The sequence below is a fragment of the Henriciella sp. AS95 genome, assembly GCF_038900055.1.
GTDB lineage: Bacteria > Pseudomonadota > Alphaproteobacteria > Caulobacterales > Hyphomonadaceae > Henriciella.
This window is the reverse complement of record NZ_JBBMQM010000001.1, coordinates 3,232,620-3,676,927: the sequence shown is the minus strand read 5'-3', so window position 1 is coordinate 3,676,927 and position 444,308 is coordinate 3,232,620. Positions and strand designations below refer to the sequence as shown.

The following is a 444,308-nucleotide window of genomic DNA, read 5'->3' as shown; positions in this document are numbered from 1 at the left end:
TCAGGGGCTTTATCTTCCAGAAGCGGCCACACCTTGTCGTCCACCGATTTGAAATACCCGTCCTCGATCGCCGCGCCGACCGCCATGGCGACGACCGTCTTGGTTGCCGAACGCGTATTATTAAGCAGGTCGGGTGCGCCGTCCCCCGGATACATCTCCAGCAGGACATCGTCGCTCTGCATGACGAGAATGCTCGTCGTCTGCGGGGCGATGACCGGCTTCACGGCCTCGCTAATCGCTTCGGTCAATTCGGCGTCATAGACAGCTTCGCCAGTCGTTCTGGCCGCTATCTGGCTGCAGGCTGGAAACGACATTGAAGCCGCCAGCGCAGCGGCGCAGGCGAATGGAAACAGGCGGGTCATATACTCTATCCTTTAGTGGGGGTGGGGCGTGATCTCAGCCAGTCCCGAAGCGGGTCGAGGCATGAGGTGAGGTTGGCGTGCAGGGCAGCGCAGGCGGCGTCGAGATCGCCCGCCTCCAGCGCCGCCATGATGGCTGCATGCTCATCGGCGGCTTCTGTCGTGTGGGCCTGCTCGCGCAGATAGGCGAACTCGAACCGGCGCGTGCGCACCATTTGCTGGCGGATCATCGTCAACAGGACGGGGTTTCCACAGTCCTTGATCAGCTCGATGTGAAAGGCGTCATCCACATCAATCCGCCCGGTCGTTGTCGGCGCGGCGAGGAAATCGCGGTTCAGCGCCTTCAGTGTGTCTATCGTTTCTGCGCCGGGCAGGCCCTGCAGCTTCAGCGCGGCCACATCGAGGATCGGTCGGATGCCATATTCGGCCTCAAACCCTTCGAGCGTCAGCGGCGGCACGTAATAGCCGTGCCGGGCCCTGAACGTCAGCAGGCCTTCGGACACAAGCCGGTTGAGCGCCTCGCGCAGGGGCGTGCGGCTGACGCCCAAAGTCTCTGAAAGATGCACCTCATTGACCCGCTCGCCATCCGGCAGCTCGCCTTCGAGAATGGCATTGCGCACATTGTCGATTGCCGCGCCGGACAGCGTTGTGGGGGTCAGCCTACTCATATTGTATACTGTATACAATTATCTTGAGCGATCAATGGACCACTCTGGATTTCCTGAATTCTGCAAGATGGGTTGGAGGATTACAGAGGCGCGCCCGTCTCAGACCCGGCGGCTAGATCAGCGGTTCGCTGTGTCCGCGCCGTGCCGTGACCGTATTGCGGATCTTGATGCTGAGAATGATGGCAGCCAGCACCACGGTGATCGCATTGGCAACCGTGATCGGCAGGCTCTGTATCATGAGGCCGTAGACCAGCCAGCACGTGATGCCCGCAGTGAACATGGCATACATGATGAGAGAGAGGCCCTCAGTATTCCGCGTGCGCAGCACCAGGATCGCCTGCGGCAGGAAGGAGGCCGTTGTCAGAAAGGCGGCAACGCTGCCGATATAGTCTGCCATGGAGTGTCTCCTCGCTCAGCGCGCCTTTTACGGGAGGTTCGTCGGGCCGTCATCTGCGAATTGACGCAAACATCTTCCAATCTGCATGCGTCAGAGCGCGCCGTCCGGCTAATCTTGCCCTTCGGTCAAGTTCGGTCCATGTTGCAGCGCAATATCGGAGGAAATAATGACAAATAAAGCGTTTCAACATGATCGCGACCGACCCTGGATCTTTCGCACCTATGCGGGCCATTCCACGGCGGAAAAATCCAATGCGCTTTACCGGTCAAACCTGGCCCGCGGCCAGACCGGCCTCTCCATTGCCTTCGATCTGCCAACCCAGACCGCTTTTGACAGCGATCATATCCTGTCCAAGGGCGAGGTCGGCAAGGTCGGCGTGCCGGTCAGCCATCTCGGCGATATGCGCAAGCTTTTCGATGGCCTGCCGCTGGATGAGATGAACACCTCCATGACGATCAACGCGCCGGCCGCCTGGCTGCTCGCGCTCTATGTCGCGCTCGCCGACGAGCGCGGCGATGACCGCGCCAAGCTTCGCGGCACGACACAGAACGATATCATCAAGGAGTATCTCTCGCGCGGTACCTATGTCTTTCCGCCAGAGCCAAGCATGCGCCTCATCTCGGACATGGTGAGCTGGTGCTATACCGAGGTTCCAAAATGGAACCCGCTTAATGTCTGTTCCTATCACCTTCAGGAAGCCGGTGCGACGCCGCAGCAGGAGCTGGCTTATGCGCTCGCAACGGCCTGCGCCGTGCTCGATGCGGTGAAAGCAGGCGGACAAGTTCCGGAAAAGGACTTTGAAATCGTGTTCGGCCGCATCTCCTTCTTCGTGAATGCCGGCGTCCGTTTCGTAACGGAACTTTGTAAGATGCGCGCCTTCGTCGACCTCTGGGAAGAGATTGGCCGTGAGCGCTATGGTGTCACTGATCCCAAGGCGCTGCGCTTCCGCTATGGCGTGCAGGTCAACTCGCTCGGCCTGACAGAGCAGCAGCCGGAAAACAATGTCTACCGTATCCTCATAGAGGCGCTCGCCGTCACGCTTTCCAAGCGCGCCCGCTGCCGCGCCCTGCAGCTGCCAGCCTGGAACGAAGCGCTCGGCCTGCCGCGCCCCTGGGACCAGCAATGGTCGCTCCGCCTGCAGCAGATCCTCGCCTTCGAAACAGACCTCCTCGAATTCGAAGACCTCTTCGACGGCTCCCACGTCGTTGATGGCAAAACCGAAGAATTGAAAGCCGGCGCCCGAGCCGAGCTTGCGAAGATTGACGAGATGGGCGGGGCCGTGGAGGCCGTGTCCTATATGAAGGAAAGCCTGGTCGGGGCGCATGTCGACCGCATTCGCGCCATCGAGAGCGGCGACCTGACCGTCGTTGCCGTCAACAAATACGTCGAGACCGCTGAAAGTCCGCTCAGCGCTGGCGAAAAGACGATCGAAACCGTTGATCCGATGATGGAGGCCGAACAGGTCCGCAACCTCAATGAATGGCGCAAACAGCGCGACAATGGCGCGGCCGAAGCCGCGCTCGCAGCCCTCAAAGCCGCTGCCCAGTCCGGTGAGAATATCATGGAGCCCTCCATCGCCGCCGCCAAGGCTGGCGTGACCACGGGCGAATGGGGCGGGGCGCTGCGAGACGTCTTCGGCGAATATCGCGGACCAACCGGCGTCGCGGTCGTTGTCGAAACCGGCGGCGATGAAGACATCGAAGCCACCCGCAAGCGCGTCGACAAGGTCTCCGAGGACCTCGGCCGGCGCCTCACCTATGTCCTCGGCAAGCCCGGCCTCGACGGTCACTCAAACGGCGCCGAACAGATTGCCAGCCGCGCCCGCGCCTGCGGCATGGATGTCATCTATGAGGGTATCCGTTTCACGCCATCAGAGATCGTCGCGCAGGCAAAAGAGGCCGACGCACATGTCATCGGCCTCTCAATTCTGTCAGGCAGCCATCTTGATCTTGTTCGCGACACAATCGCCGAAATGCGCAAGGCGGGGCTTGAGAACACGCCGCTTGTCGTCGGCGGTATCATCCCGCCCGAAGATGAGCGCGCCCTCAAACAGATGGGCATCCGCCGCGTCTACACCCCAAAGGATTTCAAGATCACAGACATCATGAGTGATGTGGTTGACGTTGTCGAAGAAGCGTGGCTCGAGAAGGTCTAAACCGGCACGTTCGCCCGTAGCATATTGTAGTAGTCACGCACCTTGCGGACATAGCGCACCGGCTCATGGCCGCGCGCATAACCGTGCTTCACGCTCTTATAGTATTCCGGCTTGCTGAGCAGGGGCAGAACGGTGCGAAGATCGTCCCAGCTATTCTTGTCGAGGCCTTTGCGCTCGGCAATGCGGCGCGCATCATAGATGTGGCCCATGCCGACATTATAGGCTGCCAGGGCAAACCAGAGACGGTCTTCGCCCTGTACGGCGTCCGGGACGCGCTCATACAGCCGCTGCAAATACCGCGCGCCGCCTTCCACGCTTTGAGCCGGATCGGTGCGATCCTTGACGCCAAGCTCCTTGGCTGTGGGCAAGGTCAGCATCATCAGACCGCGCACGCCCGTGCCGCTGACGGCGTCAGGGTCCCAATGGCTTTCCTGATAGGCCTGGGCGGCCAGCAGGTGCCAGTCAAATTCGGTGGTGGCTGCGGCGGCCTGGAAATAATTCTTGAACTCCGGCAGCCGGTCCTCGACGCGCTCGACAAAGCGTAGCACCTCGACATAGTCGAACTCATCCAGATGGCCGAACCAGTGTTCGTCCAGCTCTTCCAGATAGCCATTCGTGTGCTGCTGCGCGAACCAGCCTTTCAGGGCTGTATCCATGCCGCCAATCTTCTGATTGTAGATCCAGCCGAGGGGGCGGTCATCGCTCACCGTCATCGGGATGATGAGGTCGGGATAGAGCCGGCGCGCATATTCGGCGAGGTGAGAGTCGGAAATGGTGCAATCGACGCGCCGCATGGCGACCGCGCTCAGCATCGGCATGGCAGACCCGGCCCGCCGCGTCGCCCAGTTGAGCCCGGCATGGTCCGCTTTGAGCGCCTGCAGGGTTTCCACATAGGAAGAGCCCGCCAGCACGGTCAGCTTGACGTCGCTCAGCGCTTCCAGGCTGGTCGGCGCAGGGCCTTTCTGATGGCAAACCACGGCTTCTTCGACATTCTTGTAGGCGGGGCCGAATTTGACGCGGGCTGAGCGCGCTTCGGTCATGGTCAGACCGGCGGCGCCAATATGGCCGCGTCCATCCTCGATCGCCTGGATCAGATCCTCGACATTATCCATGACGACATAGCGAGGTTTGACGCCGATACTGTCGGCGAATTCCTGCACGATATCGATTTCATAGCCTTCTTCTACCTCAGCGGACCTGCGATACGTGGTCGGACTTTCGAGGGTCAACACGACCAGTTCTCCACCCTCACGGATGGAGTCAATTGTCGTTGAATCTGTAACGATCGCTGCATCTTCGGAGGGCTGACACTGTGTCAGGACGAGCCCTGAAAGGATGGTCGCGCCGGCTACAAGGCCAATGCGAGCTTTGTTTTTCATACCTAAACAATGGGTAGGAATGGCAAATGTTCAATTAACAGGCGAATTTCTGCCGAACGCTGAAATATCGCTTGAAACCTGACCGTCAGTCTTTGAAGACACGCTCAGGCCGCATCGGAGACGAAGCATGGGTGAGACTCTCGAACTTGGCTGGGAAGAATGGCTTGCTCTGCCTGACCTTGGCCTTCCCGCAATCAAGGCAAAAGTCGACACGGGCGCGAAGACCTCTGCTTTGCATGCCGAAGTGATTGAAAGCTTCGGCGATACGGCCAGCCCAAAAGTACGATTCCTGATCCGGCCCGATCCTGACAATCCCAAGCTGGAACATGTCTGCACAGCGCCCGTCGTCGACCGGCGCGACGTGACAAGCTCCAACGGCCAGACCGAACTGCGCTACGTCATCGCGACCGACATGCTGATCGGCGGCATGCGCCGGTCCATTGAGATCACGCTGACCAATCGTGAGACCATGGCCTACCGGATGTTGCTCGGCCGCTCGGCTTTTGGTGACTACACCGCCGTCATCCCCGACCGCTCTTTCATCCAGCCGAAACTCAGCTTCGATCTCTATGACAGCGTCAAGTCGCTCAAGCCGAAGACGCGGCCGCTTCGTCTCGCCCTTTTGACCCGCGAACCGGACAATTATTCCTCAAAGCGCTTCGCCGAAATCGGACGGGAGCGGGGCCATCTGGTCGACGTCATCAATACGTCCCGCTGCTATATGAAGATCGAGGCCCGCGCGCCCGAAATCCACTATGATGGCAAGAAGCTGCCTTTCTATGACGCCGTGATTCCGCGCATCGGGGCATCCATGACCAATTACGGCATGGCGGTCCTGCGCCAGTTCGAGGCGATGGGCGCCTGGTGCCTTAATCCGCCATCATCCATCGGAGCCTCTCGCGACAAGCTTCTGGCTCATCAGCTTCTGTCAAATGCTGGTATTGCGATGCCGGTGACCGCCTTCGCGCACTCGCCAAAGGATACAAAGGACCTTGTTGGTCTTGTCGGGTCCGGGCCGGTGGTTCTGAAACTGCTCGAGTCGACGCAGGGCCGCGGTGTCGTGCTGGCCGACACGAAGAAGGCCGCCGAGAGCCTTGTCGATGCCTTCCGCGGGCTGGACGCAAACTTTCTTGTGCAGGAGTTCGTGAAGGAAGCGGCCGGCGCGGATGTGCGCTGCCTGGTGATTGGCGGGCGCGTGGTGGCCGCCATGAAGCGCCAGGCGCAGGAAGGCGAGTTCCGCTCCAATCTGCACCGCGGCGGCGAAGCCCGGTCGATCAAACTGACGGCTGACGAGCGCAAGATCGCTGTCGCCGCTGCCAAGCGGCTTGGTCTCAACTTCGCTGGCGTTGATATCCTGCAGTCGAAGAATGGCCCGGTCGTGCTGGAAGTGAACTCCTCGCCGGGCCTCGAAGGCATCGAGAAAGCCAGCGGCAAGAACGTCACCAGCAATGTCATTCGCCTGATCGAACAGCGTGTGCGGACCCTCGGCAAACGGCGCGGCGTTAGCGCCTAGGGGTCGTCGCGTGATCCGAACAGCTTGCCGCGTTCGGTGAATAGGACGATCGCCAGACAGGCCAGCCCCAGCCCGATATAGCCTTCCAGGATGGGCACGACGCTGCCGTCGAAGCGGCTGGCCACCATCCATCCGAAAAAGCTCGCAACCGTCGTCGTCATGAACCCATACGCCGCAGAGCCCGTCCCGGCGATCCTGCCAAGCGGCTCCATGGCGAGCGCCGAGAAGTTCGCGCCGATCAAGCCAAAACAGGCGAATGTCAGCGCAAAGAGCGGATAGAAGATAATGAGCTTCTCACCGAAATACATCATGGCGAGCGTGTTGACGATGGCCAGAACGATGAAGCCAAGCAGCACGGTGTGGCTGACCCGGCGCATCCCAATCCGCTCCACGATCCGCGAATTCATGAAGTTCGCCACCGATAGCGCGCCCGCAATCCCGGCGAACCACAGAACAAAGGTATCCGGCTTGTCGAAGACATCCCGGAAGACCTGTTCGGACGAGGCCACATAGGAAAAGAGCGCACCAAAGATGACACCGCTCGCGCACATATAGCCAAGTGTCACGCGCGTCATGATGACCTGCTTATAGGCGCGGAACGATCCCAGGAAATTGAGAGGGGGGCGATCTTCGGCCGGCAGCGTTTCCGGCAGGCGCAGGCCAATCCAGACCATCATCAGGATACCGGCAATGCCCAGCACGCCGAATGTCCACTGCCAGGGGGCAAACAGCATCACGCCTTGTCCGATCGACGGCGCGAGGATCGGAACCACCATGAACACTGTCATGACCAGCGACATGAGCCGCGCCATGGCGCGCCCGCCCATCAGGTCGCGAACCACTGAAACGGCGATCACCCGGATGCCGGAGGCCGCGATCCCCTGCAGGAACCGGGTCGCGAGCAGCATGGTGAAGCTCGTCGCGAACATGCAGGCAAAGCCCGTAATCGTGTAGGCGAGCACGCAGCTCATCACGATTTTCTTGCGCCCCACACTGTCTGAGACCGGTCCGAAGATCAGCTGCGGCGCGCCGAAGCCAAGCACATAAGCGAAGATCACCAATTGCTGGTCGTTTTCACTCTGCAGCGAATAGGACTGTGCAATCTCGTGCAGGGCGGGCAGCATCGTATCGATGGCAAGCGCATTCAGCGCCATCATCGCCGCAATCATGCCGACGAACTCCCAGACCGGTAATGGCAGGGTCGGGCGGGCCAGTCCTGCCGCCGGAAGTGTCTCGGATGTGGTTTGCATGGAGGTCAGTCTTCTAGATCAGGACCAACTATCTGGAGACTTTCGCCTGAAACGGCAACAGACGAAGCCGGAAAAGTACCAGCTTCGCCTGTCATTGCGTGCGTCCCCACACACCTGCAATCGCTTGAAGGGTTCATTGCCGACTGGCCCGAATTCGCGCATCATCAAATTTGATGATTGGGCAGGATTATTTGGGAATTCCACGGAATTTGTGATGACCGTGCCTCGAAACTGGAAAGAGTAGGGCAAAATTTGACCAGTGGTAGAGAATCTTCTCAATCGCCCAGCGAGGTAAAGGTCGTTGAGGAGACCTATGCGACCACGCTTGAGCCCGAACGCTATGAACAGCTGCTCGATGCCTGGTCAGCCTATATCAGCGACCTTCCATCCGAGCGGGACGGACGGAATCTTCCTGAGAATGTCACGGCCCATTTCCAGCGCGCGCTGGCGATTCTCGACCGTATGGGCCGATTGCGGGCGCACGAAGAATCAGCCCGCATCATGGCTGACCAGATGCCCGGACCGGCGGTTGTCTTCAGGCCGAACGGAGACATTGTCGGCGTCAACGCAGCGTGCCTGAACCTGGTGGGTGGCCTTACGCCCACAGGGCTGCAGGACTTGCAGCTCGACGCTGGCGCCATGTCATCGATCCGCACCTGGGTGAAACGCAATGCCAAGGCGGAGATGACAGAGGACTTTCTCTTCGTGGCGAGCCGGCTGGGCCTCGACAGTGTCGAATCGCGGCTGCTTCTGACCCGTGTTTCACTGATGGATGGCGCCGCTGCGTCCGAAGACGCGCTGCTTCTCGCTGCTGTGGACGTCCATCTCGACAAATCCATGGGAGAGCGCCTTACCGAAGTCTATGGACTGTCCGATGCAGAGGTCGATGTATCGCTTCGTCTGTCGCGGGGCGACACGCCGGAGCGCATTGCCGAGGATCGCGTCGCAAAGCTGGCAACGGTGCGCACGCAGATCCGCGCGATCCTGAACAAGCTCGGCGTCTCCTCCGTGACCGAAGCGGTCCGCCTGCTCGCAGGGTTCGGGGCGACGATCAATACCGCCCGCGCCATCTCGCGCCAGGCGCCGGCCATGCGGGAGATCGATCGCTGGCGCCAGCAGAAGATGATGACGCTGTCGGATGGGCGAACGCTCAGCTGGATGGAGCAGGGCGACCCGCTGGGCCGGCCGGCCCTCTTCTTTCACCAGCTTTATCTCGGCCCGCTCTGGACAGAGCCAGCCGTCGAGGCGCTCGCCCGGCAAGGCTGGCGGGTTATCGCGCCCTCGCGCCCCGGTTTCGGCAGCTCGGACGGCATCAGTTCAGACACGCTGAGTGATCGGATCCAGGCCAATGTCCGCACCATGGCAGAGCTGGTCCAGCGGCTCGACACCGGCCCGGTCATGGTGATCGGCCACGCCACCGGCCTCACCCACGCCCAGGCCTTTGCCGTGTCGCGCCCGGATCTCACCAGCTGTCTGCTTTCAATCAGTGGCGAAACAAGCTGGGAAGAGGGCATGGAAGATGGCCTGCCATGGCAACACAGGGTCTTCGCCAATACGCTCCTGAAGGCGCCAGCTGCCATTGGTTTCATCGCGCGCGCCGCCGTCGCCCTGATCGACAGTGGCCGAGACCAGTTTGTGCTCAATACCCTGCACAGGGATTCGCCATCGGAGCAGCGCGCGGTGCGACGCCCCGAGGTTCGCGCGGTCGTGACCGATGGGCTTCGCCATGCCGTCAAACAGGGCCCGCATGCCATGGTCTCCGAAATGCGGACGTTGTTGACCGACAGGCGGGAGATCGCCCGAAATGTCGTCGCCCCCTTCCACATCATCCATGGCCTCGACGACAAGGTCTTCCAGCCTGGTATGGTGAGAGACTTTGCCGAGACGGTCCCCAGCGTGAAGAAAGTAACCGCGATCGAGGATGCCGGTCAGTACCTGCTCTACACGCACTGGCCGCAAGTCATCGCCGCAATGGAAGTCCTATGGAAAGAGACCGTGCATGGCCGCAACTGATCAGAAGCCGGCGCCGGGCTGGCTGAGATAGGCGCGTTCCTCTGGTGTTGAGGTACGCCGCATCACTTTGTTGCGATGCGGGAAGCGGCCATACTCGTCGACCACTTCGAAATGCGCTTTGGCATAGTCGAGTGTGGAGGCACAGAAGTCTTTGAACTCTGGCCTCGCCTCGGCCACCAGCTGCTTGAACAGGCGCACGGACAGCTTCTGGTCCAGCATGTCTTCTGAGTGCTCTGCCGGAAGGTAGAAGAAGACCCGCTCGGTCTCGCTCAGCTGCTTGTCTTCGCCAAGCGCGAGGCCGGTCTTCATCAGATTACGGGCAATCGCATCGTGCGCGAAGGAGAGTTTGTGGCCGCGAAACAGGTTCCGGCTGAACTGGTCGAGCACGATGATCGCTGCCAGCCGTGGCCGCGCGCCCTGACGTGCCCACTCATTCGCCTTGCCGCTGGCCAGATCCGCCAGCACATCAATGAAGTTGTCGGCGATCTGTTTGTCGGTCTCGAAACTCTTCTGGAACCAGCGTGGCTGCATGTCTGCAATCGCACTTGCAGATTCGGCGCTCCCACCGATCCAGTAGTCGAGAACGTTTTCGGGCGTGGTGGTGCTTCTCATCTCACTCTATTCCGGTCGGCGAGCGACGATCATGTAGTTGACCTTTGTGTCGGAAGAAAGTTTCCACTGGTCAGACAAGGGCTTAAAGGACACGCCCTGTGGCTTGTCTGCCACCAGTCCGGCCGCTTCGAGCGGCGCGGAAACCTCTTCGGGGCGCAGGAATTTCGCAAATTCGTGCGTGCCGGGTGGCAGCCAGCGCATCACATATTCCGCCCCGACAATCGCCAGCGCGAACGCTTTCGGCGTCCGGTTCAGCGTCGCCGTGATGGTGATGCCGCCGGGCCTCACAAGGGAGGCTGTGTCTTTCAGGAACTGCGCCGGATCAGCCACATGCTCGACCACTTCAAGGTTCAGGACCGCATCGAACGGCGCTTCCCCGCCCTCGATCAGGCCTTCTGCGGTGCCGCATCTGTAATCCACGTCGAGCCCGGCTTCGCTGGCATGCGTCAGCGCCGTCTTGATATTGGCCTCGCTTGCATCGACCGCCGTGACGCTTGCGCCAAGCCGTGCCATCGGCTCGCTGACCAGTCCGCCGCCACAGCCAATGTCCAGAATGCGAAGACCCTTGAGCGGTTTTCGCTGAGACCCATCCAGCCCAAAATGATCAACCAGAGTGTCGCGAATGAAGCCGAGACGGACCGGATTGAACTTGTGCAGCGGCTTGAACTTGCCGGTCGGATCCCACCATTCGGCGGCCATTGCCGAAAATTTTGCCACTTCATCGGGGTCGATACTGGGGGTTTGAGGCAAATCTTGCCGGTTTTCTGCTATTTTTTCCATAACTTTAGCAAACCTGTTTGCGCTTCTGCGGCGACGCGCTTAAAGACACGCCCGAAATCTCTGATCCATTAAATGGGAAGGCTCAGCAGCAAGGCAATGCGGCGCACAGTCCTTAAATTCGGCGGAACCTCGGTCGCAGACCTCGATCGCATCGCGCATGTGGCGGATATTGTCGCCTGGCGCGCGAGCCAGGGCGAGAATCTCGCCGTCATCGTCTCGGCCATGGCGGGTGAGACCAACAAGCTGGTGGGCTATGCGCGCGGGGCTGCAGGGGAAGGCATCACAGGCCCGAATTTCGACGATGAGTATGACGTCGTCGTCTCCTCTGGCGAGCAGGTAACCAGCGGCCTTCTGGCGCTTGCCCTGCGCAAGCGCGGTCTGAAGTCACGCAGCTGGCTTGGCTGGCAACTGGCCATGAAGACCAGCCCCGCCCACGGTTCGGCCCGCATCATGGGCTTTGAGGATTCCGGTCTGCAGGATTCGGTCGACAGCGGTGAGATCGCCGTGATCGCCGGCTTCCAGGGCGTCACCGATGAGGGCCGCGTCTCGACGCTCGGCCGCGGCGGCTCCGACACAAGCGCTGTCGCCGTCGCTGCTGCACTCGGAGCCGACAGCTGCGATATCTACACAGATGTGGACGGGGTCTACACAACCGATCCGCGCATCGTCCCGCAGGCCCGGCGCCTTGAAAAAATTTCCTATGAAGAAATGCTCGAAATGGCATCGCTCGGCGCCAAGGTGCTCCAGACGCGATCCGTCGAGCTTGCGATGAACCACCAGGTCAGGGTTCGCGTACTCTCCAGCTTTGCCGAGCCCGGCGAGACCAATCAGGGCACCTATGTCTGTAGTGAGGATGAAATCGTGGAAAAGCAGGTCGTCAACGGAGTTACCTATTCGCGCGACGAGGCAAAGGTCACGCTTTACGGGGTCGAGGACAAACCTGGCGTCTCAGCCCGCATCTTTTCCATGCTGGCCGAGGCTGGCGTCAATGTCGACATGATCGTGCAGGCCAATGCCCGCGGGCCGGAACGCGCCAACATGGTCTTCACCTGCACCTCCGCTGACAGCACAAAGGCTGAGCAGCTGCTGCTCGACCACAAGGCTGAGATCGGGTTTGAAAATCTCTCGGTCTCGCGGGACGTTGCTAAAGTTTCTGTCATCGGCGTGGGCATGAAGAGCCACACCGGCGTCGCTGGCACAATGTTCGATGCGCTTTACAAGAAGGGCATCAATATTGACGTGATCTCGACGTCCGAAATCAAGATTTCGGTTCTCATCGAGGCGGCCTATACAGAGCTCGCCGTGCGTGCGCTGCACACGGCATTCGGGCTTGACGCCGCGTAGCACAACCGTCCACTTACGGGCACGCCATGCCCCAGAGCTTTTCTGTCCCAAGGCTCCTGATCAACCGTCTTCGCGATGTGATGGCGGGCGACATGGAAGCCGACACCCGTCTGCAAAGGGTGGTCACCCTCATCGCAGGGACGATGGTTGCTGACGTTTGCTCGATCTATCGGCGCACTGACGATGACCAGCTTGAACTGGTCGCCACCGAAGGGCTGAGCCTCGATGCTGTCCATCAGACGCGTCTTGCAATCGACGAAGGCCTGGTCGGTCAGATCGCCCTCTCTGGCGAGCCGCTCTCCATTCAGGACGCCCCGCGCCACCCGGCCTTTTCCTACCGCCCGGAAACCGGCGAGGATCCCTATCACGCCTTTCTCGGTGTGCCGATCCTGCGCGGCGGGCGGGTGATCGGTGTCCTCACTGTCCAGAACCGCACAGAGCGGGTCTATGAGGAAGATGAGGTCGACAGCCTGCAGACCATCGCCATGGTCCTGGCCGAAGTCGTGGCCGCTGAAGCCACCACGACGAGCAGTGCATCGCCATCGCGTGATGTCCGGTCCGTCACTCTGGCCGGGCGGATCCTCTGCGATGGGCTGGGGCTTGGTGAAGCGCGCCTGCACGATGTTGTCGTGTCGCCGGCCCGCTATTTTACCGAAGACCCCGACGCTGAAGTCGCGCGCTTGCGCCGCGCCCTGAAAGAGTTGAACGCACAGCTCGACCGCATGCTCGCAAGCGATGTCGGCGCGATCTTCGGCGAACCGCGTGAAGTTCTCGAAGCTTTCAAGATGCTGGCGAGCGATCCTGTCTGGGCCATCCGCCTGGAAGAAGTCGTTCGCACGGGCCTGTCTGCTGAAGCCGCCGTGGACCGCTCACGCCGCGAGCACCGCACCAAGCTTGAGAATGCGCACGATCCGTACCTGCGCGAACGCCTCAACGATCTTGAAGATCTCGACAACCGGCTGCTGCGTGTGCTGTCCGGCAGCATGGAGTCTCATGCCAATGGCAGGGACAAGAGCGAGGAAACCCGCGAAGTCCTCATCGCGCGCCGCCTCGGCCCGGCCGAGTTGCTGGAATATCGCCAGTCCGGTCTCGCTGCGATCATCCTCGAAGAAGTTGCCCCCTCCAGTCATACCGCCATTGTCGCTCGCGCCATGGGCATTCCGACCATTGGCGGGCTCGGCGGGCTGTCGGCGCTTGTCGCGCCGGGGGACCAGGTGATCGTCGATGCCGAACAGGGCACTCTGCATATCCGCCCCGACCAGAGCCTGCTCGACGCCTACCAGACCCGCAGCGTCCTGCGCACAGAGCGTCAGGCCGCTTTCCAGGCGCTGCGTGACCAGCCGTCCCGGACACGCGACGGCGTCGATATCAAACTCATGCTGAATGCCGGCCTCGCCATCGACCTTGAGTCCATGGATGCGACGGGCGCCGATGGCATCGGCCTGTTCCGGACCGAGTTCCAGTTCCTCGTCTCCGACACGCTGCCGAAAATGGAAGCGCAGATCGATCTCTACAAGCAAGTGCTCGACCATGCCGGCAGCCGCCCGGTCCATTTTCGCACGCTTGACCTCGGCGGTGACAAGCTGCTGCCGAACTCGACAGACCAGTTCGAAGAAAATCCGGCGCTTGGCTGGCGCTCTATCCGTTTCGCGCTTGACCGGCCGGGCCTCTTTCGCCGCCAGCTGCGTGCCCTCGTGCGTGCGGCCGATGGCGGGTCGCTTTCGGTGATGTTCCCGATGGTCACCATCGCCGAGGAGTTCTTCGAGGCAAAGGCGCTGCTGCTCGATGAAATCGAATGGAGCAAGCAACGCGGCTACGCCGAACCGTGCGAGCTGCGCGTGGGCGCCATGCTGGAAGCGCCGGCCTTTGCCTACGGCCTGCAGGATGTCGCCGGAGAGGTGGATTTTGTCTCGGTCGGCACCAATGACCTGTTGCAATTTTTCCACGCTGCCGACCGAATGGTACCGCGCGTCTCGGAGCGTTATGACCTCGTCAGCCGCCCTGTCATGCGGTTTCTCGACTTCACACTGAAGGAGTGCGCGCGCCTCGATATTCCGGTCTCCGTATGCGGGGAAGTCGCCTCCCGGCCGCTCGAGGCACTTTGCCTTTTAGGCTTGGGATTCAGGACCTTATCCATGCCGGCAGCGGGTGTGGGACCGGTCAAACGCATGTTGCGCTCGGTCGATATGTCCGCCTTTTCCGAGGCGCTCAACAAGGCGATTCACACGTCGAACGGAGAGTTCCGTAACGAAGTGTTAGCCATAGCGGAATTACAAAATATTGTTTTGACTGATAGCTGAACTTAGGCGTTACGCCTGAACCTGTGTATGGTATAGGGCCTGCATTGAGGGACACAAGCTTCAGCAAAGAGTGAATTGGACGGTACGTCATGATGCATGACGACGAACATTCAAACGCAAACGCGCCGGAAGAATCCGGTCACGACGAGACAGAGAACTCGGCGGACGCTCGTCTTGTATCTGAAGCCGAGGTCGAAACTGACGACGCGACCGAGAGCAGCCTGATCGAAGCGTTCACCGCTGGCGGTCGCCTGCGCGCGGCCCGCGAAGCCCGCGGCAAGTCCATCGAGGACATGGCCAGGGAGCTGCTGATCAATCGCCGCGTGCTGGAATCGCTCGAGCAGACCATTCAGCCGCCCGACTACGATATGCGCCGCACACGCATCGTTGCGCGCAGCTATGCCAATGCGCTTGGTATTCCCGCTGACGCCATCCTTGCTGACTTCCCGATGGAAGAAGAGCAGGATCTTGCGACCGCTATTCCCAAATCATCCGTCACGGTCAGCGAACGTGGCCGTCGCCGCTTCCTGATCCCGGCCCTGGGCGCAAGCGCGCTGGTCGTGGCCATCGGCGCGTCGGTTGTGCTGCTGAAGCCTGAGCAGGTCTTCGAGCGCCGCACAGCGCCGTCCGTGGCCGAACGCGTTGTTGCCGTGAACACCGCGCAGGAAAGCCTGTTTGCAAAAGAACCCGTCGCGACGACGGCCAATGAGCAGAGCGAGCTGTCCATCGCCGCCGTCAAGCCGGCCTGGATCGAAGTGCGCGGCGCAGACGGCACCATCTTCCGCAGCCGCACCATGGGGCGCGGCGAGGTCTACTATCCGCGCGTTGGCGCAAGCTGGACGGTCACCGTTCAGGACGGCACGGCCTTTGAGTGGCGCCTCGATGATATCAGCGTCGGTCTCCTGTCAGAAACCGCAGAGCCGATCTATTCGGCCAGCATTGATGAGGCGGCAACGCTGGCGCGCGAGCATGCCACCCCGGCCATCGCATCGACGTCGAACAGCCGGCCCAGCCGCTAGCCCGTCTCCTAGATACAAAAAACCAGCCGCGGCGTGACCGGGGCTGGCTGTGTTTTGTCAGACTTTCGAAGGATGGGCGCGGTTAGCGGCTACCTTCGGTGAGGTTCTGAGCGGCTTGTGCCTGGCTGAGGGCGCGCTGGAAGTGTCCTTCTTCGTCGCCAATCATCGGAGCATCGCGGCAATCAGGTGCGCAGTCATAGGTGAAGGACGCGCCGCCACGGTTAATGGTCACCAGGCTTGCAGAGTTTGTCGTTACGACAACATCGGCTGAATAGATGATGTTATTGGCGTCATCGAGGACCAGAAGATTGGTGGTGCCAAATGACTTGCCCGTCAGGAAGACGAGGTGCGGGTCGGCAACTGCCACATCGGCAACATTCTGGTTGCCGATGACGACGCTGGCCGCCGCTTTGGACAGGCGAAGCGGCTTGGTTGTACCGGTTTCGACCGTAAATTGCTGGGCCGCTGCGAAACCGCAGGAAAGGACGGCACCCATAGTGGCCGCGAGGAATTTCGCTGGGAACTTCATGTACCGCTCCTTGTAATGATCGGTTGTACAGCCGAAATCTCAAGCAAGAAGGTTTCACGAACCCTAACGCCCGATGTGAAAGACTGCGGACGCGAGATTAATTGTTTGGTGAAGGCATGATGAAGAACCTCTGAAAGCCCTGTCGTGACGGCCAAATCAAGTGGTTAACAAATCATCTGTATGCGTTCAGGAATTTTGTGCTTCGGTTTACGCGATATTCAAAGCTGACGTGTAGAACGACATCTGTTCCGGATAAAAATCAATCGGGACGATACAACTGCATGATGATGGAGTCTCCAATGCAAAAGCTTATGAAACTGTTCAAGAACGAATCTGGTGCAACCGCTATCGAGTACGGCCTTATCGCTGCTCTGATCGCTGTTGCTATCATCGGCGCCGTTACCGCTCTCGGTACCAGCACCGCTAACACGTTCAACGAAGTTGAAGCTGCTATCTCTGCTTAATAGCCGAGCTTACAGCTAACCTTCGAGAAGCCGCCGAGTTCGCTCGGCGGCTTCTTTATTTGCCCAATACGCAAGCCCCGGAAATCAAGTCTTCAGACTTTCCATGTAAACGGACGGGGTTTGGTAGAGAGGGGCGGTCATGGTCACGGTCGTATTTACACTGACATTTCTCAGCCTTTGCGTGTACGCGGCGCTGCGAGATATCGAGACGCTGACCATCACCAACGGCCTCAACCTCACCATCGCTTTCCTGTTCTTTCCCGCCATCATCATCGCGGCGCCCGGCTGGGATGTGTTTGGCGGCCACATGATGGCTGGCGCCATCGCTTTTGTCGTGTCCATCTTCCTTTTCGCCTTCGGTGTGTTTGGCGGTGGCGATGCAAAGATGATCCCGGGCGTGATGTTGTGGCTCGGTCCCGAGGCGACGATGCCCTTCGTGATGACCATGGCTGTCATCGGCGGCGGATTGGCCGTATGCGTCATACTTGCCCGCAAGCTGGTGCCTGCACATGCCGTGCCCGGTTTTGCGTCCGAGACGATGCAGGCTGGAAATGGAGTGCCCTACGGTGTGGCCATTGCAGGCGGTGCAATATACGCGGCGCCGATGTCTCCACTCTTGACGTCGATAAACTTGGCAACCGTCCTCGGAAGTTAACTATGCTTTAGTCTGTAAGTGCAAATGTCCCCCTGTTGATTCCCCTTTTGTTGGGGGAATGAGTTGAGAAGGGGGGGCGTATGTCGCCTATTCGTTTGATCATTCTACTGGTTGCCGCTGGCGCGGCGATTGGCGCGGCTCTCCTTGTCAGGGGAATGTCGGGCGGGGAAGCACCGGTGACCGAATCCGGAGACCCGGTGGTCATCGAAAAGGAAGTCGAGGTGTCCTCGACCAAAGTGCTCGTTGCACGCACAGACATGCGCGTCGGAAGTCTTCTGACCCCGGATGATTTTGAATGGTCCGATTGGCCGGAAAAAGCGCTCAACGCCGGCTACTTTACCCAGGACGCCAATCCTGACGCGATCGAAGAACTGTCCGGCAGCGTCGCAAGAATTGCGCTTCTGCCAGGTGAGCCCATTCTCGGCTCAAAGATCGTCAAGAAGGGCGAGACAGGCTTCATGGCTGCGCTGCTCGAACCGGGCCTGCGCGCCATCGCCGTCGAGATTTCGCCTGAAACCGCCTCTGCCGGCTTTATCCTTCCCGATGACAAGGTCGACGTGATCCTCACCTATGAGGTGGAAGTCGTCACCGCACAGGGCGTGAAGGATACGACGATCACCAAGACCGTCATCGAGAATGCGCGTGTCCTGGCGATTGACCAGATGTTCGGCGAAATGGATGGCGCACCAGCCCTGACAGGCTCTACGGCCACGCTGGCGCTTGAGCCGCAACAGGCCGAAGTCCTGGCGCATGCTTCCCGCCTCGGCGCCATCTCGCTGGCGCTGCGCAGTGTCGCTGACTCCGATGAGAATGAGGGCAGGGCCACAGCGAATACCAGCCTGCTGACCGGTTCGGACAGCGGCGATGGCGGTGTCAAAGTCTTCAAGAACGGTTCGATGAGCGGGAGAAGCTGATGAGCACCGGTCGCATGCATAAAGCACTGGCAGCCCTCTGCCTTTTTGCGGCGCCGCTTTCGGCGCACGCACAGAATCTGATGGGCGTCTCGGTCATGAACCCCGGGGACACGAATGTCTCCCAGTCGATCAAGCTTGGGCTCAACAAGTCCACCGTCATTGAACTCGAGCGTCCTGTCGCGGATGTTGTCATCACCAATCCGGAGATCGCCGACGCGGTGGTTCAGACCGCCCAGCGTCTTATTTTCCGCGGTATCAAGGTCGGTGAGACGAACGCCTTCCTGTTCGACCGCAATGGCGACCCGCTGCTCAATCTGGAAATCGTCGTCGGTGCCGACATGGCCTCGCTCAGCAAGCTGATCGCCCGCTACGTTCCTGATGCGCGCGTCGACGTCGAAAGCATTGGCGGCAATATCGTCCTGACCGGCCAGGTCGACAATCTTTCCCAGTCGGACCAGGTCATTCGTCTCGTAAAGGCCTATTCCGGCCAGGAAGACTTCGAGCCGGTCAACATGATGTCGATCGCCGCAAAAGACCAGGTCATGCTGGAAGTGCGCATCGTCGAGATGCAGCGCAGCGTGGTCAAACAGCTCGGCATCAATCTGTCCGGCGCAACGAATTTCGGTGACCTTGCAAACCTCGTCGAGAAGCAGCTTTTTGCTCCTGAAACGCCCGGCGGTCCTGCCGTGGATGCCGAAACAACCGCGCTCGTCCCGGGCCTTCCGTTCAGTAACAATGCCAGCATCTCCAGCGCCAATGGCTACAATGTCGCCGGCAGCTCACTCGGCGGCTTTTCGGGCGGTGTGGGCTATACCAACTATGTCGGCGATGACTTCCAGTCGTCGGCTGGCGCGGCCATTGATGCGCTTGAGCGTGTCGGTATTGTCCGCACGCTGGCAGAGCCGAACATCTCCGCGATTTCCGGCGAGTCCGCCAAATTCCTTGCAGGCGGCGAATTCCCGGTTCCGGTTGGCCAGGACAATAATGGCCGCATCACCATCGAGTTCAAACCATACGGTGTCGGGCTCGGCTTCACGCCGATGGTCCTCTCCGAGGGCCGTATCTCGCTGAAGGTCTCGACCGAAGTTTCAGAGCTGACCAATCAGGGCGCCTTCCAAGGCCAGTCAGTTGCCGGTGTCGATGACCAGGGCAATGTGATCACCGCGCAGACGCTGACCATTCCAGCGCTGAGTGTGCGGCGCGCAGAGAGCACGGTCGAGCTGCCAAGCGGCGGATCGATGATGCTTGCCGGCCTCATCCAGAGCCGGTCGCGCCAGGCCCTCGACCAGCTTCCGGGCCTGAAGAAGCTGCCAATCCTCGGCGCGCTCTTCCAGTCGCGTGACTTCCTCAATGAGGAAACCGAACTGGTCGTCATCATCACCCCATACCTGGTCGATCCGACCGCCAAGGGTAATCTGCGGACACCGGCAGACGGCTATGCCAATGCCTCTGACCCGCAAACCATTTTCTTCGGAAAGCTGAACGCTGTGTACGGAAAGAATGGCGAAGGTCTGACCCAGGACAATTACAACGCCCCTGTCGGGTTTATCGAGGAATAGGAGCCAGCCATGCGTGCACTGAAAGGTCTTATCGCTTCTGCCGGTCTGGCATCGGCGCTTGTCATGGCCGGCTGTTCGTCAACCGGCAAATATGGCCCGGTCCCGCCTGAATATCTTGTCGGCACCTCGCTTGACCGCAACCCGATCCGGGTGGCCGAAACCACCGAATATCTGGAAGTCCAGCTGAACCCGGCTGAGGCGCACCTGCGTCTGTCCGAGCGTGAGCGCATCCGGGCTTTCATCGCTGACTACAAGCATCGCGGTGTCGGCCCGCTGGTCATGTCGCTGCCGAAGAACCACGAGAATGAAGAGCTCGCCGTCAAGGCTGTCGCCGAAGCGCGTGAAATCGCTTGGACGTCGGGTGTCGATTATCAGGAAATCAGCGGTAGCGCCTTCGAGGCCAACGGCCGCAATACGCCGATCGTGCTGGGCTTTCGCGCCTATAAGGCCATTGCGCCAGAATGCCTGCAAAAGTCCGCCTACGACTTCTCTGACGCCAGCAGCAATAATGACATGCCGTCTCTTGGCTGCTCGGTGCGCACCAACATGGCGGCGATGATTTCCAATCCGGCCGACCTTCTGGGTGACCGCCCGCTGGAGCCGGGCGATGCAGCCCGCCGGCTGGTTCAGCTTGAACTTTATCGCTCCGGTGAGGCAACCGGCGCCGAGCGCAGTGACGACGAAACCGGCTCAGTCTCCACGGCTGTGAACTGATTTTAGTGAGGATTTGAGGGCAGGGCTTATGAGTAAAGAGAACGCACTCTTCGAAGAAGACTTCGACCTGGAATTCGATGACTCGCCAGACGCGACCGCCGAGCAACTTGTCGACCAGCTTACCGGTCCGGTTGATGCTCCGTATAAGGAGCTGGAAGAAGGGGTGGAGCTGCCGCCAATGTCGATGGCACATGGCGGTGACCGGGCGATCCCGGCCATCTCGATCCTGGCCTTCTACGAGAACGACTCAAGCCGCGACATGATCGAGAAGGTCGCCGCTGACCGGCGGATGCAAAATGCATCGCTCGAAGTCATGTCCGGCGGCATTCCGGCCGCCATCGAGCATCTCTCGCATAACGCCACGCCAAACCTCCTGATCGTTGAATCCTCGGCTTCTTCCGGCACCATGGTCAATCAGATTGATGAGCTTGCCGGTCAGTGCGAAGAGGGCGTGCAGGTCATGGTGATCGGCGCGACCAACGACATTTCGCTCTACCGCCAGCTTGTCGCCCGCGGCGTTGATGAATACCTCGTGCCGCCTATCGAGCCGGTCCAGATGGTCCGCGCCATCGGCAATATGTTCACCGATCCGGATGCGCCATTCGTTGGCAAATCGATCTCGGTGATCGGTGCCAAGGGCGGCGTCGGCTCCTCCACCATCGCGCACAATCTCGCCTGGGCCCTAGCGGAAAATGCCCGCGTGAATACCTCGCTGGTCGATCTCGATCTCTCCTTCGGCACCACATCGCTCGACTTCAACCACGAGACCCAGCAGACCATCGCTGATGCGCTCATGGCCCCTGAGCGCGCTGATGACGCCGTGATCGGACGCCTGCTGGCCAAGGCCACAGACCGGCTGTCGCTGTTCACCGCGCCGGCCAGCGTGAACCAGCTGATGGATATCGACGCTGAGGCCTATTCCACCGTCATCGAAGGCGTTCGCCGCCTTATGCCGTTTGTTGTGCTCGATCTGCCGCATGGCTGGTCGCAGTGGATCTACAATACGCTCGTCGGCTCCGATGAGGTCATTCTGGTCTGCCAGCCGGACCTTGCTTCCCTGCGCAACGGCAAGAACATGCTGGACCAGCTGAAGTCACAGCGTCCGAACGACAATCCGCCGCGCCTGATCATCAATATGGCCGGTGTTCCAAAACGTCCGGAAATTCCGGTGAAGGACTTCGCATCGGCCATGGGTGCCGAGCCGGAAGTCATTCTGCCTTTCGACCCGCAGCTCTTCGGCACGGCGTCGAACAAGGGGCAGATGATCTCTGAAGCCGACCCGCAGGCCAAGCCTTCGCTCGCAATTGATCATCTCGCGGCGATGCTGTCGGGCCGCGAGACCTCACAGCCACAGAAATCCCTGCTCAAGAAACTTCTCGGAAAGTAAGGATCGATAGGTAACACGTATGGCATTTGGCAAACGTTCAGCAGCTGCACCAGCGACCGCGCCGACATCGCGACCGGCGCCGAAACCTGCTGCGCCGAGTGCGCCCAAATCTGAAGCCAAAAAACCGGCGCCGCCACCACTGCCGGCGACCAAGCCGAAAACCGGACCTGATGGCAAGCCCGTCGCCCTGAAGCCGCCGACAGACATGCAGCCGGAGAAGGTTCACAAGGTCGATACCCGCTCTGAAGAGTATTACGCGACGAAGACCACCATCTTCAACGCACTGATCGACACGATTGACCTTGGCCAGCTGGCCCAGCTCGACGCTGAAAGCGCGCGTGAGGAAATCCGCGACATCGTCGTCGAAATCATCAGCATCAAGAATGTCGTGATGTCGATCTCCGAGCAGGAGCGCCTGCTCGACGATATCTGTAACGACGTTCTGGGCTATGGCCCGCTCGAGCCGCTCCTGGCGCGCGACGACATCGCCGATATCATGGTGAACGGTGCCGACACGACCTATATCGAAGTCAACGGCAAGATCGAACGGACCAATATCCGCTTCCGCGACAACGCCCAGCTGATGAACATCTGTCAGCGGATCGTGTCGCAGGTCGGCCGCCGCGTCGATGAAAGCTCACCGATCTGTGACGCGCGTCTGCTTGATGGCTCTCGTGTGAACGTGATTGCGCCGCCGCTCGCCATTGACGGCCCGACGCTCACCATTCGTAAGTTTAAAAAGGACAAGCTGCGCCTTCAGGACCTCGTCAATTTCGGGTCCATCTCCGAGGCAGGCGCCGAGATCCTCCGCATTATCGGCCATGCGCGCTGTAACGTCCTTATTTCCGGCGGTACCGGCTCAGGCAAGACGACGCTTCTCAACTGTCTCACAGGCTTCATCGAGCCAGGCGAGCGCGTCATCACTTGCGAAGACTCCGCTGAACTTCAGCTGCAGCAGCCGCACGTTGTGCGCCTCGAAACGCGCCCGCCCAATATTGAGGGCTCGGGTGAAATCTCGATGCGCGACCTTGTGAAGAACTGTCTGCGTATGCGCCCTGAGCGGATTATCGTCGGCGAGGTTCGCGGGCCCGAAGCGTTTGACCTTCTTCAGGCCATGAACACGGGCCATGACGGCTCAATGGGCACGCTGCACGCCAACAGCCCGCGCGAAGCCCTCAGCCGTGTGGAATCCATGATCACAATGGGCGGCTTTTCGTTGCCGGCCAAAACCATCCGTGAAATGATCGTCGGCTCGATTGACGTTGTCGTTCAGGCCTCGCGTCTGCGGGACGGGTCCCGCCGCATCATGTGTGTGACCGAAGTCATGGGCCTGGAAGGCGACACGATCGTCCTGCAGGACGTGCTCAAATTCGAGATCGATGGCGAAGATGATGATGGCAAGGTCAAAGGCCGTCACCGCGGCACCGGTATTGGTCGTCCGCGCTTCTGGGAGCGCGCCTCGTACTACAATCTGGAAGGTGATCTCGCCAGGGCCATCGACGCGTTGGAGGCCTAGGTCATGAACCAGGATTTGCTCATCTACGTCGTCGGCGGTCTCGCATTCCTCGCAATGGCCGGCATCGGCCTCGCCTTTACGGGCGGCTCGAATGAAGCGGCGACCAAGCGGGCCAGACAGATCAAGGCGGGCGCGTCCGGCGCCAAGGGCCGCGGCGATGTGCAGGACATCAACTCCCAGCGCAAGCGCCAGACGCAACAGATGCTCAAAAAGCTGCGCAAGCAGGATGAAGAGCGCCGAAAGTCCCTGATCCCGCAGGACATCAAGTCAAAGCTTGTACAGGCTGGCCTCTCCATGCCGGTCGAAGCGTTCTGGATCGGGTCGGCTGTTCTGGGCGTGCTTGTCGCTGCCCTCACTTTCGTTTCCGGTGCCGAGGGGCCGCCGCCGATCGCTGGTATCGAGATCAAGTCGCGCCCGGCAATGATCGCCATTGCGGCCTTTGTCGGCTTTATCGGTATTCCGCGCTTCATTCTCGGTTTCCTGACCAAGGGCCGCCACAAGAAGATGACCGCGCAGTTCGCCGATGCCATCGATATCATCGTGCGCGGTGTGAAATCGGGTCTTCCGCTGGCCGAATGTCTGCGCATCATCGCCAGGGAGAGCCCGGACCCGCTCGGATCCGAGTTCAAGACGCTCACCGACAACATCCAGATGGGCACCAATCTGGACCGCGCCCTTCAGCAATTCTTCAAGCGCGTGCCGCTGCCGGAAGTGAACTTCTTCGTCATCGTGCTGACCATCCAGTCCAAGTCTGGCGGTAACCTCTCCGAAGCGCTCGGCAATCTGTCCAAGGTTATCCGTGAGCGGAAGATGATGCGTGAGAAGATCAAGGCCATGTCTTCAGAAGCCAAGGCCTCCGCGGGCATCATTGCCTCGCTACCCTTCGCCGTGGGCCTCATGGTCTACATGACTACGCCAGCCTACATCATGGAGCTGTTCCTGACTTCGACAGGACACATGATCCTGTTCATGGCGGTCTGCCTCATGTTCACCGGTGTCACGGTCATGAAGCGCATGATCAGCTTCGACATCTAGGGGGAACGAACGCCATGGAAGCCTTCGCACAGTCTCTTGGAGATCCCGGTACGATCGCGTCGATCCTGGCGGCGGTCGCCATGTTCGCGACGATCACCTCCGTCATGCTTCCCGCCCTCAAGGGCGACAAGCTGGAAACACGCCTCAAACAGGTCACCTCGCAACGCGAAAAACTGCGCAAGGCAAACCGCGCCGCGCTCGAGAAAAAGGGCCTGAAGCGCGACGATTCCGGCACGATCAGCGATATCACAGGCAGGCTGAACCTGCAGAAGATGCTGGAAGACCCGAACGTTCAGGCCAAGCTGGTACAGGCCGGTCTGCGCGGCCCGCGTCCGCTGGCGATCTTCTACTTCTGCCGTTTCATTCTGCCATTCTTCGGTGCGCTGGGCGTTTTCCTCTACATCTTCTTCGTCAATGATCACGGTCTCAGCCCGCAAATGAAGATCGGTGCCGTCATCTTCGGTCTGGCTGCGGGCTTCTATGCGCCGAACCTCTACGTTTCGAACATTGCGTCCAAGCGCCAGCAATCGATCATGAGAGCCTTCCCGGACGCGCTCGACATGCTGCTCATCTGCGTGGAATCGGGCATGTCCATCGAGATCGGCTTTGCCAAGGTCGGCGCCGAAATCGGAACCGCATCGCCAGAGCTGGCCGAAGAGTTTCAGCTCACCACGGCAGAGCTCGCCTATTTGCAGGAGCGCCGGCAGGCCTATGAAAACCTGGCCAAGCGGACGGGCCATGAAGGCGTGAAATCGGTCTGTATGGCGCTCATGCAGGCCGAACGATACGGTACGCCGCTCGGTGACGCGCTGCGCGTCATGGCCAAGGAAAACCGCGACATGCGCATGGCTGAAGCCGAGAAGAAGGCCGCAGCGCTTCCGGCCAAGCTGACCGTGCCGATGATCCTGTTCTTCCTGCCAGTTCTCTTCCTGGTCGTCCTCGGCCCGGCCTACATCAAGTACAAGGAAATGAACGGATAAGGCTTCCGGCCTGACCTTTCAGCCAACGAATAAAGGCCAGACATCCCTGTCTGGCCTTTTCTTGTCGGGCCGTCGCTTCAAAAGCGCAGAGCGTCAGTCGCTACCGAGAGACCCGCGCAGTTTCAGCGGGTTTGCGGCCGTTTCCTGCGCTGGCCGTTCGTCCTCTGCCGCATCATCCTCCGTACCCGCATCATCGCGCAGCGCGCCATAGTCGCGGGTCGGCGCCAGCATGGACTTCAGCGCCTGCAAGTTCGCGTCGACAGTGCGTTGCGGCGCATGCGGATCAACCTCTCTCATATCGTCAAACCGGCCTTGCAGCCCAAGGATCAAGGCAAGGTTCTGGCGGACCCGCGCATCAGCGCCGGGCAGTGAGGCGGCATAGCGCAAGCGCTCTTCGGCCTTGGTCAGCTGCCCGGACAGGGCAAGGGACAAGCCAAAATTGGTCAGGGTCGACACTCTGTCAGGTTCGATCTGCAGCGCCGCTGCATAGGCGGCCTGCGCATCATAGTGGCGTTCCAGCTGGTCGAGGGCGAGGCCGAGGCCGGCATGCGCGGAAGCATTCTGCGGATTGATCACCGAGGCGCGGTAGAAGGCATCCGCCGCGTCCCCCGGCCGGCCCTGGCTGATCAGCGCGCGCGCCATGATCACATTCAGCGTGTCCGATTTCGGGTGCAGCGGGATCGTTTTCGACAGGATTTCAATCGCACGCTCATGGCTGCCAATTTCGCGCAGCGATTCGGTGAACCGGATCGTCGTTTCCAGGTCGCCCGGATTTTTGCGGAACTCGGCCGCCCAGAAATTGGCCCGCGTCAGCGGGTCTGCGCGGTCCATCTCTGCAATCTCTTCGGCCGAAGCCGGTGCCATCTTGGCAGCAAGCGCTGCCTCTGCCGCGGCGGCTTCGTCATTCTTGCCCGAACTTGCACAGGCCCCGAGCAGGGCGGCAGAAAGGATCGGCACGGCGAATTTCAGGGCTCTGGACATCTGGTCGCTCCGGTGAAGAGTGTCAGCGATGACCTTGCCCTTGTGACCGTCAAGGATCAGTTAACAAAACAACGGATTTGCTTAACCAATTTCACCAACGGAGCCCCACCTTTCATGCATAACGCTTTCATCGCCGCCGCTTCATCTGCCGCCAAGGTTCATCTCGTGCGCCCAGCAGGCTGGGAGGAGGTCTCGAAGGCGCTGCCGGAAAGCGTCGTCCATCTCGCCAGTGCGAATGATTTTACCGGCAAGTCGGGTGAGCTGGTCGTCTCCGGCGGCGCAGATGGCGCGCGAGACCATGTCCTGTACGGTCTGGGCGAGGCGGTCGACGCGCTCGCCGTCGCGGGGCTGTCGGCAAAGCTCCCCGAGGGTGATTATCAGATCGAGACCGATGGCGGCCTGCCGCTCGCCCATATTGCGGCGGGCTGGGCCGATGGCGCCTACCGCTTTGATCGCTACCTGAAGGACAAGGCCTCCCCCCCTCGCCTCGTGATCGGTGAGGACAAGGATGCCGACGCGCTCGACCGGGAAGCGGCGGCGGTCTCGCTATTGCGCGATCTCATCAACACGCCTGCCCAGGATATGGGCCCATCCGGCATCGAGGCTGCAGTGCGCCAGATCGCGGAGGATCACGGCGCTGACGTGGTCGTCACCGAGGGCGACGCGCTGCTCGAGCAGAACTATCCGATGATCCATGCGGTCGGGCGCGCCGCGCCTGAAGCCCCGCGCCTGATAGAGCTGACATGGGGCAACCCGGACCATCCAGAGCTCGCCCTTGTCGGCAAGGGCGTCGCCTTCGATACGGGCGGCCTCAATCTGAAGACGGGCAATTATATGCGCCTGATGAAGAAGGATATGGGCGGGTCGGCGCATGTCATCGCCCTGTCGAAACTCGTCATGAGCTCGAACCTTCCTGTCCGCTTGAAGCTTTACGTCCCGGCGGTTGAGAACGCCGTCGATGGCAATGCCTTCCGGCCGGGCGATGTCCTCTCGACCCGCAAGGGCCTCACCGTCGAGATCGACAATACCGATGCTGAAGGCCGTCTGATCCTCGGCGATGCGCTGACCAGGGCGTGCGAGAGCGACCCGGACCTGCTGATCGACTTTGCCACGCTGACGGGCGCGGCCCGCGTCGCCGTCGGCCCGGACCTCGCGCCGTTCTATACCGATGATGGTGACCTCGTAGACGCCATCAACGCGGCGGGCGCGGTATCGGGTGACCCGGTCTGGCGCATGCCGCTCTGGGACCCGTACAAGTCGATGCTGAAATCCTCGATTGCCGACATGCAGAACGCTGGCGGATCGTTTGCCGGCTCGATCACGGCGGCGATCTTCCTCAAGCAGTTTGTTGATGCCCGGCGCTGGGTGCACCTCGATGTCTGGGGCTGGCGCCTTGGGAAATACGGCCGTCCGGAAGGCGGCGCGGCGTGCGGGCTTCGTGCCATGTGGACGATGCTGCGCACGCGTTATGCGTGATTTCCAAGGATGGGGGCAAACCTGCGCGGTGAGCCTTGCGCCACGGGCAAAATCCTGCTCTTTAGCGACAATCGATAAGACAGGAGCTCTATCACATGCGTATTGGCCTTACCGCCCTTGCTTTGGTTCTCGCGGCCTGCGGCCCGACCGCAACCGAAACCACCGACCCGTCCAGCAGCGAAACTTCGACTGAAACCTCGGCGACCGAAACAGCCGAGCCAACGGCCGAAGAGGTTGAGACCGAAACCGCTGCGCTGAATGAGTGGTTCGACGAGAAATACGAAGAGCAGCTGATGATGAGCCCGATCCAGCTCACTTTCATCGGCCGCAAGGACCGTTACGGCGAAATCGACGACATGTCGGTCGAGGCCATGAAAGAGCAGCTAGCCTGGAAGGCCGCCTCCGTCGAGGAAATGAAATCGACCTTCGACTATGACAAGCTGACGCCCGAAGCGAAGAACTCCTGGGACATCTGGGAATACCAGTACGACCTCCAGAAAGAGGGAATGGACTACCTCTATAACGGCTTCACCTTCGACCAGATGAATGGCCCGCAAGCCTTCATCGCCACCTTCCTGATCCAGTTCCACCGTGTCGATACGCTGGAAGACATGGAAGCGTACATCTCCCGGATCCGGGAAGCCGGACGCGCTGGCGGCCAGTTGCTCGAGCACGCAAAAACCGCCTCGGAAAAAGGCGTCCAGACGCCTGACTTTGCGCTGGAAGGCGTCATCGACCAGTCCCGCAAGATCATCACGGGCGCGCCCTTCACCGACGGTGAGCCATCCGACATCTGGGCCGACATCCAGAGCGAAGTGTCCACCCTGCAGGAAGCCGACAAGATCGACGATGAGCAGGCCGAAACCCTGCTCGCCGATGCCAAGGCAGCCCTTCTTGAGGACTTTGAGCCCGGCTACCAGGCCATCATCGACTGGGCAGAGGGTGAGCTTGAGACCGCGCCGTCCAATCCGAGCGGTGTCGGCACGACCCAGCCCAATGGCCAGGACTATTACAATTACCGCCTGCGCGCCTCGACCACGACGGACATGACCGCCGACGAGATCCATCAGATCGGCCTTGATGAAGTCGAGCGCCTCCATGCTGAAATGGAGAAGATCAAGGACGATTACGGCTTTGATGGCACCCTGCAGGAATTCTTCACTTTCCTGCGTGAAAGCAAAGACAATCGTGACCTCTATTATGAGGACAATGATGCCGGCGCTGAGGCCTATATTGCCGATGCGACGGCCGCCATCGAGAACATCAAGACGATGCTGCCTGACTATTTCGGCATCCTGCCGAAAGCCGACCTCATCGTGAAGCGCGTGGAGCCTTTCCGTGAGCAGGACGGGGCCGCCCAGCACTATTTCAGTGGCACGCCGGATGGCTCGCGCCCGGGCATCTACTACGCTCACCTCTCCGACATGACCGCCATGCCGAAGCGTGAGCTGGAAGTGATCGCCTATCATGAGGGCCTTCCGGGTCACCACATGCAGATCTCCATTGCGCAGGAGATCGAGGACTTGCCGCAATTCCGCACCCAGGCCGGCTTCACCGCCTATTCCGAAGGCTGGGGCCTCTATTCAGAGTGGCTCGCCAAGGAAATGGACGGCACCTATGTCGACCCGATTTCCGATTTCGGCCGTCTCGGCTCTGAAATCTGGCGCGCGATCCGCCTCGTCGTCGATACCGGCCTGCACTCAAAAGGCTGGACCGAGGAAGAAGCCTTCGAATACTTCGTCAACAATGCCGCTGTCACCGAGGCTCAGGCCCGCTCTGAAATCCAGCGCTATATCGTGATGCCGGGGCAGGCGACTGCCTACAAGATCGGTATGCTGAAGATCCAGGAGCTGCGCCGCGACGCCGAAGCCGAACTCGGCGATGATTTCGACATCAAGGCCTTCCACGACACCATCCTCGGCGGCGGCGCCATGCCACTCGAAATCCTCGAACGCCGCGTCGACCAGTGGATCGCTGACGTGAAGGCCGAGAACGCCGACACAGCAGAGCCCGCCGAAACGGAACCGGCTGAGTAAGCTCTGAACTATCTCGACATGTCGAGCGGCCCCGTACCATGTTGCGGGGCCGCTTTTCTTTGCGGCTCAGACCTTTTCCGGTTCTCTCAATTCGGTCGCTTTCATCGCCTCGGCGATATAGTCCGCCAGCAGCTTCGTCTTGCCTTTCAGATTGCCGCCGGACCAGACGACATGCAGCGGCAACAGCGGCGCTTCCCAATCCTCGAAGATCTGGACCAGATCGCCGGAGCGGACCTTTTCGCAGACCAGCCAGTCCGGCGAGAGGATATAGCCCATCGCGTCCTGTGCGGCCTGGATCAGCATGTCGCCGGATGAAGCGCGCAGACGCCCATGCACGCGCAGTGTTTCAGTATCCCCGGTCGCCGCATGGGTCAGCTGCCACTCGGCGCCAAGATTCTTGTGCCGAAGATGCAGCGCGTCAGTCGGGTCAAGCTCGCTCGGCCGCGTCAGGTTTTTGACCTGCGCGGCATAGATCGGCGAGGCGAATAGCCGGCGCGCAGACGCTGAAATCCGCTTCGCCATCAGGCTGGAATCCGACAGCTCGCCCAGCCGGAAGGCAAGGTCGACGCCTTCCTGCACGATGTCGGTATACGTATCGTCAGAGATCACATCGAGAGTGAGGTCCGGATAGCGCTTCATGAAGCTCGTCAGGGCTGGGGCGATGACCACCCGCGAAAGCGAGTGCGGCACAGAAATCCGCAGCTGGCCCACAGCGTCATTCTTGAGGCCGCGCACTTCGGCTTCGGCTTCCTCAAAGTCTTCGAGGATCGACCTGGCGCGATCGTAGAACTTCTCGCCGGCCTCGGTCAGGCTCAGGGCCCGTGTCGTGCGCAGGAAAAGGTCCGCGCCGAGTTGCGTTTCCAAATCCTGCACCCGGCGCGACACGGTCGGCTGCCCGATGCCCAGGTCCAGCGCCGCCTTTGAAAAACTCCCCGTATCGGCCACCCGCAGGAAAAGCCGCATCGCATCAAGTCGGTCCATATCAGGCCTCCCGTCTCATCGCCCATTATCGCCATATAGGAAGCACAGCGCGCGCTTTCGAGCTTTCTGGTATGATGAAGAGCCTCACCAGTTCGTGATTGCCAATCACGCAGGCGTGGTTCGCAGTTGAGCCGCTTGAGGCGTATCTCGATGCCACCGGACAAGGGGATGAACCAATGGACAAGATCAAGACCTGGTCGCCGCATGTGATCGCCGTCATCGCATCGCTCGTCTTTCTCGACAGCCTGCGCTTCAAGTTCACCAATGCGCCGGAGACGATCGAGATCTTCACCCGGCTCGACAATTGGGCCGCGAGCTTCGGGGCAGGGGGCCTCTTCGCTCAGACCGGGCTGTTCAGCCAGTATGTGATCGGCACCGCTGAGCTCTTTGCCGCGGCGCTGCTCCTCCTCGGCATACACCCGGCGCTTCGCCGCCTGCAGGCACTTGGCGCGGTGATTGCCTTCGCCGTGATGAGCGGGGCGGTGAACTTCCACCTCTGGACGCCGCTCGGCATCGACCCGAACAATGATGGCGGCGGACTGTTCTTCATGGCGTGCGTCGTCCTGGCGACGTCGATTGTCCTCATCCTCATCCGCCGCAAGGAACTCGCGGCGATCGGCCGGGGGCTTGTCGCAACCTTTCTGCCGGGACGGGCGGGCACGCGCCAGCCACATCCCACGCCGCGCGCGTCACACGCCTGACCCCCTGACCCTTAAAAGGAGCCAAACCATGCTCAAGACCCTCGCCGTCGCGCTCGCTATGAGTGTGTCCGCCGCCACCTTCGCTGCGCCAGCCCATGCCGACAAGTCGCCCATCTATACCGGCCCCTTCTCTGACACCGCCGTTCAGGGCCATGATGTCGTCGCCTATTTCACAGAGGGAAAACCGGTGAAGGGGTCGAACGACTTCACCACTAAATATCAGGGCGCCACATTCAAGTTTTCGAGCGCTGAAAACCTCGCCGCCTTCAAGGCGGATCCGGCCAGATACGCCCCTCAATATGGCGGCTATTGCGCCTGGGCCGTGGCCGAAGGAAAGACCGCGAAAGGCGATGCCGACCACTGGAAAATCGTCGATGGAAAACTTTACCTCAACTATAATAAAAAAATTCAGGAACGCTGGGAACTAGATCAGGCGAAGTTCATTGTTAATGCAGATACAAACTGGCCGGAGGTTCTGAAGTAACAGGGCATATTCCCTCCTCCCCTCACCCACGCCCTGTTTCTTCCGGCTTGAAGACCCTGCACGTCCCCTCCGTGCAGGGTCTTTTACATCCCGCTTAGGTTTAGGCTCTGTTGCCCTAAAGGCACATTTTCTGGCGGCCATTTTTCAGCCGTTTTCCAGCAACAATTCGGTAGCGATTGATTGCGATTCCTGTCGCATCGCGTCCCTGGACGGACGCGGCATACAGGAGAAAATAAATGTCCAAAACTCTAGCACTTGCAGCGACGCTTTCGCTCCTCGCCAGCCCCGCCGTGGCCGAAGGTTGGTATGCCGATGCCGGCTACCAGTTCATCTCCATTGACGAGGATGGCGTGGACGCTGACCTCGGCGCCATCACCGGTCACCTCGGCTACAACTTCAACGAGTACGTCTCGGTTGAGGGTGAAGCTGGCGTTGGCGTACAGGACGAAACGATCGACACCTTCGTCGGCGATGTTGATGTGGAGCTGAACTATGTCGTGGGTGCGTATCTGCGCGGCGAACTGCCGATCAGCGATCGCGCAACGCTGTTCGCGCGCGCTGGCGCCGTGAATGCGGAAATCGAGGTCTCGATTGCTGGCTTCAACGATAGCGGCAGCGACACGGGCATCGGCTATGGTGCCGGCGGCGAGTTCATGGTCGGGCCGGACTTCGGCTTCCGCGGCGAATATACCCGCTACGACATCGAAGATCTCGAAGCAGACGCCTTCACCATCGCAGCTGTCTGGAAATTCTAGTCGCTGGCACCCTTCGCGAAGGGGATGAACGATCCGGCCGGGCACCACGCCTGGCCGGATTTTTCTTGTCCGCCGGGGCCGGTTATTCCTTCGCGATGATCCACACCGCATGGATGAGGCCCGGAATATAGCCGAGCAGCGTCAGCAGGATATTGAGCCAGAATTGCGCGCCGATACCGACCTGCAGGAATACGCCGAGCGGTGGAATGAGCACGGAAAAGATAATGCGGATAATATCCATTGAGGGGGTGTCTCCAATAAAGGAAAACAACGCGGCCCAGGCGACGCTTGTTCCGCTCCCGCCTCTTGCGCACCTCCAGCCCGTCGCGGCCTATTCGTCGCGTGTCGCCCACTCATTGAGAATGTGGTGCGCCACGGCAAACCGCATGGGCGCATAGATCTCGGGGTGGTCGCCCGCCAGGATCCGCCGCGCCTCTTCCCGCGTCACCCAGATCGCCTGTTCCAGCTCATCCGGGTCGATCGTGATGTCTTCGTTCTCAGCCGGCAGGATCAGCCCGATCATCAGCGATGACGGGAATGGCCATGGTTGACAGAAAAGGTATTCGGCCTGCGCCGGGTCGCACTTGATGCCGGCCTCTTCCAGCAATTCGCGCGCCGCGCCCTGTTCCAGCGTCTCGCCCGGTTCGATGAAGCCGGCCAGGCAGCTCCACATTCCCTTCGGCCACATGCGCTGGCGCCCGAGCAGGCATTTGTCGCCCGACACCGCCAGCATGATCGCCACCGGGTCGGTGCGCGGGAAATGCTGCGCCTTGCAGTCCGGGCATTCGCGCTTCCAGCCTGCGTCCGTGCGCACGCTCTCGGTCCCGCATTTCGCGCAGAAGCGATGCGAGCGATGCCACTCGAACAGGCTCCGCGCCGTCGAGGCGAGGTTGGCGTCCATCTCCGGCATGTTCTGTAGGCTGGTCCGCAGGTCGCCGAAATCGCCCGTGCCAGCGATCAGCGACGAGTTGAGATCGAAATCGCCCGGCATCTCCACCGCAAAGACCGGCGTGCCATTCTTGTCGACGCCAAGGAAAAGCGGCTCAGCGTCGGGCGCCAGTTTCGCCACTTCCGGGCCGAGCCAGACGAGCCCGCCCTCTGCGGTCACCAGGGGCAGGCCGCCCTGCAGGATGAAGACCAGCGCCTCCTCGCTCTTATAGGCTGCGTCGAGCCAGGCCTGGTCGGTTCGGTGGTGGCCGGCGCGGTCGATCGCGCGTGAGCCAAGCGGGATAAGGTCGGAATTTGTCGTGATGGTCGTCATGCCCCGATACCTATCAGCATCCGCCCCCTTGTCACCCCGGTTTCAAATCGCGATATAGGCGTCAGGAGGCTGGCGGTGGACGAAGTCCTCGCCAACTGGGTCAGGTCGGGAACGAAGCAGCCCTAACGAGTTTCCCTTCGGGTCACTGTCCAGTCTCCGCTTTTCCGCACAATCAGCGCCATAACGAAAACACCCCGACTTTCGCCGGGGTGCTCGTCAATCTCTGTCCGTCGAAGAGGCGCGCGCGCCTTAACCCCGCTCAGACGGCGGCCGTTGCGGCACAGGGGTCAGCATGCCCGGAATACCGTCCGGCCGCGCTTTCTCCAGCATGCGCTGATAGGCCGGCCGTGCCTCGACCCGCGTTTTCCACGCCGCGATCTTCGGGAATTGCGCCTCATCGACAAGGTTCAGCTTGGTCGCCACGTTGAGCGGGAACCACATCATGATGTCGGCCGACGAGAAGTCCGCCCCGCCGAAATAGTCATGCTCTTCCAGGTAATTCTCCGAATAGTTCACCACCGCCTCGCTATCGACCAGCGGCGAGCGCTGTTTCGGCGGATTGGCCATCCAGGCGCGGTAATCGCTGAACAGGCGCGCGGCCAGCGAGCCCTCGGCATAGTGCAGCCACATCAGGTGCTTGGCATAGTCGGGGCTGGCAATGTCCGGCGTCAGCTCGCCCGGCGCATAGCGGTTGATGATCGTTTCGATGATCGCCCCGCTCTCGACCAGGATCTCATCGCCCAGCACGACCGTCGGCACCATCGGCATCTCATGGCCGAGCGCGCGCACCTTGGCCATCGACGCGCCAAGATCGCCGCGCACATATTCAAGCTCATAGGGCATTTCCAGCTCTTCCATGAGCCAGACAATCCGCTCAGAGCGGCGCCCCTCAAGGTGATAGATGGTCAGCGGCGGCATCGGCATGGCAGCTTGTGTTTCGGTCATGACAATCACCTCTTCCTCTTCGGAAACCGGCGTCGCACACGCCCCCAACATCGCAAGGCCAAGCCCCGCCGCAAACATCATCCTCATGAGCGTTTTCCTCCAGCTCCATTGTTATTGGTGCGGTCGTAGCATGGCAGGGAGGGGATGGCGATGCATCAATCTTCCGATCTTCCCCGCGAAGGCGGGGATCTCAAGCAATAACATCTTGCATTCGAAACGAATCTGTGTTCATGTTTAGTTCCAATGAAGAAGGAGCATAACATGCTTAAACTTCATGACCGCATCGGCTGCTAGGCACTGCTATTGCTAACGGCTCGGGCGACGCGGCATTTGGACGAACGAGGAAGAGGCTTACCTCGCAAGATTACGCGAGTCCCTCACCGGCGGATAGCAGCCGTTAGGTTCATAAATCGGGAGGTAGCAGCCCGAGCAACGGTCCTTTAGGGCCCGGCCAAGGGCCGGCTACCCCGAGGGGCAACCGTGACAGCCTTAGAGCTACCTCTGTCCTTTTCTTGACGCGGGCGTGCGCCCAATCACCGCGAAAATGGTCACTTCTTTTGGACTGACTTTCGAGCACTTTTTGCTTCGTCGTTTGCCAACTTCGTAACATGAGCACCGTCGTCGGTGGTTTTGACCTTTCGGGTCGGTTCAGCCTCGATGTGGTGAACTTTGATTCCAGCTTCGGCGAACATTTCTTTTGCGACCAGGCCTCGGTGGTTCCAGTCTATATCCCCAGGTTCCTTGGTGCCTTGGGGCTCTTCATTACTATTACTTGCCTGTTCAGGTCTTGGGGAAACAATTCTCTCGACTCCCGCTTGAATGATGAGCGCCGCGCAGCCAGAGCATATCGGTTTGCCGTGAACGTAGAGGGTGGCTCCACGCGCTCTATCGCCCGCGACAAGCAGTGCGTTCACTTCGGCATGCACTACCATGATTTGCTTTATAGCTTTCAGACTCAACCTCTCATCGTCGAGAACGTTGGTCGGAAAACCGTTAAAACCAGTTGCAACCACTCGATTGTTGAGAACTAGAACTGCGCCGACCTTGGCCTTGTCTTTCGACCAGCCTGCGACAAGTCGGGCCAACTCCAGATAACGTAAATCCCATTCAGTTTCATTTGCCATATTATCTATCTCCGGTTGTTATCCTGAGACGAGAGCAATAATCGTGCCATTTCCCTTTTTGGTTGATTCATTCACGCCAAATGGCAGACCCTGCCATTTGGCCATAGCCAGCCCTTTTCGATCTGTTTCAGGCCGTCAAGGGTGTAATCCTGCGGACGCGAAGCGCCCTTGACGGCCTGAAACAGATCGGACACGCAAAACTGATGACCCCGGAAGAGTCCTGCGGGCTCGAAACGCTTCGCAAAACGATGGCGATCTATCGGAATAACGTTGTAAAATAGTCTGCGAGAAGCGGACGGCGTATGTTGTTCTCAAATCTCAAAACCTGAATCCGATGATCAGGCTTAGTATAAGCATTGCACACACGAAGATGTTTCCCGCCGACACGATGTGTACAAAATACGCCAGATTCGGGATCTCATTCCTGGCCAGGACGACGGAATAAATAAATGTAAGGACCATAAGAATCAGGGCCCAGACCAGTAGCAGCTTGTGAACCAGGACTGGCTCAGTCGAATAACCTGCAAGCGCTGAGGCGGGATAGGCGCGAAAAAAATACATCGCGTTAATCGCTCCGCTCACGATTGCTAAACGTCTGTACAAGACACGCTTCATTTCAGACACCGCTTCAGGTTTATCGTTTGAAATGACGGGGTATCCGCCACTCCGCTACCTCGCCCAATGAGCACTCCCAAATCAAACACATAACCCGCCGGACCTTACAAGTTCGTCGTCAATACCTGGCGCGCCAGTGACCTCATAATTGGATTTGATGTCACCCCATGGATACCTGCCTGCGCAGGTATCTTCGGAGGTGGGGCGCGGCCTCTCAAAGCCGCCATGGTGAGCGAAGTCGAACCATCGCGGCGGGCGCGTCTGGCCTCTTCATGGTTCGACTTCGCTCACCATGGCGTCTCGTGGGTCGTGCTCACATGCATCGACCCAAAATCGACCCAGTATCGGCCTGAAATCGGCCTATAATCGGCCTGCCAATTCACGTCCCGAAACGCCGATCCATCCCCCACCCCACATCACCGGAATCCCCGCAGGAAATTCGCCGCCGTCTCAAGATGCCCTTGTAAGGTTTTCTCATCCATCTTCTCGGCCATGGACACCATCATCGCCCAGCGCGGATTGCCGGACAGCGTCTCCCGGTTGCGCCAGATCCAGCGCCAGTAGAGCCCGTCCCAGATATCGCACCACTCACCCGTCTCATGGTTGCCCATCTTGCGAATATAGGCCGAGCCGGAGAAATACGGCTTCGTCGTGATACGGCCGCCATCGGCATTCTGGCTCATCGCATAGGCATTCGGCACCATGACCCAGTCATAGCTATCGGCGAACATTTCCATGAACCAGCGATAGATGTCCTTGGGATCAATCTCGCAGATGAACATGAACCCGCCGAGTACCATTAGCCGCTCAATATGGTGGCAATAGCCTGTTTTCAGGACCCTTTTTATCGTGTCATCGATGGGGCCGATGCCCGTCTCGCCCGTCCAGAAACTCTCCGGCAGGGGCCGCTCATGACCCCAGTGATTGCCGTTGCGCATGTCCACGCCAAGGTCTTCATAGGTCGCGCGCATGAATTCGCGCCAGCCGATGACCTGCCGCACGAACCCCTCTGCCGAGTTCATCGGAATGTCGCGCGCCTCGATCACGGCCATCGCCGCATCCAGCACCAGTTTCGGCGTCAGCAGGCCGATATTCAGCATGGGTGTGATCGCCGAATGCCAGAGCAGGCCCTCGCGCGCCAGGATCGCGTCTTCATAAGGGCCGAACAGTTCGAACCGTTCTGACAGGAACTTGCCGAGCCAGCTTTCGGCGTCTTCATGGCTGGTTGGCCAGTAGATATCGCGCAGCGAGCCGTAATTGTCCGGGAAGTCTTCTTCGATCTCGCGCCGGGCCTGCTCTTCCAGCTTGCTCGGCTCACGCGGGCGAAGGCGCGGCGGGTTATCACGCCGTTTTTTCGGGACTTTCTTGCGGTTCTCTTCGTCAAAGCTCCACTGGCCGCCCTTCGGCGCATCGCCCTCCATCAGCACGCCGAAATGGCGGCGCTGGCGCTTGTAGAACTCGGCCATGAACCAGGATTTATGGTCCTCGCGCCAGGCCCGGTTCTCGCCCGGCGTGTTGAGGAACATCGGGCTGTTGAGCAGCTTGAGGTCCAGCCCCTCGGCCTCGCAATAGGCGCGCAGGCGCTTTTCGAGGATGAAGTCGACCGGGTCGCAGGCGATGATCTCGTCAATGCCGGCATCGGCGAGGCGCTTGATCGTCGGCTCCAGCAGCGGCTTTCCGGGCGTGTAGCGGATATACTCAAATTGCGGTGTCAGCCGCTCCAGCCGCTTGGCATAGCGCATCATTGAGGCGCGGTGCAGCCACAGCTTCTGCTTGTGAAAGCGCATCGGATACTGGCGATCCCCGAAGAACAGCGTGTCCTCAATGAGGCAGATCCGGCGCGGCCGCTTGTCGAGGCCGGGGTGGTGGTCGAAGAGCTGGTGGGGGAAGATCAGGAGCGCGGTAGACATCTCTGCTTACACTTAGATCGATCCACCCACAGGCAAAGGCCGCGAAAAGCTGGGCCCCGCCATTGCGGAGAACCCCGAGTCCCTGCCATTATCCGCGCGATGAGCGATGATGGTGACCTCCAGCCCGAAGACGAGCGCGATGACGCGACTTTCTCCATGTTTGGGGAAGAGGAAATGGGCGTGGAGGGCGATCAGAAATCCTATCAGGTGCTGGCGCGGAAATATCGCCCGAAACTCTTCTCTGACCTGATCGGCCAGGAGGCGATGGTCCGCACCCTGCGCAACGCGTTTGAGCTGGACCGCATCGCCCACGCCTTCATGCTAACCGGTGTGCGCGGGGTGGGGAAAACCACCACCGCCCGCCTGCTCGCCCGCGCCTTCAACTATCAGAGCGACGACCATGACGGCCCCAGCCTGAAGCTCGATCCGCCGGGCGAACACTGCAAGGCGATCATGGAAAGCCGCCACCCCGACGTGCTGGAGCTTGATGCTGCCAGCCGCACCGGTGTTGCCGATATGCGCGACCTCCTGGACGGCGTTCGGTATGCGCCGCAGTCGGCGCGCTACAAGGTCTACATCATCGACGAAGTTCACATGCTGTCGACCGCGTCCTTCAACGCCCTTCTGAAGACTCTAGAAGAGCCGCCACCCCACGTGAAATTTATTTTTGCGACCACCGAAATCCGCAAGGTGCCGGTGACGGTTCTCTCCCGCTGCCAGCGCTTCGATCTGAAACGCCTCGACACCGGCGAGCTCGCTGCGCACCTCGCAAAAATTGGTGCCCGTGAAGGCGCAAAGATTTCCGACGAGGGCATCACCCTCATCGCCCGCGCCGCCGAAGGCTCTGTCCGAGACGGGCTGTCCATTCTCGACCAGGCCATCGTGCAGGGCCTTGATGGCGGCGAGATCAGCGGTGAAGCCGTGCGCCACATGCTCGGCCTCGGCGACCGGCTCCGCCTGCTCGACGTGTTCGAATATGCCGTGACCGGAAAGGCGAAAGAGGCGGTCAACGAGATCACCGACCAGATCCAGATCGGCGCCGACCCGCTCGTCCTGATGAAAGACCTGCTCGAGATCGCCGCCGATGTCGCGACAGTCCAGGCCATGGGCGATAATTACACGCTGCCCGGCCCGGCCGACTGGACGAGCCGCACCCGCCAGATTGCCGACAGCGTCACCCCGGCGCAGGCCCAGCGCAACTGGCAGATCCTGCTCTCAGGCTACCGCGACACGCAAAGCGCGCCGGAAAGCGACGTTGCGCTGCGCATGGTCATCCTTCGCCTCGTCGCAGCCGCCGGGCTGCCATCGCCGGAAGATGCGGCCCGGATGATCGCGGAAGGCGGCGGCAAGCCATCCAACGCAAAGGGCAGGGGCGGCAAGGCCGACCCGAATGTCGTCCCCGTGGGCGGCGGCGGGACAGGCAAGCTGTCCAAGTTCGAGGACGTGCTGGACCTTCTGGAGAAGGAGCGCGAGCCGACGCTCTGGGGGGAGGCCAAGGCCTATATCCGCCCCGCCCTGTTTGCCGAAGGCACGATCAGCTGTGACCTCAAAGACGGCGCGCCAGTCGATCTGCTGCGCCGCCTGACGGACTTCCTCGAAATCTCCACCGGTCTGGAATGGGATGTGCGCAAGGCGCAGACGACCCGCGAGACCGTGAAGGAACGCGAAGACCGCCAGAAGCAGGAACGGATCGACCAAGTCAAAACCCATCCGGACGTAAAGGCTGCTCTTGAAGCCATTCCGGGGGCGGAGATTATCGAGGTGCGCCGCGAAGCGCCCCTTGAAGACGAGCCTGCGGGCGACAATGTCGTTCCCTTGCGCGTCGCCAATTCAAAGAAAGGCTAAAGGCCCACAATGAAAGACCTCGGAAAGATCATGCAGCAGGCCCAGCAGATGCAGGCCAAGATGCAGGAAGCCCAGGAAAAGATCGAACAGGTCGAGGCCGAAGGCATTGCCGGGGCCGGGCTGGTCAAGGTCCGCCTGCGCGGCAAGGGCGAAATGGTCGGCCTGACCATCGATCCATCCCTGATGGATGACGAAGCCGAAATCGTTGAAGACCTCGTCAAGGCGGCGCATTCCGATGCCCGCAAACGCCTCGACGAGGAAGTCGAGAAGGCGATGAAGGAAGCGACCTCCGGCATGGGCGGCATGCTCCCCGGCTTCAAACTGCCTTTCTGAGGCCTGCCTTTCTGTGATGAGCCAGAAGAGCGCCGGCCCGGAAATAATGAAAATGATCGAGCTGATCGCGAAGCTTCCGGGCTTCGGGCCACGCTCTGCGCGCCGCGCGGCGCTTCACCTGCTGAAGCGCAAGGACCAGCTGCTGCTGCCGCTCGCCGATGCGCTGGCTGATGCGGGTCACAAGATTGAGCGCTGCGAGACCTGCGGGAATTTCGACACGCTGCAGCCCTGCGCGGTCTGCCAGTCGACGAACCGCGATGAGAGTGTGATCTGTGTGGTCGAAGATGTGCCGGACCTCTGGGCGCTCGAGCGTGCGAGCGCCTTTCGCGGGCGCTATCATGTTCTCGGCGGCGTGCTCTCTCCGCTGGACGGCGTCGAGCCGGAAGACCTCACCATCGGCATGCTTGTCGACCGCATCAGGCAGGGCGGTATCCGCGAGGTGATCTTCGCCCTCAGCGCCACGCTCGATGGCCAGATCACGGTCGACTATGTGAAGGACCAGCTGGAAGATTTCGACATCACCATCACGCGCCTCGCCCAGGGCGTCCCGCATGGCGGTGAGCTCGACCATCTCGATGAAGGCACGCTCGCGGCCGCGATGCGCTCGCGGCGGTAGCTGCGTTGCACGTAACGGCCGCGTCCTTCTACTTCGCTGAGGATGAAGGCTGTTTCCTGCAGGCCAGAAGGCTTCATGGTGAGCGAAGTCGAACCACGAAGCCGGTCAGCGCAATCTACTCAACCGCCCGCGCTTTCGCCCGCTTCCAGGCCTCGCGCTCCATATTCCGGTCGAGATAGGCTTTGAGGTTCTTGTAAGGACCGATCTCGCCGACGCGTTCGGCCATGTTTGCCGCATAGCTGATACCGATATCCGGCGCTTGGAATGTGTCTCCCAGAATGTAGGGCATCTCACCCAGCCGCTCGTCGAGCAGACCGAGATGCAGCGGCACCTCGCCATCGGCAAACGCCTTGTACACCGGCGATGGATTGTCGCCTTCGCGGGCCTGCAACATGCGCAGGAAGAGCGGCAGAAAGACCGAGCCTTCCGGATAGTGCAGCCAGCGAAGATACTCCGCATAAGCCTTCCAGTCGGTCCGGTCCGGCGCGAGCTTGCGGTCGGTGTCATAGCGATCAACCAGATAAGCCGCGATCGCCCCGGACTCGGTCAGCATGATGTCGCCATCTTCCAGCGTCGGCGACTTGCCGAGCGGGGTGGCCTGCTTGATGTCGTCCTGCGATCGGAAGGTCTGCGGATTGCGGTGATAGACTTTCAGCTCATAGTCGAGGCCCATCTCCTCCAGCAGCCAGACCGTGAAGATCGATCTGCCGATGCGCAGATGGTGCAGCGTAATCATGACGGGCCTGCCTATTCCGGCGCTTCGGTTCGGGTCACTTCGTAGATCGTGCCTTCGGCTTCAGCCGTGGCGATGAAAAGCTGGCCATCGGGGCTGATCGCGACATCACGATAGGGTAGATCCAGATCGGCGAGCAGGTCTTCAGTGCCGATGAGACCGCCACCTTCATCCAGCTCGATGTGAACGAGTTTCTTGCCCTTGGGGCCATTCATGCCGCCGACGATGAGGTCGCCGTCCCAGTCGGCCCAGACATCGCCGCTAACCAGCGCCATGCCTGACGGCGCGATGGACGGCACCCATTTCACCACCGGCTGTTCCATGCCCTCGGCCTCGGTTTCCTCTGTGATGATCGTGCCGTCATAGTTCACGCCATAGGTGATCCTAGGCCAGCCATAATTATTGGCCGGCTCGATGATGTTCAGCTCGTCGCCGCCTTTCGGGCCGTGCTCATGCGCCCACAGAATGTCGCGGCCAGCGTCATAGACGAGGCCCTGCACATTGCGATGGCCATACGTCCAGACCGCCGGCGCGCCATCGGCGCCATCTGCAAACGGATTGTCCTCGGGGATCGAGCCATCGGAATTAATCCGCGCAATGGTGCCGTGATAGTTCATCGGGTTTTGCGCTTCATCCATATAGCGGAAGCCTTCGCCCATCGTGACGATCAGCGTGCCATCGGGCAGGAAGGCCAGCCGTCCGCCAAAGTGATAGGTCGTCTCGCGGCTAGTTCCGGCAAAGATTTCGGCGACGTCGGTGAGCTCGCTTGCATCATCGGAAAGAACGCCCTTCACGACAGTGGTCTTGTTGTCGCCCGACTCGCCCTTGGCGAACGCCAGGTACAGCGTGCGATTGCTCGCAAAATCGGGGTCGAGCGCCATGGCGAAATAGCCGCCCTGGCCTTCGACAAGCGCCTCGGGCGTGCCGGCGACGGGGGCCGGCAACAGCTCGCCATCGCGGATCACGCGGATCGCACCGCTGCGCTCTGTAACCAGGATGTCGCCGCCGGGCAGGAACACCATGTCCCAAGGCACGGAAAGGCCGCTCGCCACAGGGGTCAGCGTGAAGCCGTCTTCGGATGTCAGCGCGTTGGCCGCGCTCGCCGGGCCAGACTCGTCGCCCTCACTGGCCGTTTCAGTGTCGCCAGCATCGGCGCCGCCCATTGCTGGCGCGTCGTCTGAACCGGAGCAGGCGCCGGCGAGAAGGGCGGTTGATGCCAGAAGGATTGAAAGTCTCATTTGGGGTCCACCATAAGCAAGAGCCGGGACTGTAAAGCCAATGCGTGATTGCGCAAATCGATCCTGCGCAAAAATAAAAAGGGCGGCCCGCGAGCCGCCCTTTCCGTTCATGTGTCAGGTGGGTCTTACCAGCGCTTGCTGATCGAGACGCCGTAAAGGGCTGGCTCGTTCAGGAAGACGTTCGAGAAAAGACCCGAGGAGTCATCGGTCAGATAAGAGCCGGTGATCACATCGTCATCACCGATATTCTTGCCGAAGATTTCGAAGTCGAGGCCCATCTCGTCATTCGAGAACAGGATGGACAGGTTGATGTTGTCCCAGCTGTCCAGCTCGTCACGGCCCGTATTCCAGACCCGTGAGAAGGCATCGGCCTGGTAGTAGTAGTCACCGCGCAAACGCATGTTCCAGCCGCCGCCACCAAGGGCTTCGAATGTGTACTCTGCACCAATGCTGAGCGTGGTGTCCGGCGTACCCGGCAGGTTGTTGCCGTCGAGGTCCTTGGCATCACCCTCGAATGGCGTGAGGCCGCCAATCGTCTGGGTCTGACCATTGGTGTCAGTGTAGGTGACACTGCCGACGCCGAAGGCTGCTTCGGCACCGGCGAAGGCACCCGAGCAAAGACCAAGGGTTGAGCCCGGTGCGAACGGTTGGCCCGTCGATGGATTAATTGCACCGGTGGCAATTGCGCCCAGAACGGTGGCGTAACCCTCTGCCGATACGACGCAGTTCGCGGCACCCGGGAACTGCTTGAGGACGACAAGATCCGCGCGACCGTTCGTGCGATCGAGCACGTCAACGCCGTAGGTATCCTTTACCTGTGCGTCGAGAAGGCCAAGGTTGGCGTTCAGCACGAGCGTGGATGTCGGGTTCCAGATTGTTTCAAGTTCGAGGCCCTTGATCTCGGCATCGACGTTGAAGTTGGCTGACGTGCGGTTGATGATCTGCGTGATCTGATAACCGGTATAGTCATAGTAGAAGCCAGTGGCGTTGAGCTGAAGCGCGCCGCCATTGAGCGTGTTCTTCGTCCCGATTTCGTAGGAGTTGATGAACTCAGGATCGAACAGTTCCGGGAACGCGCTGACTGAACCGACCGGCTGCGGTGGGTTGATACCGCCGCCCTTATAGCCCCGGGAATAGAAGGCGTAGAACAGCGAGTCCTCAGACCAGTTGAGCTGCGGCGCCCAGTCGAAACCGACACGGCCGGTCACTTCCTCGAAGCTTGCCTGCGTCTTGCCGGTCCCGGCGAGCGGGTCCGGAATATCGACGATCGATTCCGACAGGAAGGTTGGAATGCGCAGCACTTCCTTGTCGTCCTTCGTGTACCGAAGACCAACTGTGGCCGTGAGGTCATCGGTGACGTCGTAATAGCCTTCACCGAACACAGCGAAGCTATCAAGCCAGTATGGTGTGATCGAACGGAAATACTGACGCGACACGCCATCGAGGTTCTCGATTGGCGTAGCGCCAGCGTCTGCGAGGTCCTCGATCGGGAAAACCTCAGCGCCCTGGGCCGCATTCAGAAGCCGGTTGAAGGCCGACGATGTGTTGAAGAACACATAGTAGCTTTCCTGTATCTTCGGGCCGGTATTGGTTTCATAGTCGACGCTGATGGCACCGAGGTTGAAGTTGAACTTGCCATCGAAGTCCGACTGCAGGCGCAATTCATGCGTTGTCTGTTCCGAATATCCGCCCGAGAGATCGGCTGCGACGAGAGCATTGGTCGGGCCGAGCTGAGGGTCAGCCACGACGCCGCCTGGAAACAGCAGCGGATAGAGAGCGGTGAAACCAGCAGGCAGTGCAGGGTCGATTGAAGCTGTCAGGCCGACGAATGGGCTTGCGCTCGTATTGAACGCCACATCCGCTGCGTACTCGTTATAATCCTCCTGCGAAATGACCTCGTTCTCATTGTAGCTGCCGAGATAGGTCAGAAGCAGGCTGTCGGTGAGGTCGAATTCGGCTTTCCAGGTGATCAGGTCCTGCGAGCCTTCATAGGTCGGATCGAAATAGCTCTCGGTCTTGCGAAGGTCTGGAATGATCCCGCTCGTATTTGAATCGACGTTTATGGCATTGCCGGTATTCGGATCGATTCCGCCGACTGTACCGGAGAGAAAGCCGTACTGGCCACCCAAAGTACCGGCCGAGTTTACACCGCCGAGAGAGGCCGGATCATCAAGCCGGGCCTCCACACAGCCCTGCGATGTGATCAGCTGGTCAAAGGCAGATATTGGAATATTAGCAAAGCTCGTCTTGATCGGATCCTTGGCACAGAACTGCTTGCCGGACCGGATGCGGTTATCGTCTTCCTCGAAATGCTCATAGCTGAGGAAGGTCCGTAGTCGGTCAGTCGGCTCCCAGGCCAGGGAGGCCCGGATTGAATAAAGGTCACGATCGTCGACATCATTGCCGGTCGTCACATTATCAACATAGCCGTCGCGCTGCAGAAGCGAACCGGCGACACGCAGGGCAGCCCGGTCACCGAGCGGAACGTTGATCATGCCCTTTGCTTTTACGGTGTTGTAGTTGCCATAGGTGAGCTTGGCGTCAGCCTGGAACTCTTCCAGCACAGGCTTGGCGGTAATCAGGTTGAACACACCACCCGTTGCGTTCCGGCCGTACAGCGTGCCTTGCGGGCCCCGCAGGACCTCGATGCGCTCGACATCGTAGAACTCGGCCTCGAACAGGCTGTTGGAGGTCAGCGGGACGTCGTTCTGGTGAACGCCGACACCGGCGTCAGCGGAGGTCGAGACAGCGTCAACGCCGATACCCCTGATCCGGAAATTGTAGCTGGTAAAGTTGCCCTTGGTGAAGTTGACGTTCGGAATGGACTTTACGAGATCCGGCCCGCCAGCCAGCTGCAGCTTGTCGAGCGCTTCTTCGTCGAAGGCCGAAACGGCGATTGGAACATCCTGGATGGACTCTTCGGTCTTCTGCGTGGTTACGAGAACCGTGCCCAGCTTGCGCTGCACGTCGCCGCCCTCATCCTGCGCCAGTGCCAGCGGCGCAGTCCAGGCCATCGCGACCGCCGAAGCGCCTGCGAGCATCAGATACTTCTGGTGCGTTTTCGGAATCATTGTGTCTCCTCCCGTGTCGAGCTTGTGTTGTTTTTGCTCGACTATTTGCGTTTCCTCATGGGCTTCCCGTGTTTTCCGGGAATGCCTCAAAGACCATCTCAGCGGCAGACGTGACAATTTGTCAATGGCTTCTCGCGCATAAGGAGAGTTGGTCCGGTGACGTGTTTTTTGGGTGACGCGTGACTGCCGTAACGGAAGGTTTCGCTTTGTTGTATCAAGGACCAGTGGTAGTGGCGCGCCTATGAATAAGCCGACGTCAGCTCTCGTTCTTTTCTCTGGTGGCCAGGATTCCACGACGTGCCTTGCGTCGGCCCTCAAGCGTTTCCGCCACGTCGAGACGCTGGGCTTCGACTACGGTCAGCGCCACAAGGTTGAGCTCGAGGCGCGGCAGAATGTGCTGAGCGCCATTCGCAGGCAGTTTCCCCAATGGAGTGACCGGCTGGGCGATGATCACATGATTGACCTCGGCGTTCTCGGCGAGATCAGCGATACCGCCCTCACGCGCGAGGATGCCATCACAGAGGGCGAGAATGGCCTGCCGTCGACCTTTGTACCGGGTCGCAATCTGATCTTTCTGACGATGGCGGCCGCGCTCGGCTGGCGCCGGGGGATCAGCGTCCTGATCGGCGGCATGTGCGAGACGGACTATTCGGGCTATCCCGACTGCCGCCGCGATACGATCGACGCGCAACAGAAAGCGCTCGCGCTCGGCATGGACAAGACCATCACCATCGAGACCCCGCTGATGTGGCTCGACAAGGCAGAGACCTGGCAGCTCGCCAAGGATCTTGGCGGCCAGGCCCTGGTCGATATCATCGTGGATGACAGCCACACCTGCTATCTCGGCGAGCGCGGCCGCAAGCATGACTGGGGCTATGGCTGTGGCAAATGCCCGGCCTGTGAGCTGCGCGCCTCTGGCTACAGGAAGTGGCAGGAGCGCTTCCAGTGAAGACCTATTCGGTCAAGGAAGCCTATGTGACCTTGCAGGGAGAAGGCGCGCAGACCGGTCGCGCCGCTGTCTTCCTGCGCTTTGCCGGCTGTAACCTCTGGAGCGGGCTTGAGCGTGACCGCACGAGCGCCATCTGCCAGTTCTGCGACACGGACTTTGTCGGGACGGACGGCGAGAATGGCGGCAAGTTTCGCGGCCCCGAGGCGCTCGTCGATCATATCCGCGCGCTGTGGCAGGCCGATGGGCGCGTCGCTGGACAGGAGGCTTATGTCGTCTGTACCGGCGGTGAGCCACTCCTGCAGCTCGACACCCCGCTGATCGATGCGCTTCACGGGGCGGGTTTCAAGGTCGGCGTAGAGACGAATGGCACGCTCGAGGCGCCCAGCGCGCTTGACTGGATATGCGTGTCACCAAAGGCGAATGCCGCCATTGTCCAGAAGACGGGTAACGAATTGAAGCTCGTCTACCCGCAGACCGAAGCAGAGGCGCAGCCTGAACGCTTTGAAACACTGCAGTTCGAGCACTTTTTCCTGCAGCCCAAAGATGATAACAGGCAGGCCGACAATATTCAGGCCGCAGCGGCCTATTGCATGAAGCACCCAAAATGGCGACTGAGCTTACAAACCCACAAACTGATCGGGCTGCCCTGAGCCCGTCAGGCGAAGTGTTCGAGATCTCGAAGGCGGTGACCTTCGAGGCAGCCCACTTCATGGGCGGAAAGCCCGAGGGCCATCCATACCGTAACCTGCATGGTCACAGCTTCCGGCTGGAAGCGAGCGTGCGCGGGACGGTTAAACCGGGCGAGGAATGGGTTGAGGATTTCAGCCACCTCACGGCGGAGCTTAATCGCGTCGCAGGCCTGCTCGACCATATGCTCCTCAACGATATCGAGGGCCTGTCCGTGCCGACACTGGAGCGGATTTGCCTCTGGGTTGCCAATGAACTGAAAACGGCCCTGCCAGGCCTCTCGAAAGTGACACTGGCAAGGCCGTCATTGAATGAAAGCTGCTCGCTGGAGCTTCGCGGCTAGTTGGAAATCTGCTCTGCCAAGCGCCTGGCAAAGTTGCGCGATGCGCGATTGGCATCCTGCCAGACACCGGCCGCGTAAACCTGGCGAATATCGCTCTCGTACCAGTCATACTCAACCTCGCCGAGCACCGTGCCGGACGCGTCATAGGCCGTGCCGACCAGCTTCATGCCGCCAATCGACTTGGAACGCAGCATGTCCAGTCCAGGTTGGTCGGTCATCTGTTTCATGGTCGGGCGGTTCGGCTTGGCGTCGACAATCGTGACGGTCACTTTCGCCGGGTCGATACCGGCCTTGTTGAACGCGTGTTCGATGTCTTCGCGAATGTCGGAAACCAGCTTCTCGCCTTCGCGGGCACCATAATCGTCGGTCAGCTTCTCCTGAAACTCGTCGGAATAGCCAACACTGATCTCAGCGGCTTGGGCCAGTGGTGCCAGCGATGCGGCGGCAAGCGCGATGATTAGCTTTCTCATGGTAATCCTCCTGATAGGGGAAATATACCATTAGAAACGCGGCATGTGAAAGCGCGGTTGCATCTGCTCGCAGAGACGTGATGCCAGCGCAGGCGCTTTGGCCTCAGTCCTTGTCCTTGTCATCGTCGCCATCAGGGATCACCGCCCCAACGGCAGCGCCGGTCACATTGACGGCCCCTTCAGCGACATCGCCGGCAACGCCGACGGCGGTTCTGACAATGCATCCACTGAGGGCAAGAGAGGCGGCGAGGAGAGCCGAAACGGCAAGAAGACGGGTCATGGCGTGAGAGTGCCACGACCCGTCTTAACCGGCAGTGAAGACGCCTAGACTGTGTCGACGAAGACGATCTCAGCGTCTGCCAAGCCCTTGAAGCTGAGCGTTTCGGCGCCGGTGACGGCCGCTCCGTCCCGGGCGTTCAGCGTCTCGCCGTTCAGCTCCACCGAGCCATCGGCCAGCACGAAATAGCCATAGCGGCCCGCCGGAACGGTGTATTCCAGCGTTTCGCCCGCTTTAAGCGTTGCGCCGAGCACTTTGGCATTCTGCCGGATCGGCAGGGCATCATCGCGCTCATCCCCGCTGGCGAGGACGGCCCATTGACCGGACCGGTCGCCTTTTGGGAATTTGCGGGCGCCCCAGCCTGGCGCGCCGCCAGCGACAGCCGGCTCGATCCAGATCTGGAACAGCGTTGTCTCGTCGCTTTCGGCATTCCATTCGGAATGCTGAACGCCCGAGCCTGCGCTCATCACCTGCACGTCGCCGGCCTCGGTACGGCCCTTATTGCCGAGCGAGTCCTCATGCGTGATCGCGCCGTTGCGAACATAGGTGATGATTTCCATGTCGCGGTGACCATGCGGCGGAAAGCCGGTCTGGGCGCGGATCCTGTCATCATTCCAGACGCGAAGCTTGCCGTGACCCATGCGGGACGGGTCGTAATAGTGCGAAAAGGAAAAGTGGTAGTGGGCATCCAGCCATTCATTCTGGAAGGTGCCGAGTTTACTGAATCTGCGGATATCAATCATTGCGACCTCCATGCGTTGTGTCTGGCAGTAAAATGGCTAAGCGCCGCCATTGATCCAGAGCCCGCGCCGGACATCACTTATTCGCAGCGTGCATCAATCGTCTTTTTTCTTTGGCCGCACCATCTCGACCTGCAGCGTCGATCCCGGGCTGACCAGAATGTCCTGATGGCGCAGCGGCACATCGATCCCGGCCTCGCGGAACCGGTCCCAGATGCTCAGCATCACCTGCGAGGCGATATTTGCCACGCCATTCTCGGGGTCATTGATCCAGAAGCGGGCCTCAAGCTCGATGGCCTCATCGCCGAATTCCATGACGAGGCAGACCGGCGCCGGTGAATGCAGCACGCGCGGTGTCGCCTTGGCGCCCTCGACAACAAGATCGACAGCCTGACGAAGGTCTGTCTCATACTCGATGCGCAGGCTCTTCTTCACCCGCACTTCCTTGTTGGAATACGACCAGTTCACCACCTTGTCGGTGATCAGCATCTCGTTCGGGATCAGGTGTTCCTTGCCGTCCCGCGTGATCACGGAGGCATAGCGAAGGCCCAGCGATTTCACGACGCCGTAGGTGTCATCCACCTCGATCACATCATTCGGTTTGATGGAGCGGTCGGTCAGCAGGATCACGCCGGAAATGAAGTTCGCCACGATCTGCTGCATGCCAAAGCCGAGGCCGACACCGATCGCGCCGCCCAGCACCGCAAGCCCCGAAAGCGGAATGCCGAGGCCCGCCAGCGTCAGCAGAGCCGCCCCGAAGAACAGGCCGATCTGCATCGCATTCGACATGAGGATACGCAGCGATGGCTCGACGCGGGGCAGGGCATGCACGCGTCTCTTCAGGCGCGACGCAATCCAGTTCGCAACGAACAGGAAGAACGCCGCTGTCGCGATGGCCTGCACAATGAAGACCGGGCTGATCCGGCCACCGGCATAGGGCGGGCCAACATTCGACAGCCAGTCGATGACCTCGTCCAGCACGCCGAAAGCGTAGAACACCGCGAAGATCCAGATCGTCCATTCCAGCGGTTTGCGGACGGCATCCGGCAGGAAGGTTGTCACAATCCGGATGAGTAGCCAGGCCAGCGCCAGCGAAGATGCAATCCGCACCAGCGCGCTTTCCTGACCCACGGCGGCGAGAATCGTCAGCGCGATATAGATGAACAGCGCCCAGAGCGCCGGACGCACCAGCGTCGGCGCGGCCTCTTCGACATTCCGGGCGATATTGTCCGGCAGCTTGCCGATCAGCGCGAGAACCTGCTTTCTGATCGGGGGGGCCAGAAGGGCGCCGACGATCAGGGCCGCGATGATGCTGCCGACCTGAATGCTGAGCGGCACAAGGATATCGAGATTGAGCAAATGCTCATTCGTCCAGCCGACCGGGTCATCGAGAAAGGGGCGGGCAAAGGCGAGATAATCCATCTGCGCCACCGCTTCGTTTTCAGCCCCATCGGGCGAAACCGTCCGGCAAAATTCTTCCCCATCCCGAAGAATACACTCCTTCAGGATGGGGACTTCACTGGTCGGGGCGGTTTCACCCTGCATGCATTAAGTGTCCCTAGATCGGTTCGTACGGAAACACTGTCGTCGTCGGGCCGAGGTCTGTAAAGCTGCCTTCCATACTTGGCAGGCCCTGTTCGATCAGCGTCTCAGGCGTCCAGCCTTCCAGACGGGCGACCGATTTCACCGGGCGCGGCTGGCTGAACAGGATGACTTCATTGCCGCGAACCGAGAAAATCTGGCCGCTGGTGGACTTTGCGCCATCGGCACAGAGGGCCACAGCAAACTGCGCCACCTGGTCGGCGCGCATGCCATTCTTCATCCGCTCGACGCGTTCCTTGCCCGCCTCATCCTTCACCGGGATGGACGCGATCATGCGGGTCCAGGCGAACGGCGCGATGACATTGGAGCGGACATTCTTGCGCTCGCCTTCCATCGCGATGATGTGCGACAGGCTGGCGATGCCGAGCTTTGCCGCGCCATAGTTCGCCTGGCCGATATTGCCGATCAGGCCGGTCGTGGATGTGAACAGCACATATGCGCCGTCTTCCTGGTCGCGGAATTCGTTGATCGAGGCGCGGGTGACGTTGAACGTGCCATGCAGGTGGACGTCGATGACGGCCTTCCAGTCTTCTTCCGACATCTTGTGGAACATGCCATCGCGCAGGATCCCGGCCGGGTTCATGATGGCGTGCAGCCCACCAAACTCGTCCTTGGCCTGCTCGACCATGCCTTCAACCGCCTTGTAGTCGGTCACGCTGTCAGAGTTCGAGACCGCTTCGCCGCCAGCCGCGCGGATTTCCTGCGCCACTTTCTCGGCCGGGCCAGCGTCGCCAGCGTCCTCGCCTGAAAGCGTGCCGCCGAGATCGTTCACGACAACCTTCGCGCCCGCCTTTGCGGCCAGCAGCGCACATTCCTTGCCAATGCCATTGCCGCCGCCCGTGACCAGTACGACTTTTCCATCCAAAACGCCCATGAGTTCCTCCTAGTTCGCTACATTCAAGTGTTGCGAGATTTCCAACACGGTCCCGGCAAGCTTGGCAAGTCTGGAGGTTGCGACCTTATTGCGCTCTCAGCCCCTCGATAAGCCGCTTTGAGCGAAGATAGATGGTCAGCGCACAGCCAAGCGTGATGATGATGAGGGCTGCTTTCAGCGCAAATGTGCCTGCGCCCCACAGCGGCTCGAACAGGCACACAGCCGCTGCAAAGGTCAGGACGCCCATGCGGTGCTGCTTGGCCATGGGGCCGCCATAGTCGGCCGGCAGAGCGTTGGCGCGTCCAAGCTCGCGCACATAGGCAACGAAGATCGCCAGCGCGCCAGCCATGAGGCCAACCCAGATCATGTCGCAGGCAATACCCGCCGCCGCCAGGAGGAGAAAGTCCGACACCCGGTCGGGAAATTCGTTCCAGAACGGACCATCCGGTCCGCCAGCGCCATGCTCGACCGCGACCATACCGTCGAACAGGTTGCAGAGAAGCCGGCCCTGTATCCCGCCAATCGCAACCAGGAGTGCAAAGACCCGAAGGAAGCCGGTGACATGCGGCACCAGGAGAAAGGCCATCGCGCCGACAGCGGCGAACGCCATGCTCGCGACGGAAATCTGGTTCGGCTGGATGCCCCTAGCCGCCAGGAATTTGGCGCTTTTCGTGGCCCAGGCCGAACTGCGCGAGCGGATCGGCCGGCGAATATCGAGAAGTTCGTTGCTCATGCGAGGACCTTTTCCCCTTTAGCCTTTCGCTGATGCCAGAGACTATAGGAATAAATGATGGCATAAGTGAGAGCGACGCTCGCCGGAACGGCAATCGTGGCAAGGATTTCAGGCGTCCCGGCCAGGGCATGCGTGCCGATCAGAACCGCGGTTGAAACGGTACACACAATCAGCGGCGGCGCGAGGATGGTGAGGGCGGGCGCCGCGCGCGCAAACTGTGATGATAACGCCTCAAGGCACTTCTTCATGACCAGTGTGATCAGCCCCGACAGCGTGCCCTGGACCAGCCCGGCGAGCAGCATATCAGGCAGCGGGTGAGCGCTATTGGCGAACACCGCCCAGCTGCCCATGGCGAGAAACGCGCCTGCGACATGGGTCACTGTGTGATTGAGAATCCTGTTGACAATAGATCCTGTTTGCATCAAAAGCCTCCAACGTGAGTAAACGCTCACATATCGAAAAGGCTTAGACCATGGATTGGATTTCAGCGCAACCTCTTCCGCTTCTTTTCGGATTTGCAGCGCTTCTGGGATTGCTTGTCGCCGGCTCGCTGGCCGCGATCATCCTGCCGAAGGTAAAGCCCGGCGCTGCCGATGATCTCGGCCCCCGCATGAAGAGCTGGTGGGTGATCTGCGGCCTCGTCGGCGGCGCGCTGCTGCTCGGCTGGCAGGCCTTCACCATCCTCTTCGCCTTCATCAGCTTCATCGCGCTGCGGGAGTTCATCACGCTCGCGCCGACCCGCAAGGAAGACCGGCTCGTCGTGCTCTTCGTGTATATGAGCGTGCTGATCACCTATTGGGCCGTCTGGGTCGACAATTTCGCCTATTTCCTGGTAATCCCGCCGGTCTACATTTTCCTCGCGACGGCCATGCTCATGGCCTTTTTCGGCCGCACCGAAGGATTCCTCGCGACCGCCGGCATCATGCAATGGGGCATCATCGTCTGCGTCTTCAACCTCGGCCACGTCGCCTTCCTGATGCGCACCCCGCTTGAGGAAGTGCCTGAGGCTGGCCCGGCCGGGCTCGTCTTTTTCCTGATCTTCGTGACCCAGTTTAACGACGTCGCCCAGTATTGCTGGGGCAAGCTGTTCGGACGCCACAAGATCAGCCCGAAAGTCTCACCCAACAAGACATGGGAAGGCGCGATTGGCGGCTTCCTGACGACCACGCTCATCTTTGTGCTGCTCGCGCCATACTTCACGCCGCTCACCTTCTGGCCGAGCGTGATGGTTGGCCTCGTCCTGCCGGTGGCCGGCTTCTTTGGCGACATCACCATGTCCGCCATCAAGCGTGACCTCGGCGTCAAGGATACCAGCCAGCTCCTGCCTGGCCATGGCGGCGCCCTCGACCGTCTCGACAGCCTGATGTTCACCGCGCCGCTCTTCCTGCACGCGCTGGCCTATTTCTCACTGGAGCGTTTCTAATGATCTGGCAGCTTATTCGACGGTTCATCCTCGTCTTCATCGCCAAGCCTTATGCGATGCTGATCATCGGCCTTGATGTGCGCGGGCGCGCCAATCTGCCCACCAGGGGCCCGGCCATCATCGCGGCCAATCATAACAGCCATATCGACACGCTGCTCCTGCTCAGCCTGTTCCCGTCGAAGACGCTGAAACAGGTTCGCCCGGTCGCCGCCGCCGACCACTTCCTCAAGACGCGGCTTTCCAGCTGGTTCTCGCGCAATGTTATCGGCATCATCCCGGTCAACCGGCAGGGCGCGAAGGAGGGCGAGGATGTGCTCGCCGGCTGCAAGGCCGCGCTCGCCAATAATGAGATCCTCGTGATCTTTCCCGAAGGCAGCCGCGGCGAAGCCGAGGAGATGGGCGCCTTCAAATCCGGCATCGCGCGCCTTGCCGAAGCCTTCCCGCAAGCGCCGATCGTTCCGGCCTACATACAGGGGGCAGGGCGGGTCCTGCCGCGCGGCTCGAAGATCATCGTGCCGTTCAATTGCAGCGCCATTCTCGGCGCGCCGTTCACATGGTGCGGCAAGAAGGACGCCTTCATGGAGCGCCTGCGCGCGACCATCGAAACCCTGCGCGCCGATGCCCCACCGCTTCGCTGGCTTTAGGAGACCACAGCCATGATCTCGAACACCGTCACCATTTTTCGCCTCTTGCTGACGCTGCCCTTCTTCGCCCTGCTGGCACTGAATGGGCCGGGCTGGCTGGCGCTGGGGCTTTTCCTCGCCTGCGGCCTGCTCGACATCGTCGACGGTAAGCTCGCCCGCCACCTCGGTGAGACCTCCCGCCTCGGCGCGATGCTCGACCTGCTCGGCGACCGGATGCTGACCCTCGCCGCCGTCATGGGGCTGATCCTCGCCGGCACGCTCAGCCTTCCAGCGAGCATGGCGGCCCTCGTCCTCATTGCCCGCTGCCAGACCGTCTCGACCTTTGGCGAAGCGCTGGGCGGGCCGGACCGGCTGACGCCGTCCACGTTCGAACATGCGAAGATCGCGCTCGCTTTTGGCGGGCTTGGCCTGATGATGGCCCCGGCGTTCTGGGCGCAGCAAGCCGTCCTGGGAGAGGGGCTGATCTATGCGGCGGCCACGCTCACCCTCGTCACGCTGGCAGGCTATGCCATTCAGGCTGTGAAGGTCCTCGCGCCCCGCCCGGCAAACTAAATCCTGTCACGCTACTCCGCCGCCGTCTGCACATCCCGATGCGCTTTTTCAGACAGGATCCGCCGCTTGGCCGCGTCGCTCTTCCAAGGGAATGTCCAGGGCAGGCCAAGCCGGATCGCCGCGTCGGCAGGCGGGCTGCCCTTGATCGGCGTGCGCTCGGCAAGCCGCCCGGCAAGTTTGACGGCCTTGCGCCCGGCATAGGAGAGATCATAGTCCGGCCCAAGCTCAAGCCGCTCGCGCACAGCTTCCGGCAGGATGCTGACCGACGCATTGGCGAGCGTCCTGTGAAGCGCCCGCGGCACGGCCCTCGCCGCCTGTCCGGACTTGATGATGTCGAGGAACTCGGTGTTGATCGGATGCGGCTCAAAGCGCGGCAGCAGTGCCTCCAGCATGGCATCAAAGTCTTCTGGCCTGCGCAGCGGCGCCTCAACGCCATAGAGCTTCGCGACCGGCACAGCCTCTTCGTAAAAGCGGCATTTGTCTTCGTAAGAGACCTTCTTCACAAACCGGTCATACGCCGTCAGGAAGCCATAGCTCGCCGTCGCACCCACCCAGTCCAGCAGCTCGACATCCATCGCCGTATAGCGCTCACCACCCGGCGTTTCGCCGCTGACCTTGGCGTGCATATTGGTGACGCCCTGGATCACGCGCCGCGCGGCGCTCGCCGGGCCATAGACGCCAACCATCGCTGCCATGCCCGTGCGCTGAGACCGGCCGATCGGGTCTGTCTTGAACGCCGAATGGTCCCAGACGCCGGAGCGTATCCGCGCATCGGCAAACTCCAGCAGCACCGCCGCCACGCCCCCAACCGCCAGCGCGATCGGGTTCTTGAACACTTTCCAGCTCATCGAATCCGGCGCCGCATAGGCTGGCTCGCCGGCAGGCACCGTGAAATCAGTCTTCCAGCCGAGATAGGTTTTGGGAAGGTCCATGGAGCCTCGGTGTTCTATGAGGCTCCAGTATCCGCTTTCCTCAGCCTCGGCTCAAGTAGTCGCTTTCGAGAGGTAGGACTGGCTCTTCCGGATACTCGCCTCGGCCTCGCTCATGATCCGCTCGACAATTGCCGCGACCGGCTCGACAGAGCGCACGCCGCCGGCTGACTGGCCCATGGCAAAGCAGGATTTATCTTCGTCGAGCTTGGCCTCGTCCGTGATGCCGCCAATGCCGCCAATGACGCCGGTCCGGGTCGAGTGGATGGCCTGTTGCGGGAAGGGCTGGATGTCTTCTGGCCGGCTTTCCCAGTCCTGAATGTACTCATTCGTGCGGCAGCGCATTGGCTTGCCGGAATAGCAGCGCGTACGGGTCGTATCCGTATCGCCCGCGCCTACCACGGTCTGTTTGTAGAGGTTGGCGGCATGCGCCTCTTCCGACGCAATAAAACGCGTGCCCATCCACACGCCGACCGCGCCGAGCGCCAGTGAGGCCGCAAGCCCGCGTCCATCATAGATACCGCCCGCCGCAATGACCGGAATATCCACCGCCTCGACCGCCTGCGCGACCAGCGGCATCGTGCCGACCAGCCCGGTATGACCGCCGCCCTCACCGCCCTGCAGGATCACCGCATCACATCCGGCCTGCTCAGCCTTGATGGCGTGTTTCACCGCGCCGCCGACAACCATGACCTTGAGCCCGGCTTTCTTCAGCTTCTCCATGATCGGCATCGGCACGCCGAGCCCAGCGACAAAGCTGTCGGCCCCGCCATTGATGATCACGTCCACAGACTCTTCGAGGCTCTCTGGCGAGGCGGCCAGAAGATCGACGCCAAATGGCTTGTCGGTCAGCTCCCGCACGCGCTTCATCTGGCTCTCGATGAAGTCCGGCGTCGTCCCGGCCATGCCGAGAACGCCATAGCCGCCCGCATTGCTCATCGCGGCGGCAAGTTCGGCGTAGGACACGCCGCCCATACCGGCCAGCATGATCGGGTAGTCAACGCCCAGGAAATCGCAAAGCGGGGTGTGGATGCTCATCTTGTGTCCTCCAGTGTTCTTTCAGGCAATCATGAGGGCGTCTGAAGCGGCTTGCCAAGCCGTCTCGCTGGGGCAAGCCGCAGCCTGTTTGGAACCAGAAGGGGAGGTTGTGAATTTACTCCCCGAACCCTGAGCAACCGCGCCCTGGCATTGGCGATTGGAGAAAATCTGATGAATTACAAGATCTTGATCCTGGCAAGCTCCGCCATTCTCATGGGGGCGTGCAGCGACAATGACCATGACGCTGACGTCGAGCCCAATGCAGCCCCGCCGACGCAGTCCGAATATGTCGGCACCGAAGATGTTGCGGCGACGAACGAGACCGAGGCGGTCGCGCCTGAGCTGCAGACCGACACGACAGACCCCTATGACGGCGTCGTCGCGTCCGAAAATATCGAAGGCGACACCATCGGCCCGGATGGCGACACCTCAACGCTCACCCCGGATAATGAAGAAGACGGCATGCCTGAAACGGTGCCGGCGACTGAGCCGGACCAGCCGACACCGCAATAGGCACGATGCGCTCTAGAAGATCGCGTAACCGCCATCGATAAGCAGCGTGTCACCCGTGTGAAAGCGCGAGGCGTCGGAGACGAGATAGATCGCCGCCCCGGCAAAATCCTCAGGCTCACCCCAGCGCCGCATGGGCACGCGCGAAATCACATTTTGCTGGAACTTTTCATTGTCCTGCGCGCCGACAGTCATGTCCGTCGCGATCCAGCCCGGCAGGATCGTGTTGGCGCGGATGCCATAGCGCGCATATTCGACGGCCAGTCCCTTGATCAGTGTGATGAGAGCGCCCTTGGTTGCCGTATAGGCTTCGTTCCTCGCCGCGCCCTGCAGCGCACCGAGGGACGCCGTTCCCATGAGCGTGCCGCCCGGATCACCATTCTTCGACCGTTCGACCATGTGTTTTGCGCTCTCGCGCAGCGTCCAGAAGGCCCCATCCAGATTGACCGACATGTTCTTCCGCCAGATCTCGGTGGTCATTTCGTGAAAGGATTTCGCGCCAAAGCCGACGCCGGCATTGGCGATACAGCTATCGAGCCGCCCGAAGGCCTTCACCGTCTCCGCCATTGCCTCAATTACGGCCTGCTCGTCTGAAACATCGACCTGCCAGGCCCGTGCCTCGCCGCCGCCCAGCTTCGAGAGCGTCTCGGCGGCCGCCTTGTTGTCGGCCTCCTTGCGGCCCCAGATCGCGATATGGGCGCCCGACTCTGCCAGACCTTTGGCCATGCCGAGGCCGATCCCTTTGTTACCGCCTGTCACGAGCGCCACTTTTCCGCTCAGGTCAAAAGGTGCGTAAGCCATCTGAAATTCCTCCATTCTGATTCCCGCGCATAAAGGCTAAGCCGACCGGCAAGATCAATAGTGACGGCAGGGAAGGTCAGCGTTGGTCAACCATCCGGGCGCCGTCCTGTATGATGCGCAGCGTCTCGGACCAGAGGCCGAGCGCGTCCAGCTCATCCATCGCGAAGAAACGCGCCTCGTCCGCATCATCTCCGGCCACAGGCTCACCGCCCGTCCACACCGCAGCGAAATCCGTGAGCACAAAATGACGGGTGATCAGCGTGCCTTCACGGTTCTTCACGATCGCATCCACGACATCGATCAGGCCGACCAGCTCTGCTGTGACGCTTGTCTCTTCGGCCAGCTCCCGTAGCGCTGCCAGCTTCACGGGTTCACCAGGTTCAATCCGCCCGCCCGGCAGCGACCATTCACCCGTCATGGGCGGTGTGCCGCGACGCACGAGCAAGACCTGCCCGTCTCTGACGCAGACCACGCCGACCGCCGCCTGAGGGCGCACCCCTTCGGCAAGTTCTGGTGAAGATTGCTTGTTTGGCATTGTCTTAGGGAGTTGGCCTCAATAGTCGGCAGAGCAAAGGAGAGTGTATGGCTCGAAGTCGGAAGAAATCCAGACCCATTAGCCTTGCCTTGCAAGGTGGCGGGGCACACGGCGCATTCACATGGGGCGTCCTCGAACGGCTCACTGAATGCGAAGACATCGAGATCAAGTCGATCACCGCCACCTCGGCAGGCGCCATGAATGCTGCGGCGTATATTTCCGGCTATCAGAAAAACGGCTCAACCGGCGCACGCGAAGCCCTGCTGGACTTCTGGCAGGACATTTCCAGACGCGGCGCAGCGCTCTACTCGATGAAGCCGCACCACATTGCAACCGAAGTCCTCGGCTCCAATCCGCTTCTTGCCTGGACGCCGCACAGCTTTGCCACGGCGATGTCATCCTTTCTAAGCCCCTATGACTTCAACCCGTTTGATCTCAACCCGCTGCGCGAAACCGTCGAGACGATGATTGATTTCGAGGCCGTGCGCGCCTCACCCATCCAGCTCTTCGTGGCGGCGACCAATGTGGAGACGGGGAAAGTCCGTATCTTTGAGGGCGAAGAGCTCACCTCCGAAGCCATCCTCGCATCGGCGTGCCTGCCAAACACGTTCCGGGCGGTAGAGATCGATAACGTGCCTTATTGGGATGGCGGCTATCTCGGCAATCCATCGCTGTTTCCGCTCTTCTATACCGATGCGCCGAGGGATGTGCTGCTCGTCATTCTCAACCCGCTTGAGCGCAAGGGAACGCCGAAAACCGCCGGCGCGATCCAGGACCGCCTGAACGAGATCACCTTCAACGCCGCGCTGCTGGGAGAGCTTCGCGCCATCGCCTTCGTGCAGAAGCTGCTCGGCCAGAACTGGCTCTCAAAGGCGGTGCAGAGCCGCTACCGCAAGCTCAACATCCATGCCATTCGCGGCGGCGAGATGCTGCGCGATCTAAGCCTTGAGACGAAATACGATACGAGCTGGCCTTTCCTCTCAAACCTGCGCGAGAAGGGCAGGGACTATGCCGATGAATGGCTGGGCTCCTGCCTGCACCATGTCGGCAAACAGTCCAGCATCGACATTCACGAGACGTTTCTTGACGGCGTGGAGAGCTAGACCCGCTTCAGCATGGTGAGCTTTGCCTTGCCAGCTTCGCGCTCGTCGACAAGCTCCCAGTCTTCATGCTCGAACGTCTCGGAACTGTCGGTCTCGACCACGGCCAGCGCATCGTCGGCCATCCACTCGCCAGAGACCAGCGTCTTCAGGCACGGCGTCACCAGGCCCTGATGATAGGGCGGGTCGAGGAAAGCGAGGTCGAAAGGCGATCCCACGCCCGCGGGCTTGTTGCCGAGATCAATGGCGCTGCGCCGATGGATGCGCGTATTGCCGAACAATTGCAGCGTCTCGACATTGTCGCGGATGGCCCCGCGCGCACTGCTCTCGGTCTCAACGAACAGGCAGAAGGCCGCCCCGCGCGACATCGCCTCAAAGCCGAGTGCGCCAGAGCCAGCGAAGAGATCGATCACCCGCGCGCCTTCAAGCTCCGGCGCCCAGCTCGCATGCGCCAGCACATTGAACAGGCTCTCGCGCGCCCGGTCAGACGTTGGACGCGTATTGCGGCCTTTGGGGGCAGCAATCGCCTGGCCTTTGAATTTTCCGGAAATGATGCGCATGGGCAGCGCCCTTAGCACTGCCGGATGGTGCAGGAAAGTTCGTTAGCGTGTATGGGCTGTCATGATGAGCGTTGAGCAATACATGGAACGGGCGATGGAGCTCGCCCGGCAGGCCGCGGACGCCGGCGAAGTGCCGGTCGGCGCTGTCGTCGTGGACCCCAGGACAGGCGACATCCTTGGCGAAGGCCGCAACGGCCCCATCGCGTCGCATGACCCGACCGCGCATGCAGAAATCGTTGCCATCCGTGCGGCGGCGGCGAGGGTCGGCAATTACCGCCTGCCGGGCCTCGATCTCTATGTCACGCTGGAGCCCTGCGCCATGTGCGCTGGCGCGATCAGCTTTGCCCGAATCCACCGCCTTTATATCGCAGCCCTGGATGAGAAGGGCGGCGCCGTCATGCATGGCCCGAACTTCTTCGAACAGCCCATCTGTCATTGGCGCCCGGAGGTCTATCAGTGTACAGCGCATGCCGCTGATTCCGCCTTGTTGCTTAAGGACTTTTTCCGCTCCCGGAGACGCTGAATCAGGCGGCTTCGGAGGATGGCAAGATCCGCGTTAACCTTTTGTATTTGTTAAATTAAATTACAGAAAGTGATGCCAAAATGGCACACGTGCAGCGTGTGGTGAGCACGCTGTGGAACGTGCCTTTAAACTGCCTCGTTTGGTCTCCAGTTCCGGCTATGGGTCGGGGCAAGAAAACGAACTCAGAATGAGGAAACCTCCCATGTTGAAACAATTGCTCATTGGTACTGCAGCAGCTGGTGCCCTAACTTTTGCCGGCGCGAGCGCGCAGGCTCAGGGCTATGCAGACGAAGACACAGGCTTCTATCTGCAAGGCGGCTATTCCTATCTCGACATTCAGCCCGATGGCGCTGAATCGGGTGTGGATACCAATGCAATCACCGCCCGTGCCGGGTATCAGTTCAATAAGTTCTTCAGCCTCGAAGCTGATGTGACGTCCGGCATCGATGATGGTGAATTCGACTATAATGTCGACGAGGACGAGTTTGACCTCGACGACAATAATGATGGTGATTTCAATGACCTGATTTCCGCTTCGGGCGACATCGGTCTCAACTATCTCGTTGGTGTCTATGGCCGCGCATCCATGCCGGTCACTGACAGGCTCGATATCTTCGGCCGTGCCGGTTATGCCTTCGTCGACCTGGATGCTGAAATCCAGACGCCGGGTGGCACGCCGATCACCACGATCGAAGACTCCGAAGACGGTGCAGCGCTTGGTGCTGGTCTCAATTTTGACCTGACCGAGAGCTGGGAACTTCGCGGCGACTATACCTGGTATGGCTTCGGCGATACCGACACACACGCTGCGATGGTCAGTGCTGGTTACAAATTCTAGCACTCAACTGACGCGATATCGTCAAGGCGCCGGCGTCCCAGAAAGGGGCGCCGGCGTTTTTTTTATTGGTCGAGATGAAGGCAGGTGCAACCGCCATCGCCGGTGAAGCACATGGACCGGTAACGCGAGGTTCTTTTGTCGAAATGCTGAATCTGAAGACGTGCAAAATATACGTCGCCAGGTCTTTCTAGCAGCTTTTCTGCATATTCGTCCCAGACATCCCTGAATTGCGCAACGTTCGGCTCGAAGCCATCATTTCGCTTGTCATCTCGAAAGGTCTGTTCGGCTAGGTTTTCAAAAAAGTCAGCAATTTCAGGCTCCGATTCGGTAACCTCAACATGGCGCACCTTCAGCGATTTTGCGGTCGAGAAGTTGCCCTTCGCGCTGACAGCGCAAATGTCCGGCAGCTCGACCGCATCGCCGCAAGAAGCGAGCCCTAGCACCCCGATAAGTAGAAGAGATCGCATCATCACACGTCCAAGAAAACTGTCGTTTAACTAGATTAATCCCGCCGCCCGCGCCAGATAGACCGCGCCGATCACCGTCACCAGCCAGCGCATCCAGCGCTTGAAGTCGACATCATTCATCCGCTCCAGCACCAGCCCGCCGAGCCATGTGCCCGTCATCGACAACGGTATGGCAAGCGCCAGCAACCAGACCGGCGGCATCGCCGATATCCCGCTCGCGGCCAGCAATGGCACGCTCCAGAAGGCGATCTTCACCAGATGCGCGACGACTTGCGTAACGGCCTTGGTGGCGACAATCGCCTGCCGGGTCATGTCCGTGCGCACGAACATCAGGTCGAGCAGCGGGCCTGATACCCCGGCCAGCGTGTTCAGCGACTGGACCACCACTGCCGCCCCCTCGGCCTGACCTGGCTTCTGGATATCAAGGTCCACCAAAGACTTGGGGATCCAGACCAGAAACGGGATCAGCCCCAGCATCAGGTAGACCATCGTCTTGTCGGGCCGCCACGCGACCAGGAACAGCAGGATGATGGCCACGACCGACCCTGCGAGGTAGCGGGCAAACACCTTCCAGTCGATATGGCCTCGCAACAGCCAGGCGCGCCATCCGTTTGACACCATCTGGATCGCCCCGTGCACGATCATCGCTGTCGCGACGGGCAGCACCGCGGTTAACACCCCCATCAGGATGAGCCCGCCCGCCATGCCGAAAATGCCTGATATGAAAGCCGTGATCAGCGTCGCAATGAGGATGACAAGGGCGGCGATCCAGGACATGGCGGTTGGATTAGCCTGATTCCGGAACACTGACAGGCCTCCCGCTTGTGCCAGGAGCGTCTCGGACTAGTGTCTGCGCATGGCAGATGATTCCCGGCATCCAGAGCGCAACGGCCCATGGCAGGTGCATGAGACCGAGCTCTCTTATGAAAACCCCTGGATCCGCGTCGAAACCAGCCAGGTCACCCATCCCAATGGCGCGCCCGGCATTTACGGCGTGGTGCGCTACGCCAATTACGCGACCGGCGTCCTGCCTATCGATGAGGAGGGCCACACCTGGCTCGTCGGCCAGCACCGCTTCACTTTCGATGCCTATGGCTGGGAACTTCCCGAAGGCGGCGGCGCGAAGGACATCGATCCGCAAATCTCCGCCGCGCGCGAGTTGCAGGAAGAGACCGGCTTGCGCGCCGCCCATTGGCAGCTGCTGGGCGAGTGGCATTTGTCCAACTCAGTCACCGATGAGCGCGCCTTCGGCTATATCGCATGGGGGCTCCGCGCCGGGGACGCTGCACCCGAACCGTCCGAAGAGCTGAAAGTCGAGCGGGTGCCTGTCCGGACGCTTGTCGATCGCTGCCTTAACGGCGAGATCACCGACAGCTTCACCCATCTTATGGTTCTCACGGCCCTGGAGCGCGCGCGGCGCGGAGAGCTGACCGAAGAGATTGCGCGGCACCTTCTCGACTAAGGCACCCGCCAGAGCACGGGTCTTCACGAAAGTCTCGACATCACCCGGCCCCTTCCGGCAAAGGGGAGGATCCAGAGTGAGGGAAACAGATGGCCATGAATGCCCGGCGGGTTGCCCGCGTCCACAAGCTGCTCGGCCTTGTCGTCGGCTTCCAGCTTCTGTTCTGGACGGCGAGCGGCCTGTTCTTCACGCTCTTCCCCATCGAACAGATCCGCGGTGAGCATTTGCGGGCAGACGCGCCGGCGGTTGATCTTGCCGGGCTGGGCGAGATCACGCCGCCAGACGTTGGGCAGGCCATTGAAAAAGCTGAGCTGCGTCAGGTCCTGGGCCGTCCCGTCTGGCAGGTCTCCGGCGATGGCTGGACGGCGCTCTATGAGGCCTCAACGGGCGAGCAATTGTCGCCGCTGGGCGAGAAAGCGGTCCGCCGAATTGCTGAAGAGGCGTGGGCTGGACGCGGTTACGCCACAACGGTGGAACGGATCGACCATCCACCGCGCGAGGCCTTCTCCACAAAGCCGCTCTGGCGCGTCGAATTCGAGGGTCTCGACCGCGCCGTCTTCTGGGTTGATGCCGAAGCGGCGCGCGTCACCGCGGTCCGCACACCGAAATGGCGCATCTTCGATGTGCTCTGGCGCTTCCACATCATGGATGTGACCGGCGAGGACCGGTTCGATACATGGTGGCTGAGAATTTTCGCCTTCCTTGGCCTGACAACGGTGCTGTTTGGCTTTGCGCTGCTGGTCCAGCGCATCAGCAAGGGGCGGTTGCTGAAATAGAAAAAGGCCTCTGCCGGGTCGGAGCAGAGGCCTTCCAATTCCAGATCTGAAGTCCGGTTCGAAGGGATTATTCTTCAGACCAGGAATATTCGTATGAGTAGGAGCGCTGCTGGTTGAAGCGCTCTTTTTCCGCGTCGCTCAGCTCTGGATGGTTCTGGACGAAGTCCTTCACATCCTGGCCTTTGAGGCGGTCGCTCCCACCATTCACACAGAGCGCGCGATAGGTCTTGCCGTCATCGCCCCGCGCCGACACGATGGCTGGTGAATTGAGGTCATCGTCGCGGTCTTCACACTGGTCAGCCAGCTCTTCCACGACGTCGCCAGCCGCTTCGAGATCATCTTCCAGACCGTCTTCAAACGCCGCTTCGATGCGCATTTCCATCAGGTCACCGAGCTCTTCGATACGGTCGGCGCGGCTTTCGATTTCCCGTTCGATGACGAGTTCCATCTTCTCCATGCGCTGGTCATTGGCTTCTTCCCAGGCGTCTGCACGCTGCTCATGCATTTCAGCCATTGCTTCGGCGCGTTCGGCGTAGACTTCGGCCATCGCTTCTGCGCGTTCGGCATGAGCCTCTGCCATGGCTTCCAGTTTTTCCATCTCGATCTCGAATTTGCCTTCATCGAGCTTGGAGATGAAAATCTCATGGTTCGGGATGATGATCTTCACGCCATCTTCGGTTTCGACCGTCTCGATGTCGAAGTCTTCGAGGCCTTCCAGATCGAGGTCGAGATCGAAGTCGAACTTCATATTGCCAAGCTCGGCAAGGCCAGAGAGTTCGCTCAACTCGGCCAGTTCAGAGAAGTCGATTTCAGAAATGGCTTTGATCGCTTCCATTTCGCCGACCTGGCTGATCTCGATAGAGAGCTTCTGCATTTCCTGCTCAAGGTCAGACAGGTCGAGATTATCGAGATTTCTGAGGCGCGGCTGCAAAGACTCGAACGGGTCGCTCAGCATGACAAACTGTCTGTCATCATCGTCATGGTGCGAGCTGAAGCTGTAGGCGCGGGTCTCGCGCTCGACGTCTGCAACCTTGTCGTCGCCGCCGGCCAGTTCAGCCGATGACTGGTCACGCGGGGTGGCCGAGGCGGCGCAGGACGCGGTCGTGAAGATCGCGGCAGAGCCGAGCGTGATGGCCAGCGTCGTGCCAAGCAGGCGCTTGCGAAGGGTTGGGGCGGTGTTCTGCATCAGGATTAGTCTTTCTTTTATGGGATGCGCCAGGGTGAGGTTTGCGCCTCTGAAGGCGCTATCAGCCGGTCCGGCAAGGCGTGCAGCCTTGATCAGGGTACGGCCATAGGAGAACGCTGATGATGTTCCCGCCCGAAGCACATCAGCGTCGCAAGCAGCTTCCTGGTCCACGCGGAAGGCGCGGATGGACAGGTAAGCAAGAGGGTTGAACCACTGCAGCGCGAGCACGATCTGGGCTGCCTGCAGGGCAAAGAGGTCGCCGCGCTTCACGTGCATCAGCTCGTGGGTCAGCGCATCGCGCTGTTCGCGGGGTGAATAGTCGGCTTCAAACCATTCCGGCAGCAGGATCACAGGGCGCTTGAGGCCCGTCACCAGAGGGCTGCCATTCAGGAGACTGGTGCGCACTTCAAAACCACGGCGCACTTTCAGCTGCGCGGCAATCTCGTGGGCCATCTCACTGACCGTGTCCGACGCCAGCGCGGAGTCGTCGCGGATCAGGCGGTGGAAGACCGCCTGACGGCGCCAGGCGAGGCCCAGCATCAGGGCGATACCCGTCAGCCAGAGCGGAACCACCAGATGCGGTGCCACGCTCATCACGGCGTCCAGCATGCCCGGCTCAGCGGGCACGTCTGCGACAGGCGCTTGTGCAAACTCGATCACCGGAGGGGCCGTCGGCAAGTCGCTGACAACAACCTTTACATCGCTCGGCTGGGCAGGGTGGAACACAACCGGCGGGGCCATGACAGGCTCTGGCGCCGCTTCAACCGGGCCGAGGGCGCCGAATAGCGACCAGTTGGCCGGCAGGGGCGGCATGAACAGCCGGGCCAGCGGGACCAGCCACAGCGCATAGGCTGCCTTCGCCCCGAACTGGCGGGCAAATGGCCGGCGCACGACCAGAACCAGTGCGAAGAGAACAGCAACGGCAAGGCTCGTCTGAAGGCTGTTCGCGAGAAGTGGGTTCATGTTTTCAAACGGGTTCATTTCTTCAGCTCCCCCAAAAGCTTTTCAAGTTCGGCGATGTCGTCTGCACTCAGGCCTCTTGCGTCGGCCAGGTGTGCAACGAGCGGGGCCGCCCGGCCACCGAACATGCGGTCTACAAATTGTTTTGCGGCTTTCTTCTGATAGTCGCCGCGCTTGATGAGCGGGCGATAGAGATAGCGCCGACCATCGGGTTCAGTATCGAGTGCGCCTTTTTCGACAAGGCGTCCCACAAGCGTCTTGATCGTGCGGATATTCCAGGACTTGTCAGCCTTCAGGGCCTCGGCGATCTCACTCGCACCGACGCCCGGCTGGTCCCAGAGCACGTTCATGATTTCCAGTTCTGCGGGTGTAATTTGCATCGAACCTGAATTCCTATTGACTACGGTTGTAGTCGTTACGACCGATTACAGTTGTGGTCAATAGCTGAATTGTGAATTTTTCGGGGCATGGCATTTGGCATGATCAGCCCCGCCGCTAAAGGGCATCCGCGTTAACCATGACATCGTATGACCGCAAGGCAGGCATGCGCTGATTGCGCCTTAAAAACATACAAATTTATCTTCGCCCTCACGCAAATCATGTATAGTGCAAACCGATGGACGATTCAGTCTCAGACACCACCCCGCCAATCGCAGGCTCGAAAGAGATCGGCGCGCTCGCGCACCTCTACCGCGCCGAAGTCTATCGCTCGACCATCTGGCGACAGCGACTCGACATGACGACCAACTGGGCTGTGGTATCGACCGGCATTGCCCTCTCGGTAAGCTTTTCCAGCGCGACCGCGTCTCCGCTTCCCATCCCGCTGGTCGGTATGCTGACCATCATGTTCCTTTTCCTCGAAGCGCGGCGCTATCGCTATTTCGCCGTCTGGAAATTTCGCGCGCGCATGATGGAGCTGGCGGTGATGGTGCCCATCCTGCAAGGGAAGGGCGCTGACATCCCGTTGGATCGCGGCACGGCCCTGTCGGACGATTATGTCCGCCCGCGCCATCGTATTTCCTTGCCGCGGGCGCTCGGCCAGCGGCTGAGGCGCAACTATCTCTGGGTCTTCATCATCCAGTACGCGTCTTATATCGCCAAACTCTGGATCCATCCGATTGAGGCCGTTGGCGTCGACCAGATGTTTCAGCGGGCCCATATCGGTCCGGCGCCAGGCCAGCTGACGCTTGCACTTGGGACGTTGCTGCTCATGTCGTTCATCGCGCTGACCCTGTGGACCTGGCGCGCCGAAAAGCGCGACAAGACGAAGATGTCTGACTATCTGGAAAACGTCGACGACTGAACGAAATACCTTGCTGACGCAAAAAACCATTGCGTTTCAGGCCGAACACCTTATCTGACCAGACAAGACGCCTCAGGCATCGATCAAGTGATCCGGCCATACTGTCCGGGTCGAGCGACTTTCCTTTCCGATCGTTGCCTTCTCGAAAAAGCCCTGAACAGCGCAAACATGAGCACGCGGCAGAATGGTCTGCCGCGCTTGATATTTGGCGCCTCGTGCCGGCCAGACTGCCGCACATCAGGCATACTGAAAGAATAATTTTGACCCAGTTTTCCGATCTCGGCCTCGCCGAGCCCATTCTTCGTGCGCTTCAAGCCGAAGGATATACCGAACCAACCCCGATCCAGGCGCAGGTGATTCCCGCCATGCTTGCCGGAAAGGACATTCTCGGCACCGCCCAGACGGGTACCGGCAAGACCGCCGCCTTCGTGCTGCCGGTCCTGCATGCCCTGTCTCTCGACAATGAGCGGCCACAGCCAAAATCCTGCCGGGCCCTGATCATGGCCCCGACCCGCGAACTGGCAGCCCAGATCGCCGATAGCGTCCGTGCCTATGGCAAGGGCAGCAAATTTTCCGTCACCGTCATCGTTGGCGGTCTGAAGATCGGCAAGCAGGTTCGCGCCATGGAGCGCGGCGTCGATATTGTCGTCGCAACGCCTGGCCGTCTGCTCGACCTGAAGTCCCAGAACGCCATCCGGTTTGACCAGATCCGCACCGTCGTCCTCGATGAAGCCGATCACATGATGGATATGGGCTTCCTGCCACAGATCCGGAAAGTGCTGACGCAGCTTCCGAAAAAGCGCCAGACGGCCCTCCTTTCCGCCACGATGCCGAAAGATATCCGCAAGCTGGCCGAGCAGTTCCTCGATGATCCGGTCAGTGTCGCCGTGGCTCAGGTCGCAAAGCCTGTTGATCGCATCGACCAGTCCGTGCAGTTCGTGCAGCACCCGCAAAAGCGCGATGTGCTGACGAAAATCCTGCGCGGCCCGACCGTCGATAGCGCCATCGTCTTCACCCGCACCAAACGCGGCGCAGACCGCGTCTGCCGCCACTTGGAACAGGCCGGCCTTGCCGCTGCCGCCATTCACGGAAACAAGAGCCAGAACCAGCGCACCAAGGCGCTCGACGCCTTCAAGGCCAAGAAGCTCACCGTGCTGGTTGCCACAGACATCGCCGCCCGCGGCATCGATATCGACCAGGTCAGCCATGTCGTGAACTATGAGCTGCCCAACGTCCCGGAGTCCTATGTCCACCGTATCGGCCGCACGGCCCGCGCTGGCGAAAGCGGCATCGCGATCACGCTGTGTGACAGCGAGGAACGCAAGCTGCTGCGTGACATCGAGAAGCTGATCGGCAACCGCCTGCCGGGCAATGAAGCCGGCGCCAATCAGGAACCGGTCAATGAGCGTGAAGCCAGCGGTTTCCACCCGTCAAAAGACGGTCAGCGCCGCCGCAAGCCACGCAATGGCAACCGCAACCGCCGGTCGAATGGCCATCGCGGTCAGAGCAAGGCAGCCCAGCACAGTCACGCCACTTGACCATCAGGCGCTTTTAGCATTTAAAGCGCCGCTTCAAGACGGGTGGTGCGGAGCCGCCGTTGAAATCGTGGGACCCATGAAGGCGTTCCACCGGCCCGCGTCGTAAAAGGAAGACACTTATGTCACGTCGTCACTCGACGAAGTACAAGATCGACCGTCGTGTCGGTGAGAATATCTGGGGTCGCCCCAAATCTCCGGTCAACAAGCGCCCAACCAAGCCAGGCCAGCACGGCCAGGGCCGTCGTCAGAAGGTTTCTGACTATGGTATGCAGCTTATGGCCAAGCAGAAGCTCAAATTCCATTATGGCGACATCACGGAAAAGCAGTTCCGCAAGACGTTCGATGAAGCCAACCGGATGAAGGGCAACACCGCCGAGAACCTGATCGGCCTGCTCGAAAGCCGTCTCGACGCTTTTGTCTACCGCTCGAAATTCGTTCCGACGATCTTCGCAGCCCGCCAGTTCGTGAACCACGGCCACGTGAAACTGAACGGCGTGAAAACCAATATCGGCTCTGTCCGCCTGAAAGCTGGCGACGTTGTCGAAATCCGCGAAAAGTCCCGCAACCTCGCGCTCGTCCTGGAAGCCCTCGGCTCGCCAGAGCGCGACGTGCCGGAATATATCGACGTCGATCCAAAAGCGATGACCGCGACCTTCGTTCGCGTACCGGAACTCAATGACGTGCCTTACGCCGTCAAGATGGAACCGGCCCAGGTCGTCGAATTCTATTCCTCGTAAGCCGCGACAAGCACTTGCGAACCAGTTCAAGCCGCGCTCCATTGGGCGCGGCTTTTTCTTTTGGTTTTAAGGGCATGAGGAGCGCGCAACTATGAGCAAACCATCCATCAAGGAGGTGCGGGAGCGCTTCATCGCACCGCCCGGCGAAACGTTCGACCTCTCATCGCGCGACTCAGGCGACCGTGAGCTTTTCCCCGACAAGAAGCATGCGAAAAAGTCCCTGAAGGCCGATGCCGGTGCGATCGACGAGCTGCAGGACCTGCTGTACGCCACGCGCGAGCAGGCCCTTCTCATCGTGCTGCAGGGCATGGACACTTCCGGCAAGAGCGGCGTGATCCGCAATGTCTTCGCAGACACCTCCCCGCTCGGCATGAAGGTGAAGGCCTTCAAGGCCCCGACCCGGATCGAGCTCGGCCATGACTATCTCTGGCGCGTGCATCAAGCCACGCCCCGCAAGGGCTTTGTCGGCATTTTCGACCGCTCACATTATGAAGACGTGCTGGTCGTGAAAGTCCGCAACTTTGCCCCCGCCGACGCGGTCGAGCAGCGCTATGACCAGATCAACCAGTTCGAAAAACACCTCACCGAGAACGGCACCAAGATCCTGAAATTCATGCTGCATGTCGGCCATGAAGAGCAGGGCATCCGTCTGAAAGAGCGGATCACCGAGCCGCACAAGCGCTGGAAGTTCAATCCGGGCGACCTTGAAGATCGCAAGCTCTGGCCGGACTTCATGTCTGCCTATGAAACCATGGTCGAGCGCTGCTCTACCGAATGGGCGCCGTGGTATGTCATCCCCTCAGACAGCCGCCCTCGCCGGAATGCCGCCATTGCGCGGATCGTGCGAGGAACCATGGAAGAGATGGGCCTGGAATGGCCCGATCCCGGCCACAAGCTAGAAGATTTTGATTTCAGCTAAACGTCCAGCCCCAAAAAGAAGCGGCCCGCCAGGCGACCGGTTGATGTTGGGTCAACCAGAAGCCGGGCGGGCCTATTGATGCGCTCGGGCGTCGAATTACTGGGTCAGGGTCAAGGACCCACGCATCAATCCCTGTCTTAGCTGACGGAAACAGAGCCGCCGCTGGACTTGTCGATCGTGACATTTGTGGCGCCGCCGCCAACGCGGACACTGCCGCCGGAAGAGGCATCGGCATCGACGCGGTCGGTTGCATAGGCGCGGATCGAGGCGCCGCTGGACACATCAGCGACCAGAGCGGTGCATTGCAGATTGCTCGCATCGATAGAGGCGCCGGAAGACGCTTCGGCCTCGACCGTGGTGCAGCTGCCAGCCACCTCAACAGTCGATCCGCTGGACGATTCCAGGTCGACTTCGCCGGCACTGATGCCCGCAACAATGACGTCCGCGCCGGAGGACACGTCGATATCGACGTCGCCGCTCATGCCGCCGCCTTCAACACTGGATCCGGAGGAGGCTTCAATATCGGACAGGGATTCAACACCGACGCGAACCGTGTATGGGGTGCGTTTTTTACCCCAGCCCATCTTGCGTGGGCGCTTCAGGATGAGGTCGCCATCGTCGACTTCGACGATAATGTCGCTGAAGTCGCCCTTGTCGTTTTCCACCGTGACATAGCGCGACACACCGGTTTCGAAGATCACCTCGATGCCGGCGGACACATCGATGCCGTCGAAATTGCGAACATCATAGGATTGGGTTTCCGCAAAGGCTGGCGCTGCGAGCGCGACAGCCGATACGATGGCGAGGGGAGCGATAAGTTTGGACATGGGGAAAATCCTTGCAGTCATTTGATCTTGAACGTGAATTTTTCGGCTTGACTTGGCCTTATCGATATTCAATACATCATCTTATCGTAAGTCAATAAGGGTTTGACAAAAAATGACCAGAAAATCCATCCTCCCAATGTTTGTTACAGCTGTAGCCTCGTTAGCGGTGCTCGGCGGCTGTGTCATTATCGATTCCGATGAAGACGATGCCTTTCGCGCCGACTGGGATCTTGATCGCACATATGGAACCCTGAAAGGCGCAGACGTCGCGGCAGACACCGTGACGGCACGTGTCTCCTCGAATGGCTGCACCACGAAGGATTTCATCGGTGCCGACGTGCGCAAGACCGGCGAAGACCGGTTCTCCATCGGCTTCTTCCGCGAGAAGGAAGATTATTGCCGCGCCTACCTGCCTGAAGGCGTCGAGCTTGTCTGGACCTTTGCCGAACTCGGCATTCCAGAAGGCGCGGAAGTGAGAGTCCGCAACGAAGTCAGCAACTAGACTGGCAGAAAAATCAGGGCCTCGCCCCGGCAGTCATGCCGGGCGGGGCTTTTTTGCGCCTAGTCCGCAAAAATAATGCGAGGCTGTTGCGGCGCTTTCGATGTCGCCTGGCGCGGCGCAGACGTTACAATCTCGACGGCTGGCGTCTCGGCAATCGGGTTGGTTGATGGCCCATGGCACGTCTGAAGCAGGCGCCGTGCCTGATAGAGCGAGCGGGGCGAGGAAAACCGCGCCTCCATCCCGTCAGCAACGAGGTCGCAATTGCAGTCCCGGCCCTCGGTTTCGACGCCGTCGACCACGTGGAAGATGCGCTTGCAGCCATCAACGGCCTGCGTCGATATGCGGGTCTGCATCGACTGGCCTGCTTCAGTCTGCCAGCTCGTCGAAACGGAACGGCAGATCTCATCCCCGGCGGCAGAGGCCGCAAGGCTGGTTAACGCGAAAAGTGCGCCGGAGAGGAACAGTCTGATCATCGCCCACAGACTAGCAGGTTTCGGGCCAGATGCCGTTTCAGGCAAAATGTCAGTTTGATCATTTTGTCCTCCCACGTTTTCTAACCGGACACTGACGCATCATCGTCTGCATTTCCAGAAATGGGCGCGCTCTTTTTTACGCACGGTCTGGACAAATCCGGACGGGCGCTTATTAGCAAATCACTTCGCCGGGCTTGGTCTCGGCCCAGAAATTTTCCCTGACGCAAACTCAACAGGCCCGGTCGCAGTGACCGGCGCGAACGAGATTTGCGCCGCGGGAAACATTCACAATGGAAACCAATAGCTTGCGCGCCGACTGCGCGCGATGCGCTGCGCTGTGCTGCCTTGCGCTGGCGTTCGACCGCTCCGAGCAGTTTGCAATCGACAAGAAATCTGGCGAACCTTGCCCGTATCTCGACGGCTGCTCCGGTTGCCGGATTCATTCAGACCGTGAGCCGCTTGGCTTTGGTGGATGCGTGACGTTTGACTGTCTGGGCGCGGGCCAGCGGGTGAGCGAACACTATTTTCCGGGCCAGAGCTGGAGCGCTGATCCGTCGCTGATCGAGCCGATGTCGCGAGCTTTTCTGGTCGTGCTGCGCGCGCATGAATGCCTGCTACTGCTTCGCGAAGCGCAAAAACTGCACTTGCGCTCTCACGATTTTGAACGCGCATCAGCCCTGCAGAAGAAACTCTGGCTCGCCGGTTGCGATGGTGTGCAGATTTCAGCGCTCCAGAAAGAGACTGCTGACTTCCTGTCAGGCCTGAAAGCCTATGTAGAAGACCGCCCTAGTCGACCAGTTCGTAGCGATAGGATTCGATGACGGTGTTAGCGAGCAGCTTTTCGCACATCTCTTTGACGCGGGCCTCTTCGGTGCCGGCTTCGACGCCGTCGAGGTCAAGCTCGATCACCTTGCCGATGCGCGCGCCCTTCACCTCGTCATAGCCCATCCGGCCGAGCGTATCGGCAACGGCCTTGCCTTGCGGGTCGAGAACACCTGGTTTCAGGCCGACATGGACGATGGCTTTCATGGCGAATCTCTCCGGCTGTGTGCGAGTCGCGCCCCGTTTAACCCATTCGCGCGTCCATTGGAACGCGCCTATTTCGCGGAACTGTTGAAGTCCAGAATATCGGCCGCCTGACCGGATTCCTTGATGATACCGAGGCGGCGCGCGACTTCGGCATAGGCTTCCGTCACCCCGCCAAGGTCGCGGCGGAACCGGTCCTTGTCGAGCTTCTCATTGGTCTCGAAATCCCAGAGGCGGCAGCTATCCGGGCTGATCTCATCGGCCAGGATGGTGCGCACGATCTCGCCTTCGAAAAGACGGCCGAACTCGATCTTGAAATCGATAAGACGGATCCCGACAGCCGCGAACAGCCCGCACAGGATGTCGTTGATACGCAGGGCCATGGCGATGATCTCGTCCATCTCCTGCGGGCTCGCCCAGCCAAAGGCGGCGATATGCTCTTCGGAGACAAGCGGATCGCCCAGCTCATCCTTCTTGTAGCAGAACTCGACAATGGCGCGGGGCAGGGCCTCGCCTTCGGTAATCCCGAGGCGTTTCGACATGGTCCCGGCGGCGACATTGCGCACGATCACTTCCAGCGGAATGATTTCCACCTTCTTGATCAGCTGCTCGCGCATGTTCAGCCGTTTGATGAAATGGTTGGGGATGCCCATCGCGCCGAGGCGCGTCATGATGAACTCGCTGATGCGATTGTTCAGCACGCCCTTGCCATCAAGCACGGCTTTTTTCTCGGCATTGAACGCCGTGGCGTCATCCTTGAAATACTGGATCAGGGTGCCCGGCTCCGGTCCTTCGTAAAGGATCTTGGCCTTGCCTTCGTAAATCATCCGCCTGCGCGACATCGCAGCCTCCCCTGGAGATGGAACTGAAAGTCGCAGCGCCCATTACGGCTCCGCATTCAGCCTCCACAATCAAATCGCAGTGTTACTCTCATCGAGAGGGCGAAACAAATGATGATTCAGTACGATTCGCCAGTGGTATTGTGAGCGGAACGCTGCAGTGGTCTTGCGCGCGGCATGCAGCCCGCTCTATATGCCCGTGACCATTATGAAAAGCCCGCAACACGAGGAAGGCTTGCCAATGAGCACATTCGACGATCGCGAACGCGCCGAAGAAGCGAAATACGCCCATGATTCGGCGCTCGACTTCAAAGTCATGAACCGCCGCAACAAGCTGCTCGGCGTCTGGGCCGCTGACCTTCTCGGCCTGCACGGCGCCGACGCCGAAGCCTATGCCAAAGAGGTCGTCATGTCTGACCTGGAAGAGCCGGGCGACGAGGATGTGTTCCGCAAGGTGCGCGCCGATTTCGACGCCAAGGGCGTTGACCGCTCCGATGCCCGCATCCGTGAGCACATGGCAGAACTGGTCGCGGTCGCCCGTGAGCAGATCATGAAAGAAAAGAAGGACTAGGCGTCAGCCTTTGCCGCTGACCAGCTGAGCGCTTCACCACGGCTTGTCCGTGGTGCCCATCTTCGGCCACCAGACCTTGGTGACGAATCGGGAGATGGACCCCATGGATGAAGCATGGGGAGGCGCCACATTCAGGGGCTTGAAGCGGCGCCGCATGCTTCTCATCTAGTTTCGAGTAAACCGACCATCCGGAGACCGACATGAGCGACGACACCCAAACTGCCATCGACCAGGCCGTCAAAGGCAATGATGTGCTGCTCTTCATGAAGGGCACGCCGACTTTCCCGCAATGCGGTTTCTCCTCTGTTGTCGTCCAGGTGCTCGACTATCTCGGCGTCGATTATGTCGCCACCAACGTGCTGGAAGACCAGGCGATCCGCGAAGGCATCAAGGTCTATTCCGACTGGCCGACCATTCCCCAGCTCTACGTCAAAGGCGAGTTCGTCGGCGGCTGCGACATCATCAAGGAGATGTTCGAAAGCGGCGAGCTGAAGACCTTCATGGCCGAAAAAGGCATCGAGATGGAAGCGGCCTGACGCGTCCGCGCGCTCTTGCCGGCATTTCGGGCAATCCCAAGAGAGCTCCTGTTTCCTAACTTCAGTTGACGCGGCCACCTTCCTTCAAGTCTAACTGGGTACAGTCTTGGAGGAGCGCTCATGAAACCTGCTATAAGCATTGCGTCACTATTGCTTGCGCTTGCCGCCTGCGTGTCTTCCGAAACACCTGTCGAGGAAACAGCGCTGCCATCTGGTGTCGTCGAAACCGTCACGACTGAAAACATTCTGGAACAGACAATCATTGTGGATGCGCCTGTTTCTGACGTCTGGGACGCGTTCACCACATCAGAAGGCTACATGGCCTGGGCGACCCCGTTTGCTGTGATTGATCTTGAAATCGGCGGACAGATAGAGAGCAGCTACGAGCTCGACGCTCAGGCCGGAGAGAGCGACAATATCAAGCTCGAAATCCTCGCCTATCTCCCGCAAGAGTTACTCGTCCTGAAGACGGTTCAGGCGCCGCCCGGGTTTGCCTCGCAGGAAACGCTCGACCGGCTGGTCTCGGTGTTCGAATTCGACCCGGTTTCAGACACCCGGACCCTCGTCACGATTAGCGGCGTCGGCTATGGCGATGACGAGGAGTCAAAGCGGTTGCGGGAGTTCTTCGTCGAAGGAAATGCCTATTCCCTACGTGCCTTGCACAACAGCTTCACGGCAGGCCCCACAGACTGGGAAGAGATGTTTGCCGCGCGGCAGCAGGCACAATAGCCAGCTGATTTAGCCTATCTGCGACTCCCCTGCTCACCCGCCCGCATTAATCGTCAGCAGTGGCGATACCCCGTCGCTGGCGGCGGACTGCAGCGCGAGTAGGAAGGTGACGAGGTTGAACGTGGTCTTGGAATCGAGATCGCGGTCATCGATCCAGAACCAGTGGTCGCGATAGTAGATTTTCACTGCCGCGCCAGCCGGTTCGCTTGTGCCGGACCGGACCTGGAAGACGCCGCCAAGATAGGTCGGCCAGTCAGGGGTCCGCGACGAGGTGATGGCGCTCTGCGTGGTAAGGCCGGCGGCGCGATGAGTCTCAGGGACGTCCACCGCGTGCGAGAGCGCATAGAGCGCGCCGAGCACGGTGCGGGTCTGGGCGTAGTGCGGGTCAGCCTGTCGCCCGGAATCCTTGGCAACCAGACGAAACTCCATCTTGCAGTCGCTCGTTTTCAAGAGCTCAAGCAGCGGGGCGCAGGCATTGCCCCGCTCTGAATCGATGACGAGATAGGTGCCGACGCCCTCATCGCCCTTCATCCGGTCGATCCAGACCCGTTCCTGCTGTTGCAGGCCGCGCAGCAGGCCCGCCATTTCCCGGAACTCATGATTGTCCGGAATGACGGCTGGCGTCGGGCCAGACACGCTGGCGGCATTGGAGAGCGGCCCGATCCGCTCAATGCAGCACGAGATGAGCCGCTCCACGCTCCAGCCGGAATTGGCCAGCAGCACGATGGTGTCCGGCGTGATCGGCGCGAGCAGGTCCTGGGCAAACTGGCTGCTGTCGAGCGGCTTGTAGACGGTGGTCGGCGTCTCGCTGACGCTGGCGCCCGGAATGACAAGCGATGAACCATTGGACGCGTTCTGGAAGGGCAGGAGGTTCTCGGCTGACAGCGAGAAGACATATTGATGCTGCGTCGTGATCCCGTCGACATCCATGAAGACGATCGGGTCGCGATATTTCAGGCGCACCAAATTGAGCAGAAGCTGCTCGCTCTTCGTCGTCGCGACCGCCTCATTATAGGCATAGCCCGACGGGCTGATCGTTGTTGCGCCCCGATGGCTCGTACACCCGGCCAGTAAGGCAAGGCTGGTCAGGCCAGCCAGCAGAATTTTTGTGAAAGGTCTCATGCCTCTTGCGTCCCCGTTTCGTCCCTGAGGGGACATTAGACGCGGTCTCATCCCGGCGCAAAGCCGTTCGCTTGAGAGGAGTCTGGCGGGGCTTTGCGTTCGCCGGGCACAAAATCTGACCCGGACTCCACGATCTCTGCGCCTTTTAAATCAGGTAGTGGAGACTTTCATCATGTATATCGACGCGCCAGACAGCGCCAATAAAGGGTCATCCTTCACGGTCCAGATCAGCAACATCCCCGGCAATGCCGAAAAGCTCCGTATCGACAAGGACGGGATGCTCGGCCAGGCAAGAGAGGTGTCCGGCCAGCGAAAAACCGTCACGCTGTCTCACAGTTTTGCAGGCCGGATTTCCTTGACGGCCGTCGCCCTCGACAAGTTCGGCGATACGCTGGACAGCGCGTCGACCTCGATCACCATCAAGGACCCGGCCTTCGACAATGCCGATGCCGGCGCCCCTGGCGGCTTTGCCAATCCGGAACAGGGCTTTGGGGATGGGGGACAAGGCAAACAGGCTGCAACGCTGTATTGTGCCAAGCCGCGGGTTGGCCAGCCCTGGCGCCTGCGCTTTGCCAATGTTGCGCCCTATCACAGCCTGGTGGTTGAGTTTTATGGCAGCAATGGCGGGATTTTCCGGCTGTTTCCCCGCGGCCGGAACGAGATGATCACGAGCCTCAGCCCGAAAAAGCCAGGCCCGGTCAAGATGAAACTCAGCCTGCGAAATAACAAGCTGGGCGTTGTCGATGTTCAGACGTACGGGTTCGATGTGGCCCCGGCCGGCGACCAGATGATGCAGGGTCAACCGGGTGATATGGACTTTGGCAAAGGTGAGACCGGGCTATCCATCGATCCGATGAGCGAGCTGAAGCCACCAAACATGGTCCCGCACGACACGTTCACGGGCGAGGAGTTTGTCATGATGGCGGCAGAGGCGGGCCACAATCAGGGCTCCAGCCTGCCTGCCAGCTTCGACGCTGGAAGAAGCTCCATCGATGACATGCGAAAGGACATGCAGGCGCGCTCCGACGCATTGCTCGACCGGCTGAAGAAGCGCTGAGGCCCGCCCGAACGGGACTGATATCAAGAAACGTTTGCCGTTCTCACCGTTTAATGTAGCGTTCCACCAACGGGTGGGAAAAACATGACAGAAGAGATCAGGCCGCCAAGGGTGGTCGGTACGATTGGCGCAACCTTGATGAGCGTCAATGGCATGATCGGAGCGGGCATTTTCGCGCTTCCGGCCATCCTCTATGCCGAGACAGGCAACTTTGCGCCCTGGATGTTCCTGATCTTCGGGCTGCTCTTCTCCTGCAACATCCTGGTCGCCTCGCGCATGGCCGCGATGTTCCGCTCCTCAGGCGGGGTGCAGCTTTATGCGCAGGCGGCGTTCGGACCCATTGTCGGCTTTCAGGTCGGCTGGCTGCTGGTGATCGCCATTTCAGCCGGACGGGCCGCCACATTGCATGTGCTCGTCTCCTATCTTTCGGTCTTCTTCCCGTTTCTCCAGGATGGACCGGCCCGGATCTTCGCGGTCCTGGCCCTCCTGATCGCATTGAGCGCCCTGACCACTTCCGGCATGCGCAACGCGGTCGCTGGAATCATGGTGGGAACCGTCCTGAAGGTGACGCCCATCCTTCTGCTTTGCGTGGTCGCGTTCGCCGTTGGCGGCCTGTCGGTCAGCTTCGAGCTGCCGAGTTTCGGAACGTTTGAATCGGTCGCCCTGCTGGTCTATTTCGCCTTTTCGGGAACGATCAATTCGACGTATTCAGCCGGAGAGATCAAAAATCCGCGCCGGACGCTACCGCGCTCCATGCTCCTGTCGCTGGCGGCAATCATCGTCCTCTACATGGCCGTCCAGTGGGCCTATATCGCCGCCGGCGCTCCCAGCAGCGCCGGTAATGCCGCCCCGCTTGCAGCCGCTGCAGGCGCCGTCATGGGCGAAACCGGCGTGGTGATCCTGACGCTTGCGGCGATTTTCTCGATCACGACAAACGCTCTCACCTTCTTCGTGTCGGGACCGCGCATCATCTATGGAATGGCGGACCGCGGCCTGCTCCCGAAGACGCTGGCCCACGTCTCTGACCATTTCCGGACACCGGACCGTGCCATCCTGCTGTTCACGCTTATTGTCGCGATGGTATCGCTCAGCGGCAACTTTACCTTCCTCGCGAAGGTCACATCGCTTGGCGCGCAGATCGCCATACTCAGCATGTTTGCCGCTTTCGTGTATTTCCAGGTGCGCGGCCGCGAGGGCCATGACACCGGCTTGACCCCCGTCTGGGTCCTGATCGTGTTCGTCGGCGTGGCCTTCTCGATCTATGCCAGCGCGCAGGCCCCGCTTGAAGCCTTCGGGCTGATCGCCGGGCTGATCGTGATCGGCACGCTTCTCTCATTCGTCGCCCGACGCAATGAGATCGAGAAACCCGCCCCGATTGTCGATTGAGGCGGCGGGGCCTGTCTGCCGCGCTACGCCCCAACAGCCCTCGCCTTCTTCCCATCTCGCCCCGCCGCTGGTAAAGGCGCGCCCATGAGCACACTCATTCAGACCCCGCCGAAAGCGTCCGCAAAAACCCAGCCGAAAGTCGGCATTGTCTCGCTTGGCTGCCCCAAGGCGCTGGTGGATTCCGAGCGGATCATCACCCGCCTGCGCGCCGAGGGCTATGCCATAGCGCCCGACTATGAGGGCGCAGACCTGGTGTTGGTGAATACGTGCGGCTTCCTCGACAGTGCCCGCGATGAGAGCCTTGAGGCCATCGGCGAGGCGATCGAGGCGAATGGCAAGGTGATCGTGACCGGATGCCTCGGCGCGGAACCCGAGGTGATCCAGAAGGCGCATCCAAAGGTGCTCGCCGTGACCGGACCGCACCAGTACGAGCAGGTGATGGACGCGGTGCATACGCATCTGACGCCGCCGCCGGACGCCTTCACAGACCTCGTGCCCGAAACCGGCCTGAAGCTCACGCCGCGCCACTATTCGTATCTGAAGATCTCAGAGGGCTGTAATAATCGCTGCAGCTTCTGCATCATTCCGAAGCTGCGCGGCGACCTCGTCTCCCGCCCGATCCACCACGTCCTCACAGAAGCCGAACGCCTCGTCAAAGCCGGCGTGAATGAGCTGCTCGTGATCAGCCAGGACACCTCGGCATACGGGCTTGATGTGAAGTATGCGCCGCAGACCTGGAAGGGCGAGGAATACGAAACCCGCTTTCTCGATCTGGCGCGCGGGCTCGGCACGCTCGGCGCCTGGGTGCGCATGCATTACGTCTACCCATACCCGCATGTCGACAAGGTCATCCCGCTCATGGCTGAGGGCGCGATCCTTCCCTATCTCGACATCCCGTTCCAGCATGCCTCGGCCAATGTGCTGAAACAGATGAAGCGCCCCGCCAAGCAGGACCGCGTGCTCGAACGCATCCAGCAATGGCGCCGTGACGTGCCGGGCATGACCATCCGCTCGACCTTCATTGTCGGCTTTCCGGGTGAGACCGAAGAGGATTTCGAGATCCTGCTCGACTTTATCCGCGAAGCGAAGATCGACCGCGCCGGCTGTTTCAAATATGAGAATGTCGAACATGCCGAGAGCCGGCTGCTCGAGGGCCATCTGCCCGAAGAGGTGAAGGAAGAACGCTGGCACCGCTTCATGGCGCTGCAGGCTGAAATCTCCTCAGAGCGCGCCGCCGCACAGATCGGCACCACACAGGACGTCATCATCGACGGGCCGGGCGAAGAACCGGGCGAGATGCTGGCCCGCTCAAAGGCCGACGCGCCGGAGATTGACGGCGTCGTTTACCTTGCCAATGCCAGCCACCTCAGCGCAGGCGACATTGTCAGCGCCCGCATCTCGGATGCCGACGAGTACGATCTGTACGCAGAGCCAGCCTAGGCAGGCGAGGCCTTTACGCGGCCCTTCAGTGCTTCATCCAGGCTCGGTCGATCACTGGCGCCCTCTCGCCGTCTTCGGGCAGGCAGCCGCGCTCATAGATATTGGGCTTGTCCTGCTGACTGACCTTGGCCGGGACATAGGGCGCTTTGCAGGCCTGATAATCAACGCTGCGCGGTGTCGGCCCGCCAGGGGCAGGCGATGTCTCACCCGGGGCAAGCGTGAAGTAATCGCATGACAAATCCGCCTCGTCGGTCGGCGCGGTACACAGGCGCGCGAGCAGTGTTTCGTCACATGTGTTCGAAATGGTGACGTCATCGGCATCAAAGTCGAGACAGTCAAACCGCGCAGCATGTTTGTACGGCTGGGTCTGCTTGGACAGAAAATACCCCGCAACCGGCAGCCCCACCACGACGAGCAGCACAAGGGCGAGCGTTCGAAAGTTCACCTTCATGAGGCCTTCTCCGGCCTCCTGCAGCCATCTACGATCCGTGCCGAGTTCTGCACGCTTTTCTTGTCGCCCGGCACATAGGGCAACTTGCAGGCATGGACGGTGGTTCGCACGACAGGATGATTGTCTTTTGCCGCGTCAAATTCGTCGCGCAGCTCGCTCATCTTCTCGCCGGGCGCCAGCTCGACCACGCCGCATGTCTTCTCCAGCCCCGTCGAGCGGAAGCAGTAGCGCGCATTGATCGGCTCGTCGCAGCCATTGCTGTACGGCCCGGTATCGTTCTCGCGCACGAGGCATTCATTGGCACCGGCATGGGCCGTCGGATTGGTAAAGCGCGACAGGACATTGGCGCCTATCGTGAGCAGCACAACAATCAACAGGATGCGCAGCCAGTTCGGAATTTTAGCCAGTATGGTCTTCATTTTCGTGTTTCCCCCTCAGGCAGGCAGCCCTGTTTCATCCGCTTTGTATTCATGTCCTCAACCATGCCCGGCATGAAGGGCAGTTTGCAGGCATAGGTCTCGGCCCGCAGCAGCCCGCCAAGCCGCGCAAGATCGGCGTCAATCTCGGCCCGGTCAAACCCTTCGCCGGGCTCAAGCCGCTTTGTCTTGCAGATATCATCAGACGTTTTCGAATAGAGGCACAGCTCGCCATTGATCGCAAAATCGCACGTATTCTGAAGCGGCGGTTCAACGTCCATGACCGGGCCGAGGCAGTGATTCACATTGGCGAGGCGTTCGGGCTGCAACCACATCATCGTCACCCAGCCAAACACCAGAAATCCGAAAAACGTGCCCACCGCCCAGAGGCAACCCTGCCCATTTCTCTTCGCCTCGACAGTCGTCATGCCGCCGCCTCCCCGCTGACATCATTAGCAGCGTTCTGCAGAAAGCACAGCAGAAAGGGCCAAAAGAAAAGCCCCGACCAATCTGGCCGGGGCTTCGCAATATTTAGAAGGCAGATGAGCCCTAGGCCATCTTCTTCTCAAGATTGGTGGCGACGGCTTCCAGGAAGCCTTCCGTCGTCAGCCAGTCCTGTTGAGGGCCGATGAGCAGCGCGAGGTCTTTCGTCATCTGGCCGCTTTCAACGGTCTGGATGACGACCTGTTCGAGGTCTTCAGCGAACTTGGTGACTTCAGGCGTGTTGTCGAGGCGGCCACGATGCGCGAGGCCGCGGGTCCAAGCGTAGATCGATGCGATCGAGTTGGTCGAGGTCGCTTCGCCCTTCTGGTGGTTGCGGTAGTGACGGGTCACCGTGCCGTGTGCAGCCTCGGCTTCCACCGTCTTGCCGTCCGGCGACATCAGGACCGAGGTCATCAGGCCGAGCGAGCCGAAGCCCTGAGCGACCGTGTCGGACTGCACGTCACCATCATAGTTCTTACAGGCCCAGACATAGCCGCCGGACCATTTCATGGCCGCTGCGACCATGTCGTCGATCAGGCGGTGCTCATAGGTGCCACCGAATTCCTTGAAGGCGTCGGCGAATTCATTGTCGAACACTTCCTGGAACAAATCCTTGAAGCGGCCATCATAGGCTTTCAGGATCGTGTTCTTGGTCGAGAGGTAGACCGGCCATTTGCGGGTCAGGCCAAAGTTGAACGAGGCGCGGGCAAAATCCCGGATCGACTCGTCCAGGTTGTACATGCCCATCGCGATGCCGGCATCCGGGAAGTCGAAGACTTCGTATTCCTTGGAGTCGGAACCGTCGGACGCTTCCCACTTCATGGTCAGCTTGCCCTTGCCGGGGACGAGGAAGTCAGTGGCGCGATACTGGTCACCATAGGCGTGACGGCCGATGACGATCGGCTGGGTCCAGCCGGGTACCAGACGCGGCACGTTCGAGATCACGATCGGCTCACGGAAGACAACGCCGCCAAGGATGTTGCGGATCGTGCCGTTGGGCGAGCGCCACATCTTCTTCAGGCCGAACTCTTCAACGCGCGCTTCGTCCGGCGTGATGGTGGCACATTTGACGCCGACGCCGTATTCCTTGATCGCGTTTGCCGAGTCGATGGTAATCTGGTCGTCCGTTGCATCGCGGCTCTCGATGCCGAGATCGTAATATTTGAGATCGATATCGAGGTATGGGTGAATAAGACGGTCCTTGATCATCTGCCAGATGATGCGGGTCATCTCGTCGCCATCGAGCTCGACGACGGGATTTTCGACCTTGATCTTTGCCATCGTGTGAAAGTCCTTTCAGTTGCACTGGTTTGTGGGCGGCTATAGCAGAAGGGTTAGAATGGTCAAAAGCGACTTTCGGGCACGGGGGCCCGGAAAGCAGTGAGGTTACATGTCTAGACACCATATTTTGCTCATTATCGCCATGCTCAGCGCCTGTTTCGCCCTGTCGGCACTGGCTGAGGACAGCCCGGCTGACGCCACGGTCGAGATTGGCCCGACAGACACTGGCGACTGGCACGTCTCCTATTCGTTTGCAGAACCGCAGACCGCGCTCGCCTTCGCCCGCTCGCGCAATGATTATCGCAGCGCCACATGGACACTCGAAACAGACGACGCCCAGTTCGGCCGCGCTTTTGACTTCGATGTCATCGTTTTCGACAAGCCAACAAAGCAGGTGAGCTTCTCGATCATTCCGCTGACCAGCGCGCTGGAAGCCGATTACACGCCTTTCGTTACCTTCTCCGATGGCGGCCTTGCCATCTTTGAAGGTCAGTTCAGCCTCGTCCCCTTTGAGGACCTTGATGCGATCAAAGCCCTTGAGGGCGATCTCACCAATACTGAGGCCGGGCCGCTCTCCATGGATGTCAAAGTCGCATCCGATCAGCCGATCATTGTCGATGGCGCCGTGCATGAAGGCTCGCTCACCCACCGGGCAAAGAACGGCGGCACCTATATCTATATGGGCAATAGCGAGGTTGAGACCTTTGACAGCTTTGCGGTCGTGCTCGATCAGGGGCTGCCGGACTGGCTGCAGGCGCGCTTCGACAGCGATCTTGGCAAGATATTCAGCGCGCTCGAAACCCAATGGGGCTTCGAACTTGAGGACAAGGCCACCGTCCTGCTCGCCTTCAAGGGCACAAGCGGCGAAGGCTTCTCGGCCTCGGGCGGCGCGCTTGACCAGCTCCTGATGATGGAAGTGGGCGGCTCCGCCTTTGCCGAGGCCAGCTTCAACTCCCTGTCATACCTGCAATGGTTCTTCGCGCATGAGGCTGTGCACCTGTTCCAGACAGCCGAGGGCGCCGAGTTTGCCGGTGACAGCGATGCGTGGATTCATGAAGGGGCGGCCAACACCATGGCCTATGCCATCATCGCCGCCCAGCTCGGCGAGGAAGACCGCCAGAAATTCCTCTCAGCCGTCTACGCCAACAGCTTCGATGAATGCGTTGCCGCGCTCGAAGGCGGCCCGCTCAACACGGTGAGTGAGCGCGACCTCTTCTCGGCAAACTATGCCTGCGGAGACCTTATTGCGCAGGCCACGGACGGCTTCCTGAAGCGCAAGACCCTCTTCGAATTCTGGAACCGCCTGATTCAGAATGCGGTCTCGCTCGATCAGCCAAGGATCAATGAAACCCTCTATTTCACAACGATGCAGCTCTTCGGGTCGACCCGCGCCCAGCGCGACAAGATTCGCACCATTGTCGAGGACGAACTCGATGACCCGGCCGCGGCGCTCACCGATCTGCTGGAAAGCGCAGGCCTCGAGCCTGAGTTCGACGGCAAGGGCAATCTGGTCAAAATGAACTGGCCGGTCTATGCGGCGGAATGAGCGCAAGACATCAGCCCATCATCATCCTCGCAGAGCCACAGCTTGGTGAGAATATAGGCTCCACCGCGCGGGCCATGCTGAACTTCGGGCTGACCGAGCTTCGCATCGCCGCCCCGCGCGACGGTTGGCCGAACCCGGCGGCTGAGCCGCTCGCCGCAGGCGCGTTCGAGGCCGGTGTCACGGTCACCGCCTTCGACAGTGTGGAGGACGCCGTCGCCGATCTCGGCTTCCTCATTGCCGCGACGGCCCGCCCGCGCGAGATGGAAAAGCCCGTTACCAATGCCGGCGGCGCGGTCGACAGTCTTTGCGCCCAGACCACCGCCAAGGGCGTCCTCTTCGGAAGTGAAGCCCAGGGCCTCTCCAATGACCATATCGCCCTCTGCGACGCGATCATGACCTATCCCGTCAACCCGGCCTTTGCCTCGCTGAACCTCGCACAGGCCGTCATCGTCTTCGCAGCCGCCTGGGGCGATGCGCAGGGCAGGGAAGGGCGCTTCGAGGGGAAAAATGCGGGCGTCGGAGACCCTGCCTCGCGCGAAGACCTGATCGGCATGTTCGAACACTTCGAATATGAGCTGGAGCGCGCCGGCTATTTCCATCCGCCAGACAAGACGCCGCTGATGACGCGAAACCTCCGCAACGCCTTCATTCGCGGCCAATGGACCATGCAGGAAGTGCGCACTTTTAGGGGCGCCGTCAAAGCCCTCGCCCTCGGCCGCGGCAAGGCCCGGATCGTCCGTGACGACTGAACGGATAGCCGTGATCGGTGCCGGACCGGCGGCGCTGATGGCGGCTGAAACCCTCTCAGAAGCAGGTCTCGGCGTCGATATTTTCGAGGCCATGCCGAGCGCCGGGCGGAAGTTTCTCATGGCAGGGAAAAGCGGGCTCAACATTTCCCACACCGGCTCGTTGGCCGACCTTCTCGCACAGTTTCCCGCCCTTGATGACCGGCTGCGGGACGGCCTCGCTGCGTTCGGGCCAGAAGACATCGTCAGCTGGATGGAGGGCCTCGACATGCCGGCGCATACCGGCCCGACAGGGCGCATCTTTCCTGAAACGATGAAAGCCTCGCCCCTGCTGCGGGCCTGGCTACGCCGCCTGGAGCGCCGGGGTGCCCGCCTGCACCTGAAGCATCGCTGGACCGGCTGGAACGCCGATGGCGCCCTGGTCTTCGCTGCGCCGGGCGGGCAGGTTGTAGCCCGGCCCGCCGCGACCGTCTTCGCCCTCGGCGGCGGCAGCTGGCGCAGGCTCGGCTCAGATGGCGCATGGACGGCACTTTTCGAGACAGCGGGCATCCCGCTCGCGCCGTTCCGCCCATCCAATTGCGGTTTCACCACCGACTGGTCGGACAAGATGCGCGAGCAATTCGCGGGCGCCGCCATCAAGGGTGTGCGCCTCTCTGTAGGCGGGATGGAAACCCGCGAAGAGCTCACCGTCACGGCGCGCGGCGTGGAAAGCGGCGGCGTCTACACGCTCTCTGCGCCCTTGCGGGGTGAGGTCGAAACCAAGGGCTCTGCAACGCTCTGGCTCGACCTGCTGCCCGATCTGGAGACGCCTGAGATCGCCGCGCGCCTCGCTGCAGCGCCAGCAAAGCAGTCGCTCTCAAATCGGCTCCGCAAGGCCTTGAAGCTAACCGGCGCAAAGGCCGCTCTTTTATATGAGTGCGCAGACCGGGCGGCGCTCAATGATCCGGCGAAAGCAGCAAACGCCATCAAGGCCTTGCCACTGACGCTAACCGGCACAGCGCCGCTGGACGAAGCCATCTCCACAGCAGGCGGCGTCGCATGGGAGGCGCTGGACGCACATTTCATGCTGAAAGACAGGCCCGGCCATTTCTGCGCAGGCGAGATGATCGCGTGGGACGCGCCCACCGGCGGCTATCTGATCACCGCCTGCATGGCGACCGGCCGCGCGGCGGCGGCTGGCGTTTTGGGATGGCTGGCGCAGACCGACTAAGCTTTCCCGCGCAGCGAGCGGTCAATTATACCCAGATATATCGCACGTGACGCCGCCGCCGCTGGATGACGCGCCACCTGTTTCGAGATTTGTAATCGTCACCGGCTTCACGCAGTCGCCATATTGGGAGCGGCGAAGCTCGTAATCGAGAACGGCCCCGGCGCGTTCTCGCAAGAGGGCGAGCTCCTCCTCATCAAAGTCCAGCTCTTGAAGTTCAATCATGGCGCAGAGCTGGCTGGCCTTGAGCTCAGTCCAGAAGCCGTGCTCATCCAGCTCTGAGACAATATCCAGATATCTCAGCCGGTCTGACTGCGGCAGTTCTACTGATTTAGAGAGGATTTTCAGGCGCGATTGCAAGTCTGTGATCTTTGTCTGGTGTTCGAAGATGTCGCCAGCCTGTTTGAACACGAAATCGAGGTCTGAACGCCGGATCGGGTCCATGCCGTTGAGGACGCCACGAGCCAGTTCAGCCTTCCAGACACGGTCTGTCCACGGCCTGTTAGGCGACCGCAACACCTGCTCGATGGCGCGGGCTTTTCCTTGCTCATCCTGCTCAAGCGGCATGCCTGTCCAGGTTTCACCTGGCTCAAGCAGGCGCTCGGAAAGCTCGCCGAGACCTTGCACGCGGCAATCCCTCAGCGAGATGCGTTCCTTCGCCCAGACATAGTTGAGAAGAAGATCGGACCGGATCGCTGCTTCCGCCTCTGCAAGCTCGGCTCTCGCCTGGCGTTGCTCATTCCAGCTGGTGATCTGGAAGGCGATCAGGATACCGGCCACAACGATCAGAAAGTCGAGCACAACAGCGAACCAGTTCTGGTCCTTCACATTCTTCGAAAGCCGTCGCAGCAGCATGGTCAGTCCCCCTTGGCTATGCCTGCACAGAACTGTTTCTTTGGCAATCCGGTCAGGCGCTGCGATCCGCTTCGGTGCATCGCTCGCGCTCGGCCTCGCGCTGGGCGTTCCATTGTGCGCGGAGCACGGCGATCCGCTCCCTGAAGCGCTCCTCCAGCAAGTCTGCGGAGATCACCCGGTCTGTCCGGAAATGCCGGAAGTCATCGCGCAGCTCACACCAGGCGCAGACCATCCGCACATCCTCCCAATAAGCGATCAGGAACGGCCATATCGTCCGCGATGAGACGCTGCCATACTCGTCCGTGTACTCGATATGGAGCTTTTGCTGATGCCGGATCGCGGACCTGGCGAGAGACACATCGAAACTGTCCTTCACCCGGTTATCGAACCGCGTCACCGGGTAGACGCCCGCATCCACGATCACCGGCTCAAGCTCTGCCGGCACCACGCTGGACAGCTTCGCGATCAGATCCTCAGCCCCGCGCGCCAGGGCATCATCCCCGCGTGCCGCGACCCATTTCGCGCCAAGCACAGCCGCTTCCAGCTCATCCGCCGTCAGCATCAGCGGCGGCAAATCATAACCGCTATCGAGCACATAGCCGGTTCCGGCCTCACCCCGGATCGGCACGCGCTGCGCGATCAGCTCGGCCATGTCGCGGTAAAGCGTGCGCAGCGAGACCTCCAGCTCTTCGGCAAGGTGCTGGCCGGTCACAGGCCGTCTTGCCCGGCGCAGCACCTGGATGATCTGGAACAGCCGTTCTGTCCGTCTCATTCTGTTTTCGGCCTCCTGACACGCTGCTGACATAATGCTGTCAGCAGGGGCCAGATATCAACCCTTCATCTCAATCAAGGAAAGGAGAGAGCCATGACGACACTTTACGGATGGGGCCCGATGTTCGACTGTCCGTCGCCCAGCCCCTATGTGATGAAAACCGACATCCAGCTGCAAATGCTCGGCGTCGAATTCGACCGCGCCATCGCCGATCTCGACAGCGTCTCCAAGCACAAGGCCCCCTATGTCGAGGATGATGGCGAGATCATCCAGGACAGCAATTTCATCCGCGCGCATTTCGAGAGGAAGCTCGGCACGTCGCTGATGGATGGCCTGACGCCGAAACAGCAGGCCCAGTCCTGGGCCTTTGAGCGCATGGCAGAGGGCCATCTGGGCGCCGTCATGGCCGGGGAGCGCTGGATGATCGATGAGAACTTCAAAAAGGGTCCCGCCATGTTCTTCATGGGCGCGCCCGAAGCCATGCGCGAGCAGATCATGCAGGAGACGCGCGAGGGCATACGCACCACCCGCTATAATTCCGGCATTGGGCGTCATTCGCGCGATGAGCAGCTCCAGCTCGCCGCCTGGGATATCGCTGCCATCGCCGCCCAGCTCGGCGACCAGCTTTTCCTCTTCGGCGATGAGCCAAGCGTGGCCGATGCGTCCGTCTCTGCTGTGCTGATCTCCTCGGCCACGCCATACTTCGACACGCCGCTGGCCGGGCTCGTCACACAGCATGCCAATCTTGGCGATTACATCAAACGGATGCGCGAGACCTATCTCGCCGAACGCGCCTGGCCGGACCTTGTCGCCGCATAAGGCGGCTCGGCCAGTCCGGATAGAAGCGTTTCCTCCCGCCTGCTCAGCGGTGGCCCACGTCTATCGGGCGCGGCTGGGCAGGTTCGCTTGTGCCAGCTCATCGGAGAGGCGCTTGCCCGTCGTCGCATACACCTTCTCGGCTGATACGGCGGCTTCGTCACAGCCGCTGCGACGCGCGCTTTCGGCCGAATAGGCCTCGTTGAAGGCGGACACCATGGAAGAGCGAAGACGGCTCTGATACGGCGCTTCGACGCCCAGAAGCTCCTGCATGTAGAGCCGCCAATACTGGTCGTCGCGCCCATTGCAGAGCAGCCTGATCGCGTGCGCCGATCCCAGCGTCGATGACAGCGACACGACATCCCGGATGTAGTTCTGGTCGCGCGTGTCGGAGACATCATATTCCGGCTGATAGTCCCGGTCATAGTCCTGGTACTGGCCATGCGCGGCGCTGACTGGCAGGAAGGTGGCCAGAGCGACCATAGCGAGGCCCCGCAGATGTTTGACTGTCTGATGCATCACAATTCCTTCACCCGCCTTGAGGCGCGGCTCAAGCCTTTCGCTGACCATATTTCACCACTGACCATAACCGATAGTGAACAAATCGGGCGGCCATGGGGCGAGGCTGCAACGGATGGGATGCTCGCCTATGCCAATGCCGACATCTGGTTCAGCCCGGCTTCGCGCGCCTTCGCCAAGACCATCTATACCGCCCCCCGGCTCGTTTGGTTCCAGTCCAGCGCAGCCGGTCTTGAAAATCCTTTCCTGCAGAAGGCTGGCGAGAAGGCCGAAAAATATACGTCCAGCCATGTCCAGTCCGAAGCGATTGCCGAATGGGTCCTCTGGGCGGCGTTCGACTGGTTCGGCAACGGGGCCCAGCGCCGGGACGCGCAGGCGAGACAGGAATGGGAGAAAGTCCACTTCCGCGAAATCTCCGCCACGCGCTGGCTGATCTACGGCTTCGGTCATATCGGCGAAGCGGTCGGCCGCCGCCTCAGGGGGCTGGGTGCTCACGTCACGGGCGTGCGCCGGTCAGAGCATGTCTCTCCTTTTGCAGACCATATGCTTCATCCCGATCATGTCAGCGCAGATGAGATCGCGCTGGCCGATGCCATCCTGCTCTGCGCGCCGCACACGCCCCAGACCGAAAACATGGCCAATGCAGACTTCTTCGCCGCGATGAAAGACGCCAGCCTGTTCATGAATGTCGCCCGCGGCGCCCTCGTCGATGAAGACGCGCTGCTCGAAGCGCTCGACCAGGGCAAGCCGGCCCACGCCGCGCTCGACGTCACAAGCGAAGAACCGCTCCCGAAAGAGAGCCCGCTCTGGTCCCATCCCGGCGTCACGCTGACGGGGCACACCTCTGCGTTCACCTCAGAGTCCCGCGCCCGCAATGATGAGCTCTTCCTGGAAAACCTCGCCAACTTCCTCAACGGTGCGCCCCTGAAAAACCTCGTCAAACGCGAAGCCTTCGAGGCACAGGCGGTTTAGGAAGCCCGCTTCATCTGCACCGTTGCGATGAGCCGCAGAGATAGCTGCTGGAGGCGCCGCTATTGTAGGCATCGCGCGAGCTCTGGCGGGCCGCTTCCATGATGTCATACTGGCTGGTGTCAGCCGCCGCCGGCGACGAGCTGCCGGTTGAGCCGGTATAGGCCGGGCCGTATTGCACCGTACGGTTGGACGGAGGCGTCAGTCTCCAGATGCGGTTGCCGCAATAGGCGGCCTGCCAGTCATCCGCCCATCTCATGCAGGTTTCAGCCATGTCGAGCGTGACCATGTCATCATATCCCGCCTGCATGACCTTCATGATGGTCTCGGGCAGGAATCGCGTGTCGCCGCTATAGGCAAGGTTGAGCGCGCCGGAGTAGTCGCCGCCCGCAAGCATTCTTTTGATCTGGTCATGCTGGGCTTCAAGCGCCTGTTCTTCGGCCTCGCGCTTCGCCAGGATCGCGGCCTGTTCGGCCTCCTTCTTCTGGCGTTCCGCTGTAGCTTTGCGCTCCAGATCTTCAGCCACAAGCTTCTCGTACTGCGCATGGGCCGCCTTGCGCCCTTCCGGCGTCATGGCTTCGGCCACAAACAGGCGCGCGGCCTCCATGTCGTCGAGCCGTTCGGGATTGGCGCGGAAGTACCATCCCTTGTCGATGCCGACGCGGCTGATAATCACATCGACCGACCCATCCGGAAACACGCAGTAGATGCCATTGAACCAGGCCAGTGTCGGATCGGGATCATTGCGGACGTCTTCGGGGATATAGATCGGATAGACCCCGGTGAAGGCGGCCCAGGTTTTCGAATACACCGCGTGGTGCGGGTTCAGATAACTGAAATAGTAGGTCGACTTCTCCGGGTCGTAAGCCGCGCTCCAGGTGTCGATCGAATACATATAGCTGCGCCAGTCAGGCTTGAGGGGCGCAAGACGCTTGCCATTCGGCGTGTTCCAGACGGCCACCATGAAGCCATCGGCGAAGGCTTCCAGCGGATCCTCTTTCAGATCTGTTGTGACACCGCTGCCGACAGGCCGCACGCCGAGAAAGTCCGGGGTGGTGTCCCGGAGATAGCGCATGGATGAGAGCGAGCTTTCATCCTCGACTGGGATATAGAGCTGCTGGTCAGCGTCCAGCACATACATCGCCTGCCGGAAGGGATGGGTCACCTCCAGCGTTGACGCGCCACGTGACTGCACGTCGCTGGTCGCAGCCGGGTCCTCCATGACGAGCTGGTCGTAGACCGATCCATCCGGCCGGGACCGGCGAACGAAGTAATCCTGGTGCATGGTCACCTTGACCGGTGACTCCCCGGTGACGCCAATCGACACGACATTATCGATCGGGGGGCGCAGAGAGAATTCCTGCTTGAACTTGCTAAAGGTCAGCAGCTGGATCGTCTGGCGGGCGCCATCATCGGCGGTGATCAGATAGTAGAGCTCGTCGCCATAGAGATTGACGAGGCCGGTGATCTGCTCGTCGACGATATCGGTCGTGCCGATCTTCCCATCGCCCAGCTTTTTCAGTTTTCCGTTCGACAGGCGCAGCACATACCAGGTCTCGGTGCCAGGCGCGCGGACCAGCATGTGGTCGGTGTTGAGCGGAAAGAGGCCGGACCATTCCGGCTTCACCACCCAGTCGCCATCCTTCTTCGAGGTGCCGGTCGCGCTCTTGTAATAGATACCGAACAAATCGGTCCCGGCGCGGGCCGTGCCCTTCTTCACCTTGGTATCGGCGTTCACCCTGTAGCGCGCATAATGGAAGGGGACCGCGTCGCCGCGCTCGAGCCCCCATTTCTTCTTCGCTTCCCCTCCAACCAGCACGTTCGGGATCGCCGCGAGGTCGGTCAGCGTCCCATTCTTCGGGCCTTTCAGCGCGACACCGGGGTTGAGGGACTGTTCTGCCGTCTGCTGTGTGGCTGTCTCTTGAGCAGCAACCACCGGAACGGCAAAAAGCAGGACAGCGATGCAGGCGATACACATTCTGGCCGCTTTAACCGTGCCAGATGCTGTCAGCGCCTCATGCAGCATAGGGCGTGAAAAACCAAAGTGTGCCAACTGCCTATCCAATCTTTTCGAATTTGATGCAGCGTGGCACGAAACGCCAGAATCGAGAATATGGAAACGACAATGAGGCTCCGATGCCCGTTGTCACCAGCCGCGTCTCTAGTGTGGCTTAAGGTCACTCGCAGCCCGTCTCCGTCTCAAACGTGAAGCTGGAAAACACGGTCTGGTAGTCGGCCTCGTTCAGCAGGCCGTCGACCGGCTCTGACCACACCGTGTGGACCAGCCAGCGGCCCTCGCTGAGGGACCCGCCGAGATCGGCGCGGCCATCCTCGTCCGTCTTGGTCGTGAAGTCTTCACCTGCGCCGTCGAGGTTCGTCACATGCAGCGTGGCCGATGGCACCGTCTCGCCGTAAAACTGGACCTCGACCTCAAAGGCCTCGCCTTCGTCCCACGCGAAAGGGTTGTCCACCGCCACGACTTCCAGCGTCAGGCCAAGCGGCTGCGCCCAGATCGGCTCGGCGTCGGCCGCGCACCCGCGCTGGATCAGCGCCTTTCCGCGCCGCGAATAGAGTTCCCGCCCGGCAGCCTCGTCGAGCCGGTTCGCCGCCCGGTCCGCCGCGATCGGCAGGATGCCTTCTTCCTCGACATAGGACGTGAATTTGTCCGCCGGTAGCTCACTAAAGGCATTGGTGCTTTCAAGGACCAGCATGTGCAGGCCGGGATCGGTCAGCTGCACGACTGGCTTTTCGGCGAAAGTCTCCGCTCCGGCCATCTGGCTTGTGACGCCGCCCGGTCCGAAGCTGCGGAAGCCGACAATGCGGTGTGGGGCGGCTGGCCAATGCGCCTTGTCCTCGCCATGGCCCGTGAAAATATCGACCGCGACGGATGTTTCCTCGTCCAGCCAATAGCTTTCCGGCTCAAGCCAGAAATCGTGAGCGGATGCGGCCGGGGCTATCGCTGCAGCGCCCGCCAGTAGTACGCCAGTCAATGTGCGCATGAAAATCTCCTCCGAAGGAATTCCCTACAGGTACGACAGCGAGATGCCTTCGGGTCACAAGCGAGAAATTTTCCGCCTGCCGCACCCGGACATTGCCCGGCGACGTAACTGGTGAGCGTTCAAAACTGTGAGCGCGCCTCCAGGAAGGGGAACACCGGAATGAAACTCTCACACGTCTCACTTGCCGTCCTTGGTGCGGCAGCTTGCGCGACCTCGATCGGTCCCGCGCTCGCCTCAAGCCATCGCGAAGCGCCCGGAATCACCGAGCAGCCAAAGGTCGACGGCACCGATTTCTACATGTTTCGAAGCTATGAAAGCGGCCGCCAGGACTATGTCACCTTCATCGCCAATTATCAGCCGCTCCAGACGCCCTATGGCGGTCCGAACTACTTCACCATGGACCCGGATGCGCTTTATGAGATCCACGTCGATGTCGATGGCGATGCGGTCGAGGACATCACCTATTCCTTCGACTTCGACAACAATCTCGTTGGCGGGACCGGCGTGACCGTCCCGGTCGGCACCAAGACACTGGCCATCCCGCTGCGCCAGGCTGGCGGCATCACCGCCGGTGACCAGAGCGCGCTCGGCGAGACCGAATCCTACACCCTCAGCGTCGTCACAGGAGACCGCCGCTCGGGCGACCGCTCCTCCATCGGCACCTATACCAAGCCGGTCGACAATATCGGCAACAAGACGCTGCCCAACTACGGCGCCTATGCCAACCAGTACATCAACGACATCTCGCTTCCCGGCTGCGGGTCCGGCCGTGTCTTCGTCGGCCAGCGCGCAGAAGCGTTCGCCGTCAATCTCGGTGAGATCTTCGACCTTGTGAACTTCGTACCCGTTGAAGGCGACAGTGCCCCTGGCGCAGGCGATGGCGGCGGCTTTCCGGGCGGTATCACGCAGGACCGCGCCAATGATGACCTCGTCGGCAAGGCCAATGTGACCTCCATCGCGATCGAGGTGCCCATCGCCTGCCTCGACGCAGACGGCGACGGCATTATCGGCGCCTGGACGACGGCGAGCCTGCCGCAAGCCGAAATTGAAGACCCGTCGCCGACCTATGAGCAGACCTCGCTTTATGGCGGCGCCTATGTCCAGCAATCGCGGCTGTCCGCCCCGCTGGTCAATGAAGTCGTCATCGGCCTGCCGGACAAGGATTTGTTCAACGCCGCTCAGCCGACGCAGGACTCGGCGCTGGCGGACTATGTCACCAACCCGACCCTGCCGGTCCTGCTGGACATCCTGTTCCGCGACGCGGTGAACAACACGCTCGGGACCGATATCGACAATCTCGCCCCGTCCAACCTGCCACGCACCGACCTGGTCGCGGCCTTCCTGACCGGCATTGAAGGGCTCAACCAGCCGGCCAATGTTCAGGCGTCCGAGATGATGCGCCTCAATATGGGCATCGACCCGACCCCGCGTGACAGCCAGAGCAGCTTTGGTGTGGCGGGCGATGATCTTGCCGGTTTCCCGAATGGCCGCCGCCCCGGTGACGACACGGTCGACATCGCGCTTCGTGTCGCCATGGGCGCGCTTTGCCACCCGGTGCCGATCAACGGAACGCCGACCAATCTCGGCTATTGCTCGCCGGACGATGCGCCCGTGGGCAATGTCGCGTTCACGGACGGGGCTCCGATCAGCGCGGCAGAGCTGAAAGCAAGCTTCCCCTACCTCAATGATCCCCTTGCCGGTTCGCCGAACTAAGGAAAGGCATCAGACAGATGACGAATAACCAGACATCCATCCTCAAGGCGGCCCTGCTGGCTGGGGTTGCGGCGATCAGCCTGACCGCTTGCGGCAGCGGGGGGGACGCGACCACAGCGCCGCCCGTCGGCTCTCCGCCGCCACCACCCCCTCCGCCGCCTCCACCGCCGCCGCCCCCTCCAGGCGGGCAGGTGGACCCGGCGACCAGCTTCGGCGCGGGCTTCGGGAGTGCCTTCGCAGCAGACCCGTTCGATGAGCCGGTCGACGCTGACGCGGTCAATATCACCCCGGTTTCGGTCACGGACGACCCGTTCGACGTGCCGGACCCATAGGCCAGAATGGCCACACCCTGGAAAGGCGGCGAGATCATCGCCGCCTTTTTCGTATCCAGGGAAGATTGGACGAGGGGCCATCCTGTTTCCGGCCGTCTTCCCGATCACGAAACCCGTACAGAACAGCCCGTCTCAGACGTTCGGAATTCGCCTCTCACGATAGTTGGATTTCGCCCAGTACGGGAACTTTGATTAACCAAAAAATTTAGGGTTTACAAAGGGTAAAGACTTCGTAAATTGGCATCTGAGTGTTGGAGCTCGCACTCAGGGACATGGGACATTGAGCTCAGGGGACATGCGGCCATCTTCGGTCGACGATAGCTTTTGGCATGAGGGTGCCAGAGGTTCCGCTCCATGTGAGCGACCTGACTTCTCCCATTTTCCCGCCACGAGGGTTCGGACGCATTCGGCGTTCGTGACTGGCGATCCGGAGCTCTGTGTATCCGATGCGCCCAGAAAGGGGATCACACGAATGAGTAAAGTTGTAATCGCAGCTGCAGCCGCTCTAGCCATGGCCGGCACGGCATCCGCCGAATTTATTTCAGCGCCATCTGGCGGAAGTGCTGAGCTGGAGCTCCAGATCACCGGCACAGTGCCTGAGATTTGCGGTCTGACCGCAGCCAGCTCGACGCTCGAGTTCGACTATGGCGACCTGGCGCGCAACGATACGACGCTGCCTGGCGGTTTCAATTTCGGCATCGTCTGCAACTCGGCCGCTGGCGCGATCCTCAGCGTTTCGTCCGCCGGCAATGGTTACATGCTCCGCAACGGCTCTGAGACCGGCCCGGGCAACCAGATCCCTTACACTTTCGATCTCGACAAGGGCGGCGACGAGTTCAGCTACTATCTCGGCACCCGCCCCATGCATCTCGACATGCCGTATGACTTCATCATCTCCGGTTCGAACGCGCTGCGTCAGGGCCGTGAAGTCGGCGCCTATGTCGTCGTCGACGGCGTCAAAGGCCCGGACTTCAATGGCGCACCAACCACCACCGTTTTCGCTGGCGACTATTCCGACGTGATCACCCTCTCGCTGTCCGCGCAGTAGGGCCAAGCCTCCAGCCAAAAGACAAAGCCGGCCCCACAAGGCCGGCTTTTTTCATGCGCCCAAACCCCTTCATGGTGAGCGAAGCCGAACCACGAAGGGGCAAGCCCGCTCCCCAGGCCCAGCTCCACCCGCTCACCTCGGCGAAGGCCGGCGGCCTCGCGGTTTGGGGCCGGGCGTGATTGGGGGGTTAGTTGTTGGGTTTATTGTGTTCTTCGGGGTGGGGAATTTTGTTCAGCACACCGAGACCGTAGAAAGCGTGCGGGATCAGCTTGTCGACCTTATTCCATGCATCTGGATCGTCCCGGGCGTCGCCGATGCTCTCGAAACTGCCCTTATTTTCGACCTTGCCATCCTGGGCCCAGAAAACGAACGAAACGACTCTGCGAAGCCTTCTCTTCGTGGAGAAGCGGTCTATGAATCCTATGCGGATCCCGACCTCGAACCTCATCTTTTCTAAGCTGTAATTGTCTTCGAGGTGAGCCTTCGGAACATTAAACTCAAATCGAAAGGGCACGGTCTCATGGTGCTTAGGCGGTATCTCGTGGGCGATCAATCCACGGGTACTGGTAGACACCTCTTCGGTCCAAAACTTGCGAGCCGTTTCTGTGGTTTCGAACCTTCTAAAAGCGAGAGTCGCGGCACTATTTCGCCCTATGTTGTAGGCGGACGTTTTGCCGGTATTCTGAACTTTGAACTCAAAAAGCGCGACGATCCGAACGTTGCTCTCGTCGTGAGCAGCCTGCTCTACGATTCGAAAGTTCTTAATATTGCGTCTGGCAAGATGCGGCTCGAACTCGGCTTTCGTGGCGTTCAGCGACAACAAATTCTGGCGGCGCATTTCGCGGCCAGCGGAGAGCGTTTCGCAAAGCGTCGCAGCTATCAGAAAAACGCCAATAACGGTCGCAGCAAGTACCCCAAAAGCCCACTCAGCCATGTCCTGCTGGGCCATAAGATCATATGCGGCGTAGCGCTGAATTTGGTCGGCACGTACTTGCTCAATCAAGCAAGATATGGCTCGAACGTTGTCCGGTCCCTCGCAGAGTCCCTCTGCGTCATAATCGGCGGGACTAGTGTGGGCGTTGGCTGCCTCATAACGTTCAGCAATGTGATCGGCGCGATAGTCAACTAGGAACACAACTGAAGGCACTAGAAGGAGAAAAGCCGCTATGGCGAACGCCGTTGTTAGCCAGTTAACCTCAAATTTTGGACGCCTATCGCGCTCAGACATTGCAACAGAAACGCTGCTGAGAATTTGCCCCGACTGAGCTTGTTCCTGACGCTCGCTTCCTTCTCATCGACCCCTATCTCCGCCAGCTTCTCCGCTAGGTTACTATAGGTGATTCCCTCCAACTTGAGTTGAGCTTTGAGAAGATTCGCCGCCTTTTCTTCCCATGGGATATTTCATCCGCCGCTGTGTTCTTTCGGTGATTGTCAAATCAACCTGAATATCCCACACCCCTGCGCCCCGTTGCATAGTCCGCCTCATGGAAGATGTCTGGAAAGAGCGGGCGCTGGCGGCAGCTGAGCGGGGGTGGGAGGCGATGGAGCGCCTGCTGGCCGCCATCTTCGCCATGTCCTCGGCCGAGCGCGCCCCGCGCCTTGAGGCCGATGCGCTCATCCTGCGCGGCCTGAAGCGCGCCATCCAGGCCAAGCTGCGCGTCGCTGAGGCGCTAGCCCGGCGGCTCTTCTTCGCGCTGGCGCTGGATATGGGGGCGAGGGCCAGTGAGCGCGCCGCCCTGGCAGACGAGCCTGCCCCCGATCCCCGTCCTGATGAGCCAGGCCGGCCACAGACCGATCGAGCCGCGCCCGATCGAGCCCCGCCATTCGCCCTGTTCGAACCCATGCTGCGTCTTGAGGACATATGGCGCGCGCGGCCACAGCGTCCGGCGCGAGAGCCGCAAGCCCCGTTGCCCGAAAGCGACCTTGTCCCTGCGCGCCACCTCAAGGCCCGGCTAGCGGCGCTGAACGCCGCGATCGCGGACCCGCTGGGCGCGGCCCGGCGCCTGATCGCCGAAATCCAGCGCCGCCGTCATGCCGGCAAATTGCATAATCTCAAACTTGGCTGGCCGCCCGGCGTGTCACAGCATACCGACCCGGAGGCGCGCGAGCCCATCATGTGGCTGAATGATTGCGTCCAGCAATGGGCCTGCGAACGCCATCATGCGAGCCTGGCGCCCGGTTAGCGTTTTTTTGAAAATCTGGAAGACGGCCCTGCCTTGGCGGGGCTAAAGGCGCTGGCCTATTCGACGGTCCAGCCGCGCGCTGTGCGGTGAGCGTCCAGCGTGATGCCATCGGACGGGGCGTTTGCCCGCGTGCTCTGATGATGGCTTTGCGCTTTCGGGCGGGCACCGGTCAGGCGAAGCAGGACAGCGATGGCCGCGATGACCAGGCCGACAGCGGCGGTCACAACCGCGATCACGCCCGCCATGAAGATGATGACAAGCGCCATGACACCGCGCAGGCCCCAACGGGCCGCCTCGCGCAGTCCATTGCCGATCCGGGCGATGAAATTTTCAAGCGAAACGCCAGTACGTGCTGCTGTCATGTGCGTGCCTCCGAGGCCTTAAGATGAGGGCGGACAGGCGCTGCGTCAATCAGTTTGGTCAAAAGACCCTCAGTTCGTCGCAATCAGGCCGCGTTCTGCCCTGATTCTGGCATAGGCGCCGGTGATCGCAGCGGCCTTGTCATGCGCCGCCAGCTCGAACTCACGCGGGGCACCATTGCCGACGATACGGTCAGGGTGATTGTCCGCCATCAGACGGCGATAGGCATTGCGGATCGCGGAGAAGTCCGCATCCGGCGCCACGCCGAGGATATGATAGGGATCGTCGCGCTCAGGGCCGAGATAGCTCGCCCGGATCCGCCGGAAGGTCGCCTTGTCGAATCCGAAGTTGTCCGACACGGTTTCGAGGTATTGCAGCTCGTCCTGCGTCACCACGCCGTCCGCGCCTGCGATCATGAACAGGCCGTCCAGCACGCCTTCCAGCAGGCAGGGCCGGTCCGAATAGCGCCGCCCGATCTTGCGGGCATAGGCCTCATAGCCGCGCACGGTCTGCTGCGCGATGGAGAAGACCCGGCGGACATTGTTCGCGTCTTCAGGGGCCGCCCGGAAGATGCGGGAGAACATCATGACTTCATTGTCGCTGACCCGCCCGTCAGCCGCCGCCATCTTGGCCGACAGCCCGATCACGGCGGCGGTGAAGCCGACATCGTTGGGATCAGGCGCGCAGCCGCCATCACACGGCGCAGGCTCATCGGGGCCATCGCTGTCGAAGAGGCGCTTTCCGCCTTCGATCATCATCTGCCAGAGGCTCATAATGGTCAGACTATACAGGGCTTTGTGAAGAAAATCAGTCCAAAGCGATAAACTCTTGCCGTAACAATTCTCACGCTTGCGCGAGGGCCACGGCCTCTCAGGGGTTGGCCTTACTAGCGTTCCCGACGACGTTTTTCAACTCGGCAATCTCTTCGCGCATCGCCTTGATGAGTTTCAGGATCTCGTCGCGTTCCTCTTCGGCGTGTTCGACATCCTCTTCGAGGTCGTCGATCAGCTCCTCGGTCGCCGCCTTCTGCTCGGCCGCCAGCGCTTCCACGATGAGGGCGATGAACAGGTTGAGGACGGCAAAGCTCGCAATGAAGATGAAGGTCAGGAAGAAGAAGGGCGCATAGGGGTGGCCGTCATCGACCACCTTCTGGACCACTTCGAACCGCCATCCATCCATGGTCATCACCTGGAACAGCGAGAAGGCAGAGCTCGGCAGGTCCCCGAACAGCTGCGTGACTTCTGGATCGTTACTGCTGCCATACATATTCGTCGCCATCACCGCGTAGACATAAGTCAGCAGCGCCAGCACAGCGACGATCGCCCCCATGCCCGGCAGCGCCTTGAACAGTGCCTCGGTGATCCGCCGCATCATCGGCACGACATGCAGCAGGCGCAGCACCCGCAGCACGCGCAGCGCCCGCAGCACAGAGAAGGCCGCGCTGCCCGGTATCAGCGAGATGCCGACAACGATGAAGTCGAACCAGTTCCAGCCCTGCTTGAAGAATTGCTGGCGGTAGACGATCAGCTTCAGGCCGATCTCGAACGCGAAGGCAAAGGTGATCGCCCGGTCCATCATCTCCAGCGCGAAGACGGTGTCCGGCGAGAGGTATTCAGAATAGGTGAGGATGCCGAGAATGGCGGCATTGATGATGATCAGCCCGGTGATCAGGTTCCGGAACCAGGTCGCCTCGATAGCGGATTCCACTCTCGAATTGCTGGTCGCCTCGTCGAGCGTTGCGCGTTTCATGGCTCACTCCGTCCCCGTCCGTCGTCGTCTGAAGCTGTCTCTTAACCGCCGCGGCGGCAGGATCAATCGGCTGACGTTGTCGTATCGCTGATTATCTTCCAATCGCCTTGAATCTTGCGCAGGATGAGGGTGAAGAGGCCCGATGGCGCATCATTGGCGCGCGTCAGCAGCCAACGCCCGTGCACAGCCGCCGCGTCACTGGCCAGCGGCACCACTTCAAGCTCATCAAAGCTCAGCGTCCCCATCAGCGCGCGGTTGGAGTAGCGCGCCTTGTAGCGGTCCAGCGTCTCCTGATACCCGCGCGTCACGGTTCCGCCCGAGGCAAAGCGCAAATCCGGCGAGACCCAGTAGCCTTCCATGAAGCCATCAATGTCGCCCGCATTCCAGGCACCGTCCTGCGTGCTCAGCAATGAGCGGATCGCCGCTTCATCCGCGCTGGAAAATCCGACAGGTGCCGGTGGCGGTGTAGTATGCGAGCAGGCCGTAAAGACCAGCGCGCACGAAATCAGGGCAGCAGCAAACGCTTGGCGCATTTTGGTATTCTCCTTTACGCTCAGTCCACTCTAGTCCGTGGCGCGCAATTGAAAACCGGGCTTTGGGTTTCTTATCTTACCCGTTAGACAGTGTGACACTGATGCCTGGGAGGCGCTTTTTTATGATCATGATGGCCCTGATCATTGGTGGTCTTATTCTGCTGCTTGCAGGAGGCGAGCTGCTTGTCCGCGGCTCGGTTGGTGTCGCGCGCCGGCTTGGCATGTCAGAACTTGTGATCGGCCTGACCCTGGTTGGCTTCGGCACGTCGATGCCGGAGATGGTAACCAGCCTGCAGGCGCTCTCCGATGGCGCGGTCGGCATCTCGGTCGGTAATGTCATCGGGTCGAATACAGCGAATATCCTGCTGGTCATCGGTGCGGCTGCGGTCATCACGCCGATCATCACCCATCCAAGAGCGCTCGCACGAGACGGCCTCGTCATGCTCGCCGCAACGGTCCTGTTTGCGATTGTGCTCTGGTTCGACGCTTTCAATCGCATCACCGGCATCATCTTCTTCACCATGCTGGTGATCTATCTTGTCACCTCCGTCGTGCTCGACCGGCGGAAAGGCTCGCAAACGGTTGCGGTCCATGCCGGCGAAGCGGAAATCGTTGAGACGCATGAGCCGCTCTGGCTGTCGCTGATGCTGGCGGTGGGCGGTATTGCGGGTGTCATCTTTGGCGCGAAGATGCTCGTCACCGGCGGCTCTGACCTGGCGCGCGCTGTTGGCTTGTCAGAGACGGTCATCGGCCTGTCTATCGTCGCGATCGGCACCAGCCTGCCAGAGCTGGTGACCTCCATTGTCTCCGCGGTGAAGGGCAAGGCCGATGTTGCGCTGGGTAATGTCATCGGCTCCAACATCTTCAACATTCTTGGCATCATGGGCGTTTCGGCCGCCGTATACCCGTTCAGCATCATCAGCGCCGACAGCGCAGATCCATCTCAGCCGCTGGAAGTCGGCGCGCGTGAATTTGCACCGGGCGAAAGCCTGGTCAGCATGCAGGATATCGGCGCGCTCGGTCTCTCGCTCTTCTTCCTGTTCCTGTTTGCTTATACCGGCCGCAAGATCGCCCGCTGGGAAGGCCTGGTTCTCCTTGCCGGTTATGCCCTCTATATGGCGCTGAGCTTTAACCTCATCCCGCGCATTGGAGGCTAGTATCAGCAAGGACATCTATTCCGGTCTCGACCAGCTCGGTGGCTCCAACGCCATTCCGGCTTCGCCTGAAGAGGCCAAGCTGGAGCGCGTTGAGAACCCGCACGCAGACACGCTCTATCTTGCCCGCTTTACCGCGCCGGAGTTCACCTCCCTCTGCCCGGTGACCGGTCAGCCGGACTTTGCGCATCTAGTTATCGACTATGCGCCGGGCCCCTGGCTGGTCGAGAGCAAGAGCCTCAAGCTCTACCTCACATCCTTCCGCAATCACGGCGCTTTCCACGAGGACTGCACCGTCGCCATCGGCAAACGTCTGGCAGAGCTGCTGGAGCCGAAATGGCTACGCATCTCCGGCTACTGGTATCCGCGCGGCGGTATTCCGATCGACGTCTTCTGGCAGACGGGCGGGGTCCCGGACGGGCTCTATGTGCCCGATACGGGCGTTGCGTCCTATCGGGGCAGAGGGTAAGCGCGCTTAGAGCGCCTCCGCCTTTTCCCGGACCGGGGTAATGCTTGAGATGCCGTCCTCTTTTCGCTGGGCCGTGAAGTCTGCGACCCGCTCTACGGTGTAGCCCGGGTCTTCGATGGTCGACACTTTGTAGAACTGCGAAACGACTTCATCGGCGTTCAGCGTCACCAGCGTATAGCCATGGCCGTCGGGATCGTACCATTCGACATCGTCATTCGCCTCGGCAAATAGCTCCCCAAGGTTTGGAATGCCGGTCACATATTTGCCCATGCCGGGAGAGGTGACAGACGTGCAGCCAAGCTCGACGCCGCGAACTGAGCCGGCGCTATCATGCAGCGTATTGGCCCAGGCCGTATGCGTATCGCCGGTAAAAGTGACCAGCCGCGCGCCCGCCGTCTCGGCGGATTTGTAGAGCCGCGCCCGCGCCGCCGGGAAGCCGTCCCAGGCGTCGAGATTGAAGGGCAGGCCGAGCTGGCTGAAGGGGATCATGCCGGCGACATAGCCGGTCTGCGCCGCGCGCTGTTCTTCCGTCAGTGCCTGCATCAGGTTTGGCGGTTTCACCGCCGCCAGGATCACCTGATTGGCGAGCACCTGCCAGGTCTTGCCGGCGCTGACTGAGGCCTTCAGCCCCTTGTCCAGCCAGGCTTCCTGCACCGCGCCGAGCATGGTGCGGGACGGATCGTTCACCCGTTCCATCACATCGCTTGCTTTTGCGGGGATGTCAGCCGGCGCAACGCCCGCCAGCTCCGCGCCCCAGCTGATCTCATCCGAGCGCCCCGTCAGCCGGGACTCAAGACAGAAGACCGTTGCCAGATCGCCGAAGTCGAACTTGCGATAGATTCCGGTGAATTCGCGGCTGGCCTTGGGGTCGCGGACCGGCATCCATTCCATATAGGCCTGCACGGCGGCCTGCTTGCGGTCGGTCCAGTTGCCTTCGGTTTCCGGCTGGTGGTTTTCCGCGCCGGTCCGGTAGGAATTGTTGGCACTCTCATGGTCGTCCCAGGTGCACAGCCATGGCGCGACCGCATGCGCCGCCTGAAGCCGCTCGTCGCGCTTATACTGCGAATGCCGCATCCGGTAGTCGCCCAGCGTGACGATCTCCATGGGCGGCTCATGATTGCGGCCAAGCGCCTGGCCTTCCGCGCCGCCATACCCGTCGACGCCATACTCATAGATATAGTCGCCAAGGTGGATGACCGCATCAAGATCGGTCCGTTTCGCGATGTCGTCATAGACATTGAAATAGCCAAATGGATAGTTCGAGCAGGAGACGACCGCGAACGTCACCGGTGCCATTCCGGACGCCGCCGTGGTGCGCGTGCGGCCGACGACCGATGATAAATCCCCGCCCGAGGTTTTTGCGGTAAACTGGTAGTAATAGGTGGTCGCTGGTTCGAGACCGGTCGCATCCACCTTGACCGTAAAGTCGCGGCTCGGGGAGGTTTCAGTGAGGGCCTGGCTCACAATGTCCGTCATGTCCGGATTTCGCGCCACAAGCACGCTCACCGGAACCGTGCCGGTCGCGGCTGGATTACTGGGCGTCACGCGGGTCCAGAGGATGACGCGGTCGGTCAAAGGGTCGCCGGATGCAACGCCGTGCGCAAAGCTGACATCGCCGTCAAAGGCCGGGCGGTTGTCCGCTAGCGGATTGCCGGTGGTTGCGCAGGCCGCCAGCCCGGCAGCCCCGGCGCCAAAGCCCAGAAAATGGCGTCTCGAAATCGTGCTCATGGCGTGTCTCCCTACCAGCAGATGCATTCTCTTATCGCGGGATCATGACGAATACGCGAAACTGCGTCTATAAGCGCTGCAAGATGAACAAGATTTCCGCAACTGCGCAGCCCGCCGACAATGGAACACGGCTTGACCGTTTCCTGTCAGAGCAAATCGACACCCTGTCGCGGTCCCGCGCCAAGGCCCTGATCAAGGACGGCGCGGTATCGATTGGCGACCGCACCATCACGGACCCGAAACTGGCGGTCCGTCCGGGCGACACGTTCGATCTCGACATGCCGGCCCCCGTTCCGGCAACGCCAGAACCGGAAGACATTGCGCTCGATGTCCTGTTCGAGGACGAACACCTCATCCTCGTCAACAAGCCGTCCGGCATGGCGGTGCATCCCGCGCCTGGCAGCTGGCAGGGCACGCTGGTCAACGCGCTGCTCCATCACTGCAAGGGCGAGCTGCCCGGCATCGGCGGCGTTGAACGCCCCGGCATTGTCCACCGCATCGACAAGAACACGACCGGCGTGCTCGTCATCGCCAAGACAGAAGCGGCCCATGCAGGCCTATCCAAGCTCTTCAAGAAGCACGATATCGAGCGCACCTATCTCGCCATCACGCGCGGCGCCCCGCGCCCGCTGACCGGCACGGTCGAGGGCGCCATTGCCCGCTCCGCCCAGGATCGCAAGAAGATGGCGGTCGTGGATGAAGATGAGCGCGAGGATGCCCGCCACGCCATCACCCATTACAAGGCGATTGAGACGTTCGGAGAGCTGGACAAGAATACTGGCCTTCCTGCCGCCGCGATGATCCAGTGCCGTCTTGAAACCGGCCGCACGCACCAGATTCGCGTTCACATGGCCCATATCGGCGCGCCGCTCATCGGTGATCCGACCTATGCCCGACATCGTGGGATCAAGGCCTATGGCGAGGGCGACGCGTTCATCGAGGCCACAACGCTCGCCCGCAAGTTCAGCCGACAGGCGCTTCACGCCGCGAGCCTCGGTTTCGTCCATCCGGTGTCCGGCGAGGATGTGTACGCCGAAGCGCCGCTGCCGGACGACATGGCGTTTCTGCTCAATGCGTTTCGGCGGATGTGATCAGAAGCGCGTATATCGGTGGCGGTACTTATTGGCCTGATCGGCTTTTCGCACGTGCTCGCTGATCTTCTTCTTGAAGCGAAGCGGACCGAGGAATTTGTGCCGGTACAATTTGCACGCCTTAGAATGTTCGCGTTCGAGACCGTACCAGAAATCGGCGAGGCGACGCGCGCGGGAATTATCCGTTTCCTTCACGGAGATAAAGGTGCCGCAGTCTGGACACCGCCCGCTCTTGCCGCTCACCGGTGTGCGGCAACCGCACCCGCCATCGAAAGCCATGAAACGCCCCCGTTTAACCCAACCCTGAAGGTTAATAGAGACGTCAAATTCAGGATTTGTCCACAGGGCCTGTGGAAATTTTTGATTGCCTAGGCCTGAAACCATTCCGGCAGTTTGAACGTCATGCCGAGATCGCTGGCGACCTGCTCATGCGTGATGTGGCCTTCTGCGACGGTCAGGCCATTGGCGAGATGCGGGTTCGTGTTGAGCGCCTCGCGTGTGCCTTTGTTCGCAATCTGCAGGACGAAGGGCAGGGTTGCATTGTTCAGCGCATAGGTGGACGTGCGCGGCACGGCGCCCGGCATGTTCGCGACGCAATAATGCAGGATGCCGTCCACCTCGTAGATCGGGTCCTCATGCGTCGTCGCTTTGGACGTCTCGAAGCAGCCGCCCTGGTCAATCGCGATGTCGACCAGTACGGCGCCCGGCTTCATCGTCTTCAGCTGCTCGCGGCTGATCAGTTTGGGGGCCGAAGCGCCCGGGATCAGGACAGCGCCGATGACGAGGTCGGCGTCCTGTACCGCTGCGGCCAGTGCCGCCTTTGTCGAGTACATCGTCTTCACGAGCCCGTTGAACTGGGCATCAAGCTCGGCGAGGCGATTATTGTTTCGGTCAAAGACGGTGACGTCGGCGCGCATACCAACGGCGATTTCGGCGGCATTGGTGCCCGACACCCCGCCGCCAATGATGACGACCTTGGCCGGCTGAACACCCGGCACACCGCCAAGCAGAAGGCCGCGGCCGCGCTTGGTGCGCATCAAGGCCCAGGCGGCGACCTGCATCGACATGCGGCCAGCCACCTGGCTCATCGGGCGCAGCAGCGGAAGGCCGCCAGCCGGCTCGGTGACGGTCTCATAGGCGATGGCGGTGCAGCCACTCTCGATGAGCCCTTTCGCCTGCACAGGATCGGGCGCGAGATGGAGGTAGGTGAAGAGGGTATGGTCAGGCGAGAGGCGTGCGGTTTCTTCCGGCTGCGGCTCCTTCACCTTCACGATCAGCTCTGCGGCCTTGAAGACGGCATCTGCATCCGGCGCGATGGAGGCACCGACCTGGGTATAGTCGCTGTCTGCGAAGCCAGAGCCGATACCGGCCCCTTGCTGGACGAAGACTTCGTGGCCCGCATCGATCAGGTCGCCAACACTTTCCGGCGTCAGGCCGACCCGGGATTCCTGTTTCTTGATTTCAGTCGGGACACCAATGCGCATGAGGCTTCTCCGTTGAGACGGTTATTGTCTTGATCAGGCGCAGCTAGAGGTTTCCTTCCCCATGTGCAAGCGGTTCCGGCTGAATTATGCTCGGTTACGCGCCTTTCAGGGAATAACCTGCCGAACGAACCGTGCGGATCGGGTCATCCCCACCCTGGCTCATCAGGGCCTTGCGCAACCGCCCGACATGGACATCCACCGTCCGCGCCTCGACATAGACATCGGAGCCCCAGATCCCGTCCAGTAGCTGCTCGCGTGAGAAGACGCGGCCTGGATGCTGAATGAAATAGTCGAGAAGGCGATATTCCGTCGGGCCGAGATGGATGCTGTTTCCGGCGCGATCGACGGTATGGGTCGTGCGATCAATCGTGATGTCGCCAACCGTGATCTTGTCCTCGATCAGGGCCGGACGAATACGGCGCAGAACCGCCCGCACCCGGGCCATGAGTTCGGTCGTGGAGAAGGGTTTGGTGACATAGTCATCGGCGCCGGTATCAAGCCCGCGAATGCGGTCGGCTTCTTCGGACCGGGCTGTCAGCATGATCACGGGCATGTTCGCCGTGTCCGGCTTTGAGCGAATGCGTCGGCAGACTTCGATGCCCGGCACTTTCGGAAGCATCCAGTCGAGCAGCACAAGATCTGGCGCGCGTTCTTCGAGGAGAAGCATGGCTTCATCCCCGTCCGGCGCCACCGAAGTATCATAGCCTTCACGTTCAAGATTGTAGCGAAGCAGTTCCGCGACTGCCTTGTCGTCTTCAGCGATGAGTACGTAGGGCTTCAATGGTCAGCTCCCGCTCGCGGCCTTTCTGGCCTGAATATGTTCTGGTGTCGCCGCCTCGCCGGTGACCATGTAGTAGACAGCCTTGGCGATATTGGTGGCGTGGTCGCCGATCCGTTCGAGGTTCTTGGCCATGAAAATCAGATGGGTGTTCGAGCCAATCTGGCGCGGGTCTTCCATCATGTAGGTCAAGGTCTCGCGGAAGAGCGACATGTAGTGATCGTCAATATCATCATCGAGATCGAGGACATTGATGGCCGCGTCGACATCCTGGCGCAGATAGCAATCCAGCGCGATCTGCAGCTGGTGCGAGACGGCCTTGGACATCCGCTCGATGCCTTTCACGGCGGCGCGATTTTCGTCACCGTTCAGTTCGAGGCACCGTTTCGCGATGTTCTTGCAGAGGTCACCGATCCGTTCGATGTCGCCGGCAAGTTTCATCGCACCGAGAACGGCGCGAAGGTCGGCAGCCATTGGGTGGCGCAGGGCGATCAGGCGGATGATGGCCTGCTCGGCTTCGGCCTCAAGCTCGTCGATCGCCTTGTCACGTTTGACGATCTCACGGGCAAGTTCGAGGTCATAGGTCGAGACGGCGCGGCCGGCGTCCGAAATCATGGATTCGGCAAGGCCGCCCATTCTCAGCAGGTTTGCTGAGAGGTGCTCAAGCTCGTCGGTAAAGGCAGTAACAATATGGTCGGACATATGAGGTTCGTTTCGGTCCATCAGCCAAAGCGGCCAGTGATGTAATCTTGTGTTCGGCTGTCTTCTGGGTTGGTGAAGATGCGCTCTGTGTCGCCATACTCTACCAGTTTGCCGAGATGAAAGAAGGCTGTGCGCTGCGAAACACGCGCGGCCTGTTGCATTGAGTGCGTGACGATGACGATGCAATAGCGCTCGCGAAGTTCGTCGATCAGCTCTTCGATGCGGGCCGTTGCGATCGGGTCGAGGGCGGAACACGGTTCGTCCATCAGGATGACTTCCGGGCTCACAGCGATGGCGCGGGCGATGCAAAGACGCTGCTGCTGGCCCCCCGAAAGGCTTGTGCCCGGCGCTTGCAGGCGGTCTTTGACCTCTTCCCACAGACCTGCCTTGCGCAGGGACGACTCGACGATCTCGTCCAGCTCGCTCTTGCCAGATGCGAGGCCGTGAATTCGGGGGCCATAGGCGATGTTGTCATAGATCGATTTCGGGAACGGGTTCGGCTTCTGGAACACCATGCCGACACGCGAGCGCAGCAGGACCGGGTCGATCGAGTGATCATTGATGTCGGCGCCGTCCATGATGATCTTGCCCGATACGCGAGCCGACTCGATCGTGTCGTTCATGCGGTTGATGCAGCGCAGGAAGGTCGACTTGCCACAGCCAGACGGCCCGATGAAGGACGTCACAGCGCGGTCCTGGATCTCCATGGAGATGTCGTAGATAGCCTGTTTCTCGTCATAGAAGACGTCGATGTTGCGGCAGTCTACTTTTGTCATTTCCGCCATGTTCAGGGCCTGTTTGTTGCGTGCGGTTTCGGTGAAGTCTTCAACGTTTCCGTCCATGACTACCATCTCCTTTCAAAGCGGCGGCGTAATACGATTGCGATAAGGTTCATCAGGACCAGGAAGACGAGCAGGACGATGATGGCCGCTGCCGTCTGAGGCTCCCAGGCGCGCTCGGCCCCTGTTGACCATTTGTAGATCAGGACGGGCAGGACCGTTGATTCATCGGTGGGGCCATCAGGCACTTCCGCCACAAAGGCGACCATGCCGATGAGCAGCAGCGGCGCCGTTTCGCCCAGCGCGCGGGCCATGCCGATGATCGAACCGGTCAGGATGCCGGGCGCGGCCAGCGGAAGGACGTGATGGAAGACAGATTGCGTCTTGGAGGCGCCAACACCCAGCGCGGCCGTCCGGATGGATGGGGGTACGGACTTCAGCGCCGCGCGCGATGCGATGATGACGGTTGGCAGGACAAGCAGGCCAAGCACCAGTCCCCCGACAAGCGGGACCGATCGCGGCATGCCGAAGAAATTGATGAAGACGGCCGCGCCGAGCAGGCCGAACACAATGGAAGGGACGGCGGCGAGGTTGTTGATGTTGACCTCGATGAGGTCCGTCATCCGGTTTTTCGTCGCGAACTCTTCAAGATAGACGGCCGCGAAGATCCCGACCGGGATGGCGAGAAGGGCCGTAACAAGCATGGTGAGCAGCGAGCCAGCGATGGCAGCTGCCGTGCCGGCGAGTTCGGGATAAGTGCTGTCGGCATTCGTAAAGAGGGTTGTATTGAACTGTTTCTTGATACGCCCGTCAGACTTGAGCAGCATCGTCCAGGCAATCTGGCGGTCGCTGACAGTGCGGTTCGCTTCGGCCTGCGCCAGGACAAGGGCCGTAATGTCTTCGGGTGCGGTGGGCGCCGCTCGCTCGCCAGCCAGATAGCTGAGCGCCAGTTCGTCGTTCGAGAAGCCTTGCAGCGTATACCAGGTCTTGCCAATGCCGATCAGGGTCGTGGGCGAGGAGTCGTCGAGCGACTGTTCCTGAAACTGGTTGATGGCACTGGTCATGGCGCCCGTGTCCGAGCCGCCTGTCAGGCTGACGTCCAGGCCGTCTCCGATTGAGCCGCGGGCTGTACTGAAAGCGCCAAGGTCAATTGATTTGCGTTCGGTGATGCCGCCTTTGAGGAAGAGGTCGATGTCATCGGCGAGCGCGACGGTGAATTTCTGCTGGGTGCCGACGGTCTCGACATGTTTTGCGGTCTTTTTCGCAACCGGTAGGACGGCAAGGCGGGTGAACAGGCCGAACAGCTCGCGGGTCTCTGTGGCATCGGCGTCGTCTGTGAGGAACTCACCGCGCAGTTGGTCTTGCAGAAGCAGATTGAAGCCGCTGACATTGCGGGCGATCGCGTCGGGATCACGGGTCCCGTCTGGCGTAATATCGGCAGCATCCAGCGTCAGATCAAAGACGAGGACGTTTCGCTGGAAGGCAGAAGAGGCCTGGCCAAAGATCGAGACGAGCAGCGTCACGAGCGCCACAACCGCGATGCCAATGGCAAGCTGTCCGTAGAACTTGAAGCGCGCCTCTGCGGCGTGGCGCTTCTTCAGCCGTTTCAGGGCTGCTTCGGTGACGAAGCCTCCCTTGGTTTCGGGGGTGGGAGCCGGGCTATTCATACTTTTCCCGATATTTCTGAACGACGCGCAGAGCGATCAGGTTGAAGACCAGGGTGACGATGAACAGTACGAAACCGAGCGCGAAGGCAGACAGCGTCTTGGCGCTGTCGAATTCGGTATCCCCGGTCAGCAGGGCGACGATCTGGACCGTGATTGTTGTGAGGTCAGATGTCGGGTCAGGCGATATCTGCGCACGCTGACCGGCGGCCATCACCACGATCATCGTTTCACCGATGGCGCGGGAGACAGCCAGCAGCAGGGCCGCGATGACGCCGGGCAGGGCGGCGGGCATGACGACCTGCTTGACCGTTTCGGACTTGGTTGCCCCCATGGCATACGCCCCGTCGCGCAGGGTTTGCGGCACCGCATTGATCACATCATCCGACAGCGAAGACACGAAGGGTATGATCATGATGCCCATGACAAGGCCGGCGGCCAGCGCGCTGGTCGGTTGGGCGGCCAGCAGAGAGTCCGGGGTGAACGGTAGGCTGTTTACCCAGACGGCAAGGCTGCGAATGAGAGGCGCGACGAATTGAAGGGCGAAGAAGCCATAAACAACGGTCGGAATGCCAGCCAGGAGCTCAAGGATCGGTTTGACGATGCTGCGAAATCGCGGAGAGGCGTACTCGGACAGATAGATCGCCGAAAACAGGCCAATCGGCGCGGCAACCAGCATCGCCAGAAATGCGATCATGAATGTGCCGAAGAAGAGCGGGATGGCCCCGAAGTCTGTCCCGGTTTGCGCGTTCCACTCCGTTCCGAAAATGAAGCCCAGCACCGGCACGCGCGCAAAGAAGCGCAGCGCCTCGAAGAACAGGCTCGCCACGATGCCGACGGTGGTCAGGATCGCGATTGCAGCACACAGGAACAGCATCAGCTTGATACCGTCCTCGACGCGCGCGCGGGCCCGGAACTCTACAGACAGCCTGCTGCGGGCGAAGAAGAAGGCGATGCCCGCACCGAAAAGGGCAAGGCCAATCGCAATGATGCGCGAAAGGCCGAGCAAATTTGTGTAGCGGTCGGTTGCGGCATCGAAGAGTGCATTTCCCGTGGTTGCATCTGGTCCGCGGTGAGAATTCTCAGCCAGACGGTCGAGATACTGGCCAAGTTCCAGCGATCCGAGGTCGCGAATGCGTTGCGGCAGCTCACTGGCGAGCTGGCTCCGCACCATCGAGTCGCCGAAGAGCGCGTAGATGATCAGGATGACCGCCGCCGGCGCAATCGTCGCCATGGCGAGGAAATAGCCGTGATAATTGGGCTGAGAATTCAGTCTAACCGTGCTGCCATGTGCTGTCGCCACGGCGGTTGTGCGTCCAACGAAGAACGCCACGAAGCCTGCCGCCGCGAGCACCGCGAACAACAGCCACGCGACCGGGAGATGACCAAATGTTTCCAGCATACAGCCGCCAAGAATCCAAACCTTGGCGCCTCATAACGCGGCTGCTTGACACATATGTGACACACACCGCTTTCAAGCAGAAAACATGTGCGATTCTTTAGTCGGCGCTGAAGGTCAGCTCTGCCTTTAAATGCAGTTGATTGCCCGTGGCGGGGTGAGTGAGCCGCAGCGACAAGGCATGCAGACAAAGTCGCTGCGCTGTTGCTGGGTTGCCATATAGCCGGTCGCCCAGGATTGGATGACCGATGGCTGCGCAATGAAGGCGCAGCTGATGTGTACGGCCAGTCAGCGGTTCAAGTTCAAGCCTGGTTTTGCCAGAGCTGACCTCCAGCTTGTGCCATATCGTGCTGGAAGGCTTGCCGCTGACCCGGTCAATCTTGCGCAGGGGGCGCGCGTCCCAGTCGCGGCCAATCGGCAGGTCGATCTGTCCGCTATCGCCGTCCGGTTCGCCTTCGACCCAGGCGATGTAGCGCTTGTCGACCGCGCTTTCCGCGAAGGCTCTGGACAGGGCCTTCATCATTTCGGTCGTGCGCGCAAAGATCAGGAGGCCGGACGTATCCATATCCAGCCTGTGGACGACCCCCAGCCATCCGTGATCGGCCTGCAGCAGGCTGAGGGCGCTGGTCTGGCGGGCGTCGCCCTTACCGGGCACGGATAGAAGGCCCGACGGCTTGTTCACGGCGAGCAGCGCGTCGTCCTGATAGACAATCTCAAGCTTGAGGCCGGGGTCCGGATTGTAGGGCGGCGCTTCGGGGACCGTCCGCATCAGTCGTCAGCGCTTGTCGCGGCCGATTTTTCAGCCACTGGCAGCCAGACACCGAAGGCGGCCCCTTTGCTTTCTTCGCTGGCCACGCCGAGGCCGCCGCGATGACGCGCCATGATGTGCTTGACGATGGCGAGTCCCAGTCCTGTGCCCTCAATCGAGCCACCACGGCTTTCATCGGCGCGGTAGAAGCGCTCGCCGAGGCGGGCAAGGTGCTTTCGGGCGATGCCCTGGCCGTCATCCTCGACGCGCACCCAGGCCGCTGGGACCTCTGCTGAGGCCCGTGGCTGCAGCAGGATGGCACGCGTCGCTTCTGGTTGATTGCCGGTCGCCTTGCGGCCTGCATCAAGCATGGACGGCGACGTGCCAGCCATCACCCTGACCGTGCCGCCAGAGGGCGAATATTTGAGCGCGTTTCCGACGAGGTTCTGGATGACCTGTGCGATCTCATCCCACTTGGCGGTAATCCGGACTTTGTCTTCACCGCCCTCCAGTTTGAGGGTGATCGAGCGCTCTGCAGCGATGGGCTCCAGGGCGAGCACTGTCTGGCTCAGCACTTCAGAGAGGTCGATGATCGAGTCAGGTGGGCGGTGCTCGCTGAACTCAATCCGGGACAGCGACAGCAGGTCGGACACCAGGTGGCGCATCCTGTCGGTTTGCTGGTGCATGATCTCCAGGAATCCATCCCAGGAATCGCGATCATTCTTGGCCGGACCGCGCATCGTCTCGATGAAGCCCGCCAGCGCGGTCAGCGGCGTGCGCAGCTCGTGGCTGGCATTCGCAAGGAAGTCCGCGCGGGCGCGCTCGGCGCGGTGAACGGCCGTCCGGTCTTCAAGGAAGATGAAGACGCTCTGAGGGGCGATCCCGGCGGTCAGGTGAGCCAGCCAGAGCTCGTCGCCCTCGCCGGTCATGAACTCGACCCGTTCGCTGGCGCCTGTCCGGGCCACGCGGTCTGTGGCGGTCAGGAGGTCCGGCTGACGGATCGCGACAGATTTCAGCGCGCCCTGCGCCTGCGACATGCGAAATAGATGCCTCACATGATCGTTCAGGGCGTCGATGCGATTGTCGGGCGTAATGTGAAAGGCCGGGAAGGGCAGGGCCTCGATCATCTTGCGGACGGAGGTATTGGCCGAGACGTCAGTTCCGCCATTGGGCGCGACGTCTTCCTGGATCCGCTCGGGCGGAACGGACCCGACGAAATAGGCCAGTGAGCCGGCGCAAAGCACCATGCAGGCCGTCAGCCCCTCAATCCAGCCCAGCGCGCCGGACGCGCTAAGCAGGGCGATGAGCGCGCAGCCCGAAGCCGTCAGGACAAGGAAGTCCCTCGCCCGTTCCGGCCGGCGGCTGGGTGGTGTCTCGGAGGTGCGATCAGTCGATGACATTTGTTTTCAAACCAAGATTGGGTGTGTTCTGCAAGTCTCACTATAGCGAAAACGTCACCCGGTCGCCGCAATATCTACAGTTTCTCAACGTTCATGTGTTGCAACTACAACTAAAATTAGCGGATATTGAATTTCGATAATTTTTTGTTGACAGTCGAGTAGTACGCTCGTAGGTGACGATTGAGAATAGATGAGGGTCTAATGAACAAGCACACCGCCATACTGGGACTCCTGGTATTGTCCGGATGCGCGACTGCGCGGGGCATTTCCGGCGATCCTGTAGAGATATTCGCGGTTGCGCCGGATGCGCCTGCGGCCTGGTCTGCGGCTGGCGTTTCGGGCGAGTTGCCGAGCGGTGACTGGATTGAGCAGTTCAACGACCCGATGATGCAGGAACTGGTGGCCGAATCCCTTCGCGCCAATCCGAACATTCGCGCCCAGTATTATGTCGTCGAGGCGACGCGGGCGCAGGCGCGCGGCGTTTATGGCCGTTCGCTGCCGAATGCGTCCATCGGTGCCTCTGCGGGTGTTACGTCATCCTACGCGCCGAGCGTCGATGATCGGTTTACCGACCCGACCTACGGACTTCGCGCAGATGCTTCGTGGACGCCGGACCTGTGGGGCCGCATTGGCGCGGGCATCGACGCGGCTGAAGCACGCCTGGCAGCCAGCGAAGCTGATCTGGCCGCGGCGCGCCTGTCACTGGCTGCGCAAACCGCAATTGCCTGGACCGATCTTAATGAGGCGCTCTCTCAGGAGCGCGTCGCCGTACAGACATTTGAAGCACGCCAGCGTATCCTCGAGCTCACGGAGCGCCGCGTTGCGCGCGGGCTGACCGATGCGCTCGACGTGCGCACCGCCCGCAGTGCTGTCGCCACGGCCGAAGCGGCCATCGCGGCACGCCGCCTTGCCAGCGGCAACGCCGTTCGCCGTCTTGAAATTCTGCTCGGTCGCTATCCGGCGAACGAGATTGATGCGCCAGCGAGCTTGCCGGACCTCGAACCTATCTCCGCGGGTGGTACGCCCGCCATGTTGCTTGCACGGCGCCCGGACGTTGCCGCCTCCGAGGCACGCGTTGTCGCTGCAGGCCTGCAGGCAGAGCAGGCGCGCCTCGCCATGCTGCCAAGCCTCAGCCTTTCAGCGTCGGCCAGTAACAATGAAACTGATCTGTCAGACCTGTTTGATCCTTCGCGAATTGCGGCCAATGCTATCGCGAGCCTCGTTCAGCCTGTCTTTAATGGTGGGTCGCTGCGCGCGGATCGCGATGCGGCGATCGCAAATGCCGAAGTGGCTGTCGCGAACTATGCCGCGACTGTCCTTTCATCCTGGCGCGAAGTGGAAGACGCCCTCGCGGCCGATGCGCTTCTCGCCCAGCAGGTGGACGCCCAGTCCCGAGCGCTGGAAGAAGCCAGAGAAGCTGAGGTGATTGCCACGCGCCAGTACACCAATGGCCTGGTCACTATTTTCAATCTGATCGACGCCCAGACCCGTAGACTGAATGCAGAAAGCAATCTCATTGCCGCGCGTTCAGCGCGCATTTCGAACCGCATTGCCTTCCATCTGGCACTTGGAGGCGGGATCCCGGGAGAGCCGGGTTCTCAAAATTCTGATACCATAACGCCGTAAATCACAGAGACCTCCCATGAAACGTATCATAATGCTCATATTGCCCGTCCTGGTTCTGGCCGGCCTGGTCGTGGGTGGCTTTGTCCTGATGCAGGCCTTGAAGCCGCAACCTGAGCGCGCCGAAGAAGAGCCGCGTGGCCTGTCCGTTTTTGCGGAGGCAGCGGAAATAAGGGACCTGTCTCTGACCGTGAAGGCCCAGGGTGAGGTCAAGCCGAAGCGCCAGATCGTCGTGGCGCCGCAAATCAATGGCCGCATCTCTTACGTGTCCCCTGATTTTATCGATGGCGGCTTTATTCGTGAGGGGCAGGTTCTGGTTCGTCTTGAATCCGAGGACTATCGGCTTGCGATTGTTCGCGCGCAGTCTGGCGTTGCATCAGCTGAACAGCGCCTCGCCCGCGAAGAAGCCGAGGCCGAACTGGCCCAGCAGGACCTCGAAGAGCTCGGTATTACAGAAACCAGTCCGCTTGCTCGTCGTGAGCCACAACTCGCCGAAGCGCGCGCGTCCCTGGACTCTGCCAAGGCCCAGCTGGCCGATGCTCAACTGGCGCTGAACCGGACCGCAGTGACGGCTCCGTTCTCAGGCCGGGTTCGCGAACGCAGCGCCGACCTTGGCCAGTATGTCGGCCCGGGCCAGTCGCTCGGAACGATCTTCGCGACCGATGTCGTCGAGGTTTCCCTGCCGCTGTCTGACGAAGAGCTTGGCCGGGTTGGCCTGCCATTGGCGTTTGCTGAGTCGTCCACCGAAAAAGGGCCTGACGTGATCTTTACTGCAAATGTTGCAGGTCAACCGCGTCAGTGGGAAGGCCGCATCGCCCGGACGTCCGCCGCGATCAATCCGCAAACCCGCCTGGTCAACGCGATTGCCGAACTGAAAGACCCGTATGGTGCCGGTTCGGATGACGGTGTGCCGATGGCGCCTGGCCTGTTCGTCAATGCTGAAATCGAGGGCCGTTATATTGAAGGCCTGGTACGCGTGCCTCGCTCTGCCCTTCGCGGTGTGGATGAGGTCTTCATCGGCGACGGCCCTGCCGGCAAGCTGGACATTCGCGAAGTCGATGTCGTCTACAGCGATGCGGAAGGTGCATACGTCGCCGACGGTGTTGAGCCGGGCGAGCTTGCGATCATCTCGCCCATCCAGGCGGCGTTTGATGGCATGACCATCCAGGTTGTCGAGCGGATGCCCGATGGCGAACTGATCCAGCGCACGCCTCGTAACAAGCCGGATACCGATTCCGAAGACGAGGCTGCCCTGGCCGCCGGTGATATGGACGGAGTGGAACAATGAACGGTCTGGTCGCCTGGTGGGCAAGGAATTCAATTGCGGCGAACCTGTTGATGGTTATCGCCTTCATCGGCGGCACGTTCGGCTTTCTAAGTCTTGAAAAGGAAGCTTTTCCCGCGGCGGACTTTAACGGCGCCTCGGTTTCAATCGCCTGGCCGGGCGCGTCCCCGCAGGACGTGGAAGACCAGATTGTTGTGCGTCTTGAGGAAGTGGTCGCTGATATTGACGGCCTGAAACGCCTGACTGGCACGGCGCGCGAAGGCGTCGGCTATGTAAACCTCGAATCCGAACTGGACGTCGACATCGACGAGTTCGTTGACGAGGTTAAGCGCCGGGTCGACACAATTTCCAATCTGCCGCAATCATCCTTCCCGCCTCAGGTGCAGCGCTGGCGGCAGGAAAATCCCTATATCGGCCTCGCCGTTCACGGCAATGTCGATCGCAAGACACTGAAATATTACGCTGAAGAAGTGCGCGACGATGTTGCGTTGATTGATGGCGGCGAGCTTGCGCAAGTCTGGGGCACGCTCGGCGAGGAAGTCTCTATCGAGGTGTCTGAAGAAGCGCTTCGCCGCTACAATCTCAGCTTCGCCGAAGTGGCGCAGGCGGTGCGTAATTCATCGCTGAATTCATCGGGCGGCAATGTGCGCACCGACACCGGAACGGTGGCTGTGCAGGCGCGCAAACTTGCCGATACGCGCGAGGATTTCGAGGACATCATCGTTCGCGAAACGCTGGATGGTGGCACCATCCGCATTCGCGACGTGGCAACAGTGATTGACGGCTTCGTCGATGGCGAGCTTGACGCGACATTTGATGGCGAGCCGACCGCTTTCGTCATGGTGCAGACGCCTGAAAAAATGGACATCGAAGCCTACTCGAAAGGCATTCTCGATTATGTCGAGCGTGCCAATAGCGGCAAGGGGCAAGTGGGCCTGCCGACAGGTCTTCGTATCGACCTCCTGTTCGACCAGTCCGAAGTCTATACCGGCCGCATGAAAACCATCACCTCTGCCGCTGTGCAGGGGATGATCCTGGTGCTCATCATCCTGCTTCTGTTCCTGCGCCCGATCGTGGCGTTCTGGGTGACGATCGGTATCGGCACCGCATTCGCTGGCGGTATGCTGATCCTGCCACTCTTCGGGATTTCGCTGAACTTCCTGTCGCTGTTTGCGGTGCTGCTCGTAATTGGTGTTGTCGTCGATGACGCGATCGTTGTCGGCGAGAACATTCACAAGGAAGTCGAAAGCGGACGCGGGCAAGGCCTGGACGCGGCCACAGTTGGCACGCAGCTGGTGCTGAAGCCTGTCATGTTCGGTGTTATCACGACCATGATCATGTTCGCGCCGTGGATGTTCCTTCCGGGACCGGAGCGCCAGTTCACATCACAGATTTCCTATGTCGTGATCGCGGCATTGACCTTCTCGCTGATCGAGTCCCTGTTCATCCTGCCGGCTCACCTGGGCCATATGGAGCCACAGAAGTTCACCGGTCCGATAGGCAAGGTGCTGCGCTTGCAGCAGACGATTGCAGACAGCCTGATCACGTTCGCGAACAAGATTTACAAACCTCTGCTCGAAGCGGCCGTAAGGTATCGCTACGTGACGATCGCTGTGTTCACCGCGACCTTCGTCTGGGCGGTGATGCTGGTTAGCATGCAGATTCTGCCTGTACGCGTGATGCCCGACATTGAGGATGATCTTATTCAGGTCAGCGTCGACCTGCCGGATGGCACGCCGCAATCGCGGTCACTGGAAATCCGCGACCAGCTTCGCGTTGCTGTCGAGGAGTCGCGTGAGGCGCTGTCCCAGCAATATCCGGAACTCACCGATCCGCTGATTGGGGATGTTTCAATCATCGCCGAGGAGGGCCGTCTTCAATCCTTTATTGGGCTTATGCCTGCCGAAGAGCGCCCGACCGGCGTGACGACCAAGATGATCTCGGACGAAATCCGCGACCATTTCGGGGATGTGCCGGATGCTGAGGAAGTGAACTTCGCGTTCACGGTGAACAACTCCAGCAATTCGATCCGCTTTGCGTTGAACCATGACGATCTCGATCTGCTTCGGGCAGCGGCTGATGAAGTAAAAGCCCAGCTTGCAACATATGCAGAGACGTATGACATCAGCGACAACCTCTCCTCGGCCGCCGAGGAAATCCGGCTTGGTCTGAAACCGGGTGCCACGACACTGGGCATCACGCTCAGCGACGTGACCTCACAGGTGCGTGCGGCCTATTACGGTATCGAGGCCCAGCGCCTGCCGCGCGACGGCGACGATGTGCGCGTCATGGTGCGCTATCCTGAGAGCGACCGCCGCTCCCTCGACAGTCTGCGTGACCTTCGTATCCGGACCTCGGATGGGCGGGAAATCCCGCTCGCCCAGGTCGCCGAGATCGAGTTTGCCCCCGGCATCAACCGCATCCTGCGCCGGGAGCGCAAGCGGTCGGTCACCGTGTTCGCGGACCTGGTCGGCGATGGCACCCGCGCGCAGATCTCGCAGGACATGGAAACCAATTTCTGGCCGGAATTCGCCAAGAAGTACCCGCAGATTACGCGGGGTGCGATTGGTGAAGCCCAGTCGGAGGCTGAGTTCTTCGGGGATATCATCAAGCTCTATCTCATCGCCTTCGTTGCGATGTACATATTGCTGGCGATTGCCTTCCAATCGTATTCGCAGCCCTTATTGCTGATGGTCGCCATTCCGTTCGGATATGCGGGTGCGGCGTTCGGGCATGTCCTGTTTGGCGTCCCGATGGCGATCTTCTCGCTGTTCGGTATCGGCGCCGCAGCCGGCGTTGTGATCAACGATAACCTTGTGCTCGTTGATTATATCAACAGGCGCCGGGATGAAGGCGCAGGCGCGCTGCAGGCGATCGTCGATGCTGGCGTTTCGCGTTTCCGTCCCGTGCTCCTGACGTCTGTGACGACCTTTGTGGGCATTCTGCCGATGATCACGCAGAAGTCGGTGCAGGCTCAGTTCCTGAAGCCGATGGTGGTGTCGCTCGGTTCAGCTGTCGCCTTTGCGCTGTTTGTGTCGCTCCTCATGGTGCCCGCGCTTTATGCGGTCGGCTGTGAAGTCGGACGCATCTTCCGCTGGACCTGGGGTGGTCGCCCTTATCGCCAGATCGGCGAATCCTATGAGGGTGAAGTGAACATCGACGAGGAAGAACTTATCGGCTCCTCTCATGGAGGTCGCGCACACCCCGCCGAGTAGTCTCCGGGTGCAAATGAAGGGTGGATTGTGGGCGGCTGTGCCCTAAAAACAAGTTCATCTTGCAATCATTTGCTTCGAGGAGACGAAGAATGCGATCACTATTCCTGAGCGGCTCGGCTTTGGCTGTGCTGGCGGCTTGCACCACCACGACGGTGCCTGACCAGACAGAGACTGTTGCGGTGGTTGAGCCACCAGCCGATACGAGGGAAGTGGTCACAGTTTCCAGGGATGACTGGGGCGAGTTTGGGCTCGATCTGGTCTCGATGAAGCCTGATGTCGACCCGGGCGACGATTTCTTCTCTTATGCCAATGGCACCTGGTACGACGACTTCGAAATCCCGGCCGACCGGACGAGCTACAGCTCTTTCACGCTGCTGCGTGAGAAGTCCGAACAGCGCGTACGCTTTATCATTGATGATCTCGCCGAAGCGCAGCCTGATCCGAGCACGCTGGAAGGCAAAATCGCTGCTTATTACAATGCCTATCTCGATACCGATTCCATTGAAGCGAAGGGCATGGCGCCCGCGCAGCCTTATCTGGACAAGATCGCCAGCTTGGAGACACGCGATGATCTGGCCAAGCTGTTCGCGACGCCTGGCTTCGACTCCCCTGTCACCGGTTGGGTCGACGTCGATTCCAAAGACACTGACAGCTACATCTTCTACATCACGCAAGCGGGACTTGGCCTGCCGGACCGCGACCAGTACCTGGAAGATAGCGAGAAAAATCTCGAATATCGCGAGGCCTATAAGGCCTATCTGACGCTTCTTCTCGGCGAAGCAGGTTATCCGGAGCCAGCGCAATGGGCCGAAGCCGTCTTCGACCTGGAAACGAAGATCGCCAAAGCCCACTGGGACCGCACGGTCAGCCGCAACCGCAACCTGACTTACAACAAGCTTTCCAAGGCTGAGTTGGTGGCGCTGGAGCCGGACTTCCCGATGCAAACCATTCTGGAGACGCTCGGCATTGATGATGAAGCGGCATACGTCGTGCGCCAGCTCTCGCCAACGCCACAGGAAGTGTCCGATTACGGCCTGACCGAAGAACAACTCGCGGATATTTCCGGCGGCGGCATTGTCGGCCTGCTCGACCTGATGGCGAATGAGCCAATCGAAACCTGGAAAGCCTATTCGGCGGCCCACTTTCTGTCGAACCGCTCCGACGTGTTGCCGGCGAAGATCGACGAGGCAAGCTTTGCGCTCTACGGCAAGCTGCTGAACGGTCAGGAAGAACAGCGCGAGCGCTGGAAGCGCGGCGTGCAATCGGTCGAAGGCGCGCTCGGCGAGGGCGTCGGCAAGGTGTACGCTGAGCGCTACTTCCCACCTGAAAACAAGGCTGCGATGGACGAGCTGGTCGGCAATCTCAGAAAGGCGATGGCTGACAACCTCCATGAGATCACATGGATGAGCGAAGACACCAAACCGGAAGCCTATGCCAAGCTTGACAAGTTCACGCCGAAGATCGGCTACACCGAGAAGTTCGAGACCTATGACGACCTGACTGTCGGTGATGATGCATTCGAGAATGACATGGAGGCCAATCGCTGGGCGTTTGAGGACATGATGTCCAACCTTGGCGGGCCGATCGACAAGACCGAATGGTTCATGCTGCCGCAGACGGTCAATGCCTACTACTCGCCGAACCGCAACGAGATTGTTTTTCCGGCCGCCATCCTGCAGCCGCCTTTCTTCAACATCTCGGCTGACCCCGCGATCAATTACGGCGCCATTGGCGGCGTGATTGGCCATGAGATGGGCCACGGCTTTGACGATCAGGGCGCAAAATCCGATGGCGACGGCGTGCTTCGCAACTGGTGGACGCCGGAAGATGAGGCTGCGTTCAAGGCGCTAACCGACGCGCTTGTCGGTCAGTACAATCAGTACTGCCCGATCGATGAGGGGGAGACCTGCGTGAACGGACGCCTGACCCTTGGCGAAAACATCGGTGACCTTGGTGGCCTGTCGATGGCTTACAAGGCGTACAAGATGAGCCTCGACGAAAATGGCGACGGCGAAATCAGCGCCGACGAGGAAGCGCCCGTGCTGGGCGGGATGACCGGTGACCAGCGTTTCTTCATGTCCTGGGCGCAGGTCTGGCGGACGAAATACCGCGACGATGCTCTTCGCCAGCGTATACTGACGGACCCGCATTCGCCGCCGGTTTATCGCGTAAACGGCGTCGTCCGCAACCTGGACGAGTGGTATGACGCATTTAACGTCACTCCAGAGGATGAACTTTATCTTCCGCCTGAAGAACGTATCCGCATCTGGTAGCCGTTGAAGCTTCAGCAGAACAGATGAAAAGGGCCGGCGAAAAGCTGGCCCTTTTTTTCTGTTCGTTCAGCCTGCGGATGAAAAAAAATGGATTATCAGTCTTCACAACCCAGCTGGATTGTCATTTCATTCCAGGATTGATGCTCTGGGGAGGGCACAGCCATGCCAATGCCAAACGCCGTTCAATCGTATTTCGACGACCTCGAAGGACCCATGAAACCCATTGCGATCCGGTTGGCTCAGGCGATCATTGCTCAGCATCCGGGCCTTAAAGCAACACTGGCCTGGAACTATCCGTGCTGGTTCGGTCATGAGCGCATATTCTCGGTCATCGCCCATTCGCGTCATTGCAACCTGCAGTTATGGTCGGGCGCGCGTCTTGCGAAGGATTATATCGGCCGGATCGAAGGAAGCGGGAAGATGCTGCGCCATGTGAAAGTGCGCTCGCCGAGCGATATTGACGATGAGCTTCTCGATATTATCGACCGCGCCGTTCAACTCGATGAGGTGGATCCGGCGCGGGTCAGATAGATTTCATCTTGGCGATGGACGCAATTGGCTTAAGTTGGTCTTCATCAAGCAAGGAATTCTCACGATGCTTCGACCAGCCCTATTTGCCATATTTGCCCTGACGGCCTGTTCCGGCGCCGCCCAGAGCGCAGACGATGGCGAAGCAAACGCCTCCACATCAGAGATCAGCGAGACCGATCAGATGACCGCCAATGTTCACGATGTCGCTTTCAAGTCCATCGACGGCAAAGACATGCCGCTAGCCGATTTTGAAGGAGAGGTCCTCCTGGTGGTGAACACCGCCTCCAAGTGCGGCTACACCCCTCAATATGAAGGGCTGCAGGCCCTGCATGACCGGTTTGAGCAGCAGGGCTTCACGGTTGTTGGCGCGCCCTCGAACGATTTTGGCGGTCAGGAGCCTGGCACCGAAGAAGAGATCAAGACGTTCTGCGAGATCAATTTCGGGGTTGATTTCCCGCTGACATCAAAGGTGCATGCGATCGGGCCCGAACAGCATGAATTCTGGCAGGTTGCCAAGACGGGGCTCGGCGAAGCTGCCGAGCCGAAATGGAATTTTCACAAGGTTCTCGTCAGCAAGTCTGGCGATGTTCTCAAGGCCTATCCGTCATCTGTGAAACCGGGCGATGAAATCCTGGTGGCGGACATCGAGAACGCGCTAGCCAACTAGCGTCAACTGTGCTTGTTTCTTCTCATCGAAGATCATCTCGCAAGAAGGATGGTCCAGATGGGAGTTGAACATGTTCCGCATATTTACGTCGGGCTCTGCGCCGCGATGCCGGACAGCGAATGGCTGTACGCTGGCCCATGCAGCTTGCGGCGATTTTTGTCGTCAATCAGGCCTGTCTTGTCCGCCGATTGAGGTCGGTCTGGCAGGGGCCGCAGATCAGCGCTCCACACTAATCAAATCAGAAAAATCAGGAGGAAACCCATGCTGAGGTCAAAGCTCAAAACATGGCTCACGGCCAGCGTGATTGCGGCCGGTGCGTCGCTCACGCCTGCTTTCGCGCAGGACACCGGCATCCCGGATGCCACGCCGATTGTGACGACTGAGCACGGCGATGTACAAGGACTCGTCGATCGTGGCATCGAGGAATATCTCGGCCTGCGCTATGGCAAGGCACCCATTGGCGAGCTGCGTTTCATGCCGCCGCAGAAGCCCGATGACTGGGACGGCATCTATGACGCCACCGATCTCGGCGCGCCAGCTATGCAGATGTACAGCGCGAGTGGGCCGCGTACCTCTGACTGGTCACGTCAGATGCAGACGATTTTCCCGACCTACACCGAAGCCAAGATCGACAATGAAGACGCGCTGTTTCTGAATGTCTGGACGCCCGCTGCCGACGACAAGAAACGGCCTGTCATGGTCTGGTTTCATGGCGGCGGATACGCTTACGGCTCTGGTGGCTGGCCGGCCTATGATGGACGAAACCTTGCCGAAAAGGGCGATGTCGTCGTTGTGACGGTGAATCACCGTCTCAACGTGTTCGGCTATCTCTATCTCGGCGACAAGTTCGGTGAGGATTATGCAGCCTCTGGCAACCTCGGAAATCTGGACCTCGTCGCGTCGCTTGAATGGGTGCGCGACAATATCGAGGCGTTTGGTGGCGACCCCGACAATGTCACGATCATGGGCGAGTCCGGCGGCGGCTCGAAGGTCTCGCACCTGCTGGCCACGCCGGCTGCGGACGGTCTCTTCCACAAGGCCATCATCCAGTCTGGCCCCGCTGTGACGTCAGGCAAGAAAGAGGAGGCGGCCGAGTTTACCGACAAACTGCTGACGGCCACGGGCATCGAGACCGTTGAAGACCTCCGTGCCATACCGGCTGAAGAGCTTCTTGAAGCCGGTCGCAGCATCGGCGGTATGCGGTTCGGACCGATCGTTGATGATGTCGTCCTGCCGAGCAATCCGTTCATTCCTGCAGGTCCCGAGCAGTCGAAGGATATTCCTATCCTGATCGGCTCCAACAAGGACGAAATGACGATCTTCATGGCCGCCCAGCCCTGGTTCGGTGTGCTTGATGATGAAGATCTCGACAAGATGGCGCCCAGTTTTGGTCCGCAAGGACCGGCTCTGGTCGAGTATTACCGCGGAGAGCTGCCTGATGAGACGCCAACCTATATCGCGATCCGCGCCCAGACCGCTCGCTTCATGCAGGGCACGCATATCCTCGCGGCGCAGAAAGCCCGGCAGGGTGGTGCGCCGGTCTATGTGTACTGGCTGACCTATGAGACCGACACCAATGGCGGCATCCTGAAAAGCCCGCACACGCTCGATATTCCGTTCATGTTCGACAATGTCGAGGAGTCTCGCGTGCTGGTTGGCTCAGGAGAAGGTCCTGTGGCGATGGGCGAGATGATGTCCGATGCCTGGATCAGCTTTGCGAAGACAGGCACGCCATCGTCGGACCTCCTGCCAGAGTGGCAGCCTTACCAGCCGGATACGCAAATGGTGATGGAGTTGAATGTCGAGCCGAAGATGATCGCCAAACCGGAAGCTGGCGCCCGCGAGATTTTAGGCGCAGGCCGCTAACCCACTGGCCAGACTGATTATTCTGAAGCGGGCGCTCTGCATAGGGGCGCCCGTTTTTCATGCTGTCGGCGAAAGTGCAGAATAAGTCCGATACTTAACTACATTTATCTTTGAGGGTGAGAGAACGTCATGTATGATGCTCCGATAATACCTTGGGAGAAAAATAAATGAAGAAAACTGTTTTCGTTCTGGCTGCGGCTGCTTGCATCTCGTCGGCCGCCTATGCTGAGGGGAATGACACGCTGAACGTCCTCATCGCCAATGATGCGGTGATCACGACGCAGGGCTTGTCCATCCCGATCGACTACAATGAAGACGGCACCTATAGCGGCGTTGCGATGGGGTCGAGCTTTACCGGTTCATGGCGCATCGAGGGCGACTCACTTTGCACCACGTCCACACTGTCGCCAACGGAATCCTGCACCGAGTATCCCGAAGGCAAGAGCGCTGGCGATGAATTTGAAGTCACCAGCCCGACACTCGGGACGGTCACGGTTAAAATCAACGAATAACCTTCGCGTCTATTGCGAGGACAAAGTGAGGGGGCGTTCCTGTCGGGACGCCCCCATTTCCTTGTCTAGAACGACGGGTTGATCAGGAACTTCTCGCCTGTGCGTTTGGCGTTGTACGACTTCAGCGTCTCGACGTTTAGCGCGTCCTTCAGCGAGATTTCATCGGTGTAGTGGCTGGCGAAAGTGGTTTTCAGCTCATCCATGACGCGCTTGCGCAGTTTGGCGCGGCCTTCGGCACCGATCTTCTGCAGGAAGTAGGTCAGAAGGTAGCCGCCTGTGCTCCAGGCCATGCCGACGCCAGGCGGTATGGTGGTCGGGCTCATGTCGAGGCGGCCATAGATGTAGACATGCTTGGGCTTGGCTGAGCCATATCGGCTATATTCCGCGCCCATATTCGCCGCGGCCTCCATCGCCGTGAGAATCTGGCCAGCGAGCGGTCCGCCACCAATAGCGTCAAAGCCGAGTGTCGCCTTCGTCTCTGCGAGGGCCGCAATCAGGTCTTTCATAAAGCTGTCGCTGCTGGAGTTGACGATGTATTTCGCGCCGAGATCGCGCAGGATCTTTTCCTGTTCCGGTTTGCGGACGATGTTCACCAGCGGCACGCCATCAGCGATGCAGATCTTGTTGAGCATCTGGCCAAGGTTCGATGCGGCGGCGGTATGAACGAGGCCTTCATGGCCTTCCATGCGCATCGTTTCGGGAAAGGAGAGAGCGGTCAGCGGGTTCACGAAACACGACGCGCCATCGCGGGCGCTCGCGCCGTTTGGCAATTCCATGACTTGCGCCACGTTTAGCATCCGGTACTCGCCGTAGAACTCACCGCCGAGGCCTGTCACCAGCTTGCCCATCAGGGCTTGCGCTGCATCCGACGAGCCCGCGGCAACGACCGTACCAGCGCCTTCATTGCCAACAGGAAGGGATTGGCCGACACGCGCTTTCATCGCCCGCATGGCTTGCTCAGGTATCTTCGCCGTTATCACGGGGCGATCCGCCGTGCCGGACTGGGTTGCCGTCGACAGGTCAGCGGCCCCGACCAGCAGGCCGAGGTCTGACGGGTTGATAGGGGTGGCTGCGATACGAATGAGGATGTCGTTTTCGCCGGGCGTCGGAACGGAAACCTCGGCGAGCGAGAGCTCCAGCTCGCCAGAGGATTTGACTTCGGACCGCAGCTGTAGCGCGGTGTCCGGAATTGAGTTCGACATGGGTAACCTCCTGATTTGTCTCGTTCTGTTGGCGGGCAGGATGAAGGCTCGTGCCCTTCAATACAAGCGCGGCATGGAGGTCCTCAGTTTTGCTAAACAGGCGCGACATAGAAGGCGGTAGGCCTTGACGCTGCGGCCACGGAAGCGCACATCTTCGCACACGCAACATCACAGAGACCACTGGAGGAAATAATGGCTCAGGACCCCATCGTAATTGTAGGTATGTCACGCACCCCAATGGGTGGACTGCTGGGGGACCTTTCCGGCCTCTCTGCCAATGAACTCGGCGCGCTCGCCGTAAAAGCGGCCGCAGACGAAGCCAAGCTCGGCGCCGACGAAGTCAACGAAATCATCATGGGCAACTGCCTCCCGGCCGGCCAGGGCCAGGCGCCGGCGCGTCAGGCGGCGATCAAGGCCGGTCTCGACAAGGGCACCGAAGCGACCACGATCAACAAGATGTGCGGCTCCGGCTTGCAGGCAACCGTGATGGGCGCCAATGCGATCGCTGCAGGCAATGCAAATGTCATCGTCGTCGGCGGTATGGAATCCATGACCAATGCGCCGCACCTTGTCGATCTGCGCAAGGGCCACAAATATGGCGCCACCAGCATGAAGGACCACATGGCGACGGATGGCCTTGAAGATGCCTATGCAGGCGGGCCGATGGGTAACTTCGCTGACATGATCGCGCGCGAATACCAGTTCACGCGTGAACAGCAGGATGCCTACGCCCTCGAAACGCTGGACCGCGCGAAGAAGGCGACCGAAGCTGGCAAATTCAAGCGCGAGATCACGCCGGTCACGATGAAGACCCGCAAGGGTGATGTCACCGTCGACACCGACGAGCTTCCTCGCACGGCCCGCCCGGACAAGATCCCGACGCTGCGCCCAGCCTTCAACAAGGACGGTACGGTCACGGCCGCGAACGCGTCTGCGATTTCTGACGGTGCTGCAGCGCTCGTCCTGATGACCCAGTCCGAAGCCGAAAAGCGCGGCCTCAAGCCGATCGCGAAGATCGTTTCGTCTTCAAGCCATGCGCATGAGCCGGAATACTTCACGACTGCGCCGGTTCCCGCGATGAAGAAGGCCCTCGAAAAAGCGGGCTGGACCAAGGACGACGTTGAACTCTGGGAGATCAACGAAGCCTTTGCCGTTGTTCCGATGATCGCGATGAAAGAGCTCGGCATTTCACATGATATCGTGAACGTGCACGGCGGCGCCTGCGCCATGGGCCACCCGATTGGGGCCTCCGGGGCGCGTATTCTCGTGACGCTGCTGGCAGCCATGGAAGACCGCGATGCGAAGAAGGGCGTTGCGTCGCTCTGCATCGGCGGCGGCGAAGGAATCGCCATGTGCGTTGAGCGCGCCTAGTAGCTGGCCTTTCAACCTAAAAACCGGGATGTAGCGGAAGCGTTTCGGACACATCCAGGCTTTGATACAGGGCGGGTTAATCCCCGCCCTTATTTTATGTGATCAGCCAATCCGCTCGCAACGCGTGTCGATGACATGACCCGTTCTGGGCGAGACGAAGCGGTTATGCAGATGGTTTGGCGAGTCCGTTGGAGACGCAAACCATCGGAATATGGCGTGGTTTGAGGGGATCAGCCTGAAATTGAATAGCCAGTTCGGGGACGTATGGTCCGGCGGCATCAGTGTCCAGCTGCCCTGACCAGAGACTTCGTAGATTCTCGAGGTTGCGACGTAAACCACTGTCCCTTGGGCGGACAAACCGCCGCCCTCCGCAATGTTGGCAATCAAATCAATCGACACGACAGGGCTGTTTGAAATGCAGCGCCATTTGCCGGTCGGCGCCGGAGGACGCCCGGTTGGTGCCCGGTTTTCAGGGTCGCTTCCCAAGTGTGCCGCCATTGTCTCAGCATTCGCGGCTTCGAACGCCATGGCGTTTTCATCCTGCAGGCTTGCCTGTTCAGAATTGATGTTTTGTGAGGATTGGTCTGACGCCGGAGGGCTCGACATCCGCGCGCCAAAGTTCTGATTCATGCTTCTCGACACCGCGTCCTGCCGATCCGCCATGCGTTTTCTCAGGGCTTCCAGTTTATCGTCGCTCATGGATGAACACCTCCTGTAGTGAAAGGCGCAAACCAATGGCAAAGAGGGTCAAATTTCTATGGGAAGGGCTTTCTGGACCATGCGCCAGACGCTCAGGCCTTAATCCGCGGCCAGTTCAAGACGAATGCGTTGAAGGACCGCATCGGTCGCCGCTTTGCTGTCATCGTTAAATTCATTCGTGTTCACGACAATGGCTGCGTCCAGTCCGGGAAGAATAAGTGCCCGCGAAAGCCACATCGTATTCGAGCCTGCATGTCCGTAGGAAACGTTGCCATCATCGCCGCGCATAACGCCCCAACCCATGGCATAGTCTGCAGTCTCGTCTGGCCATGGCTGGAAGAGATGCTCGCGCATGTCTTTCGTGACGAGGTCGCTTTCAGGATTGATGAATTCCAGCAGCAGGCGCGCATGGCTTTCCAGTGGCGCATGAGCCGTACCGGCAGGGCCGAGGGCGGCTGGGTTGTCGGCGCCTGGCCCGGTTCCGGCGGCTTGTTTTAAGCCGAACAGATTGCGTTTGGTGCCCTGCAACCCGTCCTGAGGCGGGCCAAAGCCCCATCCTTCTGACCACTCAGATCCGGGAACGTCAAAGACACGCGCCTTCATGGCGTCTTCCCAGCTCTCGCCGGTCATGAGCTCTATGGCTGTGCCGGCCACAATGTAGTTGAGATTGCTGTATTCGAACTCGCCAACCGGCTTTTTGGGCGGTGAGGCGAGCAGCTTCTCGACCGTCTCCAACCTTTGCTCGGTCACGGGTCTTGAATCGGCATGCCGTGAGATGAGCCAGGTAGGGCCCAGCTGGCCGACGCCGGCCCGGTGCGCGAACACGTCTTCAATGGTGACATTGTTCCAGGCTGGGTCGATCGTGTCGATCTGGTCTTTGAAGAGGTCCGTCACGCTCACGCCCCATTGCGCGTCGCCACCCTCGACCAGCCGGGCGTAGAGCAATGCGGTCAATGCCTTGGTGTTGGACCCGATATGCCAGGCATCACCAGGGTCGACGGCTTCGTCGCTGCCTTTCCGGGTGTGACCAGACACAGCGGTGACGGCCGGTTGATCAAGACGCGCAACCGAAGCGCCGAGCGCGATCAGATCGAACTCCGAACGGACGTCATCGACAGCTGATTGCAGCCATTCCTGATCAACATCCTGCGCGACCGCAGACTGAATCGTCAGAAAGAGTGCGCATAGAACAAGGCTCAAAGTCTTCATCGAAGCCTCCTTGCGGTGTTAGCCCGCCGGGACGTAATCGCTGATCAGGCCGAGCGGCAGGGCGGTGGTGCGTTTGGCGACGTTGATAACGATACGGGACTGAACGTCGGAAACAAGACCCGATCCGAGGAGTTGGTCTCTGAGGAAGGAGTCGTATGAATGCATGTCCGTCGTCGTAATCCGCATGACATAGTCGACTGCACCTGTGACCGTCATGCACTCAAGGACTTCCGGCCACTTGCCGACAAGGCGTTCGAAACGGTCGAGATTTTCCTTGCTCGGCAAGGCGAGCTTGACGCTGGCGACAACCTCGAAGCCCAGCCCCAGCGTATCGCGATCAAGCAAGGTAACACGGCCCTGGATGATGCCGGCTTCTTCCATGCGCTTTATGCGGCGCCAGCACGGCGAGGAAGAAAGTCCCACGCGGTCGGCAATTTCGGCAACCGAAAGTGCGGCATCCTTCTGAATCAGGTCAAGAATTTTGGCGTCGATCGCGTCAAGTGTTTGGGGCAATTTTTGTCTCACTTATGCGTTCAAATTAGAAAAGTATGCCCTTTCTTACGCTATATTGCGCAAGATGGGCAAGCAATTTCAACAAAAAATGCAAAAATTATAATCTTGAGAAAATAGGGAGGTTGTTCCTTGGAACACCGTGAAGTCACGCTGAACGATAAATACGATCTTGTCGAGGGCCGAGCTTACATGACGGGCATCCAGGCGCTCGTCCGCCTGCCGCTTGATCAGAAGCGCCTCGATATTGCCGCTGGACATAATACGGCTGGCTTCATTTCCGGGTATCGTGGCTCGCCGCTCGGTGGCTATGACCAGCAGCTGCGCGCCGCGCAGAAGTGGCTGACGGCGCACGATATCGAGTTCTGGGAAGGCCTCAACGAAGACCTTGGCGCGACGGCCGTCTGGGGCTCTCAGCAGCTGGGTCTGTTCCCGGGCGCCCAACGCGATGGTCTGTTTGGCATCTGGTATGGTAAGGCGCCGGGCGTCGACCGGACGGGCGATGCCTTCAAGCATGCGAACGCAGCCGGTTCATCGCGCCTTGGCGGTGTGGTCGCCATTTGCGGCGATGACCACATGTGCAAGTCTTCAACGCTGCCGTCGCAATCTGAATTTGCGATGCGCGACGCGGAAATCCCGGTCTTGAACCCCGCTTCCATCCAGGACGTGCTCGACTATGGCGTGCATGGCTGGGCGATGAGCCGCTTTTCCGGCGCCTGGTCCGCGCTGATTGCGCTTGCCGACACGATGGATTCCGGCGCCGTTGTCGATGTTACGCTGGACCGTTTTAACTTCATCACGCCTGAGTTTGATTTTCCGGAAGGCGGCGTCCACATCCGCCGCGGCGATAATCCGCTGGAAAAGGAAAAACGCCTTCGTGAATTCAAGCTGCCCGCCGCTCAGGCCTGGGTGAAAGCCAACAGCCTTGACCATGTGATCGTACCGTCCCCGAAACCGCGCGTCGGCATCATCACGACCGGTCAGGCCGCTCGCGACATCTTCGAAGCGTTTGCAGCCCTCGGCATCACGCCGGAACAGGCTGGCCGTCTCGGCATCAGTGTCTTCAAGGTCGCCATGCCGTGGCCGCTCGAGCCGACCGCCATCCGCGAATTCTGCAAGGGTCTCGAAAGCGTTTTGGTGATTGAGCATAAGCGCCCGCTCATCGAGGATCAGCTTCGGGCCATTCTATACAGCCTGCCAGACAATCAACGCCCTTATATCGAGGGCAAGCGCGACCGGGACGGCAACAAGCTGCTGAGCCAGACCGGCTCCATTCCGGTGCCGGAAATCGCTGATGCGGTGATGCCGCGCGTGCCGGGCCGCTGGGACAAATCCGAAGCGGAAACCTACTTCAAGCGCGTTGGCGCGGCTGGCCAGGCCGCCATATCGAATGCGTCACCGACGGTGCGCTCGCCCCACTATTGTTCGGGTTGCCCGCACAATACATCGACCGTGGTGCCGGAAGGCTCCCGCGCACTGGCAGGTATTGGTTGTCACTATATGGCGAACTTCATGCCGGACCGGAATACCGACATGACCAGCCAGATGGGCGGCGAGGGCGTCGCCTGGATCGGCCAGTATTTCGCCACCGATGAAGACCATATGTTCGTCAATCTCGGCGACGGCACCTATTCGCATTCCGGTTCGCTTGCCATACGCGCGGCGGTCACGTCTGGCGCGAACATGACCTACAAGATCCTCTACAATGATGCGGTCGCGATGACGGGCGGTCAGATCGTCGAGTCCGGCCAGACACCCGTGAATATCGCCCAGCAGGTTGAAGCTGAAGGTGTCACGAAGATTGTCATCGTGACCGAAGATGTGACGCGCTATGCTAACGCCGTCGGCCTGCCGCGGGCGGTGCGTATCTATGACCGCGAAGACCTGGATGACGTGCAGAAGATGCTGCGCGACACCAAAGGCGTGTCGGTGATGATCTACGACCAGATCTGTGCAACCGAGAAGCGCCGCCGTTCCAAGCGCGGCATGCGCGCGCCAGACCGGACCCGTGTCATGATCAACCAGGAAGTCTGCGAAGGTTGCGGCGATTGCTCTGTAAAGTCGAACTGTCTGTCGGTCGAGCCGGTCGAGACCGAACTTGGCCGCAAACGCCGGATCAACCAGTCGACCTGTAATACGGACCTTTCGTGCCTGCGCGGCTTCTGCCCGAGTTTCGTGACCATTACGGACGCCGAGTCCGCAGCCGAGGATCAGCCCGTATTGGAGGTCGATGCGTCAGGCCTGCCGCTGCCGGACGTGCCTTCGCTCACCAAGCCGTGGAACGTCCTGTTCACCGGTGTGGGCGGTACGGGCGTAACGACGGTTGCTGCTGTGCTGGCCATGGCGGCCCATGTCGATGGCAATGCGTCGTCCAGCCTCGATATGACGGGACTCGCGCAAAAGGGCGGACCGGTTCTCTCCCACCTTCGCTTTGCCAAAGAGCCTGAAATGATCTCGACAGGCCGTGTGCCGCCAGCCTCTGCTGATGCCGTCATCGCATGTGACCTGGTCGTCGCTGCAGGCGGCGACGCGATCGGCCTGATGGATGTCGGCCGCACCATGGCGTCAGCGAATGCTGACGTTACCCCGACCAGCGAATTCATTCGCGACCGCTCCAAGACGTTCGAAAGCCAGATGCTGGCTGCCCGCGTGAAGCGGCAGGCGCGTGAGTTCGGCACGATCGACGCTGAAGCGCTCGCGCTCGGCTATCTCAATGACGCGATCTACACCAACATGATCATGGTCGGTTACGCTTGGCAGAAGGGGCATATCCCCGTCTCGCTTCGCGGGCTTTACCGCGCCATCAAGCTCAACGGCGTCAAGGTGGCCGAGAACATGAAGGCGTTTGACGTTGGTCGCCTCGCAGCCGCTGATCCGGACCGCCTGGAAAGCATGTCCGATCCGCGCGGTGACGTCCCGCCGATGACGCTGGACGAGATCATCGAGAACCGCGCCAAGCGTCTCGTGGCCTATCAGAACGACGATTATGCGCTGCAGTATCGCAATCTCGTTGCAAAGGTTCGGGCCGCTGAGGAGAAGGCGGGTCTCGGCGACGCGTTCACAACGGCGGTGGCAAAATTTGCCTACAAGCTGATGGCCTATAAGGACGAGTATGAAGTAGCGCGCCTGTTTACCGACGGCACGTTCGAACAGAAGCTTCGCGAGACGTTCAAGGGCGGCAAGATCGAATACAACCTCGCGCCGCCAGTCTTCTCCAAGAAAGACGCTCAAGGGCATCTGAAGAAGAAGGCCTTCGGCCCGTGGATGAAAACCGCCTTCAAGATCCTGAAGCGTTTCAAGGGCCTTCGTGGCACGCGCTGGGATCCGATCGGCTGGACCGCTGAGCGCAAAATGGAGCGCCGACTACGCGATGAGTATCTGGCGCGCGTGGCCGAGATGTCCGGTGAGCTCACCAAGAAGAACCATGAGCTTGCCATCGCCATCGCGTCCATTCCGGACGAGATTCGCGGCTACGGCCATGTAAAGGACGCTTCGGTCGAAGCGGCCGAGAGCCATCGCGATGAGCTCCTCAAGAACTGGCCACAGGGCGGTATGCCGACAAAGAAGCAGACGCTGATCGCCGCGGAGTAGCGTTGCGACGAGTTCAGCATCTATCAAGCCCCCGTCGGTCCGTCGGCGGGGGATGTTTCTTGTCCCCCCTTCGACCCGCATTCGCGGGCCACTTCCCCCGCAGGCGGGGGAAGAAAGGATCGGGCTTTGAGGGCTGTACTTTTCCTCCCCTGTGAACGGGGGAGGTGCCCGAAGGGCGGAGGGGGCCTAACGCGCCAGAGCGTTCTTGATCAGTCTGGCTGTCTCATGCACGCCGTAGAGCGCGGCAAAGCCACCAAAGCGTGGTCCCTGGCTCTGGCCGAGCAGGACTTCGTAGAGCGCCTTGAACCAGTCGCGCAGGTTTTCGAACTCATGTGCTTTGCCGATTTCGAAGGTGAGGTTCTGCAGCTCTTCAGCCGTCGCCTCGCCTTCGATGGATGACAGGCGGTTTGCAAGGTCTTCCATCGCGGCGCGTTCTTTCTCGTCCGGGGCGCGATACACCTTGGCCGGCTTCACGAAGTCTTCGTAATAGCGGATCGCGTAGCCAGCGAGCTTGTCGAGAAGCCGGTTCGTTTCCGGATTGGCATCCGGTGCATAGCGCGTGATGAAATCCCAGAGCTGGTCTTTGGTCTCGGTGTTCGCGGCGCTGACGAGATTTAGAAGCAGGGCGAAGGAGACCGGCGGATTGCCTTCCGGTATGTCGCCAGAATGGATGTGCCAGACAGGGTTCTCGACCTGACGGTTGGGTTCCTCATCCGGATACTTCGACAGGAAGGTCAGATACTCGTCGACCGCCTTCGGGATGACGTCGAAATATAGCTTCTTGGCGACGCGCGGCTTCTGGAACTGGAAGAGCGACAGGCTCTCCTGCGGCGCATAGGCGAGCCAGTCCTCGACCGAAATGCCATTGCCCTTGGTCTTGGAGATTTTCTCGCCCTTGTCGTCGAGGAAGAGCTCATAGACATATTGCTGTGGCGGCTGGCTGCCGAGGATCTTGCAGATCTTCGAATAGATCGGCGCATTGTCCTGGTGGTCCTTGCCGAACATTTCGAAATCGACGCCGAGCGCGGCCCAGCGCATGCCGAAGTCCGGCTTCCATTGCAGCTTTGTGTTGCCGCCCGTCACCGGAATGGTCACCTCGGTGCCGTCTTCGTCGTCGAAGGTGATGGTGCCGGCTTTCGCATCGGTTGCCTTCATCGGCACGTAGAGCACACGGCCTGTGGAGGGTGAGATCGGCAGGAAGGGTGAATAGGTCGCCTGCCGTTCGGCGCCCAGCGTAGGCAGCATCACCGCCATGATCTCATCGAATTTTTCGAGCGCGCGCAGCAGCGCCTCGTCAAAGGCACCTGACTTGTAGAGCGCCGTCGCGGACTTGAATTCATAGTCAAAGCCGAAACTGTCGAGGAAGGCGCAGAGGCGCGCGCCCATATGCGCGCCATAGCTGTCATGCGTGCCGAACGGGTCCGGCACCGCCGTCAGTGGCATCTGCATGTACGGCTCAAGCTCCGCCGGATTGGGGACGGTCGGCGGGACTTTGCGCATGCCGTCCATATCGTCAGAGACGCAGATAAGTTTGGTCTCGACCTTGCCATCCGTGAGCGTTTCAAAGGCGTGGCGCACCATGGTCGTGCGGACCACCTCACCAAAGGTGCCGATATGCGGCAGGCCGGACGGGCCGTAGCCTGTCTCGAAGACGACAGGGCCCTGTTTGGGGTTGCCGGCGCGCTCCATATTCTCCAGCCGTTTCAGCAGGGCGCGTGCCTGTTCAAAGGGCCAGGCCTTTGCATTCTCGGCAAGCGTAGATAGCGCGCTCATGACGTCTCCATTGGTCACATTCAGGATCGTGCCGGAGGTAGAGGGCAGGGCAGGTGCGGTCAAGCGCGCGCGACCCGCGCGCGTGCAGATCAGGCGGCCTTGTGGACCATGACGCGGTTGCGCCCGGAATGCTTGGCCTCATACATGCCATCGTCGGCGCGGCGGAAGAGTTCCGAGATCTGCGTGGACCAGCTTCCCTGGGCGACGCCGATGCTGGCGGTCATGCTGATCCTGGAGCCAGGCTCCGGACTGAACTCGATCTGGGCGATCGAAAGGCGTACGCGTTCTGCGATGATGCGGGCCAGCTGGATATTCTCGCCGGGAACGAATATTCCAAATTCCTCACCGCCGATCCGTCCGCCAATATCTTCATCACGCGTTGCGTCCATGATCGCTTTGGAGACAAGCTTAAGGGCCTCGTCACCAGCCTGATGGCCATAGTTGTCATTGATCTGCTTGAAGTGGTCGACATCGACCATGAGCATCGCGCCGGAGGTCTTTCGCTCCTTAAAACGCCCGATCCGGCTCAAAAAGGCTTCCCGATTGAGGAGACCAGTCAGCGGGTCCATACGGGCCCGGCTGGCAAGCTCGGCATGCGCTTTTTCCAGCTGCTGCATGGCCTGGGCGAGCTTCAATCGTTCGCGCTGGAAGATCAGGGCCAGCGGAAAGGTAACCGACGTCGCACAAATGGCCGCCAGTGCGAACCAGATGCCGATGACCTCACGAAGAATATAGTCCGGAATGTCGCATACGAGTATTGCAAGCCCGGTAATCACCTGGCTTACGGCAAGGTTGATCATCGTGATCGCCAAGGCACGCCGGTAGGAAACGCGCACAGGCGATTCGGTGATGATCGGATCTTTGTCCATCAATCAGAAATAGCGAGAAGGTCTGAATAAGCCGCCTTCCTGATGACCGAAATTTCTCGGAAAACTGAAAGAGTCTCGTAGAGGGTACAAAATTCGCGACTGCAAGTAATTGACACTCATTCGCAACTGGGCTAGATGAGAATCATGATCATTTGCATCTGCAGACGCATCAATGACGCAGGCGTGAAGGCCGCGGTGGAAGCCGGAGCTCGGAGCCCCGAGGCCGTGCAGGCCCATCATGGCTGTGAATTCAACTGCGGAAAGTGCCGCCCGGCAATGGGTGAGATCATTTCGGACACAGTGGACACAATGCCGAGTGATCCACTGATGGTCGCGGCGGAATAGCCTTACCCATCCAAAATTAAGTGCAAGGCAGCCTGCCTGCCGCCCGGTGAACCTGCCCTGATTGAGACCATCGTGCCTCGCGCCATAGCGACCGCGATCCGCCAATTGGCACGCATGCCCCACAGAGTCCGAAATTTCCAATAGTTTCAGTAGCCGGACATTCTCAATGGCTGCAATTGCTTCTCACTATCATACACAATTGTTTTTATTGGACTTTCTTTCCTTGAGATATCGATGAGTCATGTTATTTGACAGGGGAAGCAAAAACAAAAAGCGCAAGGAGGTTGCCATGAAGGGCGATCCCAAAGTCATCGAGTTTCTGAACGCCTGTCTCAAGAATGAGCTGACAGCGATCAATCAGTATTTTCTCCATTCCCGTATGTTGAAGGATTGGGGAGTCTCCATTCTCGCTGAGCATGAATACAAGGAATCCATCGAAGAGATGGAGCATGCCGACTGGCTGATCGAGCGCATCCTGTTTCTGGGTGGCCTGCCGAATTTGCAGGATCTCGGCAAGTTGCGCATCGGCGAGACTGTTGAAGAGATCCTGAAGTGTGATCTCGAAGTGGAGCAGGAGGCTGTTCCAGAGCTCAAGGATGCGATGGAGCACGCTGAAAGCGTTCGCGATTATGTGAGCCGTGATCTCTTCGGCAAGATCCTCCACAGCGAGGAAGAACACATCGATTACCTCGAAACGCAGTTCGACCTGATCGAACGCATCGGTATCCAGAACTACATCCAGCTTCAGTCGAAACCGAACGACTCGTCTGCCGACTAGAGACGGTCGACCCTATGCGTAAGCGTAGGGTCCGCCTTTCTCGAGGGCGGTGAGGTAGGCCGGACGGGCATGAATGCGGCCGAGGAAGTCCGCGATATTCGCGCGATCCCCCGCGCCAGCTCGGCTGACTGCCGCTTCCAGCGGGAAGCTCATGATGATGTCGGCGGCGCTGAACTCCTTGCCGGCGAACCAGCCGGTTTCAGACAGAGAGGCTTCCCAGTAGTCGATATGTTCCTTCAGGCGTGGGTCGACAAAGCCGCTTTCGGCGCGCGACGCCACGCTCTTCACGAGGGGGCGCATCAGGGCGTTTGCGTTTTCCGGCAGCCGCTGGAAGACAAGCTTCATAAGCAGCGGCGGCATGGCTGAGCCTTCGGCATAGTGCATCCAGTAGGTCCAGGCGCGTGCCTCCGGCGTGCCTTTGGGTGGCTTCAGACGGCCTTCGCTGTGCGTCTCGATGATATATTCGATGATGGCACCCGTTTCGGCGACAATGATGCCGTCCTCTTCGAGGATGGGCGACTTGCCGAGCGGATGGATGGCGCGCAGCTCATCGGGAGCCAACATGGTTTCAGGGTGGCGCTTGTAATGGACGATTTCGTAGTCGAGACCGAGCTCTTCCAACAGCCAGAGAATGCGTTGAGAGCGCGAATGTTCGAGATGGTGGATCTTGATCATGCCGGTCTGCTTTCTGTTGAATATGCCCAGTCTCAAGCAGGTAGATGAGCCGGGCTGAAAGAAAAGCGGTGACGTGGCGGGAAGCGCAGTTCAGATGCCGGCGGTTGAGAGCAAGGCATCAAAGCCTGCCCAGAACTGTGCGCGCTTGTCATCCGTTTCCATGAGGATTTCGTGACAGGCCCCATCAATAACTTCATGCGTGCAGTGAGGCAGGTTTTGCGCAACCCTGGTGTGGGCCTTGTTGTCGACGAGTTTTTCTTCGCCCGCACTGGCGACGTAGACTGGAATGTCGATCCCGCGTAGCAGCGCCGGTTTGGTGGTGCGGTCAAGAATATCCAGCGACGCGCCGAGCCACCCCCATGTGACCTGTCCAAGTTTCAGCTCAGGGGCGACATCAATGAGATTTCGCTGCAGCTGCCAACGTGCGCGGTCATGCGTGACGATATTCGACTCGAAGGTTTCGTCCGGACCAGGCTGGCGGGCATAATCGCCGGACTTGCCCAGCGCCCGCATTGCCCAGATGAAGTAGCGCGCAACGAAGTTGATCGGCAAACCCCACATCGGGGCGGAAAAGGCTGCGGCCTCAACCTTCACCAGCTTCTGCGCGATCGCGGCGAGGGCAATGGCGCCGCCCATGGAGTGCGCGAGCGAGACATATGGCCTCGGCAGCTCGTCGCGAAGGGCGTCCAGACCATTGCGAAGCGCGCCCATAAAGGTCTCGAACCGGTCGATATGACCCTTGGCGGGGTCGTCCAGCAATCGGTCCGACAGGCCCTGACCGGGCCAGTCGAGGATCACGACAGCAAAGCCGCGGGACTGCAGGTCGCGCGCGGTCTCGAAATATTTCTCGATGAATTCAGTGCGGCCGGGACAGATAATGGCCGTGCCGCGCGGTTTGGCCGCCTGGCTTGGCGCGACGCAAGCGCGAAGGCTGCGACCTGCAATGCCCTCAAACCAGATTATCCGTGCCCCGGTCGGCGCAGGGTTACCCGGCACCTCCACGAATTCGGATCGCCGGCTTGTTTCCGTGTCGCTCATCATTGTCTCTTACCAGACAAGAAGGGCGCTGGCAGTCAATCTGCGCAGCGCCCCTCAATCATCTGCAATGGAAGATGCCCGTCTTAGGAGAACTTCTTCATCAGGCCCTGCAGCTGCATGGCAACTGACATGTCGCCGAGCACTTTGAGCTTGCCTTGCATGAACGCCATAGTCGGGTCCATCTCTCCAGCGGCGAGCTTCTTGAAATCGTCCCAGTCGACCTTCACGGTGGCATCAGCGTCCCCGTCGGAATTGTCGGCCGTGCCGTTTGCCCCGTCGATGAACAGTTTTCCGTCATCGCCAAAGTCGAACTTCACTTTTTTCTTGAAGTCTCCGCCCTCTGAAACAGCCTCATTGGCTTTCTGGGTGAGTGTTGCGAGATCCATTGATGCCTCCTCGTATAGAACCAAGGCGATAAAGCAGTTTGCTGGCGTGTTAGGCAAGGCCTAAACGGATGAAAGTGACGCCTATGTCATTGAAAGCACACACAGAGTTTGGCCAACTCGAATTCAACAATCCGTGATGTGCCGCCTTCGCTTGTTATTCCGCAACAGTGCCCAAGCCCGTTTCGACGCAGTGACGCTGCGACACCGCTCGAACAGTGCCGGAATGTTCTTGACGGACCCGTCACCAAACGTGGATTGATCAGAGCATGTCTTGGGAAAAGTCGATTGAAGAGCTTCGCCGCCGGGAACGCATGGCGGAAAAGATGGGCGGCGAGGAGCCGGTCTCGCGCCAGCGCGGGCGGGGCAAGCTGACGGTTCGGGAACGGGTTTCCTTCCTCGTTGATCCTGGCAGCTTCCACGAGATCGGCAAGATTGCCGGCGTTGCGACCTATGATGATGACGAGCAGCTGGAAAGCTTCATGGCGTCCAATTCGGTCGTCGGACGCGCGACGCTGGATGAGCGCCCGGTTGTGGTGCTGGGCGATGATTTCACCGTGCGCGGCGGGGCGGCTGATGCTTCCATTCGCGGCAAGACCGTCGTCGCGCTGAAGCAGGCGATCGAATACCGCATGCCGCTGGTGCAGCTGATCGACGGGACGGGCGGCGGCGGCTCGATCAAGATGTTCCTCAAGGATCCCCGCACCTACATCCCCGAGACGCCAAGCTGGGAGCTGATCGTCGCCGGCATGGGCGAGGTGCCCATGGTGTCGCTGGCGCTCGGGCCGTGCGCTGGTCTTGGGGCGGGGCGCGTCGGCGCGAGCCACTATTCGGTGATGGTGAAGGAGCTGTCCCAGGTCTTCGTGGCAGGCCCGCCCGTGGCCATTGCGATTGGCGAGGACGTCTCAAAGGAGGAGCTCGGCGGCTGGGAAATCCAGGCCAAGAACGGAACGGTCGACGATGTCGTCGACACCGAAGCCGACGCCTTCAAGGCGGCGAAACGCTTTCTCTCCTATCTGCCTTCATCCGTGCACGAACTGCCGCCGGTTATCGAGCCAACGGATGATCCGAACCGCAAGGAAGAGAGCCTCATTTCGCTCGTCCCGAAGGATGGGAAGACACCTTACAAGCCACAGAAGATCATTGAGGGGACGGTCGACGAGGGCAGTTTTTTCGAGATCGGTAGCCAGTGGGGCAGGGGCATTGTCACGGGCCTTGCGCGCATCGATGGCCACCCGGTCGGCATCATGGCGGGCAACCCCTTCTTCCTCGATGGCGCCTGGACGGCCGATGTCTGCGACAAGGTCACAAGGCATATGGACCTCTGCTCCACCTTCCATTTGCCGGTCATCCACTTTGTCGATTGCGCTGGCTTTGCCGTTGGCGTGAAGCATGAGACAGCTGGTGTGACACGCAAGGGCGTGCGCGCCATGGCCGCCGTGTATCAGGCGACCGTGCCGGTCTGTGCCGTGGTGATCCGCAAGGCGTTCGGGCTTGCAGGCTCTGCGATGATGAACCCGACCAAGGCCAAATGGCGCTATTGCTGGCCGTCCGGAAACTGGGGATCGCTCCCCATGGCAGGGGGCATTGAGGCGGCGTTCCGCAAGGAGCTGTCTGAGACCGATGACCGCGAGGCGCTGCTCAAGTCGCTCTACAAGAAGTTCGAAGCGATGGAGGACCCGTTCCGCACAGCCGAAGCCTTCTTCGCCGAGGAGATCATCGACCCGAGGGAGACGCGCCCACTGCTGGTCGATTTCGTCCACCATGCGCGCCGGCGAATGGAGCCCGGCAAAACGAGTTTCGGCCCAAGGCCCTGACTTCGCCCAAGATTCGCCGCGAACCTCCCTTCAATAGTGTCGTTGTGGTAATGTCCGTGGGAGGACGCGAAATGAAGAAACTTATTGTGCCCGCATTGGCCGCAATCGCCCTGACGGCCGCTTGTGGCGGCCCGGGGGGTGAATCATCGGCTGACTATGACCGGCCCTCATCACCGCCGCCGCCTCCACCGCCCGCGCCAACAATGGAGATGGCCGCTGATGGTGTCGTTGGCGGAATGTCGAAGCAGGCCTATTCGCAGAGCCCCTCCGAGCCTGTGCGACCTGACACACCGGATGCCGAGCCTGGCGCCGAGCAATACATCGCTTACAGCCATTCACTCGGCCTGAAGCTGCCCAAAGGCGGCGTCGATGCGATGATGCAAGCGCACGTCGACGCCTGTAAATCCGCCGGAACCAACACGTGCATCGTCATCAATTCCAACACGTACAGCTATGACGAAGACCAGGTGAACGGCAACGTCTCGCTGCGGGCCAAGCCTGAATGGATCGAGCAATTCCTCGGCGCCGTCGATGAGGCGACCGAAGCGGCAGGCGGTGAAATCACGTCCCGCTCAACTCGCGCCGACGATCTCACGCGGCAGATCATCGATACGGACTCGCGGCTGGACGCGCAGCGGACCTTGCAGGGCCGTCTTGAAGGCCTGCTGGAGCGCCGGGACGGAACGCTGGGCGACTTGTTGCAGATTGAACGCGAACTGGCGCGCGTCACGGGCGATATCGAGTCGATTGAAGCGCAGCTGAAAGCGCTGCGTCTGCGGGTGTCGATGTCGTCGCTGGATATCTCTTACGAGACCATCATTCCGCCGTTCTCCAGCTCCCGGAGCAATCCGCTCGGCGAAGCCTTCGGCGACTTCTTCTACAATCTGTCGGCGGCCATTGGCGCGGTGATTACGGCTTTCGCGGTCGGCCTGCCCTGGCTCCTGCTTTTGGGTGTTTTCCTCTGGATCTGGCTGAAGCTGATCTGGCCCCGGATGCGCGGGACCCGGAAGAAGAAGCGGACGGCGGCGGACGAGTCGAAAGCGGCTTAGACGCCTTGATCAGGCTGGCGCGTTCTTCGCTCGTAAGGGCGCGCCACTTGCCTTCCGGAAGCTTGCCAATGTCCAGCGTTCCGATGCGGGTGCGGTAAAGGTCGACGACCAGCAGTCCGACGAGTTCGCACATCCGGCGGATCTGGCGGTTGCGGCCCTCGCGCAGGATGAAGCGCAGGCGTCCGGGGCTCACCTCGTCCACCTTGGCCGCTTTCAGGCGCCGGCCGTCAAGCGATAGTCCGTGGCGCAATTTGCCGATGGCCTGTTGTGTCACCTGGCCTTTGACGGTGACCAGATATTCTTTTTCCAGATCCGAGGCCGGGCCGATTATGGCTTTGGCGAGGACGCCGTCCTCGGAGAGGAGGAGAAGGCCACGGCTGTCCATGTCGAGACGGCCGAGCGGGGCAAAGTTGGTGTTGCGTCCTGGAAGTTTGGGCGCGCTGCCAATGAGATTGGCTTTGCTTGCCAGCCGGATCGCGGGTGTCTGTTCCGGCTCTGGCTGGGCTGAGACGTAGCCAACAGGCTTGTGCATCACGACGGTGAGCTGGTCGTCGAGCGCCTTGGCTGCCTTTCCGGCAAGCTCCATCGTCTCTCCCGGCGAAATCTTGTGGCCGGGCTCGCTGACCGCCTCGCCATTCACCTTCACATTGCCCGCCCCTATTAGGGCTTCCGCTTCGCGGCGTGAGCAGAGGCCAAGCTGCGCCATCCACTTGTTCAGACGGATGGGCTCATCGCCTTTATAGGTATGGGTCTCGGACATCCGGCCTGATTAGCAGAGGCAGGCGCGCTTGTCTCTTGCCGGGCCCGCAGCGTCCGGAAGCCGCCCAAATCCCGGACAATGACTGTCCGGCAAGAGAGCTCTCGCGACATCGCTCACCACCTATGCAGAATTTCATGCAGTATCCTGCTCGGGTTGCGTTGAAGTGCGGGCTTAAAAGTCTTATTTCGCAATTGCAGCATTCAGTGTGCAGGTGCAGCATATGAGTATCGAGATGAGAATTCAGACAGCGGATGGCGACCCCGTCCTTCTGCGTCCACTGGCGGTGTCGGACGAGCCAGCGCTTCGAGAAGCTATTGAGAGTTTCTCGAACCGGACCCGCTATATGCGCTTCTTTTCTGGCGTTGCCGCTGTACCGGATCCGGTGATCCACATGCTCGCTGACGTTGACGGCACGTGTCATATGGCCTGGGTCGCGATTGACGAGACTGTGCCCGGCGGCAAGGTCATCGGCGCGGCGCATATCATACGCGACAATCCTTCTCTGAGTGCCGGAGAGCTTGCGATTGGCCTGGTAGACGACTGGCAGAGCCGCGGCGTTGCCCGCCTGCTCATCGCGCTGGTCTCTGCCGAGGCGCTTGCAAAGGGCGTGGCCGCGATGGACGCATATGTCCTGCATGAGAACAGGGCGGGCCGGGCCCTGATGCGCGCGCTCGGGGCGCAGTCGGCAGGCTCCGACGGGGCCGTATCGCACTATCGGGTGCATCTTGCCCAGATGCTTGAGCAGTTTGAAGCGCGTGACAGCGACATCCCATTGCAGGCCGTCATGCCGGCGATCCATTCCGGATCGGTCCAGGCGGCGGCGGCTTAACCTAAAGGTCCGGATAGGTGGTCTGGAATTCCTTGATGATCAGCTCGGTCTGACCCTTCAGATACGCCATCTCACCGACAGTGCCCGGGATGTCATCAAGCAGATGAAATCCAGCCTCAATCGCGCCCTTGGCATATTGCCTCGCCTTGTCCAGCTCTCCGTCTTTGGCAGCTAGGCGCGAGGCGGCAGCCAGATACTCAGCCAGCATTCTTGTCATATAGGCTGACTGATCCGGGCAGACCCGGCCGAGTTCACGCAAGCGGTGCGCCCCGGCCTCAATATCGACTTTTGAGCGATCCGCGTGGACGGCGTTGAAGAGACCCCATGCCTCGTCGCGGGCCCGGCTTTTGTCTGCGGGTTCAATCGGCCAGGGACAGGTTTCGAGTTGCTGTGACACATCATAGATCGGCACATCTGCCCCCTCGACGTGTAGCCGCATCAGCTCTGGGACGACCTTTTTCTGAAAGATAAGATAGAGATTGTCGCGCGTATCCAGCCTGGTCGTCGCAAATACATTGTTCGGGTCATGCACCAGGATGCGTTTGTTGGTTTCGCTGTTCCAGACCTTGTCCTGCGCGATCTGGATGCGCCAGATTCCATCTAGCAGTGTGTGCCGTGTGAGCTGATCCGCGTCCGGACTGTACAGGTTTGAATAAATCAGCGCCGCAAGACCGAGCGCCTCGGGCCGGTCTGCGCAAACGGCCTCGACCTGCTGGGCGATCGCATAGGTTTGCTGTGCGTTGGTCTGGCCGCGTACAAGGTAATAAATCCTCTGATACAGGGTCTGTTCAACGGTTTCCGGACAGGCCGCTGGCGCCGCGGTGTCGCCCTCGGCGAGCGCCGGAAAGGCTGCTGCAAACACGGCAGCTGCCGCAATGGCAAAGCGGAAGGTTCGGGACATGCGCGCTCGTTTCGGTTCGGCGACAGGGTCGCCAAAGCTAGGCGGATCGCAGTCTCAAGGATTGTACAAAATCGCCACGCCAGCTGGCAGATTGCGCCCCCGGATCGCCCGTCAGTCTTTTAATGGCCGCGCATAATAGGCGACTTCATAGTCGGGCTTGTGGCGTTTGCGGCCGACCTCGACGAAACCGAGCCGTTGGTGGAAGCGGTGGGAGCCGGGATTGTCCGGATCGGTATTGACCTCGCAGGTGATGTGCTTGCGCCCGCGTGCGTGCTCGAACGCAGCAGCATAAAGCGCCTGTCCGATGCGTTGCCCGCGGGCCGCCTCGGCGAGCGCGATCCGGTCAACATAGACCATGTCGGTCTCCTCACGCGCCATCCAGTCCTCCATCCAGCGCAGATTGTCGCTGGCATATGCCTTGGTGTACGGCTCGAGCAGGGTGATGAAGCCGAGCGGGGTGTCGTCTTCATCCGTGGCGACGAGGCAGGTCGATATGTCGATCCAGCGCTTGAGGCCGTCTGCGGTCTCCTCATGGCCAACACCGGGCGTCGAGGCCTGGTTGATGGCAAAGAGAGCAGGAAGGTCTGACGGACGATAGGGACGTATAGGCATGAAAAGGCCATGCGAAGAATGCGCACGCCCGTCAATACTTGCCGCGATAGAGCCGGTTCCACTCCAGGCGCTTGAGGCGTCCGGCGCTGTTATTCTTCTATTAGCCGCAGCTCGACCACGGCGCGCATGTCGGCTTCCATCACATTGCCTTCATTGTCGACCTGGTCGGCCACGTCGAATTTGACTTCGGCCGTCGTGTTGTCGAGTTCGGGCGGCAAAGAGCCTTCGGCCTGCCAGTCTCCCCAGCAGATATCGGCCGTGCAGAGCACCATTTCGGGCGCGTCGCCTTCGGTCTCGATGATCTCGACATAGCAATTGTCGCCGCATTCAAAGCCGGTGAGCGTGACGGGCACGAAGCCATCATCAGCGGGTGCGGCCGGGGTTTCGGCGGGCTGCACCGCGCTCTCTTCAGGGGCAGGGGCGGGCGCGGGCGCATCGGCGGGTTCGCTACAGCCGGCCAGGATGAAGGCGAGCGAGGCAGTCAGGTAAATTGTCTTGAGGGTCATGGGCTGGGTCCAGGGACGGAGTGTCCACAAGAACAATGACATGACGGGGATGTCGGTTCCAGTCGCGACCAGCACGAGCGGCCGCAGAGTCGGGGACTTGCGGCGTAAATGGGCTCAATTGACGGTGTGTCGGGCCTAACCGGGTTCGAGGTGGAAAGCGGCGTGGCCAGCCGCGACGGACGCAGGGCCGGTTGCCCGCTCTGCCAGCAGGATGTGGGCTGAATGGACAGCGAGTGGCGCAGGCAGGCCAGCGCCCGGCGCGAGGGCGAGCCAGGGCGCGCGCGGGGCGTGCGCGGTCCAGTCATTCGGGTCGGGTGCGTCGCCGGCCGCCTGAAGCTTGATGTGAAGGCGGCCCTTGGCCGTGACGCCGACGGCGAGAATGCCGACAGGGTTCGCGGCGCGATAGGCGCGGTAATAGCGCTCCACCCACAGCATCTCCCAGAAGAAGATGGGCCAGTAGCGAAGCTCCAGCCTGGACAGAGTGTCGAGAATCCATGCGCGCGAGAACATGGACGCGGTTATAGCCGGTGAGCGAAGGGGGAGGATGGATTTGCGTGAAAGCGCCTTACGCGCCTTCGCTCCTCCCCGCCTTCGCTCAGGATGGCCGAACGGGCTTAAAGCTCGCCCGGTTTCTTGCCCGACTTGCGCCACAGCCAGATGAACAGGCCGAGCGTGATCGCGACCAGTGACCCGAACCCGATCAGCGCCATCACGGCCAGCGGGTCTATGCTGAGATTGCCGATTTCCATGCGTGCGTCTCCCTCCAGACAGCTAGACCCGAACGCTGCGCCCTGCTCGCGAGGCCAGCAATCCGTAAGATTGCGTAGGGGGTGGCTTGACGCCTCAATCGAAGGTGCAAGAACAGCCAGGTGGCAAAGTACGACTTCATCGCTGTTTACCTGCTGGCGAACCGAAAGATGGGGACGCTCTATGTCGGCTCGACGGCCGATCTCATCACGCGCATGGGCCAGCACAAGAGCGGGGAGGGCTCCGTCTTCACGCGGAAATATGGTGTGACCAGACTGGTCTGGTTCGATCGCTTCCCTGAGATGCCGCCCGCGCTGCATGCCGAGCGGCGAATGAAGGAATGGAAACGCCAGTGGAAGATCGACCTGATCGAGAAGAGCAATCCGGATTGGGACGATCTGACGGGTTCGCTGACGCCGTATTGAGGGGTTTTTGCGGTTTGTCGCTCCCTAGCCCCATGCGCCTCACCGCGACTTGATCGCGGTGCCCATCTCCCGAGGTGGCGGTTGGCGCGGGGGCTCTGGCGAAGCTGTCGGGGCGGCAAAGCTGATCGGTCTCACTGCCCTTAGTCTTCGGCCCGAAGGCAGGAGATGGACCCCGTGGTCAAGCCACGGGGAGGCGCAGTTGAGAGGTTTCGCGGTGTCCGATCTGATTTCGCCGGTCAAGGGTGAAATCCTTCGGACGCGAAGCGCCCTTGACCGGCGAAATCAGATCGAAAGAGGCTGGCTATGGCCAAATGGCAGGGTCTGCCATTCGGCCTGAATGCGACCAACCTGCCGAAAATGACTTGCACTTAAGTCTTAATATTTGTAAGACTCAGTCATAAAGGAGTGCTATGTTGTCCGACTTTCCCCGCATTTCAGCAAAAGAACGTGCGATACTTGATGTGCTGATCGCTCACGGCGAACTGTACGGGCTTCAGATCGTTCGAGCAGCGGACGGCATCAAACGAGGAAGCGTCTACGTGATGTTGATGCGTTTGGAAGAAAAAGGATTGGTATCGTCCAGAATACCTGCCGAAAACTCCGTCTCAGGTAAACCGCGGCCTCGCTACCGCGTAACCGGCGTAGGTCAGCGCGCGATGAACGCTCTGGAATTATGGAGCAGTCAGAATGTGGGCTCCGACCAAGTAGCGTGGTCCCGATGAACAAGCGAGAAGAAATCAAGATTCGTGATCTTTGGGCGCATGGTTTTAGCGCTGCCGACATCGCGACGCAGTTAGATGGTTGGTCACGGAACCAAGTGATTGCGGCTGTTCATCGGCTTGGTCTTTCGGGTCGAGTTACAAAAAGCGTACGCATCACGTCGGGCAGTGGCAAAGTCATGTACGTACGGATGTTGGCTAACCAACTCGAAGCGGAGGAGATTCGATCCAGAAAACGCGCGCAAAATCCAAAAATCATTTCGCCTCCCGGATACCGGCTGGCCAAGCTTCTGAAGGTTTTGTTTCCTAAGCGGTTCTTTCAATCCGTGCTCGAGCAAACGATTCAAGACATGCAGGAAGAGTACAACGAGGCACTTGCAGAGGGTAACCTCAAGTCGGCGCAATGGATTCGTGTACGTGGATATGTCTCTGTGTGCTCGGCTATATTCACTGGAATTCCCGCGCGGTTGTTCCGCACGATTTCGGCGTTTTCGAAATCGGATTAGCCAGCAGCCCTAATTCTTCCCAGCCTTCCGGTCGCGCCCGGCCAGTAGCCGCAGGCGTAGCGCGTTCAGCTTGATGAAGCCTTCGGCGTCTTTCTGGTTGTAGGCGCCGTGGTCGTCTTCGAAGGTGACGATATCTTCCCGGTACAGAGAATAGGGGCTGGAGCGGCCGATCAGGTAGGCCTGGCCCTTGTATAGCTTGAGTTTCACTTCGCCGGTGACCCAGCGCTGGGAATAGTCGATGGCGGCCTGCAGCATTTCGCGCTCCGGGCTCCACCAGAAGCCATTATAGATGATCTCCGCATATTTCGGCATCAGCTCGTCTTTCAGGTGGCTCGCGCCCTTGTCGAGCGTGGCCTGTTCGATGCCGCGATGGGCGACCAGCAGGATGGTGCCGCCGGGCGTCTCATAGATGCCGCGCGATTTCATGCCGACGAAGCGGTTTTCCAGAAGGTCGAGGCGGCCGATGCCGTGCTTCTTGCCATAGGCGTTGAGCGCGGTGAGCAGGGTCGCCGGCGACATCTCCTCGCCATTGATCGAGCAGGCATCGCCTTTTTCAAAGCCGATGGTGATGATCTCCGGCTCGTCAGGCGCGTCTTCCGGGCTGATCGTGCGCATGTGGACGAATTCGGGGGCGGGCTCGGCCGGGTCTTCCAGCACCTTGCCCTCAGAGGAAGAGTGCAGAAGATTCGCGTCGACCGAGAAGGGGGCCTCGCCGCGCTTGTCCTTGGCGATCTCGATGCCGTGGGATTCGGCGAATTTCAGCAGGTCCGTGCGGGACTTGAAGTCCCAGTCGCGCCACGGGGCGATGACCTTGATGTCCGGGTTGAGGCCGTAATAGCCAAGCTCGAAGCGGACCTGGTCATTGCCCTTGCCGGTCGCGCCATGGCAGACGGCGTCGGCGCCAACCATGTCGGCGATCTCGATCTGGCGCTTGGCGATGAGCGGGCGGGCGATCGAGGTGCCGAGCAGGTACACGCCTTCATAGACGGCATTGGCGCGGAACATCGGGAAGACATAGTCGCGCACGAAATCCTCGCGCACATCCTCAATGAAGATGTTTTCCGGCTTTACCCCGGCGGCGAGCGCCTTCTTGCGGGCCGGCTCCAGCTCTTCGCCCTGGCCAAGGTCTGCGGTGAAGGTCACGACTTCGGCGCCGAACTCTGTCTGCAGCCATTTCAGGATGATCGAGGTGTCGAGGCCGCCGGAATAGGCAAGGACGACTTTCTTCGGCGGTGTGGTGGACTGGGCCATGGGCGCTCCATATCGGGCAGGAAGATCAATGGCGGCGGTATGGCGTGCGATGACGCTCGCTGCAAGGGGGAGCGGCGCGTCTGGTCAAAAAGAAACGCCCCAGCCATTGGCCGGGGCGCTCTAAAAGTCTGTGTCGGGCGAGAGGGGTGTCAGGCGCGTTTCACAAGACTGATCAGGAAGAGCAGGATACAGGCACCGAGGAAGGCGCCGAGGATACTGCCGAGTATGCCGCCGAATGTGATGCCGAGCGCGCCGAAGATGACGCCGCCGAGAACAGCGCCGACAATGCCGACAACAATGTTGCCGAGAAGGCCGAAGCCTGCGCCGCGCATGACCTGGCCGGCAAGCCAACCAGCGATGGCACCGATGACGAGCCAGATGAGAATTGCAACCGGATCCATGGGAATCCCTCCTTTGTGTGGTTGCAAGAATAACCGAGCGACGACCGTAATGGTTCCACCGATACGCGCTTAATTCGTTCACGGGTTGAGCGAGCGACTGCCTGAAGATTACCGACCTTTCACCTAAAACCTGCCCCCTCGCCGCCTCATTCGGGGCGCAGCCTCTCTGTCACTGGAGCTCCTTAGGGTGGGGCTTCGAGGGAAAGAGGAGACCATGATGATCCGCAAGACCGCAATAATGACCATCGCCGCTGCTGCCGCCACATTCGGCGCCTGCGCGGCCAAACCGGCGCCTGCGCCAGACCAGACCCAACCGACACTGACAGGGGGCAATGAAGTGCATTCCTACATCCTGCTTGACCGTACCGGCTCCATGTCCTCGATCTGGGACGAGGCGCTGACCTCCGTGAACGCATACGCCGCCGCCGTTGGCGAAGCTGAAGAAGGCGAGACTGACGATCTTGAAACCTCCGTGACGCTGGCTGTGTTCGATGCCCAGGACGGGTTGCAATACGACGTGCTGCGCAAGGATGTTCAGCCAGACGCCTGGACGCAGGTGACAAGCGATGAGGTCAGCCCGCGCGGCATGACGCCCTTGTTTGACGCCATCGGCCGCATCGTGGCGACCGCCGAAGCCGACAATCCGGAGAAGGCCGTCATCGTGATCATGACCGACGGCGCAGAGAATTCGTCGCGTGAGATCACCAAGGACGGCGCAAAGGCCGCGCTCGACCGGGTCGAGGCGAAAGGCTGGGAAGTTGTCTTCCTAGGCGCTGAATTCGCGAAGTTCGATGATGCCGACGCGGTCGGTGTGTCGGCCAGCAAGCAGATGGCGATCGGCCAGGGCTCGATGCAGGAGTCGATGTCGCGCCTCGCCAAGAAGTCACGCTCCTATGGCAAGGGCGAGGAGGCCGAGATCGAGTTCGACGCCGACGACCGCGCCGTCGCCAATGAAGAGGATGTGAAACAGCGCAAGGGCAACTGATACGGCTCCTCTTTGGAAGCCCTTGTGCCCACGGCCCCCGCTCGCCCTGAACGAGCGGGGGTTTTGCTATTGGGGCGCAGGGAAAATGCGGGCCGAAAGCTTGGCGGCCATGGGGCCGATGGCGAGCAGGATCAGTGGTACGAGGACCAACGTCAAAAGCAGGGTCTGAACCGCAAGCGGCAGGCCGGGGACCAGCGCCTGCAGGACAATAAGCGACCCGGTGACCCCGCAATAGACGGTCAGCCAGACCAGGAAGAGATGGAGGAGACGGGCTTTCATGCAATGCCCTCCGTTTCGGCTGTCGAGGTTAGCAAGGCGAAGTATTCCGGTAGGAGGGAAGCGAGCTTGTCCTGGCCCAGAGGGCTGATTGAATAGTGGCGGACCCGGCCATCGTCGGGATCTGTCTCTTCAACCAGCAAGCCGCTCTCGACAAGGCTGCGCATCGTCCTCGACATGACCGGTTTGGAGACGTCGGTCTTTGCCGCGATTTCCGAGAAGGTGAAGCGGTCACGTTGGGTGTCGCGATCAATCACCATCAGGATCAGGAACCGCAGCTGCGAGAAATCATGCCGGGCAAAATAGGCGTCGAGCAACCGGATAAGCCGGCTGGCCGCGCGTAGCGTGTGCAGCGTACGCTCGATCTCTCTTGCCTTTCCAGCGGCGTGCTGATCGGCATAGCGTTCGATCATGTCCAGCGATGGCAGGTCCTTCAGGAAGAACATGTCAGATCAGGCCCGCTTCTGCATCTTGGAGATGGCGGGGGCGCGCAGCAGCCAGTTTTCGTATTTGCTGAAGACCGCTGCTGTGTATGGCTTTTCATAGTGCGCATCGAGATCGGACTGGTCTCGCCATTCCTCAAACAGGTAGAGACGGTGTTCGGCCTCGTTTTCAAAAAGGTTGAAGCGTTCGCAGCCGGGTTCCTCGCGGGTCGGTTTGACGATGGACATGACCGCGTCGCGGGCCTCGATGAAGTGCTCTGGCTTCGGGCTGATTTCAGCAAAGAGATAGAAGGGGGACATTGGTGTGTTCCAAGTAGTTATCATGATAACTATATAGGGCGTGGTGACTCAGCGTCAAGGCGGGCAGGTGTCGGCGCTCTGGCGGATCGACAGCCGTCGCGCAGGAAGGCCTCCCGCTGATCGGCTGCCGCTCGAGCAGCAGACAGAGGCGACGAATGCGAAGATAGCAGCGCTGCTTGCGGCCATCCTTAGCGGGCGCGGTTTTGAGCATGCAGACCTTGCAACGCGCGATGTTGCCGCCCTGAGCCGCGGCATGATCGATGCGGCCGGGCTTGCCGGAGAGACCGACCGCGCCGCGCTGGTCGACCGGCTGCATCCTGCGGTGGTGGGGTATCTGGCGAACGGCGCCTGAAACCGCTGGACCTGTTTCAGCCGAGCGTGTGGCTGAAGATGATGGCCCAGCCGGCCGACATAAAAAACATCAGGAGGCCCGCCATCCATTGCGCCCAGCGGGCGGAGATGAAGATCGCAAGAAGGCTGGTGAGGATGAAGGGTACATTGCCGAGAGACTGTTGCACCGCCAGCTCCGGCGTCGGCGTCATCAGATAGACGGCCGTCATCGCGATGTAGGTGCCGAGCAGGCCCAGATAGAGGCCGTAGAAGAGCCGGTGATTGGACCAGTAGAACGCCTCCATGTCGACGGGTTCGTTGTCCGGCGTTTCCGGCGATGCGGCGACGCACATCAGATAAATCAGGATGGCCGACAGGAGGAAGAGGGTGATCGTGTAGAGATCCCAGCTCTCGACGTCGCGAAAGTCCCACATGGCGAGCCAACCGATATAGACCTGCGTCACGGCATTCAGCATGGCGAGCGCGAGAAGGCCGGAGAAGCGCACCCGGTCGCGTGCCACCAGCAGCGCGCCGAGCCGCGACAGAAGGTGCCCGAGCGCCAGCGCATAGACGAAGGAGAGGAGCAGGAGGACGAGGTCGAAACCGGTCATCGGCGCCGCGCCAGTTCAGCCTCTATGACTTCCAGAGCGCGCGCTGCAGCCTTGTTCTGCTCCTCAAGATCGGCCGGCGTGGCGCTGTGGAGACCTGCCCATTCGGTGAGGAGGAGGGCAATATCGGGCGTATCGGCGATATTCTGGACGGCGCGCGCGGCAGCCTCATCGCTGACGCCTTTCGGGCAGTCGAGGTCGTAGGTTTCCGCGCCATCGTCCAGAAAATAGCAATTGTTCCAGTAGAACTCCTGCGCATCCAGCGGAATGAGCTGGCGCACGCGAGAGCGATAGGCGGGCAGGATGTTGGTGATCGCCAGGGTAGCGTTCTGGGCAAGATAGCCTTCAACGGCATCGATGATCTCCCGCGACCGCGGAAAGCCCTGCCGGCGCATCTCGTCAAAGGTCGACCGGTCGACCTCGATGGATTGCCATTGGGAGGCGTGAAAGAAATCAACCAGGATCGGCCAGCACGCGTCCCCGCAGCTCTCGCCGGCTTCAAGGAAGGCAAGGGACCGCTTGCCGGCATTGACGACCTGGCGAATGGCATCGACTTTCTGTTCGGTGAGGCGGATGCCCGTCTCGATTTCCTGATGAAGTGCCTGTAGAAGTTCGGTCTCCTGCGCCCGCGACGCTCGCGCCTCGTTCCAGTTGCCGAGCTGGAGACCGAGAAACACACCGAGCACGACGATCAGCGTCTCGATCAGGACGGTGAACCAGTCCTGCTTGCGGATGGAAGTGGCGAGGCGCTGGAGGATCATGGGGCGGTCTCCAGTAAATCCGCCTCAATTTTCTCCAGCGCTGAAAGCTCGATGATGACGCGCTGCAAAACACCATCGGTGCGTGCGAGATTACTCAGTAACTTGTTCTGGATCGTCTGATCGGCGCGTATCACGTCCAGCACGCATGCGGTTTGAAACGTCGCATCGGTAACTCGTGCGGCGTGCTTTTCGGCTGGATCAATCACAGCCGCCTCACGCGTGGTTGGGGACATCACGCGGCGCGGAAAGGCATCGCTATACGTATCGCCCAGATTGGCAAGGCCGGTCAGAGAAGTGTTGAGCTGCCGAATGACCTCACGGTGATCGCGATATGTCAGCAAAGCTGGTCGCAGGGCTCTGGCCCTGGACGTGTGAAGACCGCCTCGGTCCAGAAGTTCATCCAGAGAGCCAAGTGGCGCGACCGGATAGAACAGAAGGTGGGACGACCACATCGCGCGACACGCCTCATCGGCCAACATCTCCGTTTCAGGCTCGTTCTGAACAATGTCGATCGCTTCAATCAGTTTTTGACGATGTGCCGTGATTGAGGCCAGCCATTCAGCCTTCAATGCTACCGCCGCTTCGACATCAGCTTGCACCTGCGACAGGATCTGGCGCTCGGTTGCCTTGTCGGTGTTGGCCTTGTTCCAGTTGCCGAGCTGAATACCCAAGAAGACACCGAATACGACGATCAGCGTCTCGATCAGGACGGTGAACCAGTCCTGCTTGCGGATGGAGGTGGCGAGGCGCTGGAGGATCATTGCCTGTCCTCCAGATATGCCTCGAGACTCGCTTCTAGTTCGGCGGCCCGCGCGTCGGCGCTCTTGATGTCCCCATAGTGGAACACGGAAAAAGCGCCCTGCAAGCGTATCGCGGCAGCCAGTTCCGGTTCACCGGCAATGAGGGCGAGGTACTCATCTTTGGACACGCGGCCATACGGCGCGAGACCATAGGACATGCCGATGCGCATGACTTCGGCCCGGATCGGCAGGATCTTTGCGTTCTGCGCTTCAACGCCGAGGCTCCGGGCCCGGTACAACATGAGCTGGCGTACCAGGTTCCGGTCGCGGATGATGTTGATGTCACCCGACCCGACAATCGCATCATAAGCGGCGGAGCTCGGCGTCGGATAGTAGCCCATCACCACATCGGTCCATATGAGCTCCGGATCACCGATTGATGTGCCTTCGGCGTCCTCGGTCGCGGTCTCGTATTCAACGAGGCTTGTATTGGACATGTCAAACTCGATCTCGATTGGCGCCAATCCTGCCCCTGTGAGCGAGGCATTGGCGGCGCTGATCCGGCGCAGTCCGAATTCAAGCCCATTGGCGTATTCGACGCGCGCCGTTTCCAGATCGGCAAGCAGGTCCGCCACGATCTGTACCTCCCGCTCCCGATCACCACGCTCCTGGTTCCAATTGCCGAGCTGGAGACCGAGAAACACACCGAGCACAACAATCAGCGTCTCGATGAGGACGGTGAACCAGTCCTGCTTGCGGATGGAGGTGGCGAGGCGCTGCAGGATCATGGCTGCGCCCCGGCTTCGCTCGCATGGGTAATGCCCAGCGTCTCGTCGAGGACGTCATGCAACTCCTTCACGCGCTGGCTGACCGGCAGGACTCCTCGCCCGGTGTAGACGTTGTACATGTAAGTGTTGTCGATCAGCGCGTTCAGGAAAGCCGGATCTGCCCGCATGCCGTCAGTGTCGCAATCGGGACTGAGCCAGTAATCGTCTTGTTCGAAGGCTGGAGCGCCGAGTTCATAGCGCATGAGGGCCGGAAAGGCGCGGCCCAGATTCTGGTTTTCCTCGCTGATGAGCTGAATGAGATCGCGGGCACTGGCCGCATCCTGGGTGAGGTTCAGAATGCTGGTACGCATCGCCTGCGAGCTGATCTGGTCAAGCCGGCCCGTCGATAACAGCTCGGTGATGGTTGGAAGGTCGACCGGGGGGACGGTCGTGTGAGACGAGCCGGCAATGGCGTCGCACTGGGCCTGGGACAATGCGGAACCGGCGGACGTGTCTTGCAAGACCCTGACGGCGGCGACGAGGTCGGCGGAAAAAGTCGTGCGGCTCTGGTCATAGCTCGCGCGCCGGTCGAGCAGCTGAACGGTCTCGCCGTGGAGACGGATGAGATATGCGCTTTCGCCATCCTTGCGGGCGCGCTCCAGCGTCCATTGCTGAACCTGCAAACCGAGAAACACGCCAAACACCACGATCAGTGTCTCCACCGCCACGGTGAACCAGTCCTGCTTGCGAAACGCGGTGGTGAGACGGCGGAGGATCATTCGATTGCCTGCAGCTGGTCCCAAAGGTCGATTGGCGGCACGCCCGTCATCATCGCCGCTACGGTCTCGACGAAGCCTGGATTGAAATAGCCTTTGCAGACCTCCCAGAGTGCGCGGCCCCTCTCAGTGCCCAGGACGAAATAGATCACGCCCCGATAGGTCTCCCAGGACTCCTTTGTGATCGCGCCGTTCTGGTATTGAAGCCACTCATATTCGCGTGCCCGCATCTGGCCGATCATCCAGAAGAAGAGCTTGGTCTTCTCCTCGAAGCTGGGTGTTTCGGTCTGCGAGAAGATGCGGCCAAGCTCGGGGAAGTCGACGAATTTGTAGACGCCCGTCTGATCATAGGTGAGCTGCGCCTGCCGGGCTTCGGAGCGCATCTGCCGCGCGCCCTGATGCACCTGCATGGCGAGGTAGATGAGGGTGGCGGCGACGACCACCACACCGACGATCTGCGCAACGAGGGCGGCCTGTTCGAGGGTCATCGTCTCTCCTCCAGCAGTGTTTTGGTCGCCTTGAGCTCTTCCAACACGCCCACTGAAAGAGGTGTCAGATTGTTCTGCCAGCGGTGCCAGGAAAACAGCGCCTTGATCAGATCGCCCTGTTCGCAGGCCTCCGAAAGCGGCGCTGCAAGCACAAGCGGATAGCTCTTGTTCCACTGATACGTCCGCCCTGCATATTCGGTCTCACGTGGCGGCAGCGGCGTGCCGATACCGAGAACGGGCACGTTCTCGATGGGAATGTCGAGTGGGTGAAACTCCGCCCAGTCCGCCTCGACCTCGAACAGGTCGAACATGAAAGCGAGATCCGAAAAGCGCTGACGCTCCGCGCTGGTCTGCTGCGACAGCAAAATCGGGTCGCTTGTGAGGGCATCGAGGGAGGCGCGTCGCATCCGGATGCTTGCTGTTCCCCGCGCCGATCGCATCGCTTCGTCGATCAACGCCTTTGCCCCATCGGCGTCGTTGCAAGCCTGAAGGGTCTCGATCGCCGCCTCGGCACGCGGAAGGGATATGGCAAGGTCAGCGATGACGCGTTCCAGCTCGGCGGCGTTCCGCTCGATCTCGGCCTCGAAGCGGATGAGGGCTTCGTCATAAGCCACGCCGTCAGCCCGCGCCTCATTCCAGTTGTTGACCTGCAGACCGATGAACACGCCGAACACTACGATCAGCGTTTCGATCAGGACGGTGAACCAGTCCTGCTTGCGGATCGAGGTGGCGAGGCGCTGGAGGATCATTCGGGAGCCTCGATGTCAGAAAGAGTGCTGATCGACTTCTCGATGTAGTCGACATTGCCTGTGAGATTGTTGAGGGCGCTCTGCAGCTCTGAAAACTGGAAGCCGAGCGCTTCGATCACCCGGCTGTCCGATTTCAGGCGCTCAGCCGTGGCGGCGAAGACGTCTGGCGGCACGTCGACGACGCATGGATCAACGAAGCCCCTCACACTCCCGTTCTCATCCAAGATGTCGCTACAGCCCGCACGGATTTCCATTTGCACGGTGATTGGAATGATCGATCGCACCACCTTGCGATAGTCTGAATTCTCGAGCACCTCATAGGACTCATAGGCCTGATCATAGCCGAAATAGAGGTTCAGCGGCTCCAGGTCGACGCGGTCAGGCAACAGGCTGAGATGGCTGGATGAGACGATCTGCTCCCACGTCGCCTTACTCTGCGGCCATAGCGCGATTTCAGTGGCGCGGTAGGCATTGATGACGAGGGCCTTGGCGTCCGGATCGGGCAGCGACAGCAGCCGGTCGGTCTCGATAACGGCTTCGAGAACTTCTGCGTAATAGTGAGCAAGGTTCTGCGCGCCATGAAGATCAGCGCGCAGGTCGACAATCAGCCGTTCCACATACTCCTCGCCCAGCCGCTGGCCCGCGCGGGCCTCGTTCCAATTGCCGAGCTGGATACCGAGAAACACACCCAGCACCACAATCAGCGTCTCGATGAGGACCGTGAACCAGTCCTGCTTGCGGATGGATTGGGAGAGGCGCTGGAGGATCATCTGGCGTCGAGCCTCGCCTGTTCGTCCTGCAGGGCGTCCAGATAATCTCGTGTCCGGGTCTGGAAGCGCTTGAGGCGGAGTTTCGTGGACTCGACAAAGCCAGCGGTGACCGCGAACTCCCGTTGAAATTCAGCGTCCAGGCAAAGTTCGGCCAGCGGCACCCGTAGCTTCAGCACTGTGGACGTTTCCGGATCGTCGGGCGTAAACTCAGCCCCAATTGCGGGGTGCTTGATCACATGCTGATCCCAAAGCAGGACATTGTTCGAGGCGAGCGCTGATTTCTCCTCCGCCAGATCGCCCTGATAGGTGTTCATCGCCTCGCGGAACTCATCTGACAGCCTGTCGAGATACTCGTCCCGGCGGCCAAGCTCCGTCAGACTGAAATCGACAAGTTCGGGCGAGAGATCAGACATCATTTCCTCAATGGCGCTTTCGACACCTCGCTGCGCCTCCTCGCTGGCATCGCAGGATGAAATGGCCCGCATTGCGGCGATCCGGCCGTCTTCGAAATCATCAATACGCTCGATCACGCCATCGGCGATTTTCAGATTGAGCTCGGCCTCTCCCTTCAGACGGTCGACAGCACTGAGCAGGCCTGACTGATCCTGCCGAGCCTCATTCCAGTTGCCGAGCTGGATACCGAGGAAGACACCGAACACGACGATCAGCGTCTCGATCAGGACGGTGAACCAGTCCTGCTTGCGGATAGAGGTGGCGAGGCGCTGGAGGATCATGGTGTTATCTATCCAGCTTGACGAGCGCATCGCCCAGGCCTGAGATATATACAGGACCGTTATCGGGCGACAGGATGACCCCGGTCACAAGTCCGGGCATAGGGCCCCAGACGTCGGGGCTCAGCAGAGGCAGGACGGGTTCACCTGCCTCGACCCTGCGGAGGACTTCCGCCTTGACCACAGCGCTGGCTTCGGGCGTCGGCTGGAAAACAGGCGTAACATCGCCGGTATCTGGATTGATGATCACCACTTCATTGCCGAAAGGGGAGGCGATCCACAGATTGCCGTCTTCATCAAGTTCGGCATTGTCAGGGGAGACAATCGTCGCAAGAACCTCTTGGTCTCCGAGAGTGCCATTGGCAAAATCGGCAGGGAAACTCAGGACACGGTTGGCCGAGATTTCATTGACATAAAGACGGCCCCGGCGTTCATCCGCCACGATCCCATTTGCGAAATCAAGACCTGTTACCATGGGCGTCGCGATGGGCTCAGCCTTGCCGACTTCATCCGGCGCGATGCGAAAAACCGCCCCGTCACCCATTCCGTCGACCGCCGCGAACATGCGCGCTTCGGAGCCGTCGCCTTCCGGATTTTCGGTCGATTGTGTGAACCAGACCGCGCCCGTTGAATCCCGGACAACGGAATTCACTCCATACGGATGATCATAAAGGCGTTTCGTGGCTTCGGTTTGGCTATCGACGCGATAAATCGAACCCGTCGTAATGTCCGCGACCAGCACATGCCGCCCGTCAGGTTCGAACGAAATGCCGTTGGGGCTTCCCCAATCAGGTGCAGGCTTGGTCTTGAACCCGGCGCCGGCAAAATCGCCGAAGGGACGTTTCGCCCCGTCTGGAGAAAGAGCCACCAATCCGTGGTCCCAATCTCCGACCAGCAAGGTTCCATCAGCGAGCACCACACCATCCTCTGCATGCGTCAGAGATCGGTCTTTGGGAAAGAACATACTCTCGCCTGAGAATGTCCATTCGGGTGTGGGCGGGATTTCATCAGTGTGCGCACAGGCCGTCACCAGGCTCAAAGTCACGCAGGCCGCGAGAAATTTCATGGGGTTTTCCTTCCTTGGAGAGGGTGGATGTCGATGTCGTTGGGCACCACGATCAGCGTCTCGATCAGGACGGTGAACCAGTCCTGCTTGCGGATGGAGGTGGCGAGGCGCTGGAGGATCATGGGGCCGCCTCCGGTGTCGCGGGCGAACCAAGTCGCGCGAGGGCATCCTCAAGCGATGTTGCAACACCGCCCAGGTTGAGTTTCGCCGATACAACCATGGAGTAATGATAGGTCAGTGTGGCAGCGACGGCGGGGTCGCTGCGAAGGGCGAGTGCGACGGCCTCTATCTCAGCAGGATCAGCGTCGAAATCGCAGCTATCCATGAAGCCGAGGATATTCCCCTCATCGTCTCGAAGATCGCTGCACGTCTCCCGCATCGCAATTTGCATATGCATGGGAATGATCTGCCGCGCGGTGACGCGGTAAGTGGACTTGAGACCGAGCTGATACATATCCTGCGCAGTATCGAAGGCGTAGAATTGTGAAAGGCCGGACTCGACCGCGTCTTTTGGCAACAGGCTGAGATGGCCGGAGGAGACAATCTGGTCCCAGGTGGCCCGCTCCGGGGTAATGTAGGAAACCTCGGTCCCCCGGTAGGCGTTGACGATGAGATCACGCGGGTCCGGGTCTGTCTGGCGCAGCAACTCGTCTGTGCGAATGACGCTGTCGAGGACAGCATCGTAATAGGCGGCCTGCGACTTTGTCCCTTCAAGGTTCACCTGTGTTTCGCGGGCGAGCAGGCTGACATACTCTTCGCCAAGCTTGGCATTGGCTCGCTCCGCATTCCAGTTACCAAGCTGGATACCGAGGAAGACACCAAGCACCACGATCAGCGTCTCGATCAGGACGGTGAACCAGTCCTGTTTGCGGATGGAGGTGGCAAGTCGCTGTAGGATCATCTGGCGGTCTGCCCCCGCTCTCCAGAAATAGCGACGCGCAAGGTCTGGAGCGTTGCGTCCACGTCCTCGAATTCCGTCTTGAAATAGGTTTTGAGGCGCTGGCGATTGATGACCAGCTTAGTCAGAAACGCCCGATCTTGGCGCATGCCGGCCGTATCGCAACTATAACTCGCATCTGCGTCTTCAAGGCTCTCGCCCGGGGCTGGCTCAAACGAAGATTGCAACAAGTCATGAAACTCGGCAGGGAGTTGATGCAGGTCGATGCTGACAGCGCTCTGCGTTGAGCGACCCTCGTCGCGCGCCAGCACGAAACCGGACAGGGCTGCGCGGATGTTGGCATCGCGAATAATGTCGATGCGGCCGGTGGATTTGAGCTCATCCAGCACCGTCAAATCATCGGGCGAACGCGGATAGATGTGCGACAGCGCAATCGCCAGACATTCCATATCTGTAAGTTCTTCATCACTGCCGGGCGCGAACAATTTGACCAGGGCGGTGTCAAGCGCGGCCTTCCGGTGGGCAGTGAAACCGCGCTCCGCTGACCGCGTCGCTATCAGCGCCGGCACTTCGTTGTTGAGACGCTCCATGATCTGCGCCTCAAAGGCGCGCTCGCGTCTCGTCTCGTTCCAGTTATTCACTTGCAGACCGATGAACACACCCAGCACCACAATCAGCGTCTCGATGAGGACGGTGAACCAGTCCTGCTTGCGGATGGAGGTGGCGAGGCGCTGGAGGATCATGGCGATTGTTCCAGTACGGCGATGACCTGCCGGATCTCCGCCAGTTCAAGGCGGTAGGCTTCGGCCTGCAGGGCCTGGTGGTGATGAATGGCGACCAGTTCGCGCTCGGCCTCGCGCACCTTTTCCCAGTCGTAGCTCAGAATTTCGGGCCGTATCGACCCCTCTCGCGTCTTCTCTGCCGATTGTGTGACGGCCTGACTCAGCCTGGAATCGGGGTCGATCTGGGACGGGGCGGGACCGCGAACGGTCGACCACCAGTCGGTCGAGATCTGGTAGTCATAGAGCGCCTGCCTCAGCGCGTCATTTCTGAGACTGCCGATCCGGCCCGATTGCAGGGCATCGGAAAAAGACGTCGGGGGTGGCACCTGCCCATTGTACAGGAGCAGGGCGACGCGGAGCATGTCCTTCGTCCGCGCCTCGTCCGCAGGCACCTCGTCCTGCCTGACACACTCGATCAGCTCGGCCGTGTCCGCGACGAGCCGTTCGGCGCGTTCCGTGCGTTGCAGGACAACCGTTTCGAGGGTCGTGAACTCGTCCGCCAGCCGTCCAATCAGGGCCTGTTCGTCGAGGCGGCCGTGGCGCTCCGCATTCCAGTTATTGACCTGCAGACCGATGAAGACGCCGAACACCACGATCAACGTCTCAATGAGCACGGTGAACCAGTCCTGCTTGCGGATGGAGGTGGCGAGGCGCTGGAGGATCATGGTGTCGGCTCCCGCAGAACGACAAGCACGTCCTCCAGCGCATCCTCCTGACCGGCGATGTTGATCTGGATCCAGGTCTGGTTTTCGATCAGCAGATCCAAAGCATCGCGAAACGCCTGGTCACTTGCCATCCCCTCAATGTCGTATCCCTGGACCGGACTCAGAACGATCCGTCCATGCTCGTCCCGGGTTAGCGGCGCTGGATCCTTGTACGCATTGAGATTGGGCATGTTCGTGTGCATGTAGTTTCTGATCTGGTCGAGATTGAACAGCACGCGCTGCGCCCGCGTGTCATAGCGCAACAGAGCGACGCGCAGCTCCTCATCGGAGATCAGCTCCAGTTGTCCGCTGGACAGAAGCTCAAGAAACGTGCCGGAGCGGTGGATAGGAGACTGGTAGCTGAACCCCCGCATAAGGGCCTGTTTGATCGCGGCATCTTCCTCGGAAAAGGCCTGCCCGCGCTCGATCGCTCCCCGCAGCACGTGGAGGGATTCTATGATGGCGGCATGGCCTTTAGCCGCCGCAATCACATCTTCATGCATCAGCACGAAATCATTCAGCAGGCGAGTCTCGATAAGTTCACGTTGGGTGTCCGTCAGCCGCGCCTCATTCCAGTTGCCAAGCTGGAGACCGAGGAAGACACCGAGAACCACGATGAGCGTCTCGATCAGGACCGTGAACCAGTCCTGCTTGCGGATGGAGGTGGCGAGGCGCTGGAGGATCATGGGGCGGCCTCGCCTGTCTCATGCGTCGTTCCGGCCTCGCCCGCCAGAAGCGCGGCATAGGCATCGAGCTTGTCCGACACCTGTTCGATGTATTGCGTGTAGACGTGCTGCGTGGCTGCGGCGTTGGAGGCGAAGGCGATCATTTGCGGTTTGCCGCAAACGCCTTCCGGGGTCTGCAGGCGAAACTGGTCCAGACCGGCCCACATATCGTCGCCCGGATCAAACTCAAGTGTTTCATCGGTTGTCAGGCTAAGCCCCGAAGCGGTGTAGATCGCCGATTCGGTGTCCTGCTTGATCCTGATGTAACGCTGCCACTGCCTGTCCATGAAGGTCATCTCGTCTATGATCCGGCGCACCTCTTCACGGACATTTTCAGAGCCAACGACCGCCAGATGCCCTGAGCCGATGGCTTCACTGGCCGTCGCGAGCGAAAAGCGCGGCGGCGGGAAGTCACCCACTGACAGGAGTAGCTCCTTTGTTTCGTCGTCCATGGCGAGGCAGCGCTCTATTTCAGTCAGGCGGACGGAAAATCGGATCGCCCGGTCCAGAATAAGGGCGTGCTGGGATTGATACTCAGCCATGTCTGTCTGCGCCTCTTGCGCCTCGACCCGCATGCGCGCCAGCAGGTCATCGGCGTCGGCGCGGGCCTCCCGTTCGGCGTTCCAGTTATTCACCTGCAGACCGATGAACACGCCGAAGACGACGATCAGCGTCTCGATGAGGACGGTGAACCAGTCCTGCTTGCGGATGGAAGTGGCGAGGCGCTGGAGGATCATGGCATTTCCTCCACGAGGCTGCGCAGACCTTCGAGAATATCCTCACTGTTCTGCAGCAGGTTGCCGAGCGCGGTCTTGAGGTCCGACACCCGCCGTCGCAGCTCCTGAAGGAGGAGGTCGTCTGACCGCAGGATCGCCGCAGACCGGGCAATGACATCCGGCGCCAGTCCGGTCTCACAGGGATATCCAATCATGTCCTTTATCTGCTCAAAATTTCCCCGTTCCCCGACCAGGTCACCGCAGGCCCTTGCGAGCGCGGACTGGACTTGGCTCGGGACGATCATTCTGAACCTCGCGCGGTACGTGGACTGAGCGCCTTCCTGCTGGATCACCGTAAAAATGGGAGTCGTGTACATCCTTGCTGCAAGGTCGCGCAGGTCCTTGTCCGCAACCAGTCCCATCGCACCGGTTGACTTGATTTCTTCATAAGTCGCGTTGCTACGATGATGATTGAGGTATTGCGTGGCGACATAGGCATTGATCAGGAGAGCCTCGTCTGAGAGTTCGCTGTTGCCTTCGAGTGCGCTGACCGCCGCTTCGGCGGCCGCGAGTACGTCGGTATTGTACTCGATGAGGCGCGCATAGCCCCAGGCTTCCATTCGCAGGTCCTCACGCAGCTGCTCGGTGAATTCAGCGCCCCTGCGCAGGTCGGCGCGCGACTCGTTCCAGTTGCCGAGCTGGATACCGAGAAAGACGCCGAGCACGACGATCAGTGTCTCGATGAGGACGGTGAACCAGTCCTGCTTGCGGATGGAAGTGGCGAGGCGCTGGAGGATCATGGGGCCTCTCCGACAAATTCCGATCCAAACCGTTCTTCCGCAGTTGCCGATAGCTCAGCGCGGTAAGCCGATAACTTGCGAGCCAGCACGTTTATTTTCGCAACATAGAACGCCTGGCTGGTCGCCGCATTCGATGCGAGGGCGACAAGGTCTGGCCGGTTACAGAGTTTATCTGGCGTGCGGAGCTCCACGGACTTTAAGAAGTCCTCATACGGTAGGTCATAGTCGAGGGTCCATTCGATTGGATTGGTGTAGGCGGGGCCCGCGGCCATGTAGACATCCTCGGCTGCTTGTTTCAGGGGCAAATATCTCTGCCACGCTCTTTCGATCCATTCCGCCTGCACAAGCGTCGCTTGTAACCCAATCCTGACCTCATCAGATGACACAAGCGCAATCCGGCCAGTTGAGACAAGCTCGCGCGCCGTTGAGAAAGCTAACCTTGGCTCAGGAAAATCGCCGATGGAGAGCAAAACCCGCTTGCTGGACTCGCTTGAGTAATCGCCACATCGCTCCGGATCTTCAAGCCGTGCAACCAACTCGGCGATTTCGCCGAGATTGTTCACGTGATAGGCGCGATGACGAACAAGTTCGGCCTCTTCCGCAGCACCTTCCAAGATCAGACGCTTGAAAATATCCCGTTCCTCAATCCGCTCATTTCGAGCTTCATTCCAGTTACTCACCTGCAAACCGATAAACACACCGAACACCACAATCAGCGTCTCAATCGCGACGGTGAACCAGTCCTGCTTGCGGATGGAGGTGGCGAGGCGCTGGAGGATCATGGGGCTGTCTCTTCCTTGAGCGCAGCCAGCAGCTGGTTCAGAGCGAAAACGTCGCCGCGATTGTTGACCTGCACCGCCGCGACCATCGAGTACTGGTAGCGTAGCGCCTTCTGCAAGTCGTTGGACTCCAGCAAGGCGCTAGCTGTGTCCTCCAGCAGCGAATCGTCGACCGCGATCCGGCACTCGGCGACAAAACCGTTGATATTCGAGTTCTCTTCGATGTCATCACTGCACCCGTCCCGGATCTCGAGTTGGATGGGCAAGGGCACGAGGAACCGCACGCTTAGCCTGTACGGCGTGTCTTGAAGGCGCGATATCGTGTCGTCTGCGGCTTCGTCGAATTTGTAATAGTCGGACAGACCGCTAGCGATCATGTCGTTCGGCAGGAGGTCGAGATCGCCGGATGAGACAATCTGGTCCCAGGTTGCGCGTCTCTTTGGGGTGTACGTGAACTCACTTGCCCTGTAGGCCGCGACGATGAGCGCTTTGGGGTCCGGATCGGTCAGCGACAACATCCTGTCGGCATCAACAATGCTCTGCGTCACGGCGTCATAATAGCTGGTCAGCCTTCGGGAAGCAGACAAATCCTGCTCAAGATCAGCGATGAGCCGGACGGTGTAACTTTCCGCCAGCCGTTGCTCGGCCCGCGCGGCATTCCAGTTGCCAAGCTGGATACCAAGGAAGACGCCGAGCACGACGATGAGGGTCTCGATGAGGACGGTGAACCAGTCCTGCTTGCGGATGGAGGTGGCGAGGCGCTGGAGGATCATTGAGCAAGCGCCTCATCAATGGCCGCTTGAGCAGAGTCAGAGTACCCAAGTGCGTCGGGCAACAGGACTTGCGCGGTGACATTCTGGCCGATCCAGAACCGGAGATGATTGGCGAGGTCGGGCGAAGCGCGCATGTCTTCAAGCACTGCAGAAGTATCCATCGCTCTCAAGTCGTCGACGCAATCGCGCACCAGCTCTTCGACGTCGCCATCGGGATACCTCATGCAATTGCGCCACAGGGCCTCGCTCACTTCGGGCGAGAAGTAACCGCGTGCGGATTCCCGATATGCTGGCGGCGACAGGTTCACGACATCCCAGCCTTCGAGAAAGCGGTACAGGTCCAGCAGCGTCTGGCGCCTCTCAGCATCTCGCGGCAGGCCGAGCCGTTCCATTTCCTCGAAAATCGTCAGGGTGCGCGGCGCGCCCCAAACCTGGCTGGCATGGAAGAAATCGACCAGCAGGTCGGCGCAGTCGTCTTCGCATTGCTGGTCGCTTTCAAGATAGACGAGCGCGCGCTTCCCGGATTCGACCACGGTATCGACATAGACGATCTGGTATTCCGTCACCCGCCGGTTCAGGGCGACCTCGTCCTTCAGCTGGACGAGATAATTGCGCTCCAGCTGGTCGAAGGCGCGGGCGTCATTCCAGTTTGAAATCTGCAGACCGATGAAGACACCGAGCACAACGATCACGAAATCGAGCGCGACGGCGAACCAGTTCTGGCTTTTTACATGCTGGCTCAGGCGCCTCAGCAACACTTAGTTGTCCCCCCGGATCCCCGATACTTGACTATTCTCTGTATCGGCGTGGGAGGCAAGCAACTTGCTTGTTTCGTCATTCAGAGCGGACTAGGAAAGGCGCATGAAAACCCGACCCATCACGACGATCGGCTTCGATGCAGACGATACGCTCTGGCACAATGAGAGCGTGTTCCGGCTGACCCAGGCGCAGATTTTCGACATGCTGGCCGATCATGCCGATCCCGATACGATGGAGGAGAAGCTGCTCGCGGCGGAGCGGCGCAATCTGGGCCTCTACGGGTTCGGGGTGAAGGGGTTTACCCTGTCGATGATCGAGACCGCCATCGAAGTGACGAGCGGCAAGGTTCCGGCGTCGACGATCAAGGAAATCCTTGAGGCAGGCCGCGCCATGCTGAGCCACCCGGTGGAGACATTGCCCGGCGTTCACGACACGCTGGAAGCCGTTGCCCCGGACTATTCGCTGATCCTGATTACCAAGGGCGACCTGTTCGACCAGGAACGAAAGCTCGCCCAGTCGGGGCTGGGCGATTATTTCGACGGCGTTGAAATCGTCTCGAACAAGACGCCGGATGTGTATGAGCGCATTTTCGGTGCGACGGAGGGCGGACCGGAGGCCGCGATGATGGTCGGCAATTCGCTGAAGTCAGATATTATTCCGGCGATCGAAGCGGGGGCCTGGGGCGTGCATGTCCCGCATGACCTGACCTGGGCGCTTGAGCGCGCCGACCCGCCGGAACACGCAGACCGGTTTCGGGCCATCAAGATGATTGACGAGCTGCCGGATCTGCTGCGCGGGCTCTAGTCGCCCTGCTTGTACCAGAATTTCTCGTGGCAGCTGGTGCAGCTGTCTGTCAGGGCGAAGGCGGCTTCATCGAGGGCGATCGGGTCGCGAGACTCTGCGGCGATTGAAAGGGCCTGACCAATGCCCGCAAGGGCGCGCGCTTCGGAGGCCCAGCCTTCAGGGTCTGCAGCGATATAGCTGGCCACATCCTCGGCTGTAGACGCGCCGTCATTGCCTTCATTCTGGATTGTCTCGCCTTCAGCAACCACGGTCAGGCTGGCGGCGTCCTCAAGGGCGAGCGCAACCTGCTCGATCTCGCGAGCCGCCTCATATAGTTGATCCCATTGCGAGCCGTTGAGCCTGGTCGGGTCCAGTTCGCCGTCTTCGTCGTAGAGCTCGAAAGCGATGGTCTGGATATCGTCCGAGGCAGGCTCGACAATGTCCACCATGGCGTCGCGCAGCGAGGCTGTGCTGACATCGTCGGTCGTATCGCCCCCGCATGCAGCGAGCAGCAGGGGAGCGATGAGGGCGTAGGCGAAGCGCATAGGGCAAGGTCTTTCCTGGGAGGCGAAAGACCTTGTAACGACATCGCAGAAATTACACCACGTAATCTGCACCTTCATCGCGGTCAGATGCGCGGCGCCAGACCCACCAGGAATAGGCGACCCCGAACAGGCTGACGGCTCCCACGCAGCCGACAAAGGCGATGACCATGGGCAGTCCCTTCATCGTGAAGGCGATCACGATGCCCGCGAGACCGGCCAGAATGTAGAGCGGGCCGACAAGGCGGTGCGTCTTTTCCCACGTATAGTCGCTGGTCAGCGTCCAGGGCGTGCGGATGCCGAGAAAGAAGGTCTTGCGCGTTTTGGGCAGGTAGTTGCCGATCACAATGAAGAGCAGGCCACATCCAGCCATGACGAAGCGGACAAATTCATTCGACTCTGAAGCGCCGGCTGCATTGACCATCATCCAGGCGATCCCCGCATTGAGGGCCGTCAGCAGCACCATGGTTGCTGCCCAGATGGCGATGTAGGCTTTGCGGCTGCGTCTCAGATTGTCCCTGAACGGGTCGAGCATTGGCGCGGCGGCGAGCAACAGGCTTGTCAGGAGCGCACTGCCCGGGAGAAAGAGCAGATAGAGCAGGGCCTCGTCCTTCGCGGCGAAGCCGTCTGCCTCTCCCGATGGGCCCCAGTGAACCGGAATCTGGCCATCCGGCATGGCGCCGTACGCCCAGTAAATCGTGCCTAGCATCAAGGCGATGGCCCCTGCGGACCAGATGAGTCCTGTCTTGATCATTCTGCTGCTTCCTTCATTTCATCATCGTCGCCATTGTCCCGTCCTGTCAGGGCGAGAAGGGCGGCTGCTGCATCTTCCAGAACGCTCGTATTGGCCCGGTAGAGAATGCTGGTGCCTTTGCGTTCGGCGGTAATCAGGTCGGCATCCTTCAAGACGTTGAGGTGCCGGCTGACCGTCGGCCAGCTCGCATCGAACGCCTCGGCGAGATCGCCCGAGGTCATTGGGCCTTTGCGAAGAAGCGTCATGACCTGACGCCTCAACGGGTGACCCAGTGCGCTGAAGACCTTAATTGCCATATTTGCTAATTAGCATGATTCAAAATTAGCTGTCAAGCTAATCAAAATGTTCCGCCCATAAAAGAAGCGCCCCTCTGGAGAGGGACGCTTCGGTCGGTTCGCTTGGCGAAGGGGATGAGACTACGCGGCGACCGATTGTCGTTGACCATCGTGTTTGCCCTCGCAAATTTCTTCGACGATCTTGTCGTTGAACGCGCCAAGGTCGTCTGGGTTGCGTGAGGTCACAAGACCTTTGTCAACAACGACTGGTTCGTCAGAAACGATGCCGCCTGCATTCTTCAGATCCTGCTGGATCGCCTTGAAGCCGGTGACCTTGCGGCCATTCACCAGATTGGCCGAAATCAGCACTTGCGGGCCGTGGCAGATGGAGAAGACGGGCTTCTTCTGCTCAAAAAAGGCTGACGCAAAATCAAGCGCCTTCTGATTGGTGCGCAGCGTGTCCGGATTGAACAGGCCGCCAGGGATGAGAAGAGCGTCGAAATCGTCGGCCTTCACCTCATCCAGCGTCTTGTCGACGGCGATCTTCATGCCGTGCTTGCGGTGTTGATTGGCTTCGATCTCGCCATGCTCAAGCGACACGATCACCGTCTTGCCGCCAGCGTTCTCGATGGCTTCTTTCGGTGAGGTCAGCTCGACTTCCTCAAAGCCGTCTGCGGCGAGGATTGCGAGTGTTTTTCCTTCTGCTCTATTGGTCATTTAAATCTCCTGAATTTCTTTCGGATCATGGCGGCCGCGACTCGGCGCGCCACCTGTTTAACCAACGGGTGCGGCGGCTTCGCGTTCCGGCGTGAAGGGGTTTTAACTGTTGTTGTCTCAGGCTGCGTCGTCATGATGTTCTATCTCGTCTGCGAGGCGCTCAATGGGGGCTTCTTCGGCCTCCATCTGCGCGTGGTTGAGAGCACTTAGAAATTCGCTGGGTTTGGCCATGGTCGGAAAGTCGACTTCGCCGGCACCGCGGCCTTCAATGTCGAGCCCGCCAAAGCCGAAAATCCGGCCAAAAATGCCCTGGTCGAGCTTGGCGCCTTCAACCGCTTCCAGTGACAGCTGGGTCACGTGGGCGGAGATAAAGCCCTTCTTGAGCAGGATCGACCGGTTGGTGATCGCGAATTCGGTCGTGTTGAGGCGGATCATCTCATAGGCCCAGTAGATGATGCCGATGATCAGCCAGCCGAAAATGAGAAGGGCGGCCCAGGCCCGCGCATGCCATAGCCAGTGGAACTCGCCTTCCTTGATGACGTGTTCGCCCTGGTGCAGGTGCTTCTCTATATAACTCATTCGGCCGGTGCCTCTTCGGGGTGTCCTGACCAAATTAACGATGTGTGGGGGTGAGGTGTTCCCGTGGCAGTGAGGTTAGCCCCTCGCTTTTCGGCGCGATGACGTGTACACGCGCGCCAAACAAGCTTTGAAAGCCCTCCCTCCCATGACTGAGCCTACTGCGCTTCGCAATATCGCGATCATCGCCCACGTTGACCACGGCAAGACCACGCTGGTCGACTGCCTGCTGAAACAGTCTGGCACGTTCCGCGAGAACGAACAGACCGAAGACCGGATGATGGACTCCAATGATCTGGAGCGTGAGCGCGGCATCACCATTCTCGCCAAAACGACGTCTGTCGTCTGGGGCGATACGCGGATCAATATCGTCGACACGCCCGGACATGCCGACTTTGGCGGCGAGGTGGAGCGGATCCTTCACATGGTGGACGGCGCGATCGTGCTGGTGGACGCCGCTGAAGGCCCGATGCCGCAGACCAAATTCGTTGTGTCGAAAGCGCTGAAGGTTGGGCTCCGCCCGATCGTGGCCGTCAACAAGATCGACAAATCCGACAGCCGTCCGGACTATGTGATCAACGAGGTGTTCGACCTCTTTGCTGACCTCGGCGCCGATGACGAGCAGCTCGATTTCCCGATCCTCTACGGCTCGGCCAAGAATGGCTGGATGTCGACCGATTACGATTCCCCGACAGACAGCATGGACGCGCTCTTCGACATGGTCGTGAAACATGTGCCGGAGCCTGCCGTCGAGGACGGCCCGTTCCGCATGCTGGCGACCACGATCTCATCCGACAATTTCCTCGGTCGTATCCTGACCGGGCGGATCACCGCTGGGTCGATCAAGCCGAACCAGACTGTCAAAGTGCTGTCGCGCGACGGCGAGCTGGTCGAGCAGGGGCGCGTGTCGAAAGTGTTGGCTTTCCGCGGGCTTGAGCGCGAACCGATTGATGAGGGCATTGCCGGTGACATCGTTTCGCTGGCGGGCCTCACCAAGGCCAATGTGGCCGATACGTTCGTGGACCCGTCCGTCTCCGAACCCATCGAAGCGCAGCCGATTGACCCGCCAACCCTGTCGATGACCTTCCGCGTCAACGATTCCCCTCTCGCGGGAACCGAGGGCAAGAAGGTCACCTCACGGTTGATCTGGGATCGGCTGGTGAAAGAGGCTGAAGGCAATGTCGCGCTGAAGGTTGAACGTTCGGCGGAGGCAGAGGCCTTTACCGTGTCCGGCCGGGGCGAACTTCAGCTGGCGGTCCTGATCGAGACGATGCGGCGCGAAGGCTTTGAGCTGGGCGTGATGCGCCCGCAGGTCGTGATGCAGACCGATGAAGCGACCGGCGAGAAACTCGAGCCGATCGAGGAAGTCGTGATCGACGTGGATGATGAGCATACCGGTATCATCGTGCAGAAGCTCAATGAGCGCAAAGCCGATATGACGGAGATGAAGCCGTCCGGCGCGGGCCGCACGCGGCTCGTCTTCCATGCGCCGACGCGCGGCCTGATCGGCTATCAGGGCGAGCTTCTCTCGGACACGCGCGGCACGGCCATCATGAACCGCGTCTTCCTCGAATACGCGCCATACAAGGGGGCCATCAAAGGCCGTCACACCGGCGTGCTGGTCTCGATGGAGCAGGGCGAGGCGGTGGCTTTCGCGCTGTGGAACCTTGAAGATCGCGGCCCGATGATGATTCATCCCGGCGACAAGGTCTATCAGGGCATGATCATTGGCGAGCACAACCGCGACAACGACCTCGAAGTGAACGTGATGAAGGGCAAGAAGCTCACCAACGTCCGCGCCTCAGGCACGGATGAAGCGGTGCGCCTGACGCCGCCGCTGCAGATGACGCTGGAGCGGGCGCTGGCCTATATCGCTGACGATGAGCTGGTCGAAGTGACACCCGAAAACATCCGCCTGCGCAAGGTCCACCTCGACCCACATGAGCGCAAGCGGGCGGCCAAGGCGGGCGCGGGGGCTTAAATATTTATGATCTATCCAATGCCATGATTGATGGCGCTGTCAATTTGGGTCCTCAGGGACTTTTGACAGAGTAAGAGAACTATCTGGAGCGGATATACTCATATCGATTGCATCGGAAGACATTTTCGCACGCTCTTCGGGGGTGCGGACCGACAAGATCACGGCGCTCAGCCAATCATTGAAATCGGCGTTTATCCGTTCTTCCTCATCCGCACTACGAAACCAAGAGTGGCCCGGCATCAAATTTTTGGGAATGCTGGCGATAATAAACGGGGTTCTATTGTTCTTGTGGCCCTCAACCGCCTCCAAGTTCAGTCCACCTGCACAAAATATTCCTTCTTCCTCGATCCTGGCAGCCCTTGTGTTCGCTTCCACACATTCGTCGTCTGGTTTCAATTCGTGCGTACGGAATTTTGCGTGATGGCCTACAGAGACGCGACGTAGTCCAGACTGACCGGGGTCGTTTAACAAACCCACGCCTTCAGCTAGCGCGAATGCCGTTTTTGTCGGCCAATCACCTTCACCTTGTAATGTAACAATAAGTGGAGACTGGTCGTCCTGAAAAATAAGATTTGAAGTCCGAAACTCATCGAGCGCCTTGTACGACGCGGCTTCAAACGCCGGATTGATTAGAAAAACGAGGTCCGCCGTCGGTTCGACTAATTCATAAGTGCAATGGGCGGGTTCGAAATTTTTTGGGGTGTGGCAGCCGGTATCGTCCTCTGGATAAGCCATCTGAATGGAACGTAACATGTCCTGTGCGACCGCGTTGTAGAGTATACGAGCGCCCATGCTGTGTCCGAAGTATATGACTTTCGTATTTTGCCTGCGTGTTCTCAGGCTCTCAATCGCTCCCAATATCCTCGGAATTTGCTGTCCTCTAGAAAGTTTGTCAGCCCCCGACCTTCTGCTGAAGTAATCCAAGTAAGGAATTGGCGAACTGCCCTTCCAACTCAAATAAATGCCTATAACCGCTTCGTCAGGTCGGACTTTTTCGCGGTGACGTTCGAGTAGCTTTGAAAAGTTGCAATAGTCACTGCCGCTCTCTTCAATCAAATTGCAGCTCTCTGGCGATGCGGGGGCATTGGCTGCCGACGGGAGAGCCGATGCTCTGTAGTTGTACAGCCTGTCTGAGACAGGCCCAGAATCGTTGTTCCAGCCATGGACATAGACCAAAACGGTCAGGCGTTTTCCAGGAGCAGAGTGTTTGATGGCATTCAAGGCCAAGCTGTAGTCGCAGCGACTCACAAGGTCACCGCCTTCGCTGTATCTTACTATTATGGGTCGAGCCGACGCCGACTTAGGCGCAAGAATTTTGTTGTACTCATGAAGATCGTGAGCATGATCGCCTTCAGGTGGATAAGCCGCGTCTGCGACTAGGTCGCTTCGTAACGGGCCGCGATATCGCTTGAAGTGTTTTTCTTGCTTATCGACATACTCTGGGCAGTCACTAATGGTGTCATCAGGCGCTCTGTATGCAGAAACGCATGCCGTTTGAATTGTGCAGCATAAAATAAAGATTGAAAGTATTCGCATATGCGCGCGCCCCCACTTCTCACCTAGATGAAAATACACCTATGGTTAATTTTGGTCAACTGTAGCATGGGGTTGCACTTTTCGTGGACGCCTAGCCTTCCTCGCTGGTCATCGTCAGCCGATCAATCGCCTGTTGTTTGACGCCGTCTACGGCGGGGGCGATCTGGTCCAGGGCGCTGGCGGATGAGCCGTTGGCGATTTCATCGAAGATGACGCGTGTGCCCTCGCCGTCGGGTTCGATGGTGATGGTCCAGACGACATTGACCGCCATGCCCTGAAGCGGGCCGAAGGGCGCGTCGAGGCGGATGGACTCGCCCTCGATGATGGACAGCACCGTTCCGTGGGTCACCGAATTCATGCCCCAGTTTTCCGTCCAGGTGCCGCCGGCTTCCGGATCAAGGGTCAGGTGATCAGCGGATCCGGAATAAGTATGGTCGGGGTGCCACCAGGCTACCGGCTGGAGCAGGCGCTCCCACATATCCTCTGGCGAAAGCGATGAGACGGCTTCGTGCCGCAGCGTATAATGATCGCTCGTGGCGGCCACGATTTCAGCGCTTGCCGGCAGGCAGATCGCTGCCGCTGCTGCGATGACTGCAGGTCTCATCTGCGTTCCCTCTTTCCGCCTAATCGTGAGTATTTACGCGGGAATCGGGCTTGGCAAGCTCGTGCGTAGGCAGATCATTTGCAGTTGAATCGCAGGAATCGGCTTCACGATGCCTTTTTTCCGTCATATTGTCGCACCCATGGAGCTGATGACGCATCGTGCCGCTGGTTGGAGGATCCGGTTACGGATGGCCTCTGACGATGTGCAGATTGAATCTGTCTTCCGCGATTGCCTGGCAGACTTCCCTTGGCGCCGCGCACATGATGTCGAACTTATCCGGCTCCACGGTCTTCTTGCATCCAATCACTGCCTGGTCGCGCATGAAGCGCATGCCGGTATTGTCGGCTTTCTGACGCTTGAGCGCCGCAAGGCCTATGTTCCACACCTCTTCGTCCATCGTGACTGGCGCTTTTGCGGCGTTGCGGCAGGGCTATTGCAGGTGGCCCGGGACATGGCGCGGGCGCCGCTGCTGCTTGATGTCGACTCGCAGAATGAGCGGGCCATCGCGGCGTACAAGGCGATGGGCTGGTCTGAAAAGGTTGGCCTGCTGCCGCCCCGCGAAGGCCAGAGACGCCTTAGCGGCCCCTAGACGCGGGCTGCAACGTCCTCGATTTCAGCAAGATGCCTTGCCTGTTCGGCTTCGGGCAGGAAAGAGCCTGTGAAGCTGTTCTTCGCGAGCGTGATGATCTCGTCCCGGGTGAGACCGACGGCTGCGGCTGTCTCGCGGAAATTCTCGTTTACATAGCCCCCGAAATAGGCCGGATCGTCTGAATTGACCGTCGCCTTCAGGCCGAGCGCCAGCATCTTTTTCATCGGATGATCCTTCAGGTCATCGACGACGCAGAGCGACAGGTTGGAGAGCGGACAGACAGTCAGCGTGATGCCAGCGTCGCGAATGCGCGCGACGAGGGCCTCATCTTCGAGCGACCGGTTACCATGGTCGATGCGGTCGATCTTCAACTCATCGATGGCCTCGTAAACATAGGATGGCGGACCTTCTTCGCCCGCATGCGCGACAAGCTTCAGCCCAGCCTCGCGGGCCGCTTCATAGATGCGGGCAAACTTCGACGGGGGATGGCCATTCTCGGAACTGTCGAGGCCGATACCGTGGATCTTGCTCAGCCAGGGCTGGGCCTGCTCCCAGGTCTTGAAGGCATCTTCCTCTGACAGGTGGCGCAGGAAGCACATGATGAGCCGATAGGTTATCCCGTATTTTTCCTCAGCCGCATCAAGCGCTTGCAGGATACCCTTGATGGGCACCTCGAAGGGGATGCCGCGATCTGTGTGGCCCTGCGGGTCGAAGAAGACCTCAACATGGCGCACATTGTCGGCCGCGACGCGCTGCAGATAAGCGTCGGTGAGGTCGTGGAAATCAGCCTCGGTCTGAAGGACGGACATGCCCTGATAATAGATGTCGAGAAAGTCCTGCAGGTTCGAGAACTCATAAGCGGCGCGGACTTCTTCCAACGACTTGAACGGGATGTCGACCTTGTTGCGCGCGGCAAACTCCATGAGCTGTTCGGGCTCAAGGCTGCCTTCTAGGTGAAGATGGAGTTCGGCCTTGGGCAGCGCGGCGATCAGGTTATTCAGGTCTGACATTCGGGTGATGCTCCGTCATTGAGTTCGCGAATCGAGGAAGTACTTCAAGCCAGCCTGTTCCACCAGCTCGAGCAATCGCGCAGGCGCCGGCTGAGTGCGATGCCAGATTATGAGCGTGTAATCCCATTCCTCCGTGATCATGCAATCGAGGGAAGGAATGATGAGTTTGATAAACTCGTTTGCGGTGCGACTGCCGTCAGAAATAATTTCAATGGTGAGCAGATCATTCGACGGGGCGATTAGATCAAGCGAATTTCTATCGAGATCAACTGTGTATGCGTCGAACTCGGAAGCGACTGCTCTCCAAAAAGCGGCGAATTTTGCGTCATCGTCTCGCGTCACTTCGTCGAGCAGGTGGTATCGCTCTTTCCCAAGCCAACCGTCCCACAAAGACACGAACGTCTTTTTGAGATCTGAGGCCGGTTCGAAGTTCTCGAAGAATGACTTGATTAATTCACCGAAGTTGGTTGTCAGCGCCTAGTCCTCGTTCTCTTCATCCTGCTTGGCCGGGTCGTATTTCGCGAACCAGCCCATGATATTGTCGGTCTTGGCGATCAGGCGGCTTGGCCTGCTCGCAATATAGTGGGGTGAGCCCGGCACGCGGACAAGGACGGTATCGACGCCATTCTGCTTAAGGCCGGAATAGAATTGCTCGGCTTCCCAGGCGGGCGTGCGGAAGTCCTGCTCGCCGACCATCATCATGGTCGGGGTCGTGACATTGCCGACATAGTTGATGGGCGAGAGGGCGAGGAATTTTTCCGGCTCTTCCCATGGATTGGCACCGATCCAGTGCTTGTTGACGAAGACGCCGATATCGCTGGCGAGCCCCATCGTCATCCAGTTGATGACCGGCTTGATCGAGGCAGCCGCGACGAAGCGATCGGTCTTGGTGACCGTCCAGGCGGTCAGGATGCCGCCGCCCGAGCCGCCGGTTACGAAGAGCCGCTCCGGGTCGACATAGTTGCGGGCGACCATCTCGTCGACGACGCTCATCAGGTCATCATAGTCATTACCCGGATATTTCTTGTCGATCAGCTGCGCGAACTCCTCGCCATAGCTGGTCGAGCCGCGCGGATTGGACCAGACGGTGACATAGCCTTCGGCGGCATAACGCTGGATTTCGCTGGCGAAAAATGGCCCGTACATGGAGAAGGGGCCACCGTGGATTTCGAGGATCATCGGGAAGGTGCCATTGGCCTCAAAGTCTGGCGGCAGGGCCACCCAGGCCTCAATCTCGCGGCCATCATGGCTGGACGAGACCTTGAATTCCTCGATGCGGGCCATGTCGAGATAGGGGATCACATCGGCGTTGAGTGCCGTCAGTGTACGGTCGGTCACGTTGCGGCCCGCGACCGCGACTTCGGACGGCATGTCCGGCGAGCCGGCTGTGTAGGCGAAGACCGGCCGGCTGGTGGTCGAAACAGAGAAATCGGCACTGCCATAGGGGCGGCCGATCGATGTTCCGCCGAGGCCGGAGACCGCAACGCTGGTATCGCCATCCATTTCGATCTCGAAGATGTCGAGATTGCCGGCATTCTCGATCAGGGAGTAGAGGCTGCGGCCATTGGGACCCCAGACCGTTGGGCCGAAAGAGCGGTCGAAATCGGCGGCCAGTTCGCGGACATTCGAGCCGTCTGCATTCATCAGATAGAGATTGTCCTGCTCGTAAGCCTTGATGTGGTTGTCAAAGCCGCGAAAGGCGATGGTCTTGCCGTCTGGCGAGATGACCGGGGCATAGTCCGGGCCATCCCTGTCTGTCAGGGCACGGACGGATTTGTCTGACAGCTCAATCGCATAAATGTCGCTCTCGACGGGCTGCAAGTCGCGGCCTTCGTCGAGATTGCCAGCGGCGAGCAAGGTGTCATTGTCGAGCCAGACAGGACCGGACAGGCCACCATCGGCCTCGGTGATCTGGCGGGGTGAGCCGCCATCGGCAGACAGGGTGAAGATCTGGCTGTAGCCGTCTTCAAGATAGCCGGCCCCATCGAAGCGAAAGGTCAGGTCGTCGAAGACTTTGACCGGCTCGTTCCATTCCGCGCCTTCGGGCTGCGCGATAGGCGTGGCGAAGCTCGGTTTCTCGTCTGGGACAAACATGGAGAAGGCGATGAGCTGGCCATTGGGTGACCATGTCGCCCCGGACGCGCCCTGTTCGAGCTGGGCGAGTGAGAAGCTGTCGCCGCTATCGATATAGAGAAGGCGCAGTTCCGGCTTGCCGTCCTTTGAGGTCGAGTAGAGCAGCTTCGTGCCATCGGGCGACCAGACGGGGCTGCTGGCTGACGCGCCACCGACAACGAGCGGGCGCTGTTCGCCGGACTTCACGTCGATGATCCAGAGGTCGCCGCGATCCTGGTCCTTCACCCGGTCCATGGCGTGGCGGACATAGACGATCCTGGAGCCGTCGGGGGAAATCTGCGGCGAGGTCGCATATTCGATGTCGAAGACGCGTTCGGCGGTGAAGCGGTTGGTGTCGGCCTCGTCCGGCGCGTCCTGGGCCAGTGCCGGCAGGGTAAGCGCGGGCAGGGCCATGAGGGCCGATGTGAGCGCCGTTGAAAAGAGTTTGCGTGTCATGATCATCATCCCGAATAGCCCAGTTTCAACAGGACAATGCGGTCAATGATGGAGCCGCGCAAGGCCCGCTGCTGAAGTGTCAGAGGTCGCGCCAGGTAATGTCCATGCCAAGATCGCGGGCGACCTCGTCCCAGAAGGTTTTGAGGGCGCCGCGTTGCAGGTCGACATGCGTGTCGCGTGGAATGAGGAGGACCTCCAGGCGTACACCGCGAAGATTGTCGCCGAACCGGTCTGTAATGGCATCGGCCACGCTCGACGGCGCGGGTGAATCTGGCGGCATCTCGACGCCGCCTCCGCCATAGGCTGTGAACGCGTCGGAATTCTGCAGCATGTCCGAGATCAGCAGCAGCCGCCGCGATGGCGCCGCGGGCGAATAGGCTTCTGTCTGGGCGAGGCGGGCAATCGCTTCGAGGATCGGGCTCGATGGGGCCTCTTTCGGCTCCACGAGATCGTCGAGCACACCGTCCAGGGGCCCTTCGAACATTTCAGTGTAGCGCTCTTCCATCCGCTTCGGATTACGGAAAAGCGGATTGGCCTGGTCGCCGCGTCCCGGATTACAGAGAGAGAAGGCCCCGCGCGGATCAAACCGGCCGCGCGCGTCGAGTTCGTACAGGCTGAAGCGTTCACCGAGGGCCAGCGTGTTCTGTTCGCGCCGGATCGCGGCGGCGATGCGGTCGGCCTGGACTTGTGAGTACTCATCGGTCTTGTCGACAATGACGGCGGTATGCGGGGGCAGGGTGTCGCTTTCCACGCAGAGGCTCTGTTCGTCGAACGGTTTGGGCGTCAGAACCGCGATCAGCACGAAAACGCCTGCGATCGCGCCCGCGACGGCCAGCATATTGATGAGAGCAAGACGTTTCAGCCGGGACGCGCGTGCGCCCGACCGGCGGGGCCGGTGCGACCGCCCCGATACACGGCTGCGGCTCGGACGCTTGCGCCGGCGTGCCATCAGTTATCGTTCCCGCTGGAAGGGTAGGCGTCTTTCCGGTCCGGGATTGTGACCTTCCTGCCGGTCACGCGCTCGACGGCTTCGGAGGGGGCCGCATACTCGTCGCGGAGCAAATCAGGGTCGCTGGTGAGGAGCTTGCGATAGGGTTCGATCTGGGCGTCGAGCATGCGCATCAGCTCGATCTCCTGAGACGGAGACAGGACGCGGTAGGTCTCGCCATCTTCCTCGACCTCTTCCGTGCCGAGGACTTCGCCAGCCTCACCGATCGTGTCCTGATAGGTGTCGTAATAATCCTCCAGCGCGTATTGCAGATCCTTGCGGGCGCGCTCGAACTGGCGGGCGGCATCGCTGAAGCCGGGAAAGGCTGCGTCGGACTTGCGCCCTTCGAAGGCCGCAAGGCACGAGATGGCAATGCCGAGCGCGAAGAGGACCATGGCGTCCAGCGAATGCAGCGAGAATGGCCGGCACATGGCATTCGTTGCGGCGCTGCCGATGGACTGGCCGATATCCGAGCTCAGGATGGCTTCGCACTGGGCGGCCGGAATCGGAAAGCGCGGGAAGGTCGAGGTGAAGACTTCAGGCGAGGCCAGCCCTTCAGCCCGCAGGTCGAGGATGTTGCGGTAGTGCGCCGCTGACAGATTGACCAGCAGCACCAGCACAAGGCCGAGAAAAATGGCCGCATAGGCGAACAGTCTTCGGAAATGCAGGCGGTTCCAGTTCCAGGGCGCCTTCCACGACCAGGGCGAGGTGACGTGGCGCAGCCCCCAGAAGCCGATGATGAAATAGGACACAGCGACATTGGCGAGGGAGACAGCGGCTGCCTGGAACAGGCCGCCGGAAATGCCGAACTCGCTTTGCTGTGCAAAGAAATACGCGTTGGCGGCACTCTCGAAGAGGACCAGAAGGGCGATGAAGGACAGGTGGAAGATACGCACTTCCGGATGGTCGGAGACATAGTGGATGCCAGACGTGGTGAGTTCGCCGACTTCCGGGCGCTGCGGGATTTTTCGCAGCTTGCCCTCGCCATCCTTGACCAGCTTGATCTCTGGGCCCCCACCACCAAGCTGGCGAAACCGCCAGAAACTCAGTGCGGCGCGCGCGGCATAGTCGGCTTCGAGAATGACATTATCCAGCACCGGATTGGGCCGCGTTGCGAAATAGGAGAGGTCGCGTTGTGTCTGTGCGCTGGCCTCTGAGGTCGCGTCCGCCATGTGTTGTGCTCCCAGCCGTCTGTCATCTATTAACCACAATCGGAAGGCCAGTTAAGGCTCAGCACGATATTTGTTTCGTTTGCGATACGATTTGATGCCACAACGCGGTAGGCTGGCAACTCGTAGCGCATATTGCACGTTGGTCAGGCAGAGGATCGCTGAACGGGGCATTTGGATGTTGCCCGGACTGGGTTTAGCGTATCATACGTTGGAATGACCGTCCGAAGCGTCCGGAGGACTTATGGGACTGATCTGGTGGATTATACCCGCGCTGACAGGCGTCATCGGCCTGATGCTGACATTTGCCGGGCTTGGCCGTCTGATGAAGCTGCGCGTTGCGGCTGGCGGTTTGCGCTTCCTGTTCGGGATCGGCTTTCTGGGCGTTGCTGGCGTCGGCACGTTTGCCGGGCTCAATCTGCAGACCTATCAGCGCCTGACTTATGAACGCCCGGTCGCAAAGATCACATTTTCCCGCGAAGCTGGCGTCGAAAGCGGCTATCGCGCCAATATTCAGCTTGCCGAGGGCGACCGGGTCACCTGTTTTGTCGATGGCGGCACAGAGGAAGACTGCGTCCTGACCGGCGATGAGTTCTCCATGGGCGCCCAGGTCATCACCTATAAGCCCATGGCCAACATTGTCGGTTATGACAGCGTCTACCGGCTTGAATATGTCGAAGGCCGCGTGTCGCGTCGCTACAATACCGCGACGGTGACGGAAGCGACCTCGAACGGCCTCGCCCTCTCGAAAAACCCCGGTCTCGATGTCTACACGCTGGCGAAGGAGCAGGGTAATTCGATGGGCATGGAGACCCAGTTCGGGTCCGCTGTTTACGCGCCGATGGCAGATGGCCTGTCCTATGATGTCGTGATGACGCAGGATGCGCTGAAGCTGGAGCCGGGCAATCCGGCCGCGCGCCAGGCGATGGACCGGAGGGATTAGAGCCGATGGGACTGTGGGAGAGATATGTCGTACCGCCGCTTGTCTCCTGCGCCTGCTCGACCAAGCCGATCATGAAGCAACGCGCGAAAGTGGTCCCCAAAGCGCGCGGGAAGGTGCTGGAGATCGGTTGCGGCTCCGGCACGAATTTCAATTTTTACGCCCACAATGATGTCGAGACGCTGTACGCGCTCGAACCCTCCAAAGGCATGATCAAGCGGGCGCGTAAGACCGCTTCGGATATTGGCTGGGGCAACCGGATCGAATTCCTCCAGGCTGGCGCAGAAGCCGTGCCGCTCGATGACAATAGCGTTGATACGGTGGTTATCACTTTTGTCCTGTGCACCATTCCGGACTGGCAGGGGGCGCTGAGCGAGGCGCGCCGTGTGCTGAGGCCGGACGGGCAGATCCTCTTTTCCGAGCACGGTCTGGCGCCGGATGACGGCATCGCCAAATGGCAGCGCCGCATCGAGCCGGTCTGGAGACCGCTGGCCGGCGGATGCCACCTGACGCGCGACACGGGGGACATGCTGAAATCAGCCGGCTTCACGGTCGACGAGATGGATACGATGTACCTGCCGAGCACGCCCAGGATCGCCGGTTTCTGTAGCTGGGGATCAGCGCGTGCCGCGTAGGACGCCGCCATATTTACCATTCCTTGAAGGCCCTCCTGTCATTGCGCCAGCGCTGAAACCGATCGGACTGGAAAAGTGGCTGACACCCGATACCGAAGCCGATGCCTGGCTGCTTGAGAAACATACGCTCATGGCCGAACGCCCCAGCGACACGGTACTGGGCGACGTGGATGGGGCGGCCAGCCGCGAACTCCTGTCCATGGTGGGCGAAGCGACCGGCGAAAGATGCAGCGAGTATTGGCCGAATGCGCTGGCCACAGCCGGGGCGCTGGTCTCGGATGATCTGTGCCTGCTCGAGCCGGAGAACGGCGCCTGGACGCTTTGCGCAGGTGTCGTCGCGGCGCCGACATTCTGGCGCCTGGAAGACCAGATCGGGAAAACGCTGGGCGGGCTTCACTCACCGGTGCCAGGCGGCGATCCGGAGCTCGCGTCGCGGATCAATCGGATTTTTGATGGGCTTCAGCCTGCACGCGTGCTGGAACGGTTCAACTGGACGGTTCAGGTCTCTGGTGAGCGGTTCACGCCGCGCCGTCCAACGGCTGACGGTGCCGAGCCAGAGGATCTGCACCTGCGCGTCGAACGCCAGACAATCCGCAAGCTGCCGGAGACCGGCGCCATATGTTTCACAATACGTGTTTGCGTCGATCCTCTGCTGCCCGTGCTTTCAGATCCGGAAATCCGCGAAACGTTTGAGGATTCCTGGATCGGCGCCGACAAGGACATTCGGGCCTATAAGGGCTGGGACGATATTGAAGACCTGGTTGGCCAGGCCTGCCGGCAATCGGCTGCGGCGGGATGAGCCTGTGCATTAGAAAGAGAGTGTGAGGTGGGAAAAATCGCCGAAAAGCGCGTGACCGTCGACATGGACGGTGACTTTGTCGTCTTTCTGATCGGCATGCGTATCAACAAGTTCTGGAAACCCTGGAAATGGATGCCTGTGGCCGGTGCGATGCCACGCATGATCACGGAACTGATGCAGAAGCCAGAGATTGGCATGCTGCACGCCCGGAGCCATTTCGGCCTGCGCAATGTCATGGTCGTCCAGTATTGGAAGAGTTTCGAGCATCTGCACGCTTATGCGGTCTCGAAAGAGGCCGAACATCTGCCCGCCTGGAAAGCCTTCAACAAGGCGGTGGGGGCAAACGGTGATGTCGGCATCTGGCATGAGACTTATCTGGTCCCTGCCGGTCAGTATGAGGCGATCTACGGCAATATGCCGACCTATGGTCTGGCGCATGCGGGCAATGTCGTGGATGCGGCCGGGCGGGCGCGCTCCGCCAGGGGCAGGTTGCGCCAGAGTGACGGCGCCGACCAACCTGTCGCAGATTAGCGGCTCACCGGTCGAAATCTCCGAAAACTGCTTTATGTGTTTGGGCGACGCTGATTCACTGACGATTTTCCGGGAGACGTGCATGGCCTATTGGCTCTTCAAATCCGAACCTTTCAAATGGGGCTGGGACCAGCAGAAGAAGGCCGGCAAGAAAGGCACCGAATGGGACGGTGTGCGCAACTATCAGGCGCGCAATTTCATGCGGGACATGAAAGTCGGCGACAAGGCGTTTTTCTATCACTCCAATAAAGGCCTCGAAGTCGTTGGGATCGCTGAGATTTGTGCCGAAAGCAGCCAGGATTCGACAACCGATGATGAGCGCTGGGACTGCGTCGACATTCGCGCAGTGTGCGACATGCCAAAGCCGGTGACCCTCAAGGCGGTCAAGGCGAATGAAAAGCTGGAGGACATGGCGCTGGTGACCAGCTTCCGCCTGTCTGTACAGCCCGTGAAGGAAGACGAGTGGATGGAAGTCTGCCGGATGGGCGGCCTCAACGGGAAGACGTTGAAACCGCTCTAGGCTGCCAGGTCGTAACTCATGGCGACATCGCAGCGGCAATAGCGCGCCCCGAACTGGTCGAGCCTGGCCTTGTCGTGCTGGAAGCCGGCCTTTTCATAGAGGTGGATGGCGGCTTCGCATCTCCTGTTGGTGAGCAGGAACAGATCCTCCATCCCCATTGATTTCGCACGCTCGAGGGCCTTGGCCAGCAGGAACTCGCCCGCCTTGCGTCCGCGTGCTGACGCGCGAACCCCCATCTTTGTCAGTTCGAACGCCCCGCCGTCGACGGGCATCAGGGCGCATGTGCCGATGATGCCGAGATCGGCTGCCTTCACGAAGAGGATCACGCCGCCGCGATCGATGATCTCACCCTTCGGATTTTCCATGAGCTTGAAGTCGTTTTCTTCGAGCGCGAACATGCTGTCCACCCATTCATGGGTGATGTCGTAGAAGTCGCGGTCGAGAGACGGGTCGTACTCGACGATTTCGAGCTGGTTGAAACTCTGTTCGGCTCTTGAGGCGTTGATCCGGTCAATCAGGGAGCGCTCGTCTAGCGCGGCTTCGATCTTGTCGAGGGCCTCTAGTGTGTCAGCGGTGGTTCCGGCGCACACATCGGCGGCGGCCCGGTCGATATGCGGCCAGAGATCGCGTCTCATGCGGTCGACAAGGCGCTGGCCAGCTTCGGTCAGGCTGATCACCTTGCTGCGCTTGTCGTCTGCCGCGACTTTCAGTTCGGTGAGGCCCAGATCTTTCAGCGAGTTGTGAATACGCGTGACGCCAGGCTGGCTCGCGCCGAGGCAATCGACGGCGTCGCCCACACTCATGGGGCCGAACTGGTCCAGCGCGGCGAGCAGGGGAAACTGGCTGCACTGGATCGGATAGCCCATCTCGGCATGGGCCTTGGCGGCATCGGCCTGCATACGTTCGGCGAGGCGTTTGAGCCGGCTGCCCAGCGCGAGATATCCAGATGTGACGAGAATGTCCTGGCCCATGCCTGCCTCCACAAAGAACATGTTATATAACATGTAATGGGATGGCTGAAGTCAAGCGGAATTTTGGGTGAGCGAAGCGATGCTCAGCGCTGGTATTTGATGAAGGGCGTGCGTGTGGCGACCTGATCATAGAGGATGCGGCCGCGATAATTGAATTCCTGCGTCATCCAGTAGACCGACGGTGTGCCGTGATCGTCGGCGGCCTTGTAGACAGCCTCGATCAGCGCGCGTCCGAGGCCGCTGCCGCGCACCTCCGGGTCAACGAACAGATCCTGCAGGTAGCAAACATCCTCCACCCGCCAGCAATGACGATGATAGAGATAATGAACGAGCCCGGTCGGCCGCCCGGCCTGCTCCGCGATCAGCCCGTGCATGTCGGCCATGTCCGGATCGATGAGGCGCGAGAATGTCGCCTCATACACGTCTTGGGGCAAGGAAGTTTCGTAGAAGTCCAGATAGCCGGTCCAGAGCCTTGCCCACGCGTCGCGGTCTGCCCGCCGTAGCGGCCGAATCGTGGCGCTCATCTCATTCCATCCTCAAAACTGGCGAGCGCCCACTCGGCGAAGTTGGCGAGGTTGCCGCCCCTGAACAGGAACGCGCCGACGCCAGCGGCATGCCCGGCTGCGATGTCTGTCTCCTTGTCGCCAATCAGGAAGCTCTGTTCGCGGTTCACCGGGTGGTCGGCCATCGCCTGAAGCAGCATGCCGGGGCCGGGCTTGCGATCAATGCTCTTTCTTCGATAGCGCACGACCTCACCCTCTTCATGCCAGGGGGCGAAGTAGAACTGGTCGATGGCTGTACCGGCTTTGGCGAGATCTTCTATCATATGCGCGTGAAGGGCCTGCATGTCCGCTTCGGTATAGAGGCCGCGCGCGATTCCTGACTGGTTGGTGACGACAAAAACGTACCAGCCGCGCTTCTTGAAATTGATGACGCACTCAATGGCGCCGTCGACCCACTCGAAGTCCTCGATCCTGCTGACATAGCCACGGTCGACGTTGAGGACGCCATCGCGGTCAAGGAAGAGGGCAGGGCGTTTCTGAATCATCAAAGCCCTCATAAACGAGGCTTGTGCGCGGGGCCAGCCACGAAGTTTTTCTGGCCATTTCTGGAAATTTGGCCTTTTCTTTCAACAGGGAGACGCAACGAAAAACAAATGTCTCCCTCGAGGGAGGAAATAAATGGAACAGTATCTACCCATCATTCTGAGCGCCGTCGGCGGCGGTGTGCTTGGTCCCATCATTTCGAAAATTCTTGGCGGAAGCGGGACCGGCGGACTGCTTGGCGGCATCATCGGCGGTGTCGGCGGCCACTTTGGTGCAGACGCAGCCGGCATTGGCAATCTGCTCGGCGACGGCATCATGGTGCACATCCAGAGCCTTCTGGAAGGTGGCGTTGGTGGCGGCATTCTGGGCGTCATTGCCGGCATGGTGATGAAGCCGAAGGCCTGATCGGCGCTCGACATCTCAAATGAAAGAGGCGGTCCCATAATGGTCGGGGCCGCCTTTTTCCTGGGCCCTATTCGGCGGCCGCAAGTTCGGAGACTTTTTCACGATTTGCGCGCACGCCAAGGATGAAGGGGATCGCCGCCAGCGCCGTGATGATTGCCGCCAGCATGAAGGCGGCGCCCGGAAAATGGATCGGTGCGTCATCGGCCGAAAAGGCATGCAGGGTTTGCGTCATGATGATCGGGCTGAAAATCAACATCAGTGATTGCAGGCTGGCCGTCGCGCCCTGAAGCTCGCCCTGTTCGCGCCGTGAGGTAATGCCGGAAGTGATCTGGTTGATCGCAGGCATCATGACGCCTCCCAGAGAGCCAACCGGGATGATCGCATAGACCATCCAGGGCAGGTCAGCGAAGGCGTAAAGCAAGAGCGCCACGACATTGATGAAGAGGCCCCCAGCGGCCGTGCGCACCGGGCCAAAGCGCTTGATGATCGGGCCGATCAGCCCGGCCTGAACCACGGCGGAGCCCGCCCCGACGCAGGCGAGGGATATGCCAATCTCGCGGTCGCTCCAGTCATAGCGAATGACGCCATGGAAGCTCCATGTCGATGGGAAAACCGAATGCGCGAGGCTGAACAGGCCGATTGTCGCGATGAACCAGGCCACTTTGGGCAGCTTCGAGAAGTGTTTGAACGCGCCGAAGGGATTGGCGCGGCGGATGTCGAACGGGCGCCGGTCTTCCTTCGCAAGGGATTCCGGCAGGACGAAGTATCCGTAGAGAAAGTTCAGGAAGGCAAGGCCGCCGGCGGCGAAGAAGGGCAGGCGGGTATGCATATCGCCAAGAAATCCGCCAATCACCGGTCCGACAACGAAGCCAAAGCCGAAGGCGGCGCCGATCATGCCAAACGCCTTGCCGCGTTCCTCTGGCTCTGTCGTGTCGGCGATATAGGCGTTGGCGGTCGAATAGGTGGCTGATGAAATGCCTGAAAGTGCCCGGCCGATGAAGAGAAGGATGAGCGAATGGGCAAAGCCCATGATCATGAAATCGATGCCGAGGGTCGCGATTGAAGCCAGCAGCACCGGACGGCGTCCATACCTGTCGGACAGATTGCCAAGAAACGGCATGGCGATGAAGTTCATCAGGCCAAACACGGCCCCGATCAGTCCGCCGATTTCAACCGCTTCGGAGGCCCCCCGCCCTGAGAGCTCCATCAGCAGGGATGGAAGGACCGGGATGATGATGCCAAAGCCCAGCATGTCGATCGCCACGCAGACGATGACAAACAGGAAGGCATTCTTTCCGTGCTTCTTTGTGGCTGGGGCCTCAGTCATGCGGGAAGGCAATGGCCTTGATTGGGTGGCGCGTCAATCAGCTTGGTCTGCAATTCAATCAGCCGCGTTCAGCTGTTCCTCCAGGAACTCAGCCTGACGGCGATAGTAGAAGAGCTGGTTGGCGAGTTTGCGCCAGCCATGGCCTTCGTCCGGGATGCGGACATAGGGCGCTTCGATACCGTTTTCACGCAACGTCTTCACCATGATCTCTGTCTCGGTGATGTCGATGCGGGGGTCCATCACGCCGTGCGAATAGAGTACCGGCACCTTGATATTGTCGGCCAGCGCCACCGGAGAGTTCTCGGTGTAATAATCCACCCATTCCTGCTCGCGGATATCGCCATACTCGATCCGGTCCGACGCTTTGAGCGCGGGCGAGGCGATCTGCAGGGCGGTGACCCAGTTGCCGACGCCATAAAGGGCTGCGCCCGCATCGAAGGCGTCCGGATACAGGGCGAGGACGGCGTTGACCATATAGCCGCCATAGGAGCCACCAACGACCGCCGAGCGGCTGGTGTCGACGCGGCCATCATCTTCCAGCGCGGCCAGCATATCGATGAGATCACGCACGCTGTCGCGCCGTTTCATCTGGTCGTCGAGGGTGACATAAGTCCGCCCGAAGCCGGTTGAGCCGCGGACATTTGGCTGGAAGACGGCGAGGCCACGATCCAGGTGATACTGGACGACCGGGTTGAAATTCGCGACGGACTGGCCGGTCGGGCCGCCATGCACGAAGAAGATCACAGGCGGTGGTCCGTCCTGGCTCTGCGAGCTGTCATCCGGCAGGTAGAGAAGGCCCTGCAGTTCGACACCGTCACGCGCTGTCATGCGAACACTTTCCGGCCGGATGAGGCGGGAGCGGTCAAGCCCGGCATAATTGGACGCGAAGACCTGATCGATTTCGGCCGTGCCGAGGTCGATGATGAAGACATCCCCCGGCGTGCGCCAGCCATCGACGCGCACGGCGACCTTGTCTGAGGCGGTCGAACACGACACCTGGTAAACGCCTTCGGGCAGCATCGATGTGTCGATATCGAGCGGAACGCCGTTCTCATCCATGTGCAGCGAGTAGAAGCCGTCCTCATTTTCGGTCCAGACGAGGTACTGGCCCCTGGTGCCGCACAGATTGACGCTCTCGACGTCATGGGCGGTGTGTTCGAGCACGTCAGTCCTGCCGCTCTCGACACTGTAACCCGTCAGCGCTTTCCATTCGCCGCGCTCATTTGAGGCAAAGTAGAAGCCTGAACTATCGGGCAGCCACGCAAAGCCGCCATCGCCATGATTGGCGCGCGGCTCTGGCTTGGCGATCTCTTTCAGGTCGCCCGATGCGATATCAAGGAGATAGAGATTGTCGGAATCCTCGCCCACGGTTTCAGTGGCGATCAGCTTCTTCCCGTCTGGCGAGATGTCATGGGCGAAGAAGCCGAAGACGCCTTCATAGAGGCGCGTGGTTTCGCCGGTGGTCAGGTCGGCGGTGTAGATGTCGTAATCGAGGCCATTGCGTTCAGTTGAGGCGAAGGCGATCGTCTTGCCGTCCGCGCCGAAGTCTCCGAACTGGCGGAAGCCGTCCTCCACGGCGGGCAGGACCAGCGTCTCCGATGAGCCATCGGCGGCGATGCGGAAATAGCTTTCCTGCTCATTGCCATCATTGTCGGCGCCATAGACCAGCGTCTCGCTATCGGGAGCCCAGCGGAAGAAAGTGATGCCGTTGCCGAATGTCAGCTGCTCGGGCTGGCCCCCCGTGCTGGGCACGGTCCAGAGCTGTGGCTTGCCGGTGATGTCCCATGAAAAGGCCAGCGTTTCGCCGTCAGGGGAGATGGCGGTGGTGCCCGCGCCGCTGGCCAGCAGGTATCGCGCGATGTTGGACGGATCCTGTCCGGCAAGGCCGACATTCACCGCCTCACTTTCCGGCGAGATGGCCTCAAGCGACATGTCCGGCCCGGTCTCGGCCTCCTGCGCGGTCACCGGCAGCGACGCGGCGAGGAGGATCACTGAGGTTGCGAGCATCGGTCTGAGCATGTCTGGGGTCTCCTGAAGCCTGAGAGGCTTCTTGGTGAGCCGATCGCGAAGACCTGTCAAACGCCAGACTGGACTTGCGCTGCGCGAATGCCGATTAGGCCCTTAACAGATACGGCGACCTGGGTGATAGTTTCCGCCAAGTGGTATCCAGCGAGGAGAGATTTCGATGACAGGTTTGGTGATCGTAGGCGCGGTCGTAGTCCTGCTGCTGGTTGTTGTCGTGGTGATCTATAACCAACTCGTTGGGAAGCGGCAGATGGTTCGAAATGGCTGGGCGGATATCGACGTCCAGCTGAAGCGCCGGGCGAACCTCATTCCGCAGCTCGTCGCGACGGTGAAAGGCTATGCTGCCCATGAGCGCCAGCTGTTCGAAGAGGTCGTCGAGAAGCGCAACCTGGCAGCCAGTGCCGGCGATGATGCAGCCGCAAGGGGCGCTGCAGAGTCCGAGCTCTCCCGCCCGATTGGCAAGCTCATGGCGGTTGCGGAAGACTATCCGGACCTGAAAGCGAGCGCCAATTACAAGGACCTCCAGGACGAGCTGTCCGACACCGAAAACAAGATCGAAATGGCGCGTCGGTTCTACAATGGCGCGGTCCGCGAACTGAACACGCTGGTCGAGAGTTTTCCGGCCGGTCTGATTGCTGGTCCGTTCGGGTTCAGCCAGGCGCAGTATTTCGAGATTGTGACCGCAGACCGCGCGGTCCCAGAGGTCGATTTCGGAGCCGGTCGCTAATGCTGAGATTCTGTACTGTTCTCTTCATCGCGCTGTGGGTCGGGCTGACGGCCATGGGCGAGGAAGTCATCAACCGGTTTGACGTCGGCATCGAGGTTGAGCGGGACGGTGATATTATCGTCACCGAGACGATCAATCTGACGGCTGAAAACTATCAGATCAGTCGCGGTATCTTCCGGGATCTGCCGCGCTACTACACCCAGACCGAAGGGGGCGATCGGCTGCGCTATGATTATCGCGTGATGTCAGTGCGCCGTGACGGCCGCGACGAACCCTATGAGACGAGTACCGAAGACAATGCCTGGCGCATCCGCATCGGCAATCCCGATGTCATCCTTCCGCGCGGCGAGCATGTCTACGTTGTCCGCTACCGGGTGAAGAACCAGATTCGCTATCATGAGACCTATGACGAGCTGTACTGGAACGTCACAGGCAGCTACTGGGCGTTTCCCATTCTGACAGCGACGGCCGAGGTGCGCTTTCCTGACGGCGTCCAGATGGTGCAGCAGGCGGGGTATACGGGCGGCCTCGGAGAAAAGGCCAGCGCCTATCGCTTTCGCCGCGATGGCGATGCCTTCGTGTTCGAGACGACCGAGCCTCTCGCCCGCAATCAAGGCCTGACCATTGCGGTCGGGATCGAGAAGGGGATGATCGATCCGCCATCCACCTCAGACAAGACCAGCATCTGGTGGCAGCTCTACGGGTCTCTGGCCGTCCTTATGGCGTCGCTGGTTGGCGTGTTCATCTTTCTCTACCGCTCCTGGGACAAGGTTGGGCGTGACCCGCCGAAGGGCCCTGTATTTGCGCGGTATGAGGCGCCGAAAGGGTATTCGCCCGCAGCCGTCCACCATATCTATCATCGCGGGTTCAGCGGTCATGACGCGCTGATTGCGACCCTCGTCAATCTTGGTGTGAAGGGCTTTGTCGATATCGATGCGCAGAGAAAGACAAACACGGTCCTGACGCCTAAATCGGGCAGTCAGGGCAAGCTGCCGGAAGAAGAGGCGCTGCTGGACCGCAAGCTGTTTTCGAGCGGTACGCTGACGCTTGGCGACAAATACAATGCCAGTTTTACAAGCGCCTATACCGCGTTCCGGAAGAAGCTCTCCAACAAGTTTGGAAGCGCATATTTCAAATGGAATCTCGGCTACACGATGGTGGCCATCATCCTGTCGGCCATCGCAATTGTGTTCGCGATCCGGCATTCGGCGAACTGGTCGATCCTGTTGACCGGCGCTGTAATCGCCCTGGCGCTGCTCAATGGGCTGTTCATGTATCTGATGCCGGCGGCAACGCCGAAAGGCCAGAAAGTGCGGTCTGAGATTGAAGGCTTCAAGCTCTACCTGGAGAAGGCCGAGAAGCTTCAGCTCAACGCCGCTGAAGTTGGGACTGACCGGCCGCCGCCGATGACCAAGGAGCGGTATGAGACGTTCCTGCCTTATGCGATTGCGCTTGGCGTGGAAGAGCCGTGGACCAAGCATTTCGAGAAGATGCTGCCAAAAGAGGCCGAGGCCTATAATCCCGCCTGGGCCCATATGGCTCACCGGTCCGGCGGCTGGGGCAATGTGAACCGTGCGATCACCAGCAATATCAGCTCTGCCGTGACCAGCTCCATGCCGAAAAGCTCAGGCTCTTCTGGATCTGGCGGTGGCGGATTTTCCGGCGGCGGCGGCGGTGGCGGCGGCGGCGGGGGCTGGTAGGCCCTCCGACACCTGCGGGCCGCCTTCAGAAAGCTCCGTGACGGCCCTTGCCGGATTTGAAGGCTGTGGCGCCCGAGACCGTTTCGCCTGACTGGATGACGTCCAGCCCGCCCGCGATTTCCGCTTTCAGGGCCGTGTCTTCATCGAGGCTCCACTGCGTCAGCGCCGACAGCCGGTCGGCGCGCAGGCAGCGCTGAGGGAAGGCGGCGATCTGGCTTGCGAGCGCGTGGGTGGCGGCAAGCGCTTCGCCAGCCGGGGCGCGGCGATTGGCCAGGCCGATGCTCATCGCTTCGTCGGGGGCAATTTCGCGTCCGGTCAGGATCAGGTCCATCGCCCGCGACTGGCCGATCAGACGGGGCAGGCGGATCGTCCCGCCATCGATCAGCGGCACGCCGAAGCGCCGGCAGAAAACGCCGAAGCGGGCCGTTTCGGAGATCACGCGCAGGTCACACCAGACGGCCAGCTCCAGCCCGCCGGCCACGGCATAGCCTTCCACCGCCGCGATGACGGGCTTGGACAGTCTTAACCGCGAGGGTCCCATCGGCCCGAGATCGCCATCCGGCCTGGTGACATTGCCGCGCCCTTCGGACACCGCTTTCAGGTCTGCCCCTGCACAGAAATTGCCGCCCGCGCCGGTCAGGATGGCGACTGACAGGCCGTCATCGGCATCAAATGCCTTGAAGGTGTCGTAAAGCGCCTGTGCGGTGTCACGGTCGACGGCATTGCGCGCCTGCGGGCGGTTGATGGTGACGGTGAGGATATGGCCGTCCGTCTCTGTCAGGACCGGATTGGTCTCATCGCTCATATGGCGTCCTCCCTAGTCGCGGATCAGCCAGGCGAAGGCCTGACGCAGGAAAGCGTCTCCGCCGGTGTCGACCCATTCGCCATGGGCCATGATGACCCGGTCCGGCTGGCTGGCCATGATCTTCGCGAGCGCCTTGCGGGCGGGCGCCCGGTTCAGCCAGCTCAGCCGCCATTCCAGGGGCGCATGGCCCTTGCCGACCGTAATGCCCCAGACTTTCGCGATGGCGCGCTGCCAGCCTTTCCAGTTGTTCTTCAGGAAGTCGTCGCTGAAATTCTCCGACAGGTCGGCAAAGATGGCGGTGTGCGTTGGCTCATGCACGAAGGCGATCTCGTCCATGAAGAAGGAGCCGCGGAACCAGGCCTGCGTGATCACGCCCTGCCAGGCGTCGGGCGCGGTGTCCTCCAGCGCCGGTTCGAAGGGCAGCGAGTCGCATTTCTTTATGGTGGCGGCCGGGCCCCAGAGTTTTGCGTCCGGCCAGGCCTCGTGCCACTGGGCGAGGAAGAGGTAGTGGATCGGGTTCGGGCTGACGAGGTGCGCCACCGGGCCAAGCGCCTCGACCTCGCCTTTCAGCGCGGCGGTCAGCTCGACGGGCGACCAGACCCACAGATCCCCGTCCGGCAAACGGGCGATGACCATGCGTGTGGGGTAGGGCATGCCGTGGAAATCGACCACTGGGCCTTCCCCCAGCCAGAGGCCGGTATCGATCTGTTGCAGGATCTGTTCGCTCATCACGCGTCCGCCCGCGCCTCTTCTGGTACATGTCTGCCGAGGAAAGGCACGATGCGGTTCAGCAGCACCGGCACCATCTTGTCCGGAAGATCGTGGCCCCATTTGTCTATGATCTCGATTTCGGCGCCCGGTATGCGATCGGCGATATCCTGGCCGGCAGCGGGGCGGATCAGCGGGTCCTGAGCGCCGTGCAGCACCAGGGTTGGCACGTCGAGGCCGGGCAGACGGTGATGCCAGCGCGGCTGCGCCAGGATTGCCGCATACTGTCTCGCGACGCCCATGGGGCGGTCTGAGCGTTCAAAGGCCCGCATCGCCATGGCCTTGGTCTGCTCATCGGAATTTCGAACGGTTTCGTGCGAGCCGATGACGCGGCGGGACTGCGCGGCGAGTGTGCCGATCGTTTCGGCGTCCCGCGTTTCAGGAACCGCCGTCAGCGCTTTCTGGGCTTCTTCGGTGGATGACGGCAGGGTCGGGTCACCGGATGTTGTCATGACCGGGATCAGCGTGCGCACGCGGTCAGGGTGGTTCAGGGCAAGCAGCTGGACGATCATGCCGCCCATTGAGAAGCCCATGACGTCGGCCTTCTCAGCGCCGAGCGCCTGGATCAGCGCAGCAGCATCGGCAGCCATGTCATCGAGTGTGTAGGGCACTTGTTCATGCATGGGCTCCCCGGCGGCGATACCCTTCATGATGTCGCGCGGGGAGGGCGGGATCTTGTCGGCAAACTCCGTGGTCAGGCCAATGTCGCGATTGTCGAAAATGACGACCCGGCGGCCAGCCTCGGCGAGACCCTGTTTGAAGCTCTCCGGCCAAGTGATCATCTGCCCCGAAAAGCCGGAGACGACCAGCAGCATCGGATCGGATGGATTGCCGTATTCTTCGTATTCGATCTCGATCCCGTTGGCGGCAATGCGCGGCATGGCTGGCTCCCTTCAAACGTTCTTTGAAAGGGACACTATGACCTTGCCGCCAAAGCTCAAGCGATGGCGCGTGAAATTGCAGTTACAGGCTAACGGCCCAGTTCCTTCATCGCATCTTCGAGGCCCTGCAGCGTCATCTCGAACATGCGGCCGGGGCCGATGAGTTCGTTGATGAGCTTGATCGAGCCAGTGTATTCCCAGGCGCCAGACTTGACCGGGTTCAGCCAGACCAGGTTCGGGAATTGCTCCACGAAGCGCTTTAGCCAGACGCCGCCGGCTTCCTCGTTCCAGTGCTCGACCGAGCCACCGGCATAGGTGATCTCATACGGGCTCATCGTGGCATCGCCGACAATAATCACCTTGTAGTCGGACGGGTATTTGTGGAGCACGTCCCAGGTCGGAATGCGCTCATTGTGGCGGCGGCGATTGTCCTTCCAGAGGCCCTCATAGGGGCAGTTGTGGAAGTAGAAATATTCCAGATTCTTGATCTCTGAGCGGGCCGCCGAGAACAGCTCCTCGCAAACCTTGATGTACGGGTCCATCGAGCCGCCGACATCAAGCAGCAGGAGCACCGAAACCGTATTGCGCTTTTCGGCGCGCATTTCGAGGTCGAGATAGCCCTGGCGCGCGGTGTTCTTGATGGTCTGGTCGAGGTCTAGCTCGTCCTGTGCCCCTTCGCGGGCCCATTTGCGCAGGCGTTTGAGCGCGACCTTGATGTTACGGGTACCAAGCTCGACGCTGTCATCGAGGTTCTTGAACTCGCGCTTGTCCCAGACTTTCACGGCGCGGCGATGGCGGGACTTTTCCTGCCCAATCCGCACGCCTTCCGGGTTGTAGCCATTCGCGCCAAAAGGCGAGGTGCCGCCGGTACCGATCCATTTATTGCCGCCTTCATGGCGCTTCTTCTGCTCTTCGAGGCGCTCTTTCAGCGTCTCCATCAGCTTTTCGAAACCGCCAAGCGCCTCGATTTGGTCCATCTCTTCCTTGGTCAGGAATTTCTCGGTCATCTTGCGCAGCCATTCGTCCGGCAGGTCCTGGACGTTGACGGCGTCCTGCATCGTATCGAGGCCCTTGAAGACATGGCTGAAGACCTGGTCGAACTTGTCGAGATTGCGCTCATCCTTCACCAGCGCTGTGCGCGAGAGGTAATAGAAGTCCTCGACGTCCATATCGATGACGCCCTTATCCATCGCTTCGAGCAGCGACAAATATTCCTTCAGCGTCACCGGGACCTTGGCGTCGCGCAATTCATGGAAGAAGTTCAGGAACATGAGGGGCAGTCTCCGCTGGCTCTACCCCTCAAACCTAGCGTGCGCGCCAGCCATCTCCAAGGGCTGACGCGGCGCAAGCGTCGATTTCCGGCAGATTGCTGCGGCTAATAACGGTTCTTGATCAGCATGACGCGCTTGATCGCCTGCGTCATGTTCGGGTCGAGCTGCATGATGTCGGTGATGCGATTGAGGAAGTCTTCCTCGGTCTCACGCAGCTGGCGGTCGGCCAGAACGATGTCCACGCAGTGCGCAAAGACGGACAGGCGCATGTCATGGGGCAAGGCGAGACAGGCTTCGCGCAAGCCTTCCTTACGCTCGCGCATCCGCTCATTCACGGTCTGGTTCACGGCTGCCATCTGCTGCGGGCTGAGGCGTTTCATGGTGCGCGAGCGGCGCACGAGCGCTGCGATTTCATCACGTTCTTCCGGGGCCAGCGTCCCGTCGGCAAACGCCGCTTCCAGCAGGAGGCAGAGGAAGGCCTCAGGAATGGTCCAGTCGGATTCGCTGTTCTCGTTGAACTCCTGCTCCAGCTTGGTGATGTCTGGAAAGGAGCCTTCCTTCTTTTCGGGCTCTGGTTCGTTTCCAAAAAGGATTTTGACGTCGCTCATGTGTTCGGTCCCTGTCACTTGGTTGGCGGGCCAGTTGGGCGCGGAGGCATAACAGTGTGCTGTCGGTCTCCGGTTTGCGCCCTTTCTCGCTCAGTTGAAATTCATGGTCCGGCCGCTCGGGCCGAAAGCCGTTAGCAATTCTCCGGGTCAGAGCATGGCGGCAGCGGGTTGCGGGCGGGCCAGGCGGCGACCCACTCGACGCGGTCTTCCAGCACTTCGAGATAGTCCTCGAGCTCGGACTCGACGCGCGCCACCCAGGCTGTGTCATTTTCCGGTTCCGGTATCGCCTTGGCGCTGGCCGGCATGCGCTGGCGCTCCGGTTGGGCGATCAGGCGTTCGATTTCAGCCTTGCGGGCCGCGATCTGCTGTTCGAGCCCAGCCAGTTCGCCATATTCCCCATAATTGTCGATCTGGGCTTCCAGTTCTGCAATCTTCGTCTGGTAGCCGGTGATCTCATTGTCGAGATCCTTCTCTTCGATATCGGCGAGTGTCTGGCGCAGCGCTTCATTGTCGGCGCGCAGCTGCTCCAGCTCAGGGTTGCTTGCTGGCGTACCATCGCTCGGGCCAGCGAAGGTCAGCGCGGCCCAGACCAGTGCGCCGGCCACGGCGGCTGCGAGGAATGCGACCATCAGGACCCCGCCAGCCGACAGGCCGGTCTTCACATCGTCGTCGCGGCGTTGCTGCTGGGGCGGCTCCTGAATGGGGGTTGGAAAGAGTGTGCGGTCTTCGTACAGAACCGGCGTCCCTCCGGGTGGTTGACTCGACATTCGACATTCTCCTCATGACGTCGTGTTGACTGACCGGGCGAGCCCGGCTGGCAAAGATGTGTCCCCTAAGACGGTGTGCAGGTGCGTGACTTGTAGGCGTTCAGGAACGCGCTGGCCTGCGAGTATTCGGCTTGCGATACGCCCTCGTCAGTGGGCAGGTTGAAGCTGTAATTGCCGCCGCACGCCAATGACGCTTCCTGCAGGTAGAGCAGGATGGCCTTGGTCCGGGCCGGGGCCGGGCCGCCAACAGTCGGGAAGCCGAGATCGGTGACACCGTCATCAATTTCGTCCAGCGCATCGTCGGCATTGTCGCGGGCATCCCGGCGGATCGTGTTCGCGTTGGCGACGCTGGCATATTGGGCCCGGCGCATCGCGAACATGGACTGCACCAGCAGGCCTTCGGGTGACACGCCGAGATTGCAGGCCGCTTCTGCCCCATCGCCCCAGACGCCGTTACGGCCGAGCAGGATGCGGGCAAGACACGCCTCTGTGCGGTATTCTGCATTGGTGCCATCAAGGCGCACAGCCTCGTCAGCGTATTGAACGGCCTTGGTGTAGTTCGGCGTCGCCATGGACGCGTAAAGGTCTGCGAGCAGCGCATTGGCTTCAGGCTTGTAGGCGGCCGCGTCCGTCATGCCGCTGCGCGTATTGGCACTTGCGATTTTCAGAAGGTCGGCTTCGGCCATGCTCCAATTGCCGGTCGAAATATCGTGCTGCGCGCGGGCCATGAGGGGAACCGCTGACGCGCTGTTCGCGGCGATGGCGTTTGTGTAGAGCGCGCGGATCGCTGGCGCGCCGGAGGTGCCCAGCTTCGTGCGGACATGAGCCTGGTTCATATAGGCTTCTGACAGGACTTCGCCGCTTGCGCCTTCAGCCTGAAGGGCCGTGATAGCGCGTGTATAGTCGGCATCGGCCTTGGCCCAGTTGCCCTGATCCTTATAGGCGTCGGCGAGGACCAGATAGACATCGCCGGAGGAGGCCCGGCTGGAGGCTTCCTGGAAGTCGGCCAGGGCGGCATCGCGCGAGGTGCCCTGAATGCTGGCAATCGCATCGCGCGCACTACCGCGTCCGACATAGGCAGAGGCCTCCTGCGATGGGGTGGCAGCCTTGTTGAGCGCGCGCGTGAACGCTGCTTCTGCGGCCTGGTACTGGGCGATATCGCCCGCGGCCTGTCCGAGACGGAGGTAGACATTGCCGAGCCCCACTTCAGGCTCGAAGGCGGTTGTATCGGCCTGGCGGGCGATGTCGAAATAGCGGATGGCGAGCGTCGCGCTGCCGGCATCAGTGCGTTCTGCGGCTTCGGAACCGAGCGCGCTTGTCATCGCCGCAAGTTCAGCCCGGGCGGCCGGCTGGCGAGCCATGACTTCCTGATACGCCGAAATCGCAGGCTCATAGTCGGCGGGCGTGCCGCGGGCTGCGTGCAGGCGCGCGAGTTGGAGATAGTAATTGTCGTACTCAGCGGTTGGTGGTGTCGTCGCTGTCGCGGCGAACGCGCTGAGGGCGCTTTGGGCGGCTGACATGCGCGTGACGGCCTTGGACAGGCATTCGGTACGGTTGGCGCAGATCGTCGCGGGCGGCAGGTTCGCCCCTGCATCATACCGGCTGGCCAGCCCCTGATAGGCGATGGCCGACTCGGTCGCGCGGCCGAGCCTGAAGCCAGCCCGGCTCTTCACCCAGGCGTCGAGCTCCGCTTCGCTCTGCCCGGCAGGGGGTGTCGTCAGCCAGGAGTCGTTCGCAGCCACTTCTTCGAATGAGGCGTCGAGGGCGCGCGCGGCTTCGGCAAAGTTCGAAACGTCATTGTAGGCGGCTGCGGCATGATAATAGGCGAGGGCAGACTCGCGGCCTGAAAGGTCAGAATCGTCGGCGCGGTCCATGCACTCTACGGCGATGGCGGCGCTTGAGCCGGGTGAGGCGAAACTGGTGCATGTTCCAGTGCCGGCTGTTGTGACAGGTCCGGGGGCGGCGGCGCCACCGCCACACGCGGCGACCATGCCAGCCGACGCCAGGCCAACTGTCAGAATTGAAAAACGAAATTCACTGCGCTTACGCAAAACCATAATATCCCCACCACATGGCAATTAACCATATCTTGGTTAAACGGGATTTTTTCGCGTGGGTAAAGATATCCACTCGATGAATTCGTTCGAGGCGTGAGTAGTTTTAAATATTCGGTATTTAAGACTTGGCCTGTCTTCTGTAATATTTGTTGCAGAACGCGTCAGCACTTTGCTCGGCGGACCCGCTGTCGAGAAATATTGGAATCCGCGCGAAGCCCGGACTTCGTCCCTTGTGGCATCTGACGTGCCGTCAGCCTTGCCAGAGGCGGGGTCGAGCGTAGACAATTGCCGGAAAATGGCTGAGCCGCAGCGCCAATCGGAGTTCAATATCTATGCCTGGAACCTCGCTTCTGAACGATATCCGTATCGCGGACATGACCACGGTCATTTTCGGGCCTTACTGCACGCAGACTCTGGCCGATATGGGCGCCGAAGTGATCAAGCTGGAGCCGCCCAAGGGCGATGATTTCCGCAATGTCGGCAAATACGCGAAGACGCGGGGCATGGGGCCGTGTCACCTCACGATCAATCGCGGAAAGAAATCGGTTGTCTGGGACATGAAGTCCGATGAAGGGCAGGCCGCCATCCGCAAGCTGATCGAGACGAGCGACGTTTTCATCCATAATATTCGCCCGGATGCTGTGGCCCGCCTCGGCCTTACCTTTGAGGAGGTGAAGGCGATCAAGCCCGATGTGGTCTATGTGCACTGCCTCGGCTTTGGCTCGGAAGGGCCCTATGCTGGCAAGCCGGCCTATGATGACCTGATCCAGTCACTATCGGGCGCCACCAGCCTTCTGCCGCGTGTCGACGGCAATGAGCGCCCGCGCTTCATTCCGACAGCATTTGCCGACAAGGTGTCGGGCCTGCACGCCATGTATGCGACGCTCGCCGCGCTTCATCATCGTGATCGAACGGGTGAAGCAGTGCACGTTGAGGTGCCGATGTTCGAGTGCGTGACGAGCTTTCTTTTCGAAGAGCATTTCTACGAAGCGGTGTTCGACCCTCCGGTCGGGCCGTATTGCTATCAGCGCCAGGTGGATCCCTCGCGTCAGCCCGTTCGCACGCAGAATGGCTGGATCACCATCGCGCCTTATGTCGATGCGCGCTGGGTGAGATTGTTTGATGTGATTGGTCAGGCGCAGGAGCTGGAAGACGAGCGGATCAATGACTATCGCGGCCGATACTTCAATCAGGACTATATGATGTCGCGGGTGCAGGCGCACTTTGTGAACTACACAACCGAGCAGCTTTTGGAGATGCTGGGCGAGGCTGATATTCCCGCCGCCAGGGCAAATGATATCTCAGACGTGAAAAACGACCCGCACATGCAGGCCGTGAATTTCTTCCAGCGGCGCGAACACCCCAGCGAAGGCGGGTACTGGGAAGTCCAGCCCCCGGTCCGCTTTGTGGGACATGCCACGCGGAATATCCAGCCTGCAGCGCTTCTCGGAGAGCAGACTGAAGAGGTTCTCGCCAGCCTCGGCCTGTCGGCAAAGGCTAGCGAGACCTGAGCGTCCTACCAGCGCATGTCTGCGCGAAGCTCGGCGACGGCGTCGTGGTCAGACGCGGCGTACCAGTGAATATCGGCGCCATTTGCGAGGGCGAGCATCGCCGTGCGGTTTTCGACGGCTTCAGCATCGTCGGTTTCATAGCTGCGCAGGCGGACATGTTCATCGGCCTGGTCATGCATTTCTTCCAGTTGCGAATGTTCGATCGGCACGTAGAGCGTTCCGAGCTGGCCGGCTGCCGCCGCTGATTGCAGGTCTGGCAGGTTCTGGCTTTCTGGCAGTTGGTCATCTGCGGCCGTCTCATCTGCGAAGATTTCCACGATCTTCTGTTCAATGTTCTCGCTGCCGCCATGATGGTGCTGTGTCAGCTCAAACTGACCATGCGAAGCGATCTCGGCAAAGCGCCCGACCGTTCCTTCATCGCCGATGAGGTGGAGTGATTTCGTCTGCGGGGGCAGTGCCTCTGTGACGGCGTCGAACGTGTCGTGATAAAACGCTTCGTCGGTCTTCTCGCGCTCCTGGCTCTGGTCAGACCCGAGGGCGTGATAGACTGACTGGCTGTCGCTATCGCGCGCTGAGCCGCGTGAGCCCGAATGGAAGAAAACGTCATCCTGAACGTAGCGGCGCGCTTCAACGGAGCGGTATTTCGGGGCGTCCAGCCTGTCGCTCATATCGGCGACACTGCCGCCTGAATACAGGTAGAGCTTTGGCTCGTCCTTGGTGACAAACAGGACCCAATGGGTCTCACGGCTCTGATAGTCAGCGAGCAGGGGCAGAATGAAGGGCGGTTCGCCTGTCGTGATGGAGGCCACGGGGCGAGCATTGAGATGCGCCATCCGCTGGTTTTCGCCATCATCAAAGATTGCGATGCCGTTGCCGCGGAAGTCCGCCAGTTCGAATGATGCGATGCGATCGCAGATAAATTTCGCATTCGGGCTGTGGTCCGTCACAGCGTCGACGACGTTCTTGCGCAGGATCCGCCACTTCTCACCACCGGTCTGTACGGCTGGGCGGGGGATATAGACGCTCGTCGTCTTGTCGGAGAAGTCAGCGAAGGCCTGGCGGAACGTTTCAAGGGATAGCGGGGTCGTCATGGTCGTCTCCTTCAGGTTTCTAGGTCTGTAGAAAGAACGGCCAGTTCGCGTTGACGTTCCGCTTTTTCCCGCAGCATGTCAGCCATTGGAGCGGGCTTCATCAGGCAGGCTTCGAGGCGCAGGGCTTGCGACGGCGCCGGAATGAGAGGTGCCGCCCCGAATGAGGAAGCGCGGCCACTGCCATCCGCCCATCAATTCATCGTAGAGCAGATTGCTTGAGCCAAGATTCAGGCCGCCTCCGGGCAGGTCGACAAAGCCTGTATTGGCGGCGTCGGCCAGTGTCGCGACGACCGAGTTCGAGTTCTGTGTGACGAAGTTATAGTTCAGGCGCGCCTCGTCGATGGCTCGGGCCAGTATGCTGACCCGCAGCCAGTCCTGATGGGAGAACGGGTCCGCGATCACACCAACGCGTTGGCGGGAACCCTTCCTGCGGAGCGGGGAATGGACGCTGCCATGCCACTCGATTGGCCCGTTCACGCGGAGCTTTCCATGTTTTGGAAACCCCGTGATAATTTCCGGCTGCTCGCCATGATGCGGCACAAATACCAGATGAGAGTGTTCGCCGAAGAGCGCGACGTCGAACTCTATTTTCAAAAGCACGCACTCGCCGAAGATCCGCTGAAAGGCGCCTGGATTGCCGTCGAGCAGGGTGCGGAAGTCCTGCGCGCAAAGGCCGTTGTCCAGGATGCGCTCGCGAAGCGCACTGATTTCAGCGTCTCCGATGCGTGTCGTCTCGCTGCTCAGCGAAAGATTATCGAGCTCGTTATCATCCACACATGACGAACGCGTCAGCGAGAGGCGGGTTGCCCGCTCGGGGCCTGGGAGAAAGGGAGGGAGGAAGGGAGGAACTTCGCCTGCTGTTCCGGCATTCAAGAAGGAGGATGAATGCTGGGAGGAAGAATTGAAGAATATTTCTGTATACTTGATGTCGGGCCTGATCATCCTGATCGGGATCGGCGCACGGTTCGCCATTGGTAATATTTACAGTGAAGCCGAAGCGACGAATCTGATTCAGGCGCTTACCGGTACGGGGCTGTATCTCGGGTCCGCCATTGCGGGCGCATCTGCGACAACGCTGGCCCTGATGCTGACGCTTCTCGGGCTCACGCGGCAGGCCGAAGCGGATTTCGACTATGATGTGTACAAGAGCATTTCGCAGGTCGCGTGGCTGTCAACGATCAGCCTTGTCGGCGCGGTGATCCTGCTGCTCATGCTGGTCTTGCCGGTCGGTGAGTTCGATAAGATGCCAGATGGCTGGTACCGCATCATGTATGAGGTGATCTTTGCGCAGACCGTTGTCGTTTGCGCCCTGCTCGTTGCCACGGTGGTTCGCCTGTTCCTGGCGATCCGGCATGTCATTTCACGCATTACGCCGGGTGAAGATGTGTAGGCAATACTGCGCTTTCAGGTAGAGATTTCATCTAAATCTTGCGTCTACCGATATAAAGCATGTCCCTGTGAAATAATTCGGAACAGTTGATGTCGTTACGCATATTTTTACTGCACGGGTAAGAAAAAAAGCGAAATACAACACCGAATGAAATTCACTATACGTAGCGCCTATGTCAGCCATTTCGGGCTGCCATCAGGTCTTGATACCAACGCCGATCTCGAAGCCTATATTGAGGATGTCGAACAGGAAATTACCGCAGTCGAAGCAAGCTGGACGAAGTATCAGCAAGAACACGACGTGTCTGATTCTGACGATGCACTGTACCAGGACACAATCGACCGTTTGAAATCACTTAAAAGCACAGCGAAAAACCGGCTGTGCACCGACGCCTGACCTACACTTTTCAAGAAAAATGGCACACCCGAGAGGATTCGAACCTCTGACCCCCAGATTCGTAGTCTGGTGCTCTATCCAGCTGAGCTACGGGTGCAAACCGTTGCGAGGGCGGACACATAGCGGCGCGCGCATGAGGATGCAAGCGCTTATGCTGTAACCTTCTGATCAGCTTCATATACCCCGCGTGCGATGGCGCGGGCAAGGGTGGACGCTGCCAGTTCCCCGACCCGCGTCAGCGCGATGGGTGTCGGATCTTCGAGTGGAATCTTGCCAGTTGAGATCACGAAGAGCGCATCCCCGTCGAATGGGGCGAACACGGGCCGGATGGCGCGGGAAAACCCTGACAGGGCCATCTGCGCGACGCGGTGGGCCTGCGCCGGGGTCAAGGCGACATCGGTCGCGATGCAGGCAATCGTGGTGTTCTGGCCGATCTGCGGGTTCATTTTCGCGTCGCCCCATTCTTCGGGGTCGCACTGATAGTCCGCAGGGGGGCGGTGACCGCCAAACTCGTTGCCGATCTCGAAGGGCCAGGCCCAGAAGCAGGTCGTCTCTGGCATGAAGACCGAGCCGAAACAGTTGACGCCAGCGACGGCGCCCATGGTGATCCCGTCATTGGTGATCAGCGAGGCCGAGCCGAGCCCGCCCGCATGCGCGCCCGCATTGGCGCCGATGCCGCAGCCGACATTGCCGAGCCCGAAATGCTTGTTGTGATTCTCGAACGCTTCTTCGCCGAGCTGGCGATAGGGCGGGGTCTGGCCCCAGTCCTTCTTGCCGCCATTGGCGAGGTCATAAAGGATTGCGGACGGGACGATGGGAGTCTTCGGCACGCCCGGCAGGTCTTTCAGTCCATAGCCGCGGCCCATGGCACCGAGGCGCGCTGTTACGCCATCCGCTGCAGCGAGGCCATAGGCGCTGCCACCGGACAGGACGACCGCGTCAACCTGCTCAACCATGGTGTCGGCGCGAAGCAGGTCCGTCTCACGCGTACCGGGACCACCGCCAGCGACAGCGCAGGCTGCGGTCACAGGTTTGTCAGCCAGAATGACGGTCGTGCCGGTCAGCGCCTCAAAGTCTTCGGCATTTCCAACCTGAATACCATCCACATCGGTGATCAGGTTTCGGGGTCCCGGTCGTGACATACATCCATCCTTTTATTTGTTGCAGCCGCTTGTAGGGTGAAGCAAACCCTCCGCCAAGGTCATCAGGGATGCAGATGTGATGAAACCGACTCTTCGCCAGACTGTAGCGCTTGCTCTGTTTGCGGCTGCCGCGTCTCCAGCATTTGCGCAGGTCGCCGTCTCTGGCGATAGCGCCGAGATGCCGGGCCTCGAGGCGTGCCTTGCCGATGCCGAAGTCGGCGACACAGCGGCAATCGACACTTGCGTCAGGGCGAATATCGACGAAATCAAAGCCTTTATCGCTGCAAACCCGAAGACCGCGATAGACCCAACATCAGACGATCAGGACGAGGCTGAAGCATCCGAATGAAATTGAAATACCTCTCAGTCTGGGCCGCACCGCTTGCGTTTGCAGCCTGCCAGCCTTCATCGCCGGTCGCCACTGATGCCGCAGAGCCAAACGCAGCGGACACTGAAATTGTCGAAACGGCCGAGGTGGCTGACCGTCCGGCCTGGACGAAAGGCGCCATGGTGGCGGCGGCGGACCCGCGAGCGGTCGATGCTGGCCTCAAGATCCTCAGCGAAGGCGGCAATGCGATCGATGCGGCGATCGCCGTCCATACTGTGCTGGGCCTGGTCGAGCCGCAAAGCTCCGGCATCGGCGGCGGGGCTTTCATGGTCTATTACGACCATGACGCAGACGAGCTGACCGTTTTTGACGGGCGCGAGACGGCCCCGGCGGCTGCAGACGAAAACCTGTTCATGCAGGATGGCAGTGTGATGCCTTATGTCACCGCCTGGCAGTCCGGTCGCTCGACCGGTGTTCCCGGCATGCCGAAACTGTATGAGTCGGCGCATGAGATGTATGGCCGGGCTGACTGGGCGAGCGTGTTTCAGCCGGCGATAGACCTCGCGACTGAAGGTTTTGAAGTGTCGCCCCGTCTGGCCGGCCTGCTCGCGAATGAGCGCCTGCGCGAAGCGGTGCGGCTTGATGTCGACCCGGCAAGCGCAGCCTATTTCTATCCCAATGGCCAGCCGCTGACCGTCGGAACGGCGCGGACCAATCCTGACTATGCCGCCACTCTGTCGGCGCTTGCGAAGGATGGATCGGACAGTTTCTACAAGGGCGCGAACGCTGAAGCCATTGTGGCGGCTGTGTCCAGTGAGCCGATCCCGGGCGCGATGACGCTGGCCGACCTCGCTGACTATAAGGTGAAGCTTCACCCGGCCGTCTGCGGTGACCACGAAGCGGTTCGCATCTGCTCTGCGCCGCCGCCAAGTTCGGGCGGGGTTACGCAGAACATGATCTTCGGCCTGTATGAACGCTCGCTGCCTTGGGACGGCGACCTGGCCGAAGAAGATGTGCTGATGGCCTGGGTCGAGGCCCAACGTCTCACCTATGCTGACCGGGACCATTATGTGGCCGATGCCGACTTCGTGAAGGTACCGACCGAAGACCTGATCAACCCGAAATATCTCGATGCGCGGGCGGCGCAGGCCTTTGCGCTGGATGCGACGCCGCAACCGGGCGATCCTGGCGAAGTGCTTGGCCGTGGCCCGATGATCGATATGTGGGGCCGCGACATGACCGAGGAGACGCCGGGCACGACGCACATTTCCATTGTCGACCAGTATGGCAATGCGGTCTCGATGACGGCCACTGTGGAGTCCGCCTTTGGCAATTCACGGATGGTCAACGGCTATTTGCTGAACAACCAGCTGACAGACTTCTCCCGCCAGCCACGCATCAATAACCAGCTCGTCGCCAATGCCCCTGATGGGGGAAAACGCCCGCGGTCATCCATGTCGCCAACGATCGTCTTTGATGAGAATGGCGAGCTGTTGATGGTGACCGGTTCGCCGGGCGGCAATTCCATTGTGGCTTATGTCTCCAAGACGCTGATTGGCGTGCTGAAGTGGGGGCTATCGGCGCAGGAGGCGATCAATCTTCCTAACGTGATTGCGCGTGGCCAGACGGTCGGTGTGGAAGTCGACGTTCCGAAGGGTGAAGAATGGGCCGCAACGCTGGACGCCATGGGCTATATTGTCGAAGAGCGTACGGGCGAAAATTCCGGGCTGCACGTTATTGTCGTGCGCAGCAATTACCTGGAGGGCGGGGCAGATCCGCGCCGAGAGGGTGTTGCCAAACCGCTGGAGGAATAGGCTCAGCTTTCAGCCTCAGTCCTCAGGCAGGGTGAGCCGGAAGACGGTGCCGTCAGGTCCTGTCCGCTGAAGCGTAAGGTCTCCGCCCATGGAGCGGGCCAAGTCTCGCGACAGGGCAAGGCCAAGGCCTGAGCCATCCTTGCGGGTCGTGCCGGTAAAAGGTTTGAAGAGGTTTGACTCAGCCTTGTCTGACAAGCCGGGGCCTGTATCGGCAAAATCGATCTGACGATCCGCGCCGCTCACCTTGAGCGCGCCCCCTTCGGGCATGGCCTCGGCGGCGTTGCGGATGAGGTTGGCGGCGATACGGTGGAGGTGGTCCGGATCGGCTTTGATGGTGATCGCCGGGTCGGTCTCGTTGGTAAAGGCGATGCGGTCATCGCCGGGCAGGGCCTCCCGGGCGGCTTCTTCAATGGCCTGATGGAGCAGGACGGGCTGCAGGCGCGCGGCTGGCGTGGTGGAGCGCCCATACTTCAAGGTCTCGCTGGCCAGCTTGATGGCACGCTCAAGGGCGCGTTCGAGGCGAGGGGCGGCCCGTTGGACGCGCGGGTCATTGGATGTTGAAAGCGCGTCAGAGGCGATCTGCGCGGTCGCAAGGGAGTTGCGCAAATCGTGATTGATCTTGGCGACGGCCTCGCCGAGCTGGGCGAGCCGTTCACGCTGGCGGAACGTATCGGACACGGCGCTTTCCATATCGGCCAGAGCGTTCTGCGCGCGGCCAATCTCGTCCTTGCGGCTGGTCGTCGACAGGCGCTTGGTCCAGCTTCCCGGGTCTTCACGAAAACGAATGACGGACGCGGTCACGCGCTGCATCGGGCGAACCACAAGCAGGAAGAGCAGGAGGTAGATCAGCCCGCCAGCTGTCAGGGATATCAGGAGCGACAGCCAGAACACACGCCAGCCAAAGTTGCTGAGGCCTTCTTTCAGCGGCGCTTCAGGCAAGACGATCTCAAGCGTGCGGCCGGGCGCTGAGCCCATAGCCCGAACGATCAGCAGGCGGCCGTCTTCGGCGCGATAGGTATCCAGGGTCTGCATGATCGAACCCATCATGCCTTCTTCCATGAGATCGACGGTCTTCATGGTGCCCGACAGCGGCATGGCGGGCGGCAGGATCTGCTCTCGCATGTCATCGCTGAGCTCGGCGACAGCGAGGACTTCGGCCCGCATCAACAGGTCTTCGGAAAGCTCTTCTGACACCATCCGGCTGGGCGCGGCCTCAAGCGACAGCGCCGCGATGCGGGCAGCCTGAACCCGCTGATCGAGCCAGTTGGCGCGGTAATTGGCAGCGCTGGGCAGGAAGACCAGGAACTCGACGACGAGAATGGCAGCCATGGTGACGAGAAACAGCCTGACCGACAGGCTGTCGAACAGGCCGGACCGGCTCCTGCCGGAAGAAGGTTTCGCCGCGTCAGCCACTGGCTGGGAGATAGGTTAAGGAATGCGCTGAAGCAAGCTGACAAGCATCCGGGCGGGCTTGCCGAAGACGGTGTCGGTAAAGTGAGCGCTGGCCGCCCGTTTCACGACTTCGGTCCGCGTCGGATAGGGGGAGATGAAGTTGGTTAAGGACTGGACCTTCATGCCATTGGACATGGCATAGGTGGCCAGCTGAATGATATCGCCAGCGCCTTCGCCAACCACGGACGCCCCGACAAGTTTGCCTTTGCGGATGATGAGCTTGCATTCGCCCTTGGTTTTGCCTTCGGCGATGGCGCGGTCATTCTCATCGAACCCGAAGCGGGAGACATCGATATCGTCGCCATATTCGGCGCGCGCTTCGTCCTCTGTCATGGCGAGCTGGGCGACCTCTGGGGAGGTATAGGTCACGGCGGGGAGGGGCAGCGAAGATGATTTGCTGCCCTGCTTGAACAGCGCCCGGCGAATGAAGACAGAGCCGTGCCAACCGGCCAGATGCGTGAACTGTCCCTTGCCGGCGACGTCGCCAAGGACCCAGACGTGCTTGTTCGAAACAGAGCGCAGCTTGTCAGTGACCAGAATGCCCTGACGGTCGGTTTCGACATCGCCCGCTTCAAGCGCGAGGCCATCGGTAACGGACTTGCGGCCGGTCGCGACGAGCAAGTGCGAGCCCGTCACAGTCTTGCGCCCGCTTTCGTCTTCGACCTCGACGGAAATTGTCCCGTTGGCCTTTGATACGGCAACAGCCTTGTGTTTCTCGAGAATGGTGACGCCTTCGTCGCGCAGGGCTGCGGTGGCGATCTCTGCATGCTCGCTGTCAGACCGGGCCAGCGCCTTGTCCATTTCGATGACGGTGACGGCCGAGCCAAGCCGCCTGAAAGCCTGCGCCATCTCCATTCCGATGGGGCCCGCCCCAAGAATGAGGAGATGGTCCGGCAGTTCTCTCGTCCAGAAGATGGTTTCATTGGTGAGATAATCGACCGTATCGAGGCCCGGAATGGGCGGAATGGCCGGAACAGACCCGGTCGCGATGATGATCCGGCGCGCCTGAACGATGGTGCTTTCAGAGGCGACCGTGTTGGGGTTGGTGAAGTGTGCGTGTTCGCGGATGACGTTGACACCCAGGCCTTCGAACCGCTCCTGGCTGTCGACGGGCGCGATCGTGTCTATGGCTTTGCGGATATGTTGCTGGACGCTCGGCCAGTGAGTGACCGGTTCAACGGTTGTGATGCCATATTTGCTGCTTTCGCGCGCAGCGGCGGCATATTTGGCAGCCGATAGCAGCGCCTTGGAGGGCACGCAGCCGGAGTTCAGGCAGTCACCGCCCAATTCGCCTTTCTCAAACAGGACGACGTCGAGGCCGAGCATGGCGGCTCCAGCGGCCGCCGAGAGTCCGGCCGAGCCGGCGCCGATCACGACGAGGTCTGCTTTCAAGTGGTTTGGCGAGTCTGTTGTCACTGAGCGGCTTTCTCTAGCTGTGCGGCCTTTCGGCCGAAGAATTTCTTGTAGGCCACAGGCAGAAGAGCAACCGCGCCGAGCGCGAGGAAGGCCGGGAAGAAATTCCCGATCACATCGAACAGGGATTGCGTCTCGCCTGCATCGAAGGTCGCCCCGAGGCTCGCTCCGATCCATGTATAGGCCACAACGCCTGGAATGATGCCGAGTGCCGTCGTCAGCAGAAAATCCCTGTATTTAGCGCCGAGCAGGGCCGGCGCGATGTTGGCAACGGGGAAGGGTACGACGGGCAGCAGGCGCAGCGCGAACATGTAGGAGATGGCGTTTTCATTGAAGCCGGCCTCCATTTTTTTCACGAAGCTGCCCGCCTTGTCGCGCAGGATTCTGCCGAGCGACGTCTTGGCCGCGAGAAACAGCAGGCTGGCACCGAGCGTCGCGCCGATGACCGTTGCGATCGATCCGCCGACGAGGCCGAAGAGCAGGCCACCGGCAATGGTGACCCAGAGGGCGCCGGGCAGCATGAACAGGGTCGCGAGCGCATAGACGGCGATATAAATCGCAAAAGCGAGGATGAGATTCTCTGCCACAAAGGCCTGCAGCGTGGCGTTCTGTTCGCGCAGCGTTTCTACTGAGAGATAGTCGAACAGGCCGAAAGCCCAGGCTGCAACGAGGCCCGCAACAATGACGTAAAGCGGCCAGAGCCGGATCCAGAGGGATCGACTGGTCTGTTCCGGCTGGGCGGTGACTGTTTCGGACATTGGGTCCGGTTCCTTCTTGGCGTGTGTGCCAGTGCGTCTGGCTTATTTTGAGGTATCGTTGAGCGACCAGTTATAGCCATATCCGCGAATGTCGGGGTTGGCTTCAATCTGTCTCGCAAGGTCAGGGTCTGCATAGATGAGGAAGTGGTCGATCACCTGCGCGTCGGTGCCGCCGAAGTCAGATTTGAACCAGTCATAGATCGAGGACACACGAAGGCCATTTCCGGTGACGCTGACGCCGCGAGGATGGTTGATATAGGCGCGGGCGGCGGCATTGAGGTCCTCGTCCAGGGTTTCTGCCTCCCAGGGCCGGTCCATGAGGTTCGGACAGCCGAGCGAGGCGCAGTTGATGGCATAATGCAGGCGCGGGTCGCCTTCCCATTGGGCGCGGAGGATTTCATGCTCAATGGCGTCGAGCGAGACCTCACGGCCGTCTGCCATCACCTTGATCGTCTTCCATGGGCCGGATGAGTACCATGGCTTGATGGTGGAGGTGGGATACTTCCGGACAATATAGCGAACGGTGACGGCGTTATAGAGATTGGCCCAGCTGGCGAATTGCTCGTCGCGGGGCAGGGCATCGATATCGAGATCGGCAAACTGTTCGATATAGGCGTCGAGCTTGCTGACATCGGCGGCGTTGGCCTTCAGAGCGCCGTAGTCGACACGGTTGATGCCATCCTCGCTCTCGTGGACATAGGTCTCGAGGATGTCCATCCAGGCGTCGTCTGACGCGCCGGCGGTCTGGGCAAATGCGGCAGGTGATGCCAAGAGGAGGGCGAGGCCGGCAAACAGGCTTGGGGCGGACCGATTATGGCGTCTGGTGTGTTGTGTCATGGGCCTGATATAGGCAGACACGGACACGATAACACTTCACGAGCTGGCTCGCGCCGATCAAAGTGCCGTGATGCGTGTGGGACTGGCATCGCGCCCTTGACCCTCGCCGCTACAGCCTGTATCAGCCGCGGTTTCCGAATTCGGTCAACACAATTGCTTAAGGCGTAAGCCCATGAAACGTACATTCCAGCCTTCGCGTCTCAAGCGCGCCCGCCGCCACGGTTTCCGTTCGCGCATGGCCACCAAGAATGGCCGCAAGGTGCTCGCACGTCGCCGTGCCAAAGGCCGCAAGGTCCTGTCTGCCTAAGGGGCACGCAGTACCATATGGGGTTTCCCCATGGCTGAGACATTGAATACCAGATCTGAGGTCGTACGGCTTACCGTGCGGCCTCAGTTTCTTTTTGTGCGCGGCGGACACGCAGAGCGGCGCAAGAGCCTTGTCGTTCAGGCCCGCCAGCGCCGCGCGATTGACGAGGAACCGCCGACCATCGGTGCCGGATTCACTGCGACAAAAAAGATTGGCAATGCCGTTATCCGCAATCGCTCCAAGCGCCGGCTGAAGGAGGCTTCACGCCTGTTGTTGCCGCAGCATGGGGTGCACGGGGTGGACTATGTATTCATCGCTCGCCTCGATACCGCTGACATTGGGTGGCAGCGTTTGCTTGACGATATGGAAAGCGCGCTGATAAGCCTCGCCGCAACCTTGAAGAGGGGGTCTGGCGAGGGGCCGGGCCCCATTCCTTTATCTGAAGATCACGGACCGTCGACATGAATCAGGGGATGGACCCTCAGGACCAGCGCAATTTCATCATCGCCATGGTGCTGATGATCGCATTTGTATTTGGCTATCAGGCGCTTGTTCTCAATCCGCAGCAAGAGCAACGCCGCGCCGCGCAGGAAGCCGCCGAGGCGCAGCAGGAGATTGCAACGCCAGAGGCGAACGAAGCGGTCGAAGCGCCGCCGACAATTGCTGCAACGGTCGACGAAGCGCTGTCGGTCAATCAGCGCGTCGACTTTGACGCTGACCGTGTTGATGGTTCGATCCGCCTGACCGGCTCGATCCTCGACGATCTGCAGCTGAAGGATCACTTCACAACGGTGGAGCGCGTGAATGAGCTGCGCCTGCTTCGCCCGACCAATGCCGAGTTTGGCTACTATGCCAGCTGGTACTGGTTCGACGGCACGTCGCCGGTGGCTGGTCCAACGGCCCGCTGGCAGCAGCAGGGCGGCGGCGAGCTGACCACCGCGTCGCCGATCACGCTCACCTATGAGAATGAGGGTATTTCGATCGAGCGCACGATCAGTGTCGACGATAACTACATGTTCACCTTCACCGACCGCGTGACCAATGCCGGGTCTGAGGTGCGCACGCTCTCTCCGCTTGGCTCGATCCGCCGGCACGGGGAATGGAAAGGCTTCCTGGAAGCAACAGACCCCGGCAGCTCACGCACGTCAGGCATGGCCCTTCAGGGGTTCATTGGCGTGTTCGACGGCAAGCTCACCTGGCGCAACTTCAAGAACCTCGACAAGGGCAAGGGCATCAAGGATGCCGATGACCAGGGCGCGCGCCGCGCGAGCGAGGGCGGCTGGGTCGGCTTCACCGACAAATACTGGATGACGACGCTGATCCCTGAACAGCAATATGAGTTTGCCGGCCAGTATCAGCGCCTGTCGCGCGAAACCGGACCTGTCCTGCAGCTGACAGCGGCCAGCGCGGGCCGGACGCTGCAGCCGGGCGAGACCATTACTGTTCAGAACCGCATCTTCTCCGGTGCGAAGGAAAACGCTGTCCTCAATGGCTATGAAGATGCAGGCGTTCCGCGGTTCGATGATGCAATCGACTGGGGGAACATCCTCTACTACATCACCAAGCCGCTCTTCGCGTTGCTGTCATGGCTGGAAGGCAAGGTTGGCACGTTCGGCTGGGCCATTCTGGCGCTGACCGTTCTGGTCCGTCTGCCGCTCGTGCCGCTGTACAACCAGTCGTACAAGTCGATGGCGAAGATGAAGAAGCTCACCGAGCCGATGAAGGAAATCCAGGAGCGTTTCGCGGCCGATCCGCAGCGGCGCCAGCAGGAGATCATGAAGCTCTACCAGCGTGAAAAGGCCAATCCGATCGCGGGTTGTATCCCGATCCTGTTCACGATTCCGGTCTTCTTCGCGCTCTACAAGACGCTCTACGTGACCATCGAGATGCGCCACGCATCTTTCTGGTTCATCAAGGATTTGTCGGCGCCTGACCCGACCGCGATCGGCAATCTGTTCGGCTTGCTGCCATGGGCTGCGGCAGACGTGAAAGCGATCCCGGTCATCGGTCTTGTCATCGGCATCGGTATCCTGCCGATCCTCTACGGTGTGACGATGGCTGGCATCCAGTCGCTCTCGCCGCCGCCAACCGATCCGACGCAGAAGATGATCATGCGCTTCCTGCCGATTATCTTCATGTTCGTGTTTGGCGGATTTGCTGCCGGCCTCGTCATGTACTGGGTGTGGTCGAACACGCTGTCGCTGATCCAGCAATACTTCATCATGCGGCGAAACGGGGTTGAAACCGAACTCGACAAGTTGATTGGTCGGCTATTGGGCCGAAGCAAGGAAGAAGCTTGAGCGAGACGCCTGAATTCTCCGAGGAAACGATTGAAGCGGCCCGCGTCCTGTGCGCGGGCCCTTGTGATTTCGTGCTCGGTGCAGCGGCGCTGACCCAGCTGCCGGAGGCCGACCGGCCCGAGATCGCCTTTGCGGGGCGGTCCAATGTCGGCAAGTCCTCGCTGATCAATGGCCTCCTCAATCGCAAGAACCTCGCCCGCGCCTCCCAGGAGCCGGGGCGCACGCGGGAGCTCAATTATTTTGACCTCGGCGAGGGCAAGATGTGGCTCGTCGACCTGCCAGGCTTTGGCTATGCCAAGGTCTCGCGAACCCAGGCGCATGAGTGGCAGCGCCTGACGCTTCGCTACCTGCAGGGGCGGGTCAACCTTCGCCGCGTCTTCCTGCTGGTCGATAGCCGCCGCGGCCTGATGGACACCGACCTCGATGTCATGGCCATGCTGAACTCGGCGGCTGTGACCTATCAGATCGTCATGACCAAGGCCGACAAGGTGAAGAAAACCGAGGCCGACAAGACCAAGGCGAAGATTGAAGCCGCGCTGAAGAAGCACCCGGCGGCGCACCCGGTTATTCGCGTAACGTCGTCTGAGAAAGGCTGGGGCCTGCCCGAGCTGCGCGCAGAAATCCTGCAGCTGACGCTATGAGCGGCTTTCTAAAGGTTTAGCGATCACCATGAAGCGCGCGGTGCTGGTCAAGCAACTCACTGGCGCGCAAATGAATCGGCCCGACAAAGTCCCCGATTGTCGCGTAGACCTCGGTTGCTGTGACGCCGGCATAGTTATGGCGCAAGGAATTGCCGATCTTTTTTACAGCTCTTAGGGTGTAGTTCGGAAACAGCGCTTCAAAGCGCCCGGTATCCAGCTTTCCTTCAAGTTGGATGCAGGCCTCAACAGTATTCTGGATCGCTTTCTCCGTGGCATACACCAGTGGCTCATCGCGAAGAAAGGATTGCTCGTCCTTCTCAGCGGTCCACGACAGTGCCTTTTCCGACTCTTCGAATATCTCGCCGACGAGATGCGCTTCGCGATTAGAAAGCAAGGATGCGGTCCCGGTCGATTTCGGCTTGTAAATACGGTTTTGAGGTCGGCTCTCTCACAAAGTCGACGTCCGCACCGAGCCAGTCTTCGAGGTCAATGACCAATTGCGCTCTATCCAGCACAGAAAAAGTTTCGTTCTCAATACGGGCAACGATATCGATATCGCTTTGCGGTGTCGATTCACCTCGGGCAACCGATCCGATTATAGACATGCTGACCACACCTTTTTCGCGAAGGGCGTCGCGGTGGGACTTCAAAATATTGATCGCCGATTTCAGATCCATAGTCATAATATATGCGTTTTGCAGCGTTCATTCCATTGGAAACTGGATTCAGTGAGGGCTTTAGTCTGGAGCATTGATTTCCAAACCTGCCATCGCCGCGACCTTGTAGACGGAACGCATGTTTCGCGCGGTCATCGGCACGGGGATCCATTTCTCGATCTTGTCTACAAGCTTCGAGCGCCCGATGCCATCCGGGGCGTAGAGGTAGAACACGTCATCGATAAGCTCGGTGCGCTCTGATCTGGCTTTCAGGTCATAGAGGGCGTCGAGGTCAGCCTTGTGGCCAGGCGCTTCGGCGAGGAAGAAGAAATGAACGGTTTTCGGATCATTCTGGCCCTTCCTGGCGAAGGGATTGGCGTCGAGCGCCTTTGACAGTTGTTCTGCCGACAGAACATGGCTGCGCGGGGCGAAGCCGAATGTCTTTTCTATTAGGCCCGTGATGGCATCGCCGACGGCGTCTGCGGACGTATGGAGCGACTTGAAAACAATGTTGCCGCTCTGAATGTAGGTTTGCACATCATCGAACGCGGCTGCCTGCATCGCGTCGCACAAATCCTTCATGGGGAGCTTGTTATTGCCGCCGACATTCACGCCGCGCAGGAAGACGATCCACTGATTCATTCAGGGACTATACCTCAGTCGCCGTCGTGTATGATAATTTCGTCAGGCTGGCGTGGTCCGTCATAGGCGCGATTGCGCTCCCAGCCATTCTCGCCCCAGGTGAAGGCTTCGCCGCGCCCGTTCACGCGCAGCGAGGATGAGGCGTAGGAGCCGTCTTCGGTATTGCCGTACATGTCGGCATAGCCATCACCATTCGTGTCACAGGTATAGAAGCTGCCGCTATGGGAACAGCTATTGTAGCCGACCCTCTGACCGTATGATGTGCCGGTTGGCCAACCGCCATAGGTGCCGAATGTGTTGGGCGTCCAGTACCCATTGGAGACGGTATAAGGCGACGGCGTGTAGCCGGGGGCCTGATAGGCTGAGCCGTAGGGCTGATTGTAGGAGGCTTCGGCGAAGCCCTGGCTGAGGCCGGCGGATATGGCTTCCAGCTCAGTCGCGGTGCAACCGGTCATCAGGAGACCGGCCATCGCGGCCAGACCGAGCTTTGCGCGCGTCTTGCGCGCCGGCGCCGCTTGAACGTTCATCGTGGTCCCCCCACTCCGTAATCCTGCGTGTGTTCAAGGCATTAACAGACCCAGCCTGACCGCAAGATGAACAGATCGTCACGAATTTCAAGAGAGGGCCGGTTCGAAGGCCGGATCGTGTCTAGTCTCGCTTGCCGCCGAGAAGCCGGTCTGCACGCGGATTGGTCCGGTTGCCCCTATCGCCCCGATTGCCACGGTTTCCGCGATCGGCGCGGCGATTGTCGCTGGACGGAGTGGTGTCCTGTGGCCGGCTCTGGCTCGGGCGGGGAGGGCTTTGCGGGCGGGTCTGGTTCTGGCTGCGATTGGCCTGATAGGCGCGGCGGGCCTGTTCGCCAGGCCTGGCTTCGCCGCGACGATTATCATTCTGCCTGCCGCGGTCGCCGCCTGGCTGGCCATAGACCTTCAGGCCGCCCGGGCCGGTGCGCCTGGCATTGTCGTCTCCGCGGTCACGATGGCGGTCGCCGCGATCGCGGTCCCGGTGGCCTCGATCACCCCGGTCAGCGTGGTCCCACCGATGGTCGCGATCACCGCGATCACCACGATCCCTGCGATGGTCGCGGTCGCCCCGATGACGGTCACCCCGGTCATGGTCGCGGCGCTGGTCACGATAGTTCGCATGCCGGTTGCCGCGATGATTGCGGCCCTGGCTGCGAAGCTGGAGATAGCGATTGCGATTGTGGCGATAGTAGCCTGACGAATAGCCGGTCACATAGGTCGGCGAGTAGGTGAAGAAGACGCCGCTGCGGTCATAATAGCCGGTGTCGCCGTAATAATAGCCCTCGCCGCCATAATAATAGTCGGCACCGTAATAGCTGTCGCCGTAATAGTATGGGTCGCCAGCATTGTAGCCATCGCTGTAATAGGCGTCGGCGCTGGCGGTGTAATAGCCGTCATAGCCATAGGTCGTGCAGCCGCTGGCCATCAGGCCGGCGCCGATAAGGCCAAGGCCGGCGCACCAGCGAGCGAGGCGAGGCTTGCGGGCTTTGGTCATGGATTGTCTCCGTTCGGGATTTCCTGTCATGAAACAAGGGTTAACAAACCCTGCCTGACTGTCAGATGAACGAAGATTGAACATCGACAGTTCCCGTCATTCACCACTTGCCAGAAACGCGGGTCTTTAGGACAATTGAGGGCGATGGCCGTGAGCATTCAGACAGCAGATCTCGACAGGAGCGACTTTCGCGAGCTGATCGCGTCTCACAAGGCGTTGATGCTCGAGACATCGCCGCCGGAAAGCTCGCATGCCTTGCTGATCGATGGGTTGAAGCGGCCTGACATGACCGTGTGGGAGATGCGGGACGGCGACAAGCTGGTCGGCTGCGGTGCGCTGAAGGGGCTGTCGGATGGACGGTCGGGCGAGATCAAGTCGATGCACACCGTGGCGCAGTTTCGCGGGGCGGGGCTCGGCCAGACAATGCTGAAGCACATCATGGCCGAGGCGCGGGAGCGGTATTATTCCAGGCTGATGCTGGAAACCGGGTCGCAGCCGGCCTTTGCTCCGGCGCGGCGGCTCTATCAGCGCAATGGCTTTGTGTTTCGCGGGCCGTTCGAAGGCTATCACGCCGACCCGCATTCCGTGTTCATGGAGCGGGCGCTGGACGCGTAGCGCGTGCAGCACCAGCGGCCGCAGACTCCGGGTGTGGAGCGCGGCAGGCGATCAGATTTTGTGTGAGCGCTCACTCAAGGTGGGTGGAGGCAGGGCGAGGGGCCAGTCTGGCGCTGTGGGGCGTGCTTGGTCAGGGCGGCCAGGCGCCGTGCGAAAGCCGCGCGGGACCCGTGCAGATGCGCTGCAAGCGCTGGCTCGTCCGCAAAGAGGGCCGCGAGCGGGCCGAGATGCAGCGGGGCAAGACGGGTCCAGGGCGCGGCGTCGACATCGGATGGCAGGCCGCCGCGCGCGGCACGCTCGGCCGCGCTCTCTCCGCAATGCTTGATGTAGATCACCCCATTGGGCTTCAGCGACCAGACAAGCCCGTCACAGCCATCCGCCCACGCCTCAGCCAGCGTGATCCGTAGGCAGGCAAGATAGAACCACAGCACCGGCCAGTATTGGACGGGCACGATCTGGTGGCATCTCTGAATGGTCGGCCAATCGAGCATGGGAAGGAGTATGCGACGGGCGCTGGGGGAGGGGGATGGATTGCTTCTACGGTTGTGGAAAAATCCATTTTTCTATTACTCTTATAAAAGAACAGAATTCTGAGGTTGGGGCGAGTGGCTGGGATCTATGATTGGTTGAGCACAAACGGGTTGAACGTGCTGATAGGAAGTGTCCTTACGGGACTGATTCTGCTGATCTTCAATCCAGTTAGGGATGCCATTTTCCGTTCATTCGCTGGTTTTGTTGGCTGGCTTCGGGCAATCGTTCTCGGACTGCCGAGCTATTTGGAGCTTCGAGCGTTCGTGCGGTCTCGACGTCCGATTTGGGCGTTTCGAAAGGGTACGAAAGTTTCGAATCCGAATGGACCTCCAGTTCTAACAGTAATGAATTTCAAGGGCGGCGTTGGAAAAACAACGATTGCAGCAAACTTAGCGGCTGCCTTATCGCGCGAAAGACTAGGCTACCGAGTTCTGTTGGTGGATTTGGATTATCAAGGATCGTTGTCGGATCTGCTGCGAGTTCGGATGGAGGGATCAGAAAATCTCGTGGGCGATCTCTTGAGAAACGCACGCGCAATAAAATCGAAAGACCAACTCGTATCCAAAACGCTAGGCTTGGACCGAGTGGATATCGTAACAGCTGAGTATGGTCTAACAGACGTAGAAGACAACGAAATGATGCGCTGGATGATGAATGATACGCGCGATGATGCTCGAAGTCGATTAGCCCGCACGTTGAGATCTGGAATGGTCAAAGTTTGGGAGCACTATGACGTAGTCATAATGGACGCCCCACCTCGCTTGAGCTTAGCTTCAGTGAACGCGCTCAAGGCTTCGAACTTCGTCCTCATCCCGACAAAGCTCCAACCGCTGTCTGTGCGGCCTATCAGCAAGATGTTGAACTACTTGGAAATGCTGCAGCGCCGAATTCGAAGCAACTTCGAGATATTGGGGGTGGTTTGCAACATGACGAGGATGGATCGTGAGCCGTCGGGCTCGGAAAATTTACCTTACGAAGAGATCATTGACGCGCTCGCTGCGCAGGCGCCCACCGCGAAAATCTACACGCAGTTTGTAAAAGACACAGTACACATTGGGAGACCGGAAGGCGCTAATATTGGATATCTACTTCCAGGAGCACCGGGCGACATCGTGCGAGCCACATTTGATAATTTAGCGCAAGAAATTGCGATCGACCTAAGGCTAAACAAACCACTGGCTAATGCGGCCGAATAGGCCCATTACTTTGCTTCGGAGGGGCTAAAATGGGCTACAGCGTTGGCGATCTTATTCGCTCTCTTCAGGACATCGAAGAGGCAATGCCAGGCGCAGCAAGTAAGCATCCTAGATTAGGTGTCAGAAAGACTGTGGCCTTTCTGAACGCACATAAGAATTCGTCGGTCGATCAGCTTGTCAGAAAACTTCGTGAAGAAGCCGCAACCAAGCCGGTAAGAAAGAAAAAACCGGCGGTCGTCCGTCAACAAACGGTCGCAAAACACGTTCATTCCTTGAAATCTGCTGGCTCAAGTCACAGCCTGTTTGTTGATTCGCTGGAGCAGCTAAAATCCGATGGAAATGTTCGCCTGACGGAGCTCAAACAAATAGTCGCTGAGTATGTTGGGAAAACAACCACTGTTGGAAGCAAAGCAAAAGCTTACGGACTTATTGAGCAAAAGTTCGATGGTTTTTGGAAACAGCAGCATCGCTCACAATAGCTCGTTATTGATCTTTCTGGCATGCGGCATCGCATGCCCTAGCCCTTCGACTTCGCTCAGGGTGACGGCGTGAGGGATGGCGGGCGCCTCACCTCCCCCACAAACATCAGCGGCCCTGCCTCATAGCCCAGTTCTTCGGCGTGGGTCTTGATCGTCTCTATGAGGGCGTCGTCGGGGGCTTTGGCCCGCGCGGGGATCCAGAGGTCTTTGCCCTCCGCCATAAACCTACCGCGCCGCCAGCCACGCCAGATATTGCTCGATCCAGAGGTCGCTGGTTGTGCCTTGGGGGCGCATGCCGAAGCCGTGGCCGCCGCCTGAATAGAGGTGAAACTCCACATCGTCGCTCTGCTTGAGCCAGGCTTGCACCATGGAGAGGTCATTGCGGGCGAAGAGGGGGTCATCAACGGCGATCGCGAAGAACAGGTCCGGGCGCGGCCCGCCCTCGATCGACAGCCACATGGGCGGATAGATCAGGCCGACATGGGCGAGCGCGGAGGCTTCCTCATAGTCCTCGATGAGCTGAATGGACGCCATGGCCCCCGCCGAAAACCCGATCACGCCAATCTGGTCCGGGGCGAGGCCCCACTCATCGGCGCGGCTCTGGACGAGCGCAATGGCGGCGGCGAGATCGTCGGCGGCCGGCTCATAGGCGATATCGCGGGCGTGGACGGGCGTATCGGCGGCCGGGTCCAGCCTCTCCTCCACCCGGCCCAGCGCCTGAAACTCCCGGCTGATCTGCACCAGAAAGGCGTCCGGCGCTTCTGGGGTCGGACGGGGGCGATATTTGAGGACAAAGGCCGTGTAGCCCTCGGCGGCGAGGCGTTCGGCCACCCAGAAGCCCTCGCTTTCGATGGAGACGAATGAGAAGCCGCCGCCGGGCATTATGATGACGGCCTGGCCATTGCCGCGTCCATTCTTGGGCATCACCGGGTAGAGCGACGGCTTTGAGACGTTGCGGACCCAGACCTGTCCGAAGACGCGGTTCCACTGTTCGGTGTCGGGCGCGGTCTCATCGACCGTGGGCAGATAGATCTGCTGACCGGGGACGGCGGGCACGATCTGGGCGGTGGGCGCTGTGTCGGCGGTCTGCGCTGCGGCGGGGCCTGTCCATATGAGGGCCAGAGCCAGCCCCAATATCCATCTCTTCATCGCGCGTCCTCGCCTTTTGTCCTGTTTGAAGAGCAGACAAGCGACAAGCGGCGCGGATGGCAAGGGCGTCCGTCGTTGGCAAGACCAGCACGAGCGGCCGCAGACCCGGGGTTTCGGGCGCGGCGACGGGCTTATTTGTGTGAACGCTCACTCCAGGCGGGTGGGGGGGAGGCGTGCCGGACTGTGGGAGGCCGGCAAGGGGCATCAGGGATGAGGCTGAAGACGGCGCGGTGCCAGCGTGGGCAAGGCGGCCTGCGCCCGCGGCGAAGAGCGCGGTCAGGGCAAGACCGCGCGAGCGCGCGCCCTCAAGATGGGCGAGACGGTGCGGCTCGAAGCCGGTCTTGAGGCGGGTCCAGGGGGCGTGGTCGAAACCGGGCGGCAGGCCGCCGCGCCGGGCGCGCTCGGCCGCGCTCTCACCCCAGTATTTTATGGAGATGACGCCATTGGGTTTGAGCGACCAGATCACCCCGTCACGCCCCTCGGCCCACGCCTTGTTCAGCGTGAGCTTGAGGCAGGCAAGATAGACCCACAGCACCGGACCGGTACTCTTTGGTTGCAGATGCGAAGGGTCTCCGAGTTGAGCATGGGGAGGAGAATAGGACGGGCGCTGGGGGAGGTGGATGGATTGCGTCGTCCGCAATGGGGGCAGAAACAGACTCTTGCAATCACTGTCGGAGTGTCCGATCAACGGGTCGGGCTCTTGTATACCGAGCGCGATTACCCCGTTTTCGCCATCCGGTTTTGAACTCTCGCGCAATTTGTAGGGCGGCGTTCCTTGAGCTAGTGATCGAAATGGAGCCAAAAAAGGGCCGGCGAACCGGCCCGAGCTTGTTGATTGTTGAAGACACGCTGCCTCTAGCCGCGCTTGTCGCGCATCTGCAGGACTAGGCCAATACCACCGACGACCAGGCTGGCGCAGCCAATTCCGAAACCGATAATCGAGATCACTTCATCACCTCCTTTCTTTGAGAGTGCCCGCAGTGTCGCCCGTGCTCGATAGCGCCGCCACAACGCTTGTGATCGTTCGAATTGCGTTTGCCGCTTTCGAAAATGTTTTCTCCTTTGGATGTGATTTCCAGCAATTTTGTGCGGTTTCGACTGTTTCGGAAGATTTTCGGAGATTGCTCTTTCTACATGTGCCCACTTATTTACAATCTCAGCTTGTCAAGCGGATTTCAGGGGAATTCAAAGGTTGAACCTGCATTCAATATAATTAATGATTTTCGAAAGAATTCGAGGGTTGATGGATGATGTTTCCCAGAACAAAGGTGATGGCTGTTCCGCCTAAGCAGGCGTCACTGGATGACCAGAAAAAGAAAAACAAACGAAACGCATCCTACAGCGTATATACCGACCCAAAGATCGAACCTGCCAAACGGCGGTTTACCCAATCCCAACTGGAGGTCTTATACCGACTGACGGATGGTTCGGTCACGGGCGAAGAAGTTCTTCAACACCGCAACAGAAAACTGTTCGTGGCCAAAGGCTCATGGGGCCACCTCAACATCTCTCAACTGATCGATGGTCTTCAAAAGTTCGTTGCGAACGCCCGTGCGGTCAATCCGAAGAACCGCACGCTCTACGTTGGCCCTAACCTCATCAAGCGCCCCGAGATTGACGATATTGTCAGCGGCGATCCGACATCGCCTTTCATCTATCTGCGCGCGCATAATGTCGTCCGTGCGGCGACAGCGCTGCAGTTCAGGCCCGTAACGAATTACACTGATGATCACGTATCAACGAAAGACGGCTTTCTCGACGGGATGCTAATTGCTTCCATCTGGTCTGCAAATGCTGCATTGGTGAAAGACATCTACGACATGGCAACGCCTGACGAACTGGCAGCTATGATTAACAATCTGTGGCATAAACACAATGCGAGTGTGAGCCGCACATTCTTCGAAGATCGAATATTTCCGGAGCTTTCTGCAGACGGGCGTCGTGAACGAAAGGGATATGGCATAACAAAGAAATTAGCCGACGCGCTGTATATTGAATTAAAGACAATCGCAGAGGCTCACACTAGCTCCATCCCGCCCTTCGGCCTGATGTTTCCACACGATCACGATCGCACCCACGCGAACGGGCGACGCGTATTCTGCCTTTCATCATCGGATGGCAATCTGGTCTAGCTCTCTTCGGGCGATAGCTTGGCGAAGGGCAGAAAAGCGTCGTAGTCAAAATCGAGGCCGCGCGATTGCAGGCATTCGACGATCTTTACGAAACGCTTAGGTCCAATGAATGGCATATAGTAAATATTGCCAGGATTCTCGTCGGCGAGCTTGAACAGATCGGTGTAACCAAGTTCGTGCAGCAGATAGGCGACCGAATGCCCTGCATGTTCTTCCATCGCAAGCAGCGTCCGATAATGCGTCCGTTCGCCGAATTCTTCGAGAGTCTCGCCCATTCGCACCCACGCGTCTTGTTCCGAACCCATTTAATAGGACGCACGCCCTTTTCTATATAAGGGATGCGGTTCGCTCAAAAGCGCAAGATATTGTGGTTTTGTGGCGGTCCTTCTTTGTGGAAAACACGCCGCTCAGCGCCCCCCTGTCCGCTTCCGGCGAATGATTGCCCTTCCTTGCCGCCGCATCGGAACGTCTGCTTTCGGGATTTTGAGGCACTGGAATTTTTTGCGCATCACCCCGCAAACTCCAGCGGTCCAGTCTCATACCCCAACGCTTCGGCCTTCTTCAGGATCCGGTCGATGACGGTCTGGTCGGGGGCTTCGTCGCGGGCGAGGATCCAGAGGTATTTGCCGTTGGGGCTGCCGACGAGGGCGGCGCTGTAGTCGGGTTCCAGGTGCAGGATCCAGTAGTCGCCCCAGGCGAAGGGGACCCATTCGGGGGCGAATTTCACTTTGAGTTTTGAGTTGTTCGAGCCTTCGACCGGTTTGGCGACACCTTCGGCGACATCGCGCTTGCCGGTCTTTTCCTTGGTGCAGGAATTGGTGACGGAGATGCGGCCGTCGTCTCGCAGGCCGTATTCGGCGGTGGTGTCGGTGCAGCCTTTCTCAAAGCTGTTGGGGTAGCGCGCAATCTCATGCCAGAGGCCGGCATATTTCTCGAGGTCGACGGAGGCGACGGTCTGAGGCGGGGTGGACTCTTCGCGGTAGTCCGGCTGCGAGAGATAGGAGCAGGCGGAAAGGGCGATGGCAGAGGTGGCGGCAAGGGCGAGGGCGCGGATCATGTGGGGCTCCATATCAAGTGTCGAAAACAAACGCGTCAGACCCGATATGGTTTTTTCTGATGTGCTGACGAGGTCAGACTTTTCGGCCCGGTCTTGTGGCCGCGCATGGGCGGCATCATGTCATCGGCTCATGAAAAAGCTGGAAGGACCCTCCCGATGAAACTTTATTATTTGCCCGGTGCCTGCTCGATGTCCTCGCACATCGTCATCAACGAACTTGGAAAGCCTGTGACGCTTGAAAAAGTCGACAAAAAGAACGGCAAGACGGAAAGCGGGGCGGATTACAGCAAGATCAATCCGCGCGGCTATGTGCCGGCGCTGGAGCTCGATAGCGGCGAGGTGCTGACCGAGAATATCGCCATCCTGACCTATCTCGGCGAAGGCCATGACAGCCTGCTGCCAGCCTCCGGCCTTGAACGGGCGCGCGTGATTGAGGTGCTATCCTTCCTCGGCACCGAGCTGCACAAGGCGTTCGCGCCGTACTTTGGCGGCAATGCCGGCGAGGCCGAGACGGAGAAGCTGAAGTCCAAGCTGGGCCAGCTCGAAGCCTGGCTCGGTGACAAGGCCTTCCTGACCGGGGACGATTTCACGGTGGCCGACGCCTATGGCTTCGTCATCCTGAACTGGACCAGCGTGGTCAAGCTGCCGCTCGATAGCTGGCCGAAGCTGAAGGCGTATCATGAGAAGATCGCGGCGCGGCCGTCGGTGAAGCAGGCGATGCAGGCGGAAGGGCTTGTGGCCGCCTGATTGGCGCAGTCCGGATCCGGCGGTGGCAGGGATCAGTCTGCCGCCGGAAATCCGCCGGGCGGGGCGAGGCTGCTCGCGACTTCGCGATAGGGCTTCCACGCGCCCTCATGCTTTTTCAGGATCATGAGGTAGGTGTTCGGAATCTCCACGCGGACGTCTGCGCCTTCCGGCAGGTATGAGGCGATTGTGGTGCCGTATTCATAGGCCCAGTCTTCATCGATGATGACCAGCTCTTTCGGTGTGATGTCGAGGCTGTAGCCGGGCGGGAAGGGGCCGTCTGTGGCGGCGGCAAACATCTCAAGGTGCGCCGGGCCGCCGGGCATGACCTGCTCAAACGCCGGATGGCTGAGCGCGCCGAGGGCGGCGAAATCCTGCGCGGCCATGGCGGCCGTGAAGTTGGCGCGGACCTGGTCAATCGCGGCAGCTTCGGCGGTTTCGTCGATGGCGGGCGGCGCAGTGGTGGAGCAGGCGGCAGTCAGCGTGAGGGTCGCGGTGAGCAAGGCGAGGCGGATCGATCTGGTGTGTGTCATGGCATCCCTTCCCAGCTTTATGACGGCATGGATCGTTGCACCAGGCGGAGGGCTTGGAAAGAGCGTTTTCAAATTTCTTGAACACGACAAAAAATTATTATTTTGGTTGAAAATAGGGCCGCATTACCAAAAAATATAAAACTAAAGTATAGATTTTGTCCGATTTTGTCATACGGTGTTCCGGCCAACAAACTTGTTGGTGTCAGGAAAAAGGACATTCAAATGATCACAAAACTAGCCGTTCTGACGGTCGCGCTGACCGCAGGGATAGGGGCAGCATTCTCAGGCGAATCTGCAGCATTGGCCGACAACCCGGCACCAAATGTTCTGGCGCAATATCTGGATGTTGAAAGTCAGCCGACAAATCAGTCATTCGCTGCACCGGTGGTGGCGAGGCACTGTCAGCCCATGGCATATGAAGAATGTCTCATTAATGGGTACCCTCCCGTAGGCTGTGCCCGAATGTATTGTCCCGATAAACACGCGTTCTAACTTACCCTCTTCGACGGGAGCGGCAGGTGGTCGCTCCCGTCCTTTTGCTGCTTTAGCTGCGAGATCGGTCGTTCAATAACGCTGTGGGCTTAACCCGGCCACAAAACTCCGCTACACGCCAGCTCCATGAGTGAAACGACACCGAATCCTGGCCAGTTTACCGCGGCCACGCTTTCCGAGGCGCTGCCTTACATCCAGCGCTATGACAACAAGACCGTGGTCATCAAATATGGTGGCCATGCCATGGTGGATGAGGCGCTGGCCGAAGCGTTTGCGCGCGATCTTGTGCTGCTGAAGCATATGGGGGTGAACCCCGTCGTCGTGCATGGCGGGGGGCCGCAGATAGCGAAATTGCTGGAGCGCCTTGGCATCCAGTCGGAGTTTCGCGATGGCCTGCGTGTCACCGATGATGCGACCATGGAAGTGGTCGAAATGGTCCTCTCCGGGCCGATCAACAAGTCGATTGTGCGCGCCATCAACAAGGCGGGCGGCAAGGCGGTTGGCCTGTCTGGATCGGACGCGGACCTGATGCGCGTGCGCCGGGCCACGCGCACGAGCAAGGACCCGGACAGCCATGTCGAGCAGGTGATCGATCTTGGTTATGTCGGCGAGCCGGAAGCGATTGATGTGTCGGTGCTGAATTTGCTGACCGACTATGATCATGACTTCATCCCTGTCATTGCGCCGGTCGGATTCGACGGCGAGGGCAAGCGCTACAACGTCAATGCGGACACGGCGGCGGGCGCGATTGCCGAGGCGCTGGGCGCGAGCCGCCTGTTGCTGCTGACCGATGTGGTGGGCGTGAAGGACAAGTCCGGTGAATTGATGCGCGAGATCAAAGCGGACGCGGTCGCGTCCCTCATCGCCGACGGCACAGTTTCAGGCGGAATGATTCCGAAGCTTGAAACGGCCGCCGGAGCGGTCAAGAATGGCGTTGGAGGGGCTGTCATCTTGGACGGCCGGGCGAAACATGCCCTGCTCATGGAGCTATTTACTGAACATGGTGCAGGTACGATTGTTCTCTAAATCCGTTATCGCAGGTCTTGGCCTCTGGCTTGTTGCCGGGCTGGCCGGTTTTGGCGCTGGCAGCGCCGATGCGCAGGGGCGCGAGAAGGGCTGGACGCTGTGCAACCGGACCTCCTATGTGATCGAGGCCGCCGTCGCGCGGTATGAAGGCCAGGGCGTTGTCGTCGATGGCTGGAAGCGGCTGCGGCCCGGCGCGTGTGAACTGGCGCTGGCCGGTGAGCTGCGCCCCGGCGTGCACTATCTTTTCGGGCGCTCATCGACCGCGCATCGCGGCGGCCGCAAGGTCTGGGGCGGGGATGTCCCGCTTTGCGTGGACTCGTCCGGCAGCTTCTCTGTCGAGAGCCCGCAGGACTGTTCGGCCATGGGGCTTGAGCCGCGCGACTTCCGGCCGGTTCTGGTCGAGAACAAGTCGAGCTGGAGCACGAGCTTCACCGAAACCGAGGATTATGACGCCAAGAAATCAGCAGCGGCTGGCGTGCAGCGGCTGCTGGCGGATGCTGGCGTGTTCAACGGAAACATCGATGGCGATATCGGCCGCAAGACGCGCACCGCGATTGGCGAATTCCTGTCGCAGAACAATCTGCCGGCCGAGACGTCCGATGATGATCTCATCGATGTGCTGGAGCAGATCGCGCAGGAACGGGGCCGCAATATCGGGCTGACGCTGTGTAACCGCACACGCAACCGCATCTGGTCGGCCATTGCGCGGCGGCGTGGCGAAGGCTGGGAAAGCCGGGGCTGGTGGATGCTGGAGTCGGGTGGCTGTGCGCGGGTGATCGATGAGCCATTGCTGACGGCGGAGCATTTTGTCTTTGCAGAGATGGAAGAGGGCGGAAAACTGCGGACGCTGAAGAATGCGACTGATCCGTTCTGCGTGGCGCGGGTTCGTTTTGCGATCCTTGGCCGCAAGGATTGCGAAGCGGCGGCCTATCGCACCGGCCTGTTCAAGGCGACGCCGCCGGCGGAAAATCGCCGCCTGATGTTCGAATTCTTCGAGCGTGACTTCGCCGAGGCCGACTCTTGATCCTGCCCGATCTCGACATGAGCCGGATCGAGGGGCGCGATATCTGGGTGTTTGACCTCGACAACACGCTCTACCCGGCAGAATGCGATCTCTTCGCCCAGATTGACCAGCGCATGACGGATTTCGTTGCGCGATTCCTTCGCATGGAGCGGGCTGAAGCCAGAGCCCTGCAGAAGCAGTATTATGCCAAGCACGGCACGACGCTGAAGGGCATGATGACGATGCACGGCATGGACCCGGCGGAGTTCCTGGCGCATGTCCACGAAATCGATCTTTCAGTCATTCCGCCGATGCCGAACCTGCGCGAGGCGATCGCGGCACTGCCGGGGCGCAAGCTGGTGTATACAAACGGCTCTCGCGGGCATGCCGAGCGCGTGACCCGGCACATGGAGCTGTTCGACCATTTCGACGAGATGTTCGGGATCGAGGACGCTGGCTATCATCCCAAACCGTCGCAGGCGGCCTATGACGCGTTCTGCAAGGCGCATGATGTCGACCCGCAGCGGTCTGTCTTCTTTGAGGATATGGAGCGCAATCTCGCCCCGGCGCATGCGATGGGGTTTACGACGGTTCTGGTTGGCTCCGACAAGGACTGGAGTCATGAACCGGTCGAGGCCCGCCCGGCCGGCGCCGACGATGCGGCGCATCCGCATGTCGATTATCTGACGAGCGACCTGACGGGCTTCCTGCAAGGCGTCCTGAAGGCGCTTGGCCCGGAACAAGACGTGGCGGCCGGGCAGGGCTAGAGGCGGTTGCGCGGCACGCGGTCTCTCCGTCATAAAGGGAGTCTGGCCCGAAGGAGGATTGGCATGAGGCAGATAAGCAGATGGACCGCAAAACACGTGGGTATCGGGCTGCTGGCTGGCCTCGCCGTGGCGGGCGTCACGGCTTGCAGTGGTCAGGACACTGTACCTGAGGACATGTCAGCGCCGGAAATTTCCGCTCCGGACGATTTGAACGAAGCGGCCGAAGGCGATGCGGCGCTTATCGCGAACGGACGCGACATCGTCGAGGTGCAATGCACGTCCTGTCATGCCATCGGCGCGGACGACGAAAGCCCGCGGACCGATGCCCCGCCGCTAAGAACCGTGCTCGCTGATTATGACCCGGAAGCGCTGGCCGATGATTTCCGTGAACACATCCATGTTGGCCATCCCGATATGCCCGATTTCGATTTCGGACCCATCGGCACCGACGCCGTCCTTGCCTATCTGATTTCCATCCAGGTGGACGGTTAGCGTCATCCCGCTCTGCGTGCCGAGGGCCGTCCGGGCCTCCTTGAGGGTCGCGAGGGCTTCTTTTCTCATGTGGGCTTCGCGGTCAGGCGCGAGTCGCCAGTCACCCATATAGCGCAGCGCGGCGGCAGACACATAGGCGAGCCAGAGGGTGAGGCGTTCGGGGTCTATTGGCGCGTGTGCGCGATAGGCGTCCGCAAACCGCTGCATGACCGCGCCGCCGAAAAGGTAGCGCAGTTCGAGGCAGGTGCAGGCAACATCCGAGAGCGGGTCGCCGATGGCGGCGTCTTCCCAGTCCAGAATGGCGGCCAAGCAGTCGCCCTGCCAGACAAGATTGCCGGGCCAGAAATCGCCGTGCAGCGGCACGAGCGCGCCAGCATAGGGGGCAGATTTCAGCGCTTCGAGCCAGGCGCGAAAGGCCTGGTTCTCTTCCGTCGAAGGCAGAAAGCCGATCAGGTCGGGGATGGGGTCTGTCCGCTCCGGTAGGTCGGGTAGGGCTTTGGTGGATGTGGCGTGCAAGGCAAACATGACCCGCGCCATCACGCCGAGGGTCTCATCCAGATTGCCTTCGCTGATCTCTGTTGTGCCGTCGACATAGCTGACGATGAGGTAGGGTGCGGGCAGATGCGTGCAGCTTGTGTCGACCAGTACCGGTGTCTGGACGGGCAGCCCGGCGTCATACGCAAATTGCAGAAGCTGGAATTCCAGGCCGGCCGGGTGTCCGCCATGGGTCTGGCCGTGAATGCGCAGGACGAGGTCTCGTGCCGGTGCGCCCTCTGCTGACAGCTGTAGCTTGTATACATCGGCTGAGACGCCGCCCTGCATGCGCACTGCCTTGTCGAGAGTCTCGCCCGGAAAATGGGCTTTCACGATCTGCTTGATGGACGCGTCGAACATTCACCGATGTGACGTCTGCGCTGGCTGGCCGTCAAGCATGCGGGCGGAGGTGGCCGAGGCCGGGGGATAGACTGCGTGCACAGGCTTCCACAGATGAAACACCCTTGCTGTTGCGGCTCGAATCCGAAGAAGGCAGTCTGCGTATCTGGCGCTCCTGGCAGCGCGGCGCGTTTGTGGATGAGGAACAGGCCTTGGCAGATCTGACACCCGTGGAACGCAGCGTGCTGGTCGCGCTCATGGCGGAAGGCGGCCCTTTGAAAGAGGCGGCCGATCTTGGCGCGCGCTATGGGATCCGGATGACGGGCTGGCACCGAAAGCGCCTGTCCGGTCTTGGTCTGGTGAAGACGACCAAGGCGCCGTTCACGCATGAGCTGACCGATGAGGGGTGGGCGTTCCTTGCGAGCGACTTTCCGATGGACGTGCCGCAGGTGTCGATGAAGCTCGGCGCGATGAATGCGCTTCTGGCAGGGGTACGACAGCGCGTTGGCGCCGATGGCAGCGCGCTGAAAGCGTTCTTTACCGGGAAGGGTGGAGCGCCCGCGAGCGACACGGCTGTGAAGCCTGCCAAACCCAAACCGGAAACCGCTGAAAAAGACCTGATGGCCGAGGCGGCCTGGAGCGAGAGCGAGACGATGCTGGCCATGGCGCTGCAGGCGATGCCGGCTTTCGATGGGCGGTTTGGCGCGCTGGAGAAGACGCTGGACGGGCAGGGCGAAGCAGCGCTGAAACAGGTGTCGCTGGCGGCGGAGAATGTGTTCCAGAATCTGCGCATGGCGGCGAGCAAGCGGGGCCTTGAAGCCCTACACAAACGTAATGAGACAGTGGCCTTCGATCCGGTCTATTTCGAAGCGACCGAAGACATGGATGACGGCGAAGATGCCATCGTCATGAAACAGCCCATAATCCGCGTAAGGGATGGCGACGAACTCGTCATCCTTCGGGGTTTGGCGACACCACTGGACTAGGCAGGTAGAGGGACGAATGGCTGCGAGCTGGATCAAGAGACTATTGGCGGCGCGGGATGTGACGCGCATCGGCTGTATCGATTTCGGCACGGCCTATTCGAAAGTGTCGATTGTCGATTCCGAGAAGCTGGTCGATCTGGACGAGCAGTGCATCCACCCGCTCGCCATCGGAGAAGGCCAGTCGCACAATCCCTATTTGCTGCCGTCGCTTCTGTTCGTTGATGAAAACGCCGTCCGGTTTGGCCGCAAGGCTGAGACGTCGGCGCGGCGTAATGAACGGCGCGGGCGCGTGCCGTTCGCCTCGCCCAAACAGTATCTGTCGACACATGCGCTGGACGCGCTCGAGGACAGGCTGCCGGCTGAGATCGACCCGACGGGGCAGTATACCGCCAAGCAGCTGATCACGCTGTATCTGGCCTATCTGCTGCGGCGTGCCGAGCAGGCTGCGGGGACGCAGAACCTGTCCTGGCCGCCGCTATTCCGGGTGACCCGGCCCGCCTGGAAAGCCGATCGCGCCGCATGGGGCGAGACGATGCTGCGGGAACTGGTGCGCCACGCTTTCATCCTGCTTGACCATTTCGGCGAGGCGCTGATCTCTGAGGACGGGCTGGAGCATGATGCGGTGAAGGCGGCCTTCGCTGCGATCCCCGATACGTCCGAGTTTCCGGACGAGCAGATTTTCGAGATTTCCGAACAGGGCACGGCGACCGTGCCGGAAGCCACGGCGGTTGCCGCTGCCTCCATCCGCCCGACGCGTCGGCGCGTGGTGGTCGTGGCGGACATTGGCGGCGGGACGTCGGACTTTGCGGCGTTTACCACCGGTGTGTCCGGTCGCAATGTGGTTGCAGAGATCGACGGAAGCGCCACGGTGCTGCGCGAGGCGGGCGATTATCTCGACATGCAGCTGCGCCGCATCCTGATGTACAAGGCGGGCCTGTTGCCGGACGACCCGGCGGCGCGCGGCGCGATCTCGATGATCCGCTCGCAGCAGCGCGAGCTGAAAGAGACGCTGTTCGCGCAAGGCAAAGTGGTGACCGAGGCGGGCGATCAGCTGATCGAGCTCAGCCTGGAAGAGTTCCTGTCCGACCAGCATGTGAGGGGCTTCTCGCGCCGGCTGGCAGAGAAGTTCTATGAAGCGCTGACGCCAGCCATGGACTGGGCCCGCAATATCGCCGCGTCCGGCGGCGGCCAGCAAGTGGTCGAAATCCTGCCGACGGGCGGTGGTAGCACGCTGCCCATGGTCGCCGACATGATCCGCGGCATTCCGTATGAGTGGACCTTTGAAGTGATGTCACCGGAGCTGTTCCAGTCCCGCAATACGGACTTCACGACGGTTGCGCCGCAGCTGGCCGTGTCGATTGGCGGCGCCGTGCTGGAACTGCCGCGCCAGGTGACGCCCGTAAGAGCGGCCTGAGGCATAGCGACTGGCGACGTTTGGCGGTTTCAATCTCGGCGAGAGAAAATGCCGTTTGACTTGAACGCTATTTGTCTTCAGGCATTGATGCGACGGGCAAGGCTAAGCAGGCAATTCGATCAGGACGATGACGCAGATTGACCGCGCCAAATTGCAGGACGTTATGGACGGCATCGCCGCGGGAGATGCCGCCGCCTTGCAACAGCTCTATCATTTGACCTCTGACCGCCTGTTCGGAAAGCTATTTGCCTTGCTCGGTGACCATGCACTGGCGGCGCGCGCCCTGAAGCAGACCTACCTGCATGTCTGGGAGCACCGCACGCAGCTTTCCGGGCAGAACGGCCTCGAATTTCAGCAGATTGCAGCGATCGCGCACCAGAACGGGCTGAATATTCGTTTCAGTCTTAGGAATGAAGGACATTCGGTCCAGTTGGAGTCTCCGCTCAAGGATGGAAAGATCAGGTCTGCGAGCCGTCCAAGGCCGGGTGAGTTGCATGAGCAAGATTTCGCTTTGCTCAAGGCCGCTTATCTAGAAGCATGCGATCCGAACGTCCTTGCTGAGACGTTTGGTATGAGCGCTACCGAGGTCCGGTCCAGACTGGCGGCGCTGGCAAGTGGTAAGGGAGGGCACGCAAATGAGTGATGAGTCCACCCGCCGCGAAGAGCTCGCCAGCGCATGGCTCCTCGGCCATGCCACGGACGCGCAGGTCCGGGAGTTCGAACAGCTGTACCGTACAGATGAATCCTTCCGGGACCTTGTGTCCGACATGGAGGGCTTCCTCGCGCCGCTGAGCGAAGACGCCCCAGAGATCGAACCGCCAGCCGGCCTGCTGGATGATATCATGGCTGAGATTGGCGGCGATGACGCACCCGCCGCAATTGCTGCACCGACGCCGAACGCGGCGCGGCGTCCGGCCCGCCCGCAACCGTCGCATCCCCAAAGACCCTGGCAGTATGCAACGGCTGCCTCGCTATTGATCGCCGTGATCGCGGCGGGCCTGCATGCTGTTCCCGGCGCACAGACCGAAACGATGGATGGCACGCGAGAAGAACTTCTTGCCCTGATGGCGACCGAGCAGGCGCCCAGCGTGGTCGTCCTGCTGTATGATGGCACGTCAAACCATGTCACCGGCCGGCTCGCCAATACGGGGCTGCCTGAAGATGGCGTGTGGGAATTGTGGCTGCTGCGCGATGGGCTGGACGGCCCGCAATCGCTGGGCCTGCTGCAGGAGCTGTCAGAGGACGGGGTGATCGATCTGCAGATCTCGACCGACCTGCTTGCCGGGTCGGATACGCTGGCAATCAGCCTTGAGCCGGAAGGTGGATCCCCGGATGCCGGGCCGACGGGACCGATCGTCTATACCGGCAAGGTCGGGCCGATCTGAGCAACGCTCCTGTGCGTTCAGATGAAGGCGGAGACCGAATTGCCGGGAATGTCGGCTCGCATCTGCTTCAGCCCGCGCCTGATCCATCCCTTTACCGTATTCGGTGACACATCGAGAGCGGTACCGATTTCCGTGCTCGACATGCCGTACACGACATTCAGGGAAATCGACTGGGCCACATGCGAGGGGAGTTTTGCCAGATGGCGGGAGACCAGGCGGCCGGCTGCGCTGATTTCGGCGGCCTGTTCGGGCTGATGTGAGGTATCGGGGATGGAGTGCTCGATCTCCTCAGTTTCCGGCGCGCGGGCGCGTTTCCTGAGGTAGTCGAGGCCGCGATTCCGCATGATGACCAGCATCCAGGTGAATGCCTTGCCCTTTGACGGGTCAAATTTCCCGGCATTCGACCATATCGAGACGAACGCTTTCTGCATCACGTCGCGCGCCGCTTCCGGGTCTTTCAATTGATGGGTCAACAGGTTGAGTAGTTTCGGAGCGGTCAGCTCATACACTGTCTTGAAAGCTGTTTTGTCTCCGGCTGCGCATTTTCCCAGCGCTTCACAAAGCCGCTCGTTGAGGGCGTCAAATTCGAGCTTCGTCATTCTGACTCCAGTCCGTGGTTTGTCGTTGAGGTAGAGCGATCCACGAAAAGAAAAGTCGATTCCCGAAAAATTTTCGCGTTTTGCGTGTCAACTTCACTGGCCCAATAAAAATCAATCGAGCCGCTGCCGGTTTTCTACCGCCTTCATAGCTGCGTCGGATCAGATCTTTTCTGATCGCCTCAAGAGGAGCTGGTCTTGCTCTGAAAGGACAAAGGAAAAAGGGATACTTTCATGAGACTTTCGCACCTGAAAAAGAGTGCCAGTCTTGCTGCCCTGGGCGGGCGGTCGCCCGCTGAAAGTGAATAACCCGCGCCGTTCGGTGCGGGTTATTCTTGTCGTCTGTTGCGAGCCTGCGAAACTATTCCCGGATACGGCTCGAGTGCGCCCCGTCGCCTTGCTAACGGGTGAAGCACTTCTCCGTGCCGTCGCCCTGATCGTAGCATTCGGTGGTCTGGCGCTTGAAGGGGGCCTGCACGCCGGATGAAAGACCTTGCTGGCGTTTGTACTCTTCCATGCGCTCGGCATATTCCTCGGCGCCGGTCTTGGGGCGGTACTGGGCGCGTTTGCGGGCCCATTCGGCTTCCTGTGCAGCTTCGCGTTCAAGGCGGGCCTGCTGCTCGGCCTGGTAGCGGGCCTCTTGCGCTTCGCGCTCTGCCTGCCAGGCCAGCCTTTCCTGGCGGTAAATTTCCTGACGGCGCGCATACTCTGCCTTGTGTTCCAATTCCCTCTGCCGCATCGCGGCGAAGGCCTCGCTGGCGGTGGCGTAGCTCTCTTCGCGCAACTCTGTGGTGGCCGTGACCCTAAGTCCATTGTCCGAGTTGCGATTGACCTCGCGCCAGCTTGCCGGGACGGCACCAGCTGCCGGCGTCACGCCATCGGCTTCATAACGATCGAAGAGCCTGATGACCGTCCGCTTATAGCCGTTGGAGCCGTCGATAGGAGCAGTTTGGAACCCGGCCAGCATCTTGAGGTCTTTTTCTGCATTGAGCACATATGGCGCACTGACCATTGCTGGATAATCGGACTTCGGCCTGTCGCGGTCGGCGATCTTGTAGCCATAGCCGGTCCCGAGGTTATAGACGAGCAGCCAGCCGCGATAATTGTTGTTGCCCGTCGGGGCGCCGGCACTGTTCCTATGAGGCCAATCGAACATGCGCGCCATGCCGACAAAATTGTCAGGTGCCGGCCACAATTTACCGTTTACATCAAGTGGGTGATAGAGGCGGTTATCCTTCAGGCCTGTAAACTCCGGCAACTCGCCGACAAGAGAGAAAAGGTCGGTCCATGAGCGGTCCTTTGTTCCGATCTGGATCACACTTCTGGGCACGGCTGGCGGCCGGTAGCCCATGACCGAACCATCAGCGTTAAACCATAAAGATGCAGGCTCACCGGTTACTGGATGCAGGGCTGACGTGACGAAATGCTGTGGACCGTAGATGACAAAATCGAGCTCCCAGGAATCGAAATTATCTTTGGGCTTGTGCCTGACGATATTATCAAAGACGGCGCGGACGTTGCCATAACCATCATACTGGCGAAATGTGGCGGTGCCGCGCTCCTTATCGGAACTGACAAGTTCGAAGACATGGGCCGGCATGTTCCTGTGGCGGCCACCGATATAGACCAGCCGGTCCCTGCGGATGCCCGGACGCACAGGTTCAGCGATTTTGCCGTCGAGGGCGACGAAATAGAGCAGGTCCGTTTCGGGGGTTGGTACCTTGTCATAGGGCTCGATGAGCGCGACCTTGTCGGACACCGGGTAGACATAAAGGTAGAGCGGCGGCTCGATTGTCCTGCCTTCATCCGGTAGGCGTGCGCCGCGCCAGAGCGACTCCTCGAGCACCTCTTTTGCATAGGAATTGATTTTCCGATCAAACGGTTCGCCCATCGCCTTGGCCATCTTCGAAATCTTCCGGAAGGAAAGCGACCTGTCTTCGATCAGCGCGACTCTCGTCGTGCCGGATCCGTCGGCCTTGTTGACGAGATAGACAAGATCGGTCCGCTCACAGGATTTCGTGCGTTCGATGGGGACGCACTGCCCGGGCTCGGCGTGCGGGTTCCATGACGGGACAGAAGGACCACCTGCGCTGGCGGATGGTGCGCTGGCTGTCATCGCCGCTAGGAAGAGCGTCGCGGCGAGCTTGCGTATCGTAATTGCCATTCCAGGAGTCCCCGAGTGTGAAGCCGAAACAATAGGCGATGCAGCATCCTAGCGAATAGCTGACAAAACGACATAGCCCCTGAGGGGGATAAGGCGTCAGTTGTGCTCGTCCCAGGCGACCCCGGCGGTGCGACAGGAATGACGTCTAAAGGGGATGACCTTTGCCGGCGGCTCGCCTATACGGACGGCCAGTCAGACTGAACCTGTATGGAGTGGCCAAGATGACCGCACAGCTCGCCAAGATTGTCGATACCGCCTGGGAGGAGCGCGCCGGCGTTTCGACCGACACCAAGGGCGAGGTGCGCGAGGCCGTTGAGGAAGCGCTCGCCATGCTCGACGCGGGCAAGGCGCGCGTGGCCGAGAAGGGCGCTGATGGCGACTGGGTGGTGAACCAGTGGCTGAAGAAGGCGGTGCTCCTGTCGTTTCGCCTGAACGCCAATGGCCCGATCAAGGGCGGACCGGGCGAGTCTACCTGGTGGGACAAGGTGCCGAGCAAGTTCGATGGCTGGAGCGCGGACGACTTTGAGGCATCAGGCCTGCGCGCAGTGCCGAATGCGGTCGCGCGGCGCGGATCCTATATCGCGTCCGGCGTGGTGTTGATGCCGTCCTTCGTGAACATTGGCGCTTATGTCGATGAGGGCACGATGGTCGATACCTGGGCGACGGTCGGCTCGTGCGCGCAGATCGGCAAGGGCGTGCATCTCTCGGGCGGTGCTGGCATTGGCGGCGTGCTCGAGCCGCTGCAGGCCAATCCGACCATCATTGAGGACAATTGCTTCATCGGCGCGCGGGCCGAGGTGGCCGAAGGCGTGATCGTGCGCGAAGGCTCAGTGCTCGCCATGGGCACCTATCTCAGCCAGTCGACCAAGATCGTGGACCGCCAGACGGGCGAAGTCCACATGGGCGAAGTGCCGGCTTATTCGGTGATCGTGCCGGGCACGATGCCATCGGGCGACAATAAGAGCCCGAGCCTCTACTGCGCCGTGATCATCAAGACAGTCGATGAGCGCACCCGTAGCAAGACCGGGATCAACGAGCTGCTGCGGCCTTAGGGTACACTGATCATCTCTTTCGGCACCAGCGGCTTGACTGCTTTGAAGAACATCGCGAAATGTGCTTGCTACACTTGTAGCGGCGTATTCGGAGCCTTGTATTGATCAGTCCATTCGCACGGGTGAGTGCTCTCGTCTTCGCCGCCTTGTGCGGTCTAGCAGTCGCGCTGCCGGCAGCATCGCGGCAGATATCCGACGATCCCCTTGCAGTGTTTCTCGCCGCGCCAGGCGATGATTTCCTGATTACGGGGGCAACCGTCTTTTCCGGTGATGAAGCTGCGCCTTCCGTACAAGACGTCCTGATCAGGGATGGGCGAATCGTTGAGGTCGCCGATGTCGGCACGGTCATCGTAGGCGAAGGCGTCAAGCGCGTTGAGGGAAGCGGCAAGTCTCTCATCCCCGGCTTTGTCGGCATGCACAATCACCTGCACATGCCCGGTGCGCCTTTCATGGGCGACGTTGCGGCTCGTCTTTACCTGGCTGCGGGCGTGACCACGATCCAGACGGCTGGCAGCGCCGACCCGATTGGAGAGCTGAGGCTTGCCCGCCAGGTCGAGCGGGGCACCGCGCCCGGCCCACGGATCATGGCGTCAGCGCCCTATGTAACCGGGCCTGACGGCAATCCACCGATGGACAAGCCTGCCAGTGCGGACGCCGCGCGTCGGTTTGTCGATGAATGGGCTGATCGCGGTGTTAACACAATCAAACTGTATCGGCATACCGACCCCGATATTGCTGCCACTATCATAGAGCAGGCACACCGGCGCGGATTGCGTGTCACGGGCCATCTCTGTTCGGTCACGTATGCAGAGGCCGCCGAGATGGGCATCGATGGACTGGAGCATGGTCTGCATCCGGCGAGCGATATGGTGGAGGACAAGCCCCGCGGCGCGTGCGTGCCGAGCCTCGATGCAAAAGCGGCGCTCGATGTGGACAGTCCCCAGATCGATGCCCTTATCGAGACACTGGTCAGTCATGATGTCGAGCTGACCTCGACTCTGGCTATTCTGGAGTCGCGCTTCCCTCATCGCCCGCAAGCCGATGACCGAACGCTCACCCTGCTCGCGCCCCATCTTGCGGAGGCGTCGCGCGCGCGGGCGGAGGCTATGGCTGAGATCGAAACATCCCTGTCGACCAGTCCAGCCTATTGGACCCTTCTTCTGGCATTTGAGCGTCGCTTCGTGGAGGCCGGGGGGCGTCTGCTGGCGGGTCCGGATACCGGCCGTCATGTGCTGCCGGGCTTCGGTGACCAGCGAAACTTCGAGCTTCTGAGAGAGGCGGGATTTTCCACGTCGCAGACGATCATCATCATGTCGCGCAATGGTGCTCACGCACTCGGGCTGGACAAGGAAACCGGCCGGATTGCGCCTGGCTATCTGGCGGATCTGATTCTTGTCGATGGCGATATTGATGCCGACCCATCAGCAATTCGGGAGGTGGAAATCGTATTCAGAGCCGGGCAGGCTTTCGATCCGCAAAGGCTGATGAAGGGGCTCGAAGGACAGGTTGGCCTGCCGTAGGCCGAAATGGCTCAAAGCTGGATGTTTGCACGCGATCTTCCTAAGGAGTTCGTATGGCAGGCAGAACCAGCACTCTCACCCGCACCTCCTCGCTTGCAGAGATCGCCGAGGCCGCCCCGGAAGCTTCCGGCCTGTGGGAGGTGCATCTGGCGTATCGAATGGCGTCGATGAATTCGGTGGTGGATTTCAAGGCTGTGGTGGATTTTGTCCGGCTGGGCGCTTTCTTCGACGGGCGCGCAAGCATGGCCTATGTGACGGGCGGGCGCGAAGCGATGCGGGTGCCTGCCGACATTGAGGGCGAACTCACAGCCGATCTGGCGCTGCTGGATGTGCGCATGCAGGAGGGCGTCATGAAGCGGGCACCGTTCCACTGCTCGGGCGAGGCCAGGCCGGACGGCAAGCAGTATGAGGGCAAATGGCACATGCCATGCCTCAGGCCGGATACGTGCGGGTGCGATGGCAATAGCGGCTATTTCTCCCTGACACGGGTGGACTAGGGCCGGCCGTTACTTCGCCTGCGGGCCGCGATAGCGGTAGAGCTCCATCAGTTTCAGGGCTGCAACATTGCCCGGATCGGCGCGCAGGGCTTTTTCCAGCGCGTCGCGGGCTTCATTCTTGTCGCCGCGCTCATGATAGACCAGCGCAAGCGTCGTGTAGGCGTGTGCGCGATCTGGCTTGGCGGTAGGCGACGTATGCGTGCCCTGCGCGTTGAGGGCTGACAGGGTAGCGACGGCCAATGCGGCGAGGCTGGCGGTGAGGGTAAATTGTGCCATGGGATACTCCTTTTGATGCGATCAATTTGTTCGATGACCAAAGGATGGGGTCGCGACATGTTACCCGCTATTGGCGTAAATGCCATTATGTGGTAGATTTCCGCCAATGTTGGAAAAAACACAAAATTCGCCTGTTTCACGCAAGCCCCAGCGCGTCGTCGCGCTGGCCTATGACCGGCTGTGGCCGCTCGAGTTTGGCATCGCCGTGGAAATTTTCGGCTGGGCACGGCCAGAGATCATCGGTGTGCCCTGGTATGATTTCACCGTGGCCGGACCGGTCGAGCCGATCCGCACGATTGGTGGCATGACGATGCAGCCCCCGCATGGCTATGACGCGGTCGCGGGCGCCGATACGATCATCGTGCCGGCCTGGCGCGATATTTACGAGCGCCCGCCTCAGGACATGCTGGATGCGGTTCGCGCCGCCTATGAGGCCGGTGCGCGCGTGGTGTCATATTGCACGGGCGCTTTCGTGCTGGCGAATGCCGGCCTGCTGGATGGGCGCAAGGCGACGACGCACTGGCGTGATCTGCCCGAGCTGAAGCGCCAGTTTCCGAAGATCGAGATCGTCGAGGATGTGCTCTATGTCGATGAAGGCGATGTGATCACGTCTGCCGGCTCCAGCGCGGCGGTCGATTGCAGCCTGCATATCATTCGCCAGGATTATGGGGCCGAGATGGCCAATACGATTGCGCGCAGCCTGGTGACACCGCCGCACCGCGATGGCGGGCAGTCGCAATATGTCGAGGCGCCCTATCAGGAGCGGGCCGGGCAATCGGTGTCCGGCGTGCTGGACTGGGCGCGCGAACGGCTGGGAGAGCCGCTGACGATATCCGAGCTGGCTGAAGAAGCCGGGATGAGCGAGCGGACTTTTCTGCGCCGGTTTCGCGAGGGGACGGGCGTCACGCCGCTGAAATGGCTGCGCCGCGAGCGGGTGTTTCGGGCGATGGGGCTTCTGGAGAAGACCGAGCTCAGCCTGATCGATGTGTCGGCGCAGTCGGGGTTTGGGTCTGTCGAGACGTTTCGCGCGGCTTTCCGGGAGATCGCCGGTACGCCGCCGCATGCCTATCGCAAACGGTTCGAACTGTCGGCCTAGCCGCGTCAGCTCATTGAGAGCTGTATGGCGATAAGGCCGCCATAGGTTGCCAGTATGGCGATGCCCTCAAAGCCGATGCCGCGCTTCTCGCGCATGATGAGGCCCATGAGCAGAATGGCGGTGATAATGAGCGCGCCGACCATCATCAGTTCGTCGGCTTGCGTCATGGCGTGATAGATGGAGCCGTCCCGATAGGCGGCATCGGAAATCGACAGGAACAGGACGTCGAAGACATTGCCGCCGATAATGCCGCCGACGGCAAGTTGCAGGGCGCCGCGGCGCACGGCGGCGAGCGTGGTGACAAGCTCAGGCAGGGAGGTTGCGACCGCCGTCATGAGCGCCCCGACCACGGTCTGCGAAATGCCAAACTCTGCAGAGATGACCGACCCCGAGCGCGCAATGCCATAGCCGCACACGGCCAGAACCAGGCTGAGCAGGGTGAACCGCACGAGCATGGATGTCAGGGAATGGCGGGACGCCGCTGCTTCATCGGGGTCGTCGGATCGAGTCTCGTCTGTCGATTGAGGCCGCCACATGGGCCGGTTTCTCATGGAGACCGCTGCCCGCGCGGCGAAGAGGTAGACGAGGAAGAGCAGCAGAGAGACCGGGTGGATGGCGAAAATGGTGAACTCTGGGGAGAAGGCCGCCGCGAGCGGCAGGCTGACGAGCAGCATCAGCGTCGCGGCCATCAGCATATTGTTCGCATCGGCGGCGGCGTGCTCGAGATTGACGCGCCTGTAGATGAGGTCGGCGAGAACGAGGAAAGTCGTCTGCGCCGCGATGCCGCCCACAGCGTTGGAGACGGCCAGAGAGGCCTGACCGTCGAGCGCTGCTGTCAGCGATGTGACAATGCCGGACAGGGACGTGCTCGCCCCCAGAAGGATGCCGCCAAACACGGCTTCGCCAAGCCCCGTGCGATCGGCAAGCCGGTCCGCCAGTGTTGTGATGCGGATTCCTGCGCCAGCGACCACAAGTGTGGCAATGGCAAAGACAATAAAGGCGAGTTCAATGGAAATGGGTGAGCGCTCCCAGGCGTGCGGACACGGTACGGGAGTCAATGCGTGCCCGGTGGCATGGTTCCGCCGGGACGGGGAGGCGAGAGCGCCTCGCGCGGCCTAGTTTTCGATGGGCGCGTCCGGGTCTTTCACGCGGATGAGCCCGTAGCCGATCATGCTGAGGACGAGGTCGCCATCCTGATTGTAGACGCGGTTATTAGACCGTGTGAGGCCCATGTCTGGCCGAGACTTCATACGGCGCTTGGACAGGACTTCCATCTCCAGGCGCAACTCGTCTCCGGGGTAAACCGGCTTGATCCATTTCAGGTCTTCAACGCCCGGCGAGCCAAGGCCGGCCTGCGGTTCGCCGTGCTGCATCGTCTCGACCATCAGCCGCATCATCATCGCGGAGGTGTGCCAGCCGGATGCTGAGAGGCGGCCGAAAAAGGTGTTCTTCGCGGCGTCATCGTCGAGGTGGAAGGGCTGGGGGTCATACTTGCTGGCAAAGTCGATCACTTCCTCGCGGGTGACCTTGTAGGTGCGCGGCGAGTGCGTGACCGTGCCGGGTTCAATGTCTTCGTAATATCGCATGCCGGAACGTCCTGAGCTTTACAGGCGCGCACATCAACTGAATGGCGGCAAAATTCAATGCCTGTCCGAGCGTCAGGCTTCATTCCGCTTGCTGGAAGCTGGTCGAGCTGGTTGAAGAGGTCTCATGCAGACACTTCTTCCCATTGCCGAGGAGATCGGCACGATTCTGAAGGCCCGGCGTGAGACGGTGGGCGTGTGGGAGTCGTCTTCCGGCGGGCTCATTTCGGCGGCGCTGCTCGCCCAGGCCGGGGCGTCGGCCTATTTCCGCGGCGGCGGGGTGATCTATGCGCCGGCCGCCTTTCGCGGGCTGATGGGGCTCAGCAAGGAAGACCTTGGCGAGATGCGCTCGTCCAGCGAGCCTCATGCGCGTTTTGCAGCGGGCAAGATCCGCGAGCGGCTGAGAGCAGACTGGGGGCTTTGCGAGACGGGTGCGGCGGGTCCGGATGGCAATGGTTATGGTGATGCGGCCGGGCATACCTGCGTGGCGCTGGTGGGTGAGGGCGTCGAGGTGTCGCGTACATTGGAGACGGGACTGTCCGATCGCGGACAGAATATGCGCCTGTTTGCAGAAGAGGCTCTCTACCTGTTGCGCGAGGCGATTTCGTAGGGCTTTCAAATGATTGCCATGCCTTGGGAATTGTAGCAGTTTTTGCGCAACCGACCGGGGAGGGTGCATTGCTGATTGTCTGGTGCTGGCTCATCGCCGTCATTTCGGTGGTGCTGGCCTATATCGTGGCCGGCCCGATCTGGAAGCGTGAGCATTCCATGCTGTTCGGAGACAGCGAAGACTCGCTGAAACTGAGCGGGATGTTCGGCGAAATATTCCTCATCTCCGCCGCCGCCCTGTTTCTCGCTGCCATTGACGAGGTCTGCGAGGAAGTCTCCGTCCGATCCGTTCTGACAGACTATCCGGACATTACGATCCCGGCCTTCATCCTGGTGCTGGTCGCAGTGTATGCCTATGGCGTCTATAAGGGTCTGAACGGTTTGCCGGGCGAGAAGCGGCGCCTGACAGCCACCTATATGGTCTATGGCATCTTCAGCACGGTTGTTTTCGCGGGGCTCTGCGTGCTGGCGGCGCTGATGATCAGCGAAGCGGTTATCGATGCAAACAAGTTTTCCGTGGAAGCCGAGCAGGTGTTGAGCCGCGCGCAGACTCTTGGCGGCCTGCCAATCGCCGATCAGACGACCGGTCTGAACCTGACCTTCCTGGATGCGCAGGCTGTGCTGAAGCGGCTGGAAGGCAGTATGTCCCCGGTCTTCGTTTTTGCGGCGGGGCTGTTCGCGTTCAACCTCGTGGTCCGCTACACGCCGCTCAGCCATGCTTTCGCGCAGGAGGCCAAATACGCCACCTACGTGACCACTTTTGCCGCGCTGGCCCTCGTCGTGATCACGGGCATCTGGGTCTATACCGGCCAGTACAGCACGTTCATCGGCGATGTGCTGGAGGTGATGGCGCCGATGCGGGAAGACTTCTTTGCGGCCGCGCCCGATTATAATTCGCGCTACACCGATATCTGGCTGAGACTGGTCGATGATCAGGCGCTGCTTGGCTTTCTGTCGCGAATGAGCGATCAGTGGGGCGGCGTTGCAGCGCTGCTCGGTATCTTCCAGTGGAGCGCCGAACGGTTCAACAAGCCCGAGGCGCGCGCAAAATTGCGGCAGACAACAGCCGAGGGAGCGGTGTGAAAGTTTTGTGGATTGCACTCATAGTCGTCGCGCTGCTCGTGGCTTACGTCGCGGCGGTGTGGATCGTGACGCTGAGCGATAGCAAGGTTCGGGCGGATGTCTCGGCGGTGCCGGCGACGGGCGCGGCCAGTGATGACACGCTCAAAATCATGATCTGGAATGCCGGCTATGCGGGGCTTGGCGCCGAATCTGACTTCAAGGCCGATGGCGGCGACATGTTGCTGCCGCCGAGCAAGGCGGTGGTCGAGAAGAACCTTGCCGGTATCGAACGTGTGCTCGGTGAACAGGATGCGGATGTGTTCCTGTTCCAGGAACTGGCGCGCGGCGGATTGCTCAATCGCGGGGTCGATGTCCAGGCGGGCGTGCGCAAGGCGCTGGCCGGCTACAGCTCTCAGTTTACGCCGGACGTGAAGACACGGCTTCTGCCCGGCAGGCTGTCGCTGAAACATGGGCTTGGTGTGTTCTGGCGCGTGGATGCTGACGCGCCGAAGATCGTCCGCCTGCCGGACGAGCCGGGCACGATCATGGGCTTCATCAAGCGGCGCTATCATATGCAGGTGCTGGAGTTCGAGCATGCCGGTCAGCCGTGGACGGTGGTCGACGTGCATCTTTCGGCTTTTGATGAGGGGGCCAATACCCGCATGAAACAGCTGGAACAGGTGATCGCCCTTGCCGAAGAAAAGTACGCCGCTGGCCGGGCGGTCGCGATTGGCGGAGACTGGAACATGCGGCTCACGCCGACCGATTTTGCCTCAACGTCTGACGAGAGCGCGCTGTTCTGGATCCATGATTTCCCGAGGGACGAGCTGCCCGAGGGCTGGCAGATGGCGGTTGATCCGAGTGTTCCAACGGTGCGCACCAATGAGCGGCCTTATGCGCGCGATGAGAATTATCGCACGATCATTGATGGCCTGCTGGTCTCGCCGAATGTCGAGGTGGTGAGCGCGGCGGGGCTCGATCTCGATTTCCAGATCACTGACCACCAACCCGTGCGCTATACGCTGCGCGTGAAACCGTAATGGAGTCCGATATGTCGAAACAGGCAAAGAGCTGGACGTTTGGTGAGAAGGTTCAGGGCTATGCGTGGGAGGTTGCCACGCCGCGCGCGAACCTGCTCCTGCAGCATGGATATGGCGAATATGCCGGTCGATTTGTAACGAGCTATAACCGCCTCATCCCGAATTTGAACGCGCTGGATATCAATGTTTACGCCTTCGACGCGGAGGGGCATGGCCGTTCTCCCGGTGCGCGCGGGGCGACGGATATGAAGCGCGCCGTGGCGCATCATCTGGCGGCGCGGGACATGCTGGAAGAGCGCGAAGAGCCACTTTTTTTGATGGGTCATTCGCTTGGCGGACTGATCACGGCGGCGAGTGTGGCGTACAGGCCGGAGGGGGTCAGCGGGACGGTGCTCAGCGCGCCGGCGCTGAAGATCGAGCTTAACCCGGTGCTGAAGGCGATTGCGGGGCTTGTCGCCTCGATTGCGCCAACCGCACGCCTGACGCCGCCGCTCGATGACGATGCGATCTCGCGAGATGCGGCCGTGGTGGAAACGTATCGCAATGACCCGATGGTGATTACCAGGCCGCCGGCGGCCCGGCTCGGCGCGACGGTTTTCAAGGTGCTGGAGCGGGCGTGGGAGCAGTTTCCGGACTGGGATGTGCCGGTGCTGGTCGTCCACGGCGATGCGGACCGTGTGACCCCGATTGAAGGCAGCCGGGCCTTCATCGAAACGATTGGCGAGGGCGACAAGCAGCTTGTCGAGTTTCCGGGCGGCTATCATGAGCTGCTCAATGACTATGACGCCGACAAGGCGCTGGCGACCGTCCTCGACTGGCTGAAACCACGCCTGCCGGGCGGCAAGGTCTGAGCTTGGCCTTGACCACTCATGGCCGGAGCGACTTACTGTTCGCTTGACGGGGTACAGGGTGGAGAGAGCGGTGGGAATATTCAGACATGTAGCGATGGGCGGGCTGGCCTGTCTGGGCCTTGGTGCTGGGCAGGCGGCAGCCTGTTCCTGTCCGCCTTCGCAGAGCGCGGCGCAGCAGGCGGAAGGATATGACCTGATTGCGGTTGTCGAGGTGGGTGAGGTCTGGGACCTGGAGTCTGAACCCACCGATCCGCCGTCCCCATTTATTATCGGGGAGCATATCACGCAGATGAAAGTCCAGCGCGTGCTGAAGGGTGAGATGTCGCGCTATGTGCTGGTCAAATCAGCCGATGCAGGCATGCCGGCCTGCGGCGTCAATTATCGTCCGGATACGGAGTTGCTCTTGCTGGCGAAGGGCGGCGAAGGCGTCTATTCGACCTGGATGTGCGACAGGGCGCAGTTTCCGGTCGAGGATTTCGAAGCCGCGCTTGATGGCGAGTAGACGGTTGGAATGGCCCAAACGGCGGGATATTCCGGCCTGAAGCTGATGCGGCGGAAGAAGAGCTGACAGGTCGAGGCGACCCGTCAGCCCGAGACCCGCATCAATTATTCCATTTGCTCAACGCATTGATCAAACATCGCCGTGCGCTCTTCGGCTGTGGCCTCCAGCAGCGACAGAAGATCTTCTGAGGTCGCGCCTGGCGCATTCGCGTAATAGGTGCTTGCCGCTTCTGCCTGGGCTCTGCGCTCCTCGGCAGCAGCCATCGCCTTTTGGGTGGCTGTCAGCTCATCGCCCGACTGGAAGCCCATATTATAGGCGTTCAGATTGTACGCCATATCGGAGGAGGCGATTTCACCGTCCGACAGGCTCTTGCAGACACCGCGAGAGACCGGCATCTCAGGAACCGTCTGGCAGCGCGCAGACATCGGGCCGAGATAGGCCTGCATTTTCGCCTGATCACCCTTTACGGAGATGGCGTAAGTCTGGATTTCCTGCACCGAAGCAGCGATGTCGGCCTGGACCTTTTCGGGGGTGTTGCCGCTCCACGCGGTCGCATAGTCCGTCCAGCCTGAGGCGACGGCGTCAGCCTGCGCCTTGGACGGGTGCTCGGCGGGCCAGCCGCCAGTGATCGTCTTGATGGCCCCGACACACTGGACGCTGTCCTCATAGGTGCCGGCCTGCGCCGTCATGGCTGCTGAAAGTCCGAGGACGGCCAGTGCAGTATAGCTTTTCAATTTCAACGGTGTATCCCCTCTGATATTCTGAGAATCCTATTCGGCCCGGAAAAAGATGCAAGACGATTTGAAGGCGCAAAACGCCAAAGTTCGCCCCTACAGGAAGAGAGATTCCGCGCGCCTTGAGGAGATTTTCCGCGCGGCGGTCGCCGTGATCGGACCACAATATTATACGGCCGAACAGGTTGCCGCCTGGGGCGGGCCGCGTGTGACGGCGGAGCGTCTGGACGCGATGTACACCGATGGCCGAAGGACTTTTATCGCCGTCGATGAGAATGACCGCGCGGTTGCCTTCACCGATTTTGAGGCCGATGGCCATGTCGACATGCTCTATTGCGACCCGGCCTTTGCACGGCGTGGGATCGCGACACTGCTGCTCTCGGTGGTCAAATGGCAGGCGCAAATGCAAGGCATTGAGCGGCTGTACACAGAGGCGAGTGAGGCGGCGAAGCCTGTCTTTTCCAAGGCTGGATATGAGGTGCTGCACCGGCGCGAGTTGGAAGTGGACGGCGTCACGATCCACAACTGGGCGATGGAATTACGGCTTTAGCACTACGCAGCCTTCATCCTGAGCGAAGTCGAAGGACGAGGGCGTGATGTTTGCTTCGACGCTTCGTGGTTCGACTCCGCTCACCATGAAGCTGTGTGTTACAGGCCCAATGAATTTTGGACGAAGTCAGCTCGCGCTGCCACGCTCGTTTTCGGCAAATCGATCATCGCATAGCCGCGCGCCGGATAGGCGATGCGGAGGTAGTTGTATTCCAGAACGGCGGTTTCAAAGGGGAGTGGGCGTTCCTCGTTCTGCTGGTAGAGCGCCCGCCAGGGCGGGGCCATGAAGACGGGGCTGGAGTAGAGCGTGGTTTCGCAGAGCGTCTTCAGATCGGCAGGCATCGAAATGGAGAGCCGTTCGAAGTGGGCGGCGGCGTCCACGGCGGAGCGGTCGAAGAAGACGGGGCCGTCATGGGCGCGGGCGGCGGCAAGCGTTTCGTGCGCGTATTCGATGGCCTTGCGGACGAAGGCTTCGGGGTTCACCCAGGGCAAGGCATCTGAACCTGTTGCCAGAGCTTCGCGGACGATGTTTCGGCCGGGCTCGTCAACGGTTTGAAAGCCGCGCCGGGCGAGTTCATTCAAGAGGGTGGACTTGCCGCCCGATGAGCAGCCGGAGATGACGATGCGGCGCCGGTCTCTCATGCGTCTCCATCATACATGACGCGCTCGAGGTAGAGCCCGTCCGCCGGGGCGACGGGCCCGCAGGCGGTGCGGTCGCGCGCTTCGAGGATGTCTTTCATCCAGCCCGGCTCCTGCATGCCGCGGCCGACATCGACAAGGCTGCCGACGATGGAACGGACCTGTCTGTGCAGGAAGCTGCGGGCCGTTGTCGTCACTTCGATCCGGTTGTCATAGGCGCTGACATTCAGCGTATCGAGCGTCTTGATCGGGCTCTTGGCCTGGCAGCCGGCATCACGGAAGGTGGAGAAGTCGTGTTCGCCGATGAGGTGGTCAGCGGCCTCCTGCATCTTGCGAACGTCCAGCTTCACGGGCACGCGCCAGATCAGGCCCCGGTCGAAGGTGAGGTGCGCGCGCCGGACCAGGATGAGGTAGCGATAGGCGCGGCCTTTGGCGCTGAAACGGGCGTGGAAGTCCTCGTCGACCTCCTCGGCTTTCAGGACACTGACAGCGTCCGGCCGCAGGTGATGATTGAGCGCGTCAGCGATCTTGCGGACCGGGCGCGGCTTGGAGAGGTCGAGGTGGGCGACCTGACCGGTGGCGTGGACGCCGGCGTCGGTGCGGCCAGCGCCGTGCACGGTGACGGGGGCCCCGTCGAGGGCTTCGGCGGCCCGTTCAAGAGCGCCCTGGACCGTCGCAAGCTCGTCCTGGCGTTGCCAGCCCGCATAAGGCCGGCCATCATATTCGATTATAAGTCTAACTCTTTGCATGGTGGAGCAGGTCTATGGCGGTAATTTCAAGGTTTGAAGCGGACGATCGCAGTTTCAAAAGTTTGCATCCTACTCGCGTCGTAGCGCGCTACCTCACTGCTGAGTCGGATGGTAAAAAAATACTACAACTCAATACCTACGGATCAAATAACAGGCAGGTCCCAGGGAAGCTAAGTCAGACAATACAGATTGATCAAAGCGCTGCCGAAGAATTGTTCCAAATCTTGAAGAAGGAATTTCGGCTCAAATAGCTTTCAGTTAAACGCTTTCGGATAGGTGAGCGCGCCGGTGCGGGGCGCGGTGTTGCTAAGTTCGATCCCCATAAAAGCAGGGCCTGACCATGGGGCTTCATACCGCGCGGCGACGCCGGGCGAGAAGCCGTATTTCGGGTAGTAATCAGGGTGGCCCAGCACGAAGACGAGCTCGCGGCCCTGACCTTCCATCATCGTCATGCCGAGTTTGATCAGTCCACGGCCTATGCCGGATTTCTGGCGCTCTGGCGTGACGCTCATCGGCCCGAGGCCAGCGGCGATATCATCGCCATCGATCAGGATACGGAACAACTGGATATGGCCGAGGATCTCGCGATCATCATGCGCGACGAGCGAGGCGAGGCTGTCGCCATCTGCGAGGAGCTGGGCGACGATTTTCGATTCGTCCGGCGTGCCGAAGGCTGCATCGTTGAGGGCAATGATGGCATCGGCGTCCTCAGCGCGGGCCGGGCGGATCCAGATGTCCTTCATTCGAAGCCGCTCCCGGCCTCGATCCTGTTGCCGCGCAGGAAGTCGTCCGCGTCCATGGCGCGCGATCCGGGCTTCTGCAGATTGAGCAGGCGGACGGCATGGCCGTCGCCGCAGGCGACGAGGAGGCTGTCGTCGAGCAGCGTGCCGGGGGCGGCGTCATGGGTCTGGTCGGACAGCTTGCTCATCAGCGCTTTCACGCGGATCGGCTCATCGCCGTCCTTTGGTGTCCAGTTGAACCAGGCGCCGGGGAAGGGCGAGAGGCCGCGAATCTGGCAATCGACGTCCGAGGCCGGTTTGCTCCAGTCGATCTGGCGGTCGTCGGTGGTGATCTTGGCGGCGTAGGTCGCGCCGTCTTCGGCTTGCGGGACAGGTTTCAGGCTGCCGTCGGCGAGGCCTTCGAGCGCACGGGGCGCGAGGTCTGCGGCCAGCTCAGCGAGGCGGTCATGCAGGCTGCCGGCGGTCTCGAAGGGGAAGATGCGCGCTTCCTCGGTGGCGAGGACGGGGCCGGTATCAAGCCCGGCTTCCATCATCATGGCCTGCACGCCGGTCATCTCATCGTCCGCCATGATGGCGCGCTGGATCGGCGCGGCGCCGCGCCAGCGCGGCAGCAGCGAGGCGTGCATGTTCATGCAGCCAAGGCGCGGGGCGTCGAGCACCGCCTGCGGCAGGATGAGGCCATAGGCGACGACGACAGCGGCATCGAGGCCCAGCGCGGCGAAGCGGGCTTTCTCTTCGGCGGGCTTCAGGGATTTGGGCGTGCGCACGTCCAGGCCTTGGGTCTCGGCATAGCGATGCACGGCGGTCGGCGTCAGCTTCTTGCCGCGTCCGGCGGGGCGGGGCGGCTGGGAATAGACGCAGGCGATCTCATGGCCCGCCTCGATCAGCGCGGCGAGCACGTGCACGGCAATATCCGGGCTTCCCATGAAGGCAATGCGGAGCGGTTTCGTCATGGGGCGGGGTCTAGCGTGGCGGGGAGATTAGGCAAGATGTTGCGGTGAAGTTGGAATGGCCCCCTTCGACCGCTTCGCGGCCACTTCCCTCGCAGGCGGGGGAAGAAAGGCGCGTGCCGCTGGGTTTTCCTCCCCCGTTCACGGGGGAGGTGCCCGGCAGGGCGGAGGGGGTACAATAGAAACGTAGAGGTTTTCTGAACCAGATCCCCGCCTTCGCGGGGATGAGCGGAGGCTGGTTCAGGCTCCGACCTTGGCTTTCAGGCGGGTAGCCTTGCGGACCTTCTCAACCGCGCGCTGGCGTTTCAGGCGCGAGAGATAGTCGATGAAGAGGGTGCCTTCGAGGTGGTCCATCTCGTGCTGGATGCAGACGGCGAACAGGCCTTCGGCGACTTCTTCCTTCTGCTCGCCATCATAGTCGAGATAGCGGATGCGGCACTCGGTCGGGCGCTCGACTTCCTCATAGACGTCGGGGACGGACAGGCAGCCTTCCTCATAGGGGGCCTTGTCCTCGGTCAGCGGCAGGATTTCCGGGTTCACGAAATAGCGCGGGGCTGGCTCTTCGCTTTCGCCGGCGAGGTCCATGACGATGACGCGCAGGGGCACGCCAATCTGTATGGCGGCGAGGCCGATGCCCGGCGCGTCATACATGGTCTCGAGCATGTCATCCATCAGCGCGCGGATTTCATCCGTGACACCGCCTTCGACGGGCTTTGAGACTTCCTTCAGACGCGGGTCCGGGACGGTAATGATTTCGCGAATAGCCATGCCGCTGAGATAAGGCGAAGGGGTTTGAAAATCAATAATCACCGCTGCCGTACCGATGACGCTTCACCGCGGCTTGACCGCGGTGCCCATCTCCTAAGGCTGGACTTGTCGCGGTGGCTAGAGATGGACCCCGTGGTCAAGCCACGGGGAGGCGCCCCTAAAAACTAGGCCGCGTCTTCCTTGCTGCCTTTGCCATCGAAATCCAGCTCTGGCGTGCGGTCGGTTTCGTCTGCCGTGGCTTCAATGCGTTTTGGCTCGGCGATCGTCTTGTCTGGCGGGGCGATGGAGAGCTCTTCGAAGCGGCGCATGGTGGGCAGCACGCGCTTGTCGAGCGACGAGGACATCTTGTTGTAATGGGTAACCGCGCCGTTCAGCGACTTGCCGACGCTTTCCATATGACCAGCAAGCACTGCGATGCGCTCATAGAGCTGCTCGCCGAGCTTGGCGGCCTCGCGGGCGTTCTGGGCCATCTTTTCCTGCCGCCAGACATAGGAGACCGTCTTGGCGAGGCCGATCAGGGTCGACGGCGTGGTGACGATGACGTTCTTGGAATAGGCGCGCTCCAGCAGGTTCGGCGCGTGTTCGAGGGCGGCCGCGAAGAAGTTCTCGCCCGGGATGAACATGGCGACGAAATCGACGCGCTCATCCAGGTTTGACTGGTAGTTCTTCGAGGCCAGCGTATCGATATGGCGCTGCACGCTGGTGGCGTGGGACTTCAGGTGCACGGCGCGTTGCTGCGGGTCGCCGGACGAGACGGCGCTCATATAGGCGTCGAGCGAGACCTTGGAGTCGATGACGATCTGGCGCCCGCCCGGCAGGTGGATGACGGCGTCAGGGCGCTGGCGGCCATCCTCGGTCTGGTCGCTGACCTGCTCGTCGAAGTCGCAATGGCCTGAGAGGCCGGCCTGCTCCATGACATTGCGAAGCGTCATCTCGCCCCAGCGCCCGCCGCCTTTCGGGGCGGTGAGGGCGTTGACGAGCTTGCCGGTCTCGGCGGTGTTGAGCATCAGGCTCTTGCCGATGGCCTCGACCTGTTCCTTGATCGCTGATTTGTCCTCCGCGCGGACTTTCTCGATCTCGGTGACGCGTTTCTTGAACTCGTCGAAATTCTCGCCGATCGGTTTCATCAGCTCTTTCAGCTCGCCCTGCGCGCCTTCGCGGTGTTTCTTGAAGGTCTCGTCAGCCAGTTGAAGGAATTGGGAATTTGCCTTGCGCAGCACGCCCTGGGCGAGGTCGGCGAAGCGCTTCTCGTCTTCTTCGGCGCGGGCTTCGGCTTTTGCTAGAGCGATCTTGGCGTCCTGGGCGACGGCGGTCTGCGTCTTCAATTCCTGCGACAGGCGTTCGCGGTCGATCTCGGCGGTTTCGAGCATATCCTGGGTGTGGGCAAGGTCGCGCTCGACCTCGCCGGCACGGTTGCGCACCTCACCGCGCATCCAGAACAGGAAGCCCAGAAGGCCTGCGGCGAGCACGAACAGGATGAGGTGGATGAGGTCGAGGCCCACGGAGCCGATCTGGACGAGTGTCTGCATGCCTGAACTCCTATCGCGATTCGCGCTTGACTCGGCGGGTTTAAGCGCTTGAACATATAGGGAACAGGAAGAGGTGGCAATGAGCGGGGATGTGCCGCAATCTCTGGGAGTGATCGCGCGGCGCTATACGCGCGACGCCGCTGAGGCCGATGACCTCGTCCAGGCGGCGCTTCTGGCTGCGGTCGAGGCGGGCCGGGCCGACTTTGCGTCTGGGCAGGCGCGGGCCTGGCTCGCCGGTGTGATCCGCAACAAGGCGCGGATGAGCGCGCGCGGGGCCGTGCGGCGCAAGGCGCGGGAGCGTGACTGGCAGAGCGCGCGGGCGGGCGAGGAGTCCGAAGCGATCGAGATTGAGGGGATGCCGGACGTGTCGGGGCTTCCAAGATCTTTGCGGCTGGTGGCGATGCTCGCCTTTGCAGGGGCCACGCGGCCTGAAATTGGCTGGCTGCTCGGCCTGTCCGATACGGCGCTGCGACAGCGCATCAGCCGGCTCAAACGGGCGATTAAGGGGCTGCCGCCGGGCAAGGCGTCAACCGCGCTCGAAGGGGCGCTGCCATTCGGCGCGCTTCGGCGCAGCATGATCGATCAGCTGGGGCGGCGCGGCGGGTTTCTCGCAAGCCATGATCCTGACGGACATTTATTCGTGCTCGCAAGCTCACAAAAGCCCGGGGCGCGGCAACCCATGGCCGAGCAGTCAGAAAAGGAGATCATTTGATGCTCGGATCCATGAGAATTGGGGCGATTGTTTTCAACGTGACGGACATTGATCGCACAGAAGCTTTCTACAAGGAGACGCTCGGTCTCGACCTCAATCGTATGCCGGGTGAGCCGGGCGAAAGCGGCGGGGCGGACTGGCTGATGGGACAGGATGCCGGCGGGGTCAGCCTCATCTTCTTCCAGGCGCCAGGCACGCGGGGCGACAGTCCGATCCCGGTGTTTGAGCTGGCCGAAGGCGGAATCGAAGGCGTGGTGGAGGGCCTCGCCTCAAAGGGGGTAACCATCGTCACGCCCGTCTCGCATGCGCCGGATGGCGGGCTGACGGCTGACTTCAAGGACCTGGATGGGCACATGCTGTCCCTGTATCAGGAGGCTGACAAGCCGCGCTAGGGCGATCTAAGGCCTCAGAACACGCCCATTGCCAGCCCGGCGGCCATGGCCGCGCCGAGGTCCCGGCATTTTTGAAGCTCATCCTCGCTGATTGTCTTGTCGGCGAGGATGTCTTCCTTGGTCTGGGCATGCGTGCAGATGATGAAGGGCTCCTGCGCGATTTTCAGCCGCCAGCCTTTTGCGATGCGGGCGGTCTGCTTCATCGCGTTTTCGCCGTCTGAGCCTGCGCAGATCATCTGGGCGTAGGGGCGGCCCTCGATCTTTCCGAGGACCTCATAATAGGCGCGGTCGAAGAACTCTTTCATGCCGCCAGCAATGGCGGCGAGGTTTTCAGGCGCGCAAAAGATGTAGCCGTCGGCGGCGAGGAGGTCCTCGGGGCCTGCTTCAGTCGCGAATTTGAGGGTGGTCTCGCATCCGTCTTCACCCTCTGCGGCCTCATGGGCGGCTTTCGCCATCTGCTCGGCGCCGCCTGTGCGGGAAAAATAGACGATGAGAAGTTTGGGCATGGGAGGGATGGTAGGCGAAGAAACAGGCGTGCCAACCCTGTTCTGCGTCTCCCCATGGCTTGTCCATGGGGACCATCTCCCTCACGCGGTTGGAGAGCTTTGGGAGATGGGTGCCACGGTCAAGCCGTGGCAAAGCGCGTTGAAGGAAGGTCAGACGTTGAAGCGGAAGTGCAGGACGTCGCCTTCCTTGACGATGTATTCCTTGCCTTCCTGGCGCATCTTGCCGGCTTCCTTGGCGCCGGATTCGCCGCCATTGGCGATGAAGTCGTCAAAGGCGATGGTTTCAGCGCGGATGAAGCCTTTTTCAAAGTCGCCATGGATGACGCCGGCCGCCTGCGGGGCGGTCCAGCCATGACGGATCGTCCAGGCGCGCGCCTCTTTGGGGCCGACGGTGAAATAGGTCTGCAGGCCGAGCAGCTTGTAGCCGGAATGGATCAGGCGGTTGAGGCCCGGCTCTTCGAGTCCCTGCATTTCGAGGAATTCAGCGCGCTCTTCGGGCGCGAGAACGGCCATTTCAGCTTCGATCTGGGCGGAGATGACGACGGCTTCAGCGCCTTCCTTCTCGGCGCGCTCCATCACCATTTCGGAATATTTGTTGCCGGTGGCGGCGCTGTCTTCATCGACATTGGCCACCAGGAGGACCGGCTTGGCGGTCAGCAGCTGCAGCATGCGCCAGGCCTTCATGTCTTCCTTCGGCACATCGGCATTGCGGGCGGGGCGGCCTTCATTCAGTTCGGCGAGGGCGAGATCGAGCAGGGCGAGGGTTTCCTTGGCTTCCTTCTCGCCGGATTTGGCTTTCTTCTCGACGCCAGCGCGGCGCTTTTCGAGGCTTTCCATGTCGGCGATCATCAGCTCGGTTTCGACGATATCGAGGTCGGCAATCGGGTCGACGCGGCCGGCGACGTGGGTGATGTCATCATCCTCAAAGCAGCGCAGGACATAGATGATCGCGTCGGTCTCGCGGATATTGGCGAGGAACTGGTTGCCGAGGCCTTCGCCCTTGGAGGCGCCTTCGACGAGGCCGGCAATGTCGACGAAGTTCATGCGGGCCGGGATAATCTCTTTCGATCCAGCGACCTTGGCGAGCTTCTCAAGACGCGGCTCCGGTACGGCAACCTCGCCGACATTCGGCTCGATCGTGCAGAACGGATAGTTCGCGGCCTGCGCAGCTGCGGTCTGGGTGAGAGCGTTGAACAGGGTGGACTTGCCAACATTTGGCAGACCGACAATACCGCACTTGAACCCCATGGATCGCTCCTTCTTCGCGCTTACTGGCGCGCGGCATAGCGCATTTCGCGCTGGAAGACAGGGTGTTTTGTCCGCCTCAACTGGTATTTAATGGACATTTGCGGCGCAGAGCTTGCATGAAACCGCCAAATTGAAGTGTGGAGGTTCACATGGCCTACGACATCATGATTGTTGCGGCACAGCCGGACATGACCAAGGCAGAGCACGTGGCCAAGCGGCTGCGCTCGCTGAAATTCAAGGTGCGCCTCGACAAGGCGCGCGAGCACACGACGCCGACAGCCCGTGACCTGAATGACGCCAACAAGGCCGGCAAGGTGCTGGTCCTGTGGTCGAAATCCTCCTGCGACACGAGCAAGCCGGACAGTGACTGGGTACACGCCATGGCGCACCTGGCCCGCTCACGCCCGAAGGCGCTGATGCAGGCCGGCCTCGATGCGACCGTGCCGGACGATCCGTTCGACAAGGATGAGCGCGCCAGCCTGACTGGCATTGGCCCCAAGCGCACGCCGAACGGCTTCTACGCGCTGCTCGGCGAACTGGAAAAGGCGCACAAGCGCAAGGACCTGAAGGATTTCCTGCTTCTCGAGCCGCGTGACAAAGCCGGCAAGGACGCCTGGAAGAAAGCGCACCCGAAAGATCCGATTTCGCTGGCTGGCAAGCCAAAAACCAAGGCGAAAGCCAAGCCGGCAGCGAAGAAAACAGCGGCGCCGCCTGTGGCTGCAGCGCCTGAGGCCCCGGTGGCTCCGGTGGAAACGGCAGCGCCGGCCGCAAGCGAAACCGCCTCTGCGACGAAAGCACGTCCAGAGCTGAATCCGCCATCGATCCCGTATCGCGCGCCCAATATGGCGGCCCGTGCCGAGGACGGTCAGGAGATTGGCTGGCACATTCTGGGACCCATTCTCGCCGGTATCGCCCTGATGATCCTGCTGGCCTGGGTGTTCCGGTCTGAGCAGGCGTCAACGCCGGGTATGCCCGCCATCGGGAATGCGCAGCTCTCGCCGGTTTATGCCGAGACGTGCCCGCCGGGACAGATTCCGCGCTCTCTGCTGAATACGCGGACGCTGCGGACCGGCCCGGTCGTGGACGATACGGAAGAAGAAGAATAGGCGGGGCGCTTTTTGATCGGCCCCCTTCGACCTGCATGCGCGGCCACTTCTCCCGCTGGCGGGGGAAGAAAGTGCCAAATATCAATGTCGCGATGTCCTCGTCGGCAGCGCTAGTCTTTGCCGGCCTGTTTCGGGTCTGATTTCGGGGCAGGGGCGAGGCGCAGGACTTCGGTCTGGTAGCGCTCATCGCCTTCTTCCAGCAGAAGCGGCAAGGCCCGCGAGGCTGCGTCGAGCAGGGCTTCGACCCAGTCTTTTTCAGCTTTCGCGAAGTCTGCCAGCACATAAGGCATGACCAGTGACTTGTCGCCGGGGTGGCCGACGCCGAGGCGGATGCGGCGCACGTCTGGCCCGAGATGCGCGATCATGGAGCGGATGCCATTATTGCCGGAATGACCGCCACCGCGTTTCACCCGCATGCGTCCGGGCGCGAGATCGATCTCGTCGTGGAAGACTGTCACATCGGTCGGCGCGAGCTTGTAGAAGCGGGACGCTTCACCGGCTGAGCGGCCGCTCTCATTGTAGAATGTCTGGGGTTTCAGAAGCAGGACTTTTTGCAGGCCGCTGCTGGTGTTCACGGTGCCTTCGGCCGCTTCGCCCTGGAAGCGTTTTTTCCACGGACCGAAACTGTAGTCGGCCGCAATGCGGTCGATAACCATGAAACCGAGATTGTGCCGGTTGCCGGCATATTTGGGACCGGGATTTCCCTGGCCTGCAAGTATGTGCATGACAGGCTCCGTGTCTCGCAGCCGATCAGGTTCCGGCGGCGATTGGGGCTGGCCCGAGAGCCAGCCCTTTAGCCAGGAAACTATTCCTTGGATTCGCCTTCACCTTCGCCTTCGCCGTCGTCGCCTTCACCCTCTTCATCAGACTGGTTGATGGCTTCGACTTCGCCGGCCTCTGGTGCTTCCTCATCACCTTCTTCGACAACTTCAGCCATACGGCCGGTAATCGTCGCGATGGTGAAGTCGCGGTCAGTGATGGTCGGCTCGGCGCCTTCCGGCAGCTTGATGTCGGAAATCTTGACGTTGTCACCGATGTCGAGGCCGGTGAGGTCAGCTTCCAGAGAGTCCGGAATGGAGTCAGCGCGAACGTTGAGTTCGACGGCGTGACGCACAACGTTGAGCGCACCGCCGCGCTTGAGGCCAGGCGCCTTCTCTTCATTGTGGAAGTGAACGGCCACTTCAACAGAGATGATCTGGCTTTCGTTGACGCGGTAGAGGTCAACATGCATCGGGATGTCGGTCACCGGGTGCATCTGGATCGCTTGCGGGATCACGAGCTGCTTCTTGCCGCTATGCACGAGGTTTGCCGTGGAGGTGAGGAACTGGCCGGTGTTGATGGCCTTGATCACTTCGTTGAGCTTGAGGCTGATCGCAACCGGATCCTGGCCGCCGCCATAAAGGACGCCTGGCACCATGCCGTTGCGGCGAGCTTCACGTGCGCCGCCTTTGCCGGTGCGCTCACGCATTTCCACATTGAAACTGATTTGTTGAGACATTGTCTTTTCCTTTCGCCCTGAAGTCCGCCTGCGAGCGATCTCGCCGGTGACAGCCTGACAGGAGCGGCCTTGCGCCGTCCTTTCGAAGCGGTGGGCAATACAGGAAACACAGGCAGCGCGCAACCGTGCAGGTTCAGCGAGTGTCGCCCCGTCGGACAAGGCCTATCCACGGCGCGGCGCATCGCAAGGCCGACCCGCCAAAATTAACTCTAATTTATATTGACAGAATCCCGTTACATCTGTCACACACTACACATGTAACGCTTTTAAGGGTCAGGAAGAAAGCATGTCTAAACCAAACGGGTCAGAACTCGTCATTCTCAAATATCTCTGGTCGGCCGGACGGCGGACCGCACGCGAAATTCATGAGGCCATCGGGCCGGAGCAGAACTGGCAACTGTCGACTACGCGGACGGTGATCAACCGCATGGAGAATAAGGGCTGGGTCAAGCGGGACGGGGAGTCCTCGGAGTCCGCGGCGTTCTATGTCGCCGTGCTCGACCGGGTGGAAACGCTGGGCGGCCTTGTCAGGCAGCTCACCCGTCAGGTGCTTGATCTGAAAGGCCCGCTGCCAGCGGCGCTTTTTGCAGACAGTCCACACCTGTCGGAGGCCGAGCTCGATGAGCTCGATGCCATCATCAATGCTGCTGAGGATGCCGAACGCGCGAAGAAGGGGAAATAGTCATGAGCGTTGCATGGTTTGTTGTTTTCGTCCTGCTCTGGACCGGTTTCCTGGCTGGCTTTGCGAGCCTGATCACCAATGGCCGGGTGAGTGCGCGTTTCGCGCAGACGGTCTGGCGGGGCGCGGCAGTGCTGTCCGTGCTGCCACTTGCCATCATTCCACTGCTGAAGCTGCTGCCGAAGGATTTGCCATCGGCAATCCCTGATCTTCCCTATGTTGAGCCCGCCGCAGGGGCTGTCGCTTCGGCGTCGGTCAATCTGCAGAGTGCCGTGTCCGCCCCGGACTGGGCGTGGACGGCGCCGGCTCTTCTGGGTGTTCTCATTGTTGGCTGGGCCTTCCGTCTTGGCGCGTCCGCGCTGGGCCAGGTCCGGCTCCAACAGCTGAAATCCCGCTCGATGCCTCATCGTGAGCAATCGATTGCCCTTCCCCTGAGCAATCTGAGGCTCGAGCGGGCCCCTCTTATTCGTCTGATCGACGGGGGCTCACCGTTTATCGCCGGCCTGGCGGAGCGGTCGGTCTACGTTCCCGAAGCGCTGAATAATCCCTCGGACCTTCGTCAGATCGTGATCCATGAGTGCGTCCACCTGCAGCGCGGAGATCTTGTCACGCGGCCGCTGGAGCGGCTGGTCGCAGACCTGTTCTGGTTCTCGCCCTTTGCCTGGATGATGCGCCGTGAACTCGACTTCTGGAGAGAAGCGGTGTGCGACGAGATCGCCTCAGAGGTGAGCGGAGACCGGTTCGGCTATGCGCGCACACTGGCCTATGCGGCCCGCATCAGTGCGCCCGCCCGCACGCTGCCTGTCGCGGCCTTTATCCTGCCGAAGAAACGCAGCCTGCCAAAGCGGCTGTCGCGTTTGCTGGAGACCCGTCCGACGCGGTCGCGGCCGATCATGGCGATGAGTGCTAGCGTCGTCGCGCTCGCCCTGTCGCCCTTTGCGCTGGCCGAAGCGGGCAAGGATGTCATGCCGGCGCGCGATGACAGGGCGAGCCAGTCGATCGTTTTCGAGCATGCGGTTCTGGAGTCTGAAAAGGCAAAGATCACGAGCAAGTTCGGAAACCGCAAGGACCCGTTCAGCAAGAAAGAGCGCTGGCATAAAGGCACCGACATCGGCGCACCCGAAGGAACGCCGGTCTATACGCCGTCCTGCGGCACGGTGGTCTTCTCCGGCTACAAGCCAAATTACGGGGAAACCGTCGAGATTGCGTTCGATGACGGCAGCAAGATGCGGTTTGCGCAGCTGTCTGATCGGGATGTCGAAGTCGGGGAGGAAATTTCTGTCGGCACGAAAATTGGTGCTGTCGGGATGTCGGGACGCGCAACCGGCCCGCACCTCCACCTCGAACACTGGAAAAAAGCGATAAACGAGGAAACAGGCGAGACAGAATACCAGCCACATGATCCCATGATGGCTGAAGGTCTTGTCCTGTTCGCAGGCGGGTCACGCTGACCCTGACGCCCAAGCGACCCGCCCAGCCCCCATTCCGGAAGCTATGGCCGGAATGGGGGTTTTTCTTTGCGGGTCTTGGAGCGCGTGGCTGTCTAGCTCATCACATTGATGGCTTTGGCGTTGACGAATTCCTTCATGCCGAAGCCGCCATGTTCGCGGCCATAGCCTGAATCCTTCACACCGCCGAATGGCATGTCGGGTTGGGCCATGCCAAAGCCATTGACGAACACCATGCCGGTGTCGAAATGCTTCTCGGCAAGCTCGATCGCCTTGTCGGTGTCTTCGGTGAAGATACCGCCGCCGAGGCCGAACCGGCTGTCATTGGCGATGCGCATGGCGTCGTCTGTATCCTTTGCGCGGATGAGCGAGGCGACAGGGCCGAACAGTTCGTCATCATAGGCGGGCTGTCCGGGCTTCACATTGTCCAGAACCGTTGCCGGATACCACCAGCCGTCCTGATCTGGCACTTCGCCGCCGCAGAGGATCTTCGCGCCATTGGCGACACTCTTCTCGACCTGTTCATGGAGATCATCGCGAAGGTCTTCGCGGGCCATCGGGCCGATATCGGCGTCACTGCCGGTCGGGTCGCCATGTTTGACGCCTTTCATGGCCTCGACGAAGGCGTCGCGGAACTTGTCATAAATGGCATCGACAACCACGAAGCGTTTGGCTGCGACGCAGGTCTCGCCATTATTGTAGACGCGGCCCATGACACATTGCTTGACCGCCTTCTGAAGGTCAGCGTCTTCCAGCACGATATAGGCATCGTTCGAGCCAAGCTCGAGAACGGTCTTCTTGAGCGCCTTGCCGGCTTTTTCGGCGATGATGGCGCCTGCACCGGCGCTGCCTGTCATGGTGACGCCGCGCACGAGATCATGTTCGATGACATCGTCGGACTGATCGTGGCTGATGCGCAGCACGGTGAAGAGGTTCTCCGGAAGGCCAGCCTCTTTCATGATCTTCTCGATCATAAGGCCGGAGCCGGTGACGTTTTCAGCGTGCTTCAGGAGGACGCCATTGCCCGCCATGAGATTGGCGACGGCATAGCGGATCACCTGATAGGTCGGGAAGTTCCAGGGCTGGATGCCGTAGATCACGCCGATCGGGGAATAGGCGACACGGCCTTTTTTGCCATTCTGGAGATCGCGCTCTTCTGTTTTTAGCGCGTCCGGTCCGTTCGCCGCCGTCCATTCGCAAATGCCGGCGCAGAGGTCGACTTCCTGCTCACCCTGCTTGACGAGCTTGCCCATCTCATCGGTCATGAGCTTTGCAAGGTCGCTCTTATTATCCTTCAGCGCCTTTCCGACGGCGCGGATTTTCTCAGCCCGGTCTTCGAGTGAGACATGGCGCCAGTCGAGAAATGCCTGATGACAGGCTTTGACCGCCTGATCGACCTCGCTGTCGCTCATCATCGGATAGTGTTGAAGGGATTTTCCAGTCGCTGGATTGATCGTTTTGAGGGTACCGCCGAGGGTCGCACTGTCAGCCATTTCTTGGCCCTTTCCGTTCGAGTTGGTCTTATAAAACCAACACGTGGAGAGGGGGCGGCGTTCCTGACGCCATGCATGACAATTGCGTGAGGATCAGTCGAAGAGCTTCGAGACGCTCTCATTATTCGCGATGCGGCGGATCGCTTCGCCGAGAAGCGGGGCCACAGACAGCACGCGAAGTGCCTTGGACTTATAGTCTTCTTCGGTCGGGCGGATCGTGTCGCAGATGACGATCTCGTCCATCACGGATTTCTCGACGCGCTGGACGGCATTGTTGGACAGGACGCCGTGCGTGACATAGGCGCTGACGCCGGCGGCGCCTTTCTCCTTCAGCGCGGCTGCGGCATTCACCAGCGTGCCACCGGAGTCGCAGATATCGTCGACGAGCACGCAATGACGGCCCTCGACATCACCAATGATGTTCATGACTTCCGACTTGCCAGCTTCGGGGCGGCGCTTGTCGACAATGGCGAGGTCGACGCCGAGCCGGTTGGCAAGGCCGCGGGCCCGGACCACACCGCCGACATCCGGCGAGATGACCATCAGATTCTTGCCACCATGCATCATGCGGACATCATTCTCGATCACTGGCATGGCAACGAGATTGTCGGTCGGCACGTCGAAGAAGCCCTGGATCTGGCCGGCATGGAGATCCATGGTCAAGACGCGGTCAGCGCCGGCCTTGGCGATCAGATTGGCAACAAGCTTGGCGGAAATTGGCGTGCGTCCGTCGGTCTTGCGATCCTGCCGGGCATAGCCGAAATACGGGATGACTGCGGTGATCCGGCGCGCAGACGCCCGCACCAGCGCATCGATACAGATGAGCAATTCCATGAGATTGTCGTTGGCCGGTTTCGACGTCGGCTGAATGACGAACACATCCTCGCCGCGCACATTCTCATTGATGCGGACGAAGATTTCATTGTCGGCAAACGTCTTGATTTCGGCGTCTGACAAGGGACAGTCGAGATGATCTGCAATAGCCGTCGCAAGCGGTTTGTTTGCGTTGCACGAAATTAGTTTCATCGCGGGTCAGCCCTTCCCGTTGGATTGTTTGGCGTGTTCTGGAACAGGACACGCCGAGTCGCAAGGAAAAGCCTGAGCAATTAGTGTTCCAGCATGATGACGGAGCCCTGGCGGCCATAGTCGGGTTCGCCGCGATGGTTGCGGCGGCGGTTGGAGAAGTACATCTCCTCCATCTCGCACGTGTCTTGGCCGATCACGTCGACCCAGGCGAGCTTCTGCTTGGCTAGCCGGTTCTTCACGAAGGTCTCGATGTTGAAATGGAAGCGGTCGCCTTCGCCCGGGTGGAAGAGATTGGCGCTCCATGGCGCTTCGGACAGGAAAGTGTCGCGAAATTCAGGGCCGACCTCATAGCTTTCCTGGCCGATGCAGGGGCCGACAGCCGCGTGGATATCTTTCCGATTGGCGCCAATCTCTTCCATCTTGTCGAGGGTCGCCTCGCAAATGCCGCTAAGCGCGCCTTTCCAGCCGGCATGGGCCGCTCCGATGACGCCGGCCTTGCGGTCAGCGAAGAGGACAGGCACGCAGTCGGCGGTCAGGATGCAGAGGGCGATGCCGGGCAGGTTTGTCACCATGCCGTCCGCCTGTGGCCGGTTCGGGCCCCAAGGCATGGTCGCGAGGATCGCCGTGTTGGAATGGACCTGATAGCAGGAGAGCAGCAGGTCCACCTCCTTCGCGCCGATCTGGTCTGCGACGAGGCGGCGGTTGCGCATCACGGCCTTCGGCTTGTCGTCTGAGCCAATGCCGAGATTGAGGCTCTCATAGATGCCTTCGGACGTGCCGCCATTACGGCCGAAAAAGCCGTGGCTGATACCGTTCATGCCGGCGATGCGCGGCGCGAGAATGTGAGGAATTGTGGTCATTTAGCTTACAATCTGAGATAGTCTGAAAGTGCAGTGCGATGCACGGGGAACGCAAGATGAGGCGAGCAATGTTTCGAGCGGTCTGTGCCATGATGTGTGCCGCCACTGGGCCCTGCTTGGCAATGGCCCAGTACATGCCCGGCCCGCCGGAGACGAGTGCGGCGTATGTCGATCCGGCCGAATTGAGGCCGGATGTGCCAGCGTTCGATCCGACGGATCGGCTCCCGATTGTCCGCCCGACGACTGAGTTCGAAACATATGTGCTGCCCGGCGTCATGGAACTCGGGGACTTTTCTGCAGACGAGGATGAGAAACGGCAGATAGCAGACTACCAGGAGAGGTGGCCCTTCTCCGGGCTCATGGGCCGGTACGAGCCAAGCCTTCGCCAGGCTGTCCGCTCGAACGGCGTTGGCGACGCCACGATCTGGCGAATAACAGTGTCTCCCACTTGGTCCGAAGACGTTGTCCATTCAGTTTCCATCGACGAAAATCAACGCGTTTCGGTTGGGACGGCACGCTACGGAACTTCGGCCTGCGTTGCAGGCACTCTCTGGTGCCTCGACGGCATGCAGGTTCAGATTGCCGAAAGCGACGTCTCGGATAGCGAAGCAAACGCATTGCTGGAGATCTTGCAGGCAGAGCGAACGCGTTTGGCTGGCGCGAAGGACTGCACCAACTTTCCGGTCGGTGGTACCCTCTACACCGTCGAAGTGGCGTCAACGAACAGCTACGTTTCCGTCAAGTGTTTCCGCTCGGATTCGAAGTATTTCGATCAGCTTGTTGCTGCCGTTGACGGGGTGGCCAATTGACGAGGAGCCTTTAGGCCGATTGTTCCGTCGCCGCTTCTGTGTCCGTTGAACCGGTATCGTCGCTCTTCTTCCGCCGCCGTCTCGTAATCCATTCGGCACGTTCTTCCATCTTGCGCAGCTCGCCGTCCAGTTTCGCCATGGTGCGCGAGAGGTCTGTGCTGTCCTCCTTGCGCCAGGCGCGTTCGGCCTGCGCGATGGCCCAGGCAATGGCGGTGGAGCGGACCGGCTTGGGCAGGTCGGTTTTCTTGTCGAGACCAGCGCAGACCATCGCCCAGTCGGCAGAGGCCTGACGGCTGGCGAGGAGCGCGATAATGCGCAGCGGCTGGGTCTGGCGCCATTTCATGAGGGAGAGCAGGGCGGGGCGGTGATTCTCCATGGCTTCGAAGCGCATCATGATCACGTCGAAGAGGCGGGTGCGCGGTGTTTCATCCGCGTCGAAGGAGCCCTCGCTCATTGCCTTGTCGAAATAGCTTTCGACGGCGTCTGCGATCGTGTCCTTGTCGCCGACGGTGTGAAAGTCTTCGAGTGTCAGTCCGGTTTTTTCCGCGATGGCGGACAGTGTCAGCTCGCTCCAGCCTGTTTCCGTGGCAAGGTCGAGGGCGGCGCGGACGCCTTTTTCGAGGATCTGCTTATTGGTGTCGCTCATGGGGTAGCTCCCTTGGCTAATCGCCGGAGAGCTCACGGTCCCGTTTGATCGCGGCTTCAACGGCCTCAACCATTAGAGATGGCATCGCATCCTCGCGCATCAAGACGTCCAGCGCGGCCTTTGTCACGCCGCCAGGCGAGGTGACGTTCTCGCGGAGCTTTGATGGCGGCTCATCGGACGCCATCATCAGGGCGCCTGCGCCCTCGACCGTCTTCTTCGCCAGGCGGAGCGCCATGTCCTTATCGAGGCCATGCGCCACGCCTGCCGCCGCCATGACTTCCGCCAGCAGAAAACCATAGGCCGGGCCGCAGCCGGAAATGGCCGTTGCGGCGGACAACTTGTCTTCAGGGATCGGCCCTTCGACGTCGCCGAGCGGCGTCAGCAGGGCGCGCAGATCGGCTGCATCTCCGTCGGACGCGCCTTGCGGCAGGCAGAGCAGCGTCATGCCCTTGCCGATGAGGCCCGGCGTGTTGGGCATCGCGCGGGCCACGCGTTTTGTGCCGAGCTTTTCGGCAAGGCCATCCAGCGTGATGCCCGCCATGGTGGACAGGACCAGCGTCTCAGGCCCAACATGGGCCTTGATGCTGTCGAGAATGGTCGGGAAGATTTGCGGCTTCACCGCAACGACGAGAATGCCGGCCGGCTCCGGCGCGGGATTCAGGGCGATCTTGCCGTCGGCTTGCCAGTTTTTCAGCTGATCTGACGGATTCGGGTCATGGATCGAAATCGGGCCGTCATAGCCGGACTGAATCCAGCCGCCAGCGAGGGCAGATCCCATCCGCCCGCCGCCAACGAGAGTCAGTCCGGGTTCAGGCTTCGCCATCGGTTTCGAAGAGCGCCGCATCAATGGCTTCTTCAGGGGTCTTGCCGGCCCAGATCACGAAATTGAAGGCGGGCACGAACATGTTCACCGCATCCGTCGCTGCAGCGAGTACGGCGCGGATTTCGCCCGACTCGGCTTCATCGCGATCAAGGAGGGGCAGTGTGTGGCGGAACAGCAGAACGTTGTCCTCCATCCAGTAATCGAAGTGTCCGAGCCAGAGACGCTCATTCGCCATAAGGACAAGCTTTGAAATGGCCTGCCGGCGCGCAGCGGTCGGTTTGAGATCCAGCGTCAGGGTGAAATGCAGGGCGGGTGGCTCACGGCGGGCCGCAAAAAGTGCGCCCATTTCGCCCCAGCGGCTTTGTGCAATACACTGAATGGCAGCGTCGTCATCGCGCTGATGTTCCCATCCGGCGCTTTCCAGACATGCTTCGACCAGATCCAGCGGATCTGCAATATTCTCTGTTGATTGTTCGAGGTTGAGGCTCATCGGCTTGGCCCTCCGAATCAGCGTGACGGCTTGCCACTGGGTATGGACGGTAACACGGGTGCGCGTCCCTGCAACCGCTCTTCCCCCAAGAGTTGTGGACGGCTGGCCTTGCTGCCTCGCATGCGGGCAGGCTTGGCGCAAACGCTGATCGCAGTTAATGGCATAGCTGTTACAGAGTGATAGGGAGATGGGCGGCCAGTGTCAGAGCGCGTGACAAGCAGCACGATAAGCCGGTTTTCGCGGATGATCCTTCCTGCGGCAGCGCTGATACTGACGTCTTGCGGCTTTGCCGGAAGCCGGCCGGACGCGCTGATCGCGGTCTCGTCCAATTTCCTGTCCACAGCCGACGCTCTTGAAGAGGCTTTCGAGGCATCGGGCGAGTTTGATGTGGACGTGGTTGCGGGCTCGACCGGACAGCTCTACGCGCAGATCCAGAATGGGGCGCCCTTCGATGTGTTCCTCGCCGCTGACCAGGAACGCCCGCAGCTGCTGGAGAAGGAAGGCCTTATCGTAGAGGGCAGCCGCTTCACCTATGCCGTGGGCGTATTGTCTCTCTGGACGGCGGATATCGACAATGTGAAGGGCGGATACGGCAATCTTGCCGAGGTCTTGCGCGAGAGCCCGTATCAAAGCCTCGCCGTCGCCAATCCAGACCTCGCCCCCTATGGCGCGGCGGCGATGCAGACGCTGGAGGCGCTCGACCTGCTCGGCGCGCTTCAAGACCGGATCGTACGCGGTGCGAATATCGGCCAGGTCTATGCCATGGTCAAAACCGGCAGCGCGGAGTTCGGTTTCGTTGCGGGGTCCCAGGTGAAGATGCTGGATGGTGGTGGATGGAGCATCACCGTGCCGGGGGACTTGCACGACCCGATCCTGCAGGATGGCGTGCTGATGATGCGGGCGAGCGAGAATGGTGCCGCGAGGGCATTTGTTGACTTCCTGCGGTCGCCAGAGGGGCGCGAGATTATCGAGCAGCACGATTACCGCGTGCCCGATTGACCGTGGATTTCGGCCCCGTCCTTCTCAGCCTGCAACTCGCGCTCGTGACGACGGTGATCCTGTTCATTCTGGCGCTGCCGCTGGCCTACTGGCTGGCGATGACGCGCTCGCGGGCAAAGCCGGTGGTGGAGGCGATAACTGCGCTGCCGCTCGTGCTGCCGCCGACCGTGATTGGCTTTTATCTGTTGATCGCATTGAACCCGACCTCGCCGATTGGCGCATTCTGGGTGTCGGTGACCGGCGATACGCTGGTCTTCTCGTTCAGCGGGCTTGTGGTTGCGTCGATCCTCTATTCGCTGCCCTTTATGGTGCAGCCACTGCAGTCCGCGTTTGAGGCGGTCGGTCGCGGGCCGATGGAAGCGGCCGCGATGTTGCGGGCCTCGAAGCTGGATGCGTTCGCGTCCGTCATGCTGCCGGCCTCGCGCAGGGGCGTGATCACGGCCTGCGTCCTGACCTTTGCGCACACGATAGGTGAGTTTGGCGTCGTGCTGATGGTCGGCGGAAACATTCCGGACCGCACGCGGGTCGTCTCCATCGCGATCTATGAGCATGTGGAAGCGGTGAAGTATGGGCAGGCGCATGTGCTGTCGGCGGCGATGCTGGTCTTTGCGTTTGTGGTGCTGCTCGGCGTCTATGCGCTGAACAGGAGGCAGAGTGTCCGTGTCGGCTGATCAGCTGTCCCTGTGCTTCGAGATGCATCGCGGCGATTTCGTGCTGCAGGTGAACCAGGAGGTCGAGCTGACCGGTATCACCGCCGTGTTCGGGCCGAGCGGCAGCGGCAAGACGAGCCTGCTGCGCGCGATCGCCGGACTGGAGCGCCCCGGCCAGGGCCGCATCCGTTTTGCCGGGACTGACTGGGTGTCGACGCCGGACAAGCGTTTCGTCAGAGCGCATGAACGGGGCGTCGGCTATGTCTTTCAGGAGGCCCGCCTGTTCGATCACCTCGATGTGCGCGGCAATCTCGCGTTTGCGCACAAGCGCAGCGCCGGTGACGCCTCATCCATCCGATTTGACAGCGTCGTCGAGGCGACCGGGCTTCAGCCGCTGCTCGAGCGAACGCCGCAGACGCTGTCGGGCGGGGAGGCTAGACGCGTGGCACTGGCGCGGGCCTTGCTGTCGCGGCCGAAACTGTTGCTGCTGGATGAGCCGCTATCGGGGCTCGACCGGGCGGCGCGGCGCGAGCTGTTGCCATACCTGAAAGCCCTGCCGCAGCGGTTTGGAATTCCGGCAATTTTTGTCAGTCACGACATCGAGGAAGTGACGGCACTGGCGGACCGGGTGCTCGTTCTCAACGGCGGCGAGGTGCAGGCCTATGGCCGGCTGACAGATGTTGCGCGGCAGATGGACCTTGCGCCGCTCATGGAAGATGCGCGCCATGGCAGTGTGATCGAGGCGGTTGTCGTGTCGCATGACGAAGCGCTGGGCGTTGCAAAGCTGCAGATGGCGGGCGCTCAGCTCAGCTTGCCGATCAGGCACGGGCTGGACGTTGGCGAGGCGGTGCGATTGTTCGTCGATGCCAGCGATGTGTCGATTGCGACCGAAGCGCCGCGCGGGATCAGTATCCGTAATGTGTTGGCGGCAGAGATCGTGGACGTGCCGGTTGGCCAGGGGCCGGTGCTGGTCGAGCTGAGCGTTGGCGGGGCGAGACTGAGGGCGGAGATCACGCGCGCATCTGCGATGGAGCTGGGTTTGAAGGCGGGCCAGCAGGTCTATGCGCTGATCAAGACGATGAGTTTTGCCGATTGAGGCGCTTGCCGCCGTCGTGGTTCGGCCCCGGCCTTCGCCGGGGCATGCTTTGCTCACCATGAAGGCAAAATAATCAGCCCTTCTTTTTCTCCAGGGCCGCCACGCGTTTCTCCAGCGCTTCGACCTGTTCCAGCGCCTTGATGGCGATGGCTTTCAGGGCTTCGACTTCGTCGCGGTCGGCGAGGTCCATGTCGGCGATCATCGAGCGGACGCGGGCCTGCATGGCGGTTTTCGCTTCGTCGCCCGCTGCTCTTGCGGCGCCCATGGCTCCGGTCATCAGGCCTGCGAGGTCATCAAGCATTGGATTTGTTCCGGCCATGTGGTTACTCCTTGCCGCAGAATGTGAGGCTGACTAGTCAGTTGCCTTCGACAGTAAGACAGGTCTCTTCAAGGGGAAAGACGACGAATGTACGCACTGATGACGAGCGCGCTCAGTTTTCCGGATTTCAGTCCGGCCCTGATCGAGATCGATCTTGGCTTTGCCGGCCTCGGCAGCTTTCCCATCCGCTGGTATGCGCTGGCCTATATTGCGGGCCTCGTGATCGGCTGGCGCTACGCACTGGCGCTGGCGGCGCGTCCGAGACTGTGGGGTGGTACCAGCCCGGCGACCAAGGACGATATTGATGACTTGCTGTTCTACGCCACGCTTGGCGTGATCCTTGGCGGACGCATCGGCTACATCCTGTTTTACCAGCTGCCATTCCAGTTCGACCACGTGCAGCGCGATCCGATGAGCCTGCTTCGCATCTGGGAGGGCGGCATGTCCTTCCATGGCGGGCTGCTGGGCGTGACGATTGCGGTCCTGCTTGTGGCCAAGCAGCGCGGCGTGAAGCTCATGTCTATTGGTGATATTGCGGGCGTGGTGACGCCGATTGGCCTGATGCTGGGCCGGTGCGCGAACTTCATCAATGCCGAGCTTTATGGCCGTCACACGGACGCTCCCATTGGCATGGTTTTTCCCGAAGGCAATGCAGGCGGTACGCCGTCGGCTTATGACTGGAACGCGAATGAATGGGTCTATACCGGCAATGAGATGCCGCGCCATCCAAGCCAGCTTTACGAGGCGACGCTGGAAGGTCTGATCCCGGCCATCGTGATCTCGATCCTCGTCTGGAAGTTTGGCCTGCTGAAACGCCCCGGCCTCGCCGCCGGCCTGTTCCTGCTCTTCTATGGGGCGGGGCGAACCATCTCCGAACAGTTCCGCGAACCCGACAGCTTTACCTGGGGTGTGATGCCGGACTGGCTGACCATGGGCCAATTGCTTTCGTTGCCCATGTGGATTGGCGGGGCATTCCTCGTCTGGAACGCGCTGCGCAAGCCGCCGGTCCGCACTGCGGGGGCATGAGGGGCCTTACCGCCAAGCTGAAATCGCTCATCCGGGCGGGCGGGCCGATGCCAGTGTCGGCCTTCATGAATGCCTGTCTGCACGATCCTGAGCATGGCTATTACGCCACTCGTCCGGGTATCGGGCGGGACTTCATCACCGCGCCTGAGATCAGCCAGGTGTTCGGTGAAATGCTCGGCTTGTGGGCGCTGCATGAATGGCGTGCGCTTGGCTCGCCGGAGCCATTTTCGCTGGTTGAGGCCGGTGCTGGGCGCGGCACGATGATGGATGACATGATGCGCGCGGTTCGTCAGGCCAATGGCGGGCAGGGCTTCGATGTCGCGATCAATGAGGCCAGTCCTGTCTATTCGGCGGCGCAGAAAGAGCGCTTGTCCGACCTGCATCCAAGCTTCCTTGGCGCGTTCCAGTCGATTGGAGAGCAGCCCTTCCTCCTGATTGCAAATGAATGGCTGGACTGCCTTCCGGCGCGCCAGTTCATCAAGTCGGATGGGGAATGGCACGAGAAGGTCGTCGGCCTTGACGAGCAAGGCGATCTTGCAATCGGGATCGCCACAGACAAGGCGGATACGCCAGCCTTCGAGATGCGCGACGGGTCAACATCTTTTGAAGTGCAGCCGGCGCTGGAGACTTTGGTCGACGTGCTGAAAGAGGCTTTCGCACGGGTGCCCGGCCGGGCGCTGTTCATTGATTATGGCGTGTCCGAAGGCGCGCCGGGCGACACGCTGCGGGCCTTCCAGCGCGGCACGCAAGTCGGCCCGCTTGCCATGCCGGGCAGCAGCGATCTGACCGTGGATGTCGATTTCGGGCGGCTGGACAGGCTGGCGCAGAAGGCTGGTCTCAGCGTGCACGGCCCGGTCGAGCAGGGGGCGTTCCTGATGGGGCTGGGTGTGGAGGCGCGGATGCATGCGCTGATCAAGGCGAACCAGACGCGCGCCGAGGACATTTATCAGGGCGTGACACGGCTGGTTGATCCGGCTGAGATGGGCAAGCGGTTCAAGGTGATCTGCATCAGTTCGGCTGGATTAAGCGCGCCGGTCGGGTTCTAGACCGGCAGGCGCAGCCGCACGCGCAATCCACCGAGCGGGCTGTCTTCAAGCCGGATATCGCCGCCATGCTGGCGCGCCGTGTCCCTGGCGAGTGAAAGGCCAAGCCCGGTGCCCGGAACGTTCTGGTTTCGCGATGCATCGAGCCGGTGGAAGGGGCGGAACGCTTCTTCGCGGTCTTCCAGCGGAATGCCGGGGCCGTCATCATCGATGATCAGCTCAGCCATGTGCGGGCCCTCGACAATGTCTATCTCAACCGCCGTGCCGAAGCCTTGTGCGTTTGAGATGAGATTGGAAACCGCACGGCGGATAAGACCTTCGCGCGCAATGATGCTGACCGGATCTGCCCGCCGGATTGTCGCCTTGTCACCGAGGGCGGCGACGGTTTCGGTTACAAGCTCATCGAAGCGGAACTCTGTCGAGGCCTCTCCCTCAACCCCGCTGGCGAAGGCGAGGTATTCGTCCAGCATGGTCGCCATCTGGCGAAGGTCTTCGCGGGCGGCCTTGATGTCGTCTGTCTCTTCCATCATGGCCAGTTGAAGCTTCAGCCGGGTGAGCGGGGTGCGCAGATCATGGCTGATGCCGGCAAGCATGGTGGTGCGTTCTTCGGCGAAGGTGGTGAGACGGGTGCGCATATCCATGACGGCGCGGGCGGCATCGCGAATTTCGGTCGCGCCGGACGGGCGGTAATTGTCGGCGTCGCGGCCCCGTCCATAGGCCTTGGCTGCTTCGGTCAGCTTCAGGATCGACCGTACCTGATTGCGCAAGAAGCCGAGGGCCAGGGCGATCAGAATCCCGGATGCGCCAATGACCCAGACGAGAAAGATATGACCCGTCGTGGAGAATGTGCGGTCACGCTCGGCCATGAAGCGGATGACGTCGGGGCCGTCCTGCACCTGGATCTCGACCGTCTCGCCATACCCCGAAATGTCGAACCAGAAAGGCTGGTCCAGCGACACATCCAGTTCGCGCGAAAAGATGTCGTCCAGCGCCGTAAAGAAGAGGCGTTTCTGCTCGGTCGGGATCTTCGTGTTTTCGAGCACCGTTGCGTCGAGCTGCATGGACCGACTGGCGTCATCGCGCAGGGAATCGAACTGGTCAGGATATTGGCGGCGAAGCTCCACCATGAACTGGATCTCGGACGAGATGGTCTGACTGAGCTTGCGCGAGGTGTGGCGCCAGTGGCTGTCATAGAAGATGTAGGTCACCGCCGAGAGCAGCAGGATCATCGGCAAGACGACCATCAGGACAGACCGCGGATAGAGCCCACGCGGCGTTATATCCCTGAGACGAATGTGAAAACGCTTCGGCATGGGTCTGGATTAGCGGGCGCATTGCGATTGCGAAAGACGTTTTGGCCAGCGCAATTCGCAATCGTGCCGTGAGCGGGCGTTCAAGCCGGCGCTTTAGTCAGGCAGCAGCCGACGCCTATAGCGCCGCAATGTGCGGAATCGTGCGTGCAGTGTTTTTTCAAAGACTTCGTCTGAATACTCTGAAGCATCCAACGAGACAGCCTGGAGGTTTGCGACCTCCTCGCTTCGGACCCACCAGTCGTCGTGTCCCGACATTTCCGGAAACAGGCTTACATAGCCATGCTTCGACATGAGCCTTGTTATTTTTTTTCGCTGAGTGTGGTTGTGTTCAACACAGAAGCATCTGACCTGCCAACGATCATAGTCGAACTTCTTCAGAATTTTATATTCCGACCCCTCGGTATCTACCGATATGAAATCGATGACTTTGGGCGCCGCATATTTTTCCAGCAGGTCATTCAGCGAAATCGTCTGAATCTTGACGGTTCGATATTTGTTTCTCAGGTCTCGTTTGTTGTCGCTCAGTTGTGTTTTGCCTATGCCAGACAAGGCGGGCCGGCCGGTTACCATCCTGAAATTGACTGTGCGATTTGACACATCAAACACGCAGAGCTTTGAGATATGACAGTTACGATTGGCCGGGACCAGCTCTGAATAGTGCGGATGTGGCTCGGCCACGATGCCGTTCCATCCGATTTTCTCCAATAAGTAAGTATTGGAAAAGTCGCGGCCATTCAGGGCGCCAAACTCCACAAAATATCCGTCTGTCTTGCCTTGTGTGGCCCAAAGCGCAAACAGGTCCTGGAAATTCTGTGCAAAGGACTGCCTGATATTGGCCTGGCAGAATTCTAGAAAGTCCGAGATCATCGATTGCTCGCCTCTCAATCTGGCATCAGGCGGTAGCCGATGCCGCGTACCGTCTGGATGTGGATCGGCTGTTTCGGGTCTGGCTCGATCTTGCGGCGAAGGCGGGTGACCTGCACGTCAATGGAGCGCTCCGTGCTGCCCGGCGAGTTGGAGGCTAGCTCTTCGCGGCTGACAGGTTCGCCGGCGCGGAAGGCGAGGGAAGAGAGGAGCTGAAGCTCGGCTTCGGTGAGGCGGACGCGCTTGTCGCCCTCGAAGAGTTCGCCGCGCTTTGGATTGAACACGAGGCCTGACATCTCGATCTCTTCGGGCGGTTCCTCGACATGGGTCCGGCGCAGGATTGCGGCGACGCGAAGCGACAGTTCTTCCGGCTCGAACGGCTTGGCGAGATAGTCGTCGGCGCCCCGTTTCAGGCCTTCAATCCGGTCCGTGGTATCGCCGCGCGCCGTCAGGAGCAGGACCGGACTTTTGACGCCCTTGCTGCGCAGGCTTTCCAGCAGGTCGAGGCCGGATTCTCCGGGCATCATGATGTCCAGAATGGTGAGGTCGAAATCGAGCGTGGTGAGCAGTTTTCGGGCGCTGGCGGCATGGGCAGCGGCGGTCACGCGGTAGTCCTGTCCGGTGAGGTATTGTTTCAGCAGTGTACGGATACGGTCATCATCATCGACGACCAGAATGTGTGGGGCTTCCTTCATCGGGTCAGCGCATCCAGAACAGCGCGGCTGCCGGCGACGGCGTTCGCCCCGGCCTCGCGATAGGCTTCGCGCAGGGAGGATCGAAGGTCGGTGACGATCGGTGCAATCAGGGTTTCGCCATCTGCCGAGAGCGAGAGGCGACGGCGGCGTGCATCGCGCCCGCCCTGTTTCTTGTGGACGAGATCCCGCTTGTCGAGATCCCCCAGAAGGCGGGCGAGGGTGGGGGTTGTCGCGCCGGTCAATTCACGCAATTCGCTGACGGTCTGATTGGGCTGGAAGCGAATGGTCATCATCAGTTTGAGGGCAGGCATGTTCAGGCCGGTCTGTTTCTGGGCGCGTCGAAGCGTCTCTGCAATCGTCCGTTCGCTGGCCAGTAATAAGGCGATACCATTATCGAGCTCTTCCTCCCTGAGAAAGAGTCGCGGATCGACCCGCCCCGTTTCGCCCGGCTTTTGGTTGACTTCAGATGCCACAATCTGAGAATGGAGCGGTTTTCAGTAAGAAGTTCAAGCAAGGACGTAGAAAATCATGGAAGCTCAAGCTTATCACGACCGTGACGGCGTTATCTGGATGGATGGCGAATTCGTTGATTGGCGTGAGGCGAAGGTACACGTCCTCACGCACGGGCTGCATTACGCGTCGGCAGTGTTCGAGGGCGAACGTGCCTATGGCGGAAAGATATTCGAATCGCGCCGCCACTCTGAGCGTCTGCACAAGTCTGCACAGATCCTCGGTTTCGATATTCCGTTCACCGTCGATGAGATCGAAGCGGCGAAGGTTGAGACGCTGGCGAAGTCCGGTCTCGACAGCGCCTATGTGCGTGCGATTGCGTGGCGCGGCTCGGAGATGATGGGCGTTTCGGCGCAGAACAATACGATCCATCTCGCCATCGCCGTCTGGCATTGGGGCGACTATTTCGCAGACAAGATGAAGGGCATCGCGATGACGCACGCCCAGTGGCGGCGCCCGGACCCGAAGACAGCCCCCTGCGAAGCCAAGGCTGCCGGCCTCTACATGATCTGTACGCTGTCCAAACATGCCGCTGAACGTGAAGGGTACGCCGATGCGCTGATGCTCGACTGGCGCGGATATGTGGCCGAGGCGACCGGCGCGAACATCTTCTTCCTGCGCGATGGGGCCCTGCACACGCCGACGCCGGATTGCTTCCTGAACGGGATTACGCGCCAGACGGCGATGAAGCTTGCCGAAGCGCGCCAGATCGAGATTGTCGAACGCACGATCCTGCCTGAAGAGCTGAGCACATTCTCCGAATGCTTCATCACAGGCACAGCCGCCGAGCTGACGCCGGTTCGATCCATCGGCGAGGTAAATTACAAGCCTGGCGACGTGACCGAAGCGCTGGTGACCGACTATTCCGACCTGGTGAATGGCAAGATCATGATGCCGGCTGGCTAGGCACTGACAGTGGGGCCCCTATGGCGCCGGTTTCAGCCGGCGTCCTTCGGCTCAAGGCTGAAATGTGCTATAGTGAAGACAGAAATGGAGGCTCAAAATCTCACTTACTGGTAAAAAATATAGACAAAGCAATGCCTTGAGGCGGCTGAAACTGCTTCAGGCTATCCATTCGCAACCTCAGTCGGTTCGGTCCCGTTTTGGTCTCAAGACCAGACGCAAGCGCCAGAGCCGGGGGGCCAAGCTCCTGAAACTTCTGTCGAGCTAGGCAGGAAGGACAGCACAAAAAGAAAAAGCCGCGCGGAGCAATCCGACGCGGCTTCTTTTTTGGTGGTTGGTGTGCGGCCTACTTATCTGGCTGCGGTGTGGTGCGCAGATAAGGCTTCACCGTCGTGTATCCCTTCGGGAACATCTTGTCGGCATCTTCATTGGAGACGCTCGGCACGATGATGACATCCTCGCCGTTCTCCCAGTTCACGGGTGTGGCGACCTTGTAGCCATCCGTCAGCTGCATGGAATCGATGAGACGCAGGATCTCATTGAAGTTGCGCCCGGCGCTCGGCGGGTAAATGATCGAGGCGCGGATCTTCTTGTTCGGGTCGATAACATAAACCGCCCGCACGGTGACCTTCGGGTCAGCTTTGGGGTGGATCATGTTGTAAAGCGTGGCGACTTTCTTTTCCGTATCGGCGATGATCGGGAAGTCGACATTTGCGCCCTGTGTTTCTTCAATGTCCTTGATCCAGGCGTTGTGATCCTCGACCGAGTCGACCGAGACAACGAGCGCCTTGGCGCCGCGGGCGGCCAGCTCATCTTTCAGCTTGGCGGTGTAGCCGAGCTCCGTCGTGCAAACCGGGGTGAAGTCTGCCGGGTGTGAAAAGAACACGACCCAGTCGTCACCGGCCCAGTCGTGAAAACTTATCTTGCCTTGCGTTGTTTCTGCTTCAAAATCAGGCGCTGTATCGCCGAGCAAAAGGCTCATGGAAATCTCCAGTAATTGCGTTATCTTGACGCCAAAGATGGGCCCCGGCCTCCGGGGAGGCAAGCTTGAGGGACTGATTCAGGTGTTTAATTTTACTAAGGCGCCGGGGAGTCGCCCCCACGCATGAAACGCCTGATATTGATGCGCCACGCCAAAACTGAACCCTGGAATGAGGGGGTCAAGGATCGCGACCGTATCCTGACTGAACGCGGCCATCAGGATGCGGCTCTAGTCGCGGGCTTTCTGCGAGACACGGGCTGGCAGCCTGACCATGCACTGGTCTCGTCGGCCCGGCGGACGCGAGAGACCTGGCGCCATCTGGCGGCAGAGTTTCCGGAATGCCGCTCCACCGTATCAGACGACCTTTATCTCGCCGGCATCCCCGCCATGGAATTGCAGATCGCGAAGGTTGCGGAGGAGTATGGCTGCGTGATCCTCGTCGGGCACAATCCCGGTATGTCCGAGATGGCGAGTTTCATCCTGTCCCGGGCAGGCAGCGAGAACCATCGTGCGGCGATGAAGCTGGCGGAGAAATTCCCGACGGGCGCCGCGGCCCTGTTCGAAAGCGATGAGGACGGTCCCTACGTTCCGGTGCATTTCAAACTGGTCGATTTCATCCGTCCCAAGACGCTGGCCTGAGGCCCAAATGTTGAACCGCCCTGCCGGGCGGGGCAGGGCGGTTCTGTCAGGGAATACCGGACCGGCGCAAGGAGATGTCCGGCTATTCCACTTTTTGTCAGCTGCGATTTGCACGCCGGGTCAGTCTGCGCCGGCGAAGGACGAGCAGGCTGGGTTTCCAGGCTGCCTCGTTGTCGTTGGCAACGTTTCCGCTTGGGGCGGGGGCGATAGCTTTCACCATCGGTGCCGTTGACAGGGCCGGAGCGTGGGGGGCTACGGCGGTGGAGCTCTGGGAGGCGAGCGATTGCATCTGAATTACTCCTTCGTTGCATGTTGCCGGTCTTGTTGCCGGTCTCTGTTTGGTCGGTGGCTTGGCTCATCCGCGCCGCCGATGAATTGAAGGTAGGAAAGTAATTATCGAAAATCAATAACAATTTTTCGAAAAACAACGAAATCCAATAAAATCAAGGCGATAAAATTGTTGTTTATCGATAAAAATCGCGAATCAACGTGTTTTTGACGCTCTTCGGCACCGCTCTGAGCAGTATTTTACCTCTTTCCAGACCCGTTCCCACTTCTTGCGCCACTCGAAATCTCGCCCGCAGACGGGGCAGGGCTTGCTCGGCAGACGGCCTTTCCTGTGGGAACGCCCTTCTCGACTGGAAGCCTGGGACATGAAGGGACCGATCATTCTGCGGTGGGTGAGCTGTCCCTGCACTTAATTCGGTGCCCTTCCTTTGCCAGGCCCGACTTCGAACTATGTGCGACTCGGGCATGATGGAGCAGCGATTATGAGGTTTGCGATCATCGGGGCAGGCATTGCCGGGCTGGCAGCTGCTGATGAGCTGAAGCGCCACGGACACTCTGTTACTCTATTCGACAAGGGACGCGGCGCTGGCGGCCGGATGTCGACACGGCGGGCCGAAACGGCTGCCGGCGAACTTACATGGGATCATGGCGCTCAATATTTCACGGCCAGAAGCGACGACTTTCGCGCCCGGCTCGCGCCATTGTTTGCTTTGGGCCATGTCGCGATATGGTCGCCGCGCCTGGTCGATGTCCGTTTTGAGACGGGCGCGTGGCGCATCTCTGAGCAGGCGCCGAGGCTGGCGGGTGACGAGATGTATGTCGGGACGCCGTCGATGAATTCCGTCATCAAGGCGATGGCTGAGCCTCATGAGGTTTATTGGTCCTCGCGCGTCACAGGCATCGAACTCGCCGGGACAGAAAAACACCTTTTGTTTGAAGATGGGCGCAGACAAGGCGCCTTCGATAGCGTGATCTCAGCCATTCCCGCCGAACAGGCCTCTCAGCTTCTCGCGCCTGTCAGTGACCGGCTCGCGAATGAGGCGTCTCAGGTTTCTTCGGCCCCGTGCTGGGCCGTGATGCTGGCATTCGATACCCAATTGCCGGTCAATTGGTATGGCGCTCGCGTCCACAATGCTCCGCTGTCCTGGATCGCGCGAAATAGCACGAAGCCTGGTCGCACCGGGCTAGAAACAGTGGTGCTTCACGCGTCGCCTGAGTGGAGCGCGGCGAATGTCGATCTACGCAGAGATGAAGTCGTCGAAAGGCTCACGCGCCTTTTCAGGGAACTGTCAGGTGCCCCTCAACCGGTGTACAGCACGGGCCATCGCTGGCTGCTGGCCATGGTGAAAAACGGCGTCGGCGAGGCCTTCGGCTGGGATGCGCGGGTGAACATCGGAACGGTCGGTGACTGGCGAATTGCGCCGCGCGTGGAGGCGGCATGGCAAAGCGGCCACAGTCTTGGCGAATTTCTCACCGGCTAGAATATATCCCTTGATAAAATTAACCCTGTGGTTTCAAATTTAACGCATGGGGTTGGGTAATGAAAAGCGGGCGAATGTTGTTCGACTGAAGCCAGGCGGGGTTCCGGCTGTCCCAGCGCAGACGGCGATCAAGCCTGGCACAGTGCGCGAGGCGCTTGCGCGCTCAGAGATTCTGCCGCCATCCCTGACCGCAAAGACACTGCTTTCACGCCTGCAGGCGGCGGGACTTGTCGTGCTCGCGGGCGCCCTCGTCGCGAGCCTGTTCTTCTGGCTGAGCGTAACGGTAACGCTGATGTGGGCATTCGCCTATGCGGTGTTCGCGATGATCATCTTCTGGCGGACCTTCCTCACGCTTCTGGGGGCGAAACTTCGCTTTTTTGACTCCGGTCAGGACGAAGAAGATCTACGCGATGAGTTACCGGTCTACTCCATTCTGATTGCGCTGCGCCACGAAGTTTCGATGGTGGATCAGCTGGCTCGCAACCTGTCGGCCATCGACTGGCCGGATCACAAGCTCGATATCATCCTGCTGGTGGAAGAGGATGATCCGCAAACGCTGGAAGCGGCCCTGCGCTCGCCGATGCCGGGCAGGACGCGCGTCATGACAGTGCCGCCCGGTGAGCCAATGACGAAGCCGCGTGCCCTGAATTTTGGGCTGGCTTTTGCGGTGGGCGAATTCGTGACGATATACGACGCCGAAGACCGCCCGGAGCCGAGCCAGCTCAAGGATGCTCTGCGAGCTTTTGACAAGCATGGCCCGCGCACGGTCTGCGTTCAGGCGCCGCTGGTCTCGACCAATAGCTCGGCTGGCTTTGTCGCGGCGCATTGGTCGTTGGAATACAGGGTTCAGTTCGGCCTGCTGGTCCCGGCGATTGCCAGGCTGTGGCATCCGGTCATGCTGGGCGGAACGAGCAATCATTTCAGACGGCGTGATCTCATCGCGATGGGTGCCTGGGATGCGTGGAATGTCACTGAAGATGCCGATCTCGGTATCAGGATCGGCCGCATGGGCGGTTTGACGGCCTCGATTTCAACGCCCACTTACGAACAGGGACCGCACCGGCTCGGCATCTGGCTGGCGCAGCGTAGCCGCTGGATCAAGGGCTATATTCAAAGCTGGATCGTGGCGATGCGGAGCCCCCGCCGGCTGATGTCAGAGTTGGGGCTTATACGCTGGATCACCCTCAACCTGATGCTGGGCGGCGCGTTATTGAGCGCTGTCCTATACGGGCCGATGACGGTTATTGTCCTGCTTGGTCTGATCGTGCCGGGCATGAGCGCTGATCTTCTCAGCCTTGGACTGTTCGGCACAGGATATTTCTGCGCCCTGTTTGCAGACGTGATGGCGCCCGGACGGTGGACCTGGTCGCGCCTTGTCGCGATTGTGACGCGTCCGCTTTACTGGCCTTTGCATTCCATTGCTGCAGTCAGGGCGATATGGGGACTTGCGATCAAGCCGTCATTCTGGGCAAAGACACCGCATACGCCTGAAACGCTGGAGTGCGAGACGCAATGGCCGCCTGGATCATCCCTGTCCTCGCCATCATCATCTTCGGATCGCTGATTGCGCTCGCCAATACAAAACTTGGCGGACGCGTGCGCAAGGATGGTCGTCCGCATCAGGCCCCCTGGGGCTTCATCATGGTGTTCTGCGTGCTGGGCATCTTCATGGCCGTCGTTCACCTCTTCAATGTGGTCGGACTCGAGACCGGCCCGGAGCATAGTCTGATGGGTAGATTTGGCGGTTAAGCGCGCTGATGCCTGGACTTGGCGATAATTCACTACACTCAAGTGAAATCTCGCTTCGATTTGACGCAAAGTAAGTCTTGGCCCGGCGGTTTTCTCCGCGCTAGTGTGCTATCATCAGGTCACAAAAGTTGCCCGGAGGAGACCAACCCAATGCCATATGATGCCCCGTCCGATCTCGATACTTTCCGTGAGGAAGTTCGCGACTGGCTCGAAGAGAATTGCCCGCCATCCATGCGCACACCGCAAACCGAAGACGAAGTCGTCTGGGGCGGTCGCCGCGAGAAATTCAAGAACCCGGAATCGAAAGTCTGGCTCGAGCGGATGGCAGAGCGCGGCTGGACCGCGCCGCACTGGCCAAAAGAGTATGGCGGCGGCGGACTCAATCGCGACCAGGTGAAGGTGCTGAACCAGGAACTGTCCCGGATCAATGCGCGCATACCGCTGCATTCCTTCGGCCTCTGGATGTTCGGCCCGGCGCTGCTCGAATTTGGCAATGAAGAGCAGAAAAAGCGCTTCATCCCGGACATCATCCATGGCCGCACCCGCTGGTGCCAGGGCTATTCGGAGCCGGGCGCCGGGTCTGACCTTGCCGGTCTGCAGACCAAGTGTGAGGACAAGGGCGACCATTATCTGATCAATGGCCAGAAGGTGTGGACGTCTTATGCCGACCAGGCCGACTGGATTTTCTGCCTCGTGCGTACGGACCCGACCGTCAAACATGAAGGCATCAGCTTCATCCTGTTCGACATGGAGAGCGAAGGCGTCGAAACGCGGCCGATCAAGCTGATCTCTGGTTCTTCGCCATTCTGCGAGACATTCTTCTCTGACGTGAAAGTGCCGAAAGACCAGCTCGTCGGTGAGGTGAATGGCGGCTGGAAGATCGCCAAGCGTCTGCTGCAGTTTGAGCGCTCATCCATCTCCGCGAGCGGCTTCGGCGCGGCCCGCGGGTCTGGCGCGCTGGAACTTGAGGATTATGCCAAGATCCATGTCGGCACAGACAGCGATGGCAAATTGCTCGATGGCGACCTGCGTGGCCGCATCGCGGACCATCAGATGTACGCCAAGGCGTTCGGCCTGACGGTACGCCGCAGCCAGGAGCAGGCGAAAGCCGGCCAGGAGGTCGGTCACACCGCGTCCATCATCAAGTACGCGGCTGCCAAGATGAACCAGGACAAATACGAACTGATGATTGAAGCGCTCGGCACCGAAGGTCTCGGCTGGGAAGGCGAAGGCTTTGACAAGGGCGCCAAGATGATCACCCGCGCCTGGCTGCGCTCGAAAGGCAACTCAATCGAGGGCGGCACCAGCGAGATCAATCTCAACGTGGTCGCCAAGCGCGTGCTCGGCCTGCGTGAGCATCAGTAGTCAAAGATTATAACGGCCGCGCCCTGACGCGCTGGCCAGTTGAAGAGTAGGAAACGAAGATGAGTTTTGTCCTGACTGAAGACCAGGAGATGCTGCGGGATACCGCCATCAATTTCACGCGTGATGAGCTGCCGGTGAAGCACCTGCGCGGCCTTCGCGATAGCGGCAAGAACGGCGCCGACCCGGAAGCACGCCAGAAGCTCGCTGAGCTTGGCTTTTTCGGTGTGCTGATCCCGGAAGAATATGACGGTGTCGGCATGGGCATGGTCGCGCTGGGCCAGGTGATGGAAGCGCAGGGCCGTACACTGGCCTCAACGCCAATCCTGCAGACCGCCTGTATCGGCGCCTCCGCCATCCTGCTCGGCGGCTCTGAAGCCCAGAAGCAGGAATGGCTGCCGAAGATCGCGTCTGGCGAAGTCACCACCGCGCTCGCACTGGACGAGGGCAGCCACCACAATCCGGCTGGCGTTGCCACCGAAGCCGAACGCGATGGCCAGGGCTATACGCTGAACGGTGCCAAGAAATATGTGCAGGACGGCCACCATGCCGATGTGTTCATCGTCGTGGGCCGCACATTCGGTGAGGCTGGCGACACGCACGGACTGACGCTGTTCCTTGTCCCTCGCGACGCAAACGGCGTCAGCGTCCAGACATTGAACACGGTCGACAGCCATGGGGCTGCCCATCTGACATTCGAAGACGTGCATGTGCCGGAAAGCCATGTGCTTGGCGCGGCTGACAAGGGCATGGACATCCTTGAGCCGGTTCTCGACCGGGGCCGGATTGCGCTGGCTGCCGAGATGCTCGGCTCTTCGCGCGCAGCCTTTGAGATGACGCATGACTATCTGCAGACCCGCAAACAATTCGGTCAGCTGATCGGCTCCTTCCAGGCGCTGCAGCACCGCGCGGCCAAGATGTTCACCGATCTGGAGCTGACGTCATCCTGCGTTTCGGCGGCACTGTCGGCGGTTGATGACCAACGCAATGATATTGCCGAGCTGGCCAGCCTCGCCAAGGCGATGGCGGGCGAGACGGTGCATCTGGTGTCGAACGACACGGTGCAGCTGCATGGCGGCATCGGCATGACCGACGAGCATGAGTCCGGCTTTTACATGAAGCGGGCGCGTGTGCAGGAAGCGCTGCTTGGCTCTGCCAGCTTCCACCGCGACCGGTTTGCGCAGATCAACGGCTACTAGGCGCTGACACTTCAGCACGCCTGAAATGAAAGGCCGGAGCTTCGAGGGAAGCTCCGGCCACTCCTCTTCGCTCACATAAATGGTCCGGATATGCGGGCGTCGAAGAAACTAGAACAAGCACAACAGACGCCTGCGTTTTTGGTTCCGTCCCGCATCAAGTTTTTTGTCTGCGGCTGAAGGGGCGGTAAGAGCAACATTGCCCCCGCGCATGCGGACCTTATGTAGAGATGTGCAAGCTGACCTGGACCGCTTTATGTATCGCTATATTCCCCTGTTTCTGACGGCAATTTTGACGGCCATTTTTGGCGCCTTGATCAAAGTCAGCGGGTGGTTCGCAATCGGTCTGGTTCTGTTTGGCGCGCTGACCCTGCTCGGCCTTTACGATCTCGTCCAGAAACGTCATTCGCTCTGGCGCAACTACCCGATCCTGGCACGCATTCGCTGGATTGCCGAAGAGCTGCGGCCCTTCTTCCGCTCTTATATCGTCGAGAGCGACACCGAGGGCCGACCCTTCAGTCATGAGCAACGCTCAATGGTCTATCGCCGGGCAAAGAATGTGTCGTCGGTTGAGCCATTCGGCAGCCAGCTCGACATCGACCGGCCGCCCTATGAGTGGCTGTCGCATTCCGTCGCCGCCAAGCACAATGAAGACGAAGACCCCCGCATCATGGTCGGTGCGAGCGGGACGCCAAAACCGTATTCGGCCAGCGTTCTCAACATCTCGGCGATGAGCTTCGGGTCTCTCGGGGCGCATGCCATCGAGGCGCTGAACCGCGGCGCCGCGAAGGGTGGCTTCTACCATGATACGGGCGAGGGTGGGGTGTCGCGCTACCACAAGGCGGGCGGGGGCGACCTCGTCTGGGAGCTTGGATCTGGTTATTTCGGCTGTCGGACGAGTGCTGGCGGGTTCGACAAGGAGCGCTTCAAGGACGTTGCCGCCGACGATCAGATCAAGATGATCGAAATCAAGCTGAGCCAGGGGGCCAAGCCCGGCCATGGCGGAGTCCTTCCCGGTACGAAAGTGACAGAAGAGATCGCCGAAGCGCGCGGTATTCCGGTCGGTCAGACCTGTTTCTCGCCGCCGGCGCATACCGCCTTTTCAACACCTGTCGGCATGATGGAGTGGGTGGCTCAATTGCGGGAGATGTCAGGCGGAAAGCCGGTTGGCATGAAGCTCTGTGTCGGCAATCGCTGGGAAGTGCTCGCGATCTGCAAGGCGATCCTGAAGACCGGGATCAAGCCGGACTTTATCGTCGTTGACGGCGGAGAAGGCGGCACAGGCGCGGCGCCTGCCGAGTTCATGGACCATGTCGGTGCGCCGCTTCGCCAGGGGCTGGTACTGGTGCGCAACGCGCTTGTGGGTTGTGGTCTGAAGGATGAAGTGCGGCTTGCTGCGAGCGGGAAGCAGATTTCAGCCTTCAACATCGCAGCGTCGATGGCGCTCGGCGCGGACTGGATCAATACGGCGCGCGGCTTCATGTTTTCGCTGGGCTGTATCCAGTCGCTCAACTGCCACAACAATACGTGCCCCACAGGCATCGCGACCACGGACAAGTTTCGCCAGCGCGGGCTGGTTGTGCCGGACAAGGCCGACCGGGTTGCCAACTTTCATCGCAATACGGTTAGGGCGCTGATGGAGGTGGTCGGCGCGGCGGGCTGCAGCCATCCGAATGAGCTGACGCCTCGCCACATCATGCACCGCGTCACCGAAGACATCGCCAAACCGGGGCACAGGGCCTACGAGCTGCTGGAGCCGGGGACCTTGCTCACCGAGCCGGGCGAAACCCATCTCGCGCGCGAATGGGACCTCGCGCAGGCTGATAGCTTCGAGCCGGCGAGGCTCTAATTGTTCAGGGCGCCATCGAAGGCGATGCCGAGGTCGCGGTAGAAAGCGATACGGCGCTGGGCCATCGGCGAGAGCGTGATGAGGGAGCCGGCCCCTGCGAGCGGTTCAGGCTCGAGCTCTGCATGGGCGAGCACCATCATGTCATGCCATAGCGAGGCGGGCAGGCCGCCGCCTGTGACCTTGGCCATCGGGCTGTCATCATCATTGCCGACCCAGACGGCGCCGACGCGAAGGGCTGAAAAGCCGGCAAACCAGGCATCGCGCGAATCCTGGCTGGTGCCGGTCTTGCCAGCCAGCTGCCAGCCATCAATGGCAGCGCGGCGGCCGGTCCCGTCCGTAATGACGCGTTCCATCATCGCGACCATGGTCTCGGCGTCCTTCTGGTCATAGACGCGCTTCTTGTCGTATTCGGGCCGCTCATAGAGGACGTCGCCCCTAGAGTTGGAAATCTTTTCGACGATGTATGGATCGAGACGCGTGCCGCCCGTCATGAACACGCCATAGGCGCGTGTCAGGTCTGACAGCGAGACTTCCTGTGAGCCGAGCGCGATGGACGGGAGAGGCTTGAATTCACTGGAAAAACCGAAGCTGCGAGCCAGTGAGATGATCGCTTCTTCGCTGACTTCCTGGCCAAGCTCGGCGGCGATCGTGTTGACCGAGTCCTTCAGCGCTTCGGTGAGCGTCATGGGGCCGGAATAGTTGCGCGCATAGTTTTCCGGTGACCAGCCATCAATCTCGATCGGTTCGTCGCGACGCACGTCATAGGGTGTCAGGCCCTGCTTGATGGCTGTCGCATAGACGAAGGGTTTGAAGGCCGAGCCCGGCTGGCGTTTGGCAAGCGTGGCGCGGTTGAACTGGTTTTCACTGTAGTCGGTGCCGCCATACATGGCGAGGATGCGGCCATCGCCGTCCATCACGATTCCGGCGGCTTGCGTGGCTTTCTGCTTTGCGCCGTCTTCTGCCATCCGCTTGGTGAAGGCCTCGTCGATGCTGGCCTGCAGGTCTGCATCGATGGTGAGCTGCACGACAAGGTCTCCGGGCAGCGTTGGCAGGATTTCGTCGATCCGCTCGGTGGCGGCGTCGAGGGCGAAGCCGAATTGCGGGTCGCGCTCTGGTGTTTCGGCAAGCGAGACTTCTTCGGCCTTCGCTGCATCGGCTTCCGCCGTTGTGACAAAACCTGCTTCGACCATTTCGCGCAGCACATAGGTCTGACGCGCTTTGGCGTCGGTCATATTATTGGTGAGCGCGAGGCGGGACGGGGCCTGTGGCAGGGTCGCGAGCAGGGAGGCTTCGGCGAGCGTCAGCTCTTCGGGGTTCTTGCCGAAGTAAAAACGAGACGCGGCCCCCAGGCCATAAAAGCCGGCCCCGAAATAGACCCGGTTGAGGTAAAGCTCGAGAATCTCTTCCTTGCTGAGACGTTCTTCCAGCTGGCGGGCGAGGCGGACTTCCTGCGCCTTGCGTTTCAGCGTCTGCTCAGGCGTGAGGACGAGATTCTTGATCAGCTGCTGGGTGATGGTCGACGCGCCGGAGACGGTCTCGCCCGAGGTGACATTTGCCCAGACGGCGCGGATGATGGCCTGCGTATCGGCGCCGTCATGTTCGTAAAACCGCTTGTCCTCGGCTGCGATGAAGGCCTGCGGGACATGCGCTGGCAGATCTTCCAGATTGATGGCGCGGCCATATCTGGGGCCGCGGATGGCGATCGTGTCGCCGCTGGCATCAATGAACTCGATGGCCTGCTCGCGGCCTTTAGCCCAGAGCTGTTCATTCGAGGGCAGGCTTGGCATGCCGCGATAGAGGCTCTGCCAGTAGAGCCAGCCAACCAACAGCGCGATGAGAAAGAGCGAGGTCAGCACGATGAGTGCCCATTTCAGGATCGGGCTGTTGGGCAGAATTTTCTGGAACCAGTTTGCGCTGCCGCCGCGACCATCATAGGTCGGCGGGCGGTCATTCATCGGGCGATTCGGAGTCTGGCCTGACAATTGGGTCCTTTCCGGCAAAGGCTCTTTTGTTGCGCAACCCGCGGGCTATCGACTCTAAATGAGGCATCGTGAAGGCGAGATGAAGCGGGTAACGCGCATAGACCGGAAAGTGTTGCGTCGCTACCGCAGTGGAGCCGGGCAGTCAGCGCCGTCCGGACGCCGCCGGCCCGGAGCGGCTTTGGTGGCAAGGATGCCCGCCAGCTTGATGCGGTCAGAAATCTGCTTGGTGGAATAGGATTTGTCGACACAGCTGATCGGCTCGCCCGTATCAGCGGCGATCATGACGGCGAGGCCGGTATAACCGCCATACCAGTCCCAGAGATAGGCCGCCTTGTGAAAACCAAGCAGCGCTTTGGACGCCCTGATCGTGGCGGCTTTGCTGTCTTCGCCGGACCGCAAATGGGTGAGATCGACCGTGATCAACTCGACGTCATCCACAGTGTAGTTTTCCAGGGCGCGTGCGAATTTCGGTTCGAACACATGGCATGATGCGCACCAGTCGGCGGTGAAATTGACGATCTTCACCGGCGCCTGCGCAAAACTCGCCTGCGGAGCGAGCAGACCTATCATCATTGTCGCCGCAAGCAGAATGCGCGTTGTACACCGGCGCGCGAGCCGCTTAAGAGATGGAAAGCTGCAATTTTTCAAGGATGTCATGCTCGATTTTCTGAACGATCTCATCAATGGCAAGATTCTGATTGCCGTTCTCATTCCGCTCGGCCTGATCTTTACGATCTGGTCTCGAGGTGTCCAGTTCAGACTGTTCGGCTCGATGTTCTCGGTGCTGGGCCAGGGGTTCCAGCACGAAACCGACCAGCCATCATCCTTCCAGGCCTTGGCGCTGTCTGTGGCCGGACGCGTCGGCGGCGGCAATATTGCGGGCGTCGCTGCGGCGCTGGCGCTCGGCGGACCGGGGGCGATCTTCTGGATGTGGGTGGTCGGCCTGGTCGGCATGGCGACGAGTTATTTCGAATGTACGCTCGCGCAGGTCTACAAGCAGAAGGAGCATAATGGCGATTTCCGCGGTGGGCCGGCCTATTACATCAAGCATGGCCTTGGAAAGAAGCTCGGCAAGGCTGGGCCGGTTCTCGGCTTTGTCTATTCGCTGCTCCTGCTGGTGACGTTCGGTTTTGCGTTCATCTGCTTCCAGAGCTTTGCAACGACAAGCTCCATCTATTCAGCGTTCGATGCGCCGCGCATGTGGTCGGGCATCGGGCTGGCACTGGTTGTCAGCCTGGTGATCTTTGGCGGCGTGCGCCGGATCGCGAGCGTCGCGGAGATCATCGTGCCGGTCATGGCGGTGTTCTATGCGCTGCTCGGCCTGTTCGTCCTGCTGACACATCTGCCGCAAATCCCGGCTGCGTTCGGGACCATTGTCGCCAGCGCGTTTGGCTTCAATGAAGCTGTCGCGGGCGGTATTGGCGGAGCGATCATGATGGGCGTCAATCGCGGCCTCTTCTCCAACGAAGCGGGGCTCGGCTCTGCCCCCAATGTGGCGGCGGCGGCCTATGTCGAGCATCCGGCGCAGCAGGGCATGGTGCAGTCGCTGTCTGTGTTCATCGACACGATCATCATGTGTACGGTGACCGCGCTGATTATTCTGCTCTCGACGCAGAACTATATTGGCGCTGATGACGCTAAGCAGGGCGTGCTGACACAGCTGGCGCTGGCGGACCATATTGGCGGCTGGGCAGAGTATTTCATCGCCTTCGCGCTGTTCCTCTTCGCCTTTTCGTCGATCATGTACTCCTATTATCTCGGTGAGAATGCGGTCGATTACTACATCCCGGACAATATGATTGCGGTCTATGTCTACCGCTTCATGGTGATCGGTTTCGTGATCCTGGGGGCGATGGTGCAGCTTGGTGATGTGTTGAGCTTCTCGGACGTGACGATGGGGCTGCTGGCGATGGTGAATTTGTTCGCCGTGGCGCTGCTCTTCCCGGTCGGGCTGCGCGTGATGCGGGATTTCGATGCCCAGCGCAAAGCAGGCGTGAAAGTGCCGATCTTCGATCCGGACAAATTCGAGGATCTCGATATCGACAAGTCTGCCTGGCAGCTGACCGAACGTCCGAGCGGTCCGGCGGCTGAGTAGGTTTCAGCCGGGGGGCGGGTACGCCGTCCTTACTGGTTCAATGAAAAAGGCCGGCCCCGATAAAGGGCCGGCCATTCTTTTGGGTCGAAACTGAGCGCCAGGCTCTATTGCTGACCCGCGCTTCCGCCTTGCTCGCGCATCCGCTTCATGACGGCGTTGATCCGGCTGAACTCTTTCTTGGAAAGATCGCCGCTCTTGTCCTGATCGAGCATCGGGAAGGCGGGCTTCATACGGTTGCCCATCATGCCTTTCATCTCGGCCAGTTCGATCTTGCCATCGATATTGTCATCCATGGCACCGAACAGGCGGTTGCCTTCCAGCTCTTCCTGATACGCGTCCTTGCGGTTATCGGAGGTCTCTTCGGCCCAGCGGAAGGTGAAGGAGGTAAAGAGCATCTCCTCATGAGATTGCTCACCCCAGGTCACTTCTGCGTCCGGGTCCGGATTGGCGAAATTGTTCTCCGAATTGTCGTAGATGTAATTGGAGATCAGAAGCGAGCCTGCCGGGACGTCCACAGGCTCGGCGAATTCATAGCCGCGCTGCCAGTTGAAGTCATATTTCGGCAGGGAGATCAGCAGCTCTTCAGTGCCATCGGGATAGCGGATCGACATGTCGGCCGCATAGCCGCGATAATGCGCATGCGGGAAGACGCGTTCCAGGATCGCATCGTGCGGGATCTCGAGATAGGCCGTTTCCATATGGCGCGCCTCGCCCGGCGGGATTTCGATGGAGGCGTCGAGGATCACGCTGGAGCGGCTGACATATTTTGGCACTTCGTCGTGGAAGTAGAAGCCAATCTGGGTTTCATCCGTGACCGGCTTGCCGACGGGCGTGTAGTGAATCTGGAAGCCTACCGCCCCGCCAGCCGGGAATGGCGTGCCGATATCGTCTTCAGCGACGGTGGATTCGGCACCGACAGCATAGCCGCCGGTCGAGAATTCCCAGCGCCCGGTCGAGCCGCGGCCATCCTCCGGAATTTCGGACATGTAGCCAGACAGAACGTGGTGGACCACTTCGCGGGAACCAGCCTTGATCGTGCTGGCCTTGAGCCATTTGTCTTCCGTCAGCGGGTTTTCGACGATCGGATAGGAATAGTCGATGATGCCGTTGGGGGGGACGTCATAGGCAGGAAGCGTGAGGATCAGGTCCGGCTCGCCCAGCGGCCATTCGGGCGCGTGGAGATCAGCTTCCTGCAGCGGATCGGTCTGGTCCTCGCCGCGCGGCGACCCCGCTTCGATCCAGTGGATGAGGGTCTTGATTTCATCGCTGGTCAGCGACTTGTCGTCCTTCCAGTTGCCAACATGCGGGTCAGCGTTCCAGGGCGGCATACGATCAGTACGGATGACTTCGCGCATCATGGGCGACCAGCCACGAACGGTCTGATAGTCGGTCATCGCCCACGGCGCGATACCACCGACGGCATGACAGTCTGCGCACTTGTCGAGCAGGATCGGGGCGACATCGGACGCGTAGGAAATGTTGACGTGCTCATCCTTGGCGTCGCGCTCCGGGAAGTTGACGAGGCAGCCTGGGCTGAGCGCCGGGCCTTCGACGGTGACCTCTTCGCCAGCGACGACCTGGTCAAGCGTGTCGGTGAGGTAGTGATTGTCGGCCTCGGCCTTCTGGCGCTCATAGGATTGGCGGTCATCGATCGGGCCGTGATAGACAACCTTGAAGCCCTTGGCCGGGTCGAGCACGAAGACTTCAGCGGTGCGCACAACGCCGAGGGATTCGCCGATCAGCTGGTTCTCATCGATCAGGACCGGCAGGGTGATGCCATACTCTTCGGCTTCTGCCTTCACGTCGTCGCGCGTGTCCTGAAGGTTGGAGTTCAGCATGTAGAACTTCACGCCCTGCGCTTCATACTGGTCAGCGATTTTCTGATAGTCCGGCACGGCGCCGCGAACGATGGGGCAGCCATTGCCATGCGTCATGATGACGATGGCTGGCGCGTCGGCGTGATAGAACAGCTCGTGGGCCTCGCCGTTCTGGTCGATCAGGGTGAAGTTATCGACAAAGTCCGCGACGTCGACATCCGGCGCCTCGCCATGCTGCATGTCCATTTCATGCGCGGTCTGGGCAGTCTCGGTCTCGTTTGAGCTTTGCGAGCAGGCCGTCATCAGCGCAGCGGCGGCGACTGACATTGCGAGCGTGCGGGCAGTGGTGATCTTCATTGTTTCCTCCCAAGTCCCTGTCTTGTCGGTGGATTCTCATAGGCCCTGGCAGGGCAGCCACACCGATCTTGGGACCGATAATTGTATTCAACTATCGTGGATTAAATTCCAGCGATTTGCAAGGAGATTGAAGAGACTATCAGGCGTTGAAAACGCGATCGAAGATGAGGTCGACGCGCTTGAAGTGGTAGTCGAGGTCGAACAGGGCTTCGAGCTGGTCGTCTGAGAGTTTCGCGGTGACCTCGCTGTCCGCTTTCAGGTGATCGAGGAAGGGGCCTTCGCCAGCCCATGTCTTCATCGCATTGCGCTGGACGAGGCGATAGGAATCCTCGCGGCTAACGCCTGCCTCGACGAGGGCGAGAAGCACGCGCTGGGAGTTATGCAACCCGCCAAGCCGCATCATGTTGGACATCATCCGGTCAGGATAGATGAGCAAATTCTCGACAACGCCGGCCATACGGTGCAGCGCGAAATCAAGGTGGATGGTCGCGTCCGGGCCGATGCCGCGCTCGACCGAGGAGTGCGAGATGTCGCGCTCATGCCAGAGGGCGACGTTTTCAAGCGCCGGGGTCACGGCGGAGCGCACGAGCCGGGCGAGACCGGTCAGGTTTTCCGTCAGCACCGGATTGCGCTTGTGCGGCATGGCGGATGAACCCTTCTGGCCCTTGGAGAAGAACTCCTCGGCTTCCAGAACTTCGGTGCGCTGAAGGTGGCGGATCTCTGTGGCCAGCCGCTCAATCGACGACGCGATGACGCCCAGCGTGGCGAAGAACATCGCATGTCGATCGCGGGGAATGACCTGCGTGGACACCGGTTCCGGTTCGAAACCGAGTTTCTCGGCGACATATTCTTCAACGCGTGGGTCGATATTGGCGAAGGTGCCGACAGCGCCGGAAATGGCGCAGGTCGCGACTTCCTTGCGGGCTGCGATGAGGCGCTCGCGGCCACGCGCGAACTCCGCGTAGAAGGTTGCCAGTGTGACACCGAACGTCGTCGGCTCGGCGTGGATGCCGTGGCTGCGACCGATCTTGGGCGTGTATTTGTGCTCTTCGGCGCGCTTCTTGAGGGCAGCGAGGATGCGGTCCATGCCGACAAGCAGGAGGTTGGCGGCGCGCACGAGCTGTACGTTAAGGCAGGTGTCGAGCACGTCGGAGCTGGTCATGCCCTTGTGCAGGAAGCGGGCGGGCTCGCCCACATGTTCGGCGACATTGGTCAGGAAGGCGATGACGTCATGCTTCACCTCGGCCTCGATCTCGTCGATGCGGGCGACTTCGAAGCGTGCCTTGTCGCGGACGGCCTTGGACGTGCCTTCAGGGATCTGGCCGAGCTCTTCCATCGCTTCGGCGGCCAGCGTCTCGATTTCCAGCCAGATGCCGTACTTCTCTTCTGGTGACCAGATGGCGGTCATCTCAGGGCGGGCATAGCGTGGAATCATGGGGTGTCTCCGTTCTTGGCGGGCGTTCTACGCTGCTGGGCGGGAGGAGCAAGGTTTTTGGTGTAGACAGGATGCCCCCTTCGACCGCTTCGCGGCCACTTCCCCCGCAGGCGGGGGAAGAAAGGCGCGCGCCTCTAGCGTTTCCTCCCCCGTTAACGGGGGAGGTGCCCGGCAGGGCGGAGGGGGCAAGCCCCGCGTGGCTTTTGAACGTCATCCCGGCCGGAGCGAAGCGGAGAGCCGGGACCCAGTGGAAACGGCAGGAGATGGGTCCCGGATAAAGCCTGCGGCTTTTCCGGGATGACGAGAAAGAGTTTAAACCTCTGTGCCCAGCACGCGCGGCAGTTTGAACGTCACGGTTTCCTGCGCAGTCGTGAACGGCGTGACGTTAATGTCAAAGCGCGCGCGGCAGGCGGCGATGAGGCCCTGGACGAGGTCTTCCGGGGCGGATGCGCCCGCTGTCAGGCCGAGCGTGTCGACGCCCTCGAACCAGTCCCAGTTCACGTCGGATGCGCTGGCGACCAGACGGGAGTCCTTCGCGCCAGCGCGTTTGGCGACTTCGACGAGGCGTTTTGAGTTCGATGAGGTCTCTGCCCCGATGGTGAGAAAGAGGTCGCAGCCGTTCGCCATCGCTTTTACCGCTTCCTGGCGGTTGGTGGTGGCGTAGCAGATGTCTTCCTTGTGCGGCGTGGAGATGCCGGGGAAACGGTCCTGAAGGATGGCGACGATATCGGCCGTATCATCGACCGAAAGCGTGGTCTGGGTCACGAAAGCGATATTGGCCGGATCTTTCGGCTGAAAGGCGTGAGCATCGTCATCCGTTTCGATGAGCGTGATGGCACCGTCTGGAAGCTGGCCCATCGTGCCGATGACTTCGGGGTGGCCAGCATGGCCGATGAGGACGATTTCGCGGCCTGCCCTGTAGTGGCGCTCGGCCTCGACATGAACCTTGGAGACGAGCGGGCAGGTTGCGTCGACATAGATCATCTCGCGGCGATCAGCTTCGGCGGGCACGGCTTTCGGGACGCCATGCGCGGAGAAGACGACAGGCCGGTCGGTCGGGCATGCATCGAGTTCTTCAACGAAAACCGCGCCGAGGCCTTCCAGTCGCTGGACGACGTGCTGGTTGTGGACGATTTCGTGGCGCACATAGACCGGCGCGCCCCACTTCTGGAGCGCTTCCTCGACGATCTGGATGGCGCGGTCGACACCGGCACAAAAGCCGCGCGGGGCCGCAAGGCGTATCTCGAGTGACCGCTTTGTCATCCAATCCTCCTCAGGTACAAGCAGATGAGGCGTTGCGCCATTTGCTGGTGCCCGGTAACACTGCACCCCTTACATGGACGGCCTGAGCCTTCAGGCCAAGAGCGACAAGGCATTTGGTATGCGCGTATTTGCTGTTCTGGCAGCCGGACTCTTCATCGCATCGTGTGGCAGTAACCCGCTAAGCCGCGCGCTCGACACGCGTCAGAACGCTGGCCCATGCCCGCCAGTGGCTACGCTTTATGATGCATCGCGTATCGTCGAGCTTCAGGGTAACGAGCCGAGTTACGCCGATATCGCCTATACGGGCGAAATCACGAATGTTGAGCTGTTTTGCCGCTATATTGATGATGAACCGCTCCGCGCAGAAGTCGAAATCGACTTTGCATTCGGCCAGGGACCGAAAGCTGATTCCAACCGGCACAGCTACACCTATTGGGTCGCCGTGACGCGCCGCAGCTCGAAAGTGCTGGCCAAGCAGTATTTTACGGTCGATGCGACCTATGATTCTGATGGCATCGATGGCCGCAAGGAAGTGCTTCAGGACATCATTATCCCGCGCGTGGACGACACGATCTCCGGCGCGAACTTCGAAGTGATCGTCGGGTTTGACCTGACCGAAGACCAACTTGCCTTCAATCGTGCAGGCCACCGCTTCCGTCTCGACGCCGGCAGCTAGATCCAGACATTCAAGGGGCTGCCATGAGCGATCTCGTCACGCAATTGTCGGCGGCGTGTGCTGCTGCTTTTGAGGCCGAAGGGTTTGAGGCCCGGTGGGGGGCTGTGCGCCGCTCCGACCGGCCGGAGCTTGCCGACTTCCAGTGTAATGGCTGCATGGGCGCGGCCAAATCCAAGGGGCTGGTGCCGCGCGATCTTGCAGCGAAGATTGCAGACCGCATTTCGGGGCAGGGGCCAATCGAACGGGTCGATGTCGCCGGGCCGGGGTTCCTGAACATTCGCGTGTCCAGCGAGGCCCTGTCGGAGGCGACGGAAGCCATTCGCGCTGACGACAAGGCGGGTGGTGGCGCGTTGGAAACCACCGAGACGGTGGTGATCGATTTTGGCGGGCCGAATGTGGCCAAGCCGATGCATGTGGGGCACCTGCGCTCGGCCGTGATCGGCGATACGCTGTGCCGCCTGTTCCGCTTTCTTGGCGATGATGTCACCGGCGACGCGCACCTTGGCGATTGGGGCCTTCAGATGGGCCACCTCATCACCGAACTCTTCGCCGAGCAGCCGGACCTTGTCTATTTCGACCCGGACTTCAAAGGCCCGTATCCTGAAGAACCGCCGGTCACGATCGAAGACCTTGGCCGTCTCTATCCGCAGGCCTCTGCCAAGGCGAAAGAGGACGCCGCGCGCAATGAGGCAAGCCAGCTCGCCGTTGCCGAGATGCAGGCGGGACATCCGGGCTATCGCGCCCTGTTGCGCCACTTTATCAATGTCTCTGTCGACGCGCTGAAACTGGATTACGCCTTCCTCGGCGTCGAGTTCGACCTCTGGAAGGGCGAGAGCGATGTCGATGGGCTGATCCCGGACATGGTGGAGATGCTGAAGGAAAAGGGGCTCGCCAAGCTGGATGATGGCGCCTGGATCATCGATGTTTCCCGCGAGGACGACAAGAAAGAGATGCCGCCCTTCATGGTTGTCAATTCGCGCGGTGGGACGGGCTATCATGCGACCGACCTTGCAACGATTGTCGACCGGATGGACACGCTACAGCCTGACCGGATGCTCTATGTCGTGGACCAGCGTCAGGCCTTGCACTTCGAGCAGGTGTTCCGCGCCGCTGACATGGCGGGGCTGATCAGTGAAGACCGGCTGGAGCATATCGGCTTCGGCACGGTGAACGGCACGGATGGCAAGCCGTTCAAGACACGCGAAGGCGGCGTCCTGCGGCTGGCCGATCTGAACTCAATGGCGCTGGCCGAGGCCGAAAAGAAGATTGGCGAGAACGGACTGTCTGACGAGATCGGCGAGCAAGAGCGCGCGAAGATCGCGGCGCTGGTGGCGCGGGCGGCGCTTCGTTTCGCTGACCTGCAGAATGTGCGCACGACCAATTATATCTTCGACCTCGAGCGGTTTACGAGCTTCGAGGGCAAGACCGGGCCTTACCTTCTTTATGCGGCGGTGCGGATCAAATCGCTGCTGCGGCGCGCGAAAGAGGCCGGGCATCAGCCGGGCGAGGTGAAGATCGAGAGTGATACCGAACGCGCGCTCGTGCTTGCCATGGACGGGTTCGCAAATGCGCTTGCCCAGTCCCATGCGAAACGTCAGCCGCACATTTTGTGTGAGCATGTCTATTCGCTCGCTCAGGCGTTCAGTGCGCTCTATGCAGCCCATCCGATTGCCAATGAGAGCGATGCGGCGCTGCGCGGATCGCGGCTTGCGCTCTGTGAGGCGGTGCTGAAGCAGCTGGAGGCCGGTCTTGGCATCCTCGGTATCGAAGCGCCGGAACGGATGTAGGCATGCCGAGGGTTAACAGAATCCCTCAATTTTTTTACCCGGCCCTAACGCGCCTTAAGGATTGAGGCCGAAAAATGAACATAAGAGGGGCCTCTCGGTAACCTTCAGGCAAGAGCGGGCCCGTATGGTGAACGTCTCAGAGTGACGAGACGAGGAGGCTGACCCCATGCTGAACAACCTGATTTCAACCACTGCAAAGACCACCGGTCTGGACGAGGCATCCGCCCGCCAGGCGCTTGGTGTGCTTTTCAATACGGCAGAGCGCCAGGGCGCGCCGCTGATCGAAAAAGTCTTCTCTCGCATGCCAGGGGCCCGCACGCTGTCAGCCACGACCGGCGCGCAGACCGGCGCCGCAACAGGCACGATTGCCCGCCTCATTGAGCAGACCCCGGGCGGTCGTCAGCACGTTTCTCTCTCAATGTTCTCCCAGCTTCACGATATTGGCCTCGGTCACCAGCAGATCGGCCAGCTCATGGGCTGCGTCGGCAAGTATATGGAATCGACCTACGATATCCGTGGTCTCGGCCATCTTGGTGATCTCATCGTTGCCGACCCTGCCGTGATTGAAGAACGCAAGACTGCTGTCGCCTAAGGGGCAGCATGTGCCGAACAAGGTCCTCTGGATCGGCCTGCCCGAGCGGCAGGCCTTTTCTTTTGCCCGAAGAGCGCCTAGCAAGCGGCGATGACGACACCTGCTGATATTGACCTCAATTCATCCCTGAAACCATCAGGGCAGGGCCGGTTGAGCGCAGACCTTGCCAGTGCAGACGAAGGCACGCTGTCAGCCATTGCCCTTCGCGCGATGAAGCAGTTTGCGGCTGAATCGGCTGGCGACAAGACCGCTTCAACCGTCTCTGTCAGCCTCGATTTTACCGGTGAAGCCTTTACTGGCGGCGCGGTCGACATCGATTGTGACATTGATCGCCAGACGCGAACACTGATTTTCCTGCACGCTTATTTGCGGTCAGGCGACCGGACTTTGATCAAGGCGACGTCCATCTTCAGACTGTCTTAACGCCGCCGTTTTATTTTCAATATTAAATACAGAACGACAATGTCCTCCCAGAAGGTCCGGTATGAAAATGCTTGATCAGAGGCGCGTCCTCATCGTTGAGGACGAGCCTTGTATCGCACTCGATATCAAGCTCTCCGTCGAGGGCGCAGGCGGACAGGTGGCCGGCGTGGCCGCGCGGTTGTCCCAGGCACTCGACATGGCCGGCACACTCGATTTTGACGTGGCACTGCTCGATTATAATCTGGGCGACGAAGACACGTCCGCCGTCGCTGATGTCTTGAAAGCACGGGGTATCGCGACCGTCTTTTATACCGGCCGAGGCAAGGTCAGCGATCTGAATTTGCGGTGGCCGCAAGCCAAGGTTCTGGTCAAGCCCACGATGAATATGCTGATCCTGAAATCACTCGCCGCAGCCGCTTGAGAGCGCTTTACACTCGACCGTCGCGGGTGCAGAATCATGGATGACTGAATTTCGCCACGGACGCATGAGACGTCCGAAGCGGTTCAGCCGGTAGAGTTTGCGTGGGAGAGACGATGCGTACCATCATGATCGGGGCCCTGACGGCTTGCCTGCTTCCCGCCGGGTGTGCGAGCGATGGTACGGGCGGCCAGTTCGGCACGGGTCTTGGCGAGGTGCTCGGCTCCTATCCCCAATCCGGCGCAGCGGGGGACCTCTCACAGTTTGAAATCGATGCAGGCCTTCGACAGGCGCTGGAGATCGGCACCGAGCGCGTGGCCTCGCAGATCGGCGTGAGAGACGGCTATTGGGCCGATCCAAAGATCCGGATTCCGCTGCCCGGCCGGCTTGGTGAGGTTCAGCGCGAACTTGCCAGAGTGGGGCTATCAGCGCCGCTGGATGACCTGCAATTGCGGATGAACCGCGCTGCAGAAGACGCTGTTCCGGCCGGCAAGGCAATCGTGATCGATGCGGTGAAATCGATAACGATCGAGGATGCTGTCGGCCTGCTGAGAGGCGGCGATACGGCGGCGACGGACTTCCTGCGCACCAAGACTGAACGATCGCTGCGCCAGCTGTTCACGCCTTATGTGGAAAACGCGCTGACAAGTTCAGGCGCGTATCAGGCGCTTGATTCAGCGACGTCCAGCGTGCCGATGCTGGCGGTGGCTGCGACGGACTACAAGTCTTCCCTGACGACCCATGCGGTCAATCTTGGCCTGGACGGTATGTTCGATTATCTCGCGCTCGAAGAAAAGAAGATCCGCGAGAACCCCGTCGCCCGAACGACGGAGCTTCTCAGGAAGGTCTTCGGGTCGGTCTGATGCGCCGCTACTTTACTGAAATCTCCGACGGCGAAATGCAGGCCATCGATTTTGGAAACCCCGCCCTGGAGATGGCAGCCTTGTGGCTGCATGGAACGGGGTTCAACGCCATGACATACCAGTCATTGCTGGCGCCGCTCGGCCTGCGCACCAAGGTGACCGCGCTCGACTTGCGGGGCCATGGGCGCACGCAATTACCGGCTGTGCCCTCAAGGATGCGATCCTGGCACCGCTACCGCGATGATGTGATTGAGTGGCTCGAGAAGAATGCGACCCGCCCGGTCGTGCTCAGCGGGCATTCGATGGGGGGCTGCGTGGCCGTGTTGGTGGCTGGAAAACGGCCTGACCTGGTGAAGGGCCTTGTCGTGGTCGATCCGGTCATCATGACGCGGCGGTTCTATTTTATCGCTCACATGTTTCCGTTCCTGCGGCCGATCCTCAACACCGGACATGGCATGGCGCGCCAGGCCAGACGGCGCCGCGCCGAGTTTCCGAGCCAGGAGGCCATCAAGCAGGCTTATCAGGACAGGGACACCTTCAAGACCTGGCGGACCCCTTTCCTCGATGACTACATCATGGATGGTTTCCATCGCATCGATGAGAACCCTCAGGATAGTGCAGATCAGGTCTGGCGGCTGAACTGCGAACCGAAATGGGAGGCCGCGACCTTCAAGGGGCAACGCAACCAGCCCTGGGGAGCGCTAAACAAGATCCGCAAGAAGAAGATCCCGATCGTTGTGATGCGGCCCGAGCATAAGCCGGTCATGTCAGAGAAGGTGACCGATCTTCTGGTGCGCAAGAACCCTGATCTGGTCCTGAAGGAACGCCCGAATACGAGCCACTTCCACCCGATGGAAGTGCCCTATGAGGTGCGCGATGAACTGTCGCTGACGATCGGACGACTGATTGAAGGGTTTTCAGCCGGCGATGAAGGCCCGATGCGGCGCAGCCTGCACGGTGCCGGCTAGAGGGAAAGCTCGCCGGGCGCGATATCGGCGAGTTCGTCCATCATCTCGGCCGGTGTCGGGATGACTTTCCGTTTCTTCAGGTCGAAGGTCACGGCGACCGCTTCTGCCGTCATCCAGGGCTGACCGGTCAGCGGATCGAGCATCCAGTGGACCAGGGAGTGGACCTTTTCTTCCACGCGTCCCAGCGATGAACGGATTTCGTACAGGTCACCAGCCTTGGGCCAACGCCGATAGATGATGCGGTTTTCGAGAACAGCGCCGCCCATTTCCTGTCCGGGGACGGCGCTTGCAACGCGGCTGCGCCAGTCATGCAGCAAATTCGGCACGGAATCGGATATCCGGCCAATGAACATGTGCGGGTTCATGCGGCCGAACACATCGCAATCGCCGGGCGGCACCATGCCGAGCCCGATCACCTTGGCGCCGCGATCCATGGCGATGGCGCGGGTCACCTCTCCGGTTTTCGATGGCGTCAATGACAGGTCGAGACCGCGCGGTGCGGTGGACGCAGGCGGTTCATCGCCAAGCGCTTCGAGCGCGGCGCGGGAGCGCGCCGTCCACGGGAATGGCTTCAGCGTGGTCGCATCGACATGCAGGAGTTTCGTGCGGAAGGCTGCGGCGACGGAGCCGTCGCCATGACGCATTTCCTGATAGACAGTGGTGCCGGTCTCATCGACCTCCAGCGTACAACCAACCATGCTGAGCGGCAGCCCAGGATGCACTTCCTTGATGAAACGGATGTGTTGCTCGGCGGGAATGAGCGTCGATGCCGCATCTGGCCTGAAGGCGTGCGAGAGATGGCAGGCACCGGCGAGGTGTCCGAGGCCTTCAAAAGCCTTCTCGATATAGACCCGCACATTCATGTGGCCCATCTCGTCGCAATCCCATGTATTGGCGATGCCTTTCCAGAGATCGATCACGAAATAGCCTCCGCAGTGCTGCAAGCCGGATGGGTCATACCGGGTGGTGTCGGTTGCAGCAAGGCGTAGGCGCCGGTTGCAATGGCGTGGTAATCGATGCGCAGCTGCTCTCGATCGAGTGTGTAGGTCACCGGGAGGCCCTGAACGCAGCGATCGGCATTTACAACAATGATTTCAATGGCGTCGTAGGGAGCTTCAATGTCTGGTCCAAGATGGCCCCCAGTGCAGAGGCCGGGATAATCGACGAAGAAATCCTTGCCGCGCGGCGTCAGGGTGATGGGGTATGGGTCGTAGCCTTCCTCATACACGCAGCCAGACCAGGGGCCGGCCGCCGCAGCGGCTTTGAAGTCCTCATCATCGGCCGCGGCAGAAAGGGCGGCCGCGCCCAGGCAGAGGGCCACCCATGCTGCTTTCACGCGTCGCAGTCCCGGCAGATGCCGCGCACTTCGATGACAGCGTGGCGGAGTCTGAAGCCCGCAGCTTCGGTTTCAGCGTGAAGGGCGTCCGTCGTGGCTGTGGCGTGCAATTCTTCGGCCCCGCCGCATTCGTCGCAGATCAGGAAGACGGCGGAATGCTTGTGGCTTGCATGCCCGCAGGCGACATAGGCGTTGAGGCTCTCAATCTTGTGGGCGAGGCCGACATCCTGAAGGAAATCCAGCGCGCGATAGACCGTGGGCGGCTTGGCAGAACCTTCGCCATCGAGATTGGCGAGAAGGTCATAAGCCTTGGATGGCTCAGCGCTCTCGAGCAGCAGGCGGAGCACCTTGCGGCGGATCTTGGTGAGCCTCTGTCCCTTGCGGGCCGCCAGTGTTTCGGCTTCGGTCAGGAAAGCCTCCACGTCCTGCGGGCTGCAAGGCGTGTTGGCGTGGATATGCTCGTCGGTCGCTGTGTGGGCCATGTGCCTAATGTCGGACGTTTCGGTACAAATTTCCAGTCATCTGGTCGCGAGTCGCATTCCGGGCCGAATTTTGAGATGTGAAGCGGGATTGGACGCGCGTCGATACGCACTTCCCCCTAGTTGCGCCGCCATGTCGCGCGGCACGCGAGCGCGCGGCGGTGTGGCAAGTATCCCATGTGATTTCAATTGCTTAACTCGCCTCATCCAATTGTGAGGAGAGAAAGAAATGAAACGCGTATTGATGGTCGGGCTGATGCTTGCAGGTTCTATCACCACCGCCATGGCCGCCCAAGCGGAAACCAATCCATGGATGATCCGCGGACGTGTTATCGGTGTCCTGCCGGATGAAGGGGCAGACCTCAAAGTCGGCGGCGGCGCACTTCCGGGTACTGTCGACATTTCCGATCAGTATGTGCCCGAACTCGACATCACCTATTTCTTCACCGATCACATCGCTGCAGAGCTTATTCTTGGCGTGACACCACACGATGTGAAGGCGACCGGTGTGACCGTGCCAGGTGTGCTGACCGATGCGACGGTTGATCTTGGCGACGTCTGGCTCCTCCCGCCGACGCTGACCCTGCAATACCACTTTGATACCGGCACACCGCTGAAGCCATATGTCGGCGCTGGCGTAAACGCGACCTTCTTCTTCGATGAAGATGCAGGCAAGGTTGCCGATGGCATCGAGTATGACCCGACGATTGGCTTCGCTCTGCAGGCCGGCGCGGACTATGATCTGGACGGCGAGCCGGGCGGTTGGGCGCTCAATGTCGACGTCAAGAAGGTGTGGATCGAGCCAGATGTCAAAGTGGACCTGACAAGCGCGCTCGGACCGTCGCTCAACGCAAACCGCGTCGTGGTTGACGCCGATGTCGAGATCAACCCTGTGATCGTCGGTGTGGGCCTCGGCTACAAGTTCTGACGTGAATTTCTGTTCGCAAATGCCTCCTAACTTGCGGACATAACACTGGCGAGCTGATCCAGAACGGACAGCTCGCCTTTTCTTTTTTGGGGAGGTCGCGGGATTTATTTTCAGGTGCGTCTTGCGGTGCCCCGGCGCCGTGGCGATCTTTGCTCAAGCCACCTCTGGCTAGCAGGGCACACAGATGTTCACCGATGGCGCGCTGAGCGCCTTTTTTCAGGTTCTTTTTATCGATCTCGTCATGGCCGGCGACAATGCCGTGGTCATCGGCCTTGCCGCTGCGGGCTTGCCAAAGGCGCAGCGGGGCAAGGCGATCCTGATCGGGATCATTGCCGCGACCGTGATGCGGATCGGTTTTGCCCTGGTCGCCGCACAACTCCTCGCGATTATCGGCCTGCTTCTGGCGGGCGGACTGTTGCTCTTGTGGGTCGCATGGAAGATGTGGCGCGAGATCCGGGCAGGAACCCATGCGGGTGAGGACGTCCATCCGGGCGACGTCGCGGCGAAGGAGAAGAAGACGCTGCGCCAGGCGGTGACGCAGATCGTCGTCGCGGATATTTCCATGTCGCTCGACAATGTGCTGGGCGTGGCGGGCGCGGCACGCGAGCACCCGGTCGTTCTGGTCTTTGGCCTTGTCCTGTCGATCGGCCTGATGGGTGTGGCATCGACCTTCCTGGCGCGGGTCCTGACCAAGTATCGCTGGATTGCCTATGTCGGCCTTCTGGTCATCCTCTGGGTGGCGCTGCACATGATCTGGGAAGGCGGCTGGGAAGTGGTTCAGGCGACAGGGCTGTCTGACGAGATCGCACCCTAGCCGGCAAGCATGCTGAGGCTGAAGGCGAGAACGAAGCCGACAGCGGTCGCGAAACCGGCCAGCAGGTGATCTTCCTTATAGGCTTTCGGGAACACCTCGGTCCCCAGCGAGGCGATCACGGCGCCAGCGGCAAAAGCGCGGATCAGGGCAAGCGCTTCCTTCGGGGCGGAACTGAGCAGGAGATTGCCGGCAATCGCGGCGCCTGCGAGCAGGAAAGCGGTTATGGCCCATGTCCCGAACACTTTTGATTTCGACATGCCGTCCTCGTGCATCTCCTGCGATCCGCCTGCCGCTTCGGGCAGGTTCGAGAGGAAGATCGAGCCAGCGAGCGCGGCGACCTGGGCGGGCCCGGCCCCGATGAGGGCAACCCCGAGCGCGAGGTTTTCCGGAATGCCGTCCAGCGTAATCGATGTGAGAAGACCTGCCCCGCCGGAGCCGAACTTTTCCTTCACGACATAGTCGAGCATTAGAAAGATGATCGCACCCGCCATCAGCGAGCTCATGACCCAGAGATGCGGAGCGTTTTTCGAGGCGGGCTCGACCAGTTCAGAGACGACCGACACGATCAGCGCGCCGCCAGCAGCCGCGATCAGGAAGCCTTCTACCCGCTTGGGAAGCGGGCCGAACAGCCCCCATGCCGCGCCGATCAGCAGGGCGGCGGTTACCACGACGACGACAATGATCATGGTCATGCGATTATCCTTTCCCGACAGATTAGACGCCCGGCGCCCCTGGCGGTTCCGGCCTGGCCCCTAAGGCCCCAGGGTTTACGCTATAAAAAGGGCGGAAGAGACGCGTATGCGGGTCGGCGCATCAGATATCGGGGCAGGCCCCTTCATTCTCTTGCATGTCTTCGATGAGGTCCTCAAACACATTATTGAAGACAGGGAGCGCTTCGGCAAAGGTCATATCGTTCCCGTCTTCCCGGGGCAGGATTGATCTTGCTGCGAGCCGGCCGGCGAGATCTTCGGCGCTGTAATCGGACCCGTCCATCGCGCCAGCGAGATCCGAGAAGAAGAGCGCGACGGCAGCCTGCTCATCTCCATTGTCCCCGACGCGTGCCTGAAGGCAGGTGCAGGCGGCGTCCGGGCTTGTCTGCGCCTTGGCAAGTTCAGTGGTGAGCTCGGCATCGGAGAGGACCGTCACGCAGTTGGCGAAAAGGGTCCGCCCCTCTTCTTCATCAGCGCCGCCGCATGCGGCGAGTAGGGGAAGTGCCGCAATGGCGAGCCAGGTGGATTTCATGGGGTGTCTCCGGAAAATGACATCTATGTCACCAAAAACGGGAAAGCAGAAGCGAACGTTCCGCTAAAGGCCTAATTGCCGAGCGGCGAGATCGCGCATGATCTCTTCCGAACCGCCGCCAATCGCCATGACCCGGACTTCGCGATAGATGCGCTCCACGCGGTGCCCGCGAATGAAGCCGGCGCCGCCGAGGATCTGCATGGCTTCGCGGGCGCAGAACTCCATTGTCTCGGTGGCCTGCACCTTGAGCATGGCGAGCTCGGCAATGGGCTGTTCGCCGTTCTGGACGCGCCATGTGAGCTGGTCGAGCATCGCGGTGGTGGCCCAGACGCGCTGGCACATGGCGGCGATCTTGTGGCGGATAACCTGATGATCGGCGAGGCGCTGTCCAAAGGTCTCGCGCTGCTGCGCCCAGGCGGCGGCTTCCTCAATGCAGACACGAGCATAGGCGGTGGCCTGAGCGGCCATGCCGAGGCGCTCGCCATTGAAATTCGCCATGATGCCGTAAAAGCCCTTGTCGACCTCGCCGATGAGGTTTTCCGGGGGCACGAAGACGTCGTCCAGATGGATTGTGGCCGTATCGGAGGCCCACCAGCCCATCTTGGGCAGGGAGGTGCGCGAGACGCCGTCGGCTTCGAGGTCGATGAGCATCAGCGAGATGCCGCCCATGCCCGGCCCGCCGGTGCGGACCGCCGTGGTCAGCCATTTCGAGGTCATCCCGCCGGTGATGTAGGTCTTCGAGCCGTTGACGACCCAGCCATTGCCGGAGCGTTTGGCGCTGGTCTTCAGCTGGGCGACATCCGAGCCGCCGCCGGGTTCGGTGATGCCGAGGCTGATCTGTTTCTTGCCAGAGAGAACTTGCGGCGCGATCTCCTGCTTCATCTCCTCGGTCCCGAGCGCCATGACAGGGGGCAGGCCGATGCCGTGGATCATCAGGGCCGAGGACACGCCGCCCGCGCCCATGCGGGCGAGTTCTTCTGACGTGACCGTGCCGTGAAAGCGGTCGAAATCCGTGCCGCCGCCGCCATATTTTTCCGGGTAGCCCATGCCGAGAAGACCCGCTTCGGCGGCTTTGGGGTAGACGTCACGCGGGATCTCTCCGGCCTCTTCCCATTTCTCGATGTTCGGAACGAGTTCCTTGTCGATAAAGGCGCGGACAGAGCGGCGCCACATGGTGTGGGTCTCGTCCATCCATGGGGCCGGGGGGCGAAGGCTGTCGAATGTGATGTCGCGTGATTTGCTCATGGCGCAATCGTGACGCCGCTTCGCGCGAAATCAATTCATGACGTTGCGGCAAAGAAAAAGCCCGCTGCACAAGGCAACGGGCTTTCCCGGTTTATCAGTCAAACCGATCAGTAGCGCAGACGCAGACCAATCGTGTAGGTACGGCCGAGCGGGTTACCCACAAACGGGTTGTAGGACAGCTCGAGACGCGCCGGAGCCGGCTCCTCATCGGTGATGTTCTCGATGCCGCCGGTCAGCTGAACTTCAGCAAACTCGACCGGAAGCGTCCAGGAACCATGCAGGTCGTGCTGGATGTAGTCTTCAGCCGAGACGCCGAAAGTCGTGATACCCGTACCTGGATCGGTCGGCCCGCGATTGTCCTCCACACCGCTCAGATATTCCAGCGTGTAGCGAAGGTTGATGTTCTCAAGAGCATAGTTGGCAAAGAGGTTACCTTTCAGCTCCGAGATTGCAGGTGCGCTGCGGTCGAAGTTGGAATAACCCACCGCGTCGAAGCCGGGTGCGAAAACGGTGCCGTCGACCGAGAATTCGCGCACTTCGTATTCCATCGTGTACGTGCCGTTGGCACCGATGGTTGCCAGTCCTTGACCAAGATCGAAGTCGTAGGCGGCTGCGAAGTCGATACCGGAGGTCTTGACGCCGGGGCCGTTGACGTTGTCGGCGCGAACGCGCTGAATGTCGTTACCGACCGTTACACCCTGGATACACTGGTTGCCCGCAAAGGTGATGCGATCAACGAGGGGGTGGGAACAGTTTACCGCCTGGCTGCCATCGCCCGGACCGTTACCGACCGCATTGGCAACACCCTGCACAGGTGTCAGCGTCAATTCGTCCTCGAAGTCATAGCTCCAATAGTCGACGGAGACCGTCAGACCGGCATTGTCGTAAATGGCACCGACATTGTAGGTGAAGGCGGTTTCCGGGCTAAGGCCTGGATTGCCGAACGTATCAACCGATTTGAAGTTGTTGTTCGCAGCGGCAATACCGGCAAGGTTGGTTGTGAGGCGCCCCTCACGGACCACGCCCGGCCCAGGGCCACGGAACGTCGTACCAGCCGAACCGCGCAGGGTGAGCCACTCGGTCGGCGTGTAGCGCAGCGAGACTTTCGGATTCGTGGTCGAACCGATCGAGCCACCATAATCCTCATGACGAACCGCAACGGTTGCTTCGAAATCGTCGACGATTGGCAGGAAGACTTCGCCGAAGACAGCGTAAACGCTCTGCGACAGACGGCTTTCGCGCGTCTGGCCGAGGAAGATCCACGGCCCAATCGGCAGGGCACAGTCAACTTCGCCCTCAACCGGACATGGATTGATGTCAGCGTTGGAGACGTTGTTGATCGGATCGGAAGAGAATTTGTTGTGACGGTACTGGGCGCCGACGGCGTAAGCCAGATTGCCACCATTGAGCAGGATACCTGACTCTCCGGAGAGAACGGTGTCGAGGATCAGGGTTTCTTCGCTCTGGTCTGTTCCGTTCGGTTCGAACATATAGTCCAGCACTTCGCGCGAGTTTTCGTTTCCTGGCACGTAGAGCGGGTTATCAAGCCCCAGAGCCGGGTTGTTCACGTGAGAGTTGATGAAGGGGTTGAAGTACAAACAGTCCCCGACACCTGCCGTACCGGTTGCGCGGTCGCAATTCTCGCCGCCAAAGCCTTCAAGGGAATCCTGCAGGCGCTGGCCAATGACGTCCGGCGTGTAGAACAGGCGATCTGATTTGAAGAAGGTTGCGGCCGTGTCCAGCGTGAGTTTGTCGGTGATGTCCCACTCGAAACCACCAGACACCCGGAACGCCTCGTCAACCGCCTTGCCGACCTGGCCGCCCCTTCCACCGTACAGTTCTTCATTGCCGCCCTGACCGACAGGACGGAAGAACAGGATGGAGGAGTAGCTGCCGAGCAGGCTGGCGAAGGAGCCAGGCGTGCCCGGATCAGCCGGTCCACCGGTCAGGCCGGACTGGTCGATGAAGGCCTGATAGCCCGGGTTGGTGTCCGGAACGAAGAAGGCCTGTGCGCTGCCGGGGCCCTGTGGTCCCTGGGTTGGCGGGAAGCTTGGCGAATAGCGGTTATTGGACTGATCCGACTTCGCATAGAGCGCTTCGGTATGAATACGGAAATTCGGAGCAAGATCAGCGTCCGCCTGCAAATAGACCTGCGTCCGTGTCTGATCTTCAACGATATTGTCGAACGGAATGTAAGTGAAACGGCAGATCGGGAAGCCGGACAGGACACCTGCCACGCCGCCTGTTGCTTCACACCCGCCGGAGGCTGCGCCGTCGACGGCGAGACCGAGCGACGTGCCCGCTGCGCCCTGGCTGATATCGCCCAGTTTTGGAATATAGGTGCCGGGATTGCCGAGCACCGACCAACCGGCCGGGTTCACTTCGAATGGTTGCACGACGAAATCGCGTTCGGTCGAGGACAGCTCGGAGCGGACCTGCTGGCCAATACCAATCATGATATTGCCATTCTCGAAATTCTTGCCGAACAGGGCGCTGAATTCGGTGTCGCCATCGGAGCCGTCAATGGCGGTAAAGTCGCCTTTCAGCTCGATGCCGTCGAAGTCTGTCTTGGTGATGAAGTTGGCAACGCCGGAAATCGCGTCGGAACCGTAAGTTGCCGCGGCGCCGTCTTTCAGCACTTCGATACGCTCAAGCGCAAACAGTGGAATGAGGTTGGTGTTGGCAAAGCCATCGCCCGGCGAATTGATCGTGCGGCGGCCGTTCATCAGAACCAGGTTGCGGGTTGAGCCGAGGTTTCTGAGGTTGATCGAGCCGGTGCCCTGTGCGCCCTGCGCCGTCGCGCTGAACTGGTTGGTATCCCCCAGGACGGAGCCAACTGACGGCAGCGACTTGATGAACTCTAGCGGCGAACTGATGCCCGAAGCGTCCAGTTCGGCAGAGTTGAAGACATCGACCGGAAGTGCGGCATCTTCTGGGGTGCCGGCGATGAAAGAACCGGTGACGGTCACTTTGGTCTGGCGAAGTTCTTCGCCGCTATCGGCGTCCGTTGTCGATTCGACAACAACCGGAGCGTCATCTTCCTGAGCCGTGGCGGCTGCAACGAATGTCGTTCCCAGCGCGAGAACAAGTGCGGATCGCGCACAGGTGTACAGTAGTTTGCCGGTCATATTTCCTCCCAATATGAATATGATTTTGAGGTTCTCTCTACGGAACCTTGCTTCCGGCATGCTCGGAAAACCATTGGCGGTCAAGCTACTTCAATATAGTGATTATACATCAGCTTGAGGAACCTGCTTTCGGGCAGAGGGTTAATTTCAGCATTTTATTTCGCAAAACCTCAAATTGCAGAAAAAACATTGCGGCATGACTGATTGTTTTTGAATGTTTGGGCCTTGTGTTGCAAGAAAATGACAGACTGACAGAAACGTATTTTGCGTGATTGTTGGATGAGGCCTGACATCATCCCATATCCGCAAGATGCGATTTGATGTTCCGTCCCCTGAGGTGCGTGCTCCCAGAGAGCCCGTTTTCAATGGCTTCCCACTTGTGGTGATCGTGCTGAGCGGGGCGATCATCGCCGTGTCCATGCTCGACATGCTGGTGGGGGGCGCGACCCGCGACTTTCTGTGGAATTTGTGCGTCGTGGCCTATGACCCATACACGACCTATGTCGGTCGGCCGCTCGGCGACATTGGCCCGCTCTTTCTTCACGTCTTCCTTCATGGCGGGTTTTTTCATCTCATCATGAACATGGCGATGATGGTGGCGTTTGGTCCGGCCATTGCGAAAGCCCTTGGCACTGACGCAAAGGGGGCCGCAGCTTTTCTGGCTTTCTTCTTCCTGTGTTCAGCCGCTGGCGCGCTCGCCGAACTCGGCTGGGCCATGTGGCAGGCGCAAGCGGTATTCGCGCTGGGCGCGTCCTCAGGCCTGTCGGGATTCTTCGCGGCAGGCGGCTGGTTGATGGGAGGCGTGCGCGGCGCCCTGCGCCTCTCGCTGCCATGGCTGGTGATCAATCTCGTCATCGCGTTTGCCGGCCCTGAGCTGACCCAGAGCCTGTTCGGCATGCGACTGGCCTGGGCCGCTCATGTCGGCGGACTGGTCGCAGGATTCGTGCTGTTTCCGGTGTTCCTGAAACTGATGCGCCCGAATGTGCGGCTGTTCGACTAGCTGTCGCGCTTCAGCGCCGGGGTCGCGATGCCGAGCGCCGCACTGCGACGGAACTTCGCCCGCTTGAAACGGTAAAGCTCTGCCGGGCGGCCGCCCGTTTCCGACATCATCTCGCCCGTACCTTCAACCATGTCCATCCGGTCGAGGGCGCGGCGGAAGTTCTGCTTGTGCAGCGGTTGGCCGAGAATAGCCTCGCACGTGGTCTGGAGCGCCGAAAGGGTAAACCGCTCAGGCATCAGTTCGAAGACGACCGGGCGATAGCGGATCTTGCCGCGCAGACGGCCCATCGCGGTGGCGAGTATGCGCCGGTGATCTGAGGCCATCGGTTCGCCAAGCTGGACATCAGGCAGCGGCAGGCCCGCATCGCGAGCGCACTCTGTGACAAGGCCTGCCTCGTAAAGCAGTTCGTAGCGTTCGAGCACACGATCATCTGTCCAGTCCTGGCCATCAAGACTGAAGGCGAGGTTGGCGCGGACTTGCCTCTCATCACTGCCGGCCGCCCAGGTGCGAAGCCGGGGGGCAATCTCAGTATCGATAATTGCCGGGCGACCGTTTCGGTGGTCTTCCCATGGGAAATGCCCGTACCAGCCGCGCCATCTGGCTTCGAAGGCTTCTGGCAGGGGGGGCTGCTCAGGCGTCAGGCCGAGATAACCGACGGAAACGACGCGCGCATTCTGCGGCACGTCTATCAAGGTTGCCTCGGGTGTCTCGCGGTCCCGGTCGCCAAAGGTGTAGAGCTGCTCGACATAGCCAAGGTCGAAGCCGGTCTGTTCCCGGACCCAGCCGCGCAGCGCGAGTTCGAAGGTGCGGTGGCTTTCCGGGTCGAAAGCACCGAAAGGCAATGCCCGAAGGTCGCCCTGCCGGCTGGTGACGAGGACGCATGGCGTGCCGCCATCTGTGGCAACGATCACGACGGAGAGGCCGATGATCAGCGCGGTCTTGGTCACCTGCGGGTTTCCTTTTCAGCAAGCAGCGTTTCGTGCCTGTCGATAAAGGTCTTTTGTGCGAGCGTTGGCGCCTGCGGGTCAAGCTCCAGCCGGATGGAGCGCGGCGGAGACCCGAAAAACCGGTCAGCCTCCGTCGTTCCGAAGCCGGCAAGCTGGGTCGCTTCATACCAGGCGCAGATATGGTCGGCGCGCTTGATGAGGCGTTTCAGGCTCTCGGGCATGCGGGCGGGCAGGCCGAAGCGGATGTGGATCGCCTCGGAAAGACGGTTCTCGATGTCCTTGTAGCCATCGCCGAGTACAGCCTTGAACGGCGAGATCATGTCGCCAATCACATATTCGGCGGCGTCGTGATGAAGCGCCATGAGGCGTTCGCCGGGACGCAGGCCGGGTTCCAGCAAACCGCAGATCGACTCCACAACCACGCTATGCTGGGCGACTGAAAAGGCATGGTCGCCAATCGTCTGGCCGTTCCAGCGCGCGACGCGGGCGAGGCCGTGGGCGATGTCGTCAACTTCGATGTCGACAGGCGACGGATCCAACAGGTCGAGGCGCCGGCCGGAGAGCATTCGCTGCCAGACGCGCGCCGGGGCTTTTCTTGAAACGGGGACGGGACGTGAGCTCATGGTGCCCCTGTTTAATCATCTGGAAAGCAGGGTAAAGAAAAGCCCGCATTCTGCTTACACTTTGCCCTGCAAGAGCCGTGATCTGATCAGGTCTCGTTAAGGCCTTCAGGGCCATATTCGCCTCAACGAAAGTACATAAAAGCCCGAGGTGTGATGACGATGGTGGAACTGGTGATGACTGCTGCAAGCAATACAGCTACAGCATGGTGGGTATTGGCTGGCGCGGCCTTGATCATTTCGGTCGAGGCCGCCCGTTCCAGCAACAGTATTCTGTGGGGCGACATCGGCGAAGACGAGCACGAAGACTAGGCGCGAGCCCTCTCCATCCGATATGCAGTGTTAACGCCCCTCGGCTCAAGCCAGAGGGGCGTTTTGCTGTCTAGTATGAGCCGTCATTATCGGCGCTGGATGCGTTAACGCGATCAGCCAGCGTGCCGATGTCATGGGTCGTGTAGGTCTCGATGACCTCAGACGCCTCTGAAATCGCGTCATCCGTGCTCTTCGTGCCTTCTTCGACCTCTCCGGCCAGCTCCAGCAGCGGCTGGTAGAGCGCTTCGGGTTCACCCTGCATGGTCAGGCCGAACGGCGAGCCGGAGTCTTCAAGCGCTTTCCAGGCGCCGCGCACACCGGCCCAGTAGTCACTTGTCGCGGCCCAGTAATCATCGCCGACAGCGACCGGGAAATCGTCAAAATGGCGGTAGGTGTTCACGCCTATCTCGCGGACCAGAACGTTTGGATCCTCATCGAGGACGAGTTTCGAATTGGTCTGTTCGTGCACCCAGCCAAACGGCGTGATCGTATGCCGGTTGACCGCGAGAACCGTGTCGTAATCCTCACGCGTGGTCATGTCGCGGCGCGGCAGGGGACGCCATTCAGCCGGCGGGGTCCATTGCGAGACGTGATTGTCATGCGTCCAGGAGGCGACGGCGCCATAGCGCGGTGAGTCGTCGACCTGGTAGACTTCCTGGGCCCACTGGCCGTCGCTTTCATCGGTTGGAACGGGGCGCATTTCCCAGGCATTCCCGCCAATGAAGCTCAGCACTTGCGTCGGTTCATACGTCCAGTCCTGACGCCAGTGCTTGATGGGGAACTCCTCGCCTTCATCGCCGACGACGAGAATGTGCTGAAGGCTGATGAAGTCACCCGTGTCCTCGATGACCCGCACGATTTCGTAGCCGCCTGACAGCTTCGGCTCTTTCAGTTCGTATCCGTCTGTGAGCGGCACGGTCTCTCTGAAATCGAAGGTCACATCATAGTTGCCCGCCATGGCGAGAATCGCGCCGCGATCCTGTTCGAAAGACGGGTCGGTGACCGCTTCCTGCGCGGTGACGACGGGCGCTGAAAGAGCGCAGGTGAGCGCTGCAATGGCGGTGGGGCGGACAAATTTCAACATGGGTTTCCCTCTGGCAGTTGGTTCTGAATGATTTCAATTGTAATAAGAATGAGAATCATTTGCAATAAGAAATCGGATATGTAATGAGAATGCGAATTAGTTGCATATCAGGAATTGAAGGACCTTACAACGACATGACGACAAGCTTGAAAACCGGCGGCGCCACGCTGGCACGCGCAGCATTCGCAACCGTGAGCGCGATCGCCCTGAGTGCAGGCGCACTGGCGCAGGATGCTCCAGAGACCGAGCCTCAGGATGAGAATGAGCAGCGCCAGGAACTTGTGACGGTCTACGGCACAACCAATCCAATCGCCGTTTTCGACTATCCAGGCCAGGTCAGCGTCCTGACCCGGGAGGATATCGACCTGCGTACGCCGTCATCGGTGTCGGACCTTCTGAAAGACGTGCCGGGCATGGCCTTTTCGGGCGGCCCGCGGCGGACAGGCGAGGTGCCCAGCATTCGCGGCTTCAGCGGACAGAACGTGCTGATCCTTCTTGATGGTGCCCGCCAGTCCTTCACCTCGGCGCATGACGGGCGGTTCTTTGCAGACCCTGCGCTGCTCGGTGCCGCAGAAGTGGTGCGCGGGCCTGCCTCTGCGCTTTACGGATCCGGTGCGGTGGGCGGTGTCCTCGCCATGGAAAGCGCGGATGCTGAAGACCTCCTTGAAGAAGGGCAAGTCTGGGGCGCGCGTGTGCGGGCGGGCTACCAATCGGTCAATGAGGAAACGCTCGCAAGTTTCACTGCCTTCACGAATACTGGAAAGTTTGACGGCCTCGCCTCGATCGGGCTTCGCCAGTCTGGCGATATCGAGCTTGGTGACGGCGCATCCCTGCCATCTGACGACGACATCACGACGGGTCTGGTGAAGGGGCGATATGCCCTCAGTGATGCGCTGAGCGTTGAAGCCTCCTGGCAGCGCTTCGACAATTCAGCCTTCGAGCCGAACAATGGGCAGGGCACGCTTGGCACCGGCGATGGCGTGCTCGACCGCAATGTCGAGAAGGACATCACCTCAGATACCTATCGGCTCGGCCTCGGCTTTGACCCGGTGAGCGACTGGGTGGACAGTAATCTGACCGTCTATCAGACCGTGACCAGCGTGGACGAGTTCGATGCGACGGTGCCGCGCAACATCTCCCGCGAGATCGAGACGACAGGCGTCAGCGCGCGCAATGCATCGCGCTTCAACCTTGGCCCCGTCGAGACGGTGTTCACCATTGGTGGTGACTGGTACCGCGATGAGCAGAGCGGCTTTGACAGCGAAACGACAGATGCGGTCCGCAGCGGTGTGCCTGATTCGGAGTCCGAATTTGTTGGCATTTTCGCGCAAGTCGAAGCTGTGACGCAAAGGCCTCTGGGGCTGCCGGGCGAGCTGATCGTCATTCCCGGCATTCGCTATGACGAGTTCACCTCAAACTCCGATGCTGCGGCTGGTGAGAATGAGGACAGCGCTGTTTCACCAAGGCTGGCGGCGAGCTATGGGCCAGTAGAGTGGCTGCGCGTCTTTGCCAGCTATTCAGAAGGCTTCCGCGCGCCGTCGGTCAACGAGCTTTACCTCGACGGCACGCATTTCGAGGTGCCGCATCCCATCCTGTTCGATCCGGGCGCTGGCTCTTTCGTCTTCGTGACCAATGAATTCATGCCAAATGCCAATCTCAAACCCGAAAAGACCGAGACGGTCGAGTTTGGCGCGGGGCTCGATTTTCATGATCTGGTGTCGAACGGCGACAGGATGCAGGCAAAGGTTTCGTATTATGAGAGCGATGTCGAAGACCTGATCAATCTCTCGGTCGATTTCAGCTATAGCCCGACCTGTTTTGCCCCACCTTTCTTCCCATGCTCTGCCGGCACGACCAATTCGGCCAATGTTGCGAGCGCGGAGATCGAGGGCGTCGAGGCGGAAGTGCGCTATGACAGCGACCGCTCCTATATCCGCGCAAGCTATGCCTCCATCGAAGGGCGGGACCTGTCTACCGGATCAGATCTTGGTACGCTGACGCCTGACCGGGTCACGGTCGATATGGGGCTGAAAGCCTATGAATGGGATGCGATCCTCGGCCTGCGCGTGCAGCATGCGAGCGACTTTGCCCGCTATGAGAGCGATGGCGCTGGCGGGCAGACACTGGCCGAGACGCGCGACTCATATGTTGTTGCCGACCTCTATGCGAGCTGGTCGCCGGACAGCCTGCCGGGTATCCGCTTTGATGCGGGAATCGATAACATCTTCGACGAGCGCTATGAGCGCGTCTTCGAAGGCGTCTATGAGCCGGCCCGCAATTACAAGATCGCTGCGAGCTGGCAGTTTGGTGGCTAGGGTCCGGCCTCAATTATTTTGCCGCGGCGGGCGGCGGAGTTTTGTTTGCTGGCAAGGCGCCGATGCGCAGGAAGGCCGAGGCCTTTCAAGCGGCGGCAACGTGGCCAGCGAACAAAAGACCGTTGCCCGGCGTGGATAGCTCGGGACGCCTCAATTAGCTGAGCAGCGGCCTGCAGCGTCAAGCCGCTTGAACGGACATCTGTCCGTCCTGCGCGTCTTTCCTCGCATGCCTTGCTCATCCGATTGCCTCCGCACCAAAATAATTGAGTCCGGACCCTAGATCCTGAGGTCAGACATTGATCGGCTGGCGGTTGAACTTGCCGGCCTGATAATCCCTGATCGCCTGATTGATCTCCTCTGGCGTGTTCATCACGAAGGGGCCATGCGCGACGGTCGGTTCATTGATGACCTCGCCATGTCCGTAGAGGAGGACGCTGTCTGTTTCGGCCTTGACGGTGATCTCGTCGCCATCATGCGCGAACTCGACAAGGTCAAAGCCCTTGGCGGGTTCGCCTGAGGCTGTGACCTCGCCGCGCACGACATAGAAGAAGACGCTGCGGTCGCGCGGGGCGGGAAGGGCGACTTCGCTGCCGGCGGGCAGGGTCACTGTCGACATGAAGATGCCTGTCAGCGAGTCGAAGGGGCCTTTGCTGCCCTCATGCTCGCCGGAGACGAGATGCATGGTCGCGCCGGTTTCGCCAAGCGGCAGGGCAGGGATGTCATCGGCCTGAAGGCCGGTATAGCGCGGCTCTGTCATTTTCAGGCGCGCGGGCAGATTGACCCAGAGCTGCAGGATTTCCATCGGCCCGCCATCGCGCTTGAACTCGTCTGGCGACAGTTCGGCATGGATCAGGCCCGAGCCGGCCGTCATCCACTGGACGCCCCCGGCATGGATGATGCTCTCATGGCCGCCGGTATCTTTGTGGGCGAGGCTGCCATCGAGGATGAAGGTCACCGTCTCGAAACCGCGATGCGGGTGGGGGCCGAAAGGCAGGCCATGATTGCCGGGCTTGTAGGTTTGCGGCCCGTGATGATTGAGGAAGAGAAACGGGTCGACCTGCTGCAGGCCCGGCCCCGGCACGGGGCGGCGCGTGATGAGGTCTGCGATATCGTCGCGATAGGCGGCGTGGCGGGCTTTGAAATGTCTTTGCGTCATGCCCGCTTAGATAGGATGTCAGCCAGATTTTTCCACAAAGACGGTGCCGGCCGAATAGCCTGCGCCGAAGGAGCAGATGAGGCCTTTTTCGCCGGGTTTGAAGTCAGCCGAATGCTTGTGGAAGGCGATGATGGAGCCAGCCGATGAGGTGTTGGCGTATTCATCGAGCACGGTCGGGCTCTCATCGTCGGAGGCCTCATGACCGAGCACCCTGGCCGCGATCAGCCGGTTCATATTGGCATTGGCCTGATGCAGCCACAGACGGCGGAGGTCTTCTGACTTCAGGTCAAGGCGTTCGAGCTGCGACAGGATCATCTCTGACACCATCGGCACGACTTCCTTGAACACTTTGCGGCCCTCCTGAACGAAGAGCTTATCAGCCTGGCCGACGCCGGACGGATCCGCGCGATTGAGGAAGCCGAAATTGTTGCGGATATTGTTCGAGAACTGGGTTTTGAGATGTGTGCCGAGGATTTTCCAATGCTGCTTCGGCGCAATCGAGATGTCCTCAACAAGAACAGCCGTTGCCACGTCGCCGAAAATGAAATGGCTGTCGCGATCGGTCCAGTTGAGGTGGCCTGAGGTGATTTCGGGGTTCACCATCAGGACAGATTTGGCATGCCCCGCGCGGACGAAATCAGCGGCGGTCTGGATGCCGAACGTGGCCGAAGAGCAGGCGACATTCATGTCGAAGGAAAAGCCTTCAATGCCCAAGGCCTGCTGGACTTCGATGGCCATGGCCGGATAGGCGCGCTGCATGTTGGAGGCGGCGCAGATGACAGCGTCGATGTCTTTCGGATCGCGGCCAGCTGTCTCAAGCGCCTGTTTCGCGGCCTTTACGGCGATTTCGGCCAGAATGGAGATGTCATCATTGGAGCGCTCCGGGATGACGGGACGCATCAGGGCCGGATCGACTACGCCAGACTTTTCAACGACGTAGCGCGATTTGATGCCGGAGGCCTTCTCGATGAATTCGACCGACGAATGCGTCTTGGCTTCAGCATCGCCTGCCGCGATTGCTGCTTCGTTTTCCGAGTTCCAACGGTCGGCCCAGGCATTGAAGCTTTCGACCAGTTCTTCATTCGTAACGGTATGAGGCGGCGTCCAGAGGCCTGTCGCCGAAATAACGGGGGTCATCATTGTCTGCGCTCTCCCAGTGTCTCGCTGACAATGCTGTCAGTCGTCTGATTTGGCGACAGATTAGACCCAAGCCGGAGGTAGCGTCGAGCCTTGGCCCTGCGTTAAGTCTCAGCTCTCCTTGTCTTTCCACTCGTCTTCGCGGCGTTTCTCCTCGCGCCAGTCGTCTTCGGCCTGCTCGGCGGCGGCCAGGCAGTCGAGACGGTCGCGCTGGTCCACGATCTCATCGCAGGCGCCGTCGTCACTGACGTAAGGGCGTTCCCAACTGACGCATCCAGCGAGCAGGGGAAGGACAAACAAGGTTGCGATGAAGGATCGTTTCATGGGTGAAGCTCCTGGACTTCCTTATGGCGGCGGCAGCGCGTCTCGTGGTCATTGACCATGCCGACCGCCTGCATGAAGGCGTAGACGATAACGGGGCCGCAGAATTTGAAACCCCTTTTTTTCAAGGCCTTTGAAATTTCTTCTGACAGTGGCGTCTTGGCGGGCACGTTGCTGATGTCTTCGAGCTGGTTGACGATCGGCGTGCCGCCAACGAAGGCCCAGAGCCATTCGGAAAAATGGTCGCCGGCCTCCATCATATCGAGATAGGCCTGCGCATTGCCGATGGTGGCCTGGATCTTCTTCGGGCTTCTGATGATGCCGGGGTTCTGGAGGGCTTTTTCGATGCGGGCATCATCCCAGCGGGCGATGGATTCCGGTTCGAACTGGTCGAACTCCTCGCGGATGGCGTCGCGCTTTCGGAGGATAGTGATCCAGGAGAGGCCGGCCTGCATGCCGTCGAGCTGCAGTTTTTCCCAGAGCGCGCGGGGGTCGTATTCGGGCACGCCCCACTCTTCATCGTGATAGGCCCGGTAAAGCGCGTCGTCGGCCGGCGCCCAGCGGCACGGTAGGGTTTCGTCAGGCGAGAGATTCATTCCCATCGGTCAAACTTGCCGCCATTTCGTCCGAAAGCCAATCGGGTGTTTCAAGTGTTACCGGTGCGCCATTCACGGTCAGGCTTTCGCCAGCCTCCAGCGCCTTGGCGAGCCGGTCGGTGCGAAGGCGCGCGAGGGCGTGTGTGGCACTTGCGCTGGTTATCTCGCCGACGGCATTTCCCGCGCTAACCTCTTGCCCCGGCTGCAGATTTTCGGCTTTGAGGACGTAGGTACGCTTGCGGATCTTGCCGCGGCGATGGGTGCGGGAAACGACTTCCTGACCGACAAAGCAGCCTTTCTTCAGGTCGACGCCGTTCATGCGGTCCATATTGATCTCCCAGGGGAAGACATCTGCGCCATGAAAGTCGCTGCCCCATTTGGGGACGCAGGCGGGAATGCGGATATCGTCCCATTCAGCGGGCGTCAGTTCCGGCGCTGAATCTGTCGCGACGATACCGCGTCCGGGCAGGGCCGGCGAGCGCGGGTCGGCGGGGAATTCATCGCCAATCGCGGCCGCGAGTTTGCCGTCGACGGCGATCTCCACCTTGGCGCGAAGGCGGAACATCATCAGGCGTTTGGAGAGGTCACCGGCGGCATTGGTCGCGACGTCTAGCTGCGCGCCTGTCTCGGTGCGATGGGCGACAAAGTCTGCGATCAGCTTGCCCTGCGGGGTGAGCAGGGCGCCGTAGCGCGCCTCTCCGGCCTGCCAGTTCTGAGTGTTATTCGTGACCAGCCGCTCGAGCAGCGCGATCGTGTCGGGGCCATCGAGAACGAGGACGGACCGGTTGGGGACAATGCGTGTTTCCATAGGAGGGATTTAGGAGCCCCAACCGGATACGCCAGACATTTCCTTCAGGGAGCGCAGGTTTCAGCCCGTCTGATATCAGGCCGAAACCGGGCCGATGCGCGTCTAGGCCGCGCCGCGGCCAGTCTTGTCGAAGGCGGCGAGGATGGCCGCGCCAAGCGCGCTCTTGATCAGCCCGCCGACCAGGAAAGGCGCGACGCCCGACATGAAGGCCGCTTCTGCGCCGATCAGTGTCGATAGCCATGCCCAGCCCATGCCGAGAATTAGCCCGTGAAGACCGATGAAAGCGGCGAAGCGGGAGAGGTGGCCGGTGGCGAAGGTGCGGGTTGCAATACCAGCGAGAAATCCGGCGAGCGGGAAAGACAGCAGGAAGCCTGCCGTCGGCCCGACAAAGGCTGCGATACCCATTTTTCCGCCAGCGAGCACAGGCGCACCAAGCGCGGCGAGGCCAAGCCAGGACACGATCATGGCGAGACCCATGCGCGGTCCGGCAATGGCGCCGACCAGAAGCACGGCGAGCGTTTGCATCGTGACCGGCACCGGGATCATCGGAACCGCTGCGTAGGACGACGCCGTCAGAACGGCGATCCCTGCAATGAGAATTGCAGCATTGCGGAGATAGAGGGTGCGGTCGGTCATGGATGATGTCTGCATTATTGGGAGGCTCGCATGGTTTACAGTGTCTGGTCGTGCTCTGCGCGTTACGGCCTGTGCGGTCAAGAGGAAGCTGGCGAATTGGCGTGCCGACTTGCGAGGTTGAACAGCGCAGGGTTAGGTCGAGGTTCAGGCGGCGCCGTGATTCGAGCGCGAAGCAGGGCTGGAGACGATCATGAAACGAGTTCTGAAAGCAGCGTTGCCATTGGCCGTCATCGCGCTTGCCTCCTGTTCGAGCACGAAGTCCTATTCGTCCTGCAAACAGGATGTGGAGCGCCTCAAGGCGTCGATTGTGAGCACGTCGCAATTTCTGGAACATGCCGAGGCTGAACTTCAGGCGGCCGACGCGATTGTCCGGTCTTGCGATGACCTCGTGCAACCCTGCGCGGCAGACGACTGGGTGACGCGGCTGAAAACGCTGGAGCTGGACTCCGAACGCGAGCGGGCCTTCTTCACGCGCGCCAATGAGACCTGGCGTCCGGCAGCCTGCCTCGACTACACGTCTGCCTACCGGCTCAACCCGCCGCCACCGGAGCGCTACAGGGCGTATTACGAGAATTACGACAAGCTAGCGGACCGGATAGACGAGTTAATCGTGCAGCTGGAGGCGTATTGAACCAAGATGACGGCACCGGGATGACTCGGCGGCGCATCGGGCGCATATAGGCATCCATGAAGCAGACATATGACCTGATCCTGAAGAATGGCACGGTGGTTTCGCCGGGCGGTGAAGAGCAAGTCGATGTGGCGGTGCGCGGCGAGAAGATCGTTGCGATCGGCAGGTTCGACGATAATCAGGCGCACGAGGTGTACGACGCGACCGGGTTGCACATCCTGCCGGGCGTGATCGATAGCCAGGTCCACTTCCGTGAGCCGGGTCTTACCCAGAAGGCCGATCTTGAGACTGAGGCGCGCTCTGCCGCGCTGGGAGGGGTCACGGCTGTGTTCGAAATGCCGAACACCAATCCGTCGACCACGACGCCGGAGATGCTGACCGACAAGCTGAACCGTGCCAAGGGGCGGATGGATGTTGATCATGCCTTCTATGCCGGCGCGACGAATGAGAACCCGCACCTGCTGGCCGAAATGGAGCAAATGCAGGGCTGTTGCGGGGTGAAGGTGTTCATGGGCGCCTCGACGGGCGACCTGCTGGTCAAGGATGATGAAGGCGTGGAGGCGGTGCTGCGCGCGATCAAGCGCCGGGCGGCCTTCCACTCAGAAGATGAATATCGCCTCGAAGAACGCCGCCACCTGGCCCGTCAGGGTGACTGGCACAGCCATATCGAGGTGCGCGACGTGGAAGCGGCGGTGAGCTCGACGCGGCGGCTGCTCAAGATTGCACGCAAGACGGGTAAGCGCATCCATGTTCTGCATATCTCGACCGCCGAAGAGATGGAGCTGCTGCGCGATGCCAAGGATGTGGCGTCTGTCGAAGTGTTGCCCAACCATCTGACGCTGGCCGCGCCCGATTGTTATGACCGCCTGAAGGGCTTTGCCCAGCAGAACCCGCCCGTGCGCGAGCAGCGCCATCAGGATGCCCTCTGGCGCGCACTCAATGCAGGGATCGTGGATGTGGTCGCGACCGACCATGCGCCGCATACGCGCGAGGAGAAAGAGCGGCCCTATCCCGCCTCGCCATCCGGCATGCCGGGCGTGCAGACCTTCGTGCCGGTGATGCTGACGCATGTGAACAATGGTAAGCTGAGCCTCCGCCGCTTTGTCGAGCTGACGAGCGCGGGCCCACAGCGCGTCTTCGGCATCGCGACCAAGGGCCGGATCGCGGAGGGCTATGATGCTGACTTCACCATCGTCGACCTGAAGCGCAAGGAAACGATCACAGAGGAATGGTCCAAGGCCAAATGCGGCTGGACGCCTTATGCGGGCTTCGAGGCGCAGGGCTGGCCGGTCGCGACCATCATCCGCGGCCAGTTCGTGATGCGCGACGGCGAGATCACGCAAAAGGGCGGCGGCAAGCCAGTGCGGTTTAATGAAACGCTGGAGCCTGTGGAGGTTTAGCCGAAAAACAAACGGGAAATGGCTGGGACACGCTGAACTTTGTCGAATCCCGTCATCCGAAACTTGTAGTTAATGAGAAAGCCGGGCAAAGCTTGGCTGCCAGGAAGGCTAATGACGACAGCTCGCGGCAGGGGATGGATGCGCGATGACGCTCAGTGATCTAGGATCAATTGCAAACCTGCTATCGGCGATCGCTGTTCTTGCGACGCTGGTCTATCTCGCTGTCCAGGTGGAACAGTCGAACCGTCTGGCCCGGTCCCAGTCGCGCCAGCGGATGATAGAACAGACCCAGCAGGAGCTTTATCAGTGGATCGACAACCCGGATTTGCGCGAGGCATTCCTGAGCACGAAGACGCCGTCACCTGAAACGCAGTCGAAGATGCACTTCTTCCTGATCTCTGCGATGCGCCAGCGCGAATGGGAATGGTTTCAGTACAAGGACGGCATCATCAACAAGGCTGTCTATGAAGCCTATCATGGTGTGATCGCCCTTCACCTGGGCATCCCGCGAACCCGGAAATGGTGGCAGACGGTCGGGCGGATGGGCTTCAATTCGACCTTTGTGTCTGAGGTGGACGCCTTTCTTCAGGGCCAGCCGTTGACCGAAAAATACTATGAAGACATCCGGTGCTTTGATGCGCTTGCCCCTGAGCGCGGGTCTGTTTCAGAGGTGAGTTGATCGACGCCCGGCCCGGTTCGCTTTTCTTTTTTCACTGGGCAATTGCGCGTTTCGCGGTAAGGTTCATCCGGGGTGGGACTCGGGATGACGCTTGAGCAGATATATTTCCTGGCGGGCATTGTCTCGTCGGTCGCGGTGATCGCGTCGCTGATCTTTGTCGGCTTCCAGCTGCGTCACTCGGCCAACCAGCAGCGCATTGCGACGGCTGTTGGCTATTACGACATATTCCGGGATCACATGAAGATCCTCAGCGAAGCGGGGATGGTGGACGCATTCCTGCGAGGGCTGGAGCACGAGGGTGATGCGTTCGAACCGGCGGACCGAACGCGGCTCAACGTGTTCTATACGATGGTCACGCGCGGCTATCAGGTGATGTACTATCAAGCCCGGAAGAACGTCTTCGAAGCGGACTTCTGGCACTACACCCAGAACCACTTCCGCGACCATCTCGCCTCGAAATACTACCAGTCTTTCTGGAAGGCGCGGCGCCACCATTTCCCGCCTGACTTTCGCAAGCTCGTGGATGAACTGATCGAGGCGGGGCCAACCGCGCCGCTGCTGAACATGTCTTTATGACCCTCGAACAGGACGCCGCAAAGCCCGATTTTTCTTTGCATCGCTGCGTTTCGCGGTAAAGTTTCCGCAGGGGGATCAGGATGAGTGACGTCGCTGACGCGCAACAGCCAGAACAGGAAGACGCAGCCGCCAGAGCGGACGGGCGGCGGCTGGACCGGGTCAATCGCTGGCTGACGCTGGCGGCTAATCTTGGTGTGCTGCTCGGCCTGATCGTGCTGATCGTGGAAGTGCGCCAGAGCGCGTCGATGAGCCGACTGTCCCACGAAACGGCGCGGGCGGCCATGATGACGCAAATGGAATTAAGCCTCGCCTCACCGGCCGCGTCCGACGCCTGGATGAAGGCGATCCATTCACCAGTAGACCTTACCGATGGCGAGCTGCGGATGGCTGAAACCCAGCTCGTCGCGATTATGCAGCAATGGGACATCCTTTTCAACATGGAGCAGGAAGGTTTGGTCGAACGCGCCCGGACCAAGAGGCATATCGAAAATACGGCGCCATTCTATTTTGGCAGCCGGTTTGCCAAGCGATGGTGGGAACGCGAGGAGATTGGCTGGGCCGGCACGCCAATGTTCGAGGTCGCCGCCCCGATCGTCACGGCCATCGACCCCGACTTTCTGGTTGAGCATTATGCCTCTATCCGCGTGCCGTTCAGCGGCAGCATGGAGACCGAGGCTGAGGCTTTCATGGCCGCCTATGGCGACGATCTGCGCGCGGGGGATCGCAGCGCGCTCGTTCAGCGCTACGCCAGTTCGGGGGCCGTCATGGTCCTGAACGGCGAGGGCGGACACAAGACGCATCAGGAAATTGCAGAACTATACTCCTCCGGCTGGACCCCGCCCTCATCGTTTGAGTGGCTTGATCTGGCCTTTGACCCGATTGGCACGGACGCTGTCGCCGTCAGCGGGACCTTCCACTGGGGGGCTGGCGAAGAGTCGTCTGCGTATGCCTACACCGGCGTCCTCAAGCGAGAGGACGGTGCGCTTCGGATCGCTCTGGAAAACGAGATCCGCCTGGTGGATCAAACGCCATGATCCTCCAGCGCCTCGCCACTTCGATCCGCAAGCAGGACTGGTTCACCGTCCTCATCGAAACGCTGATCGTGGTGCTGGGTGTCTTCCTTGGTATCCAACTTGGCAACTGGAATGCGGACCGCGAGACGCGCGAGCGGGCGGCGGTGTTCAGTGAGCGGCTGACGGAGGATCTGCGCTATGAGGCGTGGGCCTATGAGTACCTCCTGGAATACAACAAGGATGTCCGCCGGAGTGCACGCGCGGCACTGGATTCCCTCTACGGGGAAGCGCCTTTGTCGGACGAGCAATTTATCGTCAGCGTCTATCGCGCGACGCAGTACAAGTATCACGACCGCGGCCGCGCGACCTATGACGAGTTGCTCTCGACGGGTGAGATCGGTCTGATCTGGGATGAGACGCTGCGTACTACGGCCATCAGCCTGTTTAACACGGAGTTGCTCGATGTGATCGCGGAAGAAGGGCGGGCCGCGCCGGTGAGGACGATTTTTCGCCGGAGGGTCCCTGCGCCTGTCCAGGCCGCAGCGCTGCGCCAGTGCGGCGACCGGTTCGTGCCGAGCGGAGACTATGAGGCGATTATCGGCTCGCTGGCCTATCCATGCTCGCTGGAACTGCCGCCCGGTGAGATCAAGGTGGCTGCCGACCTGCTGCGGGCCGATCCGGAGCTGGTCGAGGCGCTGCAGATCCGCTTTGCCGATGTCGAGACGGCGATCACCGACCTGGAAACAGTCAATGCTCCAATGGTGGACAAGCTGCGGGTCATTGCCGGGCGGGGGACGTGATCTGGCGCTGGCGAGAATTTCGCAACTGACATTCTTGGCGGGCGCGTTAAGGTCAGCCCAAGAGTGCACACCTCACACCGGAAAAACGGGAGAAAATTCATGGCCTTCAGACCTTCATTGCTGCTGTCAGCAGCCCTCATTGTTGCCGCCCCATCCACTTTCGCGCAGGAGCGTGCGCCCTATGAGCAGGAGGCCCGCGAGATCTACAAGAATGTGGTCGAGACCCGGTCTGCGCGGGGGCAGGAGAACGTGCCGGAGGTGGTCGATTACCTGGTTGGTGTGCTGAAGGATGCCGGGTTCGAGGACGGCGATATCGAAGTCTCCGATTACGACAATAATGGCGAGGCGACGCAGGGCATGGTGGTCTGGTATCGCGCGGAAGAGGCGACTGAAGAACCGATCGTGCTGCTCGCCCACATGGATGTGGTCGACGCGCTCGCCAAGGACTGGGTACTCGACCCTTACACGCTGACCGAAGAGGACGGCTATTTCTTCGGGCGCGGCACGGCGGACAACAAATATGGCGTCACCAGCCTCGTCTCGACCTTTATCCGCCTCAAGGAAGAAGGCTTCGAGCCGAACCGGGACCTCGTCATGGTGCTCTCAGGCGATGAAGAGACGGGCATGGTGTCGACGCGGGCGCAGGCCAAATGGGTCGATGAAACGGTAAAGCCGGCCTTCATCCTGAACGCTGATGCGGGCGGTGTGTCGCTGGGACCAAAGGGCGACGCCATGACCTATGGTGTGCAGGGCGCTGAGAAGACTTATGCGACGTTCGAGCTGACCGTGACCAATCCGGGCGGGCACTCATCTGCGCCGCGCAAGGACAATGCGATCTATGAACTCGCCGATGCGCTGAAGAAGATCGAAGCTTACAAATTCCCGGTCCGTTCGAGCGAACTGACGCGGGCCTCGCTGGATGCCGCTGGCCGCCGGCGGCTGGACAAGCTTGGCAATGCGATGCGGACCTTTGCAGAAGACCCGACCAATGAAGGGGCCATCGAAATCCTGCGCGACGATCCGTCGACAGTCGGGCAGATCGGCACCACCTGTATCGCAACCATGCTGCGCGCTGGGCATGCCGAGAATGCCCTGCCGCAATCGGCGACAGCGACGGTAAACTGCCGCATCTTCCCGGGCGTCGGCATCGAGGAGACAGAGGAACGGCTGAAAGAGGTCGTCGGCAATGAGGATGTCAAATTCGAGCTGATCTCAGACCTGGTCGAAAGCCCGGAATCTGGCCTTCGCGACGATGTGCTGGAAGCGATCAATGCGGCGCTTGAGGCCCGCGGTCTCGATATACCGGTGATCCCCCACATGTCGGCTGGCGGCACGGACGGCATGCATTACCGCAATCTCGGCTATGACACTTACGGGGTGAGCGGATTTGCGGCGAAGCAGAATGACGTGAACGCGCACGGCCTGAATGAGCGGATGCTGGTGTCCAGCTTCTATGACGGGCTCGACCATTTCTATGTGATGATCAAGCACCTCGCATCCTGATCTGATTGCGTCGGGCTTTTTTAGGGCTCGACGCCTGCCGCGACGCAATCGACATCAGACAGCCGGTACTTTTCGCCCGTCTCGCGGCGGACCACGAAGCAATGGCGCCCGTCCGTCACGATGTCGAACGGAACCGGGATGGCGGGGCTGTTGGTTTCCAGCGGGCCGAGATTGGGCGGCAGGACGGTGACGCTGGTCTCTTCGGTCAGGTCACCGGCGCCAAGGCGGATATTCTGGCGACCCATCGCCTCAGCCAGAACTGATTTCACCCGAGACAGCGTGGCATCATCCGACCGCGTCAGCGTCGCCGGCTGGCTGGTCTGCGCGGTTGTGCAACCGGTGAGCAGGTTGAGCGATGCCAGCGTGGACAGCGCAAGCTTGATCGCACGCCTCATTGTGTGCGGCCCCGATACTCACCGGGCATGGAGAGGTCGAAATTGTTTTCCAGGATGCCCGGCTCCGGAAGCTCCAGGCGCGCACCCGATGACGGTGAGACAGACGATGGGGTGCTTTCCGAAGCGGCCGCACTCGCGCCCGGAGGCGGGGTTGGGCAGGTTCCGTCAGCGCGATACTGCAGGGCGGCAGAGAGCAGCGCTTCATCAGTGTCGCCAAACTGGTTGTTCAGATCATCGGCCACAACACATCCGGGGGATTTGACGCCAAAGCCGAACGAAGAATTGTTCGGCACAAAGCCATCGGCGAAGTCTCCGAAGTCCTTATCGTTCACGCCCTGGAACTGGATCGTGTAATAGGTCTGTCCACAATTGCCGGTCGGGTAGAAGCCATATGGTTTGCCGCAGGTGATGTCGCCGATCAGGACGACTTCCACATTGATACCGCGCAGGCCATTGATTACCGCCTCGCTGGCGCTGCAGGTGCGTTCAGTGGTCAGGATGAAGACCCGGCCAAGATTGAGCGTTGGCAGCGCGGTGCCAGCAGTCACGCTGAAGCCGAGACCGGTCTTGTAGAAGGGGATAGGATCATTGCTCCCGCCATTAACCGGGTCCGTGTTTCCCGCTGCGGCATTGAACCGGAGCTTCTGGAACGTCTTGTTGTTCGTGCGCGCATTGCCGGCCACCATGTAGGAAAGCTGGCTCGCCACGCGGAGCAGGCCGCCGCCATTATAGCGAAGGTCCAGAACGAGGTCTGTGGCCCCGGCAGCAGACACAGTCCGGATCGCATTGAGGATCTGCTCTTCGGACGAGTAGGGGCTGAACGTATTGAACACTATGTAGCCGACATCGCCCGTCGCGGTGGAGATGATCGACGTCTGGATGACGGGTTGGCGAGAGATGTTCTCTGCGGTCAGGGTGACGCTGCGCGTGGAAGCGCTGCCAGGGTCCGAGACTGTGAACGTGTGGGTTTCGCCAGCCGTGTCCGGGAAGAGCGCCGCGTTGATCTGGTCCACCGCTGACTGGGAGGTGGCGTTGACGATGTCGACCCCGTCGACCGTGAGAAGCTTGGTGCCTCTGATCAGCTTTTGCTGGCCGCTGACAGTTTCGGCTGCAGGCGACCCCGGCTCGACATAGCGCACACGCACATCGCGCGGGGCTGTTGCTGCCAAGATGGCATAGCTCGCGCCATAGGCAGGCGCCGGCGCTGAGTTTCGGGCCGCGAGATATTCCTCGGTTGGTTCGCTGAAGTGGAAGTCGTCTTTCAGTGCACCTGATGATGTTACGGCGCTCGTTTTGAGGTCGTCGAAATAAGGAATAGCGGCGCTGTAATTGTTGGGATTGAGATCGGGCACCTCCGTGCGCCAAAGATAGGTTTCATCCGTCCAAGAGCGCAGCCAGAGTTGTTCTTCCAGCAGAGAGCCCTGCTCATCGGGAAACGGGCGGCCTTCAAGGTCCACACCGGTGCGTGGAACGGCGCACTGATCCTCGTAGAGGCTCGAGTCCTGGTACACGCCCGGGGTATAGGTCGGACCAGACCCGCCGCCGGTTGGTGGGGCAGGATTGGATGATCCGCCTCCTCCACCGCCGCCACATCCTGACAGGCTCAGAAGGGCTGCTGACGCGGCTGCCGCTAAGGCTCGAGAAGTGATCATGATGCGATTGTCCCTGACGCTTGGGGTAGAATTAGGTGCCAAACAGAGGGGGCCGGTCAAGCCATCACCGCAGGAAAGGTGCTGAATCTTGATCGCGATAAAGTGTAATATCGACGTTTATCTGAGCGTCGCGAACTGGCGTAGACGGCCGATATTCAACACGCGGATGAAGCCGTATCCCACCTCTATTATTTTCTGGTCTTCCAGCTTTTTCAGAGTCTGGTTCACCGTCACTTTGGATATGCCAAGGATGGTCGACAGGTCGGCTTGTGTGAACGGCAGGGCAACATTGGGCCGGTGCCCGCGTGAGATGATCACAAGCATCTTGGCGATCCGCTGCGCGGATGGCAGGTGGCGCGCATCGTCATACACCTCAAGAAGCAGGGTGTTCTTGCTGCTGGTAACCTGGAAACAGGCTTTCAGAATCTCGGGGAATTCCTCGACCAAGGCGCGGAATTTCTGATACTGCACTTCGCGGATGACGGTCGGTCCGATCGCCTGAGCCGACAGCTTGCGGGGCTGGCATTCGTAGTAGACGAATTCGCCATAGTGATGACCTTTGCCAAGCTCCACCATCTGGAGGAAGCCGTCTGATTCTGTGAGGTTGCCGAAAGCGATCGCTCCGGACTCCACCCAATTCATACATTCGGTGTTTTCACCCTGAACGTGAATTATCTGGCCGTCCTTATAGTTGCGAGCCGTCGACTCGGCCTTCAATGCCGATGCAGCGTCTTCGTGCAACAGGTCAAACAGGGCCGGGATGCTGAAATCAAAGATACGTGACACAATTCCGGAATGTTTAAATAGTTAGTCTTCGAATTCCTAGAGCGAAGGTATCATTTAGCAGTAGATAAAATAATGGGGTTTGCGAGACAAATCCAGAACTTTGCAGGTCAGTGGCTTCAGAACGGTTGAATTTCAGGTTGGGACTTCGGCGGCTTGCCGCGCGAAGTGTTGAGTCGTTCAGGACCCGTCATAACGGTCTGATCAGAAGGAAAACGAACCAATGGACCAGCAGGGACAATTGAAATCTAGGGCAGCGGATATCAGTATCGATCTCTACAAGTCGGCGACAAATCGCAAGCTTGCATCGGTCACGATGTCTGCCGTGCCGCGCAAGGGTGAGATCGTCTGGATTGAAAGCCGCCGCGTCGCAATGAAGGTAGAGGATGTCATCTGGCATGCGGAAAACAATTCCGCTCAGCTTTATCTTGCACCCGATCGTGACAGGCTTGAACGATCTGACTGATAGCTAACCGATTGATCTTGAAGGGTTGTCGTGGGACACCCTCGCCATGAGTGATCGCAAGGGTCTCAATCGGCAGCTCTTCTGGCTTTACGAAGGGACGGGCAATGGCCCGTTTGCCTTCAGGTGGGCTCTGCTCATCTTCGACATCCTGACGATCGGTTACTTTCTGTGGGCGCCCTTTGATCAGCGTGAGCGCGGGCATTATGCGCTCGACTACGTCATCGGGTCGGTCATCCTTATGGATTTTCTGGCTCGGCTGTACATCACGCGGCACAAGCATCGCTTCTTCCTGAAGTGGATCAACTGGGCTGACATGATCGTCATCGTGACCATGTTTGCCCCGCTTCTGGTCTCGAATTTTGCGTTCCTGCGCATCTTGCGCGCCGTGCGTGCGGTGCGAGCCTTCACCTTCATACGGCGCATCAAGGTCCTGACGCCTTTCTTCCAGCGCCATGAGCATGTGATCGACAAGGTGACGAACCTCGTCGTTTTCGTGTTCATCACATCGGCGATCGTCTATGCGACGCAGGTGGGCCGTAACGCCGATATCCACACCTATATAGATGCGCTCTATTTCACCGTGACCAGCCTGACCACGACGGGTTATGGCGATGTTCTGCTGCAGGGACAGGCCGGCCGTTTTCTGTCTATTCTGGTGATGGTCCTGGGCCTCTCGCTGTTCCTTCAGCTGCTTCGGGCGATCATCGAACCCGACAGCAAGGTGAATGTCGAATGCGAAGCATGTGGACTGAGCCGGCATGACAGAGACGCCGTCCACTGCAAGCATTGCGGCGAAGTGGTCAAAATTCCGACGAAGGGCTTTTCATGAGTTCTGATATTCCGTTTCGCGACATTCCTTATCTGCCGCAGAAGCTCGACGTGACGTATCGCGACGACGGTTCGATCCTGCTGCGAAACGGCCAGCCGCTTCGGCCCTATCCGGCGCACATGCTGGCGCCGATTGTCTATTGGGCCTCGGCGCGGCCGGACCAGATCTTCCTGGCACAGCGCGATCCGGACGATCCGTCAAAGCCCGGCTGGAAGACGGTGACCTATGGTGAGGCGCTGTCGAAGATCCGGGCGCTGGCGCAGGGCTTCCTCGATGCGGGTGCCGGGCAGGACAAGCCGGTGATGATCCTGTCGCGCAACGCCATTGAGAATGCGCTGGTCATGTATGCCGCGATGTGGGCCGGTAGCCCGGTCGTGCCCGTCACGCCCGCCTATGCCACGCTCAGCCAGGATTTCGCGCGGCTCAATTATATCGACGCGCTGACTGAGCCGGCCTTCATCTATGTCGAGGATGGCGAAGAGTATCAGCGCGGCCTCGATGGCATGGATGTGGGAGACCGTCTGGTGCTCTATCGCAGGAACAGGCCGAGCGGCGTGAACGCGAAATCGCTGGATGAATTTGCCGCCGAGCCAACGAGCTTTGTTGATCTTGCTTATGACCGGATCAGCGGTGACAGCATCGCGAAATACATGCTGACCTCCGGGTCAACGGGCGAGCCGAAGGCCGTTATCAATACGCACGAGAACATCGCGGCGATGGTCAAGAAGATCCGTTCCATCTGGGACGTGGAAAAGCTGGAAGCGATGGCGGACGGCCCGCAGGTGATGATCAGCTTCCTGCCGTGGAGCCATACATATGGCGCGAACTCGATCCTGCACTCCATGCTGGACTGGGGCGGTACGCTCTACATCGACTGGGGCGCGCCGACACCGGCCCGCCTGCCGGAAATGCTGCGCAATCTGCGTGAGGTCGCGCCGACCCAGCATACGACGGTGCCGGCGGCCTGGGCGGCGATTGCGACCGAGCTGGAGCATGACCGGGCGCTGGCGGAAACCTTCTTCTCGCGCATCATGGTGATGGCTTATGGCGGCGCAGCGCTGGGCCAGGACATTTATGAGCGCATCCAGAAGGTGGCCGTCGGGGTGACGGGCGAGCGGATCAGCCTGTCTGCTGGCTATGGCGCGACCGAAACCTCGCCGACCATCTCCAATGTTCATTGGCCAAGCGACACGATGGGCTTGCTTGGCTTGCCGCTGCCGGGCGCGGAGATGAAGATGGTGCCGGTGGGTGAGAAGATGGAACTGCGCGTGCGCGGGCCGGGCATCACGCAGGGCTATCTGAAGAACCCCGAAAAGACCGCCGAGGTCTTCGACGAGGAAGGCTATTACTGCCTTGGCGACGCGGTGAAGTTCAAGAATCCGGACGACCCGAATGAGGGCCTCGCCTTCGATGGCCGGATCGCCGAGGAGTTCAAGCTGTCGAATGGGACATGGGTGTCTGCGGGCACGGTGCGGATCAAGGCGGTTGAAGCCGTCGATGGGGCGCTGTCGGATGTCGTGGTGTGCGGCCTCAACCAGGACCGCATTGCGCTGCTCGGCTTCCTCAATGAGGGGTGGTGCCGTCGGAAAACCGGACGAAATGTACCGCTTGAAGACTTGGCTGAGGACGAACAGGTGAAGGCGGCCGTGAAGGACGGGCTGCTCGACTATAATCGCAAGCACCCGAATGCCGCATCGCGCGTTGCGCGTATCCTGCTGCAAAAGGACATGCCCAAGGCCGATGCCGGTGAGATCACCGAAAAGGGCTATCTTAATCAGAGTAAGGTGCAGGCGCTGCGCGCGGCTGACGTCGAGCGGCTGTTCGCCAAGCAACCAGACGCTGACATTATCGAAATCAAATAGGGCGGTGAGTACCCGTCCGTACAGGGAGTAAATTCTGACATGGCTGACACCGAAACAAAGACGATGACAGGTGCCGACGCGCTGGTTTCAACGCTGGCAGACAATGGTGTGACGGCCTGTTTTGCCAATCCGGGCACGTCGGAAATGCATCTTGTCACAGCGCTCGACCGGGAAACGCGGATCAAGTCTGTGCTCTGCCTGTTCGAGGGCGTCGCGACGGGGGCCGCCGATGGCTATGCGCGGATCGCGGGCAAGCCGGCGATGACGCTGCTGCATCTTGGGGCGGGTTATCTCAATGGCGGTGCGAACATCCACAATGCCAAGCGCGCGCATACGCCGATGATCAATGTGATCGGGGACCATGCCGTAGATCACCGGCGCTATGATGCGCCGCTCAATTCCGACATTATGGGTCTGGCCGGGCCGAACTCGATCTGGATCAAGTCAGCCGACAGCGTCGAGGTCACAGGCAAGCTCGCTGCGGAAGCCTATGCGGCCAGCTTTGGGCCTGAGCCGGGGCCTGTGTCGCTGATCCTGCCGGCGGATTCGGCCTGGACCGAAGGCGGGCAGAGCGGCGGCAAGACGTCCGTTCCAGCGCTGCTACAGACGCCGAAAGTGAAGATCGACGCCGCCGTTGAGGCCATTGGCAAGGCAAAGTCTCCGATGATCCTGATCAATGGCACGGCGCTGACCGAGGCTGGGCTGGCCCAGGCGGCCCGCCTGAAAGCGGCGGGTGTTCGGGTCATGACCGACACGTTTTACTGGAAGATGCGCCGGGGGGCTGGCGTCTTCACGCCGGACCGGATGCAGTATTTTGCTGAAGGCGCGATGGCAGACATTGAAGGCACGGATCTGATGCTTGTTGCGGGGACGTCGCTGCCGGCGGCCTTCTTCGCCTATCCCGGCAAGCCGAGCCTGCTCGTGCCGGAAGGCTGCGAAACGCTCAGCCTTGGCGGGCATGACATTGACAGTGCGACGACGCTGGAAATCCTCGCCGATGCGCTGGGCGCGAAGGATGCGGCTGCGCCAGCTGCGCTGAAAAAGCCTGATGCGCCGACGGGGGAACTGAACGCGGCGACGGTCGGGGCGAGCATTGCGCGGCATATGCCGGAGAATGCGATTGTTTCGGATGATGGCGTGTCGAACAGCCTGCCAGTCTTTATGTCGACGCAGGATGCCGAACCACATGACTGGTTGATGCTGACCGGCGGCGCGATCGGGCAGGGCCTGCCGCTGGCGCTCGGCGCGTCCGTGGCGGCGCCAGACCGGAAAGTCATTGCCCTCTCAGGGGATGGCGCGGGCATGTACACTGTGCAGGCGCTGTGGAGCATGGTGCGTGAAGGCTGTGACGTGACCACGGTTGTCTTCGTCAACCACACCTACCGGATCCTGAACATCGAGCTGCACCGCACGGGCGCTGGCAATCCTGGGCCGACGGCAAAGGACATGCTGGCCATTGGTGAGCCGGATATCGACTGGGTGAGCCTGGCGCAAAGTCTGGGCGTGCCTGCAACGGCGGCCACGACGGCGGAAGAGTTCGACGCGGCGTTCGAGGACGCCATGAAAGAAAAAGGGCCGCGACTGATCGCGGCCCTCGTTCCGGGCTGAGGGGCCCGTTTCTAACCGTCCCTGGTTGTTTCTAGTCGACGAATTCCCAGCGGTCGCCGCCAACATTACAGGCGGTCGCTGGTTCGCTGACACGCTGACCGTTCACATAGCGGTCGCGGTAGACGGTGCGGCATTCGCCGCTGTCATAGCCCTGCGTGTAGCCGGCATTGTAGCCGGTCGTCGTCGCGCCATAGCCCGGGTCATACTGGGAGCCGTACAGCTCTTCTCCATTATACCCATCATCATAGCCGTAATTGTTCGTGCCATAGGTGACTTGCTGGCTGTTATCGTAGCCGTACTGGCCACCATATTGCTGGCCGCCATAGACCTGGCGAGGCTGCTGTGGGGGCGCATTGTAAACCTGGCGAGGGGCACGGGCCTGGTTGCAGTTGGTTGCACTGCCGCCAATGGCGCTACCGGCAACACCGCCAACGATGGCACCGATCACAGCGCCGGCGAGCTGGTCATTATTGTTGTCGCGGTGATGGCCGCGTCCGCGATATCCATAGCCGTAGCCACGGTCCCAGCCGCGTGAATAGCGATGGCCGCGGCGGCGGTGGTTATCATCATCATCGTCAGCAATGGCTGCGCCGATCAGACCGCCGGCCACAGCGCCAAGGACGCCGCCTGCCGTCTGGTTTGAGCGTTTTGCCGCGTCACAGCCTGAATTGTAACGGGTTGGCTGCTGATAGTCGTAATTATCGTAGCCGTTGTAGCTATTGTAGCCATTGTCATAGCCATAGCCTTGCGCGGCGGCTGGCATAGCCATGGCGAGTGCCGCGATACTTCCAATAAAACCCAACTTCATATTGGACATGTATTCTCCTTTCAGCACGGGGCGTCAAAGGCCCACATGTCTTCAGATCGCACTATAGCAAATCAAACTGAACGCAGGCTGAAGAAAAAAGTCAATTATTTTCAATGCAATATATGACGCACTGGACCTTGTTTGAACACTGCCCCATCTTTTGAGGTATGGGATTGTTCGATAACGCACAGAAAACGGCAGGCCGGGCGCGTTATACCGCCGCTCAAGGTATCCGCTCGGCCTGGTATGGCGCACAATACGCGATCGCCAAGCGGAGGTCTGCGGGATTCAATCGGCCCGGTGAGCCCGCTTTCAAACCGTCCAATCCGGTCGATACGAAAGAATTGCGGGCGAGCTATTTCAAACTGTTCGCGACAGACCGGGCCAATATCGAGGCCGGGCTTTATCCGCCGCCCGAAGACTTCAGGCTGATCGATTTGCCCAAAGCGGTGAAGCGGGCGCGGCATTTCATGGAAGATGTCGAAGAGGTCGACCGGCGGCGCGTGGCGCGCGACGGATCGGAAGTCCGCGACCAGCTGGAAGGGCATAATCGCTATCCGGCCTATTACCGCCAGAACTTCCACTACCAGACCGATGGCTGGCTGTCGGATGAGAGCGCGCAGCTCTATGACCATCAGGTCGAAGCACTGTTTACCGGCTCTGCTGATGCGATGCGGCGGGCCGCGCTGGCCGAGATTGCGCATGAGCTGAAAGGCTGCGACCAGCGCGACGTTCAGCTGCTTGATCTTGCCTGCGGGACCGGACGCTTTCTGCGCGAGACGATGCGGGCCTTTCCGCGCCTTCAGGCAAGCGGGCTCGATCTGTCGCCGAACTATGCCGAGCGCGCGCGAAAACAGGTAGCGCCGTGGCCGCAGGTCGAGATCATCGAAGGTCTGGCCGAGGCAATCCCGCTGAAGGATGCGTCTCTGGACGTTGTGGTTTCGATCTACCTGTTTCATGAGCTGCCGGAGAAGACGCGCAAGCAGGTGATGGCTGAAGTGGCCCGCGTGCTGAAGCCGGGCGGGGTGTTCATCATCGCCGACAGTCTTCAGTTCAAGGACAATGAGAAGCTCGACGGTATTCTGGAATACTTTCCTGAAGGCTTTCACGAGCCGTATTACAAAGCGTATCTCGGCTGGGATTTTGAAGCGCCGATGGGAGAGGCCGGGTTCGCACTGGAACGGACGGAAATTGCCTTCCTGACAAAAGTGAATGTCTGGCGGAAAGCTTAAAGGAGCAAGCAATGGCGAATAACAGGCTGGCCCTGATCACAGGGGCGTCCGCCGGGATCGGTTCGGAATTCGCGCGTCAGTACGCAGCGAAGGGCTGGGATATCGCGCTCACGGCGCGGCGGCTCGACCGGCTCAACAAGCTCGCGCGGGAAATTGAGGAAAAGTACAAGGTCGCGACGATTACCATCTCGCAGGACCTCGCTCTGGCAAAGAGTGTCGATACGATCCTGCACGAGCTGAAAGAGGCTGGCCGGCATGTCGATGCGCTGGTCAATAATGCGGGCTACGGCCTGCCGGGCACCTTTTTCAATACGAGCTGGAAAGAGCAGCAGCAGTTCATTCGCGTGCTGTATACGGCCCCGATAGAGCTGGTGCACAAGCTGTTGCCGGGCATGGCGGAGCGGGATTTCGGCCGGATCATCAATGTGGCGTCCCTGGCGGGCTATGCGCCGGGATCAAGCGGTCATACGCTCTATGCCAGCGTGAAAGCCGGGATGATCAAGTTCTCCGAAAGCGTTCATGCCGAGGCGCAGGCGGCGGGACACAATATTCACTGTACGGCGCTTTGCCCGGGCTTCACCTGGACCGAGTTTCACGATGTGAACGGCACGCGCGAGATGACGGATCAGTCGCCGGACTGGATGTGGATGAAGGCCGAACCTGTTGTCGAAGCAGGCATCGACGCGGTGACCAAAGGTCAGCCAGTTGTGGTGCCCGGCGCTGTGAACAAGGGTCTCGCGACGCTGACCAAGATCCTGCCGGACCCGATTGGCCGCGCCGTGATGAAGCAGCAGTCGAAGCGGTTCCGGAAAACTGAAAAAGACTAGGGCGAAAGCTCTGCGGCGATGCGGTCTGCCAGCAGGCGGCCTTCGGCGGTGAGGGCGATCCTGTCGCCGATCGTCCTGATCAAACCGCTCGAGCGCAGCGTCGCGACGGTTTCCTCATCGAGCGGCACGCCGCCGATTGCCTCTATCCGCGCCATCTCGATGCCCTCTGAGGGGCGCAGGCCCATTGCGAGGAGTTCTCGAACATTGTCGATGTCGCTGAGCGGGTCGTGGGCCGGAGGGCTTTCTATTGAAGTCATATAGTCGGCAGGCTTTGGCGCCGCATGCGTGGCGACCCGATGGCCATCTATGGTCAGCCGCCCATGCGCACCGGGGCCGAGGCCGATCCAGTCGCCGCCGCGCCAATAGGTTAGATTGTGCTTCGACTGTGTGTCGGCGGACTGGGCGTGGTTCGAGACTTCATAAGCGGGCAGAGCGTGGGCTTCGGTGATCTGCTGCGTCAGCTCATAGAGATCCGCCTGGTCATCATCCTCCATCGGGACAAGTTCGCCGCGCGCAGCGCGCTTGCCGAAGGCGGTGCGTTCCTCAATGGTGAGTTCGTACAGAGACAGGTGCGGCGCGCCGAGGGAGAGGGCATCGGTAAGTTCGGCTTCCCAGCTTTCGGCGGACTGGCCCGGGCGGGCGTAGATGAGATCGATGGAATGGTTCGGGAAGGGCCCGGCGGCGCGTTCGACGGCTTTGCGGGCGCTGGCCGCGTCATGGTCCCGGCCGAGAAAAGCAAGCGCGTCGTCGTCGAGAGACTGGAGGCCGATTGAGAGGCGATTCACGCCGGCTGCTGCCCAGGCTTCGAGGTCGGCACTGATCACATCATTCGGGTTGGCTTCGAGCGTGATCTCCGCGCCAGGGGCGAGGCCGAAGCTGCGCTCGGCGAGTTCGACCAGCAGCGCGATATCGCCAGCGGCCATCAGAGAGGGCGTGCCACCTCCGAAATAGACCGAGCCGAGAGGAGGGTGATCCGGCAGGTCATCGGCATGGCGGGCAAGGTCGCGTGCGATGGCGTCCAAAAGCGGGCGGTTGTCGCGGTCTTTCGCGGCATAGACGTTGAAGTCGCAATAGGGGCAGATCTTTGAGCAATACGGCCAGTGGATGTAGAGGCCGAAGCCGTAATCCGGCCCAAAGGGCAGGGCAGCGCTCATGGGAGCAGGGCGGCTTTCAGCTTCCGGAATGCGTCGGCGCGGTGGCTCATGGCGTGCTTCTTCGCCGGGTCCATCTCGCCAAAGGTTTCTGTCTCTCCGTTTGCGACGAAGACCGGGTCATAGCCGAAACCCTTGTCGCCGCGTGGGGGCCAGACAAGCGTGCCGTCCACGCTGCCTTCGAAGACTTCCTCATGACCGTCCGGCCAGACGACAGCGAGCGTGGAGACAAAGCGGGCGCTGCGATCCTGGGCATCCATGTCCTGAAGCAGGTCTTCCACCTTCTGCATGGCGACGTAGAAATCGCGCGGCTCACCAGCCCAGATGGCCGTGTGGACGCCGGGCATGCCGCCAAGGGCGGTGACTTCCAGGCCGCTATCATCTGACAGGGCGGGTGCGCCAGTCGCTTCGCAGGCGGCGCGGGCCTTGATCAGTGCGTTACCGGAAAATGTCAGCTCGGTTTCGTCCGGCTCGGGAAGATCAAGCTCGATGGCGGATACAACCTCCATCCCAACAGGCTCGAACAAGTCCTTGAGCTCTCTCACTTTTCCCTTGTTGTGGGTGGCGGCAACCAATCGGCCTTTTCCAAGTGTGCGAGTCATGACTGAATGTGCCTTCCATCTTGCATTCTTGATGAATAGTATTATCGTTTAACGGTAAATTACCGGTTTCGGCTTACGGATACCGGCTTCGTACCTAAGGATTGACCGAACGTATATGAGTGTCCGCCAGCAAAACTCCATGGCAGCTTTCCTGTCCATGCTGATGCAAGTGATCATCTGGATCGCTGTCATCGCCGGCATTATTGCGTTTCTCCTGATCAGTGCGGGCCTCATTGGAAGCCTGAATGGCGGCGCGGTGAAAGTGCCCGGCATGGAGACCTATGTCGAGGATGTGAAACCCGGTCAATTCGTAGCGGGCCTTGCAGGACTCGTCGTATTTGCGCCAGGCATCATCTATGTCTGCATGCAGCTCAAGGCGATCCTGAACACGCTCGCCGACGGGGACCCGTTTGTGCCCGACAATGGCCCGCGCCTGACCCGTATCGCGGTCGCCATCGGCGCGGTGGAACTGGGGCGGTACGTAACAGTTATTCTGCTCAATGCATTTGTGGATCTTGGCTCCGACCAGCCCGTGCGGCTGAGCATAAACCTTGCAGCATGGGCTGCAGTGGTAGCGCTTTTCATCCTGGCGCAGGTCTTCCGAGAAGGAAGCCGCCTGCGTGAGGAAGAGAAGATGACGATTTAGGAGGCCGAGAACAGATATGGCCATTCGTGTAACTCTCGACCGCGTTCTCCTGGAGCGGCGCATGTCCCTGACCGAGCTGTCAGACCGTGTAGGCGTAACGCTCGCGAACCTCTCCATTCTGAAAACCGGCAAGGCAAAAGCCGTCCGTTTCTCCACACTGGAATCGCTCTGCCGCGAGCTCGATTGCCAGCCAGGTGACATTCTCGTCTTCGATGAAGAAGAAGACGGGACAGCGGCGAAGGATGATGAAGCGGCGGCTTAGCGTGGTTCACGGGTGGCGCGCTTCGACCTCGTAGCCACATACATGATGGCGAATCGTAAGAACGGGACGATCTACACCGGATCGACGTCTGACCTATGGACACGGATTGGCCAGCATAAGTCGGGGCATGGGTCGGCTTTCACTGCGAAGTATGGTTGTCACAAGCTCGTCTGGTGCGAATTTCATGATGGCATTGCCGAAGCCAATCATCGCGAGCGCAGGATCAAGACCTGGCCGCGCCAATGGAAAATCAATCTGATCGAAGAGGCTAATCCTGACTGGAAGGACCTGACGATGACGCTTCCATTCAGGTGAAACGTGTTATGCGCCTTGCCACGGCTTGTCCGTGGCACCCATCTCCTGCCACCGCTTATTGTGTTAGATTCGATGATGGGCCCCACGGACAAGCCGTGGGGAAGCAACCGTCGGCTTGGTACTTCGTTGAACACACACGAAGCCAAGCCTTGGAGATACGAAGCGAATGAAAAAATCAGTCTCAGGCTGTTCGATTGCCTTGCTCTACGCGTTATCGCTCGCCGCCTGCACGGGCAGTGACCGCGAGGCGGGTGAGTTCAAGAATGACTGGCTTGGCAATGAGATCAAGATTGACCGGCTGGCCGATCCGAAAGTGCGGGGCATTACCTGCCACATCGCCTATTTCGACCGCGGCGTCTGGGACCGGATCGGCAAGGGTAACTGGTTCGAGGACCCGTCAAACTCTTCGATTTCGTGCGTGCGGACAGGGCCGGTTGTCATCGGAAAGATCGATCTTGATCGCTCCGGCGAGGAAGTCTGGGACCGGGGTCGTTCGCTGATCTTCAAGCAGCTTGCCGTGCGCCGCATCTACGATCCGGCCAGCGATTCGATGATGTACGTCTCGTTCTCACGCAAACCTGTCGATGGCTCAGCCAAGATGAGCCTGTCGACCATATCGCTTTGGGACGGCGAGGTGACATGGGAAGGGCGCGAGAAGCCGGAGCCGCGCGATTAGGGGTATGTGCGTATCGACCTCTGGCTGCCCTTCGCCCAAGGGCGTGACATGACATACCAAGTCCGTTCCGCCGAGGAGCGCCGCCGCGCCATTCAGGAGAATGCTGCGCGTCTCGGCATAGACGACGCTTTCATCTCATTGCTGGTCGAGACCTTCTATGCACGGATTCGGGCGCATCCGCGTCTCGGGCCGATCTTCAATGGCGAGGTGGATGACTGGCCCGAACACCTGGCCAAGCTGAAGGATTTCTGGGCGTCGGTCGCACTGAATGCCGGACGCTATTCCGGAAAGCCGGTGCCGGCGCATATGAAGCTGGACGGCATAAGCCGCGAGGATTTCGGGCTATGGCTTGGGCTTTTTCGCCGGACGCTGGAAGAGATCGCGCCCGGCGAGGAGACGGTGGACTATTTCATGCAGCGGGCCGAACGGATCGCGCAGAGCCTGCAGCTTGCCATGTACGGGCTGGAGAGCTTCGGGGGCAGTGTTAACCGGCCGGTGACCGAATAGCTGCGGCGCACGCTAGCAGGCTCGACGCCTATGCCTCTTTGAGTTCTTCCGGACCGAGCTCCGGTTTTATCGGGCTCAACCCAACAGCTCTGACAACAGTCCACGACACGAACGTCATCCAGCCTGCGGGAACGACGGAGAGAAATGCAAATACCAAGCCCTGCTCGAAGAAAAATGAGGCATCAGGAGACGTTTGAAACAACACGCATGCGATCGTGCCAAGCCAAACGACTATTGCGGACACGATCACGATTTGAGCGGTTTTCCTCTGCGTCTTGGTTTGTAATTGCAGAAACAGGAAATAGCCCAGACTGACAGCAATCGTGCTGGGCAAGCCAGTTATATACCAAAAACTACGGACATATTCCCAATCTTCAGGGGAGGAAAAGCCATACTCTTTGCTAAGCCAAAGGATCCACACCGAGTAAATTGGCGTCAGCGGGCCAGCCATGATCCAGGCAATCACGGCGAAGGGCGCTGAACGAAATCTAAATCTCCATTCGGTCATGTGAATGTTGGCGTCCTACGGCTTCGTGGTGAGCTAACGCTAAGGTAGGGCCGTATGGGTGCATAAGTCGAGTGGCGGGACTAGCCGATTGCCTTTTTCTGCGCTTCGAACAACTCGTTGCAGCCTTTTTCAGCGAGCTTCAGCAGTTCCTCGACTTCGGGCCGCGTCATCGGGCGTTCTTCGCCGGTGCCCTGGATCTCAATGAAGCCGCCATCTGAGCTCATCACGACATTCATGTCGCCTTCGCCGCCGGAGTCTTCGGGGTAGTCGAGGTCGAGGACCGGGTGGTCCTTGAAAAGGCCGACCGAGATGGCCGCGGCCTGTTTCTGGATCGGGTCGGTCTTGATGACGCCTTCTTCGCGCATGTATTTCAGCGCCAGCGCCATGGCGACAAAGCCGCCTGTGATCGAGGCCGTACGCGTGCCGCCATCGGCCTGGATGACGTCGCAGTCGATGGTGAGCTGGTTCTCTCCAAGGGCCGTGAGATCGACGACAGAGCGCAGCGAGCGGCCGATCAGGCGCTGGATTTCCTGCGTGCGGCCAGACTGCTTGCCGGCCGTGGCTTCGCGGCGGCCGCGTGTGTGTGTGGCGCGGGGCAGCATGCCATACTCGCCGGTGACCCAGCCCTTACCCTGTCCGCGCAGCCATGGCGGGACATTGTCCTGCCAGCTGGCGGTGCACAAAACATGGGTATGGCCAAACTTCGCCAGGCAGGAGCCTTCGGCGTAGCGGGTCACATTGGTCTCAAGCACAATATCGCGAAGCTGGTCAGCAGCGCGGCCGGATGGGCGCACGAGTGTCGTCATGGGGCATCTCCTTTTCTCACCGGGGGGTGAAGCGATTCCAGAGTGCCTTGTCCACCCGCATTTATGGCTGCAGCTGATTTTGCCTGTTCGGTCCGGGTGATGTCGAAGGTCCAGATCAGCAGCGCGGCGAGCGTATAGGCAATAACCGGGACACCGACGAAGACGAGCATCAGCCCGAGCACTGCGCCGTCGGAGTTCTCGCCGCCGGGGACAAAGCCGACAACGAGGCCCAGCAGGATGTAGGGGATGCCGATCGCGAAGCTCGCGCCGATCTTGTAGGCGGTCGACATCATCGAATAGTAGAGCCCGGCCCGGTTCTGCCCGCCGCGCACCTGCTCGGCCTCGACCAGGTCTGCCATCATGGAGCGTAGCAGGATGAAGGGCGACCCATAGCCGAGGCCCGAAACGACCACCGCAAAGACGAGCGGGATCAGACCGCCTCCCATCAGCGCGAAAACGAGATACAGGCTGAATGTGGCCGCAGACCACAGGCAGACGGTGCGCACGGCGATGTATTTCTCGGAGCGCTTCGACACCCACACCCAGAAGGGCATGGCTGCGAAGCCTGCAATGAAGTGGCACATGAGGACGAGGGGGGCGAGGTCGATGACGCCAAATCCCCACTCTGCCGCAAAGAGGAATGTGCCGGCGGTTCCGGCGATGGCGATGCCGATGCAGATTTCCGCCAGCAGCAGCCGCCACAGAGATTGCTGTCGCAGGGCGGTCATGATCGCGCGGGGGCTGAAATCGGCCTTGGGGGCATCGGCGTCGACCTTGGCATCCGGCACGCGCCACACGGCCAGCGTGATCGTGATGGGTAGGGCAATGACCAGGAACCAGCCCATCACCGAAATCTGCTCGGCGCGGGATACATCGCCTGCGCGCGCCAGGATGGTCGGTAGCGCCAGCATGACCAGCATGGTGCCGACGGTGAAAAGCTCTCGCCACATGAAGAGACGGGAGCGCTCATCATAGGAGGTCGCGATGTAAGGCGCCCAGGCCTGATGAGGCGTGAGGATCATGGTCGCGCCGATGTAGAAGAAGAACATCACGGCGGCGAGATAGAGCGGCGAGACGGGTGGGCCGACCGGATTATAGATGAGCCAGACGGCGGGCAGGACAATGGGAACGGCCAGGATGAGCCAGTGCTTCACCTTGCCGGAGCGCGTCGGTTTGGTATCGACCAGCCAGCCCATGACAGGGTCCGACACCAGGTCCCAGAAGCGCAGCAGCATGAAGATCAGGCCAACGAGCGCGGTGCCGAGCCCCATCTGTTCGGCATAGAAAGGCGCGATGAACACCGCCATCGGAAGGCTGACGGCCCCGAATGGAATTCCGACTGAACCGTATGCGATGACTTGCGAAAGGGGCAGTTTTGCTGGCACGGTCGTCATATAGTCCAGACAAGCTGATTTCCACGCTTGGTCCAAGTAAAAACGCCCTATTGAAACTATAGATTGCAATCCATATTGATTCCCGCGAGATGAGCGATAAAGCCCCCCACACCGGCCTTCTGCAAAGCCTTGATGCACGCTCGCGGCTGATCTTTCGCGAGATTGTGGAGACGTATCTGCAGACCGGTGAGCCGGTCGGGTCCCGTACGCTGTCAAAGGGGACGATTGGCCTGTCACCGGCTTCGATCCGCAATGTGATGTCGGACCTCACCGATCTGGGGCTTCTCGATAGTCCGCACATTTCAGCCGGGCGGATGCCGACCCATATCGGGCTCAGGCTGTTTGTGGATGGCTTTCTTGAAATGGGTGAGCCGACGGAGGCTGACCGGTCCGAGATTGAGGATCGGCTGCGCGCCAGTGGCCGCGATATGCAGGGCGTGCTGAAAGAGGCGTCATCCTTGCTGTCGGGGCTAGCGGGCGGGGCAGGGCTTGTGTCTTCGCCAACGCGGGAACGGCCGGTCCGTCATGTCGAGTTTGTGCCGCTAGCGACAGGCGAGGCCCTGTGCATTCTTGTTGATGAAGCGGGCGATGTAGAGAACCGGCTGGTCAAAATCCCTCCCGGGCTGCCGGCAACGACGCTCATCGAGGCTGGTAATTACCTCGCCGCCCGTATGAAAGGCCGCACGCTTCGCGAGGCCGCGCAGGCGGTTCGCGAAGAAATCAGTGAGCGGCGCGCGCAGCTGGACCAGGCGGCGACAAGTCTTGTCGAGCAGGGCCTCGCCGAATGGGGCGGGCAGGTGCCTGGTGAGGAGCGAGCGCTGATCGTGCATGGCCGCGCAAACCTTCTGGCCGATGCGCAGGCGGCCGAGAACATGGAACAGGTGCGCCAGCTGTTCGACATATTGGAACGCCAGCAGAGTATGCTGGACGTTCTGGATTCAACGCGGGAAGCTGAAGGCGTCAGGCTTTTTATCGGTTCGGAGAACAGGCTTTTTCCGTTGTCGGGTTCAAGCCTGATTGTTGCTCCCTATATGAACGCATCAAGACAGGTTATTGGCGCGCTCGGCGTGATCGGTCCGACCCGTCTCAATTATGCCCGTGTTATTCCGATGGTGGATTATACGGCGCGTGTGGTCGGGCAGATTCTTGGCGAGCGGCAACAGAGCTAGAAGAGTGAATAACTATGAGTGATGACCAGAAAAGACCGCCAGAGGCTGTAGAAACCGAGACGCTGGATGCGGGGTCTCCTGAATCCGAAGCGCTGGAAGAGGCCGCGACTGCAGAAGACGCAGCGGCTGAGATTGAAACGCGTATGGCCGAACTCGAAGGCGAGGTTGCCATCGCAAAGGACCAGTTGTTGCGCACGCTCGCCGAGGCTGAAAACGTCCGCAAGCGCGCTGCCAAGGAAGTCGCTGATGCGCGCGTCTATGCCGTTGAGAAGTTTGCCGCAGACCTGCTGAACGTGTCCGACAATCTTGCACGGGCACTCGGCGCCCTGCCGGATGATGAGCGCGAGGCGCTGACGGAGGCCGGACAGAACCTGCTCGGCGGCATCGAGATGACGCAGAAGGAGCTGCACACAGTGCTCGCACGCCACGGCGTGACGGCGATCGATGCAGCGCCGGGTGCGACCTTCGACCCGAACATGCACCAGGCGGTCAGCCAGATCCCGTCCGAGCACGCCGCCGGCACGATCGCGGAAACCTTCCAGTCTGGCTGGAAGATCGGCGAACGGACGCTGAGAGCGGCGATGGTTGCGGTGAGCGCGGGCAAGACGAACTAGGCTGCTGCGTCGGCTGGCGCATAAATCAACCTTAAATTTTAGCGGTTTGTTGATGGAAACTGGCTAGGCGAGTTCTGCGCGAGCGGAGCGAAGCCTCATGTCAGTTTCGAAGGCTAAAACCAGACGTCGACTGTTTTATTCGGCGGTCATCATCGCGCTTGCGATGCTGGCTTTTGGAGAGATTTACAGCGCAATTCGCTTTCGGCGGGTTTTCCTGATTATGCCTTATCTGGAAATACTCGCGAACAGAGCGTTTGTGGCGCTGATCTGGAGCATGGCGCTCGTCTGGATCGGCCGGCGGTTTGGCGGCAGTCTGCGTTTCGTATGGATCGCCGCCCTGACCGCACCGATCACGTACAGATTCTTGGCGACGCTGATCACTGATCTGGTTTTGCTACCATTGAGTGTTGTGCTGCGTGGGAGCCGCGCGGCTTTTCGCGGCATACCATTGGACCGAATCTTTGACGGGTTCATTTTTCGCCAGTACTGGATGCTCCCGATCACAACGATTGTGATGGTGCTTTTCACAGCGAGCCTTCTCTATTGCGCTTCAGCCTATTTCCGGATCTTCGACGCGGAGGAGCCTGGGGCGACAGAAAAACTTACGACTTCGAATCAGGCCGCAGGCCTGTTCCGCGATCCTGATACAACGGTGCTTCCTGCGGCAGTGCTCTCCTGTGTCGCCAATCCTGTAACGCTTTTCAGCTTCGGTGTGCTTCTTGTGATGGCGGACGGACGCGACACGTTGGGCATCGGTCGAGCGGGCAGTACGACAGCGATAGGCGTTTTGGCGGCCTATCTGGTGGCATATGCAGTCTTTTATTCCTGGCTTGGGCCGCGGGTCAGCAATTTCTGGATAATGCTGGCAAAGGGACTGGTCGTTGCGGTCGGCTTCTTTCCGGTCGCCGTATTATGCGGCGCGGCTCTGACAAGTCTGATCCGTTTCGGTAGCGTCAGCGATGGCGTGGCATTTCTGGCCTTTTTCGCAGGGGCGTTTGGCGGCCTTCCAATTCTGGCCGCGTCGCTTGTCGGGATCCTCATCACACGGTTCTTCGTATACGGCTGGAAAGATGGTTCGGACAAATCGGCAGACCCCTCCGACAGCGAAGCGGTGTCCGTATCATGACCGAGACTGCGCCGATGCTGCGGACCCGGAAGTACCGCTTTCTGATGCTGATGCTCGCCTGGTTTGCGATCGGTCCGCTCAATCCACTGCCGGCTCTGGCAGAGGCGCTGCAGATCACCGACCTAGATAGATCGCAGCTCGCCTGGCTGATCCTGCCGCCAAGCATCATGTACGGCACTGTCCTGTTTTGCCGCCTCATATCCTCGCCCGTCATGCAAGCGACTGAGCTGCGGCTGCTTACATTTTCGCTGTGGGTGGGCGGCGCTTTCCTAATGATTGTCGTATTCAGCCTTGGGCTGCTCATCCTGCTGCCACAGGCATGGGTTGAAGCGCTCGTCTGCGGAATTCCGTCAATGCTCTGGGGCTACCTGATCATCCGGTACGGCGTTCTTGAGTGGAAGCCAATTGGCGCTGAGATTGGCGCACAATCCGTTTGATCAGCTAGTTCCTTCGCGAGTTGGTCTGCCTACCGCTCCACCAGTTCCACACGTCTGTTCTTCTCTCTGCCGGCGTCGCCGGAGTTGGAGAAAACCGGAGACAGCGGGCCGACGCCGTGGGGCTCGAGGCGGTCAGAGGCGATGTCATAGTCCTGTTTGAGGGCGTCTGCGACGGCCATGGCGCGGTCTGAGGAGAGTTTGCTGTTATAGGCAAACGTCCCTTTGGAGTCGGTGTGGCCGACGACGTAGAAGCTCTTGTCCGGATTGGCATTGAGATATTGCGCGATGGCGTCGAGAGCCGGTTTGGATTCGGCTTTCAGGGTTGCCTTGTCGAAATCGAAGACGATGCCGTCGAGCACGACCCGGCCATATTCCTCAATGTCAGAGCCCATGGCTTCGGCATCGACAACGACCAGACCTGTCTCGGCCGCTTCGACTTCCACGATGTCGATCAGTGTGCCGACATACGCCTCAGCATGCTGTTCTACCGTGATCACGACATAGGCGGTCCCTTCGGCGCGGTCCTTCTTCGCGACGATGCTGCCAGCCCCGCCGGAGGTCGATGTGCCGGCCTTCATCGTGTTGGCTTCGCCGCCCTTGCTCAGGGGATCGAGGATAAAATACACCTCCTGCCAGGTGCGCGAGCCGACATCACTGCCGCGCCGGTCCGCCGACATGCCCTTGCCGAGAATCTCGAAGTCCTCAGCTTCCAGCGCATCGAGATAGTTCTTGTAGATTTCAGACCAGGTGCGGTCGGTCCCTTCATATTTGTAGAAGGTGCGCGTCAGCCGGCCTTCGGTCTCGATGAGGTCGTCGATGCGCCGGTAGCCGGTCACCGGTCCGACCGGCACCGTATAGGGCTGGTAATTCTCGATGTGCTGCCAGGCGATCACCTGGCCTGGATAGCGCTCGAACATTGGATGTTCGACGGCGCCGTCAATATCCTGAGCGACCGTGATGGCTGGCGTTATAGCGACTGAAGCTGCCAGAATGGCAGCGCGAAAAAGCTTGATCATTGCGTCCTCCCACAGAACTGGCGCCCATATAAGTATGGTTAACGGTTTATGACCATAGGTGAGGCCATAAAAACTCGTGGTGTTGACCTGACCGAGCGGCCGATAGGGACGAGTCCTTATTGCACACTGGAATTACAGCGATTTCACGCAGTGACCTCACCGAAATGTGAGCCAGCCTCTTGAGCCTGCGCATCGCCTTCCCATATCGCAGCAGTAAGACGCGTCTGCCCCTGCAGGCGCACAGTTCACAATCCAAGAGCTGCCGTTTCAGGGCGCTGCCCGACAGGCCCCAAGAGCGAAGCGGCGGCGGCTAAAACAAGAGAGTGATAAAAATGGGAAAAATCATTGGTATCGACCTCGGCACCACCAATAGTTGTGTGGCCGTCATGGATGGCGGAGAAGCCAAGGTCATCGAAAACTCCGAAGGCGCACGCACGACCCCGTCTGTTGTGGCCTTCACCGAAGGCGGCGAACGCCTCATCGGTATGCCGGCGCGCCGTCAGGCCGTCACCAACCCGGACTTTACGTTCTATGCGATCAAGCGCCTGATCGGCCGTCAGTTCGATGACCCGACCGCGCAGAAGGACAAGGAAATCTCGCCCTTCGAGATCGTGAAGGGCAATAATGGCGACGCCTGGGTCAAAGGCCGCGACAAGGAATACGCGCCGCAGGAAATCTCCGCTTTCATCCTGACCAAGATGAAAGAGACCGCTGAAGCCTATCTCGGCGACGAGGTCACGCAGGCCGTGATTACCGTTCCGGCCTACTTCAACGACGCCCAGCGTCAGGCGACCAAGGATGCCGGCAAGATTGCGGGCCTCGAAGTGCTCCGCATCATCAACGAGCCGACGGCCGCTGCGCTGGCCTATGGCCTCGACAAGGACACCAACAAGACGATCGCCGTCTATGACCTCGGTGGTGGTACGTTCGACGTGTCCATCCTCGAAATCGGTGATGGTGTCTTTGAAGTGCTTTCGACCAATGGCGACACCTTCCTCGGCGGTGAAGACTTCGACCTTCGCATCGTCGACTTCCTCGTGACCGAGTTCAAAAAGGACCAGGGCATCGACCTGTCGAAAGACAAGCTCGCCCTGCAGCGCCTGAAGGAAGAAGCCGAGAAAGCCAAGAAAGAGCTGTCATCTGCCAGCCAGTACGAAGTGAACCTGCCGTTCATTACGGCTGACCAGACCGGCCCGAAACACCTGAACATCAAGCTCAGCCGTGCGAAATTCGAGAGCCTCGTCGAGGACCTTGTGAAGCGCACCATCGATCCTTGTAAGAAAGCGCTTGCCGATGCTGGTAAGTCGACCTCCGAGATTGACGAAGTCGTTCTCGTTGGCGGCATGACCCGCATGCCGGCTGTTCAGTCTGCCGTGAAGGATTTCTTCGGCAAGGAGCCGCACAAGGGCGTGAACCCGGATGAGGTTGTGGCCATCGGTGCTGCGATCCAGGGCGGCGTGCTGCAAGGCGACGTGAAAGACGTTGTCCTGCTCGACGTGACGCCTCTGTCGCTCGGTATCGAGACGCTCGGCGGTGTGTTCACACGTCTGATCGACCGCAACACGACAATCCCGACGAAGAAGGGTCAGACCTTCTCGACCGCTGAAGACAATCAGCCGGCCGTGACGATCCGCGTCTTCCAGGGTGAGCGCGAGATGGCGGCCGACAACAAGATCCTCGGCCAGTTCAATCTGGAAGGCATTCCGCCAGCACCGCGCGGTGTCCCGCAGATTGAAGTGACCTTCGACATTGACGCCAACGGCATCGTGTCGGTCAGCGCCAAGGACAAGGCGACCAATAAAGAGCAGAAGATCACCATTCAGGCGAATGGCGGCCTCTCTGACGATGAAATCAAGAACATGATGAAGGACGCCGAGTCCAACGCAGAGGCTGACAAGAAGCGCCGCGAACTGGTGGAAGCCAAGAATGGTGCAGAGGCCCTCGCTCATCAGACCGAGAAGCAGCTCTCCGAGCATGGCGACAAGGTCGACGCAGAGGTGAAGGCCGAGATCGAGAAAGCGTCTGAAGAGCTTAAAAAGGCTGCGGAAGGCGAAGATCTTGCCGACATCCAGGCCAAGCATCAGGCTCTGATGACGGCAGCCATGAAGCTCGGCGAAGCCATTTATGCGAGCCAGCAGGCCGATTCGGCTGAGTCAGACGCGAAAGCCGATGCAGCCGCTGACGGTGATGACGATGTCGTCGATGCTGACTTTGAAGAAGTGGACGACGACCGCAAGTCGGCCTAGAGCTTCGTAGCGTAATGTAAAATCAGGCGCCCCGCAGATTCTGCGGGGCGTTTTACTATAAGGGTCCGAACCGTATGATCTTTGGCGCACAAGAGGGCGAGAGCGTAAATACCGAGGATCTCGGTATTATTTCCACGCTCATGGATTACTGGACCCAGGTCGACGAGGTCCTCAACACCGGTTTCCTGGGCCAACCGATCGGCCGGGGTGTCCTCGCCATTGTCATATTGCTCGTGGCCTATCTTGTGCGCGGCCTGGTCGCGCATATTATTGCGGGAACAATTGGCAAGCTCGCTGGCAAAACCCAAACCAAATTCGATGACAATCTGGTCAAGGCGATCAAGCCGCCTCTGACGCTGCTGCCGATTTCAGCAGGCATCTTCTTTGCCGCTCAGGCGATGGGGGCGGAAGGCGAAGTCGACGACTTCTTCATCGCTGTCACCAAATCGATCGTCATCGGCGCCATCTTCTGGGCGATCTTCCGGATGATCACGCCGCTGCTTCTCCTCATCAGAGGCATGCGCCGCATATTCGGCGAGACGTTCCTGGGCTGGATAAGCCGTATTCTGAAAGCGATTGTCGTCTTTGTGGGCGGTGCGGCGGTCCTGGACGTGTGGGGCGTGCCTGTGCTGCCATTCCTTGCCTCGCTGTCGCTCCTGTCCGTCGCTGTCGCGCTGGGCGCGCAGGACCTGTTCAAGAACCTTATTGGCGGGATGACAATCATCGGCGAACGCCGCCTCTCCAAAGGGGACTGGGTGTTCGTGGACGGTGTCGTCGAGGGCACGGTTGAGGATGTGGGCTTCCGCTCGACGACCGTGCGCCGCTTTGACAAGGCACCTGTCTATGTGCCGAACTCGAAGCTCGCGGATAATCCGCTGACCAACTTCTCGCGCATGACGCATCGCCGGATCTACTGGAAGATCGGGCTGGAATATCGCACGACCGATGACCAGCTTGCGGCCATTCGCGGCGCGATTGAGAGCTATATCGCCGACAGTGACGATTTCGCGCCGGCTGCGGACGTCTCGACCTTCGTCCATGTCGACGAGTTCTCCGACAGCTCGGTCAACATCATGGTCTATTGCTTTACCAAGACCACGGTCTGGGGCGAGTGGCTGGCCATCAAGGAACAGCTGGCCTTCCACATCAAGAAGATCGTTGAAGACGAGGGGGCGAGCTTTGCCTTCCCGAGCCGGTCTCTCTATTTCGAGAAAATGCCGGATGGGTTTGCGCCTGAGGCGTTCACCCCGCCGTCTGACGAGGATGATGAGGCGGCCGATGCGTCTTCTGGTGAGGCAGAAGGCGGCGACGATGATGACGTGCCAGACACGCAGGAAAGCGAGAGCGTGGCCGCGTCGAAGCGTCAGTCGTCAAAGTCGTCCAAAGGGCCGCGCGCTGCGGGAAGAGGCGTGGAAGGCGAGGGCGGCGACAAGGGCGAAGCCGAAGGTGGCGGCGGCAAAGGCGAGGGCTAGGCCTTCATTGTCACTCGTTAACATCTTTTGGTTGTGCGTAGACAATCTTAGAGGATATATTTATTCTCGACCGCATGTTGGGGATTTGTGAACAAGCTCGTAAGTGGTCAGTTCTCGTTGCGATTAGTTGCACGAGCTGTAGTTCTTTGCCGGAATCTGTGGGCTTGGGATCAAAATCTCTAAACTCCCTGCCAAACCTTCTCACATCCTACAGCATCGTTGCCGACATAGAAGAGATGTTGGAGCCTGACCGTTGCGACAGGTCTTCACAAGGGGCCGATTACTACGTCGAGACTGCTCATATTGATTATGACGATTACGACCAAAATGGTAGAGCCGCGCAAGCTTTGCTGGATACCTACAACTTTCGCGTTCTACTCCCTGAAGGTCCGTCGAGGGGAAAAATTTTATCAGTGTCAGTGCCTGCCGGATTCGTAACCGACCTTTATTCGAAGCCGGATTTCGCTCGACCTCTGACTAGGAGCACTAAAAAGGCACTATCTGCTTCAATCATTCACGACTGGCTTTATGCGGTCGGCGAAGCAGGTAACAAAAAGCAAAGGGCGATAGCCGATCAAGCCCTTCTTGGGATCATGAAGTTTTACGAGGTCGAAGAACGCGATGCCTGGTTCGTCAACTGGGCGGTCCGTAACTTCGGAAGCAAGCCATTTGGCGATTGGGAAGAGCTTCGTTTCTACAATAAGTGCTACTTCGGTAAGTGCTTGGAGCCTATTCCGTACCAGCTGGCATGGCTCCGGGAGAGTCCTGTTGCAGCACCTGACCCTGATCCGGAGCTTCGGGCGCAACTTTGGGCGCTGACAGTCTGCATTGTGGGCGTTTCTGAAGTTAGTTCATAGGTTGGCTTTCACTCAAACAAAAACCCCGACCATTTGGCCGGGGTTTTCTGACTGTTCGGATGAAAGAGAGCGTCAGGCCGCTGCCAGCGCCTCGTCTTTCGATTTTTTCGGGTCACGCAGGACATAGCCGCGGCCCCAGACGGTTTCGATATAGTGCTCGCCGCCCGGATTATCGGCGGTGGAGGTCGCTTTTGCGAGCTTCTTGCGGAGCTTACAGATGAAGACGTCGATGATCTTCAGTTCAGGTTCGTCCATGCCGCCATAAAGGTGGTTGAGGAACATTTCCTTGGTCAGCGTCGTGCCCTTCCGGAGGGAAAGAAGCTCGAACATCTGGTATTCCTTGCCGGTCAGGTGGACGCGGTCGCCATCGACTTCGACGGTCTTGGCATCGAGATTGACCAGGATTTCGCCAGTGCGGATGACGCTTTCAGCGTGACCTTTGGAGCGGCGAACGATTGCCGTGATGCGGGCAATCAGCTCGTCTTTGTTAAACGGCTTGGTTAGGTAATCGTCTGCACCGTAACCGAGCGTTTTAACTTTCGCTTCAATGTCTGGATTGCCTGAAAGAATCAGAACAGGAGTATTTACGCGGCTCATACGGAGCTGCTTGAGCACTTCGTAGCCGGAGATATCAGGGAGAGACAGGTCGAGGATAATAATATCGTACTCGTACACTTTGCCGAGGTCGACGCCCTCCTCACCGAGGTCGGTGGTGTAAATATTGAATCCTGCAGCCTTCAGCATCAGTTCTATGCTGCGGGCGACGGAGTTGTCGTCTTCGATTAGAAGAACTCTCATTTCCTTGCTCCCGAATCAGTCAGCGACAACCGTAGCCGCGTTGTTAACCAATGTGAATCTACGTACCGTTAATTACCAAGAATTTAACGCGGGCAGAAAATTGCCCAACTTTGTTCATACGTCTTAACAGTGAAGGTTCTGCCCGCCGCTGTTACCAATAAGAGTCTGAGCGATCGCGATCGCGTCCTGGACCGGCTGCGCTGAAGGATCTGTGGATATCAGAGTCCGTTGCGCACGCATCGCATCCCTGACCTTCTCATCACGCATGACAATCCCGGCAAGTGCCGGGCGGAAACCGAGAAACTGTTTCGACGCGCGGGCAATAGCCTCGTAAGTCTGCTGGCCCATGGCGCGTGTTGTCGCCTGGTTGATAATGATACTCTGCTCGACATCCGGCGCATAACCGCGAAGGACCTTGATGAAGGCGTAGCCGTCCGTCATCGAGGCCGGATCGTCAGTAATAACCATTAAGGCGCGATCGGCCGAACGGGCGAGACGCATGCAGTTGGCTTCGATGCCAGCGCCGAGGTCGAGAATGATCTTGTCGTACTGGAGAGAGAGGGCCGAGATGCCTGCTGTCAGGCGTGACACCTCGTCGGTGTCGAGCTCTGCCAGTGTGCCGGAACCAGAGCGGCCCGGAAGAACGTCAAATCCGCCCTGGCCAGCGCCGCCATCGACATTGATGACAGCGTCTTCAAGCTCGATCCAGCCTGCGACGACGGCTGCGAGGTCCGTCTCGGGTGCGATACCGAGCTGGACGTCGACGTTTGCGAGACCAAGGTCACCATCGACGAGCAGGGTCCGTTGGCCGGCCTGCGCCATGGCGCTGGCAAGCGTGATGGACATGAATGTCTTGCCGACGCCACCCTTTCCGGACGCGACGGCGATTATGGAACCGGGCTGGACACGCGCAGGCGTGCGTTTGCCTGGCGTATCCGATGGCCTGTCCATGGATTTTGGAAGCATGAAGCTCATATCAAGCAGCTCCTCTCAAAGCGATGTCTGCCGGAGCTTCTTCCAGCAGTATTTTCGATAGCCGTGCTGGGGCAGCCGGGACGAGCCCGCCGCCAATAAACGGGGTCACGGCAAGATGTGAGAAGGCGATGCCAGCGTTCGATAGCGCTGCAACAATGCCGCCGCGTCTGCGGGTCACATCCAGCTTGGTAACGATTGCGCGGCGCACACCAACATCGGCGAAGGCACGCGCAGCTTCTGCCTGGTCGTCGGGGTGGCCTTCTGCCGAGATGACGAGAACCGGTTCGGCGTCGATAACGGCGATCAGATCTTTAAGGCTGGCCATGTCTTCTTCATCGAAGGGGACAATCGCCGGCAGGTCGATAACGCAGCGATAGCCGTCCTTGCGGGCGCCGCGAAGCAGTTCGAAAAGAGTGTCCGGCGTGCTGGCCGAACGGATCTGGCGCTGCTCGAGTTCGAGATAAGCGGCCAGTTGGGCACCGCCAGCTGTCGCATCGAGGTCGGCGGCCACGGGAAGGATTTCGGTATTCGTGACGGCGGCGCGGCGGGTCATTTTCGCTGCGGTTGCCGTGCGGCCATGTCCGGGCGGACCGACCAGCAGGATGTCGCGCGTCGGCATTGCCGGTATCGGATCACAGGTAATAAGGGCGTCGAGGCCCGATGCCATGATTTCGGACGGGTCTTTAGACTTGGCACTCAACGGTGCGCCGGCGTCAGCAACGCGGTCTGCAAATCTTTGTGGAGCGCCATGCCAGAGGAGGGCGTCGCGGACCCGGTTGCGAAGCGGGTTCTCGTTCGCGCGGCCATGACCGTTATTGGCGTGCATCCGTGTCAGGAAGCGTGGCTCACTCGGGACCATGCCGCCGCCAAGTTTGTCGGTCGCGGCGCGAACTTCCACGCCACCAGGTACTTCACGCTCAGACAGGATAATCGCATCTTCGCCCATTTCGGCAAAGATCGCCGCCTTGGCGGCTTCGAAACTCTCAGCTGCGAACATTTTCATGCGCATGGGCAATAAACTCCACTTCTGGAATCACACCTTGGCGCGGAAAGGTTAACGAAATCTGTTGATTTGTTAGGGAGTCGGAAATCTATGCGAAAGAACTGTGGATAGCCTGCAGCTATCGAGCATCCGGCAATTTCAAAAGCCTATCAGGCCGCGTGCTTTTCGTCCACGATCTCGGAAAGCTTAACACCGAGCTCGCCGTTTGAGACGACCAGGCGGCCACGTGCCATGAGCCGGTCCGAGACATAGATATCGACAGGCTCATTGGTTTTCTTTTCGAGCGCCACGATTTCGCTCGGGCCGAGATTGAGCAGCGTTTCGATCGGCATGCGGGCCTCGCCCAGGACGACATCCACGCGGACTGGCACATCCATCAGGCTGGATTCGAGTGCGCGGTTATTCGTCATGTCCGGGTCTCCGTAGCAGCGAATCACAAGCCTCGCGCTGAATGGTTTCCGGGAAATGAACATTATCGTCCTGCCCGGAAAATCTATGCCTCAGGATTGGAAAAGATTGCCCTGGCCGTCAATCATTTCTGATGCGATCCGGCTGACCTGCGTGTTGATGTCTTGGCGGTCGGCTTCAGAAAGATCAATTCTTTCAAGTGTTTCGGCGAGGTCTATAATCTGCGCCAGCGCTGCTTTTAGCTGTTGAGTCGTGCTGCGGATCGCTTCGGCCTGCTGTTCGACCTGCTCATTGCGGATGAGGGCCGCCGTGCTTTGACGTGTGTCTTCCAGGAGGGCGGCTAGCTCGGCGACGCTGATGGAGATGCGGGTCTCCTGCTGGGCGTCTTCCGGCGCGGAGAAATCGCTGCGAAAGCCGAAGGGCGTGACGGTGGTGCGCTTTGATTGGCTCATTCGACAAGCTCATCCTGGTCGTTGGCAGAGAGAATGTCTCCGCGCTTGGCGAGGGTCCGGGCGAGCCGTGTGATATCCTGGCGTGCGTCTTCAATTTCGGCGCGGCGGACCGGGCCCATGGCGTCTATTTCAGTCAGGAGAAGATCGCCTGCACGCTTGGTCATATTGCGCAGAAACGCATCTCGAACGGGCGCCCGAGCGCCCTTCAGCGCAATCGCCAGAACAGAGCGATCAACAGAGGACAGAATGGTCTGGATGGCGGCCGGAGTGAGACCTGCCAGGTCGTTAAAGGTAAACATCAGGGCGCGGATACGCTGTCCGCTGCCAGGCTCGTTCTGGTCGAGAGAGGCCAGGAGACCGCTTTCGCCGCGGCCATCCAGTTCGTCGAATATACGTGCGACGGCTTCATGACCGTCATTGCTGGAAGTGCCGGAGCCAGAGGCAATGAGGTCGCCGACCGCAAGCTCGATCACCTGCATGGCTTCTTTGCGGATTCGGCCGAGGTGGAGCAGGCGTTGAAGGGCAGCGGTCGCCGTTTCGCGTGGAAGGGCGCGCACAGTGTTTGCGGCCGCGTCAGGCGCGAGACGGGACAGGATTACGGCGATGACCTGCGGGTTTTCCTGCTCAAAGCTGCGGGCGATATGCTCAGGGGCGAGCTGGCTGAGACGGGACCAGACGGAATTGGCTGGTGACGACTCCGCCTGGACTGGATGGGCCATGTAGCTGCGGACAAAGTCAGCCGCATCGTCGGCCTCACCGGTGTCGGTTCGATAGGGTGCAGGCGTATTCATGGCGACGCTGAGCTGGTCGGCTTCCTCAGGCGACAATTCTGCCCAGACACCTGCGGCGGCAGGCCCAAGCGCATTCATCAATCGGGCGGCGCGGGCGACGCCGCGTCCGTAAGCAGAGCGGTGGTCAGAAATTAGTGCTGGCAGGCTCATGAGCCTCCATCCTCGCTGGAATTGATCCAGCTTCTAATGATTTTTGCCGTTTCCTGCGGATTCTCACGTGCAATCCGGCGGGCTTCGGCGGCGCTGTCATTGTTGGCCGGAAGGTCTGGAACCTGCTTTGCGTGTAGGCGAGGCGTATCATTTGCGGGCAGGTCGACGCGCGGTGAAGCGGGCGCGGCAACCGGCTGCTCCTGCCTGTTGGTCAATAGAAGGAAGGCCAGCAACCCGCCTATAACGAGCAATCCGCCAAGTTCGATGAGCTGACCCGCTGAAAATCCGCCAGACAGGCCCGACGCAAATACAATCGGCTGGATCTGCAGTCTGTCGACGCTGGCATCATAGCCGGCGGCGGCGTCCAGGATCATCGAGACCTGATCATATTTCTGCGGATCGATGGCAAAGGCTTCCTTGGGTCGATTGACCAGGATCAGGAAGCTCTGTCCGCCATCAGCGGCCTGATGGATGGCGACGCGCACGTCGCCGCGGCCGAGAACCGGTTCGAGCAGATTGGTGAGTTCGGCCTGGGCCGGGGTCAGTTCGCTGCGATCAAGGCGATGATCGGTCAGGAAGCTGTTGGACCGCCATGCGAAGAGGCACGCGGTGATCGCCAGCGCTGCGAGCAAGGCGAGCCGCGTGCCTCCGGGCATGTTGGACTTAGTCGCTGACATGAAGCCTTTTTCCGCTACAGGGTGCCACCTGAAATCAGTGGCAGGGTCTGAACGCAAAATGCTCTATCAGCGTAAACGGCGCTTTAACGTTGGTGTCGAGGAGCCGCGATGGAGTGCCAGATGCCGAAGGGGATCAGGCGCGATATTGTTGTAGACGTGTGGTGCGCAGGCCTTTGGTGCCGTGCTTGTCGTAAAGTTTGTACCACCCGTTCAGTTCTTCTTCCGTCAGGGCGTAGCGATCGCACGCTTCCTTTCGGGAAAGAAGTCCCCCCCGGACAGCCGCGACGACTTCGGCCTTGCGGCGAGTCACCCAGCGGCTAATTCCGGGGGGCGGGAGATCTTCCCGGGTCATTGGAAGGCCGTCAGGCCCTTTTACGCTCAAAGTTCTCGCATTCTGCTGCGCCATGAGTTCCACCATTCTTAGCGGTTGATACCGAAGACGCTTCTGCGCCTATAAAAATGGTTCTACAGCACGCGTGTTAAATCAGATTTCAGCGAGATTTGTGAGTTTTCATGAAAATTGAAAACGTTCTTCCCGGACGTGTTAAATCCGTGTTCGCAAACCTGTCCCGGCATGGGGCAAGTGTGCCGGATCTGCACAGAATCATGCAGATTCAGGCCGAAACGCGCTCATCCGCCGGAATTGTGGACGCAATAAAACCTCCGCCCATTACACGATTTTTAGATGACAATTCGTACAGCACGCACGCCTGACCCTTGGCGACCCCCTCTTCGGGTAGCGTGAAATACACTGCAGGTTTATTTTCGTGCCATCCAAGCTTTGCGGGCAGCGGTTCTCTTGTGGACCTTACACGTGCAAGAACCGGCTGGGCGGCGTCGCAGGCTTCCTTCAGCGTGCCGTCGCCAAGCCAGTTCAGCTCTTCCATTGTGAGGCCAGCCGTCAGCAAGGCTTCGCGCGGGCCCACGATGACCTGGCGCGAGGCGGCGTCGATCCTGACGACGAAGAGCGGCTCTCCCGTCGCCACGCCAAGACCACGGCGCTGGCCGATCGTATAGTGGATCACGCCCTCATGCTGGCCGAGCACGCGCCCATCAAGGTGCACGATATCGCCGCCGCGACCGGAGCCGGGACGCATCTTCTTCACGACGTCCGCATAAGAGCCTTGAGGCACGAAGCAGATATCCTGGCTGTCCGGTTTTGCGGCGACCGGTAGTTTGTACTTTTCTGCAAGCACGCGAACTTCGGTCTTCGGAAGGTTGCCGAGCGGGAAGCGCAGATAGTCGAGCTGCTCATGCGTGGTCGCGAAGAGAAAGTAGGACTGGTCACGCGACGGGTCAGCGGCGCGGTGGAGCTCCGGCCCGTTCTCGGTATCGACCCGTCTTATATAATGTCCGGTCGCAAGGCAGTCAGCGCCAAGCTCCTTCGCGGTCGCGAGGAGATCGGAGAATTTAACCGTCTGGTTACAGCGAATGCACGGAATGGGCGTTGAGCCGGCGAGATAAGTGTCGGCGAAATCTTCCATCACCTGTTCGCGGAACCGGCTCTCATAGTCGAGCACGTAATGCGGGATGCCGATCTGGTCGGCGACATTGCGGGCATCGTGGATGTCCTGACCCGCGCAGCAGGCGCCCTTCTTCTCGATGGCCGCGCCATGATCGTAGAGCTGAAGTGTGATCCCGACGACGTCATAGCCTTCATCGGCCAGCATCGCGGCGACAACAGAGCTGTCGACACCGCCAGACATGGCAGCGACGACGCGCGTTTCGGATGGGGGTTTGGCAAAGCCAAGCGAATTGAGCTCGCCCGTCGGGGCGCTCTGATTGACGGTCTTCATTTTAGCTCTCCAGCGGGTTCAAGGGCCCGTGCAAAGGTTTCGTATGCTTGGGCATATAACGCCGCTGGAGAGTATTGTCAGCGTTTCAAGTCAGAGACTCTCGACGCTTTGCGTTTCACCGTCGATCAGCGAAAGTATTTTCCATGTTTGGCGATGTACGGTCATGACTTCATTGACCGCATAAGCTGCCCATCCAATGAAGCCCCAGGCGAAGATGGCCAAAGGGCCCAAAAATGCCGAAGCCACCAGACCGATAATCACGACAATCGAAAAGAATAACCAGAAAAAGAACGAGCCCACCGGGTTGAATTTGTTCCGTTTGGACCAATACGACCCGGTGGTGATGTTCTTGTCGCCAACCTTCTTTTTGCCATACCACAGGACAGCGACCTGGTCGCCCGGAGAGTACTTCCCGGATACATTGACATCACTCTGCGAACCATTGTCCCATTTGACCCTGAGCTCTGACCAATGGGAGGTGTGAGAGCTAATTGAATGATGTCCGCCTCCTGAGACATGAGTCTCGCTCATTCGCTGAGATGAAATAACGGTGCCTCTCCTGAAGTCGAACTTTTTCTTGAACGCCATGTCTATTGCCTTTCCCGTAAAGCGTCAGATCGGCAATCAACTGGCTCTGGGAGGCGTTCATTTGAGCGTCTCGCCTTATCGGTTGCCGATTAAGGCTTGCATCAATCGCAGTGCTCGGCAGACAAGTCCTAACGGCGCAATAACGAAACTCTAACGAGGTGATATGAGTGATATGAGATCGGAACGTTCTGAGGCCATTCAGTATCGTTACCGTTTTGCTGATCTTATTTTTGACGTTGCCGCCATGACCTTGAAACGGGCTGGCGAGCAAGTTGACGTCGAGCGTACACCTTTGCATTTGCTTCGGGTGCTCGTCGAAAATGTCGACGAGGTCCTCACGAAGGATGAGCTTCTTGAGGCCGTTTGGCCCGGCGTCATTACGGTCGAAAACGTCTTGCCAAACGCCATAGCAAAGTTGCGAAAGGCTCTCGGAGAGGACGCGGCACAGCGGATCGTAACACACCCACGGATTGGCTATCGATTCCTGGGACCCATTGAGCGTCAGGCTGTCGGCAGGAAGCTGCACAGCGCTTACGAGTTTCAGCAAGGTCAGGCTGTTCCGCAGCGCTCCAACTGGTTGCTGGCATCGCAGCTGTCGTCTCAGTCCGATCGCGAAGTCTGGATGGCCCAGCATGCCAAAACGGGTGAACAGCGCATCTTCAAGTTTGCGAGTTCCGGTGAGGCGCTTTCTTCGCTGAAACGCGAGGTCACGCTGTTCCGGCTTGCAAAGGAGTCATTGACGGACCCTCTGCCGATTGCAGAGATCATCGACTGGAATTTCGAAACCGAACCGTTCTTCATCGAATGCGAAGTTGCCGGCGAGGACTTCCAGAAATGGGCGCGCAACAACAACCGGCTTTCCGAACTGACTTTTGTGGAGCGGATTGCCCTATCGGGAAACGTTGTATCAGCGGTCGCCAGAATTCATGAACTCGGGATTTTACACGGCGACCTCAAGCCCTCGAACATCGTGATTTCACCGGCGCCGGGCAATGACGAGGACAAACATCAGATCAAACTAATTGATCTTGGCAGTAGCCGATTGACCGACAGGAAGGCTCTTGATCAGGCCAATCTCACCATGATGGGCCTTACCGTTGATATTCAGGAAAACCCCGAACACGGAACGCCGGTCTATATGGCACCCGAACGGATGCGTGGTCAGCCGTCCAGCACGCTCGGAGACATCTACTCTCTAGGGATTATCGTCTACCAGATTATGGCTGGAGATATAGACAAGCCGCTCGCATCCGGTTGGGAAAGCGATATCGAGCATCCATTGTTGCGAGAGTTTATTGCTGCAGCGGTGCGCGGCGATGCCGAATTGAGGTTACGGTCTGCCGGCCAGTTGGCAGACCAGCTGACACATTTCTGGAAGCACGAGCGGGAATGGCAGGACCAGCTCGAACTCGAAACTCTTTCACAGGAAGCGGATGCGAAACTCAGACGCATACGCGCACAACGACCGTGGATCGTCTCAACAGCCTGCGCTCTCATTGTTGCGCTTGTCGGGTCGACGAGCTTCGCCTGGTCAGCAAATCAAGCGAATGAGAAGCTGCGTGTTAGCAGCCAGCGGGTGGAAGCATCCAATAGATTTCTGACAGAAATCCTGGTCAGCGGTGATCCCAGAACACAAGGTGGCTCGCCAGAACAGACCGTTGCGGATGCATTGTCCCGTGCCAGTGACATCATGCCGGAGATCTATGCCGATGATAGCGAAACACAGATATACCTTTTGCAAACGCTGGGACGCGTCGAAAGCGGGCTAGGGCGCTTTTCTGAAAGCGCGTCAGCATATCAAAAGGCGCTGACATTGTCGGAAAGCCTCTACCCGCCTTCCAGTCCGCAAGTGCAAACCGCTCGTTTCGACCTGGCAGACGCACTCGTGCGGAACTCTGAATTTGACGCCGCTGCGGATGTTCTGAAGCGCGCCGAGGAAGCGTCCGGAGGCGAATTTGAGGGGGTGGTGCGGTTTCGCCATGCGCACTCCAAAGGCCGGCTCGCCTTGCTGGAACTCCAGATTGAAGACGCCCGTTACTGGTTCGAGACCGCATTGGAGGTGCTCGACGAGGAAAATGCCGAAAACCTCACCATGCGTTCTGTGATCATGCGTAATCTTGCTCAGGTGTACAGCCGGACAGAACAGCACGACCTTGGGATTTCGCTGCTGGAACCACTGCTTGAGCCACCCTACGCCGATGGTGTGTTAGAAGAGTGGGAGCTGGCCAGCGCCAAGAGCCTTCTCGGAGCCACTTACATGTATAATCGGCAGGATGAACTCGCCGAGAAGACAATTCTTGAGGCCGTCAGCGAACTGGAGGCGATATTTGGGCCCGACGGATCACAGACCCTGAAAGCCATGAACGACCTTGGTGTCCTGTATGGCGATCTTGCGCGATGGACTGAGGCTGCGGAGATTTTTACTCGTCTGCGTGAGAGTGTGTGCGCCTCCCATGGAGAGCAGCACATGCAGTGTCTGGCTTATCTGGCAAACGAAGGGATTACACTCGTTGAAGCCGAGAAATATGCAGAGGCTGCTCGCGCTATTCGCGCGGCTCGGGACGGTTTTGCAGCGTCGGTAGGTGAAGATTATGCCGGCGTGCATCTGCTAGACTATCATCTTTCGGTCATCTGTCTGGAAACCGGCTGTGTTGATGAAGCCGGCGTTATCCTTGGGGGGGTGCGCCGGGACTTGCTGGAGATTGCGTCTCCAGCAACACGTTGGGATCTTTTGCTTCCTGCTGCAGTACTCAGACAGCGCATTCTCGCAGGCAAGCACACTCCCGATGATGTCGACGCACTCCAGGCCATTGTTGATGAACTGATTGCCATTCAGAGCGACCCAAAGCTGGTGGCGAGAACGAGCCAGCAGCTTTAGGCGCGGCGAAGGCTGTCTTCTCGCGCCTCGATGCTGCTGGTGCCTAGGCGGTTGCCGGCAGCCCGATCGCCCTGACAAGCGCGTCATGGCAGCCGGGTTTGAAGTGGAAGGCATCCCAGCCATGGTCGCGGGCGGCGAGCACGTTCTCTTCCATGTCGTCGACGAGGATGATCTCGCGGCCGGTGCAGCCCATCGCCTCTTCTATATGGGCGAAGTAGGCGAGGTCCGGCTTGGCGAGGCACATGCGGCCGGCGGCGAACACGGTGTGCATGTGTTCACCGAAGCCCTGTTCCTCGATCCAGTCGGCCCGGTAGACTTCATTATTGGTGGCAATGACGTTTGTGATCCCGGCAGCGCGCGCCTTGCGGACGATGGCAAGGGTCTGCTCATCCGGGATGTGGTCCTTGTCGAACCAGTAGTCGATCACTTCGCCGGCGCGGTGGGGAATACCTTCGGTCTCTGCCCACTCGCCAACCAGTTCATGAAGGTCCGCCTGCCCAATCATGGCCTGCTGGAAGCGACCATTGAACAGATAGGTCGCGAGCGATTGCACGGACAGTCCGGTGTCTTCGTTGAAAGTCTTCATCCAGGTGAAGATGCCATCCTCAATATTGGCATTGAGAACGCCGTCAAAATCCCAGGCTATGAGTTTGTATCGGGGCATGGCGACACTGTTAGCCGCGTGCCGTGATGGGCTCAACCACGGACTTGCTGAGGTCTGTTTGTGACGAAGCTTTCATCCGCGAAAAGCAGCGATCGGTGCCGTTCGATCAAATTTCAAACAATTCCGCAAACCAGCGGAAAGACAGATTAACGAAAATGGCGATCGCTTGGGCGAGGGAGACCACTCCATGAATTTTGCGCGTCAGCTCCAGTCAGAAGGAGCCGTAAAGGTCGAGGTTGAGCAGACGGCAGATGCGCCAATCGAGCGCCTGTTTGAGCTTCTTGATTTTTCGGCGCCTGGCAATGCGTTTCGGGAGCGCGGATTCCTGTTTCTTCAAGAACCGGTTGGATGCATGGGGCGGTTTCGGGCGACCAATCCCGTCAATCCGGACATTGTATACGTGTTCGATGTCATCGACTTTCAGTGGCCGTCCAGCATCAGTCTGGAAACCCGCTTCGAAAGCGACGAACCGCTGAGTGCGGTTATCAAGAACAGGCGAGATTATACGCTCACCTCGACTGGACCCGATAGCTGCCGCATCAATCTCGTGGAGCGCAGCTGGCTGAAGAGCGGCTTGTCGCACAAGTCCGTGCGCATGGAGCACGCCATGCGCACGCTTTCGGTGCAGCTGCATATTACCCGCCTTTGCGTTCATGCCGCGCTCGGCGTGGATGAAGCAGACAAGCTGTTTCCGTAGCTTGAACAGCGGGTTTCGGCATCTGGGCGAATGAGATTGCGCCATCCTGACGCGCGTCCGGATGCCTGATTTGTAAGCTGGGGCGAATGTACTTAGGGTACTGAAATATTCGGTGGAGGCTGTGTATGGAACTGGACGCCTTAATCCTGTCGCGGCTGCAGTTCGCATTCGTTGTATCATTTCACATTCTATTCCCGGCCTTCACGATTGGCCTGGCTGCTTTCCTGGCTGTTTGCGAGGGGCTGTGGTTGTGGACCAAACGGGACGTCTTCAAGCGGCTCTACCTTCACTGGATCAAGATCTTTGCGCTCGCCTTTGCGATGGGCGTGGTGTCCGGTGTGGTGATGTCCTATCAGTTCGGAACGAACTGGTCGGTGTTTTCAGACAAGGCTGGCAGCGTGATCGGGCCATTGCTTGGCTATGAGGTGCTGACCGCCTTCTTCCTGGAAGCGACATTCCTCGGTGTGATGCTGTTTGGCTGGAAGCGCGTGGGCAACAAGCTCCACTTTATCGCGACCTGCGCCGTTGCGTTCGGCACGACGATTTCGGCCTTCTGGATTCTTTCGGCCAATAGCTGGATGCAGACGCCGGTCGGCTTTGCGACGGACCCGGAAACGGGTAACTTTTACGCAACGGACTGGTGGGCGGTGATCTTCAATCCGAGCTTCCCGTCCCGTTACGTCCACATGATGCTCGCCGCCTTTATCACGACGGCAGCCGTGGTCATGGCGGCCGGTGCGTGGCAGGTCATCCGCAAGCATTCCAGCGAGCCGACCCGGTGGCAGATCCGGATGGCGGCAGGGACGCTAACCCTTCTCATGCCGCTGCAAATCTGGGCCGGGCACTGGTCTGGCGAGGTGGCGCACGAGTATCAGCCGGCCAAGGTTGCGGCGATGGAAGGCTGGTGGGAAACGCGTGATGTCCAGGGCACAACGCTGTTTGCCATTCCGGACGAAGAAAACGAACGCAACATCGCTGAACTGACAATTCCCGGAACCAGCCCTTACCTGTTCGCGGGTGCCGAGGGGCCGCTCAAGGGCCTCAAGGACTTCGCCGAAGAAGATCGCCCACCGGTCTTTATCGTTTTCTGGGCGTTCCGCATCATGGTTGGCGCCGGACTCGGTATGCTGCTGCTTGGTATCTGGGGCGCCGTCCTGTGGTGGCGGAACCGTATCGACAAGCCGGGTGTCTTCCACATGCTGGCTGTCCCCGGGGGCGCGCTTGGCTTTATCGCGGTGCTGACAGGCTGGATCTCGGCTGAAGTCGGCCGTCAGCCCTATACTGTCTATGGCTTCCTGCGGACGGAAGACAGCGTGGCGCCCGTCACGACCGGCCAGGTGGCGACGTCGCTGCTGATCTTCATGATCGTCTATGCGATCGTCTTTACGGCCGGCACGGTCTACATGGCGCGGATTGCGACGCGAGGCTTTGGCGATGATCCGACCGATCCGCCAGAACGCGAACATCGCGCGCCTGGCAGCCCGCTCGGCTCTGTCGACGACAAGGCTGAAATGCCAACACCCGATCCAAAGCCGGCAGAATAGGGGCGCTCCGATGGAACTCGATCTTCCGCTTATCTGGTCTTTTCTGATTGCGACAGCGGTGATGCTGTACGTCCTGCTCGATGGCATGGACCTCGGCATCGGCATTCTCACCGGCCTTGCCAAGGACGATGACGAACGCAATCTGATGACGGCGACCATCGAGCCGGTCTGGGATGGGAACGAGACCTGGCTGATCCTCGGCGGGGGCGGCCTGTTTGCTGCGTTTCCGCTGGCCTACGCCATTCTGATGCCGGCCTTGTATCTGCCAGTCCTGCTGATGCTCGCGGCCCTCATTTTCCGCGGTGTGGCCTTTGAGTTTCGGCATAAGGCCGTGCGAAAACCGACACGGCTCTTCTGGAATGGGGCCTTCTTTGGCGGATCACTGGCGGCTGCGCTGGCGCAGGGGCTGATCCTTGGCGGGTTCATCCAGGGCGTGACGGTGGAAGGCCGGTCCTTTGCAGGCGGGCCGCTTGACTGGCTGACGCCTTTCTCGCTCCTTGTCGCTGTCTCGGTGGCCATCGGCTACGTCCTTCTGGGCGCTTGCTGGCTGATCCTGAAGACGGAAGGCGAGGTCCAGAAACGGGCGCGCAAGCGGGCTTTGATGGCGCTGATTGCTGTCGGTGTCTGTTTTGCCGCGGTCAGTCTCGCGACGCTGTCGATTGACCCGCGCGTGACGGAACGCTGGGGCTTTTCGATGGCCCATATGGAGCTGGGCAAGCTTCTGCCGCTGTCTCCGATTCCGATCTTTGGTCTCGTAATGGTGATCCTCGCGGCGCGCGACCTGATGCTTCATGTCCACGCGCCCGACTGGCGGCCCTATCTTTTCTCTGTCGGTATTTTCCTGTCCGGTTTCCTCGGCCTGGCGGTCAGCCTGTTCCCGAATCTGGTGCCATTCGAAGTCACCGTCTGGGAAGCAGCCGCGCGAGACAATGCACTGGGCCTGATGCTGGTCGGCGCCGCCATCATGTTGCCGGTCATCCTGATCTATACCGCCTATGTCTACTCACTCTTCTGGGGCAAGGTCGATCCGGAAGAGGCTTATCATGATTAAGGGGCTGCTCGAGCCCGAAGGCCCGGACGAAACGGGCGCATCGCAGCGTCCCATCGGCAAGAGGCTCCTCTGGTTTGTCGGCCTCGCGGCGGCGAGCGTGATTGTTGTCGCTGTGGTGGCCTATGCCCTGCGCGGGCTCCTGTTTCTGGAGACATGATGGCGGTCGCCCGCCAACTTGACTTTGGCCGCGAGCGGAGCGATCCCGGATAAGGATCAATTCCTGCGATCTGTAGTAAAAGGAACAGAACATGGCAGCTAAATTCGAGCTCTTTAAAGACAAGGCGGGTGAGTTTCGCTTCCGTCTCAAGGCCGGCAATGGCGAGATCATCCTGACGAGCGAGGGCTACAAGCAGCACGCCAGCGCCGTAAAAGGCATCGAGTCCGTCAAGACGAATTCGGCCAATGAAGCGCGGTTTGAAAAGAAATCGGCTGGTGCGGACAAATTCATGTTCAACGTGAAAGCATCGAATGGCCAGGTTGTCGGCACCTCGCAGACCTACAAAACCGAGTCGGGCCGCGACAATGGCGTGCAATCTGTCATGAAGAATGCGGCCGACGCGAAAGTTGAAGACCAGACGGCCTGAGTGTGGTCGCCCGCTGGTGACTGAGCCTAGCTGAGCTGGCTCAGTCTCAGGGCCTGCAACAAGGCGATTGTCTTGGCGTCGCGGATGTCGCCTGCGCGGACAAGCGAAACTGCTTCGTCGAGCGGCATCTCCAGAACCTCGATATCCTCGCCTTCATCCTTACGCCCGCCACCGGCATCTTTCCGGTCGGCGGGCGAATAGTTTGCAAGAAAGCCGAAGAAGCGCTCGGTCATGCTGCCGGGGCTGGAGAACGCTTCCATCACGGGCTCAAGCGCCATCAGCTTATAGCCAAGTTCTTCCAGCGCCTCCCGTCTTGCGGACGCCTCCGGACTTTCATTCTCGATTGCGCCGGCACACGCTTCTATCAGAGCCTCTGATCCATCGACCAGATAGGCTGCCAGCCTGAACTGACGGATCAGCAGGACGGTCTTTCGCTCCGGGTCGTAGGGCAACACCGCAACGGAATCCCCGCGATGGTAGATTTCGCGATTGAGATGCTCGGTCGCGCCGTCGCTGCATTTTATGTCGAAGTCATATTTTGAAAGGACGGCCCAGTCGTCAGACAGGACCGTCCGTTCGAGATTGCTGACAGGCGGTTTGCCAGCCTTGCCCTTCACGCAAATTGCGGAGCGATCTTGAGGTTCTTCACCCAGCCGATCTTCTCGTACAGAAGCAGCATCGTGCCGTTGTAATCGACAATGCGGTTCCAGACGCCCTTGCGAGGACGGTGGAGGGCGGAAATCGGCTCATCATGATGATGGTCGTGGAACGCTTCGCCACCGGTCAGCAGAGCCATCATGTGGTCGGCCCAGGCCGGCGTCTTGAGATGGCCGAGCACGTTGATGCCGTAGGTCGTTGCGTGGAACTGGATGGCGCGTCCGATGACGACGCTCGCATGAATGATCGCCGTCAGGACGAGTGAGCCGCCAGCGGCCCATACGATCAGATAGATCGCGGCAGGGATGAAGAGGTGCACCACCAGCGAGATCGAGTTGTAGAAGCCGTCCATCCAGACAATGACCGGGTGGTTCTTCAACCACATTGGCATCGGGCGCATCATATCCTTCTGGTCGCGGAACAGGATCCAGCCGACCCAGGCCCAGCGTTTGGACTCAAACGGATTATGCGGATCGCCCGGACCGTCAGCGAAGCGGTGGTGCTGGGAGTGATAATTGACCCAGTCCTTCACTTCGCCCTGCATCGCAATGACGAGGTTCAGCATGGTGATGACCTGCGCAGGCCAGCGCATTTCGCCGGCGCGGTGCTGCATCAGGCGGTGAAGCGGGCCGATGCCAGCATTGCAGATGAAGACCGTGAAAGCGATCACACCGAGCGAAAGCGGCAGGTACCAGAGCTTCAGTTCGATGTGGGTCAGGGCGAACCCAAGCGCCACCATGGTGGTGAGCAGGGCGATCCCGAGTGCCGGATAGATGAAAGCGGAAAAACAGCTCGCAAAATTGAACGTCTTCCAGCTCTTCGGTATCGCGATTGAACGCGGAATCTTCGGCATTCAGCCCTCCTGAGGAACGTCGTGACAGGTGCAGTGTCGCCTGCATCGACTATCAGACTCTTAAGAATGATTATCAGTTTTCGAAAGAGGCAAAGTGATGGCAAGACTGCTTTGGAGCGCGATTGTGTCGCACAGGCCGCGCTGGCCATAACTACAGATGGGAGGAAACACCATGAGTGATGGATTGAAATTGCGCAGGGTCGTGACGGGCGAAGATGAGGCGGGTCGTTCGCGCATCATGATTGACGGCCCTCAGGCGGCCGAATTCAAGAGCGGCGAGCTCGGCGGGCTCTATGAGATATGGACCGACACGCTGAGTGGACCGGTCGATGCTGCCGAGACTGAAGACAAGGGCCAAGGCACACCCTTGCTCTCGCCGCCAAAGAACGGGGTCAAGATCCGCTGGTTTGCCATCGAGCCAGCCCCTGAAGGCATTTCCGATGAGGACATGCGCGCTTTTACACGGGCTCGCTTTGAGGAGATGGGAGCCGGCGACCATCAACCCGATACGAGCCGTCATCCGGCCATGCACAAGACTGACACGATCGATGCGATCATCCTGATCAGCGGACGGGTCAAACTGCTGCTTGATGAGGACGAGGCCATTATCGAACCCGGCCAGGTGGTGGTCCAGCGCGCGACCAATCATGCCTGGGTGGTCGAGGGAAACCAACCGGCGGTGTTCGTCGCTGTGCTTGTCGACAGGTCTTGACAAAATTCCCGTTTTGTTCTGTTTGTGTTCGCTTATTGGGCGAGTTTATTGGTAAACAGGGCGAAATTTCATGGAAGCTATTCAGGAACGGACCGGCGAACTGTGGTCTCTCTTGGTTGCGCACGGATTTGGCGAGCTTTTTGGCGATGGCGATAGTGCGCGCGTTGAGTGCCCGGCCTGTAATGCGCCGCGGGCTCTGAAGCTCAGCCTTTCGACCGGTCAGGCAAGATGTTCAAATTGCGGCGTTGCCGCGCCGATCAAGACATATCTCAGCGAACTGGAAGACGCCGAAATCGTGCAGGACGCGGAGGTGTACTCCGAGGCTGAGATCATTCCGCTTCATGCCGACCGCGCGCCCGTACCGGCAGCACCGAAAGAGACGGTCGCGCCTGCGGTGGCCGAAGAGCAGGTCTGGCAGGCCGAACTCATGGAGGAGCTCGTTTCAAAACCGGCCGATGAAGCGCCGCAAGAGCCCGTCAAGAGCCAGCACCGGCGTAGCGTGTTCGAGACGCTCATCATCTGTTTGCTGTCGCTGGTCTTCCTGGCAGCAGGGCTGGCGGCAGCCGGTCTCTCGGCTTTTGCCAATTACCAGGCGTTCGGGGCCAGCGTGGCCGACCCGGTGCAGGGCAGGATCTGGGGCTGGGCAGGGGTGATCGCGACGGTCTGTTCGTTTGGCGGTTTCACATTCTTCTGGTGGCACGTGTCGGGCGGAAGGCGCAAAGAGGGCGCGCGGGCGCTTGTGTTTGCGCTTGCCGGCGCCGCCACCAGCGTTCTCGGTACAGCGCTCTTCATGCAGTCGAACAGCGATGCCCGCATCGAGGCCGAAGCCGAAGCGGCAGCGGCGCGCCCTCTGATAGAGGCGCAGATTGCCGATTACGTCCGTCAGCTTGAAGGCATTCCGGCCGAAACACGGTCCGTTGAGGGGCTTGAGGCCTATCTGCGCGGGGTCGAAGAAGCAGGGCGCACGCATCAGAAGCCCTATCGCGACGCGCAAAACGAACTTGGTCTTGCCAAGCGCCGAGCTGCGCTAGAGGCGAAGATTGAAGCCGCGCGGCTCAGCCTGCTGGGTGAAGGTGGCCCCGCGGTTCTCAACCAGGAAGGGCCGTCCAAGGGGCTGCCGGCCTGGTTTTTCGCAATCATGCTGGAAGTGTTTTCCTCCCAGGGGACGAGTATTGCGCTGGTTGCGCTGCTTGTCCTGGCTTCCGGCAGAGGCAGGGCGGTTCGCGACGCCTGACACAGGCGGACCGCTCTGCCCGTTTGCCGTCTACACGCTGACGACGCGGCCTGGATTCATGATCCCGAGCGGGTCGAGCGCGGTCTTGATGGCGCGCATCGTATCGGTCGCAGCCTTCGGCCGGATCCCGGCAAGCTCATCGCGTTTGAGGCGACCGACACCATGTTCGGCGCTGATCGAACCGCCAAACCGCATGGCCTGTTCGTGAACGATCCGGGTGATCTCGCCTGCATGATTTGACAGCTTTGAGTCTGCCGCGCCTTTCGGCTCACAGGCGGAATAGTGGAGGTTGCCGTCGCCGACATGGCCAAAGGCCACAATGTCCGCTTCGCTCACCACTTTCTGTATTTCCGCTTTTGTGGCGGCTAGAAAATCCGGGATCGCGGACACGGGCACGGCGACGTCATGATTGACGGCGGTTCCGTAGGCGCGCTTTGAGAGCGGAATCGTCTCGCGGATATGCCAGAAGCTTTCGGCCTGCTGCCCGCTTTCAGCGATAATGGCATTGTCGGCGAGGCCTTTTTCCAGGGCGTCGCTGAGGGCACTCATCAGCGTTTCGCGTGCCTGGTCCTCGCGCGCCATCGAGACTTCGATGAGGACGCGCCACGGCAAAGGCGAGGGCGCAGGATCGCGCGTATCGGGCACGTCTTTCTGCACCATCTCGATCGCATTGGCCGGGATAATCTCAAAGCTGGTGACCGTGTCGCCGGCATGATCGCGAGTAAGGGCGAGCAGGTCGACCACATTCTGAGGCGTCTCGCAGATGACCCAGGCGGTGGCCTTGGCGACCTTGGGAAAGAGCTTCAGCGTAGCAGCCGTGATGAGACCGAGCGTTCCCTCGGCGCCCGCGAACAGGTGTTTGAGATCGTAACCCGTATTGTTCTTGCGAAGGCCCGACAGACCGTCCCAGATCTCGCCCGATGGAAGGACAACTTCCAGGCCAAGAATGAGATCGCGCATCATGCCATAGCGCAGGACAGCCACGCCGCCGGCATTGGTCGAGATGAGCCCGCCAATTGTCGCCTGCCCCTCAGAGCCGAGCGAGAGCGGAAACAGCCGGTTTGCCTCATCGGCGGCTGTTTGCGCGTTCACGAGAGGGGCACCCGCTTCGATGGTGAGCGAGTTGTTCAGCGTATCGAGCGCGCGAACCTTGTTCATGCGCCGCATGGAAACGGTGATTTCTCCGTGTGGCGTGCCGCCATCAACAAGGCCGGTATTGCCGCCCTGTGGGACCAGAGCGACGCGGTGCTCAGCGCAGAGCTTTACGAGGCTGGCTGCTTCTTCCGTTGAGCCAGGCATCGCGAGAAAGGGCGTTTCGCCCGGCCAGATGCCGCGCCAGGGCGAGGCGACCTCGTTCAGCTTTTCGGCGTCTTCGCTCCAGCCTTTCGGGCCGAGTACGGATTTTGCGCTATCGAGGAATGCGGCGGGCAGGGCGGTCATGCGTCTCTTTCCATCATGGCAGAGATGGTTGGGTCTCCGCCGACCGCTTTCAAGTGTGCAGCCGCGCGTTTGCGGGTTTCAGCGGATTTGTTCTGACTGATCTTGGTGATGCCCTGTAGCCTTTCTGGCGTGAGATTGAAGGCGGTAATGCCGCCCAGCATCGCTTCAAAACGGCCAGGGGTCATCTTGTCGCGCGTCCACGCAGGCTTTGGATAAAGCTCGTCTTCGAAGCGTTCTGAGAGGTGGTCCAGGAAGGATGCCGTGTTCGTCTCGTCCATGATGCTGGTGGTTCCTTCAGCCTCGACGGAAAGATAATTCCAGGTCGGGACCTGGTCTGCGGTCTCGTACCAGTCCGGTGAGATATATTCGTTGGGCCCGGAAAAGACGATCAGGGCGCGTCCGGACCGTTCAATCGCGGCGGTGGCGGGATTGCCCCGGGACAGGTGGAAACTGAGCAGGCCAGCCTTGTCGACCAGAACCGGCGTGTGCGCCACGACCGGCCTGCCGTCTGCGACAGCGATGACGAGCGCAAAAGGCCAGGCATCGATCCGGCGTAGGAGCCGGTCGCGGTCAGTATCGAGGAAGGCCGGAGCCGGGTGCATGTTTTCCTTTTAGTCGCGATTGGCGGCGCGTTCCAGACGGTCATTTATCGCAAGCCCCAGACCCGTCTCCGGGATAGGCGCGACGGCGATCCTGTCATGCGACTGATCGAGCCTGCGCAGCATTGAAAACAGGTTGGCAGCGGCCTCAGCGAGGTTGCCGGATGAGGAGAGGTTGAGCGTCGCCTCGCCGGGCCCGAAGCCGAGATAGGCCTCGCCCGATTCAGGGGCGTCAGCGTTGAGCCGGAGACGCGCATCGGGCGCGTAGTGACGCAGCAGCTGGCCGGGGGATATCGGTGCGCCAGCTTCACCGCCGCGCGTCAGGCCGGGCCAGACGCTGGCGATATCGTCGGGCCCCAGCGTGCCGGAGCGCAACAGGACGGGGGTGTCTGCGCGCGCATCAATCACCGTCGATTCCAGACCTTCAGAACAATCGCCGCCATCTAGAATGAAATCGATCTTGTCGCCAAGATCGGCGGCAACATGGGCAGCGCTGGTCGGGCTGATACGGCCGGAAGGATTGGCCGACGGCGCAACCAGCGGCCGCCCGACAGTTTGGAGAAGGGCGTTCGCAACCGGATGGGCGGGGACGCGGACTGCGAGCGTGCCAAGCCCGGCGCGTGCAAGGTCGCAGACAGTCGTTTGATCGGTTGCGTTGACCACCAGGGTAAGCGGGCCCGGCCAGAAGCGGTGGGCGAGCGCTTGTGCCTTATCGCTGAAGTCGCCTTGTTCGAATGCCGCCTCAATCGAGGCGAGGTGGGCGATGAGCGGGTTGAAAACGGGTCGTTCCTTTACCCTGTATATGCGCGCAACGGCTTGAGGATTGGTCGCGTCACCGGCGAGGCCATACACCGTCTCGGTTGGCATGGCGACGAGGCCGCCGTCCGCGAGGCAGGCGGCTGCGCGCTCTATGGCGTCGTGGTCCGGTTTGAGCACAGGGGCTGTCATGATGCGCCCGCGCTTACCACTCAATCAGGATTTGCGCGAGGCCAGGACTTCAACGTCGATCAGCACGTCTTCACCCACCCAGTCAGCCGTCGGGTCAGATTGCTGGCCGAGATTGAGGGGTGTGCGCTGGACCGTCGCCTCGCCTTTCATGCGGGCTTCGTCGCCATCGATGTCCAGTTCAAATGTGAAAGGCACCGTGACCGAACTCTCCTTGATGGCGAGCGTGAGGTCCGCCTCATAGGCATCGTCGCCCGTCTTCTCGAAGTTGGACAGTGTGGCGGTGGCGGTCGCGAAGTCACTGACGTTGAACCATTCGGCCGATCTCAGACTGTCGGTGTAAAGCTTCTTGCTGGCATTGGCGGATGCTGTGCGAACCGTGACGACGGCGCTGGCATCTTCAAGATTATCCGGATCGAACTGGATGTCGGCGCTCCAGTCACCAAACTCGCCCTCATACTCATTGCCGTCATGCGTGCCGGAGAAATAAATGCCGGACTGGCCATGGTCCACGGTCCAGTTGGAAGCGCCACTCTCTGAGGAAAGCGGCGTTTCGTTGGCAGTGCCGGACCCACCGGAAAAGAACTTTGGCACGAATGCAATCAGGGCGAATACAGCGATGGCGGCACCAAAGGCGACAAGGAAGCCATGCGGTGGCGGGGATGGCCGGGTGGTCTTGCCGAAGAGTCCGGGAAGCATGCGCTTCAGCACGCCTTCTTCGGCGGAGAATTCGTGTTTCACAGCCCCCGCGACGTGCAGCACAAGCAGGGCGATGGCGACCCAGGCGAGCTTGGAATGGACAAATTCAACAATCGCGTGACCGGTCTCATTCGCAAGGAAGCCGACACCGGGAATGTCGGGCCAGCTTACCAGGCCGTAGAGGACGGTGGGGATGTCGAAATCATATGACGTCGAGACCAGAAGCCAGCCCGTAAGGGGCATGGCCAGCATCAACCCGTAAAACGCCCAGTGCACCAGATGGCTCGCTGTCTTCTCAAGCGGCTTCATCTCTTCCGGCAAAGGCGGGGGCGGGTTCATCACACGCCAGATGATTCGCGCGATGGTCAGGATCAGGATGGTGATGCCAATCGACTTGTGGAGCTGGTAGAGGCTTTCATTGCCTTCCATGTTCCAACCGAGGGCGATCATACCAATGATGCCGAGCGCGATTGCCCAGTGAAGGGCAATCGCGACGGCGCTGTAACGGGCTGATGATGTCATTTTGGTCTTAGATTCGTGCTATTCTTCATTCTCCAGGAATTCACCTGAGAACTCGATGACAACTTCGTCGGAAATGACGCCGGACATGGAATCCTGGCCAAACTCGGAACGGTTCAACGTCGTGGAGGCGTCGAAGCCGATCAGGGTGCGTTCGCCGTACCAGGGTGCGCTGCCAGCACCATTGTAGGTCACATCCAGCGTCACAGGGCGCGTGACACCAAGAAAGGTCAGATCGCCTGTCACCGTGCCGGTATTGTCTCCGGTCGTGGAAATGTCGGTGGAGACGAACGTGATTTCGGGAAACTCCGTCGCATTGAGGAAGCGAGCATCCTTGCTCAGCGCTTCTGGCCAGTTGTCATATTCGCTGTCCGGGTGACCAGCCTTGTAGTCGGCGCGGTAATTGACGTTCAGGCCCAGCGGATCGATCGTCGCCGTCAGGCTTGAGTCTTCAGGTGCGTCCGGGTCGAAATCCAGCGTGGCGTCAAAGTCGGTGAAGTCGACCGTATATTCCGACAAGCCGTTATGGATGACGGTGAAGGAGAGAAAAGCGTGCGACCGCTCGAGGCTGTAGGTGGCCGCAGGCGCGACGATATCACCTTCAGAAGCTTCCGGTGCAGGCGTTTCGGTTTCTGTGGTGTCGGTCTCGGACACTTCGGTTTCGGCTGGCGGTGCATCGGCCTCGACATCAATCGAGTCGTCGCCTTGTGAGCAGGCCGCGATCAGAAGGGCGCTCGCGCCTGCGAGCAGGTAGGTAGAGAGTTTCATAGGGCTGAGCCTTAAATGGTTCGTGTGGACTATTCGTTCTGCAGGAATTCGCCTGAGAATTCGATTTTGGTTTCGTCGGAAATCATGCCGAGCATGGCATCCATGCCGAAGTCCGACCGATTGATTGTTGTGGTCGCCGTGAAGCCCAGAATGTCGCGGTCGCCGTACCAGGGAACATTTCCAACGCCATTATAGGTGACGTCCATCGTGACCGGCTTGGTGACACCGAGGAAGGTGAGGTCACCCGTGACGGTGCCAGTAAAGTCGCCCGTCTGTTCTGCGCTGGTCGAAACGAATGTGATCTCGGGATGCTCGTCGCCATTCAGAAAACGATCATCGGTGGAGAGTTCTTCATGCCACTCGCCGCGCTTGGCGTCGTCCGGGTAGTTGGTTTCGAGGCCCATCGGATCGATCGTGACCGTGACTGACGAGGCCGAAAGATCTTCCGGGTCAAACTCCAGCGTCGCGTCAAAATCCGTGAAATTGACCGTATAGCTGGACAGACCATTGTGTTCGACGGTCCAGGTCAGAAAGGCGTGGGTCTTGTCGAGCTGGTAGGTGTCTGCGGCGACGCCATCAAGCGTCTGTTCTGCGAGGGCAGGTGCCGATAGCAGGGCTGCGACTGACAGGGATGCGATAATTCTGCGCATGGACGATCTCCTTTGAATATCCGACATATAACTGTTCTGCTGAGGTTAACCTAGGTCGCATTCAGTTTTATGGCGACCAACAGGTTTTTCTCCATAGCACATATCCAGGAGATGCATGAGATGGCGTATAGAGCACCAGTCGAAGATATTGCGTTCGCGTTGAAATCACTGGCACGAATTGATCGTTTGCCAGCCCGCGCCTTTGAAGACTTCGACTTGGACCTGATTGATCCGATTCTTGAAGAAGCTGGAAAGTTGGCCGCCGAAGTCCTGGCCCCGCTGAACCAGGCCGGCGACGAGCAAGGCGCGCAACTGACCGGTGATGGCGTTGTTGCGCCGCATGGATTTGCAGAGGCCTATCAGCAGTTCGTCGACGGTGGCTGGATGGGCCTTGCCGCCCCGGTCGAATGGGGCGGGCAGGGGCTTCCCAAAGTGCTCGCAAATGCTGTGCTTGAGCTCATTCATGGGGCAAATATGAGCTTCGGCCTCTGTCCGATGCTCAGTCTGGGGGCGATTGAGGCGCTGGTCGCTCATGGCTCGCGCGAAGAGCAGGAAAAGTATCTTCCCAAGCTGGTGAGCGGCGAATGGACCGGAACAATGAACCTCACCGAGCCGCAGGCTGGCTCTGATGTCGGCGCCCTGAAAACGAAGGCCGTGCCGAATGGCGATGGATCCTATGCGATTACCGGCCAGAAAATTTATATCACCTGGGGCGATCACGACATGGCGGAGAATATCATCCACCTTGTTCTTGCGCGCCTGCCGGATGCACCGGAGGGCTCACGCGGCATTTCGCTGTTCGTCGTGCCGAAGGTGATGGTGAAGGATGACGGGTCACTGGGTGAGCGAAACAAGGTCCAGTGTATCGGTCTAGAGAAGAAGATCGGTATCCATGCGTCTCCGACCTGCGTCATGGAGTATGACGGCGCGGCAGGCTGGCTCGTTGGCGAAGAGAATAAAGGCCTCGCCTGCATGTTCACGATGATGAATTCGGCGCGGCTCAATGTTGGCCTCGAGGGCGTCGGCGTCGGCGAGGCGGCGTACCAGACGGCCTATGCGTACGCACAGGAGCGTAAACAGGGCAAAGTCGAGGGCGTTGATGGCCCCGCGCCGATTCTCCACCATGCCGATGTGCGCCGGACGTTGACGACAATGCGGGCTGACGTGATGGCGGCGCGCGCGATCTGCTATGCCTGCGGTGTCGCGGCTGATCTGGCCGAGACGAGTGAGGATGCAGCCCAGAAGGAGGCGGCAAGACTGCGCGAGGAGTTGCTGACGCCCATCGCGAAAGCCTGGGCGACCGATGTCGGGGTCGATGTGGCAAACCTTGGCGTGCAGATTCATGGCGGCATGGGTTTCATGAACGAAACGCTGGCGGCGCAGCTTTACCGCGATGCCCGGATTGCGCCGATCTATGAAGGTACAAACGGCATTCAGGCGATTGATCTCGTCGGCCGAAAGCTGTCCATGGCGGGCGGTAAAGCGATGTCCGACATGATCGCCGAAGTGCAAGATACGGCGACGTCAGCGCGTGAAACGAATGATCCTCAGCTTGTCCAGATTGCCGACCGGCTGGCCGCTGCCGCCGATGCACTCACCGAAGCGACGGGCTGGATGGTCGAGGCGATGAAAGCTGAAAAGGAAAAAGGCCTGTCCGGCGCAACGGCCTATCTGAAACTGGCTGGCGATGTCATTGGCGGGCACTTCCTGACAATGGCCGCGCTGGAAGGGCGCAAAGAGAGTGGCGCCTTGCGCGGGCGGATGACCGCTCTGGCTGGATTCTTTGCGGAAACCTCGCTTGCTGAAGCGCCGGGGCGGGTGTCCGGCATTACGCGCGGCGGCGACAGCTTCCTGTCTGAGGGTGAAGCGCTGTTCGATCTGGCCTAGCGGCTACGCGCGGCAAGTTTCGGTGAGATCATGCCCAGTACGAGGCATGCAATGAGGCACCAGCCGGACATCCAGAGCAGCTGGGTCGGCAATTCGATGCCTGCGTCGATGAGGGCACCGGTGAGGCCGGGGCCGAGCGCCGTGGAGAAGACCATTGCGGCAACAATGATCGACCGGATCGAGCCGAGATATTTGATGCCGTAGACTTCCGGCCAGAGCGCGCCGAGCAGGGTGGAGGTAAATCCATAGCTGACGCCCATGAGGACCATGAAGACATATATGCCCCAGACCGGCGTGAGCAGTCCTGCGGCAGCGCTGGCGACGGCGAGCGGGAGCAGGAAATAAGGGAGCAGACGGCTCGCCCCTAACCGGTCTACGAGCGCCCCGCAAATCAGTGAGAATGTGACGGTCGTCGCCGCCATCATGGGGAAGGCGCCGGCAAAGGCGTACGGGCTGTAGCCGCGCAGTTCGATCATGTAGTCCTGATGGAAGAAAACCGTCGTGCCGATGAATGGGGGCGCAAGTACGCCGACGAGCAGCAGGTAAAAATTGGGGTCGCGGATTGTCTCTTTCAGGGTCCAGTCGCGAGCCGTTCGCTCGGGCGGATCGTCTGGGGCGGCCGAATGCGGCGTGCGCTCAACGCGCCAGAGAAGCTGTATGGCGGGAAGGGCAAAGACGATGAGAAGCACCGCCGCGCAGATCCATGCGGCTTGCCAGCCAAGCGCAGCTGCAATCAGCGTGAAGGTGACGGGAAGAAGCGCCTCGCCTGTCTGGTGGCCCGGCACGACGAGCGAGGTTGCCCGCCCCCGTCCGGCGGCAAACCAGCGGCCGATTTCCGTCAGCGAGGTATGGGTCATCATGCCCTGTCCGAAGAGGCGCAGCATGTAGAGCGCGGCGATCATCACGATGACCGATGGCGCATAGCTGATCAGAAGGCAGGCGAGCGCCAGCAGTGGAATGACGAAGAGCGCCACCTTGCGGCCTGGCATGTGGTCCAATGTTCGTCCCAGGAACGGCAAGGTTGCCGCGCTGCCGAGCGTGGCCAGCATATAGGTCAGGCCGAACTGGCCGTCGGTGAGATCAAACTTCGCGCGCAGCTCTTCCCCGGACAGGCCGATGAAGAAGGTCTGGCCGAAGGATGAGAAGAAGGTCAGCAGGAAGCCGCCAGCGATCCAGCGGGCATTTGTCTTCAGGAAAGCGAACATGCGGTTCTTGTGGTGGGTTTCATGGCATTTGGAAATGCCCGATCACGAATAGCGGCTAGTCGTAGAAGCATTTCTCCGTGCCATCGCCCTGATTGTAGCAGCGGCCCTGATAGTTTGGCGGCGGGCGGTAATCTGGCTTCCAGTCGAAGATCGGGTGGCGGTAGGCCTTGCGGGCGTACTCTTCGGCGGCAACGCGCTCAGCCTCGGCGCGGCCTTCATATTTGGCTTGAGCCCACCGCCAGACGGTCCCGCACTCGCGGCTGTTATTGCCGAAACGGCTGCAGATATCGCTGGCATCGGCCTCATTCGGCAACTGCTTGTACCTGTTCCAGTAAGCCTGGAGGTATTTGCCGCCTTGCGTCCGTGCAACGGTGTAGAAGAGGTCGTTGAACTCGATTTCGTAGCCATTGGCGAGAATCTCATCGGCCTTTTCGCGCTGGCTTTTCGCGAGGCGCTCGGCGCGAACGGCGGCCCATTCTTCGGGATATTCATAGCCCATCCGGGAGTCGTATTTTTCCTCGAACAGGGCCCGTGCCTGCTTGATGATCTCTTCGGTGACAAGGGTTTGCGGATCATCGGGAGATGATTTGTAGAATTGCGGATTTCGATGCTCCGCCGTCTGGCGGACATAAGCATCTTCCCCGGAAGCTCCGAGCGTGTACCAGTCAGAAATACCGCCTGCCGCGCCAAGGTCCGGGTCTTCGAAGAAGCGCACGGCGGCTTGAAGTGGCATGGATGGAATGTCTTTGGGGTTCTGGCCCCTGAACATGTCGCTGTAGACGTCTTCGTCCATTGATCCGACCCAGACGTCTGCCAGTTTCAGCGCGTTGACGGCATACAGATTGACATTGATCGGTGCCAGCTCGTTCACGTTACCGGATAATGGCTCATGAAATTCCGGCCCGCCAACGACATGGGTAATGAAGCGGTAGTATCGCTCCGGCCCTTCGCCGTAGACAACGAGCCATCCTCGTACGCCTGTAACCGAAATGTCCATGTGGTCGTTGACGTAGAGTGGCACCATGCCAACGGCGCCGTCTTTCAGTTCGATCGGCGTACCATCCTCCAAGCTTAGCGGCACATAGATGTCGCCGCCAAAGACGCCGTGGCCGGAGGCGAGCGTGCCCCGCTTTTCCAGCGGCATATTTACAAAGTCCGTGCCGGAACTCCTGGCGAGACGATCGAGTTCATCCATGCTTTTGGGGCTCAGGCGCGTCCATTGATTGGGGGGCTTGTTATCGAGCGAGTGACCAATCGCCATGATGGTGAGCTGCGGACCGAGATGGTCGATCTCCAGCTTGAACGGGTCGACATAGACAGAGAATTCGCTGCCATCTTCGGCGCGCACGGGAAAGGCGTATAGATTGTTGTTGAAGACGTAAAAGTCGTTGCCCTTGTCCGGTTCGCGCCGTTCCACGACGCGGTCGATGGTCAGGTCGATCTCGCCCGTCGGGCCCGGGAAGAGGTAGGATTTCAGACCGTCTGAATCTGTCGGGCCTTCAAACCGGACAATGAGAGGCTGATCTGGCGTCTTCCCGTACTGTTGATTGATATGCGACCAGTAGAAAGACGTCGGCGTAAAAGATGCTGTGCCGTCCAGCGTGACGTACCCATACTGTAGATCGAGGCGTTGCACGTAGGCGAGCTTGTCGGAGACGGGATAAGCCCATCTGTATTCAGCTGGCAGCAGGATGTTTCCCTGGTCGTCCGCAATGCCGGTCAGAACAGTCTGATTGGCGATGTAGGAAAGCCAGTTATTCTTGCCGAAGCCGAGATTTTCCTGCGCGAATTTCTCGTAAGCCGGCCCGGTTGTGCCCTGGCGTTCGAGGATGGGGATGAGTGTTTCCTCGCCGCGTATGAAGTGCTTCACCAGCGACAGCTTCCTGGGGGCGGCGCCCTCTGTTGACGGGCGAACATAGACCTGTTCGGCCTCGATGATGCAGCCAACGCCATTGTTGGGCTCGCGGCACTCGGTGTCGAATTTGTCCGACGAGCTATAGTTCTTCCACGCATTGGCCGGAAGGCTGATGGCCGCCATTGCGATGATGGCGGCGAGTAGTCTGATCATGCGTCTTCTGTCCCCGATTCAACAGGATCCAGAAATAGCGGGCTCATGAATCAGCGCAATACCTGACCAAAAGTGAAAGCGGCCTGCGGCCTCAGCCGGACCAGTGGCTGATGAGTGGGGCGGCGTCCGGTCGGGCGCGTTCCTGCGGGTCAGCGGTGGCGGTGCCGAGATAGATGTAGCCGGCGAGGCGTTCATTGTCCTCAAGGCCGAGAAGCTTGTTGATGCCCTCGGAGAAGGCGAGCCATTCAGTCAGCCATACACCGGCCCAGCCGGCCGCGTTGGCGGCGAGGAGGAGGTTATAGGTGACGGCACCGGTCGACAGCTCCTGCTCCCAGACAGGCGTCTTGCCGTCATCGGTTGGACTGGACACGACCGCCACGACTGTCGGTGCCCGCATGAGCAGAGTCTTTGTCGCTTCAAGGGCTTCAGGCTTCGCAGATGGGTCTTCAGACCGTTGGACCTCTGCGGCGGCCTGCCCAAACCTCGCTCGTGCGTCGCCTTCGAAGATGATGAAGCGCCAGGGCGACATGCGCCGGTGGTCAGGGACGCGCATCGCCGTTGCAAGGATTTCGTTCAGCGCCTCACCGGTTGGACCGGGTGAGGTGAGCATTGCCTTGTTGGCGGAACGGCGCAGAGAGAGGAAACCGCAGGCTTCCGGGGAGGGGCGAGCGGGAAGCATCGGCGTGCCTACCGCGGGCGCAGGAGGAAATATCTCAGTCATCTGCGCTAGATAGGCTCTGAGGCCGGTCTTGTCAGCCATCGTCACTGATAAAAATGAGAATAAGAATAAGTTGCAAGTTGGGTGGGCGAGTGAACGGTGTTCACAAAATGAACGGTCTTTTCTTAACGTCCGTTTCAGTTTATGAAGGTCACTCTCCCCAATGAGGGCTGAGTGGATGGATGACCAGATGATTACTCCCGCCGAGAGACGGCGGCTGCGTGTACGCGACTCCATTCTGGAAGCGGCGGAGCGCGTGTTCGCCGATGAAGGCGAGGCGGGACTTTCCATTCGCCGAATCGCCGACGAAATCGATTATTCTCCGGCCGCCATCTACAAATATTTCGAGTCCAAGAATGAACTCGTCAATGAGCTGAAAGAGGCATTTTTCGCGCGTATTCTGAGCATTGTTCATGACATGTATGAGTGTTCGGAATCCTTTCCGGAGCGGGCACGGGCCTGCATTGTCGGATATGTGAATACCGCGCTCGAAAAGCCGCATCATTATATTGCAGCCTTCTCGGCTCAGGCACCGCTCAAGCCGGCAGCGTCGGATGATGAGCCGATCAGCCATACGAACCGCGCCCGCGCTTTCCTGGTGCTGGTCGGCCTGGTCGAAGAAGGTGTCGAGACGGGGCATTTTCGCGCAGACCTACCACTTGTCGACACAGCCAATGCGCTCTGGGCATCAATGCACGGCGTCGCCATGATGATGGCGCAGTTTCCAACCTTTCCGGACATGTCTGTCATGCAGAGTTCGCTCAGCCGGGATGCGTTCGTGGAGTATCATGCCGATCTTACAATTCGCGGACTGGAAGCCCGTCCCGGAGCGTCACGCCAGAAGAGGGGCGATTAGTCATGTCCATGTCTGATCACGACTATTCAGAACCACGCGAACCAAAGCCAAGCTTTCTCAAAGGCCTGCTGTTTCTGGTGGTCATCCTGATTGCGCTGGCGGGGCTCGGGGCATTCGTCCTCACTCAACGCTCCAGCGAGGGACCGTTGATCATTTCAGAAAAACCGACGCCGCTCAGCGTTGACGTGATAACCGCCAATCTTCAGCAATCGCTTGATCTCGATGAGAAGTTTACGGGCCTGGTGTCCGCCAAGCGCACGAGCGAACTCGGATTTTCGGCGGGTGGGCGAATTGCTCGAATGGATGTCGATGTGGGGGACCGAGTCGTGGCGGGACAGTCGCTGGCTGTCCTCGATACGCGTGGCCTGCGCTCTCAACTCGTTTCCGCTGAGGCCCAGATCGCCGAAGCAGTCGCGAACCACGCGCTCGCCATGTCGACGGTCGAGCGGCAGAACGCGCTGCTGGCCAAGGGTCATGTCGCCCAGCAACGGGTCGACGAGGCGGTCGCCCAGGCGACGACCGCGAAGGCGCGGATCGATGCGGCGAGCGCACAGGCCGAGACGCTGCGGGTGCAGATCGACCTCTCACGGATCACGGCGCCTTATGGGGGGATGATCACGCATCGGAATTTCGATGAAGGCGCGATCGCTTCGCCGGGCGCCCCTGTGTTTGAACTGGTCGAAACTGACGCTCTCGAAGCGCGCATCGGGTTGCCATCGAGCCTGGCGGCCGAACTGGACATCGGGCACGATTATGAACTGCTCGGCGATCGCGGTGCGGTGACTGCAAAATTGCGCGCGGTAACCGGCATCATCGATTCCGGGCAGCGCACCGTCACGACAGTCTTCGATATCGTCGATAACACAGCCGTCTCGACAGGGGCTGTGGTCCGCCTCGAACTGCAGCGCAATGTCTCCGAACCGGGCTTATGGGTGCCGGTCAGCGCCTTGTCAGAAGGCCAGCGAGGTCTCTGGTCGATTTACATTGCGCGGCAGGAAGACGGTGTCTGGCGCGCAAGGCCGGGCCTTGTGGAAGTGATCCAGAGCGAAGGCGACAGGGCCTATGTGCGCGGGGCCGTGTCGGATGGCGACCGGATCATCATGGATGGCCTGCAGCGCATCACGCCGGGACAGCCTGTCCTGCCAAAGCTCGACCCGACAGCCACGACGGCGAATGAAGGCTAGACGGCGATGCGAACGCTCTTCTATCGGCTGCCGCGCCTTTCCATTCTTGTTATCCTGATCGCGCTGGCGGGCGCGGTCGGCTCCATTCTTACGCTGGGGCGACAGGAAGACCCTACGCTGGTCGAGCGCTATGGCTATGTCCTGACGACCCTTCCGGGGGCGGATGCAGAGCGCATCGAGGCAACCGTCACCGATCCGATTGAATCGGCCATCCGTGAATTGCCGGAGATTGACGAAGTCCATTCTGTGTCGCGCGCCAATGTCTCGCAAATTACCGTGCTCATTCGCGAGGATCTTACAGAGACTGAGGTGGATGATGCCTGGACGCTGATCCGGGCCAAGGTGGATGGCGCACGCTCTGAACTGCCAGAGAGCGCCAGTACGCCTTTCGTGCGACGGCTCTATGTCGGCGCGTCGACCTTGCTGGTTGGTCTTGTCTGGGAAGGCGAGGGCGAGCCTGAACTGGCTGTCATGGCGCGGTATGCGCGCAATCTCGCAGACCGTTTCCAGAACCTCGGCGGCACTGAAGAGACAGACGTCTACGGCTTGCCGCAAGAAGAAGTTCGTATTGTCATCGACCCGGAAGCCTTGGCCTCTGCAGGCCTGTCCTTATCGCAGGCAGCACAATTGATCAGCGCGGCGGACGCGAAGGTACCGGCCGGGCAGTTGCGCGGGGAACGCGCCGATATCGGACTGGAAGTTGGCGGCGCTTTTGACGGGATCGCGCGGATCAGATCGGTGCCACTCGTCCAGCGCGCTGACGGCACAGCCCTGCGTGTCGGTGACGTGGCCGACGTGCAGAAAGGGATAGAGGACCCAGCAACGGTGATGAACATCACCGACAATAAAAGGTCGGTCCTGGTGGCGGCCTACATCCAGCCCAATCAGCGGGTCGATCAATGGGCAGTCTCAGCGCGCGACCTCGTGGCAGAGTTCGAGCGCAACTCGCCGGCTGAAATCGATGTTCGCGTGCTGTTTGATCAAAGCGAGTATACCGAAGCGCGACTGAACGGCCTTGCCAGGAATCTGGCATTCTCAGCGCTGATTGTCTTTCTCGTTCTCTTCCTTGTGATGGGGTGGCGCGCGGCGATTGTGGTCGGCTCAGCGCTGCCTCTGACCGTGGCGCTTGTGCTGATCCTGTTCAATCTGTTCGGCTATCCGTTGCACCAGATGTCGGTGACCGGACTGGTCATTTCGCTTGGCCTTCTGATCGATAATGCGATCGTTGTGTACGACGAATATGATCAGGAACGCGGGCGTGGGCATGGCATCATCAGCTCCATCGATATCGCGATTGGAAAACTGTTCGGACCGCTTTTTGCGTCCACGCTGACCACGGCGCTGGCCTTCGCGCCCATCGCCCTCATGCCGGGCGCAGCGGGCGAGTTCATCGGCATGATTGGTGTATCTGTCATCTTCTCGGTCGTGATGTCCTTCCTGGTCGCGATCACGATCATTCCCTTCATGGCCGGGCGAATGGACCGCAAGCGGCGGCCGAATGAGAAGAAGAACTGGCTGCGCGATGGAATATCGCTGGATGCCGTCACCGATGGCTACCGTTGGACGATTGGCACCGTGCTGCGCTTTCCGCTGCTGGGTATCCTGATTGGTGTCGTGCCGGCGATTGCCGGCTTCATTGTCGGCGGATCCCTGCCTTCGCAGTTCTTTCCGCCGACCGAACGTGACCAGTTCCAGGTGGAAATAACCTTGCCGCCATCGGCAACTATTGGAGAGGCGGAACGGGCCGTCCAGCGGGCGACAGACCTTCTCTATAGCTACCCCAATGTCGAGATGGTGAACTTCACCGTCGGGGAATCGGCGCCGCGCGTTTACTACAATGCCTTCAACAACACGCAGGGTGTACCGGGATTTGCTGCAGGCTGGGTGCAGTTGAAGGACAATTTCTCGACCCGGGTCATGGTGCGCTCGATCCAGGATGAGCTTCGTCAGGAATTCCCGGAAGCGCAGTTTCTTGCCTTGCCATTTGAACAGGGGCCGCCGGTTGATGCCCCGATCGAGTTCTTCATCAGGGGCGATAATCTTGAGACGCTGAACAGGCTTGGCGGCGAAGTTCGCAGCATTCTGGCTGGCACACCCGGCATTACCTATACGCAGGCCAGCCTCCAGATGGGGGCACCCGTCGTGACGATCCGTGCGGATGAGGCAGCGACTGCGATGTCCGGTGAGCGCCTGGCGCAATTGGCCAATGAGCTGCGCGCCGAGCTTGAAGGCCTGCCTGCAGGGTCGATCCTGGAAGGCATTGAGGAAGTGCCGGTTCGCGTGATTGCGCCGCAGGCACGTCGCTCGGAGCTCGCCGACCTGCGCGCCAAGACAATCGGAAACCGTCCCGGAGAGTTTGGCGCGTCAATCGCCTCCCTGAGCCAGATCACGCTCGACCCTCAAACGGCTGTGATTTCACGTCTCGATGGGCGCCGTGTGAACCAGATCTACGGTTTCACCGAGCCATACTCGCTGCCCGCCCCGATCATGGCGAAGTTCGAAGAGGCGCTGGAGCGAGCTGGGTTCGAGACGCCGCCGGGTTACGACATCATTATTGGCGGTGAGGCGGAGTCCCGCTCCAAGGCGATGGGAAATCTCATGTCGCTGGCGGTGCCGCTGATCCTGATCATGACGGGGGCTGTCGCGCTGGTCTTCAACTCGTTCCGCATGAGCCTGCTTATTTTGCTCACGGGCGCGCTGTCTGTCGGTCTCGCTTTTGGTGGGGTGTGGCTGTTCAACCTGCCGCTCGGCTTTAACGCCATTGTCGGCGCGCTGGGACTGCTCGGTATCTCGATCAACAGTTCGATTGTCGTATTGTCATTGCTGCAGGGCAGTGAGGCAGCGCGAAATGATGACGTGCTCGCCCAGCGTGAAATCGTGGTCGATGCGACCCGGCACATCGTGGCAACGACGCTGACGACAATGGGCGGTTTCGTGCCGATCATTCTCAGCGGTGACATTTTCTGGATGCCGTTGGCGACGGCGATTGCGGGCGGTGTCGCCGGCTCAGCCCTGCTGGCGCTTTATTTTGCGCCGTCTGTCTACCGGATCATGACGATGAAACCGATGCAAAAAGCCTGGCGCGGTATGTTTGGCCGAAAGCAGCGCACGCCCGCCGCGCCTGCGGCAGAGTAAAGCGTCCCATTGCGGCGCAAAGCGCGGGTTTCGTAACGCGCTGATTACTTTTGAGGGGCATAACAGCCTGGTGTAATTGCTAGCTAATGGTCTGTTTCATTGATGGAATCCAGCGCACTCGATCTTGCTGAAATCGATCCTCCGCAGTGGCGGGTTTTGGTGAATGGGTCTGTTTACGGGCCATATACGCTGGGCCAGATGCAGGGCTTCATACGTGAGCGGCGCATCCTTGAGCAGACGCGAGTTGCCTGCGGCGATGGCGGTGCGTTCACCTCTGCGTCTGATCATGAAGGTTTGAGCGGTCTGTTTGGCGCGCTGAAGTCTCCGGCAGAAGATGCAGGCGCCGAGCCTGCAAACTATCTTGTGATCGCGCGGCTCGCCGCGACCGGCGAAATGCAGCTGATTTCAGCGTTGAATCGGCTCGGCAAGTTCGCCGAGGTCATGCCGGGCGTATGGGCCTTGCGATCAACCGCGCGGCAGGCCCGAATTCGCGATCGCATTCACGCGACGATTGGCTCAACCGATCAGGTCATGATTGCGAATGCGACAACGGGACGGCTGGCCTGGTTGAACCTTGGCCCTGAGGCCGACATCCATATCAAGACTGTCTGGGACGCGAAGATCAGCTAGGCTGTTTCTTCAATTTCGGCCGGTTCCGGCGCGGCTTTTCCGAGGATCATGTCGGCGGCTTTTTCGGCGACCATGATTGTTGGTGCGTTTGTGTTTCCGCCGATGAGGGTCGGCATCACGGACGCATCCACGACGCGAAGGCCCTCAACGCCGCGAACTCTCAGTTCACCGTCCAGAGGATCGGTGTCATGGATGCCCATCGCGACGGTGCCCACCGGGTGGTAGATCGTCTCGCCGGTTTCGCGAATGAAGGTATCGATGTCTTCGTCAGACTGGACCGAGCTGCCAGGAAGGTACTCTTCGCCGCGAAATGTCGAAAACGCGTCCTGCGCTGCGATCTCACGGCAGATTTTCACCGCTTCCCGCATGGCTCGACGGTCTTCTTCGGTGGCGAGATAGTTCGGGTCAATCAGCGGGTGGTCGAACGGGTCATTGCTGGCGAGCGTAATGGAACCGCGGCTTTCGGGGCGCAGCTGGCAGGCATGGATGGTAAAGCCATCGCTTTTCACTTCCGTACGGCCATGCTCGACCATCATGGCGTTGACGTAGTGGAGTTGGAGGTCAGGGCGGTCGAGGCCTTCGCGCGACTTCAGGAAGGCGCCAGCCTGAAGGAAATTATCCCGACCCGGACCCTTCTTGCGAAGCAGGTAATTCAGGCCCACCGCGATCTTCTTCAGTCCCGCCTGTTTCGAATAGGCCGACAGCTTCTGGGTCATTTTGTAAATGACAGTCACGTCGAGATGGTCCTGGAGGTTTTGACCAATGCCAGGGCTGTTCGCGATGACAGGGATATCGTGAACGCGCAGTTGTTCCTCCGGTCCGATGCCTGAAAGCATCAGCAATTGTGGAGACTGGACGGCTCCAGCGCAGACGATCACTTCCTTGCCGGCTGTCACAATATCCGGCTCGGCGCCGGGTTTGGAAACGGTCTCGACGCCGTGCACTCGGCCGCCACGCATGACGACGCAGCTGACAAGAGCCGTGCTTAGCACGGTGAGGTTTGGACGCTCATCGAGGACAGGGCGTAGAAATGCTGAGGCCGCACTCCATCGTTCACCGTCATTGATGGTGCGCTGATAGCGGCCAACGCCTTCCTGCTGGCTGCCATTGAAATCTTCAGTCTGCGCATGGCCAGCCTGTTGTCCGGCCTCAATAAAGGCATTGTAGGAAATTGAATCCAAAGGGCTTTCTTCAACAACAAGCGGTCCGTCCGTACCATGATGAAGAGACCCGTCGCCCTTGTAACCTTCGGACCTCCGGAAATAGGGCAGGACTTCGCTATAGCCCCAGCCGCGCAGGCCGGACTGGCGCCACTGATCGTAATCGCGCGCATGGCCGCGAATATAGATCATGCCATTGATGGCTGAGGAGCCGCCCCAACCCTTGCCGCGCGGCCACCAGAGCTTGCGGTCATTCATGTGCGTCTGGGGCGTCGTGTAGAATCCCCAATTATTGTCATTGACGTCCTTGATGAGATTCCCGACCCCAGCGGGCATGCGGACCATCAGGCTGTTCGCCTTGCCGCCGGCTTCGATCAGGCACACCGAAATCGCAGGGTCGGCGCTCAACCGATTGGCGAGGACGCAGCCCGCGCTGCCAGCCCCGACGATCACATAATCATAGCCTTTCGCTTTGCCCATTTGCTGCCGCTCCGCCCGTAACTGGTTATGTTTTCTAGGCTTCGATAGTGTCAGCTTTATCAAAAGCTTCAACCATTTATGAACTTGCTGCGCCTAGTCCTGATGTGTGGGGCGAGCTCTGAACTTGCCTGAATGGCCAATGAAGGAGGGGCAAATGCAAGCTCTTTCGAAGAAAAATTCAAGTCTGCGGATTCGTCCTGACCTGCACAAGGACAGGCGGCGCAATGTGCGCGTGAGCGTCGGGTTGAATGGCCGATTTCTGACCGGAGAAAGCGACGATCACAGTCTTCTGACGCGCAATATTTCCTGCGGCGGCGCCGAGATGATCGCGAATGTATGCCCGAGCCCGGACGCGTCCATGATCTGCTATCTTGACGATCTCGGCCGCCTCGAAGCGCAGTTTGTCCGCAAGACCGAGCATGGCTTTGCTGTGAAATTCAATGTCTCAAAACGCAAGCGGGACAAGATTGCGGACCGGCTCACCTGGCTCGCCAATTACAAGCAATTGGGGCTCGACGACGAACGTGAAGCGCCGCGCTATTCCGGCGGTGGGCCAGCGCTCGTGACGCGCGCCAATGGCCGCGTGCTTCAGTGCCGTACGATCGATATTTCTCTGGCGGGCGCCGCCTTTGAAGGGGATGGCCCGGCTCCGCCTATCGGTGAAGTTGTTTCGGTTGGTAATCTGCAGGGCGAAGTTGTTCGCACGCTGCGCAATGGGTTTGCGATCCGCTATATTCACAAGTCTCCAAAACCCTGACTTACGACATCTGACTTGAACGGGCGCTGGCGGCTTGCCATCTCATCCCCATAAATCCGGAGGCTAGCATGGTCGAAAATCCCGATATTGGGGCACCGCCGCCGCCATGGCGTCGTTTGCGGTTCGAGGCGAAGGCCGCCGCTGCGGATGAACCAGCGCTGGCAAGCTACATTGATGCAGCGATCCTCTCGCATGACACGATCTGCCGCGCACTGGCCTTTCATCTGGCTGAAAAACTGGCCGGACCAGAAATGGGGGCCCAGCAATTCCGCCATATTATCGCAACGGCTTATGACCATGAGGATGCGCTGGTTGAAGCGGCCGCGTCCGACATGCAGGCCGTGCTCGAGCGTGATCCGGCTTGTCGCGGCATGCTGCAGCCTTTCCTGTTCTTCAAAGGCTTTTTGGCGCTGCAGACGCAACGCATCGCCAATCGCCTCTGGCGAGAGGGCCGTGAGACGCTTGCTTTCCATTTCCAGTCCCGCGCCAGCGAACTGTTCGGTGTCGATATACATCCAGCGGTAAAGATGGGCAGCGGCATCATGCTCGACCACGCAACCAATATCACGATCGGTGAGACCGCCGTGGTCGGCGACGGCTGTTCCATCCTGCAAGGCGTCACGCTGGGTGGTACCGGCAAGGAAATTGGTGACCGGCACCCGAAAATCGGGCGCGGCGTGCTGGTGTCTGTCGGGGCGAAGGTGCTCGGCAATATCACCATCGGTGACGAAGCGAAGATCGCCGCAGGCAGCGTTGTGTTGAAAGACGTGGCGCCGAATACGACGGTCGCAGGCGTTCCGGCGCGCGTGGTTGGCGGGGAAGCCCACAACCCCGCTCGCAGCATGGACCAGACCATCCCTGAGTCAAAATAGACGGACTCGCTAAGCGCTTTGCTTTCTTCTAGGGTTTGTTTTTCGACAAACGCTTGAGGTGGGACATGTTGAAATTGCTGGGCGGCTTCGGGCTCGTTTCAACCAAGATCGTGCTGACCTTTTTCATGGTCATCTTCCTTCTGTTGATAGGCTTTGCGTTTTTTCCGGATGTGCTCAATCGCCTGCAGGACTTCACGAACTGGATCGAAGGCCAGATACGCGATCCGGACATTGATGAGCGCGGCAAGTACCTGTTCCGCACACTTGTCAATGAGAACACGATTTTCGGTATCATCATGACGCTCATTGCCCGCGCGTTGATCGAGTTCCTGTTCTGGATTTTTGGGGTCATGTGGCGCGCGGTAAACCCGCCGGAAGACAAGAAAACCGAACCGGTCACCGGCCAGCGGGTCGCTGATGCGCCGCCGACCTATTATGAAAACTGAGGAAAAATAGGGCGGTGGCATTTAAGCCGCGCTCCAATTGCCTTAAGGCCTGTCCCGTACACGACAGGAGACACCCATGGAAAAAGAAGAAACCCTGCGCCTTGAGGCGTACCTGAAGGAAAAGATCAATCCGGGCATCCGTCTTGTCGCCCGCAGCCAGACCGATGATTCCGTTGAAGTTTACCTCGGCGCTGAATTTATTGCGGTTGTCTACAAGGATGTCGACGAGGGCGAGACCTCATATCAGTTCCAGATGACGGTGCTGAAAGAAGACCTTCAATAACGGCAAGACGATGCCGGCAGACAAAAAACGGGCGGTCTTCTGACCGCCCGTTTCTTTATGAATACGCTTCGCGTTCGGTGAAACGCTAGAGAACGTCGAGCATCTCCGCGACGAGGGGGTGGCGGACAATATCCTGACCTTCAAGATAGACCACTTCGGCGTCTGACAGGCCGCCAAGTTTTTCGGCGGCTTGTGCGAGACCGGAAAGGTGGGGCAGCAGGTCGGACTGTGCCGGATCGCCCGTGACGGCCATGGTCGAATGCCAGCCGAGCCGGGTCAGCAGCATCTTCAGCTGTGTGTAGGTGCAGTTCTGGGCTTCGTCGATCACCACGAAAGCATTGTTGAGTGTGCGTCCGCGCATGAAGCCGATCGGTGCGATCTCGATCAGGCCTTCGCCCATCATGTGCTTGAGTTGTTGCGGTGAAAGCCGGTCGGCAAGCGCATCATAAAGCGGGCGGAGATAGGGTGCGAGCTTGTCTTCCATTGCGCCTGGCAGAAAGCCGATCTGTTCGCCGGCCTCGACGGCAGGGCGGGAGAGGATGATCCGCGCAACCTTGCCTTTCTGGAGCGCCTCGACCGCCTTGCAGATGGCGAGATAGGTCTTTCCCGTTCCGGCCGGGCCGAGGGCGCAGACGAGAGATTTGGTCTCCAGCGCTTTCATCAGACGCGCCTGATTTTCAGACCGGGGTTTTACATTCTTCTGGTAGCGCTGCTCGCGCGGTGTATTCGGGTTGCGTACCTTGTCGGCATCGTCCGGATGCCAGCCTCCCTGGATTGCGTAGAGCCTTGCTTCGTTTCTCGATTTACCTCCCATTTCCTCCAGGAAGCCCATGGCTTCCAATTCGGCGTTCGCTTTCTGGCGCTTGGCAGAGGCTCTTTTACCCATGTGAGGATCTCCTTTTTGGGTACAAAAAAACCGCCGGGCAGAATTGCCGGGCGGCTACGCAAAATCGGGAGAGGGAAGCTTCGGCCCTTTCACAAAGGCCGGGCGGTATTTCTGGCAGAGATGGTCTGAACACCATCGGCACTTGCCTCCCGAATCTCTCGACGATTAGAGATTACCAAGGTTAATGCGCGCTTAACCAGATATATTGCGCAAGAAATTTTAGTGACAAGCAGGGACCAGAAACATGGCACTTTACGATCTCGATGGCGTCAAACCGAGCATACCAGACAGCGGCAATTACTGGGTCGCTGAAAATGCGACGGTTTTGGGCCGTGTGATTCTCAGGGAGAATGCGAGCGTCTGGTTCAACGCCGTACTGCGCGGCGACAATGACCCAATTGAGATTGGCGAGAACTCAAACATCCAGGATGGCAGTGTTCTTCACACCGATCATGGCGTGCCGCTTACCCTTGGGAAAAATGTCACGGTCGGTCACATGGTCATGCTGCATGGCTGCACAATCGGTGACGGTACGCTGATCGGGATTGGCTCCACGATCCTCAACCGCGCCAAGATCGGCAAGAACTGCATCATTGGTGCGCACTCGCTTATCCCCGAGGGCAAGGAGATTCCGGACAATTCGCTGGTGATGGGCGCGCCAGGCAAGGTTGTACGCCAGCTCGATGACGGCGCTGCACAGATGATTGCGGCATCGGCGCAGGTCTATGTCGACAATTGGAAGCGTTTCAAAAGCGGGCTGAAACGGATCGACGGCTAGTCGATATCGTTGCTGGCGACCAGTTTGAGGTGTGGCTCTGGCTTGCCGCTATCCGGTGGAAAGAGCGCTGTGACACGGTGGCGCCAGACCGGGCGTCCACGCAGGAACACTTCTCCGCCGAGGGTCTGGTAGAGACCGAGAATTCTGGCGCCGCCGTCCTGATGCGGCGGCTTGGCAAGCGGTGCCAGGATCAGCTCAAGGTCAACGCGCTCGCCCGTCAGCGATTCTCCGCGACCGCGAACGACCCCGGGCAGACGTTCTTCAAGAATTGACTTCAGGAAGAGCTCAAGCATGGCGCGGTCGTGACCGGCCCAGAAGTTGAGGAAATTGTGGTCAGTAAGTTGTCGGCCGAGTGATGACTGGATCTGGTCTCCAGCTGTGCGAAAGACCCAGTCGCTTTCGCCAGCATCCTGGATAACGAACAGGCGCGAGACGAGATCGGGATGATCGCGGGTAGCTGGCGCTGCTGAGCCATCAGGGCTGGCGGCATGCATGCGTTGCCAAGCGGTCAGCAAGGTCTGGCTGTTCGGGTGTAATGTACGGTCCAGCATCCAGGTGTGTCACTCTTACTATTATTATATTGCTGCGCGGATGGCGCTCTTATGAGAACCGGACTTCGCAAGGCGCGGGCCAAACGCATTTCAACACCTGTCAGGCGTATTCTTTATCGGACTGGGACATTTTTCGCGGTTCACGCGAGCTGCGGCATGGATCGTGCTTCTTACCAGGCGAAGAGCCACGGAGACACGTCATGCGCGTTTCAACACGATACACATTCATCACCGGCGCGGGAATCGCTGCCGTTATCGCCCTCACTGCTGCAGCGACTGCAGGCGGTGGAAGCAGCAGCTGTCATGGCTGTAATGCGCCGCCACCACCACCGCCGAGCTACAATCCCCAAAACGGATCGCCTTGCTGCACCGGCGGACGCAATCACGGTATCTTTGTGCCGGGCGTCAATGTCGCTGGCCCGAACATCTCGATTGGCGGCAGCAATGTGAATGTGGGCGGCGGCACGCTGAACTTCTCTGCACAGACCAATCTGAATGTCATGGCGGCTGCTTCAGCCAACTCTGAAGTCGTTGCCTATGCAGGCGGCGGTGGCGGCTTTGGCGGTCCAGCACCCGTCGGTATGAGCTCGATCGAAAACCTGAACGTCGTGGGCGGCGATGAGGTTTACACCGAGACCGTGGTTGAGCAGGTGCCGACCGTCGAGGAGTATTGCGTCGACGAAATCAGCTACAAGACGTCATGGCGCGCTATTCAGGCGGTGTGTATCGACGATACGGGTTCGCCGCATCCAGCCTCGCAGGTGGATGGCGGCCAGTCCATCAAGTCCAGCTTTTCAGGTGAAGTCTATCGCTGCGTTGCTGGCTCTCGCCTTCAGGTCACGATTGGTTCTGCCGATAACGGCAAGGCCAATTTTGATCATGGTCAGACCATGTCCTGCGCCAAGGGCGAAGCCCTGATCTTCAAGCCCGGTGGCCAGCTTTCCTGCGCGCCGCAGAAACCGCAGCGCGACTGTAATGAGCGCTCCCTTCTGCGTCGTCACGGACCGGGCATCAAAATCTTCGAAGGACGCCACGCGGAAAAAGTCTGTGTGCCCCAGCAGCGTACGGTGATGAAGTCCGTTACGCGGGAAGTCCAGAAAGTCCGCGAAAGTGCAACAGGCTCCATGGTGTTCGATGGCGGAGTAGGCCAGGGCGTGTACTAAAAACCAGACTTTTCAATAATATAGATGACTGGAAGGCCCCGCTGATAGCGGGGCTTTTTCTTGTCATGTCATAAAAAGTTCGTCTGATATTTTGCGGTGTTGCAGGATTACAAAGTTGCATCGTTGCATAGCGCTGCTACGCCTGAAGGGCGTGTGATTCGCACGATAATAAAATAATACGAATATTCAGGAGACGTGAGAGATGAGGCAAAATTCCAAAACTCGGTCGCAAATTTCAATCTTCAAAGCTTCGCTGTGTGTCGGTGTCGGCCTGAGCGCCTTGATGGCTGCGCCAATGTCTGTGGCGAGCGCGCAGGATGAGGAAGCTGATGAGGGTCCGCGCCGGCTCAATGCCGTTGTTGTTGAGGCGACCCGCCGCGAAGGCACCACTGTGCAGGATGTGCCGGTATCAGTTACGGCATTTGACTCCGCGCTCCTGGAAGATACCGGTGTCGCCCGCCTGAATGATATCGAGCAGATCGCTCCATCCATTCAGATCGCTCAGACAGAATCGGCGGCCTCGGGAACAAGCATCTCTATCCGCGGCATCGGCACGGGCTCAAACAATCCGGGCTTCGAGCCGGCCGTTGGCGTTGTCATTGATGGCGTTTACCGCACGCGCACCGGCATCGCGCTGTCCGAACTGCCGGAGCTTGCCGGCATCGAAGTGCTTCGCGGCCCTCAGGGTACGCTTTTCGGCCGAAATACGTCTGCTGGCGTCGTCTCTATCAATACCGCAAAGCCGCAGTTTGACCCGAATGCCTATGTCGAAGTCGGCGCAGGCAATTACGGCATGTATAGCCTTGAAGCGTCAACCACAGGCGGGATCACCGACAACCTGGCTGGCCGGTTCGATATCAAGAAACGGTCGCGTGACGGATATATCGACGACGTCAATTCAGATCGTGAACTGAACAATCTGGACCGCTTCCTGATGCGGGGTCAGTTGCTGTGGGAGAATGCTGAAAATGCGAGCTTCCGCGTGATTGCAGATTATGGCCAGACCAATGAGGACTGCTGTATCGGCGTGAACCTCGTGCAAGGTCCAACCGCGGCGGCCGTGAACCTCGGAGCGAGCTTTGCAGGACTTCAGGGCTTTCCTAACGCGCAACCCGATGACTTGAAGGTGGCGCTGTCGCCAAATCGCGAAATCTCGGATGATGTCGAGGAATGGGGCATCTCCGGTGAGTACAAGAACCGCTTCGGCACAATGAACTTCACCTCGGTCACCGCTTATCGTGACTGGCAGGCCATGCGTGGCCAGGACATCGACTTTTCTGGCATCGACCGCGCCTACCGCGATGGCACGGAAATCACCGACAAGGTGTTCACCCAGGAATTCCGTTTGCAGGACACGATGGGCAATATCGACTGGCTTGTCGGTGCGTTCTACATGAACGAGCAGCTCGGCTATGACGATACCATCCAGACCGGCACTCAAGCCAATCTGTACACGGACCTTGTGACAGCCGGTTCGACCGCGAATGCGCTGGCGCCAACCGGCTTTCAGCTGACCGGATCGGTTCCGGGCATTCCTTCGCTGTTCGTGACGTTGCCGAATGGGTCTCCGGCCCTGCGCATCGCGCCAGGTGTTCCCGCGGGTCTTCCGTCATTCCTGATTCCAGGGCTTGGCGATGGTGATGGTCAGAATTCGGACGATTATGATGTCACCACGAATGCGGCGGCGCTGTTTACGCACAATGAGATCTTCCTGTCGGACAAGCTGACTGCAACGGTTGGCGCGCGCCTGAACTATGAAGAAAAAGAGATCGAATACGACCTCTTCTCGTCGGCACCGACCTGTGACTTCTATTTCACGCCAAACGGCCAGTCTGTGCTCGCACAGCTAGCCGCGATCGACGCGACCCAGCTGGCACTGCTGTCATGTAACCCGGCTGTAAATTCCGAGTATAATGGAAGTGCCACTGACAAATTTGATGAGACCCAGGTCACCGGCACCGCGAAGCTTGCCTACGCGTTCACGCCGGACTTCATGTCGTACATCTCTTATGCGCGCGGCTTCAAATCGGGTGGTTACAACCTCGACCGGTCTGGCTTCGATAGCGTTCTGTTCGGCGGTGACGGTGCTCAGCCATCCGACCTGCAATTCGATGCAGAAACCGTCGACAGCTATGAACTTGGCTGGAAATCGACGTTCAACTCGATTGATGCGACGTTGAACGGTGCGGTCTTCTACCAGACCGTGTCAGACTTCCAGGAGAACTTCTTCACCGGAACGAACTTCCGCGTGATCAACTCCGACGTCGAAAGCTATGGCCTGGAGCTCGATAGCTCGATCCAGCCGGTCGCTGGGCTGACGTTGCAGGCAGGGTATGCCTACACCAAGGCGGAACGTGAGGACGACGTATTTACCCCGCTGGGTGACGGCACGTTCCAGCAGCTCGCAGATGGCGGTGAGCAACTTGCGCAAATTCCGGAGCATGTCGTCACGGCAGCCGGCACGTATCTCTATGATATTTCGCCAAACCTTCGCGGCCTGTTCCACCTCAATGCGCGCTACAGCTCCGAACACACAACGTCGGCTGCAACGGCTGGCATTGCTGATAATGACGCGTTCACGCTTGTTGGTGGTCGGATCGGCATCCAGTCGGCCGATGGCGGTTGGGAGTTCTCGATCTTCGGTGAGAATATCACCGACGAGTACTACAACCTCGCATCTTTCGCGGTGCCGGAGCAGACAGGAACGATTGCGGTCTATCCGGGACTGCCGACCATGTATGGCGCAGAGCTGAAGGTAAACTTCTAGGCGTCTTGCCAAGTCTTAAGTCAGAAAGCCCCGTCTGGTCAGGCGGGGCTTTTTTCATGGGACCGGGAGCGCAGAGCCACGCAGGTCAGGATGAACGTCAGAACTTCGAAGGAGGCGAACGCCCAGCTTGTCGCTGTTGGCGTGTCCCCGGCGATGAGAGAGACGGCGCGAGAGAGGGTGTAGCCTCCCATATAAGCGGCGAGAAACCACAGCGCTGGACGCTCGAATTTCGCCGGTTGAAGGGCGCCCATTCCGGTGAGAGCCGCCGCGCCGAGGCTGACGCCGCCATATATGCCGCGCATCTCGAACACATTGTTCGGGCCACTCGTCTCGACACCGAGCTGGGCGGTCATGCCGAGCGGGTCAAAAAGAGACCAGAGGCCAAACGCAATAAAGAGCAGGGCGATCAGCCCGAGAAAAAGTCGTGTCCACATGACTGTAGATGTAGGTGGCGCACGCATACTTGCGAATCCAGTCTACGCCGCCGCTCCAAAAAGTGCGGCGTGACCCGTAGGGGTCAAGACGAGTGGTTCGCCCCTAGCTACCCAGAAAGACCAATCGTAGCAAAAAGGGGAATAGAATGACCATGAAAACGATATTCGCGGCAGCGCTTGCTGCTGGAATGATGACGACAGTTTCGGGCTGTGGAACCGTCGCGGGAGCTGCCGGGTCGGCGATTGCTGGACAGGCCGCGAGCAGCAAGCTTGCCAGCGGCGGCAATAAGCGGCGATTCTCGCGGAAAAGCTGTGAGGAACTTGAGCAGGAAATCGTCGGCGCGCAGCGCTCGATGATGAACCCGACAAATATCCTCTATGCCCGGTCCTACATCAAGGACGCCAAGGCCGTGGCCGTTGAGAAGGAATGCGCGTTCGTCGAAACTGAAGAGGTCGATGACAAGGATGAGGGGTCCTGATCAGCTGATTCACGGACGCTCCGCTTGAGAATCAAAAGCCCCTGCCTTCTGACGAAGGCAGGGGCTCATGGATCGGCAGATCCTCAGCCGGAGACTTATGTCCCCTCTAGTCGCCGACTGATTGGAGTGTGGCAGAGTTGCCAATTGCTGTTGCAGAGCCGTAGACCGCGCCGCCATAAGCGACATGAGCTGAGCCCATTGCGTAGGTCTGGCCATTATTGACCTGGTTGATCTGGCCGCCGACGGCGCCTTCGCTGCAATAATTGCAGATCGTCGCGGTTGCGGCATTGCCGATGGCGGTCGATGTCACGATGCCCGTGCCGCCTGTCCATGACTGGCCGGTAAAGCTCGCCTGGCTACCAACCGTTCCATCATTTGTCTGGTCGGCATAGATCGCGGTGTCTGACCCGATATTGGAGATGAGGGCCGAATTGCCGACGCCATAGGCGCTGGAGGTGGCATAGCCGGACCAGTGATCGAGTGTGACATAGGATTGGGCGTCGACATCGGCGCCGTTTTGCTGCGTGGTCGGTGCGCCTTCAAGGCCGAGCGTGGCATAGCCCCACTCATTATTGACGGTCGCAGAGTTGCCGAAGCTGTTTGTGGATGCGGTCACGTTGGTGCCGTCATTCATGTAAACGTCTGTTACGCCGGTAATGGTCGATCCTGATTCGGTTTTCTGGAGCGCGCGATTGTAATTGCTGCTGGTATAGCCGGTCGATGAGGTGGCGTTGCCGCCAGCAACCGTCGCATAGCCGGCATAGTAGCCGTCGCAGCAAGCGTCAGCGTCAGTCTCGGCGCGAACATCGGCAGCGCTGTATTGCGTCTGGTCAGCGATATTGGTGCCGAAATTGTTGTCGCTCGAGGAGACGTTGGCGATGGCCGTGGTCGCGCTCGAAGCTGTGGCCGCGCCGAGTAGTTCCATCTCGCTGGAGGCGCTGACAGTACCCGAAGCGGTCTGCGTGCCCCACAGCGTGTTGGTGGCGTAGTCCGTGCCGCTGGTGATGGCATTGCCATAGGCAGTGGTCGTCGAGACAGCGGTATCGGCCGAATATCCACGAAGCGCGTTCGTTGCCGTTGCGCTTGCATCGAAGTCCTGCCGGACTGTGGCCGTTACATCGCCAGATCCGCGCACGGCCGCTGCCGCGTTACCCACAGCCGTCGAAGTCGACGAGACCTCTGGCGTGTAGTCGGGAACGTAGACATCCATTTCGGACCACACGTCGCCCATCTGGACCTGATCAATCGTGCCGCTCTCCTGGGCGTGAGCGAAAGCCGATGCAGACATGGCCAGTGCGATGAGCGTCGTGATCCGGGTTGCGTTGCTGATCATATCAGCCTCCGTCTTGTGTTGGGGCGTTGCTGCGGGCCGCAATTAGTTGCGGCCACGAAGGGCAGGGTCACGCTTGCTGTGCCAGTTGGAGGCAATTTCGCGTGACGGGCCGTTATATTCTTCCAGCGGAGCGCCGCGTGGGACGAAGTCGCCCGTGACGCTGTTGGTGGAGATGGCGCCGGCGGTCTGCGAACAGACATCGCTGGACGGAATCGCATAGAGATTCGCCATCATCTCCAGCACGGCGCGTTCGACAACCGAACGAATCGCCAACTGGATCGGCTCCTGCGCGCGTCCCCCGACACCCACATCAAATACGTTGCCATTGGCAAAATCGAACACACCGAGGGAAACCTCGCGGCCGATGATCTGCTTCTGGTAGGAAATCACGTCGACGACTTCGAGCGACTCGGTTTCGACGAGACGAAGATCGAGACCGACATTGATGACGTACATCTTGGCGCCGATCGAACCTTTCGGGTCCATCGCATCGGTGTCGCCGACAAAGGCTTCGCCGCCCACGGAACGGATATTATAGTTCAGCTCGGTGATGCCGCCGACCAGATAATAGTCCGATCCCGGGATCGAGCCGGCCGTGATCTTGCGGAAGTCCTCAGGGACATCGTCGCCGATCAGCTTGTTGTTGGCATATTTGAGTTCGAGTTCAGACACCGAAGTATCGAATCGCTCGACCAGGCGTGCGCCAGATTTGGCGAATGCGGAGATGGCCATGAGCGACGCGCCTTGCGTGACGCGGCGACCACCCTCGATGTCGGCCTTGCCGGTGTAGTCCAGAATGCGTCCGACAGCGATTCGCGGAGCGCGATAATTCGACTGGCGAGCATAGTGACCCATGCAAACGAGGCCTTCAGAATAAGGCGTCGGGTTCGCGGTGACCGGCGCATTGCCAATCGGCTTTGCGTAGAGGCCGCTTGACCCTGCCACTGGAGAGACACAGCCCGTTGCAAACACTGCGCTGGCGAGAACCGCTGCAGACGCTTTCGCGCGGGCGATGGTGAAAAGAGAGGTAAGGCTATTCATTGAGGTCGAGCTCCCCATTGAGAACGACCGACTGGTCGCCATTATTGATCTGTGTCGAGTCGATGATCACGGTGTTGTAATTGCCGTTCGTGATCACGTTGAGCTGGTTGCCGACCGCTGTGCCGGTGCCGATCATGCCGTAGCCGCCGTCGGTCTGTCCCCAACCTGTGTTGAGGCCGCCGCCGAGGCCGGTGCCGCCACCGATCAGCCCGTTGACAACGACGCGGTTGTTCATCGCGTCACGGGTGCCGGCCGAAAAAGGCTGGCTTTCCTGGCCGTAACCGTAGCCATACGGGCGTTCGAATTCAGACATGCTGGTTGCTGCCTGCGCGCTGGCTTGTGGTGCGACTGCGACAAGGGTGAGTCCCGCAATGCCCAGAAGCCCAGTCATTATTTCAGTTGTAATCTTCATCTGCCGATCCCTTTTGGGGTTGATGCCCCACCAGCTTGCAACGGGCGTGCCAGTTTGAGGGAATGCCCAAGTCAAAATTCGTCTGGCAGGGGAACAGTGACCCGTATTTGCGGTGTCAAACCGGCCTAAATCAGGGAAAGCGTCTCGATTCGGCACGATTGAGCTGTCCAGGACTTAATTTCCTGATCCTTCGCTCGCGCGCGGGTCTGTGATATGACAGGCGCATAAAAAGAACCAGAAGGAGGAAACGCAGATGCTGATTGATCAGATTCTGAAGACCAAAGGTGATGTGGTCACATCCATAGAGGCGTCAAAATCATTGGCTGACGCAGCCAGATTGCTCGACGAAAAGAAGATCGGTGCCGTTGTGGCGATGAATGGATCGGCGCTCGCCGGCGTTTTGTCTGAGCGCGATATCGCTCGTCAGGTCGCCCGTCATGGCCGCGACGCTTTGGACCTGACTGTCGAAGAATCGATGACGCGAGGCGTTATTACCGCCCATCCCGGCGAGTCGATCGATCAATGCCTTGGGCGGATGACCGACCGCCGGATACGACATCTACCCATCATGCGGGACGGCGAACTCGCTGGCATCATTTCGATCGGGGACCTCGTCAAATGGAAGATCGAGGAAACCCGCGCCGAAGCTGACGCTATGGCAGAGTATATAAAAGGCGGTTGAATCGCCTCTTGGGTGATTTTTGGGCTTGCCAAAACCCCCGAACAGATTCTATATGATCGGTTCCATCTGAAACGCCTCTGACTTTGCGGGGCTGGCGAATGCCGGCTCAGTGAGGCAGCGTTTTGCGCCAAATTTGCAGGAAATGGCTTTTTTGCCGTGTTTCTGCAGAGAAGTGCAGAAGGGTTGTTGACGGAAGAAAGGCTGGCCCATACAAGCCCGCTTCCTTCTGGAAAGACCCACCGGAACAACGAGGTTGACTAACAGCCTCGGCGGGACGGTTTGTGCTTTAAAATCTGCGGTTCTGACAGGTGACTGTCTTGAATTGCAGAGGAGTGCAAAAGGGTTGTTGACGGGATGATGAGTGGTCAATACAAGCCGCTCTCCTTCTGGAAACAACCTGCCAGATCAGCGGAAGCCTCGCGCTTCCAAAGAGACGGCGTTGTGCTTCAATTCTGTAGTTTTCTGGCTTCTCGCCGCGAACTGCAGAGGGTGCAGAAAAGGGTGTTGACGGAGTTTGGTCAGGCACATATATGCCGCCTCTCTCCTGAAGACGCCCACCCAAATCGGGGCCGCTTTCTGCGGCAGTCGAGACCGGGTTCTGCGCTTTGAAAATTGCAGGTTTCACAGGTCACTGTGATCTTCTGCAGAAAGCGCAAAAAGGGTGTTGACGAGGGAAACGGCGGGCCATATAAGCCGCCACTTCCGACGCGGGGCAGCGATGCTCCAGATCGGGTTTCGGGCTCCGGCCTGAGCTGTTTGACATCGCAGGGATTAGGAAGAGAAACGCAGGCGGCATGAGCGGCTAGCGGGGCCTCAGGCCCCAATGACGATCATGACGATGCGTTTCAAGGAAATACCTTTTCATAATGTATCCGGTTTCGGCCGGATTGTTTGTGATTAGGGTTTCCCGTCAAAACGCAAATTGCAATCAGCAATTGCCGTCTCAATTTCCTGAGACGGATTTACGTCAGATCGGACACTCAACCTGAGAGTTTGATTCTGGCTCAGAACGAACGCTGGCGGCAGGCTTAACACATGCAAGTCGAACGACATAGTGGCAGACGGGTGAGTAACGCGTGGGAACGTGCCTTTCACTACGGAATAGCTCTTGGAAACGAGTGGTAATACCGTATACGCCCTCCGGGGGAAAGATTTATCGGTGAAAGATCGGCCCGCGTTAGATTAGTTTGTTGGTGGGGTAATGGCCTACCAAGACTACGATCTATAGCTGGTCTGAGAGGATGATCAGCCACACTGGGACTGAGACACGGCCCAGACTCCTACGGGAGGCAGCAGTGGGGAATATTGGACAATGGGCGCAAGCCTGATCCAGCCATGCCGCGTGAATGATGAAGGCCTTAGGGTTGTAAAATTCTTTCGCTAGGGATGATAATGACAGTACCTAGTAAAGAAGCCCCGGCTAACTTCGTGCCAGCAGCCGCGGTAATACGAAGGGGGCTAGCGTTGTTCGGAATTACTGGGCGTAAAGCGCGCGTAGGCGGGCTATTAAGCCAGATGTGAAAGCCCGGAGCTCAACTCCGGAACTGCATTTGGAACTGGTAGCCTAGAGACCAGGAGAGGTTAGCGGAATACCGAGTGTAGAGGTGAAATTCGTAGATATTCGGTGGAACACCAGTGGCGAAGGCGGCTAACTGGACTGGTACTGACGCTGAGGCGCGAAAGTGTGGGGAGCAAACAGGATTAGATACCCTGGTAGTCCACACCGTAAACGATGAGAGCTAGTTGTTGGCAGGCATGCCTGTAGGTGACGCAGCTAACGCATTAAGCTCTCCGCCTGGGGAGTACGGTCGCAAGATTAAAACTCAAAGAAATTGACGGGGGCCCGCACAAGCGGTGGAGCATGTGGTTTAATTCGAAGCAACGCGCAGAACCTTACCAGCTCTTGACATCCCGATCGCGGTTAGTGGAGACATTAACCTTCAGTTAGGCTGGATCGGTGACAGGTGCTGCATGGCTGTCGTCAGCTCGTGTCGTGAGATGTTGGGTTAAGTCCCGCAACGAGCGCAACCCTCGCCCTTAGTTGCCAGCATTTAGTTGGGCACTCTAGGGGGACTGCCGGTGCTAAGCCGGAGGAAGGTGGGGATGACGTCAAGTCCTCATGGCCCTTACGGGTAGGGCTACACACGTGCTACAATGGCGCTGACAGAGGGTTAATCCCTAAAAGGCGTCTCAGTTCGGATTGTCTTCTGCAACTCGAAGGCATGAAGTTGGAATCGCTAGTAATCGTGGATCAGCATGCCACGGTGAATACGTTCCCGGGCCTTGTACACACCGCCCGTCACATCATGGGAGTTGGTTCTACCCGAAGGCTGTGCGCTAACTTAGGAGGCAGCAGACCACGGTAGGATCAGCGACTGGGATGAAGTCGTAACAAGGTAGCCGTAGGGGAACCTGCGGCTGGATCACCTCCTTTCTAAGGATGTTTTCGACTAGTCTGCTCGCAGACTTCGAAAGCTCTTTTAGCAAAATCGCTGCAGAGCTTGCTCTGACAGCAAAACATATGCGGCTGTTCGTGCCGTCTTCGTTTCTCTTCCTTCATTCGCCGTGCCGGCCAGCTGGACGGCATAGTTCAGCGAGCCCCGGGTCCTGGGATTAGGGCCGGTAGCTCAGGTGGTTAGAGCGCACGCCTGATAAGCGTGAGGTCGATGGTTCAACTCCATCTCGGCCCACCACGACCCTATGGGGATGCGCCGGGCCTATGCTTTGCTGACACATTCCGGTTTTGGGGCCTTAGCTCAGCTGGGAGAGCGCCTGATTTGCATTCAGGAGGTCAGCGGTTCGATCCCGCTAGGCTCCACCAAGCCTTTGGCGAATGAAAGAAGTATCCAAGTTTCCGGATCTAGTATCCGGGATGTTTGTAATCGTGAGGGAAAGACTGATCCGGCTTGTATCGCCGCTCGGCTCAAATTTATTTGGGTCTGGTGATGCCAGCTTCAGCCGAACAACGTGAGGTGTCATAGGAGTATGACAATAAAGCCTTACGCCAAAGGGTCAGTCTGCAAGAAACCAACATGTCTGATCTGAAAATAGTGTGTAGTGTGTGAGCGCGTGCGTTCACCTCCGCACACGAGTTTCGAATTGAGATCAAGCGTCAAAAGGGCATCCGGGGGATGTCTTGGCGGTAAGAGGCGATGAAAGACGTGGCACTCTGCGATAAGCACCGGGGAGGCGAGAGCATCCTTTGATCCGGTGATTTCTGAATGGGGAAACCCACCTCCGAGATGGAGGACTACAGGCTGGCATTCGTGTCAGTCTGAGGTCTTTCATTTCATTAGTGAGGTATTTCAAACTGAATACATAGGTTTTGAAAAGCAAACCCGGGGAATTGAAACATCTAAGTACCCGGAGGAAAGGACATCAATTGATACTCCGTTAGTAGTGGCGAGCGAACGCGGACCAGGCCTGGTCTGAAATAAGGAGAATGAGCTGGGAAGCTCAACCAAAGTGGGTGATAGTCCCGTATCCGTAAAATGAAGACCTTTTAGAGTAGGGCGGGACACGTGAAATCCTGTCTGAACATGGGGGGACCACCCTCCAAGCCTAAGTACTCCTTACCGACCGATAGTGAACCAGTACCGTGAGGGAAAGATGAAAAGCACCCCGACGAGGGGAGTGAAACAGTACCTGAAACCGGATGCCTACAAGCAGGTGGAGCTCTTCGGAGTGACACCGTACCTTTTGTATAATGGGTCAGCGACTTAGTGTTGCGTGCAAGCTTAAGCCGTTAGGTGTAGGCGTAGCGAAAGCGAGTCTGAATAGGGCGACCGAGTACGTAGCATTAGACCCGAAGGCAGATGATCTATGCATGGGCAGGCTGAAGGTGAGGTAACACTCACTGGAGGGCCGAACCGTTGAACGTTGAAAAGTTCTCGGATGACCTGTGCCTAGGGGTGAAAGGCCAATCAAATCTGCTGATAGCTGGTTCTCCGCGAAATCTATTTAGGTAGAGCGTCAGATGAATACTCCAGGGGGTAGAGCACTGGATGGGCTAGGGGGACTCACCGTCTTACCAAACCTTACCAAACTCCGAATACCTGGAAGTAATATCTGGCAGACACACGGCGGGTGCTAACGTCCGTCGTGAAGAGGGAAACAACCCTGACCACCGATTAAGGTCCCCAAATTATAGCTAAGTGTGAAAGGATGTGGGGTTGCTTAGACAATGAGGAGGTTGGCTTAGAAGCAGCCATCCTTTAAAGAAAGCGTAACAGCTCACTCATCAAGCGACCCTGCGCCGAAAATGTAACGGGGCTAAAGCTATATACCGAAATCGTGGGCTCCATTGGAGCGGTAGCGGAGCGTTCTGTAAGCCTGTGAAGGTGTCCTGTGAGGGATGCTGGAGGTATCAGAAGTGAGAATGCTGACATGAGTAGCGATAAAGAGGGTGAGAGACCCTCTCGCCGAAAGTCCAAGGGTTCCTGCGTAAAGCTAATCTGCGCAGGGTTAGCCGGCCCCTAAGGCGAGGCCGAAAGGCGTAGTCGATGGGAACACAGTTAATATTCTGTGGCCTGGGAGTGTGTGACGGATTTCGAAAGTTGTCTTCCCTTATTGGATTGGGAAGGCGGCCTGGAAGTCCCTGGAAATAGCCCTCCCGCAAGACCGTACCCTAAACCGACACAGGTGGACTGGCAGAGCATGCCAAGGCGCTTGAGAGAACGATGCTGAAGGAACTCGGCAAATTACCTCCGTAACTTCGGGAGAAGGAGGCCTCATACTGGGCAACCAGCTATGAGGGGCACAGACCAGGGGGTTGCGACTGTTTATCAAAAACACAGGGCTGTGCGAAGCCGTAAGGCGACGTATACAGTCTGACGCCTGCCCGGTGCCGGAAGGTTAAAAGGAGGAGTGCAAGCTCCGAATTGAAGCCCCGGTGAACGGCGGCCGTAACTATAACGGTCCTAAGGTAGCGAAATTCCTTGTCGGGTAAGTTCCGACCTGCACGAATGGCGTAACGACTTCCCCACTGTCTCCAGCATCGACTCAGCGAAATTGAATTCCCCGTGAAGATGCGGGGTACCCGCGGTCAGACGGAAAGACCCTGTGAACCTTTACTGCAGCTTTGCTGTGGCATTACAAATAATATGTGTAGGATAGGTGGGAGGCTTTGAAGCTTGGGCGCTAGTCCGAGTGGAGCCGCCGTTGAAATACCACCCTTATTCTTTGTGATGTCTAACCGCTCCCCTGGATGGGGACGGGACCCAGCATGGTGGGCAGTTTGACTGGGGCGGTCGCCTCCTAAAGAGTAACGGAGGCGCGCGATGGTAAGCTCAAGACGGTCGGACATCGTCTGTTGAGTGCAATGGCATAAGCTTGCCTGACTGCGAGAGTGACAACTCGAGCAGAGACGAAAGTCGGTCATAGTGATCCGGTGGTCCCGAGTGGAAGGGCCATCGCTCAACGAATAAAAGGTACTCCGGGGATAACAGGCTGATGATGCCCAAGAGTCCATATCGACGGCATCGTTTGGCACCTCGATGTCGGCTCATCACATCCTGGGGCTGGAGCAGGTCCCAAGGGTTCGGCTGTTCGCCGATTAAAGTGGTACGTGAGCTGGGTTCAGAACGTCGTGAGACAGTTTGGTCCCTATCTGCCGTGGGTGTTGGAAACTTGAGAGGATCTGTCCTTAGTACGAGAGGACCGGGATGGACATACCTCTGGTGGACCTGTCGTGGCGCCAGCCGCGCAGCAGGGTAGCTATGTATGGAAGGGATAACCGCTGAATGCATCTAAGCGGGAAACCCACCTCAAAACCAGGTTTCCCTTGAGAGCCGTCGTAGACTACGACGTCGATAGGCTGGGTGTGGAAGCGCGGCGACGCGTGGAGCTAACCAGTACTAATTGCTCGATAGGCTTGATCTTGCGAAGCTTCGTGTGTGGTGGTGAATGTACCGCCGCTATGAAGTTTTCAGATCGAAAACACCTCAACCAAGTGGTATTTTACAAGACATGTTGGACTAGCTCATTGCCCGTTTCCGCCGACCCGGTGGTTATGGCAGGGGTTCCCCACCCGATCCCATTCCGAACTCGGTCGTTAAGCCCCCTAGCGCTGATGGTACTTCGTCTTAAGACGCGGGAGAGTAAGTCGCTGCCGGGTCTGCTGAAACGGGCGGTAAGCTAATTCCTAATCCTTGCAGACAATGTCTTTCCTTCACAATTTCCGCCTCCGGGCGGGACGTGACCGGCCGTTCTGCCGGTCTACGCTGTCCGGCCCATCGTGGCCGGATTTGTGTTTCCGGGGCTTCGCACTTATGTGTTGTCCCACCAAAGCTGACGCGGGATGGAGCAGTCCGGTAGCTCGTCAGGCTCATAACCTGAAGGTCGCAGGTTCAAATCCTGCTCCCGCACCCAATAAGCCCCTGATTTCCTCACGGATTTCGGGGGTTTTTCTTTGCCTGTTGGTTTGGCGTGGCGCGGATCCCTTAGCTGAAGCGACTTGAACTCCCGGCCCGGTCGGTGGAGTGTTGCCTCCTGATAGTCGTCTGGAGGAAATTTTATGCGTCATCTGATCTGTCTGGCCGCGATAGCTATGGTTCCGGCAGGGACGCTCTCAGCGCAGAATAGCGAAGAAGACGCAAAATGGGACGTCGCGAACCCGCCGATGTCCGTTCGTGAGGTCAATATCGATGTGACCGAAGGAACGTGGATGAACGTGGATCTGTCGCCTGACGGAAAGACAATCGCTTTCGATCTGCTGGGAGATATCTATACGATGCCCGTCTCCGGCGGAACGGCAAAGCCGATTGCGGAGGGCTTGCCCTTTGAAATGCAACCGAAATTTTCGCCTGACGGCACGCGCATCGCCTTCACATCCGATCGTGGTGGCGGTGACAATATCTGGGTCATGAACGCCGACGGCAGCGATAAGCGCCAGGTGACGCAGGAAGATTTCCGCTTGCTCAATTCGCCGGACTGGAGCCCGGACGGCCAATATATTGTCGCTAGGAAGCATTTTACGACCGCACGGTCACTCGGCACTGGCGAAGTGTGGCTTTACCATATCAGTGGCGGCGGCGGTGTTGCGCTCGTGGAGAAGGCGAGCGAGGCGCTTCAAAAAGAGCTCGGTGAGCCCGTTTATAGCCCGGACGGGGCGAGCATCTATTACACACGGAATGCCTCATCCGGACCGAATTTCGAATACGCGCAGGATTCCAATGGCTCGCTGTTCGAGATCGACAGATATTCCCTGGAAGATGGTGAAGTCTTGACGGCCGTCTCAGGAGCAGGCGGCGCCGTACGCCCGACGCCGTCTCCTGACGGGACAAAACTCGCTTTTGTGCGCCGTGAGCGCGGGACATCGGGACTGTATGTCAAAGACCTCACCAGTGGTGAGATCACGAAGATATATGATGATCTTGATCAGGACATGCAGGAGACCTGGGCTGTGCATGGTGTCTATCCGACGATGGACTGGACGCCTGATAGTGAAAGCATCGTCTTCTGGACGGGCGGCAAGATCATGCGCGCCGGAATGGATGGTGAAGCCAAGACCATCCCGTTTCGCGTGAACGCTACCATTCCTGTCATAGATCCGCCGCGTCCAACGGTGGACGTCGCTCCAGACAAGTTTAGCACGCACATGCCGCGTTATGCTGACGTTTCACCTGACGGAAAGTCGGTCGTCTTCCAGTCCATGGGCAAGCTTTATGTGAAATCCTTGCCGCGCGGCAAATTCAGGCGGCTAACGGGCACAGGTGATGGCGTTCGGGAAGTTTTCCCGTCCTGGTCGCGTGATGGCAGCGCGATTGTCTATGTCGAATGGACCGATGACAGTCTTGGCCAGATCAAGACAGTTTCGGCGTCGGGGGGGACAGGGCAGGCGCTCACCGAGCGGCCTGGACATTACTCAAGCCCAGCCTTTTCGCCTGATGGCTCGACGATCGTGTTCCGTCGCGGGGGCGGCGGCTACCTCTTGTCGGACCTGTGGTCCGATGAAACCGGCATCTACACGATATCAGCAAGTGGCGGCGAGCAGACGCTGGTCAGCAGGTCGGGGTCTAGTCCTCAATTTGCCGATGACAGCGACCGGATCTATTTCACCAAGTCCGAGCAAGGCGGCTCGTCCTTCGCCAGCATGAATTTGAATGGCGGGGACGAACGGATACATGCGAAAGCAGACCTTGTCGTGGAATGGAAGGTCGCGCCTGATGGCAAGCATGTCGCCTTCCGCGATAATTATGCAGCCTACGTTACGCCTTTGCTGCCTGGCCCTCAGGCGGTTGGTGCCGGAAAAAATGGCTCTGCGCTACCTGTCACGAAAGCCAGCAAGGGCGGGGCGACTTACTTTTCCTGGTCGAATGGCGGGGAGACACTGAACTGGACGCTCGGTCCGGAGCTTTTCAGTGCCGATGTCGATGACATGTTTGAGGCGGCGCCTGCGGGAAAGGACGAACACAAATTTACGCCGCCCGAAAGCGGCATTTCCCTGTCCATGAGCTTTGATGCCGACAAACCGGACGGCACAGTGGCGCTCACCAATGCGCGCATCGTGACGATGGCTGGAGATGATGGCGGTGTTATCGAAAACGGCACGATCGTAATCCGTGACAACAGGATTGCGGCGATCGGTGCGGCCGGCGAGGTCAGTGTCCCCTCGCGCGCCGAGGTGATGGATCTGGCCGGCAAGACCATTGTGCCGGGCTTCATCGATGCGCATGCGCACGGCCCGCTGGCTGACAGCGGCATCATCCCGGTCCAGAACTGGTCAGCGATTGCCCATCTTGCCCTCGGCGTCACCACGATCTTCGATCCGTCGAACTCCGATGACAGCTTTGCTGCCGGGGAGATGCAGCGGGCTGGCAAGATTCTCGCGCCGCGCATCTACACAACCGGAGAGGTCGTCTATGGCGCCAAGGCACCGGGCGGTTTCGCCGATATCCAGAGCTTTGATGATGCGTTGGCCCATGTTCACCGCCTGAAAGTGCAGGGCGCACACGGCATCAAGAACTATAACCAGCCGCGCCGCGATCAGCGTCAGCAGGTCGTCAAGGCGGCCAAAGACGAAAATCTTCTCGTCGTGCCTGAAGGCGGATCCCTGTTCACGATGGACATCAGCCTCATCCAGGATGGGAATTCATCGGTCGAGCACAATATTCCCCAGCGGGTTCTGTATGAAGACGTGCTGAGCTTCTGGGAACAGACCAAGGTTGCCTACACGCCAACATTGGTGGTGACCTATGGCGGCCTCGCCGGTGACCCTTATTGGCGCTACGCAACCGATGTGTGGACACACCCCGTCCTGTCGGATCATGTCCCGCCGCATATCCTGCAGCCGTCCAGTGTGCGCCGGATAAAGGCGCCCGAAGAGGACTATGTTGACCAGTATGCGGCGCGTGAAGCCGACAAGCTGGCAGATCGCGGCGTGAAGGTCTCGATCGGAGCCCATGGACAGGAAGAAGGGCTCGCGGCTCACTGGGAAATGTGGTCATTCGCGCGCGGGGGAATGACGCCCGTCGAAGTCCTGAGGACCGCTACAGCAGCGCCGGCGCAAGCGCTTGGTTTCTGGAACGACATTGGTTCTCTGGAAGAAGGCAAACTGGCGGATCTCGTCATTCTTGATGCGAACCCCCTCGAGGACATCCGGAATACCGACAAGATCAGCTATGTGATGCAGAATGGCCGGCTTTATGAGTCACCCTCGATGAACGAGGTGGTGACGGGCGAGCGCAAGCGGACCCCGTATTATTGGGAAGACTAGACGTCAGTCCTCTTCATCATCACCGCCGAAATCGTCAAAGTCTTTCTTCCACTGAATGGAGAATTCCTGACCATCTTCGGCGGCGGTGGCCGCTTCCACTTCGATATTACGGATTGGCTCCCATTCGATGGCGACGCCCGGAGCGCCAGCCGCACCGGACCGGACTTCCAGATACACATCTTCCGTCAGATATTTGCCGCTGGTGACTTCCACAGACCCGGTCGAAGAGCTTCCGACATCGAGCGTGTCGAGACCGAGCGCCTGTTCGATGCCGCCGAGTAGGTCAAAGCCGCCGCCGCCCGATAGCTGCGCAAGCGCCGCCGCCAGGCGAGCCGTTTCAAGGGTCGATAGCTGTGACGGCGAGCGGCCGAACAGGACACGCGACAGCACCTCGTCATCCGGCAGAACCGGATTGGAGGTCAGCTCGACCTCCGGGCGTTTGACCGTGCCGGCGACATTCAGGATGGCCTGAATATCATCCTTTGTTTCATGGGTCGCCGATATGGAAAGACGGCTGTCGCTCAGATCACGGCGAAGCTCGACTGAACTGTCGCCAAAGACGAAACGCTTGCCAACCAGATCAAAACGACCACGGACGATCCTTGCTTCGCCGGTAATAACCGGGTCACCGATCGTACCAGTAATATCCGCATCCAGAGAGAGTTCTGCGTTGACGCCGCGCCCGTCGACGTCGATGCGGCCTGGCGCCTTCAACGAGATATCGAGCCGGGTGGCTGCTTTCTCTTCTTCCTCATCTTGCTCTTCCTGAGGCTGCTCAAAGGAAACGTCGAGCGTAGGAGGGCCGCCGCTTGGCAGGTTGGCGATATTGATTTGGCCTTCGTCAACCGTGAGGTCGCCGGTAATCTCGAGAAGGTCTGGCTGCTGATTGAGTTTCATCGTGCCGCTGACGGTTGCGCTGCCTTCGCGGCGCTCTGTCACGACCAGTTGGTTTGCGGTGAGTTCGAGGTCACTTGCGCCGGATCCATCGAGCGACATGGCGCCGTTGCCACTGATGCTACCGCCATCGCGTCCCCGAGCGTCGAAGCTGGACAGGGTGAGCCGGCCAGCACCAAGCTCAGTCGATGCGTTGATACGATTCAGCACCATGCCGAGATCGCCATGCTCGAAGACGCCTTCAGAGAAGTTCAGCGTGCCGCCGAAGGATTCATCCAGCGTTGGAAGTTGTCCGGAAAGGTCGAGGTCGACGATGCCTTTCAGAACCATTTGCGGTGGAACGAACAGTGCGGCGATCGCTTCGATCTGGCCGTCTGCAGTCGCCTCGAAGGGCATCTGGCGCGACGCATCACGCTTGATGAATGGTGGCGCGCCAGTTGTGGTCACAGGGACGTCGATGGTGGTGTTGGCTGTCAGCGCCTCATTGTCCTGTGCGCGGATTTTCAGGGCGAGGAGGTCTGGCTGAAGGTCGCCGGTGAAGAAGAGGTCGATGGGTGCCAGATCGGAGCCGGAGCGCGAAATGCCGATGATTTCGCCGCGGAGCGGGCCGCTAAGTCCGCCATTGGCCGTCTCATTGATGTCAGCCGTGATGTCGATTGCGCCGGACAGGGCGGGACGTCCGGCCACGATGAGAACCGGTGCAATTTTGAGCCCCTCGCCATTGACGGCGATACGGGTCGAGCCTCTGGTCGAAAGGTCAACGGTCAGGCGGCCACCGAGAGCCGCGAGATCTGCGGACGCATCAAATCCGTCATCATAATTTGTAAAGCGGACCGGTTCCTGAGTTGTCAGACCGATGTCGCCCAGCACCGCCGTAACCGAGGCCACCAGATCAAGCGGCGCGTCCTTGCCGCTGAGGCCAGACACCGTCCCGTCGACATCGAGTGACGTATCGTAGTTGAGACCATCGATCTCGGTCCGGCCATCGAGGTCGATTACGAAGTTTGCCTGCTGGAGTGTGCCGTTGGCTCGCAGGACGAGCGCGTCTGCGGACGTCGGACCGACGGCAAACTGGCTGAAGGTCGCGTCAAGCGTGAGTTGCTCGCCGGTGATGGCTGCGTCGAGGTCGATATCACGCGCGGGAAGGCCGGCTGGAAGCGTGCCGGACACGAAGGCTTCGCCGCGCAAGGTCGAGATGTCACCGCCACTGCCTTCGAGGTCGGCATTTGCGGTTAGATCGTCCCATCCCGCCTCAAAGCCTTGCAGGGCCCAGTTGCCTTCATTGTAGAGAACACCGGTTGAGGCTGTAAGCGGGCCGGCATCGCTGTCGGCGCTGAGGTCCACCGCCGCGTTCAGGCCGCTCTCTCCGTAGGCGCCCCCGGCGTTCAGGCGAACATTGCTGAACTGATAATCCTGGCGGGCAATGTTTGGAGAGGTCAGGCGGACATCGAAATTCAGATCGCCAAGCGTTCCGCTGACATCACCCTGGCCACTCACCGAGGATAGGGTTGCGCCGCCGACAGTCGCTTCACCTGCATCAAGCGAGACGGTCGCGGAAACAGCGCCATCTTCTGACACCACGCCTGAGCCATTCGCTTTCAGAGACCCGCTTTCAGCGCGGATACTGTCCAGCGTGATGCGGCCATCTGCGCCGTAACGGCCCTTGGTCGTCAAATAGGCCTGACCGTCTGCCCATTGATTGAGCGGCGCGGGAAGGTCACCAAGATTCGAAGCATTGATGCGGGCGTTGAAATTGGTGGCATTGTCGCGCGCCCTCGAGAGCTCGAACTGGCCTTGCGCCTGGATCGGACGTGGCAGCCCCGCGGCCGCCCCATCGAGCTGGAAGCTGCCAGCAAGGTCAGCGGATGGCACCTTGCCGAGTGTGGCTGTCCCTGCAGCGGTGACCCGGCCTGCACCGCCTCGAACGAGGAGTTCGCGGACAGACAGGGTGCGGGATTTGAGGTCAAATTGGGCATTGGTCTGAATGGAAGGCGCGCGACCCGCGATCTGACCCGCCGTGCCGGGAAGGCGCGTGCCTTCGCCTGACAAAGTGGTGCGAAGCGAAATGTTTGGGGCGTCGTAAATCGCGATGACAGGACCTGACACCTTTTCGGCGTTGAACGAGGGGGCATCCACGCCGCTGGCCGAAACGGTGCCATCAAACCGGGCAGTGCCGGAATCATATGTCAGATTGCCGTCAATGATCGCCTGACGGACAGACACAGAGTCCTGCTGAAGAAAGTTGTCGGGACTGTCTGAAACGAGGCGCAGGTCGGCTGAATAGGCGCCAGACTGGGCCTGGCTCACCTGCGCGCTGAGGCGCAGGGCATCTGCTTCAGCAGACAGGTCGAGAAACGGTCGGCCGTCGACCCTCGACACATCCCCCATGATCTTGACGGTGTCGCCAAGATAATCCGTGAGGCGCGATGAGAGAGGGTGCGGTTGCGGATGCGCGTCGATGGAAAAAGCGACTTTGTCGTTCTCAGTCTTGGCATCCAGCGACAGGGCGGTCTGGTCATCGATCAGCACCTCGCCGTCTGCGGCCCAGTCATTCATACGACCGCTCGCTTCCATCGATACGGAGATGGATTGGGTCTCGTCCAGCCGGGCCAGCGTTGCAAACAGGCCGCCTTCCGGCCCTTCAAGGTCGAGAGTGCCATTGAGGCGCAGCGAATCCGTCCAGGAAAGGTCTGCGGCCAGCTTGTCACCGTCGCCATCAAGCGGCGTCACTGACAGGCGGCTGGCGCCGCTGCCATCGCGCTCGACGCGAGCCAGCCCTTCAATGCCAAGCGTTAGCGCGCGCGGCAGAACGCCTTCGTCAGTTCGCAGCTCACGAATGACAAGGCTGTCGAGTTCGCCAGCGCGCAGCGGGAAAGAGCCTCCAGACTCCGTCTGCTCGCCGGGTTCGAGCACGGGGCGGCGCAGGACGTGAATAAGATCCGCATCGAGATCATCAATCAGAAGAGCGCGGCGTCGCAGTGCGAAAGGCTTCCAGTCCGCATAGATATTTTCAGCGATCAGCCACACGCCGTTCTTGTCAGCAACCGTCAGCTTGCCGATGCGAAACTCGCCGAGCAGGTCGCCGCTGAGATCCTCGACCTCGATATCCTGTCCGGATGGAGAGGCGGCTTCGATGCGCGCTTCGACAAAGTTGCGGCCGAAGCCCGATTGAGCGGCAAAGCGCAGAGCGACGAGCGCGAGCAAAACAAGCGCCAGCAGCCCTGCCAAAACAATGAGGGTCCATTTTAGCACTGACCGCTTTCTGCGGGGGGCGGGACTTTCAGATGTCATCAGAAGGCCTGCCCGATGGAAATGTAAATCTGGACCGGATCATCGAAGTCGCTCGGATTCAGGGGTGCGGCAACGTCAAGGCGGATGGGTCCGGCCGGCGTTGTATAGCGCACGCCAAGGCCAGCGCCGTATTTTGCATCTTCAAAATTGGAGAACTCATCCTGGGAAACCGCGCCGGCATCCAGGAAGGCAACAATCCCGATATTCGGCCGCCAGCGATATCGAGTTTCGACCGAGGTTTCGACGACGGACTTGCCGCCGAGCGGGGTGCCGTCATCAGATTTCGGGCCGATGCCTTGATAGGCGTAGCCGCGCACACTGCCGCCGCCACCGGAATAGAAACGGGTGTCTGCTGGCAGTTCCGCAGCATTAGCGCCGAGGACGGCACCAATTTTCAGCCTGCCCGCCAGGACGAAACGCTGTTTGCTGTCGAAGGGGATGTAGCCACTGACCTGTCCGAATGATCGTACGAACGGGTTTGAGTCATCCCCGAAGGCGTAGCTCGGCTCGACGCGCGCATTGGCCCGCCATCCCGATCTTGGGTCGAGCAGGCTGTCGGTGTGGTCGAGACGGGTCGCGCCGTACACGGAAAGAATTTGCAGGTCGCGTTCGCCAAACTCATCGGTTTCCTTGGCGATTTCGCCCTTCACACCGTATGAGTAGCTGAATTGCGGCCCTTCGACGACTTCATACCCGGCGCCCAGCGTGAAGGACTGGCGCTCATAGGCGTCGGTGACTTCGTTGGAGATACCGGTATTGATCACCAGGCCGCGCCCGTAACCAAACTCGTTGGGGCGGCGCCAGTCGATGTTCAGTGACTGTTCGAGCTCTGCAATTGTCAATTCGCCGACCAGCAGATCGCCGCGGCGAGTCAGGTTGCGGCGCGTCAGCTCGGCGTTGACGCCAGCGCCTTCAGCCGTTGAGTAGCTGGCACCGAGCGCAACTGTATTACGGGGCCGTTCGGTCAGCGTCACTTCGACATTACGAATTTCTGCCCCGTCATCGGCAGTACCGCTTGGCGTATCAGCGAGGCTTGCGCGGGCGACGTCAAACAGACGGGTCTCGGCAAGACGGGTGTTCAGCAGCGAAAGCTTGCCGGGCGTGAACTGATCGCCTTCATCATAGGGGATGAGGCGGCGAAGATATGTCGCTTTCGTCTCAATCTTGTCCTGCGGAATAATGGTTTCGCCGAAACGGACACGCGGTCCGGCTGACACGCGGTATCTCACATCCAGCGTCTCGGCCTCGCGATCGCCGAAGACCTGGCGTTCAATGACTTCGGCGTAGGGATACCCTTGCTCGCGCAAGGTCGCCGTAATCCAGCGCTCGGCGTCGATCACTTCCGAAGGGATCGCCCGGCGGCCGGTTTTCACTGGAAGCTCATTGCGCACCTTCGCTTCATCATCGCTGCGCGGTGGGTTTCCGTTGAAATCGACTTCAACAGACGCAAGGGTGAATTCCGGGCCCGGGTCCACCCGAAGCCTTGCGGCTGGCGGTTCGGAATTGTCGATGCCGAGATCAATCCTCGGATCATAATAGCCTTCGCTATTCAGCTTGGCGGTAATGGCATCGACCGCCCGGCGGCCCTGACGACGGGCTTCGAGCACCGTTTTCGGCTGCTTTTCATCTGGCAGAGCATCTCGAACTGTGTCGGCAAATTCCGGATTGATTTCATCGCCGGTAAATTCAAGTCGCACCTGCTCGGCTGCGGCTGTCGAAGCCGCAATCGCTGCAATAACGCAAAGGGTGGTCAGTCTTCCGTTCATCCCGTCCGAACCGTGCTGGCACAGTGATTGTCCGGCCATGCAAATTGCGCACTAAGCCGGATATTTTGTGACAAGTTTCTGCAATTGCTGGAAACTAGACAAATGTAACGCCCAGACTGTGGCCTCGTTGCCATTGCAGCTGGCAGTTAACTGTCTTACGGGCCACCGCGTCGTCTGGATGTATTGTCAAACTGAACCTGCCGGGCGCCTTGATCGCGTTTGTCAGCTCAAGCCGTGCGCCTGCCGACGACATATCGACGATGCGCGCAGGTTCATTATCGAGGTCCTGGCTGAAGCTCAGAATACCGGACTTGATCGACTGAAGCCTGAGATATTTTCTTTTTTCGAACTCTGGCCTAGGCGGACGAGTTGGCATTTTAGGGCTCTTTCACTAATTCGACAGTTTACTATCTCACTTCATGGTGTCTAAAGTCTTGCAAATCCTTGATTAATTTGCTGCTGATGCGCCCGAGATGAAGAAGGCGAATTGCCGCGATGACTCATGGCAAAGCTCCGGTTTCAGAAGCGGTAACCCCCCTGGAAAAATGATTAACAAAGACGATCAGAAATCACGCGGCGTTTATATCATCCTTAACGCGTTTTGTGCCTTGATGCGTCCTGAAGGTCTGCAGCTGAAAGGATGGAGCGACAAAAAAGTCTGGCAAAATGCGTTTGGCGGCTTGGTGGCATCTTGAGCAAAGACAAGTCTCCTCGTTCCGGACGCAGTGAGAAGACGGGCCGTAAGCCCTCTTCCTGGTTAAAGGAAAAGCCGGTCGGTGAAGCGCTTCGCAGCACTTTCCGCGATGTCCTTAATGAGCCAGTTCCCGACAAACTGCAGGACCTCATAAATAAGCTGCGCGAAGAAGAGCGCAAAAAAAACAAATAGGGGCTTGGGATTAGCCGGCCCCGAATGGAGAAAACCGGTGTCGGACGTAAAATCGGGCGAGCTGTCTTTTGTTGACCGTCTTGAGGCTTTGATTTCCGAATTGCGTGCATTTGCGCGTGGCTTGTGCCGCGATGCCGTCCTGGCGGATGATCTTGTTCAGGATGCCTGCTTGCGCGCATGGTCGGCCGCCGACAGTTTTGATCCCTCGCAGCCCATGCGCCCGTGGATTTTTCGTATCCTGCGCAATGAATACTACATGCAGCTGAGAACCCGCTGGCGGAACGTAAACATGGAGCCGGATTTCGCTGAAAATGCGCTGGTCCAGGAGAGCTCGCAGGAGGTCAGGCAGGATTTCGTCCGTATGGAACGGATCATTTATTCGCTTCCCGCAGCTCAGCGCGATGCCCTTCTGCTCGTCCTGGCTGCAGGCATGACCTATGACGAAGCCGGCGAAATCTGCGGATGTTCTGCCGGCACGATCAAGAGCAGGGTCAGCCGCGCCCGTGAGGCTGTGGTCGCGCGTTTTGAATCCCGCGAGACGACCCTTCGTTGCATCGAAGGTAGCAGCGAACAGGATATGGCGGAGCTTTTGAGCCGGATTGATGGGCTGACCATGCCCGACAGGGCGGTTGCCTGAACATCCACGCAGCATTAGCGCTGGCTGATGACGATTTCTCCTGCCTGGCTGATATCTGACCGCCGCGAGATGGCGGCCAGCCTGACGCCTCAGGATAACCAGGAATTTGTGCGTGCAGAGAGACTGAAATCTCCGGACGCTGTTCAGGACTTTCTGCACGCCCGCGCCACTGCGCGCCGACTCGTGGCGGCTGAGACTGGGCTGATGCCTGCCGCCGTCAGATTGCGCTCACATGATGACAGCGTACCAACAATCATTGACCGGCCGGATGCCGCGATCTCTTGGTCCAAATCCGGCCCGCTTGCTTTTTCCGCTTTTATGGAAAGGGGATGGCTTGGGTGCGACATCGAACGGGTCCGCCCAATTGAGCACCTTGCCATGCTGGATATGATCGCAACCGATACAGAGGCGGCGCTGATACGCGGGCTGACGGGCGCTTCCCAGGAGGGCACGCCAGCCGCGTTTTTTCGCTTGTGGAGTGCCAAGGAAGCCGTCCTGAAATGGCAGGGCAGTGGACTTCGCGGGGGTGCGAAATCGGTCGAAGTGCCCGTGCCCATAATCATGGGGAACGACACGGTCTCGGACCTCGTCCGCAACGGCGTATCTCTCACGCTGATGCAGGTTGAAACGCCTGGTGACCGCGTCGCGATGCTGGCTTTCAGCGAGCAAAGACCGGCTTGAACATCCAGCCGGCGAGTGACTTGCCGCTGAGATGCCGCTCATCTTTCATGTCGAACACCATCAATGTGACGGTGCCGAATGGGGCCGCTTCAATGCCTTCTTTCAGCGCTTCAAAGCCCATCGATGCATAGAAGTCCCGCATGCTGGTTTCCGCCAGAATGGCGATATAGCGGCGCTTCTCGGCGGCCACGAATTCGAGAACGGCCCTCATGACCGGACCAAGTGTTTTTGACCCGCGCCGATCTTTCGATGTGACGAGTTTCGAGACGATGACCGCGCCCTGGTCTGGCCTGGGAAGCGTCGATGCCAGATCGAACACGGCGAACCGTGCGTCAGTGGCCAGCGGGTTAACCGGGATCACCTGGGCGCTCGAAACCAGCTCGGCACCTTCGAACAGAGCGAAAGTGACGCCGAGGCGGTCGGCGCTATCAACCAGAATTCGGGCTTCATGGTCGGCGCCAGCCATGGCGAACTGCTTTTCGGCGCAATAGACGCGATAACGCAGATGCTGGACGAGCGGCAGGGTCCGGTCATCCGCCACGATCAATTCAAATTCACTCATACTTGTCATCCGAAACGGCCCAGGCACGGGCAACGGGGTCGAACGCCAAGCTGTAACGATGGCGGCCTTCAGGTCCAATTACGAATGGCTCATCGAGATGAATTTTGCGCGGATGGATCCCCCATTTTCGGGCGAAGTGCTCCTTGATCGCGACAGCTTTCACAAGATCGCTGCCGGTGCGGCCGTTGCACCCCCAGACGGCATCAACCGTTCCGGGCAGCCAGTCACAGGCAATCACGTCGGCGGGCGAGAGCAGGGTGCGCGCGCCATCAAACCGGGTAAGGGGGGCGGGATACCTGTCGCTTGCGCCCGTCAGGAAATCTCGTCTGTCGAGAGCGGACAGAGCCGCGAGTGGGCCTTTGGGGTAGGCCTTCTCAATCAGGTCGAGCCGGGCCCAGAGCTCATCGCCGAGAAACGCCTCAATGGTGACAGGCAAGTCGCCTGTTGCTGCGTTGCGAGGGCCGGGGACGCCGCGCACGGTCAGAACGCCCTCCTCGGGGATGTCTCTGCAGATCACCAGTCTGTCGATTCGCACCGGATAAATCGCGTGGCCGTCGGTACCATCGAACCACTCTTCCGGCGTTTCATGTGGCGGACCATGCACGAGAGCATCGAGAATGACAGGGTCGAAGGCGTCGCCCGGCACCGCAGCGCGTGATAGGTCGATGAGTGCTTCAAAACCTTTCGCGTTGCGACGAAGGCTCGTCACTGGCTGCAGATTGGGGCCGTGGAACAGGTCAGCCGAGCGATAGGGGTTTGCACGCTTTCGTCCGTAATTCTCTGGGTGCAGTTTGGGTTTCGGTGGCCGCAGTACAGCCGCGACCTCGCCAGACGAGATATCATACCAGGGCGCATCGCCGGACGGTCCATTGCGCCCCCTGAGGCTCGTGCGTCCGCTAGAATCAGCAATGGTTTCAACGGTCAGTCCGTCGACACCAACGGTTGCCCAGCGGCGAGGTGAGAACGCTTTCAGTTCGATGGGGAAGGTCGCGTCCTTTGCCTCGCTGGCCTGTCTCAAGGCCATTCCGGCCTGCGCCAGGAGCGGCAGGGCCGGGATGGTGTAGGTCGGGCAATGCGAAGCGAGCCAGGAAGGCTCTTCCATCTTGAACCGGGTTTGGGTTTTGTTTTTGATGCCGGCGGGGGCCGGAGCAATCGAGATGCTGACGCCTCGCATCTCGTATATGCGCATCCCATCAACCCAGATCGAGCCCGTACCTGTAACGACAGTCTCATCGTCGCGGACATCCACGCCTTCGATTTCTACAATCGGTGTGACCTGTTTTGCGGTCGGATTGACCTGTCCGCGATAGGTCCACGAGAGGTTCTCACCCGGAGCAATTGGTTCCCAGACGGGCTGGTCAAAGCGCGCGGCATGGCCATTGAGGTCAGCGGCTCTGGCGAGCAGTTGCACCAGCATTTCAAGGCCGAGCGAGCCGGGTTGCACGGGATCAGAAAAGAAGTGCGCCCTGAAATACCACGCATAGGGATCAACGGTCTGACGGGCGCGAATACGTCCAAGGCCAGCTGCGCCGCCTTTTGGCTCGTAGCGGTCGATTACATCGAACAGGGCCAGTCTGGCCTTCGATGCCGGCAGCAATGTCTCCGCTTCGGTTGGCGGGTCTGCCGGTGCGTTGAAAAACGCCGCCTGTTCCTCCGTCGCCTTCAGGCCAGCCTGTGATGCCAGGGCCGCCTTGGTGAAGAAGCCGAAACTGGTTTCCAGAGAGACGACCGGCGACCCATCTGCCAGCGTGGCGTCCAGCTGGAAGAAAACAATCGTCATCGGCCCGACGCGCGAGCATCTGGTCAGTGTGGTCCGTGTCCGGATGAGACCATCATCCGGGCGAATCTGCCTTGATGTGACGCCGGATCCATCAAGATTCCGGAAACGGGTTTCGCCGGACAAGGCGAAGCCAGAATAAGACGCTAGCCAGCCACAGGGCTGAAGAATGACTTCGGTCAGCACACTGAACGGCATGGTGCCGGTGCCACCATCCTCGAAATACCAGGCGTCGGCGGGAATGTCGTATTCGGCAATAGCTGTGAGGCCTGCTTTTTGCTCGCCGGCGGGCCCGGTCACGGACAGAACACGGCTGACCATGTGGTAGGGCGGCTGCGGCAAGCGCGGCACGGCCCCAGCAGTGTCAAAAGGCTTGTACATCGACCCGAATGCCGAACTTGGCGCGCCGGATCCGCACTCCATGAGCGCCGTTTCATCGCCGCGCACATCGCATTCGTCATTCACATAATGGGGAATTTGGACGGGCCCCTTTGCAGACGGCCAGCTTCTGCGAAGCCGCACGCCAAAGCGGGGGCAGTAAAATACTTTTCGTCCATCCGAACGAGCGAGCAGGCTCGCGAACAGCAGCGGCTCTTCGCCATCGACGATCTCATCCACGAACACTTCATACGTAATGTCGTGATCTGCCTCGGGGGTGACCTGACCGCGGCAATAAAAGACGGCCGCTTCGCCAGGCGCAGGTTCGAAAACGTGGCTATCGCGCTCAATCGTCAGGCCGAGAGCGGCGGCGGCAAACTCCAGCGTCTGTACAGCAGCTTCGGCCATGAGCGTGCCGGGCATGCAAGGATCTTCATGAAAATGGCCGTCATAGAACCACGCGTCTGTTGAAACGCGATGGCGTGCTTTCAGGTATCCTCGGCCCCACGGACCGCCTTCCGGTTCAAAGGTTTCGACATCATCAAACAGGGCAAGTCGTCGGTCGGGAAGGTGCGCCGGACGGCTATGGGGCGCCGCGCGTTCGAACCCTTCGCCGAAGCAGCGATAGGTATCTCCAGCGCGGAAGGCTGCCAGATCTTCATGGGTGAAGGCGCGCTTCTTCGATGGCGTTGTCGATGCCAGACGCGGGGTGTCGGTCGGTGCGTTATCGGTTTCTGCGTCCCACAAAACGCCTTTTGAATCGGCGAGTTCTGCATCCGTGAAGAAGCCAGCCTGGCCATTCCGGACCGATAGAAGCAAGCGGTCATCTGCGTAGCAATCATACTCAAAAAAGAACATGCGCACGCCAGACAATTCCGCGTGGCCCTTGATCGAAATCTGGAAGCGAAGCGTTTCACCAATCCGCGGGAGGCCGCCCTCATGGAAGGTCAGCTCGCACCCCAGGAGGCGGTAGACCCGGTCGGAGCAATTCAGCATGTCCGCGCCCATCCAAGAGATGAGGGCAAGGTCGGCCTGTCCGGCTTCAATCAAGGGGCCCGGGCGCATGACGCCATTGCTGACGGCCCAATGGCCCTCAGTCACATCGGTTTCGGTCCAGATGGTGCCTTTGCCTTGAACCAGCGCTTCGGCATCGATGCCAGTGATACGGTCACACAGGAGAAGCGGAGGGCGCGGCATGCGTACCTGCCGGCGATATTTGTCCTGCGGCGCGAACGGCTTGCCAAAGACCTCAGAAATATTGCCGGCCGCGGCATGCTCCAGCTCAGCGCGCGTAAAGCGGGGGCCGGTCGGCGCCAACCGGGCAAGAGGTTTGACGCCTGCATTGACCGTCTTCGTCTTGAGGGGAACCTTCGGGGCCGGTTGAGCCTTGGTGGGCGCTCGCGGACGCTCGAGAACGGCGGTGTTTCCGGCTGGAGCGGACCAATGCGTGCCCGGGGCGGGGCGCAGCTTTCGACCCGTGGCTGGCTTGGGTGGCTCAGGCGTGAAGGGCACTGAGGGTCGCGGTGCTGTGGGTAGGGTGCGCAAAGTTGAAGACTGCGGAACCTCTGGATTAGGGGCGTGCGCTGGGAAGGTGACCTCGCCGTCCTGAGGCAGGCGCGGCGTGAGAGCGTTCTGGCGTGCTTCCGTCAGGCGATGCTTCAGCCAGTCTACATCGATGGCGTGGCCGCTAGCGAATACAGCCGCCGCGAGGGCCGCAATATCATTGAGCGCAGCCTGTCCAAACCGGTCGGCTGGCATCGCGGTTGCCGCATCGCCAAGGGTTTCGCGGATCGCGCCGGTCAACGTGTCGCGCGGCCCGATTTCGATGAAGGTCCGTACGCCGTCAGCATAAGCCCGCTGCAGGGTCTTCGGAAAATTGACGTCCGATACGGCTTGACCGGTCAGCATGTCGGCGACCGTATCAGCGTCCGGTTTGTAGGGGCCGTTGATGGCGTTTGCGTAGAAGCGAACGTGTTTCGGGCATGTTGTCTTGCGATGGTGGAGCCGGTGCCAGGTCGCCTCATATGACCCCATCATCGGTGTATGAACGACAAGGTCATGCGGTACACGGATCGCTGAACCGCCAATCGCTTTCAGGGCGCGCTGGCAGGCGGAGGCGTCTCCGGCAATGACGGCGTCGGTCGGGCTGTACAGGATGGTCAGGTCGCATTTGGGCTCGCCCTCCAGCACTGTCCGGATGACGTCTTCTGCTGCGCGAACCCGCCAGGTTTCCCAACTGACCGCTGCGTTGTCGTTCCATGCAGATTGAGCGGTGCGGAATTTTCCGGCGAGATCGTCAGTATACATCCCGCTGTCGCCGATCGTGCTCATCAGGCCGTCAGCATCTGCCCAGGCGCCGAAGGCGATCAGCGAATTGGTTTCTCCCGATGAGAGACCCATTGCGACCGAGGGCTTCAGGCCGAGGAGGTCTCGCAGAAGGATGGTCTGCGCTTGAGACATCAGGGTTGTGGTGCGCAGCTGATCGAAGGCGGGTGCCAGATCGCTCGACAACAGGTCCGCGACGTCCTGCGCTGCGGGAAATTTGCGTTTCAGCATGGGGCCAAGCTCAGGGAAGGCTGCGAACAGGCCTTGGCCCATGCCGGCGTATGCAGCCGCGGCGCCTGTGTATACGAACGCCAATTCACCAGCCGGGTCGCCCGTTGCGAACCAGACGCCGTCTTCCTGCGGCGATCGCCCGGCGTTCAACTCAGTCACAGCGCGCTTGCGCATCGCGCTCAAAGCGTCGGTATTGTCGGCCAGCAGGGCGAGGCGCACATGGGCGGTTTTTTCGCTCTGCTGGCCCGAGCTGATGGCAGCCGCAAGCGCTTCGGGCGTCGGGGCTGAATAGGTTTCGAGCACAGGTGCTGCGCGTAACAAATCGGGCGAGGCGACCGGGACGCCTTTGAATGAGACGTGGCCACCTGGCAAATTGAGCTTGCGCTTTCGGCCCTTCAGCTGTGGAGAAATACCGGTCGCATCCAGCTTGTATCCGCGTCTCGAAAGCGCTGCTTCAACAGCGAGTCTCGCCAGTCCGCCAGCCGCGTGCGAATGACCATAAAGGCGCTCGATCAACGTGTCGGCAGCGGGTGACCCATCGACTTTCACCGCCTTCAGACGAAGGCCGTCCGGTGCATCCTCGCTGCGCTTCAGGATGAGCGCTGCAGCGCCATCGCCCCCGGCATGACCACTGGCCGCTGTATGGACGGGGTTTGCTGACAGGTCGGCTGCGGCGACGATTGCTGCATCGATATCGTGCGCATTCAGGGCGCGCACAGCCAGTTCCAGCGCGCGCAGGCCTGAGGCCTCTTCTTCCATCACGGCGAAGCCCATGGCGCGCCAGTCGCCGCGCACATTGATCCTGTTGGCTGACACATTCGGCATGGCGCCGAGAACGTCTCCGGCTTTCAAAGGGGGCGCGATCTTGTTCCGTGTGTCGGCGGCCTCCTGGCTGTCTGGGTTCAAGCCCAGCCGTTCAGCGATCCTGGCGCGGAGCATCCAGCGTGTCGCTTCCGGGGAACAGGAAAATCCGGTGAAAACACCGACCTTGTCACCCTCAGCGAGCGGTGAGCGCTCCAGGGCTTCATCGACAGCATCCCATAGCGCCAATTGCTGGCCTTGCGCGGATGCAAGTTCTGAAGGTGGCGTGCGCAGGGCGCGGGGCTTTGCGGCGATCTCGTTCATGATGCGCCGCTCGGTCTTCGGCGGTCGGCTGAGCCGTTGCATGACCCGCACGAGGCCGCGATCGGGGCCCATGCTGAGGCCGAGTCCGCAAATCGATATTTCTGGTTTGCGCGTCTTAGGCGACTTGGCCTTCGGCCGCGATCCGTCATCAGCCGCCACGATGAGGTGAGCGTTGTTGCCACCGAATCCAAAATTGCTGAGGGCTGCGATACGAGGGCGGGTCGAAGGCCATTCCTGCCTGGTTGCTGGCACGAGGTTCGAGCCGGCGAAGGCGGGCATGACCGTGCCATCGACACGTGTCGGGGGGATGATGCCTTCGTTGAGTGCATAGGTCAGCTTGATCAGGCTGGCGAGGCCGGCAGCGGTGATCAGGTGACCGAGATTGCCTTTCAGAGAGCCGACGGGCAGGTCTTCAGTGCCTTCGAAGAAAGACGAGGTCGCGTGGACTTCGACCTTGTCGCCGGTCGGCGTCCCCGTCGCGTGTGCTTCGACGAGACCGATGTCTTTCGATGGATCGAGCCCGGACATTTTCCAGGCGGCCGCCATGGCCTCTGCCTGACCACCTTCATCGGGCGCAAGGAGCGATTTTCGACGCCCGTCATTGGAGAGTCCGATGCCTCTGATGACGCCGTATACAGTGTCTCCGGCCGAGCAATCCGACAGTCGCTTCAGCACCACGGCCGCCGCCCCTTCGGCTGGGACCAACCCGTCCGCACCATTGACGAAGGGCCGGGACCGACTTGTCGGGCTGAGGGCATTGAGAGCGCTGAAGCCCTGGTGCAGGATCAGATTGTCAGCGCCATTGACCGCCGCCGCGACCGCTACATCCAGCGAGCCGTCCTGGAGCCGGTCACAGGCGAGCTTCACGGCATAAAGCGACGAGGCGCAGGCCGCGTCCAGGGCGAAGGCTGCGCCTCTCGCCCCCAGGGAGCGCGCCAACATGCGGGCGGGACCACCTGTATTGAAACGGTTTTCCGTTGAAATGGACGATTTTCCGTCCAGCCAGATGTCTGCAGAAAAGTCAGACAGGGCCCGGCTTGGGTAGCCGAGATTTCCGGCGAGGACGCCAAGTTTTTTGCCTTTTACGGAGGGCGCGCCGGCCTCTATCCACGCCTCAAGACCGGCATGCAGCATCCACTGAAAGACAGGGTCGAGACTGGCGGCATCCACATCGCCGAGATCATGGGCGGACGGGTCGAATATCTCTTCAAAGCCGGTGACGAAGCCGCCGCGATAGCCGAGTGCGTCGTGCTCTTTCGGCGTCACGCCCCATTTGCCAGGCGGGGCATCGCTGAGGAGATCCTTATTTGCGAGGATCGCTTTCCACAGCGCATCCGGTGTTAGTGCACCCGGAAGAACACAGCCTCGCCCGACAATGGCGATTGGAGCAAAGCGCTTGCTACCCATTTGCGAGTTCCGAGCCGATCACGAGCTCGACCGGGCAGGCGGCGCCAGCCAGCATGGCATCGGCGAACAGGTCCGCGCCAGCTTGACGGGGAATAAGGGCGACCCCCATCTCGGCGAATTTCGCGCGCAGACTGTCGTCCACCATGCCGCCATCCCACGGCCCCCAGCCAAGGGATGTGATGCATGCAGACGGGTTGGCAGCCTTCAGCCACTGCGCAACGCGGTTCAGCACTTCATTCGCCATGGCGTAGTCGGACTGACCGGCATTTCCATAGCGGGCGGCGACGGACGAGAAAAAGGCAATATGTTTCAGCGCACTGGTGTCGATAGCTGAGATGATGTTTTGCAGCCCGACAACTTTGGGTCCGAAAACACGGGTGACCTGGTCAGCTGTCTTTTCACGGATCAATTTGTCCGCCAGGACGCCCGCGCCATGCACGAGACCGGTAATCGGGCCGAACATCTGTGAAGCCGATTCCACGGCGGTCTGTACCGCTTGAGCATCCGCGACATCAGCGATGGCGTAGTGAGCACGCGAGCCTGCGGCGCTGAGGGCGTTGAGGGCCTCTCGGATTTCCGTGCCGGCGAGGAGCCGCGCTGCCTGCCGGTTAAGGTCGGCAGGTGACACCTTCTGACCAGACGCCTTTGCGCGCCGAGCTAATGCGCCGCGTAGCGACCTTTCATCCGACGTCGGATCGATATCTTCGGGCCAGTCTTCGATGGCGGAGCGTCCGAGCAGGACGAAGGCGGCATTTGTCCGCCTCGCAAGCTCAATAATGCATGAGGCCGTCACACCTCGCGCCCCACCGGTGACCAGAAATGTGTCGCCGGGGCCAATTGAGCCGACACGGTTTTTCGGCAGCACGCACGCCGCTTCGGTTGGCACGAACCGGCCTGACGCAGAGATGCCCACACAAGCGGCGTTACCGCCTGACAGCAGTTCTTCCACCACGCGATCGGCTGCCGGGCGCGGGCCGAAGGCTGCAACATCAATATCGATGGTCCTCACGGTCGCGGATGCAAATTCTTTCTGAGCCGTCCGGCCAAGGCCCGTCAGACCGCCCCGCCAGGCGCGATCATCCCTCGGCTGGAACGTGCCACCGGTATCCTGCAGCAGGATCAAGGTTCCGCCTTGGTTTTCGAAGACCGCAGCCGCTTTGGAGAGTTTGGTGACCGCGCCGGCGTGTGCGTCGACAGCTTCGCCAGACAAACCGTGAGCCAGCACCAGAGCATCAGCCTGGCCGCTGGGCGTTTCGACTTCACGGACGACGAGGCCAGCCTCCATCATGGCTTGCACGAAATGAAAATTCGTCGCCGGGTCCGGCCCTATGAATTCAATCAGCCGTGCGTCTCGCAGGCCAGGGGTCAGCCGGCCGAGCGGCATCCGTTCCCCATACCCCACCGCCCGCACCGACAAGGACGGTGCAGCGGTCGTCGACGCCTCATGGAATGAAGCGGGGCGGGCAGCGCTCAATGGCGCCGGCGCGCCCCCTATTGAAAAAAATCAGCGATTTTCCGGATTGAACGAAGCTCAGAGATCTGTTCCGGCTCAACTTCGGGCAGGTTCGGCATCGCATCGCGCAGAGCAGAGAGAATTTCCACCTGCTTGATGGAGTCGACGCCGAGTTCACCTTCCAGATCCATGTCGTCCTCGAGCATTTCGGGCGGATAACCCGTCTTCTCGGCGATCAGATTGCGGACCAGATCGGCCATGTCACCGGTCGGGGCGGCCACTGGTGCAGGTGCGGACGCGGCGACGCCGCCATGATGACCGTTGCCGTTGCCGTTCGTCGCCATTGAAACTGTCGGCGCCGGCGCCGCTGCTAGTGGCGCGCTGCCGGCAGGTGACAGGAAGTCTGCAATCTTGCGGATCGTGCGCAGTTCGGCGATCTGTTCAGGCTCAACTTCCGGCAAGTCCGGCATGGATTCGCGCAGCGCTGATAGGATTTCGACCTGCTTGATGGAGTCGACGCCAAGCTCACCTTCCAGATCCATGTCGAGTTCCAGCATTTCGGCGGGATAGCCGGTCTTTTCAGCGACAAGCGCCGTCACCACAGCGCCGAAGTCAGCATTTGGAGCCGGTGTCGGCGCTGGGGCAGGGGCCGCTTGAGCGGGCGGGGCGGCTTGCATGGATGGTTGTGGTGTGGGGGCCGGAGCAGCGGGTTCCGGCGGTGTTGGCGCTGGCGCTGATTGCGGCGCGGCAGCAGGTTGCTGAACGGCCGCGTGGCCCGTTCCATTGGTGACCGGTTGTGCGGCGGCAGGCGCTTGCGGCGCAGGTGCGGGCGCAGGCGGAACGGTGTATTGCTGGCGTGGCGCAGCAGGTTGCGCCGTCGGCGCAGTGCCAAGGATCGCTGCAGAGGCTTGAAGGTACTGCGCGTGTGCCGATTTCAAGGCTTCCATATAATCAGCATGGGCGGCCGTCAGATTTGCGTGAATGCGCTCTGCGGCGTCGCTTGGCGGGGTAGATACGGGCTGGGTCACGGGCGTGGCTCCTGTGGCGACTTTACTTTGAGTGGGGGCAGGCGGGGGGGCTGCTGCTGCCGGCTGAGGCGGCGATGATGGTTTGGCTACCGGGGCGGCTGGCTTGATGTTGGGCTTGGGCAGCGCCGAAGCGCCGCCGGCCGGTGGATAGGGTTTTTTGTAGTTCGCGCCATTCAGCTCGACAGCATGCTTGGAAGGCGGCGCTTTAGGTTCGGGCGCTGGCATACCGTCAAACAGGGCCGAGACGTCGACAGGATGACCGAGCACGGCGATTTTGCCGATACCGGCGAGGAATGCGAAAAGGCCGTCGCCCGCCTTGTCATCCAGAGCCACCGCTTCGGCCTGGCCCGGCAGGATTTGACCGACGAGGGCCGTCAGCACTTTACCGGGGCCAGCCTCAACAAAGGTCGTGACGCCATCGGCCGCCATCGCCTCGATGATCTCGCGGAAACGGACAGGGCTTTCGATTTGCGTCGCCAGGATGTCGCGCTGCTTGGCATAGGCCAGCGGATAACGCTTTGCCGACACGTTGGCGTAAACCGGAAAGGCCGCTTTTGAGAGGTCGATTTTCTCCAGCGCCTTGCGGAATGGCGTTACCGCCCCGGCAACGATGGGCGAGTGAAACGCCGACGCAACGGGTAGACGGCGGGCCTTTATCCCGGCCGATTCGAGGGCGACCCTAACCGCCTCGATGGCGTCGACGGGGCCTGAAAGCACGGTCTGGGTTGGCGCATTGTCATTCGCGATGACGACATCCGGGTGGTCAGCAAGCAGCGGCTTCATTTGTTCGGCCGATGCCTGGGTCGCAAGCATTGCGCCTTCACTAGCCGCCGCAGCTTTCGCCATCAGGCTGGCGCGCTTGTTGGCAATTGTGAGTACGTCTTTTGGATTCAGCGCACCTGCCGCTTGCAGAGCCATGATCTCGCCGAAGCTGTGGCCGGCGGCGGCGTCTGGCTGAATACCGGCTTTGGCCAGAACGGCGAGAACCGCAAGCGAGGCAGCAGCCAGTGCGGGTTGAGCATTCTCCATGGCGGTTAATCTGTCGGCTTGCTCGACGGCTTCTTCAGCGGTGTAGGCGGATGGCGGGAAGGCAAGCGCGTGAAGCTTCTGCTTTCCGGCTTTCTTGTGGCTCGCCGCGAGGTCCCAGGCGGCGCGGGCTTCCGGGAAAGCGAGGGCGAGGTCCTTGCCCATGCCGACATACTGGCTGCCCTGACCTGGCATCAGGAAAGCGAGCTTTCCCGGTCGCGCATACGATATCGAAACGCTGGTTCCCTTTGGGAGCGGCGCGTTCTGCGTCTGCCCGGAGCTCAGCAACCAGGCAAGCTTACCCGCCTTTTCAGCATAGTCTTCGCCGTCTGTTGCAACGATCGACGCGCGGCATTTTGCAAGTGGGTCGAAAGCAGCATGCGTTTCAGACGCTGTGATCGCGAGGTCTTCTTCGGTCTCTAGCCGTGAAGCGACGGCTTCAAGGTCCTGCTCAAGCGCCTCTGCGCTTTCAGCCGAAAACATGAAGAGCTCGCTGCTCAGCGCTCGTTCCGGCTGCACGGCTTGCGCGCCCGTATATTCTTCGAGCGTGATATGGAAATTTGACCCGCCGAAGCCGAAAGAGCTGACGGCTGCCCGGCGCGGATGATCCTTGCCGCGCACCCATGGGCGAAGTTCCCGGTTCACATAGAAGGGCGATCCATTCAGCGCCGGGGCGGGTTGATCGACCTTGATGGTGGGCGGCAGTGCTTTGCGGCTGAGTGCCATGACTGTCTTGATCAGGCTGGCCGACCCGGCAGCGGCCTTGGTGTGCCCGATCTGTGATTTCACAGAACCGATGGCGCACCATGGGTCTTCAATGTCCTGACTGTCTGGCGAAAAGACCAGCTTCAGCCCGCCGATTTCAGCGGCGTCGCCGGCTTTGGTGCCTGTGCCGTGTGCTTCGACCAGTTCCACAGTTCGCGGATCGTACCCAGCATGGTCATAGGCGCGTCTCAGCGCGCGGGCCTGGCCTTCAGACAGCGGCGCATAGATCGCCGTGGCGCGCCCATCCGAACCAGAGCCGATGCCTTTGATGATGGCGTGGATACGATTGCCGTCCCGTTCGGCGTCTTCAAGCCGTCGCACGGCCAGAATGCCTATGCCCTCACCGAGCATCGTCCCATCTGCCTTGTCTGAGAAAGGCCGACAGTCTTCTGTCGGCGACAGAGCCGGCGTCTTCGAGAAGCACATATACATGAGGATGTCGTTCAACGTGTCGACACCGCCGGCGAGAACCAGATCGCTGTCTCCGGCACGCAGCTCATGCACGGCGCCGTGGAGGGCCGACAGGGATGAGGCGCAGGCGGCATCTGTCACATAGTTGCTGCCGCCAAGGTCCATGCGGTTGGCGATACGGCCAGCGACGACATTACCAAGAAGGCCCGGGAAGGTGCTTTCCTTCCACTCTGAAAAGTTTGAAGAAATCTTGTCGGCGATGTCCTGAACCTGGTCTTCCGGCAGTCCCGCTTCGCGCAAGCCTTTTACCCAGGATGGGCGCTGCAGCCGGCCTGACATGTGCCCGACGAGTTCGGTTGCTGACGCAACGCCGAGAATACAGCTTGTCCGCTCGCGATCGATTTTTCCATTTGATGCGAGTTCCGCTTCGTCGAGCGCCTGCTGTGCGACGATGAGGGCGAGAAGTTGCGCGGTATCAGTTGCATCGATCTGGTTTGGCGGAATTCCGAAATGGAGGGGATCGAAGCCTTTTGGCGACAGGAAACCACCGCGCCGACCATAAGTCTTGTCCTTCGCGCGCGGATCAGAGTCGTAATAATCCTCGATGAGCCAATGCGAAGATGGCACCGGGCCAAGCGTATCGACGCCTTCGGCAATATCACGCCAGAAACCGGCCGTGTCGCCGCGTCCCGGAAACATGGCGCCTAGCCCGACCACGGCGATATCGCCTGAATACCCCTGCTTATCGTTCATTCTGAACTTGCCCTCACAAATTTTATTCAAACATTCCCGGCCTATAATCGAACGCAGATTGCGGGACGTCTGTCCCGCTTGCACGAAGGGCCTGAAGCTTCGTGATGTGTGCTGCGCCATCGAGCAGATTCCATGCGATCTGCTTGACGCTTCTATTGTCTAATGCCTCGAGCGGGCTTCCCTTCACCCACTCATTGAAGGCGCCCATCGCGGGGCCGCACCAGATCTGATAGTCGCGCACCCGGGCGCCATCGCCCTCGCGCGCCCACTGGGCCCCGAAGAAGAGGTAGCGCCGAAAAACGAGCGCGAGTTGCCGCTTCGGGTCCTGCTCGGCCTTTTCCAGTTCGGCGGGATTGCTGGCTGCCAGAAAATCTCGCGTCTTTTGCCAGGCATGGGCGAAGCTTTCGCCGAGCGCTGTTTCAATGAATTTCTGTTCTTCAGGCGAGCAATCGGCAAATCCTGAGCGGCTCTGATAGATCGCGCGCATCCTGTTGCCCCGCATCGGGAAGAGCGTGCCGCGTTTCAGCACCTGGACGTGGACACCTTGCTCGAACATGTCTGCAGCGGGGGTCATGGCGACATCTGCGGGGCCAGCGTCTGCGAGAAGCTTGCGCCCCTCCAGCGACAGCCCGGATTCGACCGCCGCCTGATTGACGGACCCTGTGATGATGTAGGCTGCACCCATCTGGAATGCCGCGGCGGCCGCCCAGGGTGTGCCGATGCCACCGCCAAGGCCAATGCGGATCAGGTCAGGGTTCAGCCCATGAGTCTGCGCCGTTTCCCGTCTGGCCTCAGACAATGATGAAAAGAGGGGGCCGGCGGCTCGGTTGTCGGTGTGGCCGCCGCTATCGGCTTCGGCCGTGATGTCACCCGCTACCGGCACAAGCCTGGCGAGCGACGCTTGCTCTGGCGTGATATCGCCGCTTTGAACAAGTGCCTGCAGGATACGGTCAGGCGCTGGCGCCATGAACTGGCGGGCGACCTCCGCGCGGGAGACTTTCGCGAAGACATGGGTCTGCCGGGCGATGGAGCCGTCCGGTGCGCGTGACAGTCCGGCAGCGCTATAGCGTACGATCTCAGGAGACAGTGCCATGAACGCTGAGGCCGAAACGCGCGTAACACCCCGTTTCAGGAAAAGGTCTACGACGGCGCGCTCGTATCCGCCCTGTTGAGGGGTGTGGATGAGATTTGCGCCCCAGGCGGGCGCCTGCGGACCAAGCCCTGCTTCAATTTCTGACAGACCATCCGCGATCGTTTCCGGTCTCAAGCCTGCGCTTCCGTAAAACCCGATCAGTCCGGCTTTGACGGCTTCAATGACCATGCGGGGCGTCGCGATGCCCCGTGCCATTTCGCCGACGACATAGGCAAAGCGGCTACCATGCGTACGGGTAAAGCCGTGGTCTCCAAGCCATTCCGCGTGGACCGCGAGGGGATGGCTTGTCGGCGCTGTGGGCGATACAGGAGTCCTGCCTTCAACCGCTTGAGCTGAAGATACAGTAGTGGACTTCGAGGACTTCGATTCCAACACGCCTGCTTTTCCCCTTCTGGTTGCAAGTTAAGACCAATTCGACAGACGTAGCAATGCAGGAATCGCACCGTAGCGCCTGTGACTCACCAAATCGGATATTTGTGCATGGATTACAGGCGGATGTGGTTGTTTCTGTTGCAATTGCAACAGATTTCAGCCCTGTGCCATCTCGAATTATGTTGCTTTATGGGACCTATCCCCAGGCGCCGAAGGCATGACAATTGGCGAGTGAAATTCGCCGGATCAATTCCCCTGAAAGGCGAAGCGGGTTGATGATGTCCCTGTGCAGGAGGTCATAACCACTCACCGCGTCCGAACTTGCCTCGAAACCTGGCTCCGTCAGACCGTCGGCGAGGTCGGAGTCGTTTCTCGAGAGCGGGTAGATTTCTTCAAGACGGGCCACCGCATCATCAATCTGCAGGTTGAGAACGAGGTCGAGGATTTCCTCGACGCTGATATCGTGGCGTGCCGAGAAATTGCGTAGCCGGCCAACCAGGCTGAGGGCGTACATCATGATGGCCTGGCGAATGGCGTGGAGCGCGTGAAATTCGAGCCGCGCCTCATGGCGGTCTTCGACAGACGGGGAATCCTCCAGTGCATTCAGGAGACGGTCGAACTCCATGAGGTCGACCGCGAGAATGTTCGCAATTTTGCGGAGGCTGGTTGCGGTTTGATAGTCGGCGAGGGTGCTCGCCACCTTGTTCATCGCTGTCGCATTACAGACATTGCCGTGCTTGGACAGGGACAGCCAGGCCTCCGGGTCGAATACGGTGGCGTAGCCGCGCAGGACGGGCAGGCTGGTCAGCATGCGGGCCGTCGTGGCGAGCATGACCAGCGAATGCAAGCGGGGCGACTGGTCGATCAGATCAACCAGCCTTTCTGTTTCGCGTTGCACGGAAGAGCCGATGCCGCAGGCTGAGTTCAACGGTACGCCGAGTTGTTGCAGCAAGGCATTATGCGAGATTGCGCGGATGGCAGATGGCCCGGCAATAATGCCGCCCGCCCGCTTGACCGGTCTGGACCCCGCCTTGACGAGAAAGCCCGTCGCAAAACCACCGAGCATGTGCGCGTAATCACCATTGCCGAAGATCGTCTCGTGCCATGCGCGAAGGGCTCGATAGAAGTCCCAGACGAAGTCCGTGCGATGGTAGAATGGGTCGTCATTTGCGGTGTCGGTATCGCTCAGGATGTGTTCGCAAAACGCAGCGTAGGTTGCTTCAGACAGCTCGGGCGTGCCGAAATGCAGGAACCCGTCGCCGCCCTGAAAGCTGACTTCGTGAAGCGGATGAAGCCCGTGTTTGACGAGACCGGCGCGTGTCCACTTGGTGAGGAGGTGATCGAAACGCTGTTCGAAACTGCCAGGATAGGCGCCGCGTCCGATGGACTCGCCATGTGTGTTGAAGAAGAGCAGGCCGACGCCTGGCAGCTTGTCACCCAATGCCCGACCGATGAGGCTGTGGATCCGCTCAATCGCCATGTTTCCGGCGACCTGGCCGATAAAGCGGCCTGAATCGGAAAATCCGAGCTGGATGGAGAGGTAGCCGCGTTGCTTTACATATTCGACGAAGGTCGGCTCCTCGAGAAGCCGTTCGACAAAGCGGCCGCCCGACTCCAGCGCCTCAGGCGTTTCAAAGAGCGGTGAGATATCCAGAGCGTGGGCGACCCCATATTGGTGGGCGAGGTAAAGCGCGCCCATGACAGTCGCAGGGTTTTCGCTTTCGGCGATCAGGAAGCGGATCGGCGACCTGGCATCGATGTGTTTCAGGATCTGCGCACACATCATGAATTGGCGACGCGCGGTCGACTGCTCAATAAAGAGGTCAGCGAAGTTCACTGGGCGCACATCGTTTTCGCCAGCCATGTCGGCGAGATTGCGAAGGGCGAGGCGGCCGAGTTCATTGTCTTCGGTTTCGAGGTTCAGGTCGCGCGAAAGCACCGTGCGCACTTGTGCGGCGTTGACCCGCAAATGGATGCGTGCCGTGCCGAGCTGCAGCGCTTCGATTTCTGCGCGCAGCACGATGAGCGCGGAGACCAGATCAACATTGGTGTCATGATCAGAAATCAGCGCATCCAGCGGCGCGATGATGTCTGCGCTGTCGACGATTTTTGCGTCGCTGTCGGCGGTCAGGAAGTTTGCGGCTGCAATCAGGGTGGCGGGATCGCCGAGATCACCGTCGAACAGATGTGCCGCCTTCGCCGTGTGGTCCTGGGCGGCATCCAGCTTTGAGGCGAGTTCGTCCAGCGCCCCATTGTGGTCGATAGCGCGCAGGCGTTCGGCATAATAACCGAGCTGGGCAGCCTTCTCGCCTAGCCGGAGGGCAATTGACTGCGACCAGTGAATATCGGTCCGACCATCCAGATCGTATCCGACCCAACTCGCGATCGTGGGGAGGACAGGACGAAAGTCGCGCCAGGACTCGTCAAAGGACGTGCGGGCGACGTCGACAACCAGCTCGGCATATTTGCGCGCTGCGTCTCGGGCATGCTGGATCGCAGATTGGGTCTCTTCGTGTTCGCTCTGGAGGGTGATCTCGCTCGGCCAGTCCTTGTGCGGGTCATTCGCGTCGGCTTGCAGAGTGGACAGAGTCTCGTCTGATTTCTGGGACGCATAGCCCGCAAAAGCCTGTCTCAGCGTTTTTGAAAGCGCGAAGGTCGGGTGCGCGGTGAAGACGATGCCGCCATGTGCGCGGCCGGCGGCCTTGGAAAAGGCGTCGAAACCGTCTTGCGCGGCGGCTTCAAGGCGCGCGCGAACCACAGACCACGCCTCACCCTCGCCAACGGCGGTATGCTGGGCCCGAAACCGGTCGGCGCGGTCGCAAAGGAGTTTGAAATGGATATCGTCGATGAGGGGTTCGAGATCTT

Annotated in this window: 450 protein-coding genes, 4 tRNA genes, 3 rRNA genes, 1 other RNA gene and 1 pseudogene (2 of these 459 cut by a window edge); 215 read left to right on the top strand and 244 right to left on the bottom strand. The window is 60.1% G+C overall.

The features are described from left to right. The 3 genes from WNY37_RS17800 to WNY37_RS17790 all read right to left on the bottom strand — a co-directional run. Positions 1-362, bottom strand: the beginning of a protein-coding gene (locus tag WNY37_RS17800) for a serine hydrolase (RefSeq protein ID WP_342974749.1). 724 nt of this gene lie to the left of the window's left edge; only the first 362 of its 1,086 coding nucleotides appear in the window; it begins with the start codon at positions 360-362; its stop codon lies beyond the left edge, outside the window. Positions 363-367: 5 nt separating this feature from the next. Further along, complete coding sequence (locus WNY37_RS17795; RefSeq protein WP_342974748.1) at positions 368-1,027, bottom strand: GntR family transcriptional regulator; 660 nt, start codon at positions 1,025-1,027, stop codon at positions 368-370. A 112-nt stretch (positions 1,028-1,139) separates the two neighbouring features. Then, positions 1,140-1,424 (bottom strand): SemiSWEET transporter, encoded by a 285-nt coding sequence (locus tag WNY37_RS17790; protein WP_342974747.1) that lies wholly within the window; start codon positions 1,422-1,424, stop codon positions 1,140-1,142. Between the two features lie 166 nt (positions 1,425-1,590). Here WNY37_RS17790 and WNY37_RS17785 point away from each other — a divergent pair, with 166 nt between their 5' ends. Next, the gene (locus tag WNY37_RS17785) at positions 1,591-3,579 is read left to right on the top strand and encodes a protein meaA (RefSeq protein ID WP_342974746.1); all 1,989 of its coding nucleotides are present in this window, start codon (positions 1,591-1,593) and stop codon (positions 3,577-3,579) included. On the opposite strand, the gene mltF is transcribed toward WNY37_RS17785, so the two are convergent. Continuing rightward, positions 3,576-4,958, bottom strand: a complete 1,383-nt coding sequence (gene mltF, locus WNY37_RS17780) for a membrane-bound lytic murein transglycosylase MltF (protein ID WP_342974745.1) — start codon at positions 4,956-4,958, stop codon at positions 3,576-3,578. The genes WNY37_RS17785 and mltF overlap by 4 nt on opposite strands. Before the next feature lie 127 nt (positions 4,959-5,085). On the opposite strand from mltF, the gene rimK reads away from it, so the two are divergent. After that, entirely contained in the window at positions 5,086-6,471 is a 1,386-nt protein-coding gene (gene rimK, locus WNY37_RS17775; RefSeq protein ID WP_342974744.1) for a 30S ribosomal protein S6--L-glutamate ligase, read from the top strand. Here the strand turns inward: rimK and WNY37_RS17770 are convergent. Further along, positions 6,468-7,721: a multidrug effflux MFS transporter gene (locus WNY37_RS17770; protein ID WP_342974743.1), complete on the bottom strand. Its 1,254-nt coding sequence runs from the start codon at positions 7,719-7,721 to the stop codon at positions 6,468-6,470. The genes rimK and WNY37_RS17770 overlap by 4 nt on opposite strands. A gap of 252 nt (positions 7,722-7,973) precedes the next feature. On the opposite strand from WNY37_RS17770, the gene WNY37_RS17765 reads away from it, so the two are divergent. After that, positions 7,974-9,734, top strand: coding sequence for an alpha/beta hydrolase (locus WNY37_RS17765; protein WP_342974742.1), 1,761 nt, complete (start codon positions 7,974-7,976; stop codon positions 9,732-9,734). Here the strand turns inward: WNY37_RS17765 and WNY37_RS17760 are convergent, their stop codons facing one another. Next, complete coding sequence (locus WNY37_RS17760) at positions 9,735-10,346, bottom strand: DUF924 family protein (protein WP_342974741.1); 612 nt, start codon at positions 10,344-10,346, stop codon at positions 9,735-9,737. Between the two features lie 6 nt (positions 10,347-10,352). Continuing rightward, complete coding sequence (gene ubiG, locus WNY37_RS17755; protein WP_342974740.1) at positions 10,353-11,126, bottom strand: bifunctional 2-polyprenyl-6-hydroxyphenol methylase/3-demethylubiquinol 3-O-methyltransferase UbiG; 774 nt, start codon at positions 11,124-11,126, stop codon at positions 10,353-10,355. A gap of 96 nt (positions 11,127-11,222) precedes the next feature. On the opposite strand from ubiG, the gene WNY37_RS17750 reads away from it, so the two are divergent. The 3 genes from WNY37_RS17750 to WNY37_RS17740 all read left to right on the top strand — a co-directional run bounded on the left by WNY37_RS17750 (position 11,223) and on the right by WNY37_RS17740 (position 15,789). Beyond that, positions 11,223-12,470 (top strand): aspartate kinase, encoded by a 1,248-nt coding sequence (locus WNY37_RS17750; RefSeq protein WP_342974739.1) that lies wholly within the window; start codon positions 11,223-11,225, stop codon positions 12,468-12,470. A gap of 26 nt (positions 12,471-12,496) precedes the next feature. After that, the gene (ptsP, locus tag WNY37_RS17745; protein WP_342974738.1) at positions 12,497-14,770 is read left to right on the top strand and encodes a phosphoenolpyruvate--protein phosphotransferase; all 2,274 of its coding nucleotides are present in this window, start codon (positions 12,497-12,499) and stop codon (positions 14,768-14,770) included. 89 nt (positions 14,771-14,859) lie between these two features. Beyond that, complete coding sequence (locus WNY37_RS17740; protein ID WP_342974737.1) at positions 14,860-15,789, top strand: helix-turn-helix domain-containing protein; 930 nt, start codon at positions 14,860-14,862, stop codon at positions 15,787-15,789. 82 nt (positions 15,790-15,871) lie between these two features. On the opposite strand, the gene WNY37_RS17735 is transcribed toward WNY37_RS17740, so the two are convergent. Beyond that, positions 15,872-16,318 carry a pilus assembly protein N-terminal domain-containing protein gene (locus WNY37_RS17735; RefSeq protein ID WP_342974736.1) on the bottom strand — a complete coding sequence of 149 codons (447 nt, stop codon included), beginning with the start codon at positions 16,316-16,318 and terminating at the stop codon, positions 15,872-15,874. A gap of 299 nt (positions 16,319-16,617) precedes the next feature. Here WNY37_RS17735 and WNY37_RS17730 point away from each other — a divergent pair, with 299 nt between their 5' ends. The 9 genes from WNY37_RS17730 to WNY37_RS17690 all read left to right on the top strand — a co-directional run bounded on the left by WNY37_RS17730 (position 16,618) and on the right by WNY37_RS17690 (position 25,542). Next, positions 16,618-16,782, top strand: a complete 165-nt coding sequence (locus WNY37_RS17730) for a Flp family type IVb pilin (RefSeq protein ID WP_342974735.1) — start codon at positions 16,618-16,620, stop codon at positions 16,780-16,782. Between the two features lie 139 nt (positions 16,783-16,921). Then, complete coding sequence (locus WNY37_RS17725; protein WP_342974734.1) at positions 16,922-17,437, top strand: prepilin peptidase; 516 nt, start codon at positions 16,922-16,924, stop codon at positions 17,435-17,437. A gap of 80 nt (positions 17,438-17,517) precedes the next feature. Then, complete coding sequence (cpaB, locus tag WNY37_RS17720; RefSeq protein ID WP_342974733.1) at positions 17,518-18,351, top strand: Flp pilus assembly protein CpaB; 834 nt, start codon at positions 17,518-17,520, stop codon at positions 18,349-18,351. Continuing rightward, positions 18,351-19,910: a type II and III secretion system protein family protein gene (locus tag WNY37_RS17715; RefSeq protein WP_342974732.1), complete on the top strand. Its 1,560-nt coding sequence runs from the start codon at positions 18,351-18,353 to the stop codon at positions 19,908-19,910. The genes cpaB and WNY37_RS17715 overlap by 1 nt, the downstream gene beginning before the upstream one ends. A gap of 9 nt (positions 19,911-19,919) precedes the next feature. Further along, entirely contained in the window at positions 19,920-20,624 is a 705-nt protein-coding gene (locus WNY37_RS17710; RefSeq protein ID WP_342974731.1) for a CpaD family pilus assembly protein, read from the top strand. 28 nt (positions 20,625-20,652) lie between these two features. After that, the gene (locus WNY37_RS17705; protein ID WP_342974730.1) at positions 20,653-22,011 is read left to right on the top strand and encodes an AAA family ATPase; all 1,359 of its coding nucleotides are present in this window, start codon (positions 20,653-20,655) and stop codon (positions 22,009-22,011) included. Between the two features lie 19 nt (positions 22,012-22,030). Next, positions 22,031-23,527, top strand: coding sequence for a CpaF family protein (locus WNY37_RS17700; RefSeq protein WP_342974729.1), 1,497 nt, complete (start codon positions 22,031-22,033; stop codon positions 23,525-23,527). A gap of 3 nt (positions 23,528-23,530) precedes the next feature. Next, positions 23,531-24,562 carry a type II secretion system F family protein gene (locus WNY37_RS17695; protein WP_342974728.1) on the top strand — a complete coding sequence of 344 codons (1,032 nt, stop codon included), beginning with the start codon at positions 23,531-23,533 and terminating at the stop codon, positions 24,560-24,562. Positions 24,563-24,576: 14 nt separating this feature from the next. Further along, positions 24,577-25,542, top strand: coding sequence for a type II secretion system F family protein (locus WNY37_RS17690; RefSeq protein ID WP_342974727.1), 966 nt, complete (start codon positions 24,577-24,579; stop codon positions 25,540-25,542). A 93-nt stretch (positions 25,543-25,635) separates the two neighbouring features. On the opposite strand, the gene WNY37_RS17685 is transcribed toward WNY37_RS17690, so the two are convergent. Next, a complete protein-coding gene (locus tag WNY37_RS17685; protein ID WP_342974726.1) occupies positions 25,636-26,523 on the bottom strand; it encodes a hypothetical protein in 888 nt (295 codons plus the stop codon). A gap of 114 nt (positions 26,524-26,637) precedes the next feature. On the opposite strand from WNY37_RS17685, the gene WNY37_RS17680 reads away from it, so the two are divergent. Then, a complete protein-coding gene (locus WNY37_RS17680; protein WP_342974725.1) occupies positions 26,638-27,999 on the top strand; it encodes a leucyl aminopeptidase family protein in 1,362 nt (453 codons plus the stop codon). A gap of 95 nt (positions 28,000-28,094) precedes the next feature. Beyond that, the gene (locus WNY37_RS17675; RefSeq protein ID WP_342974724.1) at positions 28,095-30,035 is read left to right on the top strand and encodes a DUF885 domain-containing protein; all 1,941 of its coding nucleotides are present in this window, start codon (positions 28,095-28,097) and stop codon (positions 30,033-30,035) included. Between the two features lie 66 nt (positions 30,036-30,101). On the opposite strand, the gene WNY37_RS17670 is transcribed toward WNY37_RS17675, so the two are convergent. After that, positions 30,102-31,016, bottom strand: a complete 915-nt coding sequence (locus WNY37_RS17670) for a LysR family transcriptional regulator (RefSeq protein ID WP_342974723.1) — start codon at positions 31,014-31,016, stop codon at positions 30,102-30,104. A gap of 176 nt (positions 31,017-31,192) precedes the next feature. Between WNY37_RS17670 and WNY37_RS17665 the strand changes: the two genes are divergently transcribed. The 3 genes from WNY37_RS17665 (at position 31,193) to WNY37_RS17655 (ending at position 32,956) form a co-directional block, all read left to right on the top strand. Beyond that, positions 31,193-31,717: a hypothetical protein gene (locus tag WNY37_RS17665; protein ID WP_342974722.1), complete on the top strand. Its 525-nt coding sequence runs from the start codon at positions 31,193-31,195 to the stop codon at positions 31,715-31,717. Positions 31,718-31,745: 28 nt separating this feature from the next. Further along, on the top strand, positions 31,746-32,201 hold the full coding sequence (locus WNY37_RS17660) for a YHS domain-containing (seleno)protein (protein ID WP_342974721.1): 456 nt from the start codon (positions 31,746-31,748) through the stop codon (positions 32,199-32,201). 236 nt (positions 32,202-32,437) lie between these two features. Next, positions 32,438-32,956 (top strand): porin family protein, encoded by a 519-nt coding sequence (locus WNY37_RS17655; RefSeq protein ID WP_342974720.1) that lies wholly within the window; start codon positions 32,438-32,440, stop codon positions 32,954-32,956. Positions 32,957-33,038: 82 nt separating this feature from the next. On the opposite strand, the gene WNY37_RS17650 is transcribed toward WNY37_RS17655, so the two are convergent. Both WNY37_RS17650 and nudC read right to left on the bottom strand, forming a co-directional pair. After that, on the bottom strand, positions 33,039-33,197 hold the full coding sequence (locus tag WNY37_RS17650; RefSeq protein WP_342974719.1) for a YqaE/Pmp3 family membrane protein: 159 nt from the start codon (positions 33,195-33,197) through the stop codon (positions 33,039-33,041). Positions 33,198-33,287: 90 nt separating this feature from the next. Next, positions 33,288-34,217, bottom strand: a complete 930-nt coding sequence (gene nudC / locus WNY37_RS17645; RefSeq protein ID WP_342974718.1) for an NAD(+) diphosphatase — start codon at positions 34,215-34,217, stop codon at positions 33,288-33,290. A gap of 64 nt (positions 34,218-34,281) precedes the next feature. On the opposite strand from nudC, the gene ffs reads away from it, so the two are divergent. Beyond that, positions 34,282-34,378: signal recognition particle sRNA small type (gene ffs, locus WNY37_RS17640), an RNA gene on the top strand. Positions 34,379-34,466: 88 nt separating this feature from the next. Here the strand turns inward: ffs and WNY37_RS17635 are convergent. The 3 genes from WNY37_RS17635 to WNY37_RS17625 form a co-directional block, all read right to left on the bottom strand. Continuing rightward, a complete protein-coding gene (locus WNY37_RS17635; protein WP_342974717.1) occupies positions 34,467-35,249 on the bottom strand; it encodes a glutathione binding-like protein in 783 nt (260 codons plus the stop codon). Positions 35,250-35,710: 461 nt separating this feature from the next. Next, positions 35,711-36,286 (bottom strand): deaminase, encoded by a 576-nt coding sequence (locus tag WNY37_RS17630; protein ID WP_342974716.1) that lies wholly within the window; start codon positions 36,284-36,286, stop codon positions 35,711-35,713. 1,031 nt (positions 36,287-37,317) lie between these two features. Beyond that, positions 37,318-38,811 carry a cryptochrome/photolyase family protein gene (locus WNY37_RS17625; protein ID WP_342974715.1) on the bottom strand — a complete coding sequence of 498 codons (1,494 nt, stop codon included), beginning with the start codon at positions 38,809-38,811 and terminating at the stop codon, positions 37,318-37,320. Positions 38,812-38,910: 99 nt separating this feature from the next. Here WNY37_RS17625 and WNY37_RS17620 point away from each other — a divergent pair, with 99 nt between their 5' ends. The 3 genes from WNY37_RS17620 to recR are packed head-to-tail and all read left to right on the top strand — an operon-like array spanning position 38,911 to position 41,605. Next, positions 38,911-40,656 (top strand): DNA polymerase III subunit gamma/tau, encoded by a 1,746-nt coding sequence (locus WNY37_RS17620; protein WP_342974714.1) that lies wholly within the window; start codon positions 38,911-38,913, stop codon positions 40,654-40,656. 9 nt (positions 40,657-40,665) lie between these two features. Further along, positions 40,666-40,989, top strand: coding sequence for a YbaB/EbfC family nucleoid-associated protein (locus tag WNY37_RS17615; protein WP_342974713.1), 324 nt, complete (start codon positions 40,666-40,668; stop codon positions 40,987-40,989). Positions 40,990-41,005: 16 nt separating this feature from the next. Continuing rightward, positions 41,006-41,605: a recombination mediator RecR gene (gene recR, locus WNY37_RS17610; RefSeq protein WP_342974712.1), complete on the top strand. Its 600-nt coding sequence runs from the start codon at positions 41,006-41,008 to the stop codon at positions 41,603-41,605. A 115-nt stretch (positions 41,606-41,720) separates the two neighbouring features. On the opposite strand, the gene WNY37_RS17605 is transcribed toward recR, so the two are convergent. From WNY37_RS17605 to WNY37_RS17595, 3 genes are all read right to left on the bottom strand, one after another. After that, positions 41,721-42,341 carry a glutathione S-transferase family protein gene (locus WNY37_RS17605; protein WP_342974711.1) on the bottom strand — a complete coding sequence of 207 codons (621 nt, stop codon included), beginning with the start codon at positions 42,339-42,341 and terminating at the stop codon, positions 41,721-41,723. Positions 42,342-42,352: 11 nt separating this feature from the next. Beyond that, a complete protein-coding gene (locus WNY37_RS17600; RefSeq protein WP_342974710.1) occupies positions 42,353-43,576 on the bottom strand; it encodes a PQQ-dependent sugar dehydrogenase in 1,224 nt (407 codons plus the stop codon). Between the two features lie 125 nt (positions 43,577-43,701). Next, the gene (locus WNY37_RS17595) at positions 43,702-46,647 is read right to left on the bottom strand and encodes a TonB-dependent receptor (protein ID WP_342974709.1); all 2,946 of its coding nucleotides are present in this window, start codon (positions 46,645-46,647) and stop codon (positions 43,702-43,704) included. 241 nt (positions 46,648-46,888) lie between these two features. Here WNY37_RS17595 and queC point away from each other — a divergent pair, with 241 nt between their 5' ends. From queC to WNY37_RS17580, 3 genes are read left to right on the top strand one after another with little or no spacing between them, the layout of a single operon-like run. Next, entirely contained in the window at positions 46,889-47,596 is a 708-nt protein-coding gene (gene queC / locus WNY37_RS17590; RefSeq protein WP_342974708.1) for a 7-cyano-7-deazaguanine synthase QueC, read from the top strand. Further along, complete coding sequence (queE, locus tag WNY37_RS17585; protein WP_342974707.1) at positions 47,593-48,246, top strand: 7-carboxy-7-deazaguanine synthase; 654 nt, start codon at positions 47,593-47,595, stop codon at positions 48,244-48,246. Before queC ends, queE begins: the two co-directional genes overlap by 4 nt. Next, on the top strand, positions 48,201-48,626 hold the full coding sequence (locus WNY37_RS17580; RefSeq protein ID WP_342974706.1) for a 6-carboxytetrahydropterin synthase: 426 nt from the start codon (positions 48,201-48,203) through the stop codon (positions 48,624-48,626). Before queE ends, WNY37_RS17580 begins: the two co-directional genes overlap by 46 nt. On the opposite strand, the gene WNY37_RS17575 is transcribed toward WNY37_RS17580, so the two are convergent. The 7 genes from WNY37_RS17575 to WNY37_RS17545 form a co-directional block, all read right to left on the bottom strand. Beyond that, positions 48,623-49,096, bottom strand: a complete 474-nt coding sequence (locus tag WNY37_RS17575; RefSeq protein WP_342974705.1) for a hypothetical protein — start codon at positions 49,094-49,096, stop codon at positions 48,623-48,625. The two genes, WNY37_RS17580 and WNY37_RS17575, sit on opposite strands and share 4 nt — an antisense overlap. 103 nt (positions 49,097-49,199) lie before the next feature. Then, positions 49,200-49,376, bottom strand: a complete 177-nt coding sequence (locus tag WNY37_RS17570; RefSeq protein WP_342974704.1) for an NF038104 family lipoprotein — start codon at positions 49,374-49,376, stop codon at positions 49,200-49,202. Positions 49,377-49,420: 44 nt separating this feature from the next. Further along, positions 49,421-50,116: a pirin family protein gene (locus WNY37_RS17565; RefSeq protein WP_342974703.1), complete on the bottom strand. Its 696-nt coding sequence runs from the start codon at positions 50,114-50,116 to the stop codon at positions 49,421-49,423. Positions 50,117-50,209: 93 nt separating this feature from the next. Next, positions 50,210-51,658, bottom strand: coding sequence for a mechanosensitive ion channel domain-containing protein (locus WNY37_RS17560; protein WP_342974702.1), 1,449 nt, complete (start codon positions 51,656-51,658; stop codon positions 50,210-50,212). Between the two features lie 13 nt (positions 51,659-51,671). Then, positions 51,672-52,589, bottom strand: coding sequence for an SDR family NAD(P)-dependent oxidoreductase (locus WNY37_RS17555; protein ID WP_342974701.1), 918 nt, complete (start codon positions 52,587-52,589; stop codon positions 51,672-51,674). Between the two features lie 85 nt (positions 52,590-52,674). Beyond that, positions 52,675-53,322: a CDP-alcohol phosphatidyltransferase family protein gene (locus WNY37_RS17550; RefSeq protein WP_342974700.1), complete on the bottom strand. Its 648-nt coding sequence runs from the start codon at positions 53,320-53,322 to the stop codon at positions 52,675-52,677. After that, positions 53,319-53,744, bottom strand: a complete 426-nt coding sequence (locus tag WNY37_RS17545; protein ID WP_342974699.1) for a hypothetical protein — start codon at positions 53,742-53,744, stop codon at positions 53,319-53,321. The genes WNY37_RS17550 and WNY37_RS17545 overlap by 4 nt, the downstream gene beginning before the upstream one ends. Positions 53,745-53,794: 50 nt before the next feature. Here WNY37_RS17545 and WNY37_RS17540 point away from each other — a divergent pair, with 50 nt between their 5' ends. From WNY37_RS17540 to WNY37_RS17530, 3 genes are read left to right on the top strand one after another with little or no spacing between them, the layout of a single operon-like run. Continuing rightward, the gene (locus tag WNY37_RS17540) at positions 53,795-54,745 is read left to right on the top strand and encodes a phosphatidate cytidylyltransferase (protein WP_342974698.1); all 951 of its coding nucleotides are present in this window, start codon (positions 53,795-53,797) and stop codon (positions 54,743-54,745) included. Next, complete coding sequence (locus WNY37_RS17535; RefSeq protein WP_342974697.1) at positions 54,745-55,389, top strand: lysophospholipid acyltransferase family protein; 645 nt, start codon at positions 54,745-54,747, stop codon at positions 55,387-55,389. The genes WNY37_RS17540 and WNY37_RS17535 overlap by 1 nt, the downstream gene beginning before the upstream one ends. 12 nt (positions 55,390-55,401) lie before the next feature. Next, positions 55,402-55,941, top strand: a complete 540-nt coding sequence (locus WNY37_RS17530) for a CDP-alcohol phosphatidyltransferase family protein (protein ID WP_342974696.1) — start codon at positions 55,402-55,404, stop codon at positions 55,939-55,941. 11 nt (positions 55,942-55,952) lie between these two features. On the opposite strand, the gene WNY37_RS17525 is transcribed toward WNY37_RS17530, so the two are convergent. Continuing rightward, positions 55,953-56,873 (bottom strand): oxygenase MpaB family protein, encoded by a 921-nt coding sequence (locus WNY37_RS17525; protein WP_342974695.1) that lies wholly within the window; start codon positions 56,871-56,873, stop codon positions 55,953-55,955. Between the two features lie 51 nt (positions 56,874-56,924). Continuing rightward, a complete protein-coding gene (locus WNY37_RS17520; protein WP_342974694.1) occupies positions 56,925-57,908 on the bottom strand; it encodes a nitronate monooxygenase in 984 nt (327 codons plus the stop codon). Between the two features lie 171 nt (positions 57,909-58,079). On the opposite strand from WNY37_RS17520, the gene WNY37_RS17515 reads away from it, so the two are divergent. Continuing rightward, entirely contained in the window at positions 58,080-58,421 is a 342-nt protein-coding gene (locus WNY37_RS17515; protein WP_342974693.1) for a hypothetical protein, read from the top strand. Positions 58,422-58,433: 12 nt separating this feature from the next. On the opposite strand, the gene WNY37_RS17510 is transcribed toward WNY37_RS17515, so the two are convergent. Both WNY37_RS17510 and WNY37_RS17505 read right to left on the bottom strand, forming a co-directional pair. After that, on the bottom strand, positions 58,434-59,219 hold the full coding sequence (locus tag WNY37_RS17510; protein ID WP_342974692.1) for an SDR family oxidoreductase: 786 nt from the start codon (positions 59,217-59,219) through the stop codon (positions 58,434-58,436). A gap of 76 nt (positions 59,220-59,295) precedes the next feature. Further along, complete coding sequence (locus WNY37_RS17505) at positions 59,296-59,754, bottom strand: NUDIX hydrolase (RefSeq protein ID WP_342974691.1); 459 nt, start codon at positions 59,752-59,754, stop codon at positions 59,296-59,298. 47 nt (positions 59,755-59,801) lie between these two features. Between WNY37_RS17505 and WNY37_RS17500 the strand changes: the two genes are divergently transcribed. After that, positions 59,802-60,857: a patatin-like phospholipase family protein gene (locus WNY37_RS17500; protein WP_342974690.1), complete on the top strand. Its 1,056-nt coding sequence runs from the start codon at positions 59,802-59,804 to the stop codon at positions 60,855-60,857. Here WNY37_RS17500 and rsmD read toward each other — a convergent pair. After that, complete coding sequence (gene rsmD / locus WNY37_RS17495) at positions 60,854-61,414, bottom strand: 16S rRNA (guanine(966)-N(2))-methyltransferase RsmD (RefSeq protein WP_342974689.1); 561 nt, start codon at positions 61,412-61,414, stop codon at positions 60,854-60,856. The two genes, WNY37_RS17500 and rsmD, sit on opposite strands and share 4 nt — an antisense overlap. Positions 61,415-61,475: 61 nt before the next feature. On the opposite strand from rsmD, the gene WNY37_RS17490 reads away from it, so the two are divergent. Further along, entirely contained in the window at positions 61,476-61,937 is a 462-nt protein-coding gene (locus tag WNY37_RS17490) for a nucleoside deaminase (protein ID WP_342974688.1), read from the top strand. Positions 61,938-62,139: 202 nt separating this feature from the next. After that, a complete protein-coding gene (locus WNY37_RS17485; protein WP_342974687.1) occupies positions 62,140-62,775 on the top strand; it encodes a porin family protein in 636 nt (211 codons plus the stop codon). Positions 62,776-62,837: 62 nt separating this feature from the next. Here WNY37_RS17485 and WNY37_RS17480 read toward each other — a convergent pair whose 3' ends face one another. Continuing rightward, entirely contained in the window at positions 62,838-63,245 is a 408-nt protein-coding gene (locus WNY37_RS17480) for a hypothetical protein (RefSeq protein WP_342974686.1), read from the bottom strand. 27 nt (positions 63,246-63,272) lie between these two features. After that, a complete protein-coding gene (locus WNY37_RS17475; RefSeq protein WP_342974685.1) occupies positions 63,273-64,019 on the bottom strand; it encodes a sulfite exporter TauE/SafE family protein in 747 nt (248 codons plus the stop codon). A gap of 79 nt (positions 64,020-64,098) precedes the next feature. Here WNY37_RS17475 and WNY37_RS17470 point away from each other — a divergent pair, with 79 nt between their 5' ends. Together WNY37_RS17470 and WNY37_RS17465 are read left to right on the top strand one after the other, a co-directional pair. After that, positions 64,099-64,704 carry an NUDIX hydrolase gene (locus WNY37_RS17470; protein ID WP_342974684.1) on the top strand — a complete coding sequence of 202 codons (606 nt, stop codon included), beginning with the start codon at positions 64,099-64,101 and terminating at the stop codon, positions 64,702-64,704. An 89-nt stretch (positions 64,705-64,793) separates the two neighbouring features. Next, positions 64,794-65,480: a hypothetical protein gene (locus tag WNY37_RS17465; protein WP_342974683.1), complete on the top strand. Its 687-nt coding sequence runs from the start codon at positions 64,794-64,796 to the stop codon at positions 65,478-65,480. A 67-nt stretch (positions 65,481-65,547) separates the two neighbouring features. Here WNY37_RS17465 and WNY37_RS17460 read toward each other — a convergent pair whose 3' ends face one another. Further along, a complete protein-coding gene (locus tag WNY37_RS17460; protein ID WP_342974682.1) occupies positions 65,548-67,647 on the bottom strand; it encodes a M56 family metallopeptidase in 2,100 nt (699 codons plus the stop codon). Then, positions 67,644-68,006 (bottom strand): BlaI/MecI/CopY family transcriptional regulator, encoded by a 363-nt coding sequence (locus WNY37_RS17455; RefSeq protein ID WP_342974681.1) that lies wholly within the window; start codon positions 68,004-68,006, stop codon positions 67,644-67,646. The genes WNY37_RS17460 and WNY37_RS17455 overlap by 4 nt, the downstream gene beginning before the upstream one ends. A gap of 236 nt (positions 68,007-68,242) precedes the next feature. Between WNY37_RS17455 and WNY37_RS17450 the strand changes: the two genes are divergently transcribed. The 4 genes from WNY37_RS17450 to WNY37_RS17435 all read left to right on the top strand — a co-directional run bounded on the left by WNY37_RS17450 (position 68,243) and on the right by WNY37_RS17435 (position 72,123). Next, positions 68,243-68,929 (top strand): DUF2270 domain-containing protein, encoded by a 687-nt coding sequence (locus WNY37_RS17450; protein WP_342974680.1) that lies wholly within the window; start codon positions 68,243-68,245, stop codon positions 68,927-68,929. 260 nt (positions 68,930-69,189) lie between these two features. Next, positions 69,190-70,467 carry a DEAD/DEAH box helicase gene (locus tag WNY37_RS17445; protein WP_342974679.1) on the top strand — a complete coding sequence of 426 codons (1,278 nt, stop codon included), beginning with the start codon at positions 69,190-69,192 and terminating at the stop codon, positions 70,465-70,467. Positions 70,468-70,586: 119 nt separating this feature from the next. Beyond that, positions 70,587-71,204, top strand: coding sequence for a 30S ribosomal protein S4 (gene rpsD, locus WNY37_RS17440; RefSeq protein WP_342974678.1), 618 nt, complete (start codon positions 70,587-70,589; stop codon positions 71,202-71,204). 91 nt (positions 71,205-71,295) lie between these two features. Continuing rightward, positions 71,296-72,123 carry a PPK2 family polyphosphate kinase gene (locus tag WNY37_RS17435; protein ID WP_342974677.1) on the top strand — a complete coding sequence of 276 codons (828 nt, stop codon included), beginning with the start codon at positions 71,296-71,298 and terminating at the stop codon, positions 72,121-72,123. A gap of 137 nt (positions 72,124-72,260) precedes the next feature. Here the strand turns inward: WNY37_RS17435 and WNY37_RS17430 are convergent, their stop codons facing one another. After that, complete coding sequence (locus tag WNY37_RS17430) at positions 72,261-72,950, bottom strand: DUF2807 domain-containing protein (RefSeq protein WP_342974676.1); 690 nt, start codon at positions 72,948-72,950, stop codon at positions 72,261-72,263. Between the two features lie 112 nt (positions 72,951-73,062). Between WNY37_RS17430 and WNY37_RS17425 the strand changes: the two genes are divergently transcribed. Then, positions 73,063-73,452, top strand: coding sequence for a hypothetical protein (locus tag WNY37_RS17425; protein ID WP_342974675.1), 390 nt, complete (start codon positions 73,063-73,065; stop codon positions 73,450-73,452). 59 nt (positions 73,453-73,511) lie between these two features. Here the strand turns inward: WNY37_RS17425 and WNY37_RS17420 are convergent, their stop codons facing one another. Next, positions 73,512-73,925: a hypothetical protein gene (locus WNY37_RS17420; RefSeq protein WP_342974674.1), complete on the bottom strand. Its 414-nt coding sequence runs from the start codon at positions 73,923-73,925 to the stop codon at positions 73,512-73,514. A 290-nt stretch (positions 73,926-74,215) separates the two neighbouring features. Between WNY37_RS17420 and WNY37_RS17415 the strand changes: the two genes are divergently transcribed. Next, the gene (locus WNY37_RS17415; RefSeq protein WP_342974673.1) at positions 74,216-74,746 is read left to right on the top strand and encodes a hypothetical protein; all 531 of its coding nucleotides are present in this window, start codon (positions 74,216-74,218) and stop codon (positions 74,744-74,746) included. Here WNY37_RS17415 and purS read toward each other — a convergent pair. Beyond that, positions 74,712-74,954: a phosphoribosylformylglycinamidine synthase subunit PurS gene (purS, locus tag WNY37_RS17410; protein ID WP_342974672.1), complete on the bottom strand. Its 243-nt coding sequence runs from the start codon at positions 74,952-74,954 to the stop codon at positions 74,712-74,714. The genes WNY37_RS17415 and purS overlap by 35 nt on opposite strands. A gap of 68 nt (positions 74,955-75,022) precedes the next feature. Beyond that, the gene (gene purC / locus WNY37_RS17405; RefSeq protein WP_342974671.1) at positions 75,023-75,793 is read right to left on the bottom strand and encodes a phosphoribosylaminoimidazolesuccinocarboxamide synthase; all 771 of its coding nucleotides are present in this window, start codon (positions 75,791-75,793) and stop codon (positions 75,023-75,025) included. Between the two features lie 238 nt (positions 75,794-76,031). Between purC and WNY37_RS17400 the strand changes: the two genes are divergently transcribed. The 3 genes from WNY37_RS17400 (at position 76,032) to WNY37_RS17390 (ending at position 77,626) form a co-directional block, all read left to right on the top strand. Beyond that, positions 76,032-76,361, top strand: coding sequence for a DUF1476 domain-containing protein (locus WNY37_RS17400; protein ID WP_342974670.1), 330 nt, complete (start codon positions 76,032-76,034; stop codon positions 76,359-76,361). A gap of 200 nt (positions 76,362-76,561) precedes the next feature. Continuing rightward, complete coding sequence (gene grxD / locus WNY37_RS17395; RefSeq protein ID WP_342974669.1) at positions 76,562-76,897, top strand: Grx4 family monothiol glutaredoxin; 336 nt, start codon at positions 76,562-76,564, stop codon at positions 76,895-76,897. A 120-nt stretch (positions 76,898-77,017) separates the two neighbouring features. Next, on the top strand, positions 77,018-77,626 hold the full coding sequence (locus tag WNY37_RS17390) for an SRPBCC domain-containing protein (protein ID WP_342974668.1): 609 nt from the start codon (positions 77,018-77,020) through the stop codon (positions 77,624-77,626). A gap of 33 nt (positions 77,627-77,659) precedes the next feature. Here the strand turns inward: WNY37_RS17390 and WNY37_RS17385 are convergent, their stop codons facing one another. Then, the gene (locus WNY37_RS17385; RefSeq protein ID WP_342974667.1) at positions 77,660-78,748 is read right to left on the bottom strand and encodes a hypothetical protein; all 1,089 of its coding nucleotides are present in this window, start codon (positions 78,746-78,748) and stop codon (positions 77,660-77,662) included. Positions 78,749-78,920: 172 nt separating this feature from the next. Between WNY37_RS17385 and WNY37_RS17380 the strand changes: the two genes are divergently transcribed. From WNY37_RS17380 to rimO, 3 genes are all read left to right on the top strand, one after another. Continuing rightward, positions 78,921-79,805, top strand: a complete 885-nt coding sequence (locus WNY37_RS17380) for a hypothetical protein (protein ID WP_342974666.1) — start codon at positions 78,921-78,923, stop codon at positions 79,803-79,805. An 84-nt stretch (positions 79,806-79,889) separates the two neighbouring features. Next, entirely contained in the window at positions 79,890-81,191 is a 1,302-nt protein-coding gene (locus WNY37_RS17375) for an APC family permease (RefSeq protein WP_342974665.1), read from the top strand. A gap of 84 nt (positions 81,192-81,275) precedes the next feature. Continuing rightward, positions 81,276-82,631 carry a 30S ribosomal protein S12 methylthiotransferase RimO gene (gene rimO / locus WNY37_RS17370; RefSeq protein WP_342974664.1) on the top strand — a complete coding sequence of 452 codons (1,356 nt, stop codon included), beginning with the start codon at positions 81,276-81,278 and terminating at the stop codon, positions 82,629-82,631. 25 nt (positions 82,632-82,656) lie between these two features. On the opposite strand, the gene WNY37_RS17365 is transcribed toward rimO, so the two are convergent. The 4 genes from WNY37_RS17365 to WNY37_RS17350 form a co-directional block, all read right to left on the bottom strand. Continuing rightward, entirely contained in the window at positions 82,657-83,082 is a 426-nt protein-coding gene (locus tag WNY37_RS17365; RefSeq protein ID WP_342974663.1) for a hypothetical protein, read from the bottom strand. Beyond that, positions 83,079-83,501 carry a hypothetical protein gene (locus WNY37_RS17360; protein WP_342974662.1) on the bottom strand — a complete coding sequence of 141 codons (423 nt, stop codon included), beginning with the start codon at positions 83,499-83,501 and terminating at the stop codon, positions 83,079-83,081. Before WNY37_RS17360 ends, WNY37_RS17365 begins: the two co-directional genes overlap by 4 nt. Next, positions 83,498-83,926 carry a hypothetical protein gene (locus WNY37_RS17355; RefSeq protein WP_342974661.1) on the bottom strand — a complete coding sequence of 143 codons (429 nt, stop codon included), beginning with the start codon at positions 83,924-83,926 and terminating at the stop codon, positions 83,498-83,500. Before WNY37_RS17355 ends, WNY37_RS17360 begins: the two co-directional genes overlap by 4 nt. Positions 83,927-84,047: 121 nt before the next feature. Then, complete coding sequence (locus tag WNY37_RS17350) at positions 84,048-85,262, bottom strand: NADP-dependent isocitrate dehydrogenase (RefSeq protein WP_342974660.1); 1,215 nt, start codon at positions 85,260-85,262, stop codon at positions 84,048-84,050. Positions 85,263-85,371: 109 nt separating this feature from the next. Between WNY37_RS17350 and WNY37_RS17345 the strand changes: the two genes are divergently transcribed. From WNY37_RS17345 to WNY37_RS17335, 3 genes are read left to right on the top strand one after another with little or no spacing between them, the layout of a single operon-like run. Then, the gene (locus WNY37_RS17345; protein ID WP_342974659.1) at positions 85,372-86,808 is read left to right on the top strand and encodes a hypothetical protein; all 1,437 of its coding nucleotides are present in this window, start codon (positions 85,372-85,374) and stop codon (positions 86,806-86,808) included. Continuing rightward, positions 86,805-87,557, top strand: a complete 753-nt coding sequence (locus WNY37_RS17340) for a TrmH family RNA methyltransferase (RefSeq protein ID WP_342974658.1) — start codon at positions 86,805-86,807, stop codon at positions 87,555-87,557. Before WNY37_RS17345 ends, WNY37_RS17340 begins: the two co-directional genes overlap by 4 nt. Next, the gene (locus WNY37_RS17335) at positions 87,547-88,764 is read left to right on the top strand and encodes a TIGR03862 family flavoprotein (RefSeq protein WP_342974657.1); all 1,218 of its coding nucleotides are present in this window, start codon (positions 87,547-87,549) and stop codon (positions 88,762-88,764) included. Before WNY37_RS17340 ends, WNY37_RS17335 begins: the two co-directional genes overlap by 11 nt. Before the next feature lie 21 nt (positions 88,765-88,785). On the opposite strand, the gene WNY37_RS17330 is transcribed toward WNY37_RS17335, so the two are convergent. Both WNY37_RS17330 and WNY37_RS17325 read right to left on the bottom strand, forming a co-directional pair. Further along, entirely contained in the window at positions 88,786-89,616 is an 831-nt protein-coding gene (locus WNY37_RS17330) for a hypothetical protein (protein WP_342974656.1), read from the bottom strand. A gap of 52 nt (positions 89,617-89,668) precedes the next feature. Beyond that, on the bottom strand, positions 89,669-90,388 hold the full coding sequence (locus tag WNY37_RS17325; RefSeq protein ID WP_342974655.1) for a YafY family protein: 720 nt from the start codon (positions 90,386-90,388) through the stop codon (positions 89,669-89,671). 93 nt (positions 90,389-90,481) lie between these two features. On the opposite strand from WNY37_RS17325, the gene WNY37_RS17320 reads away from it, so the two are divergent. Next, positions 90,482-91,207 (top strand): glutathione S-transferase family protein, encoded by a 726-nt coding sequence (locus WNY37_RS17320; RefSeq protein ID WP_342974654.1) that lies wholly within the window; start codon positions 90,482-90,484, stop codon positions 91,205-91,207. A gap of 60 nt (positions 91,208-91,267) precedes the next feature. On the opposite strand, the gene WNY37_RS17315 is transcribed toward WNY37_RS17320, so the two are convergent. Beyond that, on the bottom strand, positions 91,268-91,723 hold the full coding sequence (locus tag WNY37_RS17315; protein WP_342974653.1) for a TIGR02301 family protein: 456 nt from the start codon (positions 91,721-91,723) through the stop codon (positions 91,268-91,270). Between WNY37_RS17315 and WNY37_RS17310 the strand changes: the two genes are divergently transcribed. Next, on the top strand, positions 91,703-92,695 hold the full coding sequence (locus WNY37_RS17310) for a D-2-hydroxyacid dehydrogenase (protein ID WP_342974652.1): 993 nt from the start codon (positions 91,703-91,705) through the stop codon (positions 92,693-92,695). The two genes, WNY37_RS17315 and WNY37_RS17310, sit on opposite strands and share 21 nt — an antisense overlap. 10 nt (positions 92,696-92,705) lie before the next feature. On the opposite strand, the gene WNY37_RS17305 is transcribed toward WNY37_RS17310, so the two are convergent. Beyond that, entirely contained in the window at positions 92,706-94,745 is a 2,040-nt protein-coding gene (locus WNY37_RS17305) for a hypothetical protein (protein WP_342974651.1), read from the bottom strand. 124 nt (positions 94,746-94,869) lie between these two features. After that, positions 94,870-95,691: a DUF4198 domain-containing protein gene (locus WNY37_RS17300; protein ID WP_342974650.1), complete on the bottom strand. Its 822-nt coding sequence runs from the start codon at positions 95,689-95,691 to the stop codon at positions 94,870-94,872. Positions 95,692-95,850: 159 nt separating this feature from the next. Here WNY37_RS17300 and WNY37_RS17295 point away from each other — a divergent pair, with 159 nt between their 5' ends. From WNY37_RS17295 to WNY37_RS17285, 3 genes are all read left to right on the top strand, one after another. Then, entirely contained in the window at positions 95,851-97,404 is a 1,554-nt protein-coding gene (locus WNY37_RS17295) for a DUF4331 domain-containing protein (RefSeq protein WP_342974649.1), read from the top strand. A 17-nt stretch (positions 97,405-97,421) separates the two neighbouring features. Then, on the top strand, positions 97,422-97,736 hold the full coding sequence (locus WNY37_RS17290; RefSeq protein ID WP_342974648.1) for a hypothetical protein: 315 nt from the start codon (positions 97,422-97,424) through the stop codon (positions 97,734-97,736). Between the two features lie 472 nt (positions 97,737-98,208). Then, entirely contained in the window at positions 98,209-98,784 is a 576-nt protein-coding gene (locus WNY37_RS17285) for a hypothetical protein (protein ID WP_342974647.1), read from the top strand. A 187-nt stretch (positions 98,785-98,971) separates the two neighbouring features. Here the strand turns inward: WNY37_RS17285 and WNY37_RS17280 are convergent, their stop codons facing one another. Beyond that, positions 98,972-100,012 carry a hypothetical protein gene (locus tag WNY37_RS17280; RefSeq protein ID WP_342974646.1) on the bottom strand — a complete coding sequence of 347 codons (1,041 nt, stop codon included), beginning with the start codon at positions 100,010-100,012 and terminating at the stop codon, positions 98,972-98,974. Beyond that, the gene (locus WNY37_RS17275) at positions 99,967-100,134 is read right to left on the bottom strand and encodes a DUF6471 domain-containing protein (protein WP_342974645.1); all 168 of its coding nucleotides are present in this window, start codon (positions 100,132-100,134) and stop codon (positions 99,967-99,969) included. The genes WNY37_RS17280 and WNY37_RS17275 overlap by 46 nt, the downstream gene beginning before the upstream one ends. A gap of 134 nt (positions 100,135-100,268) precedes the next feature. On the opposite strand from WNY37_RS17275, the gene WNY37_RS17270 reads away from it, so the two are divergent. Beyond that, positions 100,269-100,967 carry a hypothetical protein gene (locus WNY37_RS17270; RefSeq protein WP_342974644.1) on the top strand — a complete coding sequence of 233 codons (699 nt, stop codon included), beginning with the start codon at positions 100,269-100,271 and terminating at the stop codon, positions 100,965-100,967. A gap of 56 nt (positions 100,968-101,023) precedes the next feature. On the opposite strand, the gene WNY37_RS17265 is transcribed toward WNY37_RS17270, so the two are convergent. The 4 genes from WNY37_RS17265 to WNY37_RS17250 all read right to left on the bottom strand — a co-directional run bounded on the left by WNY37_RS17265 (position 101,024) and on the right by WNY37_RS17250 (position 103,609). Continuing rightward, the gene (locus tag WNY37_RS17265) at positions 101,024-101,329 is read right to left on the bottom strand and encodes a hypothetical protein (protein ID WP_342974643.1); all 306 of its coding nucleotides are present in this window, start codon (positions 101,327-101,329) and stop codon (positions 101,024-101,026) included. Between the two features lie 69 nt (positions 101,330-101,398). After that, positions 101,399-102,100, bottom strand: a complete 702-nt coding sequence (locus WNY37_RS17260) for a molecular chaperone DjiA (protein ID WP_342974642.1) — start codon at positions 102,098-102,100, stop codon at positions 101,399-101,401. Between the two features lie 97 nt (positions 102,101-102,197). Continuing rightward, complete coding sequence (locus WNY37_RS17255; RefSeq protein ID WP_342974641.1) at positions 102,198-103,076, bottom strand: ion transporter; 879 nt, start codon at positions 103,074-103,076, stop codon at positions 102,198-102,200. A gap of 62 nt (positions 103,077-103,138) precedes the next feature. After that, entirely contained in the window at positions 103,139-103,609 is a 471-nt protein-coding gene (locus WNY37_RS17250) for a nuclear transport factor 2 family protein (protein WP_342974640.1), read from the bottom strand. Positions 103,610-103,731: 122 nt separating this feature from the next. Here WNY37_RS17250 and WNY37_RS17245 point away from each other — a divergent pair, with 122 nt between their 5' ends. Together WNY37_RS17245 and queF are read left to right on the top strand one after the other, a co-directional pair. Beyond that, a complete protein-coding gene (locus WNY37_RS17245; RefSeq protein ID WP_342974639.1) occupies positions 103,732-104,766 on the top strand; it encodes a calcium/sodium antiporter in 1,035 nt (344 codons plus the stop codon). 1 nt (position 104,767) lies between these two features. Then, positions 104,768-105,232: a preQ(1) synthase gene (gene queF / locus WNY37_RS17240; RefSeq protein WP_342974913.1), complete on the top strand. Its 465-nt coding sequence runs from the start codon at positions 104,768-104,770 to the stop codon at positions 105,230-105,232. Positions 105,233-105,238: 6 nt separating this feature from the next. On the opposite strand, the gene WNY37_RS17235 is transcribed toward queF, so the two are convergent. Further along, positions 105,239-106,960, bottom strand: a complete 1,722-nt coding sequence (locus tag WNY37_RS17235) for an alkaline phosphatase D family protein (RefSeq protein ID WP_342974638.1) — start codon at positions 106,958-106,960, stop codon at positions 105,239-105,241. A gap of 83 nt (positions 106,961-107,043) precedes the next feature. Here WNY37_RS17235 and WNY37_RS17230 point away from each other — a divergent pair, with 83 nt between their 5' ends. Together WNY37_RS17230 and WNY37_RS17225 are read left to right on the top strand one after the other, a co-directional pair. Next, complete coding sequence (locus WNY37_RS17230; RefSeq protein WP_342974637.1) at positions 107,044-108,051, top strand: RluA family pseudouridine synthase; 1,008 nt, start codon at positions 107,044-107,046, stop codon at positions 108,049-108,051. Between the two features lie 18 nt (positions 108,052-108,069). Beyond that, positions 108,070-108,423: a hypothetical protein gene (locus WNY37_RS17225; protein WP_342974636.1), complete on the top strand. Its 354-nt coding sequence runs from the start codon at positions 108,070-108,072 to the stop codon at positions 108,421-108,423. On the opposite strand, the gene ald is transcribed toward WNY37_RS17225, so the two are convergent. The 8 genes from ald to WNY37_RS17185 all read right to left on the bottom strand — a co-directional run bounded on the left by ald (position 108,420) and on the right by WNY37_RS17185 (position 117,005). Continuing rightward, positions 108,420-109,535: an alanine dehydrogenase gene (gene ald, locus WNY37_RS17220; protein WP_342974635.1), complete on the bottom strand. Its 1,116-nt coding sequence runs from the start codon at positions 109,533-109,535 to the stop codon at positions 108,420-108,422. The genes WNY37_RS17225 and ald overlap by 4 nt on opposite strands. Before the next feature lie 94 nt (positions 109,536-109,629). Then, complete coding sequence (gene phoB / locus WNY37_RS17215; RefSeq protein ID WP_342974634.1) at positions 109,630-110,316, bottom strand: phosphate regulon transcriptional regulator PhoB; 687 nt, start codon at positions 110,314-110,316, stop codon at positions 109,630-109,632. 3 nt (positions 110,317-110,319) lie between these two features. After that, positions 110,320-111,015 (bottom strand): phosphate signaling complex protein PhoU, encoded by a 696-nt coding sequence (phoU, locus tag WNY37_RS17210; RefSeq protein ID WP_342974633.1) that lies wholly within the window; start codon positions 111,013-111,015, stop codon positions 110,320-110,322. 20 nt (positions 111,016-111,035) lie between these two features. Next, positions 111,036-111,800, bottom strand: a complete 765-nt coding sequence (gene pstB, locus WNY37_RS17205) for a phosphate ABC transporter ATP-binding protein PstB (RefSeq protein ID WP_342974912.1) — start codon at positions 111,798-111,800, stop codon at positions 111,036-111,038. A 59-nt stretch (positions 111,801-111,859) separates the two neighbouring features. Beyond that, entirely contained in the window at positions 111,860-113,461 is a 1,602-nt protein-coding gene (gene pstA, locus WNY37_RS17200) for a phosphate ABC transporter permease PstA (RefSeq protein WP_342974632.1), read from the bottom strand. Further along, positions 113,454-114,860 carry a phosphate ABC transporter permease subunit PstC gene (pstC, locus tag WNY37_RS17195; protein ID WP_342974631.1) on the bottom strand — a complete coding sequence of 469 codons (1,407 nt, stop codon included), beginning with the start codon at positions 114,858-114,860 and terminating at the stop codon, positions 113,454-113,456. The genes pstA and pstC overlap by 8 nt, the downstream gene beginning before the upstream one ends. Before the next feature lie 97 nt (positions 114,861-114,957). Further along, positions 114,958-115,626 (bottom strand): RluA family pseudouridine synthase, encoded by a 669-nt coding sequence (locus tag WNY37_RS17190; protein WP_342974630.1) that lies wholly within the window; start codon positions 115,624-115,626, stop codon positions 114,958-114,960. Further along, positions 115,626-117,005 (bottom strand): ATP-binding protein, encoded by a 1,380-nt coding sequence (locus WNY37_RS17185; protein WP_342974629.1) that lies wholly within the window; start codon positions 117,003-117,005, stop codon positions 115,626-115,628. Before WNY37_RS17185 ends, WNY37_RS17190 begins: the two co-directional genes overlap by 1 nt. A 201-nt stretch (positions 117,006-117,206) precedes the next feature. On the opposite strand from WNY37_RS17185, the gene WNY37_RS17180 reads away from it, so the two are divergent. From WNY37_RS17180 to WNY37_RS17145, 8 genes are all read left to right on the top strand, one after another. Continuing rightward, the gene (locus WNY37_RS17180) at positions 117,207-118,631 is read left to right on the top strand and encodes an efflux transporter outer membrane subunit (protein WP_342974628.1); all 1,425 of its coding nucleotides are present in this window, start codon (positions 117,207-117,209) and stop codon (positions 118,629-118,631) included. A gap of 16 nt (positions 118,632-118,647) precedes the next feature. Beyond that, on the top strand, positions 118,648-119,916 hold the full coding sequence (locus tag WNY37_RS17175) for an efflux RND transporter periplasmic adaptor subunit (protein ID WP_342974627.1): 1,269 nt from the start codon (positions 118,648-118,650) through the stop codon (positions 119,914-119,916). Beyond that, positions 119,913-123,128 carry an efflux RND transporter permease subunit gene (locus WNY37_RS17170; protein WP_342974626.1) on the top strand — a complete coding sequence of 1,072 codons (3,216 nt, stop codon included), beginning with the start codon at positions 119,913-119,915 and terminating at the stop codon, positions 123,126-123,128. Before WNY37_RS17175 ends, WNY37_RS17170 begins: the two co-directional genes overlap by 4 nt. 89 nt (positions 123,129-123,217) lie before the next feature. Then, positions 123,218-125,401 (top strand): M13 family metallopeptidase, encoded by a 2,184-nt coding sequence (locus tag WNY37_RS17165; RefSeq protein WP_342974625.1) that lies wholly within the window; start codon positions 123,218-123,220, stop codon positions 125,399-125,401. A gap of 162 nt (positions 125,402-125,563) precedes the next feature. After that, positions 125,564-125,932, top strand: a complete 369-nt coding sequence (locus WNY37_RS17160) for a DUF1801 domain-containing protein (RefSeq protein WP_342974624.1) — start codon at positions 125,564-125,566, stop codon at positions 125,930-125,932. A gap of 64 nt (positions 125,933-125,996) precedes the next feature. After that, a complete protein-coding gene (locus tag WNY37_RS17155) occupies positions 125,997-126,599 on the top strand; it encodes a glutathione peroxidase (protein WP_342974623.1) in 603 nt (200 codons plus the stop codon). Between the two features lie 261 nt (positions 126,600-126,860). Continuing rightward, positions 126,861-128,465, top strand: a complete 1,605-nt coding sequence (locus WNY37_RS17150) for a carboxylesterase family protein (RefSeq protein ID WP_342974622.1) — start codon at positions 126,861-126,863, stop codon at positions 128,463-128,465. A 167-nt stretch (positions 128,466-128,632) separates the two neighbouring features. Next, positions 128,633-128,977 (top strand): hypothetical protein, encoded by a 345-nt coding sequence (locus tag WNY37_RS17145; RefSeq protein ID WP_342974621.1) that lies wholly within the window; start codon positions 128,633-128,635, stop codon positions 128,975-128,977. Between the two features lie 65 nt (positions 128,978-129,042). Here the strand turns inward: WNY37_RS17145 and WNY37_RS17140 are convergent, their stop codons facing one another. Continuing rightward, positions 129,043-130,179 carry a zinc-binding dehydrogenase gene (locus WNY37_RS17140; RefSeq protein ID WP_342974620.1) on the bottom strand — a complete coding sequence of 379 codons (1,137 nt, stop codon included), beginning with the start codon at positions 130,177-130,179 and terminating at the stop codon, positions 129,043-129,045. A 192-nt stretch (positions 130,180-130,371) separates the two neighbouring features. On the opposite strand from WNY37_RS17140, the gene WNY37_RS17135 reads away from it, so the two are divergent. After that, positions 130,372-131,550 (top strand): thiolase family protein, encoded by a 1,179-nt coding sequence (locus WNY37_RS17135; RefSeq protein WP_342974619.1) that lies wholly within the window; start codon positions 130,372-130,374, stop codon positions 131,548-131,550. Between the two features lie 102 nt (positions 131,551-131,652). Here the strand turns inward: WNY37_RS17135 and WNY37_RS17130 are convergent, their stop codons facing one another. The 3 genes from WNY37_RS17130 to WNY37_RS17120 form a co-directional block, all read right to left on the bottom strand. Next, the gene (locus WNY37_RS17130; protein ID WP_342974618.1) at positions 131,653-132,249 is read right to left on the bottom strand and encodes a hypothetical protein; all 597 of its coding nucleotides are present in this window, start codon (positions 132,247-132,249) and stop codon (positions 131,653-131,655) included. A gap of 99 nt (positions 132,250-132,348) precedes the next feature. Continuing rightward, a complete protein-coding gene (locus WNY37_RS17125; RefSeq protein ID WP_342974617.1) occupies positions 132,349-133,458 on the bottom strand; it encodes a serine hydrolase domain-containing protein in 1,110 nt (369 codons plus the stop codon). Between the two features lie 18 nt (positions 133,459-133,476). Next, entirely contained in the window at positions 133,477-133,971 is a 495-nt protein-coding gene (locus WNY37_RS17120) for an Lrp/AsnC family transcriptional regulator (RefSeq protein WP_342974616.1), read from the bottom strand. Positions 133,972-134,100: 129 nt separating this feature from the next. Here WNY37_RS17120 and WNY37_RS17115 point away from each other — a divergent pair, with 129 nt between their 5' ends. After that, positions 134,101-137,559: an indolepyruvate ferredoxin oxidoreductase family protein gene (locus tag WNY37_RS17115; RefSeq protein WP_342974615.1), complete on the top strand. Its 3,459-nt coding sequence runs from the start codon at positions 134,101-134,103 to the stop codon at positions 137,557-137,559. Positions 137,560-137,745: 186 nt separating this feature from the next. On the opposite strand, the gene WNY37_RS17110 is transcribed toward WNY37_RS17115, so the two are convergent. Next, on the bottom strand, positions 137,746-139,332 hold the full coding sequence (locus WNY37_RS17110; RefSeq protein WP_342974614.1) for a lysine--tRNA ligase: 1,587 nt from the start codon (positions 139,330-139,332) through the stop codon (positions 137,746-137,748). 89 nt (positions 139,333-139,421) lie between these two features. Then, complete coding sequence (locus WNY37_RS17105) at positions 139,422-140,201, bottom strand: GGDEF domain-containing protein (RefSeq protein WP_342974613.1); 780 nt, start codon at positions 140,199-140,201, stop codon at positions 139,422-139,424. 135 nt (positions 140,202-140,336) lie between these two features. Here WNY37_RS17105 and WNY37_RS17100 point away from each other — a divergent pair, with 135 nt between their 5' ends. Both WNY37_RS17100 and bfr read left to right on the top strand, forming a co-directional pair. After that, entirely contained in the window at positions 140,337-140,546 is a 210-nt protein-coding gene (locus tag WNY37_RS17100; protein ID WP_342974612.1) for a (2Fe-2S)-binding protein, read from the top strand. Positions 140,547-140,835: 289 nt separating this feature from the next. Beyond that, the gene (gene bfr, locus WNY37_RS17095; protein ID WP_342974611.1) at positions 140,836-141,324 is read left to right on the top strand and encodes a bacterioferritin; all 489 of its coding nucleotides are present in this window, start codon (positions 140,836-140,838) and stop codon (positions 141,322-141,324) included. A 12-nt stretch (positions 141,325-141,336) separates the two neighbouring features. On the opposite strand, the gene WNY37_RS17090 is transcribed toward bfr, so the two are convergent. From WNY37_RS17090 to WNY37_RS17080, 3 genes are all read right to left on the bottom strand, one after another. Further along, a complete protein-coding gene (locus tag WNY37_RS17090) occupies positions 141,337-141,999 on the bottom strand; it encodes a glutathione S-transferase (RefSeq protein ID WP_342974610.1) in 663 nt (220 codons plus the stop codon). 90 nt (positions 142,000-142,089) lie between these two features. Beyond that, positions 142,090-143,037: an alpha/beta fold hydrolase gene (locus WNY37_RS17085; protein WP_342974609.1), complete on the bottom strand. Its 948-nt coding sequence runs from the start codon at positions 143,035-143,037 to the stop codon at positions 142,090-142,092. Between the two features lie 83 nt (positions 143,038-143,120). Next, on the bottom strand, positions 143,121-143,423 hold the full coding sequence (locus WNY37_RS17080) for an SCP2 sterol-binding domain-containing protein (protein WP_342974608.1): 303 nt from the start codon (positions 143,421-143,423) through the stop codon (positions 143,121-143,123). Positions 143,424-143,689: 266 nt separating this feature from the next. On the opposite strand from WNY37_RS17080, the gene WNY37_RS17075 reads away from it, so the two are divergent. Beyond that, the gene (locus tag WNY37_RS17075; RefSeq protein ID WP_342974607.1) at positions 143,690-145,237 is read left to right on the top strand and encodes a carboxyl transferase domain-containing protein; all 1,548 of its coding nucleotides are present in this window, start codon (positions 143,690-143,692) and stop codon (positions 145,235-145,237) included. 50 nt (positions 145,238-145,287) lie between these two features. Continuing rightward, positions 145,288-146,148, top strand: a pseudogene (locus WNY37_RS17070) (DUF4349 domain-containing protein); the annotation flags it as partial. Here WNY37_RS17070 and WNY37_RS17065 read toward each other — a convergent pair. Continuing rightward, a complete protein-coding gene (locus WNY37_RS17065; RefSeq protein WP_342974606.1) occupies positions 146,147-147,046 on the bottom strand; it encodes a pseudouridine synthase in 900 nt (299 codons plus the stop codon). The pseudogene WNY37_RS17070 and the gene WNY37_RS17065 sit on opposite strands and share 2 nt — an antisense overlap. Positions 147,047-147,278: 232 nt before the next feature. Between WNY37_RS17065 and WNY37_RS17060 the strand changes: the two genes are divergently transcribed. Beyond that, on the top strand, positions 147,279-147,875 hold the full coding sequence (locus tag WNY37_RS17060) for a GNAT family N-acetyltransferase (protein WP_342974605.1): 597 nt from the start codon (positions 147,279-147,281) through the stop codon (positions 147,873-147,875). Position 147,876: 1 nt separating this feature from the next. Here WNY37_RS17060 and WNY37_RS17055 read toward each other — a convergent pair whose 3' ends face one another. The 5 genes from WNY37_RS17055 to WNY37_RS17035 form a co-directional block, all read right to left on the bottom strand. Next, positions 147,877-148,776: a hypothetical protein gene (locus WNY37_RS17055; protein WP_342974604.1), complete on the bottom strand. Its 900-nt coding sequence runs from the start codon at positions 148,774-148,776 to the stop codon at positions 147,877-147,879. Between the two features lie 111 nt (positions 148,777-148,887). Continuing rightward, the gene (locus WNY37_RS17050) at positions 148,888-149,388 is read right to left on the bottom strand and encodes a GNAT family N-acetyltransferase (RefSeq protein WP_342974603.1); all 501 of its coding nucleotides are present in this window, start codon (positions 149,386-149,388) and stop codon (positions 148,888-148,890) included. An 89-nt stretch (positions 149,389-149,477) separates the two neighbouring features. Continuing rightward, complete coding sequence (locus tag WNY37_RS17045) at positions 149,478-149,894, bottom strand: hypothetical protein (protein ID WP_342974602.1); 417 nt, start codon at positions 149,892-149,894, stop codon at positions 149,478-149,480. Positions 149,895-150,029: 135 nt separating this feature from the next. Next, positions 150,030-150,404: a hypothetical protein gene (locus WNY37_RS17040; protein WP_342974601.1), complete on the bottom strand. Its 375-nt coding sequence runs from the start codon at positions 150,402-150,404 to the stop codon at positions 150,030-150,032. Positions 150,405-150,508: 104 nt separating this feature from the next. After that, positions 150,509-150,643 (bottom strand): hypothetical protein, encoded by a 135-nt coding sequence (locus WNY37_RS17035; RefSeq protein WP_342974600.1) that lies wholly within the window; start codon positions 150,641-150,643, stop codon positions 150,509-150,511. Between the two features lie 120 nt (positions 150,644-150,763). Here WNY37_RS17035 and WNY37_RS17030 point away from each other — a divergent pair, with 120 nt between their 5' ends. The 3 genes from WNY37_RS17030 (at position 150,764) to WNY37_RS17020 (ending at position 152,291) form a co-directional block, all read left to right on the top strand. Beyond that, positions 150,764-151,066, top strand: coding sequence for a GIY-YIG nuclease family protein (locus tag WNY37_RS17030; protein ID WP_342974599.1), 303 nt, complete (start codon positions 150,764-150,766; stop codon positions 151,064-151,066). 413 nt (positions 151,067-151,479) lie between these two features. Further along, entirely contained in the window at positions 151,480-151,788 is a 309-nt protein-coding gene (locus tag WNY37_RS17025; protein ID WP_342974598.1) for a helix-turn-helix transcriptional regulator, read from the top strand. After that, positions 151,785-152,291 carry a GcrA family cell cycle regulator gene (locus WNY37_RS17020; RefSeq protein ID WP_342974597.1) on the top strand — a complete coding sequence of 169 codons (507 nt, stop codon included), beginning with the start codon at positions 151,785-151,787 and terminating at the stop codon, positions 152,289-152,291. Before WNY37_RS17025 ends, WNY37_RS17020 begins: the two co-directional genes overlap by 4 nt. A gap of 9 nt (positions 152,292-152,300) precedes the next feature. On the opposite strand, the gene WNY37_RS17015 is transcribed toward WNY37_RS17020, so the two are convergent. After that, positions 152,301-153,542, bottom strand: coding sequence for an argininosuccinate synthase (locus WNY37_RS17015; protein ID WP_342974596.1), 1,242 nt, complete (start codon positions 153,540-153,542; stop codon positions 152,301-152,303). A gap of 149 nt (positions 153,543-153,691) precedes the next feature. Further along, complete coding sequence (locus WNY37_RS17010; protein WP_342974595.1) at positions 153,692-153,943, bottom strand: GlsB/YeaQ/YmgE family stress response membrane protein; 252 nt, start codon at positions 153,941-153,943, stop codon at positions 153,692-153,694. 214 nt (positions 153,944-154,157) lie between these two features. Here WNY37_RS17010 and WNY37_RS17005 point away from each other — a divergent pair, with 214 nt between their 5' ends. Continuing rightward, positions 154,158-154,928: a vWA domain-containing protein gene (locus WNY37_RS17005; protein WP_342974594.1), complete on the top strand. Its 771-nt coding sequence runs from the start codon at positions 154,158-154,160 to the stop codon at positions 154,926-154,928. Positions 154,929-154,994: 66 nt separating this feature from the next. Here the strand turns inward: WNY37_RS17005 and WNY37_RS17000 are convergent, their stop codons facing one another. Genes WNY37_RS17000 through WNY37_RS16990 form a run of 3 tightly spaced genes read right to left on the bottom strand, consistent with a single transcriptional unit; the run spans position 154,995 to position 155,947 of the window. Beyond that, on the bottom strand, positions 154,995-155,207 hold the full coding sequence (locus WNY37_RS17000; protein WP_342974593.1) for a hypothetical protein: 213 nt from the start codon (positions 155,205-155,207) through the stop codon (positions 154,995-154,997). Beyond that, positions 155,204-155,650: a MarR family transcriptional regulator gene (locus tag WNY37_RS16995; RefSeq protein ID WP_342974592.1), complete on the bottom strand. Its 447-nt coding sequence runs from the start codon at positions 155,648-155,650 to the stop codon at positions 155,204-155,206. Before WNY37_RS16995 ends, WNY37_RS17000 begins: the two co-directional genes overlap by 4 nt. 6 nt (positions 155,651-155,656) lie before the next feature. Beyond that, positions 155,657-155,947, bottom strand: a complete 291-nt coding sequence (locus WNY37_RS16990; RefSeq protein ID WP_342974591.1) for a putative quinol monooxygenase — start codon at positions 155,945-155,947, stop codon at positions 155,657-155,659. A gap of 43 nt (positions 155,948-155,990) precedes the next feature. Between WNY37_RS16990 and WNY37_RS16985 the strand changes: the two genes are divergently transcribed. Beyond that, positions 155,991-156,299, top strand: coding sequence for a hypothetical protein (locus tag WNY37_RS16985; protein WP_342974590.1), 309 nt, complete (start codon positions 155,991-155,993; stop codon positions 156,297-156,299). Positions 156,300-156,315: 16 nt separating this feature from the next. Here WNY37_RS16985 and WNY37_RS16980 read toward each other — a convergent pair whose 3' ends face one another. From WNY37_RS16980 to WNY37_RS16885, 20 genes are read right to left on the bottom strand one after another with little or no spacing between them, the layout of a single operon-like run. Continuing rightward, entirely contained in the window at positions 156,316-156,888 is a 573-nt protein-coding gene (locus WNY37_RS16980; protein WP_342974589.1) for a hypothetical protein, read from the bottom strand. After that, positions 156,885-157,646, bottom strand: a complete 762-nt coding sequence (locus WNY37_RS16975) for a hypothetical protein (protein ID WP_342974588.1) — start codon at positions 157,644-157,646, stop codon at positions 156,885-156,887. Before WNY37_RS16975 ends, WNY37_RS16980 begins: the two co-directional genes overlap by 4 nt. Next, positions 157,643-158,407, bottom strand: a complete 765-nt coding sequence (locus WNY37_RS16970) for a hypothetical protein (RefSeq protein ID WP_342974587.1) — start codon at positions 158,405-158,407, stop codon at positions 157,643-157,645. The genes WNY37_RS16975 and WNY37_RS16970 overlap by 4 nt, the downstream gene beginning before the upstream one ends. Continuing rightward, positions 158,404-159,174 carry a hypothetical protein gene (locus WNY37_RS16965; RefSeq protein ID WP_342974586.1) on the bottom strand — a complete coding sequence of 257 codons (771 nt, stop codon included), beginning with the start codon at positions 159,172-159,174 and terminating at the stop codon, positions 158,404-158,406. The genes WNY37_RS16970 and WNY37_RS16965 overlap by 4 nt, the downstream gene beginning before the upstream one ends. After that, a complete protein-coding gene (locus WNY37_RS16960) occupies positions 159,171-159,932 on the bottom strand; it encodes a hypothetical protein (RefSeq protein WP_342974585.1) in 762 nt (253 codons plus the stop codon). Before WNY37_RS16960 ends, WNY37_RS16965 begins: the two co-directional genes overlap by 4 nt. Next, positions 159,929-160,417 (bottom strand): hypothetical protein, encoded by a 489-nt coding sequence (locus WNY37_RS16955; protein WP_342974584.1) that lies wholly within the window; start codon positions 160,415-160,417, stop codon positions 159,929-159,931. Before WNY37_RS16955 ends, WNY37_RS16960 begins: the two co-directional genes overlap by 4 nt. Then, positions 160,414-161,166, bottom strand: a complete 753-nt coding sequence (locus WNY37_RS16950) for a hypothetical protein (RefSeq protein WP_342974583.1) — start codon at positions 161,164-161,166, stop codon at positions 160,414-160,416. The genes WNY37_RS16955 and WNY37_RS16950 overlap by 4 nt, the downstream gene beginning before the upstream one ends. Further along, complete coding sequence (locus WNY37_RS16945) at positions 161,163-161,936, bottom strand: DUF6090 family protein (protein WP_342974582.1); 774 nt, start codon at positions 161,934-161,936, stop codon at positions 161,163-161,165. The genes WNY37_RS16950 and WNY37_RS16945 overlap by 4 nt, the downstream gene beginning before the upstream one ends. Beyond that, positions 161,933-162,670, bottom strand: coding sequence for a hypothetical protein (locus WNY37_RS16940; RefSeq protein WP_342974581.1), 738 nt, complete (start codon positions 162,668-162,670; stop codon positions 161,933-161,935). Before WNY37_RS16940 ends, WNY37_RS16945 begins: the two co-directional genes overlap by 4 nt. Before the next feature lie 4 nt (positions 162,671-162,674). After that, positions 162,675-163,733, bottom strand: a complete 1,059-nt coding sequence (locus WNY37_RS16935; RefSeq protein ID WP_342974580.1) for an SMP-30/gluconolactonase/LRE family protein — start codon at positions 163,731-163,733, stop codon at positions 162,675-162,677. Continuing rightward, positions 163,730-163,855 (bottom strand): hypothetical protein, encoded by a 126-nt coding sequence (locus WNY37_RS16930; protein ID WP_342974579.1) that lies wholly within the window; start codon positions 163,853-163,855, stop codon positions 163,730-163,732. Before WNY37_RS16930 ends, WNY37_RS16935 begins: the two co-directional genes overlap by 4 nt. Beyond that, on the bottom strand, positions 163,852-164,634 hold the full coding sequence (locus tag WNY37_RS16925) for a hypothetical protein (RefSeq protein ID WP_342974578.1): 783 nt from the start codon (positions 164,632-164,634) through the stop codon (positions 163,852-163,854). Before WNY37_RS16925 ends, WNY37_RS16930 begins: the two co-directional genes overlap by 4 nt. After that, positions 164,631-165,374: a hypothetical protein gene (locus WNY37_RS16920; RefSeq protein ID WP_342974577.1), complete on the bottom strand. Its 744-nt coding sequence runs from the start codon at positions 165,372-165,374 to the stop codon at positions 164,631-164,633. Before WNY37_RS16920 ends, WNY37_RS16925 begins: the two co-directional genes overlap by 4 nt. After that, complete coding sequence (locus tag WNY37_RS16915; protein ID WP_342974576.1) at positions 165,371-166,078, bottom strand: hypothetical protein; 708 nt, start codon at positions 166,076-166,078, stop codon at positions 165,371-165,373. Before WNY37_RS16915 ends, WNY37_RS16920 begins: the two co-directional genes overlap by 4 nt. After that, positions 166,075-166,803, bottom strand: coding sequence for a hypothetical protein (locus WNY37_RS16910; protein ID WP_342974575.1), 729 nt, complete (start codon positions 166,801-166,803; stop codon positions 166,075-166,077). Before WNY37_RS16910 ends, WNY37_RS16915 begins: the two co-directional genes overlap by 4 nt. Further along, a complete protein-coding gene (locus WNY37_RS16905) occupies positions 166,800-167,579 on the bottom strand; it encodes a hypothetical protein (protein ID WP_342974574.1) in 780 nt (259 codons plus the stop codon). The genes WNY37_RS16910 and WNY37_RS16905 overlap by 4 nt, the downstream gene beginning before the upstream one ends. Next, a complete protein-coding gene (locus WNY37_RS16900; RefSeq protein ID WP_342974573.1) occupies positions 167,576-168,358 on the bottom strand; it encodes a hypothetical protein in 783 nt (260 codons plus the stop codon). The genes WNY37_RS16905 and WNY37_RS16900 overlap by 4 nt, the downstream gene beginning before the upstream one ends. Continuing rightward, positions 168,355-169,140, bottom strand: a complete 786-nt coding sequence (locus WNY37_RS16895) for a hypothetical protein (protein ID WP_342974572.1) — start codon at positions 169,138-169,140, stop codon at positions 168,355-168,357. The genes WNY37_RS16900 and WNY37_RS16895 overlap by 4 nt, the downstream gene beginning before the upstream one ends. Next, positions 169,137-169,910 carry a hypothetical protein gene (locus WNY37_RS16890; protein WP_342974571.1) on the bottom strand — a complete coding sequence of 258 codons (774 nt, stop codon included), beginning with the start codon at positions 169,908-169,910 and terminating at the stop codon, positions 169,137-169,139. Before WNY37_RS16890 ends, WNY37_RS16895 begins: the two co-directional genes overlap by 4 nt. Further along, positions 169,907-170,668: a hypothetical protein gene (locus tag WNY37_RS16885; protein WP_342974570.1), complete on the bottom strand. Its 762-nt coding sequence runs from the start codon at positions 170,666-170,668 to the stop codon at positions 169,907-169,909. Before WNY37_RS16885 ends, WNY37_RS16890 begins: the two co-directional genes overlap by 4 nt. 103 nt (positions 170,669-170,771) lie before the next feature. Between WNY37_RS16885 and WNY37_RS16880 the strand changes: the two genes are divergently transcribed. Beyond that, entirely contained in the window at positions 170,772-171,473 is a 702-nt protein-coding gene (locus tag WNY37_RS16880) for an HAD family hydrolase (RefSeq protein ID WP_342974569.1), read from the top strand. Here the strand turns inward: WNY37_RS16880 and WNY37_RS16875 are convergent. From WNY37_RS16875 to WNY37_RS16855, 5 genes are all read right to left on the bottom strand, one after another. Further along, a complete protein-coding gene (locus WNY37_RS16875) occupies positions 171,470-171,997 on the bottom strand; it encodes a hypothetical protein (protein ID WP_342974568.1) in 528 nt (175 codons plus the stop codon). The genes WNY37_RS16880 and WNY37_RS16875 overlap by 4 nt on opposite strands. Before the next feature lie 52 nt (positions 171,998-172,049). Then, on the bottom strand, positions 172,050-172,748 hold the full coding sequence (locus tag WNY37_RS16870; protein ID WP_342974567.1) for an SdpI family protein: 699 nt from the start codon (positions 172,746-172,748) through the stop codon (positions 172,050-172,052). Continuing rightward, entirely contained in the window at positions 172,745-173,044 is a 300-nt protein-coding gene (locus WNY37_RS16865) for a metalloregulator ArsR/SmtB family transcription factor (protein WP_342974566.1), read from the bottom strand. Before WNY37_RS16865 ends, WNY37_RS16870 begins: the two co-directional genes overlap by 4 nt. Positions 173,045-173,164: 120 nt before the next feature. Next, the gene (locus WNY37_RS16860) at positions 173,165-173,740 is read right to left on the bottom strand and encodes a type 1 glutamine amidotransferase domain-containing protein (protein ID WP_342974565.1); all 576 of its coding nucleotides are present in this window, start codon (positions 173,738-173,740) and stop codon (positions 173,165-173,167) included. 117 nt (positions 173,741-173,857) lie between these two features. After that, positions 173,858-174,319 (bottom strand): PH domain-containing protein, encoded by a 462-nt coding sequence (locus WNY37_RS16855; protein WP_342974564.1) that lies wholly within the window; start codon positions 174,317-174,319, stop codon positions 173,858-173,860. A gap of 145 nt (positions 174,320-174,464) precedes the next feature. Between WNY37_RS16855 and typA the strand changes: the two genes are divergently transcribed. Beyond that, positions 174,465-176,297, top strand: coding sequence for a translational GTPase TypA (gene typA / locus WNY37_RS16850; protein ID WP_342974563.1), 1,833 nt, complete (start codon positions 174,465-174,467; stop codon positions 176,295-176,297). A 39-nt stretch (positions 176,298-176,336) separates the two neighbouring features. Here typA and WNY37_RS16845 read toward each other — a convergent pair whose 3' ends face one another. Both WNY37_RS16845 and WNY37_RS16840 read right to left on the bottom strand, forming a co-directional pair. Continuing rightward, the gene (locus WNY37_RS16845; protein ID WP_342974562.1) at positions 176,337-177,833 is read right to left on the bottom strand and encodes a hypothetical protein; all 1,497 of its coding nucleotides are present in this window, start codon (positions 177,831-177,833) and stop codon (positions 176,337-176,339) included. Between the two features lie 91 nt (positions 177,834-177,924). Beyond that, positions 177,925-178,437 (bottom strand): SRPBCC domain-containing protein, encoded by a 513-nt coding sequence (locus WNY37_RS16840; protein ID WP_342974561.1) that lies wholly within the window; start codon positions 178,435-178,437, stop codon positions 177,925-177,927. 187 nt (positions 178,438-178,624) lie between these two features. Between WNY37_RS16840 and WNY37_RS16835 the strand changes: the two genes are divergently transcribed. Then, complete coding sequence (locus tag WNY37_RS16835) at positions 178,625-179,026, top strand: GNAT family N-acetyltransferase (RefSeq protein WP_342974560.1); 402 nt, start codon at positions 178,625-178,627, stop codon at positions 179,024-179,026. Here the strand turns inward: WNY37_RS16835 and WNY37_RS16830 are convergent. From WNY37_RS16830 to WNY37_RS16810, 5 genes are all read right to left on the bottom strand, one after another. Next, positions 179,023-180,036 carry an adenosine deaminase gene (locus WNY37_RS16830; RefSeq protein WP_342974559.1) on the bottom strand — a complete coding sequence of 338 codons (1,014 nt, stop codon included), beginning with the start codon at positions 180,034-180,036 and terminating at the stop codon, positions 179,023-179,025. The genes WNY37_RS16835 and WNY37_RS16830 overlap by 4 nt on opposite strands. A gap of 15 nt (positions 180,037-180,051) precedes the next feature. Then, positions 180,052-180,432, bottom strand: coding sequence for a hypothetical protein (locus WNY37_RS16825; RefSeq protein WP_342974558.1), 381 nt, complete (start codon positions 180,430-180,432; stop codon positions 180,052-180,054). An 81-nt stretch (positions 180,433-180,513) separates the two neighbouring features. Next, positions 180,514-182,604: a S9 family peptidase gene (locus WNY37_RS16820; RefSeq protein ID WP_342974557.1), complete on the bottom strand. Its 2,091-nt coding sequence runs from the start codon at positions 182,602-182,604 to the stop codon at positions 180,514-180,516. A gap of 79 nt (positions 182,605-182,683) precedes the next feature. Continuing rightward, complete coding sequence (locus tag WNY37_RS16815; RefSeq protein ID WP_342974556.1) at positions 182,684-183,553, bottom strand: hypothetical protein; 870 nt, start codon at positions 183,551-183,553, stop codon at positions 182,684-182,686. After that, positions 183,553-184,764, bottom strand: a complete 1,212-nt coding sequence (locus WNY37_RS16810) for a hypothetical protein (protein WP_342974555.1) — start codon at positions 184,762-184,764, stop codon at positions 183,553-183,555. The genes WNY37_RS16815 and WNY37_RS16810 overlap by 1 nt, the downstream gene beginning before the upstream one ends. A gap of 241 nt (positions 184,765-185,005) precedes the next feature. Between WNY37_RS16810 and WNY37_RS16805 the strand changes: the two genes are divergently transcribed. The 5 genes from WNY37_RS16805 (at position 185,006) to WNY37_RS16785 (ending at position 188,186) form a co-directional block, all read left to right on the top strand. Further along, positions 185,006-185,704, top strand: coding sequence for a hypothetical protein (locus WNY37_RS16805; RefSeq protein WP_342974554.1), 699 nt, complete (start codon positions 185,006-185,008; stop codon positions 185,702-185,704). A gap of 5 nt (positions 185,705-185,709) precedes the next feature. Then, positions 185,710-186,336: a class I SAM-dependent methyltransferase gene (locus WNY37_RS16800; protein ID WP_342974553.1), complete on the top strand. Its 627-nt coding sequence runs from the start codon at positions 185,710-185,712 to the stop codon at positions 186,334-186,336. Then, positions 186,326-187,135: a DUF3445 domain-containing protein gene (locus WNY37_RS16795; protein WP_342974552.1), complete on the top strand. Its 810-nt coding sequence runs from the start codon at positions 186,326-186,328 to the stop codon at positions 187,133-187,135. Before WNY37_RS16800 ends, WNY37_RS16795 begins: the two co-directional genes overlap by 11 nt. Positions 187,136-187,162: 27 nt before the next feature. Then, on the top strand, positions 187,163-187,666 hold the full coding sequence (locus WNY37_RS16790; protein ID WP_342974551.1) for a DUF4188 domain-containing protein: 504 nt from the start codon (positions 187,163-187,165) through the stop codon (positions 187,664-187,666). Between the two features lie 82 nt (positions 187,667-187,748). Next, positions 187,749-188,186 (top strand): EVE domain-containing protein, encoded by a 438-nt coding sequence (locus WNY37_RS16785; RefSeq protein WP_342974550.1) that lies wholly within the window; start codon positions 187,749-187,751, stop codon positions 188,184-188,186. Here WNY37_RS16785 and WNY37_RS16780 read toward each other — a convergent pair. From WNY37_RS16780 to WNY37_RS16770, 3 genes are all read right to left on the bottom strand, one after another. Further along, positions 188,183-189,157, bottom strand: a complete 975-nt coding sequence (locus WNY37_RS16780) for a GNAT family N-acetyltransferase (RefSeq protein ID WP_342974549.1) — start codon at positions 189,155-189,157, stop codon at positions 188,183-188,185. The two genes, WNY37_RS16785 and WNY37_RS16780, sit on opposite strands and share 4 nt — an antisense overlap. 83 nt (positions 189,158-189,240) lie before the next feature. Beyond that, a complete protein-coding gene (locus WNY37_RS16775; protein WP_342974548.1) occupies positions 189,241-189,681 on the bottom strand; it encodes a GNAT family N-acetyltransferase in 441 nt (146 codons plus the stop codon). Continuing rightward, positions 189,678-190,205 (bottom strand): HAD family hydrolase, encoded by a 528-nt coding sequence (locus WNY37_RS16770; protein WP_342974547.1) that lies wholly within the window; start codon positions 190,203-190,205, stop codon positions 189,678-189,680. The genes WNY37_RS16775 and WNY37_RS16770 overlap by 4 nt, the downstream gene beginning before the upstream one ends. A 133-nt stretch (positions 190,206-190,338) precedes the next feature. Between WNY37_RS16770 and WNY37_RS16765 the strand changes: the two genes are divergently transcribed. Then, on the top strand, positions 190,339-190,608 hold the full coding sequence (locus WNY37_RS16765) for a hypothetical protein (RefSeq protein ID WP_342974546.1): 270 nt from the start codon (positions 190,339-190,341) through the stop codon (positions 190,606-190,608). 67 nt (positions 190,609-190,675) lie between these two features. Here WNY37_RS16765 and WNY37_RS16760 read toward each other — a convergent pair whose 3' ends face one another. Together WNY37_RS16760 and WNY37_RS16755 are read right to left on the bottom strand one after the other, a co-directional pair. Then, positions 190,676-191,935 carry a TCR/Tet family MFS transporter gene (locus WNY37_RS16760; RefSeq protein WP_342974545.1) on the bottom strand — a complete coding sequence of 420 codons (1,260 nt, stop codon included), beginning with the start codon at positions 191,933-191,935 and terminating at the stop codon, positions 190,676-190,678. A gap of 54 nt (positions 191,936-191,989) precedes the next feature. Then, positions 191,990-193,954, bottom strand: coding sequence for a S9 family peptidase (locus WNY37_RS16755; RefSeq protein WP_342974544.1), 1,965 nt, complete (start codon positions 193,952-193,954; stop codon positions 191,990-191,992). Between the two features lie 166 nt (positions 193,955-194,120). Between WNY37_RS16755 and WNY37_RS16750 the strand changes: the two genes are divergently transcribed. Then, positions 194,121-194,687 (top strand): LemA family protein, encoded by a 567-nt coding sequence (locus WNY37_RS16750; RefSeq protein ID WP_342974543.1) that lies wholly within the window; start codon positions 194,121-194,123, stop codon positions 194,685-194,687. After that, positions 194,687-196,387, top strand: a complete 1,701-nt coding sequence (locus WNY37_RS16745; RefSeq protein WP_342974542.1) for a DUF2207 domain-containing protein — start codon at positions 194,687-194,689, stop codon at positions 196,385-196,387. The genes WNY37_RS16750 and WNY37_RS16745 overlap by 1 nt, the downstream gene beginning before the upstream one ends. Positions 196,388-196,412: 25 nt before the next feature. Here the strand turns inward: WNY37_RS16745 and WNY37_RS16740 are convergent, their stop codons facing one another. The 7 genes from WNY37_RS16740 to WNY37_RS16710 form a co-directional block, all read right to left on the bottom strand. Then, entirely contained in the window at positions 196,413-197,192 is a 780-nt protein-coding gene (locus WNY37_RS16740; RefSeq protein ID WP_342974541.1) for a crotonase/enoyl-CoA hydratase family protein, read from the bottom strand. A 12-nt stretch (positions 197,193-197,204) separates the two neighbouring features. Continuing rightward, positions 197,205-197,921, bottom strand: a complete 717-nt coding sequence (locus tag WNY37_RS16735) for a DUF4336 domain-containing protein (protein ID WP_342974540.1) — start codon at positions 197,919-197,921, stop codon at positions 197,205-197,207. Continuing rightward, a complete protein-coding gene (locus tag WNY37_RS16730) occupies positions 197,921-198,841 on the bottom strand; it encodes an alpha/beta hydrolase (protein ID WP_342974539.1) in 921 nt (306 codons plus the stop codon). Before WNY37_RS16730 ends, WNY37_RS16735 begins: the two co-directional genes overlap by 1 nt. A gap of 89 nt (positions 198,842-198,930) precedes the next feature. Further along, positions 198,931-200,112, bottom strand: a complete 1,182-nt coding sequence (locus WNY37_RS16725; protein WP_342974538.1) for a VWA domain-containing protein — start codon at positions 200,110-200,112, stop codon at positions 198,931-198,933. 104 nt (positions 200,113-200,216) lie between these two features. Continuing rightward, positions 200,217-200,720 (bottom strand): tellurite resistance TerB family protein, encoded by a 504-nt coding sequence (locus tag WNY37_RS16720; RefSeq protein WP_342974537.1) that lies wholly within the window; start codon positions 200,718-200,720, stop codon positions 200,217-200,219. Positions 200,721-200,851: 131 nt separating this feature from the next. Beyond that, positions 200,852-201,487, bottom strand: a complete 636-nt coding sequence (locus tag WNY37_RS16715) for a hypothetical protein (RefSeq protein ID WP_342974536.1) — start codon at positions 201,485-201,487, stop codon at positions 200,852-200,854. A gap of 65 nt (positions 201,488-201,552) precedes the next feature. Beyond that, the gene (locus WNY37_RS16710) at positions 201,553-203,544 is read right to left on the bottom strand and encodes a hypothetical protein (protein WP_342974535.1); all 1,992 of its coding nucleotides are present in this window, start codon (positions 203,542-203,544) and stop codon (positions 201,553-201,555) included. Positions 203,545-203,876: 332 nt separating this feature from the next. On the opposite strand from WNY37_RS16710, the gene WNY37_RS16705 reads away from it, so the two are divergent. Then, on the top strand, positions 203,877-205,055 hold the full coding sequence (locus WNY37_RS16705) for a CoA transferase (RefSeq protein ID WP_342974534.1): 1,179 nt from the start codon (positions 203,877-203,879) through the stop codon (positions 205,053-205,055). Positions 205,056-205,060: 5 nt separating this feature from the next. Here the strand turns inward: WNY37_RS16705 and WNY37_RS16700 are convergent, their stop codons facing one another. Both WNY37_RS16700 and WNY37_RS16695 read right to left on the bottom strand, forming a co-directional pair. Then, entirely contained in the window at positions 205,061-206,146 is a 1,086-nt protein-coding gene (locus WNY37_RS16700; protein WP_342974533.1) for a hypothetical protein, read from the bottom strand. Between the two features lie 78 nt (positions 206,147-206,224). Continuing rightward, a complete protein-coding gene (locus tag WNY37_RS16695) occupies positions 206,225-206,623 on the bottom strand; it encodes a hypothetical protein (protein WP_342974532.1) in 399 nt (132 codons plus the stop codon). Between the two features lie 12 nt (positions 206,624-206,635). On the opposite strand from WNY37_RS16695, the gene WNY37_RS16690 reads away from it, so the two are divergent. The 3 genes from WNY37_RS16690 to WNY37_RS16680 all read left to right on the top strand — a co-directional run bounded on the left by WNY37_RS16690 (position 206,636) and on the right by WNY37_RS16680 (position 207,932). Then, on the top strand, positions 206,636-206,926 hold the full coding sequence (locus tag WNY37_RS16690; RefSeq protein ID WP_342974531.1) for a hypothetical protein: 291 nt from the start codon (positions 206,636-206,638) through the stop codon (positions 206,924-206,926). Between the two features lie 121 nt (positions 206,927-207,047). Beyond that, complete coding sequence (locus WNY37_RS16685) at positions 207,048-207,536, top strand: hypothetical protein (protein ID WP_342974530.1); 489 nt, start codon at positions 207,048-207,050, stop codon at positions 207,534-207,536. A gap of 147 nt (positions 207,537-207,683) precedes the next feature. Beyond that, on the top strand, positions 207,684-207,932 hold the full coding sequence (locus WNY37_RS16680) for a hypothetical protein (protein WP_342974529.1): 249 nt from the start codon (positions 207,684-207,686) through the stop codon (positions 207,930-207,932). 20 nt (positions 207,933-207,952) lie between these two features. On the opposite strand, the gene WNY37_RS16675 is transcribed toward WNY37_RS16680, so the two are convergent. Both WNY37_RS16675 and WNY37_RS16670 read right to left on the bottom strand, forming a co-directional pair. Then, positions 207,953-208,029 (bottom strand) — tRNA-Arg (locus tag WNY37_RS16675). Positions 208,030-208,081: 52 nt separating this feature from the next. Beyond that, positions 208,082-209,074, bottom strand: coding sequence for a P1 family peptidase (locus tag WNY37_RS16670; protein WP_342974528.1), 993 nt, complete (start codon positions 209,072-209,074; stop codon positions 208,082-208,084). A 79-nt stretch (positions 209,075-209,153) separates the two neighbouring features. On the opposite strand from WNY37_RS16670, the gene WNY37_RS16665 reads away from it, so the two are divergent. After that, complete coding sequence (locus tag WNY37_RS16665) at positions 209,154-209,423, top strand: hypothetical protein (protein WP_342974527.1); 270 nt, start codon at positions 209,154-209,156, stop codon at positions 209,421-209,423. Further along, positions 209,420-211,216 (top strand): gamma-glutamyltransferase, encoded by a 1,797-nt coding sequence (gene ggt / locus WNY37_RS16660; RefSeq protein WP_342974526.1) that lies wholly within the window; start codon positions 209,420-209,422, stop codon positions 211,214-211,216. The genes WNY37_RS16665 and ggt overlap by 4 nt, the downstream gene beginning before the upstream one ends. Before the next feature lie 15 nt (positions 211,217-211,231). On the opposite strand, the gene WNY37_RS16655 is transcribed toward ggt, so the two are convergent. Genes WNY37_RS16655 through WNY37_RS16640 form a run of 4 tightly spaced genes read right to left on the bottom strand, consistent with a single transcriptional unit; the run spans position 211,232 to position 215,676 of the window. Beyond that, a complete protein-coding gene (locus WNY37_RS16655) occupies positions 211,232-212,629 on the bottom strand; it encodes a HAMP domain-containing sensor histidine kinase (protein WP_342974525.1) in 1,398 nt (465 codons plus the stop codon). A gap of 15 nt (positions 212,630-212,644) precedes the next feature. Then, positions 212,645-214,084, bottom strand: a complete 1,440-nt coding sequence (locus WNY37_RS16650) for an FAD-dependent oxidoreductase (RefSeq protein ID WP_342974524.1) — start codon at positions 214,082-214,084, stop codon at positions 212,645-212,647. Then, positions 214,081-214,839, bottom strand: coding sequence for a VTT domain-containing protein (locus WNY37_RS16645; RefSeq protein ID WP_342974523.1), 759 nt, complete (start codon positions 214,837-214,839; stop codon positions 214,081-214,083). Before WNY37_RS16645 ends, WNY37_RS16650 begins: the two co-directional genes overlap by 4 nt. A 42-nt stretch (positions 214,840-214,881) precedes the next feature. Next, entirely contained in the window at positions 214,882-215,676 is a 795-nt protein-coding gene (locus WNY37_RS16640) for a DUF547 domain-containing protein (RefSeq protein ID WP_342974522.1), read from the bottom strand. Positions 215,677-215,848: 172 nt separating this feature from the next. On the opposite strand from WNY37_RS16640, the gene rpmH reads away from it, so the two are divergent. From rpmH to yihA, 4 genes are read left to right on the top strand one after another with little or no spacing between them, the layout of a single operon-like run. After that, positions 215,849-215,983: a 50S ribosomal protein L34 gene (rpmH, locus tag WNY37_RS16635; protein ID WP_084391371.1), complete on the top strand. Its 135-nt coding sequence runs from the start codon at positions 215,849-215,851 to the stop codon at positions 215,981-215,983. A gap of 30 nt (positions 215,984-216,013) precedes the next feature. Further along, positions 216,014-216,448 (top strand): ribonuclease P protein component, encoded by a 435-nt coding sequence (rnpA, locus tag WNY37_RS16630; RefSeq protein ID WP_342974521.1) that lies wholly within the window; start codon positions 216,014-216,016, stop codon positions 216,446-216,448. Further along, positions 216,445-218,283: a membrane protein insertase YidC gene (gene yidC, locus WNY37_RS16625; RefSeq protein ID WP_342974520.1), complete on the top strand. Its 1,839-nt coding sequence runs from the start codon at positions 216,445-216,447 to the stop codon at positions 218,281-218,283. The genes rnpA and yidC overlap by 4 nt, the downstream gene beginning before the upstream one ends. After that, positions 218,280-218,924, top strand: a complete 645-nt coding sequence (gene yihA / locus WNY37_RS16620; protein ID WP_342974519.1) for a ribosome biogenesis GTP-binding protein YihA/YsxC — start codon at positions 218,280-218,282, stop codon at positions 218,922-218,924. Before yidC ends, yihA begins: the two co-directional genes overlap by 4 nt. A 16-nt stretch (positions 218,925-218,940) precedes the next feature. Here the strand turns inward: yihA and WNY37_RS16615 are convergent, their stop codons facing one another. The 5 genes from WNY37_RS16615 to WNY37_RS16595 all read right to left on the bottom strand — a co-directional run bounded on the left by WNY37_RS16615 (position 218,941) and on the right by WNY37_RS16595 (position 221,740). After that, on the bottom strand, positions 218,941-219,318 hold the full coding sequence (locus WNY37_RS16615) for a HepT-like ribonuclease domain-containing protein (RefSeq protein WP_342974518.1): 378 nt from the start codon (positions 219,316-219,318) through the stop codon (positions 218,941-218,943). Then, positions 219,308-219,607, bottom strand: a complete 300-nt coding sequence (locus WNY37_RS16610; RefSeq protein ID WP_342974517.1) for a nucleotidyltransferase domain-containing protein — start codon at positions 219,605-219,607, stop codon at positions 219,308-219,310. The genes WNY37_RS16615 and WNY37_RS16610 overlap by 11 nt, the downstream gene beginning before the upstream one ends. 54 nt (positions 219,608-219,661) lie before the next feature. Next, positions 219,662-220,222, bottom strand: a complete 561-nt coding sequence (locus WNY37_RS16605; RefSeq protein ID WP_342974516.1) for a DUF1697 domain-containing protein — start codon at positions 220,220-220,222, stop codon at positions 219,662-219,664. 14 nt (positions 220,223-220,236) lie between these two features. Further along, the gene (locus tag WNY37_RS16600; RefSeq protein ID WP_342974515.1) at positions 220,237-220,749 is read right to left on the bottom strand and encodes a hypothetical protein; all 513 of its coding nucleotides are present in this window, start codon (positions 220,747-220,749) and stop codon (positions 220,237-220,239) included. Positions 220,750-220,870: 121 nt separating this feature from the next. Beyond that, complete coding sequence (locus tag WNY37_RS16595) at positions 220,871-221,740, bottom strand: hypothetical protein (RefSeq protein ID WP_342974514.1); 870 nt, start codon at positions 221,738-221,740, stop codon at positions 220,871-220,873. Positions 221,741-221,884: 144 nt separating this feature from the next. On the opposite strand from WNY37_RS16595, the gene WNY37_RS16590 reads away from it, so the two are divergent. Then, positions 221,885-222,355: a GNAT family N-acetyltransferase gene (locus WNY37_RS16590; RefSeq protein ID WP_342974513.1), complete on the top strand. Its 471-nt coding sequence runs from the start codon at positions 221,885-221,887 to the stop codon at positions 222,353-222,355. Between the two features lie 74 nt (positions 222,356-222,429). On the opposite strand, the gene WNY37_RS16585 is transcribed toward WNY37_RS16590, so the two are convergent. Continuing rightward, a complete protein-coding gene (locus tag WNY37_RS16585; protein ID WP_342974512.1) occupies positions 222,430-222,846 on the bottom strand; it encodes a hypothetical protein in 417 nt (138 codons plus the stop codon). A gap of 114 nt (positions 222,847-222,960) precedes the next feature. Here WNY37_RS16585 and WNY37_RS16580 point away from each other — a divergent pair, with 114 nt between their 5' ends. Next, complete coding sequence (locus WNY37_RS16580) at positions 222,961-224,082, top strand: ParA family protein (RefSeq protein WP_342974511.1); 1,122 nt, start codon at positions 222,961-222,963, stop codon at positions 224,080-224,082. Positions 224,083-224,111: 29 nt separating this feature from the next. After that, on the top strand, positions 224,112-224,561 hold the full coding sequence (locus tag WNY37_RS16575; protein ID WP_342974510.1) for a hypothetical protein: 450 nt from the start codon (positions 224,112-224,114) through the stop codon (positions 224,559-224,561). A gap of 56 nt (positions 224,562-224,617) precedes the next feature. Here the strand turns inward: WNY37_RS16575 and WNY37_RS16570 are convergent, their stop codons facing one another. Then, positions 224,618-224,782: a hypothetical protein gene (locus tag WNY37_RS16570; RefSeq protein ID WP_342974509.1), complete on the bottom strand. Its 165-nt coding sequence runs from the start codon at positions 224,780-224,782 to the stop codon at positions 224,618-224,620. Positions 224,783-224,786: 4 nt separating this feature from the next. Continuing rightward, positions 224,787-225,710: a dienelactone hydrolase family protein gene (locus WNY37_RS16565; protein ID WP_342974508.1), complete on the bottom strand. Its 924-nt coding sequence runs from the start codon at positions 225,708-225,710 to the stop codon at positions 224,787-224,789. A 238-nt stretch (positions 225,711-225,948) separates the two neighbouring features. Here WNY37_RS16565 and WNY37_RS16560 point away from each other — a divergent pair, with 238 nt between their 5' ends. Next, positions 225,949-226,455 carry a hypothetical protein gene (locus tag WNY37_RS16560; protein ID WP_342974507.1) on the top strand — a complete coding sequence of 169 codons (507 nt, stop codon included), beginning with the start codon at positions 225,949-225,951 and terminating at the stop codon, positions 226,453-226,455. A gap of 502 nt (positions 226,456-226,957) precedes the next feature. Continuing rightward, the gene (locus WNY37_RS16555; RefSeq protein ID WP_342974506.1) at positions 226,958-227,842 is read left to right on the top strand and encodes a hypothetical protein; all 885 of its coding nucleotides are present in this window, start codon (positions 226,958-226,960) and stop codon (positions 227,840-227,842) included. On the opposite strand, the gene WNY37_RS16550 is transcribed toward WNY37_RS16555, so the two are convergent. Next, positions 227,839-228,117, bottom strand: a complete 279-nt coding sequence (locus WNY37_RS16550; RefSeq protein WP_342974505.1) for a hypothetical protein — start codon at positions 228,115-228,117, stop codon at positions 227,839-227,841. The two genes, WNY37_RS16555 and WNY37_RS16550, sit on opposite strands and share 4 nt — an antisense overlap. A gap of 233 nt (positions 228,118-228,350) precedes the next feature. Continuing rightward, entirely contained in the window at positions 228,351-228,899 is a 549-nt protein-coding gene (locus WNY37_RS16545; protein ID WP_342974504.1) for a lipocalin family protein, read from the bottom strand. 156 nt (positions 228,900-229,055) lie between these two features. Between WNY37_RS16545 and WNY37_RS16540 the strand changes: the two genes are divergently transcribed. Then, the gene (locus tag WNY37_RS16540) at positions 229,056-229,646 is read left to right on the top strand and encodes a glutathione binding-like protein (RefSeq protein WP_342974503.1); all 591 of its coding nucleotides are present in this window, start codon (positions 229,056-229,058) and stop codon (positions 229,644-229,646) included. A 32-nt stretch (positions 229,647-229,678) separates the two neighbouring features. Here WNY37_RS16540 and WNY37_RS16535 read toward each other — a convergent pair whose 3' ends face one another. Continuing rightward, positions 229,679-230,176, bottom strand: coding sequence for a DUF4440 domain-containing protein (locus WNY37_RS16535; RefSeq protein WP_342974502.1), 498 nt, complete (start codon positions 230,174-230,176; stop codon positions 229,679-229,681). Positions 230,177-230,794: 618 nt separating this feature from the next. Here WNY37_RS16535 and argB point away from each other — a divergent pair. The 3 genes from argB to WNY37_RS16520 are packed head-to-tail and all read left to right on the top strand — an operon-like array spanning position 230,795 to position 233,464. Continuing rightward, positions 230,795-231,694 carry an acetylglutamate kinase gene (argB, locus tag WNY37_RS16530; protein WP_342974501.1) on the top strand — a complete coding sequence of 300 codons (900 nt, stop codon included), beginning with the start codon at positions 230,795-230,797 and terminating at the stop codon, positions 231,692-231,694. Further along, the gene (locus tag WNY37_RS16525) at positions 231,684-232,718 is read left to right on the top strand and encodes a DUF1036 domain-containing protein (protein ID WP_342974500.1); all 1,035 of its coding nucleotides are present in this window, start codon (positions 231,684-231,686) and stop codon (positions 232,716-232,718) included. The genes argB and WNY37_RS16525 overlap by 11 nt, the downstream gene beginning before the upstream one ends. Next, positions 232,715-233,464: a pyrimidine 5'-nucleotidase gene (locus tag WNY37_RS16520; RefSeq protein ID WP_342974499.1), complete on the top strand. Its 750-nt coding sequence runs from the start codon at positions 232,715-232,717 to the stop codon at positions 233,462-233,464. The genes WNY37_RS16525 and WNY37_RS16520 overlap by 4 nt, the downstream gene beginning before the upstream one ends. Before the next feature lie 333 nt (positions 233,465-233,797). On the opposite strand, the gene WNY37_RS16515 is transcribed toward WNY37_RS16520, so the two are convergent. Then, on the bottom strand, positions 233,798-234,850 hold the full coding sequence (locus WNY37_RS16515) for a phosphotransferase (RefSeq protein ID WP_342974498.1): 1,053 nt from the start codon (positions 234,848-234,850) through the stop codon (positions 233,798-233,800). A gap of 104 nt (positions 234,851-234,954) precedes the next feature. Here WNY37_RS16515 and WNY37_RS16510 point away from each other — a divergent pair, with 104 nt between their 5' ends. The 4 genes from WNY37_RS16510 to WNY37_RS16495 all read left to right on the top strand — a co-directional run bounded on the left by WNY37_RS16510 (position 234,955) and on the right by WNY37_RS16495 (position 238,614). Continuing rightward, a complete protein-coding gene (locus WNY37_RS16510) occupies positions 234,955-235,815 on the top strand; it encodes a hypothetical protein (RefSeq protein ID WP_342974497.1) in 861 nt (286 codons plus the stop codon). Positions 235,816-235,831: 16 nt separating this feature from the next. After that, positions 235,832-237,229 carry a hypothetical protein gene (locus tag WNY37_RS16505; protein WP_342974496.1) on the top strand — a complete coding sequence of 466 codons (1,398 nt, stop codon included), beginning with the start codon at positions 235,832-235,834 and terminating at the stop codon, positions 237,227-237,229. Between the two features lie 127 nt (positions 237,230-237,356). After that, on the top strand, positions 237,357-237,872 hold the full coding sequence (locus tag WNY37_RS16500; RefSeq protein ID WP_342974495.1) for a hypothetical protein: 516 nt from the start codon (positions 237,357-237,359) through the stop codon (positions 237,870-237,872). Next, positions 237,865-238,614 (top strand): anti-sigma factor, encoded by a 750-nt coding sequence (locus WNY37_RS16495; protein WP_342974494.1) that lies wholly within the window; start codon positions 237,865-237,867, stop codon positions 238,612-238,614. The genes WNY37_RS16500 and WNY37_RS16495 overlap by 8 nt, the downstream gene beginning before the upstream one ends. Positions 238,615-238,631: 17 nt before the next feature. Here the strand turns inward: WNY37_RS16495 and WNY37_RS16490 are convergent, their stop codons facing one another. Both WNY37_RS16490 and WNY37_RS16485 read right to left on the bottom strand, forming a co-directional pair. Then, entirely contained in the window at positions 238,632-239,213 is a 582-nt protein-coding gene (locus tag WNY37_RS16490; protein ID WP_342974493.1) for a sigma-70 family RNA polymerase sigma factor, read from the bottom strand. 397 nt (positions 239,214-239,610) lie between these two features. After that, complete coding sequence (locus tag WNY37_RS16485) at positions 239,611-241,374, bottom strand: hypothetical protein (protein ID WP_342974492.1); 1,764 nt, start codon at positions 241,372-241,374, stop codon at positions 239,611-239,613. A gap of 221 nt (positions 241,375-241,595) precedes the next feature. On the opposite strand from WNY37_RS16485, the gene dapD reads away from it, so the two are divergent. From dapD to WNY37_RS16470, 3 genes are all read left to right on the top strand, one after another. Further along, positions 241,596-242,426, top strand: a complete 831-nt coding sequence (gene dapD, locus WNY37_RS16480) for a 2,3,4,5-tetrahydropyridine-2,6-dicarboxylate N-succinyltransferase (RefSeq protein WP_342974491.1) — start codon at positions 241,596-241,598, stop codon at positions 242,424-242,426. Positions 242,427-242,527: 101 nt separating this feature from the next. Beyond that, positions 242,528-243,946 (top strand): amidohydrolase family protein, encoded by a 1,419-nt coding sequence (locus WNY37_RS16475; RefSeq protein ID WP_342974490.1) that lies wholly within the window; start codon positions 242,528-242,530, stop codon positions 243,944-243,946. Positions 243,947-243,999: 53 nt separating this feature from the next. Beyond that, entirely contained in the window at positions 244,000-244,443 is a 444-nt protein-coding gene (locus WNY37_RS16470; protein ID WP_342974489.1) for a hypothetical protein, read from the top strand. Positions 244,444-244,452: 9 nt separating this feature from the next. Here WNY37_RS16470 and WNY37_RS16465 read toward each other — a convergent pair whose 3' ends face one another. Then, complete coding sequence (locus WNY37_RS16465) at positions 244,453-244,719, bottom strand: tetratricopeptide repeat protein (protein WP_342974488.1); 267 nt, start codon at positions 244,717-244,719, stop codon at positions 244,453-244,455. Positions 244,720-244,825: 106 nt separating this feature from the next. On the opposite strand from WNY37_RS16465, the gene WNY37_RS16460 reads away from it, so the two are divergent. After that, the gene (locus WNY37_RS16460) at positions 244,826-245,815 is read left to right on the top strand and encodes a helix-turn-helix domain-containing protein (protein WP_342974487.1); all 990 of its coding nucleotides are present in this window, start codon (positions 244,826-244,828) and stop codon (positions 245,813-245,815) included. A 5-nt stretch (positions 245,816-245,820) separates the two neighbouring features. On the opposite strand, the gene WNY37_RS16455 is transcribed toward WNY37_RS16460, so the two are convergent. Together WNY37_RS16455 and WNY37_RS16450 are read right to left on the bottom strand one after the other, a co-directional pair. Then, a complete protein-coding gene (locus WNY37_RS16455; protein WP_342974486.1) occupies positions 245,821-246,873 on the bottom strand; it encodes a sodium:calcium antiporter in 1,053 nt (350 codons plus the stop codon). A gap of 57 nt (positions 246,874-246,930) precedes the next feature. Then, positions 246,931-247,401 carry a MaoC family dehydratase gene (locus WNY37_RS16450; protein ID WP_342974485.1) on the bottom strand — a complete coding sequence of 157 codons (471 nt, stop codon included), beginning with the start codon at positions 247,399-247,401 and terminating at the stop codon, positions 246,931-246,933. A gap of 124 nt (positions 247,402-247,525) precedes the next feature. Between WNY37_RS16450 and WNY37_RS16445 the strand changes: the two genes are divergently transcribed. The 5 genes from WNY37_RS16445 (at position 247,526) to WNY37_RS16425 (ending at position 251,462) form a co-directional block, all read left to right on the top strand. Next, positions 247,526-248,008 carry a CinA family protein gene (locus tag WNY37_RS16445; protein ID WP_342974484.1) on the top strand — a complete coding sequence of 161 codons (483 nt, stop codon included), beginning with the start codon at positions 247,526-247,528 and terminating at the stop codon, positions 248,006-248,008. 68 nt (positions 248,009-248,076) lie between these two features. Beyond that, entirely contained in the window at positions 248,077-249,090 is a 1,014-nt protein-coding gene (locus WNY37_RS16440) for a hypothetical protein (protein WP_342974483.1), read from the top strand. Further along, positions 249,087-250,109, top strand: a complete 1,023-nt coding sequence (locus WNY37_RS16435; protein ID WP_342974482.1) for an endonuclease/exonuclease/phosphatase family protein — start codon at positions 249,087-249,089, stop codon at positions 250,107-250,109. The genes WNY37_RS16440 and WNY37_RS16435 overlap by 4 nt, the downstream gene beginning before the upstream one ends. 11 nt (positions 250,110-250,120) lie before the next feature. Beyond that, positions 250,121-250,960, top strand: coding sequence for a lysophospholipase (locus WNY37_RS16430; RefSeq protein WP_342974481.1), 840 nt, complete (start codon positions 250,121-250,123; stop codon positions 250,958-250,960). Between the two features lie 70 nt (positions 250,961-251,030). Beyond that, entirely contained in the window at positions 251,031-251,462 is a 432-nt protein-coding gene (locus WNY37_RS16425; RefSeq protein ID WP_342974480.1) for a hypothetical protein, read from the top strand. Positions 251,463-251,566: 104 nt separating this feature from the next. Here WNY37_RS16425 and WNY37_RS16420 read toward each other — a convergent pair whose 3' ends face one another. Continuing rightward, positions 251,567-252,202 carry a hypothetical protein gene (locus WNY37_RS16420; protein ID WP_342974479.1) on the bottom strand — a complete coding sequence of 212 codons (636 nt, stop codon included), beginning with the start codon at positions 252,200-252,202 and terminating at the stop codon, positions 251,567-251,569. A gap of 49 nt (positions 252,203-252,251) precedes the next feature. Here WNY37_RS16420 and WNY37_RS16415 point away from each other — a divergent pair, with 49 nt between their 5' ends. Continuing rightward, on the top strand, positions 252,252-252,746 hold the full coding sequence (locus tag WNY37_RS16415) for a GNAT family N-acetyltransferase (protein ID WP_342974478.1): 495 nt from the start codon (positions 252,252-252,254) through the stop codon (positions 252,744-252,746). 98 nt (positions 252,747-252,844) lie between these two features. Here WNY37_RS16415 and WNY37_RS16410 read toward each other — a convergent pair whose 3' ends face one another. The 6 genes from WNY37_RS16410 to WNY37_RS16385 form a co-directional block, all read right to left on the bottom strand. Next, complete coding sequence (locus WNY37_RS16410; RefSeq protein WP_342974477.1) at positions 252,845-253,387, bottom strand: AAA family ATPase; 543 nt, start codon at positions 253,385-253,387, stop codon at positions 252,845-252,847. Next, entirely contained in the window at positions 253,384-254,133 is a 750-nt protein-coding gene (truA, locus tag WNY37_RS16405) for a tRNA pseudouridine(38-40) synthase TruA (protein ID WP_342974476.1), read from the bottom strand. The genes WNY37_RS16410 and truA overlap by 4 nt, the downstream gene beginning before the upstream one ends. A gap of 254 nt (positions 254,134-254,387) precedes the next feature. Beyond that, entirely contained in the window at positions 254,388-254,876 is a 489-nt protein-coding gene (locus WNY37_RS16400; RefSeq protein ID WP_342974475.1) for an N-acetyltransferase, read from the bottom strand. After that, positions 254,873-255,826, bottom strand: coding sequence for a methionyl-tRNA formyltransferase (gene fmt, locus WNY37_RS16395; protein WP_342974474.1), 954 nt, complete (start codon positions 255,824-255,826; stop codon positions 254,873-254,875). Before fmt ends, WNY37_RS16400 begins: the two co-directional genes overlap by 4 nt. Positions 255,827-256,063: 237 nt before the next feature. Next, a complete protein-coding gene (gene def, locus WNY37_RS16390) occupies positions 256,064-256,591 on the bottom strand; it encodes a peptide deformylase (protein WP_342974473.1) in 528 nt (175 codons plus the stop codon). A 164-nt stretch (positions 256,592-256,755) separates the two neighbouring features. Then, a complete protein-coding gene (locus WNY37_RS16385; protein ID WP_342974472.1) occupies positions 256,756-258,120 on the bottom strand; it encodes a DNA recombination protein RmuC in 1,365 nt (454 codons plus the stop codon). Between the two features lie 79 nt (positions 258,121-258,199). Here WNY37_RS16385 and WNY37_RS16380 point away from each other — a divergent pair, with 79 nt between their 5' ends. Next, positions 258,200-258,832, top strand: a complete 633-nt coding sequence (locus WNY37_RS16380; protein WP_342974471.1) for a sigma-70 family RNA polymerase sigma factor — start codon at positions 258,200-258,202, stop codon at positions 258,830-258,832. After that, the gene (locus tag WNY37_RS16375; protein WP_342974470.1) at positions 258,832-259,224 is read left to right on the top strand and encodes a VOC family protein; all 393 of its coding nucleotides are present in this window, start codon (positions 258,832-258,834) and stop codon (positions 259,222-259,224) included. Before WNY37_RS16380 ends, WNY37_RS16375 begins: the two co-directional genes overlap by 1 nt. A 14-nt stretch (positions 259,225-259,238) precedes the next feature. Here the strand turns inward: WNY37_RS16375 and WNY37_RS16370 are convergent, their stop codons facing one another. Together WNY37_RS16370 and ychF are read right to left on the bottom strand one after the other, a co-directional pair. Then, complete coding sequence (locus tag WNY37_RS16370) at positions 259,239-259,730, bottom strand: NAD(P)H-dependent oxidoreductase (RefSeq protein ID WP_342974469.1); 492 nt, start codon at positions 259,728-259,730, stop codon at positions 259,239-259,241. A 150-nt stretch (positions 259,731-259,880) separates the two neighbouring features. Next, entirely contained in the window at positions 259,881-260,978 is a 1,098-nt protein-coding gene (gene ychF, locus WNY37_RS16365) for a redox-regulated ATPase YchF (protein WP_342974468.1), read from the bottom strand. A gap of 149 nt (positions 260,979-261,127) precedes the next feature. Between ychF and WNY37_RS16360 the strand changes: the two genes are divergently transcribed. Beyond that, the gene (locus WNY37_RS16360; RefSeq protein WP_342974467.1) at positions 261,128-262,084 is read left to right on the top strand and encodes a hypothetical protein; all 957 of its coding nucleotides are present in this window, start codon (positions 261,128-261,130) and stop codon (positions 262,082-262,084) included. 110 nt (positions 262,085-262,194) lie between these two features. On the opposite strand, the gene pth is transcribed toward WNY37_RS16360, so the two are convergent. Both pth and WNY37_RS16350 read right to left on the bottom strand, forming a co-directional pair. Next, positions 262,195-262,809 (bottom strand): aminoacyl-tRNA hydrolase, encoded by a 615-nt coding sequence (gene pth, locus WNY37_RS16355; protein ID WP_342974466.1) that lies wholly within the window; start codon positions 262,807-262,809, stop codon positions 262,195-262,197. Positions 262,810-262,889: 80 nt separating this feature from the next. Then, positions 262,890-263,582, bottom strand: coding sequence for a 50S ribosomal protein L25/general stress protein Ctc (locus WNY37_RS16350; protein WP_342974465.1), 693 nt, complete (start codon positions 263,580-263,582; stop codon positions 262,890-262,892). Between the two features lie 286 nt (positions 263,583-263,868). Here WNY37_RS16350 and WNY37_RS16345 point away from each other — a divergent pair, with 286 nt between their 5' ends. Both WNY37_RS16345 and WNY37_RS16340 read left to right on the top strand, forming a co-directional pair. After that, positions 263,869-264,264, top strand: coding sequence for a BlaI/MecI/CopY family transcriptional regulator (locus WNY37_RS16345; protein ID WP_342974464.1), 396 nt, complete (start codon positions 263,869-263,871; stop codon positions 264,262-264,264). Positions 264,265-264,266: 2 nt separating this feature from the next. Beyond that, complete coding sequence (locus WNY37_RS16340; RefSeq protein WP_342974463.1) at positions 264,267-265,712, top strand: M23/M56 family metallopeptidase; 1,446 nt, start codon at positions 264,267-264,269, stop codon at positions 265,710-265,712. Between the two features lie 92 nt (positions 265,713-265,804). On the opposite strand, the gene WNY37_RS16335 is transcribed toward WNY37_RS16340, so the two are convergent. The 3 genes from WNY37_RS16335 to pgeF form a co-directional block, all read right to left on the bottom strand. After that, on the bottom strand, positions 265,805-267,202 hold the full coding sequence (locus tag WNY37_RS16335; protein WP_342974462.1) for an NAD-dependent succinate-semialdehyde dehydrogenase: 1,398 nt from the start codon (positions 267,200-267,202) through the stop codon (positions 265,805-265,807). A gap of 93 nt (positions 267,203-267,295) precedes the next feature. Further along, complete coding sequence (locus WNY37_RS16330) at positions 267,296-268,228, bottom strand: ribose-phosphate pyrophosphokinase (protein ID WP_342974461.1); 933 nt, start codon at positions 268,226-268,228, stop codon at positions 267,296-267,298. Positions 268,229-268,308: 80 nt separating this feature from the next. Further along, positions 268,309-269,088 (bottom strand): peptidoglycan editing factor PgeF, encoded by a 780-nt coding sequence (gene pgeF, locus WNY37_RS16325; RefSeq protein ID WP_342974460.1) that lies wholly within the window; start codon positions 269,086-269,088, stop codon positions 268,309-268,311. Positions 269,089-269,210: 122 nt separating this feature from the next. Here pgeF and WNY37_RS16320 point away from each other — a divergent pair, with 122 nt between their 5' ends. Next, positions 269,211-269,897, top strand: a complete 687-nt coding sequence (locus WNY37_RS16320; protein ID WP_342974459.1) for a hypothetical protein — start codon at positions 269,211-269,213, stop codon at positions 269,895-269,897. Between the two features lie 10 nt (positions 269,898-269,907). Here the strand turns inward: WNY37_RS16320 and WNY37_RS16315 are convergent, their stop codons facing one another. From WNY37_RS16315 to WNY37_RS16305, 3 genes are read right to left on the bottom strand one after another with little or no spacing between them, the layout of a single operon-like run. Continuing rightward, on the bottom strand, positions 269,908-270,543 hold the full coding sequence (locus WNY37_RS16315) for a hypothetical protein (protein ID WP_342974458.1): 636 nt from the start codon (positions 270,541-270,543) through the stop codon (positions 269,908-269,910). Between the two features lie 16 nt (positions 270,544-270,559). Further along, positions 270,560-271,387, bottom strand: a complete 828-nt coding sequence (gene proC / locus WNY37_RS16310) for a pyrroline-5-carboxylate reductase (RefSeq protein WP_342974457.1) — start codon at positions 271,385-271,387, stop codon at positions 270,560-270,562. After that, positions 271,353-271,856, bottom strand: coding sequence for a YbjN domain-containing protein (locus WNY37_RS16305; protein ID WP_342974456.1), 504 nt, complete (start codon positions 271,854-271,856; stop codon positions 271,353-271,355). The genes proC and WNY37_RS16305 overlap by 35 nt, the downstream gene beginning before the upstream one ends. Positions 271,857-272,054: 198 nt before the next feature. On the opposite strand from WNY37_RS16305, the gene modA reads away from it, so the two are divergent. Genes modA through modC form a run of 3 tightly spaced genes read left to right on the top strand, consistent with a single transcriptional unit; the run spans position 272,055 to position 274,601 of the window. Beyond that, positions 272,055-272,855, top strand: coding sequence for a molybdate ABC transporter substrate-binding protein (modA, locus tag WNY37_RS16300; protein ID WP_342974455.1), 801 nt, complete (start codon positions 272,055-272,057; stop codon positions 272,853-272,855). Continuing rightward, positions 272,852-273,526: a molybdate ABC transporter permease subunit gene (modB, locus tag WNY37_RS16295; protein ID WP_342974454.1), complete on the top strand. Its 675-nt coding sequence runs from the start codon at positions 272,852-272,854 to the stop codon at positions 273,524-273,526. The genes modA and modB overlap by 4 nt, the downstream gene beginning before the upstream one ends. Then, positions 273,516-274,601, top strand: coding sequence for a molybdenum ABC transporter ATP-binding protein (modC, locus tag WNY37_RS16290; protein WP_342974453.1), 1,086 nt, complete (start codon positions 273,516-273,518; stop codon positions 274,599-274,601). Before modB ends, modC begins: the two co-directional genes overlap by 11 nt. Before the next feature lie 73 nt (positions 274,602-274,674). Here the strand turns inward: modC and WNY37_RS16285 are convergent, their stop codons facing one another. Continuing rightward, positions 274,675-274,920, bottom strand: coding sequence for an accessory factor UbiK family protein (locus WNY37_RS16285; protein ID WP_342974452.1), 246 nt, complete (start codon positions 274,918-274,920; stop codon positions 274,675-274,677). 87 nt (positions 274,921-275,007) lie between these two features. On the opposite strand from WNY37_RS16285, the gene lgt reads away from it, so the two are divergent. Both lgt and WNY37_RS16275 read left to right on the top strand, forming a co-directional pair. Beyond that, positions 275,008-275,946, top strand: coding sequence for a prolipoprotein diacylglyceryl transferase (gene lgt, locus WNY37_RS16280; RefSeq protein ID WP_342974451.1), 939 nt, complete (start codon positions 275,008-275,010; stop codon positions 275,944-275,946). Then, positions 275,943-276,992: an SAM-dependent methyltransferase gene (locus tag WNY37_RS16275; RefSeq protein ID WP_342974450.1), complete on the top strand. Its 1,050-nt coding sequence runs from the start codon at positions 275,943-275,945 to the stop codon at positions 276,990-276,992. The genes lgt and WNY37_RS16275 overlap by 4 nt, the downstream gene beginning before the upstream one ends. Here WNY37_RS16275 and WNY37_RS16270 read toward each other — a convergent pair. From WNY37_RS16270 to WNY37_RS16255, 4 genes are all read right to left on the bottom strand, one after another. Next, positions 276,989-278,302, bottom strand: coding sequence for an ATP-binding protein (locus WNY37_RS16270; RefSeq protein WP_342974449.1), 1,314 nt, complete (start codon positions 278,300-278,302; stop codon positions 276,989-276,991). The two genes, WNY37_RS16275 and WNY37_RS16270, sit on opposite strands and share 4 nt — an antisense overlap. A gap of 93 nt (positions 278,303-278,395) precedes the next feature. Further along, the gene (locus WNY37_RS16265; protein ID WP_342974448.1) at positions 278,396-279,055 is read right to left on the bottom strand and encodes an FkbM family methyltransferase; all 660 of its coding nucleotides are present in this window, start codon (positions 279,053-279,055) and stop codon (positions 278,396-278,398) included. Between the two features lie 128 nt (positions 279,056-279,183). After that, complete coding sequence (locus WNY37_RS16260; protein ID WP_342974447.1) at positions 279,184-279,861, bottom strand: response regulator; 678 nt, start codon at positions 279,859-279,861, stop codon at positions 279,184-279,186. Continuing rightward, a complete protein-coding gene (locus WNY37_RS16255) occupies positions 279,858-280,334 on the bottom strand; it encodes a MarR family transcriptional regulator (protein ID WP_342974446.1) in 477 nt (158 codons plus the stop codon). The genes WNY37_RS16260 and WNY37_RS16255 overlap by 4 nt, the downstream gene beginning before the upstream one ends. A 55-nt stretch (positions 280,335-280,389) precedes the next feature. Here WNY37_RS16255 and WNY37_RS16250 point away from each other — a divergent pair, with 55 nt between their 5' ends. Continuing rightward, entirely contained in the window at positions 280,390-281,277 is an 888-nt protein-coding gene (locus WNY37_RS16250; RefSeq protein WP_342974445.1) for a branched-chain amino acid aminotransferase, read from the top strand. A 343-nt stretch (positions 281,278-281,620) separates the two neighbouring features. Here the strand turns inward: WNY37_RS16250 and WNY37_RS16245 are convergent, their stop codons facing one another. Further along, complete coding sequence (locus tag WNY37_RS16245) at positions 281,621-282,256, bottom strand: peroxiredoxin (RefSeq protein ID WP_342974444.1); 636 nt, start codon at positions 282,254-282,256, stop codon at positions 281,621-281,623. Between the two features lie 123 nt (positions 282,257-282,379). On the opposite strand from WNY37_RS16245, the gene WNY37_RS16240 reads away from it, so the two are divergent. Beyond that, entirely contained in the window at positions 282,380-282,895 is a 516-nt protein-coding gene (locus WNY37_RS16240) for a histidine phosphatase family protein (protein WP_342974443.1), read from the top strand. 484 nt (positions 282,896-283,379) lie between these two features. On the opposite strand, the gene WNY37_RS16235 is transcribed toward WNY37_RS16240, so the two are convergent. Further along, positions 283,380-283,550 (bottom strand): DUF2256 domain-containing protein, encoded by a 171-nt coding sequence (locus tag WNY37_RS16235; protein WP_342974442.1) that lies wholly within the window; start codon positions 283,548-283,550, stop codon positions 283,380-283,382. Positions 283,551-283,665: 115 nt separating this feature from the next. Here WNY37_RS16235 and WNY37_RS16230 point away from each other — a divergent pair, with 115 nt between their 5' ends. The 6 genes from WNY37_RS16230 (at position 283,666) to WNY37_RS16205 (ending at position 290,820) form a co-directional block, all read left to right on the top strand. Continuing rightward, a complete protein-coding gene (locus WNY37_RS16230; RefSeq protein WP_342974441.1) occupies positions 283,666-284,664 on the top strand; it encodes an FAD-dependent oxidoreductase in 999 nt (332 codons plus the stop codon). 46 nt (positions 284,665-284,710) lie between these two features. Further along, positions 284,711-286,228 (top strand): glycosyltransferase family 2 protein, encoded by a 1,518-nt coding sequence (locus tag WNY37_RS16225; protein ID WP_342974440.1) that lies wholly within the window; start codon positions 284,711-284,713, stop codon positions 286,226-286,228. After that, on the top strand, positions 286,177-286,413 hold the full coding sequence (locus WNY37_RS16220) for a hypothetical protein (RefSeq protein ID WP_342974439.1): 237 nt from the start codon (positions 286,177-286,179) through the stop codon (positions 286,411-286,413). Before WNY37_RS16225 ends, WNY37_RS16220 begins: the two co-directional genes overlap by 52 nt. Before the next feature lie 150 nt (positions 286,414-286,563). Further along, the gene (locus WNY37_RS16215) at positions 286,564-287,778 is read left to right on the top strand and encodes an acyl-CoA dehydrogenase family protein (protein WP_342974438.1); all 1,215 of its coding nucleotides are present in this window, start codon (positions 286,564-286,566) and stop codon (positions 287,776-287,778) included. A gap of 59 nt (positions 287,779-287,837) precedes the next feature. Continuing rightward, on the top strand, positions 287,838-288,974 hold the full coding sequence (locus WNY37_RS16210) for an acyl-CoA dehydrogenase family protein (protein ID WP_342974437.1): 1,137 nt from the start codon (positions 287,838-287,840) through the stop codon (positions 288,972-288,974). A 253-nt stretch (positions 288,975-289,227) separates the two neighbouring features. Beyond that, positions 289,228-290,820 (top strand): FMN-binding glutamate synthase family protein, encoded by a 1,593-nt coding sequence (locus WNY37_RS16205; RefSeq protein WP_342974436.1) that lies wholly within the window; start codon positions 289,228-289,230, stop codon positions 290,818-290,820. Here the strand turns inward: WNY37_RS16205 and WNY37_RS16200 are convergent. Together WNY37_RS16200 and WNY37_RS16195 are read right to left on the bottom strand one after the other, a co-directional pair. Beyond that, positions 290,817-292,775 (bottom strand): PBP1A family penicillin-binding protein, encoded by a 1,959-nt coding sequence (locus WNY37_RS16200; RefSeq protein ID WP_342974435.1) that lies wholly within the window; start codon positions 292,773-292,775, stop codon positions 290,817-290,819. The two genes, WNY37_RS16205 and WNY37_RS16200, sit on opposite strands and share 4 nt — an antisense overlap. Positions 292,776-292,922: 147 nt before the next feature. Next, positions 292,923-293,375, bottom strand: a complete 453-nt coding sequence (locus WNY37_RS16195) for a thioredoxin domain-containing protein (RefSeq protein WP_342974434.1) — start codon at positions 293,373-293,375, stop codon at positions 292,923-292,925. An 82-nt stretch (positions 293,376-293,457) separates the two neighbouring features. Here WNY37_RS16195 and WNY37_RS16190 point away from each other — a divergent pair, with 82 nt between their 5' ends. Further along, a complete protein-coding gene (locus WNY37_RS16190) occupies positions 293,458-294,897 on the top strand; it encodes an alanine/glycine:cation symporter family protein (protein ID WP_342974433.1) in 1,440 nt (479 codons plus the stop codon). 104 nt (positions 294,898-295,001) lie between these two features. On the opposite strand, the gene WNY37_RS16185 is transcribed toward WNY37_RS16190, so the two are convergent. From WNY37_RS16185 to ispH, 3 genes are all read right to left on the bottom strand, one after another. Continuing rightward, on the bottom strand, positions 295,002-297,071 hold the full coding sequence (locus WNY37_RS16185) for a redoxin domain-containing protein (protein ID WP_342974432.1): 2,070 nt from the start codon (positions 297,069-297,071) through the stop codon (positions 295,002-295,004). Positions 297,072-297,210: 139 nt separating this feature from the next. Next, positions 297,211-298,506 (bottom strand): adenylosuccinate lyase, encoded by a 1,296-nt coding sequence (gene purB / locus WNY37_RS16180; protein WP_342974431.1) that lies wholly within the window; start codon positions 298,504-298,506, stop codon positions 297,211-297,213. 312 nt (positions 298,507-298,818) lie between these two features. Further along, the gene (ispH, locus tag WNY37_RS16175) at positions 298,819-299,769 is read right to left on the bottom strand and encodes a 4-hydroxy-3-methylbut-2-enyl diphosphate reductase (protein WP_342974430.1); all 951 of its coding nucleotides are present in this window, start codon (positions 299,767-299,769) and stop codon (positions 298,819-298,821) included. Between the two features lie 73 nt (positions 299,770-299,842). Between ispH and WNY37_RS16170 the strand changes: the two genes are divergently transcribed. From WNY37_RS16170 to WNY37_RS16140, 7 genes are all read left to right on the top strand, one after another. Further along, on the top strand, positions 299,843-300,445 hold the full coding sequence (locus WNY37_RS16170; protein WP_342974429.1) for a hypothetical protein: 603 nt from the start codon (positions 299,843-299,845) through the stop codon (positions 300,443-300,445). A gap of 23 nt (positions 300,446-300,468) precedes the next feature. Further along, a complete protein-coding gene (gene argS, locus WNY37_RS16165; protein WP_342974428.1) occupies positions 300,469-302,232 on the top strand; it encodes an arginine--tRNA ligase in 1,764 nt (587 codons plus the stop codon). 166 nt (positions 302,233-302,398) lie between these two features. Continuing rightward, on the top strand, positions 302,399-302,824 hold the full coding sequence (locus WNY37_RS16160; RefSeq protein ID WP_342974427.1) for a hypothetical protein: 426 nt from the start codon (positions 302,399-302,401) through the stop codon (positions 302,822-302,824). A gap of 90 nt (positions 302,825-302,914) precedes the next feature. After that, a complete protein-coding gene (locus tag WNY37_RS16155; RefSeq protein ID WP_342974426.1) occupies positions 302,915-303,247 on the top strand; it encodes an acyl-CoA thioesterase domain-containing protein in 333 nt (110 codons plus the stop codon). A gap of 61 nt (positions 303,248-303,308) precedes the next feature. Further along, positions 303,309-303,668, top strand: coding sequence for a response regulator (locus WNY37_RS16150; protein ID WP_342974425.1), 360 nt, complete (start codon positions 303,309-303,311; stop codon positions 303,666-303,668). Positions 303,669-303,781: 113 nt separating this feature from the next. Then, positions 303,782-304,528 (top strand): DUF4197 domain-containing protein, encoded by a 747-nt coding sequence (locus WNY37_RS16145; RefSeq protein ID WP_342974424.1) that lies wholly within the window; start codon positions 303,782-303,784, stop codon positions 304,526-304,528. Beyond that, a complete protein-coding gene (locus WNY37_RS16140) occupies positions 304,528-305,496 on the top strand; it encodes an alpha/beta hydrolase (RefSeq protein WP_342974423.1) in 969 nt (322 codons plus the stop codon). Before WNY37_RS16145 ends, WNY37_RS16140 begins: the two co-directional genes overlap by 1 nt. Here the strand turns inward: WNY37_RS16140 and WNY37_RS16135 are convergent. From WNY37_RS16135 to WNY37_RS16125, 3 genes are read right to left on the bottom strand one after another with little or no spacing between them, the layout of a single operon-like run. Continuing rightward, on the bottom strand, positions 305,493-306,416 hold the full coding sequence (locus WNY37_RS16135; protein WP_342974422.1) for a thioesterase family protein: 924 nt from the start codon (positions 306,414-306,416) through the stop codon (positions 305,493-305,495). The two genes, WNY37_RS16140 and WNY37_RS16135, sit on opposite strands and share 4 nt — an antisense overlap. Beyond that, positions 306,413-306,832 (bottom strand): hypothetical protein, encoded by a 420-nt coding sequence (locus WNY37_RS16130; RefSeq protein ID WP_342974421.1) that lies wholly within the window; start codon positions 306,830-306,832, stop codon positions 306,413-306,415. Before WNY37_RS16130 ends, WNY37_RS16135 begins: the two co-directional genes overlap by 4 nt. After that, positions 306,829-307,314 (bottom strand): transcriptional repressor, encoded by a 486-nt coding sequence (locus WNY37_RS16125; protein ID WP_342974420.1) that lies wholly within the window; start codon positions 307,312-307,314, stop codon positions 306,829-306,831. Before WNY37_RS16125 ends, WNY37_RS16130 begins: the two co-directional genes overlap by 4 nt. A gap of 226 nt (positions 307,315-307,540) precedes the next feature. On the opposite strand from WNY37_RS16125, the gene WNY37_RS16120 reads away from it, so the two are divergent. Both WNY37_RS16120 and WNY37_RS16115 read left to right on the top strand, forming a co-directional pair. Beyond that, positions 307,541-308,239 (top strand): OmpW family outer membrane protein, encoded by a 699-nt coding sequence (locus WNY37_RS16120; protein ID WP_342974419.1) that lies wholly within the window; start codon positions 307,541-307,543, stop codon positions 308,237-308,239. Between the two features lie 184 nt (positions 308,240-308,423). Continuing rightward, positions 308,424-309,053: a TerC family protein gene (locus WNY37_RS16115; protein WP_342974418.1), complete on the top strand. Its 630-nt coding sequence runs from the start codon at positions 308,424-308,426 to the stop codon at positions 309,051-309,053. Here WNY37_RS16115 and WNY37_RS16110 read toward each other — a convergent pair. The 4 genes from WNY37_RS16110 to WNY37_RS16095 all read right to left on the bottom strand — a co-directional run bounded on the left by WNY37_RS16110 (position 309,050) and on the right by WNY37_RS16095 (position 314,668). Beyond that, a complete protein-coding gene (locus tag WNY37_RS16110; protein WP_342974417.1) occupies positions 309,050-309,745 on the bottom strand; it encodes a zinc transporter in 696 nt (231 codons plus the stop codon). The genes WNY37_RS16115 and WNY37_RS16110 overlap by 4 nt on opposite strands. A gap of 121 nt (positions 309,746-309,866) precedes the next feature. Continuing rightward, positions 309,867-310,295 (bottom strand): hypothetical protein, encoded by a 429-nt coding sequence (locus WNY37_RS16105; protein ID WP_342974416.1) that lies wholly within the window; start codon positions 310,293-310,295, stop codon positions 309,867-309,869. 63 nt (positions 310,296-310,358) lie between these two features. Next, positions 310,359-311,540: an acyl-CoA dehydrogenase family protein gene (locus WNY37_RS16100; RefSeq protein ID WP_342974415.1), complete on the bottom strand. Its 1,182-nt coding sequence runs from the start codon at positions 311,538-311,540 to the stop codon at positions 310,359-310,361. A 107-nt stretch (positions 311,541-311,647) separates the two neighbouring features. After that, positions 311,648-314,668, bottom strand: a complete 3,021-nt coding sequence (locus tag WNY37_RS16095) for a TonB-dependent receptor (RefSeq protein WP_342974414.1) — start codon at positions 314,666-314,668, stop codon at positions 311,648-311,650. A 310-nt stretch (positions 314,669-314,978) separates the two neighbouring features. On the opposite strand from WNY37_RS16095, the gene WNY37_RS16090 reads away from it, so the two are divergent. Next, positions 314,979-315,668: a rhomboid family intramembrane serine protease gene (locus WNY37_RS16090; RefSeq protein WP_342974413.1), complete on the top strand. Its 690-nt coding sequence runs from the start codon at positions 314,979-314,981 to the stop codon at positions 315,666-315,668. Here WNY37_RS16090 and WNY37_RS16085 read toward each other — a convergent pair. After that, positions 315,665-316,615: an NAD regulator gene (locus tag WNY37_RS16085; protein WP_342974412.1), complete on the bottom strand. Its 951-nt coding sequence runs from the start codon at positions 316,613-316,615 to the stop codon at positions 315,665-315,667. The two genes, WNY37_RS16090 and WNY37_RS16085, sit on opposite strands and share 4 nt — an antisense overlap. Next, entirely contained in the window at positions 316,612-317,238 is a 627-nt protein-coding gene (locus tag WNY37_RS16080) for an HD family hydrolase (RefSeq protein WP_342974411.1), read from the bottom strand. The genes WNY37_RS16085 and WNY37_RS16080 overlap by 4 nt, the downstream gene beginning before the upstream one ends. Before the next feature lie 174 nt (positions 317,239-317,412). On the opposite strand from WNY37_RS16080, the gene WNY37_RS16075 reads away from it, so the two are divergent. Beyond that, the gene (locus WNY37_RS16075) at positions 317,413-317,547 is read left to right on the top strand and encodes a hypothetical protein (protein ID WP_342974410.1); all 135 of its coding nucleotides are present in this window, start codon (positions 317,413-317,415) and stop codon (positions 317,545-317,547) included. A 70-nt stretch (positions 317,548-317,617) separates the two neighbouring features. Here WNY37_RS16075 and WNY37_RS16070 read toward each other — a convergent pair whose 3' ends face one another. Next, a complete protein-coding gene (locus WNY37_RS16070; RefSeq protein WP_342974409.1) occupies positions 317,618-318,631 on the bottom strand; it encodes a DUF6607 family protein in 1,014 nt (337 codons plus the stop codon). Positions 318,632-318,765: 134 nt separating this feature from the next. On the opposite strand from WNY37_RS16070, the gene WNY37_RS16065 reads away from it, so the two are divergent. Continuing rightward, positions 318,766-320,946: a TonB-dependent hemoglobin/transferrin/lactoferrin family receptor gene (locus tag WNY37_RS16065; RefSeq protein WP_342974408.1), complete on the top strand. Its 2,181-nt coding sequence runs from the start codon at positions 318,766-318,768 to the stop codon at positions 320,944-320,946. Between the two features lie 289 nt (positions 320,947-321,235). On the opposite strand, the gene WNY37_RS16060 is transcribed toward WNY37_RS16065, so the two are convergent. From WNY37_RS16060 to WNY37_RS16035, 6 genes are all read right to left on the bottom strand, one after another. Then, on the bottom strand, positions 321,236-322,102 hold the full coding sequence (locus tag WNY37_RS16060) for a pirin family protein (RefSeq protein WP_342974407.1): 867 nt from the start codon (positions 322,100-322,102) through the stop codon (positions 321,236-321,238). An 18-nt stretch (positions 322,103-322,120) separates the two neighbouring features. Next, on the bottom strand, positions 322,121-323,242 hold the full coding sequence (locus WNY37_RS16055; RefSeq protein ID WP_342974406.1) for a beta-ketoacyl-ACP synthase III: 1,122 nt from the start codon (positions 323,240-323,242) through the stop codon (positions 322,121-322,123). A gap of 108 nt (positions 323,243-323,350) precedes the next feature. Continuing rightward, positions 323,351-323,563, bottom strand: a complete 213-nt coding sequence (locus WNY37_RS16050; protein ID WP_342974405.1) for a hypothetical protein — start codon at positions 323,561-323,563, stop codon at positions 323,351-323,353. Beyond that, the gene (locus WNY37_RS16045; protein ID WP_342974404.1) at positions 323,560-324,162 is read right to left on the bottom strand and encodes a DNA-3-methyladenine glycosylase I; all 603 of its coding nucleotides are present in this window, start codon (positions 324,160-324,162) and stop codon (positions 323,560-323,562) included. Before WNY37_RS16045 ends, WNY37_RS16050 begins: the two co-directional genes overlap by 4 nt. Beyond that, positions 324,140-324,964 (bottom strand): folate-binding protein, encoded by an 825-nt coding sequence (locus tag WNY37_RS16040; protein ID WP_342974403.1) that lies wholly within the window; start codon positions 324,962-324,964, stop codon positions 324,140-324,142. Before WNY37_RS16040 ends, WNY37_RS16045 begins: the two co-directional genes overlap by 23 nt. Before the next feature lie 102 nt (positions 324,965-325,066). Continuing rightward, positions 325,067-325,600 (bottom strand): biotin transporter BioY, encoded by a 534-nt coding sequence (locus WNY37_RS16035; RefSeq protein ID WP_342974402.1) that lies wholly within the window; start codon positions 325,598-325,600, stop codon positions 325,067-325,069. Between the two features lie 190 nt (positions 325,601-325,790). On the opposite strand from WNY37_RS16035, the gene WNY37_RS16030 reads away from it, so the two are divergent. The 7 genes from WNY37_RS16030 (at position 325,791) to WNY37_RS16000 (ending at position 332,202) form a co-directional block, all read left to right on the top strand. Then, positions 325,791-326,231 (top strand): hypothetical protein, encoded by a 441-nt coding sequence (locus WNY37_RS16030; RefSeq protein WP_342974401.1) that lies wholly within the window; start codon positions 325,791-325,793, stop codon positions 326,229-326,231. 56 nt (positions 326,232-326,287) lie between these two features. Then, the gene (locus WNY37_RS16025) at positions 326,288-327,631 is read left to right on the top strand and encodes a dihydroorotase (RefSeq protein ID WP_342974400.1); all 1,344 of its coding nucleotides are present in this window, start codon (positions 326,288-326,290) and stop codon (positions 327,629-327,631) included. Positions 327,632-327,776: 145 nt separating this feature from the next. Then, complete coding sequence (locus WNY37_RS16020) at positions 327,777-328,310, top strand: hypothetical protein (RefSeq protein ID WP_342974399.1); 534 nt, start codon at positions 327,777-327,779, stop codon at positions 328,308-328,310. A gap of 84 nt (positions 328,311-328,394) precedes the next feature. Then, positions 328,395-328,886, top strand: a complete 492-nt coding sequence (locus tag WNY37_RS16015; RefSeq protein ID WP_342974398.1) for a hypothetical protein — start codon at positions 328,395-328,397, stop codon at positions 328,884-328,886. A gap of 80 nt (positions 328,887-328,966) precedes the next feature. Further along, on the top strand, positions 328,967-329,920 hold the full coding sequence (locus WNY37_RS16010) for a hypothetical protein (RefSeq protein WP_342974397.1): 954 nt from the start codon (positions 328,967-328,969) through the stop codon (positions 329,918-329,920). Further along, on the top strand, positions 329,917-330,699 hold the full coding sequence (locus WNY37_RS16005; RefSeq protein WP_342974396.1) for a hypothetical protein: 783 nt from the start codon (positions 329,917-329,919) through the stop codon (positions 330,697-330,699). The genes WNY37_RS16010 and WNY37_RS16005 overlap by 4 nt, the downstream gene beginning before the upstream one ends. A 99-nt stretch (positions 330,700-330,798) precedes the next feature. Continuing rightward, positions 330,799-332,202, top strand: coding sequence for a M20/M25/M40 family metallo-hydrolase (locus WNY37_RS16000; protein WP_342974395.1), 1,404 nt, complete (start codon positions 330,799-330,801; stop codon positions 332,200-332,202). 20 nt (positions 332,203-332,222) lie between these two features. On the opposite strand, the gene WNY37_RS15995 is transcribed toward WNY37_RS16000, so the two are convergent. From WNY37_RS15995 to WNY37_RS15985, 3 genes are all read right to left on the bottom strand, one after another. Beyond that, positions 332,223-332,597, bottom strand: coding sequence for a hypothetical protein (locus WNY37_RS15995; RefSeq protein ID WP_342974394.1), 375 nt, complete (start codon positions 332,595-332,597; stop codon positions 332,223-332,225). Then, positions 332,594-334,249: a S41 family peptidase gene (locus WNY37_RS15990; protein WP_342974393.1), complete on the bottom strand. Its 1,656-nt coding sequence runs from the start codon at positions 334,247-334,249 to the stop codon at positions 332,594-332,596. Before WNY37_RS15990 ends, WNY37_RS15995 begins: the two co-directional genes overlap by 4 nt. Before the next feature lie 117 nt (positions 334,250-334,366). After that, positions 334,367-335,035 (bottom strand): Crp/Fnr family transcriptional regulator, encoded by a 669-nt coding sequence (locus WNY37_RS15985; protein WP_342974392.1) that lies wholly within the window; start codon positions 335,033-335,035, stop codon positions 334,367-334,369. Positions 335,036-335,273: 238 nt separating this feature from the next. On the opposite strand from WNY37_RS15985, the gene WNY37_RS15980 reads away from it, so the two are divergent. The 4 genes from WNY37_RS15980 (at position 335,274) to WNY37_RS15965 (ending at position 339,797) form a co-directional block, all read left to right on the top strand. Continuing rightward, positions 335,274-335,498 carry a hypothetical protein gene (locus WNY37_RS15980; RefSeq protein ID WP_342974391.1) on the top strand — a complete coding sequence of 75 codons (225 nt, stop codon included), beginning with the start codon at positions 335,274-335,276 and terminating at the stop codon, positions 335,496-335,498. 46 nt (positions 335,499-335,544) lie between these two features. Beyond that, positions 335,545-336,327, top strand: a complete 783-nt coding sequence (locus tag WNY37_RS15975) for an ion channel (protein ID WP_342974390.1) — start codon at positions 335,545-335,547, stop codon at positions 336,325-336,327. Continuing rightward, positions 336,324-338,189: a feruloyl-CoA synthase gene (locus tag WNY37_RS15970; protein ID WP_342974389.1), complete on the top strand. Its 1,866-nt coding sequence runs from the start codon at positions 336,324-336,326 to the stop codon at positions 338,187-338,189. The genes WNY37_RS15975 and WNY37_RS15970 overlap by 4 nt, the downstream gene beginning before the upstream one ends. Before the next feature lie 63 nt (positions 338,190-338,252). Beyond that, a complete protein-coding gene (locus WNY37_RS15965) occupies positions 338,253-339,797 on the top strand; it encodes an acetolactate synthase large subunit (protein WP_342974911.1) in 1,545 nt (514 codons plus the stop codon). 31 nt (positions 339,798-339,828) lie between these two features. On the opposite strand, the gene WNY37_RS15960 is transcribed toward WNY37_RS15965, so the two are convergent. Continuing rightward, positions 339,829-340,614 carry a hypothetical protein gene (locus tag WNY37_RS15960; RefSeq protein WP_342974388.1) on the bottom strand — a complete coding sequence of 262 codons (786 nt, stop codon included), beginning with the start codon at positions 340,612-340,614 and terminating at the stop codon, positions 339,829-339,831. A gap of 158 nt (positions 340,615-340,772) precedes the next feature. Here WNY37_RS15960 and WNY37_RS15955 point away from each other — a divergent pair, with 158 nt between their 5' ends. After that, the gene (locus tag WNY37_RS15955) at positions 340,773-341,837 is read left to right on the top strand and encodes a class I SAM-dependent methyltransferase (protein ID WP_342974387.1); all 1,065 of its coding nucleotides are present in this window, start codon (positions 340,773-340,775) and stop codon (positions 341,835-341,837) included. Between the two features lie 11 nt (positions 341,838-341,848). Beyond that, positions 341,849-342,664, top strand: coding sequence for an SDR family oxidoreductase (locus tag WNY37_RS15950; RefSeq protein WP_342974386.1), 816 nt, complete (start codon positions 341,849-341,851; stop codon positions 342,662-342,664). Here the strand turns inward: WNY37_RS15950 and hemW are convergent. Together hemW and rdgB are read right to left on the bottom strand one after the other, a co-directional pair. After that, positions 342,661-343,818, bottom strand: coding sequence for a radical SAM family heme chaperone HemW (gene hemW / locus WNY37_RS15945; protein ID WP_342974385.1), 1,158 nt, complete (start codon positions 343,816-343,818; stop codon positions 342,661-342,663). The two genes, WNY37_RS15950 and hemW, sit on opposite strands and share 4 nt — an antisense overlap. Beyond that, positions 343,815-344,417: an RdgB/HAM1 family non-canonical purine NTP pyrophosphatase gene (rdgB, locus tag WNY37_RS15940; RefSeq protein WP_342974384.1), complete on the bottom strand. Its 603-nt coding sequence runs from the start codon at positions 344,415-344,417 to the stop codon at positions 343,815-343,817. The genes hemW and rdgB overlap by 4 nt, the downstream gene beginning before the upstream one ends. A 139-nt stretch (positions 344,418-344,556) precedes the next feature. On the opposite strand from rdgB, the gene WNY37_RS15935 reads away from it, so the two are divergent. The 5 genes from WNY37_RS15935 to WNY37_RS15915 all read left to right on the top strand — a co-directional run bounded on the left by WNY37_RS15935 (position 344,557) and on the right by WNY37_RS15915 (position 346,823). Then, the gene (locus WNY37_RS15935; RefSeq protein WP_342974383.1) at positions 344,557-345,063 is read left to right on the top strand and encodes a DUF2975 domain-containing protein; all 507 of its coding nucleotides are present in this window, start codon (positions 344,557-344,559) and stop codon (positions 345,061-345,063) included. A gap of 16 nt (positions 345,064-345,079) precedes the next feature. Then, positions 345,080-345,325 (top strand): helix-turn-helix transcriptional regulator, encoded by a 246-nt coding sequence (locus WNY37_RS15930; protein WP_342974382.1) that lies wholly within the window; start codon positions 345,080-345,082, stop codon positions 345,323-345,325. A gap of 42 nt (positions 345,326-345,367) precedes the next feature. Beyond that, the gene (locus WNY37_RS15925) at positions 345,368-345,640 is read left to right on the top strand and encodes a GIY-YIG nuclease family protein (protein WP_342974381.1); all 273 of its coding nucleotides are present in this window, start codon (positions 345,368-345,370) and stop codon (positions 345,638-345,640) included. 166 nt (positions 345,641-345,806) lie between these two features. After that, positions 345,807-346,316 (top strand): CreA family protein, encoded by a 510-nt coding sequence (locus WNY37_RS15920; RefSeq protein WP_342974380.1) that lies wholly within the window; start codon positions 345,807-345,809, stop codon positions 346,314-346,316. 48 nt (positions 346,317-346,364) lie between these two features. After that, positions 346,365-346,823 carry a group III truncated hemoglobin gene (locus WNY37_RS15915; protein ID WP_342974379.1) on the top strand — a complete coding sequence of 153 codons (459 nt, stop codon included), beginning with the start codon at positions 346,365-346,367 and terminating at the stop codon, positions 346,821-346,823. 28 nt (positions 346,824-346,851) lie between these two features. Here the strand turns inward: WNY37_RS15915 and WNY37_RS15910 are convergent, their stop codons facing one another. The 3 genes from WNY37_RS15910 to WNY37_RS15900 form a co-directional block, all read right to left on the bottom strand. After that, a complete protein-coding gene (locus WNY37_RS15910) occupies positions 346,852-347,331 on the bottom strand; it encodes a hypothetical protein (protein WP_342974378.1) in 480 nt (159 codons plus the stop codon). An 80-nt stretch (positions 347,332-347,411) separates the two neighbouring features. Beyond that, positions 347,412-348,137, bottom strand: a complete 726-nt coding sequence (gene rph, locus WNY37_RS15905; RefSeq protein WP_342974377.1) for a ribonuclease PH — start codon at positions 348,135-348,137, stop codon at positions 347,412-347,414. Next, on the bottom strand, positions 348,134-349,567 hold the full coding sequence (locus WNY37_RS15900) for an MFS transporter (RefSeq protein WP_342974376.1): 1,434 nt from the start codon (positions 349,565-349,567) through the stop codon (positions 348,134-348,136). The genes rph and WNY37_RS15900 overlap by 4 nt, the downstream gene beginning before the upstream one ends. Positions 349,568-349,620: 53 nt before the next feature. Here WNY37_RS15900 and hrcA point away from each other — a divergent pair, with 53 nt between their 5' ends. From hrcA to WNY37_RS15880, 4 genes are all read left to right on the top strand, one after another. Beyond that, positions 349,621-350,700, top strand: coding sequence for a heat-inducible transcriptional repressor HrcA (gene hrcA, locus WNY37_RS15895; protein WP_342974375.1), 1,080 nt, complete (start codon positions 349,621-349,623; stop codon positions 350,698-350,700). A 14-nt stretch (positions 350,701-350,714) separates the two neighbouring features. Continuing rightward, positions 350,715-351,314: a nucleotide exchange factor GrpE gene (locus WNY37_RS15890; RefSeq protein ID WP_342974374.1), complete on the top strand. Its 600-nt coding sequence runs from the start codon at positions 350,715-350,717 to the stop codon at positions 351,312-351,314. A 97-nt stretch (positions 351,315-351,411) separates the two neighbouring features. Then, entirely contained in the window at positions 351,412-352,440 is a 1,029-nt protein-coding gene (locus WNY37_RS15885) for a hypothetical protein (protein ID WP_342974373.1), read from the top strand. Continuing rightward, complete coding sequence (locus WNY37_RS15880; RefSeq protein WP_342974372.1) at positions 352,437-352,877, top strand: hypothetical protein; 441 nt, start codon at positions 352,437-352,439, stop codon at positions 352,875-352,877. Before WNY37_RS15885 ends, WNY37_RS15880 begins: the two co-directional genes overlap by 4 nt. A gap of 29 nt (positions 352,878-352,906) precedes the next feature. Here the strand turns inward: WNY37_RS15880 and WNY37_RS15875 are convergent, their stop codons facing one another. Continuing rightward, on the bottom strand, positions 352,907-353,893 hold the full coding sequence (locus WNY37_RS15875; protein WP_342974371.1) for an OmpA family protein: 987 nt from the start codon (positions 353,891-353,893) through the stop codon (positions 352,907-352,909). Between the two features lie 332 nt (positions 353,894-354,225). Here WNY37_RS15875 and dnaK point away from each other — a divergent pair, with 332 nt between their 5' ends. The 3 genes from dnaK (at position 354,226) to WNY37_RS15860 (ending at position 358,468) form a co-directional block, all read left to right on the top strand. Next, positions 354,226-356,139, top strand: coding sequence for a molecular chaperone DnaK (gene dnaK, locus WNY37_RS15870; protein ID WP_342974370.1), 1,914 nt, complete (start codon positions 354,226-354,228; stop codon positions 356,137-356,139). 74 nt (positions 356,140-356,213) lie between these two features. Further along, positions 356,214-357,611 carry a mechanosensitive ion channel family protein gene (locus tag WNY37_RS15865; protein WP_342974369.1) on the top strand — a complete coding sequence of 466 codons (1,398 nt, stop codon included), beginning with the start codon at positions 356,214-356,216 and terminating at the stop codon, positions 357,609-357,611. A gap of 146 nt (positions 357,612-357,757) precedes the next feature. Beyond that, complete coding sequence (locus tag WNY37_RS15860) at positions 357,758-358,468, top strand: DUF1353 domain-containing protein (protein ID WP_342974368.1); 711 nt, start codon at positions 357,758-357,760, stop codon at positions 358,466-358,468. A gap of 72 nt (positions 358,469-358,540) precedes the next feature. Here WNY37_RS15860 and WNY37_RS15855 read toward each other — a convergent pair whose 3' ends face one another. The 10 genes from WNY37_RS15855 to WNY37_RS15810 form a co-directional block, all read right to left on the bottom strand. Beyond that, positions 358,541-359,266, bottom strand: a complete 726-nt coding sequence (locus WNY37_RS15855; protein WP_342974367.1) for a response regulator transcription factor — start codon at positions 359,264-359,266, stop codon at positions 358,541-358,543. Between the two features lie 123 nt (positions 359,267-359,389). Then, positions 359,390-360,241: an AAA family ATPase gene (locus tag WNY37_RS15850; RefSeq protein WP_342974366.1), complete on the bottom strand. Its 852-nt coding sequence runs from the start codon at positions 360,239-360,241 to the stop codon at positions 359,390-359,392. A 1-nt stretch (position 360,242) separates the two neighbouring features. Then, positions 360,243-361,250 carry a flagellar biosynthesis protein FlhF-like protein gene (locus WNY37_RS15845; protein WP_342974365.1) on the bottom strand — a complete coding sequence of 336 codons (1,008 nt, stop codon included), beginning with the start codon at positions 361,248-361,250 and terminating at the stop codon, positions 360,243-360,245. A 143-nt stretch (positions 361,251-361,393) separates the two neighbouring features. Further along, positions 361,394-361,654 carry a FliM/FliN family flagellar motor switch protein gene (locus WNY37_RS15840; protein ID WP_342974364.1) on the bottom strand — a complete coding sequence of 87 codons (261 nt, stop codon included), beginning with the start codon at positions 361,652-361,654 and terminating at the stop codon, positions 361,394-361,396. Positions 361,655-361,744: 90 nt separating this feature from the next. After that, complete coding sequence (locus tag WNY37_RS15835; protein ID WP_342974363.1) at positions 361,745-362,104, bottom strand: hypothetical protein; 360 nt, start codon at positions 362,102-362,104, stop codon at positions 361,745-361,747. Beyond that, entirely contained in the window at positions 362,101-363,045 is a 945-nt protein-coding gene (locus WNY37_RS15830) for a FliG C-terminal domain-containing protein (RefSeq protein ID WP_342974362.1), read from the bottom strand. The genes WNY37_RS15835 and WNY37_RS15830 overlap by 4 nt, the downstream gene beginning before the upstream one ends. Further along, a complete protein-coding gene (locus tag WNY37_RS15825) occupies positions 363,042-363,722 on the bottom strand; it encodes a hypothetical protein (protein ID WP_342974361.1) in 681 nt (226 codons plus the stop codon). The genes WNY37_RS15830 and WNY37_RS15825 overlap by 4 nt, the downstream gene beginning before the upstream one ends. 133 nt (positions 363,723-363,855) lie before the next feature. Then, a complete protein-coding gene (locus WNY37_RS15820; protein ID WP_342974360.1) occupies positions 363,856-364,128 on the bottom strand; it encodes a DUF1153 domain-containing protein in 273 nt (90 codons plus the stop codon). 208 nt (positions 364,129-364,336) lie between these two features. After that, on the bottom strand, positions 364,337-365,518 hold the full coding sequence (mnmA, locus tag WNY37_RS15815) for a tRNA 2-thiouridine(34) synthase MnmA (protein ID WP_342974359.1): 1,182 nt from the start codon (positions 365,516-365,518) through the stop codon (positions 364,337-364,339). Positions 365,519-365,608: 90 nt separating this feature from the next. After that, complete coding sequence (locus tag WNY37_RS15810; RefSeq protein ID WP_342974358.1) at positions 365,609-366,106, bottom strand: hypothetical protein; 498 nt, start codon at positions 366,104-366,106, stop codon at positions 365,609-365,611. 163 nt (positions 366,107-366,269) lie between these two features. On the opposite strand from WNY37_RS15810, the gene WNY37_RS15805 reads away from it, so the two are divergent. After that, positions 366,270-368,984: a tetratricopeptide repeat protein gene (locus WNY37_RS15805; protein WP_342974357.1), complete on the top strand. Its 2,715-nt coding sequence runs from the start codon at positions 366,270-366,272 to the stop codon at positions 368,982-368,984. Positions 368,985-369,027: 43 nt separating this feature from the next. Here WNY37_RS15805 and WNY37_RS15800 read toward each other — a convergent pair whose 3' ends face one another. Continuing rightward, positions 369,028-369,648: an HAD family hydrolase gene (locus WNY37_RS15800; protein WP_342974356.1), complete on the bottom strand. Its 621-nt coding sequence runs from the start codon at positions 369,646-369,648 to the stop codon at positions 369,028-369,030. A gap of 187 nt (positions 369,649-369,835) precedes the next feature. Between WNY37_RS15800 and WNY37_RS15795 the strand changes: the two genes are divergently transcribed. The 5 genes from WNY37_RS15795 (at position 369,836) to WNY37_RS15775 (ending at position 373,524) form a co-directional block, all read left to right on the top strand. After that, complete coding sequence (locus WNY37_RS15795) at positions 369,836-370,345, top strand: hypothetical protein (RefSeq protein ID WP_342974355.1); 510 nt, start codon at positions 369,836-369,838, stop codon at positions 370,343-370,345. Between the two features lie 125 nt (positions 370,346-370,470). Next, positions 370,471-371,889, top strand: coding sequence for a cytochrome ubiquinol oxidase subunit I (locus tag WNY37_RS15790; protein ID WP_342974354.1), 1,419 nt, complete (start codon positions 370,471-370,473; stop codon positions 371,887-371,889). Between the two features lie 10 nt (positions 371,890-371,899). Then, positions 371,900-372,940: a cytochrome d ubiquinol oxidase subunit II gene (gene cydB / locus WNY37_RS15785; RefSeq protein WP_342974353.1), complete on the top strand. Its 1,041-nt coding sequence runs from the start codon at positions 371,900-371,902 to the stop codon at positions 372,938-372,940. Further along, the gene (locus WNY37_RS15780) at positions 372,933-373,097 is read left to right on the top strand and encodes a DUF2474 domain-containing protein (RefSeq protein ID WP_342974352.1); all 165 of its coding nucleotides are present in this window, start codon (positions 372,933-372,935) and stop codon (positions 373,095-373,097) included. Before cydB ends, WNY37_RS15780 begins: the two co-directional genes overlap by 8 nt. 91 nt (positions 373,098-373,188) lie before the next feature. Then, positions 373,189-373,524 carry a YegP family protein gene (locus tag WNY37_RS15775; protein ID WP_342974351.1) on the top strand — a complete coding sequence of 112 codons (336 nt, stop codon included), beginning with the start codon at positions 373,189-373,191 and terminating at the stop codon, positions 373,522-373,524. Between the two features lie 26 nt (positions 373,525-373,550). On the opposite strand, the gene WNY37_RS15770 is transcribed toward WNY37_RS15775, so the two are convergent. Both WNY37_RS15770 and WNY37_RS15765 read right to left on the bottom strand, forming a co-directional pair. Next, on the bottom strand, positions 373,551-374,141 hold the full coding sequence (locus WNY37_RS15770) for an NUDIX domain-containing protein (RefSeq protein ID WP_342974350.1): 591 nt from the start codon (positions 374,139-374,141) through the stop codon (positions 373,551-373,553). Next, entirely contained in the window at positions 374,138-375,034 is an 897-nt protein-coding gene (locus WNY37_RS15765) for an acyl-CoA desaturase (protein WP_342974349.1), read from the bottom strand. Before WNY37_RS15765 ends, WNY37_RS15770 begins: the two co-directional genes overlap by 4 nt. A 172-nt stretch (positions 375,035-375,206) precedes the next feature. On the opposite strand from WNY37_RS15765, the gene WNY37_RS15760 reads away from it, so the two are divergent. Together WNY37_RS15760 and WNY37_RS15755 are read left to right on the top strand one after the other, a co-directional pair. Then, positions 375,207-375,746: a cupin domain-containing protein gene (locus tag WNY37_RS15760; protein ID WP_342974348.1), complete on the top strand. Its 540-nt coding sequence runs from the start codon at positions 375,207-375,209 to the stop codon at positions 375,744-375,746. Positions 375,747-375,816: 70 nt separating this feature from the next. Then, complete coding sequence (locus WNY37_RS15755; protein ID WP_342974347.1) at positions 375,817-376,980, top strand: hypothetical protein; 1,164 nt, start codon at positions 375,817-375,819, stop codon at positions 376,978-376,980. A 30-nt stretch (positions 376,981-377,010) separates the two neighbouring features. On the opposite strand, the gene WNY37_RS15750 is transcribed toward WNY37_RS15755, so the two are convergent. Genes WNY37_RS15750 through WNY37_RS15725 form a run of 6 tightly spaced genes read right to left on the bottom strand, consistent with a single transcriptional unit; the run spans position 377,011 to position 382,600 of the window. After that, a complete protein-coding gene (locus WNY37_RS15750; RefSeq protein WP_342974346.1) occupies positions 377,011-378,420 on the bottom strand; it encodes an FAD-binding oxidoreductase in 1,410 nt (469 codons plus the stop codon). Beyond that, on the bottom strand, positions 378,417-379,022 hold the full coding sequence (locus WNY37_RS15745; protein ID WP_342974345.1) for an FMN-binding negative transcriptional regulator: 606 nt from the start codon (positions 379,020-379,022) through the stop codon (positions 378,417-378,419). The genes WNY37_RS15750 and WNY37_RS15745 overlap by 4 nt, the downstream gene beginning before the upstream one ends. A gap of 9 nt (positions 379,023-379,031) precedes the next feature. Then, positions 379,032-379,967, bottom strand: a complete 936-nt coding sequence (locus WNY37_RS15740) for an L-threonylcarbamoyladenylate synthase (protein ID WP_342974344.1) — start codon at positions 379,965-379,967, stop codon at positions 379,032-379,034. Positions 379,968-379,991: 24 nt separating this feature from the next. Continuing rightward, on the bottom strand, positions 379,992-381,185 hold the full coding sequence (locus WNY37_RS15735) for a cytochrome b/b6 domain-containing protein (RefSeq protein ID WP_342974343.1): 1,194 nt from the start codon (positions 381,183-381,185) through the stop codon (positions 379,992-379,994). An 18-nt stretch (positions 381,186-381,203) separates the two neighbouring features. After that, on the bottom strand, positions 381,204-381,950 hold the full coding sequence (locus tag WNY37_RS15730; protein WP_342974342.1) for a YceI family protein: 747 nt from the start codon (positions 381,948-381,950) through the stop codon (positions 381,204-381,206). 29 nt (positions 381,951-381,979) lie between these two features. After that, complete coding sequence (locus WNY37_RS15725) at positions 381,980-382,600, bottom strand: YceI family protein (RefSeq protein WP_342974341.1); 621 nt, start codon at positions 382,598-382,600, stop codon at positions 381,980-381,982. Positions 382,601-382,720: 120 nt separating this feature from the next. Between WNY37_RS15725 and WNY37_RS15720 the strand changes: the two genes are divergently transcribed. After that, positions 382,721-384,487 carry an acyl-CoA dehydrogenase gene (locus tag WNY37_RS15720; protein WP_342974340.1) on the top strand — a complete coding sequence of 589 codons (1,767 nt, stop codon included), beginning with the start codon at positions 382,721-382,723 and terminating at the stop codon, positions 384,485-384,487. Here the strand turns inward: WNY37_RS15720 and WNY37_RS15715 are convergent. The 3 genes from WNY37_RS15715 to WNY37_RS15705 form a co-directional block, all read right to left on the bottom strand. Then, on the bottom strand, positions 384,484-385,692 hold the full coding sequence (locus WNY37_RS15715; protein WP_342974339.1) for an MFS transporter: 1,209 nt from the start codon (positions 385,690-385,692) through the stop codon (positions 384,484-384,486). The genes WNY37_RS15720 and WNY37_RS15715 overlap by 4 nt on opposite strands. A gap of 55 nt (positions 385,693-385,747) precedes the next feature. Beyond that, the gene (locus WNY37_RS15710; RefSeq protein WP_342974338.1) at positions 385,748-387,760 is read right to left on the bottom strand and encodes a hypothetical protein; all 2,013 of its coding nucleotides are present in this window, start codon (positions 387,758-387,760) and stop codon (positions 385,748-385,750) included. Positions 387,761-387,851: 91 nt separating this feature from the next. Next, positions 387,852-388,520 (bottom strand): nitroreductase, encoded by a 669-nt coding sequence (locus tag WNY37_RS15705; RefSeq protein ID WP_342974337.1) that lies wholly within the window; start codon positions 388,518-388,520, stop codon positions 387,852-387,854. 136 nt (positions 388,521-388,656) lie between these two features. Between WNY37_RS15705 and WNY37_RS15700 the strand changes: the two genes are divergently transcribed. From WNY37_RS15700 to WNY37_RS15685, 4 genes are all read left to right on the top strand, one after another. Further along, the gene (locus WNY37_RS15700) at positions 388,657-389,334 is read left to right on the top strand and encodes a TetR/AcrR family transcriptional regulator (RefSeq protein WP_342974336.1); all 678 of its coding nucleotides are present in this window, start codon (positions 388,657-388,659) and stop codon (positions 389,332-389,334) included. Positions 389,335-389,336: 2 nt separating this feature from the next. Beyond that, on the top strand, positions 389,337-390,518 hold the full coding sequence (locus WNY37_RS15695) for an efflux RND transporter periplasmic adaptor subunit (protein WP_342974335.1): 1,182 nt from the start codon (positions 389,337-389,339) through the stop codon (positions 390,516-390,518). Positions 390,519-390,524: 6 nt separating this feature from the next. Further along, entirely contained in the window at positions 390,525-393,653 is a 3,129-nt protein-coding gene (locus WNY37_RS15690) for an efflux RND transporter permease subunit (protein ID WP_342974334.1), read from the top strand. Between the two features lie 102 nt (positions 393,654-393,755). Then, positions 393,756-394,283, top strand: a complete 528-nt coding sequence (locus WNY37_RS15685; protein ID WP_342974333.1) for a hypothetical protein — start codon at positions 393,756-393,758, stop codon at positions 394,281-394,283. On the opposite strand, the gene WNY37_RS15680 is transcribed toward WNY37_RS15685, so the two are convergent. Further along, the gene (locus WNY37_RS15680) at positions 394,280-395,923 is read right to left on the bottom strand and encodes a choline dehydrogenase (RefSeq protein ID WP_342974332.1); all 1,644 of its coding nucleotides are present in this window, start codon (positions 395,921-395,923) and stop codon (positions 394,280-394,282) included. The genes WNY37_RS15685 and WNY37_RS15680 overlap by 4 nt on opposite strands. Positions 395,924-396,077: 154 nt before the next feature. Between WNY37_RS15680 and WNY37_RS15675 the strand changes: the two genes are divergently transcribed. The 4 genes from WNY37_RS15675 to WNY37_RS15660 all read left to right on the top strand — a co-directional run bounded on the left by WNY37_RS15675 (position 396,078) and on the right by WNY37_RS15660 (position 398,281). Continuing rightward, positions 396,078-396,680: a PilZ domain-containing protein gene (locus WNY37_RS15675; RefSeq protein WP_342974331.1), complete on the top strand. Its 603-nt coding sequence runs from the start codon at positions 396,078-396,080 to the stop codon at positions 396,678-396,680. 68 nt (positions 396,681-396,748) lie between these two features. Further along, on the top strand, positions 396,749-397,552 hold the full coding sequence (cysE, locus tag WNY37_RS15670; RefSeq protein WP_342974330.1) for a serine O-acetyltransferase: 804 nt from the start codon (positions 396,749-396,751) through the stop codon (positions 397,550-397,552). Between the two features lie 65 nt (positions 397,553-397,617). Further along, a complete protein-coding gene (locus WNY37_RS15665; protein ID WP_342974329.1) occupies positions 397,618-397,998 on the top strand; it encodes a hypothetical protein in 381 nt (126 codons plus the stop codon). A 76-nt stretch (positions 397,999-398,074) separates the two neighbouring features. After that, a complete protein-coding gene (locus WNY37_RS15660) occupies positions 398,075-398,281 on the top strand; it encodes a DUF3126 family protein (RefSeq protein WP_342974328.1) in 207 nt (68 codons plus the stop codon). Positions 398,282-398,366: 85 nt separating this feature from the next. Here the strand turns inward: WNY37_RS15660 and WNY37_RS15655 are convergent, their stop codons facing one another. Then, on the bottom strand, positions 398,367-399,167 hold the full coding sequence (locus WNY37_RS15655; protein WP_342974327.1) for a PhoH family protein: 801 nt from the start codon (positions 399,165-399,167) through the stop codon (positions 398,367-398,369). 244 nt (positions 399,168-399,411) lie between these two features. On the opposite strand from WNY37_RS15655, the gene WNY37_RS15650 reads away from it, so the two are divergent. Then, a complete protein-coding gene (locus WNY37_RS15650; RefSeq protein WP_342974326.1) occupies positions 399,412-399,945 on the top strand; it encodes a gamma carbonic anhydrase family protein in 534 nt (177 codons plus the stop codon). On the opposite strand, the gene WNY37_RS15645 is transcribed toward WNY37_RS15650, so the two are convergent. Then, a complete protein-coding gene (locus WNY37_RS15645) occupies positions 399,942-400,496 on the bottom strand; it encodes a PAS domain-containing protein (protein ID WP_342974325.1) in 555 nt (184 codons plus the stop codon). The two genes, WNY37_RS15650 and WNY37_RS15645, sit on opposite strands and share 4 nt — an antisense overlap. A 200-nt stretch (positions 400,497-400,696) precedes the next feature. Between WNY37_RS15645 and WNY37_RS15640 the strand changes: the two genes are divergently transcribed. Then, the gene (locus WNY37_RS15640; RefSeq protein ID WP_342974324.1) at positions 400,697-401,659 is read left to right on the top strand and encodes a hypothetical protein; all 963 of its coding nucleotides are present in this window, start codon (positions 400,697-400,699) and stop codon (positions 401,657-401,659) included. A 283-nt stretch (positions 401,660-401,942) separates the two neighbouring features. Continuing rightward, positions 401,943-404,426 (top strand): TonB-dependent receptor, encoded by a 2,484-nt coding sequence (locus tag WNY37_RS15635; RefSeq protein ID WP_342974323.1) that lies wholly within the window; start codon positions 401,943-401,945, stop codon positions 404,424-404,426. 38 nt (positions 404,427-404,464) lie between these two features. On the opposite strand, the gene WNY37_RS15630 is transcribed toward WNY37_RS15635, so the two are convergent. Then, a complete protein-coding gene (locus WNY37_RS15630; protein ID WP_342974322.1) occupies positions 404,465-404,887 on the bottom strand; it encodes a DUF4345 family protein in 423 nt (140 codons plus the stop codon). Between the two features lie 119 nt (positions 404,888-405,006). Here WNY37_RS15630 and WNY37_RS15625 point away from each other — a divergent pair, with 119 nt between their 5' ends. Continuing rightward, positions 405,007-405,339, top strand: coding sequence for a hypothetical protein (locus WNY37_RS15625; RefSeq protein ID WP_342974321.1), 333 nt, complete (start codon positions 405,007-405,009; stop codon positions 405,337-405,339). Between the two features lie 106 nt (positions 405,340-405,445). Here WNY37_RS15625 and hfaD read toward each other — a convergent pair whose 3' ends face one another. The 3 genes from hfaD to hfaA are packed head-to-tail and all read right to left on the bottom strand — an operon-like array spanning position 405,446 to position 408,125. Next, positions 405,446-406,672, bottom strand: coding sequence for a holdfast anchor protein HfaD (gene hfaD / locus WNY37_RS15620; RefSeq protein ID WP_342974320.1), 1,227 nt, complete (start codon positions 406,670-406,672; stop codon positions 405,446-405,448). A 42-nt stretch (positions 406,673-406,714) separates the two neighbouring features. Then, entirely contained in the window at positions 406,715-407,713 is a 999-nt protein-coding gene (gene hfaB, locus WNY37_RS15615) for a holdfast anchoring protein HfaB (protein ID WP_342974319.1), read from the bottom strand. Next, complete coding sequence (gene hfaA, locus WNY37_RS15610; protein ID WP_342974318.1) at positions 407,706-408,125, bottom strand: holdfast anchoring protein HfaA; 420 nt, start codon at positions 408,123-408,125, stop codon at positions 407,706-407,708. The genes hfaB and hfaA overlap by 8 nt, the downstream gene beginning before the upstream one ends. Before the next feature lie 253 nt (positions 408,126-408,378). Between hfaA and WNY37_RS15605 the strand changes: the two genes are divergently transcribed. From WNY37_RS15605 to WNY37_RS15570, 8 genes are all read left to right on the top strand, one after another. Next, on the top strand, positions 408,379-408,807 hold the full coding sequence (locus WNY37_RS15605) for a CBS domain-containing protein (protein ID WP_342974317.1): 429 nt from the start codon (positions 408,379-408,381) through the stop codon (positions 408,805-408,807). 981 nt (positions 408,808-409,788) lie between these two features. Further along, a 16S ribosomal RNA gene (locus WNY37_RS15600) occupies positions 409,789-411,241 on the top strand. Positions 411,242-411,423: 182 nt separating this feature from the next. Continuing rightward, positions 411,424-411,500, top strand: a tRNA-Ile gene (locus tag WNY37_RS15595). Positions 411,501-411,552: 52 nt separating this feature from the next. Continuing rightward, a tRNA-Ala gene (locus WNY37_RS15590) sits at positions 411,553-411,628 on the top strand. Positions 411,629-411,910: 282 nt separating this feature from the next. Further along, positions 411,911-414,687: ribosomal RNA gene (locus WNY37_RS15585) — 23S ribosomal RNA — on the top strand. A gap of 120 nt (positions 414,688-414,807) precedes the next feature. After that, positions 414,808-414,922: ribosomal RNA gene (rrf, locus tag WNY37_RS15580) — 5S ribosomal RNA — on the top strand. The 16S, 23S and 5S rRNA genes sit together here with 3 tRNA genes alongside, the layout of an rRNA operon. Before the next feature lie 177 nt (positions 414,923-415,099). Further along, positions 415,100-415,176 (top strand) — tRNA-Met (locus WNY37_RS15575). A 178-nt stretch (positions 415,177-415,354) separates the two neighbouring features. Next, complete coding sequence (locus tag WNY37_RS15570; protein ID WP_342974910.1) at positions 415,355-418,522, top strand: amidohydrolase family protein; 3,168 nt, start codon at positions 415,355-415,357, stop codon at positions 418,520-418,522. Between the two features lie 3 nt (positions 418,523-418,525). Here WNY37_RS15570 and WNY37_RS15565 read toward each other — a convergent pair whose 3' ends face one another. Both WNY37_RS15565 and WNY37_RS15560 read right to left on the bottom strand, forming a co-directional pair. Beyond that, complete coding sequence (locus tag WNY37_RS15565) at positions 418,526-422,668, bottom strand: translocation/assembly module TamB domain-containing protein (protein ID WP_342974316.1); 4,143 nt, start codon at positions 422,666-422,668, stop codon at positions 418,526-418,528. 38 nt (positions 422,669-422,706) lie between these two features. After that, positions 422,707-424,512: an autotransporter assembly complex family protein gene (locus tag WNY37_RS15560; RefSeq protein ID WP_342974315.1), complete on the bottom strand. Its 1,806-nt coding sequence runs from the start codon at positions 424,510-424,512 to the stop codon at positions 422,707-422,709. Between the two features lie 434 nt (positions 424,513-424,946). Between WNY37_RS15560 and WNY37_RS15555 the strand changes: the two genes are divergently transcribed. From WNY37_RS15555 to WNY37_RS15540, 4 genes are read left to right on the top strand one after another with little or no spacing between them, the layout of a single operon-like run. Next, the gene (locus tag WNY37_RS15555; RefSeq protein WP_342974314.1) at positions 424,947-425,168 is read left to right on the top strand and encodes a hypothetical protein; all 222 of its coding nucleotides are present in this window, start codon (positions 424,947-424,949) and stop codon (positions 425,166-425,168) included. Further along, positions 425,165-425,359, top strand: coding sequence for a NepR family anti-sigma factor (locus WNY37_RS15550; RefSeq protein ID WP_342974313.1), 195 nt, complete (start codon positions 425,165-425,167; stop codon positions 425,357-425,359). The genes WNY37_RS15555 and WNY37_RS15550 overlap by 4 nt, the downstream gene beginning before the upstream one ends. A 37-nt stretch (positions 425,360-425,396) precedes the next feature. Next, complete coding sequence (locus WNY37_RS15545; RefSeq protein WP_342974312.1) at positions 425,397-425,996, top strand: sigma-70 family RNA polymerase sigma factor; 600 nt, start codon at positions 425,397-425,399, stop codon at positions 425,994-425,996. Between the two features lie 27 nt (positions 425,997-426,023). After that, positions 426,024-426,677, top strand: a complete 654-nt coding sequence (locus WNY37_RS15540; protein WP_342974311.1) for a 4'-phosphopantetheinyl transferase superfamily protein — start codon at positions 426,024-426,026, stop codon at positions 426,675-426,677. Here WNY37_RS15540 and WNY37_RS15535 read toward each other — a convergent pair. The 6 genes from WNY37_RS15535 to WNY37_RS15510 all read right to left on the bottom strand — a co-directional run. Further along, complete coding sequence (locus WNY37_RS15535; protein ID WP_342974310.1) at positions 426,655-427,239, bottom strand: hypothetical protein; 585 nt, start codon at positions 427,237-427,239, stop codon at positions 426,655-426,657. The genes WNY37_RS15540 and WNY37_RS15535 overlap by 23 nt on opposite strands. Then, positions 427,232-434,482 carry a beta-ketoacyl synthase N-terminal-like domain-containing protein gene (locus WNY37_RS15530; RefSeq protein WP_342974309.1) on the bottom strand — a complete coding sequence of 2,417 codons (7,251 nt, stop codon included), beginning with the start codon at positions 434,480-434,482 and terminating at the stop codon, positions 427,232-427,234. Before WNY37_RS15530 ends, WNY37_RS15535 begins: the two co-directional genes overlap by 8 nt. Beyond that, a complete protein-coding gene (locus WNY37_RS15525) occupies positions 434,475-435,956 on the bottom strand; it encodes an SDR family NAD(P)-dependent oxidoreductase (RefSeq protein WP_342974308.1) in 1,482 nt (493 codons plus the stop codon). Before WNY37_RS15525 ends, WNY37_RS15530 begins: the two co-directional genes overlap by 8 nt. Positions 435,957-435,973: 17 nt before the next feature. Further along, positions 435,974-439,918 carry a beta-ketoacyl synthase N-terminal-like domain-containing protein gene (locus tag WNY37_RS15520; protein ID WP_342974307.1) on the bottom strand — a complete coding sequence of 1,315 codons (3,945 nt, stop codon included), beginning with the start codon at positions 439,916-439,918 and terminating at the stop codon, positions 435,974-435,976. 22 nt (positions 439,919-439,940) lie between these two features. Continuing rightward, positions 439,941-441,446: a PfaD family polyunsaturated fatty acid/polyketide biosynthesis protein gene (locus WNY37_RS15515; RefSeq protein WP_342974306.1), complete on the bottom strand. Its 1,506-nt coding sequence runs from the start codon at positions 441,444-441,446 to the stop codon at positions 439,941-439,943. A gap of 193 nt (positions 441,447-441,639) precedes the next feature. After that, positions 441,640-444,308 carry the 3' portion of a phosphoenolpyruvate carboxylase gene (locus tag WNY37_RS15510; protein WP_342974305.1) on the bottom strand. 160 nt of this gene lie beyond the right edge of the window, so only the last 2,669 of its 2,829 coding nucleotides appear in the window; its start codon lies beyond the right edge, outside the window — the gene reads right to left on this strand; the stop codon is at positions 441,640-441,642.

Coding starts and splice junctions, on each gene's coding strand:
- WNY37_RS17270 (WP_342974644.1), top strand. CDS start 100,269: ATGGAAGATGTCTGGAAAGAGCGGGCGCTGGCGGCAGCTGAGCGGGGG.
- WNY37_RS17245 (WP_342974639.1), top strand. CDS start 103,732: ATGATCATGATGGCCCTGATCATTGGTGGTCTTATTCTGCTGCTTGCA.
- WNY37_RS16460 (WP_342974487.1), top strand. CDS start 244,826: ATGTTGGAAAAAACACAAAATTCGCCTGTTTCACGCAAGCCCCAGCGC.
- WNY37_RS16830 (WP_342974559.1), bottom strand. CDS start 180,036: ATGTCAGACCTGAATAACCTGATCGCCGCGCTGCCCAAGGCCGAACTC.
- WNY37_RS17185 (WP_342974629.1), bottom strand. CDS start 117,005: ATGTCATCGACTGATCGCACCTCCGAGACACCACCCAGCCGCCGGCCG.
- WNY37_RS17465 (WP_342974683.1), top strand. CDS start 64,794: ATGGCCATGAATGCCCGGCGGGTTGCCCGCGTCCACAAGCTGCTCGGC.
- WNY37_RS15710 (WP_342974338.1), bottom strand. CDS start 387,760: ATGATCAGACTACTCGCCGCCATCATCGCAATGGCGGCCATCAGCCTT.
- hfaD (WP_342974320.1), bottom strand. CDS start 406,672: ATGATCAGCAACGCAACCCGGATCACGACGCTCATCGCACTGGCCATG.
- purC (WP_342974671.1), bottom strand. CDS start 75,793: ATGTCGCGCAGGCGGATGATTTACGAAGGCAAGGCCAAGATCCTTTAC.
- argS (WP_342974428.1), top strand. CDS start 300,469: ATGAGCGATCTCGTCACGCAATTGTCGGCGGCGTGTGCTGCTGCTTTT.
- WNY37_RS16690 (WP_342974531.1), top strand. CDS start 206,636: ATGTTTTGGAAACCCCGTGATAATTTCCGGCTGCTCGCCATGATGCGG.
- WNY37_RS16360 (WP_342974467.1), top strand. CDS start 261,128: ATGGCCTACGACATCATGATTGTTGCGGCACAGCCGGACATGACCAAG.
- ald (WP_342974635.1), bottom strand. CDS start 109,535: ATGCGCATTGGTGTCCCGACTGAAATCAAGAAACAGGAATCCCGGGTC.
- WNY37_RS16910 (WP_342974575.1), bottom strand. CDS start 166,803: ATGATCCTCCAGCGCCTCGCCACCTCCATCCGCAAGCAGGACTGGTTC.
- rnpA (WP_342974521.1), top strand. CDS start 216,014: ATGGCTGAGACATTGAATACCAGATCTGAGGTCGTACGGCTTACCGTG.
- pth (WP_342974466.1), bottom strand. CDS start 262,809: ATGCACATACTTGCAGGCCAGGGAAATCCCGGTCCCAAATATGCCGGC.
- WNY37_RS17150 (WP_342974622.1), top strand. CDS start 126,861: ATGCTGAGGTCAAAGCTCAAAACATGGCTCACGGCCAGCGTGATTGCG.
- WNY37_RS17080 (WP_342974608.1), bottom strand. CDS start 143,423: ATGGATCTCGCAACACTCACCCAGAAAGCCAATGAGGCTGTTTCAGAG.
- WNY37_RS16705 (WP_342974534.1), top strand. CDS start 203,877: ATGCCTGGAACCTCGCTTCTGAACGATATCCGTATCGCGGACATGACC.
- WNY37_RS16570 (WP_342974509.1), bottom strand. CDS start 224,782: ATGGCGGAGGGCAAAGACCTCTGGATCCCCGCGCGGGCCAAAGCCCCC.
- WNY37_RS17250 (WP_342974640.1), bottom strand. CDS start 103,609: ATGCGCCAAGCGTTTGCTGCTGCCCTGATTTCGTGCGCGCTGGTCTTT.
- WNY37_RS16755 (WP_342974544.1), bottom strand. CDS start 193,954: ATGCTCAGACCGATGCTCGCAACCTCAGTGATCCTCCTCGCCGCGTCG.
- WNY37_RS15840 (WP_342974364.1), bottom strand. CDS start 361,654: ATGACGAATAACCGCGCACTCGAATCCAGCCTGATGGATGTGCCAGTC.
- WNY37_RS16315 (WP_342974458.1), bottom strand. CDS start 270,543: ATGAGCGACACCAATAAGCAGATCCTCGAAAAAGGCGTCCGCGCCGCC.
- WNY37_RS16545 (WP_342974504.1), bottom strand. CDS start 228,899: ATGATCCGCGCCCTCGCCCTTGCCGCCACCTCTGCCATCGCCCTTTCC.
- WNY37_RS16045 (WP_342974404.1), bottom strand. CDS start 324,162: ATGGGAATGAATCTCTCGCCTGACGAAACCCTACCGTGCCGCTGGGCG.
- WNY37_RS16940 (WP_342974581.1), bottom strand. CDS start 162,670: ATGATCCTCCAGCGCCTCGCCACCTCTATCCGCAAGCAGGACTGGTTC.
- WNY37_RS16445 (WP_342974484.1), top strand. CDS start 247,526: ATGCAGACACTTCTTCCCATTGCCGAGGAGATCGGCACGATTCTGAAG.
- WNY37_RS17330 (WP_342974656.1), bottom strand. CDS start 89,616: ATGCTGCTGCGACGGCTTTCGAAGAATGTGAAGGACCAGAACTGGTTC.
- WNY37_RS16815 (WP_342974556.1), bottom strand. CDS start 183,553: ATGGCACGCCGGCGCAAGCGTCCGAGCCGCAGCCGTGTATCGGGGCGG.
- WNY37_RS16380 (WP_342974471.1), top strand. CDS start 258,200: ATGAGCGGGGATGTGCCGCAATCTCTGGGAGTGATCGCGCGGCGCTAT.
- dapD (WP_342974491.1), top strand. CDS start 241,596: ATGACCGCACAGCTCGCCAAGATTGTCGATACCGCCTGGGAGGAGCGC.
- WNY37_RS16060 (WP_342974407.1), bottom strand. CDS start 322,102: ATGACGCAAAGACATTTCAAAGCCCGCCACGCCGCCTATCGCGACGAT.
- WNY37_RS16225 (WP_342974440.1), top strand. CDS start 284,711: ATGGGGTTGGGTAATGAAAAGCGGGCGAATGTTGTTCGACTGAAGCCA.
- WNY37_RS17235 (WP_342974638.1), bottom strand. CDS start 106,960: ATGAGCACGATTTCGAGACGCCATTTTCTGGGCTTTGGCGCCGGGGCT.
- WNY37_RS15555 (WP_342974314.1), top strand. CDS start 424,947: ATGAAGAAGGCGAATTGCCGCGATGACTCATGGCAAAGCTCCGGTTTC.
- WNY37_RS16540 (WP_342974503.1), top strand. CDS start 229,056: ATGAAACTTTATTATTTGCCCGGTGCCTGCTCGATGTCCTCGCACATC.
- WNY37_RS16030 (WP_342974401.1), top strand. CDS start 325,791: ATGAAACGAGTTCTGAAAGCAGCGTTGCCATTGGCCGTCATCGCGCTT.
- WNY37_RS16750 (WP_342974543.1), top strand. CDS start 194,121: ATGACAGGTTTGGTGATCGTAGGCGCGGTCGTAGTCCTGCTGCTGGTT.
- cpaB (WP_342974733.1), top strand. CDS start 17,518: ATGTCGCCTATTCGTTTGATCATTCTACTGGTTGCCGCTGGCGCGGCG.
- lgt (WP_342974451.1), top strand. CDS start 275,008: ATGTACGCACTGATGACGAGCGCGCTCAGTTTTCCGGATTTCAGTCCG.
- WNY37_RS17375 (WP_342974665.1), top strand. CDS start 79,890: ATGACAGAAGAGATCAGGCCGCCAAGGGTGGTCGGTACGATTGGCGCA.
- ggt (WP_342974526.1), top strand. CDS start 209,420: ATGAAATTGAAATACCTCTCAGTCTGGGCCGCACCGCTTGCGTTTGCA.
- WNY37_RS16735 (WP_342974540.1), bottom strand. CDS start 197,921: ATGAGCGAACAGATCCTGCAACAGATCGATACCGGCCTCTGGCTGGGG.
- WNY37_RS16900 (WP_342974573.1), bottom strand. CDS start 168,358: ATGATCCTCCAGCGCCTCGCCACTTCCATCCGCAAGCAGGACTGGTTC.
- WNY37_RS17355 (WP_342974661.1), bottom strand. CDS start 83,926: ATGACGACTGTCGAGGCGAAGAGAAATGGGCAGGGTTGCCTCTGGGCG.
- WNY37_RS17365 (WP_342974663.1), bottom strand. CDS start 83,082: ATGAAGGTGAACTTTCGAACGCTCGCCCTTGTGCTGCTCGTCGTGGTG.
- WNY37_RS16875 (WP_342974568.1), bottom strand. CDS start 171,997: ATGCGCTTCGCCTACGCCCTCATCGCTCCCCTGCTGCTCGCTGCATGC.
- WNY37_RS16710 (WP_342974535.1), bottom strand. CDS start 203,544: ATGGTTTTGCGTAAGCGCAGTGAATTTCGTTTTTCAATTCTGACAGTT.
- WNY37_RS17285 (WP_342974647.1), top strand. CDS start 98,209: ATGAGTAAAGTTGTAATCGCAGCTGCAGCCGCTCTAGCCATGGCCGGC.
- WNY37_RS17400 (WP_342974670.1), top strand. CDS start 76,032: ATGAGCACATTCGACGATCGCGAACGCGCCGAAGAAGCGAAATACGCC.
- WNY37_RS16095 (WP_342974414.1), bottom strand. CDS start 314,668: ATGACCGGCAAACTACTGTACACCTGTGCGCGATCCGCACTTGTTCTC.
- WNY37_RS16605 (WP_342974516.1), bottom strand. CDS start 220,222: ATGAATCAGTGGATCGTCTTCCTGCGCGGCGTGAATGTCGGCGGCAAT.
- WNY37_RS17490 (WP_342974688.1), top strand. CDS start 61,476: ATGATGAGCGTTGAGCAATACATGGAACGGGCGATGGAGCTCGCCCGG.
- WNY37_RS16975 (WP_342974588.1), bottom strand. CDS start 157,646: ATGATCCTCCAGCGCCTCGCCACTTCCATCCGCAAGCAGGACTGGTTC.
- WNY37_RS15965 (WP_342974911.1), top strand. CDS start 338,253: ATGACAGGTGCCGACGCGCTGGTTTCAACGCTGGCAGACAATGGTGTG.
- WNY37_RS17190 (WP_342974630.1), bottom strand. CDS start 115,626: ATGCGGACGGTCCCCGAAGCGCCGCCCTACAATCCGGACCCCGGCCTC.
- WNY37_RS15935 (WP_342974383.1), top strand. CDS start 344,557: ATGGCAGCTTTCCTGTCCATGCTGATGCAAGTGATCATCTGGATCGCT.
- WNY37_RS15930 (WP_342974382.1), top strand. CDS start 345,080: ATGGCCATTCGTGTAACTCTCGACCGCGTTCTCCTGGAGCGGCGCATG.
- WNY37_RS16320 (WP_342974459.1), top strand. CDS start 269,211: ATGGCCCAGTACATGCCCGGCCCGCCGGAGACGAGTGCGGCGTATGTC.
- WNY37_RS16340 (WP_342974463.1), top strand. CDS start 264,267: ATGAGCGTTGCATGGTTTGTTGTTTTCGTCCTGCTCTGGACCGGTTTC.
- pstA (WP_342974632.1), bottom strand. CDS start 113,461: ATGAATAGCCCGGCTCCCACCCCCGAAACCAAGGGAGGCTTCGTCACC.
- WNY37_RS16110 (WP_342974417.1), bottom strand. CDS start 309,745: ATGACCATGATCATTGTCGTCGTCGTGGTAACCGCCGCCCTGCTGATC.
- rdgB (WP_342974384.1), bottom strand. CDS start 344,417: ATGACTCGCACACTTGGAAAAGGCCGATTGGTTGCCGCCACCCACAAC.
- WNY37_RS17360 (WP_342974662.1), bottom strand. CDS start 83,501: ATGAAGACCATACTGGCTAAAATTCCGAACTGGCTGCGCATCCTGTTG.
- rsmD (WP_342974689.1), bottom strand. CDS start 61,414: ATGCGCATCATTTCCGGAAAATTCAAAGGCCAGGCGATTGCTGCCCCC.
- WNY37_RS17535 (WP_342974697.1), top strand. CDS start 54,745: ATGATCTGGCAGCTTATTCGACGGTTCATCCTCGTCTTCATCGCCAAG.
- WNY37_RS15650 (WP_342974326.1), top strand. CDS start 399,412: ATGGCACTTTACGATCTCGATGGCGTCAAACCGAGCATACCAGACAGC.
- WNY37_RS15885 (WP_342974373.1), top strand. CDS start 351,412: ATGTCAGTTTCGAAGGCTAAAACCAGACGTCGACTGTTTTATTCGGCG.
- dnaK (WP_342974370.1), top strand. CDS start 354,226: ATGGGAAAAATCATTGGTATCGACCTCGGCACCACCAATAGTTGTGTG.
- WNY37_RS15640 (WP_342974324.1), top strand. CDS start 400,697: ATGCGCGTTTCAACACGATACACATTCATCACCGGCGCGGGAATCGCT.
- WNY37_RS15820 (WP_342974360.1), bottom strand. CDS start 364,128: ATGGCGCAGCAGAATGCGAGAACTTTGAGCGTAAAAGGGCCTGACGGC.
- WNY37_RS15700 (WP_342974336.1), top strand. CDS start 388,657: ATGGATGACCAGATGATTACTCCCGCCGAGAGACGGCGGCTGCGTGTA.
- argB (WP_342974501.1), top strand. CDS start 230,795: ATGAGTGAAACGACACCGAATCCTGGCCAGTTTACCGCGGCCACGCTT.
- WNY37_RS17480 (WP_342974686.1), bottom strand. CDS start 63,245: ATGATGCGATCTCTTCTACTTATCGGGGTGCTAGGGCTCGCTTCTTGC.
- grxD (WP_342974669.1), top strand. CDS start 76,562: ATGAGCGACGACACCCAAACTGCCATCGACCAGGCCGTCAAAGGCAAT.
- WNY37_RS16575 (WP_342974510.1), top strand. CDS start 224,112: ATGGGCTACAGCGTTGGCGATCTTATTCGCTCTCTTCAGGACATCGAA.
- WNY37_RS15530 (WP_342974309.1), bottom strand. CDS start 434,482: ATGGGTAGCAAGCGCTTTGCTCCAATCGCCATTGTCGGGCGAGGCTGT.
- WNY37_RS15625 (WP_342974321.1), top strand. CDS start 405,007: ATGACCATGAAAACGATATTCGCGGCAGCGCTTGCTGCTGGAATGATG.
- WNY37_RS15630 (WP_342974322.1), bottom strand. CDS start 404,887: ATGCGTGCGCCACCTACATCTACAGTCATGTGGACACGACTTTTTCTC.
- WNY37_RS16150 (WP_342974425.1), top strand. CDS start 303,309: ATGAAAATGCTTGATCAGAGGCGCGTCCTCATCGTTGAGGACGAGCCT.
- WNY37_RS16120 (WP_342974419.1), top strand. CDS start 307,541: ATGAAACGCGTATTGATGGTCGGGCTGATGCTTGCAGGTTCTATCACC.
- WNY37_RS16590 (WP_342974513.1), top strand. CDS start 221,885: ATGGCCGTGAGCATTCAGACAGCAGATCTCGACAGGAGCGACTTTCGC.
- WNY37_RS16350 (WP_342974465.1), bottom strand. CDS start 263,582: ATGTCTCAACAAATCAGTTTCAATGTGGAAATGCGTGAGCGCACCGGC.
- WNY37_RS17705 (WP_342974730.1), top strand. CDS start 20,653: ATGAGTAAAGAGAACGCACTCTTCGAAGAAGACTTCGACCTGGAATTC.
- WNY37_RS17060 (WP_342974605.1), top strand. CDS start 147,279: ATGAGAATTCAGACAGCGGATGGCGACCCCGTCCTTCTGCGTCCACTG.
- WNY37_RS16610 (WP_342974517.1), bottom strand. CDS start 219,607: ATGACTATGGATCTGAAATCGGCGATCAATATTTTGAAGTCCCACCGC.
- bfr (WP_342974611.1), top strand. CDS start 140,836: ATGAAGGGCGATCCCAAAGTCATCGAGTTTCTGAACGCCTGTCTCAAG.
- WNY37_RS17760 (WP_342974741.1), bottom strand. CDS start 10,346: ATGAGAAGCACCACCACGCCCGAAAACGTTCTCGACTACTGGATCGGT.
- WNY37_RS16145 (WP_342974424.1), top strand. CDS start 303,782: ATGCGTACCATCATGATCGGGGCCCTGACGGCTTGCCTGCTTCCCGCC.
- WNY37_RS17320 (WP_342974654.1), top strand. CDS start 90,482: ATGACGACACTTTACGGATGGGGCCCGATGTTCGACTGTCCGTCGCCC.
- WNY37_RS17785 (WP_342974746.1), top strand. CDS start 1,591: ATGACAAATAAAGCGTTTCAACATGATCGCGACCGACCCTGGATCTTT.
- WNY37_RS16865 (WP_342974566.1), bottom strand. CDS start 173,044: ATGGCAATTAAGGTCTTCAGCGCACTGGGTCACCCGTTGAGGCGTCAG.
- WNY37_RS17460 (WP_342974682.1), bottom strand. CDS start 67,647: ATGAACCCGTTTGAAAACATGAACCCACTTCTCGCGAACAGCCTTCAG.
- WNY37_RS16220 (WP_342974439.1), top strand. CDS start 286,177: ATGGCCGCCTGGATCATCCCTGTCCTCGCCATCATCATCTTCGGATCG.
- WNY37_RS15775 (WP_342974351.1), top strand. CDS start 373,189: ATGGCAGCTAAATTCGAGCTCTTTAAAGACAAGGCGGGTGAGTTTCGC.
- WNY37_RS15780 (WP_342974352.1), top strand. CDS start 372,933: ATGATTAAGGGGCTGCTCGAGCCCGAAGGCCCGGACGAAACGGGCGCA.
- truA (WP_342974476.1), bottom strand. CDS start 254,133: ATGCAAAGAGTTAGACTTATAATCGAATATGATGGCCGGCCTTATGCG.
- WNY37_RS15635 (WP_342974323.1), top strand. CDS start 401,943: ATGGCTGCGCCAATGTCTGTGGCGAGCGCGCAGGATGAGGAAGCTGAT.
- WNY37_RS17075 (WP_342974607.1), top strand. CDS start 143,690: ATGTCTTGGGAAAAGTCGATTGAAGAGCTTCGCCGCCGGGAACGCATG.
- WNY37_RS16495 (WP_342974494.1), top strand. CDS start 237,865: ATGAGTGATGAGTCCACCCGCCGCGAAGAGCTCGCCAGCGCATGGCTC.
- WNY37_RS16260 (WP_342974447.1), bottom strand. CDS start 279,861: ATGAAGGAAGCCCCACACATTCTGGTCGTCGATGATGATGACCGTATC.
- WNY37_RS15605 (WP_342974317.1), top strand. CDS start 408,379: ATGCTGATTGATCAGATTCTGAAGACCAAAGGTGATGTGGTCACATCC.
- WNY37_RS17695 (WP_342974728.1), top strand. CDS start 23,531: ATGAACCAGGATTTGCTCATCTACGTCGTCGGCGGTCTCGCATTCCTC.
- WNY37_RS17325 (WP_342974655.1), bottom strand. CDS start 90,388: ATGAGACGGACAGAACGGCTGTTCCAGATCATCCAGGTGCTGCGCCGG.
- WNY37_RS17350 (WP_342974660.1), bottom strand. CDS start 85,262: ATGGCAAAGATCAAGGTCGAAAATCCCGTCGTCGAGCTCGATGGCGAC.
- WNY37_RS17750 (WP_342974739.1), top strand. CDS start 11,223: ATGCGGCGCACAGTCCTTAAATTCGGCGGAACCTCGGTCGCAGACCTC.
- WNY37_RS15960 (WP_342974388.1), bottom strand. CDS start 340,614: ATGTCCAATATGAAGTTGGGTTTTATTGGAAGTATCGCGGCACTCGCC.
- WNY37_RS15890 (WP_342974374.1), top strand. CDS start 350,715: ATGAGTGATGACCAGAAAAGACCGCCAGAGGCTGTAGAAACCGAGACG.
- WNY37_RS16810 (WP_342974555.1), bottom strand. CDS start 184,764: ATGGCGGACGCGACCTCAGAGGCCAGCGCACAGACACAACGCGACCTC.
- WNY37_RS16080 (WP_342974411.1), bottom strand. CDS start 317,238: ATGAGCTCACGTCCCGTCCCCGTTTCAAGAAAAGCCCCGGCGCGCGTC.
- cydB (WP_342974353.1), top strand. CDS start 371,900: ATGGAACTCGATCTTCCGCTTATCTGGTCTTTTCTGATTGCGACAGCG.
- nudC (WP_342974718.1), bottom strand. CDS start 34,217: ATGACGACCATCACGACAAATTCCGACCTTATCCCGCTTGGCTCACGC.
- pstC (WP_342974631.1), bottom strand. CDS start 114,860: ATGCTGGAAACATTTGGTCATCTCCCGGTCGCGTGGCTGTTGTTCGCG.
- WNY37_RS16835 (WP_342974560.1), top strand. CDS start 178,625: ATGGCCTCTGACGATGTGCAGATTGAATCTGTCTTCCGCGATTGCCTG.
- WNY37_RS16240 (WP_342974443.1), top strand. CDS start 282,380: ATGAAACGCCTGATATTGATGCGCCACGCCAAAACTGAACCCTGGAAT.
- hfaB (WP_342974319.1), bottom strand. CDS start 407,713: ATGAATAGCCTTACCTCTCTTTTCACCATCGCCCGCGCGAAAGCGTCT.
- WNY37_RS17300 (WP_342974650.1), bottom strand. CDS start 95,691: ATGCGCACATTGACTGGCGTACTACTGGCGGGCGCTGCAGCGATAGCC.
- WNY37_RS16845 (WP_342974562.1), bottom strand. CDS start 177,833: ATGCGAATACTTTCAATCTTTATTTTATGCTGCACAATTCAAACGGCA.
- WNY37_RS16205 (WP_342974436.1), top strand. CDS start 289,228: ATGTATCGCTATATTCCCCTGTTTCTGACGGCAATTTTGACGGCCATT.
- WNY37_RS15735 (WP_342974343.1), bottom strand. CDS start 381,185: ATGACATCATCAGCCCGTTACAGCGCCGTCGCGATTGCCCTTCACTGG.
- WNY37_RS17665 (WP_342974722.1), top strand. CDS start 31,193: ATGGACAAGATCAAGACCTGGTCGCCGCATGTGATCGCCGTCATCGCA.
- WNY37_RS17165 (WP_342974625.1), top strand. CDS start 123,218: ATGCGATCACTATTCCTGAGCGGCTCGGCTTTGGCTGTGCTGGCGGCT.
- WNY37_RS15720 (WP_342974340.1), top strand. CDS start 382,721: ATGGCGTATAGAGCACCAGTCGAAGATATTGCGTTCGCGTTGAAATCA.
- WNY37_RS16025 (WP_342974400.1), top strand. CDS start 326,288: ATGAAGCAGACATATGACCTGATCCTGAAGAATGGCACGGTGGTTTCG.
- WNY37_RS16740 (WP_342974541.1), bottom strand. CDS start 197,192: ATGAGCGATGAGACCAATCCGGTCCTGACAGAGACGGACGGCCATATC.
- WNY37_RS17520 (WP_342974694.1), bottom strand. CDS start 57,908: ATGAGCATCCACACCCCGCTTTGCGATTTCCTGGGCGTTGACTACCCG.
- WNY37_RS17550 (WP_342974700.1), bottom strand. CDS start 53,322: ATGAGCAACGAACTTCTCGATATTCGCCGGCCGATCCGCTCGCGCAGT.
- WNY37_RS16115 (WP_342974418.1), top strand. CDS start 308,424: ATGTTCACCGATGGCGCGCTGAGCGCCTTTTTTCAGGTTCTTTTTATC.
- WNY37_RS17700 (WP_342974729.1), top strand. CDS start 22,031: ATGGCATTTGGCAAACGTTCAGCAGCTGCACCAGCGACCGCGCCGACA.
- WNY37_RS15760 (WP_342974348.1), top strand. CDS start 375,207: ATGAGTGATGGATTGAAATTGCGCAGGGTCGTGACGGGCGAAGATGAG.
- WNY37_RS15865 (WP_342974369.1), top strand. CDS start 356,214: ATGATCTTTGGCGCACAAGAGGGCGAGAGCGTAAATACCGAGGATCTC.
- WNY37_RS17005 (WP_342974594.1), top strand. CDS start 154,158: ATGATGATCCGCAAGACCGCAATAATGACCATCGCCGCTGCTGCCGCC.
- phoU (WP_342974633.1), bottom strand. CDS start 111,015: ATGTCCGACCATATTGTTACTGCCTTTACCGACGAGCTTGAGCACCTC.
- WNY37_RS16760 (WP_342974545.1), bottom strand. CDS start 191,935: ATGACTGAGGCCCCAGCCACAAAGAAGCACGGAAAGAATGCCTTCCTG.
- WNY37_RS16185 (WP_342974432.1), bottom strand. CDS start 297,071: ATGAAGATCACCACTGCCCGCACGCTCGCAATGTCAGTCGCCGCCGCT.
- WNY37_RS16305 (WP_342974456.1), bottom strand. CDS start 271,856: ATGAGCCTCAACCTCGAACAATCAACAGAGAATATTGCAGATCCGCTG.
- WNY37_RS16645 (WP_342974523.1), bottom strand. CDS start 214,839: ATGTCCGAAACAGTCACCGCCCAGCCGGAACAGACCAGTCGATCCCTC.
- rph (WP_342974377.1), bottom strand. CDS start 348,137: ATGACGACACTCGTGCGCCCATCCGGCCGCGCTGCTGACCAGCTTCGC.
- WNY37_RS16890 (WP_342974571.1), bottom strand. CDS start 169,910: ATGATCCTCCAGCGCCTCGCCACCTCCATCCGCAAGCAGGACTGGTTC.
- WNY37_RS17475 (WP_342974685.1), bottom strand. CDS start 64,019: ATGTCCTGGATCGCCGCCCTTGTCATCCTCATTGCGACGCTGATCACG.
- WNY37_RS16990 (WP_342974591.1), bottom strand. CDS start 155,947: ATGTCCCCCTTCTATCTCTTTGCTGAAATCAGCCCGAAGCCAGAGCAC.
- WNY37_RS15995 (WP_342974394.1), bottom strand. CDS start 332,597: ATGAGGCGTGCGATCAAGCTTGCGCTGTCCACGCTGGCATCGCTCAAC.
- WNY37_RS15570 (WP_342974910.1), top strand. CDS start 415,355: ATGGTTCCGGCAGGGACGCTCTCAGCGCAGAATAGCGAAGAAGACGCA.
- WNY37_RS16585 (WP_342974512.1), bottom strand. CDS start 222,846: ATGCTCGATTGGCCGACCATTCAGAGATGCCACCAGATCGTGCCCGTC.
- WNY37_RS16410 (WP_342974477.1), bottom strand. CDS start 253,387: ATGAGAGACCGGCGCCGCATCGTCATCTCCGGCTGCTCATCGGGCGGC.
- WNY37_RS16055 (WP_342974406.1), bottom strand. CDS start 323,242: ATGATGACCCCCGTTATTTCGGCGACAGGCCTCTGGACGCCGCCTCAT.
- WNY37_RS15660 (WP_342974328.1), top strand. CDS start 398,075: ATGGAAAAAGAAGAAACCCTGCGCCTTGAGGCGTACCTGAAGGAAAAG.
- WNY37_RS16000 (WP_342974395.1), top strand. CDS start 330,799: ATGGCCTTCAGACCTTCATTGCTGCTGTCAGCAGCCCTCATTGTTGCC.
- WNY37_RS16470 (WP_342974489.1), top strand. CDS start 244,000: ATGGCAGGCAGAACCAGCACTCTCACCCGCACCTCCTCGCTTGCAGAG.
- WNY37_RS17630 (WP_342974716.1), bottom strand. CDS start 36,286: ATGGCAAATGAAACTGAATGGGATTTACGTTATCTGGAGTTGGCCCGA.
- WNY37_RS16345 (WP_342974464.1), top strand. CDS start 263,869: ATGTCTAAACCAAACGGGTCAGAACTCGTCATTCTCAAATATCTCTGG.
- WNY37_RS16015 (WP_342974398.1), top strand. CDS start 328,395: ATGACGCTTGAGCAGATATATTTCCTGGCGGGCATTGTCTCGTCGGTC.
- WNY37_RS17710 (WP_342974731.1), top strand. CDS start 19,920: ATGCGTGCACTGAAAGGTCTTATCGCTTCTGCCGGTCTGGCATCGGCG.
- WNY37_RS15800 (WP_342974356.1), bottom strand. CDS start 369,648: ATGCCCCGATACAAACTCATAGCCTGGGATTTTGACGGCGTTCTCAAT.
- WNY37_RS17380 (WP_342974666.1), top strand. CDS start 78,921: ATGTATATCGACGCGCCAGACAGCGCCAATAAAGGGTCATCCTTCACG.
- WNY37_RS17500 (WP_342974690.1), top strand. CDS start 59,802: ATGGCTCGAAGTCGGAAGAAATCCAGACCCATTAGCCTTGCCTTGCAA.
- WNY37_RS15520 (WP_342974307.1), bottom strand. CDS start 439,918: ATGAACGATAAGCAGGGGTATTCAGGCGATATCGCCGTGGTCGGGCTA.
- WNY37_RS17170 (WP_342974626.1), top strand. CDS start 119,913: ATGAACGGTCTGGTCGCCTGGTGGGCAAGGAATTCAATTGCGGCGAAC.
- WNY37_RS15540 (WP_342974311.1), top strand. CDS start 426,024: ATGACGATTTCTCCTGCCTGGCTGATATCTGACCGCCGCGAGATGGCG.
- WNY37_RS16870 (WP_342974567.1), bottom strand. CDS start 172,748: ATGATCAAGACAGGACTCATCTGGTCCGCAGGGGCCATCGCCTTGATG.
- WNY37_RS17315 (WP_342974653.1), bottom strand. CDS start 91,723: ATGCATCAGACAGTCAAACATCTGCGGGGCCTCGCTATGGTCGCTCTG.
- WNY37_RS17635 (WP_342974717.1), bottom strand. CDS start 35,249: ATGAGGATGATGTTTGCGGCGGGGCTTGGCCTTGCGATGTTGGGGGCG.
- WNY37_RS16905 (WP_342974574.1), bottom strand. CDS start 167,579: ATGATCCTCCAGCGCCTCGCCACTTCCATCCGCAAGCAGGACTGGTTC.
- WNY37_RS17420 (WP_342974674.1), bottom strand. CDS start 73,925: ATGATCAGACTGTTCCTCTCCGGCGCACTTTTCGCGTTAACCAGCCTT.
- ubiG (WP_342974740.1), bottom strand. CDS start 11,126: ATGGAAAAAATAGCAGAAAACCGGCAAGATTTGCCTCAAACCCCCAGT.
- WNY37_RS16535 (WP_342974502.1), bottom strand. CDS start 230,176: ATGACACACACCAGATCGATCCGCCTCGCCTTGCTCACCGCGACCCTC.
- WNY37_RS17605 (WP_342974711.1), bottom strand. CDS start 42,341: ATGATTACGCTGCACCATCTGCGCATCGGCAGATCGATCTTCACGGTC.
- WNY37_RS17620 (WP_342974714.1), top strand. CDS start 38,911: ATGAGCGATGATGGTGACCTCCAGCCCGAAGACGAGCGCGATGACGCG.
- WNY37_RS17310 (WP_342974652.1), top strand. CDS start 91,703: ATGTTTGACTGTCTGATGCATCACAATTCCTTCACCCGCCTTGAGGCG.
- WNY37_RS17390 (WP_342974668.1), top strand. CDS start 77,018: ATGAAACCTGCTATAAGCATTGCGTCACTATTGCTTGCGCTTGCCGCC.
- WNY37_RS17790 (WP_342974747.1), bottom strand. CDS start 1,424: ATGGCAGACTATATCGGCAGCGTTGCCGCCTTTCTGACAACGGCCTCC.
- WNY37_RS16415 (WP_342974478.1), top strand. CDS start 252,252: ATGCAAGACGATTTGAAGGCGCAAAACGCCAAAGTTCGCCCCTACAGG.
- WNY37_RS16700 (WP_342974533.1), bottom strand. CDS start 206,146: ATGACGACCCCGCTATCCCTTGAAACGTTCCGCCAGGCCTTCGCTGAC.
- WNY37_RS17430 (WP_342974676.1), bottom strand. CDS start 72,950: ATGTCCAAACTTATCGCTCCCCTCGCCATCGTATCGGCTGTCGCGCTC.
- WNY37_RS16955 (WP_342974584.1), bottom strand. CDS start 160,417: ATGACCCTCGAACAGGCCGCCCTCGTTGCGCAGATCGTCGGTGTGGTG.
- WNY37_RS16960 (WP_342974585.1), bottom strand. CDS start 159,932: ATGATCCTCCGCCGTCTCACCACCGCGTTTCGCAAGCAGGACTGGTTC.
- rimK (WP_342974744.1), top strand. CDS start 5,086: ATGGGTGAGACTCTCGAACTTGGCTGGGAAGAATGGCTTGCTCTGCCT.
- WNY37_RS16780 (WP_342974549.1), bottom strand. CDS start 189,157: ATGGGCCAGGACATTCTCGTCACATCTGGATATCTCGCGCTGGGCAGC.
- WNY37_RS16335 (WP_342974462.1), bottom strand. CDS start 267,202: ATGGCTGACAGTGCGACCCTCGGCGGTACCCTCAAAACGATCAATCCA.
- queC (WP_342974708.1), top strand. CDS start 46,889: ATGAATAAGCCGACGTCAGCTCTCGTTCTTTTCTCTGGTGGCCAGGAT.
- WNY37_RS16765 (WP_342974546.1), top strand. CDS start 190,339: ATGGAACAGTATCTACCCATCATTCTGAGCGCCGTCGGCGGCGGTGTG.
- pgeF (WP_342974460.1), bottom strand. CDS start 269,088: ATGACCACAATTCCTCACATTCTCGCGCCGCGCATCGCCGGCATGAAC.
- WNY37_RS16040 (WP_342974403.1), bottom strand. CDS start 324,964: ATGGAAACACGCATTGTCCCCAACCGGTCCGTCCTCGTTCTCGATGGC.
- WNY37_RS16995 (WP_342974592.1), bottom strand. CDS start 155,650: ATGTTCTTCCTGAAGGACCTGCCATCGCTGGACATGATCGAACGCTAT.
- WNY37_RS16670 (WP_342974528.1), bottom strand. CDS start 209,074: ATGTCACGACCGGGACCCCGAAACCTGATCACCGATGTGGATGGTATT.
- WNY37_RS16970 (WP_342974587.1), bottom strand. CDS start 158,407: ATGATCCTCCAGCGCCTCGCCACCTCCATCCGCAAGCAGGACTGGTTC.
- WNY37_RS16200 (WP_342974435.1), bottom strand. CDS start 292,775: ATGAATGACCGCCCGCCGACCTATGATGGTCGCGGCGGCAGCGCAAAC.
- WNY37_RS15925 (WP_342974381.1), top strand. CDS start 345,368: ATGATGGCGAATCGTAAGAACGGGACGATCTACACCGGATCGACGTCT.
- mltF (WP_342974745.1), bottom strand. CDS start 4,958: ATGAAAAACAAAGCTCGCATTGGCCTTGTAGCCGGCGCGACCATCCTT.
- WNY37_RS17255 (WP_342974641.1), bottom strand. CDS start 103,076: ATGAAACGCGCAACGCTCGACGAGGCGACCAGCAATTCGAGAGTGGAA.
- WNY37_RS17795 (WP_342974748.1), bottom strand. CDS start 1,027: ATGAGTAGGCTGACCCCCACAACGCTGTCCGGCGCGGCAATCGACAAT.
- WNY37_RS17565 (WP_342974703.1), bottom strand. CDS start 50,116: ATGATTGATATCCGCAGATTCAGTAAACTCGGCACCTTCCAGAATGAA.
- WNY37_RS16500 (WP_342974495.1), top strand. CDS start 237,357: ATGACGCAGATTGACCGCGCCAAATTGCAGGACGTTATGGACGGCATC.
- WNY37_RS16070 (WP_342974409.1), bottom strand. CDS start 318,631: ATGTTGAAATTTGTCCGCCCCACCGCCATTGCAGCGCTCACCTGCGCT.
- WNY37_RS16075 (WP_342974410.1), top strand. CDS start 317,413: ATGACTGCTGCAAGCAATACAGCTACAGCATGGTGGGTATTGGCTGGC.
- WNY37_RS15990 (WP_342974393.1), bottom strand. CDS start 334,249: ATGATCACTTCTCGAGCCTTAGCGGCAGCCGCGTCAGCAGCCCTTCTG.
- WNY37_RS17435 (WP_342974677.1), top strand. CDS start 71,296: ATGAGCAAACCATCCATCAAGGAGGTGCGGGAGCGCTTCATCGCACCG.
- WNY37_RS16155 (WP_342974426.1), top strand. CDS start 302,915: ATGACGACACCTGCTGATATTGACCTCAATTCATCCCTGAAACCATCA.
- WNY37_RS15805 (WP_342974357.1), top strand. CDS start 366,270: ATGAGTGATATGAGATCGGAACGTTCTGAGGCCATTCAGTATCGTTAC.
- WNY37_RS17555 (WP_342974701.1), bottom strand. CDS start 52,589: ATGGGCGTTTTGGATGGAAAAGTCGTACTGGTCACGGGCGGCGGCAAT.
- WNY37_RS17770 (WP_342974743.1), bottom strand. CDS start 7,721: ATGCAAACCACATCCGAGACACTTCCGGCGGCAGGACTGGCCCGCCCG.
- WNY37_RS16090 (WP_342974413.1), top strand. CDS start 314,979: ATGCGATTTGATGTTCCGTCCCCTGAGGTGCGTGCTCCCAGAGAGCCC.
- WNY37_RS16515 (WP_342974498.1), bottom strand. CDS start 234,850: ATGTTCGACGCGTCCATCAAGCAGATCGTGAAAGCCCATTTTCCGGGC.
- WNY37_RS16160 (WP_342974427.1), top strand. CDS start 302,399: ATGCTGAACAACCTGATTTCAACCACTGCAAAGACCACCGGTCTGGAC.
- WNY37_RS16595 (WP_342974514.1), bottom strand. CDS start 221,740: ATGACCAAAGCCCGCAAGCCTCGCCTCGCTCGCTGGTGCGCCGGCCTT.
- WNY37_RS16490 (WP_342974493.1), bottom strand. CDS start 239,213: ATGACGAAGCTCGAATTTGACGCCCTCAACGAGCGGCTTTGTGAAGCG.
- WNY37_RS16965 (WP_342974586.1), bottom strand. CDS start 159,174: ATGATCCTGCAGCGCCTCGCCACCTCCATCCGCAAGCAGGACTGGTTC.
- WNY37_RS17485 (WP_342974687.1), top strand. CDS start 62,140: ATGTTGAAACAATTGCTCATTGGTACTGCAGCAGCTGGTGCCCTAACT.
- WNY37_RS17660 (WP_342974721.1), top strand. CDS start 31,746: ATGCTCAAGACCCTCGCCGTCGCGCTCGCTATGAGTGTGTCCGCCGCC.
- WNY37_RS17570 (WP_342974704.1), bottom strand. CDS start 49,376: ATGACCCGTCTTCTTGCCGTTTCGGCTCTCCTCGCCGCCTCTCTTGCC.
- WNY37_RS15705 (WP_342974337.1), bottom strand. CDS start 388,520: ATGGCTGACAAGACCGGCCTCAGAGCCTATCTAGCGCAGATGACTGAG.
- WNY37_RS17130 (WP_342974618.1), bottom strand. CDS start 132,249: ATGAGCGACGATAAACTGGAAGCCCTGAGAAAACGCATGGCGGATCGG.
- WNY37_RS17725 (WP_342974734.1), top strand. CDS start 16,922: ATGGTCACGGTCGTATTTACACTGACATTTCTCAGCCTTTGCGTGTAC.
- WNY37_RS16050 (WP_342974405.1), bottom strand. CDS start 323,563: ATGAAACGATCCTTCATCGCAACCTTGTTTGTCCTTCCCCTGCTCGCT.
- WNY37_RS17000 (WP_342974593.1), bottom strand. CDS start 155,207: ATGAAAGCCCGTCTCCTCCATCTCTTCCTGGTCTGGCTGACCGTCTAT.
- WNY37_RS16785 (WP_342974550.1), top strand. CDS start 187,749: ATGGCCTATTGGCTCTTCAAATCCGAACCTTTCAAATGGGGCTGGGAC.
- mnmA (WP_342974359.1), bottom strand. CDS start 365,518: ATGAAGACCGTCAATCAGAGCGCCCCGACGGGCGAGCTCAATTCGCTT.
- WNY37_RS16730 (WP_342974539.1), bottom strand. CDS start 198,841: ATGCCGCGCATTGCCGCCAACGGGATCGAGATCGAATACGAAGAATAC.
- WNY37_RS17180 (WP_342974628.1), top strand. CDS start 117,207: ATGAACAAGCACACCGCCATACTGGGACTCCTGGTATTGTCCGGATGC.
- cysE (WP_342974330.1), top strand. CDS start 396,749: ATGGTCGAAAATCCCGATATTGGGGCACCGCCGCCGCCATGGCGTCGT.
- WNY37_RS17020 (WP_342974597.1), top strand. CDS start 151,785: ATGAACAAGCGAGAAGAAATCAAGATTCGTGATCTTTGGGCGCATGGT.
- WNY37_RS17065 (WP_342974606.1), bottom strand. CDS start 147,046: ATGTCCGAGACCCATACCTATAAAGGCGATGAGCCCATCCGTCTGAAC.
- rpsD (WP_342974678.1), top strand. CDS start 70,587: ATGTCACGTCGTCACTCGACGAAGTACAAGATCGACCGTCGTGTCGGT.
- WNY37_RS16385 (WP_342974472.1), bottom strand. CDS start 258,120: ATGCAGACACTCGTCCAGATCGGCTCCGTGGGCCTCGACCTCATCCAC.
- WNY37_RS16720 (WP_342974537.1), bottom strand. CDS start 200,720: ATGAGCGACGTCAAAATCCTTTTTGGAAACGAACCAGAGCCCGAAAAG.
- WNY37_RS16880 (WP_342974569.1), top strand. CDS start 170,772: ATGAAAACCCGACCCATCACGACGATCGGCTTCGATGCAGACGATACG.
- WNY37_RS17295 (WP_342974649.1), top strand. CDS start 95,851: ATGAAACTCTCACACGTCTCACTTGCCGTCCTTGGTGCGGCAGCTTGC.
- WNY37_RS16035 (WP_342974402.1), bottom strand. CDS start 325,600: ATGACCGACCGCACCCTCTATCTCCGCAATGCTGCAATTCTCATTGCA.
- WNY37_RS15695 (WP_342974335.1), top strand. CDS start 389,337: ATGTCCATGTCTGATCACGACTATTCAGAACCACGCGAACCAAAGCCA.
- WNY37_RS16100 (WP_342974415.1), bottom strand. CDS start 311,540: ATGAGCAAATCACGCGACATCACATTCGACAGCCTTCGCCCCCCGGCC.
- WNY37_RS17560 (WP_342974702.1), bottom strand. CDS start 51,658: ATGCAGGGTGAAACCGCCCCGACCAGTGAAGTCCCCATCCTGAAGGAG.
- WNY37_RS17230 (WP_342974637.1), top strand. CDS start 107,044: ATGAACAAGATTTCCGCAACTGCGCAGCCCGCCGACAATGGAACACGG.
- WNY37_RS17280 (WP_342974646.1), bottom strand. CDS start 100,012: ATGTCTGAGCGCGATAGGCGTCCAAAATTTGAGGTTAACTGGCTAACA.
- WNY37_RS16725 (WP_342974538.1), bottom strand. CDS start 200,112: ATGTTCCTGAACTTCTTCCATGAATTGCGCGACGCCAAGGTCCCGGTG.
- WNY37_RS17575 (WP_342974705.1), bottom strand. CDS start 49,096: ATGAGAAAGCTAATCATCGCGCTTGCCGCCGCATCGCTGGCACCACTG.
- WNY37_RS17340 (WP_342974658.1), top strand. CDS start 86,805: ATGAGCGCAAGACATCAGCCCATCATCATCCTCGCAGAGCCACAGCTT.
- WNY37_RS17140 (WP_342974620.1), bottom strand. CDS start 130,179: ATGTCGAACTCAATTCCGGACACCGCGCTACAGCTGCGGTCCGAAGTC.
- WNY37_RS17730 (WP_342974735.1), top strand. CDS start 16,618: ATGCAAAAGCTTATGAAACTGTTCAAGAACGAATCTGGTGCAACCGCT.
- WNY37_RS16920 (WP_342974577.1), bottom strand. CDS start 165,374: ATGATCCTCCAGCGCCTCGCCACCTCCATCCGCAAGCAGGACTGGTTC.
- WNY37_RS15835 (WP_342974363.1), bottom strand. CDS start 362,104: ATGAGCCAATCAAAGCGCACCACCGTCACGCCCTTCGGCTTTCGCAGC.
- WNY37_RS17040 (WP_342974601.1), bottom strand. CDS start 150,404: ATGTTCTCGCGCGCATGGATTCTCGACACTCTGTCCAGGCTGGAGCTT.
- ispH (WP_342974430.1), bottom strand. CDS start 299,769: ATGACAAAGCGGTCACTCGAGATACGCCTTGCGGCCCCGCGCGGCTTT.
- WNY37_RS17715 (WP_342974732.1), top strand. CDS start 18,351: ATGAGCACCGGTCGCATGCATAAAGCACTGGCAGCCCTCTGCCTTTTT.
- WNY37_RS16485 (WP_342974492.1), bottom strand. CDS start 241,374: ATGGCAATTACGATACGCAAGCTCGCCGCGACGCTCTTCCTAGCGGCG.
- WNY37_RS17595 (WP_342974709.1), bottom strand. CDS start 46,647: ATGATTCCGAAAACGCACCAGAAGTATCTGATGCTCGCAGGCGCTTCG.
- WNY37_RS16140 (WP_342974423.1), top strand. CDS start 304,528: ATGCGCCGCTACTTTACTGAAATCTCCGACGGCGAAATGCAGGCCATC.
- WNY37_RS16770 (WP_342974547.1), bottom strand. CDS start 190,205: ATGATTCAGAAACGCCCTGCCCTCTTCCTTGACCGCGATGGCGTCCTC.
- WNY37_RS16565 (WP_342974508.1), bottom strand. CDS start 225,710: ATGAAGAGATGGATATTGGGGCTGGCTCTGGCCCTCATATGGACAGGC.
- WNY37_RS17050 (WP_342974603.1), bottom strand. CDS start 149,388: ATGCCTATACGTCCCTATCGTCCGTCAGACCTTCCTGCTCTCTTTGCC.
- WNY37_RS16370 (WP_342974469.1), bottom strand. CDS start 259,730: ATGCCCAAACTTCTCATCGTCTATTTTTCCCGCACAGGCGGCGCCGAG.
- fmt (WP_342974474.1), bottom strand. CDS start 255,826: ATGACGAAACCGCTCCGCATTGCCTTCATGGGAAGCCCGGATATTGCC.
- WNY37_RS16805 (WP_342974554.1), top strand. CDS start 185,006: ATGGGACTGATCTGGTGGATTATACCCGCGCTGACAGGCGTCATCGGC.
- WNY37_RS17110 (WP_342974614.1), bottom strand. CDS start 139,332: ATGAGCGCGCTATCTACGCTTGCCGAGAATGCAAAGGCCTGGCCCTTT.
- WNY37_RS16020 (WP_342974399.1), top strand. CDS start 327,777: ATGACGCTCAGTGATCTAGGATCAATTGCAAACCTGCTATCGGCGATC.
- WNY37_RS15665 (WP_342974329.1), top strand. CDS start 397,618: ATGTTGAAATTGCTGGGCGGCTTCGGGCTCGTTTCAACCAAGATCGTG.
- proC (WP_342974457.1), bottom strand. CDS start 271,387: ATGCGGCGCTCTTCGAAACCGATGGCGAAGCCTGAACCCGGACTGACT.
- WNY37_RS16245 (WP_342974444.1), bottom strand. CDS start 282,256: ATGAGCCTTTTGCTCGGCGATACAGCGCCTGATTTTGAAGCAGAAACA.
- WNY37_RS15535 (WP_342974310.1), bottom strand. CDS start 427,239: ATGAGTGAATTTGAATTGATCGTGGCGGATGACCGGACCCTGCCGCTC.
- pstB (WP_342974912.1), bottom strand. CDS start 111,800: ATGGCGGAAATGACAAAAGTAGACTGCCGCAACATCGACGTCTTCTAT.
- WNY37_RS15740 (WP_342974344.1), bottom strand. CDS start 379,967: ATGACAGCCCCTGTGCTCAAACCGGACCACGACGCCATAGAGCGCGCA.
- WNY37_RS16430 (WP_342974481.1), top strand. CDS start 250,121: ATGTCGAAACAGGCAAAGAGCTGGACGTTTGGTGAGAAGGTTCAGGGC.
- WNY37_RS16230 (WP_342974441.1), top strand. CDS start 283,666: ATGAGGTTTGCGATCATCGGGGCAGGCATTGCCGGGCTGGCAGCTGCT.
- WNY37_RS15690 (WP_342974334.1), top strand. CDS start 390,525: ATGCGAACGCTCTTCTATCGGCTGCCGCGCCTTTCCATTCTTGTTATC.
- hemW (WP_342974385.1), bottom strand. CDS start 343,818: ATGAGCGCTGCCCTGCCCTTTGGGCCGGATTACGGCTTCGGCCTCTAC.
- WNY37_RS16800 (WP_342974553.1), top strand. CDS start 185,710: ATGGGACTGTGGGAGAGATATGTCGTACCGCCGCTTGTCTCCTGCGCC.
- WNY37_RS17540 (WP_342974698.1), top strand. CDS start 53,795: ATGGATTGGATTTCAGCGCAACCTCTTCCGCTTCTTTTCGGATTTGCA.
- WNY37_RS17600 (WP_342974710.1), bottom strand. CDS start 43,576: ATGAGACTTTCAATCCTTCTGGCATCAACCGCCCTTCTCGCCGGCGCC.
- WNY37_RS17415 (WP_342974673.1), top strand. CDS start 74,216: ATGGAAACCAATAGCTTGCGCGCCGACTGCGCGCGATGCGCTGCGCTG.
- typA (WP_342974563.1), top strand. CDS start 174,465: ATGACTGAGCCTACTGCGCTTCGCAATATCGCGATCATCGCCCACGTT.
- WNY37_RS17455 (WP_342974681.1), bottom strand. CDS start 68,006: ATGCAAATTACACCCGCAGAACTGGAAATCATGAACGTGCTCTGGGAC.
- WNY37_RS15880 (WP_342974372.1), top strand. CDS start 352,437: ATGACCGAGACTGCGCCGATGCTGCGGACCCGGAAGTACCGCTTTCTG.
- WNY37_RS16170 (WP_342974429.1), top strand. CDS start 299,843: ATGGACGGCCTGAGCCTTCAGGCCAAGAGCGACAAGGCATTTGGTATG.
- WNY37_RS17175 (WP_342974627.1), top strand. CDS start 118,648: ATGAAACGTATCATAATGCTCATATTGCCCGTCCTGGTTCTGGCCGGC.
- WNY37_RS15765 (WP_342974349.1), bottom strand. CDS start 375,034: ATGCCGAAGATTCCGCGTTCAATCGCGATACCGAAGAGCTGGAAGACG.
- def (WP_342974473.1), bottom strand. CDS start 256,591: ATGGCTATTCGCGAAATCATTACCGTCCCGGACCCGCGTCTGAAGGAA.
- WNY37_RS17425 (WP_342974675.1), top strand. CDS start 73,063: ATGACCAGAAAATCCATCCTCCCAATGTTTGTTACAGCTGTAGCCTCG.
- purB (WP_342974431.1), bottom strand. CDS start 298,506: ATGATTCCACGCTATGCCCGCCCTGAGATGACCGCCATCTGGTCACCA.
- WNY37_RS16550 (WP_342974505.1), bottom strand. CDS start 228,117: ATGGGCGAGACTCTCGAAGAATTCGGCGAACGGACGCATTATCGGACG.
- purS (WP_342974672.1), bottom strand. CDS start 74,954: ATGAAAGCCATCGTCCATGTCGGCCTGAAACCAGGTGTTCTCGACCCG.
- WNY37_RS17655 (WP_342974720.1), top strand. CDS start 32,438: ATGTCCAAAACTCTAGCACTTGCAGCGACGCTTTCGCTCCTCGCCAGC.
- WNY37_RS17670 (WP_342974723.1), bottom strand. CDS start 31,016: ATGGACCGACTTGATGCGATGCGGCTTTTCCTGCGGGTGGCCGATACG.
- WNY37_RS17580 (WP_342974706.1), top strand. CDS start 48,201: ATGGCGACTGAGCTTACAAACCCACAAACTGATCGGGCTGCCCTGAGC.
- recR (WP_342974712.1), top strand. CDS start 41,006: ATGAGCCAGAAGAGCGCCGGCCCGGAAATAATGAAAATGATCGAGCTG.
- WNY37_RS15955 (WP_342974387.1), top strand. CDS start 340,773: ATGGGATTGTTCGATAACGCACAGAAAACGGCAGGCCGGGCGCGTTAT.
- WNY37_RS17125 (WP_342974617.1), bottom strand. CDS start 133,458: ATGAAGACTTTGAGCCTTGTTCTATGCGCACTCTTTCTGACGATTCAG.
- WNY37_RS16125 (WP_342974420.1), bottom strand. CDS start 307,314: ATGGCCCACACAGCGACCGACGAGCATATCCACGCCAACACGCCTTGC.
- WNY37_RS17675 (WP_342974724.1), top strand. CDS start 28,095: ATGCGTATTGGCCTTACCGCCCTTGCTTTGGTTCTCGCGGCCTGCGGC.
- WNY37_RS17530 (WP_342974696.1), top strand. CDS start 55,402: ATGATCTCGAACACCGTCACCATTTTTCGCCTCTTGCTGACGCTGCCC.
- WNY37_RS17385 (WP_342974667.1), bottom strand. CDS start 78,748: ATGAGACCTTTCACAAAAATTCTGCTGGCTGGCCTGACCAGCCTTGCC.
- yidC (WP_342974520.1), top strand. CDS start 216,445: ATGAATCAGGGGATGGACCCTCAGGACCAGCGCAATTTCATCATCGCC.
- WNY37_RS15875 (WP_342974371.1), bottom strand. CDS start 353,893: ATGATCAAGCTTTTTCGCGCTGCCATTCTGGCAGCTTCAGTCGCTATA.
- ychF (WP_342974468.1), bottom strand. CDS start 260,978: ATGGGGTTCAAGTGCGGTATTGTCGGTCTGCCAAATGTTGGCAAGTCC.
- WNY37_RS17055 (WP_342974604.1), bottom strand. CDS start 148,776: ATGTCCCGAACCTTCCGCTTTGCCATTGCGGCAGCTGCCGTGTTTGCA.
- WNY37_RS16715 (WP_342974536.1), bottom strand. CDS start 201,487: ATGTCGAGTCAACCACCCGGAGGGACGCCGGTTCTGTACGAAGACCGC.
- WNY37_RS16210 (WP_342974437.1), top strand. CDS start 287,838: ATGAGTTTTGTCCTGACTGAAGACCAGGAGATGCTGCGGGATACCGCC.
- WNY37_RS15730 (WP_342974342.1), bottom strand. CDS start 381,950: ATGAAACTCTCTACCTACCTGCTCGCAGGCGCGAGCGCCCTTCTGATC.
- WNY37_RS15560 (WP_342974315.1), bottom strand. CDS start 424,512: ATGGCCGGACAATCACTGTGCCAGCACGGTTCGGACGGGATGAACGGA.
- WNY37_RS15745 (WP_342974345.1), bottom strand. CDS start 379,022: ATGCACCCGGCTCCGGCCTTCCTCGATACTGACCGCGACCGGCTCCTA.
- WNY37_RS15845 (WP_342974365.1), bottom strand. CDS start 361,250: ATGCGCATGAAAATGTTCGCAGCTGAGAGTTTCGAAGCCGCCAAGGCG.
- WNY37_RS17105 (WP_342974613.1), bottom strand. CDS start 140,201: ATGGACAAAGATCCGATCATCACCGAATCGCCTGTGCGCGTTTCCTAC.
- rimO (WP_342974664.1), top strand. CDS start 81,276: ATGAGCACACTCATTCAGACCCCGCCGAAAGCGTCCGCAAAAACCCAG.
- WNY37_RS16190 (WP_342974433.1), top strand. CDS start 293,458: ATGCTCGATTTTCTGAACGATCTCATCAATGGCAAGATTCTGATTGCC.
- WNY37_RS17015 (WP_342974596.1), bottom strand. CDS start 153,542: ATGGCCCAGTCCACCACACCGCCGAAGAAAGTCGTCCTTGCCTATTCC.
- WNY37_RS16105 (WP_342974416.1), bottom strand. CDS start 310,295: ATGAAATCCACCTGGCTCGCCATTGCGGCACTTCCCCTACTCGCCGCA.
- WNY37_RS17085 (WP_342974609.1), bottom strand. CDS start 143,037: ATGAGCGACACGGAAACAAGCCGGCGATCCGAATTCGTGGAGGTGCCG.
- WNY37_RS16930 (WP_342974579.1), bottom strand. CDS start 163,855: ATGATCCTCCAGCGCCTCGCCACCTCCATCCGCAAGCAGGACTGGTTC.
- WNY37_RS15685 (WP_342974333.1), top strand. CDS start 393,756: ATGGAATCCAGCGCACTCGATCTTGCTGAAATCGATCCTCCGCAGTGG.
- WNY37_RS17265 (WP_342974643.1), bottom strand. CDS start 101,329: ATGACAGCAGCACGTACTGGCGTTTCGCTTGAAAATTTCATCGCCCGG.
- WNY37_RS17470 (WP_342974684.1), top strand. CDS start 64,099: ATGGCAGATGATTCCCGGCATCCAGAGCGCAACGGCCCATGGCAGGTG.
- WNY37_RS17525 (WP_342974695.1), bottom strand. CDS start 56,873: ATGGACCTTCCCAAAACCTATCTCGGCTGGAAGACTGATTTCACGGTG.
- hrcA (WP_342974375.1), top strand. CDS start 349,621: ATGAGCGATAAAGCCCCCCACACCGGCCTTCTGCAAAGCCTTGATGCA.
- WNY37_RS17685 (WP_342974726.1), bottom strand. CDS start 26,523: ATGTCCAGAGCCCTGAAATTCGCCGTGCCGATCCTTTCTGCCGCCCTG.
- WNY37_RS17045 (WP_342974602.1), bottom strand. CDS start 149,894: ATGACCCTCAAGACAATTTACCTGACTGCCTCGCTCGCCTTCATCCTG.
- WNY37_RS16680 (WP_342974529.1), top strand. CDS start 207,684: ATGAAATTCACTATACGTAGCGCCTATGTCAGCCATTTCGGGCTGCCA.
- WNY37_RS16555 (WP_342974506.1), top strand. CDS start 226,958: ATGATGTTTCCCAGAACAAAGGTGATGGCTGTTCCGCCTAAGCAGGCG.
- WNY37_RS15810 (WP_342974358.1), bottom strand. CDS start 366,106: ATGGCGTTCAAGAAAAAGTTCGACTTCAGGAGAGGCACCGTTATTTCA.
- WNY37_RS16600 (WP_342974515.1), bottom strand. CDS start 220,749: ATGAACGTTCAAGCGGCGCCGGCGCGCAAGACGCGCGCAAAGCTCGGT.
- WNY37_RS15790 (WP_342974354.1), top strand. CDS start 370,471: ATGGAACTGGACGCCTTAATCCTGTCGCGGCTGCAGTTCGCATTCGTT.
- WNY37_RS15825 (WP_342974361.1), bottom strand. CDS start 363,722: ATGTCAGCGACTAAGTCCAACATGCCCGGAGGCACGCGGCTCGCCTTG.
- WNY37_RS16895 (WP_342974572.1), bottom strand. CDS start 169,140: ATGATCCTCCAGCGCCTCGCCACCTCCATCCGCAAGCAGGACTGGTTC.
- WNY37_RS16285 (WP_342974452.1), bottom strand. CDS start 274,920: ATGGCCGGAACAAATCCAATGCTTGATGACCTCGCAGGCCTGATGACC.
- WNY37_RS16505 (WP_342974496.1), top strand. CDS start 235,832: ATGGCTGCGAGCTGGATCAAGAGACTATTGGCGGCGCGGGATGTGACG.
- WNY37_RS15750 (WP_342974346.1), bottom strand. CDS start 378,420: ATGACCGCCCTGCCCGCCGCATTCCTCGATAGCGCAAAATCCGTACTC.
- WNY37_RS16195 (WP_342974434.1), bottom strand. CDS start 293,375: ATGATGATAGGTCTGCTCGCTCCGCAGGCGAGTTTTGCGCAGGCGCCG.
- WNY37_RS16950 (WP_342974583.1), bottom strand. CDS start 161,166: ATGATCCTCCAGCGCCTCGCCACCTCGATCCGCAAGCAGGACTGGTTC.
- WNY37_RS17515 (WP_342974693.1), top strand. CDS start 58,080: ATGAATTACAAGATCTTGATCCTGGCAAGCTCCGCCATTCTCATGGGG.
- WNY37_RS16820 (WP_342974557.1), bottom strand. CDS start 182,604: ATGACACGCAAACTCTTTTCAACGGCGCTCACATCGGCCCTCATGGCC.
- ptsP (WP_342974738.1), top strand. CDS start 12,497: ATGCCCCAGAGCTTTTCTGTCCCAAGGCTCCTGATCAACCGTCTTCGC.
- WNY37_RS16665 (WP_342974527.1), top strand. CDS start 209,154: ATGAAACCGACTCTTCGCCAGACTGTAGCGCTTGCTCTGTTTGCGGCT.
- WNY37_RS16465 (WP_342974488.1), bottom strand. CDS start 244,719: ATGGCACAATTTACCCTCACCGCCAGCCTCGCCGCATTGGCCGTCGCT.
- WNY37_RS17145 (WP_342974621.1), top strand. CDS start 128,633: ATGAAGAAAACTGTTTTCGTTCTGGCTGCGGCTGCTTGCATCTCGTCG.
- WNY37_RS16065 (WP_342974408.1), top strand. CDS start 318,766: ATGACGACAAGCTTGAAAACCGGCGGCGCCACGCTGGCACGCGCAGCA.
- rpmH (WP_084391371.1), top strand. CDS start 215,849: ATGAAACGTACATTCCAGCCTTCGCGTCTCAAGCGCGCCCGCCGCCAC.
- WNY37_RS15970 (WP_342974389.1), top strand. CDS start 336,324: ATGAGTTCTGATATTCCGTTTCGCGACATTCCTTATCTGCCGCAGAAG.
- WNY37_RS16935 (WP_342974580.1), bottom strand. CDS start 163,733: ATGAAATTTCTCGCGGCCTGCGTGACTTTGAGCCTGGTGACGGCCTGT.
- WNY37_RS17450 (WP_342974680.1), top strand. CDS start 68,243: ATGGACGATTCAGTCTCAGACACCACCCCGCCAATCGCAGGCTCGAAA.
- WNY37_RS16840 (WP_342974561.1), bottom strand. CDS start 178,437: ATGAGACCTGCAGTCATCGCAGCAGCGGCAGCGATCTGCCTGCCGGCA.
- WNY37_RS16980 (WP_342974589.1), bottom strand. CDS start 156,888: ATGACCGGTTTCGACCTCGTCCTCCTGCTCCTCTCCTTCGTCTATGCG.
- WNY37_RS15675 (WP_342974331.1), top strand. CDS start 396,078: ATGCAAGCTCTTTCGAAGAAAAATTCAAGTCTGCGGATTCGTCCTGAC.
- hfaA (WP_342974318.1), bottom strand. CDS start 408,125: ATGAAGATTACAACTGAAATAATGACTGGGCTTCTGGGCATTGCGGGA.
- WNY37_RS17680 (WP_342974725.1), top strand. CDS start 26,638: ATGCATAACGCTTTCATCGCCGCCGCTTCATCTGCCGCCAAGGTTCAT.
- WNY37_RS16400 (WP_342974475.1), bottom strand. CDS start 254,876: ATGAAGGACATCTGGATCCGCCCGGCCCGCGCTGAGGACGCCGATGCC.
- WNY37_RS16215 (WP_342974438.1), top strand. CDS start 286,564: ATGCCATATGATGCCCCGTCCGATCTCGATACTTTCCGTGAGGAAGTT.
- WNY37_RS17155 (WP_342974623.1), top strand. CDS start 125,997: ATGCTTCGACCAGCCCTATTTGCCATATTTGCCCTGACGGCCTGTTCC.
- WNY37_RS15920 (WP_342974380.1), top strand. CDS start 345,807: ATGAAAAAATCAGTCTCAGGCTGTTCGATTGCCTTGCTCTACGCGTTA.
- WNY37_RS16450 (WP_342974485.1), bottom strand. CDS start 247,401: ATGCGATATTACGAAGACATTGAACCCGGCACGGTCACGCACTCGCCG.
- WNY37_RS17510 (WP_342974692.1), bottom strand. CDS start 59,219: ATGGCTTACGCACCTTTTGACCTGAGCGGAAAAGTGGCGCTCGTGACA.
- WNY37_RS16235 (WP_342974442.1), bottom strand. CDS start 283,550: ATGTCCCAGGCTTCCAGTCGAGAAGGGCGTTCCCACAGGAAAGGCCGT.
- WNY37_RS15645 (WP_342974325.1), bottom strand. CDS start 400,496: ATGCTGGACCGTACATTACACCCGAACAGCCAGACCTTGCTGACCGCT.
- WNY37_RS17735 (WP_342974736.1), bottom strand. CDS start 16,318: ATGAAGTTCCCAGCGAAATTCCTCGCGGCCACTATGGGTGCCGTCCTT.
- WNY37_RS16945 (WP_342974582.1), bottom strand. CDS start 161,936: ATGATCCTCCAGCGCCTCTCCCAATCCATCCGCAAGCAGGACTGGTTC.
- WNY37_RS17160 (WP_342974624.1), top strand. CDS start 125,564: ATGCCAATGCCAAACGCCGTTCAATCGTATTTCGACGACCTCGAAGGA.
- WNY37_RS17090 (WP_342974610.1), bottom strand. CDS start 141,999: ATGATCAAGATCCACCATCTCGAACATTCGCGCTCTCAACGCATTCTC.
- WNY37_RS15950 (WP_342974386.1), top strand. CDS start 341,849: ATGGCGAATAACAGGCTGGCCCTGATCACAGGGGCGTCCGCCGGGATC.
- WNY37_RS16275 (WP_342974450.1), top strand. CDS start 275,943: ATGAGGGGCCTTACCGCCAAGCTGAAATCGCTCATCCGGGCGGGCGGG.
- WNY37_RS17100 (WP_342974612.1), top strand. CDS start 140,337: ATGAGAATCATGATCATTTGCATCTGCAGACGCATCAATGACGCAGGC.
- WNY37_RS16005 (WP_342974396.1), top strand. CDS start 329,917: ATGATCCTCCAGCGCCTCGCCACTTCGATCCGCAAGCAGGACTGGTTC.
- WNY37_RS15655 (WP_342974327.1), bottom strand. CDS start 399,167: ATGGGTAAAAGAGCCTCTGCCAAGCGCCAGAAAGCGAACGCCGAATTG.
- WNY37_RS16270 (WP_342974449.1), bottom strand. CDS start 278,302: ATGCCGAAGCGTTTTCACATTCGTCTCAGGGATATAACGCCGCGTGGG.
- WNY37_RS15830 (WP_342974362.1), bottom strand. CDS start 363,045: ATGAGCCTGCCAGCACTAATTTCTGACCACCGCTCTGCTTACGGACGC.
- WNY37_RS17505 (WP_342974691.1), bottom strand. CDS start 59,754: ATGCCAAACAAGCAATCTTCACCAGAACTTGCCGAAGGGGTGCGCCCT.
- WNY37_RS17625 (WP_342974715.1), bottom strand. CDS start 38,811: ATGTCTACCGCGCTCCTGATCTTCCCCCACCAGCTCTTCGACCACCAC.
- WNY37_RS17010 (WP_342974595.1), bottom strand. CDS start 153,943: ATGGATCCGGTTGCAATTCTCATCTGGCTCGTCATCGGTGCCATCGCT.
- WNY37_RS15715 (WP_342974339.1), bottom strand. CDS start 385,692: ATGTTCGCTTTCCTGAAGACAAATGCCCGCTGGATCGCTGGCGGCTTC.
- WNY37_RS15855 (WP_342974367.1), bottom strand. CDS start 359,266: ATGAGAGTTCTTCTAATCGAAGACGACAACTCCGTCGCCCGCAGCATA.
- WNY37_RS16860 (WP_342974565.1), bottom strand. CDS start 173,740: ATGACCAATAGAGCAGAAGGAAAAACACTCGCAATCCTCGCCGCAGAC.
- WNY37_RS16010 (WP_342974397.1), top strand. CDS start 328,967: ATGAGTGACGTCGCTGACGCGCAACAGCCAGAACAGGAAGACGCAGCC.
- WNY37_RS17650 (WP_342974719.1), bottom strand. CDS start 33,197: ATGGATATTATCCGCATTATCTTTTCCGTGCTCATTCCACCGCTCGGC.
- WNY37_RS16745 (WP_342974542.1), top strand. CDS start 194,687: ATGCTGAGATTCTGTACTGTTCTCTTCATCGCGCTGTGGGTCGGGCTG.
- WNY37_RS16915 (WP_342974576.1), bottom strand. CDS start 166,078: ATGATCCTCCAGCGCCTCGCCACCTCCATCCGCAAGCAGGACTGGTTC.
- WNY37_RS15755 (WP_342974347.1), top strand. CDS start 375,817: ATGGAAGCTATTCAGGAACGGACCGGCGAACTGTGGTCTCTCTTGGTT.
- WNY37_RS16330 (WP_342974461.1), bottom strand. CDS start 268,228: ATGAAACTAATTTCGTGCAACGCAAACAAACCGCTTGCGACGGCTATT.
- WNY37_RS17615 (WP_342974713.1), top strand. CDS start 40,666: ATGAAAGACCTCGGAAAGATCATGCAGCAGGCCCAGCAGATGCAGGCC.
- WNY37_RS17345 (WP_342974659.1), top strand. CDS start 85,372: ATGTCTAGACACCATATTTTGCTCATTATCGCCATGCTCAGCGCCTGT.
- WNY37_RS17545 (WP_342974699.1), bottom strand. CDS start 53,744: ATGCAAACAGGATCTATTGTCAACAGGATTCTCAATCACACAGTGACC.
- WNY37_RS17740 (WP_342974737.1), top strand. CDS start 14,860: ATGATGCATGACGACGAACATTCAAACGCAAACGCGCCGGAAGAATCC.
- WNY37_RS16375 (WP_342974470.1), top strand. CDS start 258,832: ATGCTCGGATCCATGAGAATTGGGGCGATTGTTTTCAACGTGACGGAC.
- WNY37_RS17260 (WP_342974642.1), bottom strand. CDS start 102,100: ATGAGCCTCTGGCAGATGATGATCGAAGGCGGAAAGCGCCTCTTCGAC.
- WNY37_RS17690 (WP_342974727.1), top strand. CDS start 24,577: ATGGAAGCCTTCGCACAGTCTCTTGGAGATCCCGGTACGATCGCGTCG.
- WNY37_RS17135 (WP_342974619.1), top strand. CDS start 130,372: ATGGCTCAGGACCCCATCGTAATTGTAGGTATGTCACGCACCCCAATG.
- WNY37_RS16250 (WP_342974445.1), top strand. CDS start 280,390: ATGGAAGCTCAAGCTTATCACGACCGTGACGGCGTTATCTGGATGGAT.
- WNY37_RS15795 (WP_342974355.1), top strand. CDS start 369,836: ATGAATTTTGCGCGTCAGCTCCAGTCAGAAGGAGCCGTAAAGGTCGAG.
- WNY37_RS15910 (WP_342974378.1), bottom strand. CDS start 347,331: ATGACCGAATGGAGATTTAGATTTCGTTCAGCGCCCTTCGCCGTGATT.
- WNY37_RS15975 (WP_342974390.1), top strand. CDS start 335,545: ATGAGTGATCGCAAGGGTCTCAATCGGCAGCTCTTCTGGCTTTACGAA.
- WNY37_RS16855 (WP_342974564.1), bottom strand. CDS start 174,319: ATGAGTTATATAGAGAAGCACCTGCACCAGGGCGAACACGTCATCAAG.
- WNY37_RS15680 (WP_342974332.1), bottom strand. CDS start 395,923: ATGGGCAAAGCGAAAGGCTATGATTATGTGATCGTCGGGGCTGGCAGC.
- WNY37_RS16640 (WP_342974522.1), bottom strand. CDS start 215,676: ATGACACAACACACCAGACGCCATAATCGGTCCGCCCCAAGCCTGTTT.
- WNY37_RS16925 (WP_342974578.1), bottom strand. CDS start 164,634: ATGATCCTACAGCGACTTGCCACCTCCATCCGCAAACAGGACTGGTTC.
- WNY37_RS15915 (WP_342974379.1), top strand. CDS start 346,365: ATGACATACCAAGTCCGTTCCGCCGAGGAGCGCCGCCGCGCCATTCAG.
- WNY37_RS15850 (WP_342974366.1), bottom strand. CDS start 360,241: ATGAGCTTCATGCTTCCAAAATCCATGGACAGGCCATCGGATACGCCA.
- WNY37_RS16775 (WP_342974548.1), bottom strand. CDS start 189,681: ATGAGCGCCACGATTCGGCCGCTACGGCGGGCAGACCGCGACGCGTGG.
- WNY37_RS17290 (WP_342974648.1), top strand. CDS start 97,422: ATGACGAATAACCAGACATCCATCCTCAAGGCGGCCCTGCTGGCTGGG.
- WNY37_RS17035 (WP_342974600.1), bottom strand. CDS start 150,643: ATGGAAATCGGCAATCTCAGCATAGACCCGCTGGCCGTGATGGCGCTG.
- WNY37_RS15725 (WP_342974341.1), bottom strand. CDS start 382,600: ATGCGCAGAATTATCGCATCCCTGTCAGTCGCAGCCCTGCTATCGGCA.